Origin of the sequence: Mucilaginibacter inviolabilis, from assembly GCF_011089895.1 — a bacterium.
Classification (GTDB): Bacteria; Bacteroidota; Bacteroidia; order Sphingobacteriales; family Sphingobacteriaceae; genus Mucilaginibacter; species Mucilaginibacter inviolabilis.
Genome location: NZ_JAANAT010000003.1, coordinates 1 through 461,373 on the forward strand (window position 1 = coordinate 1; position 461,373 = coordinate 461,373).

Annotated in this window: 391 protein-coding genes, 5 tRNA genes and 2 riboswitches; of the genes, 241 read left to right on the top strand and 155 right to left on the bottom strand. The window is 42.2% G+C overall.

Annotated elements, in window-relative coordinates; translation table 11 throughout:
- The 11 genes from G7092_RS20015 to G7092_RS20060 all read right to left on the bottom strand — a co-directional run.
- Positions 1-2,846: RHS repeat protein (locus G7092_RS20015; RefSeq protein WP_166091718.1), on the bottom strand; the 2,846-nt coding region annotated here is incomplete at its 3' end.
- A 183-nt stretch (positions 2,847-3,029) separates the two neighbouring features.
- On the bottom strand, positions 3,030-3,881 hold the full coding sequence (locus tag G7092_RS20020) for a hypothetical protein (RefSeq protein ID WP_166091720.1): 852 nt from the start codon (positions 3,879-3,881) through the stop codon (positions 3,030-3,032).
- A 20-nt stretch (positions 3,882-3,901) separates the two neighbouring features.
- Positions 3,902-4,834 carry a hypothetical protein gene (locus G7092_RS20025; RefSeq protein WP_166091723.1) on the bottom strand — a complete coding sequence of 311 codons (933 nt, stop codon included), beginning with the start codon at positions 4,832-4,834 and terminating at the stop codon, positions 3,902-3,904.
- 428 nt (positions 4,835-5,262) lie between these two features.
- Entirely contained in the window at positions 5,263-5,385 is a 123-nt protein-coding gene (locus G7092_RS30840; protein ID WP_262889504.1) for a hypothetical protein, read from the bottom strand.
- 50 nt (positions 5,386-5,435) lie between these two features.
- Positions 5,436-5,714 (bottom strand): hypothetical protein, encoded by a 279-nt coding sequence (locus G7092_RS20030; protein ID WP_166091726.1) that lies wholly within the window; start codon positions 5,712-5,714, stop codon positions 5,436-5,438.
- A 558-nt stretch (positions 5,715-6,272) separates the two neighbouring features.
- A tRNA-Pro gene (locus tag G7092_RS20035) sits at positions 6,273-6,346 on the bottom strand.
- 700 nt (positions 6,347-7,046) lie between these two features.
- The gene (locus G7092_RS20040; RefSeq protein WP_166091728.1) at positions 7,047-7,484 is read right to left on the bottom strand and encodes a tetratricopeptide repeat protein; all 438 of its coding nucleotides are present in this window, start codon (positions 7,482-7,484) and stop codon (positions 7,047-7,049) included.
- Between the two features lie 5 nt (positions 7,485-7,489).
- Positions 7,490-11,041, bottom strand: a complete 3,552-nt coding sequence (locus tag G7092_RS20045) for a DUF6443 domain-containing protein (protein ID WP_166091730.1) — start codon at positions 11,039-11,041, stop codon at positions 7,490-7,492.
- 37 nt (positions 11,042-11,078) lie between these two features.
- A complete protein-coding gene (locus tag G7092_RS20050; protein ID WP_166091732.1) occupies positions 11,079-15,416 on the bottom strand; it encodes a DUF5977 domain-containing protein in 4,338 nt (1,445 codons plus the stop codon).
- A gap of 10 nt (positions 15,417-15,426) precedes the next feature.
- Positions 15,427-16,500, bottom strand: coding sequence for a hypothetical protein (locus tag G7092_RS20055; protein ID WP_166091734.1), 1,074 nt, complete (start codon positions 16,498-16,500; stop codon positions 15,427-15,429).
- A gap of 16 nt (positions 16,501-16,516) precedes the next feature.
- Positions 16,517-17,674 (bottom strand): hypothetical protein, encoded by a 1,158-nt coding sequence (locus G7092_RS20060; RefSeq protein WP_166091736.1) that lies wholly within the window; start codon positions 17,672-17,674, stop codon positions 16,517-16,519.
- A gap of 617 nt (positions 17,675-18,291) precedes the next feature.
- On the opposite strand from G7092_RS20060, the gene G7092_RS20065 reads away from it, so the two are divergent.
- Positions 18,292-19,890 (top strand): serine hydrolase domain-containing protein, encoded by a 1,599-nt coding sequence (locus tag G7092_RS20065; protein WP_166091739.1) that lies wholly within the window; start codon positions 18,292-18,294, stop codon positions 19,888-19,890.
- A gap of 148 nt (positions 19,891-20,038) precedes the next feature.
- On the opposite strand, the gene G7092_RS20070 is transcribed toward G7092_RS20065, so the two are convergent.
- A complete protein-coding gene (locus G7092_RS20070; RefSeq protein ID WP_166091741.1) occupies positions 20,039-20,311 on the bottom strand; it encodes a DUF4242 domain-containing protein in 273 nt (90 codons plus the stop codon).
- A 317-nt stretch (positions 20,312-20,628) separates the two neighbouring features.
- On the opposite strand from G7092_RS20070, the gene G7092_RS20075 reads away from it, so the two are divergent.
- From G7092_RS20075 to G7092_RS20090, 4 genes are read left to right on the top strand one after another with little or no spacing between them, the layout of a single operon-like run.
- On the top strand, positions 20,629-23,958 hold the full coding sequence (locus tag G7092_RS20075) for a DUF4175 family protein (RefSeq protein ID WP_166091743.1): 3,330 nt from the start codon (positions 20,629-20,631) through the stop codon (positions 23,956-23,958).
- Between the two features lies 1 nt (position 23,959).
- Positions 23,960-24,385 (top strand): ATP-binding protein, encoded by a 426-nt coding sequence (locus tag G7092_RS20080; protein ID WP_076371010.1) that lies wholly within the window; start codon positions 23,960-23,962, stop codon positions 24,383-24,385.
- Positions 24,385-24,810: an rRNA maturation RNase YbeY gene (gene ybeY, locus G7092_RS20085; RefSeq protein WP_166091746.1), complete on the top strand. Its 426-nt coding sequence runs from the start codon at positions 24,385-24,387 to the stop codon at positions 24,808-24,810. The genes G7092_RS20080 and ybeY overlap by 1 nt, the downstream gene beginning before the upstream one ends.
- A 49-nt stretch (positions 24,811-24,859) precedes the next feature.
- Positions 24,860-25,375, top strand: coding sequence for a glutathione peroxidase (locus G7092_RS20090; protein ID WP_166091748.1), 516 nt, complete (start codon positions 24,860-24,862; stop codon positions 25,373-25,375).
- 185 nt (positions 25,376-25,560) lie between these two features.
- Here the strand turns inward: G7092_RS20090 and G7092_RS20095 are convergent, their stop codons facing one another.
- The 4 genes from G7092_RS20095 to G7092_RS20110 form a co-directional block, all read right to left on the bottom strand.
- The gene (locus G7092_RS20095) at positions 25,561-26,349 is read right to left on the bottom strand and encodes an MlaD family protein (protein ID WP_166091750.1); all 789 of its coding nucleotides are present in this window, start codon (positions 26,347-26,349) and stop codon (positions 25,561-25,563) included.
- Entirely contained in the window at positions 26,346-27,116 is a 771-nt protein-coding gene (locus G7092_RS20100; RefSeq protein ID WP_235953912.1) for an ABC transporter ATP-binding protein, read from the bottom strand. Before G7092_RS20100 ends, G7092_RS20095 begins: the two co-directional genes overlap by 4 nt.
- 22 nt (positions 27,117-27,138) lie before the next feature.
- On the bottom strand, positions 27,139-27,915 hold the full coding sequence (locus G7092_RS20105; RefSeq protein WP_166091754.1) for an MlaE family ABC transporter permease: 777 nt from the start codon (positions 27,913-27,915) through the stop codon (positions 27,139-27,141).
- A 93-nt stretch (positions 27,916-28,008) separates the two neighbouring features.
- Positions 28,009-28,719, bottom strand: a complete 711-nt coding sequence (locus G7092_RS20110; RefSeq protein ID WP_166091756.1) for a pirin family protein — start codon at positions 28,717-28,719, stop codon at positions 28,009-28,011.
- An 85-nt stretch (positions 28,720-28,804) separates the two neighbouring features.
- Here G7092_RS20110 and G7092_RS20115 point away from each other — a divergent pair, with 85 nt between their 5' ends.
- The 5 genes from G7092_RS20115 (at position 28,805) to G7092_RS20135 (ending at position 35,350) form a co-directional block, all read left to right on the top strand.
- A complete protein-coding gene (locus G7092_RS20115) occupies positions 28,805-29,461 on the top strand; it encodes an NAD(P)H-binding protein (RefSeq protein ID WP_166091758.1) in 657 nt (218 codons plus the stop codon).
- Positions 29,458-31,323, top strand: a complete 1,866-nt coding sequence (locus G7092_RS20120; RefSeq protein WP_166091760.1) for an ABC-F family ATP-binding cassette domain-containing protein — start codon at positions 29,458-29,460, stop codon at positions 31,321-31,323. The genes G7092_RS20115 and G7092_RS20120 overlap by 4 nt, the downstream gene beginning before the upstream one ends.
- A gap of 1 nt (position 31,324) precedes the next feature.
- Positions 31,325-31,570 (top strand): CBU_0592 family membrane protein, encoded by a 246-nt coding sequence (locus G7092_RS20125; RefSeq protein WP_202985372.1) that lies wholly within the window; start codon positions 31,325-31,327, stop codon positions 31,568-31,570.
- Positions 31,571-31,722: 152 nt separating this feature from the next.
- On the top strand, positions 31,723-33,585 hold the full coding sequence (mnmG, locus tag G7092_RS20130; RefSeq protein ID WP_166091763.1) for a tRNA uridine-5-carboxymethylaminomethyl(34) synthesis enzyme MnmG: 1,863 nt from the start codon (positions 31,723-31,725) through the stop codon (positions 33,583-33,585).
- A gap of 115 nt (positions 33,586-33,700) precedes the next feature.
- On the top strand, positions 33,701-35,350 hold the full coding sequence (locus tag G7092_RS20135) for an Ig-like domain-containing domain (RefSeq protein ID WP_235953913.1): 1,650 nt from the start codon (positions 33,701-33,703) through the stop codon (positions 35,348-35,350).
- Here G7092_RS20135 and G7092_RS20140 read toward each other — a convergent pair.
- Positions 35,340-35,852, bottom strand: a complete 513-nt coding sequence (locus G7092_RS20140; RefSeq protein ID WP_166091768.1) for a gamma carbonic anhydrase family protein — start codon at positions 35,850-35,852, stop codon at positions 35,340-35,342. The two genes, G7092_RS20135 and G7092_RS20140, sit on opposite strands and share 11 nt — an antisense overlap.
- A gap of 92 nt (positions 35,853-35,944) precedes the next feature.
- On the opposite strand from G7092_RS20140, the gene G7092_RS20145 reads away from it, so the two are divergent.
- Positions 35,945-36,017, top strand: a tRNA-Gly gene (locus tag G7092_RS20145).
- A 111-nt stretch (positions 36,018-36,128) separates the two neighbouring features.
- Here the strand turns inward: G7092_RS20145 and nadB are convergent.
- Positions 36,129-37,721 (bottom strand): L-aspartate oxidase, encoded by a 1,593-nt coding sequence (gene nadB / locus G7092_RS20150; protein ID WP_166091770.1) that lies wholly within the window; start codon positions 37,719-37,721, stop codon positions 36,129-36,131.
- 407 nt (positions 37,722-38,128) lie between these two features.
- Here nadB and nadA point away from each other — a divergent pair, with 407 nt between their 5' ends.
- The 3 genes from nadA (at position 38,129) to G7092_RS20165 (ending at position 40,935) form a co-directional block, all read left to right on the top strand.
- Positions 38,129-39,121 carry a quinolinate synthase NadA gene (gene nadA, locus G7092_RS20155; RefSeq protein ID WP_166091772.1) on the top strand — a complete coding sequence of 331 codons (993 nt, stop codon included), beginning with the start codon at positions 38,129-38,131 and terminating at the stop codon, positions 39,119-39,121.
- 335 nt (positions 39,122-39,456) lie between these two features.
- Positions 39,457-40,500, top strand: a complete 1,044-nt coding sequence (gene thiL, locus G7092_RS20160) for a thiamine-phosphate kinase (protein ID WP_166091774.1) — start codon at positions 39,457-39,459, stop codon at positions 40,498-40,500.
- Positions 40,501-40,506: 6 nt separating this feature from the next.
- Entirely contained in the window at positions 40,507-40,935 is a 429-nt protein-coding gene (locus G7092_RS20165) for a hypothetical protein (RefSeq protein WP_166091777.1), read from the top strand.
- Positions 40,936-41,053: 118 nt separating this feature from the next.
- On the opposite strand, the gene G7092_RS20170 is transcribed toward G7092_RS20165, so the two are convergent.
- The 6 genes from G7092_RS20170 to G7092_RS20195 all read right to left on the bottom strand — a co-directional run bounded on the left by G7092_RS20170 (position 41,054) and on the right by G7092_RS20195 (position 47,315).
- Positions 41,054-42,424, bottom strand: a complete 1,371-nt coding sequence (locus G7092_RS20170) for a DNA recombination protein RmuC (protein WP_166091779.1) — start codon at positions 42,422-42,424, stop codon at positions 41,054-41,056.
- Between the two features lie 77 nt (positions 42,425-42,501).
- Positions 42,502-43,056 (bottom strand): DUF4269 domain-containing protein, encoded by a 555-nt coding sequence (locus G7092_RS20175; protein WP_166091781.1) that lies wholly within the window; start codon positions 43,054-43,056, stop codon positions 42,502-42,504.
- Positions 43,057-43,068: 12 nt separating this feature from the next.
- On the bottom strand, positions 43,069-44,220 hold the full coding sequence (locus G7092_RS20180) for an EbsA family protein (protein ID WP_166091783.1): 1,152 nt from the start codon (positions 44,218-44,220) through the stop codon (positions 43,069-43,071).
- Positions 44,221-44,266: 46 nt separating this feature from the next.
- Positions 44,267-44,749: a gliding motility lipoprotein GldH gene (locus tag G7092_RS20185; protein ID WP_166091786.1), complete on the bottom strand. Its 483-nt coding sequence runs from the start codon at positions 44,747-44,749 to the stop codon at positions 44,267-44,269.
- Positions 44,749-46,167 (bottom strand): PSP1 domain-containing protein, encoded by a 1,419-nt coding sequence (locus G7092_RS20190; protein ID WP_166091788.1) that lies wholly within the window; start codon positions 46,165-46,167, stop codon positions 44,749-44,751. Before G7092_RS20190 ends, G7092_RS20185 begins: the two co-directional genes overlap by 1 nt.
- 2 nt (positions 46,168-46,169) lie before the next feature.
- Positions 46,170-47,315, bottom strand: coding sequence for a DNA polymerase III subunit (locus G7092_RS20195; protein WP_166091791.1), 1,146 nt, complete (start codon positions 47,313-47,315; stop codon positions 46,170-46,172).
- 189 nt (positions 47,316-47,504) lie between these two features.
- Between G7092_RS20195 and ruvX the strand changes: the two genes are divergently transcribed.
- From ruvX to G7092_RS20230, 7 genes are all read left to right on the top strand, one after another.
- Complete coding sequence (ruvX, locus tag G7092_RS20200) at positions 47,505-47,915, top strand: Holliday junction resolvase RuvX (protein WP_166091794.1); 411 nt, start codon at positions 47,505-47,507, stop codon at positions 47,913-47,915.
- 228 nt (positions 47,916-48,143) lie between these two features.
- On the top strand, positions 48,144-48,782 hold the full coding sequence (locus tag G7092_RS20205) for an O-methyltransferase (protein ID WP_166091796.1): 639 nt from the start codon (positions 48,144-48,146) through the stop codon (positions 48,780-48,782).
- A 3-nt stretch (positions 48,783-48,785) separates the two neighbouring features.
- The gene (locus G7092_RS20210) at positions 48,786-49,331 is read left to right on the top strand and encodes a glucosaminidase domain-containing protein (protein ID WP_166091799.1); all 546 of its coding nucleotides are present in this window, start codon (positions 48,786-48,788) and stop codon (positions 49,329-49,331) included.
- 60 nt (positions 49,332-49,391) lie between these two features.
- Entirely contained in the window at positions 49,392-50,225 is an 834-nt protein-coding gene (locus G7092_RS20215) for a glucosaminidase domain-containing protein (protein ID WP_166091803.1), read from the top strand.
- Positions 50,226-50,359: 134 nt separating this feature from the next.
- The gene (locus G7092_RS20220; RefSeq protein ID WP_166091805.1) at positions 50,360-51,157 is read left to right on the top strand and encodes a hypothetical protein; all 798 of its coding nucleotides are present in this window, start codon (positions 50,360-50,362) and stop codon (positions 51,155-51,157) included.
- A gap of 99 nt (positions 51,158-51,256) precedes the next feature.
- Positions 51,257-51,613, top strand: coding sequence for a hypothetical protein (locus G7092_RS20225; protein WP_166091807.1), 357 nt, complete (start codon positions 51,257-51,259; stop codon positions 51,611-51,613).
- Between the two features lie 442 nt (positions 51,614-52,055).
- A complete protein-coding gene (locus tag G7092_RS20230; protein WP_166091809.1) occupies positions 52,056-52,976 on the top strand; it encodes an NPP1 family protein in 921 nt (306 codons plus the stop codon).
- Positions 52,977-53,056: 80 nt separating this feature from the next.
- Here G7092_RS20230 and G7092_RS20235 read toward each other — a convergent pair whose 3' ends face one another.
- On the bottom strand, positions 53,057-53,692 hold the full coding sequence (locus G7092_RS20235; RefSeq protein WP_166091811.1) for a response regulator transcription factor: 636 nt from the start codon (positions 53,690-53,692) through the stop codon (positions 53,057-53,059).
- Positions 53,679-55,643, bottom strand: coding sequence for a sensor histidine kinase (locus tag G7092_RS20240; RefSeq protein ID WP_166091813.1), 1,965 nt, complete (start codon positions 55,641-55,643; stop codon positions 53,679-53,681). Before G7092_RS20240 ends, G7092_RS20235 begins: the two co-directional genes overlap by 14 nt.
- Before the next feature lie 382 nt (positions 55,644-56,025).
- Here G7092_RS20240 and G7092_RS20245 point away from each other — a divergent pair, with 382 nt between their 5' ends.
- Positions 56,026-56,517: a hypothetical protein gene (locus tag G7092_RS20245; RefSeq protein WP_166091815.1), complete on the top strand. Its 492-nt coding sequence runs from the start codon at positions 56,026-56,028 to the stop codon at positions 56,515-56,517.
- Between the two features lie 256 nt (positions 56,518-56,773).
- On the opposite strand, the gene G7092_RS20250 is transcribed toward G7092_RS20245, so the two are convergent.
- The gene (locus G7092_RS20250; RefSeq protein ID WP_166091817.1) at positions 56,774-57,232 is read right to left on the bottom strand and encodes a hypothetical protein; all 459 of its coding nucleotides are present in this window, start codon (positions 57,230-57,232) and stop codon (positions 56,774-56,776) included.
- Positions 57,233-57,322: 90 nt separating this feature from the next.
- On the opposite strand from G7092_RS20250, the gene G7092_RS20255 reads away from it, so the two are divergent.
- Entirely contained in the window at positions 57,323-57,895 is a 573-nt protein-coding gene (locus G7092_RS20255; protein ID WP_166091819.1) for a Crp/Fnr family transcriptional regulator, read from the top strand.
- 21 nt (positions 57,896-57,916) lie between these two features.
- Here G7092_RS20255 and G7092_RS20260 read toward each other — a convergent pair whose 3' ends face one another.
- Positions 57,917-58,135 (bottom strand): response regulator transcription factor, encoded by a 219-nt coding sequence (locus tag G7092_RS20260; protein WP_166091821.1) that lies wholly within the window; start codon positions 58,133-58,135, stop codon positions 57,917-57,919.
- Between the two features lie 201 nt (positions 58,136-58,336).
- Between G7092_RS20260 and G7092_RS20265 the strand changes: the two genes are divergently transcribed.
- The 3 genes from G7092_RS20265 to G7092_RS20275 all read left to right on the top strand — a co-directional run bounded on the left by G7092_RS20265 (position 58,337) and on the right by G7092_RS20275 (position 60,878).
- Positions 58,337-58,897: a TetR/AcrR family transcriptional regulator gene (locus G7092_RS20265; RefSeq protein WP_166091823.1), complete on the top strand. Its 561-nt coding sequence runs from the start codon at positions 58,337-58,339 to the stop codon at positions 58,895-58,897.
- A gap of 23 nt (positions 58,898-58,920) precedes the next feature.
- Positions 58,921-59,655, top strand: coding sequence for an SDR family NAD(P)-dependent oxidoreductase (locus G7092_RS20270; protein ID WP_166091825.1), 735 nt, complete (start codon positions 58,921-58,923; stop codon positions 59,653-59,655).
- Between the two features lie 200 nt (positions 59,656-59,855).
- Positions 59,856-60,878 carry a DUF3078 domain-containing protein gene (locus G7092_RS20275; RefSeq protein ID WP_166091827.1) on the top strand — a complete coding sequence of 341 codons (1,023 nt, stop codon included), beginning with the start codon at positions 59,856-59,858 and terminating at the stop codon, positions 60,876-60,878.
- Between the two features lie 12 nt (positions 60,879-60,890).
- Here the strand turns inward: G7092_RS20275 and G7092_RS20280 are convergent, their stop codons facing one another.
- Entirely contained in the window at positions 60,891-61,844 is a 954-nt protein-coding gene (locus G7092_RS20280; RefSeq protein ID WP_166091829.1) for a helix-turn-helix transcriptional regulator, read from the bottom strand.
- Between the two features lie 160 nt (positions 61,845-62,004).
- Between G7092_RS20280 and G7092_RS20285 the strand changes: the two genes are divergently transcribed.
- From G7092_RS20285 to G7092_RS20320, 8 genes are all read left to right on the top strand, one after another.
- Positions 62,005-62,664 carry a CatA-like O-acetyltransferase gene (locus tag G7092_RS20285; protein ID WP_166091831.1) on the top strand — a complete coding sequence of 220 codons (660 nt, stop codon included), beginning with the start codon at positions 62,005-62,007 and terminating at the stop codon, positions 62,662-62,664.
- Between the two features lie 36 nt (positions 62,665-62,700).
- Entirely contained in the window at positions 62,701-63,258 is a 558-nt protein-coding gene (locus G7092_RS20290; RefSeq protein WP_202985373.1) for a DUF1543 domain-containing protein, read from the top strand.
- 453 nt (positions 63,259-63,711) lie between these two features.
- The gene (ffh, locus tag G7092_RS20295) at positions 63,712-65,040 is read left to right on the top strand and encodes a signal recognition particle protein (RefSeq protein ID WP_166091833.1); all 1,329 of its coding nucleotides are present in this window, start codon (positions 63,712-63,714) and stop codon (positions 65,038-65,040) included.
- Positions 65,041-65,160: 120 nt separating this feature from the next.
- Positions 65,161-66,384 (top strand): FAD-dependent oxidoreductase, encoded by a 1,224-nt coding sequence (locus G7092_RS20300; protein WP_166091835.1) that lies wholly within the window; start codon positions 65,161-65,163, stop codon positions 66,382-66,384.
- Positions 66,385-66,495: 111 nt separating this feature from the next.
- Entirely contained in the window at positions 66,496-68,103 is a 1,608-nt protein-coding gene (locus G7092_RS20305) for a M1 family metallopeptidase (protein WP_166091837.1), read from the top strand.
- Between the two features lie 227 nt (positions 68,104-68,330).
- Complete coding sequence (locus G7092_RS20310) at positions 68,331-69,965, top strand: carboxylesterase/lipase family protein (protein ID WP_166091839.1); 1,635 nt, start codon at positions 68,331-68,333, stop codon at positions 69,963-69,965.
- Positions 69,966-70,158: 193 nt separating this feature from the next.
- Complete coding sequence (locus G7092_RS20315) at positions 70,159-70,554, top strand: hypothetical protein (protein ID WP_166091842.1); 396 nt, start codon at positions 70,159-70,161, stop codon at positions 70,552-70,554.
- Between the two features lie 138 nt (positions 70,555-70,692).
- The gene (locus tag G7092_RS20320) at positions 70,693-72,231 is read left to right on the top strand and encodes a YifB family Mg chelatase-like AAA ATPase (RefSeq protein ID WP_166091844.1); all 1,539 of its coding nucleotides are present in this window, start codon (positions 70,693-70,695) and stop codon (positions 72,229-72,231) included.
- 133 nt (positions 72,232-72,364) lie between these two features.
- Here G7092_RS20320 and G7092_RS20325 read toward each other — a convergent pair whose 3' ends face one another.
- A complete protein-coding gene (locus G7092_RS20325; RefSeq protein WP_166091846.1) occupies positions 72,365-72,832 on the bottom strand; it encodes a hypothetical protein in 468 nt (155 codons plus the stop codon).
- Between the two features lie 327 nt (positions 72,833-73,159).
- Here G7092_RS20325 and G7092_RS20330 point away from each other — a divergent pair, with 327 nt between their 5' ends.
- The gene (locus G7092_RS20330) at positions 73,160-73,729 is read left to right on the top strand and encodes a GNAT family N-acetyltransferase (RefSeq protein ID WP_166091849.1); all 570 of its coding nucleotides are present in this window, start codon (positions 73,160-73,162) and stop codon (positions 73,727-73,729) included.
- Here the strand turns inward: G7092_RS20330 and G7092_RS20335 are convergent.
- Both G7092_RS20335 and G7092_RS20340 read right to left on the bottom strand, forming a co-directional pair.
- Entirely contained in the window at positions 73,701-74,099 is a 399-nt protein-coding gene (locus G7092_RS20335) for a cytidine deaminase (protein WP_166091851.1), read from the bottom strand. The two genes, G7092_RS20330 and G7092_RS20335, sit on opposite strands and share 29 nt — an antisense overlap.
- Positions 74,100-74,260: 161 nt before the next feature.
- Positions 74,261-75,052 carry a hypothetical protein gene (locus G7092_RS20340; protein ID WP_166091853.1) on the bottom strand — a complete coding sequence of 264 codons (792 nt, stop codon included), beginning with the start codon at positions 75,050-75,052 and terminating at the stop codon, positions 74,261-74,263.
- 340 nt (positions 75,053-75,392) lie between these two features.
- On the opposite strand from G7092_RS20340, the gene G7092_RS20345 reads away from it, so the two are divergent.
- Together G7092_RS20345 and G7092_RS20350 are read left to right on the top strand one after the other, a co-directional pair.
- The gene (locus G7092_RS20345; protein WP_166091855.1) at positions 75,393-77,078 is read left to right on the top strand and encodes a M61 metallopeptidase family protein; all 1,686 of its coding nucleotides are present in this window, start codon (positions 75,393-75,395) and stop codon (positions 77,076-77,078) included.
- Positions 77,079-77,322: 244 nt separating this feature from the next.
- Entirely contained in the window at positions 77,323-78,282 is a 960-nt protein-coding gene (locus tag G7092_RS20350) for a YiiG family protein (protein ID WP_166091857.1), read from the top strand.
- 194 nt (positions 78,283-78,476) lie between these two features.
- On the opposite strand, the gene G7092_RS20355 is transcribed toward G7092_RS20350, so the two are convergent.
- Together G7092_RS20355 and G7092_RS20360 are read right to left on the bottom strand one after the other, a co-directional pair.
- Positions 78,477-80,252: a cellulase family glycosylhydrolase gene (locus G7092_RS20355; protein ID WP_166091859.1), complete on the bottom strand. Its 1,776-nt coding sequence runs from the start codon at positions 80,250-80,252 to the stop codon at positions 78,477-78,479.
- A gap of 43 nt (positions 80,253-80,295) precedes the next feature.
- The gene (locus tag G7092_RS20360) at positions 80,296-81,702 is read right to left on the bottom strand and encodes a glycoside hydrolase family 30 protein (protein WP_166091861.1); all 1,407 of its coding nucleotides are present in this window, start codon (positions 81,700-81,702) and stop codon (positions 80,296-80,298) included.
- A 303-nt stretch (positions 81,703-82,005) separates the two neighbouring features.
- Here G7092_RS20360 and G7092_RS20365 point away from each other — a divergent pair, with 303 nt between their 5' ends.
- Positions 82,006-82,386, top strand: coding sequence for a response regulator (locus tag G7092_RS20365; protein ID WP_166091863.1), 381 nt, complete (start codon positions 82,006-82,008; stop codon positions 82,384-82,386).
- A gap of 69 nt (positions 82,387-82,455) precedes the next feature.
- Here the strand turns inward: G7092_RS20365 and G7092_RS20370 are convergent, their stop codons facing one another.
- Together G7092_RS20370 and G7092_RS20375 are read right to left on the bottom strand one after the other, a co-directional pair.
- The gene (locus G7092_RS20370; protein WP_166091865.1) at positions 82,456-85,395 is read right to left on the bottom strand and encodes an outer membrane beta-barrel protein; all 2,940 of its coding nucleotides are present in this window, start codon (positions 85,393-85,395) and stop codon (positions 82,456-82,458) included.
- Positions 85,396-85,611: 216 nt separating this feature from the next.
- Complete coding sequence (locus G7092_RS20375) at positions 85,612-86,280, bottom strand: collagen-like protein (protein WP_166091867.1); 669 nt, start codon at positions 86,278-86,280, stop codon at positions 85,612-85,614.
- A 190-nt stretch (positions 86,281-86,470) separates the two neighbouring features.
- Between G7092_RS20375 and G7092_RS20380 the strand changes: the two genes are divergently transcribed.
- On the top strand, positions 86,471-86,743 hold the full coding sequence (locus tag G7092_RS20380; protein ID WP_076371112.1) for a hypothetical protein: 273 nt from the start codon (positions 86,471-86,473) through the stop codon (positions 86,741-86,743).
- A 122-nt stretch (positions 86,744-86,865) separates the two neighbouring features.
- Here G7092_RS20380 and G7092_RS20385 read toward each other — a convergent pair whose 3' ends face one another.
- Positions 86,866-89,511 carry a zinc-dependent metalloprotease gene (locus tag G7092_RS20385; protein WP_166091870.1) on the bottom strand — a complete coding sequence of 882 codons (2,646 nt, stop codon included), beginning with the start codon at positions 89,509-89,511 and terminating at the stop codon, positions 86,866-86,868.
- Between the two features lie 85 nt (positions 89,512-89,596).
- Positions 89,597-90,688: an aspartyl protease family protein gene (locus G7092_RS20390; RefSeq protein WP_166091873.1), complete on the bottom strand. Its 1,092-nt coding sequence runs from the start codon at positions 90,686-90,688 to the stop codon at positions 89,597-89,599.
- Between the two features lie 214 nt (positions 90,689-90,902).
- Here G7092_RS20390 and G7092_RS20395 point away from each other — a divergent pair, with 214 nt between their 5' ends.
- Positions 90,903-92,228, top strand: a complete 1,326-nt coding sequence (locus tag G7092_RS20395; RefSeq protein WP_166091876.1) for a D-alanyl-D-alanine carboxypeptidase/D-alanyl-D-alanine-endopeptidase — start codon at positions 90,903-90,905, stop codon at positions 92,226-92,228.
- Between the two features lie 100 nt (positions 92,229-92,328).
- On the opposite strand, the gene G7092_RS20400 is transcribed toward G7092_RS20395, so the two are convergent.
- Positions 92,329-92,895 carry a hypothetical protein gene (locus G7092_RS20400; RefSeq protein WP_166091879.1) on the bottom strand — a complete coding sequence of 189 codons (567 nt, stop codon included), beginning with the start codon at positions 92,893-92,895 and terminating at the stop codon, positions 92,329-92,331.
- A 131-nt stretch (positions 92,896-93,026) separates the two neighbouring features.
- Entirely contained in the window at positions 93,027-93,839 is an 813-nt protein-coding gene (murQ, locus tag G7092_RS20405; RefSeq protein ID WP_166091881.1) for an N-acetylmuramic acid 6-phosphate etherase, read from the bottom strand.
- A 101-nt stretch (positions 93,840-93,940) separates the two neighbouring features.
- Here murQ and G7092_RS20410 point away from each other — a divergent pair, with 101 nt between their 5' ends.
- Complete coding sequence (locus G7092_RS20410) at positions 93,941-95,518, top strand: S41 family peptidase (RefSeq protein WP_166091884.1); 1,578 nt, start codon at positions 93,941-93,943, stop codon at positions 95,516-95,518.
- A gap of 113 nt (positions 95,519-95,631) precedes the next feature.
- On the opposite strand, the gene der is transcribed toward G7092_RS20410, so the two are convergent.
- Positions 95,632-96,933 (bottom strand): ribosome biogenesis GTPase Der, encoded by a 1,302-nt coding sequence (der, locus tag G7092_RS20415; protein ID WP_166091886.1) that lies wholly within the window; start codon positions 96,931-96,933, stop codon positions 95,632-95,634.
- A gap of 141 nt (positions 96,934-97,074) precedes the next feature.
- A complete protein-coding gene (gene era, locus G7092_RS20420) occupies positions 97,075-97,950 on the bottom strand; it encodes a GTPase Era (RefSeq protein WP_166091888.1) in 876 nt (291 codons plus the stop codon).
- Positions 97,951-98,094: 144 nt separating this feature from the next.
- Between era and G7092_RS20425 the strand changes: the two genes are divergently transcribed.
- Together G7092_RS20425 and G7092_RS20430 are read left to right on the top strand one after the other, a co-directional pair.
- Positions 98,095-98,167, top strand: a tRNA-Met gene (locus G7092_RS20425).
- 126 nt (positions 98,168-98,293) lie between these two features.
- Entirely contained in the window at positions 98,294-99,403 is a 1,110-nt protein-coding gene (locus tag G7092_RS20430; protein ID WP_166091890.1) for a hypothetical protein, read from the top strand.
- 265 nt (positions 99,404-99,668) lie between these two features.
- Here the strand turns inward: G7092_RS20430 and mdlD are convergent, their stop codons facing one another.
- Positions 99,669-100,988: an NAD(P)-dependent benzaldehyde dehydrogenase MdlD gene (gene mdlD, locus G7092_RS20435; protein WP_166091892.1), complete on the bottom strand. Its 1,320-nt coding sequence runs from the start codon at positions 100,986-100,988 to the stop codon at positions 99,669-99,671.
- A 312-nt stretch (positions 100,989-101,300) separates the two neighbouring features.
- On the opposite strand from mdlD, the gene G7092_RS20440 reads away from it, so the two are divergent.
- From G7092_RS20440 to G7092_RS20460, 5 genes are all read left to right on the top strand, one after another.
- Positions 101,301-101,717 carry a hypothetical protein gene (locus G7092_RS20440; protein ID WP_166091895.1) on the top strand — a complete coding sequence of 139 codons (417 nt, stop codon included), beginning with the start codon at positions 101,301-101,303 and terminating at the stop codon, positions 101,715-101,717.
- A 191-nt stretch (positions 101,718-101,908) separates the two neighbouring features.
- Positions 101,909-102,814 carry an SDR family NAD(P)-dependent oxidoreductase gene (locus G7092_RS20445; protein WP_166091897.1) on the top strand — a complete coding sequence of 302 codons (906 nt, stop codon included), beginning with the start codon at positions 101,909-101,911 and terminating at the stop codon, positions 102,812-102,814.
- A 20-nt stretch (positions 102,815-102,834) separates the two neighbouring features.
- Complete coding sequence (locus G7092_RS20450) at positions 102,835-103,632, top strand: helix-turn-helix domain-containing protein (protein ID WP_166091899.1); 798 nt, start codon at positions 102,835-102,837, stop codon at positions 103,630-103,632.
- 137 nt (positions 103,633-103,769) lie between these two features.
- A complete protein-coding gene (locus G7092_RS20455; RefSeq protein WP_166091902.1) occupies positions 103,770-104,591 on the top strand; it encodes a helix-turn-helix domain-containing protein in 822 nt (273 codons plus the stop codon).
- Positions 104,592-104,615: 24 nt separating this feature from the next.
- Complete coding sequence (locus tag G7092_RS20460) at positions 104,616-105,728, top strand: FAD-dependent monooxygenase (RefSeq protein ID WP_166091904.1); 1,113 nt, start codon at positions 104,616-104,618, stop codon at positions 105,726-105,728.
- 23 nt (positions 105,729-105,751) lie between these two features.
- On the opposite strand, the gene G7092_RS20465 is transcribed toward G7092_RS20460, so the two are convergent.
- A complete protein-coding gene (locus G7092_RS20465) occupies positions 105,752-106,135 on the bottom strand; it encodes an ester cyclase (RefSeq protein ID WP_166091906.1) in 384 nt (127 codons plus the stop codon).
- Positions 106,136-106,203: 68 nt separating this feature from the next.
- On the bottom strand, positions 106,204-107,100 hold the full coding sequence (locus tag G7092_RS20470; protein ID WP_166091908.1) for an alpha/beta fold hydrolase: 897 nt from the start codon (positions 107,098-107,100) through the stop codon (positions 106,204-106,206).
- A gap of 176 nt (positions 107,101-107,276) precedes the next feature.
- On the opposite strand from G7092_RS20470, the gene G7092_RS20475 reads away from it, so the two are divergent.
- Entirely contained in the window at positions 107,277-108,608 is a 1,332-nt protein-coding gene (locus G7092_RS20475; protein WP_166091910.1) for a serine hydrolase domain-containing protein, read from the top strand.
- A gap of 134 nt (positions 108,609-108,742) precedes the next feature.
- On the opposite strand, the gene G7092_RS20480 is transcribed toward G7092_RS20475, so the two are convergent.
- From G7092_RS20480 to G7092_RS20495, 4 genes are all read right to left on the bottom strand, one after another.
- Positions 108,743-109,342: a sugar O-acetyltransferase gene (locus G7092_RS20480; RefSeq protein WP_166091912.1), complete on the bottom strand. Its 600-nt coding sequence runs from the start codon at positions 109,340-109,342 to the stop codon at positions 108,743-108,745.
- Between the two features lie 58 nt (positions 109,343-109,400).
- Entirely contained in the window at positions 109,401-109,889 is a 489-nt protein-coding gene (locus G7092_RS20485) for a Crp/Fnr family transcriptional regulator (protein WP_202985374.1), read from the bottom strand.
- Between the two features lie 355 nt (positions 109,890-110,244).
- A complete protein-coding gene (locus G7092_RS20490) occupies positions 110,245-110,832 on the bottom strand; it encodes a Crp/Fnr family transcriptional regulator (RefSeq protein WP_166091914.1) in 588 nt (195 codons plus the stop codon).
- A 37-nt stretch (positions 110,833-110,869) separates the two neighbouring features.
- Positions 110,870-111,463 (bottom strand): DUF308 domain-containing protein, encoded by a 594-nt coding sequence (locus G7092_RS20495; RefSeq protein WP_166091917.1) that lies wholly within the window; start codon positions 111,461-111,463, stop codon positions 110,870-110,872.
- A gap of 214 nt (positions 111,464-111,677) precedes the next feature.
- On the opposite strand from G7092_RS20495, the gene G7092_RS20500 reads away from it, so the two are divergent.
- The 4 genes from G7092_RS20500 (at position 111,678) to G7092_RS20515 (ending at position 117,238) form a co-directional block, all read left to right on the top strand.
- Positions 111,678-113,486: a glycoside hydrolase family 2 protein gene (locus G7092_RS20500; RefSeq protein WP_166091919.1), complete on the top strand. Its 1,809-nt coding sequence runs from the start codon at positions 111,678-111,680 to the stop codon at positions 113,484-113,486.
- 86 nt (positions 113,487-113,572) lie between these two features.
- Entirely contained in the window at positions 113,573-114,391 is an 819-nt protein-coding gene (locus tag G7092_RS20505; protein WP_166091921.1) for an AraC family transcriptional regulator, read from the top strand.
- A 40-nt stretch (positions 114,392-114,431) separates the two neighbouring features.
- The gene (locus tag G7092_RS20510; RefSeq protein WP_166091923.1) at positions 114,432-115,952 is read left to right on the top strand and encodes an FAD-dependent monooxygenase; all 1,521 of its coding nucleotides are present in this window, start codon (positions 114,432-114,434) and stop codon (positions 115,950-115,952) included.
- A gap of 83 nt (positions 115,953-116,035) precedes the next feature.
- Positions 116,036-117,238 carry a TCR/Tet family MFS transporter gene (locus tag G7092_RS20515; RefSeq protein ID WP_166091926.1) on the top strand — a complete coding sequence of 401 codons (1,203 nt, stop codon included), beginning with the start codon at positions 116,036-116,038 and terminating at the stop codon, positions 117,236-117,238.
- 171 nt (positions 117,239-117,409) lie between these two features.
- On the opposite strand, the gene G7092_RS20520 is transcribed toward G7092_RS20515, so the two are convergent.
- Positions 117,410-117,964: an ankyrin repeat domain-containing protein gene (locus G7092_RS20520; protein ID WP_166091928.1), complete on the bottom strand. Its 555-nt coding sequence runs from the start codon at positions 117,962-117,964 to the stop codon at positions 117,410-117,412.
- 688 nt (positions 117,965-118,652) lie between these two features.
- On the opposite strand from G7092_RS20520, the gene G7092_RS20525 reads away from it, so the two are divergent.
- The 3 genes from G7092_RS20525 (at position 118,653) to G7092_RS20535 (ending at position 122,945) form a co-directional block, all read left to right on the top strand.
- Complete coding sequence (locus G7092_RS20525) at positions 118,653-119,687, top strand: DUF4097 family beta strand repeat-containing protein (RefSeq protein WP_166091930.1); 1,035 nt, start codon at positions 118,653-118,655, stop codon at positions 119,685-119,687.
- Between the two features lie 251 nt (positions 119,688-119,938).
- Positions 119,939-120,583, top strand: coding sequence for a hypothetical protein (locus G7092_RS20530; protein ID WP_166091932.1), 645 nt, complete (start codon positions 119,939-119,941; stop codon positions 120,581-120,583).
- Between the two features lie 259 nt (positions 120,584-120,842).
- Positions 120,843-122,945, top strand: coding sequence for a glycoside hydrolase family 97 protein (locus G7092_RS20535; protein WP_166091934.1), 2,103 nt, complete (start codon positions 120,843-120,845; stop codon positions 122,943-122,945).
- 126 nt (positions 122,946-123,071) lie between these two features.
- On the opposite strand, the gene G7092_RS20540 is transcribed toward G7092_RS20535, so the two are convergent.
- Complete coding sequence (locus G7092_RS20540) at positions 123,072-123,287, bottom strand: hypothetical protein (protein WP_166091936.1); 216 nt, start codon at positions 123,285-123,287, stop codon at positions 123,072-123,074.
- 14 nt (positions 123,288-123,301) lie between these two features.
- Between G7092_RS20540 and G7092_RS20545 the strand changes: the two genes are divergently transcribed.
- Together G7092_RS20545 and G7092_RS20550 are read left to right on the top strand one after the other, a co-directional pair.
- On the top strand, positions 123,302-124,822 hold the full coding sequence (locus tag G7092_RS20545; RefSeq protein ID WP_166091938.1) for a serine hydrolase: 1,521 nt from the start codon (positions 123,302-123,304) through the stop codon (positions 124,820-124,822).
- Between the two features lie 89 nt (positions 124,823-124,911).
- On the top strand, positions 124,912-125,499 hold the full coding sequence (locus tag G7092_RS20550) for a hypothetical protein (protein WP_166091940.1): 588 nt from the start codon (positions 124,912-124,914) through the stop codon (positions 125,497-125,499).
- A gap of 7 nt (positions 125,500-125,506) precedes the next feature.
- On the opposite strand, the gene G7092_RS20555 is transcribed toward G7092_RS20550, so the two are convergent.
- From G7092_RS20555 to G7092_RS20575, 5 genes are all read right to left on the bottom strand, one after another.
- Complete coding sequence (locus G7092_RS20555) at positions 125,507-126,397, bottom strand: hypothetical protein (RefSeq protein WP_166091942.1); 891 nt, start codon at positions 126,395-126,397, stop codon at positions 125,507-125,509.
- A gap of 56 nt (positions 126,398-126,453) precedes the next feature.
- Entirely contained in the window at positions 126,454-127,686 is a 1,233-nt protein-coding gene (locus G7092_RS20560) for a family 16 glycosylhydrolase (RefSeq protein ID WP_166091945.1), read from the bottom strand.
- 61 nt (positions 127,687-127,747) lie between these two features.
- Positions 127,748-128,581, bottom strand: coding sequence for a glycoside hydrolase family 16 protein (locus G7092_RS20565; RefSeq protein ID WP_166091948.1), 834 nt, complete (start codon positions 128,579-128,581; stop codon positions 127,748-127,750).
- Between the two features lie 40 nt (positions 128,582-128,621).
- Positions 128,622-130,505, bottom strand: a complete 1,884-nt coding sequence (locus G7092_RS20570; protein WP_166091950.1) for a glycoside hydrolase family 30 beta sandwich domain-containing protein — start codon at positions 130,503-130,505, stop codon at positions 128,622-128,624.
- 453 nt (positions 130,506-130,958) lie between these two features.
- Complete coding sequence (locus G7092_RS20575) at positions 130,959-132,869, bottom strand: 7TM diverse intracellular signaling domain-containing protein (RefSeq protein ID WP_166091952.1); 1,911 nt, start codon at positions 132,867-132,869, stop codon at positions 130,959-130,961.
- A 263-nt stretch (positions 132,870-133,132) separates the two neighbouring features.
- On the opposite strand from G7092_RS20575, the gene modA reads away from it, so the two are divergent.
- The 3 genes from modA to G7092_RS20590 are packed head-to-tail and all read left to right on the top strand — an operon-like array spanning position 133,133 to position 135,183.
- The gene (gene modA, locus G7092_RS20580) at positions 133,133-133,885 is read left to right on the top strand and encodes a molybdate ABC transporter substrate-binding protein (protein ID WP_166091954.1); all 753 of its coding nucleotides are present in this window, start codon (positions 133,133-133,135) and stop codon (positions 133,883-133,885) included.
- Between the two features lie 12 nt (positions 133,886-133,897).
- A complete protein-coding gene (modB, locus tag G7092_RS20585; protein WP_166091956.1) occupies positions 133,898-134,569 on the top strand; it encodes a molybdate ABC transporter permease subunit in 672 nt (223 codons plus the stop codon).
- A complete protein-coding gene (locus tag G7092_RS20590; protein WP_166091958.1) occupies positions 134,566-135,183 on the top strand; it encodes an ATP-binding cassette domain-containing protein in 618 nt (205 codons plus the stop codon). Before modB ends, G7092_RS20590 begins: the two co-directional genes overlap by 4 nt.
- Positions 135,184-135,552: 369 nt before the next feature.
- Here G7092_RS20590 and G7092_RS20595 read toward each other — a convergent pair whose 3' ends face one another.
- The 3 genes from G7092_RS20595 to G7092_RS20605 all read right to left on the bottom strand — a co-directional run bounded on the left by G7092_RS20595 (position 135,553) and on the right by G7092_RS20605 (position 136,795).
- Positions 135,553-135,843, bottom strand: coding sequence for a pentapeptide MXKDX repeat protein (locus G7092_RS20595; RefSeq protein ID WP_166091961.1), 291 nt, complete (start codon positions 135,841-135,843; stop codon positions 135,553-135,555).
- Positions 135,844-135,932: 89 nt separating this feature from the next.
- Positions 135,933-136,211, bottom strand: coding sequence for a hypothetical protein (locus G7092_RS20600; protein ID WP_166091964.1), 279 nt, complete (start codon positions 136,209-136,211; stop codon positions 135,933-135,935).
- Between the two features lie 11 nt (positions 136,212-136,222).
- On the bottom strand, positions 136,223-136,795 hold the full coding sequence (locus G7092_RS20605; protein ID WP_166091966.1) for a sigma-70 family RNA polymerase sigma factor: 573 nt from the start codon (positions 136,793-136,795) through the stop codon (positions 136,223-136,225).
- A 466-nt stretch (positions 136,796-137,261) separates the two neighbouring features.
- Here G7092_RS20605 and G7092_RS20610 point away from each other — a divergent pair, with 466 nt between their 5' ends.
- Genes G7092_RS20610 through G7092_RS20620 form a run of 3 tightly spaced genes read left to right on the top strand, consistent with a single transcriptional unit; the run spans position 137,262 to position 139,586 of the window.
- Positions 137,262-138,065, top strand: a complete 804-nt coding sequence (locus G7092_RS20610) for a DUF1223 domain-containing protein (RefSeq protein WP_166091968.1) — start codon at positions 137,262-137,264, stop codon at positions 138,063-138,065.
- Positions 138,066-138,097: 32 nt separating this feature from the next.
- Positions 138,098-138,811 carry a cytochrome b/b6 domain-containing protein gene (locus tag G7092_RS20615; RefSeq protein WP_166091970.1) on the top strand — a complete coding sequence of 238 codons (714 nt, stop codon included), beginning with the start codon at positions 138,098-138,100 and terminating at the stop codon, positions 138,809-138,811.
- Positions 138,792-139,586, top strand: coding sequence for a molybdopterin-dependent oxidoreductase (locus G7092_RS20620; RefSeq protein WP_166091972.1), 795 nt, complete (start codon positions 138,792-138,794; stop codon positions 139,584-139,586). Before G7092_RS20615 ends, G7092_RS20620 begins: the two co-directional genes overlap by 20 nt.
- A 111-nt stretch (positions 139,587-139,697) precedes the next feature.
- Here G7092_RS20620 and G7092_RS20625 read toward each other — a convergent pair whose 3' ends face one another.
- A complete protein-coding gene (locus tag G7092_RS20625; protein WP_166091974.1) occupies positions 139,698-139,886 on the bottom strand; it encodes a hypothetical protein in 189 nt (62 codons plus the stop codon).
- A gap of 478 nt (positions 139,887-140,364) precedes the next feature.
- Between G7092_RS20625 and G7092_RS20630 the strand changes: the two genes are divergently transcribed.
- Together G7092_RS20630 and G7092_RS20635 are read left to right on the top strand one after the other, a co-directional pair.
- Positions 140,365-141,708 (top strand): MFS transporter, encoded by a 1,344-nt coding sequence (locus tag G7092_RS20630; protein ID WP_166091976.1) that lies wholly within the window; start codon positions 140,365-140,367, stop codon positions 141,706-141,708.
- Between the two features lie 58 nt (positions 141,709-141,766).
- A complete protein-coding gene (locus G7092_RS20635; RefSeq protein WP_166091978.1) occupies positions 141,767-143,287 on the top strand; it encodes a S41 family peptidase in 1,521 nt (506 codons plus the stop codon).
- On the opposite strand, the gene G7092_RS20640 is transcribed toward G7092_RS20635, so the two are convergent.
- The 7 genes from G7092_RS20640 to G7092_RS20670 form a co-directional block, all read right to left on the bottom strand.
- Positions 143,270-143,419 carry a hypothetical protein gene (locus G7092_RS20640; protein WP_166091980.1) on the bottom strand — a complete coding sequence of 50 codons (150 nt, stop codon included), beginning with the start codon at positions 143,417-143,419 and terminating at the stop codon, positions 143,270-143,272. The two genes, G7092_RS20635 and G7092_RS20640, sit on opposite strands and share 18 nt — an antisense overlap.
- Positions 143,420-143,533: 114 nt before the next feature.
- Positions 143,534-144,421 (bottom strand): sugar phosphate isomerase/epimerase family protein, encoded by an 888-nt coding sequence (locus G7092_RS20645; RefSeq protein WP_166091982.1) that lies wholly within the window; start codon positions 144,419-144,421, stop codon positions 143,534-143,536.
- A 316-nt stretch (positions 144,422-144,737) separates the two neighbouring features.
- Positions 144,738-145,532: an NIPSNAP family protein gene (locus tag G7092_RS20650; RefSeq protein WP_166091984.1), complete on the bottom strand. Its 795-nt coding sequence runs from the start codon at positions 145,530-145,532 to the stop codon at positions 144,738-144,740.
- A 267-nt stretch (positions 145,533-145,799) separates the two neighbouring features.
- Positions 145,800-146,870: an ACR3 family arsenite efflux transporter gene (arsB, locus tag G7092_RS20655; RefSeq protein ID WP_166091986.1), complete on the bottom strand. Its 1,071-nt coding sequence runs from the start codon at positions 146,868-146,870 to the stop codon at positions 145,800-145,802.
- A complete protein-coding gene (locus G7092_RS20660) occupies positions 146,860-147,291 on the bottom strand; it encodes an arsenate reductase ArsC (RefSeq protein WP_166091989.1) in 432 nt (143 codons plus the stop codon). Before G7092_RS20660 ends, arsB begins: the two co-directional genes overlap by 11 nt.
- 34 nt (positions 147,292-147,325) lie before the next feature.
- Positions 147,326-147,886: a DUF6428 family protein gene (locus G7092_RS20665; protein ID WP_166091992.1), complete on the bottom strand. Its 561-nt coding sequence runs from the start codon at positions 147,884-147,886 to the stop codon at positions 147,326-147,328.
- Positions 147,887-147,937: 51 nt separating this feature from the next.
- Complete coding sequence (locus tag G7092_RS20670) at positions 147,938-148,267, bottom strand: ArsR/SmtB family transcription factor (RefSeq protein ID WP_166091994.1); 330 nt, start codon at positions 148,265-148,267, stop codon at positions 147,938-147,940.
- A gap of 555 nt (positions 148,268-148,822) precedes the next feature.
- Here G7092_RS20670 and epsC point away from each other — a divergent pair.
- Positions 148,823-149,632 (top strand): serine O-acetyltransferase EpsC, encoded by an 810-nt coding sequence (epsC, locus tag G7092_RS20675; protein ID WP_166091996.1) that lies wholly within the window; start codon positions 148,823-148,825, stop codon positions 149,630-149,632.
- Between the two features lie 119 nt (positions 149,633-149,751).
- Entirely contained in the window at positions 149,752-150,624 is an 873-nt protein-coding gene (cysM, locus tag G7092_RS20680; RefSeq protein ID WP_166091999.1) for a cysteine synthase CysM, read from the top strand.
- A 698-nt stretch (positions 150,625-151,322) separates the two neighbouring features.
- On the opposite strand, the gene G7092_RS20685 is transcribed toward cysM, so the two are convergent.
- From G7092_RS20685 to G7092_RS20695, 3 genes are all read right to left on the bottom strand, one after another.
- Positions 151,323-152,324: a glycoside hydrolase family 43 protein gene (locus G7092_RS20685; protein ID WP_235953914.1), complete on the bottom strand. Its 1,002-nt coding sequence runs from the start codon at positions 152,322-152,324 to the stop codon at positions 151,323-151,325.
- Entirely contained in the window at positions 152,321-153,559 is a 1,239-nt protein-coding gene (locus tag G7092_RS20690; RefSeq protein ID WP_438861466.1) for a DEAD/DEAH box helicase, read from the bottom strand. Before G7092_RS20690 ends, G7092_RS20685 begins: the two co-directional genes overlap by 4 nt.
- A 236-nt stretch (positions 153,560-153,795) precedes the next feature.
- Complete coding sequence (locus G7092_RS20695; protein ID WP_084192078.1) at positions 153,796-154,224, bottom strand: CBS domain-containing protein; 429 nt, start codon at positions 154,222-154,224, stop codon at positions 153,796-153,798.
- Between the two features lie 289 nt (positions 154,225-154,513).
- Between G7092_RS20695 and G7092_RS20700 the strand changes: the two genes are divergently transcribed.
- The 18 genes from G7092_RS20700 to G7092_RS20785 all read left to right on the top strand — a co-directional run bounded on the left by G7092_RS20700 (position 154,514) and on the right by G7092_RS20785 (position 174,242).
- On the top strand, positions 154,514-155,569 hold the full coding sequence (locus G7092_RS20700) for a hypothetical protein (protein ID WP_166092003.1): 1,056 nt from the start codon (positions 154,514-154,516) through the stop codon (positions 155,567-155,569).
- Positions 155,570-155,727: 158 nt separating this feature from the next.
- Positions 155,728-156,399: a 3-keto-disaccharide hydrolase gene (locus G7092_RS20705; protein ID WP_166092005.1), complete on the top strand. Its 672-nt coding sequence runs from the start codon at positions 155,728-155,730 to the stop codon at positions 156,397-156,399.
- Between the two features lie 129 nt (positions 156,400-156,528).
- A complete protein-coding gene (locus G7092_RS20710; RefSeq protein WP_166092007.1) occupies positions 156,529-158,262 on the top strand; it encodes a GMC family oxidoreductase in 1,734 nt (577 codons plus the stop codon).
- Positions 158,263-158,284: 22 nt separating this feature from the next.
- Positions 158,285-158,914, top strand: coding sequence for a gluconate 2-dehydrogenase subunit 3 family protein (locus G7092_RS20715; RefSeq protein ID WP_166092010.1), 630 nt, complete (start codon positions 158,285-158,287; stop codon positions 158,912-158,914).
- Positions 158,915-159,334: 420 nt separating this feature from the next.
- The gene (locus G7092_RS20720) at positions 159,335-159,787 is read left to right on the top strand and encodes a 3-oxoacyl-ACP synthase (protein WP_166092012.1); all 453 of its coding nucleotides are present in this window, start codon (positions 159,335-159,337) and stop codon (positions 159,785-159,787) included.
- 215 nt (positions 159,788-160,002) lie between these two features.
- Complete coding sequence (gene rbp, locus G7092_RS20725) at positions 160,003-160,386, top strand: RNA-binding regulator (RefSeq protein ID WP_166092014.1); 384 nt, start codon at positions 160,003-160,005, stop codon at positions 160,384-160,386.
- Between the two features lie 320 nt (positions 160,387-160,706).
- Complete coding sequence (locus G7092_RS20730; protein WP_166092016.1) at positions 160,707-161,351, top strand: (2Fe-2S)-binding protein; 645 nt, start codon at positions 160,707-160,709, stop codon at positions 161,349-161,351.
- Positions 161,348-162,328, top strand: a complete 981-nt coding sequence (locus G7092_RS20735; protein ID WP_166092017.1) for an FAD binding domain-containing protein — start codon at positions 161,348-161,350, stop codon at positions 162,326-162,328. Before G7092_RS20730 ends, G7092_RS20735 begins: the two co-directional genes overlap by 4 nt.
- Before the next feature lie 6 nt (positions 162,329-162,334).
- Positions 162,335-164,476: a xanthine dehydrogenase family protein molybdopterin-binding subunit gene (locus G7092_RS20740; protein WP_166092019.1), complete on the top strand. Its 2,142-nt coding sequence runs from the start codon at positions 162,335-162,337 to the stop codon at positions 164,474-164,476.
- 130 nt (positions 164,477-164,606) lie between these two features.
- Entirely contained in the window at positions 164,607-165,452 is an 846-nt protein-coding gene (locus G7092_RS20745) for a dienelactone hydrolase family protein (RefSeq protein WP_166092021.1), read from the top strand.
- A gap of 80 nt (positions 165,453-165,532) precedes the next feature.
- A complete protein-coding gene (locus G7092_RS20750; protein ID WP_166092023.1) occupies positions 165,533-166,507 on the top strand; it encodes a lysylphosphatidylglycerol synthase domain-containing protein in 975 nt (324 codons plus the stop codon).
- Positions 166,491-167,621 (top strand): glycosyltransferase family 2 protein, encoded by a 1,131-nt coding sequence (locus G7092_RS20755; RefSeq protein ID WP_235953915.1) that lies wholly within the window; start codon positions 166,491-166,493, stop codon positions 167,619-167,621. Before G7092_RS20750 ends, G7092_RS20755 begins: the two co-directional genes overlap by 17 nt.
- Positions 167,622-167,699: 78 nt before the next feature.
- A complete protein-coding gene (locus tag G7092_RS20760) occupies positions 167,700-168,899 on the top strand; it encodes an ABC transporter permease (RefSeq protein WP_166092025.1) in 1,200 nt (399 codons plus the stop codon).
- A gap of 39 nt (positions 168,900-168,938) precedes the next feature.
- Positions 168,939-170,177, top strand: a complete 1,239-nt coding sequence (locus G7092_RS20765) for a PP2C family protein-serine/threonine phosphatase (protein WP_166092027.1) — start codon at positions 168,939-168,941, stop codon at positions 170,175-170,177.
- A 115-nt stretch (positions 170,178-170,292) separates the two neighbouring features.
- Positions 170,293-170,889 (top strand): ribonuclease HII, encoded by a 597-nt coding sequence (gene rnhB, locus G7092_RS20770; RefSeq protein ID WP_166092030.1) that lies wholly within the window; start codon positions 170,293-170,295, stop codon positions 170,887-170,889.
- Positions 170,890-171,035: 146 nt separating this feature from the next.
- Positions 171,036-172,235, top strand: a complete 1,200-nt coding sequence (locus G7092_RS20775; protein WP_166092032.1) for a glycosyltransferase family 4 protein — start codon at positions 171,036-171,038, stop codon at positions 172,233-172,235.
- A gap of 107 nt (positions 172,236-172,342) precedes the next feature.
- Positions 172,343-173,422, top strand: a complete 1,080-nt coding sequence (gene gcvT, locus G7092_RS20780; protein WP_166092034.1) for a glycine cleavage system aminomethyltransferase GcvT — start codon at positions 172,343-172,345, stop codon at positions 173,420-173,422.
- Between the two features lie 67 nt (positions 173,423-173,489).
- Positions 173,490-174,242, top strand: coding sequence for a 2-phosphosulfolactate phosphatase (locus G7092_RS20785; protein WP_166092036.1), 753 nt, complete (start codon positions 173,490-173,492; stop codon positions 174,240-174,242).
- 140 nt (positions 174,243-174,382) lie between these two features.
- Here the strand turns inward: G7092_RS20785 and G7092_RS20790 are convergent, their stop codons facing one another.
- The 4 genes from G7092_RS20790 to dtd form a co-directional block, all read right to left on the bottom strand.
- Positions 174,383-175,258 carry a DUF4349 domain-containing protein gene (locus tag G7092_RS20790; protein ID WP_166092038.1) on the bottom strand — a complete coding sequence of 292 codons (876 nt, stop codon included), beginning with the start codon at positions 175,256-175,258 and terminating at the stop codon, positions 174,383-174,385.
- 115 nt (positions 175,259-175,373) lie between these two features.
- Positions 175,374-175,700, bottom strand: coding sequence for a nucleotide pyrophosphohydrolase (locus tag G7092_RS20795; protein WP_090472907.1), 327 nt, complete (start codon positions 175,698-175,700; stop codon positions 175,374-175,376).
- Positions 175,701-175,767: 67 nt separating this feature from the next.
- A complete protein-coding gene (locus G7092_RS20800; RefSeq protein WP_166092040.1) occupies positions 175,768-176,142 on the bottom strand; it encodes a GxxExxY protein in 375 nt (124 codons plus the stop codon).
- Between the two features lie 76 nt (positions 176,143-176,218).
- The gene (gene dtd, locus G7092_RS20805) at positions 176,219-176,677 is read right to left on the bottom strand and encodes a D-aminoacyl-tRNA deacylase (RefSeq protein ID WP_166092042.1); all 459 of its coding nucleotides are present in this window, start codon (positions 176,675-176,677) and stop codon (positions 176,219-176,221) included.
- Between the two features lie 168 nt (positions 176,678-176,845).
- Here dtd and G7092_RS20810 point away from each other — a divergent pair, with 168 nt between their 5' ends.
- From G7092_RS20810 to G7092_RS20820, 3 genes are all read left to right on the top strand, one after another.
- On the top strand, positions 176,846-178,081 hold the full coding sequence (locus G7092_RS20810; protein ID WP_166092044.1) for a cystathionine gamma-synthase family protein: 1,236 nt from the start codon (positions 176,846-176,848) through the stop codon (positions 178,079-178,081).
- Between the two features lie 91 nt (positions 178,082-178,172).
- Positions 178,173-179,183, top strand: a complete 1,011-nt coding sequence (locus G7092_RS20815) for a hypothetical protein (RefSeq protein ID WP_166092046.1) — start codon at positions 178,173-178,175, stop codon at positions 179,181-179,183.
- Positions 179,146-181,575 carry a hypothetical protein gene (locus tag G7092_RS20820; RefSeq protein ID WP_166092048.1) on the top strand — a complete coding sequence of 810 codons (2,430 nt, stop codon included), beginning with the start codon at positions 179,146-179,148 and terminating at the stop codon, positions 181,573-181,575. Before G7092_RS20815 ends, G7092_RS20820 begins: the two co-directional genes overlap by 38 nt.
- A 129-nt stretch (positions 181,576-181,704) precedes the next feature.
- On the opposite strand, the gene rsgA is transcribed toward G7092_RS20820, so the two are convergent.
- Positions 181,705-182,625, bottom strand: coding sequence for a ribosome small subunit-dependent GTPase A (gene rsgA, locus G7092_RS20825; protein ID WP_166092051.1), 921 nt, complete (start codon positions 182,623-182,625; stop codon positions 181,705-181,707).
- Positions 182,626-183,003: 378 nt separating this feature from the next.
- Between rsgA and thrA the strand changes: the two genes are divergently transcribed.
- From thrA to G7092_RS20850, 5 genes are all read left to right on the top strand, one after another.
- On the top strand, positions 183,004-185,454 hold the full coding sequence (thrA, locus tag G7092_RS20830; protein ID WP_166092053.1) for a bifunctional aspartate kinase/homoserine dehydrogenase I: 2,451 nt from the start codon (positions 183,004-183,006) through the stop codon (positions 185,452-185,454).
- Between the two features lie 51 nt (positions 185,455-185,505).
- On the top strand, positions 185,506-186,504 hold the full coding sequence (locus G7092_RS20835) for a homoserine kinase (RefSeq protein ID WP_166092055.1): 999 nt from the start codon (positions 185,506-185,508) through the stop codon (positions 186,502-186,504).
- Between the two features lie 165 nt (positions 186,505-186,669).
- Positions 186,670-187,980: a threonine synthase gene (gene thrC, locus G7092_RS20840; protein WP_166092057.1), complete on the top strand. Its 1,311-nt coding sequence runs from the start codon at positions 186,670-186,672 to the stop codon at positions 187,978-187,980.
- Positions 187,981-188,117: 137 nt separating this feature from the next.
- Positions 188,118-188,480, top strand: coding sequence for a hypothetical protein (locus G7092_RS20845; RefSeq protein WP_166092059.1), 363 nt, complete (start codon positions 188,118-188,120; stop codon positions 188,478-188,480).
- Positions 188,477-189,082, top strand: a complete 606-nt coding sequence (locus G7092_RS20850; RefSeq protein WP_166092061.1) for an HAD family hydrolase — start codon at positions 188,477-188,479, stop codon at positions 189,080-189,082. The genes G7092_RS20845 and G7092_RS20850 overlap by 4 nt, the downstream gene beginning before the upstream one ends.
- 199 nt (positions 189,083-189,281) lie before the next feature.
- On the opposite strand, the gene G7092_RS20855 is transcribed toward G7092_RS20850, so the two are convergent.
- The 5 genes from G7092_RS20855 to pdeM form a co-directional block, all read right to left on the bottom strand.
- A complete protein-coding gene (locus G7092_RS20855) occupies positions 189,282-190,076 on the bottom strand; it encodes a succinate dehydrogenase/fumarate reductase iron-sulfur subunit (RefSeq protein WP_166092064.1) in 795 nt (264 codons plus the stop codon).
- Between the two features lie 134 nt (positions 190,077-190,210).
- Positions 190,211-192,145 (bottom strand): fumarate reductase/succinate dehydrogenase flavoprotein subunit, encoded by a 1,935-nt coding sequence (locus tag G7092_RS20860; protein ID WP_166092066.1) that lies wholly within the window; start codon positions 192,143-192,145, stop codon positions 190,211-190,213.
- 87 nt (positions 192,146-192,232) lie between these two features.
- On the bottom strand, positions 192,233-193,012 hold the full coding sequence (locus tag G7092_RS20865; RefSeq protein WP_166092068.1) for a succinate dehydrogenase cytochrome b subunit: 780 nt from the start codon (positions 193,010-193,012) through the stop codon (positions 192,233-192,235).
- A 335-nt stretch (positions 193,013-193,347) separates the two neighbouring features.
- A complete protein-coding gene (locus tag G7092_RS20870; protein ID WP_166092073.1) occupies positions 193,348-193,800 on the bottom strand; it encodes a hypothetical protein in 453 nt (150 codons plus the stop codon).
- A 38-nt stretch (positions 193,801-193,838) separates the two neighbouring features.
- The gene (pdeM, locus tag G7092_RS20875; protein WP_166092075.1) at positions 193,839-194,501 is read right to left on the bottom strand and encodes a ligase-associated DNA damage response endonuclease PdeM; all 663 of its coding nucleotides are present in this window, start codon (positions 194,499-194,501) and stop codon (positions 193,839-193,841) included.
- Between the two features lie 622 nt (positions 194,502-195,123).
- Between pdeM and G7092_RS20880 the strand changes: the two genes are divergently transcribed.
- From G7092_RS20880 to G7092_RS20945, 14 genes are all read left to right on the top strand, one after another.
- On the top strand, positions 195,124-196,740 hold the full coding sequence (locus G7092_RS20880; RefSeq protein ID WP_166092077.1) for a sensor histidine kinase: 1,617 nt from the start codon (positions 195,124-195,126) through the stop codon (positions 196,738-196,740).
- 1 nt (position 196,741) lies between these two features.
- Positions 196,742-197,431: a response regulator transcription factor gene (locus tag G7092_RS20885; RefSeq protein ID WP_166092080.1), complete on the top strand. Its 690-nt coding sequence runs from the start codon at positions 196,742-196,744 to the stop codon at positions 197,429-197,431.
- 284 nt (positions 197,432-197,715) lie between these two features.
- Positions 197,716-198,117, top strand: a complete 402-nt coding sequence (locus G7092_RS20890) for a hypothetical protein (protein WP_166092082.1) — start codon at positions 197,716-197,718, stop codon at positions 198,115-198,117.
- Positions 198,118-198,655: 538 nt separating this feature from the next.
- Complete coding sequence (locus G7092_RS20895) at positions 198,656-199,438, top strand: enoyl-CoA hydratase/isomerase family protein (RefSeq protein ID WP_166092085.1); 783 nt, start codon at positions 198,656-198,658, stop codon at positions 199,436-199,438.
- Positions 199,439-199,832: 394 nt separating this feature from the next.
- Positions 199,833-200,438, top strand: coding sequence for a hypothetical protein (locus G7092_RS20900; protein ID WP_166092088.1), 606 nt, complete (start codon positions 199,833-199,835; stop codon positions 200,436-200,438).
- 170 nt (positions 200,439-200,608) lie between these two features.
- A complete protein-coding gene (locus tag G7092_RS20905; RefSeq protein WP_166092091.1) occupies positions 200,609-202,030 on the top strand; it encodes a sigma-54-dependent transcriptional regulator in 1,422 nt (473 codons plus the stop codon).
- Position 202,031: 1 nt separating this feature from the next.
- Positions 202,032-202,235, top strand: coding sequence for a hypothetical protein (locus G7092_RS20910; protein WP_166092094.1), 204 nt, complete (start codon positions 202,032-202,034; stop codon positions 202,233-202,235).
- 156 nt (positions 202,236-202,391) lie between these two features.
- Entirely contained in the window at positions 202,392-203,435 is a 1,044-nt protein-coding gene (locus G7092_RS20915) for an AI-2E family transporter (protein ID WP_166092096.1), read from the top strand.
- Positions 203,436-203,713: 278 nt separating this feature from the next.
- Complete coding sequence (locus G7092_RS20920) at positions 203,714-203,980, top strand: YtxH domain-containing protein (RefSeq protein ID WP_076371278.1); 267 nt, start codon at positions 203,714-203,716, stop codon at positions 203,978-203,980.
- 119 nt (positions 203,981-204,099) lie between these two features.
- The gene (locus G7092_RS20925) at positions 204,100-204,450 is read left to right on the top strand and encodes a phage holin family protein (protein WP_076371280.1); all 351 of its coding nucleotides are present in this window, start codon (positions 204,100-204,102) and stop codon (positions 204,448-204,450) included.
- Positions 204,451-204,453: 3 nt separating this feature from the next.
- The gene (locus G7092_RS20930) at positions 204,454-204,897 is read left to right on the top strand and encodes a hypothetical protein (RefSeq protein ID WP_166092098.1); all 444 of its coding nucleotides are present in this window, start codon (positions 204,454-204,456) and stop codon (positions 204,895-204,897) included.
- A 79-nt stretch (positions 204,898-204,976) separates the two neighbouring features.
- The gene (trmB, locus tag G7092_RS20935; protein ID WP_166092101.1) at positions 204,977-205,627 is read left to right on the top strand and encodes a tRNA (guanosine(46)-N7)-methyltransferase TrmB; all 651 of its coding nucleotides are present in this window, start codon (positions 204,977-204,979) and stop codon (positions 205,625-205,627) included.
- 186 nt (positions 205,628-205,813) lie between these two features.
- Positions 205,814-206,146, top strand: coding sequence for an MGMT family protein (locus G7092_RS20940; protein WP_166092103.1), 333 nt, complete (start codon positions 205,814-205,816; stop codon positions 206,144-206,146).
- A 23-nt stretch (positions 206,147-206,169) separates the two neighbouring features.
- Positions 206,170-206,697, top strand: coding sequence for an isoprenylcysteine carboxyl methyltransferase family protein (locus G7092_RS20945; protein ID WP_166092105.1), 528 nt, complete (start codon positions 206,170-206,172; stop codon positions 206,695-206,697).
- Positions 206,698-206,715: 18 nt separating this feature from the next.
- Here the strand turns inward: G7092_RS20945 and G7092_RS20950 are convergent, their stop codons facing one another.
- Complete coding sequence (locus G7092_RS20950) at positions 206,716-207,075, bottom strand: VOC family protein (protein ID WP_166092108.1); 360 nt, start codon at positions 207,073-207,075, stop codon at positions 206,716-206,718.
- 415 nt (positions 207,076-207,490) lie between these two features.
- Here G7092_RS20950 and G7092_RS20955 point away from each other — a divergent pair, with 415 nt between their 5' ends.
- From G7092_RS20955 to G7092_RS20990, 8 genes are all read left to right on the top strand, one after another.
- A complete protein-coding gene (locus tag G7092_RS20955) occupies positions 207,491-207,838 on the top strand; it encodes a carboxymuconolactone decarboxylase family protein (RefSeq protein ID WP_166092110.1) in 348 nt (115 codons plus the stop codon).
- 117 nt (positions 207,839-207,955) lie between these two features.
- Positions 207,956-208,588 carry a hypothetical protein gene (locus G7092_RS20960; protein ID WP_166092114.1) on the top strand — a complete coding sequence of 211 codons (633 nt, stop codon included), beginning with the start codon at positions 207,956-207,958 and terminating at the stop codon, positions 208,586-208,588.
- A complete protein-coding gene (locus G7092_RS20965; protein ID WP_166092116.1) occupies positions 208,581-209,141 on the top strand; it encodes a DNA-3-methyladenine glycosylase I in 561 nt (186 codons plus the stop codon). The genes G7092_RS20960 and G7092_RS20965 overlap by 8 nt, the downstream gene beginning before the upstream one ends.
- Before the next feature lie 225 nt (positions 209,142-209,366).
- The gene (gene polA, locus G7092_RS20970) at positions 209,367-212,174 is read left to right on the top strand and encodes a DNA polymerase I (protein ID WP_166092119.1); all 2,808 of its coding nucleotides are present in this window, start codon (positions 209,367-209,369) and stop codon (positions 212,172-212,174) included.
- Between the two features lie 59 nt (positions 212,175-212,233).
- Positions 212,234-212,611: a hypothetical protein gene (locus tag G7092_RS20975; protein ID WP_166092121.1), complete on the top strand. Its 378-nt coding sequence runs from the start codon at positions 212,234-212,236 to the stop codon at positions 212,609-212,611.
- Between the two features lie 522 nt (positions 212,612-213,133).
- Positions 213,134-214,567, top strand: a complete 1,434-nt coding sequence (locus tag G7092_RS20980) for a glycogen synthase (RefSeq protein WP_166092123.1) — start codon at positions 213,134-213,136, stop codon at positions 214,565-214,567.
- A complete protein-coding gene (locus G7092_RS20985; protein WP_166092125.1) occupies positions 214,557-215,819 on the top strand; it encodes a glucose-1-phosphate adenylyltransferase in 1,263 nt (420 codons plus the stop codon). Before G7092_RS20980 ends, G7092_RS20985 begins: the two co-directional genes overlap by 11 nt.
- Before the next feature lie 69 nt (positions 215,820-215,888).
- Positions 215,889-216,065: a hypothetical protein gene (locus G7092_RS20990; RefSeq protein ID WP_166092127.1), complete on the top strand. Its 177-nt coding sequence runs from the start codon at positions 215,889-215,891 to the stop codon at positions 216,063-216,065.
- Positions 216,066-216,221: 156 nt separating this feature from the next.
- On the opposite strand, the gene G7092_RS20995 is transcribed toward G7092_RS20990, so the two are convergent.
- The 3 genes from G7092_RS20995 to G7092_RS21005 form a co-directional block, all read right to left on the bottom strand.
- On the bottom strand, positions 216,222-216,902 hold the full coding sequence (locus G7092_RS20995) for a metal-dependent hydrolase (RefSeq protein WP_166092129.1): 681 nt from the start codon (positions 216,900-216,902) through the stop codon (positions 216,222-216,224).
- Between the two features lie 458 nt (positions 216,903-217,360).
- Positions 217,361-217,666: a YbaB/EbfC family nucleoid-associated protein gene (locus G7092_RS21000; RefSeq protein WP_166092131.1), complete on the bottom strand. Its 306-nt coding sequence runs from the start codon at positions 217,664-217,666 to the stop codon at positions 217,361-217,363.
- Positions 217,667-217,785: 119 nt separating this feature from the next.
- A complete protein-coding gene (locus tag G7092_RS21005) occupies positions 217,786-219,000 on the bottom strand; it encodes a serine hydrolase domain-containing protein (protein WP_166092134.1) in 1,215 nt (404 codons plus the stop codon).
- A gap of 108 nt (positions 219,001-219,108) precedes the next feature.
- Between G7092_RS21005 and G7092_RS21010 the strand changes: the two genes are divergently transcribed.
- The 7 genes from G7092_RS21010 (at position 219,109) to G7092_RS21040 (ending at position 224,965) form a co-directional block, all read left to right on the top strand.
- Positions 219,109-220,113: a tetratricopeptide repeat protein gene (locus G7092_RS21010; protein ID WP_166092137.1), complete on the top strand. Its 1,005-nt coding sequence runs from the start codon at positions 219,109-219,111 to the stop codon at positions 220,111-220,113.
- 39 nt (positions 220,114-220,152) lie between these two features.
- Positions 220,153-221,175 carry a tetratricopeptide repeat protein gene (locus tag G7092_RS21015; protein ID WP_166092139.1) on the top strand — a complete coding sequence of 341 codons (1,023 nt, stop codon included), beginning with the start codon at positions 220,153-220,155 and terminating at the stop codon, positions 221,173-221,175.
- 4 nt (positions 221,176-221,179) lie between these two features.
- Complete coding sequence (locus G7092_RS21020; protein ID WP_166092141.1) at positions 221,180-221,467, top strand: hypothetical protein; 288 nt, start codon at positions 221,180-221,182, stop codon at positions 221,465-221,467.
- A 148-nt stretch (positions 221,468-221,615) separates the two neighbouring features.
- Positions 221,616-223,013: a class II fumarate hydratase gene (gene fumC, locus G7092_RS21025; protein ID WP_166092143.1), complete on the top strand. Its 1,398-nt coding sequence runs from the start codon at positions 221,616-221,618 to the stop codon at positions 223,011-223,013.
- Between the two features lie 164 nt (positions 223,014-223,177).
- Positions 223,178-223,618 (top strand): fumarate hydratase, encoded by a 441-nt coding sequence (locus tag G7092_RS21030; protein WP_166092145.1) that lies wholly within the window; start codon positions 223,178-223,180, stop codon positions 223,616-223,618.
- A 2-nt stretch (positions 223,619-223,620) separates the two neighbouring features.
- A complete protein-coding gene (locus tag G7092_RS21035) occupies positions 223,621-224,415 on the top strand; it encodes a S1/P1 nuclease (RefSeq protein ID WP_166092148.1) in 795 nt (264 codons plus the stop codon).
- A gap of 106 nt (positions 224,416-224,521) precedes the next feature.
- Positions 224,522-224,965 (top strand): low molecular weight protein-tyrosine-phosphatase, encoded by a 444-nt coding sequence (locus G7092_RS21040; RefSeq protein WP_166092150.1) that lies wholly within the window; start codon positions 224,522-224,524, stop codon positions 224,963-224,965.
- A gap of 117 nt (positions 224,966-225,082) precedes the next feature.
- On the opposite strand, the gene G7092_RS21045 is transcribed toward G7092_RS21040, so the two are convergent.
- On the bottom strand, positions 225,083-225,592 hold the full coding sequence (locus G7092_RS21045) for a GNAT family N-acetyltransferase (protein WP_166092152.1): 510 nt from the start codon (positions 225,590-225,592) through the stop codon (positions 225,083-225,085).
- A gap of 206 nt (positions 225,593-225,798) precedes the next feature.
- Here G7092_RS21045 and hisS point away from each other — a divergent pair, with 206 nt between their 5' ends.
- Complete coding sequence (gene hisS, locus G7092_RS21050) at positions 225,799-227,181, top strand: histidine--tRNA ligase (protein WP_166092154.1); 1,383 nt, start codon at positions 225,799-225,801, stop codon at positions 227,179-227,181.
- A 240-nt stretch (positions 227,182-227,421) separates the two neighbouring features.
- Here hisS and porX read toward each other — a convergent pair whose 3' ends face one another.
- Positions 227,422-228,975 carry a T9SS response regulator signal transducer PorX gene (gene porX / locus G7092_RS21055; protein WP_166092156.1) on the bottom strand — a complete coding sequence of 518 codons (1,554 nt, stop codon included), beginning with the start codon at positions 228,973-228,975 and terminating at the stop codon, positions 227,422-227,424.
- 245 nt (positions 228,976-229,220) lie between these two features.
- On the opposite strand from porX, the gene G7092_RS21060 reads away from it, so the two are divergent.
- From G7092_RS21060 to efp, 6 genes are all read left to right on the top strand, one after another.
- Entirely contained in the window at positions 229,221-230,447 is a 1,227-nt protein-coding gene (locus tag G7092_RS21060) for an HD domain-containing protein (protein WP_166092158.1), read from the top strand.
- A gap of 182 nt (positions 230,448-230,629) precedes the next feature.
- Positions 230,630-231,673, top strand: coding sequence for a UDP-3-O-(3-hydroxymyristoyl)glucosamine N-acyltransferase (gene lpxD, locus G7092_RS21065; protein ID WP_166092161.1), 1,044 nt, complete (start codon positions 230,630-230,632; stop codon positions 231,671-231,673).
- Between the two features lie 94 nt (positions 231,674-231,767).
- Positions 231,768-233,177 carry a bifunctional UDP-3-O-[3-hydroxymyristoyl] N-acetylglucosamine deacetylase/3-hydroxyacyl-ACP dehydratase gene (locus G7092_RS21070; RefSeq protein ID WP_166092163.1) on the top strand — a complete coding sequence of 470 codons (1,410 nt, stop codon included), beginning with the start codon at positions 231,768-231,770 and terminating at the stop codon, positions 233,175-233,177.
- Positions 233,174-233,959 carry an acyl-ACP--UDP-N-acetylglucosamine O-acyltransferase gene (gene lpxA / locus G7092_RS21075; RefSeq protein ID WP_076371333.1) on the top strand — a complete coding sequence of 262 codons (786 nt, stop codon included), beginning with the start codon at positions 233,174-233,176 and terminating at the stop codon, positions 233,957-233,959. The genes G7092_RS21070 and lpxA overlap by 4 nt, the downstream gene beginning before the upstream one ends.
- 120 nt (positions 233,960-234,079) lie before the next feature.
- Positions 234,080-234,700 carry an ABC transporter ATP-binding protein gene (locus tag G7092_RS21080; RefSeq protein WP_166092166.1) on the top strand — a complete coding sequence of 207 codons (621 nt, stop codon included), beginning with the start codon at positions 234,080-234,082 and terminating at the stop codon, positions 234,698-234,700.
- A 137-nt stretch (positions 234,701-234,837) separates the two neighbouring features.
- Positions 234,838-235,401, top strand: coding sequence for an elongation factor P (efp, locus tag G7092_RS21085; RefSeq protein ID WP_166092168.1), 564 nt, complete (start codon positions 234,838-234,840; stop codon positions 235,399-235,401).
- 223 nt (positions 235,402-235,624) lie between these two features.
- Here the strand turns inward: efp and G7092_RS21090 are convergent, their stop codons facing one another.
- From G7092_RS21090 to G7092_RS21100, 3 genes are all read right to left on the bottom strand, one after another.
- Positions 235,625-236,392 carry an exodeoxyribonuclease III gene (locus G7092_RS21090; RefSeq protein ID WP_166092170.1) on the bottom strand — a complete coding sequence of 256 codons (768 nt, stop codon included), beginning with the start codon at positions 236,390-236,392 and terminating at the stop codon, positions 235,625-235,627.
- Between the two features lie 135 nt (positions 236,393-236,527).
- Positions 236,528-237,226, bottom strand: coding sequence for a peptidylprolyl isomerase (locus G7092_RS21095; protein ID WP_166092172.1), 699 nt, complete (start codon positions 237,224-237,226; stop codon positions 236,528-236,530).
- Positions 237,227-237,350: 124 nt separating this feature from the next.
- On the bottom strand, positions 237,351-237,698 hold the full coding sequence (locus G7092_RS21100) for a hypothetical protein (RefSeq protein WP_166092174.1): 348 nt from the start codon (positions 237,696-237,698) through the stop codon (positions 237,351-237,353).
- A 235-nt stretch (positions 237,699-237,933) separates the two neighbouring features.
- On the opposite strand from G7092_RS21100, the gene G7092_RS21105 reads away from it, so the two are divergent.
- From G7092_RS21105 to G7092_RS21165, 13 genes are all read left to right on the top strand, one after another.
- Positions 237,934-238,263 (top strand): hypothetical protein, encoded by a 330-nt coding sequence (locus tag G7092_RS21105; RefSeq protein ID WP_166092177.1) that lies wholly within the window; start codon positions 237,934-237,936, stop codon positions 238,261-238,263.
- Between the two features lie 67 nt (positions 238,264-238,330).
- On the top strand, positions 238,331-240,847 hold the full coding sequence (locus G7092_RS21110) for a TonB-dependent receptor (protein WP_166092179.1): 2,517 nt from the start codon (positions 238,331-238,333) through the stop codon (positions 240,845-240,847).
- Positions 240,848-241,223: 376 nt separating this feature from the next.
- A complete protein-coding gene (tsaE, locus tag G7092_RS21115; protein ID WP_166092182.1) occupies positions 241,224-241,640 on the top strand; it encodes a tRNA (adenosine(37)-N6)-threonylcarbamoyltransferase complex ATPase subunit type 1 TsaE in 417 nt (138 codons plus the stop codon).
- A gap of 126 nt (positions 241,641-241,766) precedes the next feature.
- Positions 241,767-242,996 (top strand): alanine dehydrogenase, encoded by a 1,230-nt coding sequence (locus tag G7092_RS21120; RefSeq protein WP_166092185.1) that lies wholly within the window; start codon positions 241,767-241,769, stop codon positions 242,994-242,996.
- A 10-nt stretch (positions 242,997-243,006) separates the two neighbouring features.
- A complete protein-coding gene (locus G7092_RS21125) occupies positions 243,007-243,687 on the top strand; it encodes a M15 family metallopeptidase (protein ID WP_166092188.1) in 681 nt (226 codons plus the stop codon).
- A gap of 281 nt (positions 243,688-243,968) precedes the next feature.
- Complete coding sequence (locus tag G7092_RS21130) at positions 243,969-244,958, top strand: YihY/virulence factor BrkB family protein (protein WP_166092191.1); 990 nt, start codon at positions 243,969-243,971, stop codon at positions 244,956-244,958.
- Between the two features lie 526 nt (positions 244,959-245,484).
- Positions 245,485-246,216, top strand: a complete 732-nt coding sequence (locus tag G7092_RS21135; RefSeq protein WP_166092193.1) for a Bax inhibitor-1/YccA family protein — start codon at positions 245,485-245,487, stop codon at positions 246,214-246,216.
- A gap of 422 nt (positions 246,217-246,638) precedes the next feature.
- Positions 246,639-246,750, top strand: a riboswitch (SAM riboswitch).
- 162 nt (positions 246,751-246,912) lie between these two features.
- Complete coding sequence (gene metH, locus G7092_RS21140; protein ID WP_166092195.1) at positions 246,913-250,602, top strand: methionine synthase; 3,690 nt, start codon at positions 246,913-246,915, stop codon at positions 250,600-250,602.
- Between the two features lie 138 nt (positions 250,603-250,740).
- A complete protein-coding gene (metF, locus tag G7092_RS21145) occupies positions 250,741-251,697 on the top strand; it encodes a methylenetetrahydrofolate reductase [NAD(P)H] (RefSeq protein WP_166092197.1) in 957 nt (318 codons plus the stop codon).
- Between the two features lie 415 nt (positions 251,698-252,112).
- Positions 252,113-252,631, top strand: coding sequence for a hypothetical protein (locus tag G7092_RS21150; protein WP_166092200.1), 519 nt, complete (start codon positions 252,113-252,115; stop codon positions 252,629-252,631).
- Positions 252,632-252,666: 35 nt separating this feature from the next.
- Positions 252,667-253,299 carry a hypothetical protein gene (locus G7092_RS21155; protein WP_166092202.1) on the top strand — a complete coding sequence of 211 codons (633 nt, stop codon included), beginning with the start codon at positions 252,667-252,669 and terminating at the stop codon, positions 253,297-253,299.
- A gap of 83 nt (positions 253,300-253,382) precedes the next feature.
- Positions 253,383-254,057 carry a sensor histidine kinase gene (locus tag G7092_RS21160; protein WP_166092205.1) on the top strand — a complete coding sequence of 225 codons (675 nt, stop codon included), beginning with the start codon at positions 253,383-253,385 and terminating at the stop codon, positions 254,055-254,057.
- Between the two features lie 181 nt (positions 254,058-254,238).
- Positions 254,239-254,892 (top strand): response regulator transcription factor, encoded by a 654-nt coding sequence (locus G7092_RS21165; RefSeq protein ID WP_166092208.1) that lies wholly within the window; start codon positions 254,239-254,241, stop codon positions 254,890-254,892.
- 12 nt (positions 254,893-254,904) lie between these two features.
- Here G7092_RS21165 and G7092_RS21170 read toward each other — a convergent pair whose 3' ends face one another.
- On the bottom strand, positions 254,905-255,801 hold the full coding sequence (locus G7092_RS21170; RefSeq protein WP_166092210.1) for an AraC family transcriptional regulator: 897 nt from the start codon (positions 255,799-255,801) through the stop codon (positions 254,905-254,907).
- A 126-nt stretch (positions 255,802-255,927) separates the two neighbouring features.
- Here G7092_RS21170 and G7092_RS21175 point away from each other — a divergent pair, with 126 nt between their 5' ends.
- Positions 255,928-256,749, top strand: coding sequence for a phytanoyl-CoA dioxygenase family protein (locus tag G7092_RS21175; RefSeq protein WP_166092213.1), 822 nt, complete (start codon positions 255,928-255,930; stop codon positions 256,747-256,749).
- Positions 256,750-256,927: 178 nt separating this feature from the next.
- On the opposite strand, the gene G7092_RS21180 is transcribed toward G7092_RS21175, so the two are convergent.
- The 6 genes from G7092_RS21180 to G7092_RS21205 are packed head-to-tail and all read right to left on the bottom strand — an operon-like array spanning position 256,928 to position 263,300.
- Positions 256,928-257,920 (bottom strand): L-histidine N(alpha)-methyltransferase, encoded by a 993-nt coding sequence (locus tag G7092_RS21180; RefSeq protein WP_166092216.1) that lies wholly within the window; start codon positions 257,918-257,920, stop codon positions 256,928-256,930.
- Positions 257,921-257,938: 18 nt separating this feature from the next.
- Positions 257,939-259,087 carry an ergothioneine biosynthesis protein EgtB gene (gene egtB / locus G7092_RS21185; protein ID WP_166092218.1) on the bottom strand — a complete coding sequence of 383 codons (1,149 nt, stop codon included), beginning with the start codon at positions 259,085-259,087 and terminating at the stop codon, positions 257,939-257,941.
- Positions 259,088-259,091: 4 nt separating this feature from the next.
- The gene (locus tag G7092_RS21190) at positions 259,092-260,666 is read right to left on the bottom strand and encodes an ABC transporter permease/substrate-binding protein (protein WP_166092220.1); all 1,575 of its coding nucleotides are present in this window, start codon (positions 260,664-260,666) and stop codon (positions 259,092-259,094) included.
- Positions 260,659-261,621, bottom strand: coding sequence for an ABC transporter ATP-binding protein (locus G7092_RS21195; RefSeq protein WP_166092223.1), 963 nt, complete (start codon positions 261,619-261,621; stop codon positions 260,659-260,661). The genes G7092_RS21190 and G7092_RS21195 overlap by 8 nt, the downstream gene beginning before the upstream one ends.
- A gap of 9 nt (positions 261,622-261,630) precedes the next feature.
- The gene (locus tag G7092_RS21200) at positions 261,631-263,016 is read right to left on the bottom strand and encodes a mercuric reductase (RefSeq protein ID WP_166092225.1); all 1,386 of its coding nucleotides are present in this window, start codon (positions 263,014-263,016) and stop codon (positions 261,631-261,633) included.
- A gap of 2 nt (positions 263,017-263,018) precedes the next feature.
- The gene (locus G7092_RS21205) at positions 263,019-263,300 is read right to left on the bottom strand and encodes a DUF427 domain-containing protein (protein ID WP_166092227.1); all 282 of its coding nucleotides are present in this window, start codon (positions 263,298-263,300) and stop codon (positions 263,019-263,021) included.
- Between the two features lie 194 nt (positions 263,301-263,494).
- Between G7092_RS21205 and G7092_RS21210 the strand changes: the two genes are divergently transcribed.
- Positions 263,495-263,566: transfer RNA gene (locus G7092_RS21210), tRNA-Glu, on the top strand.
- 286 nt (positions 263,567-263,852) lie between these two features.
- Here G7092_RS21210 and nadC read toward each other — a convergent pair.
- Positions 263,853-264,692 (bottom strand): carboxylating nicotinate-nucleotide diphosphorylase, encoded by an 840-nt coding sequence (gene nadC / locus G7092_RS21215; protein WP_202985376.1) that lies wholly within the window; start codon positions 264,690-264,692, stop codon positions 263,853-263,855.
- A 464-nt stretch (positions 264,693-265,156) separates the two neighbouring features.
- Between nadC and G7092_RS31005 the strand changes: the two genes are divergently transcribed.
- The 12 genes from G7092_RS31005 to G7092_RS21275 all read left to right on the top strand — a co-directional run bounded on the left by G7092_RS31005 (position 265,157) and on the right by G7092_RS21275 (position 283,005).
- Complete coding sequence (locus G7092_RS31005; RefSeq protein ID WP_166092230.1) at positions 265,157-265,375, top strand: ORF6N domain-containing protein; 219 nt, start codon at positions 265,157-265,159, stop codon at positions 265,373-265,375.
- A gap of 327 nt (positions 265,376-265,702) precedes the next feature.
- Positions 265,703-267,010, top strand: a complete 1,308-nt coding sequence (locus G7092_RS21225; RefSeq protein WP_166092233.1) for an SWIM zinc finger family protein — start codon at positions 265,703-265,705, stop codon at positions 267,008-267,010.
- Positions 267,010-268,491: a DUF5691 domain-containing protein gene (locus G7092_RS21230; protein WP_166092235.1), complete on the top strand. Its 1,482-nt coding sequence runs from the start codon at positions 267,010-267,012 to the stop codon at positions 268,489-268,491. The genes G7092_RS21225 and G7092_RS21230 overlap by 1 nt, the downstream gene beginning before the upstream one ends.
- A gap of 10 nt (positions 268,492-268,501) precedes the next feature.
- On the top strand, positions 268,502-269,578 hold the full coding sequence (locus G7092_RS21235; protein ID WP_166092237.1) for an ATP-binding protein: 1,077 nt from the start codon (positions 268,502-268,504) through the stop codon (positions 269,576-269,578).
- A gap of 17 nt (positions 269,579-269,595) precedes the next feature.
- A complete protein-coding gene (locus G7092_RS21240) occupies positions 269,596-271,863 on the top strand; it encodes a DUF5682 family protein (protein WP_166092239.1) in 2,268 nt (755 codons plus the stop codon).
- Complete coding sequence (locus G7092_RS21245) at positions 271,853-272,995, top strand: VWA domain-containing protein (protein ID WP_202985377.1); 1,143 nt, start codon at positions 271,853-271,855, stop codon at positions 272,993-272,995. The genes G7092_RS21240 and G7092_RS21245 overlap by 11 nt, the downstream gene beginning before the upstream one ends.
- A gap of 118 nt (positions 272,996-273,113) precedes the next feature.
- Positions 273,114-275,012 carry a putative phage tail protein gene (locus G7092_RS21250; protein WP_166092241.1) on the top strand — a complete coding sequence of 633 codons (1,899 nt, stop codon included), beginning with the start codon at positions 273,114-273,116 and terminating at the stop codon, positions 275,010-275,012.
- 437 nt (positions 275,013-275,449) lie between these two features.
- Complete coding sequence (locus G7092_RS21255; protein ID WP_166092245.1) at positions 275,450-276,082, top strand: conflict system bpX4 domain-containing protein; 633 nt, start codon at positions 275,450-275,452, stop codon at positions 276,080-276,082.
- On the top strand, positions 276,075-277,226 hold the full coding sequence (locus G7092_RS21260) for an AAA family ATPase (protein ID WP_166092247.1): 1,152 nt from the start codon (positions 276,075-276,077) through the stop codon (positions 277,224-277,226). Before G7092_RS21255 ends, G7092_RS21260 begins: the two co-directional genes overlap by 8 nt.
- Positions 277,226-277,918, top strand: coding sequence for a hypothetical protein (locus tag G7092_RS21265; protein ID WP_166092249.1), 693 nt, complete (start codon positions 277,226-277,228; stop codon positions 277,916-277,918). The genes G7092_RS21260 and G7092_RS21265 overlap by 1 nt, the downstream gene beginning before the upstream one ends.
- On the top strand, positions 277,911-280,277 hold the full coding sequence (locus tag G7092_RS21270) for a hypothetical protein (RefSeq protein WP_166092251.1): 2,367 nt from the start codon (positions 277,911-277,913) through the stop codon (positions 280,275-280,277). The genes G7092_RS21265 and G7092_RS21270 overlap by 8 nt, the downstream gene beginning before the upstream one ends.
- Position 280,278: 1 nt before the next feature.
- Entirely contained in the window at positions 280,279-283,005 is a 2,727-nt protein-coding gene (locus G7092_RS21275) for a bpX3 domain-containing protein (protein WP_166092253.1), read from the top strand.
- Between the two features lie 193 nt (positions 283,006-283,198).
- Here G7092_RS21275 and G7092_RS21280 read toward each other — a convergent pair whose 3' ends face one another.
- Positions 283,199-284,419 (bottom strand): glycosyltransferase WbsX family protein, encoded by a 1,221-nt coding sequence (locus G7092_RS21280; RefSeq protein WP_166092255.1) that lies wholly within the window; start codon positions 284,417-284,419, stop codon positions 283,199-283,201.
- A gap of 289 nt (positions 284,420-284,708) precedes the next feature.
- Between G7092_RS21280 and G7092_RS21285 the strand changes: the two genes are divergently transcribed.
- The 11 genes from G7092_RS21285 to G7092_RS21335 all read left to right on the top strand — a co-directional run bounded on the left by G7092_RS21285 (position 284,709) and on the right by G7092_RS21335 (position 296,563).
- A complete protein-coding gene (locus tag G7092_RS21285; RefSeq protein ID WP_166092257.1) occupies positions 284,709-286,112 on the top strand; it encodes a S41 family peptidase in 1,404 nt (467 codons plus the stop codon).
- 76 nt (positions 286,113-286,188) lie between these two features.
- Positions 286,189-286,794, top strand: coding sequence for an RNA polymerase sigma factor (locus tag G7092_RS21290; protein WP_166092260.1), 606 nt, complete (start codon positions 286,189-286,191; stop codon positions 286,792-286,794).
- A 482-nt stretch (positions 286,795-287,276) separates the two neighbouring features.
- Complete coding sequence (locus G7092_RS30695) at positions 287,277-288,305, top strand: FecR family protein (protein ID WP_166092262.1); 1,029 nt, start codon at positions 287,277-287,279, stop codon at positions 288,303-288,305.
- A 142-nt stretch (positions 288,306-288,447) separates the two neighbouring features.
- Positions 288,448-291,714, top strand: coding sequence for a TonB-dependent receptor domain-containing protein (locus G7092_RS21300; protein ID WP_166092264.1), 3,267 nt, complete (start codon positions 288,448-288,450; stop codon positions 291,712-291,714).
- 412 nt (positions 291,715-292,126) lie between these two features.
- The gene (locus G7092_RS21305; protein ID WP_166092266.1) at positions 292,127-293,458 is read left to right on the top strand and encodes a beta-helix domain-containing protein; all 1,332 of its coding nucleotides are present in this window, start codon (positions 292,127-292,129) and stop codon (positions 293,456-293,458) included.
- Positions 293,459-293,543: 85 nt separating this feature from the next.
- Positions 293,544-294,317 (top strand): hypothetical protein, encoded by a 774-nt coding sequence (locus G7092_RS21310; protein ID WP_166092268.1) that lies wholly within the window; start codon positions 293,544-293,546, stop codon positions 294,315-294,317.
- A 164-nt stretch (positions 294,318-294,481) separates the two neighbouring features.
- The gene (locus G7092_RS21315; RefSeq protein ID WP_166092270.1) at positions 294,482-294,643 is read left to right on the top strand and encodes a hypothetical protein; all 162 of its coding nucleotides are present in this window, start codon (positions 294,482-294,484) and stop codon (positions 294,641-294,643) included.
- 182 nt (positions 294,644-294,825) lie between these two features.
- Positions 294,826-295,278 carry an SRPBCC family protein gene (locus G7092_RS21320; protein ID WP_166092273.1) on the top strand — a complete coding sequence of 151 codons (453 nt, stop codon included), beginning with the start codon at positions 294,826-294,828 and terminating at the stop codon, positions 295,276-295,278.
- A complete protein-coding gene (locus tag G7092_RS21325) occupies positions 295,259-295,585 on the top strand; it encodes an ArsR/SmtB family transcription factor (protein ID WP_166092275.1) in 327 nt (108 codons plus the stop codon). The genes G7092_RS21320 and G7092_RS21325 overlap by 20 nt, the downstream gene beginning before the upstream one ends.
- A gap of 13 nt (positions 295,586-295,598) precedes the next feature.
- Complete coding sequence (locus G7092_RS21330) at positions 295,599-296,084, top strand: SRPBCC family protein (RefSeq protein ID WP_166092277.1); 486 nt, start codon at positions 295,599-295,601, stop codon at positions 296,082-296,084.
- A 20-nt stretch (positions 296,085-296,104) separates the two neighbouring features.
- Positions 296,105-296,563: an SRPBCC family protein gene (locus G7092_RS21335; protein WP_166092279.1), complete on the top strand. Its 459-nt coding sequence runs from the start codon at positions 296,105-296,107 to the stop codon at positions 296,561-296,563.
- Between the two features lie 115 nt (positions 296,564-296,678).
- Here G7092_RS21335 and G7092_RS21340 read toward each other — a convergent pair whose 3' ends face one another.
- The 8 genes from G7092_RS21340 to G7092_RS21375 form a co-directional block, all read right to left on the bottom strand.
- Complete coding sequence (locus tag G7092_RS21340) at positions 296,679-298,502, bottom strand: beta-N-acetylhexosaminidase (protein ID WP_166092282.1); 1,824 nt, start codon at positions 298,500-298,502, stop codon at positions 296,679-296,681.
- Positions 298,503-298,579: 77 nt separating this feature from the next.
- Positions 298,580-300,082, bottom strand: coding sequence for an alpha-L-fucosidase (locus G7092_RS21345; RefSeq protein WP_166092285.1), 1,503 nt, complete (start codon positions 300,080-300,082; stop codon positions 298,580-298,582).
- A gap of 36 nt (positions 300,083-300,118) precedes the next feature.
- Complete coding sequence (locus tag G7092_RS21350) at positions 300,119-301,978, bottom strand: beta-N-acetylhexosaminidase (RefSeq protein WP_166092287.1); 1,860 nt, start codon at positions 301,976-301,978, stop codon at positions 300,119-300,121.
- Entirely contained in the window at positions 301,975-303,537 is a 1,563-nt protein-coding gene (locus G7092_RS21355; protein ID WP_166092289.1) for a putative Ig domain-containing protein, read from the bottom strand. Before G7092_RS21355 ends, G7092_RS21350 begins: the two co-directional genes overlap by 4 nt.
- Positions 303,538-303,695: 158 nt before the next feature.
- Entirely contained in the window at positions 303,696-305,408 is a 1,713-nt protein-coding gene (locus G7092_RS21360; RefSeq protein WP_166092291.1) for an EndoS/ChiA family endoglycosidase, read from the bottom strand.
- A 173-nt stretch (positions 305,409-305,581) separates the two neighbouring features.
- Positions 305,582-307,351 carry a RagB/SusD family nutrient uptake outer membrane protein gene (locus G7092_RS21365; RefSeq protein WP_166092293.1) on the bottom strand — a complete coding sequence of 590 codons (1,770 nt, stop codon included), beginning with the start codon at positions 307,349-307,351 and terminating at the stop codon, positions 305,582-305,584.
- Positions 307,352-307,371: 20 nt separating this feature from the next.
- On the bottom strand, positions 307,372-310,812 hold the full coding sequence (locus G7092_RS21370; RefSeq protein WP_166092295.1) for a TonB-dependent receptor: 3,441 nt from the start codon (positions 310,810-310,812) through the stop codon (positions 307,372-307,374).
- A gap of 276 nt (positions 310,813-311,088) precedes the next feature.
- The gene (locus G7092_RS21375; protein ID WP_166092298.1) at positions 311,089-312,225 is read right to left on the bottom strand and encodes a FecR family protein; all 1,137 of its coding nucleotides are present in this window, start codon (positions 312,223-312,225) and stop codon (positions 311,089-311,091) included.
- A gap of 252 nt (positions 312,226-312,477) precedes the next feature.
- Between G7092_RS21375 and G7092_RS21380 the strand changes: the two genes are divergently transcribed.
- Both G7092_RS21380 and G7092_RS21385 read left to right on the top strand, forming a co-directional pair.
- The gene (locus G7092_RS21380) at positions 312,478-313,293 is read left to right on the top strand and encodes an SDR family oxidoreductase (protein ID WP_166092301.1); all 816 of its coding nucleotides are present in this window, start codon (positions 312,478-312,480) and stop codon (positions 313,291-313,293) included.
- A 27-nt stretch (positions 313,294-313,320) separates the two neighbouring features.
- Positions 313,321-314,232, top strand: coding sequence for a helix-turn-helix domain-containing protein (locus G7092_RS21385; protein WP_166092303.1), 912 nt, complete (start codon positions 313,321-313,323; stop codon positions 314,230-314,232).
- 59 nt (positions 314,233-314,291) lie between these two features.
- On the opposite strand, the gene G7092_RS21390 is transcribed toward G7092_RS21385, so the two are convergent.
- The 3 genes from G7092_RS21390 to G7092_RS21400 all read right to left on the bottom strand — a co-directional run bounded on the left by G7092_RS21390 (position 314,292) and on the right by G7092_RS21400 (position 317,155).
- Positions 314,292-314,876, bottom strand: a complete 585-nt coding sequence (locus G7092_RS21390) for an RNA polymerase sigma factor (protein ID WP_166092306.1) — start codon at positions 314,874-314,876, stop codon at positions 314,292-314,294.
- A gap of 347 nt (positions 314,877-315,223) precedes the next feature.
- Positions 315,224-316,426, bottom strand: a complete 1,203-nt coding sequence (locus tag G7092_RS21395) for a DUF2252 domain-containing protein (RefSeq protein WP_166092308.1) — start codon at positions 316,424-316,426, stop codon at positions 315,224-315,226.
- A gap of 66 nt (positions 316,427-316,492) precedes the next feature.
- Positions 316,493-317,155 (bottom strand): MgtC/SapB family protein, encoded by a 663-nt coding sequence (locus G7092_RS21400; RefSeq protein ID WP_166092310.1) that lies wholly within the window; start codon positions 317,153-317,155, stop codon positions 316,493-316,495.
- Positions 317,156-317,489: 334 nt separating this feature from the next.
- Between G7092_RS21400 and G7092_RS21405 the strand changes: the two genes are divergently transcribed.
- The 7 genes from G7092_RS21405 to G7092_RS21435 all read left to right on the top strand — a co-directional run bounded on the left by G7092_RS21405 (position 317,490) and on the right by G7092_RS21435 (position 327,044).
- Positions 317,490-318,863, top strand: coding sequence for an autotransporter outer membrane beta-barrel domain-containing protein (locus tag G7092_RS21405; protein WP_166092313.1), 1,374 nt, complete (start codon positions 317,490-317,492; stop codon positions 318,861-318,863).
- A gap of 19 nt (positions 318,864-318,882) precedes the next feature.
- A complete protein-coding gene (locus G7092_RS21410; protein ID WP_166092315.1) occupies positions 318,883-320,043 on the top strand; it encodes a hypothetical protein in 1,161 nt (386 codons plus the stop codon).
- Positions 320,044-320,072: 29 nt separating this feature from the next.
- Positions 320,073-320,990, top strand: coding sequence for a hypothetical protein (locus G7092_RS21415; RefSeq protein ID WP_166092317.1), 918 nt, complete (start codon positions 320,073-320,075; stop codon positions 320,988-320,990).
- 4 nt (positions 320,991-320,994) lie between these two features.
- Positions 320,995-322,011 carry a TMF family protein gene (locus G7092_RS21420; protein WP_166092319.1) on the top strand — a complete coding sequence of 339 codons (1,017 nt, stop codon included), beginning with the start codon at positions 320,995-320,997 and terminating at the stop codon, positions 322,009-322,011.
- A 232-nt stretch (positions 322,012-322,243) separates the two neighbouring features.
- Positions 322,244-326,281 carry a Pls/PosA family non-ribosomal peptide synthetase gene (locus tag G7092_RS21425; protein WP_235953916.1) on the top strand — a complete coding sequence of 1,346 codons (4,038 nt, stop codon included), beginning with the start codon at positions 322,244-322,246 and terminating at the stop codon, positions 326,279-326,281.
- 269 nt (positions 326,282-326,550) lie between these two features.
- Positions 326,551-326,778, top strand: coding sequence for a hypothetical protein (locus G7092_RS21430; protein ID WP_166092321.1), 228 nt, complete (start codon positions 326,551-326,553; stop codon positions 326,776-326,778).
- A 56-nt stretch (positions 326,779-326,834) separates the two neighbouring features.
- Positions 326,835-327,044, top strand: coding sequence for a hypothetical protein (locus G7092_RS21435; protein WP_166092324.1), 210 nt, complete (start codon positions 326,835-326,837; stop codon positions 327,042-327,044).
- 59 nt (positions 327,045-327,103) lie between these two features.
- Here the strand turns inward: G7092_RS21435 and G7092_RS21440 are convergent, their stop codons facing one another.
- A complete protein-coding gene (locus G7092_RS21440; RefSeq protein WP_166092353.1) occupies positions 327,104-327,676 on the bottom strand; it encodes a hypothetical protein in 573 nt (190 codons plus the stop codon).
- Positions 327,677-327,764: 88 nt separating this feature from the next.
- Here G7092_RS21440 and G7092_RS21445 point away from each other — a divergent pair, with 88 nt between their 5' ends.
- From G7092_RS21445 to msrB, 7 genes are all read left to right on the top strand, one after another.
- Positions 327,765-328,115 carry a winged helix-turn-helix transcriptional regulator gene (locus G7092_RS21445; RefSeq protein WP_166092355.1) on the top strand — a complete coding sequence of 117 codons (351 nt, stop codon included), beginning with the start codon at positions 327,765-327,767 and terminating at the stop codon, positions 328,113-328,115.
- A gap of 545 nt (positions 328,116-328,660) precedes the next feature.
- A complete protein-coding gene (locus G7092_RS21450; RefSeq protein WP_166092357.1) occupies positions 328,661-330,214 on the top strand; it encodes a sulfatase family protein in 1,554 nt (517 codons plus the stop codon).
- A gap of 230 nt (positions 330,215-330,444) precedes the next feature.
- A complete protein-coding gene (locus G7092_RS21455; protein WP_166092358.1) occupies positions 330,445-332,535 on the top strand; it encodes a sulfatase-like hydrolase/transferase in 2,091 nt (696 codons plus the stop codon).
- A 90-nt stretch (positions 332,536-332,625) separates the two neighbouring features.
- On the top strand, positions 332,626-333,558 hold the full coding sequence (locus tag G7092_RS21460; protein WP_166092360.1) for a helix-turn-helix domain-containing protein: 933 nt from the start codon (positions 332,626-332,628) through the stop codon (positions 333,556-333,558).
- 96 nt (positions 333,559-333,654) lie between these two features.
- Positions 333,655-334,419 carry an SDR family NAD(P)-dependent oxidoreductase gene (locus tag G7092_RS21465; protein ID WP_166092361.1) on the top strand — a complete coding sequence of 255 codons (765 nt, stop codon included), beginning with the start codon at positions 333,655-333,657 and terminating at the stop codon, positions 334,417-334,419.
- Positions 334,420-334,708: 289 nt separating this feature from the next.
- Entirely contained in the window at positions 334,709-335,356 is a 648-nt protein-coding gene (msrA, locus tag G7092_RS21470; protein WP_166092364.1) for a peptide-methionine (S)-S-oxide reductase MsrA, read from the top strand.
- Positions 335,357-335,427: 71 nt separating this feature from the next.
- Positions 335,428-335,949 carry a peptide-methionine (R)-S-oxide reductase MsrB gene (gene msrB, locus G7092_RS21475; protein ID WP_166092366.1) on the top strand — a complete coding sequence of 174 codons (522 nt, stop codon included), beginning with the start codon at positions 335,428-335,430 and terminating at the stop codon, positions 335,947-335,949.
- A gap of 88 nt (positions 335,950-336,037) precedes the next feature.
- Here the strand turns inward: msrB and G7092_RS21480 are convergent, their stop codons facing one another.
- Complete coding sequence (locus G7092_RS21480; protein ID WP_166092368.1) at positions 336,038-336,787, bottom strand: DeoR/GlpR family DNA-binding transcription regulator; 750 nt, start codon at positions 336,785-336,787, stop codon at positions 336,038-336,040.
- Between the two features lie 134 nt (positions 336,788-336,921).
- Here G7092_RS21480 and G7092_RS21485 point away from each other — a divergent pair, with 134 nt between their 5' ends.
- The gene (locus G7092_RS21485) at positions 336,922-337,485 is read left to right on the top strand and encodes a 5' nucleotidase, NT5C type (protein ID WP_166092370.1); all 564 of its coding nucleotides are present in this window, start codon (positions 336,922-336,924) and stop codon (positions 337,483-337,485) included.
- 98 nt (positions 337,486-337,583) lie between these two features.
- Here G7092_RS21485 and G7092_RS21490 read toward each other — a convergent pair whose 3' ends face one another.
- A complete protein-coding gene (locus G7092_RS21490) occupies positions 337,584-337,880 on the bottom strand; it encodes a Dabb family protein (protein ID WP_166092373.1) in 297 nt (98 codons plus the stop codon).
- A 141-nt stretch (positions 337,881-338,021) separates the two neighbouring features.
- Between G7092_RS21490 and G7092_RS21495 the strand changes: the two genes are divergently transcribed.
- Positions 338,022-338,924, top strand: coding sequence for a metallophosphoesterase family protein (locus G7092_RS21495; protein WP_166092375.1), 903 nt, complete (start codon positions 338,022-338,024; stop codon positions 338,922-338,924).
- Here G7092_RS21495 and pdxR read toward each other — a convergent pair.
- Complete coding sequence (pdxR, locus tag G7092_RS21500; RefSeq protein ID WP_166092377.1) at positions 338,921-340,405, bottom strand: MocR-like pyridoxine biosynthesis transcription factor PdxR; 1,485 nt, start codon at positions 340,403-340,405, stop codon at positions 338,921-338,923. The two genes, G7092_RS21495 and pdxR, sit on opposite strands and share 4 nt — an antisense overlap.
- A 99-nt stretch (positions 340,406-340,504) precedes the next feature.
- On the opposite strand from pdxR, the gene G7092_RS21505 reads away from it, so the two are divergent.
- From G7092_RS21505 to G7092_RS21525, 5 genes are all read left to right on the top strand, one after another.
- Positions 340,505-341,071: a Crp/Fnr family transcriptional regulator gene (locus G7092_RS21505; protein WP_166092379.1), complete on the top strand. Its 567-nt coding sequence runs from the start codon at positions 340,505-340,507 to the stop codon at positions 341,069-341,071.
- A 90-nt stretch (positions 341,072-341,161) separates the two neighbouring features.
- A complete protein-coding gene (locus G7092_RS21510) occupies positions 341,162-341,662 on the top strand; it encodes a DoxX family protein (protein WP_166092381.1) in 501 nt (166 codons plus the stop codon).
- 19 nt (positions 341,663-341,681) lie between these two features.
- The gene (locus G7092_RS21515; RefSeq protein WP_166092383.1) at positions 341,682-342,110 is read left to right on the top strand and encodes a cupin domain-containing protein; all 429 of its coding nucleotides are present in this window, start codon (positions 341,682-341,684) and stop codon (positions 342,108-342,110) included.
- 1 nt (position 342,111) lies between these two features.
- On the top strand, positions 342,112-343,134 hold the full coding sequence (locus G7092_RS21520; RefSeq protein WP_166092385.1) for an EamA family transporter: 1,023 nt from the start codon (positions 342,112-342,114) through the stop codon (positions 343,132-343,134).
- Positions 343,135-343,165: 31 nt separating this feature from the next.
- Positions 343,166-343,540 (top strand): DoxX family protein, encoded by a 375-nt coding sequence (locus G7092_RS21525; protein WP_166092387.1) that lies wholly within the window; start codon positions 343,166-343,168, stop codon positions 343,538-343,540.
- A 22-nt stretch (positions 343,541-343,562) separates the two neighbouring features.
- Here the strand turns inward: G7092_RS21525 and G7092_RS21530 are convergent, their stop codons facing one another.
- From G7092_RS21530 to G7092_RS21565, 8 genes are all read right to left on the bottom strand, one after another.
- Complete coding sequence (locus G7092_RS21530) at positions 343,563-343,982, bottom strand: VOC family protein (protein ID WP_166092390.1); 420 nt, start codon at positions 343,980-343,982, stop codon at positions 343,563-343,565.
- Positions 343,983-344,198: 216 nt separating this feature from the next.
- Positions 344,199-345,284 carry an efflux RND transporter periplasmic adaptor subunit gene (locus G7092_RS21535; RefSeq protein ID WP_166092392.1) on the bottom strand — a complete coding sequence of 362 codons (1,086 nt, stop codon included), beginning with the start codon at positions 345,282-345,284 and terminating at the stop codon, positions 344,199-344,201.
- 4 nt (positions 345,285-345,288) lie between these two features.
- Complete coding sequence (locus G7092_RS21540; RefSeq protein WP_166092394.1) at positions 345,289-348,549, bottom strand: efflux RND transporter permease subunit; 3,261 nt, start codon at positions 348,547-348,549, stop codon at positions 345,289-345,291.
- Between the two features lie 7 nt (positions 348,550-348,556).
- Positions 348,557-349,948: a TolC family protein gene (locus G7092_RS21545; RefSeq protein WP_166092396.1), complete on the bottom strand. Its 1,392-nt coding sequence runs from the start codon at positions 349,946-349,948 to the stop codon at positions 348,557-348,559.
- A 167-nt stretch (positions 349,949-350,115) separates the two neighbouring features.
- Positions 350,116-350,511 carry a hypothetical protein gene (locus tag G7092_RS21550; protein WP_166092399.1) on the bottom strand — a complete coding sequence of 132 codons (396 nt, stop codon included), beginning with the start codon at positions 350,509-350,511 and terminating at the stop codon, positions 350,116-350,118.
- A gap of 169 nt (positions 350,512-350,680) precedes the next feature.
- Positions 350,681-352,462 (bottom strand): DUF885 domain-containing protein, encoded by a 1,782-nt coding sequence (locus tag G7092_RS21555; RefSeq protein ID WP_166092401.1) that lies wholly within the window; start codon positions 352,460-352,462, stop codon positions 350,681-350,683.
- 514 nt (positions 352,463-352,976) lie between these two features.
- Positions 352,977-355,823, bottom strand: coding sequence for an excinuclease ABC subunit UvrA (gene uvrA, locus G7092_RS21560; protein WP_166092403.1), 2,847 nt, complete (start codon positions 355,821-355,823; stop codon positions 352,977-352,979).
- Positions 355,824-356,272: 449 nt separating this feature from the next.
- On the bottom strand, positions 356,273-357,265 hold the full coding sequence (locus tag G7092_RS21565; protein WP_166092406.1) for a phosphotransferase: 993 nt from the start codon (positions 357,263-357,265) through the stop codon (positions 356,273-356,275).
- 255 nt (positions 357,266-357,520) lie between these two features.
- Here G7092_RS21565 and G7092_RS21570 point away from each other — a divergent pair, with 255 nt between their 5' ends.
- The 3 genes from G7092_RS21570 to G7092_RS21580 all read left to right on the top strand — a co-directional run bounded on the left by G7092_RS21570 (position 357,521) and on the right by G7092_RS21580 (position 360,094).
- Complete coding sequence (locus tag G7092_RS21570; RefSeq protein ID WP_166092408.1) at positions 357,521-357,922, top strand: hypothetical protein; 402 nt, start codon at positions 357,521-357,523, stop codon at positions 357,920-357,922.
- A 127-nt stretch (positions 357,923-358,049) separates the two neighbouring features.
- The gene (locus G7092_RS21575; RefSeq protein WP_166092411.1) at positions 358,050-359,516 is read left to right on the top strand and encodes a hypothetical protein; all 1,467 of its coding nucleotides are present in this window, start codon (positions 358,050-358,052) and stop codon (positions 359,514-359,516) included.
- A gap of 8 nt (positions 359,517-359,524) precedes the next feature.
- Positions 359,525-360,094: a hypothetical protein gene (locus G7092_RS21580; RefSeq protein ID WP_166092413.1), complete on the top strand. Its 570-nt coding sequence runs from the start codon at positions 359,525-359,527 to the stop codon at positions 360,092-360,094.
- 224 nt (positions 360,095-360,318) lie between these two features.
- Here G7092_RS21580 and G7092_RS21585 read toward each other — a convergent pair whose 3' ends face one another.
- Positions 360,319-360,882, bottom strand: coding sequence for a lytic transglycosylase domain-containing protein (locus tag G7092_RS21585; protein ID WP_317170009.1), 564 nt, complete (start codon positions 360,880-360,882; stop codon positions 360,319-360,321).
- A 450-nt stretch (positions 360,883-361,332) separates the two neighbouring features.
- On the opposite strand from G7092_RS21585, the gene G7092_RS21590 reads away from it, so the two are divergent.
- Positions 361,333-362,781 (top strand): pseudouridine synthase, encoded by a 1,449-nt coding sequence (locus G7092_RS21590; RefSeq protein WP_166092415.1) that lies wholly within the window; start codon positions 361,333-361,335, stop codon positions 362,779-362,781.
- Between the two features lie 403 nt (positions 362,782-363,184).
- Positions 363,185-364,321, top strand: coding sequence for a lactonase family protein (locus tag G7092_RS21595; RefSeq protein ID WP_166092417.1), 1,137 nt, complete (start codon positions 363,185-363,187; stop codon positions 364,319-364,321).
- A gap of 132 nt (positions 364,322-364,453) precedes the next feature.
- Here G7092_RS21595 and G7092_RS21600 read toward each other — a convergent pair whose 3' ends face one another.
- The 4 genes from G7092_RS21600 to G7092_RS21615 all read right to left on the bottom strand — a co-directional run bounded on the left by G7092_RS21600 (position 364,454) and on the right by G7092_RS21615 (position 366,479).
- Positions 364,454-364,939, bottom strand: coding sequence for a hypothetical protein (locus G7092_RS21600; RefSeq protein WP_166092419.1), 486 nt, complete (start codon positions 364,937-364,939; stop codon positions 364,454-364,456).
- Positions 364,940-364,987: 48 nt separating this feature from the next.
- Positions 364,988-365,155 (bottom strand): hypothetical protein, encoded by a 168-nt coding sequence (locus tag G7092_RS21605; protein ID WP_166092420.1) that lies wholly within the window; start codon positions 365,153-365,155, stop codon positions 364,988-364,990.
- A gap of 76 nt (positions 365,156-365,231) precedes the next feature.
- Entirely contained in the window at positions 365,232-365,819 is a 588-nt protein-coding gene (locus tag G7092_RS21610; RefSeq protein WP_166092422.1) for a non-canonical purine NTP diphosphatase, read from the bottom strand.
- Between the two features lie 72 nt (positions 365,820-365,891).
- The gene (locus G7092_RS21615) at positions 365,892-366,479 is read right to left on the bottom strand and encodes a hypothetical protein (RefSeq protein WP_166092425.1); all 588 of its coding nucleotides are present in this window, start codon (positions 366,477-366,479) and stop codon (positions 365,892-365,894) included.
- A gap of 180 nt (positions 366,480-366,659) precedes the next feature.
- Here G7092_RS21615 and G7092_RS21620 point away from each other — a divergent pair, with 180 nt between their 5' ends.
- Both G7092_RS21620 and G7092_RS21625 read left to right on the top strand, forming a co-directional pair.
- Positions 366,660-368,102, top strand: a complete 1,443-nt coding sequence (locus G7092_RS21620) for a peptidylprolyl isomerase (protein ID WP_166092427.1) — start codon at positions 366,660-366,662, stop codon at positions 368,100-368,102.
- A gap of 10 nt (positions 368,103-368,112) precedes the next feature.
- Positions 368,113-369,075: an AAA family ATPase gene (locus tag G7092_RS21625; protein ID WP_166092428.1), complete on the top strand. Its 963-nt coding sequence runs from the start codon at positions 368,113-368,115 to the stop codon at positions 369,073-369,075.
- Positions 369,076-369,233: 158 nt separating this feature from the next.
- Here G7092_RS21625 and G7092_RS21630 read toward each other — a convergent pair whose 3' ends face one another.
- Entirely contained in the window at positions 369,234-370,097 is an 864-nt protein-coding gene (locus G7092_RS21630) for a Cif family virulence factor (RefSeq protein WP_166092430.1), read from the bottom strand.
- A 290-nt stretch (positions 370,098-370,387) separates the two neighbouring features.
- Here G7092_RS21630 and G7092_RS21635 point away from each other — a divergent pair, with 290 nt between their 5' ends.
- Positions 370,388-371,059 (top strand): hypothetical protein, encoded by a 672-nt coding sequence (locus tag G7092_RS21635; RefSeq protein WP_166092432.1) that lies wholly within the window; start codon positions 370,388-370,390, stop codon positions 371,057-371,059.
- 4 nt (positions 371,060-371,063) lie between these two features.
- On the opposite strand, the gene cysS is transcribed toward G7092_RS21635, so the two are convergent.
- The 5 genes from cysS to mutL all read right to left on the bottom strand — a co-directional run bounded on the left by cysS (position 371,064) and on the right by mutL (position 377,541).
- The gene (cysS, locus tag G7092_RS21640) at positions 371,064-372,527 is read right to left on the bottom strand and encodes a cysteine--tRNA ligase (protein WP_166092435.1); all 1,464 of its coding nucleotides are present in this window, start codon (positions 372,525-372,527) and stop codon (positions 371,064-371,066) included.
- Between the two features lie 407 nt (positions 372,528-372,934).
- Positions 372,935-374,047 (bottom strand): endonuclease/exonuclease/phosphatase family protein, encoded by a 1,113-nt coding sequence (locus G7092_RS21645; protein WP_166092437.1) that lies wholly within the window; start codon positions 374,045-374,047, stop codon positions 372,935-372,937.
- Complete coding sequence (locus G7092_RS21650; protein ID WP_166092438.1) at positions 374,037-374,915, bottom strand: rhomboid family protein; 879 nt, start codon at positions 374,913-374,915, stop codon at positions 374,037-374,039. Before G7092_RS21650 ends, G7092_RS21645 begins: the two co-directional genes overlap by 11 nt.
- Before the next feature lie 35 nt (positions 374,916-374,950).
- Complete coding sequence (locus G7092_RS21655) at positions 374,951-375,661, bottom strand: rhomboid family intramembrane serine protease (protein WP_166092440.1); 711 nt, start codon at positions 375,659-375,661, stop codon at positions 374,951-374,953.
- A 23-nt stretch (positions 375,662-375,684) separates the two neighbouring features.
- The gene (mutL, locus tag G7092_RS21660) at positions 375,685-377,541 is read right to left on the bottom strand and encodes a DNA mismatch repair endonuclease MutL (RefSeq protein ID WP_166092442.1); all 1,857 of its coding nucleotides are present in this window, start codon (positions 377,539-377,541) and stop codon (positions 375,685-375,687) included.
- A gap of 208 nt (positions 377,542-377,749) precedes the next feature.
- On the opposite strand from mutL, the gene G7092_RS21665 reads away from it, so the two are divergent.
- From G7092_RS21665 to G7092_RS21675, 3 genes are read left to right on the top strand one after another with little or no spacing between them, the layout of a single operon-like run.
- On the top strand, positions 377,750-379,381 hold the full coding sequence (locus tag G7092_RS21665; protein WP_166092444.1) for an amidohydrolase: 1,632 nt from the start codon (positions 377,750-377,752) through the stop codon (positions 379,379-379,381).
- Positions 379,368-381,191 carry a serine hydrolase gene (locus G7092_RS21670; RefSeq protein WP_166092446.1) on the top strand — a complete coding sequence of 608 codons (1,824 nt, stop codon included), beginning with the start codon at positions 379,368-379,370 and terminating at the stop codon, positions 381,189-381,191. Before G7092_RS21665 ends, G7092_RS21670 begins: the two co-directional genes overlap by 14 nt.
- 13 nt (positions 381,192-381,204) lie before the next feature.
- Complete coding sequence (locus tag G7092_RS21675) at positions 381,205-381,861, top strand: hypothetical protein (RefSeq protein WP_166092448.1); 657 nt, start codon at positions 381,205-381,207, stop codon at positions 381,859-381,861.
- Between the two features lie 93 nt (positions 381,862-381,954).
- Here G7092_RS21675 and G7092_RS21680 read toward each other — a convergent pair whose 3' ends face one another.
- The gene (locus G7092_RS21680) at positions 381,955-383,187 is read right to left on the bottom strand and encodes a hypothetical protein (protein WP_166092450.1); all 1,233 of its coding nucleotides are present in this window, start codon (positions 383,185-383,187) and stop codon (positions 381,955-381,957) included.
- A 175-nt stretch (positions 383,188-383,362) separates the two neighbouring features.
- On the opposite strand from G7092_RS21680, the gene G7092_RS21685 reads away from it, so the two are divergent.
- The 4 genes from G7092_RS21685 to G7092_RS21700 all read left to right on the top strand — a co-directional run bounded on the left by G7092_RS21685 (position 383,363) and on the right by G7092_RS21700 (position 386,828).
- The gene (locus G7092_RS21685) at positions 383,363-383,878 is read left to right on the top strand and encodes an OmpH/Skp family outer membrane protein (RefSeq protein WP_166092453.1); all 516 of its coding nucleotides are present in this window, start codon (positions 383,363-383,365) and stop codon (positions 383,876-383,878) included.
- Positions 383,879-384,095: 217 nt separating this feature from the next.
- Positions 384,096-384,905: a helix-turn-helix domain-containing protein gene (locus G7092_RS21690; RefSeq protein WP_166092455.1), complete on the top strand. Its 810-nt coding sequence runs from the start codon at positions 384,096-384,098 to the stop codon at positions 384,903-384,905.
- A gap of 111 nt (positions 384,906-385,016) precedes the next feature.
- Positions 385,017-385,400, top strand: coding sequence for a VOC family protein (locus G7092_RS21695; protein WP_166092457.1), 384 nt, complete (start codon positions 385,017-385,019; stop codon positions 385,398-385,400).
- 192 nt (positions 385,401-385,592) lie between these two features.
- Positions 385,593-386,828, top strand: a complete 1,236-nt coding sequence (locus G7092_RS21700; protein WP_166092459.1) for an MFS transporter — start codon at positions 385,593-385,595, stop codon at positions 386,826-386,828.
- A 10-nt stretch (positions 386,829-386,838) separates the two neighbouring features.
- Here G7092_RS21700 and G7092_RS21705 read toward each other — a convergent pair whose 3' ends face one another.
- Complete coding sequence (locus tag G7092_RS21705; RefSeq protein ID WP_166092463.1) at positions 386,839-387,261, bottom strand: VOC family protein; 423 nt, start codon at positions 387,259-387,261, stop codon at positions 386,839-386,841.
- Positions 387,262-387,387: 126 nt separating this feature from the next.
- Here G7092_RS21705 and bshA point away from each other — a divergent pair, with 126 nt between their 5' ends.
- From bshA to G7092_RS21720, 3 genes are all read left to right on the top strand, one after another.
- Positions 387,388-388,560, top strand: coding sequence for an N-acetyl-alpha-D-glucosaminyl L-malate synthase BshA (gene bshA / locus G7092_RS21710; RefSeq protein WP_166092465.1), 1,173 nt, complete (start codon positions 387,388-387,390; stop codon positions 388,558-388,560).
- Positions 388,561-388,758: 198 nt separating this feature from the next.
- Entirely contained in the window at positions 388,759-388,953 is a 195-nt protein-coding gene (locus tag G7092_RS21715) for a hypothetical protein (protein WP_166092468.1), read from the top strand.
- 85 nt (positions 388,954-389,038) lie between these two features.
- Positions 389,039-389,103, top strand: a riboswitch (Fluoride riboswitch).
- A gap of 255 nt (positions 389,104-389,358) precedes the next feature.
- Positions 389,359-390,750, top strand: coding sequence for a voltage-gated chloride channel family protein (locus G7092_RS21720; RefSeq protein ID WP_166092471.1), 1,392 nt, complete (start codon positions 389,359-389,361; stop codon positions 390,748-390,750).
- A gap of 121 nt (positions 390,751-390,871) precedes the next feature.
- On the opposite strand, the gene G7092_RS21725 is transcribed toward G7092_RS21720, so the two are convergent.
- On the bottom strand, positions 390,872-393,802 hold the full coding sequence (locus G7092_RS21725; RefSeq protein WP_166092473.1) for an OstA-like protein: 2,931 nt from the start codon (positions 393,800-393,802) through the stop codon (positions 390,872-390,874).
- Positions 393,803-394,125: 323 nt separating this feature from the next.
- Here G7092_RS21725 and tilS point away from each other — a divergent pair, with 323 nt between their 5' ends.
- From tilS to G7092_RS21745, 4 genes are all read left to right on the top strand, one after another.
- Positions 394,126-395,463, top strand: a complete 1,338-nt coding sequence (gene tilS, locus G7092_RS21730; RefSeq protein WP_166092475.1) for a tRNA lysidine(34) synthetase TilS — start codon at positions 394,126-394,128, stop codon at positions 395,461-395,463.
- Positions 395,460-395,942, top strand: a complete 483-nt coding sequence (locus G7092_RS21735) for a hypothetical protein (RefSeq protein WP_166092478.1) — start codon at positions 395,460-395,462, stop codon at positions 395,940-395,942. The genes tilS and G7092_RS21735 overlap by 4 nt, the downstream gene beginning before the upstream one ends.
- A 29-nt stretch (positions 395,943-395,971) precedes the next feature.
- Complete coding sequence (locus G7092_RS21740; protein WP_166092480.1) at positions 395,972-396,493, top strand: GtrA family protein; 522 nt, start codon at positions 395,972-395,974, stop codon at positions 396,491-396,493.
- A 104-nt stretch (positions 396,494-396,597) separates the two neighbouring features.
- Positions 396,598-397,548 (top strand): hypothetical protein, encoded by a 951-nt coding sequence (locus G7092_RS21745; RefSeq protein WP_166092482.1) that lies wholly within the window; start codon positions 396,598-396,600, stop codon positions 397,546-397,548.
- A gap of 12 nt (positions 397,549-397,560) precedes the next feature.
- Here G7092_RS21745 and G7092_RS21750 read toward each other — a convergent pair whose 3' ends face one another.
- Positions 397,561-398,442, bottom strand: coding sequence for a LysR substrate-binding domain-containing protein (locus G7092_RS21750; RefSeq protein WP_166092484.1), 882 nt, complete (start codon positions 398,440-398,442; stop codon positions 397,561-397,563).
- Positions 398,443-398,584: 142 nt separating this feature from the next.
- On the opposite strand from G7092_RS21750, the gene G7092_RS21755 reads away from it, so the two are divergent.
- A complete protein-coding gene (locus G7092_RS21755) occupies positions 398,585-399,826 on the top strand; it encodes an MFS transporter (RefSeq protein ID WP_166092486.1) in 1,242 nt (413 codons plus the stop codon).
- A gap of 159 nt (positions 399,827-399,985) precedes the next feature.
- On the opposite strand, the gene G7092_RS21760 is transcribed toward G7092_RS21755, so the two are convergent.
- Entirely contained in the window at positions 399,986-400,405 is a 420-nt protein-coding gene (locus tag G7092_RS21760) for a winged helix-turn-helix transcriptional regulator (RefSeq protein WP_166092488.1), read from the bottom strand.
- Positions 400,406-400,646: 241 nt separating this feature from the next.
- Between G7092_RS21760 and G7092_RS21765 the strand changes: the two genes are divergently transcribed.
- Positions 400,647-401,564, top strand: coding sequence for an aromatic alcohol reductase (locus tag G7092_RS21765; protein WP_166092490.1), 918 nt, complete (start codon positions 400,647-400,649; stop codon positions 401,562-401,564).
- A 61-nt stretch (positions 401,565-401,625) separates the two neighbouring features.
- On the opposite strand, the gene G7092_RS21770 is transcribed toward G7092_RS21765, so the two are convergent.
- A complete protein-coding gene (locus tag G7092_RS21770) occupies positions 401,626-402,588 on the bottom strand; it encodes an isopenicillin N synthase family dioxygenase (RefSeq protein WP_166092492.1) in 963 nt (320 codons plus the stop codon).
- A 207-nt stretch (positions 402,589-402,795) separates the two neighbouring features.
- Here G7092_RS21770 and G7092_RS21775 point away from each other — a divergent pair, with 207 nt between their 5' ends.
- Positions 402,796-404,550, top strand: a complete 1,755-nt coding sequence (locus G7092_RS21775; RefSeq protein ID WP_166092495.1) for a DUF6600 domain-containing protein — start codon at positions 402,796-402,798, stop codon at positions 404,548-404,550.
- A gap of 101 nt (positions 404,551-404,651) precedes the next feature.
- Positions 404,652-405,107 carry a thioredoxin family protein gene (locus tag G7092_RS21780; protein ID WP_166092498.1) on the top strand — a complete coding sequence of 152 codons (456 nt, stop codon included), beginning with the start codon at positions 404,652-404,654 and terminating at the stop codon, positions 405,105-405,107.
- Between the two features lie 112 nt (positions 405,108-405,219).
- Here G7092_RS21780 and G7092_RS21785 read toward each other — a convergent pair whose 3' ends face one another.
- Both G7092_RS21785 and G7092_RS21790 read right to left on the bottom strand, forming a co-directional pair.
- Positions 405,220-406,110 carry a ferritin-like domain-containing protein gene (locus G7092_RS21785; protein ID WP_166092501.1) on the bottom strand — a complete coding sequence of 297 codons (891 nt, stop codon included), beginning with the start codon at positions 406,108-406,110 and terminating at the stop codon, positions 405,220-405,222.
- A 12-nt stretch (positions 406,111-406,122) separates the two neighbouring features.
- The gene (locus tag G7092_RS21790) at positions 406,123-406,833 is read right to left on the bottom strand and encodes a ferritin-like domain-containing protein (RefSeq protein WP_166092503.1); all 711 of its coding nucleotides are present in this window, start codon (positions 406,831-406,833) and stop codon (positions 406,123-406,125) included.
- An 835-nt stretch (positions 406,834-407,668) separates the two neighbouring features.
- On the opposite strand from G7092_RS21790, the gene G7092_RS21795 reads away from it, so the two are divergent.
- The 10 genes from G7092_RS21795 (at position 407,669) to G7092_RS21840 (ending at position 427,286) form a co-directional block, all read left to right on the top strand.
- Positions 407,669-407,983 carry a hypothetical protein gene (locus G7092_RS21795; RefSeq protein ID WP_166092505.1) on the top strand — a complete coding sequence of 105 codons (315 nt, stop codon included), beginning with the start codon at positions 407,669-407,671 and terminating at the stop codon, positions 407,981-407,983.
- Positions 407,984-408,100: 117 nt separating this feature from the next.
- Positions 408,101-408,175 (top strand) — tRNA-Val (locus G7092_RS21800).
- Between the two features lie 585 nt (positions 408,176-408,760).
- On the top strand, positions 408,761-409,801 hold the full coding sequence (locus tag G7092_RS21805) for a hypothetical protein (protein ID WP_166092507.1): 1,041 nt from the start codon (positions 408,761-408,763) through the stop codon (positions 409,799-409,801).
- A gap of 4 nt (positions 409,802-409,805) precedes the next feature.
- Positions 409,806-413,468, top strand: coding sequence for an RHS repeat domain-containing protein (locus G7092_RS21810; RefSeq protein ID WP_166092510.1), 3,663 nt, complete (start codon positions 409,806-409,808; stop codon positions 413,466-413,468).
- 14 nt (positions 413,469-413,482) lie between these two features.
- A complete protein-coding gene (locus G7092_RS21815) occupies positions 413,483-417,091 on the top strand; it encodes a DUF6443 domain-containing protein (protein WP_166092512.1) in 3,609 nt (1,202 codons plus the stop codon).
- A gap of 11 nt (positions 417,092-417,102) precedes the next feature.
- Positions 417,103-417,519, top strand: coding sequence for a hypothetical protein (locus tag G7092_RS21820; RefSeq protein ID WP_166092514.1), 417 nt, complete (start codon positions 417,103-417,105; stop codon positions 417,517-417,519).
- A 965-nt stretch (positions 417,520-418,484) separates the two neighbouring features.
- Positions 418,485-419,597 carry a hypothetical protein gene (locus tag G7092_RS21825; protein ID WP_166092516.1) on the top strand — a complete coding sequence of 371 codons (1,113 nt, stop codon included), beginning with the start codon at positions 418,485-418,487 and terminating at the stop codon, positions 419,595-419,597.
- A 66-nt stretch (positions 419,598-419,663) separates the two neighbouring features.
- The gene (locus G7092_RS21830; protein ID WP_166092518.1) at positions 419,664-423,191 is read left to right on the top strand and encodes an RHS repeat domain-containing protein; all 3,528 of its coding nucleotides are present in this window, start codon (positions 419,664-419,666) and stop codon (positions 423,189-423,191) included.
- 31 nt (positions 423,192-423,222) lie between these two features.
- Complete coding sequence (locus tag G7092_RS21835; protein WP_166092520.1) at positions 423,223-426,915, top strand: DUF6443 domain-containing protein; 3,693 nt, start codon at positions 423,223-423,225, stop codon at positions 426,913-426,915.
- Positions 426,916-426,929: 14 nt separating this feature from the next.
- A complete protein-coding gene (locus tag G7092_RS21840) occupies positions 426,930-427,286 on the top strand; it encodes a hypothetical protein (RefSeq protein WP_166092522.1) in 357 nt (118 codons plus the stop codon).
- A gap of 82 nt (positions 427,287-427,368) precedes the next feature.
- Here G7092_RS21840 and G7092_RS31010 read toward each other — a convergent pair whose 3' ends face one another.
- Entirely contained in the window at positions 427,369-427,632 is a 264-nt protein-coding gene (locus G7092_RS31010; RefSeq protein WP_166093164.1) for a helix-turn-helix domain-containing protein, read from the bottom strand.
- A gap of 187 nt (positions 427,633-427,819) precedes the next feature.
- Between G7092_RS31010 and G7092_RS21850 the strand changes: the two genes are divergently transcribed.
- The 9 genes from G7092_RS21850 to G7092_RS21890 all read left to right on the top strand — a co-directional run bounded on the left by G7092_RS21850 (position 427,820) and on the right by G7092_RS21890 (position 435,910).
- Positions 427,820-428,734 (top strand): RHS repeat-associated core domain-containing protein, encoded by a 915-nt coding sequence (locus G7092_RS21850; protein ID WP_317170011.1) that lies wholly within the window; start codon positions 427,820-427,822, stop codon positions 428,732-428,734.
- 6 nt (positions 428,735-428,740) lie between these two features.
- The gene (locus tag G7092_RS21855; protein WP_166092524.1) at positions 428,741-429,193 is read left to right on the top strand and encodes a hypothetical protein; all 453 of its coding nucleotides are present in this window, start codon (positions 428,741-428,743) and stop codon (positions 429,191-429,193) included.
- Between the two features lie 137 nt (positions 429,194-429,330).
- Positions 429,331-429,696 (top strand): hypothetical protein, encoded by a 366-nt coding sequence (locus tag G7092_RS21860; RefSeq protein WP_166092526.1) that lies wholly within the window; start codon positions 429,331-429,333, stop codon positions 429,694-429,696.
- Positions 429,697-430,145: 449 nt separating this feature from the next.
- Complete coding sequence (locus G7092_RS21865) at positions 430,146-431,609, top strand: alpha/beta hydrolase-fold protein (protein WP_166092529.1); 1,464 nt, start codon at positions 430,146-430,148, stop codon at positions 431,607-431,609.
- Positions 431,610-431,806: 197 nt separating this feature from the next.
- Positions 431,807-431,989, top strand: coding sequence for a hypothetical protein (locus tag G7092_RS21870; RefSeq protein ID WP_166092531.1), 183 nt, complete (start codon positions 431,807-431,809; stop codon positions 431,987-431,989).
- Positions 431,990-432,557: 568 nt separating this feature from the next.
- Positions 432,558-434,210, top strand: a complete 1,653-nt coding sequence (locus G7092_RS21875) for a BSAP5a family pore-forming toxin (RefSeq protein ID WP_166092533.1) — start codon at positions 432,558-432,560, stop codon at positions 434,208-434,210.
- A gap of 211 nt (positions 434,211-434,421) precedes the next feature.
- Positions 434,422-434,601 (top strand): hypothetical protein, encoded by a 180-nt coding sequence (locus G7092_RS21880; protein ID WP_166092535.1) that lies wholly within the window; start codon positions 434,422-434,424, stop codon positions 434,599-434,601.
- Positions 434,602-434,844: 243 nt separating this feature from the next.
- Entirely contained in the window at positions 434,845-435,717 is an 873-nt protein-coding gene (locus G7092_RS21885) for a tetratricopeptide repeat protein (RefSeq protein WP_166092537.1), read from the top strand.
- Positions 435,710-435,910, top strand: coding sequence for a hypothetical protein (locus tag G7092_RS21890; RefSeq protein ID WP_166092539.1), 201 nt, complete (start codon positions 435,710-435,712; stop codon positions 435,908-435,910). The genes G7092_RS21885 and G7092_RS21890 overlap by 8 nt, the downstream gene beginning before the upstream one ends.
- Positions 435,911-436,037: 127 nt before the next feature.
- On the opposite strand, the gene G7092_RS21895 is transcribed toward G7092_RS21890, so the two are convergent.
- From G7092_RS21895 to G7092_RS21910, 4 genes are all read right to left on the bottom strand, one after another.
- Positions 436,038-436,280 (bottom strand): hypothetical protein, encoded by a 243-nt coding sequence (locus G7092_RS21895; RefSeq protein WP_166092541.1) that lies wholly within the window; start codon positions 436,278-436,280, stop codon positions 436,038-436,040.
- A gap of 378 nt (positions 436,281-436,658) precedes the next feature.
- Complete coding sequence (locus G7092_RS21900) at positions 436,659-437,492, bottom strand: aminoglycoside phosphotransferase family protein (protein WP_166092543.1); 834 nt, start codon at positions 437,490-437,492, stop codon at positions 436,659-436,661.
- Positions 437,493-437,840: 348 nt separating this feature from the next.
- Positions 437,841-438,323, bottom strand: a complete 483-nt coding sequence (locus tag G7092_RS21905; protein ID WP_166092545.1) for a GNAT family N-acetyltransferase — start codon at positions 438,321-438,323, stop codon at positions 437,841-437,843.
- 1,322 nt (positions 438,324-439,645) lie between these two features.
- Positions 439,646-440,311 carry a hypothetical protein gene (locus tag G7092_RS21910; protein ID WP_166092547.1) on the bottom strand — a complete coding sequence of 222 codons (666 nt, stop codon included), beginning with the start codon at positions 440,309-440,311 and terminating at the stop codon, positions 439,646-439,648.
- A gap of 814 nt (positions 440,312-441,125) precedes the next feature.
- Between G7092_RS21910 and G7092_RS21915 the strand changes: the two genes are divergently transcribed.
- The 3 genes from G7092_RS21915 to G7092_RS21925 are packed head-to-tail and all read left to right on the top strand — an operon-like array spanning position 441,126 to position 447,106.
- Positions 441,126-444,566, top strand: a complete 3,441-nt coding sequence (locus G7092_RS21915; protein WP_166092549.1) for a SusC/RagA family TonB-linked outer membrane protein — start codon at positions 441,126-441,128, stop codon at positions 444,564-444,566.
- 11 nt (positions 444,567-444,577) lie between these two features.
- Positions 444,578-446,149, top strand: coding sequence for a SusD/RagB family nutrient-binding outer membrane lipoprotein (locus G7092_RS21920; RefSeq protein ID WP_166092552.1), 1,572 nt, complete (start codon positions 444,578-444,580; stop codon positions 446,147-446,149).
- 60 nt (positions 446,150-446,209) lie between these two features.
- Complete coding sequence (locus G7092_RS21925; RefSeq protein WP_166092554.1) at positions 446,210-447,106, top strand: glycerophosphodiester phosphodiesterase family protein; 897 nt, start codon at positions 446,210-446,212, stop codon at positions 447,104-447,106.
- A 68-nt stretch (positions 447,107-447,174) separates the two neighbouring features.
- On the opposite strand, the gene G7092_RS21930 is transcribed toward G7092_RS21925, so the two are convergent.
- The 5 genes from G7092_RS21930 to G7092_RS21950 form a co-directional block, all read right to left on the bottom strand.
- Positions 447,175-449,043, bottom strand: coding sequence for a RagB/SusD family nutrient uptake outer membrane protein (locus tag G7092_RS21930; RefSeq protein WP_166092556.1), 1,869 nt, complete (start codon positions 449,041-449,043; stop codon positions 447,175-447,177).
- 18 nt (positions 449,044-449,061) lie between these two features.
- Positions 449,062-452,205, bottom strand: a complete 3,144-nt coding sequence (locus tag G7092_RS21935) for a SusC/RagA family TonB-linked outer membrane protein (protein ID WP_166092558.1) — start codon at positions 452,203-452,205, stop codon at positions 449,062-449,064.
- A gap of 979 nt (positions 452,206-453,184) precedes the next feature.
- Positions 453,185-453,712, bottom strand: a complete 528-nt coding sequence (locus G7092_RS21940; protein ID WP_166092560.1) for a DUF2062 domain-containing protein — start codon at positions 453,710-453,712, stop codon at positions 453,185-453,187.
- A 458-nt stretch (positions 453,713-454,170) separates the two neighbouring features.
- Entirely contained in the window at positions 454,171-454,896 is a 726-nt protein-coding gene (gene recO / locus G7092_RS21945; protein ID WP_166092562.1) for a DNA repair protein RecO, read from the bottom strand.
- 1 nt (position 454,897) lies between these two features.
- Positions 454,898-455,254: a diacylglycerol kinase family protein gene (locus G7092_RS21950; protein ID WP_166092565.1), complete on the bottom strand. Its 357-nt coding sequence runs from the start codon at positions 455,252-455,254 to the stop codon at positions 454,898-454,900.
- Positions 455,255-455,753: 499 nt separating this feature from the next.
- On the opposite strand from G7092_RS21950, the gene G7092_RS21955 reads away from it, so the two are divergent.
- Together G7092_RS21955 and G7092_RS21960 are read left to right on the top strand one after the other, a co-directional pair.
- Positions 455,754-456,302, top strand: coding sequence for a TetR/AcrR family transcriptional regulator (locus tag G7092_RS21955; protein ID WP_166092567.1), 549 nt, complete (start codon positions 455,754-455,756; stop codon positions 456,300-456,302).
- Between the two features lie 41 nt (positions 456,303-456,343).
- A complete protein-coding gene (locus tag G7092_RS21960) occupies positions 456,344-457,189 on the top strand; it encodes a sialate O-acetylesterase (protein ID WP_166092569.1) in 846 nt (281 codons plus the stop codon).
- A 124-nt stretch (positions 457,190-457,313) separates the two neighbouring features.
- Here G7092_RS21960 and G7092_RS21965 read toward each other — a convergent pair whose 3' ends face one another.
- From G7092_RS21965 to G7092_RS21985, 5 genes are all read right to left on the bottom strand, one after another.
- Positions 457,314-458,120, bottom strand: a complete 807-nt coding sequence (locus tag G7092_RS21965) for a TlpA family protein disulfide reductase (RefSeq protein ID WP_166092571.1) — start codon at positions 458,118-458,120, stop codon at positions 457,314-457,316.
- Between the two features lie 94 nt (positions 458,121-458,214).
- Complete coding sequence (locus G7092_RS21970; protein WP_166092574.1) at positions 458,215-458,580, bottom strand: hypothetical protein; 366 nt, start codon at positions 458,578-458,580, stop codon at positions 458,215-458,217.
- Between the two features lie 122 nt (positions 458,581-458,702).
- Positions 458,703-459,134: a hypothetical protein gene (locus G7092_RS21975; protein ID WP_166092577.1), complete on the bottom strand. Its 432-nt coding sequence runs from the start codon at positions 459,132-459,134 to the stop codon at positions 458,703-458,705.
- Between the two features lie 160 nt (positions 459,135-459,294).
- Positions 459,295-459,867 (bottom strand): hypothetical protein, encoded by a 573-nt coding sequence (locus tag G7092_RS21980; protein WP_166092579.1) that lies wholly within the window; start codon positions 459,865-459,867, stop codon positions 459,295-459,297.
- Positions 459,868-459,869: 2 nt separating this feature from the next.
- The gene (locus G7092_RS21985; RefSeq protein ID WP_166092581.1) at positions 459,870-461,336 is read right to left on the bottom strand and encodes a hypothetical protein; all 1,467 of its coding nucleotides are present in this window, start codon (positions 461,334-461,336) and stop codon (positions 459,870-459,872) included.
- Positions 461,337-461,373 lie beyond the last annotated feature (37 nt).

A 461,373-nucleotide genomic window follows, 5' to 3' on the forward strand; every position in this document is an offset into this window, starting at 1 on the left:
TAATGATAATCCATGTGTTTCACAATATTCCCATCCTTATCCTTCACATTCATTAACCGCTGGAAGCTATCATACTCGTAAGTCGTTGTCTCTCCCTTCGTATCTGTTATACTCGTTATACCAACCAGGGGGCTGTAGGTGTACGTCGTTACCTGGGCTGTGCCCATTGCTGAGTTTGTTCTTAAAGGTGCGAGAAATGTTTTAAGCGTAGCATCTGTCGGGTTACTATTGGCAAAGTTGTCAACCGCTGTGGTACCTCCAAGCAAGCTTACGATAGTATTATAATCTCCATTTTTGATTTCTGCAACCGGATACTGCCTATTATAACTCCAGATATAGGAAAAAGGGATACCGTTGATTCGCTTTTGTTGAGTTAAATTACCCCTTGGGTCATAAGAATCCATTGAAATCTGGGCCACATAACGCGGATCAGAGCTAATGGCCCCTCCTTGTACAGAAGAAGGACTAAAATCGTTGATTGCTGTAGTGTTTTCGATACTGTAAATCTTGTCAAGAAATGGCTGAGCCGTCTTATAGGTATTAAAAGTAGCTCCTACTAAGTTTTCCTGGGTTTGACCACTGATTTTTCTACTCACGCTTTGTTCTACTAGTGGATCAATTACATTTAACGCCAAAAGATTCTTTACTCCTAGTGAAGTAGGATCAGAACTGGAAATATTGACATATTCTGTGGGATATTTTGATCTTGTCATTATAGAGTCAGCCTTACTGGATGCAAGTGCTATCTCAAGCGGCTTATTATGAAAATTGCCATATTTATATGTCTCGACACTTGTTATATTATTTAAGATATCTTTTATCTCTTTTTTTTGCAGTAAAGTAACTCCTGTAGTAATGTTGTAGTCAAAATAGGTATAAGCATTGTTTCCTTCTGCAAACGCGGCTCCAAATGTATAGGTAGTACCATAAGAACCCGATGCGGGGCCATTATAGTTTCTATACGCCTTGAGCGAGCTTAAAACTACCGAAGGTTTATCATAATAAGTATAATTTTCGGATCGTATTAACGTATAATTATTATTATCATTCCTGAAAACTGATTTACCGGTCATTAATCCAAGTGTCCAATTATTAAATGATTTGATATACCTTGTTACCGGCCCATCTGACTCGTAATAACTGTTTGATGGCGGTCTGAAAAAGAATTGTGTTTTGCCTGTATTGCTATTTTCGTCACCAGAATATTCCGTAACTGTATTATAAAATACCGGTAAAGATTCAAAATTACCAGAACCATCAACAAAGTCGGAAGAAATAGTCCGCACACTTCGCTTATAAGACGGGATAGGATCGCTTGAGCTATAAGTGCAGGCCACCAGCTCTTTTGAATATTGGGTAAAATTATCATCAATATATGGGTCTATCAACATCTGTCCCATTCCGCTTTCACCTACTCCATATTTATATGTTTTTACTTCAACCTGATTAGCATTGCTTACGTTTTCAATCCTCTTTATTCTTAACCCGCCGACATTCTTCACGCTGTTGGCATAATTCGGAGCAACATTCCCTTCATAAAAGAATGTAGAGGAGCCACCGGTAGGATAGGTTATTTTAGTAAGGATACCTGCCTGCATATAAACATCATTGGCTTCCCTGTTAGCATTACCCGAAGTAAGCTGTGCTGAATACGGCCCTGCATAAAGTGTCCTTGGGGTTAATGTATTAAGGTTACTTGTTTGCCCATTATAAAAACCCCAATGATCTATAGCTGTAGTGCCATTATTGAACCCCGAAAAGCTAGTTTGATTGTAGTCGAAGATATATTTTTGCACCTGTTGGTTTGCTGAATCATATTGGTTCAGTCCATCCAGTTTATAGTACGAATTATTGGAAGTATAGTTGGATTGCTGAAAAGTATAATTTTTTATAACAGCTCCACTTTGGTTGGTTATATTGATTACAGACAACCTTAAATTGTCCTGCTGGGCTGGATCCGGGATATAGCTAAAAGTTACTTTCCCATTTCTAAAGTCAATTTCACTTAGGGTAAGGGTACCGGAAGAACTGTGGCTTGCTGAGTTTGAAGTTTGCGTTTCAAAATCTGTATTTGAGGGAGGGGGAAGAGGGCATGTTCCGCTGATAGGAGGAGGCTGAGGTGTTACTATTAAATTATCCAAAACCGTATAACTATAGGTGTTATTTGTACGGTATTGTGTGAATGATTTATATTTAAAAGAAATAGTATCGGATTTATCAGCTGAAATCATCTCGCTTAAAAACCATCCTGTTAAGTTATCACTTATACCACCTGCTTTGGAGCTGCTGTGTGTCGTTTCGCTATTAATTGCACCCGACATTAGTGATTTTCCAAAGCGGTATAATATCCCACTCTCGTCAACAATCTCAAAATAATCAAGCGCCGCTCCGGTGAAATTAGGCAAGTTTGAGGTTATTCTGATAGGACTAAAGGGTATAGTTACCGGGGTCTTGATGTTATTTCCGGTATTGTTTAATATGAATTTTCCGCCTCCCGTTGGCGTATTATAATAAAATATATCATATTCAGATTCCAAATTACTTAAGCTCGCAGGGGCTGTAAGTTGTTCAAGAAAATCTTTATCTGCGGTAGAAGCCGCATTGATTTGGTTGGCTTTTTTAATTGGATAGGGGAAAGTAGCATACTCGTCGGCCTCTTTTCCGACAACGGTCCTGGAAACTTCTCCTCCTCCGTTTAAAGACCAGCCCATACCTATTACACCGCTCAATGTGCCAAATTTTAAGCCTGATGCATGATAAGAAATACTTAAAGGTACTGTTAATTTACCGCTCCTAATTTCATATAAGGGTATATTGATTTCAGGTATTCCTGAATAATAAGTCATAGGGTAATCACCATACTTTTGAAATTGAGTAACCTGAGGGGAAGGAGTTACAATGCTAGCAAGTGTTGGGGATGCGTATTGAGAGACTCCCTGCGCCCAAGTTGTATCCACCAAAAAGATCAGAATAGCTATATAAGTTACTGTAAAATATATTTTTCGTCTATTGTAAGTCATAACCTTTGTTTATTTAACGATTTTTACGTTATTGATTTGGTTCTGCAGTACTTTATTATTTTCTGTTAATTTTTCGATTTTATCATTTTGCTCAATCAGATACAATGTCAATTCCTCCACCTTCTTCATTAACAGCTTATTCATCTCCCCTAGATTCAAGCCTTCTTTTGCAATTTGCTGCTCTGATGGAATTTCCGGTAAATGTTGGTTCTGATCGATATAGGCTTTTACTTCCTGAAGAGATGGCAATTGATAATCTTTCTTAAAAACATAATCAGGCCACGCAGAATTGAGTTTAACAGTCATGGAGGTGGCAATGGCACTGCCATTAATTGCAAACTTATATCCTTTAGAGTCAAAAGTATTAAGCGCAATATTTCCGTTGGCATCGATGATTAATACGGGAAGCACAGTTGGTGTAACATCCGTTCCAATCGGTGTTTGTTGTACAATAGTTTGTAATTGGCCATTGTTACTAGGTAGCTTAAATGATTTTATGGAAATCGCAGGATAGTCCTGTGTTATAATAATGTAGATATCCGTATTTCCATTAGGGTTTGCATAGGCCTTGATGCCAAACGATGAAGCCCCACTACCTTGCGTTGTTTGGTGAATGGTCAGGCCCCCCCTGTTTCCCACATAGTAAGTAGTAACTCCGAGATTATTATTTCCCCATCCGCCCCCTAAAATATCGATTTGTAGCTTTTGATAATTGTCTAGATTATCAGGAGGTAAACTACCCACTAAATAAAATGGACGTTGTGTTGATCCAACATTATCTACCGTATATTGTGCGTGGGTTATACCTGGAAGTGCCAATAAGATTAATAAAATCAGTTTAAAAAGCTCTTTTTTCTGCATAGTCATAGGTTTATAATTTTTTATTTGATTTTGCTATTTAGTAGTTCTACTCTCTTGGATGTAGCAATTATGCCTCCGTTCACCGCTAGTTTATATGTTGAATTTATCAGATTCCAATTAGCATTATCCGTTGTGTTTATACCTACGTTTCCTCCTGCAAATGACATTACAGGAATATCCGTACTAGTACCTTGTCTCATAATCCAATTGTATTGTATACTGCTTAATGGTGCATTAAATTGTTGTTCAAGACGTAATCCCCAATTGCTTAAATCACCTAACCACGTGTATCGTTGTAATACATCAGATTTACCAGATGCTGTTAAGGAGGCGATATCAAGTTTTCCATTTGGAGTAGTTGTTCCGATACCAACGTTACCATTGTATAACCAGGTCATAGCCTGTTGATCTGGAATATCATTGATATTACTTCCTCCATTTATAAATAAATCCAACTGAGACCCTGATGTACCCGACCCGCCGTGCCCTATTCTAAATTCCGCGCTTTCATTATAAGAGTAATTGGGAGTTCCGTATCTTGAAAGTTTAAAAACCGATTTAGTTGGTGCTAAAACACCACCAGGCTTGCTTGTTGATAGTTCGGAAATATGTAGATTACTTGCTGGAGCTGTTGTTCCTATACCCACATTGCCATTAGCATCAATTACCATACGATTATCGACATTCCCTGTACGAAAAGAAATCGTATTACCGCCCAAAACATTATTTATTCCATTTTGGGTATTGGTTACATAAAAGCCTAATGCTGAAGTCATGTAGCTTGGCGTATTAATAACACCCGCTACATCTAACTTATTTGCTGGATTAATGACACCTATACCTACATTTCCGCTAAAATTATAATAAATGTTATTACCGCTGGTTGTCCATTGAGCCTGCACAAATGACGAAAAGCCTAAAAACAGAGATAGGGAAAAGATTAATTTCTTCATGATATAGGGGGCTAAGAATTATTTAAAAATATACATACAAGATCTGTCTGTATCAGATTGGTACTGAGTTATTATGGAATAAATAAATATTGTTTGATTACGCCTTCTGAAGGCTAAGTTCGAGAGATTTTTATTGTGATAATGCGATCATATTGCATGGTTAAGGTGCTTCAAATATAATTATTTATCATTCCAAACAATTGCGATGTACAAAATATTCATATTGCTCATTGTATTATATATACAAACATTTGTGGAGACTCTGCAAGCCGCCAGCGAATAAGCCCGGCCACCTTCTGTCTGGATGAAGCTAATTGCAAGCGTGCTTGTCGTGGTACCATCATATTAAATACCGCTGGTATAATCCGTAGTCGCTGTACCGATGACTCGGCGGAGTTTTTGTCCTGCCGCGTTGCGGGCGTATGCTGTTATCTTCCCTTTGATTGTTTGTGACAGGTGCAGCAGGCTATAGAGGTTATACCTGTTCCGGTGATGCTCTTACTGGCATCTGTTTTTAGATTACCATTATCGTCATAAGTATAATTGGGCATACCCTGCTTTTCTCCTGCATCATTAGTGGTATCCCGTTACGTTTTGAAGCTTATTTGTTCCAGCCGTATAGCCATAGGACAACTTGTCGATCTGTGGTACTGTTCGCATAACGATTCAGCGCTGAGATATTACCCATCAGATCATACGTAATCGCATTTTCATGACTTCCTGTTGATGCTGTAGCAGTTTTCAACCGGTTCAGCTGATCATAACCATATGCATAATTATTATACAGATTATCTGCCGCTCCCCAGAACTGGTTAGCGATGTTTCCATTGTGTTGCTTGCTTGTTCCGCTCGTATTATAATAAAGTTGTTGTGCAAACAACGGAGCCGTACTTGTTGACAGCCAGCCCCGCTCTTTATTTATAAGCAGAGGTAATGGTTTGCAAATAAGTAGATATTTGGATATTAAACATTGGGCCTGAGGGAACAACTGTGCTTCAAGTCAGATTCGAACAGCTCAATGGTAAAAGGTGTTTTCTCCATCTCGTACTTTTGCAACAGTTTCTGCGCCCCTACCCCCTACCAATTTGTTTTTGAGAATGATGTTACACTCTTTATAGTTTACACAAATCTTCCGGAATTTACCTAACCCATGCTTCGGCAGGCTTCCAGTCTTCAATCTTACAATACCATTGTAAAGATTGGTTTGTTACAAGCCTGCTTAGAACAAAGAACCGGCTTTGTCTTTCAGGTGTTACTCTAAGAGTAGCAGCATATTCGTTGTTAGATAACTTTTGTTTGGTTTTAAGAACTATTGCTATAATTGGCAAAACTAGCTTTTACTGCCGTAAAAGCTATCAAAGAGGTCAATAAAAGTAAAAAAGCATATCCAATTAGTCCTAAAACTGCTCAATTATGCTCTCTTTTACTTCATTTCTAGTCGGGATGGCGGGATTCGAACCCACGACCTCCAGCACCCCATGCTGGCGCGATACCGGGCTACGCTACATCCCGAAATGGTTATTCTATCTCAAAAACATCGTTTAGAGTGTACTACGCAAGTATTACTAATTAATTGCATGGTTAACCTTTATGTTGTTAATGATCTCTTTTGACGTGGTAGTACACGTTGATGCAAATATAATCATGTGTCCGTAATTGCAAAGTGTTCCATAATGATTTTGATTAAGTGAGTAAAATGAATTATGAAGCCACTACAGGTTTGGTACTATCAAGTGCAAAAGGAAACGATATAAATCGGTTGTGTAGTAGCCTGTGGGTTTTTATGCTCGGCAAACTTTTGCACGCTTCAGAAGCAACAGCCCTAACTTTGCCTAATAATTCATTCCCTCTCTCCTTCATTCAATCCAGAGAATCTTAAATTTCTTTCTTTATAGAGGGTGGATAATTCCTGAGTTGAAGGTGGATTAGGTGAGTGTGATTCTAACCCAGTCGTTTTAAATGGTAAAATGGATTAATTATCCACCAATAACTTGCCTTCACTCGCTTTTAATAAGATAGCTTAACCTCTCTTTGCAAATTCATTTTACACTATTGATGGCCTTATACAACATGCTAAGACCAGGTTAGCTTATAAAATAAAGCCCAACCGTTGTGGTTGGGCTTTATTCTCGCATTGCAAATGCTAATTCCATATTACGCACTGATCACAGATCAGCGCGAGGGTGGATTATACTAATAATTGGGAGCTAAATCACTTCAGATATTTTCCTGTATTTGCTAAATCCCTAAGCTTCATCTTGTAATTTTTTTTCCCAAGCTCCGACCCCAATTCAGCAGATCGCTTAAGCAATTCAAGAGCTCGATCAAAATCTTGTTGGCACCCATCCCCAAGTGCATAAAAATTTGATAGGTTATTACATGCTATAGCATGGCCTTTATTACAGGCTTTTGTATACCAATAAACACATTTTTTAGGATCAAATAGAGGGTTAGGAATTCCCAAAAAACCAACATCCTCGTATTGCTGCCCCATGTCAAATAACGCCTCTACATATCCTTGATATGCCGCTTTCTTTATGTATTTAAAATATTGACTATATAACTCAACTTGTTCTTCGGTCCTAAGTCCTTTCTCATACATTTTTTTATTAACCTCAAGCGCCAAAAGATAATTTTTGTGTCCCTTCATGATTTTTATATTTTCTTATCCGGATGTTTTTCATTCCACCATTCGGCAAAGCCAGATGGTGCCTTTTTCGATTTTGTTTGACCTGTATTACTATCTTTTTCCAGTACATTTCCCGGAACATTCGGATCTGGTTTCAGTTTTTTATAAGGATTATCTGTTCCGTCTGGGTTTCTACTTTGTCCACGTTCTCCTTTTCCTTGGGCGCTTCGTACAGTAGGTGGATATAAAGCACTATGGGGAACCCCCATTCTTTCAAGCAATTGAGCTAATCCCAATGCAAATTCATGAGGATGATCGCCTATTTGTTTTCCGGCTTGCCAGCCTACAGTTCCCCAAAAAACAAATGGAACACCTTTCGTCAAAGGCTTCGCTGCTACTAAAACCTCTTCTAACGAAAAAACCTTCGTGGTTAGGCCTATAGTTACTACAGCTGAACCGGGAGCAGGTTGAGGTGTTGGAGATGGAGTAGGTACCGGTTTTGGAGCCGGAGGCGGTGTCGGTGTTATTCTTTTAGTTGTGTCTGAAGCCATTCCATCGAGATCAATCATTAAGATCGGATTATTTGATCCATAGTTATATGGATTCAAATGTTCATAGTCCTCCGCCAAGGGATCCACACTCGTCCACCTTGCAACAACCGGATCATAGAACCTTGCACCATAATCATATAGGCCCAGGTTCTCCTGTAATTCCTTCTTATTGTAAAGGTACTCATTTTTCGGACTGGCTACACTCGTGTTGATCTCCATCCCAAACGCATAGTAATCATCTACCTGTACCTGACGGGTTGTACCTGTACCCGTATCAAAGTTCACCCTGCTGTTACCCAAATGGTCTGTCAGGCTGTATTCATAGTTGTAGCTTGTGGCATCTTTGGGTAAAGCTCTTCCTTCTTCTGTCTGGATAAAGGTGATCGTAGATGATGCCGATGTACCGTCATACTGGATCCCCGATATATAATCCGTCTTGGCCGTATTGATCAGCCTGCTTAGTTTTTGACCTGTAGCGTCATACGTATAGGTGGTACTCTTGCCAGTGATCGCCTGTGGCAAATCTAGCAGGTTATAGTTGATATTGGTGATCCCTTTGCTGTTGTCGGTGAGCAGGTTGCCATTACCATCATACGTATAACTGGCTGTTCCATGTATTTGTCCGGCATCGTTATTGGTACCATCCGTTACGCTTTGCAGCGTATTCGTTCCCGCTATATAGACATAAGTCAGTTGATCGATCTGCGTATTTACATTATTGATCTTGGCATACCGGTTCAGCGCTGTGATATTACCCATCATATCATAGGTTATCCCGGTTTCATTGTTCCCTGTTGTTGCCCCTGCGGAGGTCAGCCGGTTCAGCTGGTCGTAGTAATACGAATAGTGGTTGTTCAGGTTTCCTGCCGTGCCCCAGAACTGGTTGGCAATATTACCATTATACTGTTTGCTCGTTCCGCTGGTATTGTAATACAACTGCTCGGCAAACAGAGGTGCACTGCTTGTTAGTAACCAGCCCCGTTCGTTATACCCATAGGTGATATCCTGTTTAAAAGCTGTACTATCTGTACTGTGCAGGTGTTTTTTCCATACCTGGCCCAATTCGTTATAGTCTGTTTTGGACAGGATCGGATTCACGTCCGCTGTTTGGGTTCCGTTCTGGATCTGTTCCCGCGTGGTCAGTTTCCTGCCCATGTGATCATAGCTGTACTGGTTAATGATTGTCAACTTCGGGGTACTGGTGGATGCATTGATAAAATGTCTCCGGTTGGTTACCGTTATCTGGTCATTGAAATTATAGGTATTCAATACCACATCAAAGTTAGCGGTGTCTACTTTGGCACCAAGATAATGCTGTTTATAGCTCCGGATATTTCTGCCTTTGTCGTCATAATAGTTCACGTCCCAAAGCATATCCGGATTGGGATTGTTTATCGTATTCAGCACCGCCGTTTGAGAAGCGGTGAGTAATCCTTTGGTCATCGTACTCACTCCATTGGTTACCTTGTAACCAGAGGGCAATTTCGGGATATTATAATCATCATAATAATTAATGGTCAGTTTCACAATACTTGGCCCATTTGGAAAGGCTGTATTCGTATAACCATTAGGTCCTGCTGCATTGCGGGTTTCCCATTCGGTAAATCCTGATGCCGGATTTTTCAGAGAACTTGTCACATAATCCTGCAAATCAGCTCTTGTTTGAGTATGCCCTCCTTCTATACCCGTCATGACTACTTTGCCAAAGGCGTCATATTTGGTAAAACTTACCTCCTGACGGTTTCTTTGCAAAGAATCCTGGCTAAAGATTACTTGGTCAAGCAGATTATATACCATCCACTCCCAGCCTTTGCCCGGGATCTTTTTCTGGGTTAACCGATTCCACTCGTCGTAACGGTATTGGTAGCACAGGTTATCCAGGGTAGTTTGCGCAGGCAGCACATTATCCGCATTGGAACCCGGCGGCAGTACAAAAGCCAGGTTGCCCACGTCGTCGTACACGTAATAGGTGGATAGCATTTGCAGTGTCCCTCCAGTATAATTAAACGTCCGTTTCAGCACCACATGACCCTCGATGTCTTTATATTCTTCCATTGTCCCGCCCCTTGAATTACCCAATCCAGTATCTTTCCAGTTTTCGTCTTTACTTACTGTTACATACAGTTGGCCGGCCAGGTAATAGTTACCCGCGGCATTACCTATGGTCAAGGTCTGGCTTTGGTTACTGTTAATGGTCGCGTTATACAATATTACACGCATGCTTACTGAGGTATCGGTTCCGCTAAAGGCGTTAAGGTTATTGGTGGTATAAACCATTTTTGCCGTATGCCCTGTTGTATTTCCTGCTACCGGTTGCCAGGGTGTGCCTGCTGCTCCCTGCTCTACCACCCGGTTCAGGGGCGACGACTCGAAATTGGTTACGCTGTATGGATTAGGATTATAAACAATACCTCCGGTGCTTTGCTGGGTACCACTTACACCGCTGCCCCCAGGGTTATAAAAATTATTTATCCCCGTGCTTAGCGCATCTGTTTTATAGCTCCCATCGGCAGTAGTTGCTGCATAGGGCAGGTATTTGATCGCTTCCCGCCCAAACTGATCATATGCGAAAGGTTGCACCATGTCTTTATTCAAAGGGCTCCCCTGTACCTGAACCGTCTGTAAAGGCCTGCCTAATCCGTCAAAGTATTGTACTGCCTGCATTAGCTCACAAGTTGTTCTGTTGGCAAAATCTCCTGAGTTCGGGGTCACATCTACCGTCTGCATTCCACCAACTCTGGGCGTACTGGTTACGATATAATTCTGGTTTTGGTTAAAACTGTTCACCAGTTTCTGACAGTCAGGATTGGCGATATACAGGCTCAGACTGCTCCCTGATGATGATGTAAAACTGAAGCCCGGGCTCAGTGTAATACTGTTATAACTAAAATAAGAACCTGCCGCGGGTGTCCCCGTCATTGGTGAGGTTATCTGTGTCTGCGCTTGCAGACCTATTTCTGGCAGCAAAAAAAACAAAGAAAATAACAGATTTCTTACAGGGATTTTGTATAAATGCTTTATGGTCATATGCTATAGCTTTTATAATATAGGTGATGATTCTTTATTAAATAATTTGATAAACACCGGCGGTGAGGCTATAATCATAATTAGAGCTGACGGCGAAATTAGGGTCAAGATCCTGTACCGGTGCGCCGCTCGCCAAGGTTACAGTGTTCCCATTGCAAGTAAATGTAAAGTTTTGTGTCCCTTGTACTGCTCCCGTGGAAGCCTTCGTCTGTATCCGCTTATAATTCACCACTATATTACTGACACTCAATGGCTGGGTGCCTGCTGCATCGGAATAGAAACGAACAACCACATTTCCTGTTACAAAACGTCCTCCTTGTTTAATATTCTCCACTGATATACGGGCATAAGTGCCTGAAGGAGGAGTACACGTTCCATGTGCATTGGCATAAGCTTGTCCGTTGGCATTCAGATCTGTCTGAGCTTTACTGTCGGCATCAGCTTGTGATATGGTGGAAGTATAAGCACCTAAACTCAGTGCATAGGTGACTGCCGGGCCGGGAGTAAAACCAGACTGACAAACAGGGGCTAAAGCCACCGAAGTTGGTGCGCTTTTATAAATCGTTGGCGGAGGTGGCGGTCCACCTCCACCTGGATTAGCATCCTGATAGGCTCCTGCGGTAAGATAGTAGCTGTAATAATCACTAACCACAAAGTTGGGATCAAGCGCCTGAGTTATTGCCTGGCTGGAAAGAGTTGCCACGACACCGGTGCAGGTAACTGTGAAGTTTTGTGTGCCCCTTACAGCTCCATCAGATGCCGCGGTTTGTACTTGTTTGTAATTTACTACCATGTTTTTTGCACTAAAAGGTTGCGTGCAAGCTGCATCGGCATAAAAACGAACCATTACGTCACCATTTACAAATCGCCCCCCTTGCTTGGTGTTTTCTACCGATATCCTGGCATAAATAATTGCCGGAGGAGTACACGTTCCATTTGCATTGGCATAAGCTTGTCCGTTGGCATTCAGATCTGCCTGAGCTTTACTGTCGGCATCGGCTTGTGATATGGTGGAAGTATAAGTACCTGAACTCACGGTATAAGTGACTGCTGGACCAGCAGTGTAGCCAGCCTGGCAAACAGGCGGTAAGGTAATCGACGTTGCTGCGCTTTTGTAAACTGTTGATTGTCCATTACCCGAACTGGAATAATTATAACTATAGTTTTTCACAATATTTCCATCCTTGTCTTTCACATTCATCAATCGCTGGAAGCTATCATACTCATACGTCGTTGTCATCCCCTTCGCATCAGTCATACTCGTTATGCCAATTAATGGGTCGTATGTGTAAGTAATCATCTGAGCTGCGACAGGGTAAAAGCGCACGTCATCAATTTGTCCATTCAGACCGATTGGATATGATGTCCCGGTAACGTTTACAATCGATTCCTGATATACCCATATGCTGCCGCTTTTCGTCCAGTAGCTTAAAATATAGCTGCCCGCATCCAATCCAGTTAAAGTTGTTGAGTATCCTCCCGTTTTGCTTTTATGGCCGGTATGCGCATCATTCAAACTGCTGTTGCCTTCTGTTTCCTCAAAGTTTTGGTGAAATACATCATTCACAGATGCATTGGTAATTTGTGCTATGACATACTGAAAATTATAGCCCCAAATCTGACTTGTATTACTCTGTACTTTATTTATATTGCCCCTTACGTTGTCAATTTCCGTTAAGTTTGCTTTAGCATCGTACTTACTGTAGGTGATCCGAGGTTCCATAACAGCGTCAATTATATCCTGCTCTGTTTCGTTAATATCTGTAACAGCATAATTGTTATAATTTGACTTTAGTATGGGTCTTGTTTTATCTAAATACAGGGTGTTGGGAATGACGCTGGCTATAGTAGTGTTATCTAGCGACTGAAAACTAATCCCTTTAAAGGTATTTAGTTTGATAGCGGTGATGTTCTCTACATCATTTCTTTTTATCGTCGAAATTTGTTCAACAGGTATGCCTATCATATGCTTCGCCTTAAGGAAAGCAATAGGTGTAGTGGTGATAGATGAGTATTTTATATAATTTGCTCCCGCTACGTCAAAGGGATAGTTGAAATAAGTGCTAACTTGGTTCCCCTTGCTATCAGTTAGTTTAACTTGCTTAAGAAGGTTATAAGAACTGTCATATACATATTCCGTAGTAGTAGAAACGTTGTTTGAGTATATAAACGTTTCCACGGTTTTTTTTATATACGGCGTATAATAGTAATGTAGATAAGCAGCATGGTTTGTATAAAGATAAGTAGGGAGTACCGCTCCTCCGGTCAGGCCGACCCCTATAGCTCTTATGGCTTTGTTAAATCGATCAGGGTCGTCATTCAATAAGTTTTGTATGGTATGGACAGATTGTTTTAAACTGTTGTAATCAGTTTGCAGTAAAAGCTTTCCTCTTTCTAATTCTAAACTATTAAACTGATTCAGATTTCTATCAAATCCGAGTGTTCCAGATTGCGTAACAGCAGGGCTATCTTGATAGCCATTGTCATAATTTGAATACTTATAAACCGTAAAACCTCCATCATGTTTTTCAGTTACCGTGCTATAACGTACAGATTGACCTGTTCCGGTCAAACTGATGTTTTGAAAATTAAACCAGTTGAGATTACTGTTGTAATTACCGCCATAATAAGTATAGCTGTCTAATACACCGCTACTTGTCAGATCGTTATTGAGATAGTCATTCACATAAAAATACTCTTTCGTTTCAACAGGGCCATTTAACGGCTCGTTCACGATTTTGCTTATCCTTACGCCTCCTCCAAAACCGGTTGTATTATCTATTCCGAAAGGATATTGTGTCGCAACCTTTGAATAATCATTCCCCTCATAATAAAAGCTGGACTTCCCTTTTGTTGGATATTCAATAGAGGTGAGTATTTCAGCCTGCGCGTATGTGCCGTTAGGCGTTTTTGAGTTACTCCATGTAGTTAACAGCGAATTGGGAGGGGTTGATTTGTATTGACTTAAAAAAAGATTAACCTGACTTCCATTGTTAAAATAGCCCCAATGATCCGTCTGAGCAGAAATATAGCTTGATGGAAGCAATGATGGATTATATGCCAGATTATAGATCTGATTGTTATCAATCGTGATCCGGTTTAATTTTAATCGTTCATTTGCATTTTCTATATAATTTAAACTGATCGTTTTTGTAGGGATAGTGGCTCCTGGTTTGTATATACTTATTAAATCAAGTTTATATTTAGTTGTTTTTTCAGGGGTACCCGTGCTGCTAAATGCATCCGATAGATCATTAACCAACGAGGAGGTGAAACTGACATTTTGATTTTCTGTAACTATGTTTTTTAAATAGGTAATATCACCATATGTTTTCGAATATTCATCTGTCGGATTAATATTGCTTGGATTGACACTACCATACAAAAGATTTTGTGTGACAAAGCGTCCTTTCTTTTCGTAATTGAATTCAATCTTTTGTCCATTAGGTAGAATGATTTCCTTCAAAAACCAGGACATGGCCTCATGTAAATAATTATTTGCGTTTGCAACGCTATGGTCATCGTCTGCGCTATTTAAAGAAATCCAACTTGGAGCCGAATTCGGATCAACCTTTAAAGATTCCGGCCAGGAATGTTCTATCGCCGTTTCGTCTCCGCCAAAAACATATACATTCCCATTAGCATCAGTTATCTTAAATTTTGAGAAAAAAGGGATTCCACCGCTTGTCAGGCTTGAGAATTCGCTTTCTACAGTAAAATGAGTATTCTCATCTGATTTGACTTGCCATTTATTAGTGCCATCCAAAAAGAACCTTCCGGATATGCCATTGAAATTGAAAGTAAATTCATCAGGGTCTCTATCAACCTGCCAGGCTAAATAATTACCATTGTCAACATTACCTGTAGTAGCCCAATCGGTAATTCCCAAATCAATGTTTGGCAAATGAAAACCCGGTGGTACGTAACGATCGTTTTGATGATATTGATTAAATAGGGTTCTTAAGTAGTATCCTGTCCTAATTCTAACATCTCCACCATCCGAAGTTAGTGTCCCTCCGTAACAATCGTCTGCTTCTCCATTCTTTTTGCGTGTAATCGCGCCAACTGGTAAAGTCCATCCGAGTCCGGTCCACCCTGCATTCTGATTGACCTTGTTTCCTGTAGCGTTATATATAAGTCCAATCGGAATGTTTATTCCTTTTTCGTGGATCGTATATAGCGGAATTTGAATATTGGCCTGCCCTGTATACAAACTAACAGGAATTTGTCCATATTTGCCTAAACTGGCCGCGTCCGGACTTGGGATCTTGTCAAAACTCTTGTATTCCGAAATGCTAGGTGTGCCACTTTGTGCAAACAGCACGCTTTGACAGCAAACTATAAAAAGTAATAAGGTTAGTAAAATATATTTCATATCAAGTAAACTATTGTTGATGTTGTGGCTTAGTTAGCAATGCTAATTGTTGTTTTAATTCTTCTAGTTGCTTTAGTTGTGACTGTTCTATTTGCTTTTGCTGCTGCTTTAGTGAGTCATATTCGTTTTTTACTTCAATCAGATACAAAGTCAGCTCTTCCACCTTTTTCATCAACAGTTTGTTAATTTCAGCTACATCAAGCCCTTTCTTAATCATCTCTTGTTCTGATGGAATTTCCGGTAAATGCTGATTTTGTTCTATATATGTCTTTACCTCACTTAATGGACGCAGTTGATAATCTTTTTTGAAAACGTAATCGTTCCAGCCAGTCAGATCTATGTTAACTGCTTTGGAATGAATAGTGCCATTTACAGACAATTTTTGATCTGGTGTAAGTGTCCCTATTCCTATGTTTCCTAATCCATCTATAACCAAGTCATCACCATAATATAATTGATACCCCGTTCCAAATTTGTTGACGTTACGCCTGGTACCTAAAATCATTTTTCCAACAGCACCAGGAGAGGCCGTACCAGGAACAGTTATAATTCGGGCCTGTCCCCAAAAGTTGGTTCCGTCTGGATTTGCGGGCAATACAAACTCCAATTGAGCACCCGTTGCCGCTGATCTGCTCCCTCCAATATTTCCCTGTATAACCAATCCTCCTCCGGAGATTGCTTTTGAATTATCTGCCTCATATGTTGCTCCGGTACCAACCACATGAAGACTCGTTTGAGGGTTTGTTGTTCCGATACCAACATTGCCCTTAAAATAGCTGCTTCCTCCGATAACCGCAGATAGTCCAATATTGGGATTAGTAGTAGACCATTGCGACAAATAAAAAGTATCGCCAGTATTTGAAATGCGGGAGGCACTGCCACTGGTCCACCACATTATGCTGGCATCATGACGAATCCCCCCCTGCTGGTCGCTTCCGATAACAATATCTGCGGCATAGGGATCCGAGGGGTTTACCAGATTATTCCCAGTGGTAACTATTTTAGTCTGCGCAGAGGCTGCCTGATTAAAAATGACACATAAAGTCAATAGTAGAATCGGTTTTAAAAGAAATATTTTATTCATGATTGTATGTCTGTTTTTATTTGATTGTATTGATAAGCTGTTCAACCGTCTTTTTTAACTGATCAATTTGATCCTGTTGTGTTTTTAGTCTTGTTTCCTGTATCTTATTTATTTCACCCTGCTCTTTTTCTTTATGATCCTTTTCAATCAAGTATAAAGTCAATTCCTCAACTTTCTTCACCAACAGTTTATTCATCTCTCCAAGATTCAATCCATCCTTGGCTACTTCCTGTTCAGATGGCATTTCCGGCAAATGCTGGTTTTGATCGATGTAGGCTTTTACTTCTTGAAGTGAGGGTAGCTGATAGTCTTTTTTGAAAACATAATCGGGCCAATCGGACTTAAGTTTAACTGTTACCGATGTGGCGATGACGCTTCCATTTACAGCTAACTTATATCCCCTGCTGTCTGAAGTTCCGATGGATACATTCCCTCCGGCTATCCGCATTTGTAGATAATTTGGAAGATTAGCGCCGGGAACTGTATAACTGGTTCCACCTGTAGATGCGCCATTGTAAAAATTAATTCCGCCCCCATTATCTCCTCCATTATCCATTTTGATCGCACTGAAATAGTTTGATCCACCGTCCCCATAAGCAGTGTATGTACCATCTGCATTATCTTTGATAGCTCCCCCCAAAAATAAGTTTGTGAAATTGTTAGCCGAAGTACGCAAACACGACATGTAGCCATATCCATTCACAGAGATCACTCCATTTACATCCAACTTGGTGTTAGGTGTGGTTGTTCCAATACCCACATTACCTGAAGATTGTATAGTCATTTTTGCATCATTCAGCGTAACGGTTGAATTGTCTATCGAATTATTGACTAAAAAATGCAAGTTCCCTACGCCATAGGCGTTTGTTCTTTCATGGACAATAGCTGCTTTCCACCAATTTCCGTTTAATTCATTAAGAAAGCCAATACCTACAGCAGTGCCGGCTGTAGTCGTCCCGTTCCCAGCCCCATTATTTGAGTTTCGAAAACCACCTGTGATATTTAATCCTAGGTTAGATACTTGTACTTGTAATGGAGAGACAGGGGTTGTTGTACCAATGCCAACGAAATTAGAGGTTGAAGTAATAGTATTCGCTCCATTGGTTGTCCATTGGGCGTGTACTAATGATGAAAAGCTCAAAAATAGAGATAGTGAAAGAATTAGTTTCTTCATAATATAAGGGGCTTAAAGTTTACTTAAAAAAATAAAGGCAAGATCGATCTGTAATAGATTGACGCTAAACTGTTCTGGAATGAATAAAATGTGTTTGATTGGAGCTTACGGAAGCTGAGAGCGGAGGTCTTTTTTATTGTGATAACGCGATCATATTTTGCAGGGTTAAGGTGCTTCAAATATAATTATTTATCATCCCAAACAAATACTGATGATAAAATATTCATATTGTTCATTGTAATAACGCTTGTGAATTGTTCTTGGATCTGTCTGTAAAGAGAGAATACACGAGTTCAAACTATCCTTTATCTATAATTGGGGTGTATACCTCCTATACAAATATCGATACTATTATTTATTTAGATGGTGATCGATGTTGAATAATAAGAACCTTGTTGTTAAAACAAGTGCTCTTGCACTCTGGTGATTGACTTTTATGCTCTTACTGGCTCAAAAGGTTTATCAAATTTAGGTTTAACTTCAGTATCTTTTAAATCATGTAGCCAGATATAGCTTTGCTCTGCCCCATTAAACATGTTAGGACTTCACTTACAAAGACTTATTGTTCTAAAAAAACCTTATTTTCACTTTAATTATAAATCGTTAAAGTTATCGCAATGCTTACTCATCATTTATCCTTTAGGCAAATTACCGGGCAATTATGGTTCGGGGCAGGCAAAAAACTGTTGGTCACCTTAATATACTTTTTGTTTTTTGGCAGCGCACTTCATGCTCAAAAAACAAGTGCTTTCCCAATCAGCTCGCCTGAAGCCCAAGGCGTTTCGGCAGCCGGAATTGACAGTTTTCTGAATGCGGCAGCACAAAGCAAACATGAGTTTCATAGTTTTATGTTTTTACGGCATGGCAAAATAATAGCCCAGGGTTGGTGGAATCCATATCAGTCAACGTTAAAGCATAGTCTTTACAGTTGCAGCAAAAGCTTTACCTCCACAGCAATAGGCTTTGCTGTTAGTGAAAAGCGTTTGTCGGTAAATGATAAAGTAGTTTCTTTTTTTGCTGGTAGCTTACCTGATACCATACCGCCTTACCTGGCTTCACTTACCATAAAAGATCTTTTAACCATGAGCGTTGGGCAAGCCGTCGACCCTACTTTTGCAATTGTATCCAAAGAAGATAATTGGGTTAAGGCTTTCCTGGCATTGCCTATAGCGTATAAACCCGGTAGTCAATTTTTATATAATTCCATGGCGACATTTATGCTATCAGCCATTGTGCAAAAGGTAACCGGACAAAAGGAGGTTGATTATCTTAAACCCCGTCTCTTTGATCCGCTGGGTATAAAGGGCATGGACTGGGAAATTAACAAGCAGGGTATTAACACAGGTGGCTGGGGGTTACGCGTAAAAACAGAAGATCTGGCTAAATTAGGCCAGTTTTACTTGCAAAAAGGAGAGTGGCAAGGAAAGCAATTATTGCCAAAAGAATGGGTAGCAGAAGCCACTTCCTTTAAAATTGATCAGGCGCCTGGCCTTGCTCAGAGTAAAAGAGACTCAAGCGACTGGGTGCAGGGTTATTGTTACCAATTTTGGCGCTGTCGTCATAATGCATTTCGGGCCGATGGCGCCTTCGGACAATATATCATTGTGATGCCCGATCAGGATGCGGTTATTGCCATTACTTCCGAAACAAGCGATATGCAGGGGGAACTTAACCTGATCTGGAAATATTTGCTGCCGGCTATGCATCCAAAGGCTTTGCCGCTTAACAAGGCTGATGATGTTAGACTCGAAAAGCATTTAGCCGCTTTACGTTTACCGCCAAGTACCAATACTGGTAATCATATAAACAGCTCTTTTACCAAAACCTTTTCCATTCAACCAAATGTTCTGCATATTAGCTCCATAACCTTTAATATGACTAACAACATTTGTCATGTCACTTTGAAAAAGGATTCGGCAAGCTATATGCTTAATTTTGAAACAGGTAAATGGCTGCCAGGCAAAACAGATATGCAAGGCCCGGGCTTAGTTACCGGGGGCCGGGAAGATTTTTCATTATTAGTGCCTTACAAAGTAGAAGGTAGTTATGGGTGGATCAACAGTGAGACATTGCAATTAAAACTACGCTACATAGAAAGTCCGCATACAGAAATTATTACCTGTCATTTCAACGGTCAGCAGTTAAATGCCGATATGGAATATAGTTTTAATTACGGAAAAAATAAGTTAGTGTTGCAAGGAGAATTGATTAAGTAAGGTTATTTATTAACTGGCAGCTCAATACAGCCAGCCAATTAAATGCTTTTATTAAATCACTAACCTGTAAATCAAAAATATACGCCTATCATATATCATCGAATCTTCGATTTTCACACCCAAAGAAGGCGTAGTAGCACGTCCTGCTTTACTCCGCGTTTGTAGGATCTATGGTCCTGGAAATCTGACTGATTGAATTTGCCGGAAACCCGCCCTGGCTGGCGTGTTCTCTCACCATCTCTTCATTTGGCGCTATATAAATACAATATATTTTATCTGTTGTTACATAGCTGTTAACCCATTGTATTTGCGGCCCCATTTTGCTTAATACCCCACAAGAAGTTTGCGAAATGGCTTTTAATTGTTCGTCCGAAAGATTTCCTGCCCCGGGAATTTCTCTTTCAATAACATACTTTGGCATATTGTTTAATTGTTTTTTGAAGAGGTAATTTACAAACTTTAATAACAATTACAATACTGATAATTAGGCTAATACAGTCTTTTTTTATTGTCCGGCTATGCTTTAAATCACAATAAAACAATATGAATTCAAAATCAAATGTTCTATCCCTTAAAAATAAGATAGCCTTGTCGTAAAAATCTCATTATAAGGCAGTCACCAAAGTTTTAATTATTCATATTGTTTATTATTGCTTCTGGTATTAACTTAATTGGGGTATTATATATATTGTTCTGTTTTTTCGTTTAATATTGTGTTGGGAATTTTTGCACCTGTATATGAATTCTGCCGAAAATTATGAAGTACTCATTGATAAGATCAACATCTTTATCAGGAAGTACTATTTTAATAACTTTTTGCGGGGACTGATCTTTTTAGGTGCAGGCCTGTTTACCGCCTATGTAGTCATTACGCTGAGCGAGTATTTTGGCAATTTTAACGTCGCCTTTCGCAGCATCCTGTTTTATTTCTTCATACTGCTCAATATCGGCCTGATATGCTGGCTTATTTTACCTCCATTTCTATCATGGCTTAAACTAGGCCATTCATTAAGCCATGACGAAGCAGCCGAAATCATCGGTAAACACTTTCATGATGTTAATGATAAATTGTTAAACACGTTACAGCTTAAAAAATTGGCCGCAGCCGATGAAAAGCACCGCGCTCTCATCGAAGCCAGTATCGATCAAAAGATAGAGGCCCTTAAACCGGTTAGCTTCCCTTCGGCTATTAATATTCGCGAGAACAGTAAATACTTAAAGTGGGTGCTGGCTCCTGCTGCCGTGATCATCGTGCTGGCTTTTGCCGCTCCATCTATATTAACAGAAAGCACAAAACGACTCATCAGGCACAACGAATACTTTGCCCCTATAGCCCCATTTCGTTTCAACGTACTGAACAAAACCTTATCTGTAGTGCAGGGAGATGATCTTAAACTTGATCTTAAACTTGATGGTGACAGGCTACCGGCTGATGTTTATATAGAAACGGCTAACAATACTTTTAAACTCGATAAAGATAATATCAGTAAATTTCATTACCTGTTCAGTAATCTACAGCAAAACACAAAGTTCCGGTTGCTGGGCAACGGTTTTGCCTCAGCTCCTTATGAGATAAGGGTAAATCAAAAACCAGCCTTATTACATTTTGATGTAGAATTAAACTATCCCTCCTATTTGCATAAAAAAGCTGAAAAGTTACTGAATGCCGGCGATCTCGTAATTCCCGAAGGCACCTCAGTAAAATGGTTGCTGCATACGCAACATGCTTCGGGTTTAGAGTTTTATTTAAATGGTATTAAACATGTTGCCAAATTAAATGGAGCTGATTTTTTTGAGTATAACGAGAGGATCTTAAAAAGCACCATTTATAAACTTAATCCTGTCAATCCGCTGGTTAATCACAGCGATTCTTCTGCTTATCATATTAATGTAATAGCTGATGAGCCACCGACTATCTCTGTACAGGAAAAGTCCGATTCGGTAAGCATTAATGCCTTGTATTTCAACGGAAAGATTCAGGATGATCATGGTTTTTCATCGCTCAACTTTCATTATAGCGTACAAGCAGCCAATAATAAGGGTTCTCAAAAAACATTCATCAAACGAATTGATGCTGCGATGAACCAAACACAATCAGATTTCTTTTATTTCTGGAATTTGAAAGAACTGGGTATAGAACCCGGGGCCCGCGTAAGTTACTTTTTTGAAGTTGCTGATAACGATGGTGTAAATGGCCCTAAAAGAGCCCGAACCGCCGAGCGTACCCTTAATTTACCCGATACCAAAGCCATTAACGAACAATTAAATGCCGGGACACAGGCCGTAAAGCAAAAAATGCAATCGGCCATAAAACTGGCTGGTCAGGTGGAGCACGATTCACAAAAACTCAATCAGTTACTGCTCAATAAAAATACACTGTCCTTTGACGAAAAAAAACAGGTAGAAGACTTGCTCCAGAAACGGCAGGATCTGGAAAATTTGGTAAAAGAAATAAAAGACGAAAACCAGAAAAACCTGTATAACCGGAAAGAAAACCAGCAACAGAATGAGGAGCTATTGGCCAAGCAAAAACAAATCGAAGATCTGTTTAACAATGTACTTGATCAAAAGACAAAAGAACTGCTGCAAAACCTGCAAAAGCTTTTAGATCAGGAACAAAAGGATGCTACCCGCGATGAGTTATCAAAAATGCAGATGGATAACAAATCGTTAAAAAAAGAACTTGATCGCATGCTGGAGCTTTATAAAAAACTGGAATTTGATCAAAAATTAAATCAAAGCGTTGATCAGTTAAACAAACTGGCCAATAGGGAGCAACAGCTATCTGACAAAACCAAACAGCAGGGAGCCGATCAAAAAGAATTGCAGCAGGAACAGGAAAGCCTGAAGAAAGATTTCCAGGACATCAAAAAGGGTTTGGAAGATCTGCAGAAAACCAACGAACAGGCCGAGCACAAACAGGATTTTAAAAACCCCGAAAAAGAAACTCAAAGCATTGATCAGCAAATGGATCAAAGTGCCGGCGAATTACAAAAAAACAATAAAGAAGGTGCCTCAAAATCACAAAATCAGGCTGCCAAACAAATGCAGCAACTAGCTGCCAAGTTATCACAGGATAATGACGAGGGCGAGAGTAAAGAAAATGCCATTGATGCCCAGCAACTGCGGGAGTTGTTAAAAAGTTTGGTGAACAGCTCTTTTGACCAGGAAAAGGTGATGCAAACTTTAAAAGGAACAAACCCAACCGATCCTTCTTACATTACGTTATCTCAAAAGCAAAAGGATATTAAGGATAACTTGAAAACAGCCGAAGACAGTCTTTACGCCATCAGCAGGCGTATTCCGCAAATACAATCGACCGTTAACCAGGAAATCAGCGGTATTAATAGTCACATTGACCATGCCCTGGACAATCTGGGCGACCGCCGTACGGCTGAAGCCAACCGTCATCAGCAATACGCTATGACGGCTATGAACAACCTGGCATTAATGCTGAGCGAAGCACTGGAACAACTGCAAAAACAGATGAATAAAGGCGGAAAAGGAAAGGGTAAAAAACAATCCGTATCCCAATTGGCAAAAATGCAGCAGCAGCTTAACCAAAACATGCAAAAAGCGCGCGAGCAGATGCAGCAGCAAGGCAATCAGGGTAAAAGTGCACAAGGAAGCCGGGGTAATATGAGTGAACAATTAGCCCGAATGGCCCGCCAGCAGCAAATGATACGGGAATCGCTTGAACAGATAAACCGGGATGAGAACAAAGACGGGAAAAATGGTTTAGGAAATTTGGATAAAATTTCTAAAGAAATGGAACAAACTGAGCATGATCTCGTAAACAGGAAGATTACAGATGAAGCGTTAAAAAGACAGGAACAAATTCAAAGCCGGTTATTGGAAGCTGAAAAGGCGGAACAGGAACGTGAACAAGATCAGCAAAGAGAAAGCCATGCCGGTAAGGATATACCTCCGGGTTATATAAAAGCACTGCAGGGATACCAGCAACAAAAGAACAAACAAACGGAGCAAATAAAAACTGTGTCTCCGGCACTTAATTTGTATTATAAACAAAAAATAAAATCTTACTTTGATCAACTTAATGCCAAATAACATGGAACAGGCAAATGTTCATACCAGCAGCGAATTGTTTACGTTACAGCTACCGTCAAAAACGGAAAGCATAGCGCAACTTGAGCAGCTGATTGAAGAAATTGCTGATAAATATCACGTAGCCGAAGATACTTTCGCTAACATGATGACCTGCCTTAACGAAGCCGCTATAAATGCTATTATCCATGGCAATAAACTCGACGAAACAAAAAAGGTAATTATTAATGCTGAGGTGGAACCCAAGCGTATTGTATGGACTGTTACCGACGAGGGTCCGGGTTTTGATTACACGAACCTCGCCGATCCTACTTCGCCCGAAAATCTGGAAAACTTAACTGGTCGCGGCGTTTTCATCATCAAGCATTTGGCCGATCAATGCATTTTTAATGCATCGGGCAATACTATCGAACTACATTTTAAAATATAATGCCCGCTATTCAGTTTTTTGAGGAAGACATCAGTTATAAACTAAAAAATAAAACCCTTGTGCGCCAGTGGATCAAAGATACCATCGCCGCCGAGGGTTTTAAATTGAAAGAGCTTACCTACGTTTTTTGCTCAGATGCGTATTTGCTCCCTATGAACCAGCAGTATCTTGATCATGATACCTATACCGACATCATTACCTTTGATAATTCGGAAGTGGAAGGTGATATTGTGGGCGATATTTTCATTTCCGTTGAACGCGTACGCGAAAACGCAGCTAAATTCAATATCACCGAAACCGATGAGCTGCATCGTGTAATTATACATGGCGCCTTACACCTGTTGGGCTACACCGATAAAAGTGTTGTTACAAAGAAGAAAATGACACAAAAAGAAGATGAGTATTTGGCTAAAAGAACTTTTTAATAGTTAATTTTACTCTAAGAAATTTGTCTCACATCAATTATAAAAAAACATGAAACTACTTGCTTTAATATTCGCTTTCCTTTTTATCACAGCGCCCTCATCTGTATATGAGTTTAAGCTGAAAAGTATTGACGGAAAAGATTTTACATTGGCAAAATACAAAGGCAAAAAAGTGCTTATTGTAAATACGGCCTCCAAATGCGGCTTTACCAAACAATACACCGATCTGGAGAAATTATCTGAACAATACAAAGGTAAATTAGTAGTAGTGGGTTTCCCAGCTAATAACTTTGGCGGACAAGAGCCTGGTACAAATCAGGATATCAAAACTTTTTGCAAAGAAAACTTCTCGGTAACCTTCCCGATGAGCGGAAAAGTTAGCGTGTTAGGGCTTGATATCGATCCATTGTTTCAGTATCTGACCACAGCACCGAACCCTGATTTTACAGGTGATATCAAATGGAACTTTGAAAAATTTCTGATTGATGAAAATGGTAAACTGATTCACCGTTTCAGGTCACAAACAACCCCACTATCCCCAGAAATTACTAAATATTTGAACTAAAAACTTTGCTTTTAAAAAGGCAAAAGCCGCCGGATGCTCTCCGGCGGCTTTTTTGTTCATTTTGTTCACAGAAAGTGCCTGTTTTTTAGGGCTAATGTATAGCCTGGGTGTACATTATTCTGTATAGTTGTATTTAGTTGATCCGCGCTACAAAAAATATTACAAAACACCAGGTAAAATTTTTGCTAGTTTCCCTTATCATCCTTTTCCTTCGCGGCTTTTTCCTTATCTTTTTGGGCTTGTTCCTGTACTTTTTTAATGGAATCCTGTTTTGCTTTAGCCGCCTTTTTCTTTTTATTAAAAAAGCCTCTTAATAAAAAATTATGCTGTGCTGCAGTCAGGTCTTCATTGAGGGTGTTAGTGGTGGTATGCACTTTTTTCATGGTAGTTTGTGCTTGTTTAACCGTACTTTCGATGTTTTTAGCCATATCATCACTATTCAGCAAGCGACCTATACTTCCTTTTCCGCTATTGATTTTACCAACAATATGAGATAGATCTGTCGTTAACGTTTCCGCATTATCAGCAACTCGCGTAAGTTTGGTTATTATTTTGTCTACATCAACCGGGTTTATGGATCCTAAATGCCCTCCTGGCTGTACCTCTGTATGACTTGTTATACCACCAGGAGCAATTACCACCAGCTTATCGCCCATCAATCCATCACTCCCAATACTCATTTTTGCATCAGTTTTAATGAATTTTTTAACACTGTTATTTAGTGTCAGGTCAACCCTTACCGAGCTATCCGTTACAATGTTAATTGACTGTACTACACCTATGTTGATACCCGCAAAGCGTACATTATTGCCTACTTGCAAGCCACTTACATTTTTAAAAGTGCCATATACATTGAATGTAGAATTAAACAAGCTTTTTTGACTGCCTATAAAAAAGATAGCCAATACCAAAACCACCAATCCGGCGAAGGTGAACAGGCCAATTTTTATTTTTTGTGATGATGTGGTTTTCATGTTGTTTCGTTAAAAAATGATCGTACCATTTTGTTATCCGATTTTTGCAGCTCTTTATAAGAGCCTTCGGCTATATATTCGCCATCATCCATCACTACAATGCGGTCGGCCGTTATCCGGGCACATTCCATATCGTGTGTAATAATGATAGATGATGTTTTATATTTCTTTTGCATATGGAGTATCAGCTCGCTGATTTCACGTGAAGTGATGGGATCTAGCCCGGTAGTGGGTTCGTCATACAGCATAATTTCGGGCTTTACAATAAGTGTCCGGGCCAGACCTACCCTTTTACGCATCCCGCCAGATAGGTCTGACGGCAGCTTATCGATAGCATCCAATAAGCCCACACCGTCCAGCACTTCCTCTACCCGTTTATCTATCTCCTGCTGATCATTAAGTTTTAGTACCCTCGTTAATGGAAACTCCAGATTCTCCCGTACCGTCATAGAATCATATAAGGCCCCACTCTGAAACAAAAACCCAATTTTCATACGCAACTGTTTCAGATCCTCGTCTTCCATTTCTACTACATTTTCGCCCAATACGGTTAAGGTGCCAGCATCCGGTTTAAGCATACCCACTATACATTGTATGGTCACCGATTTTCCCATGCCTGATTTGCCTAAAACCACCATATTTTCTCCTCTTTTAAGATCAAAGCTGATGTCTTTCAATACTTCCTTGTCACCAAAGGCTTTGGCTACACCTTTAGCATGTATAACCACTTCCTCTTTTTGTGATGATGCAGGTTTCTTCGCTTCCATATTTTTAACGGCGGCTTTCATATCAATGATAAAATAATAAACTGGTGATCTGGACAGCTATGGCATCAATAACAAATATCCACAGGGAAGCCGTTACCACTGCTGAATTAGCCGCGATACCTACACTCTCGGTCCCTTTGTTGGAATGATAACCTTTATAACAGCCAACAAAACCTATCGCAAAGCCGAAAAAAATGGTTTTCACTACAGCCGGCAAAAAGTCTGAAAAATCAAGGGAGGAGATACATTTAGTAAAATAAAGCGAAAAGCTGATACTATCTGTAATATTTAAGGCCAGGAAGCCACCAAACAAGCCTATAGCATCGCCAATAATAGAAAGAAGGGGTACCATGAGGCTGGTAGCTAAAATACGCGTAACAACGAGATATTGCAGCGGATTGGCGCCTGATACTTCCATAGCATCTATCTGCTCGGTAACCTTCATGCTGCCTAGTTCAGCGCCGATACTCGATGCTATCTTACCTGCACAAATAATAGCCGTTATAACCGGTCCTATTTCGCGGATAAAAGAAACTGTAAGGGTTTTGGGTAACATACTGGCAGCCCCAAGACCAACTAATGATGGTCTGAGCTGTACAATTAAAACCAGTCCCATGATAAAGGAGGTAATACCTACCAGCATCATGGAGCGATAGCCTATTTCATAACATTGCCGCACAAATTCCGACCATTCAAAGCCGCCGGCAAATATATTTCTGAAAAAACGGGCAAAGAAAACACATTGCTCGCCAATGTCTTCTGCCCACTTCCTCCATCCGGTAATTGCTTGTTCTGCCATAAGTTATGTTCAACTAATTGTGAGGATAAAACAAAATTCTATCCCTTTGTTTTGCAGTTCAAGAAAATTAACCTTTAGGTTCGGCTTGCAGGTTTATGACATTGGTACATCAATGATCAGGAAACGGGAAAATTCTTCGGGTTCAATTGTAAATGAACTGGTATCATAAACACCCAGCGCATCTCTTTTGTTTAAAACAGCACTATTTATTTTGATAGAACCTTCTATAACAAACACATAAGCCCCATTTCCCCCTGTTTTTATATCATAATTTAGCTGGGTACCTGCTTCAAAATCACCCATGCTAAAAGTGGCATCCTGGTTTAACCAAAGTGTATCCAGGCTCTTTACCGGCGATATCAATGTGGTAAGCTGGTTTGTCTTTAAAAGCGGCTTAAAATCCTTCTGGTCATAACGAGGCTGTATATCTAGTTCCTTAGGGAAAAGCCATATCTGTAAGGTCTTAGCTTCTTCTGTACGGGAAGCATTATACTCGGAATGATAAACGCCGGTTCCGGCCGACATCACCTGAACTTCACCAGCACGAATCACGCCCGTATTACCCATACTGTCTTTGTGTTCCAAGCCTCCCTCCAATGGTATGGTTATGATTTCCATATTATCATGCGGGTGTGTCCCAAAACCTGTACCGCCGGCAATAATATCATCGTTTAATACCCTTAATACACCAAAATTAACCTTGTTGGGATCATAATATGATGCAAAGCTGAATGAAAAGTTAGCTTTTAACCAACCAAGGTTATTTTTTCTACGTTCGTTTTCGGGATAAAATATAGTTTTCATGATGCTCTCCTATTTATATGTTTAAACATATAATTCTTATTCCACAATTTATTTATGTGTATTTTTGCAAAAAATTGTGCGTACTATGGCAAATAAGGCTATTATTGCAGGTTCGAGCGGACTAATTGGCAGTAATTTACTGGATATTTTACTACGAGAGGCTTTTTATGATGAAGTTTTAATTCTGGTTAGAAAAGAATTACCCATCCAACATCCTAAATTGACTCAATTGGTGGTGGATTTTGATCAGCTGGAGAGTTATTCCAGTGCCATAACCGGCCATGCTATATTTTGCTGTTTAGGTACAACCAGACATAAAACACCAGACAAGATTGTTTACCGCAAAATTGACCATGATTATCCTTTGATATTGGCGCAATTGGCGCATAAAAATGGCATAGAGCAATATCACCTGGTTTCCTCCATAGGAGCCAACAAAGCTTCGTCTACTTTTTATATCAAAACAAAGGGTGAATTAGAAGCGGATATACAACATGTTGGTATACCCGCTTTGCATATCTATCGCCCATCACTATTAACCGGCAAGAGACAAGAAAAACGAGTGGAAGAAAAAATAGTAACTGTGCTATACAAAATAATAGAGCCTTTACTATTTGGGGTCTTAAAAAAATACAAAAGTATTCCGGCTGTAAAAGTAGCCTCTGCTATGTACAAACAATCAATGCAAACTAACATGGGCTTGTTTATATATGAGTCTGACAAAATAAAAGAACTATCGTGAGCACTTACATTTCTGCTGAAAATCTTGGTCATCAATTTCATGACAACTGGCTATTTAAAAACATAACCATCGGTATAAACCGTGGCCGCAGGGTTGCACTGGTGGGTGTAAATGGTGCAGGTAAATCTACCCTGCTTAAATTACTGGCCGGTCACCTCAAGCCCACCGAAGGTAAAGTAGTTCAGAGCCGTGACTTGAACATGGGTTATCTGGAACAAGACCCTGGTTTTAAGGATGCGGTAACTATCAGTGATTATATTTTTCATGCCGATGATGTACAACAGCAATTGATCCGTAAGTACGAGGAGCTTTTGGAAAATGATCCCGACAACGCCAAGGCTATTGAAAAAGTAATGGAAGAGATGAGTGAAGTTGATGCCTGGGAGTATGAGTACAAGATCAAAACCATTTTGGGCCGGTTGGATATACATCACCTGAATCAAAAGATCAATACCCTATCTGGTGGTCAAAAGAAACGTCTGGCTTTAGCCAAACTGCTTATCGAAGACCCGGACATTTATATACTGGATGAGCCTACCAACCATTTGGATATCGATACTATAGAGTGGCTGGAGAAATTACTCACCGAAGGTAACAAAACCATATTGATGGTTACGCACGACAGGTATTTCCTGGATAATGTATGTAACGAGATATTAGAGATAGACCGAGGTAAAATACAACCTTATAACGGTAGCTATGGATACTATCTGGAAAAGAAAGCCGAACGGGATGCCGCAGATGAAGCTACTTTCCAAAAAAACAGCAACCTGCTACGCAAGGAGCTGGAATGGATGCGCAGACAGCCACAAGCCCGCGGAACTAAATCAAAGGCACGCATTGATGCCTATTATGATCTGGAAGAGAAAACCAAAGCAGGTGGTATCCGCGAAAAAGTTGAACTGAGTGTAAAAACAGCACGGCAGGGTAACAAGATCATGGAGATGGAACACCTCTTTAAATCATTTGGCGACCGTACTTTTATTAAGGATTTCAGCTATATATTCAAAAAAGGCGATCGGATTGGTTTAGCTGGTCGTAATGGTAGTGGCAAATCTACCCTACTTAATGTTATTACCGGAGCTTTACAACCAGATAAAGGAACAGTGGTAAAAGGCGAAACTACTGTATTGGGCTATTTTCATCAATCGGGCATTAAATTCAAGGAAGATGAGCGTGTAATTGATATTGTAAAAAACGTTGCAGAGTTTATTACGATGGCCGATGGTAAAACTATCTCAGCCTCTGCCCTGCTCACTTTATTCTTATTCCCGCCTGCTAAACAATATGGATTTATATCTAAGCTAAGCGGTGGCGAAAAGAAACGCCTGCAGTTAATGAGCATTCTGATGAAGAATCCTAATTTCTTGATCCTGGATGAGCCTACAAACGATCTGGATATTGATACCTTGAATGTATTGGAAGAGTTTTTAACCAATTACACGGGTGTATTAATGATTGTATCGCACGATAGGTATTTACTGGATAAGCTAACCGATCAGCTATTTATTATGGAAGATGGCGGCCATGTACGTATCTACAATGGTAATTATTCATCTTACCGTATTGATCTGGAAGAGGAAAAGCAACAAGCCAAAAAACCAGCTCCTGTTGCTCCTACTCCAGCTCCTGTTGCTAAAAAAAGTAAATTAAGCTTTAAAGAAGCCAAAGAATTAGAAACAACCGAAGCAGAAATACAAGCTATAGAAAACCAAATAAAGGATAAAACCGAACAGCTAAATACAACAGGCATAGCTCCGGAAAAGTTGAATGATATACTAGCTGAAATTGATACCCTGAATAAGAAACTGGATGCTAAAAGTATGCGGTGGATGGAATTAACCGAGTTAAACGAATCATAAAGTGAAAGTATCAGATATCATTGCTTCAGCAGGTGTAATCATACTTTTGATTGCTTTTTTGCTAAATTTATTTAACAAATTATCAGCCGAAAGCAAGGTATATAAGCTCATGAATTTTATAGGTGCAGGTACTTGTTGCTATGCCTCTTACATGGTTAACTTCTATCCATTTGTGGTATTAGAGGATGTATGGGGCTTTGTAGCTTTAATATCATTATTAAAGGTTCCACGTGGAACATCGGTATAGATTGAATAGTTTTGTATTCTACTATTCAATAAAACTAAAAGAATATGACGTTCCACGTGGAACATCGACAATAAATAAGATCATCAAATCGCTTATTTCAAGCATAATTGACTATAAGATCATAATGTTCCACGTGGAACATGGAGGTAAAAATGTTTAAGAAATATAATGTAATAGTTGTTGGTGCAGGCCATGCCGGCTGCGAAGCTGCTGCTGCTGCTGCCAATTTGGGGTCGTCTGTATTGCTCATTACCATGAATATGGGAACCATTGCACAGATGAGCTGTAACCCTGCTATGGGTGGTGTTGCCAAGGGACAAATAGTGCGTGAAATAGATGCTTTAGGTGGATACTCAGGTATTATTACAGATAAAACCTCTATCCAATTCAGGATGCTGAACCAATCAAAAGGACCAGCAATGTGGAGCCCAAGGGCTCAAAGTGATCGTATGCGCTTTGCAGAAGAATGGAGATTGGCCTTGGAAAGAACACCAAATGTTGACTTCTGGCAGGATACCGTTACCTCCCTTTTAGTAAAGGATAACACCATAAAAGGTGTACGTACCTCTATAGGCGTAGAGATAGAAGCAGACGCCGTTGTACTTACTAACGGTACCTTTTTAAATGGTATAATACACATAGGTGAAAAGAAGTTTGGCGGTGGCAGATCTGGTGAGAAATCAGCTACAGGTTTAACCGAACAACTGGTTACTTTAGGCTTTGACTCGGGCAGAATGAAGACCGGTACCCCACCCCGTATTGATGGCCGCAGTCTTAACTATAGCCTAATGGAAGAGCAATGGGGTGACGAAGAACGTGGTCGCTTTTCTTTCACTGATGTAGATATGATCCAGGAACAACGCTGCTGCTGGATTACTTATACCAATACCAAAGTACACGAAACATTGAAGGAAGGCTTTGAAAAGTCGCCCATGTTTACAGGCAGAATTAAAGGCTTAGGTCCACGTTATTGTCCTTCTATCGAAGATAAAATAAACCGTTTTGCAGAGCGGGATCGTCACCAGATATTTGTTGAACCGGAAGGATTGAATACTATTGAGATCTATGTAAATGGTTTTTCTACCTCCCTACCAGAGGATGTACAGTACAAAGCGCTTACTCAAATACCAGGTTTTGAGAATGCAAAAATGTTCCGTCCGGGTTATGCCATTGAGTACGATTACTTCCCACCTACCCAATTAGGTTTAACTCTGGAAACTAAATTGATCAGTAACCTGTACTTCGCAGGGCAGATCAATGGTACTACCGGATATGAGGAAGCGGCATCTCAAGGCTTCATTGCGGGGATCAACGCGCATCAAAAAATTAACGATAAACATGAATTGATTTTGAAAAGATCAGAATCATATATTGGTGTATTGATTGACGACCTGGTAACTAAAGGTACCGAAGAACCCTACCGAATGTTTACTTCCAGGGCCGAACACCGCCTGTTACTACGTCAGGATAACGCTGATATCAGGCTAAGCCCTATGGGTCATGAGTTAGGATTGATCAATGACGAGCGCTTAGAAAAGGTAAAACAAAAAGTTAAAAACTCTGATGATATTGTTGCTTACACCAGGAGCAAATCAATTGATCCGTCAAATGTAAATAGCTTACTTGATGAATTAGGTACTAGTCCCCTATCGCAAAGTGCCAAACTTTTTAATTTATTAAGCCGTCCGCAAGTTGGCTTTAATGACCTTAAGAAGGTAGATGGATCTTTGACCGAATTATTATCAGCTTATGATAAAGAAACTGTTGAACAAGCTGAAATAAAAATCAAATATGAGAGTTACTTTATAAAAGAAATGGAAATTGTTGACCGCATGAAAAAAATGGAAGACCGAGAAATCAATCCGGAGTTTGATTATCATACCCTGGTATCTCTTTCAAAAGAAGCACGCGAAAAATTGATGAAGATAAAACCACGCACTTTAGGTCAGGCATCCCGAATTTCGGGCGTATCACCATCTGATATTTCAGTTTTAATGGTTCATGTCTCCAGATAGAATATAACTTATTGATAATAAACACTTTATAAAATATTGTTTTAAATCAATTATTTTCATTTTTTAATATCATAACTCATAAAAATATAAAAATCGCTTATATCGCCTAAAAACCATGTTAAACAAAAAACGGGTCAATTTTCACAATTTTCCATTCTCTTTTTTGGCACTTTTAATCCTTTTTGGATGCGCAGCTCAACAACCCCCCCAGGGAGGACCGCGTGACCTCACTCCACCCAAATTAGTGAAGGCTATACCGGCCAATAAAACCCGGAATTTTAAAGCCAAGGAAATTGATCTGGAATTTGATGAGTTCATTAAACTCACCAACCAGTACCAGGAAATAAGCATGAGCCCGGCGATGGAAAAACAACCGGAGTACATTTCGAGCAAAAGGATCTTAAAAATAAAACTTAAAGACTCACTGCAAAAAAATACTACCTACGTTATCAATTTTGGAAAAGCTATACAAGATGTTAATGAAGGTAACGTACTCAAAAACTTTACTTACGTTTTTTCGACAGGTCCGCATATTGATTCTTTAAGCATCTCGGGAAGTGTTACCAATACTTTAACCCAGGAAAAAGAAAAAGATGTAACCGTAATGCTTTTTACATTAAAGCAAGACTCCCTCCTTTTCGGTAAAAAGAAACCAAGTATTTTCGCAACTACAGACTCCTCCGGAAATTTTAGTCTAAACAATTTGCGCGAAGATGACTACAGGATCTATGCCCTTAAAGAAGCATCCCCTAACAAGATATTTGATAACGACCAGGAATTGATAGCTTTCTTAAAAAAAACAATCCACCTCAGATCCGACACTTCAAATATTCAGTTAAATCTATTTAAGCAAAATCCAGAGAAATTCAGGTTTTCAGAAAAACGGTTTGACACCGATGGTAAATTGCTTTTCGTTTTTAATAAAGCTTTAAATAATCCTTCTATAAAAGTTATTTATCCTGCAGATGTCGATAAACAAAAACAGGTAGACTTTAGTAAAACAAAAGATACTGCATCAGTATATCTGCGTAATATGAATTTTGATTCTATACGGGTGGCTGTATTTGATAATGGTAAGCCCATTGATTCTACTTCGCTTTTAAAAGGTAAAAAGGAGAGCTTTCAGAGAGCTTTAACCTTTCAGTATAATATTAACGGCAACAACCTGCTAAAGCCCGGTACCGACTTAAAATTGACAGCCAGCTTACCCATAGAAAACTTTGATAACTCGCTCATCACACTTAATGAAGACTCAGTTGCCGTTGCAACCAGCGATCTTACCTTACAAAAGGACACTGGCAATTTTAAAAAGATCACTGTAAAATATAGATGGCGGCAAGGCAGTAAATATGAAATTATATTTAATGAAGCAGCATTTACCTCCATATATGGTGATAAGAATAAAAGAATATCAAAAAAATTCCAGTTAGATAAAACAGATAATTACAGTACACTTACTTTAAAGGTTACCCTTCCAGATACAGGAAAATCATATGTTGTTGAATTGCTAAACGAACAAAAGAAAGTTTTACAAAGCGATCCCATAAAACGTAATGGCTCTATAGTTTATAAAAATATTATTACAGGAAAATATATATTCCGGGTAATTTATGATGAAAACAAAAACGGTAAATGGGACAGCGGAAACGTACATCTTAGAAAACAGCCGGAACACATTTGGGTAAGTGAAAAAGTAATATCCTTAAGGCCAAACTGGGAAGCAGAAGAAGCTATAACGGTACCTAAAGAGCCTATTACTCCTTAAACCAGGCAGAGTACATAATATAATTATTGGGGAGCTGTTTCAGCAGAGCTTTTTGTTCATCTGTTAAAGGTTTTATCTTTTTGGCAGGGATACCGGCATACAGGTATCCTGATTCACAAATAGTATTCTCTAACACTACTGCACCAGCTGCAATGATCACAAATTCATTCACCACAGCATGATCCATCACAATGGCGCCCATACCTACCAGCGTATGATCATGCAACGTACAGCCATGCACAAGGGCGTTGTGCCCAATAGATACGTTACTACCTATATTGGTAGCCGCCTTTAAATAAGTGGCATGTATCACTGCACCATCCTGTATATTGGTATTATCACCTATTTTAATATAGTGCACATCACCACGGATAACAGCATTAAACCAAACCGAGCAATTTTTACCCATCACTACATCACCAACAATAGTAGCGTTTGGAGCAATAAAACAATCCTCACCCCAAACCGGGCTTTTATCTTTTACAGGCAGTATTACAGGCATAGCTTTTATTCGTGAGTTATTGAATTATTGATTTAGTAAATGGAAATTATTGAATGATGTACTTTTTAATTATGTTTGGGTATAAAATTTAAGCGGAAATAGCTCAGCTGGTAGAGCATCAGTTTCCCAAACTGAAGGCCGCGGGTTCGAATCCCGTTTTCCGCTCAAATATTATTATATCTCAATTGCCATCCTGAGGAACGAAGGGTCTATTCACCTATAGACTAATGATATAACAGATTCTTCACTCCGTTCAGAACGACAAAATTTACTTTTTTAAAAAACGGTATCTTCTACCTTCTCCGCATGCACCGGGTAATCCGTAGTATAATGTAAGCCCCTACTCTCTTTACGTAACATTGCCGATTTTACAACAATAAATGATACCTGTATTAAATTACGTAGTTCGCAAAGCTTTACAGATAATTTCGTTTTCTTATAAAAAGATTCCGTTTCCTCATACAACAATCCTAAACGACGCAAAGCTCTTTCCAGCCTGAAATCAGAACGAACGATACCTACATAATCATTCATCAACTTCTGCATTTCGCGTACGTTGTGTGTTACCAGGATGTCCTCGTTTGAAAGTTGCACACCCTTTTCGTCCCAATCCGGGATATTATCCGGGATAACAAAATCTTTAAATTTACTTACCGCATCTTCATATATACGGTGAGCAAAAACCAATGCTTCTAATAATGAATTGGAAGCCAAACGATTAGCACCATGCAGACCAGTTGATGAACATTCTCCGCAGGCATATAATCTTAATATAGATGATTGCCCAACATGGTTCACCATAATACCACCACACATATAATGACAGGCCGGAGCAACTGGTATCATATCCTTAGTCATATCAATACCTATCTCCAGGCATTTGGCATATATATTAGGGAAATGGTTTAAAATATCTTTTTTACTGCGATGCCTGATATCTAAATAAACAAAATCTTCACCCGATTTTTTAATCTCCGCGTCAATAGCACGTGCTGTAATGTCACGTGGAGCCAATGATTTACGCGGATCATATTCCTGCATAAACTCTTCACCATTAGTACGTCTTAATACACCTCCAAAGCCACGTACAGCTTCAGATATTAAAAAGGAAGGATATTCACCAGGATTATATAAGGCCGTAGGGTGAAATTGTATAAACTCCATGTTCCTTACTTTTCCTTTGGCTCTATAAACCATGGCAACCCCATCACCAGTGGCAATAGTTGGATTAGTAGTAACTGCATATATATGGCCCGCTCCACCAGAAGCCATCACCGTTACTTTGGATAATATCTTTTCCACAATATTACTTTCGGTGTTGAAAGCATAAATACCATAGCAAGTGATATCCGTACTGGATTTACCAACCAGCTCACCTAAATGGTGCTGTGTGATCAGATCGACAGCGAAATAATGTGTTAATATCTCAATATTAGGGTTCTTATGTATCTCTTCTAATAGTGAACGCTCTATTTCCCAGCCAGTTACATCTTTATAATGTAATACCCTGAATTCAGAATGCCCACCTTCTTTGGCCAGGTCATAAAAGCCTTCATTTGTCTTGTCGAAATTGGTTCCGTAATCAATAATTTCATTGATCCGGGCCGGACCTTCTTTAACAACAGCCTCTACAACTTCTTTGTCGCAAAGGCCATCACCCGATATTAAGGTGTCTTCTATATGTTTTTCAAAAGAATCTTCTTTTTTATCCACAACCACCGCAACGCCACCCTGCGCATACTTAGTGTTTGATTCGTCCTCGTTTGATTTTGTAACTATCAGAACCTTACCATGCTTTGCTGCTTTCAGCGCAAAACTCAATCCGGCTATACCGGAACCCACAACCAGAAAATCAACAGTTTTGGTCATATTTATATGTAAAATGTGTAAAAGTATAATTAGTGTTAACAACAGGTATAAAACCTGTTAATTTCATGTAAACAAATAGCTAATAAATAATCAACTCGTGGATAACTCCTATTTTTAATGCTAATATGAATAATTTTTGAGCGACTTTTGAGGTAGTAAAGTCATATAGCTAACATTTTCCCCACTCACAAAATATTAACATAAAACTTTTTTAAATAAAATTTGATTGTCATACGAATCACAAAATCAATCAAATATAAGATCAAAAGATGTGGATAACTGTTAGTAAAATGTGAAAACTAATTAATGAAACAAAATATATCACGACTTTTGCACAATACTAACACACCAATAAACAATAGTTTTATTTATATAAAAAATTAGTTGTTATTAATTGAAATGTTGAAATGGATATCTTCGAAGAATTAAATGTGAAAGGATTTGTGGACGAATACATCGACCCCACACTGGATCTTTTTGATGAAATTGAAAAACTTAAAAAGGAAAAAAATGCAGTTATTTTGGCTCATTATTACCAGGAACCCGATATCCAGGATATTGCGGATTATATTGGAGATAGTTTGGGGCTTTCACAACAAGCCGCAAAAACTGATGCCGATATTATCGTTTTCGCCGGGGTACACTTCATGGCCGAAACCGCCAAAATACTTTCACCAAACAAAAAGGTTTTATTACCCGACTTAAAGGCAGGTTGCTCATTAGCAGATAGTTGCCCACCTCATTTATTTAAAAAGTTTAAGGAAAACTATCCGGATCACCTGGTGATCACCTATGTAAACTGCACAGCCGAACTGAAAGCTTTAAGTGATATTGTTTGTACATCAAGTAACGCGGTAGCCATTGTAGAAAGTTTGCCAAAAGATCAGAAGATCATATTTGGGCCCGATAAAAACCTGGGGGCTTATGTGGCTAAAAAAACAGGCCGCGACCTGGTACTGTGGAACGGAGCCTGTATGGTTCATGAAATTTTTTCTAGGGAAAAGATAACTAAACTCAAGGAAAGGTACCCCAATGCTAAATTATTGGCACATCCTGAATGCGAGGAAGTTATATTGAAAATGGCCGATTATATAGGCTCAACAACCGGGATATTAAAATATGCTGGCAGCCATGCGGATAAAGAATTTATAGTAGCTACAGAAGCTGGTATACTACACCAGATGCAAAAGGAAAACCCGGATAAAACGTTTATTCCGGCGCCACCAAATAACAATTGTGCCTGTAATGATTGTCCGCATATGAAAAGAAACACATTAGAGAAATTGTATTTGTGTTTAAAAAATGGATCGCCTGAGATTACAGTGCCCGAACATATTATTGAACGTGCGGTAAAACCGATTGAACGGATGCTGGAAATATCAGCACAATTGGGCTTATAAAAGGGAAGATTTTTTAAAGAAGCTAAAAATCCTAAAAAATTTTTCCCGCCTTCGGCGGATGTGATGGGTTATTGCGCTGTTGCCGGCTGGTTTTGTTTGATAGCCTAAAATCGGCCAAAAATTTCCCGCCTTCGGCGGTAGGAAGTATGGAGGGACCCGCATTATTAAATGCGATAGGTATTGAACTTAAAATCTCAAAATTTTTTTCCGCCTTCGGCGAAAGACATCATGCGATTTTTGCGACGGCCCGAAAATTTTAAGCTAACTAAATTGTAGCCATTTGGTAACCCCGGGCAACAATCTGTACTTTTGCAGATTATTATATTGAAGAAAAAATGTTTGAAAATCAAGATAGAACGAATTTAGAGGACCTGGGCGAATTTGGGCTGATAGGTCATCTGACAAAAAACATCAAACTAACTCAGCAAAGCACCGTGAAGGGAGTTGGCGATGATGCAGCAGTATTGGACTTTACCGGAAAGAAAGTACTGGTAAGCACCGATATGCTGTTGGAAGGCATTCATTTCGACCTGGCTTATACGCCTTTAAAGCATCTTGGTTATAAAGCTATACAAGTAAACCTGAGTGATATTTATGCCATGAATGGTACCGCATCGCAGGTTACGGTATCTATTGGAATGTCGAGTAAATTTCCGCTGGAAGCTATTGAAGAGCTTTACGAGGGCATTTACATCGCTTGCGAAAAATATAATGTAGATCTGGTTGGTGGCGATACCACTTCATCAAAACAAGGGTTGGTGATTAGCGTAACGTCTATTGGTTATGCCGATGAAGCTGATGTAACTTATCGTAATACTGCCGGTGAAGGGGATTTGATCTGTGTATCTGGCGATTTAGGCGGTGCGTATGTCGGTTTGCAATTGCTGGAGCGTGAAAAGCTGATCTACCTGGAAAATCCACAGGTTCAGCCCGATCTGGAAGGCAAGGATTATATTGTGGAGCGCCAGTTAAAGCCGGAGGCCCGCCGGGATATTGTAGAGTTGTTGAAAAGCATCGATGTAAAGCCAACGGCTATGATCGATGTATCTGACGGTTTGGCATCAGAGATATTACACATTTGTAAGCAAAGCGATAAAGGCTGCAACCTGTACGAAGATAAGATCCCGCTGGATCCGATGACCTATGAAACAGCTCGCGAATTTAACCTCGACCCTACCGTTTGCGCGTTGAGTGGCGGCGAAGACTACGAACTGCTTTTTACCGTAAAACAAGCCGACTACGACAAGATTAAGTTCAAGATGGATATCACCATCATCGGGCATATCACAGAGCCTTCAGCGGGCTGTAATCTTATTACCAAAACAGGTAACGTACATGCCTTAAAAGCCCAGGGATGGAACGCATTTAAAAAGGATTAATAAGGAATGTTTAACAGTCTCTTCAAAAAATTCAGCGGACAGGATCCTGATAATAATAAGCCCAAACAGGTTGCTACAGCGGTAATGTTGTTGTATATCGGTTTCATACTGTCTATGATTACCGATTGGCTCGATGGCATTGGTATTATCCCCTTTCTGGTTGTTTTTATTGTGATCAGCGCCATTATCACCGCTATTTCGGCAGGAAAGAAATGGGCCCGTATTGTGATAATCCTGTTTGTTCTTTTTAACCTGCTCTCCTTTGGGTTTAACATTGCCCAGCTGCTTAGCCATGGTATAAAAGAAAAATTTACCAATCTGGTGATGGCATTATACGCTATCGAGATCATTATTGAATTGATAGCGTTACGCCTGTTGTTTTCCAAACAAGCTAATGCATGGTTTAATGAGCGAAGGGAAGATGTGAGCATGTAAGCGTCCATTTCTCTCCCTTTGTCATGCTGAACGGAGTGAAGCATCTATTGGTATAATACGCTAAGTTCATTAATAGATCCTTCGTTCCTCAGGATGACAAGTAGGATAAAGAATTTACCTACTCCTCTCCTATAAATTTCTGATCGATTTGCTTATCCGCTTTAGCACCAAGCTTTTTAATCTTTTCGGCAGTAGTAGTTAAATTTCCGCGGCCTTCCGATAGCTTGTTCAGTGCGGTATTATAAGCGCTTTGGGTTTGATTGATGTTACGGCCAATACTGTCCATATCGCCCAGGAACCCTACAAATTTATCATACATATCTCCGCTCAAACGGGCAATTTCCAGCACATTTCGGTTTTGGCGTTCCTGTTTCCACATGCTGGCGATAGTTCGCAGCGTAGCCAGCAAAGTTGAAGGGCTCACGATCACCACCTTTTTATCCCAGGCATAGTTAAACAGCTCTCCATCCAATTGCACAGCTATGCTAAAAGATGACTCGATGGGCACAAAAAGCAGTACAAAGTCGGGCGAGTTAATCTTGTACAGATCATGATATTTTTTGGAGGATAAGCCACCAATATGCCCCCGTATAGATTCGATATGGGCTTTGGCAAAAAGCTTCCGGTCTTCCTCCGTATCGGCATTCACCAGGCGCTCATAAGCGATCAGGGATACTTTGGAGTCGATCACCAGATGTTTATCATCGGGCAGGTCAATGATCACATCGGGTTGATAACGGGTGCCATCTGTGGCTTGCATGGCGGCTTGTACGCGGTACTCTTGATCCCGCACCAGACCCGATCTTTCCAGCACCCGCTCCAGGATCACTTCGCCCCAGTTTCCTTGTTTTTTATTGTCGCCTTTAAGGGCTTTAGTGAGGTTTTGCGCTTCGTCGCTGATTTGCTTATTGAGATCCATCAACTGAGTGATTACTCCTTTCAGCGTATTGCGCTCAGCAGCTTCCATATTGTAAACTTTTTCTACCTTATCCTCAAAAGCTTTCAGGTTTTCCTTCAGTGGGTTTAGGATTATATCCAGATTATTGCGGTTTACATCGATAAACTCTTTCGATTTTTCTTTCAATAGTTTCTCGGCAACATTTTCAAACTCTCGCTGAAACTGTGTGCGGATCTGCTCTACCTCTATTTTTTGCTCCTGTAGTTTTTCCTGCTGCGATTGATAGTAAGCTTTGGTGTTTTCTAACTCCTTGCTAACCTGTGCCAGTTGAGTACGCTCAAATAATAATTCGTCCAGTAACCGGGTTTTCTCATCCTTTAGTAACTGGATGATATTTTCCTTTTCAGATGATATGATGCTGCCTTTTTCTTCGGCTTTGGCCAGGTTAATTTTAAGCACATCGTGCTCGTTCCGGAGCCGGTTTAATTCCTCGGCTGATATCAATTCCAGCGCTTTTGGTTTTTTTAAAAACAAAAACACCGATAGCACCAGGATCACTAAAGAAACAATTAATAATATATCGCCACTCATTTTGATAAAAATATTAGTAAAATTATGATAATATTTTTAGTATTTCAAAAATTAAATATGCCTGTTTTAGATGGGTTTTATTTTTTGTCGGTAAGCGAACTGATCAAAGCAGGGTTTAGTAATTCCAGATAAGGGTCGCCATTTAATCCGAGTAACCTGGCAAAAGCAGGCTCGGTTTTATAACCTTGTTTTTTGAGTTCAATTACTTGTTGCCTGAATGGTTCGCCATAATGCTCCAGCAGCAGATGCTCAACTACCATGTGCTTGTAGGCATTTTGCTGCCGGGTAGGGATGTCCTGGCCAAAAACCTCTACCGGCCAACCATCGACAGAAAAATTAACCATGATAGTTTCCTGTTGATCAATAATGGTATCCGTAAGTTTAAAACCCTCCAAAGCAGAAAAATTTAAAGCTACGATGTTTTTAAAATCCGCTTTATTAGTAAAGCAGCAGATGATATCCAGATCACTGTTTTCTATATCGATATTGATGGGAACGGTACCGGCAAGTATAGGGTCAAATGCTTGAAGAATACCAAACAGGTTGTATTTCAACAGTAGGTTATAGGCAGCCTGTTGTTGTATCTTGCCGGTGCTTAAATAGTCTAAATTATGGAATTGGTCTGCATGCATGTATAAAACCAGCTATTTTGAAACGGTATACCAGGGAATATTCAGCAGCCCTTTTTTTAAATAAACATTAACTGTTGATCCGACCGTATCCTGATAATATTCGGTTTCCGAGACATCAACATTTGCTGTGTTTGATTGGGGTCCCCAGGGACTTATTAGAATGTGGAAGTGTCTGCCTTTACCGTGTGTAATGTTATGATCTAATATGGTAGCTTGAAAAACCTTTTCGGGTGAATGGTCAAAATCACAATTGCTTAATATAACAAAGCTGAAACCATACAGGCATCCGATTATTAAACTGACAAAAATTAAGGAAGATCCGATGGAGGTAGCACTATTGTTTGGGTCGGAAAACTGTATAAATATACCTAGTGCCAGAGCGGCTATGATACAAGGAAGCCAAAGGTGATTAAGTTCAAGAATAGAGTAATCTGCCGCTGATTTAATAAACATGGGAATAATAGCGCCGAATGTGCCCATCCAAAGGGTGTAATATGGGGTATGTGGTTTAGCAAAAAGTTTGATTAAGCCTTTACTGGTAAAAATGATAACCACGGCTATAAACGGATAAACAAGAAGCACGGCATCAAAAAGAGGACTTTTTTTAAAAACAAAAAGAAGTATTATAAAGACAGCTCCAATCACATTGTAAATGATTGCTGTTTTCCGGGCTTTATTAATAGTATTTTTTTTGTCCGCGTCTGTAATTCCTAGTCGGGTATCATTCTGAATGCTGTGCAGATCGGCTTGATAGTCTATCTCATTAAGATCCGTAAAGTTTTCTCGAAGCCATTTAGCCAGATCTCCCGAACCGCTAAAATCTATATAATTGTTGATTGTGATTTTGGAATAAGATGGGGTATTAGGTATAATATTAATTACTTTTTGACCAACCCTGCAGCCTTTAATATCAGCTATCGGCAGCTCGCGGGTTCTGAATATATTGGCGTGTATAATGCGATCATCATACACCACAATTTTTCTTTTAAGGGTAGCTATTACAATGAATATTGATAATCCGGCTAAAAATATACCAAAAACAGAAAATCCAGGACTCCTTGAAAGAAGAGCTATCCATAGGAACAAACCCAATACCAATGTTACCAGGGCCACAATAAAGTAAGAGATTTTGGATCCCGTAGATATCGGAAATTCGCGGTTCATACAATGATAATTAAGGAAGAACAAGATAGTAAAATAAGCGGAATACTTATTTCGCTTTCTCTACCCTCAAACCCACATCGCTAACCTCATGCAAGGGGTTGTCGCGCATGTTTTGCTCTATCTCAAAGTGATAATTGCCTTTGGCCGGGAATTTAATATTGGTTTTAAAAGGCACCTGGTAACTGTACAAATTGCCCGATCCTTTGCCAAACCACTCACCATCTTTGCCGGCCAGTTTTACTTCGTAACGGGTAACACTTGTTTTTTTATCCGGCGAGGTTTGATAAATAAGTACAAACAGATTGGAGTATTTGTAATTATCCGTAACCCGCAAATTCAGGTACAAGTTATAAGCTGCGGATTCATCGTCAATTTTGCAATCAAACCTTACCCGGTTTACATAGCTCCAGTTATGATCGGTAATGGGCGTATTATTATCCATTATCCAATTGGAATTGGTGCAGCTACCCAACAGCATAATCAACAAAACACCTGTTACTGTACAAATGGTTTTTAATACCCGTTTCATTATGATTTACTATCCGGAGGTGGGTTGTTATTGTTTTTATTCGGGCGGTTTGGCCTGCGCCTGTTATTTCGGTTACGATTTTCCTGTGCCGGTTTATCGCCCTGTGCTTGCGGTTGGCGGTTTGCCTGTTGTTGCTGTGGCGGTCTGTTGGCTTGCGGGGCTTTAGGTGCATCCGGCTTTTGTTGCGGAGCTGGTTTATCTGCCGCCGGCGCAGCCCCCTGCTGGCGTGGTTGATTACCGCCACGGTTTTCTGGCGCAGGGTTGCCAGGTTTACGATCTTTATTACGGTTGCGGTTGTTGTTATTCTTCTTTTTGTTATTGTTGCGGCGTTCGTCCAAACGGGTTAAGCTATCCTGGCCAACCACATTTTCATAATCAAGCACTTTGGCCGGTTGGGTTTCTACTTCTACCAATTCGCCCAGATCTGCAGGGATAATACCCTCTTTATTTTGCTGCTGAATTTCTTTGACCTTACTGATAGGCAAAGGCACCCATGATTCTTCACGGGGATAGCTAAACCACATGATCTTTTTAAAGATATCCGTTTTTTGCAGACGAGCATCGCCTTTTTCGGTACGCAGTACGTTCACATTATCGGGGATATATTTCAGGGCATCCATATAGGTGTCCAGCTCATAATTAAGGCAGCATTTCAGCTTACCGCACTGGCCGGCCAGCTTTAAGGTATTGAGCGAAAGATTCTGGTAACGTGCGGCCGAAGTAGATACGGTTTTAAAATCGGTAAGCCAGGTAGAACAGCATAACTCGCGGCCACAGGAACCAATACCGCCTAAACGACTAGCTTCCTGACGCATGCCTATCTGCCGCATTTCGATACGGATACGGAATGTTTCGGCCATTTTTTTGATCAGTTCCCTGAAATCAACGCGGCCTTCGGCCGTATAATAAAATGTGGCTTTAGTTTTATCGCCCTGGTAATCCACATCGCTTAGCTTCATGCTCAGGTTAAGGTCAAGGGCCAGTTTGCGCGATTTGTGCATGGTTTCCCATTCCATATCTTTGGCAGCTTTCCACTTATCGACATCGGAAACGGTAGCTTTGCGGTATATTTTTTTAACCACATCAGCTTCCTTTACATGGCGCTTTACCATTTGCATGCGCACCAGTTCGCCGGTTAACGATACGTGGCCGATATCATAACCACCGGTAGTTGCTTCTACAGCTACCAGTTCGCCGGCTTCCAGGTAAATATTGTCGGTATTAACAAAAAACTCTTTTCTTGAGCCTTTAAACTTTACTTCAATAACCGGAAACGGCCTATAATTTGTTGGCATGTCCATGTGGGCAAGCCAATCGTAAACATCTAATTTGCTGCAACCATTAGTAAGGCATGAACCATTACTTTTGCAGCCCGCAGGCGAACATCCGCCACCTGTTGAACAGCTTCCACAACCCATAATTAATTTGATATATGTTGACTCCCCTGAGGGATGGTTTTTAAATTTAGTATTTTAATAATCTGTAAAGATACATCTAAAAATAAAATTTTAGGGTTTGCATTTCTCTCTACATGATAATGCGCTTTTTCAAGCTCATCGCTTATATATTGGCTCTTTTCGATACTCAGTACATTGGTCATCTTTTGCGCGGTTTCCAGCTCTTTTGCCGGCAGGTGCACCAGGTTACCGGCGCCGGCCATCAGCAGGCAGCATTCGCGTATAAAGCTGATGCCATAGCGTAAAAAGTTTTTCTGGTTTTCGCGACCCATTTTGGCAAATTGGTCAACAAAGCTTAAAACCTCCAGGCCCTTGTTGCTAAAACACAGGCGCAGCCATTGTACAAAAAGGTTATGATAGCCTTTATTGTCCTGCTGCAGCATAGTCAAAGCCTCGGTTAAGTTGCCATTGCTCAAATAAGCAATTTCGGCGGCGGCATCCTCGGTCTGGTTATGTTCGGTAAGCAGGTATTGTTTTATTTCATCATACGTTAGGCACGGTATCTTGACCAATTGCGTACGCGATAGAATAGTATTCAGTATCTGATCCTGATTTTGCGCAACGAGGATAAACAGTGTGTTGGGCTGTGGTTCTTCAATAATTTTCAGCAGGGCGTTGCCCTCCTTGTCCAGGTATTCGGGCAGCCAAAGTATCAGGATCTTATAAACCGATTCAAAAGGTTTGAAACTTAATTTTTTAATGATCTGGTGACACTCGGCAATGTTGATGTTGGCCTGCTTGTTTTCGGCATCCAGATATCCGCGCCAGGTATCCAGGCTCAGGTATGGATTAGCTATGAAAGCTTCGCGCCATTGTTCAATAAAAGTAAGTGCTGTATCATCCTTATGTTTAGCGAAAAACGGATACGAAAAATGCAGATCGGGGTGCATCAGTTTTTGATACTTGCGGCAGGAGGCGCATTCACCGCAGGAATCATCGGCCTGTTTATTTTCGCACGATAAAAACTGGGCGTAAGCGACGGCTAATGCCAGGCTTCCTGAGCCTTCCGGACCCAAAAATAACTGCGCATGGCTTACCCGGTTCTCGTTGACCGTGTTTACCAATCTTTGCTTTACAGCTTCTTGTCCAACTATATCTTTAAACTGCATTTGGTGCAAAATAAGAATTAGATGTGAGATATGAGATATGAGATGTGAGATTGCCTGGCTTTTTTGTAATTAATAACCTGTTAATAAGTAATTTAATTGATTGTTGCCGCAGCAATACTTTGAAAGGAATATCCCATACCTTTGCACAATGAAAATCTCACATCTCATATCTCATATCTATTATCTACTATGAGAGTAATGGCTTTTGATTATGGTACCAAACGCATAGGCATAGCGGTAACCGATCCTTTGCAGATCATCGCTACCGGGCTGGATACCATACATCCGCAGTATATCGTTGATTACCTGAAAACCTACCTGCAAACCGAACAAGTGGAGCGTTTTATCGTAGGCGAACCAAAGCAGATGGATAATACACCCTCTCAATCGGCTGTACATGTAAAAGGTTTTGTAACTATCTTAAAAAAGAATTTTCCCGAAATCCCTATAGAAATGCTCGACGAACGTTTTACTTCCAAAATGGCATCAGCCACTATTGCCCAAAGCGGCATGAACAAAAAGCACCGGCAAAATAAGGAACTGGTAGATACCATATCGGCCGTGATACTGCTGCAGAGCTGGATGAGTAAGTTATATTAACCACTTGTCATGCTGAACGGAGTGAAGCATCTATTCGCCAATATGCAAAGTCCATGAATAGATCCTTCGTTCCTCAGGATGACAATATTATAACAAATGGGTAGGATGTCTGTCTGATCCTGTCGAATACTCGCGCGGAAAGGCCCAACCCACCATGCTTCAACGGGTTCAACACGACAGCTTTTTGCTCTTTTTACCCATTAAAAACAAAATACTTATCTTTGCGCCATGGATATTCTACCACATGGCCTACAGGCATACTTAGATGACCATTGCGATCCCGAGCCCGATGCATTGCAAAAGCTCAACCGGGAAACGCATTTAAAAGTGCTCCGTCCGCATATGTTATCGGGTCATTATCAGGGTCGTTTGCTCAGTTTTTTGAGCAAAATGGTACAGCCCAAACTGATCCTGGAGATAGGCACTTTTACAGGTTACTCCGCCATTTGTCTGGCCGAAGGCCTGGTGGAAGGCGGCATCCTCCATACCATTGAAGTGAACCGCGAAATGGAGGAAATCATCAATTCACACTTTAAATCAACAAATGTTGAAAACAAAATAAAGCTGCATTTTGGCCAGGCAGGGGCCATTATTGCTGATTTAGAGGAAGATAATTTCGACCTTGTGTTTATTGATGCTGATAAAAAGAATAATTATACTTACTTTCAAATGACTTTTGACAAGGTCAGGTCCGGAGGATTAATAATAATTGATAATGTTTTGTGGAAAGGAAAGGTGTACGGCGACGAAAAAGATACCGATACCGAAAACATCCGCAAACTAAATGACCAGATAGCTGTTGACCCCAGGGTAGAAAAACTAATCCTGCCGGTACGTGATGGGCTGCTGGTTATCAGAAAAAAATAAATTATGAAGAAAATCTTACTGATTACATCATTGTTGATCTCAACATTAGCTGCTTCAGCACAGAAAAATACCCCAACTTCTTATATAGAAAAGTTTAAAGACGATGCCATACGCATCATGCACGAAACCGGGATACCAGCAAGCATCGTTTTAGGCGTGGCCATGCATGAATCGGCCAGCGGCAACAGCGCCCTTGCACAGCACTTAAACAACCAGTTTGGCGTAAAAGGCGGCGGCGGTGCGGTTTTTTATAAAAACCATAAAAAAGTACGCACATCTTACAAAAAATACGATTCGGTGATGGATTCTTTCCAGGATTTTGCCCGCATCATGACCGAGCGTAAGCAATTCAGCCACCTGGCCGATGCACTTACACATTATGATTACCTGGGTTGGGCCAAAGGTATTCAGCGCAGCGGTTATGCCGGTAGCCGTAAATGGGCTTCGCAGGTATTAGGTATCATTCGTAAGTATGATCTGCATGATCTTGACGAAAAACCGGAAGATTCTTTAAAGCAGGTTAAGCCCCAATTAGCAGAAACAAATTAATAAATACATTTATAAGTAGTAATTTGGCATATTTAAACCCATGTACTAAGGTTTAACCGTATGCAAAAACAAATCTATCTCCTACTCATAGTGGCTGTTTGCCTTGCTTCCTGCTCGGCCAAAAAGAAAACCATCTCCAACAGACAGGTTAAGCAGAATAACAATACCATCAAAAAACAAAATCAGGATGCTATTGCCAATTATCAGTCATATACCTCCCTCTCCTATATCGAACGGTTTAAAGGCATAGCCATACAGGAAATGAATCAGTATGGTATCCCGGCAAGTATTACCCTGGCCCAGGGTTTATTTGAATCGGGTAGCGGCAACAGCGACCTGGCTAAAGTAGCCAACAATCACTTTGGTATTAAATGTACCAGTGAATGGAGAGGAAAAAGCTATTATAAGGATGATGACAGCCACAATGAGTGTTTTAGGGTGTATGATAATCCCGACGACTCCTACCGCGATCATTCCGCTTTTCTGAAACGTAAGAATTATGCCCGCCTGTTTGAGTTGGATAAAAACGACTATGAAGGCTGGGCCCGCGGACTAAAACAGTGCGGTTATGCCACAAATCCCAAATACCCCGAGTTGCTGATCAATATTATTGTACGCTATCATCTTGATCAATACGATCGCCCGGAAGGGGAAATTGCCAAGATCAAACGGGAAGACCGTGTGCTGACGCAGATCAACAATAATATTGGTAAAGCCGATACCGATACCATTGCTAAAACCAAACCCGACGATAAAATATATACCGTTAAGCAGGGAGATACACTATACAACATATCCAAACGTTTTGGAATAACAGTTGATGAGTTAAAAGGGCTAAACAATATTGTTGATGACCACATTGCCATTGGCCAAAAGCTGGTGGTAGTAAAGTAGCTGCGAGTATCAAGTAGTTAGTATCAAGTATCACGACTTTTGAAAATGAGATTTGCAGACTGCAAGAAGAAATCATGATACTTGATACTAACTACTTGATACCATCAAAAAGCTGTTAATTGTTGTTAAATAATATGACCAGATACGGCCGAACGCTTACTTTTGAGGCTGCGATGAAAATAGGGCTGCTATTGTTTTTATGTGCGTTATCTGCAACGGTTTTTGCACAACAAAAAACCGTTGATGGTATTGTATTTGATAAAGACAGTAAAGGGCGTATTGCTAAAGTAAATGTGCTGAACGCTACAACAGGCAAATCTGTTTATAATACCTTTAAGGGCGAGTTTAATATTGAGGCCAAACCCGGCGACGTACTTATTTTTACCAAGCCCGATCATTATGCCGATACCCTGCAATTACAAAACAACGCTTCACTGGCTGTTTATATGAAACGCTCGGCTATACAGCTTAAGGAGGTTTTTGTGCGCGATACCATGCTCAATCCGCAAAAACTACTGGAAGCAACCAAAAGAGACTATACTAAAATTTACGGTTCATTGGATAATCACGACCTGCTTTCGGTTGCGCCGGGAATGGGCGCAGGCATTGGTATTGATGCCCTGTGGAACTCTTTAAGCCGTAGCGGCCGCAATGCCGAAAAGCTGCGGGGCATTATTGAACGGGATTACAAACAAAATGTAATCGACTTTAGATTCAACCGGACCTATGTGGGCAATATCACCCATTTAAAAGATCAGCAATTGACTGATTTTATGCAGCGTTACCGTCCCGGTTATTACCTGGTGACCACCGCCAGCGATTATGAGTTCATCGCCTCTATCAAATCAAATCTGAGACGGTTTTTACGCTCACCCCGGGCGCTTGTTTTACCTCAACTGGTTACACCCAGCCCGGTAGACCTTGCCAATTGATTACAGTGACGAGCCGAAATTAGTGATGTATTCAGCATATAGCTAAATGTAATGCCGATCGTTAGAACTCTTTTTTAATTTAGAAGAAACCTTTAAGCCATGAAATATCCATTAAAGTTTGCTGTTGTACTAACTCTGATGTTGCTTTATAGTTGTAAGCTCAAACCTAACCCGGGATGGATCAAAGACAAAAATGGCTGCCTAGGTATTCGAAATCAAAAGCTTGCAAAGACAATGATTGATCAATCTGATTTGATGGGGAGTTCTGAAACTGATTTTATGAAAGTATTTGGGCCGCCAGATACAACAACCGAAGACAACGATATACGAATGCTTATTTATTATTGGGGCAATATGTGTGAACAGAACAAGCCTGCTACGGGAGCTGATAAATGTTATGCCCGATTCTATTTTAAAAAAGATAGACTATCCTCAACAAACTTTATTTGCGAATAATTTAAAACAAAGCCTCACTCCCTCGTCGCCTTATTCCATTCAAAGACACAAAATCCTGTAATAGGGTATTTTTTATGCCAAACAGATCAATATCGCCATAGTTATTTGAGAAAATTTATCTTATTGAGAAAAGCAAGGAGTTAGATCTGTAAAGCAATGCGGCAATATTTTTCTTTTAACATTAAATAATAACATAATATTATCCATTAATTAACAAGGATAATCCATTTTTGGGCGAAATATATTTATATATATTGGAATGATATTTAACTAATAATAAACAAATCCAATAACCTAGCCCAATGAGTAACCTTATCACCAGGTATTTACGTGTTGTTTTTATTTCGGTTCCCGGCCGGTTGGTTTTTTCAAAATTGATATTTTCAATAACCCTGCTAAAAAGCATCAATTAATCAACTAAATAAATAAAAACTATCTAACCATGAAATCAAAATCACTATTGCCGGTGTTGCTGGCCACAATCATTATGCTGTTTTCCCAGTGTAAAAAGCAGGAAGACATTATGGCCAGCTCTGATGCCGGCAAAACTGCAAAACAAAAAGTTAACACCGTAATGTGCGCCGATTGTGCCGAAAGTACAGCCAAGATTACCGGTTCTGTAGCCCAAACATTGGCTGCTACCTATGCTCCAACTTTAAAGTTTGACCGCGCCACACCAGATTATCCAACCAGTGTTGAAAATGTGTGGGCAAGCACAGATCCGGCCAGTATGGTATGTAACGGAACGCTGGTACTCACCAACCGCGATGCTCCACGCAGTACCAATTTTTCTACTTATTACGAAGTGCAGCAAAATCCTAATGATATAAACAAGGTTTTTATTGATTACTGGTGGACGTATAAAACCCAGTCGACCTGCTTTGAAAATCTGGGCGGTCATGATTATGATTGGGAACACATCGTTATACAGGTAAACACGCAAACCAACCGCATCATTACGGTTACCTATTTTCAGCATGCCGGCTGGTACACCCGCGACTGGCGCAGCGTAACACCGGGTACCCGAGTGCAGGTATACGTTGCCAAAACCAGCCACGGCAGTTTCCATTTTGGTAATTCTATTTCTTTCCCGGGTTATGCCTGCTCTTACTATGGTGATTACCGCAACCCTAATGGTACGGCGAACGATGTGCCAACCGGTGGCAACCTGGTTGAAATGAGCTGTAATATTACTCAACTAAGCTTTAACGGTTTCTGGGGTACAGGCGTAGGCAAAGGGCCTCTGTATCGCAATTTGGCTTACTGGTCGTACTCCACCTGTAATGGGCACGATGGTATTACCGGTACCGATGGCTGCAGCCAAAGCAGTTTCCCGGATGGAACAATTTTGGGCGGTATTTAAGCGGCTTTAATGCTATAAAAAAAGCCCCGGTTATTTTTTAACCGGGGCTTTTTATTTCCAGAGGATAGCGTCTCATTTTCTCACAACAGCTTTTGCTGCACAGCCGCCATCAATAGCTCTGCGGTGTTTTTTACCTCAAACTTTTGCAGCAGATTTTTACGGTGTGTATCAACGGTAAGTGGACTCAGGAACAGTTCGGTGGCAATGGCCGCGGTAGTTTTACCCTGGGCCAATAGCTGTAAAATTTGTTTTTCCCTTTTAGTGATGGAGGCTACTTCGTTAAGCCCGTTTTTTGACGGCCGCGCCATGATCTCTTTGGCCTCCCTGCTAAAGGTAATGAGGCCATGCAGCGCTTCCTGTATACAGGTCAGCAATTCATCGGGCGAAACATTTTTTAGTAAATAACCGCTGGCCCCGCTTTGCAGCATTTGCAGCATAATGCTCCGTTCGGTTTGATTACTGAGTCCCAGTACAATGGTTTTTGGCGAAATTTTCTTGATCTCTTTACACAATTCAATACCATTGGCATCGGGCAAACTAATATCCAGGAATACCAGGTTTACTTCATTCTGGCTTAAAAAGGAAATAAACTCACGACCGCTTGTGAAGCTCACTGCGGTATAAATAGCCATTTCGGACTTTAATAATGATTTTAAACCCTCAATCACCATCGGATGATCGTCGACAATGGCGAGTATGATCTTATCCTGCTGCATTCAATTCAATGTTAATGATGGTCCCTTCGTTGATCACCGATTCTATATCCATTTTTCCTTTCATATAATCTACCCGATTTTTAATATTGCTAAACCCTATTCCCTCTGCCTTTAAACCGGCCGCAGTATCAAATCCAATACCGTTGTCTTCTATGGTTATTAAAAAGATCTCATCGTTCTGGCTGCATTGTAATACAATTTTGCTGGCCTTGGCATGCCTCACGGCGTTTGATAAAAGCTCCTGTACAATACGATAAATATTAGCCTGGATAACCGCCGGCATATCTTTCCGGATATCATAAGCCTGAAATTTGATAGGTGTCTGGTCGCTCATCAATGATTCGCACAGGTCACGCAGCGCGGTTTCCAGGCCCAGACGCAGCAAGCTTTCGGGCATCATGTTACGGGCAATGCGCCGAAGCTCTGTTACCGAATGGTCCAATTGCTGTATCACCCCGTCAAGCTCCTGGTGCCCGCCGGCTTTAGCTTGCCCCGAAAGTTTTATTTTGATGCCCGAAAGCATACCCCCCAGCCCATCATGCAGATCGCGTGCTACCCGCTGCCGTTCCTGTTCTTCGCCGGTAAGCATGGCTTGTGTAAACTGGAGTTTTTGCTGCTGCTCAATGTCTTTAAGCTGTTGCTGATAGTTCAGCTCTTTTTGATGCGCCAGCTTTTTGCTGTTGCGATAATAAAAAACGAGGGAAGCCAGGATAACCAGTAACAGAATACTGGCAATACCCAACAGCCAGTTGGTAAATACCGCTTTTTGCCGGCCTGCTTCCAGTTCGGTAATTTTTTTCTGTTTTTCGGAGGTCTGGTATTTTATTTCCAGGGAGTTTATTTTGGTTTCCAGGGTACTGTGAGAAATGCTATCACTCAGGGCGCTGTATCGCTTCATCCAGTCATAAGCGCCGGCTTTGTCCTTTAATTCTTCATCGGTTAAAGCCAGGCAGTAAAACAACTGCGACCGATTGGCTGCCATGTTCATGAATGGCTTGCGATGGCTAAGATCAAGTGCCACATCCTTAGCCTGCTGAAAGGACTTTTTATTATAAAGGGCATAAAATTTCTGCATCAGCAGCCGTTGTTCCGGGTATTCCTGCTTTAGCTTTTGCGCCAGTTCAATACCTTTGTTAATAACACTAAGCGATTGATCAAACTGACTTGTTATCGTAAGGCGCATACCCTCAGCTGCGTAGTAATCGAGCCAGGCATCCGCATCGGGGTATGGTGTGAGTAAAACCCGCATACTATCCAGCATGGCTGCTGCCTGTTTGGCCTTGCCCAACAAAGAGTAATTTTCAGATAGAGTATGGTAGGCCGATGCCAGGTATTGAGGAGCTTCGGGCGCATTTTTTAATGTGGAAATGGCCTTAAACAAATAAACTTCGGCCTTTTTAAAGTTGCCCAGGTTTTTAAAAGCGAAAGATAAATCCAGGTAAAGCTTACCGGTATAGCCGCGGTCGCCGGCCTGTTGGGTTAATGGAAGCGCTTTATTCAGCAGGATATCCACATAGGCTTCCAGATTATCATTTTTAAAATGCAGTAAGCGGGCATAATCGTGCCAGCCCTTGGCCCTTATCAAAAAAGCATCACGGGAATTATACTTTTCAAGTTCCTTCTCGGCTTCTAAAAAAGTTTTTATTGCCGAATCCGGACGTGAGCCTGGTAATACGTCTGCATGAAAAACCATAGAAACAGCATTAAGATATTTATTATCTCCGCTGTACTTAACCCCCTGTTGTAAATATTGGCGAGCTTTTACGGTGTCTTCAGACAGGATAAAATAATCTGTTAAGAGAAAACAGCTCCTGGCTTTTACGCTATCGGATGCCGGTTTCTTTAAAGATAGCTGGATACTATCGGCATAATGCTTTCCATTAAGCGGTAGCTGTGCCTTGCTGCCCAGGGCAATAGCCATAAAAATAATAAAGCTGTAATATATTTTCATATGGTTTAAGCTGAGAACGATGGTAGATGCCAGCCGTTACCGGCCTAAGTTAATGCTCATGCTTCTTTTATTCAAAAATTGCCTTAAGACATTTCCTTTTATGCAAAGTTGAATTATTTACAAAGTATTAAAAATACCTAACTATAGGTATAAAAAAATACCAAATATACCCGATTGTTTGGTTTTGCCTGCCACCCTACTTTTGAAACGCCTACTCCCTAACATGGCACCTGCCAACAAAAAAGTGAAAACGCATTGGAGGAATGAAGTAAAAACAAGAATAAGTACTACCATCAGAAACAACAGGCATACCCATTTCGAATGATACGGAAGGGGAAGAATTTACAAGCAATCAACCACAATCAATTAAAAAATAGCTCTTATGAAAAAAGCACTTTTATGGATAAACCTTGTCGTTTTGGGTTTACTGATCTTTAGCGGATGTTCCAGCAAAAAAAGCGATCGGCCCCCAACTCCGAGCACAAAAGGACATACCGTTAAATTCACGGTGACAGTTATTGGAAGCGTGGCTGCACCTAATGCGGGATTAATAAATCTTGGATTTGGTGGTGGAGACGCTACTAATCCTCAAAATTCAACCATCCGGAAATTAAATACCGTTGTGCAAAACAATGAAAGCAATTTAGTTTTTAATGCCACAACTTTTCCACAAGGCAAAACAACAACTATTACTATTGAGTCTGTTGTCCCCATATTTGAACCCGTGGCCGGCCTAACGTTTGGAAATGTATCGGGCTTTACACCTTATACCATTAGTTTTAAAGCCGAAATAGATGGACAGGTAAAAACGGATGATGAAAACATTAGCATTACAGCTGCCAACGAATACATTCATACCTATTCTTATCAATAATATTGAGTAATCAAAGCTGTTTACCGGGTTTGTTAGCCAATACCATGTTTGGATAATTTTCGATATACAGCAAGCAATAAAGAAATAGCCTATCCTTATCAATAACAACATCTATATCTTAAAACCCCGGACGCGAGGCCCGGGGTTTTTTTAATGAGATACAGTTTTCTTTCCAATGGAAACCGGACGGAAGAGGCATTAAAATTATTGTTTGATCAATTGGATATCAAAATGCAATTTGATTTCTTGGACTTTTTTACCATAACCAGGAAACCAGCAACGTAATCAGGGCCGTGGAAGAGAAAATCCCTCTGATCAAAATTAACTTTACCCAGGAGAGCTGCAAGCCTCGCCAGTCAGCAACATTAGCGGCAGGATATTGGTTGAATTGGTTATTAATAGGGATGCTTCCCTTTAAGGCGATGAGTACATCCATTACAATGCATAGGGTTGCTACCAGTGTGCAAAGGAAAACCAGGCCGCTCATTTGCTGTCGCGATAAAATCAATACCGTTACACCTAAAGCCAGGGCTATGTAATAAAGCACCTTTAATCTGCCGGCTATAAAACTGTCCAGCGCCTTCCGGTAATCGGCAAATACGGGTACGGTGAGATGCTTCATGGCTTCGGCGCAGCCTATGAAATAAAATATACCCTGGGAGGCAATAATGATGACCACCAATAATTGAAGAAATCTGATTTTTTCTGTGTACATGTTTTTATGTTTAATAATGGCACAAAAGTCTTTATCTTCAATACATTAAACCTTGATTGAAATCAAGAATTTCGGCTAATGACCTTGATTATGGAACATGCACGCTTACGGGAGCTGATTGCACGGATGACGGAAATGAACGATGAGGCCTGGGAAGCATCCATCGATCGTTTTAAAATTAAACGCCTCAAAAAAAGGCAGTACTTTGTAAAGCAGGGCGACGTTTGCCGGCAGGTAGGCTTTATTGTGTCTGGCTATACCCGCCTTTTTTATAACCTTAAGGACGCGGAGGTAACCAAAGATTTTAATACGGAATATATGTTTTGCGGATCATATGCCAGTTTTATAAGCAAGGCCCCCGCCCATTTTAATGTTATTGCCATGGAACCGCTAACGTTGCTGGTGATTGGCCGGGAAGATTTGCTTGATTTAACGGAGCGTTTCCCACCCTGGCAAAAATTTTTACGCATTGCGATGGAACAACTTTTTATAAGCAAGGAAGACAGGGAAGCGCTTTTCCTGACCTGTACTCCCGATGAACGCTATGCAGATCTGGTTCAGCATCATCAGGACTGGGTGAACCGGATTCCATTAAAATACCTGGCATCTTACCTTGGCATGACGCCGGAAACCTTAAGCCGGATCAGGGCTAAAAAAATATAAACCAAGCCAGCTGTAAAGCACTCAACTGGCATTAAGCCACATTGCGCGTGTTACCAGCCTTATTAATTCTACAGAGTTTTTAGCCTCCATTTTTTCGAGCAGGTGGCGCCTGTGTGTTTCAACGGTGTTGATACTGATAAATAATTCTTGTGCAATACGTTTGGTAGAAAAACCCTCTCCTATCAGCGTGAGCACTTCCATTTCTCTTTTTGTAAATTTTTTAACTTTCTCTATATACATAACGACCGTTTATTTAATGGCATAAAATTCCAGAAGTTTACTATCGCAAACCTTGATTGAAATCAAGAATTTTATGCAGGAAAGAGCCTCCCGTATGCTAAATCGCTGAACCAATGCTTCGTTGTGCCATCCTGTTGTAATAAATCACAAACAAAAATGAACAGACTTGTATGTTCATTTTTAAAAACCCAACTTTGTCCTATGATGAAAAAGGAAAGCGTCGACGAACGTATCATGCAAACCGCTGCCCGGTTGTTTTACACACAGGGCTATAACCTTACCGGTATTAACCAGTTGATAGACGAAGCAGGTATTGCCAAGCCATCTTTATATAATAACTATCGTTCTAAAAGTGATGTATTGCTGGCTTACCTGGACAGGCAGGCATTAACTTTATTCGACGCGTTAGAAGATCACCTCAATAAAATAAAAGGAGCCCGGAATAAGATAATCGGGATTTTTGAATATTCAATAGCGCGAAACCACACCTGTAACTTTGGAGGCTGCCCATTTTTAAAGATCAACGCGGAGGTAGCTTCATCAGAAAAAGAAGTTTTAGATCGTGTGCAGGCAATTAAAAGCCGCTTCCGCAATCTGATTTTTCAATTGGTAACCCAACTGGAAGATAAAAAAGGATTTTCTGAAAAGGCCCTGGCTGATATGCTTTATTTTATGCTGGAAGGATCAAGAGCAAGCGCATCGATTACTAAACAAATTGCCGATATGGAAAGTGCGCTGGCAACAATTCAAAAAATTATTTAAAGTACAAAACGAATCAAACGCTCATGAAAAATAAACAAGTAGCGCTCATCACCGGCGTAGGTAAACAAACAGGGATAGGTTTTGAAACGGCGAGGCAACTTGCTGCAATGGGCTACCAGGCAATTATAACCGCCCGGAAACAGGAAACCAGCGAACAGCTTGCAGATATATTAATTAAAGAACAGCTGGATATTGTACCGATGGCATTAGATGTTACGGACGAAAAGATGGTACAGGCAGTTGCAGCGGAAGTAAACAACAGGTTCGGGAAGCTTGATGTCCTGATCAACAACGCCACCTTGTTCCCAGATCAGTACAATACGGAAACAGTAGATTTAGACGATATAAGAAAGGTATTTGAAAGTAATTTTATTGGTGCGTGGGGCACCGTTAAACATTTTACCCCTTTGCTCCGGAAAAGCGAACATCCCAGGATTGTCAACATTTCTTCGGGTTCCGGAGCTTTTGGTGGGGAAGGATACAGCCTCGTTAATCCCTGGAGAGACGTCATATCAGCCTACAGCATCTCCAAAGCAGCCTTGAATGCCTTTACACTAAAAGCGGCAGCAGATTTGAAGAAAGATAACATTTTGGTGAATGCTGTTACCCCGGGACTTACCGCAACCCACGATATTTTAGCCGATTTTGGGGGACGATCGGTAAGCGACGGAGCGAAAAGTATTGTTTTTGTTGCTACGCTGCCCAAAGGAGGCCCAACAGGTAAATTTTTTAAAGACGGCGAGATCATCAGCTGGTAGGGTTAAACCGATCCGCGTTATACTTGACCACATCTTCTTCTCCCCTTTCTCTTCACGCGTCATTGCGAGGTATCTTGCAATGACGCGTTTTTAATAATTTCCCTTCGCCACCTCTCCAAATCTTCACTTTTTTAAAACCATCCCCTCAAATTTTTATTAATCTGTTATAAAAGGAGATTTTTTGCTTTAATTTGTTTACTATGTTTAAAACCCGACTTGTACTGCCATTCCTGGCATTAATAGCCCTGGGCATCAACGCCAAAGCACAACAAACCGACTCCCTGAAGCGCGACACTGTTAAAATTGATACCGCGCAAATCAATAAACTCCGGATAGATTCCCGTAAAAATGCCATCCCAACCCGGGTAAGGCCGGTGCAATTGCAAAGGGAGCAAGTGCCATTTACCATGCTGGATTATAAGGTGAACTATTGGAAAAAATCCATCACTTTTGGATTGAATTTTAACCAGTCGTCATTTACCAGTAACTACGCGGCGGGTGGTGTAAACGCAGTTGCGTTGGGATCAAACTTTATTTACCATACCGAGTATAATAAAGCGCCGTTTAGCTATGTATCCGAACTGAATTTGCAGTACGGTGTATCCAAAAACAAGGGCCAGGGCAAACGCAAAACCAACGACCGTATTTACTTTGATAACAAGGTGGCCTCCCAACTATCCAAACACTGGTACATATTTGGATCCTTAACCTTTGAGTCGCAATTTGATAAAGGTTATAATTATGTCGACAATGGAAACGGCACCTTTACCTCGCAGTACATCTCCAATTTCATGTCGCCAGGTTATTTGACCGAAGCGCTGGGTTTTGAGTATAAGCCAACCGGTTATTTTGATCTGCGTTTGGGTACAGGTACCGCCAGGCAAACCTTTGTTTTGGACCGCTCAATTCACAAAGAACAACAGGATAATTATGGTGTAGATACCAACAAAACCGTAAAAAACGATCTGGCATTTCAAATGGTGGCCTTATTTGATAAGGATATCATGAAAAACGTTCACCTCAATACCCGATATGCTTTATTTATACCCTACGGGCAGGATCTTAAATTCATTACGCACCGTGTAGATATGGTTTTATCGGCCCGCGTTAACCGGTTAATTAATGTCAGTCTTAACGGTACGCTGCTTTATGATAAACATACTTCGAAAGATGCCCAGGCTACGGAGGGCCTGGCACTGGGGATGTTGTATAAATTCCCGTAAGTTGAATAAAACTTATTTTTGAGTCCCCGGCGAATAGCCGTGATATTGTTTAAAAGCTCTTATAAAAGAAGCATCAGAGAGGTAGCCCGTAATGGAAGCTGCCTCTCCTACTGTTATACCCCCGCTGCGCATCAGCGTTAAGGCATGGTTCATACGCAGGCTTTGCACATAGCCAAAAACTGTAGTGCCAAATAGTCTTTTAAAACCTGCCTTCAGTTTAAATTCATTCAACAGAAAATCGCGCGAGAGGCTCCTGAGGCTCATATTATCCAGGTAATGGATGTTCAAATGGTCTTTAACGCCATGTAGCTTTTCCTCGTCAACCGGGTTGATGGTAGACGCTGCCCGGTTTTCATACTGGCCCGAAAGAGTAAGCAGGGTAAGCTCGGTAATTTTGGTTTTGATGTAAGCGTTGCGCAACGAGTCGGCCACGGGTGGTTCGGTAAGCAAACTCAGTCCGGAGCTTTGCAGGTAGCTTATCTTTTTATTATCAGGAAACAAGGCGAATGGCCTTGCGCCACGGCTTTGCTGTAACAGGCCATCATAAGCCTCGCCGCAGCTTAGTAATATCTCATTAAAAAAAGCGGGTTTTAAACCAACGCAAACATACTCATACCGTTTTTGCTTCGGAAAAACAAAGGAACTAACCGGGTTAACACAATTAAGCAGGTTAAACTGGCCCCGGTTCATGGTCGAGGTGGCATCAAAACCCGAAATGAGCGCGTCTGAAGAGCCATGTAGCTGAAAGTGGATACTCACATGTGTGGCATCCTGCATATTGTTGATGCGCAGGCCATCTTCAAAACGGGCCCCAAACCGCAAAATACTAAAATCATCGGCTTTAAGGCCCTGGGCATAGCAGTCAAAACGGTTGGGTACACTGCCGGTAGCGTAGGTAGTTTCAAAGGATGTGCTGAACTCCCTTTTCATCAATCTGGCAAACTCAACTCCTTCTAACTGGTACATATAATCCGTTTATGCTAATTAAAAATCCGTTTGGGCATATCGTAAATGGCTCAAAACCGGCAATTTGCGCCCATGAAACCATCATGAGCTACCGCTCAAAAAAACTAAAATGAATATAGCTCATGATAGCCTCATTTCCATTAAAAAACAAATAACTCTAATGAAAAATATCTGCAAATATAAGGTGAATACGGCGGGCTGGAAACGCGGGGTTCATTATAATTTCTTCAAAAGCTTTGAGCAGCCCTTTTTTGGCGTCAGTACCGATATGGATGCTACGGATGCTTACGACTATTGTAAACAATACGGACAGGCATTTTTTCTGTTTTACCTGCATCGCTCGCTGCTGGCAGCCAACCAGGTGCCCGAGCTGCGGCAACGGATAGAGGATGGCGACGTTTATGAATACGACACCATATCTGCCTCGGTTACGGTATTACGGCCCGATGATACTTTTGGCTTTGCCTATATGGATCATTATGAGGAGTTTGAGCAATTTGCCCCGCCGGCCCGCGCAGCCGTTGACTATGAAAAAACGACCGACAGGCTGCAGCTGCGCAAGGGTTTTAACAGCCTTATCCATTATTCCATACTGAAGGATATCCGCTTTACCAGTATGCAGCACGCGCAACCTTTAACGGGCGACGATAGTGTGCCCAAAATCGTATTCGGCCAGTTTTACCGGCGCGACGGTCGCGTTTGGCTGCCCATAGCCATCCACGCACATCATGCCCTTTGCGATGGGCGGCATATGGGCCGTTTTGTGCATTACTTTCAGGAACAGATGAACCGCATACCTGCCGGTAATATGAATGCATAGTAGTATTTTAGCCTTATAAAAACCAACATACCCCTTATGAAATTATTTATGCTGATGCTTGGCTGCACACCACCCGGGCGGAATACCGAACAACACGATACGTTTTTTGGAATCGGAGAAACGGTAAAAGATCTTATCCCTCAGATTAAAGCTTTCTGGCCCGAAGGTCAGGATCGGCTGCATGTAGACGCCTGGCGCGAAGTAACCCAGGTTAGCGGATACAGAGTGCAGGTAGTTGAGCAACCCGGTAGTACAGATGCCGAGCTCCTCAGACTGTTTTTTATAAATCTGGGCGGTTACCAGGAGGGTTTGTTTGATGAACCACATTTTAAGGTACTTACCGTGCAGCCCAACAAATCAAAAGCTTTTGCCTATGCCAAGGACACACCGTTTTATCACCAGGTTCATTTTCCCGGCGCTGAATCGCACATCGACGATAAATATGGACTGGATGTAGATGATCTGCATGAGATAGCAGATATTTTACCCGCCGCTCAGAAAGCGCAATACGCCCTGCACATTACACCCGCAGCTGACGGAACCGCGGAAGACAAAATACATTTAGGGTATTTTAAACTGGATAAATTGCCGTAAGGAGATTTGATTAGCAGTCGCTTGGTCCCAGCGATATACATGCCTTTCCTTAAGCCAAAAATTTTCTGTATATTTGATATATACGCACAGCCCGGTTCCTAACCAAAGGAAACCGGGCTGTGCTGTTAAAGGGTGAAACAGATCAAAAATCGCCCTTCTTGTATATAGTTATTTGACAGTCAATAAATTAATACTTTTTAAAGTTTTAAAAACACCTCAAAACGGGACTGTAATTTGTTAAAAAGTGTTAAAATGAAGGTTTTTCAATCGTTTTTGCCCTCTTTTTAACCCGTTTTTGGCCAGAAAAGTGTTAAAATCCGGGGTTTAAAAAGTTTTTGTAGGTGCAATGTAAAAGCTCTTTTCAAAAAGCAGGGCCGGGGTTAAAATAATTCAACGGATATATTTCAAAATCATACCTTTGTAACCTTTAAAGATTAAAAGTACTTTATAATAATGTTTGAAAATCTTTCGGATAAACTCGACAGGGCGTTCAAGGTCCTGAAGGGTCAGGGAACTATTACTGAGATAAACGTGGCCGAAACCATGAAGGAGATACGCAAAGCCCTTCTGGATGCCGACGTTAACTATAAAACCGCCAAAGCCTTTACCGACGAGGTTAGGCAAAAAGCACTGGGACAGAATGTATTAACAGCTGTTTCGCCGGGCCAGTTGCTTACCAAGCTCATGAACGATGAGCTGGCCGAGCTGATGGGCGGTACTACAGCCGAGCTTACCTTCCCGGCTACACCAACCATCATCCTCATAGCGGGCTTGAACGGTGCTGGTAAAACAACTTTTACCGGCAAGCTGGCTAATTACTTAAAAACACAAAAAAATAAAAAACCTTTACTGGTTGCTGATGATATTTACCGCCCCGCGGCTATTGACCAGCTGGAAGTATTGGGTCAGCAAATAGGCATCCCGGTTTATGCCAACCGCGAGTCAAAAGATCCGGTAGCTATTGCCCGTGAGGGTATTGCCCTGGCAAAACAGAACGGCCACAATGTGGTGATCATCGATACCGCCGGTCGTTTGGCTATTGATGAGGCCATGATGGTGGAGATTGAGCAGGTAAAAGCAGCGGTAAATCCGCATGAGATCCTGTTTGTGGTGGATTCGATGACCGGTCAGGATGCGGTGAACACGGCTAAAGTATTCAACGACCGTTTGGACTTTACCGGTGTGGTTTTAACCAAACTGGATGGTGATACCCGTGGTGGTGCTGCGCTGTCGATCAAATCGGTAGTAAGCAAGCCGATCAAATTTATCGGTACCGGCGAAAAAATGGAAGCGCTGGATGTTTTCCACCCCGATCGTATGGCTTCCCGTATCCTGGGCATGGGCGACGTGGTATCCCTGGTTGAGCGTGCGCAACAGCAGTTTGATGAGAAAGAAGCTGCCGAGCTGCAAAAGAAGATCCGCAAGAACAAGTTTGATTTTAACGATTTTTACAGCCAGATACAGCAGATCAAAAAAATGGGTAACATGAAAGATCTGATGGGCATGATACCTGGTGTAGGTAAAATGATGAAGGATGTAGAGGTTGACGATAATGCCTTTAAAGCTATCGAAGCTATCATCCAGTCGATGACGCCATTCGAGAAATCAAACCCCGAAACCATAAACCAAAGCCGTCGTACCCGTATAGCCAAAGGCTCCGGTACCGACCTGGCCGAGGTAAACCGCCTCATGAAGCAGTTTGACGACATGAAAAAGGTGATGAAACAAATGAGCAACCCGGCAGCCATGGCCAGCATGATGCGCCGCATGCCTAAGATGTAATTTATAATCCCCCGTTCATGGGGGATTATAAAACCTGAAATTGTCCAATCCTTACAGGAATATAGCCAATGTTTAAGGTTGTTTTATTATGGAGCTTTGCTCCATCAAATAGAAACAGCCATGAATATTACAACAATATATAAAAAAGAACCGCTACAGGTTGCCATTATTGGCGCAGGTTTGGGCGGACTTTGTCTGGCACAGGGATTGAAGAAAAACGGAATCGCTTTCCAGGTTTTTGAGAAAGACTCTGCGGCTAATAGTCGCACACAGGGATACCGTATCCGCATTGATAAAACAGGGCAGGATGCGCTTGCCGCTTGTTTGTCTGAACGTTTATATACATTATTTTCCGAAACTGTGGTCCCGTCAGTTGGGGTACGTACTTTAAATGCACAATTAGAATTGCTTACCGATAAGTGGGTAGATTCCTGGGAGGATGGAGAAGCCAATGCGCAACCCGATTTGAAAGCCAACCGTTTAACCATGCGCGAAATACTGCTGCTTGGCTTAAACAAACAGGTACACTTCAACAAAAAATTTGTCAGTTATGAAAAACAGCCCGATGACCGGGTTTGCGTACATTTTGAAGATGGAACCTCATTTACTGCTGATGTATTGGTTGCTGCAGATGGGGTGAATTCCCGCCTGGGCGCACAACGGTTCCCCGCTCAGGAGCTGGTGGATACCGGCAGTGTTTGCGTGTACGGAAAAACCTTTTATACCGAGCAAGCCAAAAAGCAAGTCGATCCGGCTTTACAAACGGATACAGCGGTTATCTTTGAAAATGAGCTGGCAATGATAGCCGACGCCATGCAGTTTAAATCGACTTTTGTAAAAGCCGGTGAGCAATATGGACCGGATGCCGAATTGACTTATACCGAAGATTATATGTACTGGGCGCTCATTGGTAACCGGGGTCGCTTTGGCCTGAACAATGAACAGGCCTTAACATTTGCCTCCGGTGAGCTTTTTGATTGTCTTAAACAGGTAACATCGGCATGGGCTCCTACCCTAAAGGCGCTTTTTGAATCAGCAAATCCAGAATCGCTGACTATAGTGCCCGTAAAAACGTCGTTACCCCAAGATGCCTGGAGCAGCGATAATATAACCGCCCTGGGCGATTCGATACATGCGATGAGCCCGGCCGGAGGCCTTGGCGCCAACACCGCCCTTTATGATGCCGCATTACTTACTGCCTGCCTTACCAAAGTTGCTGCCGGAGAAACAGCGTTGCTTGATGCTATAGCGCAGTATGAGGAAAAGATGCGGGAACATAGCTGCAACTCGATCAATGCTTCGCAGCGGGGAGGAAAAAAACTCTATAAACAATCGGCAGATTAAATAGAATTGTTGCTTTTGGAGAGCATCATTTTTAAATATAAACGGGGAGGTAATTGGCCGCTTTTTTATTTTAGTTTTGTGTAATACGAAGCTATCCCCCATTTAAAATATATGCGTAAAACGATATTATCTTCGGCTCTTTTAATTTTAAGTATAGCAGCTCAAGCACAAGTTCCCGGTGCTGTTATTGATGTACAGCACTACAACTTTGCCCTGCAATTAACCGATGCTGATAACAATATCAAAGGGCAGGCTACGGTAGAGGTTAAATTTTTGAGAAATGCGGATGCATTCAACCTCGACCTGGTTAAAAAGAACAGTGAAGGCAAAGGGATGCTGGTATCGGCGGTTACGGAAAATGGAAAAAAGCTCCGGTTTGTGCAAGATAGCGGTGCTGTTAAAATATATACTAGTGCCAAAACAGGAAGTTTGCATAGTTACAAAGTGAGTTATGAGGGTATCCCTGCCGATGGGTTGATCATATCGACCAATAACTTTGGACACCGTACTTTTTTTGGGGATAATTGGCCAAACCGGGCGCATAACTGGCTGCCCTGTGTAGATGTTCCGGCCGATAAAGCTTCGGTTGATTTTGTGGTAACCGCGCCCGATCATTACCAGGTAGTATCCAACGGCTTAAAAATAAAGGAGCAGCAATTGCCCAATCATTTGAAATTAACGCACTGGCATGAAGCTGTTGTTGTACCTACCAAAGTAATGGTGATAGGTGTAGCCGCCTTTGCTATTGACCACCCGGGCGATGCAGGCAATATTCCCGTATATACTTATGTGTTTCCGGAGAGTAAGGAGGCGGGATTTAAGAGTTACGCTGTAGCTAAAGATATACTGCCTTATTTTATCAAAAATGTTGGTCCGTACAGCTATGAAAAACTGGCCAACGTGCAGTCAAAAACCATATTTGGCGGTATGGAAAACGCCAGCGCGATATTTTACTTTGAAGAGTCGGTAACGTCACCCGGTATTGAGGAGCTGATGGCCCATGAGATTGCTCACCAATGGTTTGGTGACGGCGCCAGCGAAAAAAGTTTCTGGCACTTGTGGCTCAGCGAAGGTTTTGCCACCTATATGACCAACCTGTACCTGGAGAACAAATACGGCACCGATACACTGAAAAAGCGAATGCTGGCCGATCGTAAAAAAGTACTGGAGTTTGAAAAAAAGCGCCTTACTCCTGTGGTTGATAGCGCCGTGAAAAACGACTATATGCAGTTGCTTAACGCCAACAGTTATGAAAAAGGGAGCTGGGTATTACATATGCTCCGCCGTAAACTGGGCGACAACTTGTTTTGGAAAGGCGTGCAAAACTACTATGCCAAATACCGCAACAAAAACGCCAATACCGATGATTTGCGTAGGGAAATGGAACAAGCCAGCGGCCAGGATCTGAAACCGTTTTTTAATCAATGGCTCCGCAAAGCCGGGCACCCTGATCTGAACATCGGCTGGCATTATGATGTAGATAAAGGCGTAATTGATTTTGCGATAGAACAGAAGCAGGGTAACCTATACGAGTTCCCGTTAGAGTATACAATTGATGGTCTAAAACAATCTTTTGTTATCAAAGATAAAATAAATCACTTTCAAATTTCGGCTAAAACAGCACCTGTTAATATTATTATGGATCCGAATGTAAATCTACTTGCCTCTTTTAATTTTAAAACATATGTTGAATTAATGTTGAAATATAAAATAGATTAATTCTAATTTATTTGCTGCAATAAAATTTATCCTTGCCCTTGATTTATAAGAATTTATAATTATCATTGTGTTAAATAAACACAATGATAATTATAGAAAAGATCTTGTTTTAAACAGGCCGATTCTGTTGTCCGTCCCCCTGCTTGTCTGTAGTATCATTCCTGGTTGTTATTCGGGCATTCTATAAGCCCATGATCTATAAACCAATTATACTAAACCAGATAGTTATGAAAAAACGTTCCTCATTTTGGGCTGTTTTAGCCTTATGCCTCTTACCTGTTTACGGATGGTGCCAGGGCAATAGCGGCGATGCCATTTTAGCCGGAAAAGATATCGCGGTGACCAGTACCGGAAACGGACAGGTTCGCGGATACATCCATAATGGCACATTCACCTACAAAGGCATTCCTTATGCAAAAGCGCAACGGTTTATGGCGCCCGAAAAGCCGGAATCGTGGCCGGGAGTTAGGGCATCGCTAACCTATGGCGCGGTATGCCCCATAGATCCTACTACTGCAGTAAATGATCTCCTGGAGTTTGGTTTTAATCACAACTGGGGTTATATGAATGAAGATTGCCTGAAACTCAATGTCTGGACACCGGGTATCAATGATCAAAAGAAACGCCCGGTAATGGTTTGGCTGCATGGTGGTGGTTTTAGTGCCGGCTCGGCCATTGAGCTACCTTCCTATGATGGCGAAAACATGAGTAAAAAGGGCGATGTGGTGGTGGTATCTATCAATCATCGCCTAAACTTATTGGGCTTTTTAAACCTGTCGGCCTATGGTGATAAATATAAAGCATCGGCCAACGCGGGCATGATGGATATTGTAGCGGCCCTGCAATGGGTAAAACAAAACATAACCAGTTTTGGTGGCGATCCGGACAATGTAACCATCTTTGGCCAGTCGGGTGGTGGTGCTAAAGTGGGTACGCTGATGAATGCCCCATCAGCAAAAGGCCTGTTTCAAAAAGCTATTGTGGAAAGCGGCAGCTATCGCAGTGACTTTATGACGGCTGATGTTTCAAAACGCATTGGCGCGGCTGTGCTGGAAGTACTGAACCTGCAGCCAGGACAGGTAGATTCATTGCAAACCATGTCTTATGAACGTTTGAGTGCAGCCTGCAAAAAAGCATTTATAAAGGTGCAGCAGCAACTAAAGGCAGAAGGTAAACCCGTTGGTGGATTCGGGCTGATGTGGGAACCAAGTATCGACGGGAATTTTTTACCTTATAATATGACCGACCCGGCGGCTGTTGAACTTTCTAAAAATGTACCGCTATTGGTAGGATCGACCAAAAATGAATTTATGGCCTCGCTCATCAATCCTGCAATTTCAGGTTTTACGATGGATGAAGCTAAAAGTTATCTTCAAAAAAAATATGGCGACAAAACCGATGCTTATATGGCCGAAGTAAAAAAAGCATACCCCAACACTGTGAAACCAGCTGATTATATTGATATCGACTTGACCACCTTTAGACCAGGAACTGTGCGGCAGGCAAATGCAAAATCGGCTGTAGTGGGCGGAGCCCCGGTTTATATGTACCAGTTTGCATGGCAATCGCCGGTGATGGATGGGATGTACAAATCGGTACATTGCATGGATATCGCATTCCAGTTTAATAACATTAGCCGTTGTGAAGAGTTTACCGGCGGCGGAAAAGAGGCTTACGCGCTGGCAGCAAAAATAAGCCAGGCCTGGATAAATTTCGCACGCACGGGTAACCCCAATGCAAAAGGTTTGCCTAATTGGCCTATGTATACCGAAAAAAATGGAGCGGCAATGGTATTCGATAACCAGTCAGCAGTAAAATTTCATCATGACCAGGTACTGCTGCAAATGGCTGCTGTAAAATAGAGGTTGATATTTTTGCTGTATTAGTAATGATTATTTGCAACAATTTCATTTTTGAGTGATGTGGGATATTTATTTAATAAAAATGCAGGGTTGATAAAAAATATTTAATTTAGCGCAATAAAATTCTGAAAAATTGCGTTATTTCGATATATAATATTACAACAAACCATTATTAACCTTAAACCAATAACCTATGAACACTACAAGATTCTATAAATCCATGTATGTAAGCTTTTACAGGTGGAGTTTTAAAAATTTTGGTCAGGGTAATTTACCCCGATTTAATTCGCTTTTTGGGCTGAATTTTTTGCTGATCATACTGTTAACCACATTGTTGCTGATTGCTCAGCTTTGTTTAAAATCAAGCTGGTTTAATGTTAATCCCATGTCGGGCACATTTATAATGCTCGGGGCAGTTGGCGCGTTACTGTTAAATTATTTTGTATTGCTAAACAATAAGCGGTTTAATAAACTCAATATCGCTTTTGAAAAAATAAGCAAGCACCATCAAAAAATATGGTCGGTAATGATACTGGCCTGCGTAATCGCATCCTGCGGATTTTTGATGATAATTGCCCAGGTAGCTTAATTTCACGATCAATAATACCTGCCTGCCGTCTCTTTAACTGTGGATGGCAGGCTTTTTTATATACTTATTTTAATATCCCGCCTCTTTCTTCTGCTGATTAAAAATATTTATCTTACGCGTTGATTAAACTTTATCACAGTGTTGGTTAAAACTTTTGGCAGTGCGGTTTATGGTATCGAGGCTATTACCATAACGGTTGAGGTAAATATAGCGGCGGGTACCAAATATTTTATAGTTGGCCTACCCGATGTGGCCGTAAAAGAGAGTTATTTCCGGATCGAATCGGCATTAAAAAATACCGGTTTCCGGATGCCCCGCCAGCAGGTGGTGGTTAATATGGCTCCTGCGGATATCAAAAAAGAAGGATCTTCCTATGATTTGACCATCGCCACGGCTGTTTTGGCGGCATCCGGGCAGTTGGAGCCAGAGAACCTGGATAAGTACATTATCATGGGTGAACTATCACTGGATGGCAGCTTACAACCCATCAAAGGGGCCCTTCCTATTGCTATACAAGCCCGTAAAGATGGTTTTAAGGGATTTATTCTCCCCAAACAAAACGCCCGTGAAGCAGCCATTGTGAACGATCTGGAAGTTTATGGTGTGGATAATATCAAAGAGGTTGCCGGTTTTTTTAATGGTGATCTGAACATCGAGCCCGAGGTAGTAAACACCCGGGAGGAGTTCTATAACAGTCTGAGCAATTACGATAGCGATTTTAGTGAAGTAAAGGGCCAGGAGAACATCAAACGCGCGCTGGAAATTGCCGCAGCAGGCGGTCATAATGTGATATTGATTGGTCCGCCGGGAGCGGGTAAAACTATGCTGGCCCGCAGGTTGCCTTCTATTTTACCACCACTGAGTTTATATGAATCGTTAGAAACTACGAAGATACATTCGGTTGCGGGCAAACTGGCCGCCGCAGATGCTTTGGTAACTATTAGGCCATTCCGGTCACCCCATCATACCATTAGTGATGTGGCTTTGGTTGGCGGTGGTGGCAATCCACAACCAGGTGAAATCTCATTGGCACATAATGGCGTATTGTTTTTGGATGAGCTGCCTGAATTTAAGCGTAGCGCGCTGGAAGTAATGCGCCAGCCGCTGGAAGAACGCCGCGTAACTATTTCAAGGGCCAAATTTACCGTTGATTACCCCTCCAGCTTTATGCTGGTGGCTAGTATGAACCCCTGCCCTTGCGGGTATTATAATCATCCCGAAAAAGAATGTATCTGTCCGCCTGGAATGGTGCAGAAATATCTGAGCAAGATCTCTGGTCCGCTGTTGGACAGGATCGATCTGCACGTGGAGGTAACACCGGTGAATTTCAGCGAACTATCCTCAGACCGTGCCTCCGAAAAAAGCGAGCTGATCCGCGAGCGGGTAATCAAAGCCCGGGAGGTGCAGGTAGAACGTTTTGGTAACCGCCCCGATCTGCATGCCAATGCGCAAATGAGCCCGCAGATGGTGCGCGACCTGTGTAAAATAGATGTTGCCGGACAAACACTGCTCAAAAGAGCCATGGAAAAGCTGGGCCTCTCCGCCCGGGCCTACGACCGTATCCTGAAAGTATCCCGCACCATTGCCGATCTGGCTGATAGCGAAGATATCAAACTGGAGCATTTGGCCGAGGCCATACATTTCCGGAGTTTGGATAGAGAAGGCTGGGCCGGGTAGAGAGGAGACGGAGTCTCAGGGCATAGTGGTCCGTAGTTGGAAACTACGGACAGCGGGGCGCCATGCTAATAAACATTGTAAGCCTTTATCTTTACAAAAAGCATCCGGCTTGCGGTAGCGGAGGTGGGTACCCTTACTTTTTAGCCTTTGGACCTGAAACGATAACTATTTTATCGTACCAAAAAATTCGGGCCATTTCGGGCGTTGCTTTTGTATGATATGTCCTGGGCTCCCCTTTTTTTTCAGAAAATCTTCCAACCAGTTTTAATGTAAGAGGAAGAGTTTGTCCATCCCATAAATCATTAGCGTTTATTAAGGTTTTATTAGTGGGTTCCAGATAAAATCGTTCAACACCTTTTAAAAATGGTTGTTTTTTGAATTTTGTTTCAAACCATTGTGGACATCCGCATTCTATAGCAGCATAAGAAGCTGTTATTGAAATTGTCTTTGCATCTGAAGGTTTCCTTACAGAAATAGCCATTTGGTAAGAACCCTTTTGGGGGGTATCCGGTAAATCCTTTCTATCTCTGTTAGATATGTCTGAATACCAGCAACCCAAGGTTATCATTAATGAAATAATAATATTTGTTACGTTTATCATATACTCTTTTGTTAAGTACCTATATTTAAGAACCATTTTACCCTGGCTATCACAAGCGTCATACTGTGTAAAGATAAAAGGATTACAATGCTTCCTCATATGCTACCGCAGGGGTCCCGTTTGTGGCGTCATGCGGCCAAGCATCGTAACCATTTAGCTTTAGCTTTTACCACTAGCGGGACGCTTGTGGTAAAAGAGTTACTTTTTTAATGGCCAATATACCCAAGGCAGTAAAACGGTGTTGCGGTTTCAATAGCAGAACCATAATACATAATAATATCTATATTTTCCTTTATTCTACCTTTGCAGAAGCAGTTAAAGAATAACATGACTAAAGAATACATTTTTAAATCAAAACGACTAGGGTTCAGGAACTGGTTAACGATAGATGTTGAAATTATGGATGAAATAAATTCAGACGAGGAAGTGATGGAGTTTTTTCCGAGCATCAAATCTAAACAAGAAACATCCGAATTTATTGAGAGAATGCAGAATCAATTACAAGAAAAAGGCTTTTGTTACTATGCTGTAGATAAACTCGAAACCAGCGAGTTTATTGGCTTCATTGGGCTATCAGAACAAACTTTCACCTCGGACTTCACACCAGCCATTGATATCGGTTGGAGACTAAAGAGAGATGAATGGAATAAGGGTTACGCAACAGAGGGAGCAAAAAGATGCTTAGATTATGCATTTAGCCAGCTGAAATTAGAAAAAGTTATTGCTATAACCCCTATAGTTAATTTGAAATCCGAACAGGTAATGAAAAAAATTGGAATGAAAAAAGTGAAGAACTTTAACCATCCAACCTTAGCCGACAATGAAAGATTACGGGAATGTAGCTTGTATGAAATAAATTCATATGAATTTAATCCCTTGAATACTTTAGTGGAATAAGGTCGCTGATCTGAACTTTGAATGGGCCTTCTTTATCTTGCAATATTACAAAAGCCTGTGGTGAGTAATCGCTGATCATTTCACGGCACATTCCACAAGGTGAAACTATTTCTCCATCCTTATAAACCGCGACGATGGTGTCAATCTTTGTATCACCAGCTACCGCAGCTGCACCTAACGCTACCGCTTCTGCGCAAATAGCTATACGGCCTACATAGGCCTCCAGATGCAATCCTTCAAAAAAGCTTCCTGAATTTGTTCTAAGCACAGAACTAACCGCGTGCCAATCATCAAGTTTTCGTTCGGCGATTAATTTTTTTGCCTGACTTATTAAAATCAAATCGCTTTCGTTTACTTTAAATTTTTCCATATAATATATTTACGATACAGGTATTTGCCGGCTTTTGTTTTATTATGCTTCGAAAAATCATAAGTAAAAATATCGCAGGAAAGTTGACCAGAAGATCAAAAGACTTAGTTTTCCACCGAAACAGACGATCAATTATAGCCTTAACTGAGTGATAATATTTGCTAATTGAAATAATCGTAGACCTTTTTAAAAGAATTTAGGTCTCCATAAAAACGCTGTTTCTTATCTGATGATGGTTCACAAAAAAGACAAACACTCATTCTGAAAATCAATGCTCTAAGAATTAGTTGAAACGCAATTTTCTTGTCAAGATTAATCTCGTTAAGTACGCTGATTGGTGCCTGATACAAGGAAACGGAATCTACAAGTACGATCGCCTCTGCATATTCTTTAGGATAAAATCCTGGTGTAAAATCTATAACGCAGGTTTCGTTGAGCTCGTTTATCAAAATGTTTCCAGCCAGATCCATGTGAATTAACTGTTCATCCAAATCAATATCGACTCTAAGGGACATTAAGAATCGCAACTCATTAGGGAATGTCTTATTTGCTTTCCCATGCCAAGCTAAAAAATTTGCTTTTTTCCATGGGTTGTTCAAATCACTAAATAAAGCTGCTGGTTTGGTGACTTTCTGCAAAATTTGATTAAGTTTCCTGCAAAGCCTGATGCTGGTTTCAACATCATATAAATGCCCTTTATTTTCAAAATATGATGTTGCACCAAAACCGTCTTCAATGTAGTTCCCATGGAGTGAGCATGCTGGTTTTGCCAAGTTAATTTCCGTTAAATCTAAATTTTCAAGGGCCTGCGCTATCCATAAATATTCTTTAACATCATGTACAGGCTTTATTACGTGTTGACCAATGAGAAAACTTTCAGCTTGCCCCCCGGTCAATTTCTGGATATTGTTATCTTTTGAAAATTTCAAAAGGGTTTCGGTATTTATCGTCATCTTATTGCTACTTACTGATCTTTTTAAATTAACTCCCGACCTTTTGAGACCATTTATCAGGGGGCCTATAAGCACCGTGTATATCACCAAAGCCAGCTCTCTGTATTATAACACCATCATTAATTTTTACTAAAATAGCAATTTTAGTGCCTCGTACTGGGCCGGAGCGGACGCAGGTCGATTACTCATCCCCAACTACCGCAAGCGTCCCGTTTGTGGCATCATGCTAAGAAACATTGTAAGCCCTTAATCTTTACCGCAAGCCACCCGCTTGCGGTAGCGAAGAATTCATCCGACATTTGTAATTGATTATAAATGACATTTAAATATTCTTTAAGCTATGTTCCTGAAAAAATTACTTGTTGCCCTTTTCTTTTTGGGTATCTGCACCAAAGCGCATAGCCAAATTAAATTACAGCTAAAAATGTCGCATGCCGATAATAACGTAATCAACGGTATCAGCGTGACTTATGTACTGCCCCAAGGATACAGCGACTCCAAAGACAAAATCATTCTCCTGTTTGACAAGCTCACGCCATTGCAGCGAACACGTGATACCGTATGCAATTTAAATGCGAAAGACAGTTCGGCCCCAATTAAATTTCACCAGGTAAAAAGTAAAACCATAAATGGCAACGATTACGATTGCTTGCAGGCAGATCGTAATACAACAGGACCTTTGCAAATTTCTTATCGTGTACCTCTCGCAAATCCGATTCCTGCGCAAAGCGGTCCTGTCAGAGATCTGCAGGCAGCAGGCGACGGTATATCAGGGTCATTTGGCAGTTTTCTACTGCTGCCATATACGGATAAAAACATGGAGATTCAGCTCGATTGGGAATTGCCCGCGACGGCCGAGGCTGTATGCAGTTATGGCTCCGGAAAATCGATAAAATTTCAAACAACTTTCGGCGATCTTTTAGAGGCACAGTTTTTAGCGGGGAAGCTTAGTGCGTTTACCTCAACGGATCACCCTCATGGCTTCAGCATGTACGGCCTCGGTAAAGGATCGGACAGTGAATTTAGGACTGCTGCGAATTGGGCTGCAAAAGCTCACCAGGTAATCAGGGATAGCCTGGAAGGATCGCCCGAAAAGCCCTTTTATTACTTTTTCCGTTCTTATGACGGACCCCCTTTATCAAGCGGAAGGGCAACCAGTGGCTCGTTTGTTTTATATGTGCCCACGGGGACTTCGCTGAATGATGAGGATATTAAATCGCTATCTGCTCATGAGATGATACATGTTTTTGTTGCTGATCTGTACGATCCGGAAGGACTTGCTGATTGGTATGTAGAAGGTATCGCGGATTACTTGTCTGTTAAATTTTTGTATGATGCAGGATTGATTAGTGAGAAACGATATTTGGAACTTAGGAACGGCGAGCTTGCAGAATATTATACCAATCGGCTTAAAAATGTTCCAAATCAAAAAATCCCACAAATTATGTGGTCTGGCCGTAACGCCTGGACAACGCCCTATACACGTGGCGTGCTGTATTTTGCCGATTTAGAGGGAAAGCTACGGCAACACCGGGTGAAAAATGTTTCTGTACTATCCCTGATCAGGGAAATGGATCGTCTAAAAGCAAGTGGTCAGCAAACGACCGTACAAACGTGGGCCAACCTGATCAAGAAAAAGGCAGGTGACTGGGCCGTAGCTGATTTTAAATTGATGATGGCAGGCCGGTTACTCATCCCGGTTAATAATGCGTATGGTAAAAATTTTAAGCGGAAACCAGTTGCTGCGCAATTTTTTGATTTAGGCTTTGATGAACCAAAAGCTATAAAAGCAGGGAAAGTTATTGCCGGATTGGATCCAAAATCTCCGGCTGGTTTGGCCGGGTTAAAAAATGGAGACACTATTTCATCTGCTATCAATTTGATACCTGCTTATGAAAGCTATAATAATAACATAACTATTATAGTAAAGCGGAAAGGCATTGATTTTCCGATTACTTTTAAGCCACGTATGGGCCACACAACGGGATACAAATGGGTTTCCGTTGCCTCCGGATCTACCAGGTAAAAAATAGCTATACAGATAGCCTAAGGATTAATTTAGCCCTCGCTACTGCGAGCGTCTCGCTTGTGGCAAACATGAGGCCACAAACGAGCTGCGATTTTCTGGTTGTGTAACTCCGCAACAGATTTTATATTTGTATGTCCCTATACCTGATTAATTTATTGAAGAGCCCGGGAACATTTTCCACACGCAGGGCATGAATCTGAGAAGATAGAAACTATCTGAAATTCAATTAAATTATATACGGATGAAAAAAATAGCACAATTGCTTATCCTTCCCGCTTTTATGACAACTACCCTTATCATTTCCTGTCAAAACAGGGATAAAGGTTCAAAAGCCCAAACTCAATATGCAGAATCAAATGGTGATGATGCCAACAGTATCATTAAGTATAACAATGGCCTGTTGGGCCAGGATGAACGTAGGGACAGCTATTTAAAAAGCCTGGGCAACAATGTAAGGAGTATGCGGAGATTATTTGATAATCCGAAGGCAACTGTTTCCTCCATAGGTATGTTTGAGCCTTTTGAAACGCCCTATATTCCAAAATATGGTGAAAACATCTCCAGTCCTCCAAGCGGGTTAAACAGCAGCGACAAGCAATTCTTCAAAGACAATGTTACGCAACTGAACACGCTTTATACCCAGATCAAAGACGTATATAAAGCGATGCGGGATTACGTAAAGGCCCAGGATTATAAAGACGATAATGGCGCCAAAGGAAAAGCATTAACAGATTCGATAGATAATTTGGGCAACAAATATTATAAACTAGATGACCAGGTGAGGGCAAAATTAAGCGTAATTGCCGACGATGCAGAACGCGTGACACTGAAAGATCATCCACTGAAAGAATATATCTACGCGATGAAAGATGATCGTACCAAAATAGCAGGGATCAGCATGCTTTTGGATAGTAGCGCTAATAATTATAAAGTTTCGGAAGCAAAGTTGCAGGTAGCTTTCCAGGCATTGAAGTCGGAGAATGAAAAACATACAGCTATGAGCTTTTCGAGTCGTGATGAGTATGCTTCAAAAAAGAATTATTTCGGCAAGTTCAATGAAGCGGTTAATGATTTTTTGCTTGAATTAAAAAGGATCATGCGCGATGCTTCTGCATCAGGAAAAATCAGTGAAGAAGACCTGAAAACGTTGGACTATAAAAGAGAAACTATCAGAAGCTACTATAACAATTTTGTAGATTAAAAAACAAGATAATATAAAGCGAACTGAGCATGGAGAAGGATCTGATCATTGATCAAGCCCCTTCTCCATGCTCAGTTCGCCTTTTCTGGGTTTACACTTTTTATGCGTTATTTTTTATAATTTATTGATTTTTAGCAATATAGGCCAATGTTAACCCTGAAAAGTGTAAACCCATGTAAACCCACTTTTTAACTTTATTTATCCTTCCAAAATTGCAGCCAATGCAGGTTATACCCTCCTTTATTGGCGTACACCCTTACTTTATTTGTTCCTGCTTTTAAACGGATATCTTTTACGGTGATCACCTGCCAGGTTTTTAGTCCCCCGGTGTTAGGTACCGCAATCTCTTTCGCCTGATCAGCTCCATTGATATGGAGAGATAGCTTGGCATCATCAGTGGCCGCAGCTACTTTTAGTTTAACTGAATATACTCCTGCTGTTTTTGCTTGTATGGTGTATTGGGTCCATTCGGTGGTTTCTATATGATCAACATAAAAGCTGTTATAAGCGGTGGAATCTTTGCTGATATCTACACCATCATTACGATAGATGCGGCCATGGTTCCCGATACCTGGTTTTCCTGAAGTATGGTAATCGGCTGTATCGGTATCAAAATAAGCAAAACCGTTTCGGCCCAGGTCATAGTCAACGGCATTAATAATAGTACCGTTGGTAACCTTATTGGCTTTAAATGGCTTGGTTGCGGTAGTGAATGGCTGCCTGAAAATAGCATCAATCACATCGTGATGAATAATGGCATTCTCCAATTTGGCATGAATAGCCATTTCGAGTGTGCCACTGTATACATTGCTCTCTTTGGGTTTATGTTTACCCGTGTTCAGGTAGTTGGTCACATCATCATAATTCAGGTTGGAGGGAATCTCGATCGGGTTGTTATTGCCCATTTTTTTCAATGGCCAAAGTGCCCAGCCCAGGTTGTTTTTCTCCAGCAGGCGAATCTCCTCGGTTAGCCAAACATTGGAGTTTTCGCCGGTTTCCCCTATCCAGGCTGGTACATTGTACTGGTCGCGGGTTTTGATGATGTGTTCTACGGATTTCTGATCATTGAAATTCCAGTATTTGTGGAAGCTCAATACCATGTTTTTATCCCAGGTAGGCAGTATGCCGTTATAATTATTACCCCAGCCATTGCCTTCAATAATAATAATGTGTTTTTTATCTACCTCGCGGATGGCAGCGGTAATATCCATCATCAGTTTGCGTAAGGGGGCATTGGTTTTTTCCTTTAAGCCATTCTTATCATTCGCCGGATCATCAAAACCCCAGTTGGGTTCGTTAATGATATCATAGCCGGCTATGTTGGGCTCGTTCTTATATCTATCGGCCAGTTTGCGCCAAAGGGCTATCATTTTTTGCTTGTTAGCTTCGCTATCCCACAGTGACGGCAGATCGGGGTTACGGTCTGATATATTGAGATCATTGCCCTGGCCGCCAGGTGTAGCATGCAGATCAAGGATGAGGTACATGTGGTTAGCTTTGCACCAGGCCAGCAGGTCGTCGGTCATTTTGAAGCCTTTATCCAGCCAGGTATTTTGCCCGGCAACCGGTTCTTTTTCGATAGGTAAAGTATACAGGTTATAGTGCATAGGCAGGCGCACCGAGTTGAAGCCCCAGCGACGCATGGAATCGATATCTATTTTGCGGGTATTATTGGCCAGCCAGGTATCATAAAACTCTTTGGTTTCGGCGGGCCCCATCAGCTCCTCCAGCCTTTCACGGATGCGATACTGACGGCTATCCTTATTTACATGCAGCATGTAACCTTCCTGGATCATCCAGCCTCCCAAACCCATGCCGCGCAATAGGACGTTTTTGCCGCTTTCGTCCACTATTTTTTTGCCATCCGCCTTCAAAAAGCTTTGCGCACTACCTTGTAACGAAATGAACGAAGTCGGTAAAGCCAGTAGCAAAACCTTTACCGATATATTTTTAAATGTTTGTAATAACATGATGTACTTAGGTTATTGATATAAAACAAATAATTAAAAAAGCTTACCAAATATAAGTGCCTACAGAACCCTTATCCAGGGTAGCAGTAATAGCCCGTCCATTATATTTGATATTAAAAGATTGCGACGAGTCGCTGGTATTGGCTACGATGAGCACCTTTTTACCCTCTGGTGTTTTGAAAGCCACGTTTGGCAATGTATCAGAATTATTGGAGGCGATGCGGACAGAGCCGGGGCGCACAAATTTGGATGCATGGGCTATTGAGTAGTAAGCCAGGTTGCGTTTCACTGCGTTTTTGTCAATGGTTACAGCCCCCTGACACATTGGGCAGCCACCACGGTCGGTATAGGGTTTATAATCAGGATCCGCAGCCAGGTTCCATTCCAGTACATTACGGCTCCAGTTGCGGGTTGCCCCAATGATCAATCTTTTAACAGGCGAGGCAATGTTGATGGTAGTGCTGTTCTCTTTTTCAACCACCATTTGCTCCGTAAAGTAAAGATTTTTATCCGGGTGTGCATTGTGTACATCTGTCAGGGCATCAATATCGCCTCCGTATAAATGGAAGCCTGAACCATCAATATATTTACGGGCCGCTGGATCGTTCAGGATAGAGATGGGATAATCAGGTCTGTCGGCATTATGGTCATAAATAATGATCTTGGTTTTAATACCGGCCGCTTTAAAAGCTGGTCCGAGATGGTTTTTAATAAACTCGCCTTCATCTGGGGCTACCAACAGTAAGCTGGGATTATTACCCGGATGTAAAGGCTCGTTTTGAATGGTGATAGCGTCAATAGGTATGCCGTTGGCTTTCATTCCCTGAATATATTTTACCAGGTATTTAGCATAAGCACTGTAGTATTCGGGCTTTAAACGACCGCCACGGGTGTCTTCATTGGTTTTCATCCAGGCAGGTGGCGACCAGGGCGACCCTAGTATCTTGATAGCCGGATTAATAGCCAATATCTGTTTCATAACCGGAATTACATCCTGTTTGTCGGGCCCCAGGTCAAAATGTTTTAATGCCGGGTCCGTTTGGCCGGTCGGCATATCATCATATGAAAACACTTTTTCATTCAGATCTGAAGCACCTATACTCAACCTGATATAACTTACGCCGATGTTATTGCCATTGGTGTCAAATAGCTCTTTTAACAGAGCAGCGCGACTATCCGGACTCATGCGGATGATGTGCATGGCACTGCCGCCGGTTAATGCAAAGCCAAAGCCGTCAATGGGCTGGTATGTTTTTTTGTCATCAACAGTAATGGTAAATCCGTTATCGGTTGCTGGTTTAAAGTTTAAAACATCTTTTTGCTTCTCAAATAAAACAGATCTGTCGGCTTTGGTTAACCATAAATTAGCCTGATCTGCCTTTTGCGCATGGATAACGGTGGTGCTAAACAGCAGTGGCCACAATAAAAGTGATCGGATATTTTTATTCATAAATTAAAATTTAACGGGAAGTTTATTGCTGTAAACTGGTTTAAATAAGGCTTAAATTGGACGGTAAATTTATTATTGTTTTCAATATAATGTTATATAAATTATTGGGTAACTAATATATTACGAAAGTGTAAATTATACACCACATTGTCTGTTTAATTTGATGTTTTTATGCCCTATTTTAACACTACAGAAAGAGGGGTATAAACTCCAACATTAATTTAATGGCGATGTATATTAATTAAGACTTTAAATTATTTGACAGTATTAAAATTTATTTATAGTTTCACTGGAAGTATACAAATGAAAGAACCGCACAAAAAGATCATCATATTTGATGATGATGAAGATATACTGTCTATTTGTAGTTATATCTTGGAGGAGAAGGGATGGGAGGTGCATACTTTTACCGATTGCAATAATATTGCTGATAAAGTTTTGCCGATTTTACCGGATGTAATATTAATGGATAACTGGATTCCAGATGCCGGAGGGATTGTTGCTACGCAAACCCTAAAAAAGGCGGAAGAATTAAAGCATATACCAGTTATATACTTTTCGGCCAATAGCGATATCCAATTACTGGCCAGCCATGCTGGTGCACAAACCTATCTGGCTAAGCCCTTTGATCTGGAAGATCTGGAACGGGTTATCAGTAATGTATTAACAACAGATTCGAATTAACAACAAATTGTAAAAGAAAGCATAATAAAAAAGCCCCATCTATTAAGATGAGGCTTTTTTTATGACTGGTTATTGTAACCCGGCAGGTACGCCCGGTACACCTCCGCCAGATCCTCCGCCATCACGGCGTCCGCCGCCATTGAACCTGCGACCAGGGCCCATATCATCCTGAACAGGTGCTTTGCCTGCAAATTTTTTCAGGTTAAGTGTAAAGGTTAACAGATAGTATCTCGAAAGACGGTTAACACGCGATTGTGTTAATGAACTGGCTGTTGATGTTGATGAAAAACCAGTGTTCTGATTAAATAAGTCAAACCCTGAAAGGCGTATAGTAGCCTGGTGGTTTTTCAAAAAGCGACGCTCCACATACAAATTTAAAATATTAGGATTGGTAACTTTTATATCTGAGCTGTAACCATAGTTGGTTGCTTTGGAGTAATCGTAGCTAAATGTCCAGTCGCCAAAATAATTTTTACCGGTAAGACCAATGTTCCAGGTTCTGATATTAGATGTTCCTTGTAACAGTGGGTTTTGTACGGAGTTGCTTGTTCTGTTGATAGCATAGTTGGTTAAAATTTGTGCATCAACGATGTTATTGATATCAACCCTGAAACGAACCTCTGGTGTAAATACCAGGTTTTTGGCAATGTTTTTCTCTGTAGTAGCTGCAAAAGAAGTGGAATCGATATTGGTCAGATAACCTATATTGTTGGTATAGGTAGCTGTACCGTTGAAGGTGAGCGTGTATTTACGATTTTCCCATGGTTTGGAATAAGTTAAACGGCCAGAACCGGTATAGTATCCATCGGCATTTAAATACTGGGTTAAAATGGTGTTTTGAAACCTTGGGTTAGGCGAATAAAGACGGGGATAGGTAATGGTATTGGTCACCACCTGGTTTTGCACACTCTGGAATGATAAGTTAGCAAAGAACACGTCGCCGGTTTGGAAACTAAACTTGTTATACCTGATCGAAAAATTGTTGGTAAACTGTGGTTTTAGATTTGGGTTACCCTCAACCGGATAAAGCGCATTGGAAAAGTCGATCACCGGTTGTAATTGTGAAAAACTTGGTGTACTGCTTGATCCGTTGTAATTAACACTGAATGACTGACTCCGGGAGAAATTATAAATAAAACGGGCCGTTGGTATTACATTGAATGTGGAGATATGGGTTGAAACCCCGGTTACCGGAGAGTTACCATCCAGAACCGATGGCTGAACGCCTATACCTAATGTGTAATTGTATTTTTTCTCAATAAAACGATAGTTTAAACCTACCTTATTGGTTGTAAAAGTATAATTGTAGCGGTTGCTTAATGCGCTGTCGCTTCTGAACGAAAAATCAGCCGTATTAAAGAGGGTATCGGTTTCTTTATTGTTGGTTGTAATAGCCCGGTTAAATGCATAGTTAAGCTCCAGATATGAACGTTTGCCTATCGGGTTCAGATACGAAACGTTAGTACCATAGCTGTTGGTGCGGCTATAAGTATTGATCATTTGATTGATGGGCGCAGTGGGGTTGCCAGCTGTATAATCGTAAACCGGATTTTGGTATGACCAGCTTGGCGCCGAACTTACGGTAGCATTGATGCTCAGATTATGGCGATTTTTAAAACGGTGGTTAAATAAGGCCGTAAAACCATAATTCGGCGCTTGAGAATCGCCGTTGGTAATAGCGGTATAAGCAGAGGATATATTCCCGTTTCTGGTGAAATTTACGGCTTCAGACTCATTGGTATTTGTGCCGGCATAAGAGAATGTTGGAGTAACCTTTAAGTAGTTAATCGTATCGGGTTTATACTCCATGTTCCAGGTAAAACGATGATTGATATTCTGATCTTTTTCAACACTATTTTGGTTTTGTGTTGTAGGATTTGAGGCCGACCTATTTTCCTGCAATGTGTTGGTTGTTGTGGTAACGGTATTATCGGCAAAGCTGTAACTGCCATATACCGAAAGCTTTTTACCCCATTGGTCGCGGAAGTTAGCTCCTATAGAATGCGCATTGGTTTCACCATTTTGAGTTGTTATCAAACTGCCGGTGTTACCGCCGCCTCTGCCTGCATTACCTCTGCCGCCACCGCCAAAGCCACCACCTCCAAAACCGCCGCCACCACCACTGGCGCTGCCAAATGAAAAGGTATTTACGTTGGTATTGTTGATGCTTCCCAAAAGCGCAATTTGCTGGTCGCCATTAAAATTAAATACATTTAATGATCCTATATACCGGTTCTTATCGGGGATGTCCTGACTTTGAGGTAAGGCATCCCGACCGTCGCCGGCAGTAGCCTGACCAAAATAGCCATAGTTTTTATCCTTGCGAATGGTGATGTTCATGATCTTATCTGGTTCACCGGTTTTAACACCGGTAAGATTAGCCTGATCGCCATAATCATCAATCATCTGGATGTTCTCAATTACATCTGCGGGTAGGTTTTTGGTGGCGCTTTGAACATCACCCCCCATAAAGTCCTTACCGTTTATGCGCACTTTGGTAACCTGTTTTCCCTGTGTAGTAATATTTCCATTTACGTCTACATCAACACCGGGTAGCTTTTTGATCAAATCTTCGGCTGGGGCGTTCTCCCTAACTTTATAGGCACTGGCATTATACTCCACCGTATCCTCTTTTAAAGTTACCGGATTAACACCCACAATAGTAACCACGCTGAGCATATTGGTTGAAGCCTTCATGATGATGTTCCCCAAATCAACCGGCTTTCCGTCGGGATTCAATGCGAAATGTTTTTTGATGGGTGTAAAACCAATGGACGATAATGTAAGCGTTATTTTGCTGCCTTTAACTCCCGAAAATGCGAACTTCCCATTGGCATCAGCAATAGATATGGTACTATCCCCTCCGTTTGATATGAGCTTAATGCTGCTGCCGGGTAGTGATAGTTTTGTAGTGTCAACAACTGTACCGCTGATATCATGCGTAGTTTGTGCCAACGTGTTGAGTACGGTTAAAATGGTTAGGCTTAAAATAAGGCACAGGGTTTTCATAGGGTGTATTTGATCTGCTTGTAATTTTTATTAATTAAACGTTAGACACAATCCGATTGCAAATGTTCAACTTATAAAGTATTAAATGTCAAAAAAGCATATGATTGTTACAATAATGGCACTAAACGCTTATTAATCATAGCATTGTTACAAATTTCAAATATAAAAGGGCCAACGATAACGGCCCTTTCATACTTGAAATCACATTTTATTAAATCAGTTGATATGCAGTGCGGAGGCTACTTCACTGTAGTTTTTAAAGTTGATATTAGGATGGGCAACCTGTAAGGTAGTAACGCTGCCGCCAGGAATAACCACGATTTTAAAATCGAGCCCGGATTGTGAAAAATTCGCTTTAATATTAACATAACCAACACCAAAATCTGATAAAGTAATGGTTCTGCCAGCTTCGCTGTAAGGTAATGCATAATATGCTCCGGTGCTTCCAGTAGTTCTGAAGTAAGCTAAAACAACGCCACTGTCAACGATGTCTTGAGTAATCGCAGGTATCGCAAAATTGGTAAATCCGGTTAGGGTAACGCTTTTATTAATTAATAAATAGCTTTTAACATTCATGGTACCATCGGCTCCTGTAGATCCCGTTGGGCCTTGTGGCCCTGCAGGTCCGGTTGGGCCCTGTGGCCCGGTTGGTCCCTCTGGGCCTTGAGGTCCCTGAGGCCCCGTGCCGCCGGTTGACCCGGTATTGCCTGTTGCCCCTTGTGGTCCGCCTGGTCCTGGTGAGCCGGTATCTCCTTTGGGGCCTTGCGCTCCATTGGTACCATTAGTGCCATTGGCACCGGCTGGCCCGGGATCACCCTTTTTACAAGCGTTCATACTGAATAAGCATATCATTAATGCAGGAAATAGTAGTCGTAGTTTTCTCATGGGATTTTTGAATTTTAGGTGGATTTGTCGCTTTATTACGGATGTGTGAATAATTAGTTTCAGGGAATGGAGATAGCGGAACAATTATTGTTGCCGGTTAAAAAAGGAAATTAGTGTATTGTTCAAATAATCCAAAAAATGAACAACAAAACCAGCGAATGTTTCGTTATGTTTAAAATAAAATTAACCTATGAATAATATTAGCAGCACACTGCACTCAAAAGTGCACAATTGGATAGATGCGATCGGATTTCGGTTAAATGCATCACAAACCAATAATAAAAGTCATGTAACAACTAATCATTATTTCTTTGAAACGTTTAATTTTTTTGAGAAAAAGCGAAGAAATCATCCGGAAAGCACCAAGTTTTTATGCTTTGATGCCTACGGCGAAAAAATTAATGTAAGATCACTGCTTGATCTGCAGGTTGCCTTTTTCGAAAACATCAGCCAGCTTAAATAGTGTTGCTATAGCTGGATGTTAAATCCTGTTCAAGTTTTACCTAACCCATGCTGCTTGTGTTGGGTGTATTCATAAAAAAAGCCGGCTTAAACTAAGCCGGCTTTTTGTTTAATAAGGGTAGATTAATTATCTGTTGGTGTTTTTGGCCAACAATTCATATACCCGCTTTCTGAATTTTCTTTTATCCCATCGTTATTGTTGATGCCGCGCATCACTCCTCCCGGAAGATTGATAATTGCTTTATCCGGATTTAGAGCGTCTTTAATACGCAGATGAAGGTCAGCAAAGTGAGCCGCTGTTAAAGCATCGCCACCCTTTGGTAAGCCGGCATCTATTTTCTTCAACTCCGCACGTACCATTGGCCTGATATCAGATAAGACAATGTTTATAGGAGTAAGGCCCCATGACGCCAATTGGGCGCTTGTTAAGCCCGGAAATGAAAAACTGGCATCCGTTAACAATAAGCCTTTCAGGTTTTCAATGTAACCACGTTGCAGGTTGCGTTTAAAGGCATCCGGTTTGTTGTTATTGAATACACCTGCACGTACATCAGTAAATAACTCAGCAACAGTATAGGCGTTAGTGCCGTTTTTGGCCTCATTATCATACATACGGGCTAGTCTTGATGGATTAAGTACATTTGATAATACAGCAACTTGCATCGCTTTGATTCGATTAAGCGTTACACCATTATCAAATTTACTCAGTTCGGGTTTATTTATTAACCAAAGTGGGGTTTCAAACAATTGCTTGTTTAAAAACAGTGCAGCATCGTGCTGGCGGTCTTTACTTACAAAGTCATATACCGGCCCTTTTTGATCGTAGGTTTTGAAGTTTTCGTTCATCCCGCCAATGTTGGTAGTAACATGCCCCATATAACGATAAAACTGACCCAGAACTTCATTATACAGTTCTGCCACATCGCTAAAATTCTCATTTTTTTGATAGGTCCATTTTTCCAGGTTAGGTAAAATGCGTTTTAAGTTGGCTATACCATAGGTACTGGCTTTCATGGCATTGTCGCCCAGGTCTTCATTTTGCAGGCGTGGGTCAATGGATGTGCCCTGGCGACCAAAATAATAAAGCGGGTTGCCTGCTTTTTTATTGGTCCAGTCGGCCAGTATTTCTTTTTCCTGTAAAGCTGTTTTGTTACCCGGGAACCAGCTGTAGCCCCATTTAATAGACCAAAGGTCATACTCGCCTATTTGTGGATAAAGGTGAGTAACACCATCACCAGGTTGGGCTATATAGTTAAAGCGGGCATAGTCCATGATAGATGGCGCTGTACCATGTTTATCGGTAAATGTTTTGGAGCGAAGTGAATCAACAGGATAAGCATAGCTCGAACCGAAGTTATGCGGTAAACCAAGTGTGTGCCCAATTTCATGCGATGATACGAAACGGATCAACTCGCCCATTTGCTCGTCGGTAAATTGAGCTTTGCGGGCGGCAGGGTTTACAGCAGCAGTCTGTATCAGGTACCAATCGCGCAGCAGGCTCATCACGTTATGATACCAACCCACATGGCTTTCCAGAATCTCGCCGGTACGCGGATCAGAAACATGGGGGCCATATGCGTTCTCTACGTCTGATGCAAAATACCTGACCACACTGTAGCGGGCGTCCTCGGTACTAAATTCAGGGTCTTGTTTGTGTGTCGGAGCTTCTTTACCAACAATAGCATTTTTAAAACCGGCTGCTTCAAAAGCTTTATTCCAGTCGTTTATACCAGCTATAAGATAAGGAACCCATTTTTTCGGCGTCGCCGGATCAATATAATAAACTATTTGTTTCTTGGGTTCAACCAGTTCGCCGCGTGAATAAGCGGCAGGGTCTTTGGGCTCCAGTTTCCAACGATGTATGTAAGCGGTTACCTGAGCCTTTTGAGCATCTGTACCATAATCCGTTTGACGCTGACCAAAAAAGCCAACCCTTTCATCACTGATACGGGCTTTCATTGGTGTTTTAGGCAGCAACAGCATGGAGGTATTGAATTCAAAAGTTATAGCTCCGGTAGAATTATCAGTAGGTGATTCTGCAGAGCGATAAGTTTTTAAAGTGTGGGCTTCCAGGTTTATCGGGAAGCTTTTAATTGTATCAATATAAGAGCGGGTATTATCAACTCCCGAAACTTTATAAGCTTTTTTAACATTATCTGTTAAGCCAATTGCGCTTATATCACCGTTGTAAAAATCGGTGACATCAATCAATACTCCAGTACTATCTTTGTTAAAAGCCTTGATATCAAAAGAAGCTAATACAGCATCGAGATTAGAGTTTTTAACAGATTGATACATATCGGTGGTACTATCTGCCCTTATCGAATAGCTGGGTACCCTGATGAAGATCTGTTTATCATGACGCTCCCATTTCCAAACCTGATCGTTCAGTTCCTCTCCGCCATATTGCTGACCAAATGTTTTTAAGCCGCCCGGAGTTTTAACATAACGGGTAACCACCAGCATTTCGCGGTTGATCAGAGAGTCTGGAATTTCATAGTAATACTTACCATCAACCTTATAGGTATTAAAAAGACCGCTATCGGCCTTTGTTTTACCGGTTATAACATCGCTGAATTTTTTAATGCCCTCTTTTTTGGGTGCACCAACTGTTGCTGTAGCTACAGATGTTCCGCCCGGACCTGATGTTGTTTTAAGGGTTAGGGTTTGGTTTGCTGTGTGTTTTTTGGTAGCACATGAGCTGGCTAAAACAGCAAGGATAAAAGCAGAGCCTCGTAAATAACGGCCTGCAATGGGGTGTTTTTTCATTTATATCGACAGTTAATCCGTAAACTTAAATAAAATAAACACGATGTAATAGTATATAATAGGGTGATTTTTAAAAATCACCCTATTATATACGCCTTTTGAGGGTAAGGATTACTTTATCCAGCTTCTTATCGTGATAAACATCAAGTAAAAGACTTCGGTCATTGCGGGATTTGAATATCTCGTCAATTTCTTCCAACGTCATTTTAGATACCGGTTTAAAATTGATGGCTACTATTTCATCATCCCGTTCCAGGCCAACCCCATCAGCGGCCGACCCTGGTTCAACACGGTTAATAATGATACGGTCAAAATTATCGCCGGCAGCATAATACTCAAGTCCGCTCATATCATGTTCAAACGGATCCTTAAAATTAGGACCTGCTTTTAAATACATGGTGTTATGCGTATAATCCAGTATAACCGAGAAGCGTTTTAAAGTTCCGATGCCCAGGTTGCCATCCCGGGGAACAGAGAGCGCGGTTTGATTATTGTTGACATCCGGAAAGGAGGCGATAACCTGTTTAATTTTAAATTTGCCCAGCTCCAGTGACTCCAGGCGCCCTATATAGCCATTAATGGGGCCATTTAAGCCAATACCCAAATTAGCCGACGCAATAAATTTTTGTGGAAGACCATAGCGCTTTACTACCGTTTCAAGTGATATGGGATGCCCGGCCCCCAGATCGATGATCAGTTTGGTTTTTATATTTTCGCCGCTTAGTAGTTTTACCCAGGTTTCTACATAGGGTTTCCTGTCTTCAATAGTAATGGGAATGGGTACACCCTTGCGAAATACTTTCAGATCTTTTGGTCGCCAAACCGTTAAGGTACTATCGGGAACATTAATTTTAACGGCCAGATTATTAAAAAACTCGTAACCGATTAATCCATGGATTGGCATACCCGCATACCCGGATAAACTAAACACGTCCTTTTTAAGGATGGCGGCGGCTACGTCATAGCTTACTAACCCGGGTATCTCAATATCTAAAGGGGAGGTAACGTATGCTTCAGCGTCTTCCCCCTCTCCCAGGCCGGGTATTTTTAATGTTCGTTTATTGGGAATAGGGATAGAATCGGCTAATTTGGGGTCGGTAATAATCATCAACCCAACACCGGTATCTAATATAAAATTGTATGGGCCTTTATGATTAATGCTTAATTTAATAACCATAAGGCTCCGAACCAATCGAAAAGGGATGGTTACTTTTTTTTTATGATAATCCAGATCAAAGTATTGTGCCTGGGCTGTAAAAAAACAAACCGAAAATAAACACGCCAGCCACACTGCCCGGAATTGCTTTATTTTATGAAATAGCGTGAGTAGCAAGGTTATTATAGTTGGTATATTAAATTTACAACAATAATTGGTTAAATTGAATAAATGTATGTTAAAAACAACTTTTGTATTTCTGCTAATGATTTGTGGCTTACTATTATTTAGTGATACCATTTATGCCCGAACCATAAAAAAAAGAAAGATAAAAAGACAATTTAAGCATTCGCTCATCATGCGTGATCATTTTACGGGCTTCGCATTGTATGATCTGGATGATCAAAAAATGATATATGAGTTAAATGCCGATAAATATTTTATCCCGGCATCCAATACCAAGCTCTTTACTTTTTACACCTGTCTTAAAATGCTGGGCGATTCTATCCCCGCTCTTCGGTATGAATTGCGGAATGATTCACTGGTGTTTTGGGGTACTGGTGACCCGTCTTTTCTGCATAGCGATCTGAAAGGAACTAAGGGGTTGGACTTCTTAGCCCAAAGCAATAAAAAATTGTACTATGCAGCAACGGGTTACAAGAACAACTTTTTTGGAGCAGGCTGGGCCTGGGACGACTATAACGATTATTACCAGGCAGAAATAACAGGCTTCCCTATAGAAGATAATGTTGCTTTACTATATGCTGATGGCAATGGTAACCTGCAGGTTAAACCCTCCTACCTCAAACGGTTTTTAAACCGCGATACCAGCTATCATCCGGATAGGTTTAGAGTTAGACGTGACTTTTTAAGCAACAATTTTGCGTATCCGGTAATGCCTGTACCGCCAAATTTCAGACAGGAAATCCCCTGGAAAACAAGTGTCGAACTAACATTGGATTTGTTACAGGATACGCTGAAAAAGCCGGTGTGCCCTATAAATATGCCGCTAAGTGCTAGCGCAAAAACAATCTATAATACCAGCTCCCGTGTTGTTTACAAAAGAATGCTGCAACCCAGCGATAATTTTATTGCAGAGCAATTATTGTTAACCTGTTCGTCCGTAAAGTTTAATAGCCTTAATACTGATTCGGTGATCAGTTACTCCAAAATACATTTTTTGAATGATTTGCCTGATGAACCGCAATGGGTTGATGGTTCCGGGCTTTCACGCCTCAACCTGTTTACCCCCCGAAGCATTATAGCACTATTACAAAAAATTAAAGAACAAGTAAATAACGACTCATTACTGTACAGCATGTTGCCGGCCGGCGGAGCTACCGGCACGCTTAAAAATGCGTATAAAACAGATAATGGACAGGTATTTGTATGGGCAAAAACCGGCTCGCTATCCAACAACTACAACCAAAGTGGCTACCTGGTTACTCGGAAAGGAAAACGATTAGCATTTTCGTTTATGAATAACAACTTTACCAGACCGGTTAAAGAGATACGTGATGAAATGGTACGGATCATGACCTATATTCATGAAGAGTTTTAACCTACTCCCAACCCTCCCCGAAGGAGAGGGCTTTTATTAGTAAATTGATATTACCCCCTGTTTTTAAGTCCTCTCTTTTGGGGAGGATTTAGGTGGGGTTTTAGTTCAACCGCCGCATTAGCTGCTCTTCAACCATTTTAAATACCTGTATTGGTTTTAACGTACGCCAGCTCAGATCATCAAGCACGCCGCCAAAATTGATGTAGTAATCGATATTGTTGCGCTTAAACTCATCTATTACATGTTCGCGAAAATTGATGCCGGCTATCCAGCCATCCTCAATATCCTGAAACCACTCTTCGTAATAACAATCATCCGAAGAGTGAAAATTGAGCACATTTTCACCAATCAGTATAAAACGGGTAATACCGCTGTCAACCATCAGATCGAGTAACTCGCGTTTCAATATCATGATGTCATTGCCAATGGCATCGTTCCATTCGCCAATAAACTCAATAATGGTATAACCTTTCTCGTAATCGGCAAATAAAACTTTCAGATATAAAGTATTAGAGCCGAAAGCATCCCACTGGGGGTGTAACAGATAGTTATATACCTGCTTGTCAAATTCAAACTCACTGTATTCTGTAGCATAAAAAGGCGAATATTCATCCTCTGCTGCTATATAATCATCACGCCAACGGTAATATGGTTCTATCTCGTGCATATCTTTTAGTCAAATGTGCGGATATGCAGATGTTTCAGATGTGCCAATGTGCAGATTTCAGATGTGCAGATTATCTTAATCATTTACACATCCGCACGTCTACATATTTGCGCATCTGAAACATTTGCACATCAATTCGTTTTTTTATAATTATCAACCGCGTTGCGTACGCTTCCGTATTGTTTTAACAACGCGGCGGCTTCGTCTTCATTTAAACCGGTTTCTTCCATCACCATACGGGCTCCGCGATTAACCAGTTTATTGTTACTCAATTGCATATCAACCATCTTGTTCCCTTTTACACGGCCCAGTTGTATCATAACACTGGTGCTCAGCATGTTTAAAACAAGTTTTTGAGCCGTGCCGGCTTTCATGCGGGTTGACCCGGTTAAAAACTCCGGTCCGGTAACTACCTCAACCGGGTATTGTGCTTCGGCAGCTACAGGGCTACCACTATTACAAACTACACAGCCGGTTACAATATTATTTTTATGGGCCATTTTTAACCCTCCAATTACATAAGGAGTAGTACCCGAGGCGGCAATGCCCACCACAACATCTTTATCAGTAATGTGAAACTCTGCCAAATCTTTCCAGGCTTGCTCTGTATCATCTTCTGCAAACTCTACAGCTTTGCGTATGGCGCCATCGCCGCCGGCAATAATACCTACCACCATATCAAACGGAACACCAAATGTTGGCGGACATTCAGAGGCATCAACCACTCCTAAGCGACCACTGGTGCCTGCACCAATATAAAATAAACGACCGCCATCGCGCATTTTAGAGGCTGTTACAGTAGCCAGCTGTTCAATTTGCGGTAAGGCTTTTTTAACAGCAAGGGGAACTGTTTGGTCTTCCTTGTTAATGCTTTCCAGTATCTCAAGAACAGATAGCTGCTCTAAATTCTTATAATGTGATTCCCTCTCAGTAATGGTTTCCATTAATTTCAAATAATTTATAACAAAATTCGGTAAAAAACATCAAATGCAATGATGCCAATAAAAATTATTGATGCGGCTTTGATTAACTTTGTTTGCTGAATATGAAAAAGACCGCGGGAGTTATTTTCAGGACGATGATCCTGGTGCTGTTAGGGATTGCCATCGGGTTGATGATAGGTGATAGAAAATTTGCCGATCGTAACCTTGGTTTTTCATTTTCAGATAATAACAAACTGTCTAAAGTTTTGGAGTTAGTTAACCATAATTACGTTGATAGTGTTAATATCGATAGTATTGAAGGAGCGTCGGTTAATGAGATGCTTCAAAATCTCGACCCTCATTCCCTTTATTTACCACCACAGCAGGCACAATCTATTAATGAGCGTTTAGATGGCGGATTTAATGGTATTGGTATTGAATTTCAGTTGTTAAGGGATACCATGGTTATAACCCAGGTTTACGCAGGTGGTCCGGCCTCTAAGGCAGGTTTGCCTGCCGGCAGTAAGATAATTACGGTAGATAATAAAAAATTCTCGGGCACAAAGCTTACTACAGATAGGGTGAACAATATATTCAGAGGAGAAAAAGATTCCTCTTTATTACTTGGCGTTGCCGATGGAAAAGACCTGAAAACGTATGCTATAAAACGCGGTCGGGTTGACCTGAGTAGTGTAAATGCTGCTTATATGGCTAATTCAACAACGGGTTATATTAAGATAGGCAAATTCGCATCTACCACCGATGCGGATTTTCGTAAAGCTTTAAATAAGCTTAAAACAGATGGAATGAATAGCTTATTGCTTGATCTTAGAGGCAACGGAGGCGGATATCTGAACGCGGCAACATCCCTGGCAGATGAGTTTTTGGGCAAAGGCAAGTTAATTGTATATACCAAAGGCATTCACGAACCCCGTACGGATTATTTTGCTACAGACTCTGGTTCGTTTCAGCAGGGAAAGGTAACCGTGCTTATTGATGAGTATTCGGCCTCGGCCAGTGAAATATTGGCGGGTGCTTTACAGGACCTGGACAGAGCCACCATTGTTGGTCGCCGTTCTTTTGGTAAGGGCCTGGTGCAGCAGCAATTTCCATTTGGTGACGGTTCTGCCGTGAATTTAACGGTAGCCAGGTATTATACTCCATCGGGCCGGTCGATCCAAAAATCATATAAAGGCGGCGTGGAGAATTACCGGAACGAACTGGCATTGCGCATGAAAAAGGGTGAGCTTTTCTCGGAGCAAAACATCCGGAACGACTCCGTTTTTAAAGGCTCATATCATACCCTAAGCGGTCGTAAAGTGTTTAGCGGAGGTGGTATTATGCCAGATGTTTTTGTGCCTGCTGATACCTCACAAAGCACCCTTGTAGTACAAAATTTAATTGATCAGCAACTGTTTTCGGCTTATGTGATTGACCGGATGCTGCCCGTGCTGAATCAATTTGCAACGGGAGATGATTTTATAAAAGATTATCAAGTAAGCGATGATGATTTCCACAATTTCATCCTGTACTCCTCAAAAACATTAAAGGAAATGGATTCGCACGAATTGCTGATATCCCGCGATTATATTAAAAGTATCCTCAAGGCTAATGCGGCCCGCTTTAAATGGGGCGACAATGCTTTTTACCAGGTGATGAACAGCAATGATGAAGCGTTTAAAAAAGCGTTGAGTAATTAATGAATGTGCAGATGTGCGGATTTCAAATGTGCAGATAAAGGCAAACACATTTAATCATCAGATCAAAATCATCTGCACACTTGCACATCTGCATATCCGCACATCAAAAAGCCCTATTTCTGCCTGAACCAAACCTGTATCGGAGCGCCGGAAAAATCAAAATTCTCCCGCAGCTTATTTTCAATAAAGCGGTAGTAGGGTTCTTTTACATATTGTGGTAAATTACAGAAGAACGCGAACATAGGCGACGCACCTGCAATTTGGGTAATGTATTTGATCTTTACATATTTGCCTTTGATGGATGGCGGCGGATAACTTTCGATAATAGGCAACATCACCTCGTTTAGTTTTGAAGTAGATATTTTTCGGGCTCGGTTTTGGTAAACCTGGTTGGCCACATCAATTACCTTTAACACACGTTGTTTTTCGGTAACGGAGGTAAACACGATAGGCACATCGGTAAAAGGTGCAATCTTTTCGCGGATCTGCTCTTCAAAGACCTTCGCGGTTTTGTTGTTCTTTTCGATCAGATCCCATTTGTTCACCACAACCATGATACCTTTTTTGTTTTTCTCGGCCAGGTGGAATATGTTGATATCCTGCGATTCGATACCTTCAACCGCATCAATCATCAGGATAATCACATCGGCTTCTTCCAGCGCCTTAATGGTACGCATCACAGAGTAAAACTCGATGTTTTCCTTAACCTTGGTTTTTTTACGCATCCCGGCAGTATCAATCAGCATAAAATCATGGCCGTACTGGTTGTAATGGATGTGTATAGAATCGCGGGTGGTGCCTGCAATGGGGGTAACAATATTACGATCCTTGCCAATAAGTGAGTTGATAATAGATGATTTACCCACATTTGGCCTGCCTACAATAGCATATTTAGGTCGGGTGTTTTCTTCTAAAACCTCATCTTCAAAATGTTTAACCACCTCGTCAAGCAATTCGCCGGTACCTGAACCGGTCATGGATGAAATGCTGTAGATTTCGCCCAGCCCCAAACTGTAAAACACCATCGAATCGGCTACCTGGCTATTGTTATCCAATTTGTTAACCACCACAAAAACAGGTTTGCTGCTTTTGCGTAAACGGGTGGCTATTTCATCGTCCAGATCGGTAATGCCGGTAGTAACATCAACAATAAACAAAATTACAGAAGCTTCTTCAATAGCAATGTCAACCTGTTCGCGTATTGCGGCCTCAAAAATATCATCGGAGTTGGCTACATAGCCGCCTGTATCAATAAGGGTAAACTGATGATTCAGCCACTCGGCAACGCCATAATGTCTGTCGCGGGTTACGCCGCTAAAATCGTCGACAATGGCCTTGCGGGTTTCGGTTAAGCGATTATATAAAGTTGATTTGCCGACGTTCGGACGGCCTACTATGGCTACTATGTTACTCATTCTTTTTAGATTTGAGATGTCTGATTTGAGCTGTGAGACCTTTCAAGTCTCCATATTCAAATCCACATCAAAATTATTTGATTAATTTATAAATACCAGATTTATCTCAAATCTAATATCTCAGATCTCACATCTGTGTTTTTATTCGTACCCGAATTTTTTAAGGTAATTTTTTTTGCTACGCCAGTCGGGTATCACTTTGACAAACATCTCCAGGAAAATTTTTCTTTGAAAAAACTCTTCCATATCGCGGCGGGCATAAGTGCCTACTATTTTAAGCATTTTGCCACCTTGGCCAATAATGATGTTTTTTTGCGAATCGCGCTCCACAATAATTTCGGCGCTGATACGGTGCAGGGTTTCACCCTCAATAAACGAAGTCACAATCACCTCGGCGCTGTAAGGGATCTCTTTTTTATATTGTTTAAGCAGTTGGGCCCTGATCATCTCTGAGGCAAAAAAGCGGTCGTTACGATCGGTCAGAGCATCTTTTTCATAATAAGCCGGATGCTCGGGCAGGTTTTCTACCACAAAATCCATTACGGCTTTGATGTTGTGCTCCAACAGTGCCGATATCGCGAAAATTGCTTTGGGTTTTAGCTTTTCTTGCCAAAATTCCACTTTCTTTTTTACCGTCTCCTCGTCGCTTTGGTCGATCTTGTTGATCAGTACGGCTACTGGCGCCAATGAACCCTCCAGTTTTTTGAGTACGTCGGTTTCATCAAACTCTTCGTAAATGTCGGTAACCAGCAAAATTAGGTCGGCATCAACAATAGAACCATCCACCTGGTGCATCATGCTCTCATGCAGGGCATAGTGTGGTTTGATAACGCCAGGGGTGTCAGAAAACACAATCTGGTAATCATCGGTGTTCACAATTCCCAAAATACGGTGACGCGTGGTCTGTGCTTTTGGGGTGATGATAGACATTTTTTCGCCAACGAGGGCGTTCATAAGGGTTGATTTACCTGCATTGGGCTTACCAATTATACTTACAAAACCTGCCTGATGACTCATAGAAAAATAATTAAAAATATATTTGCACTGCAAAGAAACGAATTATATCTTTGCAGTCCAATTAAAACGGAGTGCAAATTGCATTTTTGATAATTGGAAGGAGCTTTCCGAAGTTATGACGGAATGCAACATATAAAAATACAGTGCGGGATGGAGCAGTTGGTAGCTCGTCGGGCTCATAACCCGAAGGTCGTAGGTTCGAGTCCTGCTCCCGCTACGAAAGTTAAAAGCCTCAAGTCGAAAGATTTGAGGCTTTTTTTGTTTATATTCGGTAGTCGGAGACTAAAGATATATTCATCCGAAGTTATAAACTTCGGACTACGTTGGTAAAAACACTTTAACAATGATCTTTTTAAAAAAAAGTAAATCCTATTTACTTATTATATTAGCCTTGACGATAAAATCAAACGGCAATTCTTTAGCGGCAGATGGTGCTACCATCCCTGTAACAGTTGGCACTTCTAAAAATACTGACGTTTACGTTGCGGGTTACTCAAATAATGGTAAATCCAATTACATTCCAACCTATTGGAAAAATGGAAAACCGATATACCTTACTGACGGGAATCGTCAAGGAAAAGCAACTGCTATAGTTGTTATCGGAAATGATGTGTATGTAGCGGGGCAGGTGGATATTCCAGGCCACAGCATAGCCACATATTGGAAGAATGGGGTGGCCGTAAATCTGGCCATTGGAAATTTTAGGGCTTCAGCAACTGGTATAGCTGTTGTAGGCAAAGATGTTTATGTGTCAGGAAACGAGTCTAGCAAAAATGGATTGTTAGTTGCGATGTACTGGAAAAATGGGATACCAAATCGCCTGAGCGATGAAAATCATTATGAACCAACAAACGCAATTGCCGTTTCGGGTAACGATGTCTATGTAGCAGGTTTTGAACAAGACATGCACAATTTACGCTCTTCCGTAGCCAAATATTGGAAGAACGGGAAAGCTATAATACTTAGCCCAAGGGATAAGGAGGCTTTCGCCAGTAGCATTGCGGTTGTCGGCAATGATGTTTATGTGGCAGGTCAGCAGACAGGAAAATTCAGTTATACGGTAAAGTATTGGAAAAATGGTAAAGAGATCAATCTTAGTGACATAGAAGGAACGGGTGCTTGCTCACGTGCTATTGCTGTAGTGGGCAACGATGTATATGTAACAGGGGCCGAAAATGGAAGCGACTATAATCTGGTTCCTACATATTGGAAAAACGGAAAAAAGATAATACTTAGCTCGGAGGCACGTAAACGAAATGGTTATGCTGAAGCGATCGCTGTCTTAAATGGCAACGTATATATAGCTGGCGAAGAAAATAATGGTCATTGCGATGTCGCGAAATATTGGAAAAACGGCAATGCTATCTACCTTGGAGATGGTACGCATAATTCGGCGGCTTATGCAATTGCCGTTGTTCGAAGATCATTTCCGGGGATTAACAAAAAGCCTTGAGTTGTCGACTTAAAGCGGATGTTCTAAATGTGAATCCCTCGCTACCGCAAGCGTCCCGCTTATGGTAAATATGATTAGTAGGACTTGCAATTAAATGCCACAAGCGGGACGCTTGCGGTAGCTATAGAGCCAAACCTTTTCAGTCGCCGCAATCTATTACAAAAACAAATTGGTTATATGAAAAAAACGGAGTAAAAGCTCCCAAAGCATCACTCCGCCCCAATATTCATAATCATTGAAATTCCACCAATTCTTTTGAAGGGATTTACTTCATCTCTAATACAGATCTCATATGGCTGAAAGTCTGGAAGCTGTATTGGCCGTGGTATTTACCTATTCCTGAAGTTCCTACACCGCCAAAAGGCAAAAAATGAACGCCTACATGTACTATAGCACTGTTGATCTCTGCATCACCACTTGTCGTCCTGCTTAAAACATCTTCGGCAAAATTTTTATCTTCAGAGAAAACATATAATGCCAGGGGCTTTGGTCGGGAATTGATTTCATTAAGCACCACATCAATGTCCGAATAAGCCAGAAATGGAAGAATTGGCCCAAATATTTCCTGTTGCATTACCGCGTCGGTCCAGACAACGTTATCCATTAATGTCGCTTCAAAATAGCGGGTTTCCAGATCATACTTGCCACCATATACCACTTTTTCTTTTGCTGCATCTAAATAGCCTGCCAGGTTCTTTACCTGTTGCTGTGAAACGATCTTACCAATTTTACCGAATGAATTACCATCGTAGGTCTTCTGCAGATGGGTCTTAAGTCGCTCAATCAGCTCCTCCTTTATGGATTCGTGCACATACACATAATCAGGGGCTACACAGGTTTGGCCACAGTTCATCCATTTGCCTCTTGCAATCCTTTCCACTGCCTTATCGAGGTTGGCATCCTGATGCACAATGGTCGGCGATTTTCCACCCAGCTCCAACGTCACCGGTATCAGCTGCTCGGCGGCGGCCTTCATGACGATCTTGCCTACGTTAGGACTTCCGGTAAAGAAGATATAGTCAAAACTTAAGCTTAACAAAAGCGTATTTTCCTCGATTGCGCCTTGTATCACCGATACATAGTCGGGAGGAAATGCATCCTTCACTATTTTTTCAATAACGGCGGCAACATGTGGCGTATTTTCCGACGGCTTGATGATGGCGGTATTTCCGCCCATTATAGCACCCAGTAGAGGGCTAAATGTCAATTGAATAGGATAGTTGAAAGGGCCTATAATATAGCTAACCCCGTAAGGCTGAAAGGTTACCTTGCTTACAATTTCCCCGCCTGTGGCATGCCGGCTTGAAGGCATTTCAATAGGCCTAGCCCAGCTTTCCAAATTATCGAGGCAGTAATCCAGTTCATCCAAAACCAGCTTTATTTCAGCATACTCGGTTTCTGACTTACTTTTCCCCAAATCTGTGAACATGGCATCGCAAATGGCATCATTATACGCCATAAATGACTTTTTCAAATTCGCCAGCTGCTGAATTCTGAAATCAACTGGTTGGGTTTTCCGTGTTGCAAAGAACTTTTTTTGGCTTTGAAACACCCCTGTTATGTACTCTTTTTGATTGGTATCCATTTCTGTTTTTCTGGCTTAAGTTATTTGATATTTGAGAACACTCAGATCCCGTTAAGGAGATAACGAACAATGTCAACAATTATTTACCGCTTTTGTTGCTTGTTAGTATTTTCTTTAGATACCCGCTGTCCATTGAGTTCGGCGCTGTTCGGATTTCTCTGACTTTGGACGGTTATGTATTCGCGCGATAAGGGGTAGTGCAGACGACCCTTTGGAAGCGGTCCTCCCCTCGTTGGATTATTTGGTAAAACGTTTTATTTAATCAACATCATTGCTTATATTTGAGTTATTCACCCAAACCTATCATAAATAATGAAATACAATATTCAAAATCCGGAGAAAAGCCAATACAAATATCTTTTTATACTGTTGGTTGTATTGGCCCTTTATCTGAATCCTGGCTTAGCCAGCGCCCAGCAATCAAAGCTAAAAAATGATAAAGAGGTAAATGAAAGACCTATTAAACTTACTGCCGCCCAGCTGGCAGCGGTTGCAGGAAAATACCAATATATGGACAACTATGTAACGATAACCCCTGCCAATGGTGGTATTGTGTTAAAGCAACTTCAGGGGCAACGTACCGCAATAAGCTTTTACCCCACCGATCTGTATGAATTTCATACCCGTCATTTCGGTAGGCCATACTGGATCAGGTTTGGCGAAAGCGGTAAACGTAAGACGGCCAGCTTCCTCACCAGCGACCACGATATTTGGGTTAGGGTCAAATAAAGATTGTTTAAGGATCTATTGATATTTAATAGTTGCTACCGCCACGAAAGTTAAAAGCCTCCAATCGAAAGAGTGGAGGCTTTTTTGTTGCAGTCCAAATTTTTTGGACTTTTCAAGAAACTAAATTTGGACTTTTCAGGTAACCTTAGCTAAGAATTTACATCGAACTTTGCCCTGTAAATTTTTAGATCATGGAAAATAATAAAGCTTATATAATTACCGGTCCAACTTCGGGCATTGGCTATGCTACAGCCCTTGAACTGGCAAAATACGGTACCGTTATCCTGGTGGGCAGAAACCCCGAAAAACTTGGACAGTTACAAAAAGAGATAAAAGACCGGGGGCACAATGCCGTGCCGGTGGTATGTGATATTTCGGATATGAAGAGTGTAAAGAGGGCAGCTGAGCAAATCATAGCACTGCAGTTTCCTCTTGCCGGATTGCTGAACAATGCAGGTATTATGCCGGCCAAACCGGCCAAAAGCGCCCAGGGTTGGGATATGACGTTTGCCACAAATCATCTCGGGGCATTTGCACTCACCGAGGCACTTGCTCCGCATCTTATTAAGGGTGCAAATGTGATTTTTATAACCTCCGCCATTGAAGACCCTGAACGCAAACCAGCAAAAATGATGGGGATGAAAGGTGCTCGTTACCTGTCTGCCGAGGCAAGTGCTCATGGCGAGTGGGCTGCAGGGGGTGCTAAAATGCCCGGCATTGATGCTTACGCCACATCAAAACAGTGTATCCTGGCTGCGGCTATGGCCTTTGCACGCGAAGATCAGAGACTGCATTACAACGCCGTAGAGCCGGGAATAACCCGGGGAACCAGCTTGGGCGGCGAAAGCACGAATGCTTTTATTCGTTTCCTGTTTGGTCATTTGATGGCGGTCATCCCTCCTTTCTCAACCTACAGCAGCACGCCAAAAAAATCAGCTTTAGTGATCACCAGGATCCTCACTGATGAGTTGGGTAAAACAGGAGTGTATTTTGATGAAAAGGGCAAGCCAATGCAGGGTTCAGCGCAAGTTCGTGATCTGAAGTTTCAAGATCGCGTAGTGAGCGAAACCCGTGCCTTGTTATCAACGGTTAAATAAGGTAAATTTGTGATACCAGTATGCCCAGATCAGACTATCATATTGGGGTGATCTCATCCGAACAATTCGTAACCGAGCATACTTTTGCCTATATTATTAATGGCGAAATGCACTTGTATGACGGAAGTAATAACTATGTGCTAAAATCGGGGGAATGTGTACTTGCCCGAAAAAACCGCTTGATAAGATTTAAGAAAGAAAAAGTAAACGGTGAGCTGGAAAAAGTATTCGTTTTTTTTGATGGACCGTTTCTTAAAGCTTTTCAGGAAAAACATCAACCAGGGGTGCCGAAATTCCAATCGGGCGAAACGATTTTGCGCCTGCCGGAAAATAGGTTATTGCCAAATTTTATTCAGTCGTTGCTGCCATACTATAATCATGGAAAAATAACTGAAACTTTTGCCGACGTAAAGCGGGAAGAACTACTCCTGATTTTGCTGCAGGCACAACCAGAACTAGCTGGTTTGTTTTTTGATTATGGCATACCCGAAAAAATAAACATCGAGGAATTTATGAACCGCAATTACCAGTTCAATGTTAGCATTGAGCGGTTTGCTTATTTAACAGGGCGCAGCTTATCTGTATTTAAAAGAGATTTTAAGCAGATATTTAATGATACGCCAAGCCATTGGTTAGTGCAAAGGCGATTGCAGGAAGCCTATTTCCTGATCGATAAAAAAAATCAAAAACCTACTAAAATTTATCTGGAGCTGGGCTTTGAGACCTTGCCACATTTCTCTTATGCCTTTAAAAAATATTTCGGGGTAGCACCAACAGAATTGGCAGGCCAAAAAAGCAGCGATTTTAAGCGGGCGTAGGATGCTATAGACCAACTTGAAGATCGTAGGCCCGGGTTCTGTTCCCGAATTCACTACAAAATAGAGCAACTTCGAACGGCGCTATTCTATACCTGATTTTAAAAGATAAATCAACTTGAATCGTCCTATCTTTAATTATGATACATAGAGAACTTGACGCGCCTGCAGAAATCCGCAACAGCATAAGAGATTTTTGGTACTGGGAGAAGGATTTCGGTGCATCGCCGGCTGCTTTCGAGGTATTGCCAGATGGCCACGCCGAGATTGTTTTTCATTTTGGCAGCGGCTGCAGTTTGATGGTTGATGGCCGGCTTGAGCCATTACCCTCGCCGTTTATAGTTGGGCTGTTAGGACAGCCGGTCTATTTTCATGCTCAGGATCGTTTACAGATCATCGGGGTAAAGTGTTTGCCCTGGGCAGTTTACGATCTGCTTAAACTCCCATCCGTTAAGGGCGGAATACAAGTTTTTACGCATCCGATTGCCTTATTACAAGAGCATCTGCAACAGCTTCTTCAAGCCGAAAAGATTGATGAAGCGCTGGCCCTGGTGCTAAACTGGTTTATGGATGCGCACCAGACAGCCGCCCTCGCTCCGGCATTGACCAAGGCTGGCCTGGCAATGCTGGAAGCAAATGGTTCCTTGCCGGTAAATCGGGTAGCAGCGGCAGCACATGCCACCGTCAGAACATTGGAGCGAAAGTTTAAGGCTTCATCGGGGCATACCCTAAAGGATGTATCCGGCCTGATCCGTTTTGAACAGGCGCGTGATCGTTTGTGGGATAATCCCGATACATCTATTTCAGCTTTGGCGCATGAATTGGGTTACGCAGATCAGTCTCATCTTAACCGGGAGTTTAAGCGTTATAGCGGCACTACAGCAGCAGCTTTTGCCAAACAGACCAGGGCGCGAAAAAAAGAGCTCTGCGATGATTTTGTCGCAATTGTTCTATCTTCCTAACCCACAGGTTCGGATTTTTGTGCCATGAAAGATCAAAAAGTACTTATTTCCGGCGCCAGCATAGCGGGTTTGTCAACGGCCTGGTGGCTGAACCATATAGGCTACCAGGTAACCGTTGTTGAACTGGCCGCCACTCCGAGGGTTTATGGCGCGGCTGTTGATCTGAACGGCCCAACTGTAGAAATAGCCAAGCGAATGGGCTTATATGAACAGCTCAAATCATTCCACTTAGGCGTCGACCGCATCGAATATAAGAATGCAGATGATGTGACTGAAGGGACTATGATCATCAATGAAGGCTCCGAATCCCCAGGTGATGAAATTGAGATCGAGCGTGAAAAATTTGTGGCGGTGCTGATGGAGGCGCTGAAAAATAAAGTGGAATTTATGTTCAGCAACAGTATTAGCGCGCTCGAAGAAACCGCAGACAGCCTTACAGTTACTTTTAATGATGGTAGTCCGCAAACTTACAACCTGGTGATCGGCTGCGATGGCTCACATTCCGGTACCAGGAAAATCTGGTTTGGGCCCGAAAATGATTATGCTCATTTCCTGGGCGCATATTTTTCTATCAGTATTGTTAATAAGGTGCTTGTTCCACAAAGGACGATGCAAACCTTTAGCGTGCCCTGCAAAACAGTTATGCTGAATGCTTATAACCATAAGACGGATATTATATTTTTGTTCAGCTCTGAAACCGATATCCCCTATAACTATCGCGATATTGCCCGGCAGCGTGCCATCATCGAACAGCAATTTGAAGGGCAAGGCTGGCGGACGGCTGAACTCCTGAAGGAAATTGAACAGTCTGACAGTTTCTACTTTGACAAGTTCTGCCAGATCAAAATGCCGTCATGGTCGAAAGGCCGGGTGGCATTGGTTGGCGATGCCGCCTATTGTCCGTCACCGGCTTCAGGACAGGGCGGCTCTCTGGCCATACAGGGTGCGGCCGCTATTGCCGATGCTTTGCTTAAACATAATGGTGACTATGAGCCGGCCTTTAGGGAGTATGACCGCAACCTGCGACCTTCCATTGAAGAAATTCAGGCCATCGCCGAGCAAAACGTAAAAACAAATTTTGTGTTGAAAACGGAAGAAGAAATCCGCAGGCGCAATACAGAGGCTAAGTTATTCTGAGCATTGAACTTTTAATTGGGCACTCAGCCAATTTGTTTTCTAATGGTATCCATATCAATTAAAGATAAAACGGAACTTATTTTACCCTGCTTTAATTTATAAAAAACGTTTTCTGAAAATATGGCCTTGTTACCGTTTGGTTTGATGCCCATGAATTCGCTTTTCGGGGTACAGTTAAAGTTTAACCGGCAAGCGATCGTATCCTCGTTGGTTACCAGAAGTTCGATATGATAAAAGAGATCCGGTATGGCTTTCTGCTCCGCTAAACGGCTCTCTTTATAATCTTTTGCGGTTGTATTTTTACCGTTGTACGTAAGTGTATCCTGAATGAAATCTGAAAGCCGTTCTAAATTTCGGCTATTAAGGCAATCAATATAACTTCGGTAAAATTCTTCCGTTGCTTTCATCCTTTAATTGTTTTACTATAAATACTTTCCAAAGCGCTTTGTATAAAGCAATACAAAGCCGTTCAAAACTACATCCAGCTATGAACTTTCATAACCGCGTCTGCAAATACCTTAGGATTTTCCTGTGGCACATTATGACCGGCATCAACAACTACATGTTCATGGAGCCCGATGAATGAGCTGGCATGATCTGCTGTTCCGCCGGGCTTAAGCGGATCGGCGGTGCCATCAATGGTTACTGTTGGCACCTTAATCTTAGGCTTTTGCGCCAAAAGGTCCTCCATCTGCCGAAAAGCGGGGTCTCCCGCATCCAGACCATGCATAAAGCGGTAACAATGTATAACAACATCCACAAAGTCGGGATTTTCGAAAGCCGCCGCTGTCCGGGCGTATTCCGTTTCATCGAATTGCCAGTTGGGCGACCATTCGCTCCATAGCATCCGGCCGATTTCGTATCGGTATTTGGCCAGGCATTCACGCCCCCGTTCAGATTGGAATAGATGCTGATACCAGCAGATGCGCTCAAGCGATGGTGCCAGGGCATGCCTTTGCTCTTGCACGTCTATTACGTCGTAACTTGCGTAGGATACAAGGCCACCAATTTTTTCGGGCCAAAGGGCAGCTGCAACGCACGATGCGTTACCACCCCAATCAAAACCTCCCAGTACGGGCATCTCCAATTCGAGGGCATCGGAAAGCTCGATGATGTCTGTGCCGCGGGCGGCCTGCTGCGCGTTACGCTTAACGTGTTTTGAAATGAAGCGGGTGTGCCCAAATCCACGGGTATATGGAGTAATGACTCTTGCCCCTGCATGTTTCAGGATGGAGGCTACCTCATCGAAAGCGTGTATATCATAAGGAAATCCGTGCGACAGTATTACTGGCCAGCCATCACTTGGGCCATGCTCAACGTAAGCAATTAATAGTGTCTCTGTTGCAATGGTTTTTACAGGCTGGTCGTTCATAAGCTTCATTTTTATAACCCCAATCTTAATACACCACAAAACAGCATTAAGAATGTTTTCTTTGATATTCTTTTGCGTTATACAGAGTGAAGAAATTTAAAGCCCAATACTTCAAATTCGGATTCCTCGTTCTCACCTAATTAAATTCTATCTTTATTCCTATAAGCACCTACGCAATGATTCAAAAAATAGCCTGCTTTTTCTTGCTGCTTCTTATTTTACAAAGTTGTACACATTCACAAAATTTCGATAAAGCTAAGTTGGACAGCTTTTTCGCCGCGCTGAAAGCTAATGACCAAAACATGGGCAGTATCGCCATATCTGCCAACGGGGTGTTGGTTTATCAGAACGCCATTGGTTATAGTCGGATAAATAAAGATGTAAAAACGCCGGCGAACATGGAGACCAAATACAGGATAGGCTCTATCACTAAGATGTTTACTGCCGTTATGATCTTTCAACTGATCGAGGAAGGCAAACTTGATCTTAACACGCCTTTGGCCAGGTATTTCCCTCTGCTCCCCAATGCTGCGAAGATCACTATAAGAGAAATGCTTTGCCACCGTAGCGGCCTTCATAATTTTACGAAAGACTCGCTTTATACTACCTATCTGGATCGTCCTATGTCAGAACCTGAAAGGATTGCCATTTTTACGGGACAGAAGTCTGATTTTGAACCGGATACGAAGACAGAATACAGCAATACCAACTTTGTGTTGCTGGGGTATATTATTGAAAAACTGACCGGGAAAACCTATGCCGAGGAATTAAGAGAACGCATCACTACAAAAATAGGCCTGACACAAACATATTACGGGGCTAATGCCAATCCAACCAAAAACGAGGCATACCCTTATAACTATTTAGAAGAATGCACTGAAACGCCCAAAACTGATATGAGTATTCCGGGTGCCGCGGGAGCTATCGTTTCCACGCCTGCTGATCTGGTTAAATTTATAAACGCGCTTTTTGAAGGCAAACTCATTAGTGCGGCCAGCTTGGAGCTGATGAAAACAATGAGGGACAACTATGGTATGGCCATGATTGCCATACCGTTTTATGATCAAAAGAGTTATGGCCATCCCGGAGGCATTGACGGGTTTTACAATATATTGTTGTATCTGCCACAAGAGAAAGTAGCCATAGCTTATACTTCCAATGGGGCACGATATTCGTATTTTGATGTGGTTATGGGGGCATTGAGCATTTATTTCAACAAACCGTTCACCATTCCTGAATTTAAAACAAATACGTTAAACGCAAGCGATCTCGATCAATATATCGGTAAGTACTCCAGTACCACATGGCCCCAGAAAATTGTCATACTTAAAAACAATACAACGTTGTTTGTGCAAGCCGTGAGTCAGGGCACATATCCACTGGATGCCAGGGGCGACAATAAATTTGTTTTTGCTTCTGCAGGCGCTGCTTTGCAATTTGATCCGGCTAATAAAGCTTTCACTTTAACCCAGGGAGGTGTTAACTATTTGTTTACTAAAATCAACTAATGGAATGGGCTAACCAATTCAGCCTGTGATCGAGGTTCAGCCAGTGGTGAATGTTATTCACCGCATACTATGGGTTAAAAGCCTCTCCCGCTGCCGCAAGTGTCCCGCTTGTGGTAGATATGATCAATCGGAACTCACGCACCTTCCTTCAAAGAGCGGATAACCCGGCAAGGATTTCCAACCGCGACCGAATTGTCGGGAATGGATTTAGTGACAACGCTACCGGCACCAATTACGGAGTTTTTGCCTATAGTTACGCCGGGTAAAATAATGGCACCACCTCCGATCCAGACATTATCCCCGATTGTCACGGGTAAAGCATAAGTTCTGAAATAAGGTATATCATCTGAGGGTGTCCAGTTTTCAACCAGGCGTTCAGTCATATCAACCGGATGAGTTGCCGTATAGATCTGTACGTTAGATGCAATAAGCACATTGTTGCCAATTTCTATCCGGTTGCAATCAACAAAAGTGCAATTGATATTAATAATCACATTATTACCTACGGAAATATGTTTGCCATAATCGCAGTAAAACGGGGTATCAATATTAACGTTATTACCTAGAGCCGAGAAGAGTTTCGAAAGGATGGCGCTACGTTGTTGCGCATCCGTACTGATGGTGTTATTATAGGTTTTAGTTAGCGCCCGGGCATTGTGGATCAGGCTTTGCAATTCAGGATCGGAAGTGTTAAATATTTCGCCAGCCAGGCATTTTTCAAGTTCAGTTTTCATTTACCAAGGGTTAAGCGGCAAATTTATCAAGGTAAAAGTGTTAAATTTTTCATCTATCTTAAAATCGTATATCTGCACGTAAGGCGCTTAAGTGTTGCTGGGTCATCCCCAGGTATGAGGCAATAAAGCCCAGGTTTACACGATTAATCAAACCAGGGTTCCCGGTAATAAATCTTTCATAGCGTTCTTTTGCGGTTAATGATAGGCGCTCTATGCGTAGGGTCTGCATCCGGAGTAATACTTCCTGATGAATGACTCTGCCCCAGTTTGCGATCTCGATATTGGTTTCATAAAGCCTGTTGAGTGCCGGGATGGGTATGGAATATATAACCGACTCTTCCAGTAACTCTACGTATTCAAAGCCCGGAGTTTGGTGATAAAGTGAATTGGATGAGAAGGTAAAATCGCCCTCCAAACTAAACCAATTGGTAACTTCCTTGCCGTCAATAAGCAGGTAAGTGCGGCTACAGCCTTTTTCGATGAAATAGGCGTTCCTGTCCTTGCGCCCCACTTCGGTAAGAAAATGATGCTTGGGAAGCTGATGCATTGTCAGATGCCCGGCTAAGATATGAATAGAAACATCCGAAACAGGATAGTATCGCCTGATCCCATTTACAATATTGGTTATATGACTAAAATTCACAAAGAAAACTTAACCGCAAATTATATAATTTCTTATTGGAACAAAAATACAGGTTGTTGTGTAAGATCAATAGTTTTATCCCCAGGCTTCACCATCATTAAAAAGCCCCAAATCTTTAGAGTTGAGGCTTTTGTTCGGGATATTTTATGGTTTACACTCTTGGGCTAATAATTTTATTTTTTATGTATTAAATCGTTGATTGTCAATTAAATAAAACAATGTTAACCGTAAAAAGTGTAAACCATGTAAACCCACTTTTTTATCGTTGTATCCGTTTCCTGATCCGGCTTAAAGAAGGATTCTTGATGCCCAAGTAGGAGGAAATATGATAGGCCGGAATACGATTAATAATATTAGGGTGCTCGTCTAAAAGCCTGACATACCGTTGCTCATGCGTAAAGAACAATAATTCCTCGGCCCGGCTCTGCGAATAGGTAAAGAATAACTCTGCCAGCAGTCGGCCAAACTTGGCCCAGTTTGGATGAGTCTCATATAAACTCATCAAATCATGATAGCTGATATACACTATTTCGGAATCCTCCATGGCCTGTATAAAATAGTGGCATGCGTTACGGGTAATAAAACTCCGGAACGAAACGATAAACTGATTTTCTGAAAAAAAAAAGATGTTCGTTTCCTCGTTTGTATCGGGGCGGCAGTAATAGATCCGGAAGATGCCCTTAACCACCAGCCCCAGGTCGTTACAAACCATGTATTGCATATTGAAAAAATCACCTTTTTTAATTTTGCGGGGTTTCCAAAGGGATATGCTGTCAGCTATATCTTTTTCGGTTAAAGTGGCAAAACTCGTTAAATGCGCTTTCAGTATTTCATGAGGTTCGGTCACGGCGTCAGGATTTTACGTTTAGCAAGTATATAAATAATCAGGCAGCCTTTTCATGCCCTTTTATAGTTTTTGACAACCGGATGGCAGCGAGCAGGAAATAAAAAGCCCCAAAAGCCGAGTAACCAGCCAAATTACTGATGCCCATTGTTGGTGATTTTGCCATGGCAATAAATGCGCCCCCGGCCAGTACTGATTGCCCGCCGCTAATGATCATTGGCCATTGGCCACCAAACTCTTTCCTGCGGCGTAGGCCAAGTATAAGCTGTATAAGACCGGTAACGATGGCCCAAACACCAAAAACCATCAATGCCACCGGAACGCCTTTTTGCAAAGCCAGCGCCACGCCAATAGTTGTGATAACTCCAATAGCCATATTTACATATTGCGGCGTTTTTGATACTTGCGGTGGATTAGCCTTTATATCAAACCAGGTAGCAATAACATCCCAGGCCGGATAGATAATAAAAAGTATGGAGGCGATGCCGATATTGGTTTTGGCGAAAACCGATACGAGGATAACCCAGATAACAGAAAATGCAACGCGTGCAAAGTAAAGGCTGCGCAGCGATCTGGCAGTTTCAACTGCGCTTGTTGCGTTTGTGTTTTTTATTGATTCAATTGTTGAGTTCATGACGTTATTTATGTTTTTGAAGCAAAGTTAGCCGCCATGGGAGTAGCATTTTTTCACTTAAGTGAAAACCGATATCTCCATATTGTGTCAAAGTTCATACAAATCGTCTCATTTTAGCATCTGTTCAATTGTGGCGCCTCCATTAGCGATCGACGTCAACCTGCAACTAAATTTATTTTAATAAGTTTGGATTTCCACCCGAAAACCAATAGCCATGTATAAGTCCCGGATTTGTTTAGCATCATTTCTACTCATCATTAATTGCTCCTGTTTATTCGCCCAGGCGCCCACCCTACCCACCCGGTGGACGAAAGCTGCCCTGGATGCCGAAGTTCCGTTTCCCGACTATCCACGGCCACAACTGCAACGCAGCGACTGGCTGTGTTTGAATGGCAAGTGGGACTACCTGGGAGGAAAAACAGTTGCCAATGCGCTCGACCCGGAAAAGCCGGTATCCTTTGAAAGTAAATCCGAACAAATACTGGTTCCATATTGCCCGGAATCCATATTATCAGGAATTCAGCGCAAGCAGGAGATCAATATGTGGTACCGTCGCAGCTTTGTAATTCCTGCAGGCTGGAAAAACAAACAGGTGCTTATTCATTTTGACGCAGTGGCTCATCACGCCACATTGTTTGTAAACGGCCATAAAGCGGGGACACATGCGGGTAGCTATGATGCTTTCAGCTTTGATATAACCCCCTATTTAACCAATGGAAAGAATACCCTGGTAGTTGCGGCTCAGGATTTGAATGATGGCCGGGTACCGTCAGGTAAGAGCGGCCCCCGGGGCGATTATACTTTCTGTTCCGGCATATGGCAAACTGTATGGCTGGAGCCGGTAAATAAAGCGCACATCGAGAACATTCGTTTGCTACCCGACCTGGCGAATAACCGGTTAAAAGTACTGGTAAACACCGCTGGCGAAGGAAAAGTGACCGCCATAGCCCTTGATGGAAACAGCGTAGTTTCGGAAGCAAAATCAGCAAATGGCACTTACTTTTACCTGCCCATCAAAACGCCAAAGCTTTGGTCGCCGGATGATCCCTTTTTATATGACCTTACCATTAGCCTGGAAGATGCTCATGGTACTGTTACTGATAAAGTAAAAAGCTATTTCGGTATGCGCGATATTAAGTTAGGCAAGGTTAATGGCGTTATCAGGCCTTTGATCAATGGTAAATTCATGATGCAGCTTGGGCTGCTCGACCAGGGTTACTGGCCAGACGGAGTGCTGACCGCTCCTACAGAAGAAGCACTTAAATTTGATATTCAACTCACTAAAAACGCCGGCTATAATCTGATCAGAAAACATATGAAAACCGAGCCCCAGCGGTTTTACTATTGGGCCGATAAACTGGGGTTGTTTGTTTGGCAGGATATGCCGGCCATATGGTATCAAAATGAAGATACTACCAAAATCAGGACCGAATTCAGAAAAGAGCTAAAAACACTTATTGATGACCATTATAACTCGCCATCTATCATCACCTGGGTGCCGTTTAATGAAAACTGGGGTGCTTTTGATGTTAAAAACATAACTGATTGGGTTAAGCAATATGATCCGTCGAGGCTTGTTAACGGCAACTCCGGATTTAATAATAACCCCTCCTATCAAAAAGCCTATGGCGATCCCGGGAATGGAGATTATGTTGACACGCATATTTATGTAGGTCCGTATGGAGCCTCGGTACCGGACGAACACCGGGCTGCATCATTAGGCGAATTTGGCGGAGTTGGTTTATTTGTGCGCGATCATATGTGGCCGGTGGCCAATAATGCCTATGATTATGAGCCAACCAAAGCGAGGTTAACGGACAGGTATGTGTTTTTGCTGGATGAAGTAGAACAGCTCATGAAATATAAAGGCTTGAGCGTTGCTATTTACACTCAAACAACCGATGTAGAGCATGAGGTTAATGGAATGCTTACTTATGACAGGGCTGTTGAAAAAATGGAGATGGAAAGAGTTAAAGCAGTTAATGAAGCCGTTATTAAAGCAAGTTATAAATTGATGCCTTAGTATGGTGTGAAAAGGGAAATCATCTAATCTGAATAGCTGCTAAATTTGCAATTCACTATTAAGCCGTTCAATTCCTATCTTTAAAAATGAAGCATCAAGAATTTGAACCTCCCGAAGAGCTCCGGGATACTATAAAGTGCTTTTGGTACAACAGCAGAGAATCTGGGGAACAGCAATCCAGTTTTGAGGTAATACCTGATGGCTACGCCGAAATTATTTTTCATTTTGGTGGTGGCTGCAGCATTTCATCCGATGGGGGCCAGCAGTTACTGCCCTCTCCATTTATGATGGGATTACATAATCACCCGGTTCATTTTCAATTTAAAAACCGTTTTGAGGTCATTGCCATTAGGTGCTACCCCTGGACGGTGTTTGATTTGCTCGGACTGCCATCTGGTAAAGGTGGGGTACATCTGTTTGAACATGCTATCGCCCGGCTTCAACCCGTGTTAAATAGTTATATTCAAGTGGGTAAAATAAATGAAGCGATAGCCGAAGTAAAACAATATTTCATGGATGCCCGGTTAAGGGTTGCCACCAGCAGTATGCTATTTAAAGCAGGTGTTGCCATGCGCAAAGCCAACGGCGCTATGCCGGTAAGCCAGGTTGCGGAAGCGGCTCATGCCACAGTCCGTACGCTGGAAAGAAACTTTAAACAATCATCCGGCTATACGGTTAAAGACGTTTCTGCCCTGATACGCTTTGAACAGGTACGAAACCAGTTATGGCATTATCCGGATACTAACATTGCTGGTTTAGCGCACGAGTTAGGCTATACCGATCAGGCCCACTTAAGCAGGGAATTCAAGCGCTACAGTGGCACTACTCCAGGAGCATTCGCCCGAAAAGCAAAAAAAGAGGGACCGGTTATAAGCTACGATTTTGTCGCGTTTATACAAGCCTAGCGCTGGAACATTCCGGAGTTTTGTGTATAAATAATTCAATATGAAAACTACACAAAATAATGCTATATATGATGTAATCATTGCCGGTGCAGGACCTATAGGTCTGTTTTTGGCCTGCGAACTGGCTTTGGCTAAATGCGCTGTCCTGATACTGGAAAAGACAGAAGAGCCGTATTCTCCTTTAAAACAAATGCCTTTTGGGATACGCGGACTTAATACGCCGACTATTGAGGCGCTTTACCGTCGTGATTTACTAAAAGAGCTGGAACTGCATAAACGCGTTAAAAACCCGCACCAAAATGCCAAGCCGGGAGCACAACGTCAGGGAGGGCACTTCGCCGGTATTCCATTTAGTTTTAATAATGTCGACACCTCACAGTGGCAATATCGCCTACCATCCTCTACAGAAACCAATTTAATTTCTGAAATGTGGGAAGTGGAGACAGTGTTGACCCGCCGCGCTGAAGCCCTGGGCGTAGAGATCAGGCGCGGGCTTGCCATTACTAGCTTTCACCAAACCGGGGATGGGGTAACTGTTCAGTCGGATGACCAATCCTTTCAAAGTAAATGGCTGGTAGGTTGCGACGGTGCCCGTAGTGTTGTACGTAAGGCTGGCGGTTTTGATTTTGCCGGTACAGAGCCCGAATTTACCGGCTACTCTACACTGATTGACATTGCCGATCCGGAAAAACTCAGTCCGGGCCGCAACGTAACATCAAGAGGGATGTATATGCAATCACAGCCGGGTTACGTATTAATACAGGATTTTGATGGTGGTGCATTTCATCATTCACAAAAACCGGTCACACTTGAACACGTACAGGAGGTACTGCGCCGCATCTCCAATACCGACGTTACTATTACCGCTCTGCACACAGCCACCAGCTGGACAGACCGGGCACGGCAAGCCACAGCCTACCGCAATGGACGGGTGCTTTTAGCGGGCGATGCCGCCCATATTCACTCACCATTAGGCGGTCAGGGACTTAATCTTGGGTTAGGCGATGCCATGAATCTGGGATGGAAGCTTGCTGCAACAATCCAAAATAAAGCTCCGGAGGGCTTGTTGGATAGTTATTACACAGAACGCTATCCACTTGGTGAACGGGTTTTAGATTGGTCGCGCGCGCAGGTTGCCATCATGAAACCAGATGAGCCAGCCCGTGCACTATACGGTATTGTTCGCGACCTTATGGAAACCCATGATGGGGCCACTTACTTTGCAGGTCGTGTTTGGGGTGTTAACACATACTACGATCTTGTTGGTAACCACCGACTGGCAGGCCGTAGTGTACCCAACTTTGAGTTTGAAGACGGCAAGACAGTTGGTGAGTTAATGCACGATGGTCGGGGAATACTGCTCGATTTTGATAACAATGCTTCGCTAAAAGCTTTGGCAAATGAGCATGGCGATCATTTGAAGTATGTTTCGGGCAGAGCGAAAGATCAATTGGGTCTGAGCGCAGTATTGATACGTCCCGATGGGATTATTGCCTGGGCCTCTGATCAAAGCCCTGACCTTGCGGAAGCCAAGCAAGCTGCCGCCCTCTGGTTTGCATAACATCATAAACTTACTAACCCGATCTTGTTAGTTCTCTCCCCACAGTGTCGATGGTATCGCCGTCGACACACTCTTATTCTATCATGAAAAAACCACTTATTGTTATTTTCACTGCCATTGTTCTTGATGCAATTGGCATTGGACTGGTGTTTCCTATATTGCCGGGCTTGCTCCACCAGGTTACCCACACCGGGAATGTGGCGCCCTATATTGGTATAACGACCGCAATATATGCGGTAATGCAGTTTGTGTTTGCTCCTGTACTTGGTGCGCTCAGCGACAGGTTGGGCCGCCGCCCGGTACTGTTGATTTCGCTTGGCGGAGCAGCCGTTAGCTATGTGTTGATGGCCTCCGCGTCAACGCTTTGGATGCTGTTGATTGGTCGGGCTGTTGCCGGGCTTACCAGTGCAAATATGGCGGTTGCAACCGCCTATATTACCGATATAACGCCCGAGGATAAACGGGCCGGCCGGTTCGGTGTTTTCAACGCGATGTTTGGTATAGGTTTTATTATCGGCCCGGTTCTTGGCGGCTTACTGGGCGATTATTGGCTTCGGCTTCCGTTCATCATTGCTGCCGGTCTCAATGCCTGCAATATGCTGCTGGCCTTGTTTGCGTTGCCCGAGTCGCGCAAGCCTCAAGGCGGGAGGATTGATCTGTCGGCCCTGAATCCGATACGGCCGATGAAATGGGCTTTTTCTATGAGTGGACTAACGCCATTGGTTTTAATCTTTTTCATTTTCAGTTTTTCAGGTGAAGTATACGGAACCTGTTGGGCGCTGTGGGGTGCCGACACTTTTGGATGGAACGGATTATGGATTGGCCTTTCGCTGGGTGCTTTTGGTATTTGCCAGGCACTTGTGCAGGCTTTTCTTACCGGGCCCGCAGTGAAGCTTATGGGCGAGCGCCCAACTATATTTACTGGTCTCGCCTGTGCGGCTCTTGCCCTGGTGGTAATGGCTTTGGCTAAACAAAGCTGGATTATTTTTGCTATAATGCCGGTATTCGCGCTTGGCGGTATTGGTACACCTGCGTTACAGTCGCTAGCTACAAAGCAAGTTGGAAAAGGGCAGCAGGGGCAATTTCAGGGAGTGCTGGCATCCGTAATTAGTCTATCAGCCATTATAGGTCCGCTGGTTTTTTCTTCTATATATTTTCTGGTTCAGAAAGAATGGCCCGGAGCCATCTGGCTTTCCAATATCGTTATTTATATGATTATAGTACCGGTAGTGCTCAACCTGCGATTGAAGAAAGAAGAGCCTGATTTCATTAATGGCAATGGATAACACTTCCACATGAAGAGTGGGACAAGCCAGCTCATTTCTCCCAATCCGGCGCAAATCCATTTATTTGAAAATCCACCCCCGCAATCAGATCAAACAAAAGGCCTTCAGAACAATCTGAAGGCCTTTTGTTTTTGAAGCCAAATGCTTCATTTTAACAGGCTTTTTAGAATGTTATTTAGTTTCATTCACCGATGCAGCGCTGGTGTTATTTAACAAAGCGGTTATTTCGGTATTGTTTAAGCCCTGAGCATAATCAATAGCTGTTTTATGCTGTTTGTCTGTAATGTCTGGTCTGGCGCCATGTAACAATAAGGTATTTACTATTTCTTTGTTACCATTGTTTACGGCGGCAATCAAAGCAGTAGTGCCCATATTGTTTTTAGCGTCAATTTTAGGGAAATGGCATAATAGGTAACAAACGCTTTCTGCATTCCCGCTTTTGCAGGCCAGGATAAGCGCCGTATTTCCCAATTTATCCTGAAAATCAACATCTACATCATTCATTTGCAGGATTAACTTCACAATGCGGGGTTGTTCGTTTTTAACAGCATTGATAATGGGTGTATTGCCTTCTGTATCTTTGGCATTTATATTTACACCGCGGCTCAATAAAAATTTTACTCCGGGGGCGTCATTCTCCTGAATTGCTGTAAAAATGTTTTGTGCAAAAATAGGTAGCGACAATAGCAACGTTAATGCTAGCAGCATCATTCTCTTTTTCATCATATCTTGTTTGGTGGCTTTTTCGCCGCTTTTAATAATGAGCGCATGAATGCAAAAAACAAACCACGGCTGTCTCTTATAGGGTCTAATAATCAACAACTTATAGCTGTATGGATGATTGCTGCATAAATATTTCTTCAAAGGAAAAATCTGTTGAGCTCGAATTCAATCGATGGCAATAGTATATTATAGGTTACTTTACAACAGATTTATTAATAGGTATTTAAGTGTTAGTTCAACCAGGCTTTCTTATTAGGTAATGTATCGTTTGCTTACAAATTTACTGAGGTCGGGCTGATAGGTTTATTGTCTTTTGGAATTGGGTATAATTGCGGAATTTTTTACACAGGGCCGCCTCGTTTTGTTGGATTTAATCCCCGGCTAATGAATGCTACTCATCGGTAATAGGACCCGATTTACTTCAGGATGTGTTCAGGATCAGAGCGGGTTAATTATGAATTGGGCTTTGATTGTTTTTTAGTTATCAATACTGATGCCGATTTTATTACAGGTATCTACAGTTTCTTCCAAAAGTAAATAAGTCTGGGTAGGTGCTTAAAATGTTCAAATTCAAATACCCAACGCTAACTGTATAAGAATTATAAACCGGTGTTAAATAAATATCGATTGGGGTGCAACGTATTGGATAAAAAGGTGGTCTTATGTAAGAAATAAACCAACTTCAAATCACATGAAAACATACTTTTTACTATTTGCACTGGCCTGTAGCACAACTGCTGTTATGGCACAAGATGATAGCAGAACACCATACCTTACCAAATCATTAAGCAGCGATGCCATTAACCGGGTTGTGGTAAATACTTCAGCCGGAGGTATTTTAGTTAGCGGCAGAAGCGGAGAAGCCCCAAGGGTGGAGGTTTACATTAAAGGCAATAATGGTCGTGAGCTTTCAAAAGAAGAGATCAAAAAACGCCTGGACGAGGACTATGACCTGAGTGTCTCGGTTTCGGGGCATGAGGTACGTGCTATTGCCAAAAACAAGCATAATTTTTCTGATTGGAAACGGCAGATGAGCATATCATTTAAAATATATGTTCCTGAACAAACATCCACAGATCTGCGGACCAGCGGTGGTGGCATCAGCCTGGATAACCTGAAAGGCAATGAAAGCTTTACTACCAGCGGAGGGGGCTTGCAGATAGACAGGCTTAACGGCATTGTGCGTGGTGAAACCAGCGGCGGCGGTATCAATGTTTCCAATTCGGGGAACGATATTAACCTCGAAACCAGCGGCGGTGGCATTGTTGCCAAAAACTGCACCGGTAAAATTAAGTTGGAAACATCTGGTGGCGGCTTGCAGTTAGATAACCTGAATGGAACTATCAGCGCTAATACCAGCGGTGGCGGTATACGCGGCAACAGTATTACCGGCGAACTGATCACCAGCACATCTGGCGGCGGTATTGATTTAAGGCAAATGGATTGCAGCTTAAATGCTTCAACCAGTGCTGGCAGTTTGCATGCGCAAATGAAACGGGTTGGTAAATACTTAAAACTGGATGTAAGTTCCGGAAATATCGATCTGGAGCTGCCGGTAAAACAAGGACTTAATCTTGACCTGAGGGCCGACCGGATTAATTCTGAAAAGCTAAACGGCTTTAACGGCGAATGGGAAAAAGATCATGTACGTGGAACTGTGAATGGCGGAGGAACATTGGTTAATGCTGATGCCTCAAGCGGAAGTGTGAACGTGAGATTTAATTAATATACTATAAGCTAATAGTATAACAAGGGCGACTCCTGACATTCAGGAGTCGCCCTTGTTATTTAAAGAAAAAAATAGAATGTTAATTTATTGTATAACTGTTTTAAGCAGAGCGAAATGGTTTGTTGAATTTTAAACAGCACAGTACTAGCTTTTTATATATTATAATATTTATATGGTTAAACCAAATATTATAATCGCTGTCATACTCCCGATTATAAAACAAATATTAACCTTATAAACACAATTTTATGTACAAAAAGCTACTCCTGGTAGTATTATCTGTTATTACCCTGCAAACCGTTAAAGCGCAAACTGAAAAAGGTAGCCAACAGTTAGGAGCAACAGTGGCCTTCTCAACGTCCACCTCCAATAACCAAACTTATTTGAGTTATAATAATACCTACTCCGGAAACGTAAAAAGCAAAGCAACATCTTATTCTATATTTCCAAGTTATAGCTATTTTATTGCTGATAGGTTAGATGTTGCTGTTGGCTTAGGATATGGTTATACCCGCATAACCAATGAGCCTAATAACAATAATGCTAATAGTAATAACAAAAATTACATCGGTACCATCTCCTTACGTAAGTATTTTTTATTTGATAATAAAATAGGCATCCGTACCGGGCCATATTTAACTTATCAAAAAACCAAAAACTCATATGCCTATTCAAGTAACAGCTCAATCAGTAATTCTGATAATTATGGCGGAGGTTTAGGCGCGGACTTTGTTTACTTCCCGGCAAAAAATATAGGCCTTGCAGCGGGTTTAGCTAATTTGAATTATACACATTCCAAAAACAAAGGGGACTCGGTTGGTTCATCTGATAATTTTAATCTAAGTTTTGTTAATAACCTTCAGTTATCCATTTATTACGTATTCGGAAAATAATTAAATCCTAAAACCAAACCACAATGGAGCCTTAGATCGATAAGATTTATGGCTTTTTTGTTTTTTTAATAAAAAAAAAGCCATAAAATTATTTATAAAAAATTGATCAAAAATTAAATTTTTATTTTTTAATAAATTGATAATGAGTTGTTTGATAAATAAAGCATTTATATTTTAAATAAATAAATATGACGCTGCTTATAGGATGATAAACTTTGCTTTTAACCAATTAATCAAAGCCGGTTTTTAATTCTAAAATATGCGTAAATCTATACTCATTGCAGCGCTTATGCTCCATGCTGTGCTTTTTGTACAGGCACAGGAAATAACATCACCCGATAAAAACCTCACGCTCAAATTTGAGCTGCAGGGAAATGGTGTACCAACCTATCAACTCCATTACAAACAAAGAGAAGTCATCAAACCCAGTAAATTAGGTTTGGAGACCAAGGATGTGCCATCGTTTTTAGACGGTTTCACCATCACCAAAACAGAACAGAGTACATTTGACGAATCCTGGAACCCGGTTTGGGGCGAAGAAAAAACCATTCGTAATCACTATAACGAACTACTGGTAACCTTAACGCAAAAAGCTGTTCAGGACCGATATATCCGCATCCGTTTCCGTTTGTTTAACGATGGCTTGGGATTCAGGTACGAGTTCCCTTCACAAAAAAACCTGAATTACTTTATCATTAAAGAAGAGCATACGCAATTTGCCCTGGCCGGCGATCATAAAGCATTTTGGCTGCCCGGCGATTTCGATACGCAGGAGTATGAAACGGTAACCTCCAACCTGTCAGAGATCAGAGGTAAAATGAAAGCCGCCGTTACACCAAACGTATCACAAACTACTTTTTCGCCAACAGGTGTACAAACACCACTGATGCTGAAAAGTAAGGATGGCCTGTATATCAACATACATGAAGCTGCCCTCATTGATTATTCGTGCATGTCATTAAATCTGGATGATAAGAACTTTGTGCTCGAGTCTTTTTTAACCCCCGATGCTATTGGAGATAAAGGTTATATGCAGGCACCCACACAATCACCCTGGCGCACGGTGATTGTGAGCGATAAAGCCGCGGATATATTGTCGTCAAGATTGATCCTGAATCTGAACGAACCAACCAAATACAAAGATGTATCCTGGATAAAACCCATTAAATACGTGGGAGTTTGGTGGGAAATGATCACCGGTAAAAGTACCTGGGCCTATACCGATCTGGAAAATGTGCAGCTGGGTATAACCGATTATTCAAAAACCAAGCCCAACGGCAAACATGGGGCCACTACACAGCATGTAAAAGAATATATCGACTTCGCGGCCAAAAACGGTTTTGACGCGGTATTGGTTGAAGGCTGGAACCAGGGTTGGGAAGATTGGTTTGGTAAAACCAAAGATTTTGTATTTGATTTTGTAACCCCCTACCCTGATTTTGATGTAAAAGAACTGCACCGTTATGCAGCCGAAAAAGGTGTCAAGATCATTATGCATCATGAAACCTCGGGCTCTGTACGTAATTATGAGCGCCACCTGGACACCGCGTATAAGTTTATGGTAGCGAATGGTTACAACGCCGTAAAAAGCGGCTACGTTGGGCAGATTATCCCGCGGGGTGAACATCATTATGGACAATGGCTGGTAAATCATTACCTGTATGATATTACCAAAGCTGCCGACTATAAAATTATGGTGAACGCGCACGAAGCCGTAAGGCCAACTGGTTTATGTCGTACCTATCCCAATTTAATAGGCAATGAAGCCGCACGGGGCACAGAGTATGAAGCATTCGGTGGCAATAATCCTGATCATACTACCATTTTGCCTTTCACCCGGTTAATGGGTGGCCCTATGGATTATACACCAGGGATATTCGAAACACAGTGCAGCGTTTACAATCCCGAAAATAAATCATTTGTACACACCACGCTGGTACATCAATTGGCTTTGTATGTAACCATGTATAGTCCGCTGCAAATGGCCGCCGATTTGCCCGAAACCTATAATAAATACATGGATGCCTTTCAATTCATTAAAGATGTTGCTGTTGATTGGGACGAGAGCCATGTCCTGGAAGCGGAGCCGGGTGATTATATTACCATTGCCCGTAAAGCCAAAAATAAAGAGGAATGGTACATTGGCAGTATTACCGACGAAAACCCACGCATAGCCAACATTACATTTGAATATTTGCCCAAAGGAAAAACATATGAAGCAACTGTTTATGCCGATGGCAAGGATGCCAGTTATGATAAAAATCCAAAAAGCTATGCTATCCGGAAGATCAAGGTAACGTCTAAAACTATACTGAAACAGCCTGTTGCTTCTGGCGGCGGCATGGCTATCAGTATCAAATAAAAAGGATGAGTGCAGAGAGATAGGTGGTTGAAATATATTGTTTAAGGAGAACCCGCTATGGATAGCGGGTTTTTTTATGCGGGATTCACATATCGGGATCAGGAAAGTCGCTTTTAAATCGGATAACTAATAGGAGGCACCTACGGAGCCAATACTTATTCTATATTGATCTATAAACAGGTACTCCTCCGGAGTTGTATTTGTACCTTTTTGTAAACTCCGGAGGAGTAACCTGTTTATAGACAGAAAACATTCATTTAATGGCTCCGTAGGTGCCTCCTGTTTAAAAGCGATTTCGATACCTCCCAATTTTTGCTGCGCCGCTTTTTTCCTATCTTGCATCTTTTGAAAACCAAATGAAAAGACTTTCCTTATTAATGTTACTGAGCCTTTTTACGGCTACTTTAACCTTCGCGCAGCAACCGGATTTTATTGAAAACAAACTCGATGCCTACATCAAGCAAGGCTTAAAAGACTGGAATCTTCCGGGGCTGGCCATTGCCATTGTAAAAGATGGAAAAACTGTGATTATGAAAGGCTATGGTGTAAGGGACATCAAAACCAATGAGCCTGTTGACGAAAATACCTTGTTTATGATTGCCAGCAACAGCAAGTTGTTTACCGGTACGGCGCTGGCACAGTTAGATGTAGATAAAAAACTGTCGCTTGATGATAAGATCACCAAATATTTCCCAGGTTATTCGGTATATGATGCCTCTACCACCCCCCTGCTTACTATAAAAGATTTGCTTGGTCATCATTTAGGCACTAAAACTTTCCAGGGCGATTTTACCTTTTGGAACACCACGTTATCCCGTCAGGAAATTATGAACCGGATGAAACTCCTGAAACCATCTATGGAATTCAGGCAGAGCTTTGGTTATTGCAATAGCTGCTTTTTAACCGCAGGGCAGGTGATACAGCAGGTTACCGGCAAGCCCTGGGAAACGTATATCCAGGATAGTATCCTTACCCCGCTGGGTATGAGCAATACCTATCCCCTAACCATAGGTATCGCAGCACGCAAAGGTGTTTCTAAACCATATACCAACGCTTTTACCGGCCAGATGGTTGAATTACCGTACGATCAGGTGGATAATCTGGCACCTGCAGGCAGCATCGTAAGTAATGTAAAGGATGTGGCTAAATGGCTTACCATGCAGTTGGATAGCGGCCGATATGAAGGTAAACAGATCATCGCCTGGAAAGCGCTTCAAAAAACCCGCGACGAAAATACCATTGTAAGCAGCAGGGCATCTGTGGTTTACCCAATGCATTTCAGAGGATATGGTTTAGGCGTATTTGAGGCGGATTATAATGGCAAACAGATCTTCTGGCATACCGGGGGCGCAAACGGCTTTGTAACCAATACCTGTTTTGTACCCGAAGAAAAACTGGCTATCACCATTTTAACCAACAATGATAATCAAAGCTTTTTTGAGGCCCTGCGTTACCAGATCCTGGATGCCTACCTCGGCGTTCCTTATATCGACCGCAGTCAGGCCATGTTGAAAAACTTTAACCCTGAGCAGGCAGAAACCGTAAAGAAAACCAATGATATGCTGGCGCGGGTAAAAGGTAAGGCTACCGAACTTCCCCTTGCTGCTTATGCAGGCAAATATCAAAACCCGCTTTACGGGCAAATGGATATATCGGTTAATAAAAAAGACCTGTTGATTAAATTCAGCAATCATCAATACCTTACTGCTTCGCTGAAATATATGGATAATGGCGAATGGATTTTGACTTACAACAATGCCGCCTATGGTATTTTCCCGCTAAGGTTTAAAACAGACGGTGCTAAAGTGGTATCCACAGAAATTAAAGTGAACGACGGTTTAGAGTTTGATCCTTATTTGTTTATAAAAGAGAACTAAAAAAACAGCCATAAAAAAGCCTTCAAAGTTTACTTTGAGGGCTTTTTTATACGTTAATTTATAAATTAAGACGACGCAACCGTTTGACTATGAAAATAACCGTGAATAAACCTTCAATAATAAGAGCGATAATCATAACGGTATTTTTTGTAGTGTTAATTTCATGCTATGAGTATATCCACAGGTATATTAGCGGAGCTCTTTTATCTCTTTTCATATTCGGTGTTCTTATTACCATTGTTGTTTTTTTGATAAAAGAAATAATAACTATTGTCAAGAAGAGGAAGAGTCTTTCTTTTTCATACTTTTTACCGGTACTCATTTATATTTTAGTGCCTTTCGGAGGGTCATTCATTGATTTGAAAAAGCTGGAAAGCAGAATTGTACTCCGTGGTTGCTATGAGGGTACACAGAACCAGGCATATATCGTGTTTCGGGAAGATCACACTTTTGAATTGAATTGGACAGGTGTTTTCTTTTATGATAAATGGTATACAGGAAGATGGAATAAAAAGAACGATACTATCGATATGAAATATGACGGCGAGATTGTTCCTCAGCTTGGAGACAAGGTGATCATTAATCAGGGTTTTTTTAAACCCGTTGGAAAGCAGGCGGATACAGTTAGATATCCAAGACCTATGTTTTATGTGGGGTTTTGCAAAGGGAATAATTAAACTGCAATTAAAAAGCCAATCCTACCCCACCCTGTACGCTAAAGCCGCTGTTGACAACCTCATTTAGCTGGGTTTTATCAACCTGGCCATTATTGAGGTAAAGTTCATCGGTACCATTGCCGGTTTGCCAGTTAAAGTATCCAGCCCCAATGTGCACACTGAGGTTGCGGTAAACGGTATAAACAAACTGTCCGCCCGCATCGATCCCGTAACCGCTGGCGTGGTGACGATAGCTCACCGGGTGTTGAAAAGTCTGGATCAGATTCCAGTTGGCTTTGCTGTTATAGTTAACCTGGTTATAGGTAACATCCGCAGCGAATTTTAAATTTTTGATGATACGTACAGATGATGTGACTTTTAAGAGGCCTCCCTTCCAGTTGGGCTGGTAAGTGCTGTTCAAATCAGGAAAGTTGCCTGTCCGGTCTAGTAAATGTAAAGATTGTTTACTCATGGTATAGCCTACGTAGGGAATCAGGCTAAAACGCTCGTTATTGATCAGGATAAAACCAGCTCCGGCATTCCACTGGGAGGTGTTCCCTTCATCGCCATTAAATGTTTCGTGATAGGTTGGATTGGTGCGGTTATCGGCACCATAATCGGTATCGGTTACCGACCCTGATGATATAGACTGCCGGTTATAGCTGGCATACAGGGAAAATTGCTTCCATACATTCCATTGTACATTGGCGGCTATATTTTGCCCGCCCAGATGCTGCCATTTAAGTTCCGAGTAAATATTGGGGTTTTGCCCGTTAAGATTACCGGCTATTGACCAGTGAAAGTTTTGCTGTTGATAACCTGTGGATAAGGATACCTGCAATTTCTTTTCGATAGATTGGGCATAGATGCGAGACACACCTATGGCAAGAACAAAACAAAAACCTATAATTTTTTTCATCGGTAAATAAAAAAGCCTGCCTCTTAGGGTAAGGCAGGCTAAATATAAAGATTAGGTTATTGATTTATACCAAAAGCTTCCCAACCAGAAGCCGTTGTTCGGGTACAAGTCATAGGCTGTGTGCCATTCTCGCTGGAAATAAAATCGCCGTTATTGCCTCTGAGAGTAACTTTACCATCGGCTGTTGGTATCCAGTCAAATTTTTCCCAATCGCCAACTGTGGTGCGGTTACAGGTAATGGCTTGTGTGCCATTTTCTGATGACACATATTTACCCATGCTTTGCAGCGCAACTTTGCCGCCACCCGCGTCAACTACGGTAAAAGTTTCCCATGTAGAAGCAGTCGGGCGGTTACAGTTCATGGCCTGTGTGCCGTTTTCGCCGCTTACATACTGGTTGTTAAAGCCTTTCAGGGTAATGTTTTGACCGATGGGCGGGTTTGATGGAGGAGTGGTGCCCGAAAGATCGTACACACGCACATAATCAACCTGCATACTACAAGGCAGCGAGCCATTATCAATGGTATTCCCTGGTAAATCGCCACCGATAGCCAGGTTCAGGATAATAAAGAACGGATTGTGGAAAGCCCCTGTATTGTTAATATTGTTGGCAATATTGCCGGTTACATAAAGCGTGTTATCCACATACCAGCGGATAGAGTTGGTATCCCACTCCACAGCGTAGGTATGGAAACCTGTAGGGCTGGTAGTGGTGCTGCCGCCATATTGGGTGTGTTGGTTGCCACCAGCTACGGCCCAATGCATGGTTCCAAGTATAGTATTGGAGGTGTTAACCTGCTCCATAATATCAATTTCACCGCAGCTTGGCCATGGTGTGCCGTTGTTGATACTGGCGCCCAGCATCCAGAAAGCAGGCCAGGTTCCCTGTACCGCAGGCAGCTTGATGCTGGCTTCGATACGACCATAAGTTGGTGCAAATTTACCCGCGGTGGTCAACTTAGCCGAAGTGTAAGGCTGACCGCCTACCGATTGCTGGCGCGCGGTGATGGTAAGCAATCCACCACCAACGGTAGCATTTGCCGATTGATAGTACTCCTTTTCGTTATTCACACCGGGGTTGCCGTTTTCGATGTTCCAGTTGGCTGTGTTTACGCTGGTGCCATTAAACTCGTCAGACCAAATGAGCGTGCCTGCCCTTGGTGTACTAACCTGGGTTGGATCGGCCTGTGAAGCCGAAGGTTTGTTAAGATCCTTTTTACAGGATGCGGTAAATACCAGGAGCGCCATTACTATAAGGGCTCCTTTTACAGAAATTAAAAATGATTTCATACTGTCGGTTTATGTTAATAATTAAGTGGTTGTAACAAAACTGATGATGGTTTGGCACAGACTATGGTAAACTGTATACCCGTACATAATCCACCTGCATGGTGCATGGTAAGGCGCCATCGTTAATATTATTACCCGGCAGATCGCCACCGATAGCCAGATTCAGGATAATGAAAAATGGATTCTGGAATGCGCCGGTATTGTTAATGTTATTGGTGGTGTTGCCGGTTACATAATTGTTGCCATCAACAAACCATTTGATACCGGTACTGGTCCATTCTATGGCATAGGTATGAAAGTCGGTTACGCTAGTTGTGGTGCTGCCGCCATATTGCGTGTGTTGGTTGCCGCCGGCAATGGCCCAATGCATGGTTCCTAAAATGGTGCTGGAAGTATTCACCTGCTCCATAATGTCCATTTCGCCGCAGCTTGGCCATGGCGTACCGGAGTTTATACTGGCACCCAGTGTCCAGAAAGCGGGCCAGGTACCCTGTACTGCAGGTAGTTTTATACGGGCCTCGATCCGGCCGTATTTGGGTTGAAATTTACCCGCAGTGGTTAACTTACCCGAAGTATAGGGCTGCCCGCCAACGCTTTGTTTACGTGCGGTAATGTTCAGGAATCCTCCCGATACACTAACATTAGCCGGTTGATAAAACTCCTTTTCATTGTTTACGCCGGGGTTGCCATTGATGATGTTCCAGTTATTGGTGTTTACACTGGTGCCGTTAAACTCGTCAGACCATACCAGCGTGCCCGCTCTTGGGGTACTTACCTCGGTTGGGTCTGTTTGCGAAGCGGCTGGTTTGTTAAGGTCCTTTTTACAGGATGCAGTGAGTGCCAGCAAAGCCATGGCTGCCAGGGCTCCTTTGGTGATGTTTAAAATTGGTTTCATAAGATAGGTATGTTAATGGTTAATTAGTTAGTTGCATTGTTTATTGGTTTATGCCAAAAGCTTCCCAGCCCGATGCCGTAGCGCGGGTGCAGGTCATAGCTTGCGTACCGTTTTCGCTGGATATGAATTTGCTGTTGTTACCACGCAGGGTAACTTTGCCATCAGCGGTAAGTATCCAGTCAAATTTTTCGGTGTCGGAAATAGAAGTGCGATTGCAGGTAATGGCCTGTGTACCGTTTTCGGAGGATACATATTTACCCATGGCTTGCAGCGCTATTTTACCCCCGCCGGCATCAACCACGGTAAATGTTTCCCATGCCGAAGCGGTTGGCCGGTTACAGTTCATGGCTTGTGTGCCATTCTCGCTGCTTACATATTGGTTATTAAAACCTTTAAGGGTAACAGTTGAGCCTATAGGAGCACCTGTTCCTGTACCTCCACCGGATGATTGCGTGCCCGACCATTTGAAGGTAGCTACAGCTCCCGCAGCCAGGCTATAAGTAAATGATTCGGTACCCCATTTCACTTTAAAGCTAACGGCTGATGACCCATTATTCAATGCTACGAGAACCTTACTGCCATCACTGTTTTTGAAAGCCACGTTTTGGATACTGCCCGATAAATTTGATGAGATACGAACAGCTCCCGGGCGTACAAACCTTGCGGCATGACCGATAATATAATAACCCACATTGCGGGTGATGGATGTACCGCTTACGGTAATGCCACCTAAGCAAGTGCTGCAGCCGCCCGGTGTATGCGGATTATTGTTCGGGTCAGATGCCAGGTTCCATTCCAGTACATTGCGGCTCCAGTTGCGGGTAGCCCCAATAATGAGGGTATTTACGTGCCAGGAAAGGTCGCCGCCAAAATTGCTGGGGGCGCCAACCCATTGCTCGGTAAAGTAAACGTTCTTGTTGGGATAGGCATTATGCACATCGGTTAAAGCACTGATGCTGCCTGCATACAAGTGGAATGCAGAACCATCCACATAAGGGTTGGCTCCGCCATCAGCCAGTACGGCTTCGGGATAATCTATCCTGTCGGTATTATGATCATAGGCGATGATCTTGGTATTCAGGCCCGCGCCGCGCAGTTGTGGCCCCAGGTTGTTTTTAATAAAATTGGCCTGCTCGTTGGCCTGCATCACCATACTTGGATTGTTGTAAGGGTTCAGCGGTTCATTTTGCGGGGTTATAGCATCAATAGTAATGCCCTGCGCCTGCATAGCTTGTATGTATTTTACAAAATAACGGGCATAGGCATCATAATAGGCAGTATTTAAACTACCGCCGGTATAGCCATTATTGCCGGTGGTGTTCACTTTCATCCAGGTTGGGGCGGTCCATGGGGTAGCCAGAATTTTGATGGAGGGGTTAATAGCCAGTATTTTTTTGAGGATAGGGATCAGGTCCTGGTTTTCCTGGCTGATGCTGAAATTATTCATGTTTACATCGCCGGAGGTTTGGTTATAGGTAAAATCGCTGGAGCTTAAGTCAGAAGCGCCAATGCTGATACGTAGATAACTGATACCGATCTGTCCGTTGGCAGTACCAAAAAGTTCATTCAATACAGCTGATTGATTGCCGCCAAGACCATTGAGCAAGCCCGCGCTGCCGCCGGTTAAAGTAAAGCCAAACCCATCAATACCCTGGTAGGTGGTGTTTTCGTCAACGGTTATGGTGGTGGCATTGGTACCGGCATCCGCAGCAAAATTGAAGCTGGCTTGTGCCTCTAATTGTTTCGACCTGTCGGATGTCGTAACCCAGGCATTGACCACCTCATTTGCGGCACGCGATACGGTTTGTGTATCCTGCCCGGGTGCGGCAGCAGCAGCGCGCGAATCCTTTTTGCAGGAATAAAATATTCCCGCGGATAACAGAATAAATGCCGCCAGCCATTTTAAATTGTAATTGATCTTCATAAGTTGTTATTAGTTAATTAATTGGTTTTTTGTGCATGAATTTTAACGGGCCGTTTATCTGCAACATGCGCAAAACGCCTCCTGTAATTTAACCACAGCTTAAAATAATTGGAATTTTAACCCGTGTATCAAATACACCAGCGTAAATGTTTTTCAGAAAGGCAACGTTATGTACGGTTTATAAATGTTGTAACAAATTTATGTTATTTTAAACGTAATAAGCAAGAAAAATATTCATAAATAACTGATTAATAATAAGTTATATTGAATTCGATACGCTTTAAGCGCAGACCCATAAACTTTATAATAGGGCTGCTAAAACGTTACAGAGAGAGTTTTTATAAATAAAATAAATATTTGTGATACGCTTGTATCGCAATTAATTTTAAAGAAAAAAGCAGGGAGATATTATAGCGGAAAGTACAGTAATTATCTAATAAACAGCACGATGGATCAATTGGCCGAATTGTCGATCACCAGCTTGCTCCAGCCTTTATTGCCGGCATCTTTGATCTCTTTTTTGCGGGTTTCCATTACTTTTTTAATGCGCGAGCTATAGGCCCAGCAAGTACTTTGACGGATAGACAGGATCTCGGAGAGCTTATGGGATGATATTTTTCCTTTGGTGGAATACATTAAAAATATCATATAAAAGGCCTTATTAATGGGTATACGTGTATTCTGTAAAATGGTATAGGCTATTACCGATTCTTCGTAACCGCATTTGGAGCATCGGCGACTGTAAGGTAAGTGTCCGCTGCCATAATGGGTGTTGCTGCACTTGCGGCAGGCGTAACCATTAGCCCATTTCAAATCAGACAGAAACTTGAAGCAGGTTTCCCTGTCAGGATATATCCGGCTGAACTCCTCAAAATCAACCTCTGCCGACATCACGCGGTCATGCGTCACTTTTTCAATATCGTTGTGCAAAATGATATTATCCTTTTCGAGCAATATGTTCATCCTTGAAATTTCTTCGGCTTGCTGCTGCAGCAATTCATTAACAGACCGCAATTCCTCATTCTGCTCAGCTATCATACCCGATTTTTCAACCAGCTCTTTAGTGCGCTCCTGTACCTGCTCTTCCAGGCGTTTGTTGAGTACGTCTTTAAGTTCTTCATTTTGCTTCATCTGCATCATGATGTTATGCTGGGCATCGTCCTTTTCTTTTTTCAATATCCTTACCTTATCGCCAATGGCAAAAGAGATAAACAGCATCTCCATAATAAAACAACCACTCAGGCTATAATAATCAAACTCGGTAACGGGCAGCCACCACATATTGAGGGCTATACAGCTTTTTATGATAAAGCCGATGAGCAAAAAGCTATAACCAATCACAAAAAAACGTGCCGGCTTATAACCGTTAAGCAAAGTATAGCATCCCGCATAAAAAGCAAGCGACAGCGGGATAAATTCAACAATCTTATAATTGAACCAGCAGTTGTTGATTAAAAGACAAGCGACAAAAAACAAACTGCGCCCTAAAATTACCCAGCGGATAAGCTGGTTTAAACGGGGGGCATTCACCTTTAAATTAAGCAGCTTTTGGGTAAATAGTACCGCGAAAATACTGGCTGCAAACAGGGCTATGCCATAGGCGTACTGGTTCCAGAAGGGGGCATTTGGCCACATGTATTGATAGGCAATGCCATCTGCACACATTTCATATAAACCGATGCTGATATTGTAGGCAATGTAATACAGGTATTGTATCTGCCGCATGGCAATAAACATCATGAAATTGTACAGGCCAAATACCAGTATCATCCCATAAAAAACACCAAAAAAGAAATACTCATCCAGCGCGTAACTGATAAATCGGCTTACCGAACGCAATACGATGATGATATTGACCGAATGGTTTGATTTGATGCGGACATAATAAACACCATCATTATCGGTATTAGGGCTAAGGTTTAACGTGAGGTTTTTATGCTGATAGAACCGGGCCCCAAACGGATGCCGGCTACCCAGGGATGCTACCAGGTAATTACCCCGTGTGCCGGGCGAATAAACGGTAATGCTATCAATGGTTTGATCAAAAAACTCCAGTATCCAGCTGTTTTTGGTATCCGGGTTTTTACCTATCTTCAACCGATACCAGTAGGCCGAGCCAAAGTGCTTGGTTACCGGGGTGGGTTCGGTGTTAACTTTAAAATTGCCGGCAAGGGCCAGATTTTTTACCTGGTTAAAAGTAAGTTTACCGGTAGTATCTTCCAGGTATAAGAGTTGTTTGTATTCAAATATGTGCTGCTGAACTTTATCATTGATGGGTACTATATTTTGAGCGCATACGTTTATAACAAGGCACAAAAGCAATACCTGGGTTATCAGAAAAGACCGCAATAAAAATTTCAACATGCTCACTCGCAAGGTAAGGAATCTTCGGTACCGATAATTTAATAATTACTGGTACCGAAGCTGGTTAGTTTTGGTTAGTGTCAGGCCGGATACAATTATAGTAGTTTTCTTTCTATTATCCTATTAAAAGTACGCAATACAGTTATTTAATGGGGTATAAATAAGTATTCTAAGGTTAATTTAGTCGTTTTTGCTTCAAAAAGAGGCCAAATAGCCCTTATTCATGGGCTAACAGTGTATATTAGTATCTTTTATTGAACATTATGAATAAAAAACGGGTCCTATTTTTAATGCTTGCGGGTGTTTTGCTGCATGGTGTGGCGCTGGCTCAAAATGTACGGGTGGCAGCAGCAGCCAATCTGCAATCGGTTATAACGGTTTTACAGAAAGATTTTAAACAAAAAACGGGTATCGTGATAGAGCCCATTGTTGGCTCATCTGGAAAACTGGTAGCGCAGATCAGCAACGGCGCCCCTTTTGATGTATTCTTATCGGCCGACATGAGCTTTCCCGAAACGCTGTTTAAAAACGGCTTTGCCGAAAAGAAACCAGTAGTTTATGCCGCCGGTAGTTTGATCATCTGCAGTTCGCAAAATATTGGATTCATTAACTGGGAACGCCTGTTACTAAGTGCCCGGATTAAAAAAATAGCCCTTGCCAACCCGGCCATCGCTCCATACGGCAAAGCGGCTACCGAATTATTACAACAAAAAGGCATCCTGGATGATGTGCAATCCAAAATTGTTTACGGCGAAAGCATATCCCAGGTAAACACTTATATCACTACCGGGGTGGTTGATCTGGGTTTTACCACACAGTCGCTTATTAAAGAAACGGGTAGTAAAACCAAATTGTATTACCAGGTGATAGATCCTAAACAGTATGAGCCTATATTACAGGGCCTGGTGCTGTTAAAACATGCAGCCAATAACCCCAATGCCGAAAAGTTTTATCAGTATATATTAAGCCCTGCCGCAAAAAAGATATTTACGGCATATGGTTACCGGATGCTATAAAAATATTTTCTGATGGATCTTTCACCCATTTGGCTCACCCTAAAGCTGGCAGGTATCACTACCCTGATATTGCTGTTTGTGGGCCTGCCCTTTGCCTGGTGGCTTTCCCGGGGCCGATCGTTTTTGAAGATCATTATTGAAGCTATTATTACTATGCCATTGGTATTGCCGCCATCGGTATTGGGTTTTTATTTGTTGCTGGCTTTTAGTCCGCAGCATGGTTTGGGTAAATGGCTGCAGGGAGTATTTAATGTGCAGTTTGTATTCTCGTTCCAGGGACTGGTGTTGGCATCCGTTATTTATAGTATCCCCTTTATGGTTGGCCCTGTAAAATCGGCATTACAGCAATTGCCTTCGGCCCTGGCCGAGGCTTCCTACACACTGGGAAAAACCGAATGGCAAACATTCCGGTACGTATTGCTGCCTAACATCAAACCATCGTTATTAACGGCTGCGGTACTTACTTTTGCCCATACCCTGGGCGAGTTTGGCGTGGTGCTGATGATTGGCGGCAACATACCCGGCGTAACCCGGGTGGCCTCCATTGCCGTTTATGATGCAGTTGAACAGCGGGATTATGACATGGCCAACAATTATTCGCTCATTTTATTTGCTATTACTTTTGTACTGGTGATAGCTGTTTTCGTATTTAATAAATACCAGGCAAAAAGCCCTTTAGCATGATCAATATAGCCATCGAAAAAAAGCTAAAGGCCTACCACGGGCAACAGGTATTGCAGGTTAACCGCCAGTTTGCTACCGGCAGCGTCACCAAAATATACGGACCGTCAGGGTCTGGGAAAACAACATTTTTAAAGATTATTGCCGGATTAGTAACACCGGAAAAAGGAACGATTGTAAGCGATGGTGTTACCTGGTTTAATGCCGAAACAAAGATTAACCTAGCCGCTCAAAAAAGAAATACCGGCTTTGTTTTTCAGCAGTATGCCTTGTTTCCGAATATGACCGTAAAGCAGCACCTCAAATATGCCACTGCGGACGAAGCCTGGATAAAAAGATTACTACTTTTAGGTAAACTGGATACTTTACAGGAGCACAAGCCAGATTATCTTTCAGGCGGGCAACAGCAGCGTTTGGCCATACTGCGGGCCCTGGCCACCAAACCACAGGTATTGTTAATGGATGAGCCCTTCTCGGCCCTTGATCCTAAAATGAAAGCAGAGCTGATAGTTGAATTAAAAGGTCTTTTAAAAGAACTGGGCACAACCACCCTTATCGTGAGCCACAACCCGCAGGAATTGGACGGATGGGCCGACGGGGAATTGGTGTTTGAGTAAGAACTATATATGTTGTCATCCTGAGGAACGAAGGATCTATTCGTAAAAAGGAATCGCGCACAATAGATGCTTCACTCCGCTCGGCATGACAAATTGTTTTGTTAGCACAAGTAAAGAAAAAGCAAAAAAGTGGGTTTACATTGAAACTCGATTTTTATAACATAAATAAATTTAAATAATTGATTATCAATTATTTAAATTTATGGTAACCGTAAAAAGTGTAAACCATGTAAACCCACTTTTTTCAAGAAAAAGCATGGTGGATGGGGCTCTGCACGCGACCCTGCTACAAGCCCGGGATGACAGCCCCGGGCATTACAAACAAAAAGAGGGGGCAAACGCCCCCTCCTCTTCAAACAATAAACAAACTCACATTTTACTCGCAGTATCTTTGCTCATTTTCTTTTTACCCATTTTATCATTTGACATCTTATCCTTGCTCATTTTACCCTTCGACATTTTGTCTTTTCCCATTTTATCGTTTGACATCTTGTCCATCTTTTTACCTTTTGCCATTTTATCCATCTTGCCCATTTTGCCGGTATCGCTTACGGCAACGGTTGATGTTTTTAATGGACTTACTGTTTTGGCTTGTACGCTTAAGGTTAAACATACGGCTACTAAACCTGCGGCTAAAGCGCCTGAAATAATTGATTTCATACTTTAATTTTTAAGTTTTAATGTGTGGTTTGTTATTAATATTTAACCCTTAGTCGGGCCACACGTATAAACCTTACAAAGTATTTTAATTATTTATTTAGTTCTCCTTCAATACGGTCCTGCAGTTCTTTTTTAAAGTTTTCATCGAGCGAAAGTGTGGATGCCTGCAATTCGGTATCGTGAAAAAGCTGCAGCACCATCTGGTGGATAACCTGGCTTTGTTTATTGTATAGCTGGCACATGGAGCAACCTGCCAGGTGTATGCGGAGCTCAATACTTTCGCGGAAACTCAGTTTTTTGATCTGTCGTTTCTCGATGAGTAGCGTAGCCTGTTTGCAGTTGTATATAACTTTTTTTAAGTGATTCATGGTTAATGTTTTTAGATCCAGTTTTTTTGAAGACAGGCCCTCAGGCTAAGCTTGGCCCGGTGAATAATAACCCAAAAGTTGGCCTGGGTAACCCGGAGTTCGCTGCAAATAAATTCGGTAGTAGTCTCATCCATATGCTTCATGGTGAAAACCGACATCCACATGGCCGGGAGTTTTTGCATACATAGTTGCAGGATATGATTAAACTCCTTACCTCTCAGCGGCTCATGATCCTCGATGCCAAATGGCAGGGGCTGATGGGCCTGGGTCCAATGACCGTTATCTTCTTCAAAAAAATCTTTTTGTTCCTCCTCTGCCTTCTGTTCGGTTATGTTAGCCAGTCCCGATGATTTTTTACGGTAAACGTCAATGATCTTATTTTTCAGGATAGCCGTGAGCCAGGTGCGTTCGGAGCTTTTGCCTTCAAAGCGGTCTACCTTTTCTAAAGCAGCCAAAAAGGTTTCCTGTACCAGGTCTTTCGCCTGCTCTTCATCATTAAGGCGCGAGAGGGTGTACGAATACAGGTAATCGGCATGAGCCTTAACCCAATTATGCGGGTCCAGTAATTGTTTTTCAGTTACCATTAATAAATTTACTCATAACATTTAAACTATTAGTCGGCATTGCACGTAAATCCTTACAAACCAAGTTGCATTTTTTTTGAGCCATGATAAAATCACATTTATTCGTTAAATTTACTTATATCCAATTGATCCTAAGTATTTAGCGGATGCATTACAGGGAAGTCTCTTTTAAATAGGAGGCACCTACGGAGCCAGTACTTTTGATATTTTGGCTATAAACAGGTTACTCCTCCGGAGTTAGTTGTGTTTAAACGGCGATTTGTTAAACTCCGGAGGAGTAACCTGTTTGTAGTAGAAAGGATTGCCTTTAAAGGCTCCGGCAGGTGCCTCCTATCGGCTATTTATTTAAATGCGAATTTCCTGTTATACAGCCATACCAGCCAGCGGAAATAAAAATAAAATTTATTGTAAGGTTATTATACCCAAGCCGACTAAACAGGAAAAACGTATATCAAATTATAACCAGATGAAATCAATAAAAATATTTGCCCTTGCTGCCGGTTTTATAACCGCGATAATGGTATTGGCGGCTTTTATTATTCCTAAAGCTAAAGTGCCGGGAAAAAGTAAGATAATAGCCGACGGTAAAGGATTTGCCGTGGTAGAGCTTTTTACCTCAGAAGGCTGCTCCAGCTGCCCTCCTGCCGATGAATTGGTGGCCCGGATACAAAAAGAAGATAAAGACAAACCCGTTTACATACTGGCCTTTCATGTAGATTACTGGAACCGCCTGGGCTGGAAAGATGTTTTTAGCAGCGCCGATTACTCTAAACGTCAAAATGAATATGCCAGCTGGTTAAATCTGCAATCGGTTTATACACCGCAAATTGTGGTTAACGGTAAAAAGGAATTTGTGGGTTCGGAAGAAGGTACTTTACGTAATGCCATCACCGCTGGCCTGCGAACCAATCCGGCGGCAACTTTAACCCTTAATACACAAAAAGGGCAGGATCATATCACGGTACAATACCGTGTAAATGGTGCCGAAAAAAACACCGGCCTGCTGTTGGCCCTGGTGCAAAAAGCAGCGCAAACCAAAGTTCAGCGTGGCGAAAATGGCGGGCGTACCCTGTCGCATGTTCAAATTGTGCGCAAAATGCAGAGCCTGTCTTTAAGTGCAGGTGGTAATGGCAGTACCAACATTGCTTTTCCCGAAGGAACAAATACCCAGGATTGGGAAGTAATTGGCCTGGTACAAAACAAAACAAACGGCGAAATTTTAGCGGCAGCAAAGGCCAATCTGACAACAACAGCCAACATCGGCAAGTAAGAAGAAATCAATAATTCACTAATTATCAATAGATGAAAGTTATCAAAGAGAAACATCCATTAGTGATGCGCTGGACGCATTGGGTAAACTTTCCGATACTCGCTATTATGATATGGAGCGGGATGCTGATCTATTGGGCCAATGATGAATATAAAATAACGTTGTTTGGGCATACGTTCTTCAGCTTTTTCCCCGATTGGTTTTATAACGCGCTGCGTATTCCCCACCGCCTTTCGGAGGGGATGGCTTTTCATTTTTTGTTTATGTGGTTTTTTACCCTGAACGGTATCTTTTATGTACTCTACACCATCATCTCGGGCGAGTGGCGTGAATTGTTACCACAAAAAAAATCATTTAAAGAAGCCTGGCTGGTATTGCTGCACGATCTGCACATCCGTAAAATGGCGCCGCCTCAAAATAAATATAACGCCGCGCAGCGCATTGCTTATACCGCCATTATTGTGATGGGCATAGGCTCGGTGATAACCGGATTGGCTATTTATAAACCGGTACAGTTTTATTACCTCACCTGGCTTTGCGGTGGTTATCATTTTGCCCGCATCTTGCATTTCGCGCTAACTATTGGTTATGTGCTTTTCTTCGTGATCCATGTGGTACAGGTGATGCTGGCCGGATGGAACAATTTTCGGTCGGTGATTTCCGGATTTGAAGTGCTGAACGAAGATCCTAAACCAGTTATTGAAATTACACCCCCACCTCCAAGTGATGAAAAAAACATTCAGTAAAAAGCAGAAGGCTCCCAAAAAGCCGCTTACCATTGAGCAAAAAATCACGAGACGCAATTTTCTTTCGTTCGGTACTTTTATTGTGGCCGGAAGTGTGGCTTATTGTGGTTGGAAATGGTTATACAATGCACCCGAGGAAACACGGACCGTAACAGCCGGCGCCCGCGCGCCGTTGCGAAGAGCGTTGAATAAAACCGAACTGGCCTTTCGCCGTATTTTTAGCAATAACAACCTGGTTAAAACCTATCCCAAAGAAATGGCGGCCAAAACGGTGCGCCATAACAGCGATATCGGTTCCGAAGGAAAAATAGATGTAGACGCCTGGAAATTACAGGTAAAAAAACATACCGGCGAAGTACTACAGATTTCGCTGGATGATATCAAGGCCCTCCCCAAAACAGATATTGTGTATGATTTTAAATGCGTAGAAGGCTGGGATCAGATATCGCACTGGGGTGGAGTGAAGTTCAGTGATTTTATCAGTCATTTTAAGCTTGATGCCGAAACGCAGTTACAATATGTAGGCTTAGCCACCCCGGATAAGGAATACTATGTTGGGATAGATATGCCCAGCGCTATGCACCCGCAAACACTGCTGGCTTATGAGGTTAACGAAATGCCCCTGCCGCCTAAACACGGCGCACCTTTACGGCTGATCATCCCGGTTAAGTATGGCATTAAAAACTTAAAGCGCATTGGCACGATGAGCTTTAGTGATACCCGTCCGCCGGATTATTGGGCCGAGCAAGGGTATGATTATTATTCGGGGTTGTAAACGAAATTAAGCGCCATCGCGAAAATCGGGGGGCGCCCGACCGGAGAGGAGCTCATTAATACCCATTAAACAAACATACATTTGAGTTTGTCATCCTGAGGAACGAAGGATCTATTTGCCGGTTTGTATGGCGTATACCCGCTCTTGGCCGCGGGAGGGCCAGTTACTTTGTAGCCACAAAGTAACCAAAAGGCTTGTCACCAGAAATGCTTCTTTGCGCTCATAGCCTTTACCCTGCAAACCGGGCAGAACCAGGGCTGCAATTATTTTGCCCCACTTCGTTCCCGCGTTTCCCTGCACTTCAGCAAAAACTTGCTATGCCCCGCATCCGCACAGGCCACCATTGTTCTGCCCGCTTTCGCCCGAAGCTTATCTGCTGACGGGAAAAAAACTAATTAATAGCGCTTATCTGCTGACTGGGAAGAAGATGCACCTCAATTATGTTTGTCATGCTGAACGGAGTGAAGCATCTATTATTGAATTTTTAATTATACAGATAGATCCTTCGTACCTCAGGATGACAAAAAATTTTAATCGAATAAAGAAGAAATCAGGGTAATCCTTAAATCCTATAATTAAGTCGCACACAAAACTCAATAATTCACTAAATCACTAATTCAATAATTAATAGCCTGGACCGAAGGTAACGCCCGGATGATACTCGACTTCTTCAGACTCATATTCATCAATCCCTTAATAGCTTCTCTTTTCAAACAAAAACTCAATAATTCATTAAATCAGTCATTCAATAATTAAAAATCATTTGCATATTGCAGATATGCCGGCTGCTAAACTGCCACTTTCAAAACAACTTGCTTATGCCTGCGGAATGATAGGCTGGAGCATCATGACCAATATCATTATCGTGATGCTGCCCTACTTTTATTTGCCGCCTTCCAATGCCGGCCTGATTCCTTTGGTGCCTCAGCTGCTTGTTTTTGGTGTGTTTAATATCATGTCGCTTATTGCCGCATCGGGCCGGTTTGTGGATGCCATATTTGACCCTTTTATAGCATCGCTGAGCGATAAAAGCGGCAATGCCAAGGGCCGCCGAATTCCCTTTATGAAATGGGCCATTGTTCCTGCTGTTGTTTTTTGTTCGCTTACCTTTTATCCACTGGTTAAAGGCGAAAGTATTAGCAACGCCTTGTGGCTTACTTTTACGCTCATTTGTTTTTTTATGGGCGCTACGGCCTATATTATTCCTTACAACGCGTTGCTGCCCGAGCTGGCCCGTACCGGTGCCGAAAAGGTAAAGCTATCATCATTACAGCAGGTGGGTTTTGTGCTGGGTATTATTCTGTCGGCCCTGGTTAATAACTTTGCCGATCTGGTGCAGCACATGCTGCATACCCCTAACCGGGACACCGCCGTGCAGTACACTATTTTCGGTCTGTGCGCTTTTGCGGGCCTGGTGATGCTGATACCTGTTTTTGCCATCAACGAAAAAAAATATTCCAATAGCATTCCCTCGCATCTACCCCTGTTGCCTGCCCTGCGCCGGACTTTCCGCAACCGAAATTTTAAATACTACCTTATTTCCGATTTTTCGTACTATATGGCGCTCAGTATCATATCAAGTGGCTTGTTGTTTTTTGTAACCGTGCTGCTGCGCCTGCCCGAATCTATGGGTGGTGTACTGATGGGGAGCATGGTGCTGTTTTCATTGGTGTTTTACCCGCTCATCAATTATCTGTCGAAAAAGATCGGCAAAAAACCAATCATGTTGTTTTCGTTTGGTCTGTTAAGTCTCATTTTTGTGGCTATATTTTTCCTGGGAAAACTCCCGCTATCGCCAACAGCGCAGGTTTATATACTGGTGCTAAGTACATCCTTTCCGCTGGCTTCACTGGGTATATTGCCCAACGCCATCCTTGCCGAAATTGCCGAGAACGATGCCAAAAGAACCGGCGAGAACAGCGAAGGGATGTTTTTTGCGGTGAAATATCTTTTTGTAAAACTAGGGCAAACGCTGGGTATAGCATTGTTTGCCTTTTTAACCGTTTATGGTAAAGATCCCGGGCACGATTACGGCCTGCGGCTCAATGGTATTTGCGGTTGTGTGCTTTGTATATTGGCCATGATTTTTTTCAGCCGGTTCCGGGAACGCAGGGTAAAATGAAAAAACAGATTCTGGTCTTTTTATTATCTTTAGCTCCATCCTGAGGTAAGTATCTGCAATGAAAATAAATTTAAAACCGGTATTTAAAATCCTTCCTTATTTATGCGTTGTATGGATAATCGGCGCGTGTCAACAGCTCGATACTAAAAAACAAAATACAGCCGGGGTTGGCAACGCAGATACTATTGCCCACAAGCTCCCGGTAAAGGCTATGCATGATGACCTGGCTATACTTTGGTCTGTTATTAAAGAAATGCACCCGGCCTACGGTGTTTTTACTCCACCGGATAGTCTGCGCCGTACCTTTGATCAGGTAGTGGCTTCTATCAACGAGCCGTTGACTGAAACCGATTTTATAGCACATGTTTACCCTTTTATAAGCAACCTCCGCTGCGGACATACGCAGGTAAAATATCCGGCAGGATATAAACCATCGGGCCCGCCGCCACCCCACTTGCCATTTGAGGTATTGGTTGAAAATCATCATGCCTGGATCACCAACCACAATAATAATGAACTCAATACCGGCGACGAGATCATCAGCATGAACAATACCCCTGTTGCTGCTATCATTAGCCACGGCTATGATCTGTATGGTGGCGATGGGTATAATGAAACCTTTAAAGAGGTATTTTTAAGCGAATATGGCGGCTTTGAGGATGCCTGCAACAAGTATTATCACTGGCAGCCACCATATCATATCACGCTACGCACCAAACAAGGCAAATTAAAAAATCTTGAAGTTAATGCCCTTGCTCCCGGCGCTACGCTCAATACGCCGGCAGCAAAAACCAATGATCTGGCCGACTGGACCGAATCAAAAAACACGGATTATCTGCCCCTACGGTTTTTAAAAAATAAACCGACCGCCTGGTTTGTGACCAGGCCCTATCAGTATGCCGATACCAATATTTATAAAGAAGCTTTTAAAGAGATTAATCAACGGGGGATCAAAAACCTGATCCTGGATATGCGGCATAATACCGGCGGCGATATCCGGGTAGCTATCCGCTTGCTATCGTTCCTGGCCGATAGTTCATTTAGTATTGTTAAGGATGTAAAGGCGCGTATCCCCAACCCGGCTATCAGTCGTTTTGAACGTTACTTTGACACCGCCCGCACCTCCAGCTTTAACGAAGGTTTTGAGCCTGGTCCGGAAGATGGAACTTATTATCATATCAAATTCAGACCTACCGCCTGGGGCCAGTTGTACGGCAAATTGCCCCTATACAAGGCCGATCATTATAAAGGAAAGCTGATAGTGTTAATTGATGGTGCCACCTTCTCGTCGGCGGCTTTGTTTACCGCGGCATTGAAGGCCCAGCGTAAAGATGTGATATTTGTTGGTCGCGAAACAGCCGGTAACGAGCAGGCTTGCAGCGGAGGCACTATTCAGCATTTAACCCTGCCCCATACCCATGTTATTGTTGATTTCCCCTGGATGCGTTTTGTGTCGGCAGCTAAACATTATGATTTTGGCCGCGGCATTATGCCCGATTACCCGGTGGAATACAGCCCGGATGATATTGTGAATAAAACAGACCCCGACTTGCAAAAGGCCCTAAGCCTGGTTAATTAACGTAGGTACGTCCTGTAGCTTGCTGAGGTGTTTGGTTGGTTTACCCTGTTGTGCTTCTGCTGCGCAAGCAAACAGGAAAGATGCTGCTAATGCTATCAGCAACCCTTTTATCATATTGATATCGATCTTCATTTCCATATTTGTTAAAAATTCTACGCAGGAAGCGATCGGATATGATAAAACAAAACCATCGCTTTTAAGTATAAAACGATGGTTTGTATATATTGTGCTATTGTAACAGAATTTTTAAACTAGGTTCTTTTTAATGTAGGTAATGCTTTGGGTAATGCTGTCAAAAGGATCGCCGGGGCAAACATCCTGTTCTACAAAAAAGTATTTTAAACCTGCTTTATTAGCCTGTGTGAATATCTTTTTAAAGTCGATTGTACCATTGCCAACTTCGGTGAATTTTTTGGCCGGGGTTTTATCCATATCCTTTACGTGCCATAGCGGGAAACGGCCCGGGTGCTTATCAATTAAAGCGATAGGGTCCTGGTTGGCTTTGGTTAACCAATACAGGTCTATTTCAAATTTTACCAGGTTTTTGTCGGTAGCTTCTAACAGAATCTCGTATGGGTATTTGCCGTTTTCCTGTATAAATTCAAAATCGTGGTTATGGTAGCAAAGCTGTATGCCCGCTTTTTTGCAGATCTCACCAGCCTTGTTAAAATCTTCGGCTATTTTTTTATAGTGATCCAGGTTACCACGCTCTGGCGTTGATAAGTAAGCGCATACCATATATTTTACGCCAACCTCGGCCGCGTCGGTCACTGCTTTTTCCCAATCGTTTAGGATGGTTCCTTTTTGCGATGCGCCGTCCACCTGCTCTTCGCCCAGGCGATAATGCGCACTCGGCATAATCAGGCCGTTTTGTTTTAAAAGCGCTTTGAACGCTTTGCTATCCATGCCATAAAACAATTCGTTGCCGGTGTAGGTAGCTCCTTCAACCGAAGTATAGCCAATTTTGGCAACTTTGGCCAGGCTTGCTGCCGGATCTTTAGCCATGGCATCGCGCACGGTATACAATTGCAGGCCGATATACTTTTTATCGTAAGCAAACAGGTTGGGAGCCGCTAATATTCCGGCCGAAAGTAATGCCGAAGTTTTGAGGAATGAACGTCTGGTAGTTGTCATCGATTTACTTTTAATTGGTTAATGTAAATATAGTGTATTATGAACACCAAAAGCAAGCGATTATTATGGTCTCCTGTTAAATGTTCCTAAAAAAGCCTCATCCGGAACGTTAGGCTAAAGCCATTTTTTCGTGCGATGATTTAGTCCGTTGGCTGAAGCCAAACGGCAATGAATGGAAAGACCACAGACGAAATAGGGCCTAAATTCATTGCCGTCCCATTTATGGGGCGGGAAATAATGAAAAGAAGAGTGGCTTCAGCCAAATTGATCTTGTCGTTCTTTAAAGAGTTTCTTCGGAATTGATCCAACAAATAAATTAAACCTGCGATGCTTCTGTTGGCTGTAACAATGTTGATGTAATATGAGTTATCAATTTAGCATCAGAATAATCGGGGATGCTGCTTACCTTCTTCCATTCCGGGTCGCTGCCAAAAGCTTTCCAGTGCGCGGCTTTGGCATCCAGATCATCAAAAGTGATCATATAGGTAAGGTTTGGCCGGTGATCGCCGATAATAACCTCGCCAAAAAATACAGGATTAAAGCCCAGCTTTTTAAAAATATCTACCTCGCCGGCATCATTAAACATTTCCAGTTTCTTTTTGCCCGCGCTTTCGCTGGGGTGTTCATACCGGCGCAACTCAAAAATACGCGGACTTTTTTTAGGCACTTCCATTTTGGGCATGTGTACAAAGGCTTTTAACAATGAGCTTTCAATGCGTTCATAAGCGGGCTCTGTAGCCGGAGCAGTTAAATAGGGCGCACCTTTTTCCAGGTAAACCGGGTCGAGGTCTAGCTTTTCCTGCACGTTTAAAAAATCGGTCAGGTTGCTGAAAGGGATAAGCGCGTAAATTTTGGTTTGCCCTTCGGGTTTCAGTTCGGTAAACACGCCAATGTGTTTACAACCTAGTTTGTTAAGCGCAGGAATGGCGGCATTTTGAAAATAATCTTCTACCAGTTTTTGCTGCGTTTGGTTTTTTAAAAGGTAGGTGCGCAACTCGTAAAACTCGGTACTGTTTTTTTCTTTTATTGCTGATGCCATACTGCTTTGGGTTGATATACCGGCCGCCGCTGCCGTTAAAGCCGAGGCTTTCAGAAATGAACGTCTTTTCATGGAATATGTTGGTTAATAAAATAAAGGTAGTGTAAAACGATGATACTGCAGGGCACGGAAAAATCAAATAAAGGCCACATGTGGGTTTGGCTAAAGCCCAGAACGGTTAAATTGTGTTCCGTTGGTTAAAACCAACGGCAATGAAATATAAATCAACTGTTGTTTTATTCATTGCCGTCCCATTTATGGGGCGGATAATGGATGTGCTTTGCTGGCTTTAGCCCAAAATATTCTTCTGAACAGTTATGGCGTAAGGACAGTCCTATCCTACCACCTATCAACATAATACCTCTTCCTGAACCAGAATGCTAAATTAACCAAAGCGATCAAAGCCGGTACCTCCACCAGCGGACCGATAACGCCCGCGAAAGCTTCGCCGGAATTGATGCCGAATACGCCGATAGCAACCGCAATAGCCAGTTCAAAATTATTACCCGTGGCGGTAAAGGCGATGGAAGTGCTTTTAGAGTAATCGGCCCCGAATGATTTGCCGATAAAAAAACTCAGCAGGAACATTACCGCGAAATAGATAACCAGCGGAATAGCTATCCGCACAACATCCATCGGTATATGTACAATAAGACCGCCTTTAAGACTAAACATCAATACAATGGTAAACAGCAAGGCGATCAAAGTAAGGGGCGAAATAAAAGGCACATACTTTTGCCGGAACCAGGCTTCACCTCTTAATTTGATCAAGACATACCTGCTGATGATGCCGGCTGCAAATGGAATGCCGAGGTAAATACCCACACTTTTGGCTATTTCGCCCATGGTTATATTAACGGCTAAACCTTTAAGACCGAACAGTGGCGGCAAAATGGTGATGAATACCCAGGCATACACACTATATAGCAATACCTGGAAAATGCTGTTGAGCGCTATCAACCCGGCCGCGTATTCGCGGTTCCCTTCGGCAAGCTCGTTCCATACTACTACCATGGCTATGCAACGAGCAAGGCCAATCAGGATCAGACCCACCATATAATCCGGATGATCGCGCAATAGGGTTATCGCCAAAAGAAACATCAGGATAGGGCCTACTGTCCAGTTGAGCACCAAAGAGGCGCTTAATACTTTGGTATCTTTAAACACCTGGCCCATGTTTTCATATTTTACTTTGGCCAGCGGCGGGTACATCATCAGGATTAAACCAACAGCCAGCGGGATATTGGTTGTACCGCTTGAAAATGAATTGATAAAACCGGCCGATGAGGGGATAAAATAACCAACACTCACCCCAACTGCCATCGCCAGGAATATCCAGAGCGTAAGGTACCGGTCTAAAAAGCTCAGCCGTTTGCGTTCAGCAGCCGGGGCACAATGATCAACCGGCATGGGGTGTTTTTAAATTTTCGTTCACAAAATTTTGAGTATACTGTTTGATCATTTCGCGCACCTGCCCAAATTGCTCCATGATCTCTTCTTCAGTACCGGTAGCTTTTGCCGGGTCGGGGAAATTGTAATGCAGCTTAACGGCTTTGGTTGGAAAATACGGGCAGCTCTCTTTGGCGTTGTCACAAACGGTTATCACATAATCAAAATCAATGTCCAGGTATTCATTAACATTATTGGAGGTATGATGGGAGATATCGACACCATCGCGTTTCATGATTTCAATTGCGCGCGGATTAACACCATGTGTTTCGATACCCGCGCTGTAAATATTGGCTTTATCGCCGGCAAAGTGACGTAGGTAACCCTCGGCTATCTGGCTGCGGCAGCTGTTTCCGGTGCAAAGCACCAATACATTTTTCATATCAATTATTTGTTTTTTAATTTTTTATAGACTCTCAGCAACAACCTGAACCGGGTGTGCAACAGGCTTCATTTTTAACAGTCAGGTTTTTTAACGCTAGCTTTGGTTTTGCAGGTTCGCAGCATTCCTCCCCTTTTTCGTTGGTTCCGCAACTCCCGCCGCGACCAATGGCCTTGCACTGCACGGCATCCGGGCGCAGATCGATGATGAGGTTTTCGCCGCTCACGATCATATCTCCCGGAAACATCTGCCGGGTATCAAACTCGGAATTACCAAATTCTATTTTAACCGTTCCGTTAGGATCAAGGGGGAGCATCTTTTCTACAATAGCGACAATGGACAAAGCCTTTTCTACTTTCATTGCCCGCTCCTGCTGCTCGTCCTCGGGAACCCATAATTGCACAATAATCTCTGTCCAGGTATTCAATACTCCACCGCAATCAACGGAAGTAATAGGCGCTTGCTTAATTTCGGTGATGTGGTATGATGCGTCTACCAGCTTACCTTCGGCATATTGAAATTGAAGGTTGAGCTCCGGATGTTGTAATAACTTTTCTTTAAATGTTGCCCAGTTAATAGATTCTACTTTGTTCATGATGAATATATTTTATTATTGCAATATTGCGATAGATTGATATAAAAAATTTTAGCAGCAGCTATTCAGGTCCTTGTACGATGAAAACAGCATGTTTAATTCCTTTTGCAGGTTATCCCAGGCTTTGGGTTCTATACAATAGCAAACGCTTACGCCTTCTATTGTGCCTTGAATCAGACCAGCGTTTTTCAATTCCTTCAAATGCTGCGAAATGGTAGGTTGCGCCAGGCCCAGCTCATCGGCCAGATCACCGCAAATACAGGCTTTGGCCGCGATAATGTGCTGTAATATGGCAATACGCGCAGGATGTGCTATCGCTTTTAACTGCACAGCCAGCTTGTTTTGCTCGTCGGTAAATATTTCTGTTTTGGTAATTCCCATAATATATATTGCAATATTACGATTAATATAGATCTCGCCAAAATTATTTTTTACTTAGACGCTGGAATGGGTAGTATGTGTCTGTACTTGCGCTCGTTTGTAACGAGTGCTTATTGTGGTTAAGCGATTGCATCGCCCTTGCGTTTAAAACGCAAACCTATGTTAAGCACTCGTTACAAACGAGCGCAAGTAGGGCATCGCTTCGCTTGCCGACCCTCTCTTCGGCTTCGCTGGAAGGAGGTGAAGAAAATAAAAAAAATGCGTCATTGCGAGGCACGAAGCAATCTCTAAGCTATACAGGGCCGTTCTGCTTATCGGGGATTATTAATGTTGTGTTTGTTTATTTGTATTAATGAGCTCCCTCTGGTCGGTTGTCTTCGTACCTCGCAATGACGCGTGGAGGGAAGCACGCACACAGATGTGTTGATTCTTCGGCAATCCGCCCCGAAACATGTATATCTATCAATTAAGTAGCGATTTTTACATATAAAACACATTCTTTTTCCCTAAACTTGCATTAGTAAGGGGCTGTTCCCTAAACAGCCTTCATAAAACATGAGTGAGGATTTTTACGAGCAAATTTTTAACAAGCAGCAAAAGCTTCAGGCTGTGCCGTCGAACAAGGAGATCACCAAGTGGGCGCTCCAGGTAATCCGTTTGCTATATCCGGAGCAAACCGGGAAAACATTTGCAGATATTGCCGCACTCAAAGCAGAGTTTACCCTGTTGGAGAATGAGCTATATTACATTATGGAGGTTACCAAAGGCTGCGATGATTGTGATAATAAGCAACGGGCTGAACGGTTTTTTAGAGGGCTGCCCGAACTGTTCAGGATATTAAATACTGATATAAAAGCCATATTTAATGGTGACCCCGCGGCTCACAGCGAATTTGAAGTGGTACGCACTTATCCTGGTTTTTTTGCTATCTCGCTGTACCGGCTGGCGCATAGCTTGTACATAGACAATGTGCCTTTAGTACCCAGAATACTAACCGAATATGCGCATTCCAAAACAGGTATCGACATACATCCCGCGGCAGAAATTGGTGAGTATTTTTATATCGACCATGGTACCGGCATTGTGATAGGCGAAAGCGCTGTAATTGGTAACCATGTAAAATTGTACCAGGGTATTACCCTGGGTGCACTGAGTGTGGATAAAAGTATGGCCAACACCAAGCGCCATCCAACAGTGGAAGATCATGTGGTGATATATTCGGGCGCTACCATACTGGGCGGCGAAACCATTATTGGGAATAACAGTCTTATTGGTGGTAACGTATGGCTTACCAAAAGTGTACCGCCGTATTCCAGGGTGTATCATACCCCAAGTCACCGGACTTTGAAAAGTGATGAAGTGTGAAGATAGTATCAAGTAGCTAGTATCAAGTATCAAGATTACAAAGCAACGATACATCTGAATTATAGGTAAAAAGAAAAGATCTTGATACTTGATACTAGTGTCTTGATACTAAAAAAATTATGGCTGGCATTATTGATATAATAGGAAATACGCCCCTGGTTGAAATACAAAAACTAAACCCTAATCCCAACGTAAAAATATACGGTAAGCTGGAGGGTAATAACCCCGGCGGCAGCGTGAAAGACAGGGCATCGCTCAACATGATCCGCAGTGCCATAGAGCGTGGGGATATCAAACCCGGTACCAAACTCATTGAAGCTACCAGCGGTAATACCGGTATTGCGCTGGCTATGATAGCCCGCCTGTTTGATTTGGAGATTGAACTAGTAATGCCCTCTAACTCCACCCGCGAACGTACACTCACCATGGAAGCCTACGGCGCCAAGGTAACCCTGCTGGAGGGTATCGAGGTTTGTCGTGACTATGCCGAGGAAAAAGGCGCTACCGAAGGGTATTTTCTGTTGAACCAGTTTGCCAATCCCGATAATTATGGAGCGCACGTAAAAACTACCGGTCCGGAAATATGGCGTGATACTGATGGAAAGATCACCCATTTTGTAAGCGCTATGGGTACTACGGGTACCATTATGGGTTGCTCCCGTTATTTTAAGGATAAAAATAAGGATATACAGATCGTAGGCTGTCAGCCTACCGAGGGTTCATCTATCCCCGGTATCCGCCGCTGGCCCGAAGCCTATCTCCCTAAAATATTTGATGCCAGTCGGGTTGACAGAGTAATGGATATCTCCGAAGCCGAAGCCACCGAGATGGCCCGCCAAATGGCCAAAGTGGAAGGCATATTTGCCGGCATGAGCAGCGGCGGCGCATTAGCCGGTGCCATTAAACTGGCTGCTGAGCTCAAAGAAGGCCTTATCGTATTTATCTGCTGCGATCGTGGCGACAGGTATTTGAGCAGTGATTTGTTTGGGTAAAAGAAATTGAAATTTTGTCGTCCTGAGGAACGAAGGATCTGTTCATTGGTAGACCTGGCGCAGACCCGCTCTTGGCCGCGGGAGGGCCTTTACTTTGTAGCCACAAAGTAACCAAAAAGGCTTTCAGCAGAAATGCATCTTTGCGCACGAGGCTTCTACCCCACAAACCGGCCAGAACCAGGTCTGCAATTATTTGCCCAACTTCGGTCGCGCAAAGCCCCATGCTTCTGCAAAACTTGCTATGCCCCACAACCGCACAAGCCCACCATTGTTCTGCCCGCTTTCGCCCGAAGCTTATCTGCTGACAGGGAAGAAAACTCACTAATTAAGAAGCTGACAGAAGATTCGTTGTTTTCAATCAATAATTCACTAAATCAGTAATTCAATAATTAAAAACCGCCACCAAATCCACCAATAAATTTTCGTATATTTATATCACTAAACAGCCCGCTTATCTCCTGAAAAAGGTAAGCGGGCTGTTTGGTTAAAGGGAAAATAAGGTCAAAAATCGCCTTGTTTTCAGGTAGTTGTTTGAATACCAGAAAATTAAAACTTTTTAAAGTTTCAAAAAATACTCAAAATCGTCTTGAAATTTGTTAAAAAGTGTTAAAATGAGGCTTTTTCGATAGTTTTTAACCCGATTTTGGCCCGTTTTTGAACCGAAAAATGTTAAAATCTGGGGTTTAAAAAGTTTTTGACTACTTCAGTTTTCGGGCGGTTACTCCTTCGTTGGTGATCTTTACTGGCTTGATGGTTCCGTCGGTATCAAAGTACATTTTGTCGATACACATCACCCGGTGGTTGGCATCGGTTTCGGTGAGTGGCCGGCGGTGGTAAACAATGTACCACTCATCTGTACTTGGTACGTTGATCACTGAGTGATGACCCGCCCCGGTGGCTATACTCGGGTCTTGCTTTAAAATGGTGCCTATACGCTTAAAAGGGCCAAAAGGCGTATCGCCAATGGCATAAGCTACCCGGTAATCTGGGCCGGTCCAGCCGCCTTCGCTCCACATAAAGTAGTATTTGCCCTTACGCTTAAACATCACAGGGCCTTCTACATAGCCTTCGGGGGTTATTTTCTTGTAGGTTACGCCGTCGTCAAAGGGCTCAACGCCTGTAAAGTCGTTCTTTAGCTTCACGATATTGCACTGGCCCCAACCACCATATATCATATAATACTGGCCGTTATCATCCTTGAAAACAAACTGGTCGATGGGCTGAGCTTTGTTGATGATCTGGTCGATAAGAGGTTTGCCAAGGTAGTCTTTGAATGGGCCTTTGGGTTTGTCGCTTACAGCTACACCTATCCCGCCTTTTTCATTATTGTTCTGGATGTCGTTCGCTCCGAAGAATAGATAATATTTACCATCTTTTTCGGTAACGGCAGGAGCCCAAAGTGCACGTCTCACCCATTTAACCCCACTGGTATCAATAACATGGGGGTGCTTGGTCCAATGCACCAGATCGGGCGAGGAAAAGGCGTCCATAAACACCTGCTCATTGTATTTGGCCGAATAAGTTGGATACAGCCAGTACTGGTGCTTGAATATTTGGGCTTCCGGATCGGCGTACCAACCCTCAACTACAGGATTGCCCGACGTTTTTTTATCCTGTGCAAAAGTAGTAAAGGCTGGTGCCATCAAGGCTGCACCTAATAGTACCTGCAAAATCAGCTTTGAAGCTATGCTCCTGTTCATTTTTGGGTATTGGTATTATTATTTTTTGGCTTTTTCTTATTAAAGCGCCTGTTGGGTTTCTTTTTCTTATCGGCTTGACCTGTACCAGGCGTATGAGTAGGCTGAATGGCAGCCAGTTCATCAGGCAGGCCAACCACGCGAATGGGGCGCTCTATCAGTTGCTCAATACTTTTGAGCTTACGTTCGTCACGGTGATTTACAAAAGTAATGGCAGTGCCGGTAGTAGCGGCACGGGCGGTACGGCCAATTCGGTGAATATAGTCTTCCGGATCGCCGGGTACATCATAATTGATCACCAGGTCGATGCCCTCTACATCGATACCGCGCGACAAAGCGTCGGTGCCAATAATTACTGGTAACTGTTTGTTCTTGAACTGTAACAGAATCTCTTCGCGTTCACGCTGCTCCAGATCGGAGTGAAAGGCGTTTGATTTGATGTTGATGGCCTTCAGCTCTTTATATAGTGCTTTTACGATCTCCTTACGGGATGCAAAAATGATGGTGCTGGTATAAGCAGAATCGCGGAGTATAAGCTGCAGCAAAGGTGTTTTTTGCTGATCATGCAGGCGATAGATCTGCTGATCGATACCTGCTGCCGGCTGAGAAATGGCGATGTTGATCTGTTCGGGCTCTTTCATGATAGCCTTGGCCAGCGCGCGGATACGGCCAGGCATGGTGGCCGAAAAAAGCAGCGTTTGTCTGTTCTTAGGCAGGTAACTGATAATTTTTTTGATATCGTCAGAAAAACCCATATCCAGCATGCGGTCAGCCTCGTCCAATATCAGGTGGGTAAGATGATTTAGCTTTAAAACCCCAGATGTAAGGTGGGCTATCAGCCTGCCGGGTGTGGCTATAATAATATTTACATTATTTTGAATACCCCGGCGTTGCTGTTCGTAAACAGCGCCATCACCACCACCAAATACGGCTATGGAGCTGATGCCGGTAAAATAGGCCAGCCCCTCAACCTGCTGATCAATTTGCTGGGCAAGTTCACGGGTTGGCGCCAGTACAAGTGCACTGGTATGGTGTTTATTGCTATTGCTGATGAAGTTGAGTATGGGCAGCAAATAAGCCCCGGTTTTACCGGTTCCGGTTTGCGCGCAGGCAATAAGATCATGCCCTTTTAAAACTACGGGTATGGCCATTTCCTGTATGGGTGTTGGGTTATTGAACCCCATACTTTGTATGCCCTCGAATAATTGTTCGTTGAAATTGAAATCCTGAAACGTCACTATGTTCTACTTGGTGTAACGCAAGGTATAGATTTTTGGGACAAGGAGCAAGGATTTTGGGAATAAGGGTATTTGGAGCAAGGATTAATGGAGCAAAGATCTCTTTGGAGCAAGGACTTTTGGAGCAAGGAACAAGGATTTTTTGGCCTAAGGATACGTTGCCATGAATCAGTCCTGATGCGGTTTGAATGACAGACCCTTAATCCTTACTCTTTGTTCCCCAAATCCTTACTTCTCTACGAGTGTATATAGCTTTTTAATTGCTCAATAGTTTCCAGTTGCGAGAGGATGGTTTCGGTAACCAGGTCATTGATAGAAATAATGCCGCATAATGCATCGTCAATAAATACAGGCAGGTAGCGGATATTGCTTTCGCTCATGATGTGCATACAGGTTTCGATGGAATTGTCGGGAAGTATGCGGGGTAAGCCGGTACTCATAATATCGCGTACCAGGGTTTCGTGTGATGATTTTCCTTTCAAGATCACTTTACGGGCATAATCCCGTTCGGTAAGCAAGCCGGCATATTCGCCATCCTCTAATATAACCACCGAGCCGATGTTTTCATCAGCCATTAATTTTAATGCTTCCAAAACTGATTTACCGGCATCAATGGTAACTATGCGGCCGCCTTTACGGGCAAGGATATTTGAAACTTTTATCATGGCACAGAGATTAAGATGAAGAATTGGCTATAACCAAATATAAGAAACAGAATTGAAAAACAAGCATATAGCTATGCTATAAATATCAACAATTCAGCATTTTATCAAGGTATTGCCATCTGATTAGCATATAAAGAGCTTTTACGTTTGCTTGACACTGTGTATGCCACTTAAAAAAGAATAATATCTAATATTGCCCCCGTAATTTTTAACAATATTTTAACATAGTGCGACTGGAAGCTGTTGATTTTAAATTCATTTACTACCGGTCAACATAATTCATACTACATTGATCAATTTTTTACTCCACAAAACGCGTTTTAAGAATAACGCGTACCATATCAATCTAATCCCTGCTTTAATAGTGATCTGCTGTATGCTTTGCCTTGCGGTGCCCGGCAAATTACTGGCTAAAGGCTTGTTGAACAGCCAACCGTATGTATCGGTAGCTGATTCTACGGCTGACTCTACCCTGCTGAAACGACGGTTAATTAATAACGCGTTTGATAATATCTTTATACAAAACCTGCGAACATCTGAGGGAGGTAATGATTATTTTAATAAAATAAAAACCCAGTTAACCGCCGATCTGGCACCAAACTTTATCTTATTCCAAACGCCTAAATCACGGTTTTTTGCTGTTTTTACCGCGAGGGTTAAAATACGTTTGCTGGCTTCCTATGGAGCGCCGGTAAAATCACCAAGCTTTATGCCTGGAGCAACCGTATTTTACAGATTGAATGAGGATACTTATAAACCAGAATTTTTATCATTTGGTTACTCGCATCACTCTAACGGTGTAAGAGGTCCGTCATTAAATCCCGATGGCAGTTTTAATCGCGACAGCGGCAAGTTCACCACCAATTTTTATACCCTTACTTACTATACAGGTAAACGCATTGATAAGCAGGATCTGATTATTAACCGTTACGATAATATAGCTCTTGAAGTACATGCCGGTTTATTTGGCCTGGGTGTGTCTGAAGGATTAAAGGATCATTATGGCTTTATCAGGGTTAATGGCAGCCGTATGTATAATTTTGCCAAGGCTTATGATGATCCATTGGAGAAAGGTAAAAAGGTATACAAAAACTGGCAGCGTATACGGTTTGATTTCACTTACATTGCTGATAAGTATGACAATTATTCGGCAGTTGATTTCAAGAAACGCCTTAACGTAAGTTTGAAATATTATTACCAGTTCCCTTTTATGCCAAGTACAGCCCTGATGATTGGCGGTGGCTATCGCGGACAGGATGATTATAACCAGTTTTTTGAGGATAGTTATGGTTATATAACTGTTGGCCTGGCGTCAGATCTGTCTTTCAACTTTGGGAAACATTAAGCCTCAAAAGAGTCCTGTTTTTATATAACCATATTTTTACAGGGCTATTCACAGCTGTTTGTAATTTATTTTTCATATAATCGTTTTAGCATTGAAAAAAAGCAGATATATTTAGCCCAACCTAATGGTATATCTTAATTAAATTCTAAAACAATTATATGAAAAAGACCCTTTTGAGCCTTATGGCTATCCCTGTGCTTCATTTCGCGGTATCAGCGCAATCCAAAGGCTTTAAACCTTTATTTGATGGTAAAACAACCACCGGTTGGCATACCTATTTAAAAACAGGATCAGGTGCATGGAAAGTTGTTGACGGCGCGTTACAACTTGACCCGAAAGCCGAAGGCCAGGGTGATCTGATCACGGATGGTGAATACGAAAATTATGAGTTGAAACTGGATTGGAAGATATCCGAAACAGGAAACAGCGGAATTATTTTTGGTGTACACGAAGATCCTAAATTCAACGAAACTTACCTTACCGGTATCGAAATGCAGGTATTGGATAATGCCAAAGCCAGCGATAATAAAAAAGCAAATCACCTGGCTGGTTCTTTATATGATATGAAAGCCCCTTCTGCCGATGTTACCAAGCCAGCCGGCGAATGGAACTCCGTAGTATTGCGTAAAAAGAATGGTCACCTTACTTTTTGGTTAAATGGAACTAAAATAGTAGAAACAGAGATTGGCAGCGACGAGTGGAAAGAAATGCTGAACAACAGTAAATTCAAAAACTGGACCGATTTTGCGAAATATCCAAAAGGCCATATCGCGCTGCAAGACCACGGCCACGAGGTTGCATTCCGCAATATTTACCTCAAGCAGTTATAATATTTAAAAATGTTTATGTTGTAACGCTTTGCGTTCAATATATTTATACCATAAAAAACCAAATGAATGCAGATGTATGCCTGCGCGTGCATCTTTTCTTCTCTTAACAGAGGATACACCTGATATTATATGAGCGATCTACAAATCAAAAAATCAGCAGAAACTTACGATGTAGTCATTGTAGGTTCGGGAGCTGGTGGCGGTATGGCTGGTTATGTGTTAGCCAATGCCGGTGTAAAAGTGTTAATGCTGGAGGCCGGGGCCTATTTTGACCCAGCCAAAGACTCGCAACAATTAAAATGGCCTTGGGAATCACCACGCCGTGGTGCGGGTACAACCCGTCCTTTTGGTGATTTCGACGCCGCTTACGGTGGTTGGGAACTGGAAGGCGAACCTTACACAACTAAAGACCAAACAGAATTTTTCTGGTTCCGCTCGCGCATGCTGGGCGGTCGTACCAATCACTGGGGCCGTATTTCCTTACGCATGGGTCCACATGACTTTAAAGCTAAGGATGGTCTTACAGATGATTGGCCGATCACTTATGATGAGGTAAAACCTTTTTACGACAAGGTTGACCGCATGATAGGTGTTTATGGAACCAAAGAAGGTTTGGAGAATGAGCCTGATGGTATCTTCCTGGCTCCACCAAAACCAAGGCTGAATGAGCTCTATATTAAGCAAGGCGCCATAAAAGCAGGTGTAACCACCATCGCCGGTCGTGGATCGGTTTTAACCGAAGCTTTGCCCGGTAATAAAGACCGTGGCGCATGTTTTTTCTGCGGACAGTGCGGTCGTAGCTGTAAAGTTTATGGAGATTTCTCTGCATCGTCATGTTTGGTTATCCCTGCTGTAAAAACAGGCAATCTAAAGGTGATCACCAACGCCATGGTGCGTGAGGTGCTAACAAATAAAGAAGGGTTGGCTACAGGTGTATCTTACGTTAACAAAGAAGATATGCAGGAATATCAGGTAAATGCCAAAACGGTAGTGCTTGGTGCCAGTGCCGGCGAATCGGCACGTATCCTGCTGAACTCCAAATCTGCGGCGCATCCTGGTGGTTTGGCTAACAGCAGTGGTGTTGTAGGCCGTTACCTGCATGATTCAACCGGATCAAGCGCAGGTGGGTTCCTTCCGCAATTAATGGATCGCAAACGATACAACGAAGATGGTGTGGGCAGTGTACACATCTATTCACCATGGTGGCTGGATAATAAAAAACTGGATTTTCCTCGTGGTTATCACATCGAATATGGAGGTGGCTTACACATGCCATCATACGGTTTTGGCGGCGGTATCCATAACATGAATGGTGCAGTGCCCGATCGTAATGGCAAGAAGAAAGAGGCCGGTGGTTATGGCGCATCATTAAAAGATGATTATCGTCGTTTTTATGGTACCCAGTTTGGTATGGCCGGTCGTGGTACTGCTATTGCCCGCTATGATAACTATTGTGAGATTGACCCGAATGTGGTTGATAAATATGGTATCCCGGTACTGCGTTTCCATTACAAATGGGCCGATGACGAGATTAAACAAGCTAAACACATGCAGGAAACCTTCCAGGAAATTATGCATAATATGGGTGCTATCTATGGTAAACCACAAGGGCCTGAAACCAATTATGGTTTAGAGGCTCCGGGTAAGATCATCCACGAGGTTGGAACCATACGTATGGGCGACGACCCTAAGAAATCAGCCTTAAATAAATGGTGCCAGGCGCATGATTGCAAAAACCTGTTTGTGGTTGACGCGGCTCCGTTTGTTCAGCAGGGCGATAAAAACGCTACCTGGACTATCCTGGCCCTGTCTATGCGTACTGCCGAATATATTTTACAGGAAAGAAAAAAATTAAACGTTTAACAAGCCCCAATAAAAATTAGTTATGAACAGACGTGACTCCCTAAAAGCGATAGGCTTTGGTACACTCTCAGCAGGATTATTACTGGAAGCCTGTAAAACCGATAATAAAAAAACAGGTGAAGAAGCTGCATCCACACCGGCAGCACCAGAAGCCGGTCGGCAGCCATTTGAGGTTGAACGCGACAAAAAGCTGAATGCCGACAAATTCTTTACCCCTGCAGAAATGGCTACCATAACCGTACTGGTTGATATTATTATTCCTAAGGACGAGAAATCGGGCAGCGCGACAGATGCCAAAGTGCCTGATTTTATCGAATTTATTGTAAAAGATATGCCGTACCATCAAACCCCTTTACGTGGTGGTTTGCGCTGGCTTGATCTGCAATGCCTGAATCGTTTTGGTAAAACATTTACCGATAGCAGCCATGCACAACAAATAGAGGTAATTGATGATATAGCCTACCCCGCTAAAGCAAAGCCAGAAATGGCTCAGGGGGTAGCTTTCTTTAACCGCATGCGCGATTTAACCGCATCTGGCTTTTTTACCAGTGAAATGGGTGTTAAAGATATTGGCTATGCCGGTAATGCTCCCGGAAAATGGACGGGTGTACCAACAGACATACTGAAACATTACGGTATGGAGAATGTATAAAAAAACATCAGCCGATAAATAGTATCAAATGCCGGGTTATAAAACAGCCCGGCATTTTTTGTAATAAGTTTAATTAAGGTAATTTTTTTCACCTTTAAGCAAATTTTCAAATAGTTGATAGCTAGGGTATTAATGGAAATTGCCTGCTTGAATTATCATTATTTTGTCAATTAGTGGCGGGTGAATATACCATTTCGGCAATTTGATACGTTTATCTACTTTGTAGGTTCACACCTGCAAATAGTGATAAGGTTTAGGTTTAAAGCCCCCAAGCAGCGAGTGCAAGGGGGCTTTTATTTTGCCCTGAATTTTATCATCTCATACCTGATAATAAATTGCTTTATTTGTTTCCTGAAAAATAGAAGAAATAGCACGCGGACTGCTTTTGACTATTTTTTAGCGTTGAATTTAATCAGATAAATGAGCGACCTGAAGAAGAAATTGCACGAGCTATGTGTAAATTATGTGCGTAAAAGCATGGATGCGGCTGAACTGGGCATTAAAGAAGCACAAAAAGCATCAAACGAAGATACCAAAAGCAGTGCCGGAGATAAATATGAAACAGGTAGAGCGATGATGCAGCAGGAAACCGACCGTAATTTGACTCAACTGAATGAGGCCAATAAGTTAATGGTTGCCCTTAATCGTATTGGTACCGATGGTACAAGTATTAAAATCGAAACAGGTAGTGTGATCACAACAAATAATGGTAATTTTTATCTGGCCATAAGCGCCGGAAGCCTTTTGGTTGATGGAAAAACCTATTTTGCAGTGTCCCCGGTCTCTCCTATTGGCTCCTTACTCATGGGAAAAGCAGCAGGTGATGGTTTCGATCTCAATGGCAAGCCTTATGTCATTCAATCTGTAAACTAAGATATTGGGATTAAATCATACAGATATTCTGAGGAGCCCTTTAACGCAAATACGTATTATTTTGTTTTAGTTAAAGGATATTTTAATTATTAAAAAAAAATAAAAACGTTCATTCACAAATTCTTGCAGTAATCATCAAATATCTATTACTATATTTGATGTTAACAAAACGAGGCAAGTAAAAAAAGAACCTTGCTATTATAAATTAAAAATTGATGAACATATTTGCAGGAAGTCTTCCTTTTCAATTAGAGGAAGCCGATTTAAAAGAGCTTTTTGAAGCGTACGGTGAAGTAAGCACCGTAAAAATAATTATTGACAGGGAATCCGGAAGAAGCAAGGGTTTCGGATTTGTTGAAATGCCTGATGATGAGGCTGCCCAATTAGCTATTACCGGCTTAAATGGCTCTGAAGTTAGAGGTCGTTCAATTGCTGTAAGCCAGGCCGAAGAGAAAAAAGCAACCGACCGCAGAGGCGGCGGTGGTTACGGTGGCGGTAACCGCGGCGGCGGTGGCGGCTACGGCGGTGGAAACCGTGGTGGTGGCGGCGGCTACTCAAAAGATAGTAACAGAGGCGGCGGCGGTGGCGGTCGTTGGTAAATTATAAGTTAAAACAAAGCACCGGGACTATAGTACCCGGTGTTTTGTTTTAAAAATTACTGTCTTAGGCCGGTTTGGGTCATTTTTACCAGCTGGTTAATTTACCGGCAGTATATTCCTATATATAGTCTGTAAAATCTTATCTGTGTTAATCTTATTCTGAAAAGAGCTTTGTTGGTTTGCTTCTCAGGCCAATAACTTCATTTAACACTCACTTCTTTTTATTGCTTTTTGGCGTTATTGATGATGTAAAAGATTGTTTACCTATGGTTGCTTTTTACTAAAAATGCCTAACTTAACATTATATTAAGCCTGTTTTTATGGAAAGCAAAGAAAGTTTGACCACGCCCGTAACCGAGCTGGATGTTGAAGATAGCTCCAGGAGAATTTTCCTTAAACAATCATCATTATTAACTGCTGTTGCGCTTACTCCGGGAATTGCCGTAAAAGCAGCCGATTTACATGTTGATGAGGAAATTGCCGCCGTTTTTGAGAAAATGCCATTAAAAATGGAGGTGAATGGCAAGCAACACAGTCTTTCGGTTGAGCCCCGATCAACATTATTGGATATTTTACGCGAACAACTTGATTTAACCGGAACCAAAAAAGGCTGCGACCATGGACAATGCGGCGCCTGTACAGTGCATGTGGATGGCAGGCGGATTAACTCCTGCTTAACCCTGGGTGTAATGGTGAATGGTAAAAAAATCACCACGATTGAAGGCTTGGCCCATGGCGATCAATTACACCCGATGCAGGAAGCTTTTATAAAACATGATGGTTTTCAGTGTGGTTATTGTACACCAGGTCAGATCATGTCGGCGGTGGCCTGCATCCGTGAGGGGCACGCCGGTTCGGAGCACGAGATACGCGAATATATGAGTGGCAATATTTGCCGCTGCGGGGCCTACCCCAATATAGTTAATGCTATACAGGAAGTGAAAAATGGAGGGCAGGCTGTATGAAACAGTTTCAATATGTTCAGCCGGCTACACAGCAGGCCGTACTTGAAGTGATCAATAAGCCCGGCACCAAAATAATAGCAGGCGGTACTAATCTTGTCGATCTGATGAAGCGTGGTGTTACCGCCCCAGATAAGTTGGTTGATATTAATCACCTGCCATTAAAAAATATAACAGTAACACCAAATGGATTATATATTGGTGCGCTGGCTTTAAACAGTGTTGTGTCTGAAAATAGGCAGGTTGTTGAAAAACAGCCGCTTTTAGCCATGGCGCTTAGATCCGGGGCATCGCCGCAGCTGCGTAATATGGCTACAGTTGGCGGCAATATGATGCAGCGTACCCGTTGCGGCTACTTTTATGATACGGCTATGCCTTGTAATAAGCGTGTTTCCGGCTCCGGATGCGGAGCTTATGAAGGAGTAAACCGGATGCATGCCATATTTGGAGCCAGTTCACAGTGTATAGCGGTTCATCCCAGCGATATGTGTGTGGCTTTGGCCGCCCTGGATGCGGTAGTGATTGTTGCGGGAAAAAGGGGCGAACATCGGGTGCCGTTTACTGAATTTCACCGCCTGCCGGGCGATCATCCTGAAATGGATAACAATCTGGCCCCCGGTGAGTTGATTATTGGTGTGGAAATACCCAATAATACGCTGGCAAAAAACAGCTACTATTTAAAAGTGCGCGACCGGCAATCATACGCTTTTGCCCTGATATCGGTTGCGGCAGCTTTAGATATGAAGAATGATATCATACAAAGTGCCCGTCTGGCAATGGGCGGTGTAGCGCATAAACCCTGGCGTTTGTTTGATGCCGAAAAGTCACTGGTTGGGAAAAAGGCTTCTGAAGAGAGTTTTCAGCAGGCCGCCCAACTGGCTATGCAGGGTGCCAAAGCTTATGGATACAATTCTTTTAAATTAAAGCTGGCCCCGGCCAGTATCACCGAGGCTTTAAAACATGCAGCCGGTTTAATTTAGCATCCTATGGAAAAAGCAATCAACATAAACCGGCTTTCATCAGCCGATGGGATGAGCCGGATAGATGGGCGGTTAAAAGTGACCGGGGCCGCAAAATATTCTGCCGAATATGCTGTAGAAGGATTAACCTATGGGGTATTAGTAGGTAGTACTATAGCCAAGGGTAGTATTGCTGCTTTTGACGTTAAAGCGGCAGAGCGGGCTCCGGGTGTATTATCGGTAGTGACTTATCTTAATGCGCCAAAAGTTCCGGGATTTCAACCAGATCAAAAAGGAGTAAGAGCCCAGTTAAAGGTATTTAATGACGATAAAATATTTTACAACGGACAACCGATAGCGCTGGTTATCGCTGATACTTATGAACGTGCACTGTATGGCGCATCGTTGGTTAAAGCAACCTATAATAAAGAGGAACATCAAACCAGTTTAACGGACAATTTTGGTAAAGGATTTCCGCCGCGTGGTGATGGATTGTACAAGCGCGGTACAGAAGATGCCTGGAAATCAGCCCCGATAAAGCTGGAGCAGGAATACCTTGTACCCACCAATACGCATAACCCCATGGAGCTGCATGCCATTATTGCCCGTTGGGATGCAGATGATAAAATTACCGTATGGGATAAAACGCAGGGTGTTAAAGCTACCCAGCACGATATTTCGCAATTATTTAATGTTCCGCTTGAAAACGTACAGGTGAACTCCCGCTTTGTTGGTGGGGCTTTTGGCAGCGCCTTGCGAACATGGCCGCATGAAATTGTAGCTATACTGGGAGCCAAAGCGGTAAAGAAACCTGTAAAGCTGGTACTTAGTCGTGCAGATATGTTTACTTCGGTAGGATATCGGCCGCATACCTGGCAAAAAATAGGTATAGGCGCTACAGCCGATGGAAAACTTACCGGCATTACACACGAGGCATACGGACAAACATCGCCCTACGAAAACTTCACCGAAGGGGCTGTTAATGTAAGTCAGAGTTTGTACGCATGCCCTAACGTAAACACCAAATACAATTTAGTGGCCCTTAATGTGGGTACGCCCACCTGGATGCGCGGCCCGGGCGAGGCTACAGGGTCATTCGCGCTGGAGTCTGCACTGGATGAGTTATCTTATGCCTTAAATATCGATCCTATTGAACTGCGTTTGCGTAATTATGCCGAAACCGATCCGGAAAATGGCAAGCCCTTTTCGAGTAAATATTTGAAAGAGGCTTATCAGCTTGGAGCTGATCATATAGGATGGAACGATCGGAAACAACAACCCGGAATGGTAAAAAAAGATGGCTGGTTTGTGGGCTACGGTATAGGTTGCGGCATGTTTGGCGCCTACCGGAGTGGTGCTACAGTTAAAGCTACCATGAAAGCGGATGGGACGTTTCATTTACAAAGTGCCGTAAGCGACATTGGCCCGGGAACAGGTACGGCTATGGTATTAATCGCGGCCGATCAAATGGGCATGCCTGCTGATAAGATCAGCTTTGAAAATGGAGCCTCTGATCTGCCCCAGGCACCAACACAAGGCGGTTCGGCTACAACGGCAAGTGTGGGCTCCGCGGTGCACAAGGCCTGTGCCGACTTAAAGGCTGAATTTCAAAAACTAACAGGTGACAACGCAACGAATAAAACCGATTACGCACAAATATTGAAGCAACATAACCTGCCAGCACTTGAAGTAACATCCAAATCAGATGGTGGCGAAGGGCGCGATAAATATTCGATGAATTCCTGGTCTGTACATTTTGTTAAGGTATTGGTGAACGGATCTACAGGTGTTGTAAAGATTGATAAGGTAGCGTCGGTGGCTGATTGCGGTACGATCATCAGCCCTAAAACAGCCCGGAGCCAGATTGTAGGCGGAGCTATTGGCGGTATAGGCATGGCGCTGATGGAAGAGGCGGTGATCGACCATCGCTATGGTCGTTATATTAATAACAACTATGCCGATTACCATGTGCCCGTAAATGCCGATATTCCACAAATAGATGCCCTTTTTGTCAATAAACCCGACCCTATCCTGAACCCGATGGGTGCAAAAGGCATGGCCGAAATTGCCCTGGTTGGTATGGCTGCAGCAGTAGCTAATGCGGTTTATAATGCTACGGGTAAAAGAGTGCGGGAATTGCCTATAACACCTGATAAAGTAATTGCTTAGAAAATGCTTACGGATCGTTAATGAGGCAGTTGTACTTTGTTCTTTTCTAAATTTATTTTTTGAAGCCACAACGTAAATTACTTTGCCAACGTAATGGTTATACAATACTATTAACACTAAAAAACCGTCCATGAAAAAATTAACACTTTTAATCCTGTTTATCGGCTTTGGCGTTATTGCTTTTGCACAGCGCAAGGTGGTTTGCTGCAGTAAACCTTCGGCAACAAGGCAGTTTGCTATGCTGGCCTCCAGCGAAAATTTCAGAGCCACCCACAAAAATCCATTACCCATTCATTTTCAAAGTGCTATTGGTACAGCCATCACCTACAAAACTTCTGATGGTAAAGAATCAACCGCGTATTTATTGAAAGCCAAAAAAGCCACTAATAACTACATCCTGGTGATACACGAATGGTGGGGACTGAATGATTTTGTAAAAAAGGAATCTGAAAAGATTTACAACGATTTAGGTAATGTTAACGTAATTGATCTTGACCTTTACGACGGTAAGGTTGCTACTACTAAAGAAGAAGCTGGCAAATATATGCAGGCCGTAAACGAAGATCGCGCAAAAGCTATCATTAACGGCGCTATTGCTTATACAGGACCTAAAGCACATATCGCAACTATTGGCTGGTGTTTTGGTGGTGGCTGGAGCCTGCAAACCAGTTTGCTGGCCGGTAAAAAAGCTGTGGGATGCGTTATGTATTACGGCATGCCCGAGCAGGATGTTAACCGTTTAAAAGCATTAAATGCTGATGTATTGGGCAATTTCGCTAATAAAGATCAATGGATAAACCCTAAGGTGGTTGCTAAATTTGATGCCGACATGAAAAAGGCCGGTAAAAAACTGTATCTACACCAATATGATGCCGATCATGGCTTTGCTAATCCCAGCAATCCCATTTATGATAGCAACGCCACCAAGGATGCATACGCCAATACAATAGTTTTTTTAAAAGCACGTTTGAGGTAAACAAAACATGTAATATGATGTTGTACCGGGCAAGCGAAAAGCTTGCCCGGTTTTTTTGTAACATTGCATAAATTTTACCTTTGACTACTTCTACAAAAAAAATAGTTTCCATTTCGCTTAAAACGGCCGTGCTGGTCATGGCCGGCTGGTATATATATCACCAGTTTTATAAAAAGAACAACGACCTCAAACAGTTTCAGGCATTAACCGCTCAAATAAATAGTACCCACGTGTTTATAGTTATGGGTATAGTGGTTTTATTGATGGTGGTTAACTGGGTATTGGAGGCTTTTAAGTGGCAATATCTGGCCAAAAGATTAGTTAATATTTCGATATGGGAATCAATAGAAGCTGTTTTTTGCGGACTTACCTGGGCTATTTCCACACCCAACCGGGTTGGTGAATACGGTGGACGGGTTATGTTTTTACCCAATCGCAAACGTATACACGGTGTTTTTGCCATGGCTGTAGGCGCCTTTGGGCAAATTATTATGACCAACCTTTTAGGCCTGATAGCCATTGTATGGCTTTTTTATAATTACATCCCCGTAAGTTCCTGGCTATTTGCCGTGATCGTCCTTATATCGGTATTGACTCTTGCGATTTTGCTCATCTGTTTTTTTCATATCAAAGGCATCATTAATTTGATTAACCGGATAGCTTTTCTCCGGAAATATCACCGTTTTTTTGATATCATGGGCCGGTATAAAACCAATGAACTTATACGTATCCTGGGCTTTAGTATGGCCCGGTATTTTACGTTTACCATTCAATACTGTATTGTATTTCACCTGCTTATTCCTGGGTTCGCGTTTTTTCCGATGGTGATGATGCTGTTTGTTTATTTCTTTGTAACATCAGCTGTCCCGTCACTTGATTTACTTGATGTGGGTGTGCGCAGTTTTACCGCTTCCCATTTGTTTGCCTATGTAACCGATCAAAAAATAGCTATTATTGCAGGCGTATCGTCAATATGGCTCATCAATTTAATTATTCCGGCCATTATAGGATCTTTATTCGTTTTTAAACTCAAATTCTTTGATCGCACTGCATAGTTTTGTTTCGCTGTTTTTAACAGGTATTTACCTGCTACTGTTAATTTATTTGATGCGTGGATGGAGCAGGATAAAGGTTACTCCGGTAAAAAAGGTATCCTTTCAAACCAAAGTTACCATATTGATAGCAGCTCGTAATGAGGAAGAACGGATCAAGTTAACCATTGAAGATGTTTTAGCTCAGGATTATCCTAAACACTTGTTTGAAGTAATCATTGTTGACGATCACTCTACTGATAACACCGCAGCCATCATCAGCAGCTATGCCAACCGTGGTGTTAGGTTGCTGCAACTACAAGAGGCGCGCGCGCTCAACTCCTACAAGAAAAAAGCCATTGCCGAAGCTATCAAATTATCTACAGGCGAGCTCATGGTGGCTACCGATGCCGATTGCCGCATGGGGCCGGCATGGTTATCATCTATTGTAGGTTATTACGAAACAAATAACCTGGTGATGGTATCATCGCCGGTAACCTACTTTGAAGAGCGCTCCTTATTTGAATTGATGCAAACCCTGGAGTTTGGCTATTTAATAGGTATTGGTGCCGCATTTATTGGCAATGGCCGGGCATCAACCTGTAACGGGGCAAATTTTGCGTATCGGAAAGATGTGTTTTATGAAGTGGGTGGTTTTGCCGGCATCGATGATCTGGCATCGGGTGATGATGAACTGTTACTGCAAAAAGTGGCCGAGCGATACCCGGGCAGGATCGGCTTTTTGAAACAAACCGAGGCCGTAGTATATACGCATGCTAAACATACGCTGCAGGAATTTATGCAACAAAGGCGGCGCTGGGCTTCTAAGTCAACCAAGTACAAGGATAAAAAAGTGGTGGTATTTGGTTTATGTATCTGGTTGTTTAATGTTTCGTTGTTGGTTAATGCCGCATTGGGTTTTTATGACCTATACTTTTTAAAGCTTTTCCTGGTTCAATTTTTATTGAAGTACCTGTTCGAGATTCTTTATTTGTTGCCCATAACCACGTTTTTTAAACGTACTTATCTGGTGAGTTTGCTTATTTTACTTATTCCGCTGCACATTGTATATTTTGTAGTTATTGGGCTGATGGGCAATAATCGTAAATACTTATGGAAAGACCGGGTGGTGAAATAACAAACCATTGTAAAGATTAATTTCCCTGTTTGTTAATTGACCCTTTTAAGCGATATTTAGCCGAAAGCAGAATAACTATTGGCAGATCTTACTCCATCTAAACGTACCTGGCAGGCTTTTAAACGCAATAAAATTGCCGTTGCCGGGCTTGTTTTTATTATATTGACCTTATTGGTGGCCATACTGGGGTATTTAATTATGCCCGATCAGAGTCCGCATGCCAATAATATGACCATACAACTGAGTATCAAAAAGCCGGGAACCTCTTTTACGATGTTGAGGATACGGAAAAGTGAGCCGGTTGATACCGTTGGTTTCTTTTCACGGATGTTTTTTGGCCAGCCGTCATTTTACCGGGATGTTCCCATTATCGGTTACCATTTTGCACAGGACTCCATTATTGTAAACGAATATATTGGCGATGAAGACAAAGCCGAAAGAAAAGCATATAATATTTTTGAAGTGGTAAACGGGGTTAAGTCGCGGTATCATTATGGTAAAGATCTATTAGCTCCGGGTATTTCAGTCAATAAAAGCAAGGAGATTTATAAGCGCTTTACGGATAAAATTGTAGCCGATCAAATAGTTTCCCGCACCTTTTGGCTGGGTACGGATATTTACGGCCGTGATATGCTAAGCCGGATGTTGCTGGGTACCCGTATATCGCTTGCGGTAGGACTCATGTCAGTATTGATCAGCATGCTGCTTGGCGTAACCATCGGCGCCATTGCCGGCTATTTTGGTGGTTGGATAGATGCCTGTCTGAGCTGGCTGATGAATATATTATGGTCGTTACCCGCGTTGTTACTCGTTATTGCCATATCCTTTGCTTTAGGTAAAGGGTTGTGGCAGATATTTATAGCGGTTGGCCTGTCTATGTGGGTGGAGGTGGCCCGCCTGGTTCGTGGTCAGGTAATGAGTCTTAAACAGGTAGAATATATTGAAGCCGCAAGGGCATTAGGTTTTAACAATACCCGTATCATTACCAGGCATATTTTACCTAATATAACCGGACCTATCCTGGTATTGGCATCATCCAATTTTGCGTCTGCCATACTGCTTGAAGCCGGGCTTAGCTTTTTAGGTTTTGGCGCGCAGCCGCCGATGCCAACCTGGGGCGGAATGATTAAAGAACATTATGGCTATATTGTCATGAACTCGGCGTATCTTGCCATCATTCCGGGTTTGGCCATTATGTTATTGGTATATGCTTTTAATCTGGTTACCGTTGGCCTGCGCGATGCCTTCGATATAAAATCACAAAGTACACGCATTTGAAAATATTTTTTTACTTTAGTGAGTGACTACTAACAACAGATGCAATATATAGAAGATAATTCTGGTGAAGATGAATTAATCAGCTTGTTGCTCAAAAGACAGTCGGAGTTAAACTCCCTGTTAGAGATTACCCGGGCCATTAATAAAAACACCGCTACTCCTATACTCATACAAATGCTTGAAGTGATTTTGCAGAGTTATCTGCAGGTTGGGAAGCTTCGCTTTTTTATCGAGAAGGAAAATAAGTTTGTCTGTATTTCCAAATATGGGGGCGAAATCGAGTCGGCTATTTTATTAAGCCGGGCTTGCAATAAATTAAGTAAAATCAAGTCGCCTGTTGCTATAACTGATCATCACGACCCCCTGCTTCAAAAATATAATTACTTTATCCCCATACATCATAAAAGCAAAGCGCTGGCCTACGCCCTCATTGGTGATTTCAATACCTCGGGCGAGATGCTTAACAATGACCTGAACTTTATTCAAACCCTCATGAATGTGATCATTGTGGCGTTAGAAAATAAAAAGTTGTTTCGTGAGCGTTTGCAATCAGAGCGTTTTCAACGCGAAATGGAGCTGGCTGTTGAGGTGCAGAACATGCTGATACCGCTGCGGATGCACAAGGATGATAGTGTAGAGATAGGTGCTAAATACCTGCCACATCAAAATATTGGCGGAGATTATTTCGACTTTATCCGGCTTAACGAAAACGAGTTTTTGTGGTGTATTGCTGATGTATCTGGCAAGGGTATTTCGGCGGCTTTGCTCATGGCCAACTTTCAGGCCAGTTTACATGCCTGGGCCGCGGTAGAGGAAGACCTGACCAACATTATCGATCGCCTGAATAAAATAGTGCTGAGCAACACCAAGGGCGAAAGGTTTATAACCTTGTTCCTGGCCCGGTACAACGAAAAGAAACGAAAGCTCAACTATATAAATGCCGGCCACAATCCAAGCATCTTATACTCAGACGGTGAAGCCATCCATTTAAAACTAGGTACAACCATGATTGGGGTTTTTGAAGAGCTGCCGTTTTTAAATGAGGGGGAGATTGACATGGAACCCGGTAGCCTGATATTTAATTATACCGATGGGTTGATGGATTTTGAAACCACCAATACCAAAATCTGGAACGAAGATAAATTGCTCGACTTTGTAAAGGCCAACGGGCATCTTTCCCCCGATCATTTTAATGACACCCTCCTGGAGCATTTAAATCACGTGGTTAAAAGCAAATCCATTGACGATATTACTTTGCTTACCTTAAGGATATTTTAATTACAGTATCGAGTAGTTAGTATCAAGTATCAAGACTATTTTGGAGATTTTTTAAAAATGAAGGTGTCTCGATACTTGATACTAGCTACTTAATACTTTCTTATATTTGCCCTATATGTTATCAGCCAGGTACCAGTATGATTTGATTGAGGCGGGATGTGATGAAGCAGGTCGTGGTTGCCTTGCCGGACCTGTTTTTGCAGCCGCGGTTATTCTTCCCCACGATTTTGACCATCATTTGCTCAACGACTCTAAACAGCTATCTGAAGAGGTAAGATACCAGCTGCGGGCCGAGATAGAGCAGAAAGCCATAGCTTTCGCCGTAGCCTCGGTTGATAACCTGGAGATTGATCAGATTAATATTTTAAACGCCTCGTTCCTGGCCATGCACCGGGCTATTGAAAAACTGCATTTAACACCACAGTTTTTAATTATTGATGGTAACCGGTTTAAAAAATACCCCAATATCCCGCACGAATGTATCATCAAGGGCGATGGTAAATTTTTTAGTATAGCGGCAGCCTCGATCTTAGCCAAAACCTACCGTGACGATTTTATGCTGCAGATTGCAGCTGAGCATCCGGAGTACGATTGGCATAGCAATAAAGGCTACCCTACTATTAAACATCGCGAAACGGTGATGAAGATTGGATATACCCCTTATCATCGCCGTACTTTCCGTGTTACCGACCCTCAGTTAAGTATTTTTTAACTATACCTTTGATTACGGCGTTTTGGTTGGTATTTTTGCACCAAACCAGGTATCCAATTGAAACCATCATGAGCTAAAGGTTCACAAACCGAAATGAGTAAAACGGCTCATGATAGCTTCATCGCCATTAAAAACAACTTACCCTGATGAAAATCCTTATTTTAACCCACCGAGTGCCGTTTCCGAAAAACGGAGGCTATGCCATTGTGGTGTATAACACCATAAAAGGGTTGGTTGCACTTGGGCATAAGGTATCATTGGTAGCGTTGAACGCCAAAAAATATAACGGTAACCCGCATGAGGTAACGGACGACCTGCTGACTAAAATAAATTATACCTCTTATAATATCGACATCAGCATATCCATGCTGGATGGACTGATAAACCTGATCAGCAAAAAATCAAACGATATTGACCGGTACTATGATGCCGAGTTTGAGAAACTATTAATACGCGAACTCCGGCAAACGGCTTATGACATTGTGCAGTTTGAAGGCCTGTTTGTAACCCCTTATTTAGCGGCCATACGCAAACATTCCAGGGCCAGGCTGATTTATCGCTCGCACAATATCGAGCACCAGGTATGGCAACGGCTGGCACAGCAAAAAAGCGATCTGTTTAAAAAATGGTACCTGCGTATGCTGGCCCGGAGGGTAAAAGATTATGAGCTGCAGCAGCTCAATAAAGTTGATGCTATTGCCGTTTTTACAACCGAAGATAAAAATACTATCCTCTCGTATGGAACCACTATCCCGGTTGAAATATTCCCGGTAGGGATCGATCTTACGCAGTATCAGCCCGATTTTGAAAAAACAGAATTTCCAAGTTTGTTTTTCCTGGGATCGTTAGACTGGCTGCCTAATCGCGAAGGCATCGAATGGTTTATTGATAATTTTCATAAAGACCTGACCGATGGCGATCTGCGCGTAAAGTTTTATGTGGCCGGTCACAATATTCCCGAACGCTTTGATGATTACGAGGTGATGGGTAAAATATTTATCCAGGGCGAGGTAGACGATGCCTATGAATTTGTAAACAGCAAAGCTATTATGATAGTGCCGCTTTTATCGGGCGGAGGCATGCGGGTGAAAATTGTGGAAGGCATGGCCATGCAAAAATGTATCATCTCCACCTCGATCGGGGCCGAAGGCATAAATTTTCAAAACGGCACCAATATTATCATCGCTAATAATCAGGAAGAGTTTTATGATGCTATTGAGCGTTGTATTACCGATGAGGAGTATTGCCGTGCCGTAGGTATAAACGCGCGGAAACTGGTTGAACAGCAGCATGATGTAAACGCGGTGACTCATGATCTGGCGCAGTTTTACGAGAAACTGAGTTAGTTGTTGCCCTCCAAATCAGCCCTTAAAATTTGATGTCAAAAATCAAGGTTCATGGAGCCCTGAAAATTCCCGTCAGAATAATTACTTTTGCGCCATAAACGTTAAAGATGAAGAATACTGCCTTAACAGCTACACACATTAAAGCAGGCGCTAAAATGGTGCCTTTTGCTGGTTACAATATGCCTGTGCAATATGCCGGGATAAACGCCGAACACGAAACGGTACGTAAAGCCGTTGGTGTATTTGATGTAAGCCACATGGGCGAGTTTATTTTAAAAGGCGAGCATGCCCTTGACCTCATACAAAGAGTAACCAGTAATGATGCCTCCAAATTGTACGATGGTAAAGTGCAATACTCTTGTTTACCGAATGAAGATGGCGGTATTGTAGATGATCTGCTGGTTTATCGTTTAGACGAAAAAACTTATATGCTTGTGGTTAACGCCTCCAATATTGAAAAAGACTGGAACTGGATATCTAAATATAATACCATGGGTGTGGAGATGAAAGATATATCAGATCGCACCTCACTGCTGGCCATTCAGGGCCCTAAAGCGGCGGAAGCGCTGCAAAGCCTTACCGATGTTGACCTGGTATCTATGGAATATTACACTTTTAACAGAGGAAAATTTGCCGGTGTTGATAACGTGATCATATCTGCAACGGGATATACAGGAGCGGGTGGTTTTGAGATTTATTTTGATAATCAATATGCCGATCAGATCTGGGAAGCTATTTTTAACGCCGGCGAGCCTTTTGGCATTAAACCGGTAGGATTAGGTGCACGCGATACCTTACGCCTGGAAATGGGTTTTTGCTTATATGGTAATGATATTGATGATGCCACTTCGCCATTAGAAGCTGGTTTAGGCTGGGTAACCAAATTCAGTAAAACATTTACCAATTCTGAAGCTTTACAACAACAAAAGCAAGCGGGTGTAAGCCGTAAGCTGGTTGGGTTTGAAATGATAGAAAGAGGTATCCCACGTCATGATTATCCTATTGTTGATGCCGATGGTAATAATATAGGTAAAGTAACCTCCGGAACACAATCACCTTCCCTGCAAAAGGCAATTGGCATGGGTTACGTGAATACGGAGTTTGCCAAAGAGGGCGCAGATATATACATCAGCATCAGGGACAATAAAGTGAAGGCTAAAATTGTAAAGCCACCTTTCTACAAATAGGAAGCCCCCTAACCCCCTGAAGGGGGAACTATTGGCAAGGGTTTCGTTAAATCATCTATTTAAAATTATGTCTGAAAATATTGATCAACTCCCTCCCCCTTCAGGGGGGCGGGGGGCACATGTTTGCCTTACCCCGGCTTTGCTGCCGTTGTATAATGTTGCAGAGTACATTGTAGTGGTTATTGATATTTTCAGGGCAACATCATCTATATGTTATGGTATTGAAAACGGTGCTGAGGCTATTATCCCGGTATCACAAGTTGAGGAGTGTTCCGCGTATAGAGAGAAAGGGCTGGATTACTTACTGGCAGCAGAGCGTGATGGAAAAGTAGTAGATGGATTTGATTTTGGCAACTCCCCATTTTCTTACACTGCCGAAAAAGTGGCCGGTAAAACCATTGTGCTGACCACTACAAATGGCACCCACGCATTACATTTATCGCGCAGCGCCAAGCGTATCGCTATTGGTTCGTTTTTAAATCTTACAGCATTAAGCAACTGGCTTAAAACTCAGCACGAAAATATATTACTGGTATGCGCCGGTTGGAAAAATAACTTTAACCTGGAAGACACCCTGTTTGCCGGGGCCGTTATCGAACAGCTAAAAACAGAAGGTTTTGTATTGGACGATGCTGCTCTTGCCGCTAATGATCTTTTTCAGCTGGGAAAAAATGATATTAACCTGTATCTCAAAAAAACATCGCATGGTGAACGGCTTAAGAAACTGGGTATCGAAAAAGATATCGAGTTTTGCCTGCAGGTTGATATTACAACCGCAATCCCCGTATTACAGGGAGAGCGGTTGGTGAGGTTGGTTTAGGTAAAGTTCTTCCAAAAATTAAACTTTGTCATTCTGAGCGATAGCGAAGAACTGTTTCTTGAACGAAGTGAAAAATCTATTTGTAGATATGCAAATAGACCAGTAGATCCTTCGCGCCTCAGGATGACAAATCATTATTATCATTCCGTTTGTTTAACCCTTCTTCTCCTTCTCCAGCTTTTAAACATCCAGTAAATAATCCCCGCAATTATCAGGAGTGGCCAAATGGAAATTATCCCGAAAAACAGGTTTTTTAAAAAATCCCATCCGTTACTAATGGATGTTTTAAATTTATTAGTAAACAGATCATCAATATTCTGGGTGGTTGCTTTTGTATAAAAGGTGATATCTAAGGAACTATAAGCAATTTGTTTGTTCAGATAATTCAGCTGCCCTTGTGACGATTCAATATCGCTGCGAATCTCGGTTAGTTTGTTTTCGATCTCCAGCAGATCCGAGATTTTGGTTCCTTTTTTGAGTAGTTCCAGATACCGGTTTTCGAGAATTTTTTTATTATCCAGCCGGGTTTTCATATCGATGTACTGAGTGGTGACATCGGTTATAGAAATGTTTTTAGTATCGACCTTATCAGCCGAAGCTGATACCGAATCAACCAGGAAATCAAAATATTGAGCCGGGATACTTATTTTTAAATTATACTCCTTACGGTTGATATCGCTGTTGGTGGTTTGGTTATCTTCGTCAACGTATCCACCGTATTTTTTGAGTGATTGCAGGATCTTTTTACGGGCACCATTAATGTTACCTACCTCAAACTGAATAGTACCGCTTTTAACGATCTTTTTTGTGGTATCACGAACCGGGCTGGGGTTAGTTGAATTGCCTGATTGCTCGGTATTTGCATCGTACCCTGCAATGGGAGCTTTTTCAAGCATCCGGCTATCAGGTTTTGCAGAGGGTGCAGCTGGAACAACACTCTCTCCGCCTTTATGATGGCTGGGGCCACATGCAGACAGGGTAACTAATAAAGTAATCGAAATAAGATAAGCTTTCATAACAAGGCTAATTAAGGTGTTACCATAAATTCTGATCAGCCTTGTAAAGTTACATTAAAACAAAATTAAATTCCAAATATTTTTATAATTCAAAATTTAATTCTGTTTTAATTCTTTATTTCAGCTTTTCATTGTTCTTATGCCGGTCGGCATCACGGATGCTTTTCTTTTCCATATTCTTCTCCAGCGCATCCGTGAGGTCAATTCCGGTTTGGTTAGCCAGGCATATCAGTACAAATAACACATCAGCCATTTCATCTGCCAGGTTAACCTCTGTATCCGATTTTTTAAATGATTGCTCGCCATACTGCCTCGCCATAATGCGGGCTACCTCACCAACCTCTTCCATCAAAATAGCCGTATTGGTCAGCTCATTAAAGTACCGGATACCCATGGTTTTTATCCACTTATCTACAAGATGCTGCGCTTCTTTAATTTCCATAAATTTTTTTCACTAATTACATGAATTTTGTCGAATTACACGAATTGACTGGTAGGCAGTCTAATTATTAGAATATTACTCTTTGATAATTTAACGACGGAGCACCGAAATTAATAACGATTCCTAACCGGAGGCCTGAGGCTTTCAGGTAGTTTAGCGTTTGTTTAATGTGTGGTTCACCAATGTGATTGCTGATCTTTATTTCGAGAATGATATTGTCGTACACAACAAAATCGGCAACGAAGAAATGTTTGAGCTTTTGTTCTTTATAAATGATGGTGTAAGGCTTTTCCCTGACGAAAGGAATTCCTGATCTGATAAACTCAAATTCCAGGGCATCTTTATAAACGGCTTCTTTAAATCCATGTCCCAGTATCTTATGCACCTCAAAGCAGGCACCAATAATTTTGTAGGACTCTTCCTTAAATAACAACTCAGCCATGATTGGCACTAATTTCACCAATTTGATTGAATTACACGAATGAAAAAATTAGTGAAATTCGATTCAATCCGTGTAATTAGTGGGCATCTTTGTCTTTCGTGTTCATGATCACAGTCACCGGCCCATCATTCACCAGGCTGATTTTCATATCTGCTCCAAAAATGCCCGTAGCTATCTTTTTACCGGTTAGTAATTCCAGTGTTTTAATCATTTGCTCATACATCGGTATCGCTTTATCGGGCCTGGCAGCCTTGATAAATGAAGGGCGATTACCTTTTTTAGTCTGCGCAAACAGGGTGAACTGGGAGATCAACAGGATATCCCCGTCAACATCAGCCAGTGCTTTATTCATCAATCCATTTTCATCGCCAAAAACACGCATACCCGTAATTTTGTTGGCCAGCCAGTTTAAATCATCCTCGGTATCGGCCTCCTCAATACCCAATAAAACCAGGAAACCCAGCTTAATTTCGCCTGTTATTTCACCTTCAACTTTGCAGCTGGCCTCAGTAACGCGTTGTAAAACAGCTCTCATAAATAATAAATACTAATTAGCACGAATATTGGCGAATTTCACGAATAAAACCTCAATTTTTGAATATTAGAACACATTAGTGTAATTCGTGCCTATCAATTAGTGAAATTTGTGCCTATTTCATTAAGTTCGCAACCGCTATTATGTTTTTTAATTAATAGGTACATCATGACAACAAAAAGAGGCTTTACCACTACCATTTTACATGCCGACCGCTTAGGTAAACCAGAGCATGGCTCATTACACAAACCCATCCATACTTCGGTAACTTATGGGCATGAGGATGTGCAGGACCTGGTTGATATTTTCCAGAACAAGAAAAAAGGATACGCTTATTCGCGCCAGGGCAACCCTACGGTTACTGCTTTGGAGCATAAGGTAACCAATATGGAAAAAGGATTATCGTCTATCGCTTTCTCAACCGGTATGGCGGCAATTTCGGCAACGGTAATGGCTCTTATTAAACATGGCGACCATATTGTGGCCAGCTCATTCCTGTTTGGTAATAGCCGCAGCATATTTCAAACCTATATTGATATGGGTTTGGATATTACTTTTGTTGATGCTACCGATGTTGAAAATGTACGTAATGAAGTTAAAGCCAACACCAAAATGGTGTTTGTGGAAACCATTGCCAATCCGGCTACACAAGTGGCCGATTTGGAAGGTATCGGTGAATATTGCACTCAAAAAGGGATCATATATGTGGTGGATAACACCATGACCTCGCCTTATTTATTTAACCCTATTGACGTTAAAGCAAGTTTGGTGGTAAACTCCTTAACAAAATACATTGGTGGCCATGGCGATGCCTTGGGCGGCTGTGTTACCGATACTGGCTTGTTTAACTGGAGCAATTATCCTAATATTTTTGAAACGTTTAAAAAACAGGTAAAGCCCGAAACATTGGGTCTTACCCAGATCCGTAAAAAAGGATTGAGAGATGCTGGTGGTACGTTATCACCAGAGGCTGCGCATACCATTGCTGTTGGTGCCGAAACGCTGGCTTTGCGTTTAGAGCGTGCCTGTAACAACGCCTTTGCACTGGCTCAGTATTTTGAAAGTCACCCGATGATCAAGAACGTTTTTTATCCGGGTATCAAAAGCCATAAACAACATGAACGTGCTGGTAAACTGTTCAAAAAATTTGGCGGTTTAATGAGCATCGAGCTGGATGAACGCATTGATTGCCTGGCTTTTTTAAATAAGCTGAAACTGGTTGTAAAATCAAGTAACCTGGGCGATACCCGTACATTGGCTATCCCGGTTGCTCAAACTATATTTTTTGAACTTGGTGCCGATAAACGTGCCGAAATGGGTATCCCGGAAACCATGATCCGCCTGTCGGTAGGTATCGAAGATCTGGAAGACCTGATGGCCGATTTTAAAGAAGCCCTGGGATAGCGTAGAATCAAGATATAAGAGTCAGGAATCAAGACAGAATATCAGGATGAAATGGTTTCAAAAAAACATATTCCTTTTTCTTTTTACAGTCTTGACTCTTATCTCTTGCCTCTCTTTCTCTTGCCGCCGGCATGACCGTGTCACCAACACCTCTTTTTATTTTTGGAAAACGGTTTATAAAGCTAACAAGACCGAATCGGACTATTTGAAAAACCTGCATTCGCATAAGTTATATATGCGTATCATGGATGTGGATATGGACGAGAGCGGAAGTACTCCCGTTCCGGTATCACCTATATCATTTCAGGCCAAGCTTCCGGATACGGTTGAGATGGTTCCGGTAGTATTCATCGTTAATAACATCCTGAAAGTTACAACCCGTTCACAGCTTAATGCCCTGGCGGGCAATATCGTTCGTTTTGTAAACGGCAAAGTGGAGCAAGCCGGCAAAACCTCATTCACGGAATTACAAATTGATTGCGACTGGACAGCATCAACCCGCGAAAATTATTTTTATCTGTTGACGCAATTGCGCCAAGTAAAAGAACTAAAAGGGAAAACCATTTCGGCAACACTAAGGCTGCATCAGCTCAAAAATCAAAAAGGCAGCGGCATACCGCCGGTAAACCGGGCCATGCTGATGTGCTATAACATGGGTAATCTGCGCAAATATGGGGAGCAAAACTCCATCCTGGAAATAAGCGAACTGAAAAAATACCTGGGTAATAATGTGACGACCTACCCTATGCCCATTGATATTGGCTTGCCGCTGTTTAGCTGGGCGGTGGCTTTCCGCAGTAAAGAATACATCGGTATAGCCAAAAGGATTTCGCTGGATGATCTGAATAATAAAAATCAATTTGTTGCTATAAAAAATAACATTTACCGGGCTAAAACCAATTTGCCCGATTATGGTTTAAAAACAAATGACGAGGTACGCTGGGAAAATGTATCGGCCGGTAATTTGCAGGCCACAGCTACCTATTTATCACCGCTTATTAAAGCAGATACGGTAAACGTTATTTATTTTCACCTTGATGAAGCTACTATAAAAGCCTATACCTATGACAACCTTGAAAAAACTGCTCATTTGTTCCGTTAGTTTAATCATTTTCTTTTTTGTTGAAATTGCTATCGATATCGCCTGTGGGGGCGAGGTTGATCCGTACGATTATTATATCTCGTTTTTTCATAATAACCTGCAGCGTACGCAGGAGTACGAACCCTTTTATTTTACCAGCTACAAATTTTTGTATGACGACGATGAAAGGGTAAGCGAAGCCGAGATCAACTCGCGTGAATGGGCGGCGTATTTAGGCACAGGTGTAAAGACCGCAGATGTACAAAAAGTCATGTACCGGTTAAAAGGCAGCGCCGATACCGCCTTGTATGAAGGATATTTAGCGGGAAAAGGTAGCCTGCCCGATAGTTTAAAGAATAACACTTTTTTGCAGGCACTCCCCTCAAACAAAAGCGCGCTTAAATATTATCGGTTTGCCAAAAGCGTTGAGGCTATCGCTAACGTGAAGTTTGAGTACTGGGATCCAAAAGAAATGGATACTGATGGTTTGAAGAGTGCCGGTGATGAAGCTTTAAAAAATGCCAATAGTGAAAATGATAAATTTATTAAGCTACGCTATTTATACCAGGCCCAACGCCTGCTGCACTATGGTAAAAACTATGAACAGGCCGCTAATGTGTATGATAAATACCTGGTTAACTACAAAACCGATAGTCATGTAAAGGGCTGGGCGTTAGCATTAAATGCAGGCGAGAAGCGCAGGCTTAAAGACACGGTACAAGCCGCTTATTTGTTTTCAAAAGTATTTGCGCAGTATCCCGAAAGGCGCATACAGGCCTATCGCAACTATAACTATATCAACGTGAAAGCTTCACAGGTTTTGACACTGGCCGCTAATAAAAGCGAAAAGGCGGTGATCATGGCTATTGATGGTTTCAGTAATTCTGAGTTGGATGGCCGCTCCCTGAAAGAGGTTTATCAGTATGAGCCAACATCCGATATGGTTGGGGTTTTGCTGGTGCGCGAGATCAATAAGCTGGAAGAGTACTATCTTACCCCAACAACAACGGCAGGGAATTCTGTCCTGGCAAACGCTTACTATAGCAGACTGGCCGATAGCTCTAAATTACGCGCTCAAAACCACATGAAACAACTTAGCGCGTTTTGTGAGCAGCTATCTTCAGAAAAAAAATATCCGGAATATGGCCTGGGTAAACTGGCACAGGCCTATATGGCTTGGATGCAAAAAGATACTAAAGGCGGTCAGGCTTATATGGACGAGCTTAAAGGTGAAAAACTGAGCGAGAAATTTAATGATCAAAAACAGATCATCCAGCTATTGCTTCTTGCACAAGGCATACAGCAATATAACGATGTGAACGAGGCTACCCTATTGCCATCGCTTAAGTGGCTTAATGAAAAGGTTGCCCATGAGGTTAAGACAACAACCTCCAGTCAGGATTGGGGTTTTTACGGTCAATATCCTTTTGCTGCCACAGCCCGTAATTTTTATCAGGACATTATGGCGCCGGCATATCTCAAACAGCATGATACCAGCAAGGCCGCCTTGGTGATGCTGCAGGGCGATGCTACCGTGAAGAAAGTTACAGAGCCTAGTTATCAAACCATCAATTTTTGGCAAAACTACCTGCATTCATCAGCCATCAACAAAATTGTAGGCTGGAAAAAAAGCGCGCAGGCTACCCCCTACCTTAATTTCCTGGCAAAAAAACTGGTTACGTATAAGAGTGATGACTTGTACGAACTATTGGGCACTGCCTATCTGCGCGAGCATAAATATCCCGAAGCAGCAGCTGCTTTAAGCCAGGTTAGTGAAAAGGCATTGAACAAATTCCCAACTAATTTTTATGACGAAAAAGCAACCGGTGCCGATCCGTTTATTAACCAGATGCCTGATTATCCTAAATTGATGTTGAATAAAAACGGAAAAGGGTATAATAAACGACAGTTTGCACAAGCAATGGCTGGGTTTCAGAAGCAAATCAAAGCCGACCCTAAAAATGCTTCGGCTTATTACTTTGCCATGGCTACAGCCGTATACAATACCTCCACCTATGGCAACGCCTGGTACCTAATCAGCTATAACTGGTCATCTACAGATTATGGCCGCAAATCCATATACTATTACGACACCGATTATATAAGAACCAGCAATGCCGAAAAGCTATTTTTACAGGCCAGGCAATTAAGCTCCAGCGCCGAGTTTAAGGCCAAATGTACCTTTATGGCCGCCAAGTGCCGTCAAAAACAGATTAAGCTGCCCTCTTACTCAGATTTTCCGGATTACAACTATACTAAGCTCCAGGATGCCGAAAAGCTTTATGATAAAGCTGTGCGCCGTAATCCTTACTTTGCCGAATTACAAAAAAGCTATGGCAAAACAGCCTATTATAAATTGGCAGTAAATGATTGCAGCTATCTGCGGGATTTTTTACAGGCAGGAAGAAAATAAAAGAGTATTGTCATCCTGAACGGAGTAAAGCATCTATTTTGCATCGCTCGATAATAGATCCTTCACTCCGTTCAGGATGACAAACTTTTCTTTTGTCTTAATTCCTGACTCTTATTTCTTGATTCTAAATCAAGCCCGGGTATCATTACCATGGTAAATACTCAGGTAGCTTTCATAGCGGGATAGTTCGATCTCGCCGTTTTCCAGGGCTTCCAGTACGGCGCAGCCGGGCTCGTTAATGTGGCGGCAATTGTTAAAGCGGCATTGGTTCATCCGCTCACGCATCTCGGGGAAAAAGTGGCTCAGCTCCTGCTTTTCAATGTCGATAACGCCCAATTCGCGGATACCTGGAGTATCGATGATAAAGCCACCTTGTGGCAGCTCAAACATTTCGGCAAAGGTAGTGGTGTGCATGCCTTTGTCGCTCCACTCAGATACCATGTGCGTACGCAGATCGAGACTAGGCAGCAGGCTATTGATCAGGCTGGATTTGCCTACCCCTGAGTGGCCCGAGAACAACGTTACCTTATCTTTCAGTAATTCCTGTACCTGGTCGATATTGGTGCCCTCCAGTGCAGATACCTCGAAGCAGGGGTAACCGATGTTTTCATATATCGATTTATAATCGGCCAGTATCTCCAGGCCCTCATCACTAAACAGGTCGAGTTTGTTAAATATCAATCGTGCCGGTATATCATAAGCTTCGGCGGTTACCAGAAAACGGTCGATAAAGCCCAATGAGGTTCGGGGCGATGCCAGGGTAACCACCAGCAGGGCCTGATCAAGATTGGCCGCGATGATCTGCGCCTGTTTGCTCAGGTTGATGGCTTTACGGATAATATAATTTTTACGCTGATGCAGGTTGGTAATCACACCATTTTCGCTGTCGGGTTCCATTTCAAAATCAACCACATCACCAACAGCTACCGGGTTGGTGGTAGTAATGCCCTTCATCCTGAATTTACCCTTAATGCGGCAGTCTATACGTTGGCCATCGGGTGTTTGTACCTGGTACCAGCTTCCGGTTGATTTGGTGATTAATCCCTGCATAATATTAGCCTCAAAAGTAACAATTAATTTGCCATCGCTTTATTTTAGGGTATAATGCTCAAAAAATGTAGCAAAAGCCGGCAATTCGTGTCCGTTTTTTTATCATTCAGGCAATTATATGATACAAATCAGTCTTTTTATTCGCTTTTTCATAAAAAATAAAATAATCCTTGCTATTTAAAGATTAATCTACTTACTTTACGGACATTATATATGACACTTAACAACACCATTATTACCATTATTATTACCACCGGCATAAACCTCGGAGGAAGATAATCGTATGGTGTAAAAACATAAAAAAAGAAACCAAATGAAAGCCTTCCTCCGCAAAGAGGAAGGCTTTTTTGTTTAAATATTATTGACACTAAACCATAAATGAAAGTTCTAAAATTTGGCGGTACATCCGTAGGATCAATAGCAAGTATCCAAACTCTTTTAAACATCCTGGCCGGTGAGTTTAAAACCCAGGAAAAACCGGTAATCGTACTATCGGCCATGGGCGGGGTAACCAACCTGCTGGCCTCTATGGCAGAGGATGCCGCCAACGGCAAGGAATTTACGGCGGCACTGGCCGACCTGGAGAAACGCCACTTTGACGTGGTGAAAAGCCTGTTGGATGTGCAAAACCAAAACCCGGCTTTTACCCGTTTAAAAATTCATTTTAACCAGTTGGAAGAGCTGTTGCAAGGGGTATTGACACTGCGTGAGCTTACTCCTAAAACCCGCGACCAGATCCTGAGCTTTGGCGAACGCTGCTCAACCCTCATGGTAAGTAAAATAGCCGCCCAGCATTTTAAAGATGTGCTTTTTGTTGATGCTGCCGAGGTGATCAAAACCGACAGTTCCTTTGGTAATGCCAAAGTGAATACCGAACTATCTGAATTGCTGATCCGTAACCTGTACGAGGCCAATAAAGATAAAATGCTCATTGTAACCGGTTTTATTGCAGGCAACGATGCCGGGCAAACTACTACCCTGGGCCGTGGTGGCAGCGATTATACCGCGGCTATATTCGGCGCGGCGCTTAATGCTAAGGAAATACAGATATGGACAGACGTTAACGGGATGATGACCGCTGACCCAAGGATGGTGAAGAAAGCGTTCTCCTTAACTGAACTTACCTATACCGAGGCTATGGAACTTTCCTACTTCGGCGCCAAGGTGATCTATCCGCCAACCATGATCCCGGCTTTCCTGAAAAAGATCCCTATCGTGATCAAAAATACTTTTGAACCCGAGTTTGAAGGCACCGTGATCCGTCATGATTGTAAAGCATCAAGCCTGCCTATCAAAGGTATTTCCTCTATCAATAATATCAGCATCCTTAACCTGGAAGGCAGCGGCATGGTGGGTAAATCGGGCTTTAGCGGCCGTTTGTTCTCGCTGTTAGCCCGTGAACAGATCAACGTGATCCTCATCACCCAGTCGTCATCAGAACACAGTATCACCTTCGCGGTACAGCCACAGGATACCGAACGCGCCAAACAGGTAATAGAGCAGGAATTTGAACTGGAGCTGGCGGCCAAAAAGCTGGAGCACCTGGTAATTGAAAAGAACCTGGCCATATTGGCTATTGTGGGCGAAAACATGAAACAAACCCCGGGCATGTCGGGCAAATTGTTCCATGCGCTGGGCCGTAACGGGGTTAACGTAAGAGCCATTGCGCAGGGTTCGTCGGAGTATAATATCTCGGTGATTATCTCGGCTAATGATCTGTCTAAAGCCTTAAATGCGGTTCATGATGCCTTTTTTGTGCAGCTCACCAAAACGCTGCATGCCTTTTGCCTGGGTACCGGCAACATCGGTAAAACCCTGTTTAACCAATTGAATGCCCACAGCCAATACCTGAAAGATAATAACGGCATACAGGTAAAAATAGCGGGCATCAGCAATACCCGTAAAATGACTTTTAACAGTGATGGCATATCGCTGGATACCTGGCAGGATGATCTGCAAGCTTCGCCTTATGAAGCCGATCTGCAGGCTTTCATCAGTAAAATGAAAGAAATGAACCTGCCTAACTGCGTATTTATTGATAATACCGCCAGCCCCGTGCCGATAGGTTTTTATGAGCAGGTTTTTAAAGCCAATATCTCGGTAATCACCTGTAATAAAATAGGTAACTCCGGCAGCTATCAGCAGTACAAAACATTTAAAGACACCGCACGCTACCATGGGGTTGATTTCTTTTACGAGACCAACGTGGGGGCTGGTTTGCCGATCATCAACACGTTGAAAAACCTGATGAACAGCGGCGACAGGGTACAACGCATTGAGGCTATCCTTTCGGGTACTATCTCTTTCATCTTTAATAATTTTAAGGGCGATGCCAATTTCCATGATGTGGTAAAAGAAGCGCAGGAAAAAGGCTATACCGAACCTGATCCACGGGATGATTTGAGTGGCAAGGATTTTATGCGCAAAATGCTGATCCTGGCGCGCGATGCCGGTTATGCTATGGAAGAAGCCGATGTAGAAATTGAAAGCGTACTGCCTAAAGCCAGCCTGGAAGCCAAAAGCGTAGAAGATTTTTACGCCACGTTAAAAACAGAGGATGCTCATTTTGCCAAACTGAAAGATGAGGCGGCAAAAGATGGTAAAGTTCTTCGTTATATAGGCAAGCTGGAAGATGGCAAAGTAACCATCACCCTGCAAATGGTTGATGAAAACCACCCGTTCTATATGCTGTCGGGCAGTGACAATATCATATCGTTTACTACGGATAGATACAAGGAACGGCCGCTGGTAGTAAAAGGCCCCGGTGCAGGTGCCGAAGTAACCGCAGCCGGTGTATTTGCTGATTTAATAAATTTGGGAGTAGCCTAACCCCCCTAACCCCCTGAAGGGGGAACTATAGTATAGTTTGATAATATTAAAATGGAAAATAAAATAGAAGAATTAAAAGCCCCCTCGCAAGTAGCACCCCCTTCAGGGGGCGGGGGGGGCATTCACGTTTTTGCTCCGGCAACTGTAGCCAACGTGGTTTGCGGATTTGATGTACTGGGCTTTGCCGTTAATGAGCCCGGCGACGAGGTGATCATGCGGATGACTGACAAACCAGGTATCACCATTAGCAAAATTACCGGCGATGATGGTCGCCTGCCGCTTGATCCGGCCAAAAATACGGTGAGTGTAAGCGTGCAGCATTATTTACAAAGTGTCGGTCGTACCGATGTGGGTTTAGATATCGAGCTACACAAAAAAATGCCGATAGGCAGCGGACTGGGCTCCAGTTCGGCCAGTACGGTTGCGGGTTTATTTGCCATTAAAACACTGCTGGGCGATGAATCTGATCCGATAAACCTGCTGCCCTTCGCTATGAAAGGTGAAGAAATGGCTTGTGGTCAGGGTCATGCGGATAACGTGGCTCCTGCCCTGTTTGGTGGCTTTGTACTCATCCGCAGCTATGAACCGCTGGATGTGGTGAGACTACCACATCCGAAAGATCTTTACTGCGCCATCGTATTTCCTGATGTGGATGTGCCTACCCGTGAAGCCCGCCAGATTATCCGCAAAAATATACAGATGAAGGACGCGGTGACCCAATGGGGCAACATTGCAGGCCTGGTAAGCGGTTTATTTATGCAGGATATTGACCTGATAGGCCGCAGTATGAAAGATGTGCTGGTGGAGCCGGTACGTTCCATGCTGATACCCGATTTTTATAAAATGCGCGAAATAGCCATGGGTATGGGAGCGGTAAGCTTCGGCATCTCCGGCTCTGGTCCGTCGGTTTTTGCATTCACTAAAGACGAGGAAACCGCCACGCTCATTACCCAAAAACTGCAGCAGCATTTAACCGGTTTAAAAATTGGCTCGAACACTTATGTGTCTACCATTAATGACGCAGGCCCGAAGGTAATAGCGAGATTTTGAGGTTTAAGTCAAAAGTAAAAATTCAAAAGTCAAAAAAGGGTGTCACCCTGAGCTTGTCGAAGGGCGTGCGCAGAGGCCTGCCCACCATGCTTCGATAAGTTCAGCATGACAAATTAAAAAATTAAATAAATCCGAAATCGAACATCCGAATTCCGAAATCAAAAAATGAAACTCTACAGTACCAATAACACCTTATCAGAAGTATCGTTCAAAGACGCGGTTTTTAACAGCATGCCGCAGGATAAAGGTTTGTATATGCCTTACAGCATTCCGCGTTTGAGCGATGATTTTATCAATAACCTGGATAAATACACTTTGCCCGAGATTGCGTTTGAAGTAGCAAAGAATCTTTTAGGTGACTCTATACCCGAAGCTGATCTGAAAGCCCTGATCGATGATGCCATCAACTTCCCGGCCCCTGTGGTAAAGCTGGATGATAACGTTCATGTGCTGGAGCTTTTCCATGGCCCGTCATTGGCGTTTAAAGATTTTGGTGCGCGTTTCATGAGCCGCGTAATGAGCTACTTTTTAGAGGAAGGCGAAAAACAACTGGATGTACTGGTGGCTACCAGCGGCGATACCGGCGGTGCTGTAGCACTAGGCTTCCTGGGTGTGCCCAATACCCGGGTAACTATATTATACCCACAGGGCAAAGTAAGCGGTGTACAGGAGCAGCAATTAACCACCAACGGCCAGAACATCCGCGCGTTGGAGGTTGACGGTACGTTTGATGACTGCCAGGCCCTGGTGAAACAGGCATTTACTGATGCTGAGTTGAATGAAAAATTTCGTTTAACATCGGCCAATTCCATCAATATCGCGCGCCTGGTGCCCCAAACTTTTTACTACTTTAATGCTTATGCACAATTATTGAGGCAAGGTGTTAAAAAAGTGATATTCTCGGTACCTAGCGGAAACTTTGGTAATATCGGTGCCGGTTTGCTGGCCTGGAAAATGGGTTTGCCGGTGGAGAAATTCATTGCAGCCACTAATGTTAATGATACCGTGCCGGAATTTTTAAAAACCGGGGTATATCAACCCAAGCCATCGGTGGCTACCCTATCCAACGCGATGGATGTGGGCAACCCAAGCAATTGGGTACGCATAGCTGATTTGTTTAAAAATGATACTGATGCCCTGAAAAAACTGGTTGTAGGCTTTAAATATAACGACGAGGAAACTGTTAAGGCGATTAACTGGGTATTTGATACCTATGGCTATGTGGTTTGCCCACACACCGCGATTGCCTGGCAGGCATTGACCGATTATCAGCATGATCATGCCAGTGTGGATACTGCCGGTGTTTTCTTATCAACGGCACACCCCTGCAAGTTCCCGGATGTTTTCAGCGAAGCCATAACAGCAAAAATCGAGATACCAGGTCAGGTGAAAGAGCTGCAATCCAAAACAAAACTGGCCGTGCCGTTGAGTAAGGATTTCGTGGATTTTAAAGCGTATTTGTTAGGCGCTGAGTGAATACTCTGTCAAACCACTTTGTCATGCTGAACGAAGTGAAGCATCTATTAGGTGATTTGCATAGTTTGTTAGTAGATTCTTCGTTCCTCAGAATGACAAAGTTGTTATTGAAGAGCTTCTGTTGCTATATTTGATCAATGAATATCAATAAAAAAGCAATCTTACTATTCTGTATAACCGCCCTGTTTTTTGCAGCTTGTAAACGCAATATAAAATTCGATCGTGAAAATTGGGATTATGGCGATGGGTTGGAATTTCCCAACAGGGATAACATGCTTGACGACCTGCTGAAAAACTATAAACTTAAAGGGTTAAAATACCAGGAAGTGATTCATCTGCTGCACCGCCCGCAGCTGAGCAATACCACCGAAATGGTGTATGATATTGATGAGATAAGCAAAAAGGGGAAGACTACCTATGTTAAAAAACTAATCCTTTCCCTCAAAGATTCGGTAGTTACCGATGTTAAAGTTTACGAACATGCTGATAAAAAGAAATGATCGATACCATCATATTTGATTTGGGTGCAGTGTTGATCGACTGGAACCCGCACTACATGTACCGTACGCTATTTACCGATGAACAGGAGATGAAAAATTTCCTGGCCACGGTTTGTACCTCCGATTGGAACGAAGAGCAGGATGCCGGTCGCTCTTTACAGGAAGGCACCGATTTGCTGGTAGCTCAACATCCGCAACATGAGGACCTTATCCGTGCGTTTTACGGACGTTGGGAAGAAATGCTGGGCGAAGCCTTTCATGATACAGTTGAGCTGTTCAGGAGGCTAAAAACAAGCGGCAAATACAAAATATACGCGCTCACCAATTGGTCGGCCGAAACTTTTCCTATAGCATTGGAACGTTACGATTTTCTGGGCTGGTTTGATGGCATTGTGGTATCAGGAACAGAAAAAGTGCGCAAACCCGCGCCGGAATTTTATCAGATTCTGCTTGATCGTTATCAGGTTGACCCGCAGGCAGCTTTATTCATTGACGACAATTACCGCAATATATTAGCCGCCGAAAAGATAGGTATTAAAAGTATCCACTTTACTTCGGCCGGGGAATTGGAAAAGGAATTGGAAAGGTTGGGGTTGTTGTAGAGCGGATCTACTTGAATGACACTCATCAAAAAACAATATGTCATTGCGAGGAGGAACGACGAAGCAATCTCTTAGCTATTCTTATTAAGGCGAACGTGAGGAGATTGCTGCGCTTCGCTCGCAATGACATAATAAGTAAAAAAGAAAAAGGCTTTGGAAAATCTCCAAAGCCTTTTTACATATTGTTCATTATCGCAAATTAAGCGCCGCCGTGTTGTTCTTCGTGAATTTCTTCCTGGCGGAACAGTTTCGCGCTTAAAAAATCGTTGTTCATCCTTGCGATGTTGGTCAGCTTAATTTCCTTAGGGCATTCCGCTTCGCAGGCGCCGGTGTTGGTACAGTTACCAAAACCTTCTTCATCCATCTGGGCTACCATAGATTGTACACGACGGTAACGCTCTGGCTGACCTTGCGGCAACAAACCTAACTGTGTAACCTTGGCTGATACAAAAAGCATAGCCGAAGCATTTTTACAAGCCGCAACGCAGGCGCCACAACCAATGCAGGTAGCCGAGTTAAAGGCCTCGTCAGCAATAACCTTAGGGATCGCTATCGCATTACCATCAGGTACACCACCAGTATTTACCGATACATAGCCACCAGCCTGCTGGATACGGTCGAACGCCGAACGATCAACCGCCAGATCTTTTACGATAGGAAACGCTGTTGCGCGCCAAGGCTCAATGGTAATGGTTTCACCATCATGAAAGCTGCGCATGTGCAGCTGACAGGTGGTAATGGCGCGTTTAGGGCCATGCGGGTGACCGTTGATATATAAAGAGCACATACCGCAAATACCTTCGCGGCAATCGTGATCAAAGTGTATGGGCTCATCCCCCTTCAGGGTAAGGCCTTCGTTAACCACGTCAAGCATTTCCAGGAATGACATATCAGGCGAAATACCTTCGGCCTTGTAAGTCACAAATTTGCCCGCTGTTTGAGCGTTTTTCTGGCGCCATACTTTAAGCGTCAGGTTCATATTTCCGTTACTCATCTTTTTTGAGATTTAGTATCAAGTATATAGTATATGGTATCAAGTAGTTAGTATCAAGTATCATGACTTTTTGGAAAGTATCCTAAAACAGATGCAGCTGTCGTGATACTTGATACTAACTACTTGATACTATCTTATGCGTAATTCCTTTGTGATAAATGTACCGATTCAAATACCAGTTGCTCTTTGTGCAGTTCTTCGGGTTGGTTTTCACCTTTAAACTCCCATGCTGCAACAAATGCAAAATTCTCGTCATCGCGCTTGGCTTCACCGCTTTCGGTTTGTGATTCTACCCGGAAGTGACCACCACATGATTCACGGCGCATTAAAGCATCATCAATCATCAGTTCGCCCAGTTCAATAAAATCGGCAACACGGCCGGCTCTTTCCAGCGAAGCATTTACTTCTTCGTTTTCGCCAACAACTTTGGCATTTTTCCAGAAATCTACCTTTAGTGCTTTTATCAGTCCTTTAGCTTTTATCAGCCCCTCTTCGGTACGGGCCATGCCGCAATATTCCCACATAATGTGACCCAGATCGCGGTGGTAGGCTTCGGCCGTTTTGGTGCCTTTTAATGCCAGTAGTTTATTAACATGCTCAATAACCTCTTTTTTGGTTTGCTCAAAAGCAGGATGGCTGGTATCAACCTTTTTAGGACCGATAGTAGCCAGGTAATCACCAAGGGTATAAGGAATTACAAAGTAACCGTCTGATAAGCCCTGCATTAAGGCAGACGCACCCAGGCGGTTAGCGCCGTGATCGCTGAAGTTACACTCGCCCAAAGCATAAAGCCCCGGTACATTGGTACTTAAATTATAATCAACCCAAAGGCCGCCCATGGTATAGTGTACGGCCGGGTAAATACGCATCGGCTGTTTGTATGGGTTCTCGTCAGTGATCTGTATGTACATATCAAACAAGTTACCATACTTGGCAGCTACGGTTTCTTCACCTAAACGTTTAATAGCATCGGCAAAGTCAAGGAATACAGCGAATCCTGACGTACCCACACCACGGCCGTCTTCCACCATTTCTTTGGCGTTACGTGAAGCCACATCGCGCGGAACCAGGTTACCGAAAGCAGGATATTTACGTTCCAGGAAGTAATCGCGGTCGTCTTCTTTAACCTGATCGGCCTTCAATGTGCCTTTGCGTAATTGCTCGGCAAGTTCTTTTGTTTTTGGAGCCCAAACCCTACCGTCGTTACGTAGCGACTCAGACATCAGCGTTAATTTCGACTGGTGATCGCCCGATACAGGGATACAGGTTGGGTGAATTTGGGTATAGCATGGATTGCCAAAGAAAGCACCGCGTTTGTGGGCTCTCCAGGCAGCGGTTACGTTTGAACCAATAGCATTGGTTGACAGGTAGAATACGTTACTGTAACCGCCTGTACATAATAATACCGCGTGACCTGCATGGGTTTCAATAGCGCCGGTAAGCATGTTACGGGTAACAATACCCTTGGCATGACCATCAATTACAACCACATCCAGCATTTCGGTACGGGTATACATTTTTACTTTACCGGCATGTATCTGGCGGTTTAAGGCCGAGTACGCACCCAATAGCAATTGCTGTCCTGTTTGGCCACGGGCATAAAACGTACGCGATACCTGCGAACCTCCGAATGAACGGTTATCCAGCAAGCCGCCGTATTCGCGGGCAAAAGGAACACCCTGTGCCACGCACTGATCAATAATATTTACAGATACCTCGGCCAGGCGGTAAACGTTTCCCTCGCGGGCACGGTAATCGCCACCTTTAATGGTATCATAGAATAAGCGGTAAACGCTGTCGCCGTCGTTCTGGTAGTTTTTTGCCGCGTTGATACCACCCTGTGCAGCAATGGAGTGCGCACGGCGTGGACTATCCTGAAAGCAAAAAGATTTTACGTTATAACCCAGCTCGGCCAGTGAAGCCGCGGCCGATGCACCTGCCAAACCGGTACCTACAATAATAATATCGTATTTACGCTTGTTGGCCGGGTTAACCAGCTTCAGGTTAAATTTATGCTTGCTCCATTTTTCGGCTAATGGGCCTTGAGGAATTTTAGCATCTAAACTCATTTCTCGTATAATTTATATTAGTGAGTGAGCCCCCTAACCCCCTAAAGGGGGAACTTTCAAAGCTCCCCCTTTAGGGGGCTGGGGGGCTTATTTATGCATGAAAAAATAATACAATGGCATTAAGGCAAAACCTATAGGAATTATAACCGCAAAAAACCATGCGCCAATACCATATACTATAGGTGTATATTTACGGTGTACCCATCCCAGCGTACGGAAAGCACTCTGGAAACCATGCAACAGGTGGAATGATAACGCACCCATAGCAATTACATAGATCAATACATACCAAATGTTGCTAAAAGTATGCGCAACACGTGCGTGCAGATCTTTTACCCTTACTATCTCTACATTGTTTTCGGTAGAAACAGAGTGGTTGAAATCAGCAGATACCGGTGTATAGTCCGATACGGTAGTTTGGTCTGTAGCCAGGTCGGTGCGGTATTCCTTAAACGCAACTTCATGGGTGTATTTGTACTTGAACCAGAAATCGCCCATATGTATTACAATAAATACAAGCAGGATTGAACCCAGAAGCCCCATGTTTTTTGAAGACCAGCTGGCATCTGATTTTGCCGCTACGGCGTAACCCACCGGCCGCGCTTTACGGTTTTTTACCGTTAAGATCAACGCGTATATGGCATGCACCGCTATCGACGCGTACAAGAGCCATGCTATTACCTCAATCGGTGGAAAATGTGTCAGGAAGTTTGCATACACATTAAAACCAAAACCATTATCGTCCTTAAACAACAGCAGGTTGCCCCCAAGGTGTACAATTAAAAAAGTACACAAAAACAAGCCTGTTAAAGCCATGATCAGCTTTTTTCCCAGTGATGAGTTAAAGGTTTGTTTAAATTCGCTCATTATGAAATAGATTTATTTTAGGCAAAAGTATTTAATATATGCCAAAAGATAGAAATGCTTTCGGCTTATTGGAGGGGAAAAGTCTATTTAGAATCAATCTAAGAAATTACATTCAAATTACATAGAGAAGAAGCAAGAATTAAGAACAGGTATCTGACCTGAAAGGCGACGACTCACCCAACATGCTTAGTTGGAGTGTTGCCGAAATACCGCATTACGACCTGGTTGATGGCAATTGGTACATGATTGAGCGCGATATATAAATAAGTAGTATATACCTAACCACTAAGCAATACTTAGCAAGGCACGTTAATCATTAGACAGTACCATGTCTTTTAATCTTTAGCTGGCGTTATCACATATAAGATCTTGCTGTTTGTTTTATCTTGGTAGTAAAGATCACCTGATTTATTCAATTCGTATTTTAAGGAGTCTGATCCAACTTTAATATAACTATGATTAAGTAGTGTTACATCTAACTTTGGAGTCAGATTATTTTCTTCCAAAAAGTGGTTTAGTTTTGAGAATTCTTCTTCCTTAAACTCAAGGTATCCTAATGGCTTCCAAAACAGCACAGTAGTAATCTTTCCGTTATTGTCGAATTTTTCTATGGTTTTTACCAGGTAGCTTTTGTGGTTATATTTAATTATACTGTCTGTCGGCATTAAAGTATAACCTTGTCTTATTATTTTAATTGCGGTAACCCTTGTACGTACAATAATCTTTCTTTGAAAGCCGTTCGACCCCATCATGAGTGGCATTAATAATATTATGATCTTGGTTTTCAAGGCTTTGCTGTTTTATTGCCTGGTACATATGTTTATCCTCATTCAATCGCCATCACCTTATCTTTCAAAACCGCAAATATCTTGTCGGTTTTTTGATTGCGGATGGCCACCTTACCCGTAAACTGCCCAAACGATGGTAGTACCGCCTGTTTACTTCCGAAAGCAAAGCAAGGCAGCGTAATGGATTGCCTGCCGCGGCCGCTTAAGTTAACTCCCGGGTGTATATGTCCGCAAAAAACATAGCCTCCTGCATTTGGTAATTGCTCATCGGCCAGCGGGTGGTGCTGCATTAAAAAAGGGTGTAATAACAATTCATCATGCAGCTCAATATCTAATTGCCGGTAGTGTTTGTCGGGAATGATATCATGGTTACCTCGTACCAAAATAATCTGCAAACCGGGAAACTGGCTTCGCCACAGGATAAACCAATCCCAATCGTTATTCATATCGCTGTGGAAAAGATCGCCCAGGAACAGTAGTTTTTGAGGTTGATATTCATGGATCAGATCAGACAGGTTAGCCAGGTCGCTTTGCTCCATATCCCGCGGAATGGCAATACCCGCTTTACGGAAATGCCCAACCTTACCAAAATGTACATCGGCAATAATGAGGGCTTTTTGCTGCTCCCAATAAATGGCTTTTTGTGGAAGTAACAACAGGTTTTGCCCGAGTAAAGTAAATGGAGTTGCCGCACTGATCATAAGGAAGGCAAAGTTAAAATTTATTTTTAGAGATGATTGTCGACTCACCCCGACATCGCTGCGCTCGTCACCCCTCTCTCCGCTTCGCGCATAGAAGAGTAAAAGAACAATGATTTTTGGAACAAAGAACAAGGACCGAATAAAAAAAATCTTTGTTCCTTACTCCAAAAATCCATACTTCCCTCTTTCCGCCTCAGGCGAAGAGAGGGTGGGCCAGCGAAGCGTAGACCGGGTGAGTCTACTATGCGATTTGACTTAAAGCAGGGAGGAGTACAGACGATAAGCATAACATATAAACACACCCCTGCTACTACACAACCCCACGCGCCCCCTCTCAAGGGTAGTAGCCCATCATTAGACATTTGCCAAGAAAGGCTGTCATGCTGAGCTCCGTCGAAGCATGGTGGGCGGGCTTCTGCGCCCTACCCTTCGACGGAGCTCAGGGTGACAACGCCCCTTTATGATATTATTGATCTATGTGTCTAACCATGGCTATTGCCCTCTCAAGAGGGGAATTGTAACCCACCAATCTTAATTTTTATTATTTAATGTTAAGCAATGTTAACAGAAAGTACGGGCAGATATTGATGTATTTACTTTTATCTTCATCAATCCATTAATCATGAAAAGGAAACTTAAAATCGTATTTATCTTAATAACCATATCGTTAGCCGGCATCGTTATTTTTCAACTGTACTGGACTAGTAATGCTTATTCCATCAATAAAAAAATATTTGATGGCAAAGTAATAGTCGCTATGCAGCTTGCCATGGACCGTTGCAAAAAAGACTACTTTGACTCGATTCGCACCGTATTGGTAAAGCGGCTTTCTGATCCCAGCAGCGTTATTACCATCGATACCCCTTCAAAAGCAAATACTCCAAACAACAACGCAAACCCGGTACTTAATATTAATTTCTCATTTCATGGCTCCGTAAATAGCAATCCGTTTCAAACAGACGCACATACCTATAACTATTACCGGGCTAATATCAATCACAAAGCCACTGTTCCGGAGGTGCTAACGGAAATGTCTTTTTATGTTCCGACTTTAATGATGGAGCTCACCACATTTTTAGGTATCGACGACGCTATGCATCCTTCATCGGAATTATCCACATTTATAAAAACGCATCCAGATATTCCTGGCAGTAAATGGCCGCTACCCAAAGAGGGCATTTATGCATTGCCCCCCAATTATAAACAGACTGATAGTTTAAAACTAAGCCGGTATTTTACTGGAGAATTACATAAAATGAATATTGATGCGCCGTTTATTTTAAGCTTATCCAACAAAGGACAGTCGCCGCAAGATTTCAATTTCCATGATGGCGAAACCAATGAAAACGTTTATCAATATCATGGCTTTATATTCCTTTTAACTCATTACACCCGGCAGGATGAATTTACGTTGTATGCAAAGGCAACAATCCGCAACCCGCAATATGCCATAATCAAAGGCATGATGATCACCCTGGTATTATCGGCATTCCTGGTATTGTTCACCATTTATTGCTTTTATTATATCGTCCGAACCCTCAATCAGCAAAAAGTATTGGGCGAATTAAAAGACGATTTTATCAATAACATGACGCATGAATTAAAAACGCCCATAGCTACCATTACCGTAGCTATTGAAGGATTGCAAAAATTCAATGCACAGAATGACCCCGAAAAAACGCAGCGCTATTTGCAAACTTCCAGAAACGAGCTGACCAAACTAAACGAATTGGTAAGTAAAGTGCTTGATGTGGCTGCCTTTGAACGTGATAAAATAACACTACTAAAAGAAAAGATAGCGGTTGATGCCCTGATGAACGAGCTGATAACTGCCGAAAAAGCCAAAGCCGGTAAAACAGTGATCGTCACTTATAATAATCGGGACCGGGTTGATTATATAGTGGCCGATAAGCTGCACTTCGGTAACGCCATATTGAATATTTTAGACAATGCGGTTAAATATTCCAATGAGCCGGTTAATATCAGGATAGAGGTATACCGGGATGGTCATATGGTTATATTTTCGATAAGCGATAATGGTATAGGCATCCCGGCTGCGCACCTGGGGCGCATTTTCGAAAAATTTCACCGGGTACCTACCGGCAATGTGCATAATGTAAAAGGTACGGGGCTGGGTTTAAGTTATGTGAAGTATATTGCAGAAGCGCATGGTGGCCATGTGGCTGTAAACAGCGAAGTGAACACGGGTAGCCAGTTTATGATATCAATACCGATGTAACATGAGTAAAATACGCTTATTGCTGGCCGAAGATGAACTGGCCCTGGCCCATATTGTGCGCGAAAGCCTGGAAGAGAGTAACTTTGAGGTAATACTTTGCGCCAATGGCGAACAAGCCTTACAAAAATATAAAAGCGATAAGCCCGATATTTTGGTACTGGATATTATGATGCCAAAACTAGACGGCTTTGAGGTAGCCCGCCGAATACGGGAAACAGATAAGATAATCCCAATCATATTTTTAACCGCGCGCTCACAGCCGAAGGATGTGGTAGCCGGGTTTGAGTCGGGAGCTAACGACTATTTAAAAAAACCTTTTAGTGTAGAGGAACTGGTGGTACGGGTTAAAGTATTGCTGAGCGATAACCGTTTGCTTAATACCGGCAAACCTGCGGGCGAAAGCCACCAGATAGGTAGCATCACTTTTAATCCGCTTAAAAACACCGTTCAGCAAGGTATCAATCAATGGCAATTAACTAGTCGCGAAAGTGATATTTTAAGATTATTGTGTAAGAACCAGCACCATATATTACCACGAAAAACGCTGCTGGAAACCATTTGGGGTGATGACAGCTTTTTTAACGCCCGGAGTTTGGATGTTTTTATCAGTAAACTCCGCGGGCATTTAAAAGCCGATCCCAATGTGCAGATCATTACTGTAAGAGGACATGGTTATAAATTGGTTTGGTGATTACGCTATAAGTAGAAGGTGGTTATTTGGGCTAAAGCCATCAAATGTTTCTAATGTCCGCCCCATAAATGGGACGGCAATGAATGAAAAACTAATTGATTTATTCTTCATTGCCGTTGGTTTTAACCAACGGATTGCAAGGGTATAGCCATGGGCTTTAGCCTAAATGAGCTATATATGATATGTTTTGATTCTTCCGAACATCTGTGATGATTTTATAAAGTTTTTCATCATACTGTTACGTCATGAATAAAATGGCCGTAATGGTTAAAAAAACTAAATTTATGAAAACCCCTATTTTTTTTCTTTTACTTTCTGCTACACTAAGTTTTACTGCTTGTACTAAAGACAAAGCATCAGCACCCCCTAAAAAATTAGATGGAACGTATACCGGTGCGTTTACCTCTTCGGGCCCCGATGCAATTAAAACAACAGCCAATGTTGTTATTTCGGGTAAAACTTATCAGGGATCATTGAATACCACTTTTGGTGTTTTAAGCAAAGGCAGCTATGTAGTTAATAATGATAACCAGGTAACTTTTACAGACAGCACTATACATACTGCTAATTTTAACTGGGGCCTGTTACTTAACGGCAGCTATACCTCAACCATCAAAGGCGATAGTTTAATCCTGGTAAAAAAAGGCGCAGGATTTAGTTATACCTACAGGTTAAAAAAGCAATAATTGTTTTTTTAAGTGTTTAGGGCCGTAAACCCCGGGCATTTTTTGTATCTTTAAGTACATCCAACACCCAGCCCTGCTTACTTGAAAATTGTAAGCAGGGCTGTTTGGTTAAAGAGATAAAAAGGCTCAAAAACCGCCTGGTTGATGTGTAGTTGTTTGATAGTTAATCTTGTAGATCTTTTTAAAGCTTTTAAATTCCGTCCAAAATTTGTTAAAAAGTGTTAAAATCGATGTTTTTGAATAAGTTTTGAATCGTTTTTAATCAGTTTTTGCCCCTGTTTCGATCAGAAAAGTGTTAAAATAAAACTTTAAAAAGTTTTTAAAAACCACAGGTGGTTTGAATTTTATAAGGTTAGTTTTTAGCCAGACGATAATGTGGTCCGCTATCCGGCATAGAAAATTCATTATTTGACATTAGTTTAAGTTTCTTATTACTTTTATATCAACCAATAATGGTTTTATAATCACCTGAAAACACTGTACTATATTATTACAGAACGGGTGCATGAACACCGTAATTTTTAAATAAAACAACCCTATGGAATTCCAAAATCTGCTGATAGAAAATAAAGAACGTATACAATACATCATCATTAACCGCGAAAGCAAACTTAACGCGCTCAACCGGGATACCCTTGCCGAACTGCACGTGGCTTTTACGGCAGCTTTTAAAGATCCTGCTGTTGGTGGTATTATTATTACCGGAACCGGAGCCAAAGCCTTTGTAGCAGGTGCCGATATCAGTGAATTTGCCAGCTTGGGTGTCGACGAGGGTACAGCGCTTGCCCGCAAAGGACAAATAGAGGTATTTAACCTGATTGCCAATGGTAACAAACCCGTAATAGCGGCCATCAATGGCTTTGCATTGGGTGGCGGTTTGGAGCTGGCTATGGCCTGCCACATCCGTATTGCTTCGGAAACTGCCAAAATGGGTTTGCCCGAAGTAACTCTGGGCTTAATACCCGGTTATGGTGGTACCCAGCGCCTGGCCCAACTGATAGGAAAAGGCAAAGCGTTGGAAATGATATTGACAGCCGATATGATAACCGCCGTTGAAGCTCATCAATACGGCTTGGTTACGCATGTGTTTTGTCCCGAAGATTTGTTGGTTAAAGCCGAAGAGTTATTGCAAAAAATATTGCTGAGGGCGCCATTGGCCCTTGCCGCTGCCATCCACTCCGTAAACGCCGGATTTACCGATGGGGTTGACGGTTACGGGGTCGAGATAGCCCAGTTTGGAAAATGCTTCGGCACCAAAGATTTTAAAGAAGGGGTTGCCGCCTTTTTAGAAAAACGCAAAGCCGTATTTAAAGGAGAATAGCCCGGGCGCTTCTCTCCTCCTTTTATCTTCAGGTTTCCCTGTTAACAAAATACGCGTGTTAAAATTTTGTTAACAGGATTCCATTTTAGGCCTTTTTCGAAAACTGTGTATATGCCCGCAAGTGATGAAAAGTTCTCTAAAGGCAAAAAACAGGCATAAAACATGCTTTTTGCGGGCCGAAAAGCTATGTTAATTCTGTGTTAATTTGACACTAACCGGGGCGTCGAAAATCAATTTTACAATGGGCTGACCAAAATACCAAATTGGTCAAAAAATAAATCATTGTTAATCAATCGATTAAATATTCGTGACTTTTGGATGAAAAATCATATGTGTTTCTGTGCTTTACTTTGCATTGTGTTTATAAAACATATATCAAAAACACACAATTGTTATGAAAAATACATTTAAAATTTCGGCCCTTGTTTTAGCATTTGCAGGATTTGCATTTGGCGCTAAAGCACAAACAACTACCCCAACTACAACTTCTACATCAACTACTACCAACAACGGTATCCGTTACAGCATTGGTGTTGACGCTGGTATCCCATTGGGTAACTTTAAAGATAACTACAAATGGAATTTAGGTGGTTCGGTACAAGCGGATATCCCGGTTATTTCAAATCAATTATTTGTTACTGTTAACGCAGGTTACAACAATATCTTTGGCAAGAAAAATCAGGTAGGTCCTCTTGGTCAGTATGATGTTACAAACTTTCAATTGATCCCTGTAAAAGCTGGTTTAAAATACTTTATTATTCCAAACTTTTACGTACAAGGCGAAGCTGGTGCAGCATTCTTGTTAAACAAAAAAGATGTTGGTGTTAACAAATCAACCGCATTTGTTTATGCTCCGCAAGTAGGTGTTCAATTCCCTGTTAGCGCAAATGGTAACTTTATTGATGCTGGTATCCGTTATGAAGCAACTACAAAATATGCTACTGGTGTTGACCAAAGCAAAGTAAGCTTCTTAGGTCTGCGTGTAGCATACGGCTTTTAATATGGCCCTACATGTACCTAATTAACAAAAAGGGCAGCCAATTGGCTGCCCTTTTTGTTTGTGCCTTTTTTGCGTTTAAAGGCCCGTTTTTAAATAAAGCTCCATAAATTAGCAACATTGTTTGTAACTTAAACGCGTTTAATACATTTACCGTTATCAGTATTGCTCTTATGAAGAAAATCCTCATCATTGATGATGAAGTTAATGTGGCTTTATTGCTATCTAAATTTTTAACCCGTAATGGCTTTGATGTAAGCACCGCATCTAGCGGAACAAGCGGGATGGAAGCCCTTAAAAATGACGAGTTTAACCTGGTGCTATGTGATTTTAGGTTAGAAGATACCGATGGCCGCGAAATGCTCCGAAATATCAAAACTCAATATCCCAAAACCGGGGTTATTATTATTACGGGTTACTCGGATATTAAGATGGCTGTTGAGCTGATAAAAATGGGCGCGTATGATTATATCACCAAGCCATTATATCCCGACGAAATATTAAATACCATTAATAAGGCTGTTGAAACGCACTACGCCCTGGTTGAAGATACCGGCGACGACGATAATGTGGTTACCGAAAAATCAAAAAGCCGCGACAATAAAAAGTTAGTGTTTGCCAGCGAATTTGTTGCAGGCAGCAGCAAATCATCCAAAGAGTTACAACGTCAGATAGAGTTGGTTGCTCCTACCAATTACAGCGTAATTATATTGGGCGAAAGCGGTACGGGTAAGGAGTCGGTAGCCAAAAGTATACATTTAAACAGCCAGCGGCATAACCAGCCATTTATTGCGATGGATTGCGGTTCCTTAACCAAGGAGTTGGCTGCCAGCGAGTTTTTTGGTCACGAAAAAGGATCGTTTACCGGGGCATTATATACCAAAATAGGGCATTTTGAGATGGCCAATGGCGGTACTTTGTTTTTGGATGAAGTAGGCAACCTCTCCTACGAAATACAGGCCGCCCTGTTGCGCACCGTTCAGGAGCGTAAAGTAAAAAGGATAGGCAGCACCAAAGAGATTGATCTGGATGTACGCATTATTATAGCCACTAATGAAAGTTTGCAGGATGGCATATTAAAAGGCAAGTTCAGGGAAGATTTGTATCATCGGTTTAATGAATTTACCATATACATGCCGCCATTGCGCGAGCGGGGTAACGATATTATGCTATTGGCCGAGCATTTTTTAAAAATAGCCAATAATGAGCTGGGGCGTAATGTAACCACGTTTGCCCCCGAAGTGATTGACTGTTTTATGAATTACAGATGGCCGGGCAATATACGCGAGCTGAAAAATGTGATCAGGCGGGCAGCTTTGCTGGCAGAGGATAATGAGATCACGATGAAAGCATTGCCACTGGAGATATCAAACTTTAAAGTGCCTTCATTTGAGCCGGCTTATAACCAGGTAAATGAAGCGCCTGAAGTAAAAGAACCACGGCATGATCTTAAAAACGCCGCCCTCGAAGCAGAATACGAAACCATTATTAAAGTTTTAAGAGAGGTGAACTTTAATAAAACCAAGGCGGCCGAAATATTAAATATCGACCGTAAAACCTTGTATAATAAGATGAAGGCCATCAACCTGAAATAAAATGGAAAATATACAAGCAAGGGGTAATAACGACAACTTGCGTAAGCTAAAGCATGATATTAAAAACCAGCTTTCCAATATTCATTTGGCGCTGGAGCAGCTGAAGTATGAGATCCCCGATCTTTCTGAAGATTGTTTATTTTATCTGGATACTATTTTAACAAGCTCAACGCAGATAAACAATATACTAAACAGTACAGATTAGCTTTTTTTAGTATGAGGTAACTGGCAACAAGTATCAAGATATTTGTAAATTGGTACACAATGCGCGGTATCCGAATGATAAAACATTATCCAAACAATTTTAGTGCGTATCTGTACAATTAAAGTCCTGATACCTGATACCCAAACCTGATACCCAATGTCAATTTTTAACTATAAGCAACGTAATAACATTATCCTGGTAAGTATCATTGTACTGGGTTGTTTTTTGTTGTACGCACTAAGTGGTTTATTCAGTTCCATATTAGGGGCTATTGTATTGTTCACCATCTTCAGGCCACTGTATCTGTACCTGGTCGAAAAAAAAGGATGGAGCCGGGTAGCAGTGGCTTTGCTTATCATATTTTCTTCGCTGGTGGTTATTGTAATCCCCTTCCTGTTATTAAGTATCATGGTGGTGGGTAAAATATCCAGCATCAACATTAAATCGCTACCTATTGAGCAGTGGACGTCTAAAATCGACGCGTTTGCGGCAGCCAATCTTAACCAGCCCCGTTTTGCCGAAAATACACTTCAAAAATTAGGCTCATTTGGTACCGAACTTTTTCCATCCATATTAAGCAGCGCGGCCAATATCATTATCACCTTATTGGTGCTGTACTTTTTGTTATACTTTATGCTCACGCAAATACGTGAATTTGAGGCCGGTTTATTAAAATATGCCCCATTTCGTGAACAGCATGCATTAAAATTTGCATCGGCCCTACGCGATTCTACCTATTCTAACGTTTTAGGACAGGGAATAATAGCCGTTATACAAGGCACGCTGCTGGCTATTGGCTTTTACCTGTTTGGAATACCCGATGCGGTGTTTTGGGGTGTAATAGGCGCTTTCATATCCTTTTTGCCGGTGGTAGGGGCGCCAACGCTTTCTATACCCGCCAGTATTTTGCTGTTTGCGCAGGGACATACATTAAAAGGAGTTTTGTTGCTGATTTATGGCCTGCTGGTTATTGGCAATATTGATAATGTTTTACGCATGATCATCAATAAGCGCATAGCCAATACACACCCAATTATATCTGTTGTAGGTGTATTTATCGGCTTGCCGCTTTTTGGGATATTAGGCCTTGTTTTCGGACCGGTATTATTGTCCTATTTTTTATTATTGCTGGAGATATACGAAACGAACAGAATGGCAGCCGACAGATTGGAACGGATACAGTCATCACCCGAAAACTGACAGTTTGAATTGAATAGTTTTGTGAACATCAAGCAAAACACTATTGGGAGTTAAAAAAATAAATTATACAGAAATTGCAGAAAAATTGACCGATCTGTAATATTTGGCAGGATATTTAATCTATATATTGCGGTTCGGGTATAAGCGTATGGTGTGAGAGCCGGAGCGAGAGGTGCGAGATACCCAGATCAGGTAAAAGAAAATTGACAGTAGATTCAGACAACAGGCACTGAAAACTGGCTCTAAAAAAAGAATGTTCAACTTAAAATTATATTACAATGAATGATAACACAAAAGTAGTTGTTGCATTGCTTGCAGGTTTGGCAGCAGGAGCAGCCCTGGGAATTTTGTTTGCGCCAGATAAAGGTAACGAAACACGCGACAAGCTAACTGAATCATTAAAAAACCTGGGCGAATCAATAAAAGATACAGCAGCAGCCGAAATTGATAACCTGGTTGGGTTAAAAGATAAGGTGGTTGAAAATATAAAATCAAAGATCAGAGGGGCCGAAGAAGAGTATCAGGACGATCTGGAACACGCTTAATTTATTTTTTAGTATCAAGTAGTTAGTATCAAGTATCAAGACTTTTTTTGTAAACGCCTTAAAGTGCAGCTGTCGTGATACTTGATACTAACTACTTGATTCCCTATAAAACTACATCTATGGAAGCCAAAAAAGAAACACCACCACCACTACCTCCCATTGTTGACCAGCTGAAGGAATATGCCGAAACGCGTTTTAAGCTTTTGAAATATGAGGCTATTGAAGGTGGAACTTCAATTTTAGCCAGCATGATCACGGATGTTATTACCGCGGTAAGCATGGTGCTGGCTTTTATGTTTGCCAGTCTTACTTTAGCCTTTTATCTGGCTTACTTGTTAAATTCAGATTGGGAAGGCTTTGGCTGTGTAGCTCTTATTTATTTAATAATAGCCGTTGTTGTAAAGCTCAATAAAGAGCGTATTGAAAAGCCGTTGATTAACCTTTTCATACAAAAACTGTTTAAAAAATAAAGTATGGACGTTTCAATAAAAAATATTACAGATCTGCAGGAAGAGATTGCGAGAATGCGCGTTATTGAATTACGGCAGGGCGAAGAACTGGCCAAACGTTTTAACAGCCCTTCGGCCATATTTGCCAGCTTGATGTCCTTACTTAATTCAGGTAACAGAGGCGATAGCGGGGATCATCCGGGTATTTTTAACCAGGACTTTTTTGGTCTGCTATCCAGAATAGTATTGCCGGTAACCTTAAATAAAACGCTGTTCAAACGCTCTAACTTCTTAGTCAAAACATTGGTTGGACTGGTATCACAAAAAGCATCCAACTATATTAGTGGCGATGCGATACATGGTTTATGGGATAAGGTAAAGTCGGTAGTTCATTCGGTTATTACAAGTAAACCGGAAACTTCGCCTAAAAAAAGTATGCCCAATGTACCGCCGCCGGTGGTGATGTAACCTGCTGCCCGATCCTGTTAAAATATTCCAAATTTTCACAGTTTGTAGAAAAGCCTATTTTTGCACTTTATTTAAAAAAGTGGGAAAAGATAAATTAAAGCGCTTTGCTGAAATTGACACCTTTAGCAATGTATTACAATTGGATGCCGGCAAACCTTTTAAAGGCGAATGGAGTAAGGGTTTTTTTAAAAACAATAACCCGGTAGTGCTGGAGCTGGCCTGCGGTAAAGGTGAATACACAGTGAACCTGGCCACGCTGTTTCCCGATAAAAATTTTATTGGTATTGATTATAAAGGCAACCGCATTTGGCGCGGTGCCAAAACCGCGCTGGAAGAAAATGTACCCAATGTGGCCTTTTTGCGTATACAGATAGAAAACCTGCTGGATTATTTTGCCCCTGGCGAGATAGACGAGATCTGGATAACTTTTCCCGACCCGCAGCCCCAGCTGAGCCGCGAAAAAAAGCGCCTTACCTCTCCCCGTTTTTTGGATAAGTATATCGAAATATTAAAACCGGGCGGTTGTGTAAACTTAAAAACTGATAACGACGGCTTACATGCCTACACAGCCGAAAAGATAGAAGAGCTAAAACTCAAACTCCACATCAGAACCGAAGATCTGTATCATTCGCCTTATGCCGATGAGGTGCTATCCATTAAAACTTATTACGAAAAAAAATATTTAAAGGATAATAAGAACATTAACTACCTTAAGTTCTCATTTGCATAGGTAGGAAAGTTAAGATTATTTGATAATATAAAAAATGTGTCATTGCGAGGAGGAACGACGAAGCAATCTCGTAGCTATTCTTCCCGAAGAGAACGCGAGGAGATTGCTTCGTGCCTCGCAATGACATGCGGTTGTAAATCAGATCTTAGCTTTAAGCCTTATGCTTTGAGTTTTAAGCTTTTTATCATGGACGATATTAATTTCTTCGATAAAGTATACCAGGTAGTCCGGCTTATTCCGGTGGGAAGGGTAACCTCTTTTGGTGCTATTGCAAGCTACCTGGGCACCAAAGGCTCATCGCGTATGGTGGGCTATGCGCTGCAAGCTACGGCTAAAGTAGTACCCAAAGTGCCCGCGCACCGGGTAGTGAACCGCCAGGGCTTGCTTACGGCTAAGTTTCATTTCGGCGGCAACCTCATGGCCGAACTGCTGGAAAGCGAAGGCGTAAAAGTAAAAGACGACCAAGTGCAGGAGTTTAAAACCGTATACTGGGATCCGAGCATCGAACTGGCCTTATAATTTAAAATCAATATTAGTTTTTTATGATACCCCTGAATGTTTTATTTTACATCGTATTTTTTTTACGATTGATCACCATTTTTATTTCGGCACGAAATGAAAAAAAATTAAAAAAGCTGGGCGCTGTGGAATATGGCAAATCCAATTCAACTGTATTGGTATTATTCCATTTTGCCTATTACGCTGCCTGCCTGGTTGAAGGTTATACCAAAGGAGCTTTTTATACCGACAACCTCACTACCTATGGGCTCATTATTTATATTGCAGCTATAGCAGTGCTTTATTATGTTATTTACGCCATCAGGCATGTATGGACAGTTAAGCTGATCATTGCACCAAAGCAATATCATGTCTTGAATACCAACGCGCTGTTCAGGTTTGTAAAGCATCCCAATTATTTCCTGAATATTATACCCGAGCTTATTGGTATAGCGCTTGTTTTTCATGCCTGGTTTACTTTGATCATAGGCTTCCCGATTTATCTTATCCCGCTGATCATCCGGATAAGACAGGAGGAAAAAGTGATGAAAGAGCACTTTGAGCAATACTAAAGAGTAAAAGCTAAGCTGCTACAGCAGCTGTAGCAGTTCCATCCGGTTGCCAAAAGGATCGATGAAAGCAAAGCGTTCCCGGCCGGTAATCAAGGGCTCTTCCATGATTTCCAATCCCTGTTTTTCCAGGTATATGCGCGCGGCCTGCACATCGCCCACTTCAAAAGCCGTATGCCTGATAGAACGGGGATGACTTTCCTCTACCCCTATATGCAGCTCGATATCCGCTATCCTGAACCAATACCCTGCCGACGAAAATACTCCCGGGCGTTCCGTTAGCTCGAGCCCGATAATATTGGTATAAAACAACCGGGCCTCTTCCAGTCTGTCTGGTGGAACGCAAATGTGTATATGGTCGGTTCGCTTAAAGTTGATCATGAACAGAGGATAAATTCAGCAGTAAAATTAGGATAAAGCAAACAATAAAAAATGCCGATAACTCCATTATTATAAAGTAAAAAGTATTTGTATTTGCTAATTAGTTTAGTAAATTTGTGTAGATAACAGCCCGGTCTTTTTTTATAAAGCCGGGCTGTTTAGTTGAAAGAAAAAGATAACAAAAAACGACTGTTTGGTGTGCAAGCGCCTTACAGCCAATTATTTGTTACTTTTTAAACCTTTCAAAACACATCAAGAATTTGTTAAAAAGTGTTAAAATAGATGTTTTTGAATAGTTTTTGGATGGTTTTTGACCCGGTTTTGCCTCCTTTTTGGCTCAAAAAGTGTTAAAATTATACCTTTAAAAAGTTTTTTAGACATCATCTAATTCAATAACTCAATAATTAAAACTCCCGTGGGAAAACTCGTAGAAGAATTTGACGCCTATCGTACCAAGATGAACGACAGGGTCATGAAAACCGCCAACACCAATATTAAACGCTTTTTCGCGCTGGATACCACCAGCTATGCCGATGGTGCATTAGATGTTAAAACCAAAGAAATGCTGGGTCTGGTAGCCAGTATGGTTCTCCGTTGCGACGATTGTATCAAATATCACCTGGGCAAGTGCCATGCAGCCGGCGTAAACAGCGATGAACTGAACGAGGTATTTATGATAGCCAATCTGGTAGGCGGCTCCATCGTGATTCCCCATTACCGCAGGGCTGTGGAGTATTGGGATGAGCTGATGAATGAGGCTTAACAGGCTTTAAGTTCTAAGGTATTATCAACAATTTACGCGGATGGAGTAACAGATTGATTTAGATGTAATAAAATAGCCATACATACGTATATTTAATATCCTAAATCAACCTGAGCCATGTATAAGTCTAAATTATCCCGGAATGTGTTCCCTGTTGATGTGCTGCCAATCGTCAATATCTTGCTCATATTAGTAATGTTAAGATTTTTTATGAGCGGAAGGCCTGTGGTTAGGTGCCCTATAGATATTAACCCACCATTAACATCTTCAAATCTAATAGCAGATAGTTTTGTTAATGATGGAGCCACTATATTGATAGCACAAGGGAAAGTGATGCTGGAGCTTCCAGACAGCAGCCTGAGGGAGCAAACATTAAAACAAATAGGAATCCGGTACGGCATTTCTTTTTCATCTGCCGAAATGTCAAAATTTGGAACGACTGATGTAATTGGTAGCCCTGTTCATGAGCTTAAAAATTATATCAAAAGCTATTATGATCCTCAGAGTTACTATACACAGAAAGGCATAAGTATTGATACCGTAAGTAACGAGTTGTTTAACTGGCTATATGCGGCAAGAAAGGCTTATGCGACACAGCATGGTAGTCCTATGAGAATCAATATAAAAGCTGATAAAAACACAAGCTACACATTGATAAAACAGGTAATAAATGTTCTGCAAAGTCAAAAAATAAACAAGTTTTCACTGATTACACTGGTTGCAAGGTCTAAATACACTGATTATGAATGATATCGACTTAAAACGCTGCACCTGGGCCGGCACCGATCCTTTGTACATGAAATATCATGACGAAGAATGGGGAAAAGAAGTTCATAATGATAAGATACTGTTTGAGTTTTTGATACTGGAATCGGCACAGGCAGGTTTAAGCTGGATCACTATTTTACGCCGCCGCGAAAACTATTGCAAAGCTTTTGCCGGGTTCGACGTAAAAAAAGTAGCCGCCTTTACCGATGCCGATGTGGAGCGCCTGATGCAGGATGCCGGTATTATCCGTAACCGCTTAAAAATTCTGACTGCCATCACCAATGCACAGTTGTTTATCAAAGTGCAGCAGGAGTTTGGCTCGTTTGATAAATACCTCTATAGTTTTATGCCCGATGGCAAACCGATCATCAATCACCCGGAACGGGGTGTACCTGCCAGTACACCCATATCTGATGCCATTAGTAAGGATATGAAAAAACGCGGCTTTAAATTTTTTGGTACTACCATATGCTATGCGTATATGCAGGCAACGGGTATGGTGAACGATCACCTGGCCAGCTGCGATTTTAGATAGCACTAATTACACGAATGGCATCGAATTACAATAAGCACAAATTTTACTAATACCATCGAATTGCACGAATTAATTATAGAGTCTATAAATAGCTTCTTTGTGGCTATAAATACTATTTTTGCATAGAGCCATTATATTGTAAAGCCACTAAGCATTCGTGTAATCTGAAAAGAAATTCGTGTAATTAGTGGCAATATAAATTGGTGCAATTAGTGTAAAATATCAATGAAAAAACTATTTCTTTTGGATGGCATGGCCCTTATTTACCGGGCGCATTTTGCTTTAAGTAAAAGTCCGCGGTTTACGTCGAATGGGCTCAACACTTCGGCTGTAATGGGTTTTACCAATACCCTGTTGGATGTTTTGAAAAAAGAAAAACCAACACATATGGCCGTGGTATTTGATACCGAAGCGCCAACCGAACGGCATACCGATTATGAAGCCTATAAGGCCCATCGCGAGGCCATGCCCGAGGATTTGTCCAAAGCTCTTCCCTACGTGATCAAAGTGATACTGGGTTTCAATATTCCGGTGATTACTGCTGATGGTTATGAGGCCGATGATATCATTGGCACCCTGGCCAAAAAAGCCGAACAAAAAGGTTACCAGGTGTATTGCATGACTCCTGATAAAGATTTCGCGCAGCTGGTATCCGAAAACATCCGCATTTACAAACCTGCCCGCATGGGTAACGAAATGGAAGTGCTCGGTGTTAAAGAAGTGCTGGAAAAGTGGGAAATTGAACGCGTAGAACAAGTTATTGATATCCTGGGTTTATGGGGCGATGCTGTTGATAATATCCCAGGTATCCCCGGTATCGGCGAAAAAACTGCTAAGGCCCTGATCAAACAATATGGCTCGATGGAAGAGATCATTGCCCATAGTCATGAGCTAAAAGGTAAACAGCGCGAAAACGTAGAACAATATGCAGAGCAAGGGTTGCTTTCTAAAAAACTGGCTACCATACTGCTCAACGTTCCGGTAGAGCTGGACGAAGAAGGCCTGCAAATGGGTGAACCAAGCAAAGACCTGCTGGAACCGCTTTTTGCTGAACTGGAATTCCGCACCTTAGGTCGCCGGGTTTTTGGCGACGACTTCAGCGTTACCGAGATGAAAGCCGTATCGGTACAAACCGATTTGTTTGGCGATCCGGTGGCCACTGCCCGCACTACCATGACGGTTGATGTGGAAGATATTTACGAACCACCCGTTACCGCCGCTAAAAATATTGACAATGTACCGCATGAATATCACCTGGCCGATACGCCAGAGAAACGAGCGGAACTGATATCGCTATTGCTTAAACAACAAACCATTTGTTTTGATACCGAAACCACCGGCACCGATGCTAATTATTGCGAGCTGGTAGGCTTGTCATTCGCGGTAAAACCGGGCGAGGCCTGGTATGTGCCCGTTCCGGACAATCAGGATGAGGCTAAAAGTATCGCGACTGAATTTAAGCCGGTACTGGAAAATGAAGGCATCAGCAAAATAGGGCAAAACATCAAGTTTGATATCCTGATACTCAAATGGTACGGCGTTGAAGTAAAGGGTGCTCTGTTTGATACCATGATGGCCCACTATGTAATCGATCCGGATACACGTCATGGTATGGATATCCTTTCGGAAAATTACCTGGGTTATAAACCGGTCTCCATCACTACGCTTATTGGTCCTAAAGGTAAAAACCAGGGCAATATGCGCGATGTAGAGATAGAAAAGATTAAAGAATACGCCGCCGAGGATGCCGACATTACCCTGCAGCTTAAAGATATTTTTGAGCCGAAATTAAAGCAGGTAGAAAGCGAAAAACTCATCAACGAAATTGAGCATCCGCTGATATATGTACTGGCCGATATGGAGTTTGAGGGCGTAAAGATCGACCATGATACACTGCGCGAATTCTCTAAACAACTGGAAACCGATATTGCCGGTTTTGAAAAAACAGTATATGAAAAAGCGGGTGTACGTTTCAATATCGCGTCGCCAAAACAACTGGGCGAGGTGCTGTTTGAAAAACTGATGCTTGATCCCAAAGCCAAAAAAACCAAAACGGGCCAATACCAAACCGGCGAAGATGTGCTATTATCCCTTGCTGCCAAAAGTGATATTGTGAGAGACATCCTGGACTTTCGCCAGCTGCAAAAATTAAAGTCGACTTACGTAGATGCATTGCCAACTATGGTTAATCCCAAGACCGGGCGTGTGCATACTTCTTATAACCAGGCGGTGGCTGCAACCGGGCGTCTAAGCAGCGTGAACCCCAATTTACAAAATATCCCTATCCGTACCGAGCGCGGACGCGAGGTGCGTAAAGCTTTTATCCCACGCGATAATGGGCACAGCATTGTATCGGCGGATTACTCGCAGATAGAGCTGCGCATTATTGCCGAGATCAGTAAAGATCCTAACATGATGCAGGCCTTTATTGACAATCTGGATATCCACACTGCTACGGCTGCCAATGTATACGGCATAGCTCTGGATGAAGTAACCAGCGATCAGCGCCGTAATGCCAAGGCGGTAAACTTTGGTATCATCTACGGGCAATCGGCATTTGGTTTATCACAAAATCTGGGCATCCCGCGTAAAGAGGCTGCAGATATTATTGAACAGTATTTTGCGCAGTTCCCAGGGATCAAACAATACATGACCGACACCATGAATTTTGCCCGCGAAAACGGTTATGTAACTACGCTGATGGGCCGCCGCAGATATCTGCGCGATATCAATTCGGCCAATGCTACCGTACGCGGCTTTGCCGAACGAAATGCCATCAACGCTCCGATACAAGGTTCGGCGGCGGATATGATCAAAATTGCCATGATCAACATTCACCGGGAAATAAAGGCCCAAAAATTGGAAGCCAAAATGACCATGCAGGTGCATGACGAGTTGGTGTTTGATGTGCCCAATCACGAAATTGAGCTGATAAAACCCATCATTATGCACAACATGAAAACCGCCATCAAAACCGAAGTGCCTATTATGGTGGAGATTGGCACGGGGTTGAACTGGTTGGAAGCGCATTGATAGAGAGAGTCAATAGCAAAGAATCAAAATAAGCCACTGCGAATTAACGAAGATTTAAAATGGTTAATTTAATTGAATTCACTTTGAAGTCAGACCGAGGAGAACGGTTTTTGTTTATTAGTCCGGTATTGATGCAATCCAAGGAAATGCCTTCATTGCTACCTCCTATCAAGGCATATGTATACGAGGATTTAATAAAAGAGGATTTTTGGGCACATTTGGGAGATAAAAAAAGCGAAATTCCTAAAGAGTTTGAAAGAAAGGAACTGGTTATTAAACATGATCAGGATTTTGAAAAGGCGTATCTGGGTTATTTAGTTTTGAGCGATGGTGAAAGCACGCTATGGCAATGGGAAGATAATGTAACAGGGCTTAATAAAGGCGATATTGAAAAAATAGAAGCATTTTTAAATAATTACAAGAAAAATAAAAATTGATCTTTAGTTTCCAGCTGTGACTCGGCCCCAGCCCATAGTTGTTCGGAAGATTATTTGGGGGGCTAAAGCCAGGAAATACGACTACTATCCGTCCCATAAATGGGACGGCAATGAATGAGGAGAGTAATTTGTCTTTCATTGCCGTTGGTTTTAACCAACGGGCCGTAAAGAAGCAGTTATTGGCTTTAGCCTAATTCTCCCGCAGTCGCTCGACTCCAGCCGGATGACCATTATTAACCAGTCTCCGGCCGCAGTTGCCTGGCCGTCCCATGTGCTGACGACAATTTATTTACGAATAAGATAAAATATAAGAACTTTTATAATCATAAAGCTTGCTTAGTGTATTCGGCGGTACAACCTGGTATTGGCTGTTTTCTGCGTTTTTGGTGCAAATACCGCAAAGTAAGGCTCAAAACCTTAATAAGTTTTTTACAATAATCTGTCTAAATTTCAAAAACTATATTAATTCATATAGGTTTCTCTTTTAGCAATCTTTGCTTAAATTGAACCAATAAAACCTTAATGAAAATATACCATCTGAGTGCCGAATGTTATCCCGTTGCCAAGGTTGGCGGGCTTGCTGATGTGGTTGGCGCATTGCCCAAATACCAGAATCAGGCGGGTTTGCAGGCTGCCGTTGTCATGCCTTTTTATGATCGCAAGTTCACCCGCGAAAACGAGTTTGACGTGGTTTTCAGCGCGGCTACGCTATTGGGCACCCGCAGGCTTTTTTTTGAGATACTAAAAGAAAAAACCGATAAGCTGGGCTTTGAACTATACCTGGTAAAAATCCCCGGACTCATCGATCGCGAAAATATATACAGCTATCCGGATGAGCGGGAGCAGTTTATCGCTTTTCAGCTGGCTTTTTTAGATTGGATAAGTTATAGCGGCCAAACACCCGATGTGATCCATTGTCATGATCATCACTCGGGGTTGGTGCCCTTCCTGTTGTACCATTCTAAGTTATATCAACGATTGGCTAATACGCCTACTGTATTCACTATCCATAACGGGCAATATCATGGTGCTTTTGGTTGGGACAACCTCTCCTATCTGCCCGAGATCGACCTGACAAAAACAGGTTTGCTGGATTGGGCCGGCGGCATTAACCCACTGGCAGCGGCTGTAAAATGCTGCTGGAAATATACTACCGTATCGCCCACTTATCTGCATGAGCTTACGGTAAACTCCAACGGGCTGGAGTATCTGTTCTGGACAGAAAGAGAGAAAGGTTATGGCATTATCAACGGTATTGATACCGATGTATGGAATCCGCAAACAGATGCCATGATAGCCACAAAATTTACGGCCAGGCAAATAGCTAAAGGAAAACAAGCCAATAAAGCTGTGATCTGCGAGCGCTTTGCGCTGAATGCTGCTAAACCTCTTTTTGTATTTATAGGTCGTTTAGTAGTTGAAAAAGGCGCCGATCTGCTGCCAGAGGCCATTGAACGGAGCATTACAGAGAATGAGGGACAAGCTAACTTCCTGATCCTGGGTTCGGGTGATAAAGAAATGGAAACCGCCCTGCTGGAACTGAAAGAAAAATACCCGGAACAATGCAATGTATTTATTGGTTATGATGAAGCATTGGCTCACCTCATTTACGCCGGTGCCGATTTTTTACTGATGCCTTCGCGTGTTGAGCCATGCGGCCTTAACCAATTATACTCCCTAAGATATGGCACAATGCCGCTGGTTAGAAGCACCGGCGGATTGATAGACTCAGTTATTGATTTTGGCGACGAAGGTGGTTACGGCATCCGGTTTAATAATGCCAGTGTTGATGATATCTGCCATGCCATTGCCCGTGCTAATACCCTTTATCAAAATACAACACAATTGCAGCAATTGCGCAAACGCATGATGGCGCTCGATTTTTCGTGGGACCGTTCGGCAAAAGAATATATTGATCTGTATGAAAGTTTAAACCCTACGAGATATGACATCTAAAGTAATTTCCATTGTACTTGGCGGTGGCCAGGGCAGTCGTTTATCCCCCCTTACGGCAACACGCTCCAAGCCCGCAGTTCCTATTGCCGGTAAATACCGGTTGGTTGATATTCCTATTTCCAACTGCCTGCATTCGGGTATTACACGTATTTATGTATTAACGCAGTTTAACTCGGCATCGTTAAATAAGCACATCAAAAACACCTATCACTTTAGCAGCTTTAGTGATGCTTTTGTTGATATTTTGGCAGCTGAGCAAACACCAACCAGCGGAGCCTGGTTTCAGGGTACTGCCGATGCGGTAAGGCAAAGCCTGCACCATTTATCGGTTCATGAATTTGATTATGTGCTGATCCTTTCGGGCGACCAGCTGTACCAGATGGATTTTGAAGAAATGATCAATCACCATATCGATACGGGTGCCGAAATTTCTATCGCTACTATTCCGGTTGATGCTGCCGATGTTCCGGGTTTTGGCATCTTAAAAACGGATGAGAACAGCATGGTTACCGCCTTTGTTGAAAAACCAAAATCGGATTTTGAAAGCTGGGCATCAGATGTAAGTGATGAAATGAAAGCCGAAGGACGGGTTTACCTGGCCTCGATGGGTATTTATATATTTAACCGTAAGCTTTTGTATGAACTGCTGGAAGGGAACGACCGTACCGATTTTGGGAAAGAGATCATCCCGCAGTCCATCGCTGATCATAAAGTGGCCAGTTTCCAGTATGAAGGTTATTGGACAGATATCGGTACCATTCCATCGTTTTTTGAGGCCAACCTGGGTTTAACAGATGATATCCCTAAGTTTAATCTGTTTGGCGAAAATCACATATACACCCGTGCGCGCATGTTGCCGCCATCAAAAATATCGGGCACAACGATGGAAAAATCCATTATTGCCGATGGTTGTATTATTAATGCCAAACGGATCACCCGTTCGCTCATTGGTATCCGGACGCGTATAGGTGTAGAAACCATTATTGAAAACTGTTATGTGATGGGTAACGATAGCTATCAGACCCTGGAGCAAATTGCCGAGCTGAAGTTGGATCATTCGCCTATAATGGGTATTGGCGAACACTGCCAGATCAGGAATGCCATTATTGATAAAAATACCTACATCGGTAACAATGTTAAAATAAACATGGGTAAAACACTGCCCGACGGTGATTTTGACACCCATACCGTACAGGATGGCATCGTAGTGATCAAAAAACGCGCGGTTATACCCGATGGAACAGTTATTTAACTAAAACTTAATACAAACATTTCATATTTAATTTGTTATAAATAAAATAACCATTTAAACGGAACAAGTATGAAAAAAGCAATTTGTATGATCGCTTTAGCTGCGATCTCTGCCAGCACTGTTTTTGCGTATGCCCCAGTAAAGAAAACCGATGGTACCGTACAAACGGATACTACTAAAACCAAGAAAAAGTGGAAAAACAAAAAGAAGAAAGATTCCACTAAAAAAGATACCACAAAAATGTAGTGATCTTTTTTCATCAACAAAAAGGCCTCCTGAAAACATCGGGAGGCCTTTTTGTATTTAAGAATCTTGTCATCCTGAGGAACGAAGGATCTAGTCGCAAATATGCATGGCGCAGATCAGATGCTTCACTTCGTTCAGCATGACAATAAAAAAAGCTTACAACTCTATAGTTTCACCAACCGCGGGCAATTTAAGGTTAAGCCCAGCTTTAACAAATTTCTCAGCTACCTCATCTTTGGCAATCTTAATTGCCGGGAACGAATCATAGTGCATACCAATAATGTTTTTGCAATTAATAAATCCTGCTGCTTTGATGGCGTCATCGGCACCCATAGTATAGTTATCGCCCAGGGGTAAATAAGCCCAGTCCAGGTTATCGTCGGCCAGTAATTTCATATCATAGGTAAGCGCGGTATCGCCGGCAAAGTATATGTTTTTACCTTCGTTGGTGTAAATCACAAATCCTGCAGGGTTACCACCCGGTGCGCCATCGGGCATGGTGCTGGAGTGGATAGCATTTACCATCTTAACCCGACCGAATTCAAAGTTAAAGCCGCCGCCAATATTCATACCATGTACATTGTCGATGCCTTTGCTGCCAAGCCAGTTAGCGATTTCGGCTATACAGATCACCTTGGCTCCGCTGTTTTTTTGCACCTCGATCAGGTCGGCCACGTGGTCGCCATGACCGTGCGATACCAAAATATAGTCGGGCTTGATGGTATTGATATCGATATGTTTGGCCAGTGCATTATGGGTGATAAAAGGATCAAAAAGTAGTTTTTTGCCGCCGGTTTCTATCTCAATGGTCGATTGTCCGTAATAGGTAGTTTTCATTTTTTTGTTATTTGTTTTGATGGATCAAAGCTAAATACTTATAACTAAATGTTGCAACGCATAAGTATCTCGTGGCAGAAAAGTTACAAAGACGGATTGCCTTTGGGGCAGTGCGAGGTAGGATTGAATTTGAAAGCATGGGAGAGTGCGATTCCCTCCCTCGGGAGGGGAAGGGAGGGGTTTATTCGTAAGACAGGTAGCAAAGAACCCCTACCAGCTACAACACTATCCATCGCGCCCCTCCCCAAGGAGGGAATTTAGCTGCAAATAAATAGACTATGAAAAGACATTCAGTCCCCTCAGGGTCTCTCGCAGAGGACCCTGAGGCATACAGAAAAGTGGGTTTACATAAAAATACCCTATTTTGAGATAAATTGTATTTAAATAATTGATTATCAATTAAATATAAAAATGTTAACCCTGAAAAGTGTAAACCATGTAAACCCACTTTTGGGGGTTTATTGGCCAAACATGCCACCGAGGTTGCCTAACATACTCTTGGTCACGGCGGCCATTTCGCTCTGGCTTATATTTTCGGCTTGTTCCATAGCCTTGTTAATGGCTACTGCCAGAAGTTCTTCAATCTCTTCCTTATCAGCGTCGGCAAAGAAAGCACTATCGATATGGATGGATTGCACTACTTTGTTGGCATTTGCAGTAACGGTGATCTTACCGCCCTCAGCCACACCGGATACGATGATCCCGTCCAGACGTTTTTTTACTTCACCAGCCTTTTGCTGGGCTTCCATGAGTTTATCAAACATGATATTTAGAATTAAGTGAGTGGTTGATTATGTTGATTGGGGGAGTAGTTGGTTGAGTTGATAGCGTTTTACAAAAAAAACCATTCACTTATTCAACTCAATCAACCACTCATTAAAAATTAATCATCATTGGTATCCCCGTTGCCGCTATAAGCACTTTTACGCACTATAGGCATGCCGGCGGCCTTAAACAGATCATCCAGTTTTAACAAGCTGCCATTGGCTAAATTAGTTAACAATACGATGGTGATATCGTTTTTCATGTCGCGCAAATAAATGTGCCTGAAGCCATGCCACCAGCCGGTGTGGTAAATTACCTCCTGCCCCGGCGCGGTGAATGTGCGCCAGCCATAACCATAGCTAAAGTGCCCGTGTACCATAGGGTTACGCGGCACATAAGCCGAATCGAGCGTGGCCTGTTTTAATAAACGACCGGCCCGTAAAGCACGGTCAAATAAAAACAGGTCGCCCACGGTGCTGTAAATGCCTTTATCACCTACGGGGCCATCCAGGAAGTTTTGTGCTACAGAATACCGCCATTGCCCGCGATCGTGCCCTACTACATCAACCGGGATCTTATCATATACGGCTTTGGAATATACGTGAGTATGCACCATGCTGGCTGGGGCAAACACATTCTGCTTCATGAAATCGGCATAGCTCATACCGCTTATCTTTTCAATAATGGCTCCCAGCACCATAAAGTTGGAGTTGTTGTATAAAAAACGTTTGTTGGGTACGTTGAACGGGCGTGGTTTATAGTCGGCTATCATTTTCATAGCCTCGGCATTGGTAAGGCCTTTCTTTTGGTTCAGGTGCTGGCTGCGGTATATATCGTCAATAAAATATACATAGTTCATCATACCCGATCGGTGAGTAAGCAGCAGGCGTATGGTAACCCCATTGTATGGAAAGTCGGGAAAAAACTTTTTTACATCATCGTCAAGGGTGAGTTTGCCACGTTCCATCAGCATTAAAATGGCGGTGGAGGTCATGGTTTTGGTAACCGATGCGAGTTCAAATTGAGAGCTTAATTTCAGACTGTCGCGGTGCAGGTAATCGGCCCAGCCTATCGCGTTTTCGTATACTATCTTGCCCTTTTTGGCCACCAGCACATTGCCATTAAAGCCCCGGGTACGATGAAGTTCTTTCATCACCTCGTCAATCTTTTTATCGGCGTTTTTAGGGTTGTAGGCCAGCAGGGTGACAGTATCTAAGGGTTTGCTTTCGGCGGGACTTAAACTTTTATTTTTATCGTTGCTTTTTGACGAACAGGACGTTAATATCAGCAGGGCGGCAGTAAGGGGTAAAATGCTTTGGTACACTAATCTCATAAATAAATTTCTCAACTTAAACGAATGCGAAAATTAGAAATTATAACGCAGGTATGAATTAAAGTTTTTAATTTTTTCGTTTAGATAATACTCTTTGTATGTTTAGCTATGGATTTAGGTAAAAAACTCAAACTCATTATTTCCTTTTTGTTGTTTTCGATTGCTGCATATGCGCAAAATACGGATGTGAGCGCCTTGATTAAGGAAGGAATTGAGCTTAACAATGCGCGTAATTTTGCGGGTGCTATCGAAAAATATAAACAAGCCCTAACCTCCGATCCGGAAAATGCCCAGGCCAATTACCAGATAGCGTTTTCATTATTTTCATCGGGAAAGGGTGCGGATGGAATTCCGTATTTGGATAAAGTGGTTAAAACGAGTAACAATTTTACCGGACCTGCTTACGAGCTTTTAGGGAGTATTTATGATGCTGCCAAACAGCCCCAACAGGCCATTGATGCCTACAAAGCCGGAATAAAAATAAAGCCGGATTATCAACCTTTGTATTTTAACATCGGGCTGGCCTATTTCCGCGCAGCTAAATATGCTGATGCGGAATTGGCTGCCACTGAAGCAATCAAACTTGATCCAAAACATGCCAATAGCCAGCGTTTATATGCTTTGGTTTGTTTCCACCAAAACAAACGGGCTCCCGCCCTGCTGGCTCTTTGCAATTTTTTACTGCTGGAACCCGATGGGCCACGGTCTGCCGAGGCCTATACCAATATGCAAAGTATTTTAAAAGGAGGCGCATTAAAAATTGACGGCAAAACAGGCGTTGATAACATGGCTTTAAATAAAGCTATATCCATCGCGGCAGCCACTACCGATAACAGAAAATACGCGTCCCCTGCTGATTTGCTGGCTGCCCAGTTGAAGGCGATATTTACAGCCATAGGCCAATTATCAGAAAAACAAAGCAACAATGATTTTTTTCGGAATTATTATGCCGCATTCTTTTACAAACTGGCACAAACAGAACACATACCCGCTTTTGCCCGGCTGATGGACATGAGCGCTAATAAAGCTGCTGATACGCAATGGCTGCAACAGAATGAAGATAAACGCAAGTCATTGGAAGTGTGGGTGGCAGGAGCAGAAAGAAAATATTAAATCACTTCCTTTTTCAATTTTCAGTATTTAAATTTAAACATGAAAACCTATCACAAAATTTCATTCTCCTTACTGCTTTCTGTTTTTTCATATGTTGCTTTTGCCCAGACTAAGGATGATGCCAAAACGCTGGTGAAACAAGGGGTAGCCCTGAACGATGCAGGAAAGTATGACGAGGCAATTGCTAAATATAACGAAGCAATAAAAGCCGATGCCAATTATTCAACCGCTTACTATGAAATGGGCTATACTTTGTTTAATACAGGAAAAGGTAAAAGCGCGCTGCCTTATTTAGAAAAAGTACTGAAACTCGATCCCAAATCGGGTGGCGCATATGATATGATGGGCAGTATTTATGACGACGATAAGCAGACGGATAAGGCCATAGAATATTTTCAACAGGGGATAAAGGTTGACCCTGGGTATCAGCGGCTGTATTACAACCTGGCCATTATGTATTACCGGCTGGGAAAATATCCCGAGTCGGAAGCCAACGCAGTTAGTGCCATTAAGCTTGATCCTAAACATGCCAGTAGTCAAAGAATATATGCCATGGCTACCTATAGTGAAGATAAACGGGGTATATCACTCTTGGCCTGGAGCAGTTTTTTATTGCTGGAGCCGCAAACCAAGCGCTCGGCAGATGCATTAGGTTACATCAAATATCTGCTGAATTATGGTATTAAGCGCGATTCGAGTAAGAATGTGCAATTGAACCTTTCATCGGGTGCTTCTGAGGCGGGTAATATGGCATTATCCATCTCGGTACTGGCAGCAACGGTGGATAAAAAGGGCCTTACAGGTATTGATTCGCTTAAATTGGAACTAAAAAATGTTTATAGCGTAGCAGGGACCTTTAATACAAACAAGCAAGACGATTTTTATTCCCACTTTTATGCCGATTACTTCGCGAAGCTGGCATCAACCGATAATATGGATGCATTTATCCGTCTGATTAGTTTAACTGCTTACCGGGACGAGAACATACAGTGGTTCAAGGACAATAATGCCAAATTATCTGCTTTAGAGGCTTGGGTTGGAAGCACCAAAAGGGGTTTTTGAACCTATGAAGATAACCGACCGGATGTTTACCATAACGATTATTATTTTGTCAGTACTCCTGTTGGTTTTTGGCTTTGGTTGGGTTAACAGTGATGTGAGCTATAAATATGAGATACAGGATACCCTTGTTGCCAGAAAAGCTTTAGATGAACACCAAAGAGATATCATACATGGTATTATCTTTTGTAAGATAGCAGCAGTAAGCAGCTTTGTTTTATTAATACTAACACTAGTTATACATGAGCTTGAGCCTACGTTTAAAGGTCGGGTCCAATACGTTAAGAAAAAGTAGTTCTTGATCTTTCAGACTTACGAAGTTTTTAAAACTTCGTAAGTCTCCCTAAAGGAGCGTCTACCCTTGTATTAAAAAGATTACGCTTAGCCGTTCCCTTACTTCATATAAAACCATAACTTTGCCCTGCTAAAATTTTAATACTACCATGAGTTTCAGAACCGAACACGATACCATGGGCGAGGTACAGGTACCTGCCGATAAATACTGGGGAGCACAAACAGAGCGTTCACGCAATAACTTTAAAATTGGTCCGGAGGCATCGATGCCTAAAGAGATCATTGATGCGTTTGCTTATCTGAAAAAAGCTGCTGCTTATACCAATACCGACCTAGGTGTACTGCCTGCCGAAAAACGCGACCTGATAGCACAGGTTTGTGATGAGATATTAACCGGCGCTTTGGCCAGTGAATTTCCGCTGGTGATATGGCAAACCGGCTCGGGCACACAATCAAACATGAATGTGAACGAGGTGGTGGCTAATCGCGCGCACGTATTGCAAGGCAATAAACTGGGCGAAGGCAAAACTTTCATCCACCCTAATGATGATGTGAATAAATCGCAATCATCAAACGATACCTACCCAACCGCTATGCACATCGCGGCATACAAAATACTGATCGATGTAACCATCCCCGGTATTGAAAAACTGCGCGATACGCTGCAAGCTAAAGTAGAGGCGTTTAAAAACGTGGTAAAAATTGGTCGTACCCACCTGATGGATGCTACACCGCTGACACTGGGTCAGGAGTTTTCTGGTTATGTATCACAATTGAATCACGGCTTAAAAGCGCTGCGCAATACATTGGATCACCTGTCTGAATTGGCTTTGGGTGGTACCGCAGTAGGTACTGGCATCAACACCCCAAAAGGATATGATGTAAAAGTGGCCGAATACATTGCCAAATTTACCAACTTGCCATTTATCACTGCCGAAAATAAATTTGAAGCCCTTGCTGCTCATGACGCTATTGTGGAAAGCCATGGTGCGTTGAAACAGATCGCGGTATCCTTAATGAAAATAGCTAACGATATCCGGATGCTGGCTTCTGGTCCGCGTTCTGGTATTGGTGAGATTCACATCCCTGATAACGAGCCGGGATCGTCTATCATGCCGGGTAAGGTTAATCCAACCCAAAACGAAGCGGTTACCATGGTGGCTGCCCAGGTAATGGGTAACGATGTGGCTATCTCCATCGGCGGATCAAACGGACATTACGAACTGAATGTATTTAAACCGGTAATGGCAGCCAACTTTTTGCAGTCGGCCCGTTTAATTGGCGATGCTTGCGTTTCTTTTAACGATCATTGTGCGGTAGGTATCGAACCTAACTACGAAGGCATCAAAAAACACCTGGAAAATTCACTGATGCTGGTTACCGCGCTTAACCCGCACATCGGTTACGAAAATGCGGCCAAAATTGCCAAGACAGCCCTGAAAGAAGGTACATCACTACGTGAAGCCGCCATAGGCCTGGGTTTGTTAACCAACGAGCAGTTTGACCAATGGGTACGCCCCGAAGATATGATAGGTTCTTTAAAATAAAGAGCCTCACCCCCAACCCCTCTCCTGAAGGAGAGGGGCTTTTAGTTTATAGCGAATAGTATTTTATGTCAAAGCCCTTTAGCTTTAATTTTTTATCTCTCCTTAAAAAAGGAGCTTTTGCCTTTTACCTTTTACCTTTCGCCCTTTTTATAAGCTCCTGTACCATGAATCCGGATAAGCAAAAGCCCGGCGAAAAGTATGTGCAAGGCGAATGGCGGCAGGACTCCGTACCGGCGCAAAAGCGACTGGTTTCCTACTCGCTTTATGATCTTAAATTCAGCTGCGATTCTTTCTTCGTGAAGATCAGCTCCTATAGCAAAGTAAACTATGGTGCCGATAGCTGTATGGCTAGTGGTCACTGGGCCGAATACATCAAAGGAACCTACACCCAAAGGCAGGACACCCTGCACCTAAAAGGTGAATTTTGTAATGCCGATGGCAGTTATAAAGATGAGAAAGGTTGTTTCCGCTCCGGCGATTATGAAGAATACTTTAAGGTTAAACAAAAAACCGACTCACTTATCCAATTTGCCAGCACATCCAACGTTATACCCATCAACGCCCATTTAATTAAACGAACAAGTTGCACACCAAAACCATTGTAACAATGAAAATCCAATTTTTCAAAAAGATCATTCTGCTTATTGCCGTATTTTATATCCCATTACAAAGTATGGCCTGGGGACCTACCGGTCACCGTGTTTGCGGACAAATAGCTGATAGTTATTTAACGCCTAAAGCGCGCAAGGCTATACAAGGAATTTTAGGCTACGAGTCAATCGCCATTGGCAGTAACTGGGCCGATTTTATTAAATCAGATCCGGCCTACAATTACCTTTACACCTGGCATTTTATCGATCTGGATAAGGCCTTTACCTATCCCGAGCTACAGGCTTATTTAAAAGCAGATACCGCTGTTGATGCCTATACCAAAATGAATTTTTTGATAGCGGAACTAAAGAAGCCAAGCTTAAGCAAGGCCAATAAACTGGTTTACCTGCATATGCTGATCCATATTGTAGAGGACGTACATCAGCCGCTGCACACCGGTCATACCGGTGATAAAGGAGGCAATGATGTTAAAGTGCAGTGGTTTGGTAAAGAAAGCAACCTGCACTCGGTTTGGGATAGCGGCCTGATTGATTTTCAGCAACTGAGCTATACCGAATATGCGGCTATGATTAATCATACTACGGCAACCGAGCGTGCCAAATTGCAAAGTGACCCCATAAGCGAATGGTTGTTTGAGAGTAATCAGCTGGCCGAAAAACTATATGCTGATACTAAAACAGGAGACAGCCTGAGCTATAAATACAACTTTAAATATATCGATATACTGAATCATCAAATGCTGAAAGCAGGCGTACGTCTTGCAGGCATATTGAATAAGATATTTGGATAGTTTTTTTGAGGTGAAGGGTTAAGGGCGAAAGGTAAAAGGCTTTTAAAAGTCAGACAAAACCTTTCACCTTTAACCTTTCGCCTTTTACCTCTTCTCACTTTAAAAAATGAAAATACTAATGGTTTGCTTGGGCAATATATGCCGGTCGCCGCTGGCGGAAGGGATCATGCAGCACCTGAGTGATGAGCAGGGTTTAAACTGGACGGTCGATTCGGCCGGTACCGGTAACTGGCATGTAGGCGAAGGGCCTGACAAGCGTTCTGTCCGTGCCGCGCGTAATCATGGTGTCGACATCAGCAAGCAGGTTTGTCGCCAGTTTAAAGCAAAAGATTTTGAGCGTTTCGACCACATTTTTGTGATGGATAAAAACAACCTGAACGATGTGCTGAACCTTGCCCGCAACGATGAGGAAGCTCGAAAGGTAAAACTGTTACTAGGCGATAAAATAGTGCCCGATCCTTATTATGATGATACCCAGTTTGAACCAGTTTTTGAACTGATTGAAGGTGGTTGCAAGGATATTATTAAAGAGCTGAGGGATATAAGCTAAAATACATGCGTCATTGCGAGGTACGAAGCAATCTCTATACTGTACAGAGCGAAATGGTACATTATCTTAATCTTCCTGTGTAGAGATTGGCAATGATGTGATGGTGAAAATAGCAGGCTAAAAAGCACTTTTACTTACCTTAAAAAACGGAAGATCATCCCCATGCCAAAAAGCACGGCCGTGCGGCTGAAAACCAGCTTTTGATAAAACCTTTTGGGAAGCTCTGTTTTCTGGATGCGTAACGGCACAAATTTCTTTAAGCCCAATTTCATTTAATCCGTACCATACCAATGCCTGAGCAAGCTCTGTAGCAATACCCGAACCCCAGTATTTAAGGTGCAGGCGATAACCCAGTTCAATGCTGTTACGGTCAAATTCGCTGTAGTCTAATATGCAAACACCTATAAAATCATTATCAGCAAGATTAAAAATGCCCCAGCGGCCCATGCCTGTTTTCTTTTGATAATCTTTCAATGTATCCTTAAAAACTTTTTTGCTTTCCTGCGCGGTGCGTTTTTTTACGTAGCGGGTTAATCGCGCATCGGCATCCAGATCGAGTAAAAGGGTTTCGTCCTCAGGTATAAATTCACGTATCAGCAAGCGCGGCGTTTGGGTAATAATGTTCATGGTTCTCAAAAATATATTTTTCTGCAAACGCTTGGGTAAAAAGAGTGTCATATAAGTTAATACGGGGCTCTTAGAACTATGTCATCCTGAACCTGTTTCAGGATGACATAAGATGAGTCGCTCGCATAAAGCCTGTATGTGGGATGCTGAAACAAGTTCAGCATGACGGAATGTTCGTATAATTTGCTTTTTTGTACATTTGCCGCATGGCATCCATCAAACCATCCGTACCCAAAGGCACCCGCGATTTTTCACCAACCGAAATGGTGAAACGTAATTATATTTTTGATACCATTAAAAGCGTGTTCCGTAAATACGGCTATCAGCAGATAGAAACGCCGACTATGGAAAACTCATCAACCTTATTGGGTAAATACGGTGAAGAGGGTGATAAGCTCATCTTCAAGATCCTGAATAGTGGGGATTATCTGGCCAAGGTAAATCCCGAAAAACTAACATCGCTTAATTCAAACGCGGTAGCTTCGGACATCTCCGAAAAAGCCCTCCGTTATGACCTTACCGTGCCATTTGCTCGCTACGTAGTACAGCACCAGAACGAGATCACTTTCCCGTTCAAGCGTTTCCAGGTGCAGCCGGTTTGGCGTGCCGACAGACCGCAGCGCGGCCGTTACCGTGAATTTTACCAATGCGATGCTGACGTGGTAGGTTCTGATTCTTTATTGAATGAGGCGGAGTTTGTGATGATCTACGACGAAGCTTTGAGCAAGTTGGGTTTGAAAGATTTCAGCATTAAAATTAATAATAGAAAAATTCTATCAGGCATCGCGCAAATTATAGATAAAGCTGATAATATCATTGATTTAACTGTAGCCATAGATAAACTGGATAAGATCGGACTGGATGGGGTGATCAAAGAATTACTGGAACGCGGCTTTACCGAGGCTGATATCGACAAAATAAAGCCGGTTATTTTATTGGAGGGATCCAATGCCGAAAAGTTGCAAAGCCTGCGCCAGGCCCTGGCTTCATCAGAAGTTGGATTAAAGGGATGCGACGAAATTGAAACGGTATTTAGCTATATCGAAAAGTGCCCGCTGCAAACCGCTAAACTGGAACTGGACATTACTCTGGCCCGCGGACTAAACTATTATACCGGCGCCATATTCGAAGTAAAAACCAATGAAGTGGCCATGGGCAGCATCGGTGGTGGCGGTCGCTATGATGATCTGACGGGTATGTTTGGCCTTAAAGGGTTAACCGGTGTAGGTATATCTTTTGGTGCCGACCGTATTTATGATGTGCTGGAAGAATTGAACTTATTCCCGGCTGCATCCAATCAAAGCACGCAGGTATTGATCTGTAATTTCGATAAAGAAGGCGAGTTATATGGCCTGCCCCTGTTGCAACAATTGCGTCGGCAAAATATCAATGCCGAGCTTTACCCTGCCGGTGCCAAGATCAAAAAACAAATGGAATACGCTAATAATAAAAATATTCCCTATACGGTAGTGATCGGCAGTGAAGAGATACAAAGCGGTTTGCTGGCTTTCAAAAACATGGAAACCGGTGAGCAGGAGAAATTGAGTGCTGAGGATATCGTGAAAAGGGTGAGCCCCCTAGCCCGCTAAAGGGGGAACTCTAAGCCTGTTGCTTTGCAGTTACGGTACTTGTTAGATTTACTATGCCATTGCGAGCGTAGCGCGACAATCTCATCACAAGTAGATGTACGCGAGGAGATTGCCACGTCGTTCCTCCTCGCAATGACATGATGAGTATTATAGAATAAAACAAAAAGGCCATCACTTTCAAATAGTGATGGCCTTTATATTTTTCAAAAGTTCCCCCTTTAGGGGGCTAGGGGGCTTCTATTATTTCGGCCCGTAAGTAACCACCGGGATGATCATCTCTTCCAATGAAATACCACCGTGTTGGAAAGTTTCATTATAAAAATTCACAAAGTGATTATAGTTGTTCGGGTATACAAAATAGCTGTCTTCCTTGGCAAATACAAAGCTCGAACTTAGGTGCAGCTTAGGCAACATGGCATCGTGCGGATTGCGAATATGGAATACTTCCTTGGCATTATAATTCAGGTTTTTGCCTTGTTTATAACGCAGGTTGGTATTGGTATTACGATCGCCCACAATTTTGCTTGGGTTTTTAACACGGATGGTACCATGATCGGTAGTGATCACTACGCGAACCTGTTTTTGGGCCAGAAATTTCAACAGATCAAACAGTGGAGAGTGCTCAAACCAGGACAGAGTTAATGAACGGTAAGCGGCATCGTCGCTGGCCAGTTCGCGGATCATCTGCATGTCGGTACGAGCGTGGGATAGCATATCCACAAAGTTATACACCACCACATTCAGCTCATTGTTCATGAGATTGCTTACCGATTCATTCAGTGCACGGCCCTCGTCAATATTTAATATTTTATGGTAAGAGTATTTACACTCTTTACGCAGTACACGTTTCAGGTGGTCGGCAATAAATTCCGATTCATATAAATTTTTACCTCCTTCATCCTCGTCATTCTGCCACATGGTTGGGTAACGTTTTTCCATCTCCAAAGGCATCAGGCCCGAGAATATGGAGTTACGGGCGTATTGCGTAGCGGTAGGCAAAATACTGTAATAAGTATCCTCCTCTTCCATCCTGAAGTACTCAGATATAATTGGGTTGATCACCTTAAACTGATCATACCTCAGGTTATCTATCAGGATAAAGAACAGCGGGCCATTACCATCCAGTTTTGGGAATACCTTCTTTTTAAATAACTGCGGCGAACTGGTTGGCGCAAATTCCGGGTTCTTGATCCAGTTTAAATAATTACGTTCCACAAACTTGCAGAATTGTACGTTGGCTTCGGCTTTTTGCAGGGTCAATATCTCATGCATGCCGGCATCTTCCAGTTTTTCCAGCTCCAGCTCCCAGTATATGAGCTTTTTATAAACATCAACCCATTCCTGGTGGCTCAGGTTATCGTTAAGCGTCATACCCAGCGTACGGAAATCCATCTGGTAAGCCATGGTTGTTTTTTCGGTAACCAGGCGTTTGTTTTCAGTCAGCTTTTTAATGGTGAGCAAAATTTGCTTGGGATGCACCGGTTTAATCAGGTAATCATCAATCTTGGAACCGATGGCATCTTCCATCAGGTATTCTTCCTCGTTCTTGGTGATCAGCACAATCGGTACATCATTGTTCAGGTTTTTGATCTGTTGCAGGGTTTCCAGACCGGTTAAGCCCGGCATATTTTCGTCCAGGAAAACCAGGTCGAAATAGTGCTGTTTAAAAGCATCAACGGCGTCGTTGCCATTGGTTACGGTAGTTACTTTGTATCCCTTTTCGTTCAGAAAAAGTATATGTGGCTTTAAAAGGTCAATTTCATCATCGGCCCATAAAATGGTGGTGTCTTGCATAGTATATGTAGATTAAAAAAGCTGTCTGAATCAGGATTAACAGGATTTAAAGATTTGCTGAATTAAGCAGTTAAGTTAATGATACTTTTATTCTGTTAATTCATAAATTCAGAAAATTCTGATTCAGTCATTAAACCTCAAAGGGACTGATTTGTTGTTAATAAGTAAAGGTATTAACAAAAATTAACAAACATCATGCGCTTATTTTACCTTTGTTTTACATTTTTGCATCGTAAAGAACCAAGTTGAATAAAAAGAAAATTATAAACGATCCTGTTTATGGCTTTATCAGCATCCCTACCGAGCTGGTATTTGACCTCATCGAACACCCCTATTTTCAGCGGTTAAGATATATTAAGCAGTTGGGCATGACGCACCTGGTTTACCCGGGAGCCTTACATACCCGTTTTCATCACGCGCTGGGCGCTATGCATCTGATGGCTATGGCCATTGAAACGCTGCGCAACAAGGGGCACCACATTAATCACCAAGAAGAAGAAGCTTTAACCATAGCTATATTATTGCATGATATTGGTCATGGGCCGTTCTCGCACGCGCTGGAGCGTACCATTATAGCCGGTGTTGCGCATGAAGATATATCGGCCATGCTGATGAACAAACTAAACGAGCAGTTTGGCGGTGGTTTAACTATGGCTATTGATATATTTAACGATACTTATCCCCGCCGGTTTTTGCATCAGCTGGTATCGAGCCAGCTGGATATGGACAGGCTGGATTACCTGAATCGTGATAGTTTTTTTACAGGAGTATCTGAGGGGGTGATCAGTTCAGACCGCATCATCAAGATGCTGAACGTAAAGGACGATCATGTGGTAGTAGAAGCCAAGGGGATTTATTCTATCGAAAAGTTTTTGATTGCACGCAGGCTCATGTACTGGCAGGTTTACTTGCATAAAACGGTAATTTCGGGCGAAGAGTTATTGGTAAAAGTATTCAAGCGCGGGCGCGAGTTGATATTACAGGGCGAAGATCTGTTTGCCACACCGGCGCTGAAGCATTTTATCCAGAGTAAGATCAGCCGGGAGGTTTTTAAGCAGGAGGATCATCACCTGGAAATTTTTGCGAGTTTGGATGATGCCGATATTATGTCGGCGGTAAAGGTTTGGGCAAACCACCCGGATTTTTTACTGTCAACCTTGGCTAAAAATCTGGTTCAGCGGAATCTTTATCATGTAGATATCACCAATGAAGAACCGGATGCTGCATTTGTTGCCGAGCTAACCAAAAAGGCAATGAAGAAATATAATATCAGCGAGCAGGATGCCTCCTATTTTGTTTTTACCACCTCTATACGTAACAATGCTTATACGGCGGGTGATGGTAATATAGGTATCCTGATGAAAAATGGAGAGGTGTATGATATAACCAAGGCCAGCGATAACTCCAACCTGGAAGCGCTGATTAAAACGGTTAAAAAACATATTACCTGTTATAGTAAAGATTTGTTGTAAGGGTAAATGACGGGCAAGGTGTCATACAGATATAGTAATAGGTTGCTGGTTTTGAGTAATGAATTTTGTAAATAGATGCCTTGAAAATGAAGAATTTATTAAGAGAGACCTCAAAACGGATAACTCACTACTAACAACTAATTAATAATTTGCTGCTTTAATTTTAACATTTAAATTTGTCGATGCAATTTAGTGCCCAGGAAATAAGTTTATTGCTCAACGGAACTGTTGAAGGTGATGCTTTTGTGAAGGTTGATAAGTTGGCTAAGATAGAAGACGGCGATGCCGGAAGTCTGACGTTTCTGGCCAATCCAAAATACGAACAGTTTTTATATACCACCAACGCTTCGGTGGTTATCATCAATCAGGATCAGCAGCTTACAGCGCCTGTAAAGGCCACTTTAATACGCGTTGAAAATGCTTACAGCGCGTTCACCGTTCTGCTTGAACAATATAACACGCTAAAATTGAACAAAAAAGGCATTGAAGAGCCTTGCTTTATACACCCCACAGCTCAGGTTGGCGCCGACCCTTATATAGGTGCTTTCGCCTACATTGGTAGCAATGTAAAAGTTGGGGATAATTGCAAAATATATCCAAATGTTAACATTGGCGATAATGTGACTATCGGCAATAATGTTACCTTGTTTTCTGGCGCCACCATTTATTTTGATTGTGTAATTGGTAATAACGTTACCATACATGCAGGAGCCGTAATTGGCAGCGATGGTTTTGGTTTTGCCCCCAACCCCGACGGTACTTACACCAAGATCGCACAGATTGGCAATGTAGTTATCGGGGATGATGTGGAGGTTGGAGCCAATACCGCTATTGATAGGGCCACTATGGGCTCAACCGTTATAGGCAAAGGGGTGAAGATTGATAACCTGGTGCAAATAGCGCACAATGTTGAGGTAGACGCGCATACGGTTATTGCCGGGCAGGCGGGTATATCAGGTAGTACTAAGATTGGTAAAAACGCTGTTATAGGCGGCCAGGTGGGTATTGCCGGCCACTTGAATATTGCTAATGGCTCACAGCTATCGGCACAAACGGGTATCAATAGTTCTATTACTGAAGAGGGCAAGGTTTGGGGCGGTACGCCTTATATGCCTTATAAAGATTATCTTCGCGCGCATTCCAAACTAAGGAAACTACCTGAGCTGGACCGTAAGGTATACGAACTTGAAAAATTAATTGAAGAACTGAGAAAGGAAGGTCATTAGTTCACTGGTTCATTGGGTCATTGGATTTACCAGTGAGTTAATGAACTATCTACCAATGAACAATTGAACTAATGAACAACTGAACGTTGCAAATATGAATGTAAAACAAAGAACTATTAAAGCGCCGGTATCGGTTTCGGGTACAGGCTTACACACTGGTCAGCGTGTAACCATGACCTTTAACCCGGCGGCAGAAAACCATGGCTATAAATTCAGAAGAATTGACATGCCGGGTGCGCCGATTATTGATGCCGATGTGGATAATGTGACCGATACTTCACGCGGTACCACCATTTCACAGAACGGAGCTACCGTAAACACGGTTGAACATGTGCTGGCGGCGCTGGTGGGTATGGAGATAGATAATGTGCTGATAGACATGGATGGTCCCGAAACCCCTATCATGGACGGCAGCTCCATACAGTTTGTAGATGTGATCATGGAAACCGGCTTGGTTGAACAGGATGCCGACCGTGAATACTACCACATACCTTATAATATACATTACTCCGAAGCCGACCGTAAAGTAGAGATGGTGGCAATGCCGCTTGATGATTACCGCTTTACCTGTATGGTCGACTATAACTCACAGGTATTGGGTAGCCAGCATGCCAGTATATCAACCATTGCCGAATTTAAAAAGGAAATAGCCTCTTGCCGTACCTTTTGCTTTTTGCATGAACTGGAAATGTTGCTAAAGCACGACCTAATTAAAGGCGGCGATTTGAACAACGCCATTGTAGTGGTGGATAAAGAGGTGGATGAAGACGAACTGGCGCACCTGGCCAAACTATTTAACCGTAAGGATATTAAAGTAGCGCCTCAGGGAATTTTAAATAACATTGAACTCCGCCATCAGAATGAGCCAGCAAGGCACAAACTGCTGGATATGATAGGCGATCTGGCCCTGGTTGGTGTTCCGCTGAAGGGACATATCATGGCCGCAAGACCTGGGCATGCCGCTAACGTAGCTTTTGCTAAAAAGATAAAAGCGCTTATCAAAAAAGAAAAAAGCCGCAAACATGTAAAAGTGTATGATCCTAATATGACGCCGGTATATGATACCGTGCAAATCATGAAAATATTGCCTCACAGGCAGCCTATGCTCATGGTTGATAAAATATTGGAATTATCAAAAAGCCATGTGGTAGGATTAAAGAATGTAACTATGAACGAAGATCTGTTCATGGGGCACTTCCCCGGTTCGCCGCTTTTCCCGGGTGTATTGCAGATAGAGGCTATGGCACAAACCGGAGGCATTCTGGTATTGAATACCGTGCCTGATCCAGAGAATTATATTACTCTTTTCCTGAAAATAGAGAACGCCCGCTTTAAAGATAAGGTTGTACCTGGCGATACCATCATATTCCATTGCAGCCTGGTAGCTCCTATCAGACGTGGGATTGCCCAAATGAAAGGTATTGGTATGGTTGGCTCACGTATTGTGGTAGAAGCCGAACTGATGGCGCAAATTGTAAAAGTTAATAAATCTAACGAAGCATGATCCAACCCTTAGCATACATACACCCGCAGGCCAAAATAGCCGACAACGTGGTGATAGAGCCTTTTGTGACCATCCATAAGGATGTGGAAATTGGCGAAGGTACCTGGATCGGCTCCAACTCCGTAATTATGGATGGTGCCCGCATCGGTAAAAACTGCCGCATATTTCCTGGCGCGGTAGTATCTGCCCCACCGCAGGATCTGAAATATAAAGGCGAGCAAAGTACGGTATCCATTGGTGACAACACGACCATACGCGAGTGTGTTACCCTTAACCGCGGTACCGCGCTGGACAAAAACACCACTACTATTGGCAGTAATTGCTTGCTGATGGCCTATGTACACGTAGCGCACGATTGTGTTATCGGCGATAATGTGATTATTGCCAACTCGGTACAATTAGCCGGGCACATCAATATTTATGATTATGCTTTTGTGGGTGGTTCATCAGCTGTGCACCAGTTTGTAGAGATCGGCGCGCATAGCATGATATCTGGCGGATCGCTGGTGCGTAAGGACGTTCCTCCGTTTACCAAGGCAGGTCGCGAGCCTTTATCCTACGTAGGTATCAACTCCGTTGGTTTACGCCGCAGAGGCTTTTCGGCAGCAACTATTAACGAGATCCAGGAGATCTACAGGATCATATTCCTTAAAAAATATAATGTGAGCAAAGCCCTTGATATTATCGAGGCCGAGTTTACCCCAAGCATTGAACGCGACGAGATCATTAACTTTTTGCAAAACTCGCAAAGAGGTATCATGAAGGGCTTCGGGAATACGTGATAGTTCATGGTTAATGGTTCATAGTAAGAAGAATTGCATTGAGTATAAATCAGGGGATTTTCTATGAACTATGAACTATCAACCATAAGCCTTCTTATGAACCATTATCTATAAGCTAAAATGAACATCACCCTTCAAAACATTGGCCGCAGATTTAACCGCGACTGGATTTTCAGAGGGGTTGATTATACTTTTAAAAGCGGTGGCGCTTATGCTATTTTAGGGCCAAATGGTTCGGGCAAATCAACCCTGCTGCAGGTTTTAAATGCCAGTCTTACACCTTCCGCGGGTACTATCAACTATACGTTTCAGGGTAAACCAATTGAGGCAACAGAGGTATTTACCCACTTGAGTCTTGCCGCGCCCTACCTGGAACTGATAGAAGAGTTTACGCTCACAGAGATGGTCGATTTTCATTTTAAGTTTAAACAATACAAACCAGGTATCGATAAAAAGGAACTGATAGGTTTGTTAAGCTTAGCCAAAAGCGAAAACAAGCTGATCAGGTATTTTTCATCGGGTATGAAACAACGGCTGAAGCTGATACTGGCCTTTTGTGCCGATACACCTATCCTCATGCTCGACGAGCCTACCTCCAATCTGGATATCCAGGGAGTAGATTGGTACCTGGGCCTGGTAGAACAGTTTGCACACAATCGCCTTACCATCATCTGTTCCAACCAGGAGCATGAATACAGCTTTTGTAAAGAACACCTGAGCATTTCGGATTATAAGGTATAGAGATATGAGATGTTAGATATGAGATTTGAGACGGGTGATTATCAAATATTTACTCGCCTGTTTTTATAAAAAAATCTCAAATCTCATATCTGACATCTCAAATCTAATCCCTAATTTTGCGGCCTCAATATTTTTTTATGGCTAAAGCATCAGATGTTAAAAATGGAAATGTGCTTCGCTTTAACGGCGAATTAGTGCAGGTTGAAGAGTTTTTACACCGTACACCAGGCAACTTACGGGCATTTTACCAGGCCCGTATGCGTAACGTAAAATCAGGCAAATTGGTTGAATACCGTTTCCGTACCGACGAAGAGGTAGATATTGCCCGTGTTGAAACAAGTGATTATCAATATTTATATGACGAGGGTGAAGCATTGGTAGTGATGGATAATACTACTTATGATCAGCACAGCATCCCCAAAAAATTATTTGGTCCTGCGGTTAAGTTTTTAAAAGAAGGTATGAACGTGATTGTGGCCTTTGAAAGCGAAGAACCGATCATGGGCTCTATTCCTGGTTCAGCCGAGCTGGAAATCACCTACACCGAACCAGCTGTTAAAGGCGATACCTCAAGCGGCGCGCTAAAAAATGCTACCGTTGAAACCGGTGCCGAGATCCGTGTTCCTTTATTCATTAACATTGGCGATAAAGTAAAGGTGGATACTGCTACAGGTACTTACGTAGAGCGTGTGAAAGCATAAAGCAGAGCCCCCTAGCCCCCTGAAGGGGGAACTTTTGAATTGCATATTACATTTTCATTATAAAAGAAAGAGGCGCCATTTGGCGCCTCTTTCTTTTTTATATACCACTTGTCATCCTGAGCGATAGCGAAGGATCTTCTTCGAGAGGCATATCTGCAAATAGATTCTTCGCTATCGCTCAGAATGACAACTTATTTTTGGCCCCCTTCAGGAGCCCGGGAGCCTAAAACTCCAGTTCCAGCAACACCGGGCAATGATCAGAGTGCTTAGCTTCGGGCAAAATGGCGGCACGTTTAATGTTGGCTTCCAGTTCGGTGCTGGCCATAGCATAATCAATGCGCCAACCTAAGTTTTTACCTCTTGCACCAGCTCTGAAGCTCCACCAGGTATAGTTATGTGGTTCTTTGTTCAGGTGACGGAAAGTATCGATAAATCCGCCTTCAATAAACTTCTCCATCCATTCGCGTTCTTCGGGCAAAAAGCCGGAGGAGTTGGCGTTTGATTTGGGGTTGTGGATATCAATCGGTCGGTGGCAGATATTATAATCGCCGCATACCACCAGTTTGGGATATTGGCTTTTGAGCAGCGTAAGGTATTTGCCAAATTCATCTAAGAAGCGATATTTAAACACCTGGCGCTCATCGCCACTCGATCCCGAGGGAAAGTAAACGCTCATGACAGATACTTCGTCAAAATCAATACGGATACAACGGCCCTCACGGTCAAAATCGGGGATACCGCAACCGTATTCAATATGTTTTGGTGTTTGCTTGCTAAAAATGGCGGTACCGCTGTAACCCTTCTTTTCGGCCGGGAACCAGTAGTGTTTGTACCCCAGCTGATCTACCAGGCCAAGATCGGTCAATACATCAGGCGTAGCTTTAATTTCCTGCAGGCAAACCACATCGGCATCAGTAGCCTGTAACCAGGCCAGCCAGTTTTTGTTGATAGCCGAGCGGATACCATTAACGTTATAGGTAATTATTTTCATGCCCCCTAACCCCCTAAAGGGGGAATTTTTGTTTTTAGGTTTTACTTGTGATTAATTGTATGCAATATTAAATATATCAGGTAGTATTTTTTGCTTCTGATCCAATTTTACGCCCTGGTGATAAGCACTCCCCCTTCAGGGGGCCGGGGGGCTTAGAATTTTATCCAATTGGCTGCATTCTTTTTTGCTGAGCACTTCTATGGTCATGGGTACATCTGTTAACGGCCGGTCACATTCATCTTTTTTTACCGCAGCAATGCGGTCGACCATATCAAGGCCCGAAACCACTTCACCATAAACGGTATAATTTTGGTCGAGATGCGGTACCCCTCCTACAGATTTGTACCATTCCCTTTGCCATGCTGGTATCTTACGGCCTTTCAAGCGGGTTTTCTCCAGCGTATCCAGCTTGCCATCGGTAAAACGCTTGCCTTCTGTGATATAGAACTGACACCCGCTTGATGCTTTTTGTGGATTTTCGTCGCGTGCCGCAGCCAGTACGCCCCGCTTGTGGAACAGGCTATCCCTGAACTCGGCAGGTACGGTGTAACCCACATCCCCATCGCCCAGTTCCAACCCGGGTATCGCCTTTTTAGAATCAGGATCGCCGCCCTGGATCATAAAGTTCTGTATCACCCGGTGAAATAAAGTACCGTTATAAAACCCTTTTTTGGCTAGCTTGATAAAATTATCACGATGCAGTGGAGTTTCATTATACAGGCGGATAATACAATCGCCATAACTGGTTCTGATGCGCACGTATTGGTTTTTGGGTGGCCCGGCAAAAGCCGCGACACTTAGCAGAAGTAGGGTTATAGTAAAGAGTTTCTTCATGTTTTATCATTTATAAGATATGTCATTGCGAGCGCAGCGTGGCAATCTCCTCGCGTTTATACTCATGAGGAGATTGCTTCGTCGTTCCTCCTCGCAATGACATGAGATCATGTGTTCTATCTAGTTAATTCCCCTCCAGTTCCTCAAAATAATTGATCATCAGCGATTTGAGGATCATCTCCTGCTCCAGTAAGGTATAATTAGGTATCACTTTAACTCTTTTCCAATGCGGCCAGCCATCCTGGTCAAGGCCTTCCAGTTCATAAAAACCCAGCATACTAAAAAGGCGGCAGTTGGCAATATGCATCAGCTCTTCCTTTTGGCGCTTGCTGAATTTGCGTGGGCCCTGACCAAGTTCCTGCACGCCAATTAAAAACAGCATCACTTTCAGATCGGGTTTTTCGTTATCAAAATCCTGGGCAATACGTTGCTGCAGCGCATCCCATTTCACATTAATTTCGGCAGGTGTCATGGCGGTAAAGATAAGAATAGTTCATAGTTGATGGTTCATAGATCATAGTAAAAGAGCAACAGCAAATAGTATGCATGAGTTTAGAAGATCAATGAGCTATAACTTCTTACCATGAACTATTATCTATGAACCATAAACCACATTGTGTGCGATTATCATTAATGTTACAATGTTGCATTATTTTTAACATTTTATTAACTACTTTTGCATAGTCTTTGTAAAAAGACATATAAGGGTGAAAAAAAACAAGTTACATATCCTATACTCCTGGCTATTGCTCATTTGCTTTATAGCCGGGCAATATGTTGTTTATACTCACCAGCACCTGCTTGCCAAAACAACCGGAACGGTTTATGCCGCCCATCACCATCAGCCGCAACAACAAACCGTTAAGGAAAAATGTTACCTGTGCGATGCCATGCATCACCAGGCTGCCGTTATTGACCAGGCATTTTATTTAGTACCCCAAATAGCTACCCTGCATTTTTTTAAAGCCAGCGACTATAATTTTGTGAGCATAGCGCTTGTTCTGGCTGCTGGCCGTGCCCCGCCGGTACTTTCATAATATTAGTTTTTTCGTGCAACATAGCACCACCTCGTGTGGTATTTATTGATCCCCAAATTTTTTTATTATGAAATTAAAGCTAATTAGTAGCTTATTATTGCTTGTTATAGGTTTTTCTGCTTTTGCCAATGCCCATATAATTACTACAAAAAACGCAGCTGTTGAAGAGGCGGTAGGCACTTTAACCGGTACCGTTACCGATAAAGCCGATGGCAAACCCGTTATTGGCGCTACCGTAAGTATCCCCGATCTGCATGCCGGTGCCATTACCGATGTAAATGGTAAATATGTTTTAAATCATGTGCCCAGAGGGGTTTACCTGGTACAGGTAAGCTATTTGGGATATGCCACCTTTAACCAAAAGGTTGATCTTTCCAAAACTTCTGTATTTGATGTGAAACTGCAGGCATCCTCATTGGAGGCCGGCGAAGTAGTGGTAACCGGTGTAAGCAAGGCTACCGAAATAAAACGCAGCCCCGTGCCTATGATAGCTGTAGGCAAAACCTACCTGGAACAGCGTGCAGCCTCAGGTAATATTATCGATCAGATTGCTACCCTGCCGGGTGTAAGCGCGGTTACTACCGGTCCAAACGTATCCAAGCCATTTATACATGGTTTGGGCTATAACCGGGTAATTACCTTACAGGACGGTATACGCCAGGAAGGCCAGCAATGGGGCGATGAGCATGGCATCGAAGTGGATCAAAACTCCATCGACCGAGTAGAGATAATCAAAGGTCCGGCCAGTTTAACTTATGGCTCCGATGCTATCGGTGGTGTAGTTAACCTGATTACACCAGCTCCTGTTCCCGAAGGTAAAATACTGGGTTCGGTACAGGGTATTTATGGCACCAACCAGGGTTTACTCAATGGATCGTTCAGGTTACAGGGTAATCAGAACGGCCTGGTTTGGGGAACAGTAATATCGGCTAAAGAAGCCAAAAACTATCAGAATCAGCGCGATGGCCGTGTATATGCCACAGGTTATCAGGAAAAAGACGCCCGTGTAATGGTTGGTCTCAACAAATCATGGGGCTACTCTTATTTACATGCTTCTGTTTTTGATGATAAGCAGGATATCCCGGATGGCAGCCGCGATTCACTTACCCGTAAATTCACCAAACAAATAAGCGAAGACGGTGCCACTGCTATCGTTCCGGAATCTGAACTCAACTCCTACCGCATCCCGACCCTACATCAACGCGTTCAGCTTTACCGTATCTATAACAACAGTAACTTTATTTTAGGCGGCGGTAACCTGTTGGTTAACCTGGGCTACCAGTACAGCCACAGGCGCGAATATACCCATCCGGAGTATGGCGATATCCCGGGCCTGAATTTGCATTTGGCCACTTATACTTATGATGTTAAATATAACTTTAACATCGGCAATGATTATGAAACCACATTTGGTGTAAATGGTCAATATGGTAAAAATACAATAGATGGCGCTACCGATTTCCCTATCCCCGCCTATCATCAGTTTGATATCGGGCCTTTCTTTGTGATAAAGAAAAGCTTTGGCAAACTGGATCTTTCTGCCGGTGCGCGTTTTGACTCGCGTTCCTTCACGGGTAATGCTGCTTATGTAGATACTATTGGTGGCCCGCATGGTTTTCCGCAATTGTATACAGGTCCAAATCCTACCACGGCGCCAAATGTTAAATCACAATTTGATGCCCTTAGCAAAACGTTTACTGGTTTTTCAGGAAGTTTTGGTGCAACCTATAATGTATCCGACCAGTTTTTGGTTAAGGCTAACCTGGCCCGTGGCTTCAGGGCGCCAAGTATTGCTGAGTTATCAGCTAATGGCCCAGACCCAGGTTCGCAGATCTATCACGTGGGCGACAAAAACTTCAAGCCGGAGTTTAGTTTTCAACAGGATATCGGCGCGTTCTTAACACTGCCTAATATCTCGGCCAGTGTGGAATTATTTAATAATGAGATCTCTAATTACATATTCCAGCAGCAGCAATTGAATCCTGATGGCAGCCCGGTTATCACCCAGGGTTACAATACCTTTACCTATGTACAAAGCAAAGCCCGCATATACGGTGGCGAGGTTAATGTTGATTTGCATCCATTGCCATGGCTGCACTTTGAAAACTCACTGAGCTTAACTTATGGCGAAAATAAAGGAACCGGTGGTCCGGTGGCTGATAGCTTAAAATATTTACCATTCATTCCACCACTGCATACGCACTCTGAACTGCGCGGAACTTTTAACGGTGGCTTTGGCGACTTTAAAAATCTGTATGTTTTTGTTGGTTTTGACCATTATAATGCCCAGAACCGTTTCTTTGCCGCGTACGGTACCGAAACAGCAACCGCCGGATACAATTTGCTAAGCGCAGGTTTTGGCGGTAACATTGTTAATAAATCCGGTCAGCCGGTGCTTAAACTATTTATCGAAGGCACCAACCTGGCCAACGTAAATTACCAATCAAACATGAGCAGGTTGAAATATTTTGGCAATCCTACTGCCCCCGATGGTATTAATCATGGCATTTATAATATGGGCCGCAATATCAGCTTTAAGGTGGTTGTGCCGTTTGGTTTCAACACCGGTAAAAAATCATCATAAGTTACTATTATCCCTAATTAATGAAAAGGTCCTGCTTGCAAAGCCGGGCCTTTTTTGTTTATAGGTGACTCATCCCACCTGCGTTTTGGAAACCGGGAATACAAAAACAAATTTGTCATTCTGAGCATAGCGAAGAATCTATTATCCAGTATGCAAAGCTTACGAATAGATCCTTCGTTCCTCAGGATGACAAATTTTTATTTGCTTTTTTCTTTTTGGCCATTTGATGATTTACAAGGTCAAAGGATTTAAGTATTTTTGGAGAAGAAAACCTCTTTGTCATGCTGAACGGAGTGAAGCATCTATTATACAATAGGCAATCTGGAGAATAGATCCTTCGTTCCTCAGGATGACAAATATTTTAAATAATCAAAACGTGTTAATAACTGTTCAATCACTGGCAGATCTGCCTGCCGCCGCCGAAACGATCATTGCTCATGCAGCCAATAACAGGATCTTTCTTTTTTATGGCGATATGGGCGCCGGCAAAACAACCCTGATCAAAAGCCTGTGCAGCTTTTTAGGCACTGCCGATGCCGTTACCAGTCCTACGTTTGCTATTGTGAACGAATATCAGGGGCCAAAGGATAAAATATATCATTTTGATTTTTATCGGCTTAAAGATCAAACAGAAGCGCTGGATATGGGTTATGAAGAATACTTTTATGCAGGTGCTTATTGCTTTATTGAATGGCCCGAAAAGATACCCGATCTGCTGCCAGATCATTATACCCGCATCAGTATAAAAGCCGTAAATGATGGTTCACGGGAGATTACGGTTGAAAATTTTTAGTAAAGCCCGGGAGCAAGGATTTTTGGAGCAAGGAATAAGGATTCACTAAATCGCCAAATCAATAATTAATCCAAATCACTAATTCAATAATTATATTTATCTTCATCAGCCACAATTTAAAACATCATGAGTTCAGGGATATACAGTGGGTTTTCGGACGTTGCCAAGCAGGCAATGATGCAGCCTCAGGAGTCGATGCTGGAGGTTAAAAGCAAAAAGAACAAGTTATACATCGGCATTCCAAAAGAGGTTTCTTTCCAGGAAAACCGCATACCCTTAACTCCGCTGTCGGTAGCTTTATTGGTTAATAACGGGCACGATGTTATTTTAGAAAGTAACGCCGGCCAGGCAGCCAATTTTTCTGATAAGGATTATAGCGAACAGGGCGCCCGTATTGTTTACGATACCAAATCTGTTTATCATGATGCCGATATCATCATTAAAATAGCCCCTCCGGTAATGCCCGAAATTGAGTTGATGAAGCCTGGGCAAATATTGATATCAGCCTTGCAATTGGCTACGCTCAAGGCCGAATGCCTGCACGCGCTGATGGCTAAAAAAATTACCGCGCTCAGCTTTGAACATTTACGCGATGAGGGTAATACCTTGAGTGTAGTACGTGCTATGAGCGAAATTGTTGGCGCCACATCCATATTGATAGCGGCCGAATATTTAAGCAACGTATTTGATGGCAAAGGCCTGATGCTGGGCGGCATTACCGGTGTACCCCCTACCGAAATTGTGATCCTGGGAGCCGGCACCGTTGGCGAATATGCTGCCCGTACCGCTATATCCCTGGGGGCCGAAGTGAAAGTTTTTGATCCATCCATATACAAGCTTCGCCGCCTGCAGAATAATATAGGCAGCCGGGTTTTTACCTCGGTAGTGCAGCCCATTGTGCTCGAGAAAGCCATTACCACCTGCGATGTAGCCATAGGCGCCATGCGGGCCGAAGACGGGCGCAGCCCATGTATTATTTCCGAAGCAACGGTAAGTCGCATGAAACGCGATTCGGTGATTATCGATGTCAGTATCGATCAGGGCGGTTGTTTTGAAACATCTGAGGTTACCAATCATACCCACCCGGTTTTCCGCAAACACGATGTTATCCACTATTGCGTACCCAATATAGCCTCGCGTGTAGCCCGTACAGCTACTTACGCACTTACCAACATATTTGCCCCCATACTGCTGGATATCGGCGATCAGGGCGGTATTAAAAACGTAATATGGCAAAAATCGGGTGTGCGTAACGCGGTATATATTTATCATGGGCATTTAACCAATAAACATATCGGCGAACGTTTTACCATCCCCTGTAAAGACCTGGACCTGCTTATCGTGTCGCACCGGTAAACCCTATCCTATGCCTCGATATATCATGGTACTGTTTTTTGTTTTGGCTGGTATCAACGCCAGCGCGCAACATTATAAGTACATTGATAGTACCAAAATAAGCGGCATGGCCAGGTATAAAAAGCAGGTCAAAGCCAACCCCGATAAACAGCTGGTCGAGATTAAGCGATACATTCCACAGATCGCGCTGGACATCCGTTACGCTACCACCAACAACTTTATGCACAGGCGCATGTATCAGCAGGCTAAGGCCTATGCCCGCCTGCCCGTAGTAAAAGCGCTGCAACAGGTAGAAGCCGACCTGCAAACCCGTGGTCTAGGCCTGAAAATTTATGATGCTTATAGACCCTATTCGGTTACGGTTAAATTTTATGAGATGACCACAGATACCAATTTTGTGGCCAATCCGCGAAGAGGTTCCAAACATAACCGAGGATGTGCCGTGGATCTGAGCCTGATTGACCTGAAAACAGGAAAAGAGCTGGATATGCCTACTCCGTTTGACAGCTTTAGCAAAAAGGCCGCAGCCAGTTATCCCACCCTCAGCAAAAAACAATTGGATAATCGCGAATTATTAAAAACAATAATGCAGGCGCATGGCTTTACCGTATTGAAAACCGAATGGTGGCATTATGATTTTAACGGCTGGGCGAACTACGAATTGTTGGACGTGCCGTTTTCGGGGATTTAGGTTTTTGGAACAAGGATTTGGGGGAGTAAGGAGCAAGGATTTTTGGAGCAAAGATAAAGAGTAAAGGTTTTTTCAGTCCTTATTCCTTGCTCCAAAAATCTTTGCTCCAAAGAAGGCATTAAAATTGCTAAACATTGGTTCGATACATCAAAATTAGATAGACACGAATAAAATTTTGAGCAGGGTAATAAGAATTTGGAGCAACAAGTAAAGAATTTGATAGTCCTTGCTCCTTGTTCCCAAAAATCTTGCTCCCTAACAGATCAATTAAATAAGCGCTAATGAAATTTTTCAGTAAAGAATATTTAAAACGATTGTGGAAAATACTGGTAGCTACTTTTAGTGGCTTCATCAACGATAATGGTTTAAAACTGAGCGCGTCCCTGGCGTATTACACCATTTTTTCCATAGCGCCGCTGCTGTTTCTGCTTATTGCTGTGGTTGGTTTAATTCCTATTGCCAAAACAGATACGCTGTACCAGCAAATTGGTACCTATGTGGGTGCAAATGCAGCCAATCAAATACACAGTACGGTGGCAAGCCTTAAACTGAATGGTAAAAGCGGGTTTGGTTTTGCGGTAGGTATTGTAACCTTGCTGGTGGGTGCCAGCAGTATATTTGTGGAGATACAGGACTCGTTAAACATCATATGGCGTGTTAAAGCAAAACCCAAAAGCGGTTGGATTAAACTGCTCCGCAACCGTTTTGTGTCATTTTCATTGATCATCAGTTTAGGTTTTTTATTACTGGCGTCTTTGCTGGTTAACTTTATTATAGATGCAGTTGGTGCAAAAATAGAAGAGCTTTTACCTGCTCTAAAGCTTACAAAGCTATTGGTACAGGGTGTTAACCTGGGCGTAACGCTGTTGGTGATATCGGTTTTATTCGGTATTATATTTAAATTTTTGCCCGATGTAAAAATCAAGTGGAAGGATGTACGCACGGGTGCATTTTTTACCGCGCTGTTGTTTATGCTGGGACAATATCTGATAGGTTTATATATCCAATATACAGCACAAGGATCGGTGTACGGAGCCGCGGGCTCACTTATTGTTATCCTGGTGTGGATCTATTATACATCGGCCATATTATACATTGGCGCAGAGTTTACGCAGGTTTATGCCGAAGCCAGCGGCAGCCACATTGAACCTGCAGAATATGCCGTACATGTACAGCAAACCGAAGTGGAACGTCATGTGAAAAAATTGCCGGCTCAAAATCCAGAGCTGGTGAAGGAGAGCAAGAATCTGGAGAGCAAAGAACAAGGATAAGGACTTTTGGAGCAAGGGTAAGGCAACCTCCGGGTCCCTTTTAGGAGACCCGGAGGGGACGGAAGGACTTTTGCAGCAAGGATTTGGGGAACAAGGACAAAAATAAGGCACAAGCCCATAGTAATTTTTCTTCCCCGTCAGCAGAAAACGTAAAAAGGGCTGTCATCCTGAGCTTGTCGAAGGATCGCATGCAGAGGCCTGCCCACCATGCTTCGACGGAGCTCAGCATGACATCCATCAAAAGGGCCGCGGCCTTGTGCGATTCCTTCCCTCGGGAAGGGGAGGAAGGGGTTTATGGAACAAGGTAATCATCGCACGTAGAAACCCCTCCCTGCCATTACACCTATCCAACGCACCCCTCCCGTGGGGAGGGAATTAAAAATCTTTTGCTTTTATCATATAATCACCATGACATGCCCTCTTGAATCTTGATTCTTATCTCTTGATTCTATCTCCCCCTCAAAACCCTTCACACTATATTCACATTTTATTCGTAAATTCGTATATTAATTTATTTTAATACAACATGGAAACTAAAGATCCTGAATACGTTTATAAAAACGTAATACAATTAAATGAAACAGACGCATCACGTAAATTCATAGCCAATGTGTTTTTATGGATGTTTGTAGCCCTGGGGCTTTCGGCCTTTTGCGCGTTTCTGTTTTCACAAAACCAGGCATTATACAATATGCTTAGAGATCCTATTACAGGTGGCAACACTGGTTTGGGTACTATAGTAATGTTTGCTCCCCTTGCCTTTGTGTTAATTATTTCATTTGGTTTTAACCGTTTGTCATATGGGGTTGCAGCGCTTTTGTTTATCGCCTTTTCGGCAGTTATGGGTATAAGTTTGAGTTACATACTCAAAATTTACACCGAAGGCTCGGTACTTGGCGTATTTTTAACTACTTCGGCGGTGTTTGGAATAATGGCTGTTGCCGGTTACACTACCAAAACGGATTTGACCAAGTTTGGGTCGATTATGATGATGGGCCTTTTCGGTATTATCATCGCGTCAGTTATTAACATGTTTATGCGTAGCAGTCAGCTGGAATATATCATTAGTTACATTGGTATTGCAGTTTTTGTAGGCTTAACAGCCTATGATGTGCAGAAGTTAAAACGCATAGGCGCTGGTATTGAATATGGCGATGGTTCGGCCGGTAAAATGGCCCTTCTGGGTGGCTTAACCTTATATCTTGATTTCATCAACCTTTTCCTGATGATCCTGCGTTTATTCGGCAGAAGAAGATAATAAACAAAAAAGGTATTTTTATACGTAACAGGCCGGTTCTCTGCAAAGAGAACCGGCCTGTTTAGTTAAGGTACAAGCAGGAAAAAAACAAGTTGAATTTTATGCAGGTATTTGATAGTTATCGGGTTAATACTTTTTAAACTTTTCAAAACGTGTAAGCAATTTGTTAAAAAGTGTTAAAATGGCATTAAAACTTTAGCGAAGCGCCCCCAAAGCAAGCGGTTTTACCCCAGTTTTGGCTGAAAAAATGTTAAAATTCAAGGTTTAAAAAGTTTCTCCGGGTTGTCAATGTAAGGAGTTTTAGTCACATAACTCATCAGTATCTCACTCCAAATATTCATGTAATTGTAAACACGTATCCTGTACCCTATTGATGAGGGTAAAACTATTGCATATTACAGCTTTATTATGCACCTTTGCATTGCTTATAGAGAAAGGCGGAGGGATTAGACCCTGCGATGTCTTAGCAACCTGTACTTCACAAGGTGCTACATTCTACTCAACTAATACACAATAGGTTGGGAAAGATAAGCGAAAGTCAGTCATATACCCGACTTTTCGAGATAAGCTGTATTTTTTAGTATCAAGTAGCTAGTATCAGGTAGCAAGACAGTTTCTGTCTTTATACCCGCTATACTACCTTCAAGCGCTGAATTTTCGGTACTTGATACTTGATACTAGCTACTTGATACCAACATGGATATTAGAAAAGAACTAGAGAAACGCATACTGGTAATTGACGGGGCAATGGGTACCATGATACAACGGTACCAATTAACCGAGCAGGATTTTCGTGGGGAGCGTTTTAAAGATCACAACTCCGATCTGCAGGGAAATAACGACCTGCTGAACATTACACGCCCCGATATTATAAAGGCTATACATGCCGAATACCTGGATGCCGGTGCCGATATCATTGAAACCAATACTTTCAGCACACAAGTAATTTCCCTGGCCGATTATAAGCTGGAAGAGCTGGCCTACGAGCTAAGCTATGAAGGTGCACGCCTGGCCCGCGAAGTTGCCGAAGAATATACCACCAAAAATCCGGCTAAGCCCCGTTTTGTGGCTGGTGCTGTTGGGCCAACCAACCGTACGGCGTCATTATCACCAGATGTAAATGACCCGGGTTATCGCGCGGTAACATTTGATGATCTGGCCGAAGCTTATTATGACCAGGTACGTGGTTTGGTTGATGGAGGATCGGATTTATTGCTTGTAGAAACCATATTTGATACACTGAACGCCAAAGCGGCTCTGTTTGCTATCAATCGCTATGCAAATGAATCTGGCAAGCATCTGCCTATCATGATCTCGGGTACCATTACCGATGCTTCAGGTCGTACCCTATCAGGTCAAACGGTAGAGGCTTTCTGGAATTCGGTACGCCATGCCAACCTGCTTTCGGTAGGACTGAACTGTGCTTTGGGTGCCAAAGAGATGCGCCCTCACCTGGCCGAGCTTTCCGAAAAAGCGGATGTGTTTATATCAGCCTATCCCAATGCCGGCTTACCTAATGAGTTTGGGCAATATGACGAAACCGCTCACGAAACCGCCCATCAGCTGGATGATTTTATAAAAGCCGGATTGGTGAATATTGTAGGCGGTTGTTGTGGTACTACGCCCGAACATATTAAATGCATTGCCGAAAAGGCCGCTAAATATTCGCCAAGAATAGTTCCATCGGTTGAACCAAATCTACGTTTGAGCGGATTGGAAGCTGTTACCATAACCCCCGAAAGCATTTTTGTGAACGTGGGTGAGCGTACCAACATCACCGGGTCGCCCAAGTTCTCCAAGTTGATCCTGGCCGAAGATTATGAAGCTGCTCTGGCCGTGGCCTTGCAGCAGGTAGAAGGGGGTGCCCAGGTGATCGACATTAACATGGATGAGGGCATGATCGATTCGGAAGCAGTGATGGTGAAATTCCTGAACCTGGTAGCTTCCGAACCCGATATTGCCAAGCTGCCCATCATGATCGATTCCTCAAAATGGACGGTTATCGAAGCCGGATTAAAATGTATCCAGGGCAAGGGCATCGTGAATTCTATCTCCCTGAAAGAAGGCGAGGATAAGTTTAAAGAGCACGCCCGCAAAATATTAAGCTATGGCGCGGCCACAGTAGTAATGGCCTTTGACGAAACCGGTCAGGCCGACTCGCTGCAGCGCCGCATCGAGATCTGTAAACGCTCCTATGATATCCTGGTTAATGAAGTGGGTTTCCCGCCTCAGGACATCATATTCGATCCCAATATATTAACCGTAGCCACCGGCCTCGAAGAACATAATAATTACGCGGTGGATTTTATTGAAGCTACCCGCTGGATAAAACAAAACCTGCCGCATGCCAAAGTAAGCGGCGGGGTAAGTAATATCTCCTTCTCCTTCAGGGGCAACAATGTGGTGCGCGAGGCTATGCACTCCGCATTTTTATACCACGCCATCAGGGCGGGTATGGACATGGGCATTGTGAATGCCGGTATGCTGGAGGTTTATCAGGAAATTGATAAAACCCTGTTGGAACTGGTTGAGGATGTGCTGCTGAATCGTCGCGATGATGCTACCGAACGCCTGGTAGAATATGCCGATACCATCAAAAGTAAAGGAAAAGAGGTGGTGCGCGACGAAGAGTGGCGCAAAGGTACCGTTCAGGAACGACTTTCACACGCATTAGTAAAGGGCATCATTGAATATCTGGACGCTGATGTGGAAGAGGCCAGGCAAACTTACAGCAAGCCGCTGGAGGTGATAGAAGGCCCGTTGATGGATGGCATGAACATCGTAGGCGACTTGTTTGGGGCCGGTAAAATGTTTTTACCCCAGGTAGTAAAATCGGCCCGTGTAATGAAAAAAGCGGTGGCCTATCTGCTGCCATTTATCGAGCTCGAAAAACAAAGGGTTATTGATGCCGGTGAAGATTCCAGCGGAAACCGGGCCAATGCCGGTAAAATATTAATGGCCACCGTTAAAGGCGATGTGCATGATATCGGCAAAAATATTGTAGGTGTAGTTTTGGCCTGTAATAACTTCGAGATCATTGACCTGGGCGTAATGGTGCCAGCGCAAAAGATCATTGAAGAAGCCAAAGCGCAGAATGTAGATATTATAGGGCTAAGCGGACTGATCACTCCTTCGCTCGACGAAATGGTGCACTTTGCCAAGGAAATGGAGCGTAACGGTTTTACTATTCCGTTAATTGTGGGTGGTGCCACCACATCGCGTATCCATGCCGCTGTGAAAATCGACCCGAATTATTCAGGCCCGGTAATCCATGGTATAGATGCTTCACGAAGTGTGACGATGTGCAGTAACTTAATGAGTAAGGATAACCGCGATGCCTACATCCAAAGTATAAAAGACGAGTATGCCAAAGCCCGCGAAGCACATCTGAACAAAAAATCAGATAAGCGGTTTGTGACTATTGATGATGCCCGCAAATCAAAATTCCAGATCAGTCTGGATGGTGACGTAGCTATAAAACCAACGTTTACCGGCACCAAAGTATTTGAATCGTACCCGCTGGAAGAGTTGGTGCCCTATATCGACTGGACACCGTTTTTCCATACCTGGGAGTTGCGCGGCAGCTACCCTAAAATATTTACCGATAAGTTTATAGGCGATGAAGCTAAAAAACTGTATGATGATGCACAGGAATTGCTGAAAAGAATTGTAGATCAGAAACTGCTGAGAGCCTGTGGAGTGATTGGTTTTTGGCCAGCTAACAGTGTGGGCGACGATATTGAGTTGTACACCGACGAAAGCCGTACACAATTGTTAACCCGCATACATACCCTGCGCCAGCAAACCGAAAAAATGAAAGGCGATCCTTACTATGCCCTGTCAGATTTTATCGCCCCAAAAGAAAGCGGAGTGCCCGATTATATGGGCGGTTTTGCCGTAACAACAGGTTTGGGTTGTGATGAACTGGTAGCCGAGTTTGAGCGCGACCATGACGATTATAACAGCATTATGGCCAAAGCCCTGGCCGATCGCCTGGCTGAAGCCTTTGCCGAAAAAATGCACGAATTGGTACGTAAGGAACATTGGGGCTACTCAAAAGGCGAACAGTTAAGCAACGAAGACCTGATCAAAGAAGAATACCAGGGTATTCGTCCGGCACCAGGCTATCCTGCCTGCCCGGATCATACCGAGAAAACCACCTTGTTTGATCTGCTCAAGGCCGAAGATAATGCTCACATGCACCTCACCGAAAGCCTGGCTATGATGCCGGCAGCCTCGGTAAGCGGCTTCTATTTTGCACATCCACAAGCCCGATATTTTGGCCTGGGCAAGATTAGTAAGGATCAGGTAGAAGATTACGCTACCCGTAAGAAAATGGATCTTGAAACGATTGAACGCTGGCTTAGTCCGAATATAAATTATTGAATTAAATAAAAAACACACGTCATTGCGAGGTACGAAGCAATCCCCAATTAACAGAGCCACTCTGTATAGCATAGAGATTGCTTCGTGCCTCGCAATGACGGAAATATAAAACGCAACCCGAGCTCCGCAACCCGAACCATGAAAATAACCGAACATATTGCTAACGCTGCAGGCAAAACACTTTTTTCTTTTGAATTGATACCTCCTTTAAAAGGGCAAAGCATACAAGGCATTTACAATGCTATCGATCCGCTAATGGAGTTTAAGCCGCCTTTTATTGATGTAACCTCGCTGCGCGAGGATTATATTTATAAGCAGCACTCCAATGGTTTGCTGGAAAAACTGAGTTATCGAAAACGCCCGGGTACCATCGCTATTTGTGCGGCTATCATGAACCGGTATAAGGTAGATACCGTTCCGCATTTACTGTGTGGCGGTTTTACCCGTGATGAAACGGAGAATGCATTGATTGAACTGGAGTTTTTGGGTATCGAAAATGTGCTGGTATTACGTGGCGATGCCCGTAGCAGCGATTCGTCGTTTGTGCCAACCCCTAACGGACATGCTTATGCTACCGATCTGTTGCAGCAGGTAGTGAACATGAACAACGGCGTTTATTTGCATGAGGATTATGATAACATCGCCAAAACCAATTTCTGTATTGGTGTGGCAGGCTATCCCGAAAAGCATTTTGAGGCCCCAAATCTTAAAACCGACTTTAAATACCTCAAACAAAAGGTAGATATGGGTGCCAGCTTTATTGTTACCCAGATGTTTTTTGATAATCAGAAATATTTTGATTTTGTGAATAACTGCCGGGCCAATGGCATCACGGTGCCTATTATACCTGGGTTGAAACCTATTACCACCTCAAAACAATTAACAGGTTTGGCCAAAACTTTCCATATTGATATGCCCGAAGATTTGTGCGATGCCATTCATGCTTGTAAATCAGAAAAAGATGTAAAAGATATGGGGATTGAATGGATGATTAACCAATGTAAAGAACTGGTAAAATTTGGCGTACCTGTGTTACATTTTTATACCATGAGCAACGCCGGGCCAACTAAACGCATAGCCGAGGCGATATTTTAAATATTAGGAATATAAAACGTAAAAGGGGGCCATAGCAATATGGCACCCTTATTTTATAGGATCAGTTAATAGTTGTCATAAACCTAAATAATAAATTTAATACTGGCAATATTTGCTTGCTAAATATTGTTAATAATTATTTACAACGGCTGCACAGACTTTTAGAGTTATTGCTTTATATCTGATGATAAGTGCCTATAATACACCCGCGTAATATTACAGTTTTTGATGCGTAAAACTACGTGATGTTATAATGCCTTATGTTTGGTTTGTGTTTATTATATGCTGTTTATGAGTCTGTTATGTGGTTGTTAATAGTGGAATAAGTTTTATCCCCCGGCTGTGGTTTGTTGAAATAATTACTAATTAATGTTAGTTTTATCGACTAAAACTCAATCCTATAATTAGTTTAATCATGGAAACAACAACTACAGCAACAGAAACACAACAAGCAAGAGGCGTTATCACCGGCAACGAGGGCGCCGTTATAAGTCTTGATGAGGCTGCACTATATACAGCCAACCATAGGCATCGTAGCCCTAAAGGCTCTGCCATTTCTCAACTTTTTGGGCAGGTTATTGTCAATAAGATTCTTGCTCAGCCTGGCTGCCTGGCTATCCGTATTTATTATGCCAACAGACAACAGCTAACTGGTTTTCAGCGGTTTTTTGTAGCCATAGGTAATTTTTTTATTAAGACCATAGCCCATGCCGATGGCGATATGCGCTTTGTAATATCGGGCGTTACCGAAGACGGTGAAGATATGCTGCCAGGTGATATGAAAGGCGAAACATTTATGTCTACAACTTATTCCACAAATGTAAAAACGTATAAATTGATGGCAGCCCAGAGCGATGACAATAGTTTAGGTGATCAATCTTATCCATGTCCCGGCTCATCCGGATGTCCTAAAAATATGTTAACAGGAAATTAATTAATTTCCTTTAGAGGCTGTTATTATATTAATATATGAATTTAGATATGTCATTGGCCTTGGCTTCTACAATATCGGGCTTTTTTCCGGTTGTCGTTGCATTATTTAACTATAGGCATCTTGATAAAGTTTTACGAATAGCGGCTCTCTTTTTTCTTATTGCATCTGTTTTTGATCCTGCTATGTGGTTGTTAGCAAATTCAGGATCAAAGAATACCATGTGGTTGCTCCATCTTAATGTATTGGTATCGCTGTTTTTTTATACGGTTATATACCATAAATTATTTGCTAAGGCTATTTATAAAAAAATAACAATTGTCCTGGCCGTAATAACGTTATTTATAATGATGTTGTTCAACAGAAGCTTAGATGAATATCCATCGGTATCGAATACAGCATTAAGTGTGCAAATGATCATGTTGTCCCTGCTTTATTTTTCTCAGTTATTAAACCCTCTTAAGTATGTTGATATCGAGAAACAGGGCCTCTTTTGGATAAATGCCGGTGTACTTTTTTATTCTTCGGTAAATATATTTTTATTTATGATCTTTACGCAGATACCTGTAGAAGATCAGCATAATTACTATATTATTAACAGCATAACTAACATCATTGCTAACATATTATTTTCAGTAGGATTATTTTGCAAGCCACAGAAAACAACCTGATCCCGGTATTAATTATCGGGACTTTAGTGGTTGTTATATTAATTACTTGTCTGTTTTTCTTCGTGATCATTTATCAACGTAAAATGATAAGGAATCAGGTAGAACTACGTACGCTGCATGATCAGCGGCAAGGCGATTTGATGAACGCTGTTTTTGAAACACAGGAAAGCGAACGCAAGCGCCTTGCCGAAGATCTGCATGATAGTGTGGGCCAGGTATTATCGGCCATCAAGCTTAATATGCACAGGTTGGATAAAAATTGCATCAACGAAAGTTCCCAGCCCCTGCTGGCCGATACCCGGAGACTTATTGACGAAAGTATCCAGGAAATACGCAATATTATCCACAATGTTTTGCCCCCGGTACTCACCGATTATGGTTTTCTGATAGCTTTGGAAGCCCTGGGCAATAAAGTAGAACAAGCCACACGTATTAAAGTACGGTTTGAAAAAAAAATAAGCGATCAGCGCTTCCCCCATGAAATTGAACTGGCATTATACCGTATAGCCCAGGAACTTTTTGGCAACGCCATTAAGCACGCCGATGCTACCATTATTCATTTATCGGTAAAGCAGGATGGTGATTTTATGGTGATGGAATTTAAAGATAATGGTGTTGGTTTTAAGTTAAATGAAGTAAAACAAGGTTTTGGTATCAAAAACCTGGAAAGCCGTGTTCAACTCATCAACGGCGAAATTGATATTATAAGCAAGCCGTCGGCAGGTACATTTACTACTATAAAACTAAAAATAGCATAATTGGGTATCAAGTTTTAGAGTTGGTATCAGGTAGCTAGTATCAAGTATAAAGATATTATTGTATGATACTGTAAATGAGGTTGCTGGCAATCATGATACTTGATACTAGCTACTTGATACTAATTATTTGATGTTGGCTACTTGATACTAATTACTATATTAGCCAACTATTTGTTATACAATGAGTACGATAAAATTAGGCATTATTGATGATCATAAAATTTTCAGGAACGGATTAAAAGCAACGCTAGAAGATTGTGAGGATTTTGACCTGATATTAGAAGCATCAAATGGTAAAGAACTGGTGGGATTACTGACAGATAGATCTCCCGATGTGTTATTAATGGATATCAAAATGCCCGAAATGGATGGCATTCAGACGGCCGATTATGTGCATCAACACTATAAGCATATCAAAATTCTGGCGTTATCCATGTTTAATGAAGATAAATATATTGTGGATATGATGAAGGCCGGGGCATCAGGCTATCTCCTCAAAAATGCTGAACCGGAAGAGATCATTGAAGCAATATCTACTGTATATCATAAGGGGTTTTATTTTAATGAACACCTGTCTATAACGCTGATTAAGCAACTGGTTACCAATGAACACAGCGATAGTATTCCCAACAATAAAGCCGATCTTAACGAGCGTGAAATTGAGGTGCTGAAGCTGGTTTGCCAGGAATACTCCAACCAGGAAATAGCCGACAAAATATTTCTGAGTGTGCGAACTGTGGAGGGTTACCGGGCACGGCTGTTTGAAAAAACATGCTCAAAAAACCTGGTTGGCCTGGTTATATACGCCATTAAACGTGGTATAATCAGCGTATAGTATCCTTAGCTGTTAAGCAGATCGCTTTTTACCGTCGTTGAGCAGGTTGCGCATAAATCTTTTGCGGTAATTAAGCGGACTCAGGTTCATTTTAGCCTTAAACATTTTGTAAAAGTGCGATACATCGCCAAAACCGCTTTCAAACGATATTTCTGATATAGGCTTGTCTGTTTGTACCAGCTGTTGTATAGCATAGTTTAGCCTGTACTCAATAATGGTTTCCATAAATGTTTTACGGGTTACCTTTTTAAAGTACTTGCAAAACGCGTTGGTGGTCATGTTGGCAATACTCGCCGCGGCATCCAATGAAACCTGTTTTCTGAAATTTTCAACCAGGTAAGCTAATACCGGATTTATCCTTTCACGTTCGGCCAGGGAACGCTCTGCTATTACCCGGTGCTGATCAAGCAGGATATACTCGTCAGATGATGCCATACGCTGTAATATTTCCAGCAGGGATATCAATATTCTGAAATTGCTCTTCTCGTCGGCCAGTTTCAGTAAAAGCTCTTTTACTTCTTTCTGGGTATCGGAGTGGAATAAAATGCCGCAGCCGCTTTTTTGAAAAAGTTGCTTGATGTGCTGTAATTCAAATTTATTAAAAAACTCATCGCCCAAAAAAGCATCGTTAAACTGTATCACTATGGCACTGGCATCTTCAATAGGTATTTCACCCGATTCCAGTTTCCAGCAATGCGGAAGATTAGGGCCAAGCAATACCAGATCGCCAGAAACAAAATCTTCCATGTGGCTGCCCACATAGCGCTTGCCTGTGCCTCTTATAACACACGTCAATTCGTATTCTTCATGAAAATGGTAAGGGGCGTCAAATGCCAGTTTATCAAACTTCCTGACAAGGAACGATTGACTGTTTGCGGGCTGAAGGACTTCGTAAGAGGCTTTGATCATTGCATATATTAACGTAAAATAATGAACTTTAGTTTGTGAAGGATAATATACCCCACTTTCCTGCCATTCACTTCATTTTTTTTTATATAAAGATAAGCTTCCTTTGAAAAAAAAGCTAATAAAATTATGATTAGTGCATCTGCCTATCTGCCTGAGCTGGATGATCTTAAGAAATTACCAGCCGAAAATATTCAGGAGTTTCATGAAAAAGGACATACTTTAATCAAAAACATTCTTTCAGAAGAAGAGATAAATACCTATAGGCCTGTAATTGTGGGTGCTGCAGAAAGATATAATACAGAAAAACGCAAGCTGGAAGAGAGAGATACTTACGGAAAGGCATTTTTGCAGATCATGAATTTGTGGCGGGTTGATGTGGATAGTAAAAAGTTTGTTACAGCCAGACGGATGGCAAAAATAGCCGCTGATTTGATGGGAGTTGACAACGTGAGGCTATACCATGACCAGGCTTTGTTCAAGGAGCCCGGCGGAGGGCCAACTCCATGGCACCAGGATCAGTATTACTGGCCTATTGATACCCATAATACCGTAACCATGTGGATGCCGCTGGTTGACATTGATGTGGATATGGGTATGTTAACTTTTGCTTCGGGATCATATATTAATGGTGCCGTTTTTAACCACGAAATTTCTGATGAGTCAGAAACGCTCTTTGATGATTATGTGAAACAAAAAGGGTTTGAGATTAGCAGGGCCAAAACCATGAAGGCGGGCGATGCCACCTGGCACCGGGGATTTACCATTCACAACGCGCCGGGTAATAACTCCAATCAGATGCGCGAGGTAATGACTATTATTTATGTAGCAGACGGTGCCCGGATAACTCCTTACAAAAACGACTGGCAAAAAAACGACCATCAAAAATGGCTCATGGGCAAACCTATAGGTGGATTGATCGACTCGGAATTGAATCCGAAGCTATTATAATGCTTTTGTTTGAATTACGATTTTTGGGTTAACATGGGTTTACACTTTTAAGCCATTATTTGATGAAAAATTCATTTAATTTATTGATTATCAATTATTTGTACTGATGTTAATCCGTAAAAAGTGTAAACCCATGTAAACCCACTTTTGTAACAAAATGGGCCGCCTGTTCAAAAAGTTACGCGGCCATCCAGATAGCATCAATAAACCATTTTTTGGTATCGAAAAATTGCCCTACCGGTACAAAGCCCGCATTGATGGCTATTTGATCGGCTTGCATAATGGTGAATTTTTGGGATATCTCCATATAGATATACTCATCCTTTAAAAACGCGATGGTTTCCTTACCGTTGATGGTTACCTGCTGATCAATAGTGCTGATCAGGTAGCTTTTACAGGCGCCTGTTTCCGGATCGTAGGTGGGGTAATGCTCAAATTTAGATACATCAAAATTAGAGTTTAATTCACGGTTAATGCGCTCCAGTAAATTAAGATTAAACCGTTTGGTAATACCCTCTTTATCATTGTAAGCAGCCAGCACAACTTTGGGGTCTTTTTTAAGATCCATACCAATCAAGGCCATGTCGCCAGGTGATAAATGTTTACGCAGTTCCCTGCAAAATTCAATAGCATCGTTTACAGGCATATTGCCAATATTTGATCCCAAAAACAAAACCACCTTGCGTCTGGAAGAAATAGAAGCTGCCTTGGTGAGCATATGAAAATATTCGCCGTTTAACCCTGTAATTTGCAGGCCCGGTAAGGTAACGGGCAAGGTCATGTTTAAATAGGCTATTACGTTCTCTGAAATATCGATGGGCAAATAAGTAAAATCGGCCTTTTTCTCCAATAGATATTTAAGCAGATAGGTTGATTTCGTGGCGTCGCCGGCGCCTAGTTCAATCAGGTCAAAAGCATCACCGTCGGCAATAAGGGCATCTGCAATTTCGGCGGTTTTTTCAGAGAATATCTCCAGTTCACAGTCGGTTGGGTAATATTCCGGACTGTTCATCAACTCCTGAAAAAGTTTATCGCCATTGGCGTCATAAAAATATTTTGAGTTTAACCGTTTTGGTGATGATTTTAAACCGGTGATCACATCATTGTAAAACAAGTCGGTTTTTGTTTTTGATGGGTCGTTCAAGTCCGTATGTGCTAAGGTTGAGTCCATGTCGATGTATTTGTGCAATTACTTTGCAAGCCTGATGCCGGTAAATTGCCAGCGTAAATTTGTTTGAAAAAAGTTGCGATAAGTAATGCGACTATGCCCTGGAGATGTAGCTTCCGAAGCGCCGCGTAAAACTTTCTGATTCACCATAAATTTGCCGTTGTATTCACCAATGGCTCCCGGCGCTTTTGCAAAACCCGGATAAGGGAGGTACGAACTTTCTGTCCATTCCCAGCTTTTTCCCCAGCTAAATTGTGTTGCAGCAGTCTCCCATTCAAACTCAGTTGGTAACCGCAGTCCCTTCCAGGATGCGTAAGCGTACGCCTCAAAATAACTGATATGACATACCGGGTTATTTGGGTTAAGCAGTTCGAGGCCATGAAAAGTGTAGTTATGCCACTCTTCATCAATTAAATGCCAATAGAGAGGTGACTCGACCTTGTTGGTTTTAACCCAGTCCCACCCCTCTGCATGCCAGTGTCGAAAATCATGGTAACCTCCGCTATTGATAAACTCCAGGTATTCGGCATTGGTTACCAGGTTGGGGCTTATTTCATAAGCATTTAAATAAACTTTATGCCGGTTTAGTTCATTATCAAAACAAAAGCCTTCGCCGGTAAATCCTATCTCATAGATGCCTTCGTTTATTTTAATAAAATCGGCATTTACAGTATTAACCTTTGGCGATACATAGCTGTTTGAATACGGCGGAAATAAAGGGTTATGGCCAAGAATATATTTAATATCGGTTAGCAACAATTCCTGATGTTGCTCTTCGTGATTAAAGCCCAATATCAGGAGCTCTTTAACATCAGCAGAGGGTTCCGTGCTCAGGAATTTCTCCATAGCTTCATCTACGTAAGCCCGGTACTGATAGATATCGTTAACTGTTGGGCGACTTAAATTGCCCCTGTCGGTACGGATTACGCGATTGCCAACAGTTTCATAGTAACTGTTGAATACATAGTTGTAATTGGGATTGAACTCCTGATAGCCCATAAAATAAGGCTTCAGAATAAAAGTTTCAAAAAACCAGGTAGTGTGCCCGATGTGCCACTTAGGCGGACTAACATCTACCACAGGTTGTACCACGTAGTCTTCTGTTTGCAAAGGACTGCAAATGTACTCGGTACGCTGACGCACTTTTTTATAACAATCAACTAAATTCATGGAACTATTTACTATTCAAATATCGTTTGAGGTTAGAAATTGTTTTAATATTTAAACTTTTGGCCTGTTGTTCTCTCATCATTAAGGCATATGCATTGTTAAACCCGATGGGTTTAAGCCAGCTTACCTGGTACTGTTTTTTAAATTCACGCTGCACATAATTGTAAGTGCTATCTTTATTTTTAGTTACCTCATTTATGGTTTTTGACGAGGCTTGTAATATGGCCAGTAAACCTGTACCCGTATATTCCGGGTAAAAATCTATCTGGTCATTAGTTAAGGCATCGAAACAGATTTTTGTTCCGCCGAGCCCTGTTTTTGTGGATACCCCATAATTGGTATATCCTTTTATAAGCATGCTATACATATTGGCCAGTATATATTGTTCGCCAAATATTTTGGAACCAATGCGTACAGTGTTTTCTTCATTGCTCTTACGGGCGGATTTAAATAGCTTATGATTTACCAGGAAATCCTTAGCCACCCGCTCCGGGCTTTGGTGAAGATAGTCAGTACGGTAATTTAAATCGGTCATCACGGAATCATTTATTTTGCCGGATAACAGATTCAGTGTTTTTTCGAGTTCCGGAAATTTCTTCAATGCATCTTCCCGTACAATTGGCGCGGCATAATATGGCGGAAATATACCTTTGTCATCATCCAAAACCACGAGGCCATAAGCTTTTAAGCGCCCATCGGTGGAGTATCCGCTAATCACATCCAATTCTTTTTGATAGGCCGCTTTGTACATCACCGCATCACTGATCACAATGGTGTGGATCTTTAAACCGTATTTACTCTCCAGGCCCAGGTTGCCATCCTGCCTTCCCATAAATTCTGGGGTGAAACCGGCTGTGAGCTTACTGCCGTAGGCAGTTGGAATAAAATAGAAGGATGATAACAATACTAATACAATGGGCAGTGCGTAGCTGCTACGTTTGAGTTTTCTGAAATTGAGTTTTTGTACCAGTGATAAAAGAAAATCGAAAATAATGGCCAGTAAAGCTGCCGGAATGGCCCCTGCAAGGATCATATTGGTATTGTTGAGCGATATGCCACCGAAAATAAACTCGCCTAAGCCACCCGCTGCGATGAATGACGCCAGTGTTGCCACGCCCACATTAATAACCGTAGCAGTGCGGATACCGGCTAAAATAACCGGCATAGCCAGCGGAAGCTCTACTTTGAATAGGATTTGCCATTTACTCATGCCCATGGCCACGGCGGCTTCTTTTACAGCGGCATCTACTCCGGTAATGCCGGTATAAGTATTGCGAATAATGGGTAAAAGGGCATATAATAACAAAGCAACGATAGCCGGTTTGGGGCCAATTCCTAAAAGAGGGATCATAAAGCCCAGTAAAGCTATACTCGGAATAGTTTGCAGTATCCCTGCAAAGCCTAAAATGGAGCCGGACAGTTTTCTTTTGCGGGCGATAACAATACCAAGAGGCAAGCCCACCAGCACCGCGAAAAAGAGCGATATAAAGGTAAGCCCAATATGCTGCATGGTTTGAACAGCCAGTTTATCGGCCTGTTGTTGCATAAACTCCAATAAGGTTTGCTGATGCTCATTCATGCCCTTGCTTGTTTTTATATTGGTTGAAAGCCGACATGAGCTGCTCAAATCCAACGATTTTTATTTCGTTTTTGTCTTTGTCGATGCTGATCGTTTCTGAATCAGTAAACTTGAAGTGTTCGAGGCCGGTCCAAAGATCTGTATTGGCAGATATTGTGGGTGGGTGGTCGGTTTTGTGGAGATCGGGCAATAGATCCCAAATATCCAGTAGCCGTATCGCCTTAAATTCCAGTTGCAGGCGTTGGTCTTTCAAAAAATCTTTCACGAATTTATTAGCTGGTTTAAACAGCAAATCAGCAGGTGTGCCTGATTGTATGATCTTTCCCTGGTCCATAAGGCATACTCTGTCGCCCAACTCAAAAGCTTCCTGCACATCGTGAGTAACCATAATAATGGTTTTTCTCTTCAACTCGTCAAGTGCTTTAAACTCTTTATGAATAGCGGCCCGTGTTACATTATCCAAAGCGCCAAAAGGTTCATCCATCAACAAAACAGGAGGATCAGATACTAAAGCCCGGGCCAGGCCAATACGTTGTTGCTGGCCACCGCTTAATTCATTGGGGTAAACGTGCAGGTAATCGGAACTGAGGTGCAGTTTCTCCATCAGCTCGGCGGTACGATCAGCTATTTTCTTTTTATCCCACTTTAGCAGCTGAGGTACTACAGCTATATTTTCGGCCACGGTATAATGCGGAAAGAGACCATTATTTTGTAAAACATAACCAATGCCGCGCCTTAGCGTTTCAGGTTGTTCGTCTGCGATGTTTTTTCCGTTGATGAAAATGCTGCCCGAGGTTGGCTCAATAAGCCGGTTGATCATTTTAAGCGTAGTGGTTTTGCCGCAACCACTGGTTCCTAACAAAATGAGGTTCTCTTTTTCCTGAACTTCAAAGCTAATGCTATCAACTGCTTTAACTTTATCGAAGTGTTTGCTTATGTCTTTAACCTTTATCATAAGCGGGGGCTAATCCTCCAGGGTCATAAACAGGTTATTTAATGATTCGGAATACAGGGGATGAGCAAACACGCAATAACGTATCCTGTCATAGGTTATGCCGCCCTCCATCGCCATTTGCAATACAGTCATGATCTCGCCGCCTTCGGGGCCTAAAACAGTGGCGCCTAATATTTTTTTTGTTTTGGGGTCAACAATAGCTTTCATAAAGCCACGTGTATCGCCGGTTTCTATAGCACGGGCTACGTGAGCCATGGGTAGTTTGGCTACTTTGTAATTCAATCCCTGTTTTTTAGCCTCGGTTTCATCTATCCCTACCCTGCCCAGTTGCGGGTCGGTAAACATGCAGTAAGGCACCGGACGATCGTTTATATTTAGATTTTGTTTCTCGATCAGATTGCGGTAAACAATGGTGTAATCGTTATAGGAGATATGTGTAAAAGCCGGACCTCCCTTTGCATCACCAAGAGCATAGATGCCTGGTGTGGAGGTTTCCAGCTTGCTATTTACATTAATATTTCCTTTTTCATCCGTAGTTACTCCTGTTTTAGGTAAATTAAGCGCTTCTGTTTGAGGGGTACGACCAACTGCAACTAGCACATGAGTGCATTTGATCTTTTTTTCTTCACCATTTACAGATATAGTGGCAGTTATTTTGCCTCCTTTTTTCTGCTTGAATCCGGTAGCCTGCGCTTGATTATAGATAGTAATGGACTCTGCTTCCAGTATTTTTTGCATTTCGGCAGAGATGTCTTCGTCTTCGCGCGATACAATCCTGGCTGATCTTTCCAGTATAGTAACCTTGCCCCCAAACCGGCGGAACATTTGGCCAAATTCCAGACCGATATAATTACCGCCTAATATCAATAAATGCTCAGGAACGTAATCCAGATCAAGTATAGTTGTTGATGTCAGGTAATCAATATCATGTAGGCCTTCTATTGCAGGTATAAAAGGTTTGGCTCCCGGATTAAGAAATATAAGATCGGCTTGCAGGGTTTGTTTTTTACCACTATTTAAGTTTACCGAAATGGTTTTATGATCAGTGAAAGTAGCTTCGCCAAATAGTACATCCAAATTTGGGGTCTCTTCTGCAGCGTGCAAGCCCCCGTTGCGCGAACGAAGTACGATTTCGTCTTTGCGTTTTTTTATTTGGGGCATATTAACCGAAAACTTTTTTACCAATACGCCAAGCTCTGCGCTTTTGCCTGCCATATATGCCGCTTTTGCCGATGCCACCATGGTTTTTGTAGGTGTACAGCCATCATTTACGCAGGTGCCCCCATAAAACCGTTTTTCAATAATGGCGGTTTTTTTGCCTGCGTTAGCCAGTTTTTTGGCCAACGGGCCGCCCGCCTGTCCGGCGCCGATGATAATGGCATCGTATTTTTTCATGTTTATTCGGCTACTTTAACGCCCTTCCAAAAGGCCACATAATTGGCAATATGACTGGCAGCCTCTTTGGGTTGTGGATAATACCAGGCGGCATCCTGATTTTTTTTACCATCAACATTCAAGGTATAATAAGATGCCAGCCCTTTCCATGGGCAGGTGGTATGGGTATCCGTATTTTCAAGATATTCGTTTTTGACACTTTCTTTAGGGAAATAGTGATTGTTTTCGACCACGATAGTATCATTGCTTTCGGCTATGATCTGATCGTTCCAGATTGCTTTCATAAAGTATGTTTTATTTATTTATAAAGATAGCTTTAACATGCCAAAGATTTACAAGGATAAAAGAACGATTTTGTTTGAAACCTCTTTAAAACAGGCTGTATTTATAGCTAAAATATTTTTTTTAAATTTTATTTTTAATTTATCAGTAAAGCTATATCTTTGCAATCCCAAAACAAGGGAAAATAAATAAAAATGGCCCGTTCGTCTAGGGGTTAGGACGTTAGATTTTCATTCTAGAAACAGGGGTTCGATTCCCCTACGGGCTACGAAGCCGCTCTGCAAAAGTAGAGCGGCTTTTGTGTTTCTAACCGCTTTTGCAAACAGTGGTGGAGACTGAAGTCTCCAGACATAGTGGAGTGGTCCGTAGTTTGGAAACTACAGAAAGCGGGAATGAGATATTTAACTGGTTACGTTATTCGTGGTGTTCACCAATTAAAAAGAACTGAAAACCGCACAGGAAGTGGGGAAACTAAATAAGCTCACTTCCCGTACGAACTAAGAATAGAAATTTTAAATAGAAATGTTCATCTTATGGTTTGTGGTGTTTCTTCGTCATGCCAGTTGTGCTTTTAAACTCAGGTCCATGCTCACCGCTTGATTGGTGATAGCGCCGCACGATACATAATCGACACCTGTGCGTGCATAAGATATGATATTATCGAGGGTGATGCCGCCCGATGCTTCGGTCTCGTACCTGCCGCCTATCATTTCAATAGCCTCTTCCAGTAGTTCCGGCGAGTAGTTATCGAGCATGATGCGATATACGTTACCTGTTTCCAGCACACGGCGTACATCATCTAGGTTGCGGGTCTCTACTTCTATTTTCAGGTCGAGGTTGTTGGCCGCCAGGTACTCGTTGGTTTTCTGTATGGCCAGCTCAATACCCCCACAAAAATCTATGTGATTATCCTTGAGCATGATCATGTCGTACAGCCCCATACGAAGATTGTACCCGCCGCCTATGCGTACGGCCTGCTTCTCAAATTCGCGGAACAGCGGGGTGGTTTTCCTGGTATCGAGTATTCTGGTTTTATAATCTTTTATTTTATCAACATATCTGTTGGTGAGGGTTGCAATGCCGCTCATCCGCTGCATGCAGTTGAGCACCAGTCGCTCGGCTTTCAGTATGGTATGCACACTGGCCTCAACGGTAAACGCTGTTTCGCCATTGCTTACCGGATCTCCGTCTTTTTTATAAAGAGTAAATTTGGCATCTCCTTCCAGATGATGAAAGATATCCTGCGTCACCTGCATGCCAGCCAATATGCCGTTTTCCTTTATTTTAAGTACTGCTTTACCTTTTGCGCCCGCTGGTATGGAGGCCAATGTAGAGTAATCTCCGCTGCCCACATCTTCCAGCAATGCCGCGGCAATGAATTCCTGTGTTGTCAATTGGTTTTGTATTTAAGAACGTAAAATTAGGTAAATACTGGCTTATCTGCCATAGTTAAGTATGGCTATTCTACAAAAACTGACAGTCACAGAGACTTCTGAACAACTGATTAAACGCTATTTGAGCGATCCATATTCATCGCCCATAGTCGAATCAGCAGTAAATTACGCTCAAACGTGTTGCTATTAGGCGGCTTTTCGGCTACTTAAGGGAACATACATAATTGTGTGTTTCCTTTTGTGTGTACCCAGCCTTTTGATTATCATGAAAATTCGATTAAGTCCCAAAAGGGTGTTCGATATTTTAATGAAGATTTTCCTGAATTTTTTCTTTCGAAAAAAAGTGCATATGAGGTTATTTAATCCACGTTTTCGGTGTTCGCGTGGTGAAATGAAGCCGTCTGCCTTGTTCTAATTACTAATCATTAAAACTATTTATTGTCTGTTCGTAAAGAACTTCGGTAGTGATAAAAAACTTACATACTTTATTCGATAATGAAATCATCATCGATAAAATCTATCATATCCGCGGACATAAAACAATGCTGGCGAACAATTTGACGAAATTATACCACATGGAAACAAGTGTTTTAAATCAATCAGTAAATAGAAACCTAAAATGGTTTCTACCCGACTTCATATTTCAGCTTTCGGAAAGTGAATATTCATCTTTGACATCATAATTTGTAATGTAAAAGGAAGGGCGCAGAGCGAAAGGGTTTTGCTTAGACCAGGCGAGGTCGTAGGGCATTTCGTGGTTGAAATTGATTGGTTCTTCCATGATACGATTTACAGGATTTGCTATTTTTATTTATAAACCAACAAGCTTATAGAGACGTCAGTCCGGATCCCGAAGTGGTATTCTAATGAGCTGTAGTCGATTGCAGTTTGGCAATTTCACAAATAATTTTCAACATTGTTTTAATAAACAATTCCAACCAGATATTTAAATTTTATCCTATTTTTAGCGCTAAACGAAGTGCTCCTTTTTCACAATAAATTAAACCGTTTTGCAGCTAACAGAAGACCAGATATACGCACTAGCGCCTGATGAGGCTTCAAAAAAATCCGGGCGCGATTTGGCCGCAGCTGCCAAGTGGGTTACCAAAGGAATGAACCGACTGGCACTTTGGGGTGAGTGCCAGGGAAGTGGCAGCAAACCCTATCAAACCCAGGTTGACCTCACGGTTATCGCTTTCAAATGTTCTTGCCCAAGTCGTAAATTCCCGTGTAAACACGGTCTCGGTCTGTTACTTTTATGTGCACGCCAGCCGGAATTATTTACTGATCAAGATATGCCTGCCTGGGTGAACGACTGGATCAGCAAGCGATCTGATAGAGAAGAGAAAAAAGCCGAAAAAACAGAAAAAACCATTGACGAAGCCGCTCAGGCCAAACGTCAGCAATCGCGAGAGCAAAGAGTAGGCGCGGGTATCAGTGAGTTATTGATCTGGATAAAAGATATTGTTCGTAATGGTATTTTGACCATCCCCGAAAAAGACGGAAATTACTGGGATAACATGGCCCGCCGCATGATTGATGCGCAAGCTTCCGGGCTGGCGGCGATGGTCAAAAATCTTGGGGTAACTAATTTTTGGAACGAAGGTTGGCAAAGTGGCTTTATGGATAAACTACTACACTTATACCTGGTGGCAGAAAGTTATCAGCATTTGCACAATATTAACCCATTATTACAGCAGGATGTACGTTCGGCCATTGGTTTTACTTTTAACCAGGATGAACTTAAAAAACAAACCGGGGTTACCGGTACCTGGCTGGTGATAGGCAAAGAAGCCCGCGATGAACAGCAGATCATTGTAGAGCAAAACTGGCTTTATAATTTAAGCGGCAACCAATACGCGCTTGTTTTACAATTTATTGCACGCGGGCAGGTTGGCCAGTTGTCACTAAGCGCAGGCATGTATCTTGATGCCGAGCTGGTCTATTTCCCATCAGTAGTGCCTTATCGGGCTATCATAAAAAATCATATCATTACAAAAGGTGCTTCTACGCTTGATATGAAAACCTTTGCAGACTGGAGCCAAGTAGCAGAGCAGGAAACAGAGTTAAACAGCAGGTTACCCTTCAGAAACGCAATGCCATTGGTCGTAACGGCTTTAAAACCGATACAATATCAAAAACAATGGTGGCTGCAGGACCAGGAAGGTTGTTTATGCCGCATCGCTTCAGACTTTAAAAATATATGGCAACTTATGGCCCTGAGTGGTGGGCAGCCCCTAACCATGACCATCATCGGTAAAGAAAACGAGTACCGCCCATTGGGCGTTTGGCATCAAAACAATTATAAAACCATCTGATGAAAGCCTGGGACTACGTTATTAATACCGCTATGCTGGGTACAGATAAACCCATGCCTGGTAACCCTGATCTGCCGGATGGGGTATCTGAAATTGTTCAAATGGTTGATGCTATTGAGCTGTTGGATAAAGAGTCAAAGTTCTTACAAAAAGCCTCCGTAATTTATAATTACCGTCAATGCGGGTTTAAACCGTTTCAACAAAAAGATCTGCCTGCAACTATTGCTCCGGAGGAAACCACTCCGTATTGTATTGAAGCAGCGGCAAATGTTTTAATTGATATCCTCCATGAGGATAATACATCTCTTCTGGAATTATGGATGAGTCATTGTAGCATGAGCGGCCGTTTGATGTTGCCGGAGGTTTTACCCATAGTTTTAGATAAGGCAGAAAAGGATGCTTCATTAAAATCATTAGCCATTGCTTGCAGTGGTAACCGTGGATTATGGTTAAGCCAGCTAAACCCGGCCTGGGATTATTTCAACTCGCTTCCGGATGAAGAAATTTGGAAAAACGGAAAGCCTGCGGAAAGGATCGAGCTACTTAAAAAGATCCGGCAACGAAAACCCGAACAGGCAAGGGAATGGATACAGCAAACCTGGGAGTGGGAAACAGCGGCCAATAAGGTCGAGTTGCTCAGAACATTAAGAGTAAACCGGACACCTGCTGATCTGCCCTGGCTGGAAAGCCTGCTCATTGAAAAAGGTCAGAAGGTTAAGGATGAGGCACTGGCACTGCTTAAAATGATACCCGGGTCATCTATTGTTGATCAATACGAAGAGCTGCTAAAACAATCAGTCATCCTGAAAAAGGAAAAAGCTTTATTAGGGATGATGAATAAGGTTTCTATTCAGCAAAAATTGCCAGCTACGGTAGACGAAGGCATTTTTAAATCTGGGATAGAAAAATTAGCCGGGCAAAAAAGTTCAACTTCTGACGAAGGCTTTATCATCTATCAGTTAATTGCAGCTGTCCCCCCCTCCTTTTGGGAAAAGCAATTTGATGCAAGCCCCGGAGAAGTAGTATCCTATTTTGAAAAGCACGCCTTATCACAGATGGGCGCTTTGGTTAAAGCTGTAACCAACTTTAATGCCGATAACTGGATTCCGTATTTATTAAATTACCCCGAGCTTCATGTTGATTTTATCAACAAATTACCAGTGCAACAACGGGATAATTATATACTCCGCTTTTTTACCAATGACGCACAAAACACCATGAATGCCGCCTTAACCTGCAGGGAAGAGTGGAGCATGGAATTAACCAAAGCCATCATGGGATACATGGCTGATCGTCCTTATGAATATAATCGCGTATTTTTTAGTAAAAACATAAAACTTATACCGGCAGGTATTATGAGGCAGCTTGAAAGATTTGAGCCAAAAGATCCCCGCCTGCAAAATACCTGGGAAAAAAGCAGAGATCATTTAACTAAATTACTGAGCTTAAAATATCAAACGCTTAAAGCTTTTAACGCATAAATACCTTAACATGTCACAGCTATTACGTCAACATGCAGAGCAATTATTTGCACAGGAACTGGAAGAACTTAAAAAACAGGATAATGACAAGTGTCCGGCAAACTGGGTGCTTTCACCACAATCAGTAGTTACCTATCTAGTAGGAGGTAAACTCAAAAACGGATTTGAGGTATCGCCCAAGTATATTGGTAGTCGCCGCCTGATGGAGATTGCAGTGGCAACCCTCACAACAGATCGTGCCTTATTATTGTATGGTTTACCTGGTACTGCAAAAAGCTGGGTAAGCGAGCATTTGGCCGCCGGTATAAGTGGCGATTCAACCCTTATTATACAGGGTACGGCGGGTACCAGTGAGGAATCGGTACGTTATGGCTGGAATTATGCCCGCCTGATAGCAGAAGGGCCTTCGGCGGGTGCGCTGGTAGAAACCCCGGTAATGCGGGCCATGAAAGATGGAAAGATCGTGCGTCTGGAAGAATTAACCCGCATTGGTGCCGATGTGCAGGATACGCTGATTACCATCCTGTCCGAAAAAACCTTGCCTGTTCCTGAACTGAATATAGAGGTGCAGGCCATTAAAGGGTTCAACGTAATAGCCACCGCCAACAACCGCGATAAAGGCGTAAATGAATTGTCAAGCGCGCTCAAGCGTCGGTTCAATACCGTAATATTGCCTTTGCCTGATTCGATTGATGAAGAAATAGATATTGTGCGTCGCCGGGTGGAGAGTTTTGAAAAAGTGATGGAGCTCCCGGCTGAGCCACCTGCATTACAGGAGATCCGTAGAATTGTGACCATTTTCAGGGAATTGCGGAGCGGCGTAACCCTTGATGGCAAAACCAAGATCAAAGTACCTACTGGTACACTAAGTACAGCCGAAGCCATTTCGGTTGTAAACAGTGGTTTATCCATGGCGGCTTATTTTGGTGATGGCCAGCTAAAGGCAGCTGACCTGGCTGCAAGCATCATTGGGTCGGTAATTAAAGATCCTGTACAGGATAAGTTGGTTTGGCAGGAATACCTGGAAACCGTGGTGAAAACCCGTAATGATTGGAGCGACATTTACCGTGCCTGCCGCGATTTATAATACAAAGCAGATCAGCAATGGCAATTAATATATTAGGCATAAGGCACCATGGGCCCGGATCAGCCAGAAATGTCAAAGCTTTTCTGGAATCGGTTAAGCCGGATATCGTACTGGTTGAAGGTCCGCCCGAAGCTGATGCGATGCTGCAATGGGTTGGCCATGAAGATTTAAAACCGCCGGTTGCTTTACTTTGTTACCAGCCTGACGATCCGCAACGGTCGGTATTTTATCCCTTTGCCGAATTTTCACCCGAATGGCAGGCTATATTGTATGCCCGTAAGCAAAATATCCATGCGCGTTTTATGGATCTGCCGGCGGGTAACCAAATGCTGATAGAGAAAGAACCTCATGAGAAGCAGGAGCAGGACACGGAAGCGGATCCCGATCATATCAACCTTGAAGCACAATCTTATGAACAGCTCCATAAAAACCCGATCAGCTATTTATCAGATGCTGCCGGTTTTACGGATGATGAAAAATGGTGGGAACATACTTTTGAGTACCGTTTAAATAACGACGAGGTATTTGACGCCGTAGCTGAAGCTATGCAGGCTCTGCGCGAAAATCTTCCTCCAAAAGATAAAAAACTTGAACAGCTACGCGAGGCCTATATGCGCCGCTCTATCCGGCAGGCCGAAAAGGAGATGTTCCATACCATCGCAGTTATCTGCGGGGCATGGCATGTACCCGCGTTACAAAAACAATCATCGCCAAAAGAGGATAATGAACTGTTAAAAGGCTTAGCTAAGGTAAAAACAGAATGCACCTGGATCCCCTGGACATTTAACCGTTTAAGTTTTCGTAGTGGTTATGGTGCCGGTATCAATTCACCGGGATGGTATGATCATATTTGGCAGCATCCACATGATGATGGTACTTTATGGATGGCCCATATTGCTCAACTGTTCCGCAAGCAGCAGATGGATACCTCGGTTGCGCATATTATCGAAGCGGTACGGCTGGCGGGTTCCTTGGCTTCCTTGCGCGGCTTGCCAAAGGCTGGTTTGGAAGAACTCAATGAGGCAACGCTGAGCGTGTTGTGCAATGGCGAAAATATTTTATTGCAACTGGTGCATAATGAACTTATTATAGGTCACCAGATAGGTGAAGTACCTCCGGAGATACCCAAGCCGCCCTTGCAATTGGATATTGAAAAACTACAAAAGAAATTAAGACTGCCCGCCACTGCCGATTTTAAAGATTACACGCTTGATCTGCGTAAAGATACCGACCTGGAGCGGAGCGTGTTTTTGCACAGGCTTAGCTTGTTGGGTATTGAATGGGGCCGACAGCAATATGTAGCGGGTAAAGGAACTTTTAAAGAGCAATGGCGCCTGCAATGGGACCCGGGTTACTCTGTTGAAATCATTGAGCGTGGTAATTTAGGCAATATCGTGGTAGAAGCAGCCGCCAACAGCATATTGAATCGGGCCAATGAGACAACCGATCTGAAAGTAATCAGTAATTTGCTCGAAAAAAGCATTCCGGCTGAATTGCCTGAAGCTATACAGGTGTTGATACTCCGGTTAAATAACTTGGCAGCCGCCTCGGCAGATGTGATCGAATTAATGGAGATAGTACCGGGGCTAATTACCGTGGCTCGTTATGGTAATGTACGCAAAACCGATGCAACGGTGGTATTAAGCATTATACGCAGCATCATTACTCGTATCTGTATCAGTTTGCCCAATGCCTGTGTTGCTATTGATGATGATGCCTCCCAAAAATTGCTTGACCTATTTTATAAACTGAACGATGGTATTAACCTGCTGCAGGAACCTGAAAACGGCTTGGGTTGGCAGCAAACCTTACAGGTGATTGCCAGTAATAAAAATGCATCCCCGGTAATTGCGGGCTATAGTACGCGATTGCTTAATGATGGTAAATTACTAAGCGGCGATCAGCTTATACAATATTTTGGTTACGCTATGTCTGCCGCGAACGCGCCTATTGTTTCGGCAACCTGGCTGGAGGGTTTTTTGAAGGGCAGCGGAACTGTATTGCTTTTGGATCAGGATTTGTGGCAGGTAATTGACAATTGGGTTTCAACCTTAAGCGAAGATGTTTTTATGCAGGTACTGCCATTATTGCGACGAACATTTTCAAACTTCACCGGCCCGGAACGACGAAAACTCGGAGAAAAAGTACGTACGGGTGGGACTGCCGGACACCAGCACGCCACCACAATTACAAATTTTGATACCAACCGGGCCATACAAGGCTTACCGGTAATCATAGAATTATTAGGTTTAACTACGCATCAGACAGAATCAAATGGAAATTGAATCACAGCATCTGCGCAAATGGCGGTTGATCCTGGGCGGACATAAGCAGGAAGGAACACAGTTTGATCTGGATGAAGCCGATCTGAAAGTTGACCGTACGCTTGAGGCTTTATATGATAGTGATAAGAGCGGGGGGCTGGGAGCATCGTCGCCTAATGTGAGCCGGTGGCTGGGCGATATCCGCACTTTTTTTCCATCGAGCGTAGTGCAGGTGATGCAGCAGGACGCGCTGAAAAGACTTAACTTAACCCAGATGCTCTTTGAAAAAGAGATGCTGGAAAATATTGAGCCCGATGTGCATCTGGTAGCCACTTTAATGACGCTGAGCCGGGTGATCCCCGACAAAACCAAAAATACGGCCAGGCAAGTAGTACGTAAAGTGGTTGACGAGCTGATCAAAAAACTGGCCGAGCCAACCCGTCAGGCCATTACCGGCAGCCTGAACAGGAGTATCAGGAACACACGGCCGCGCCATAACGAAATTAATTGGGGTGCTACTATACTAAAGAACCTGAAGCATTACCAGCCCGAATACCAAACGGTTATTCCCGAGAATAGGGTAGGTTATGGCCGCAAGCGGTCTTCCTTAAAAGATGTAATCCTGTGCCTGGATCAAAGCGGCTCCATGGGTTCATCTGTAGTTTACTCCGGTATATTTGGCAGTGTGATGGCCTCTATACCTGCCATCAAAACAAAAATGGTGGTTTTTGATACCGCGGTTGCGGATTTGACAGAAGAATTAACAGATCCGGTTGAACTGCTCTTTGGCGTGCAGCTTGGCGGAGGTACCGATATCAACGCAGCCCTAACTTATTGCCAACAAATAGTGACCAAGCCTAATGATACGGTGTTGGTGCTGATTACCGATCTGTACGAAGGCGGCAACGCTGATGAAATGCGCCGCCGTGCTGTTGAACTGGTTACCGCGGGCGTTCAGTTAGTAGTGCTTTTGGCATTGAATGACGGTGGCGCTCCTTCTTATGACCACCGTAACGCACAATTCCTGGCAGACCTGGGAGTTCCGGTTTTTGCCTGCACGCCAGACAAATTTCCCGACTTGATGGCTGCTGCATTGACTAAGCAGGATGTAGCTTTATGGGCTGCTAAAGAGGATTTGATTATAAAAAAATAAGATGCAGCTATTATATAAGGCTTGAAACAGACCGAGATAATAATTTCAAAACAAAGTCTTTAAATCGAAATAATAATCCCAACCGCTATCAAATTTTTCTTTAAAATACATTTATCTTATGGCAACAGTTTCAAATTTTCAGGCTTTAGCCACATTCAGTTACACTACCGGAAACGAATTCGTCTACATTCAAGGACATGATGTTATCGGGGACGGGGGGCAGGGGTTCTTTTACTGGGACAATACAACCGGGGCCAACAATGGAGGAACCATGATCCCGGGGCCTTCGGGCTGTTGGAAAAGAGTTTACGATGGATTTTTAAATGCCAAATGGTTTGGCGCAAAAGGTGACGGTATAACAGATGACAGGGTGGCTTTGACAAATGCCATCAATGCAGCTGTAGTGCTTGGCAGGACACTTTTCATACCGAAAGGGACTTATTACGTTCCAACTGTACAACCTGGGCAAACCACTAGCCTCATTGTTACCGGAAATAATTTGCTTAACGGGCTGGAGATAACCGGGGAGCCTGGTACCAAAATCACTTCTGATTTTACCGGTCAAGGCACGCCAGATACCGGGTACACGCTGATCAGATTTGTTGCAGGTTTCAAAGGCTTGAAGATATGTAATATCGCGTTTGAAAGCACACATGGTATAACTCAGACGTTTACTAACGGTCTTACTATTATGCCGGGGAAAGGTATCCAAAATAGTAACATGCAGATCATCAATTGCAGCTTTACCGGGTTTAGTACGGCGATACTTGTCAACGGAACAAATCAGCTGCTGATCAGCAAATGCAGTTTTTACTCGCCCAGGGGGCATGATGATGCGCGCCACGATAATACCGTTTATCCGGCAGTTTATATCAATTTCACCTCAAACGAAAATGGCATTAACATCAATCCTACGGTGACCGGGTGTTATGCGGATGGATACAGCGCAACAACACCTGTTGCCCCACCTATTGCCCTGGACGGCTTTATCATCGGAGACCCAAGTGGTATTACAGTCGCTTCAAATACCATCAGAAACTTTTCACAGGAATCGATATTTATCACTCCAAATCTTTATTGCGACGCACTGAATCCACAAACCTACCCGACGATCATCAGGGACAATGTCATTCAGTATGACCTCAGTATTGATTTTGGCCGGTACGGGATCAGGTGTGATGCTGTCAATGCCGATATCAGCAACAACGTCATCATCAACACGATTTACGGAATCTTTTGTTACGGCACCCTTTATTCAAAAACTTGTGTCGTAAATACCGTTCCTAGTAATTTTCCAGTGAAATTCACAAACTGGCGGATTGCCAATAACAATATCAGCCTGGCACAAAAGGGAATTCCCCCGGATAGCAAGGGGCAGAATTTTCTTGCGCAGAGAGCGATATATGTCCAGGGGAACACCTCCAATAGTTTAAAAGCGAGCAATATAGATATATCGGGCAATCATATTACTTTAAGCAATGTTGCTATAAGCCAAAGTATAAACCTGATCACATTAGCGGACATTGAATATTCAGTGGTAAACCGGAATAATATCCATATCACAGGAACGACAGGACTTGATGCCACACATACCTTAAATATCTACGCTTTGCTAAATAACAATGATAATATTGTGCTCTCTACAGGCGACATTGTCGGTACTTACAGCAGCCTGTATACCGGAACAGGTGTGAATTCCAATATGATCTATTTGGATCATTTTCCAGTCAAAGAAAATATATTGTTTAAGAGCGCAGCCTACAACGTCCTTTCCGCAGATTTCGCCTCTGGTAAACAGGCAGCGCTGCTCATTTACGTGGACGCTACAGTCGCGGGTTTTGCGATTACCCTGCCAATCGCTCCTGATTTTGCGGGTTTCAGGGTGACCGTCGTCAAGGTTAACGTTGGCAATATGGTCACGGTAAATAATATAACCGGGCCCAATACGCTGACGGCGCAAGGGCAAAGCCTCACATTTGCGTACAATACGACAACAAGCACCTGGTGGCCCGATTGATGTCCTGGTCGGCGTCCTGCGAAATTTTCTTTCGCGCTAACCATCGTTTGTAAAATCAGATTCTCGAAGGAAATCCGGATAGGCGCTGAATATAGTTTTTGGTAAAAGGGAGTTTCGCTATTTTGAATATAAGATAAATATCAGGAAACGGGATTTATCTTATATTCCTGGATAAACGCTTTTGAGCCGCTTGCCTTATCTGAAAAGAAATTGAACCAAGTGTTCTTTACCCCAATTGTTTTTTAATCAGGAATAGTTTATACAAAACTTATGATAAAGGGTTTATTCATGCTAAAAATTCATCCTGCTTGAATGACGATGATTTAATAGGCTTAATGAATTAAGTGTACTAAAAAAAACTATAGTATCGAGAGGACTGCAATTAGGTATTGCTTGTTGTTTGCTAAAGCCAAAATTATTCGTTTATTTTAAGCATCATGCAGCTCAGCAAATTTTTAAACAATCTGTTCAGTGATGGCAAGGTCAGGGTATCTCGAACCATTTGTGATTTTGATGCCTCCGACTTAGAGGTTTCAACTCAGCTGCTCGCTGAATTTGATCGAAGTGAGCGCCTGGAAATGCCGGCCGGATTACCTGATCTGAACGAGGAAACAGCGCTTTGGGCGGCTCAATACCTGTACCGCTCTATCCAGTTCGTCTTGTTGAGGGAACTAGACGCGAACAGCATGGACACCAATTTGCGACGATATACGGGTGTAGCCGATGCCTCGGCGATCTGGTCCGCCGATCTGCTCTTCCGTCACCTCGGGCCATTATTAAAATTTAGCAGCAGGATTTCGCCGGACGATCCACTGGTGCATAATCTAAAAGAAACAGCGGCCGCCTGGCCTTTGTCCTCTGTAGGGCTGAATATCCGAACCAATGTAGATACGCGGCCTATCTTAAATAGCCCTGCTTTGAAAACCATTTATCTTGACCGTATTATCGCACACCGGGATCTAATACGCCTCGGTGATGCAGAGCTAACCGTGCTGAGAGAAACAATGGGCCTGTACCAGGAGCAATTCTGGCCAGGGCTTGAACTCAATGAATTAACTAAACATGACTAAGAATACTACCCAAGAATTTGTGACTGTCGACAAACTCCAGGCCGTTTTACGGCACCTGAAAGAGTTATTTGTCGGCAAGGACGAGATCATCGATCTGATGGGCATTTGTCTGGCGGGCAGAGAGAATCTGTTCCTGTTAGGCCCTCCAGGTACCGCAAAGAGCGCGACCGTAAGGGAACTCTCCAAGTTGCTCGACGGTAAGACTTTCGAGTACCTGCTAACACGGTTTACCGAGCCCAATGAATTGTTCGGCCCCTTTGACATTCGCAAATTGCGGGATGGGGAGCTCGTGACCAACACGGAAGGGATGCTGCCGGAGGCTTCGCTGATCTTCCTGGACGAATTACTGAACGCCAATAGTGCGATCTTGAATAGTTTGCTCATGGTCCTTAACGAAAAGATCTTTCGCCGGGGTAGGGAAACCCGGCAATTACCAGCTCTGATGGTGATTGGCGCAAGTAATCATTTACCTGAGGACGAGGCACTGCAGGCCTTATTCGATCGCTTTTTGATTCGGGTTCGATGCGATAACGTCGACCCGCAACAACTCAACGCTTTACTTGACGCTGGGTGGATACTCGAACAAAAGACCGCAGGAGATAAACCAGGTATCGCCACTGAAGATATTAGGCAATTACAGGAGCAAACCTCCTTGATCGATCTGAGCGGTATCCGCAAAGATTATATTGAGCTCATCCAAAAACTACGTAATGCGGGCCTTGCCGTATCCGACCGACGGGCAGTTAAACTACAAAGGCTGATTGCTGCCAGCGCGCTGATCTGTAAACGGGAAAAAGCAATTGCTTCAGACTTGTGGGTCTTGCGCCATATCTGGGATACGGAAGAGCAGCGCGAGATCATCAGTAATATCGTTAGTGCAGTGGTGGACATGAGCGTTAAAGAGGAAGCAAGTCATCCCAGGGCCTCCCTCAACTCTGTACCTAACCCGGATGAGATATATAACGAGGTGGAGCAACTCAGCCAGCAATGGCTGGAAGAAATTTCTATGGCTGAACGGTCTGTCATTAAGGACAGGCTCGCTCACTTGAACAGCCGCTGTGGCTGGATCGGCAACGAAGAGCAACGCAATTATGTTCAAAAGCCCATTGACGAGCTTTGGAAAAAGATCATGCACACCGCCTAATGGAAAAAATCCTGGTACTGGAAAGCAAATACAGGCACACGTTGGGTAACCTACGCGGCATCCCCGACTTAAAAGCGGCTGCTGACGGGGAGCTGATTTGGCTGCGTGGTATCGGTATGAACACGGATAAACATATCGCGTCCTTGCCCGTTTTGCATCGTTATACTGCCGATTCCCAGGAGCGATTATTTCCTGATCAGCATAAAACGCCAACCGGTAAGCTCTCTAAGTTAGATTGGCAACCGATCAAAGCCTTCGTCCCGATCGAGTTACCGGTTTCGGCTATGCCGGGAAAATTGTTCCTGCCCATGACCATCCGTTTGTCCCGTTCAGCAGCAGTGCAGGAAGTTTTTGCCTTGCTCACTGACCTTGATAGCTGGAAAACCTATGCAGAAATTGCGACCCGTACTCGATTGCAACCATTGCGTTTCGCCGTTTCAGCAAAGGGTGACGTGTTAGTCATTGGACACCCTTTACCGCAATTACCGGGACAAACTTTTTGGGCCAGAGAGCAAATGCTATTACCCGCAGGTTACGACTTGTGCCCTCCGAGCCTGGCCCATCTCGTCGAGGTACCAAAAGAAACGATGATGTTGTTTGATCCTGATGGCAGCTGGCAGAGCATCCCGATTACTCATTTTCAACCAGCACAACGCAGCGCGGTGCGCCTAACAGAAATCGGCCATGACTGAGCAGGAAATCCAAACCATCCGTTATTTCCAGGGGGTGAACGGCTACTTCTGGAAATGGGCCGAAGAAGGAAATGTCCTGGAGTTTGCCAACGGGCGCACAATCTGTTACAGGGAAGACCTTGTCTTTATTTTAGATTCCCTTGAAATATCCGGCAAGATTGGCATCGGCACCGTGTTGTTGCTGCTTTGCGCCTGCAAGGATAATTACGATACGTTATTCGAGCTTACAGGACACCTGCATAAACTAGCTTATCTTCCAGGATATAAGCCAGTTGAACATGCAATAGCCAAGGAATTAACAGAGCGGACACAGGACCTGATGAAGCTGATCAATGACCTGCCTTTTGAATACCGGTCAGGAATCAAACGCGTTGCCTTATGCCAGGCAGTGCTGGAAAATTCAAAGCAACAGCCAGGTAAACCGCTCAAGAACCTCCTGAAAACATTCCGTAACGGATCGCTGGATGAGCTTATTTTTAATCGCACCATTGATTTCGGGTTTACGATATTGCAAACCGATTTGATACCGCTGGCTCTTGCACTGGGACAGTTTAAAGATACGGCAGCGCTGGAAATGAAATTGCGGACCGGAATCGCCAAAATCCCTATAAAAGCAGATATTCCCTTACCTGCCCCTGTTCCTGACGAATTGATGGCGGTTTTAGCCGCCGACCTGAAGACGGCCGGACTGGCCCGGTTGGCGCACCAAATTAGCGCGGCATTAAATATCCCAATGCACCTGAGCGGCAGCAGCGAACAGTCGATTGGCGGCGTTTCCGATATTAGCAACAGGGGGCATTTTGATAAATTATTACTAAGCGAACTGGCGCAGGACGACTTGTTGCTCACCGCGCGACTTGCCAATAACGAAGCCTTGTTCCTGCAACGTGAAGAAATGCCTGACCAGGCTAACCAGGAATGGCATATTTTGCTGGATACCACCCTCAAAATGTGGGGCATGCCCAGGGTGTTTGGTCTTGCGGCAGCTTTGGCCTTTAGTGAAGGTCGGAAGCGAGATCCTTTGGATGCATGGGCTTTGGGTGGTAAGGGTTCCTTCCCGATGGAACTGCATACCAAAGAAGGTATTTTAACAACGTTAGAACAATTGGACCCATCGCTTAACTGTGGGGCGCAGCTTAAGAAACTAGTATCAGATATCGCTACAGCGAGGGCAAAATATGTCCTCATCACCGGGCCTCATTACCGCGAGGATCCCGTTTTTATGGAGGCTTTTACCCACGTCAAGGAACAATTGGACTATCTGGTAGAGGTGAGCCGGGACGGGCATATCACACTTTACGAGACTCGGGGAAAACGTTACAAATTAGCGGCCAGCGCCCTGATAGATCTCGAGGAAACTCTCTTTAACCGGAAACGTCCAGGAATGCGGAAGAACAACTTGTCCGGCTTACCGGTGATGTTATCTGAGACGGATTTCCCTTTGTTATTTCCTGCTTCCAAGATCAAGCTAAATCATAATAATACCTTTAAACTGAATACCGGACAAATGGCCATTATTACGCAGGACCGGCGGGTATTGTGCTGGGCAGAAAAAGAATATGGTGCCAGGGAGCTCGTCGATCAGCTTGATGTGGGGGACTGCTACTGGGGGCAGGTCAAAGCATATCTCTTTATCCTGATCAGAAACTTGCCGGGAGCTTACCTCAGGATCTACCAGGTGGATATGGAAAACCACAACTTGATGATCCATGAATTAAATAATATCAAAGCCGAAGAAGTGAAATTCGATAACGGTCTGTTCCATATCGCACGTGTTTCCGACGTTGTCTCGGTAGATCCGTTGACTGGGCAAACCATGCCGACAGCTATGGATTGGAAATTGTTCAAAGCCTTACCTATCCTTCCTCATTTTCATGTGCTTAACCAGATCAAGAAATTGATCAATAATGGATACAGTGTAATCAATTCCGCTAAAAACATTTATGTAAACACGTCGGGCAGGCTATATATTGACCAGCGTGAGATCCGCCTCGACCAACATGGGCGAACGATCAGCCTGAAAGATAACAGTCTGAATTCGCTTGAGGTCATCAAGCCTGTCAAACAGGAAAATATTGAAGTCGCGCATTTACCTTATATCAAGTTCACTAAATTTAGCTGGGCAGACGGTAGCGAGGCGGTATTGGATTCCAGGGGATTAGTACATTTGAAAAGCTCAGATACGCGTATCCCCGAGAGTAGTATCATCCTGGTGATCGAAAAAACGACCGCTTGCTGGAGTGCTGATGGTAAGATCGCTGGCTCGTCTTATTTTACCGGCAATCGGCAAAAGAACGTCATGCTGGCCGCGGATTTTTATGATGCCTATATCGAACCTTTTATCCGAAAATTGAAATAAGATGCAGGTCACACTCCGTTATAATGAATATGGCAAACACCCCCTGGCCGGTGCATTCCTAGCCGGTGCATTGCCTGCAGAATGGTTCCGTGAACTGGATAGCTGGAAGGTTGATCTGCGCAGCTTGACCTGCTTTGTCATGCCGGGAAGTATTGATGACGATAGCGGATCGGGCCTGTTCGTGATCTTTGGCGCACATCAACCACCGGAAGCTTTGGTGCGTTATCCCTACGGGCAGATAGCAGATAAGCTCTACGTACCCATACAGGCAGACCTGTGGCCCGTGGTTAGTGAAGATGAGCTTAAAGGCCTGCTCTTATGGGATATTCAGGTCTTTCATCCAAGTATCGGGCTGGTAGGTTTTGAAATCAAAGACCAGGTGGAACTTGGTTCTTTTGTGTATTTGCCTGCACCCCGACCGTCAGACTGGAGTTTCGCGCACCCGGGACTGGCGCCGGCCCCCACCCTGCAACAGATCGGGCTCGAGATTGAAGACGAACCGGAAAATGTGATGGAGTCCATCAAAGAAGACGTGGGGAGTAAGCCACTTCAAGAGATCCCTTCCGCAGATCCAGACAAAATTGGCGTACAGAAATATAGTAAACAGGCAACGAACTGGCTGGTTCAATTGGGGCTTTATATACTGCTCCTGCTAGCTCTGGTCGGCAAAGCCATCTTTGTGCCGTTTTCCTGGTTCTTCTCGGGAGCTTCTGTTCGTTCTAGCTCGTCCGGCGGGCTGCTGCAACAGCTGGAGCAATGGGTTGGTCAAAAACTTGCCGATATTGAAAAACAAAGGGATACCGAACTCAAGCGATTAATGGATCTTTTCGATAAGGACAGTGATGAGGCTCTGCAATACGCGATTCCGCTCAGTAGCCCGTACCTGAACCGGGGAGGCGCTCCGCAATCGGGGAAACTGACCAGACGCCAGACGCAATTTAATATCCGCAACCTGGGTGGCGGCCGTAGCGTAGACGGCTGGGATCTAAGTAATTATAACGCCCAATTAAGGGTTCGCTATATCAAAACCGCTAATGAAGCCGTTGAGCAGAGGAATTTTAAACGGGCGGCTTATATTCACGCGCATTTGTTGAGTGATTTTTATGCAGCGGCTAATGTCCTGCAACAAGGGAAAATGTACCGGGAAGCTGCCGCGCTGTACCGCGACCACGTCAAGAACGAGCGTTTGGCTGCCGAATGCCTGGAAAAAGGCGGATTGCTCGAAGAGGCTATTCCGATTTATATCCAGCTCAACAACCACGAGAAAGCAGGTGACCTTTACCGGATGATCGGCCGGGAGGAAAAAGCGGAAGCCTGTTACCGGGAAAAAGTGGTCGAGCTCAAGCAGGCTAAGGATTATCAGAAAGCGGCGACTCTGACCCTGGATAAATTGCTGCAAAAGGAAGATGCTGAAGCTTTATTATTGGAAGGCTGGGCGGATACCGGGCAGCCTGAAGCTTGTTTAAGCGCCTACCTGGAGCTTCGCTTTGATACCGGGAATAAGGAGCTGGCGCACGAGGTGAAACAAGTATATGCACATCACGTACCCCGACTAAAAAGGACGTCCTTCCTAACCGTATTAGCGGATATGAACCGACGTTACCCGGAGCGGCAATTGAGTGAGGCCTCGTTGGGTATCGCCTATGAAATCATACACCAACAGGTCGAATCAGGTGATACCAGTGGCTTGAAGTTGATGGGAAGCTTTTTACCCGGAGACCGGTTACTGAATGCGGATACCAATCGGTTTATCCAGCATCGCTTGCAATTACCCCCGGTCTATACCAAACCGGATTATATCCAGCTGCGGAACAATACCAAATGGTACGCTATCATTACGTATCATGATCAGCTCATGGCAATCGGGCAGCAGCATGGAGACCTGCATTTTTTCAGGGGCAACTGGGAAGGAAAACAAACCTACCAATACCTGTTCCAAGTGAGATATAATGCGCCGCCTTTGGCGTTACTGACTGATCCGGGCTTATCTGACCAGGTCCTGATTGTAGGTGAAAAGATCAGTATGCATACGAACCAGCAGCTGGGGGCTTATTCTTATTTTGAGCGGGAAGCGGTGCTGCAAACACTCGATTTTTTGCCAGACTGTGCACTTGCCTGTTGTCTCAACGGAGAAAATGACGTAAGTATATTGCATTTCACGATCCATGGTTTGCAGCTTAGCCATTTCCATAGCACGGGTGCCTTATTGCGCACGATCGATATCGGCATCGTTGATGATCGGGTTAATCCAGGTCAAAATGGCTTTGACCCGTCAGCGATGGTTTGGCGCAAAGGGCATTTTTATTATGCTAAAGGCGAGACCCTATTACGGATCAATGCTGAAGGACAAGTTGAAGTATTGAGTATAGACGCCCAAATCCTGAAGTTGGCAGTTACCGGACCGCATACAGCGCTAAAGATCGCGCTGTTGACTACAGCTGGTTCGGTATTGATAACGCCAACCTTGAAAGGGATGGGTGAAGCCTCTCGTTTCTTTGCGCAGGATATAGAGGGGCAGGATATCCGGTTAATGACCGATAATCGTTTGGTCATTGCAGGGGGAAAACGCGCTAATGTATATGATATCAGTAAAGAGAGCCCTACGTCAGAAGGTCTGATCGACACTGAAAACACAATCATCGCAATTGTGGCAATACCCAAGAGGTATCATTGCGCCTTCCTGGAATCCGACGGACGAGTTTCGGTATACCAACTTGAACATGTTTAAATTTAACCCAAAACGATCATCGTCTTCTTGTATTTAGCGTTCATCGGACCTAATAAATAAAGGGGTTGTTTAATAGGGAAAATAAGTTTGGGATCTTTTTAGGGGCTACAAAGCCGCTTTAAAAAAAGTAGAGCGGCGTTTTTTATTATAAAATTCCTGAAAAAGCTGTGAAGTTTTTACTCTTAGTACTATTTTACTTTTGCTTGTTCATAAATACTTGTTTAATAGCTTCCAGATATCCAAATTTATTTAAAGTATCAGGTTCTAAATAACTACCCTCGGTCCATTCATTCCATGAGTTAATAGTCAGGATTTTAGTTTTGGCGAGGTGATTATCCATAAAATCTTTCGCTTCTATTAACGCATTTTTAAAAGCCCCTGATGTGTTGCCAATAATAATTGGTGTATACGGATATCCGAAGTTTCCCCATGAATTTTCCTGGTTAGTGCGTGGAGATGAATCCCAACCCATCGATACATTGGGATAATAAGGCACATTAAATTTTTCACAGGCATTTAAAGCATATTTAAAATATACATTTTTTACAGAATCATACGCATTGGTCGGAAAGTTATTAAGTACAACGTGATGGATCCATACGTAGTCTGTTACCGAATTGAATCCCAGATTTTTAATTAAAATTTCCGGAGAGGTAATTGTTTTCTCGCCGGGAAGTATCGTATTACCCCACACAACGGCATTAATATTTAAATCTTTAAAACCTGCCTTTTTTGTTTTAGCGCGAAAATCAGCAATAGCTTTCGCCGCTGCCTCTTGACTCCCAAAGCTACCAAGGAAATTTCCAAGATCATAAATCGAAAAATAGGGGCATCCATCTATTTTCCAATAAGACGGATGTTTAAAATATTTTGTAATGATATAGTCTGTCATTTTATCCCAGGTTTCGGGCGTGATTTTACCTGGATACATCAATTTTTGAGGTTTCCCATGCGTAGATGGGTGAAGATCGAGCCAATCGTGGTTGGCCCACATTAAACTAAATCTCATCAGACTATTATTCTTAGCCTTCATAAATCCGTTTTCTAACCCCCTTTGCAAAAAGGGGCCATCATTGTAATAGTACCAGTCAAAAATGAATGCATTAATTCCATGTGTTGAGGCTGCCTTTATTTTTTGAGCCATATCTACTGGATTGGCTTCATCGGTGTATCCCCATAAAGGAACTTTGGGTTGATGATGTCCTTCAAAACGTGGCTTTGCTTTTTTAACAAGCTCCCATTCTGTCCAGTTCTTTCCGCGGTATACTTCATTCCGCTTATCAACATGATAGTCCGGGAAATAATAAACAGCTATCTGGTATTTCTCATTTGATGATTTTTTTTGCTGAGCATATACGCACGTAGACACGCACAACAATAAAAACATAGCTGATACAATATTTTTCCTGCTCATAAGATTTACTTTTTATAAAGCTGCTGGCGTTATAGATTAGTTAAAAAAACAGCGGACAACTGGTTTGTTAAAAGAGTAAGTTAACAACAACTTTGTACCCAACTGTCATGTACTGTCGTACCAGAAAATCATAAAGGTGGGCCCAGTATTTTTTAACAACATTTTCGAAAAATGAGAAAATATGCTCCCTGAAGCCATATAGCTTAACACTGATAATGGTTGAAACTTAATCCTCCATTAATAATGGAGAAGTATATTTGCTTAAAGACAAGTATACTTTTATAGTATTATGCAGCCATTTTTTAACTTTTATAAGCAAAGTCGCTACGTCCTGATTTGTCTGATATCTATTCTGATTTTACAAGGTTCCTGTAAGAAAGAAGGGCCTTCTCCCAATTATCCCATCGGAAGTAATGAAAATATAAATGCCTGGATACTGGATAGCCTCAAGCGTTATTATTATTGGAGCGATGGCCTGCCTGCTAAACCTGCTCTTAACCGGGCTCCGTTGGATTTTTTCTCCGCGGTACGAAACTCCAGCGATCGCTTTTCTTACATTTTATTACCAGGCGATCTATCAACAGTTGCCCCCACTAACAAGAGCCAATATGGATTCGACTATACAACGATCAAAGAGAAAAATACAGGTCTGGTTTTTGGAGTAATTAAACTGGTTTTAAACGATTCTCCCGCATCCAGGTCTGGTTTAAAACGTGGTGATTACATCAGTAAAATTAACGGTAAGGCTATAACCCAGGAAAATGCCGCGGCTTTACAACAGGAATTGCTTTCGGGCACCCGGGTAACGATCACTTTTGCCGAGGTGAATGGTGCTGAATTAAAAGATATTGGCTCTGCCGAATTAACGGCTGGTTTTACGTTTGAACAACCTGCGGTAAGTAATATTACTGATAATGGCAGCTCCAAAATTGCCTATCTATATATATATGATTTTAGCCAGGGGTTAGCCGCCTCGCTTTACAATGTTTTTATGGGTTTTAAAACTGCAGGTGTAACAGAACTTATTCTGGATCTTCGTTATAACTCAGGAGGGCAGGTTGCCGAAGCTGCCGGACTTTGTACCATGATTGCATCCGGGGTAAATTATACCACTCCTTTTATCACTTATAAAGGAAATAAAAACGGAGGTGTCAGATCCGAATCTTTAGGGGATGCAGCCACTTTTGATCGTACAGTAAATTTTAATACCCTTTTGCAATCTAACCTGAATTTAAAAAGAGTATTTATTTTAGGAACAGCTGCAACCGCTTCGGCTTCGGAAGTGATGATCAACAATTTGAAACCCTATATACAGGTTGTGCTGATCGGCGAAAAAACAAGAGGCAAAGATGAAGCGTCATTTAAAATTTATGACGCAAGGACACCCAAGCAAGTGAATTGGGAAATGCACCCCATTGTTTATAAATTGTTTAATGCAGCCGGAAATGGAGGATATAGCGCTGGTATAGATCCCGATATCAGTATTGCGGAGCTGAATAACCTTCCTTTACAACCTTTTGGTGCATGGGAAGACCCTTTAGTTAAAGCCGCCCTGGATCGAATTTCGGGGAAGAATACTTTAGGGGTTTTGGAACTAAAAAAATCTAATAAGATGAGCCTTGCTGCCGGAAATGTACTGGCCGACTCCCGCATACAAGCTACTTCTGCAAGTACCGTGATTACTCATCGTTGAACTGGTAAAGCTTCTCTTACAGTTAACATTAACTTCAAATTACCCGCTTAACTTGCAATGCTTAACCTCCTGCTATATGAAACATTTGGACAACTTATCTATCAAGGAACTCTTGTGCCTTATCCAAACCGGGGATACCGATGCTTTCGCTGAAGTTTATAAATTATATAGAAGAAAAGTATATTATTTTGCCTACCGTTTTGTACGTTGTGCTGAAGAAGCCAACGAGCTAACCCAGGATGTATTTGTGCGGTTATGGGAAAACAGGATGAAAATAAATCCTGATAAAAATTTTGAGGCATACCTGTTTAGTATGGTCCGCAGTAATTTTTTGGATGCGCTAAAAAAGCAGGCACGAATGTCTGTTTACCGGACAGCGAATGCAGAGGAGCCGGCTTTTAATTCAACGGAAAGTTATATGGATTTTACGGAATGCAGGCAGATAGCTATGAATGCCATTGAAACACTTTCACCCCAAGCTAAAGTGGCTTATTTATTAAGCCGGGAAGATGGTTGTTCGCATGAGGATATTTCCAGGCAAATGGGTCTTTCAAAAAATACAGTGAATAACCACATTAAAAAATCCTTAACTCATATTCGTACCCGTATCCGCTACTTATCTCCGGATACTGTTCTTCCTTTTGTGCTGTTCATGCTGGTATCTTTCCCCGAAATGGGTTAACGCAACTCCTTTTTTAATACTATTATTTAGGTTATTGCCCGAAAGGGCAATTATTGTTTTGCAACATCAGTAACAAAACTGTTTGGTCTGGAGTAACCCCAGAGCATACAGGCCATTTTGTTATAAAAGTGGGTTTACATGGTTTACACAATTTATAGTTAAAATTGATTTACATTATTGAAAATCAGATAATTGTGTGATTTTTGTACTGGATTTGTGTTAACCGACTTTATAGCGTTTTTTGCCCCTCTCTATAGCGTAATGATGTCGATGCCGGAAATTAAAAAAACATTATTCGATATGAGTTTCCTTATGAAAGTTTTTCTAATAGGGTTTTCATAAAAAAAAGCATATAAATTATTGTATTGATTATGAGGTGTTTAAATCAATTTGTAAAATGTATTCCCTAATCATATAGCTGTTATACCCTTCCCGATCTTATATACATATATAAGTAGTTATAAAATACTGGGATTATAAAGGTGAAACATCAAGAGGAAATCAGAAGATTATTTAAAATGTACCTGGAGGGTAAAACAAATGCCAGTCAGAATAACATTTTGTTTCACTATTTAAACAACAATAAAAACGCGGAACAGGAATTATCAGATCTGATGAATGATACCTGGGAACAGGAACCCGTGATCAGGGACGACTCAGTTGAAGCGAATGAGGGCCTGGAGCAAGTATGGGCTAAAATTGATCATAAGAAACAAAAAACGATTCAACGATACCAATTACTTAAGTATGCGGCCTCATTAGTGATGATCTGCTCGGCCGTATTTGTATATAAGGCCAACCAGAAAAGGCAACCCGAGAGTGCCAAACCAATTGCTTTTATTACTAAAACAACCCTGAGCGGAGAAAAAGTAAAAATGCTGCTGCCAGACAGCTCGGTTGTTTATCTGGGTAGCAGGAGCAAAATCTCCTGGCCCGAACATTTTGAAAAAGGGAAAATTAGAAATGTTTCCCTTGAAGGTGAAGCCTTTTTTGAGGTGAAACATGATGCCGCCAGACCTTTTATTATCCGCTCTGGAAAAATGGAAACCCAGGTTCTGGGTACCTCATTTAATATTTATGCTTATCCGGAAGATAAAATATTTACCGTATCCGTACGGACGGGTAAAGTGGGCGTAACCGAAAAAAGCCCGGGTAGCCGTAAGGTGCTTTCACTTTTAACACCCGGGATGAAAATAGTTTATAATAAGGATAATGGAAAGTTCAGAATTAATGTTGGGCTGATTGGTGAAGCAGATAGCTGGACAAACAATCGTTTTGTGTTCCACGATGAAAATCTGGGCTCAATCCTGGTTAAGCTTGAGCGGTATTACAATGTTCATTTTGAAATAAGGAGTTCTAAACTGAAAGCCTGCCGGTTTAACGCCACTTTTTCAAATATAAATATTAATGAAGTGATGAAACAGTTACGGGTTATGAGCAGTGGTCATATTAAATATAAAATTAGTGACGACAAAACAAAAATAGCCTTGTGGGGGGAGGCTTGTGAATGAAAATTTAATCACGGGCTAAAATCCGTATGCAAAAGCTTGCACAAAGAAATAGTAATTAATAATAAGAAACCGCCCTGCGTCAACAGAACGGTTTCAAAGAAATAGTTTTTAACTCGTGAAAATTAAAAATCGAAGTAAACTTATGAATATAAGCTTTTACAAAAAAGTAATTGAACATTTTTCCAGATTTAGCTGCAGGGTAATCCTGTTTATATCCTTATTATTTTGCCATGTTTCAGGCAACTCATTTGGCTCTCCTTTAGAGCAGGTAAAGACCGCTGGCAACATCAGCCTTAAATTAGTAGCCGTAAGTATCCCTCAAGGACTGGCCGTATTAGAAAATAAGGCGGGTTGTGTAATCAACTATAACAAATCTATTTTTAATGAAAGCAGTCGTATCAATATCGATGTAAAAGATATGTCCTTGCCCCAGGTATTAAAGCAGATGCTCACCGGTACTCACGTAGGGTTCAAATTTGCCGATGAACATACTGTACTCCTATACAAGCTGCCGGCTCCTGTAAAACCAGGCAAAATCAGCGGGAAAGTACTCGACGAAAAAGGAGAAACCCTTCCCGGTGCATCTGTCAGAATAATTGAAACCGGAAACGGTACACAAACAAGTGTAGATGGCGAATATATATTAAATGTAGCCCCGGGCACTTATACACTGGAGATCACTTATATCTCTTACCAAACCATGCGCATTAACGGAATTGTGGTAACTGAGGATAAGAACACTCCTTTAAATATTGCTTTAAAACCGGCAAGCTCGGCATTAAAAGAAGTGATTGTTACGGCCAGCTATCGTAAGGCATCGGTTGATGGATTACTTACCCGGCAGAAAAATGCTTCGGAGATTAGTAATGGGATCAGTGCCGAACAACTTGCCCGCACACCTGATAAAAATATAGGTGAGAGTTTAAAAAGGATAAGCGGCGTAAGCACAATTGATAATAAGTTTGTATTGGTAAGAGGGATTGGCGAACGTTATAACACAGCTGTATTGGATGGAACGATACTGCCAAGTACCGAGGCGCAGAGCCGGAACTTCTCTTTTGATATGATCCCTGCAAGCCTGGTGGATAATGTGGTGGTGAGTAAAACGATTACACCCGATATGAATGCCAGCTTTGGTGGCGGCCTTATCCAAATTAATACCAAGGATATCCCAAATGAAAACTTTATGAGTTTCACTGCCGGTGCATCATACAATGACCAAAGCACCGGTAAAGATTTCCTGAGCCATAAACGCGGGAAATATGATTACTTCGGTTTTGACGACGGCCGGAGGGATTTCCCCAAGGATCTGGTTCATACCAACAGAAGTACAGATCCTAATCGTGCGCTTTCTGATGCGGAATATCAAAAAAAGGTAGTTGATCAAAGTAAAAGGTTTACGAATGACAATTTTACCATGTATAAATATAAAACGGCCCCTTCGCAAAACTACCAGTTTTCTATAGGCCGTTTATTGACATTGGATACTACAAACAATAACAAGTTAGGCTTTACCGGTGCCCTAAGTTATCGTAACACGCAAAATATTAATGTTATAGACGATCAATCCAGGGGAGGCTGGGATATTCAACACCCTGAATTAAATAATGGTGCGGCTTATGTATTTAACACCACTTTAGGAGCATTGTTAAATGTGGGTTTGCAACTGGGTAAAAACCGGTTTAGCCTGCGCAATACCTATACCCATGTGTATGATAATACATTGACAAGGATAACCGGCTACGATTTGGAGAATGGCAGCAGTGACCTGGCTGCTCATAAACCACCCAACAGGATTTTGGAAGCAGACGACCCAACTTATACCACTTTGCTGCAAAATAAACTGAGTGGACAGCATCAATTAGGAAAAGCAAAAATTGAATGGGATGTTGCCAGAACTTCGGTAAACAGGGAAGAAAAAGACGCGGGTATTGCTACGCAGCGCCCGGTTTTAGTGGGTAATAGTTATCAATATTTTTATGATGCCAGTAAACTTACAGAGCCTAGAATAAATACTACCTCCCGCCAACATTCATATAATAAGGAAAGCCACTATTCCTGGAACCTTTCGGGAACAATACCATTTACCCTGGCAGGTATTCGTAGCAGCGTTAAAACTGGATATTTCGGTAATCATAAAAAGGCAGAATTTAACTGGCAGATAGCGGCTTTGGCAAGCACTGAAAAATTGTCTGATAGTTCCAGATACATACCCTTGAGCCAGATGATCGATCCTAAAAATATGGCTTATGATAAATATTTATATGCGATAGATCCATCCTTCCTGGATAGCTACGAAGGCAAGAGCCAAATACATGCGGGTTATGTGATGTTGGATAACCGGATATTTGATAAACTCAGGCTGGTGTGGGGTTTACGTGGCGAGTACTATAAATATACCGAGATTAAACAAGGTGCAATTATTAAAGGAGGGGCAGAAAATATATTTTCGGTAAAACCCGATAAGCGCTGGCAATGGCTCCCTTCGGCTAATTTAACCTATAGCCCGATACAATCCCTGAATATCAGGGGCGCTGTTTCCAGCAGTGTGGTAAGGCCCGAATTGATGGATAATAACCCATTTCTGAGGTATAGTCCTACATTAGATGCTTTATATGGTAACAAGGGCTTGTATAGCACCCGTATCAACAGTTATGATCTTAAAACGGAATGGTTCCCGGGGTTGGGTGAAATTATCTCTGTAGGAGGTTTTTATAAGCGGTTTGATAAACCTGTAGAATTGAACGCCATTATGGTGAATGGTAATCCTAATTATTACCTCCAGAATGCTGACTGGGCAAATGTATATGGCCTTGAATTTGAATTGCGTAAAAATTTCGGCTTTATAGCTGACGAGGGGTTCCTCAAAAATATAACCGCTTATGGCAACCTTACCCTACAAAAATCAACTGTACAAAATACCTATACTGTAGATCCCGGAAGCGGAAAACCATACATACAAGTTCCCACTCAACAAAAACGATCCCTGTATGGGCAATCGCCTTACCTGTATAATCTGGGACTTCAATACATCGGCAGCCATCTTGGTTTTAACGCTGCTTATAATAAATCGGGACGTAAAACCTATATCGTTAGTGACGATCCTACTTTCATTGAATATGAAAGGCCAAGGGATCAGTTGGATATTCAAATCAGCTATCGTTTCTTGAAAAATAAGATGGAAGTTAAATTCAACATGGCCAATCTTACTAATAATATATTCAATGTTTACCGTAATACAGCCAGTTACGAAAAAATTCCCGGGTATACAGGAGAGCCTGGCAGCGACAAAAGCAAAGGTTTACGCCTGAAGCCCGGATTTAGCAATAATTATGAAAAAGGTGACCAGGTGATGTTTCAACAGCGGTTTGGCCGCACCTACAGCACATCACTTACCTATAATTTTTAACAACGGGAATACATCATGAATGTAGATATATAATGGTTAAACAATAAAAAATGGAGGAAAAAATAAAATCCTGCTGTGCTATAAAAATAAAACGAAGGGTGCTCAACAACCCTTCGTTTAAAAACTCAATAGCTTGCTCGCTACCGGCACAACCAGGATATAAACCCTGAAAGTAATATAAAAGTTCCCGAAAGGATGCCTGTTACTAAGTCAAGGGCTTAGCCAGAAGATCGATACAGGTGAATTTTGTTCAGTTGTAAAGATAGTAAAAAAAGTAAGTCTGAAAATAGCTGCTCTTTTTGATCTTGAAAAGGATGAGATGCTGTTATTCTGAACTACAATAAATTCCAAGTAAACCGAATAATTGGGGGTTAAAAATTAACTACCTCTCTGAAAAACAAAAAACAACAAAATGAAAAAATTATCTTTAGTTACCCTGTGCCTAGCTGCCGGAATTTTAGTAACATCTTGTAAAAAAGGAGCCAATGAAGGTGCTTCATTTGATAACCGCAGCACTGCTGCTGCTGATTACAGCGCTTCATCACTACCGGTAACTACCGTAAGTGGCGACATTACTACTAACACTACCTGGGATGCCAACCATGTTTGGGAAATCAGCGGTGTAGTTACTGTTAGAAGCGGTGCTACACTGACTATCAACGCAGGTACTTTCATCAAATCAACCGTAAATACCCCGAACGTTCAAAACGGTGTATTGGTAATTGCAAAAGGTGCTAAAATTAATGCTGTTGGTACTGCTACCAGCCCTATCGTATTTACCAGCCGTTACCTGTTAGATGGTAATGCCAGCACTGTTGGAAAACCTGGTGATTTTGGTGGTGTTATTCTTTTAGGTAACGCTGTAATCAACGTAGGCGATAAATTAATTGAAGGTTTGGCTGATGATCCTAAATTTCACTATGGTGGTACAAATGATGCTGATAACAGCGGAACAATCCAGTATGCCCGTATTGAATATGCCGGTTATGTGTTAGCTCCAAACGTTGAAGTGAACTCTTTAACTTTAGGTGGTGTTGGTAGCGGTACCACTATCGATCACGTACAGGCTTCTTATGGTCTTGATGACGGATTTGAGTTTTTTGGTGGTAAAGTAAGCCCTAAATACCTGGTTTCATTTGCAAATGATGATGATCAGTTTGACTTTGATAACGGCTTTACCGGTAATATCCAATACGCTATTGCTGTAGTTGATGCTTATTCAACTCATAGCGCCAGCAGCGGTGCCAGCGATTCAAACGGTATTGAGTCTGATAACAATGCTCCTGCTGAAGATGCAACTTTTAGCTTATTGCCAAAAACTCACCCTACATTAGCTAACTTTACTGTAGTAGGTACTTCTGCTGCTACTTTAACTCCAGCTATTACTTCTCCAGGTCTTAAATGGGCTTTCCGTAACCGTCGTGGTGCTGAGGTTGCAGTAAGTAATTCATTATTTACAGGTTATCCATCAGGTATCGTAGCCGACGTTGATGCAAACGCTTCACTGGTAACATTAACTAACGTTTCTGTTCATGGCTTTACTGCTGCAACTTCAGTGTTGGGTAGCGGTGCATTTAGCTCAACTGGTTTATTAACTTCAACTGCAGCTGCTGCAGACAAATGGAACATGAGCCAGCCTTTCTATAACTCAGGTGCTGTTAATTTCCTGGCCAGCGGAACAAGAGGTGCTTTAACTTCAGGTTCTGGAAACTGGGTTGCTAACTGGACTAAATTTACATTCTAAAAATTTAGAATTAAGTTTTATTAAAAACCGGAGCATCATTTGATGCTCCGGTTTTTTGAGAAATATTACACATTAACAAAAATTCATGATCAAACTAAAATACTTACCCTTGGTTTTCGCGCTGTTTTTACTGGCGTGTAAAAAAGAACAATTGCTAAATCCGAATCAGGGCAAAGCTGTTAGCCTTGCAATCAAAGGTTATGTGATGGCAGACACATTGGAGTTTGTGCTTAATAATAAAGTATTAGGGCAAGCCATCGATAATAAATTCACGTTAAATGGTACTCTTTTTAACGCTGGCGATAAGATCCAGATCCGAAAAAAGACGGATAGCAAAACAATCGGAAATATTGAAGTTGCTGCAAGTCCTTTTAACCAGGTTAAAAGGATATTTTATGATGGCACCACTCTCTCAAATAACCTGGAACTCACACCGGTATCAAAGCCAGAGAATATGGGTTTTCGTCTAACTTTTAGTACGCCTTTTAAGGGTTTTTATGGCGGACCCGTTGATGTGGAGCTTTTTGATCAATATATCAATTTTGATACTTTCGAATTTATATATACACCTGTTAAAACATTTAAAAATATAACTGGGGCATTTGGTGATTTTATAGAATTACCGCCAGCAGAACAAGATCATAGTTATGTTTTTAAAGTTTATAAAGCCGGAACTAAAGAACTACCCTATACCAGCATGCAAAATGTTAACCTTTCAGATCCTGAAAATAATTATGGAGCATTAGATTTTTCACCTGGAGAGAGTAAATTGTTATCGATCTCACCTAATGGAAACGATGGTAGAACAGAAATTGGCGATGGTTATAGTGTAATTGATTTTTCGGCAGATTTCAAATAATAGATATTTTCAATTCAAACGTTTAACTGACCCGATCAATTAAAAGAGTAGCAGGTTAAAACTTGCTACTTTATAATAGGCTTATCCGGTGCTTACAGCTAGTATCGCCCTATTAAAACTTGTTATAAACGGCAACAAATAAAGCGTGCCTTATTTACACGTTCGTGAAAGACAAACTCAAACAACAACATTCTTTAGAGGATTTTTCCGAACAGTGTTCGTCAAATAATAATCCTTACCTGCTCATCACCGGAAGTCTTACGGCACTCGGTGGCTTAATTATATTTTCGCTGATTATCTGGTTAGGACGCGTGTGTATACAGTAAACACATGCACTAACCAGATTCAGCGTTACCACTTATACTCCAATTTCACCTGTTATACTATTTTCTGAGAATGTTTTGCAGGCTCATATTAGTAGCAGTTGCCTATCAAATAAAAAAATGAAAATAAATTTGCGTAACTCAGAAGTTACATATACATTTGAGTAACTTAAAAGTTACGCATTATGGCAAAGATCATTCAGCATCAATTTTTTTATCCTAATCCGCCTGAGTTGGTTTGGGAATATCTGACACAGCCAGAGCTAATTGCTCAATGGTTGATGAAAAACAATTTTCAACCAGTGATAGGGCACGAATTTAATTTCCATGCCAGCCCCATGCCTGATATGGATTTTGACGGGGTTTTTCATTGTAAAGTTTTGGAGATCGTTCCTTTCAAAAAGCTCTCCTATTCATGGAATTTTGGTCCGGGCGATGGTACATTAACTACCTCTGTAGTAAACTGGACATTAAATGAAAAAGATAATGGCACCGAGCTTTTACTGATACATCGTGGATTTGAAGGTACAAACAACTTCCTGTCTATGTTCAACTCCATGGAAAAAGGCTGGTTAGAGCTTATCCAAAAACTTTTGAAAATAATCAACAACACTGCAAATGGAACAACACAGGCTTGACGCATTCCAGGTAATTGCCGACCCGAGCCGGAGACAAATGTTGTACCTGCTCTCGAAAGATAGTTTAACCATTAATTCGCTGGCTGATAACTTTGATATGAGCAGGCCTGCGGTTTCCAAACACATTAAAGTGTTGTACAATGCGGGTTTTATTTCTATACAGGATATCGGCCGGGAAAGGCACTGTATCCTGAAACAGGATGGCTTTAACGAATTACATAAATGGTTAGAATATTTTGATGAATTCTGGGGTGGCAAATTGAAAAATTTGGAAGCCCTGTTAAACGAAAGAACAAGCAAAAAATAAAATAATAGAAATCATGAAAAATCAAAGTTTCAACACTACCATTCTGGTAGACCAAACCCCAAAACAAGCTTTTGATGCCATCAATAATGTGCGCGGATGGTGGTCGGAAGAAACCAAAGGTGATACGGATAAACCTGGTGCCGTATTTTACTACCATTATCAGGATCTCCACTCCTGTACCTTCCAGATCACTGAATTAGAGCCCGGCAAAAAGGTTGTTTGGCATGTGCTGCACAACTACTTTAATTTTGTAAATGATCAGAATGAGTGGATTGATACAGATGTTGTTTTTGAAATTACTAGTAAAGGCGACAAAACAGAGATCCACTTTACCCATCTTGGATTGGAGCCGGATCACGAGTGCTATGATATTTGTTCAAATGCCTGGGGAACGTATATCACCAAAAGCCTGTACGATCTTATTACCAAAGGTAAAGGTGAGCCAAATCCTATAGAAGAGATTGTAAAAAAAGCCCGCAAAATGAAAGCTGAATTATAAAACATTAAGGAGGGAAAACAATGAGAGATCAAAATTATACCATCGTTTTTACGGTTGATCAGACCCCGGAGGAAGTTTTTAACGCGATCAATAATGTTTATGGATGGTGGACAGAAACGATGGAAGGCAGTTCACAAAAATTAAATGATGAATTTGAAGTCCGTTTTGGGGAGGTGCATTACTCCAAACAAAAATTAATAGAGGTAATTCCCGGCAAAAAAGTTGTTTGGTTTGTTACCGATAGTAAACTCAATTTTGTGAAAGATAAAAGCGAGTGGACAGGTACCCAAATTGTTTTTGAAATTGCCGAATATGGCAGCAAGACAGAAGTGCGTTTTACACACGTTGGTTTAACGCCCCAATATGAATGTTATCGTGCCTGTTCAAATGCCTGGTGCGGTTATATAACCAATAGCTTAAGTAGTTTGATCACTACCGGCGAAGGACAACCAACCGAAAAAGAAGAAGTGAATTCCTGAGACCACTTGAGGATGCCCGACATTCCTCAATAGGAGCTATAAAGCCCCCAGTTTTCGCTGGAGGCTTTTGGTCTGTGTGGATAATAGGTGAGAAACTTACTGTGTGTTGAGAGCTTTATTTAATATCAACACTAAATTCATTGCTCGTTTTGTTTTCGCGGGTAACTATAATATATTTTAAAGTTAAAGGTTTGCCATTAGTCATGGGCGATAGGATTGGGGCTGAATACAGATCAGCAGTATTATCGGCCTTATGTCCATCTAGAGTATAATATACTTTACTGTCGGCAACAAAAGACGTAATGGTTATCTTTTTTCTTTTGCTTGCCGCATCGTCAGTAATCACCACACTAGCTTCCGGGATCCGGTAATTTATGCCCGATTTTTCTATCGACTCCAAAACTACCGGTAGCCGCTTGCCAACAAAATCTTCATAATTCTTGTTCTCGGTTTTTGTCCAGCCCACTTCTGCCAGCGCAATTACACGAGGGAACAGCATGTACTCTAACTTGTTATTGGTAGGTATATACTCGGTCCACATATTGGCCTGCACACCTAAAATATGTTTTTGCTGATCAGCAGTCAACGCCGTTGGCCGCGGATTGTAATTGTAAACTACATCTAATGGCAGGAAACCACCAATAGCCAGGGGTTCTGTTTTAGCATCTTTGGCCTGAGCATGATCTATATACATATTACTATTAGGCGACATGATTACGTTATGGCCTTCTTTGGCTGCCTGTATGCCACCGGCTTCGCCCCTCCAGCTCATTACAGTTGCGTTGGGTGTTAATCCGCCTTCTAATATTTCGTCCCAGCCAATTAAGCTTTTGCCGTTCTTATTTAAAAACTTTTCTATACGGTTAATAAACCAGCTTTGCAGTTCGTGTTCGTCCTTTAGCTTATTTTCATGGATGAGCTTTTGTGCCAGTGCCGAGGTTTTCCACTCATCCTTTGGTACTTCGTCACCACCAATGTGGATATACTTGCTCGGAAAAATAGCCATCACCTCGGTCAAAACATCCTGTAAAAACTGAAACGTAGGCTCACCGGGATTATAAATGGTATTGTGTACACCCCAATAGCCTGGTACTTTGTACGGACCGGTTCCATTACCCAATTCGGGATAGGCAGCTAATACGGCTGTGCTATGGCCGGGCATTTCAATTTCGGGTATCACTTCAATATTTCTTTCGGCCGCGTATTTTACAACTTCACGGGCCTGCTCCTGGGTGTAAAAACCACCGCTTTTTTTGCCATCGTAAACAAATGGTTTGAAATCATAATATTGACCGATAATAGTGGAATCGCGCCAGGCGCTGATGGCGGTTAGCTTGGGATATTTTTTTATTTCCAAACGCCAGCCCTGGTCGTCTGTTAAATGCCAGTGCAGGGTATTTAGCTTTAGGGATGCCATTACATCCAGGATTTTTTTGATCTCGTTGGCATCAAAAAAATGCCGGCCAACATCCAGCATCAGGCCGCGATAGGCAAAATTGGGTTCATCATTAATATTTACTACAGGTACTACTAATTGACTGCCTTTTTGCTGAATAAGCTGCAATAAGGACTGAACGCCATAAAACACACCGGCACGGCTTCCCTGTATATTTACACCCTTGTTGGTTACTTTAAGCTGATAACTTTCATTGGGTAACTTAGCAGATGAGGTATTTAAAACAATAGCGCTTCCGGCTGCTGCATTATTGATCTTTAAGGTAAACCCGTATTGCTTTTTCAGGAAATAATTGAATATAGCAGCCACTTTTTGAGCATCGGATTCTTTGGCCACGATGCTGGTGCGGTGATCAATGACAAACTGACCAACGCCTTTTTCGGCAAAGGTTGGTTTGGGTACAATGTTTACTTCGTTGGCTTGTTGAGCAAACGTGTTCCCTCCGATTAGGATCAGGAAGAATAAGAAGAGATTTTTTTTCATAATAAATTTAGAGCAGGGCCATCCGGCGTTTTTGCACCGGATGGGTTATTTGATATTTGTAGTTTTAGTATTCGATTTTAATGCCCGGTAAACTGTTTATATAAACCCATCGCTGTTAACGTTGGGTTTAGCCTGGACGATGTGATGTTTAATCTCACCTTTTGAGCGGTAACCGGTTTAAAACGGATCAGCCTTTTGGCGCCAACCGTAGTACCTTCGGCTATTTGTTCCCAGCTTGTTCCGTTAAAATATTCCAGGTTGAATTTTTCGATACGCTGACCAACTGTGATATTTTCCTGCAAACTCAATACATCAAATGTTTGCGGTTTGGGCAGGTTGAATTCGATAACCGCTGTGGTGTCTTTACTTTTTGTGGTCCAGTAGTTATGGAGATCGCCGTTTAATAAAGCTTTGGCATTGATGCCATTTACTGAGTTGATCTTTGCTCCTTTCAACAGGTTGGTTTTAAAAGTTTGATCGATGATGTTTTTCCATGCCATCAAATTTTTCTGATCATGTTCATTGATCAACCCTTGTTTATCAGGTGGGATATTGAGTAGTAAAACAGAATTACGGCCTACAGAACTGTAATAGATATCCAACAGTTTCTCGGGAGATTTTACCTGGTTATCTTCCGTTTCATGATAAAACCATCCCGGTCTTATAGATACATCTGTTTCGGCAGGATACCATACCAGGGCTTTCGCCTTGCTTATTTTGTCGCGGTTCCCCAGATCACTCCCGGTCATATCCCCTTTGGGTTTAAAAGCGATATCTTTTTGCGAATCTTTTTCTGTACCCGCATTGTTTTGCTGATCGATAGGGATAACGCTCCACTCAGATACACGGCCATAACCGCTTTCGGTGCCCACCCAACGTACATCCGGGCCCATAATGGCTATTACGGCGCTGGGCTGTAACTTACGGATCAAACTATACCAGGCATCAAAATGATACACCGGCTTTTTACCGTTCGGGCCCTCGCCGTTGGCGCCATCGAACCAAACTTCATCAACACGGCCATAATTGCTCAGTAGTTCAGTCAGCTGATTCATGAAATAAGCGTTATACTTTTCGGTATCGCCATAATCGGGATTGTTCCTGTCCCATGGCGAAAGATAAATACCAAAACCAACACCTTGTTGGTGGCAGGCATCGGCTACTTCTTTTACCACATCGCCCTGCCCGTTTTTCCAGGGGCTGTTTTTTACGGAATGCTCTGTGTATTTACTCGGCCACAGACAAAAGCCGTCGTGATGTTTGGCCGTAATGATCACCTGTTTTATCCCGGCCAGTTTGCAGGTGCGTACCCATTGGGCGGCATCCAGTTGGCTTGGGTTAAACAGTTTGGTGTCTTCCTTTCCATCACCCCACTCTCGGTTGGTAAAGGTGTTCATGCCGAAATGTAAAAACGCGGTAAACTCCAATTCCTGCCAGCGTAATTGCCGTGGTGAAGGGGTAACATGCGCGGCTTTAATTACAATTTCCTGTTGGGAATCTGTTGGGCTGATGGCCGTGTAATTTTGTGCGAAAGCCGTAGAGCAAAAGCCTATGGCCATTATGGATAATATATGTTTCATTTTATCTAATTGCAGTTTTGAAAATTCGATGAGTTATTACCTGGCCCTTTTCTCTAATTCTTCACGCGGAACGATCAGCAATTTTCCTGCAGCGGCATTTCCTTTAAATGATTGCGCTCTTAATTGATAGATGCCCTTAGGAATAACTATCGGGGTACCGCTGTAACGGGTGCTGGATGTATCAGGGTTGGTATTATCAAGCGTATAGTAAATTTCCAGATTGTCAATATCTGTGCTGAGAGAAGCCAGTAATTGCTTTTGCTCATCAAGCTTTGCAGTCGCCAGTACGTCAAAAGCCGCTGTAGAGTAATTGATGTGCGCAGCATCCAAAACTTTAAACTGGGGCTCTAATTTTTTTTGAAAACCGGCCCAGTTTTGTTTTGCCCGTGGCGACCAAAAGACCTCGGATAATGCCAGAGAGCGTGGCCATGTCATGTATTCGGCATGCCGCCCGGTTGGTACAGCCTCCGACCATAAATTACCCTGCCCGCCTAACACCAATGTACTGTCTATTCCTGCTGGAACAGGGTTCCATTGATAGGCTGTTTGTAAGCGCAGCATATCGTACGTGAGAGGTTCTAATTGCGGATCGCCCTGGTAAAGATCCAGATAGGTATTACTGCTGGGTGTAAAAATAACCTGGTGCCCTTGTTTAGCGGCTTCTATCCCTCCCTGCATACCTTGCCAGCTCATCACCGTTGCTTCGGGAGCCAGCCCGCCTTCCAGAATTTCATTCCATCCAATTATTTTTTTCTTCTTTTTCTTCAGCATCTTTTCTACTCTTTTTATAAAATAACTTTGCAGTTCGTGCTCCGTTTTTATCCCTTGTTGTTTCATAAAATCCTGTACCACGGCCGATTGCTGCCAGAAGTACTTTGTCGCTTCGTCGCCACCGATGTGGATATAATCTCCCGGGAACAAAGCAGCCACTTCTGTAAAAACTTTATCCAAAAAAGTATACACGCGTTCGTCTGCCGGGTTTAGGGTATTGTCGTCGATATTATAAAATTTACTTCCGGGATTTACAGAATAGATATATCCTGTTGCCGACAAATAAGGATAGGCTGCAATAGCTGCCAGCGAATGGCCGGGAACATCAATTTCGGGCACAATGGTTATGTGTCTTTCGGCGGCGTAAGCTATAATTTCTTTGATGTCCTGCTGGGTATAATATCCGCCATAGGTAGTCTTTTCATTTTTTTGAGGCGGATCATAAGACCACCAGCCTCCTGTTCTGGGCACACGCCAGGCACCCACTTCCGTTAAGCGGGGAAGTGATTTTATTTCTATCCGCCAACCCTGGTCGTCTGTTAAATGCCAGTGAAAAACATTGAATTTATAGCGGGCCATATCATCAATATATTTTTTTACAAAGTCTTTTGAAAAAAAATGCCGGCTTACATCGAGCATCAATCCGCGCCATTTTAAGCGGGGGTAATCCACAATTTCTACCACAGGTAAACTATGCTGCTTATTGGCTTCGTTTGAAAGAGAAAGCAACTGCCGCAATGTCTGCAAACCATAAAATATACCAGCCGTTTTACGTGCCTGTAATTTTATTTCATGCTCGGTAATAGACAGCTCGTAGCCTTCGTCATTGCCCGGGTTGTTTAATGCCGGATTTAACAATAGGCTGATGGAATGCTCGGATGCTGTTGCTTTGTTTTTTACCGGTAAGGTAACACCCGACAGCGTGTTGATCCATTCATTAGCACGATTGCCCAGCGCCGTAAGTTCAGAGCTGCCCGATGGTATGATTAAAGAAGTACGATCGTCGATTACAAATGTGCCCTTACCCTGAACCAGGGATACCGGCTCGGGAATAATGGCCGTATAATTTTGTGCATAAGCCGCAGAGCAAAAGCTTATGGCTATTATAGATAGTATATTTTTCATTTACTTAAGTTGCATTTTAATATCATCACCCCATGTGATGGGATACTGATGGATATGTCCCCTTCAGGAAACCGAACAGGCTGCTTTGCCCACAGATCTGTTATGGTAACAGGCAGGTGTGGTAATTCGAAGTTTAATATATTCACATTAGAGCTAAGCGTGTCATCTGACGCGTTAAGGAGGGCGATGATGAACGATCCATCCTCCATGGGTTTTTGCCAAATCTCCAACTGGTTATCCATCACTTTTAATCTTTTGGCCGCTTTACCTAAAGCGTCCTGATCTACAGCGATCATTTCCTTACTTTGGAGCAGCCGAAGCGTAGCATCATCAATATATTCCATATTAGCACCTATAAGCAGCGGCGCGCTCAACATACACCACATACTAAAGTGTGTTTTTTGTTCTTCTGCACTCAGGTGATTTACCCGTTTTTTACCATCCTCATCGTTGCCGCCAATAGTACCGATCTGTAAAATATCCGGATCGTTCCAATTGCCTGACTTTACATAGGCAGCTTTATCGGCCAGTTTTTTCATTGCGTTATGAATGGAGCTCCAATTATCGCGGATATCTTGTTCTGTTCGCCATAACTGCCCTCCGGCCTCATTGCCCCACTCCCAAACATTCCCCATACCATACTGGCACAGTGAAAAAATAATATCACGCTGCTGCTGATGCAGGGCTCCGGCCATTAGTTTATATGGTTTCATATACTCGGCACGGGAAGTATCTTTAGCAAAAGCTCCGTAGCTGCACCAGTCGTATTTGAGATAATCAAAGCCCATATCCGACCAATATTTAGCATCCTGAAATTCATGTTGATAACTTCCGGCTGCCCCTCCGCAGGTTAAAGGGCCGGGAGATGAATATATACCCACCTTAAAACCCTGGCTGTGCAATGTTGCGGTCATTGCCTTTAAATCGGGGAAAAAGGTGTTGGGTATAAGGTTACCGTTGTCATCTCTCGTAGCGCCTTGCCGGGTAGCTAAATTGTCCGGCCCTTCATAATAACGGTAAACTTTATTGTCGGGCTGGGTTTTGAGTTCTGTCCAAACGGGATTGCTTTTTACGGGTTGATTTGCCCAGGGATCATCCAGTTCCAACAGGCTCCACCCCAATTGTTGCAAGCCTTTTTCTTTCATTAATTTGGCCGTCAGTTCAATTTGTTTTTGGGTTACATTTCGGCCGTAGCTATACCAGCTGCTCCAACCCATGGGCGGGGTTAACGCCAGCCGATCGCCAATGACCAATGAAAATATGCGGGTAGTTTTTCCAAACTTATTTTTAACCGTTAGCTTGATGGGATAGGTTCCCGGAGTATGAATTTTACCGGTGATTATTCCTGTACGCGCATCAAACTGTACCGTTGAGGGTAAGCCTTTTGCTGCCACCAGGATAGGCCGGGCACCAGAAACCGGGACCGGGTAAATAAAAAGTTTATCAGGGCGTGCACCAAATAACCGTGGTCCATTAATCTGAGGGATTGAATCCTGCTGTGCATAACAATATCCACATAATAATACATGGATTATTACAGTAAAAAATTTCTTTACCATTTTTGATAAGTATGATCGGTGTTTATAGGCTTTCCGTTTTTACAATATAGCTTTTTTGTTTTCAGGTTGATACAGTTTTTGTTTTAAATAGAATCTAAAGAGCTTCCGGTTATTAACCGGAAGCTCAATTAGGTGACAGATATAGGGTTTGTTAATTATTATGGGCATCCGCTGGTGGCACTGGCCTGGGTACTTGCCGTATAAACACCGTTTGTAATGGTGCCTGTGTAAGTGGTACCCAATGAGGCAACGGCAGTAGTGTTACTTGCTGCATTGTCCAGTTGCCAGTATAGTTTTAAGTTTGAGGCATTGGGGTGGCAGGTTCCCAAAGTTTTATTCATCCAGGCTGATATGGTTGACTGGCTGAGCGCGGCATTCCACACCCTTATTTCATCTATTTTTCCACTCAGGTAGGTGTTGGTAGATGATGTGGTTTCGGACCCAGCCAGGAAAGCAGCTGTATTGGTACTGCTGGTTGATGAGGGTATGGTACCCGAAAAAGTAAGCGTTTGCAGGGTACCGTTGATATACAGTTTAAGCCTCAACGCGTTGGTGCTCTGCGTGCCATCAAACACCACAGCTACATGATACCACTGACCTGCTGCAACGGTATTGGCCGCTGTATAGCCATAGCTATTGCTGCCGTTACCTAAAATTACATACAGCGAATTGTCGCCGCCGCCTGTTTGTATGGCTATCCTGTCGGTACTGGTATTGCTTTTGGCTAAAATATTGTTCCATGAGCCAATAGCGCTAAAGTACACCCATGACTCGAGGGTAAAGGCCGAAGCGCTTTTAAGCTGGGTAACATCGCCGGCCGATATTTTTCCGGAAGAAAGTGAAACCGCATTGGTGCTTGAAGTAGTTTGCGGCGGGTTCATCATTTGAATGGCTTGGCGGGTATAAATATTATGAACACCGTTGGCTATCTGATAATATTCATTGTCTATACCGTATGAGCCAACGCCGCCCTTTGTGCCTTGTGTAGGCTGCCAGCTGGCGTACTGGTATATTTGTACCGGATTATAATTATAGCTGGAGTTTTGTCCGTCGCCAGATCCATCTTCAAAATCAACAATAGGTATAAACTGATTAGGCCTGATGTATGCAGAATAAGTATTGAACGTGCCGGTTAGCGAACTGGTTTGACGCCAATAAGCCTGTTGATACAAATAGCTGATAAAAGTAGAAACTTGTCTGAAAAAGCTGCTGGTACCATCTTCATTGGTATCTAAAATCAAGAGTTTTCCGGTTGTTGCTTTCGGGCCAAAGTATTGACTCAAGGCACTCATCAGGCCTACATCAGCGGTTAGCGTTGCGCCTGATGGAATACTCTCTACATCCAGATCGATCCCGTCATAGCCCATGGCATTATAGCTGTTGTAAGTAGCCAATGCCCAGGCCGCGTAACCTGTGCTGTTATTGGTATAGTGATTGGTATAGGAAGTATCAGATGTGGTATTGGGTAAACCCTGTGTGTTTACAATTTTTGTTCCTTTGGCGTGTAATGCAGGTATGTAAGTATTTTTTAAAGCAGGCCAGTAAGGCGAGCTGGGAGGTGTATAGTCGGTAAAGTTGGAGATAATATCTACACTATCCGGCATATCAGTCATGGCGGGGCCATTAACATCCCCGGATACGGTTTTATCGCCCCAGGTACGGTAATAGCCAACCATGAGTTGGTGAGCGCTGTTTTTGTAAGCGATGAGGTCGGCATTGGTAGCCGTAACGTTTAAATGATTTGCCGCCGAATTAACTGCCGGTTCTTTTGTGCCGTTGTGGATATCCTTTTTACAGGATGTAACACCTGCAATAATGCAGGGGCACAGCATGAACAGCCATGTCTTAACTACAAAGATGTTTTTTTTCATAATAGGTTTTTTAAAGGTTTATAAATGAAGACGAAAACTTGTGAGCGATAGACTGTTTGGCGGATAAGGGTTGTGAGTTATTATGTTTTGAAAAGAACCCTCCCGAGGAAGGGTTCTTATAACCAACTAATCAACTATGCCGGTACTCACTCCGGCGATAGCAGTATCTTTAATTACCAGCCCGGGTTTTGTTTGATGGCCGGATTTACTACTGTTTCCTGTACAGGAATTGGTAAAAGATAATCACGGTTTACATTAAACTGATAACCGCTGGCCATGCTGCTTACATTGCCGTATGGGGCGATGTATCCATCGGCATTAACAAACAGGTTGGTGCCTATTTTAATGGCCGGTATAACGGTTAAAAACTGGTTGGCTTTAGCGCCCAGGGGAGATTTACCCACAATAACAGTTGGCGCTGCGGCCCATCTCAACACATCATTAAGCCGGTAGCCTTCGCAAGCTAATTCTATCCGGCGCTCACGGCGTACCTCGTTAATAACCGGCGAAAGAGAAGGGAAAAGCCAGTTAGGATCTGCAGCTATAGATGCGATATTTAGATGCGGCATTTTTACCCGGTCGCGGAGTTTGTTGATGGTCATATCAACATCTCCCTGTGTTAGTGTACCCAGTTCGGCACGGGCTTCGGCATATATCAGCAATATTTCGGCATAACGCATATAAATTACGCCATCGGTACCACCGGGGCCATTGTGGCTATCCTGGAAATAATCGGTATTGAGCCCTTTTCTGATCTGGAAGCCCGTAGTACATGGTGTTCCGGAAACAAGTCCCGGGTAAGTAAATAATTTCAATGGAGAAGCTCCCGGGATATTAGAAATCACGGTATCGCCATATAAAAACACACTCTGTCTTAACCTTGGATCGCGATTTTTTAGCTGATGCGCAAGGGAGTCGTTCCCTTTATACAGTGGACTCAAGCTGATAGGTTTACCATCGGTACACAGGTAGTCATCAACCAGACTTTTTGACAAGCCGTCGGAGTTGGTGCCGCCCGATCCAAACTGGTAATAATTTTGCCAGTAGGTAGTAATACCGGCTTGCTGGTTATATGCTCCCCAAAACATGATCTCCTTGCTGCTGGTATAATCGGTTTGGTTAAACAAATTGAAGTACCCGTTAGATACCCCAACATTATCCAGTTGATATACACCCGAAGAGATCACGGTATTGGCGGCATCGGCAGCCATTTGTAAATAATTGGCTCCGTTTTGTCCACTAACGCCAAAAGCATCGCCTGCATGGTATTTTTCCCAGGTACCTTCAAATAAGCATACCCTTGCTTTAAAACCCTGCGCGTATTCTTTATATAAACGCTGCGATTGCGCTTTGCCTTTTGCCGGCAGATTGGTGATGGCCCGGTTAAGGTCATTCAAAATAGAATCCACCACCACATTACGTGGCAATCTTGGTGCATTTAAAGCGGTTATCTCATCAACATTTAAAGCTTTGGTAATAAAAGGTACTCCGCCTACGTTTTGAACGGCCTGGAAATATAACATCGCCCTGAAAAAATAAGCCTCACCTACGTAAGGTGCAATATCACTGGCGGCGCCGCTAACTTTTGAATAATTAGCCAGGAAATAATTAACATCACGGATATTGGCCCAATCGGCATAACTGGAATTGTTTATGGTCAGCTGTCCGCTTAAGCGGCCATCCAGAGATTGCGGAACCATGTTATCGCTATTATCATCAACACTGTATATGCCCAAACTTCCATAGTTACGGTAATGCGGAAAAATATTATCCTTTCCGTATAAATTGTTCATGTAGTTCTGCAAATCGCTGGGGGTATGCCAGTAGGATGCCTCGGTAAGACTGGTGGGTGGCGCCTGATTTAGTAAGCCATCCTTTTTACAGGATGATATAGCCAATAAGCCCAGTATGCTGTATATGTATAGGAGTTGTTTCGGTTTCATGTTTTTAAATATTTGTGTTGTTATTTAATATTCATTTGTAAACCAAAGGAATAGGTGCGCTGTAGCGGATATATCTTCTCGTCGCTTTGCAATAATTCAGGATCTACGTACTGGTGTTTAAACACACCGGTGATGGTGGCCAGGTTATCTACGCTGCCATATAACCGTACTCCATAAAGGTGAATTTTTTGAGTAAACCTATCGGGAATAGTATAACCCAGTTGCACATTTTTTAAGCGCATATAGGCAGCATTTAACAAATAGCCCGATTGCGTGATCTGGTTTTTACCCGGACCGTTGTTGATATCCAGCCTTGGGAAATAGCCATTAGTATTGGTTGGCGTCCACCGGTCGGCCATTTTAGGTGTTACGGTACTTTGATATTCTGAAGTTACTCCCCAGAAGTAGTTATTGCCGGGCACATAGTCTGTGTGGCCCTGTCCTTGTATAAATATGGCCACGTCAATACCTTTCCAGCCTACGTTGGCATTAAAACCATATAAATATTTGGGGGTAGTATTGCCTATAATAGCCTGATCACCAGGATTGCCAACAGTTTTGCTGCCGTAAGTGATCTTTCCATCGCCGTTCAGGTCAGCATATTGAATATCTCCGGGTTTATAGCCGCTTCCATTGATGGCGGTTTGATCTGGAGAACTGTTAACCTGTGCCTGTGTTTGAAATTTACCAACTGTTTTAAATCCCCATATAGCGCCCATTGGTTCACCCGCATACGGCTGGTTGATCAGCTTTGCCGGGTTTCCATCGTATTTGGTTATTGTACCTGTGTAATGGCCCATGTTTGCCCTAACCATCACCCTAACCTGGTTAAATTGGTGTTTCCATGAAAGTGTAGCATCCCAGCCTTTTGTAGTTGATGCCGCAGCATTTACCGTTGGAGCCGAAACACCCAAGGTAGCCGGAGGGGTAGTTGAGGGAGCGAACTGATCTTTTATTTTTTTGTTATACCAATCGGCAGTGAGGCTAAAATCAGTCAGGAAATCTACGTCGATACCAATGTCCAGCATGGATGGTTTTGCCCAGGTAATCGTAGGGCTGGGCAGGTTTCCGGGATTGGAAACGGAAGGCAGACGGCCACCGCTGGACGGTGTGAATATCCATTGACTGTTATTGGCTTGATTAACCTGTAAATTGCTCAGGTAAGGATAAAAGCTATTCTGGGTTAAAAGTGAAGAAATATCGCCTAAGCCACCATAGGAGGCACGGAATTTAAGGTTGGCGATATGGTTGCGTAAGGGCTCAAAGAAATTTTCTTTAGAGACATTCCATCCGGCAGATACCGAGGTAAACCAATGATAACGGGTATTCTGCGGAAATAAGGAAGTGCCCATATAGCTGGCATTGCCCTCTATTAAGTATTTTTCTTTGTAATTATAATTAACCCTGCCAATGCTGCTACTGGTAGCCCAGCTGTAAGGAGGAACGCCATTAATACTATTGGCTCCATCTGTTACAATAGGGGTTGTGCCGCTGGTAAGTGCAAGTGAAGGCAGACTGGTACTGTACAGGTACTGGTTATAACCGTACAAGTTTGAATACGTTTTTTGTTCGGTTTGCTGACCTACCAATACTTTAAAATAATGACCGCCTATTTGCTTTTCGTAACTGGTAAAATAGTTGTAGTTATAATAGGTGGTAAGCCCGTAATTTTGAGCTACAGACGATATGGTATTACTTAATGTTTGCGGATTGTTGGGGGTTGAATAGTAATAAGGTAAAACGGTGCTTGTTTGATTATAACTTTGGTAGTTATAAGTGTACTGACCGGTAATATTCCAGCCTGGTAATGGCTTAATGATGATGTCGCCACCTATCCGGCTGTTATTTGTACGGCTTTTATTGCTGCCGCCTTGTTGTATCTGTGGAATATAAGAGGTTGGGTCATATCCGCCATTAGGGTCAATTAAGGGCAAATTTGGCCAAATACGCGCTATCTGATGGAAAAAATTACTACCGGTACTGCTGCCTCCGTTATATGGCGATACATTGTTCTCCTGTGAAAATGCCGTTTTAACGCTGAAAGTAACATATTTATTAAGATCGGCAGTGAGATTCGCTCTTAGGTTATTGCGTTTATAGCTATCATTAAAATAGTTAAAAAGCCCGTTTTGATTAGTTGCCCCAAAGCCTACAAAATAAGTTATTTTGTCGCTACCGCCATCTACACTAAAATTGTGCTGTTGGCTTGCCGATGTTTTTTTCAGGTAAATTTTAAACCAATCGTTGTTGGCATTTCCAAATATGGGATCATAGCTGGCCCACTGGTTAGAGCCTGGAACAGGTATAGTATTAGGGATTGCATTAGGGTTTTGCACGTAAGTGGTTATCCTGCTGATGGCATCATCGGTAAACAGCGGTGGTTGCCCTGCGTTAACAAAGGCCTCGTTCATCGTGTTCGCAAAAATAAGCGAATTGGACATTTGCGGCACGTTTAGCGGTTTAGCATAGGCGAAGTTGTTGGAATAGCTAAAGCGGGCAGGTTGATTTTTTTTACCTTGTTTAGTGGTGATCAATAATACGCCGTTAGGAGCTCTGGAGCCGTAAACAGCCGATGACGCCGCATCCTTAAGCAAACTGATGTTTTCAATATCATTAACATTGATAGAGTTGATATCCGTTTCTAATCCGTCAACCAAAATAAGCGGTCCGGCAAGCTGTCCATTAAAACCGGTAAAGCCACGTACATTAATAGTTTTGGCCGAACCTGGGGCGCCGCCACCATAATTGGTAGTTACATTTAAACCGGCCATTACACCTTGTAATGCACTGCCTACATTGGGCACAGGGCGGTTTTGCAGGTCTTTACCGCTTACCTGGTCAACAGCGCCGGTAAGGTCTGCTTTTTTCTGGGTGCCAAAAGCAACAACAACTACTTCACTAAGGTCACTCTTGCGGGGTACTAATTGAATATTGATCTCAGCGCGGCCATTAATTTCTACTTCGCTTGTCTGGTAACCTACAAAACTAAAGGTTAATATACCTTGGGCGTTGGGTATCGAGAGCGCGTAATTGCCTTTGCTATCGGTAGCCATAGATGTGGATGATCCTTTTAACCTAACCGTTACGCCGGGTAATGGCAAGCCGTTTTCATCACTTACCTTACCCTTAACCATTACGTTTACCACTTGTGTTACAGGTGCCTGTACATTCCTTTTTTGAACTACTATGGTTTTATCTACAATAGTATAAGTTAAGGGCTGGTCTTTAAAGCAATCTGTAAGCGCCTGTTGCAAAGTGGCGTGATCCAGTGAAATATCAATGTTGTGTGTTCCGCGTAATACTTCGTCTTCGTACCAAATAATATAATTGGTTTGCTTTTGTATCGCAGTAAAAACTTTTTTTATGGAGATGTTTTTTTCTGAAAGCGTTACTTGCTGTGCAAATCCCGTAGCTGATGCCTGTAAACAGGCCAATGTCATCAAAAAAACTACAAATTTCATAACCATGAAAATTTTAATGAGCGGCCTCTGCTTAAAAAACAAAGGCTTAAAAAGAGTATAAAAATTCATACTTTAGGAGTTAGGTTAACTGAATAGATTATCTGTAACTGGATTTTTTATCCCGATACAATCGGGAAGGGGTTAACCAGATATTACCCGGCAGTGTTGGTAGCACTGCCGGATTTTTTTTATGGTAACCGCATGGTGGGTTTAAAGTATTTCTTATGCCATATTTGCTATTGTTTAAGGTGATTAATCAATTGAGTTTAATAAGGTTTAGGGTGTTACGATGAGTTTTTTGCCGGCCATCTTAAAATGTATCTTATTTAATTCCAATACTTTTAATAAAACAGACAGGTTTGATTCGCGGGAAATACCACCGGTAAATAAGCGGGTTGGCATATCGCCCTGGTATTCTACATCTATATCGTACCATCGCGACACTTGTCGCATAATGGTTTTTATATCTTCATTTACAAATAAGGTTTGCCCGCTTTTCCAGGCCATAACTGCATTGATATCTGCATCATCCGTAACAGATAATTTTCCATCGGCAGTAAGTTGTGCTTGCTGCCCGGGCTTTAGCACACTTGTAAGTTTATTTTTTACAATTTTCACCGATCCTTCCAATAAAGTGGTTTTTACTGCGGCTTCATCATTGTAAGCCATAATGTTAAAGTGGGTGCCTAAAACCTCTACTTCCTGTTGCCCGTTCACGTTAATTTTAAAGGGCATCGCTTTATTTTTTGCTACTTCAAAATAGGCTTCGCCGGTAATGGCTACCCTGCGTTCAGTGCCGGAAAAAGCGATAGGATAAGTGATAGATGAAGATGCATTGAGCCATACTCTGGTGCCGTCGGCCAGTTGCAAATCATACTTACCGCCCCGGGGCGTTGTCATGGTATTATATATGGCTGTAGTATTGCCTGTGGCTGTTTGGTTATAGGCAATATGCCCGTTGCCCGATTTTACAATTTTGGTTTTACCCTGATGTGCAAGTAATCCGTTCTGGGCCGAATCTAAAACGATATGGGAACCATCGCCGAGGGTCAATATGGCTTTATTGCCGCCCGGTTGTACATCAATTGGCCCGGGTTTGGTCAGGGCGGTTAATGCCGTAGGTTTTGGTTTATTGTATTTAAGAAAATATATACCGGGTAAAATAAACAGGAGTATTGCTGCTGCCAGCTTTGCCCAGTTTAGTACCCGGTGTTTAAACTTTTTTTCAGGAGATGATGAATGGTTAAAAATGCGGTCGAGGATTAGTTGCTGCCGGTTATCGGGCAAAGCGCGTTCTTCGGTCTCCTGGTTTAAAGCATCTCCAAGTACTTCTTTTACCTGCGAGGCATTTTGCAGATTGTTGATATAATCAAAAAGCTCATGAGTTTCGGCCCCGGAGGCTTCTTTGCTCATATACCGGTTAAATAAATTTAGGAGTTGCTGGTTATTCATATTACTTAAAGGGATCACTTACGGGAAAGCAGATCACATATTTAGCCCTTTATATACACTGACACCTGACAAAGCAGGGAGGGTGAGTTGAAATGATAATTTTTTTGAATTAATTTATAAATCTGCAAAAAGTATACAACTCCCCCGAATTTGTGTTATCCGTAGCCCTCCTAATAACCAGACCTTTACATCGTAATTTAAAATCTCAGAAAAATGAATAAGACTATTTTAATAACAGGTGCAAGCAGCGGTATTGGAGCTGCAACTGCAAAATTATTTGTACAGGAGGGCTGGAACGTAATTGCTACCATGCGGAAACCAGAACACGAAACAGAATTAAGAACATCAGATCATGTATTGGTAACCAAATTGGATGTTTTGGATCTGTATTCTATTGAAAACGCTGTAAATGAGGGTATCCAAAAGTTTGGAAAGATTGATGTATTAGTTAACAATGCAGGTTACGGCGCTTATGGTACATTGGAGTCTTTTCCAAGAGAAAATATCGTTCGCCAGTTTAACACTAATGTGATCGGACTGATAGACGTTACCAAAGCCTTGCTTCCTCATTTTCGCGTAAATAAAAGCGGTATAATTATTAATATTTCTTCTATTGGGGGTAAAATGACTTTCCCTTTGGGCGCTTTGTACCATGGAACCAAATTTGCCGTTGAAGGTATTTCCGAATCATTGAGCTTTGAGTTAGAACAGTTTGGCGGAAAAGTGAAGATCATTGAACCTGGCGCCATTGCTACCGATTTTTCGGAGCGTTCATTGGATTTTAGCAATGATGAAAGCCTTACCGAATATCAATCAATGGTTGGGAAAATAAACGCCGGAATGCCTGCTTTTTTTGCAAACGCTTCACCGGCCAGTGTGGTTGCTGATGTCATTTACAAAGCGGCTACTGATGGTACCAATCAATTGAGATATACCGCCGGCGAAGATGCTAAAGTGATCATCGAAAATCGCCGGCAGGTGGATGATGCCGCATTTATTGAGGGAATGAAAACACAATTCGGTCTTTAATTATTCAATACTTAAATTAGAAGTCTTATGAGCGCTTTTATCCACCTGCAAACCATCACAGATCTGTTTAAATTTTTTAGGTTAACTCAACCTATCCGGCATCCCCTGGTTGCTGTGGTAGATTTTAACAGGGTAAGTGAGCTGGTTAATGAGGAAACAAGGCTTTCTACAGACTTCTATTACCTTTTATTTAAAAACTATAACAGGAACAACTTAAAGTATGGCCGTAAAGTTGTTGACTTTCAGGACGGAAGCCTGATTTGCATGGCCCCCAACCAGGTTATTGAATTGGATAATGATATCGAAGTTTCTGAAAATATGATGGGTTGGGGGCTGTTTTTTCACCCGGATCTAATCAGAGCTACCTCGCTAAATGAGAAAATGAAAGACTACAGTTTTTTTTCTTATGAGATGTCTGAGGCGCTTCATTTGTCTGAAAAAGAAAAGCAGATCTTATATGATTGTGTACAGAAAGTTGAAGCTGAGTTACAGGAAAATATAGATGTACACAGCGAGGCTATCATCGTTTCTACCATTGAATTGCTTTTAAACTATTGCTTCCGGTTTTATGGGCGACAATTTATTACCAGGAAAAATTCTAATAACTCGGTAGTGGTTCAGGTAGAAAAAATTCTGAGTGAATATTTTGAGAGAGACGATATTAATAACAAAGGCTTACCTACTGTAAAATATCTGGCAGAGCAGGTTTATTTATCACCTGGCTATTTGAGCGACCTGCTCAAAAAAGAAACTGGCAAAAATGCCCAGGATCACATACACTTTTATTTAATTGAAAAAGCCAAAAGCATTTTATTAAGCACTAATAAATCTGTTGGCGAAATAGCCTATTCTTTAGGATTTGAATACCCACAGTACTTTAATAAACTTTTCAAGCAAAAAACCGGAAGAACTCCCATTGAGTTCAGGAGTATGAATTAAAAATGAGGTTTTGGCTTTCCGGCAAACATTTAATCGCCTAAGTATGGAAGCAGTTTGGGCTATTTAAAAAGCAGATAAAACAGGATAAGTGTATTGATCTGAACAAAATAAGTCCGGATAAATTTGAGGGCCAGTTTCATGTGTGTATGAACGGTTGACGACGAGATATTTAACCTGCCGGCTACTTCGCTGTATTTCAACCCTTCCTGGTGGCACATGGTATAAATCAATTTTTGCTGTGGTGTAAGGTGGTTGATAGCCTGGTTAAGCGAATGTTCCAGGTCATGGTAAATAACCGCATCTTCGGTATTATTTACCTCTTCTGTCATTTGTTTGCTTAGCTCAAAAGCGATCAGGTTTTCATGGGCAATTCGCCTTAATACATTATAGGCGTAATTTCGGGTCATGCGGTTTACATAGGCGCCAAAATTTTCAATCTCCGGCAAATTTTGGCGATTGATCCAGATTTTCAGAAAAATGTCCTGCAAAATTTCTTCGGCCAGCTCTTCAGACCGGGTGAGTTTTAAAGCAAAAGGGTAAACTGTTTTTGAATAATGCTCAAAAAGTATAGTGAATGACTTTTGATCGCCGGCAGCTACCTGGAGCAAAAGCACTCGCTCTTTATCTATTGATCTATTTTGCAATGCGTTATAAAAAAACAGGGTTATTAATTTGGTTCACTTTTGTGGAGTGAATGTATTCTAAAAAGATATAATTTGCCTATTTTATCACCGCGCAAACGTTTGTTTGGAATTAAGGCTGTTTGGTGAAATATAAATGATAAGCGTGGGCTAAATGCAGCAAAACAGGCTATTTGGCAACACACCTTTTCAGAAAGGAATGATCTTGAAATCTGAGTTGGGATACATCAATAATTGTTTACGCAAGCGTTTGCGTAAACAATTAAAAATAAGGGGCTTAAACAAGGTATGTTTAAAGCCTGATTTTGTGGGTAAGTGTAAACGGATTATAAATAATTAATGATTTATAATCATTTGGTTTTGATGGTTTTATAGCCAGCCATATACTGTTTGTAATCATTTTTAACCTGGTTGGCATAGCTTTTTGTATAAGCGATAAGTGGTTTTTGCCAATCATTTTCATGGGCAAAAGCGGTTAATGCATCATTAATAGCCGAGCCCTGTATGCCGCAACTCCGTAACTGTGCCGAGGCGGTTAAAGTGGCCATATCCAATAATACACATTGCATATCCTTAAGATTTTCGGCTAAAAGATCCAGATTGATTTTGTCGGCAAATGGCTGCATTTCCTGTAATACATAAGTGTCGCCTTTAAATACCGTGGTACTCAGCAATGCAGGGGATATATTCTGCATCCGGTATTTGGTGGTGATCATCCGCTCGGCATCTGTGGCCCATTTAGGTTGGCGGATTGGATTGTAAGGAGCAAGCGATGATTTAGTACCCTCTTTAAGTTCCAGTAACAAAAAATCGCCTTTGATTTTAGTGTTCTGCAATAAAAACATATAGCGTTTTAGCCCGATACTCCCGGTACCGGCCACCCTAAAAGCAGCATCTTTAACCTCGTAATTATTAGGCCAGGAGGTAGTTTTTTCGAGCAGGCTGCCCAGGTGTTGCATCAGTTCGGTTTTTAGGAGCTTCGGGATATCAAAATGAGTTTGGTTGTCTATTTTGATGCGCAGTTGTTTATGAACCGGGGTGGCAATTTTTTTGATGATGTCCTTTTCCTTTCTTTTTTTAACCTTGCTTAAAAAATCGCTTACGATGCCATCGGCAGTTCGGGGATCGATATAATAAGCTTTACCCGATTGCAAAACCTCGGTATATTTCTTCACAAAAAGCTTAACCATTTTGTCGGCTTCGGCTTTGGTTAGTTTCAGGGTATCAAAAGCTACATAAATGCTGGTGAGCACCCGGGCTACCTCCCAGTTTGAAGGAGCCAGCATCGATTCGTCAAAATCATTCAGATCAAAATAAACCTGACGGTTGTTCCCTTTAAAACTACCGAAATTTTCCAGGTGCAGGTCACCGCAAACCCATACCTGGGGCGAAACCGGAAAATCTTTCACTTTACACAGGTCCTCATAAAACAGGTGACAGGTACCCCGGAAAAAGCGGAAAGGGCTTTCAGCCATCGCTTTATATTTTAGTTGAACCTTGTCGGGCAGCAGAGGGGCATTAAATTTTTTAATTCTTTCAATAATAGTATCCATAACATACAGCATTTAAAATGTAAAATATAATGCAGGGTTGATGAAAAGGCTTTTTAATGAGATTGGTCACCATTCAAAGGATTGTACAATGCTCTGGTCCAGCAGCCAGTCATTAAACAATTCCAGTTGTTTCCCTTTGCCGGAGATCAATACTTCCAGGATCACCTGCTCGCCGGAGCGTAATACTTTGGAGTTGGTAACCTGCAGGTTTAAACTTTCTACTTGTTGTTGAATAGCTCCCGAAGGGTATTTATCCTTAAACGTAATTTTATAATCGCGATGCTGAAAGCGAAAATCTATCCGGAACTGGATAAAATCAAGGGCGTAAAGTATAAACAAGGATAGTACCAGCGACAAGCCCGCCAGTACATATTCGCCAATACCTATCAGCATGCCTATAGCGGCGGCTATCCAGATGGAGGCTGCGGTAGTGATGCCCGAAACACTTATATTGTTGCGGAATATAACCCCTGCCCCTAAAAAACCTACACCGGTAATAATGTTGGCCGCTATACGATCGCGATTAGCTTCGACACCCAGAAGGTAGGAGCAAATGGTGAATACAGTTGATCCAAAACAAATGAGCGCCAGCGTACGGAATCCTGCCGACTTACCGCGTATCTCCCGCTCAAAGCCCAGGATACTGCCGCATATAACCGATAAAGTTATTTTTAATATTTCATCGCCACTAATAGTATGGGCGGTATTGATAACTGAACTAAGTAACATTTTAGGTTTAACATTTATGTTTTTTCGAATAGCAGGTTTAGTAAATATAAATAAAATAAAGCGTGGAATGATACCCACATTTAGTAGATATTAACAAGTGTTTTAAATAAGACGTTAAATATCATGGAAGCCTATTTATTTAAAATGATAAATAATTATATTTGAAGCACCTGAACAACAATATATGGCAACATTATCACAATAAGAAAAACCTTAGCCCCTAGCCTTCAAAAGGCATCAATCAAACAATATTTATTCATTCCGTAACAACTCAGTACCAATCTGATACAGACAGATCTTGCACGTATGTTTTTATCAAAACTTTATCTCAATCATGAAGCTTTTTAACTTAATCTTATTTGCCGGCTTATTAACCGGATATAGCAGCTATGCTCAAAACACATTTCCGGCTACAGGCAATGTCGGTATCGGAACAACTACACCAGCCAATCCGCTGGATGTAAAAGTTAATACAAACACAACCGCAGGTATAAATTTAACCAATAGTAGTGTAGGTTCGGCTGCCCGTACCCGCCTTACTTTTTTTAATGATGCAAATTATGCCTTAATAAACCTTAACTCAACCACATATTCAACGGATCCGAACTCGCTGTTGATTCATGCCCCGCTTACTGGGGGTGGCTCATTGATATTTGGAACAGCTGCTACGGAGCGTATGAGAATTACTGCCAATGGAAATATTGGAATTGGTACTAATGCACCACAGTCGTTACTGCATGTTTCCGGAACAGGTACTTTCGTTAACCAAACCTCGCAGTTCGATCCAAGATCATTGATCATACAGTCCAATAATGGAGGTCGGGGCCTTGTAACCGGTGCACAATTGGAATTTGTTCTTCCTGCAAATACTGATGGTACTAATCCATGGGGACAGGCCCGGATTATTGCAGTAGCTGGCAATAGTAATACAGGCGACGCTACCGGTAAAATGGTTTTGGGCACCCGTAGAATGATGAATAAGGTTGGATCGGGTTCTACCTGGTATTACGGTGATGACATCATTATTGATGGAGGAGGCAATGTAGGTATTGGAACAACAACGCCGTCAGCCTCACTAACGGTTGTTAATAGTACGCCACTGATTCAGCTTTTTGATAAAGAAAGTAACCCGGCCGATGGAAGTAGTGAAGGGAAAATTGCATTTGGTTCAGCAGGAGGGGCCGAATGGGCCTCAATTGAGGCATCCCGGTTAACTGGTTCAGCAGATGATGTGACTGCTTTGAAATTCAAGACCAGTTGGGCTACAGGGGCAGGTGGAGACGGTACAAATATAGAAAGAATGCGTATCAGCTTTAATGGTAATGTAGGAATAGGAACTATTAGTCCGCAAAACAAACTCGATGTAAATGGTACAATTCATTCCAAAGCGGTCAACATCGATTTGAATGGCTGGAATGATTACGTTTTCAAAAAAGATTACCAGTTAAGATCATTAAGTGAAGTAAAAGCCTATATCGACCAAAACCAGCATTTGCCAGAAATTCCGTCGGAACGGGAAATGATCAAAAACGGATTAGATGTGGGCGAGATGAATAAACTGCAGATGAAAAAAATCGAAGAGCTGACTTTATATCTAATAGAGAAAGACACAGAGATAAACGAACAAAAAGCCACCAATAACAAATTACAGGAGCAAATTAATCAGCTAAATAAAAAGCTCGAACTCCTGATCAATAAAATCAAATAAACTTTTAGCCCCTTATATCATGAAGAAATTAATCTTTTCACTATCTCTGTTTCTAAGCTTTTCATCTTTAGTACATGCCCAATGGACAACCAGTGGGAATAATGCTTTTTATAGTCTTAGCGGAAATGTAGGTATCGGTGTCCCCAATCCAACAAATAAGTTAGACGTAGCAGGCGTCATCAATACACAAAGTTATATGACATCTACATTAGGGTTTTATGTTCCAAGTACTTTAAATGGAATGAATAATACCTTAGGCGGTAATACGATTTCTTTTCGGACAGGGAATGTGGAGAATCGTATGGTAATTGATGGTAGTGGCAATGTCGGTATTGGAACAACAACACCGGTAGGTAAATTAGATGTCAACGGCGCTATTTCCATTAAAGGGATTAATGTAAATGATTACTCACCAATTGGTGTTTCAACGGATGGTACCTATGTTATTGCCAGTGGTTCCCGGATAAAAGGAACATATACCCTCACATTTGAGGCTGCTAACAGGGTACAAACAGTGGAATTACATGTCAATGCGAATCAATATGACGGAGCTACCTCAGTTTCTGTTTTGAGTAATACCTCATATGGGGGTAATGCAATTATGTCAAATTTTCGTACACTCTTTAATGCCGATATGTCTACTGTTTATCTGGTATTTGATGTCGCCAACAGGAATGGTGGAACTTTAGTTACGGTCTATTTTAATGGTGTAGGTGCCTATAACGCCAATTGGGGGGGCACTTTGCCAACGAATACAACCACTCAGGGATTTTATCCATTGGCAGTAAATGGCGGAAACGTAGGAATAGGTACCCTAACGCCAAAAGAAGCCTTATCAGTAAATGGTAATATTCGGTCTAAACAAATAAAAGTTGAACTGGCTAACTGGCCGGATTATGTATTCAAAAAAGATTACCAATTACCATCACTTCAGGAGGTAAAAGCCTACATCGACGAAAACCAACATTTACCCGAAACACCATCCGCGCAGCAAATAGCTAAAGACGGATTGAACCTGGGCGAGATGAATAAACTGTTAATGAAAAAAGTAGAGGAACTGACGCTATACTTGATTGAAGAAAATAAAGCAAAGAAAGAGCAGGAAACGATAAACTGCAAGCAACAAGCACAGATTGACAAACTAATTAAACAGGTTGCATCTCTTCAAAAGCAGAAATAACCACCCTTGGGAAATTAAAACCTAATTACATGAAAAAAAATACATTTTTATCCTTTATCTGCCTTGTGGCTATTCCTCGCCTCTCCGATAATTCGTTAAAATACTATGCCTTTTTTACTATTTTACTTTTACTGCCGTTTGCAGCCAACGCCCAAACACCAACTTGTTTTATAACACAACACACTTCTACTCCAACTTATATTTATGTTGGAAGCATGACTAAATCTATTAGTGATGGTTCCAATTTACAGAAACTCAAAGTAGATGCATTCGGTGGCTCCTGGGGATCAAATACAGATGGACAAACTACCTTTTATATAGGTAATAGGGGTGGCCTCATTATTAATAAAGTTACCACAGGTAGTGATGCCATAGATGGGTATCTTAGTTTACAGGCTTATCAAAATGATGTACAAACCGACTTTTATTTAGTGGCGCCTGCCAATATTTACACCGGAGTTTTGGTATCATCTCTTTGGCTCAGAGACGGAACATCAGTAGTTGTTACGCCAACCTCATCTACAACAACTCCAACTGGCACAGCGATAACTCCCTTGAATATAACAACGGTAATGACTACTGATGTTGCCGGCAATATCGGTATCAACACAGCAAGCACTTCACCTCAATATAAGCTGGCCGTTAATGGCGCATTTATAGCAACATCGGCTACGGTAAAGCTATATAGCAACTGGCCCGATTATGTTTTCAACAAGAATTACCAATTGCCCTCACTTCAGGAGGTAAAAACCTATATCAATCAAAACCAACATTTACCAGAGGTTCCATCAGAACAGCAAATTGCTAAAGACGGATTGAACCTGGGCGAGATGAATAAACTGTTAATGAAAAAGATGGAGGAAATGACCCTATACATGATTGAGGCAAAAGAGGAGATTAACGACCTGAAGAAACAGGTGCAGGATTTAAAAAAGCAAATCAAATAAATACATGAAAAAAAGTATATTTCTAACGCTGGTTGGTTTAACCGCTATACATTTTGCAAACGCTCAAACCAAGACGGTTACCGTTGATGCCAATGATGTATTAAATAGTAATAGCAAGTTAGTGATTAACACAGGGGTGGGGCAATCTTTTTTTACAGGGCATCAGATTGGTACTGGATATGTGTTCTCAAGCGCTGGTATTTTCAGAGCAATAACAGATAATCCGAATGGCGGCGCAAATTATTATTATGATGGCGTTACCAATGGCGTCGTGAATTTTAGTGTAAAAGCTAATGGTCAGGGTTATTTTGCCGGAAATGTTGGTATTGGTACCACGACCCCAACCTCAATGCTTAGCCTCTTGGGCGGAGGGATTAATTTAGGATCAAACCAGGGGCAATACACGCTTGCTGCGGTTGATAATTCGTCTACATCTCCATTACCGATCGGAAGCAATATATATGGTTTGTTTTCGGGAGATCTGATGCTCAGATCATATTGGGGTGTTTCAATCGACTTGAATGACGGATCGCAGGGAGATAATACTAGTGCTACCTATACACGTATACCCTCCTCCTCATCTTTTACCATTAACTCCCGAACAAGCCCCACGGCATTTTCAACTTTATTTGCGGTGAGAAATAATGGAAATGTGTTGATTGGTAAAACCACTCAAACTAATACCGCTTATAAATTGGATGTAGCAGGAGGTATCAGGGCTAATCAAGTAGTAGTTAATACCAACGGAGCCGATTTTGTTTTTGATCGTTCATACCATTTACCTGCACTTTCAAGTGTGAAAGACTATATCGCACAGAATCATCATTTGCCGGAAATTGAGCCGGCCAGCCAGATGCAAAAAGAAGGACTTAACGTAGGTGATAACCAAATTAAGCTATTACAAAAAATTGAAGAATTAACCTTGTACCTAATTGATGAGCATAAAAAGAATAAAGATCAACAAGTGCAAATTGATCAGTTAAAGAAGGAAATACAATTGCTGAACAAAAAGTTAAAATAGAGATGCAAAAGCTTTCAGCTTAAAACAGGCTGAAAGCTTACAATGGGTATCCCGCGAAATGTGCTGTGCTGATCTCGCGGGTGCATCATAAAAAAAAGCACCGTTTTAAACGTTTATACCTAAACAAAGTCATATATCCGTCTGTTAAAGCACGGGCTGAAATATTAATAATATATTGCTGTTAAATCATCTGTTATTAAATTATTCAACCCGACATTTTTAATACATTTGGTTGGCAACTGTTTGCATTACCAATTTGCAGGCAAAAACTATTATAGGCCTAACCATGATGATGATAGCCAAGAGCTTACTAAAAGGTACTGAAAGACCTGACTTTATTAAACACGAAACCATTGCCGACATTTTCAGAACGTCGGCATCTCAATATGCCCATAATACCGCGCTCATTTTTGGCGACAGGCAACTGAATTATGCCCAGCTTGATTCCTGGAGCAATTATATCGCCGCTTTTATTGCTGCACAAGGCATCGGCAGAGGTCATTCTATAGGGGTATGGCAATCACGCGGGCTCGCGTTGCAGGCCGTTATCCTGGGTATTGTAAAATCGGGTGCTGCCTACGTTCCGCTGGATAGGGAAATGCCCGAAGAACGGTTGCAGATCGTACTACAGGAAATTGATGCCGCCGCTTGTTTCAGTGATGCTCAACCGGCGCTCAACTGCCCGGTTTTCGCCGTTCCGGAATTTAAGGAAGTGTATGAAGATTATGTTTTGCCTGCCGGCCCCGATGCGGATGATCGGGCTTACGTGCTATACACATCAGGCAGTACGGGTAAACCAAAAGGTATTCCTATCCTGCATAAGCATATCTGCCACCTCATTCGCTCAGAGCAAAGCGTACTCGGCATCACCCCGCAGGATAAAGTGTACCAGGGTTTCTCGGTGTCCTTTGATATGTGGTGCGAAGAAACCTGGATAAGCCTGTTTGCCGGCGCATCCTTGTGGATAGCCGATGCCACTACGGCAAAATCTATTGATGAGTTAAGCGAACTTTTAAGGCAGCAAAAAATTACTATACTACACGCCGTACCCAGCTTGCTGGCCGTTATGGATGATGATATACCCACGCTGCGCCTCATTAACGCCGGCGGAGAAGCCTGTACGCCGGCTGTTTTAAACCGCTGGAGCAAGCCCGGTAAAAACATATTTTACAATAGCTACGGACCTACCGAAACAACGGTAACTACCACGATGGCCCCATTAAGGCCCGGTGACGCTATCACCATTGGCGGGCCGCTGCCTAACTATGACCTGGCTGTAATTGATGATAAATTTAACCTGCTGCCGACAGGACAGCAAGGCGAGCTCATTATCTCGGGACCCGGCGTGAGCGAGGGCTATGTGAACCGGCCTGAGCTTACCCGCGAAAAATTTCTGGATAAGCCCGCAACCCTCATGGAACTGGCCGGGGACCGTATTTACCTGAGCGGTGATGCCGTAGTGATGCAACCCGATGGCCGGATTGATTTTCATGGCAGGCTGGACGACCAGGTGAAGCTTCGCGGTTACCGTATAGAGCTGGGTGAAATTGAATCGAGACTGAATCAGCTCGAAGAAGTAGCCACAGCTGCTGTTGCTTTGAAAAAAGACGCCACAGGGCAGGATCAGCTGGTGGGTTATGTTACCCTGAAACCAGGACAAACATTTGATCAGCAGCATAGCCGTAACCGCCTTTCGGAGGTTTTACCCCCATATATGGTACCCCTGGTGGTTGTGCAGATGGATCAGTTCCCCCGGCTGCCAAGCGGCAAAATCGACCGTAAATCGCTCCCGGTACCCGAGGCTTTACAAAATGTGCCGGAGCAGCAGGAAATTCATATTAACGCTGATGATCCGCTGGCGGTAAAAGTAATGGCCGGACTTAATCACTTGTTCCCCGGTAGGGATATCACTCCCGAATCGGACTTTTTTACAGATCTGGGCGGCCATTCCTTATTGGCGGCTACATTTTCATCATGGTTACGCAAAGAAGCCGGTATTCAGCATGCATCGTTAAAAGATATTTATACCAATCGCCCGGTTAAAAACCTCATCAACACCTGGGAGCTTGCCGAAAAAAAGGCTAAGGAAAAGAAAACCGTAAACAAGGAGATTTTTCATAAAATTCCGCCTTTGCGTTATTTCCTGTGCGGTTTGGCGCAAGCTATTTCCCTGTTGTTTATATACGGATTGTTCGCTATTCAAATATTTGTACCCTACCTCGGCTACTATTATGTGGTAATCAAAACAGAAACCGGGCAGGGTAATACAGGTATTGGTCTTATTGTAGCCTTGCTGCTTTATTGTCTGGTACCACCCTTTTTATCGCTCATGGGTATAGCGGCTAAATGGCTGCTGCTGGGCAGGGTTAAAGAAGGCGAACACCCTTTATGGGGCTCTTATTATTTTCGTTATTGGCTGGTGAACAGGTTAACACAACTGGCCCCGGCCCAGTTTATGAACGGCACACCACTTTATCCCCTATACTTACGTATGCTGGGTACCCGTGTGGCTAAAGACGCGCAAATAAGCGCTATTACTATTGGTGCCAACGACCTGCTGGAAATTGGCAGCGACGTGAGCCTGAGTACGGGTGTGGTGTTGGACAACGTATCGGTGGAGAATGGTCTGATCAAATTCAGCAAGATTAGCATAGGTGCTCACGCTTATATAGGCAGCGGCGCCGTACTATCGGGCAACACGATTGTGGAAGAGTGGGGCGAACTGCAGGATCTGAGTCATTTGCAAAGCGGCCAAACCATCAAAGCCTATGAGGTATGGAAAGGCAGCCCGGCAGAAAAAGTGCATCAAATGCAGCCTGAAGAACTACCGCAGCCGCTTAAATCACCTTTCCTCAAAATCAAAACTTATGGCTTTCTGTATACCCTGCTGCTCATTGCGTTCCCGGCGGTGGTTTTGGTGCCTTTGCTTCCCATTATCAAAATACTGAATTACATGGATTTGCAAACGCCGGATTATGATTTCAGCTATTTTATCCATGTACCGGCGCTTACGCTTTTATATATTTTATTGTACGCGTTTGAAACGGTATTGCTATCGCGACTGCTTTTGTGGGGTATTAAACCAGGCACCTACCCTGTTTTTAGTCGTACCTATGTGCGCAAATGGCTGTCCGATCAATTGATATCTGTCGCGCTGATTGTGTTACATCCAATATATGCCACCGTATTTGTATCATTTTTCTTCAGGATGCTGGGTTCAAAAATTGGTAAAAATACCGAGATCTCTACCGCCAGTAACGTAACCCATACCATGTTAGAGATTGGCAACGGATCATTTATTGCGGATGCCGTTACGCTGGGCGAAGAGGATATTCGTGCGCAGCGGTTGATATTGAAAAAAACAATCATCGGTAACAGCAGTTTTGTGGGCAACAGCGCATTGATTCCCCAGGGATATGAATTGGGCGACAATATGCTGATTGGTGTGCTGTCGGTACCACCAACCGTGGAGCAGCTACAGGATAGTCCGCTTGGCGACTGGTTTGGTTCTCCAGCTATAGGATTGCCCCGCCGTCAGGATAGCGGTACTTATCCGGCATCGCTTACCACTACCCCATCCTGGTCACGGAAACTGGCGCGTGGCCTGATTGAAACTATCCGCATCCTGCTGCCCGAAACTGTGATCATCTGCTGCAGCGTGCTATTCATCGCTTACTGCCATGACCTGATCAAAGAACGGACGGTTTCACAGATCCTTCAACAGCTACCCAAAATTCCATTTTATTACCTTATTTATATGGGGCTGCCAGCTTTTGTAATTCCTTTAGCTTTAAAATGGACCGCGATAGGAATGTTTAAAAAAGAGCAAAACCCCATGTGGACGCACCGGGTTTGGAGAAGCGAAGCTATCACCACTACCTACGAGGCCCTGGCAGTGCCCTTTATGCTGGAATTTTTAAAAGGGACACCATTTTTACCCTGGGCTCTGCGCTTGTTTGGCGTGAAGATTGGCAAACGGGTATGGCTCAACACTACTGATATTACCGAGTACGATATGGTTTCTATTGGCGATGATACCGCTTTAAATGAAGATTGCGGTCCGCAGACCCACTTATTTGAAGACCGGGTGATGAAGGTAGGAACCGTAAAAATAGGCGCCCGTTGTAGCATCGGCGCCCGCAGCATTATTTTGTACGACAGCGAAATTGGCGACGATGTAAAACTGGAACCCTTATCCCTGGTAATGAAAGGCGAAACCCTGGCCGCCGAAACCGAATGGACAGGCAGCCCGATAAAAGCGCTGGGGTAAATGAATTAAATATCGAACACTGAATGTTGAATATCCAACGTCGAATTTTAAAAAGGTTTAATTTTTTAATTCATCATTCGATATTCAACATTCGGCGTTCGGTATTATATCGTCCTTTTAAGACTTCGCTCATTCAAGCGTCCACGCTTGAATGCTGTTTTACATAAGCGTCCACGCTTATAGTTATTACACTAAATGTAAGTTCAAGCGAAGATCGCTTGAACTAGCAGGAAGATTTGCAACTTAAAATTAGTGATACACACCGGTATATGGCCCCTGAATTTAATAGTAGTACAACAATAGCCGAAGGTGAACGCTATACAATTAACGGCCTGAATATCTGGGCTTATCTCTGGCATGATACCCGGGAGCAAGTAGTAGTCTCAGGTCAAAACCTCTGCGTTCCCATTTATGAAATTAAGAAAGATGATATAGCGGTTAGATTTGCTGCAATTGAGCAATCAAACAATGTTTGGATCATCTACCATAAATACTGAGTTTGGCTAAAGCCAAGAGTTGTTTGCTTTTAATCCGTTGGTTAAAACCAACGGCAATGAAGGATAATCAATTGATGCTCTATTTCATTGCCGTCCCATTTATGGGGCGGTTGGGAGCTGAAAAACCTGGCTTTAGCCAAATTTTACCGCCTAATGTTCTCTCCGTTGTCTGCGTCCTCACAGACAACCTGTGCCATAAAATTGCCTGTGAGGACACAGACAATGGGGAGGGCGTTAAGGTAAATGAATTAAATATCGAATTTTAAAAAGGCTTAATTTTTTACTTCATCATTCGATATTCAAAATTCCGTGTTCGATATTACTCTTATCCCTTCCTCACCAGCGGAACCTGCAAATTGGTGGGGCGGTTTTCGGGTTTATCAAATGCGCGACCGTCTACATTTTTACTGCCGTTAAAGAGAAGGTTATCGTATGTGTATATCAGATCATAATCTATGTAGATCTGTCCTTCGGTAAGACCAAAAGCAGGGAATGCCGTGCCTTTTACATCCTGGGTTTTATTCAGTTCCCATTTGTTTAAAGTACTGTTGGGGATTTTGTTAACAGCATCTGCGAAAGCCTGGTTCAGCGGTGTTATTTCATAGGAAATATCGGCTACATAGTTAAGATTGTAAGCGCCTTCGGTAAGCGGATGTTCTCCCAGCCAAACCAGGTGACCTTTAATAGTGATATCCACCAGCGGAATTTTTGCTGAGGGATCGGCATAATTGATAACCGTACATTCAAATACGTCGCCTGCCGAATAGGTAAAGCTTCGGGTGAGGTAAAAAGGCAGGATGTCGCCTGCGGCGTTTTTGCTGATGCTGGGTCTTAGCTCCGGGCTGATGCTTACCCATTTGCCGCCTTGTATAAAGTGTTTAATTTGTTCTGCTGTCATGGTTTTGTGCTATGCTACAAAGTTGGTAGCTTTACTGTCAAACTGCAAGTAGTCCACGAGATTATACCTAGTACATTTTTTCAGACCAATGGATAATATCAGAAAAAACAAAGATTTTAACCCCTATAATTGCCCGGTTACCCATTGTATGAACAAAATTGGCGGTAAGTGGAAAATACTGATCATCTATGCGGTAAGCAAAAATTGCGATCGCTTTAGCAAATTGAAGAGAGCTATTCCGGTTATCAGCAAACAAATGCTGGTAAACCAACTTCGGGAACTGGAAGAAGATGGCCTGCTGGAACGAACCGTTTATGCGGAGGTACCGCCACGGGTAGAGTATAAACTCACTAGCCAGGGCCTGTCACTGATGCCGGTGATTGGTGTACTGCAGGATTGGGGACTAAAGGATTTACAGACAGCAACAGCAGATAGTTGATAAAATGTCGAGCATCCAATATCGAACTTTAAAGACCCGAAGTTTTTCAACTTCATTATTCGACATTCAATATTGCGTGTTCGATATTACTTTTCCCTTTATCTGACTCACAACTTAAATCCGTATATTTGTATACGCACAACGGCCCAGTTTTTCTGTAAAAAGGAAAACCGGGCCGTTTGCGTAAGGGATAAAAGGGTCCAGAAATCATCTATTTTCAACATAGTTATTTGACAGACAATTATTTAATACTTTTTAAGCCTTTCAAAACATGCAAAAAATTTGTTAAAAAGTGTTAAAATGGGGCTAAAACTTAATTAAAGTGGCCAAAAAGCTGGCCTTTTTACCCTGTTCCTGACTAAAAAAATGTTAAAATTTAAGGTTTAAAAAGTTTTTACTCCTAAATCTATAAGGTATCGAGGCTCAAAACCAATGCAAACGTTTGTGTTATTTTAAGCTTTAAGGTGCCGGGGTTTTATAAGTATCTTGTTGGCTCAAAGAATCGCAACGATAGTTATTTATATACCTTATTGAATTACATCGGTATGAAGAACAGAACTTTACTGAAAACCATAAACCTCCTTTTATTGATTGTGGGGGCAGCGTCCATAAGCTATGCACAGCAAAGGCCCAACGTAATATACATCTACGCTGATGACCTGGGTTACGGCGATCTGAGTTGCTACGGCGCTACCAAATTGCATACCCCCAATCTGGATAAACTGGCCAAAAGTGGTATCCGCTTTACCAATGCGCACGCTACTTCGGCTACCTGTACCCCATCGCGGTTTGCGCTCATGACCGGGAAATACCCCTGGCGCAAAACAGGCACAGGCATATTGCCGGGTAATGCCGCGCTCATTATCCCAACCAATAAAACTACCCTGCCCCAGGTATTTAAACGGGCGGGCTATGCTACAGCCATTGTAGGTAAATGGCACCTGGGCCTGGGCGACAGCGTCAATAAAAACTGGAACGGCGAAATAAAACCCGGCCCTAATGAAGTTGGCTTTGATTACTCCTTCATTTTTCCGGCTACTGCCGATAGGGTGCCTACTGTTTTCCTGGAAAATCACCGGGTGGTGGCCAGCGATGCCAATGACCCTATAGCGGTTGATTACAGCAAAAAAATTGGAAATGATCCCACCGGGAAAGAGCACCCGGAGCTGCTGAAATTAAAATCGTCGCCCGGACAGGGGCATGATAATACTATTGTAAACGGTATTGGTCGTATTGGCTATATGAGCGGCGGATATCAGGCCCGCTGGGTTGATGAGGAAGTATCATCAACCTTCCTGTTCAAGGTAGATCAATTTATCGTCGATCATCGTCAGAAACCATTCTTTTTGTATTATGCCTTAACCGAACCCCATGTACCGCGTATGCCGGCTACCCGCTTCAAAGGCACCAGCGGACTGGGATATCGCGGCGATGACATCCTGCAGCTGGATTGGACCATAGGGCAACTGATGAAAACGCTGGAATTGAATGGCATGGCCAAAAACACCCTTATCATATTTACAAGCGACAATGGACCTGTGCTTGATGATGGATACGAAGATGGAGCCGTTACTAAGCTTAGTGGGCATACCCCATGGGGGCCGATGCGGGGCGGTAAATACAGCGCGCTGGAAGCCGGTACCCGTTTGCCTTTTATTGTGAGCTGGCCGGCGCAGGTAAAGCCAGGTATTTCGGATGCGCTGTTTAGCCAGATGGATATTTTAGCATCAATGGCTCATTTGCTAAATCAAAAAATCCCTAATGGGGATGCAGAGGATAGCCAGGATCATTTAGACGCGCTTTTAGGTAAGAGTAAGCAGGGACGGGCTAATCTGATAGAGCAGGGCAGCAATGATCCTACAGCCATCATCAAAGGCGATTGGAAATATATTAAACCTCACCCGGGTGTGGCGTATATGAAAGATGTAGGCATAGAGTCGGGCAATTCACCATCGCCACAGTTGTATAACCTGAAAGATGATATCGGCGAAAAAAATAACCTGGCCAATACTTACCCAGATAAGGTAAAAGAACTCGATCAGCTATTGCAGCATGAAATCAAATTAGGCACCCCTGGTGTTGTTCCTCCTAAGAATTGAAATTTGACTGATAATATTATACAAAAGTGGGTTTACATGTTTTTCCAAAAAAAATACATAATTAATTGATTGCCAAATATATAAATCAATATTGGCCATAAATTGTGTAAACCATGTAAACCCACTTTTTGTTAATTGACTCTATTCAACCCAATAATATACATCCATTTGTGATGGAGCATCCGGATAGATCCTAAGCAAAAACATAGAGAAAAAGTAAGCAGAAGATTATGAACGCAAAATATTGGTTAAGGGCATCGGTTGTTTTTTTAGCTGTTGGCTTCAGTACGCTGACAGTAAAAGCTCAGCAAAAACCAAACATTATTTTTATACTGACAGACGATCTGGGTTATGGCGATATCGGCGTGTTTTTTCAAAATCAACGGAAAGCATCCGGTGATCATAGCCAGCCCTATGAACTGACACCCAACCTGGATAAAATGGCTATGAGCGGCGCCCGCTTTACCCAGCAATATGCCAACGCTCCGGTTTGTGCACCATCACGGGCCTCGCTCATCACCGGGCTTAATCAGGGCAATGCTTCGGTAAGAGACAACCAGTTTGATAAGATGCTGGAAAATAACTATACCGTAGCCTCTATGTTAAAAACTGCGGGCTATAGCACTACTGCTTTTGGCAAATGGGGTTTGCAAGGTGTTAAAGAAGAAGGTCCTAATTGGCCCGCGCATCCCCTGAAACGGGGTTTTGATAACTATTATGGCTATATGCGTCACTCCGATGGCCACGAGCATTATCCGTTTGAGGGCCTATACCGCGGCAAAAAACAGGTATGGGATAACAATCAGGAAGCATCTGCCGGGCTGAGCAAATGCTACACCGCCGATCTGTGGACTGCAGCTGCCAAGAAATGGATCATCGACCATAAAAACGGGAGCGATTCGGCCAAACCATTCTTTATGTACCTGGCGTATGATACGCCCCATGCAGTAATTGAGTTGCCCACACAGGCCTATCCCGCGGGTGGGGGGCTAAAGGGTGGTTTGCAATGGCTGGGCAATGCAGACCATATGATCAATACAGCTTCGGGAACAATTGATTCCTACATGTACCCGGAGTATGCCAACGCTACTTATGACGATGATCAGAACCCGGCTACGCCCGAAGTGCCCTGGCCCGATACCTATAAAAGATATGCCACAGCGGTACGGAGGATAGATGACGCGGTAGGTGATATCCGCCAATTGCTCACAGATTTGAACATAGCTGATAATACATTGGTGATCTTTACCTCAGATAATGGTCCCTCTATCGAATCTTATTTGCCGGTGGCCTTTGTGCCCAATCACCCTACGTTTTTTGGGAGCTACGGGCCTTTTGATGGTATCAAAAGAGATTGCTGGGAAGGCGGGTTACGAATGCCAACAATAGCTACCTGGCCAAAGCATATCAAAGCCGGGGAAGTGGTCAGTACGCCATCCATGCTGTCGGATTGGATGCCCACTTTTGCTGATGCTGCGCATATCCCTGCTCCTGCTCGTACGGATGGTGTTTCTTTATTGCCATCTTTAACCGGCATTGGCAAGCAGAAACCGGGTTTGGTATATGTTGAGTATTTTGAAGGCGGCAAAACGCCCGATTTTAAGCAGTTTGAACCGGGAAAGCGTGGAAGGAAGCGCGACCAGATGCAAGCAATAAGAATGGGCGACTTGGTAGGTGTGCGTTATAACATCAAAACTGCGGATGACGACTTTGAAATATACAATGCCGTAAATGATCCCAAAGAAATAACAAATCTGGCCTCTAAACCTGATTATGCAAAAATTCAGGAAACCATGAAGGCAAAGGTATTGCAGGTAAGACATCCCGATGCAGAGGCTCCGCGCCCTTATGATACCGTGGCTATACCTGCTGATAAAGTTGCAGCAAAGTTATTGCCTGGGCTTTCCTGGCAATATTATGCCGGGAAACTTCCATGGGTAGCTAAAACTGATGGACTTACTGTAACCACCAAAGGGACAAGCCAAAGTATAAACGGTACAGAAGCAGGTCGCCATTCAGGGATGGTATGTTACCAGGGTTTTATACAGATACCTGCCGATGGACATTATACATTCTCGCTGCAAGTATCAGGAAAAGCCTATCTGCGTTTACATGAGGCTACATTGATCGATGCTGATTTTGGGTATCAATCTGGTACCGCGCTTACTCAGAGCGTCAATTTAAAAGCTGGCGCTCATGCCATAACCCTGTACTATCTGTTGCCGGAAAGTGGCGACCCTAGGGTAATGCTTAAATGTGTAGATCAAAATGGGGCGGATATTGGACGGAAGCAGGAGGTGTTCAGCCATTCGAAGTCATAAGCCTTAAGTCATAAAAACGGCTTAAAACTTTCGGATCGGGACTTATGGCCTAATAATGGTTATATTTGAATTTTATAAATTCTGTGTGCTATGGATGTTACTACGCTGAATGATTTTTACGAACACGCGGCCTCTGCAAGCGGCGAAAGTGTGAGTTCGCTATTGCCAGAAGGCATCAACAAAGAGATTGGCCATTTCAATGTATTTGATGTAGCCGAACTTTTTACCCGTATCAAAAAAGCGCCCGGGCTCATGCCTTACAACCGCCGGGCTTACTACAAGATAAGCCTGATAAGCGGGCATAGTATGGCCGAATATGCCGACAAGACTATTGAAATAGAAAAGAATGCCCTGCTTTTCGCCACTCCCAAAATACCTTATAACTGGGTACCACAAACCGATCAGCAGTTGGGTTTCTTTTGCATTTTTACTGCCGATTTTCTGCTGTCGAGCAAGAGCGGCGTAGTACTGGATGACCTGCCAATATTTAAACCGGGTGGCTACCCCGTGTTTCAGTTGAGTGATGATGAGGCCGCTGATATTCGTCACATTTTCAAAAAGATGAGCGGGGAGATCGGCTCTGATTATACCTACAAGTACGACCTGTTGCGCAACTATGTACTGGAGCTGATCCATTATGGGCAAAAGCTACAGCCACTTACGACGTTGTATGCAGGGCACAATGCTTCGGCAAGGGTATCATCACTGTTTATTGAACTATTGGAAAGGCAGTTCCCGATCGATTCACCACACCAGAAAATAGGTTTACGTACAGCCAAAGATTATGCCGACAGGTTATCTGTCCACATCAATCACCTTAATAAAGTACTCAAAGAAAATACGGGCAAAACCACTACCGAGCATATCAGCAACCGGATAATACAGGAAGCCAAGATCCTGCTTAAACAAACCGCCTGGAATATTTCGGAGATTGCCTATAGCCTGGGGTTTGAGGAAGTGGCACATTTCTCTACCTTTTTTAAAAAGCAGACCAATATCACCCCGCTAAAGTTTCGCGTGTAAGTAATATTTGAATTTCGCAAAAAACGGATTGATATTTATAAACGGCTAAGCCGTTATTTGCCGGAACTTTGTTTTATCAAATTTAAGATAAAACAAATGTCAACAAATCATAAAATTGCCCTGGTAACCGGCGGTGGCCGCGGATTAGGAAAAGATATGGCGCTTAAACTGGCTCAGAAAGGTCTTGACGTCATTATAACATACAACAACAGAAAAGAGGATGCCCTTGCCGTAGTGGCTCAAATTGAACAAACCGGAAGGAAGGCTGCTACCCTGCAATTAAATGTAGGTGATATAAAAAGCTTCGGCGCCTTTTTTGAACAGCTAACCGGTATTCTGAAAAATACTTTTAATACCGATCATTTCGATTTTCTGATCAATAATGGCGGCATCGGTGGTCACGCGCCATTTGGCGAGGTTACCGAACAAATGTTTGATGAATTATTGAACATCCACTTTAAAGGGGTTTACTTTTTAACACAGGGAGCACTCAAATTGCTGAATGATGGCGGCGGCATCGTTAATATATCATCGGGCCTTGCCCGTTTCAGTATGCCTGGCCCTTCGGCTTACGCATCTATGAAAGGTGCGGTTGAAGTGTTTACCCGGTACCTGGCTGTTGAATTGGGGCCACGCCGCATCAGGGCAAACGTTGTTGCTCCCGGCGCTATTGCTACCGATTTTTCTGGTGGCCGGGTTAGGGATAATGCAGAAGTAAACCAAATGGTAAGCAATATAACCGCATTGGGCAGAGCAGGTGTTGCTGAGGATATTGGCGGTATAGTGGCCTTTTTATGTACCGAAGATGCCCGCTGGATAAATGCTCAGCGCATTGAAGCATCTGGTGGTATGCATATCTGATCATCCCATCGGGAATAATACTGTTTTATACTTTTTAACATCAAAACCTGCTTTATTTATAAAGCGGGTTTTGACGTGTTAATATATTTCATAAAACCTCGTAATCTTACTGTAAGGTTTACCCGCATTTGCCGACTAAGCGTTAAAACAATGATCGGCTGTCTGGGGAAGATTGTCAGCCTATCATCAAATTCAGCTAAATAAAATATATTTCATTAACCGCGGGCAAACTTATTACGTTAGTAGTATAAGAACCCCATCAAGTATAAAACGTAAAAACTAAATATCAATGAAAAAGAATATTGTGCTTTTAATGCTATTCATAGCCAACTGCGCTGTCGCTTTCGCTGCAACAGGTAATACACATGGTAAACAACCGGTAATTGGCAATGCTCATGGTCCAAAATTGGACACCGCTACCTTTGCTACAGGCTGTTTCTGGTGTACCGAAGCCAAGTTTCAACAGTTAAAAGGAGTAAAAAAGGTGATCTCTGGTTTTAGTGGCGGACATGTAGCCAACCCTACCTATGAGCAGGTTTGTACAGGTACAACCGGGCACGCCGAGGCTTGTAATATTATTTACGATCCGGCACAGATCTCGTTTGATGAGTTGTTAGAGGCATTTTTTGTTGCTCATGACCCTACGCAGCTTAACCGTCAGGGAAATGATGTGGGTACGCAATACCGTTCGGCTATATTTTATCACAATGTTGCTCAAAAACAAAAAGCCGATTATTACATCGGCAAACTCAATACTGAGAAGGCGTACAAAAGTAATATTGTAACCCAGGTGGTGCCTTATAAAGTATTTTACAAGGCAGAGGATTATCACCAGAACTATTTTAACCAGAATGGTAGTCAGCCTTATTGCAAATATGTGATACAGCCCGAACTGGAAAAATTCAAAAAGGTATTCAAAAACAAACTGAAGTCATAAACCAAGCAGGTGATTTGATAACTACTGACGGTAATTAAATCACTAATTCACTAAAACAATAATTATTTCTGATGAGAGCAATAATTTTAGCAGGCATATTGATGCTTTTCTTTGGAGCAGCTAATGCCCAACACCTGAAAAGCGATAAAGGACACGAAAAGAATCCTTATTATTCCAATACAGATACCAAAAAACTTAACGTAAGTGATGCGGAGTGGAAAAAGATACTACCGCCAGCCTTATACGCTACCGCGAGAGAGCAGGCTACGGAAGCTCCGTTTACCGGCCAGTATTGGGATAAAAATGCCAAGGGAACGTACTATTGTGCCGTATGCGGCAATGAGTTGTTCCGGTCTGATGCTAAATTTGCCAGTAATTGTGGTTGGCCAAGCTTTTACCAGGCAGTACGTAAAAACAGTGTGATTTACCGGGAAGATAACTCGGTAGGCATGCAGCGTACCGAGGTGCTCTGTGCCCGTTGTGGTTCGCACTTGGGACATATATTTGATGATGGCCCAGCGCCAACCTATAAAAGATATTGCATGAACTCTGTATCCCTTGATTTTGCTCCGGATGGACTGAAAGCAAAATAGGGAATTAGAGCTAAGAATTTAGAGTCAAGAACCAAGATAAACAACACCTTTTCTTGGTTCCTGATTCTTATCTCTTGCTTCCCAACATCTACTTAATTAGTATCCCTGCTTCTTTAAATCCGCTAAGATCTGTTGTAGATGGATCTTTTTCGGTAACAATAACATCAATGGCGTTGGCCGCGCACACATAATATGGATCGGACGCGCCTATTTTATCATAGGTAGATAAGGCGATAACATATTTGGATGTTTCGATCATGGCCCTGTCTACCAGGCTTTCCTGGTAAGTAAAACCGGTTAATCCCAACTTCAGATCAATACTGCAAATACCCATCAGGCATACATCGGCCCTGAAATTGCGGATAGCCTCTATGGTTTCATGCCCGGTAGTTGAAAAAGCATGTTTGTTAAGCTCGCCGCCAATAAAAAAAACAGTAACATGCGGATAGTCTTCTAAAATAGATACTACCGGGAAGCTGTTGGTAACAACGGTTAAGCTAATGTCTTTTGGCAACGCAGCAATAACCGCGGTGGTGGTAGTGCCTCCGTTAAGAATAATAACCTGCCCCGGTTTGATAAATTCCAAGGCTTTTTGAGCTATTACCTTTTTATGGTGCGTATCAATATGCTGGCGTTCCTTAAAATGCGGATGCACAGGTGAACCCATAATTGCCCCACCCCGAACAGCTTTCAACAGGCCCTTGTCTGATAATTCTTTGATATCCCTCCTAACGGTATCTGTAGACACATTGAGCAAGCGGCTCAGATCGTCCAGCACAACTTTATTGTCCTGTGCAATCTGTTCAATTATTTTTTGAAGGCGTTCTTCTTTCAGCATAAAAACAAATATAAGAATAAAATATTCATTGCAGATTATTGCAATTAATTCACATTAATTTAGCAATTAATTGAAATATATTGCATAATATTGCAATATAAAATCTATTTGATCCAGCAAGTAATAGTAAAAACATGAAAAAATTAAAAAGAATTGCGGTTGATATGGACGGTGTTTTGGCCGATACCGATGCCCATTATTTAACCTGGTATTATAATACCTATGGGGTTCAGATCCCTTATGAACAAATGGTGGGTAAGCCCGAAGGAGAAGGTTTTCCGGAAGAAGGTGCTATCCGGAAATTTATATTGTCGCCCGGTTTCTTCCGTACCCTGCCGGTGATACCCGGTGCGGTTGAAGCCATAAAAGAATTAATGGAAGACTACGAAATTTTTATTGTTTCGGCTGCTATGGAGTTTCCATTATCATTGCCCGAAAAATACGAATGGCTGCAGGAACACTTTCCATTTATACCCTGGACCCATATTGTTTTCTGCGGCGATAAAAGCCTGATCAATACCGATTATATGATTGATGATCACCCTAAAAACCTGGATAAGTTTAAAGGGACAACCATCATGTTTAACGCCGCTCATAATGCCAATATTACTCACCACCAGCGCGTAAGATCATGGGAGGAAGTATTAACTTTATTTAAAAATGAGAAAGATCTTATACCTGAATCAACAAACCATTAATGGTCCACATAAGTTGACTTGCAATAAGAATTTAAAACAAAACCATAAAGCCGTTTGATAGGGATCAAGCGGCTTTATGGTTTAGCATTATTCAATACTTACTCGGCATCGTATATCACCACTTTATCAAAGTAAACGCGGAATCCATCCAAAAATGCCAGATGTAATGGATGAGTTTGATAAACATCGTGCCCTGCCAGATCATCAAAAAATACAGTTAAGCTAAAGGTGTAAGTAGTATCCACAACCGCACGCTCAATAGGCGCTGGTGTACCAATATGCAATGTTTTAATACTTTCAACGCCTGCTAGGGTCTCCAGACTTTTACGAAATGCAGTTTTTTGATCGGCAGTAGTGTCGGCTTTCAGCCAGAATAAAACGTGGTGTGCTATCATTGTTTAAATTTTTCCAAAGGTAAGGAATGGGCGTTTTTATCATCATGGGATTTATAAAATTTGCAAGACAGATTATTTAACCCAGATTTAAGCTAAAATCCAAACAGATAAAGCACCTTTGTACTCATAATTTATTGTGCAATGCAAAGAAGATCGGCCCTTAAAAACATCGGGGGATTACTGTTGGTCCCTTCCTTAACATTTGGTAGTACATCATCAAAAAACAAACCCGTTTTAAGGATAGCCCACCTAACTGATATCCATCTTAAAAATAAATTCGACGCGCCTGCCAGGTTCGCTAAGTGCCTGCATCACGTACAACAGCAAACACCCAAAGTCGACCTTATTTTAAATGGTGGCGACGTGGTGTTTGACATGAATAAGGAAAATATCAGCACCATAAACGACCAATGGCAACTGAGTAAATCAATCATGAAATCTGATTGCAGTATACCGGTTCGCTATTGCCTGGGTAACCATGATATCTGGTGGAATGAGGACGATAAAGGCCAGGTCATTTACGGCAAGAAATATTCTATGGATCAGCTGGGTTTGGTTAAGCCATACTACAGTTTTGTACAAAACGGCTGGAAATTTATTGTATTGGATAGCGTTCATTTGGATATTGATGATACCTGGTATATTGGCAAGCTGGGCGATGAGCAGTTTAACTGGCTTGAACAGGAATTGAAAACCACTGATTCTTCTACGCCGGTACTGGTCATGACGCATATCCCTATCCTGACGGCCACCAACCTGATCGAAGATAATACCGTGAACAGATGGACCATGTACGGTGGCGATATGCATACAGACAATGCCAAGATCATCAGTCTGTTTTACAAACATCCTAATGTGAAGTTATGCTTGAGCGGGCATATTCACCTGCGCGAAAAACTGGTTTATAACCATGTAACCTACCTTTGCAACGGTGCGGTAAGTGGTGCCTGGTGGGAAGGTAACAGAAGAGAAACCGCCCCAGGTTATGGACTTATAGACCTGTATGCCGACGGCAGCTTTACCGAAGATTATATCAATTATTAAAGCAACTTTTTAACCGCTGCTGTTAATATACCAGTAGCAGTTTCCAATTCCTTTGGGGCTAAAGCTGCAAAACCTAATCTTACCGACGAAGGGGCATAATTTGCATCATGAAAATAACCGGTACCGTTACCTACAGATAATCCCATAGCGGCAGCTTTTTCGGATACTTCTTTAGCTTTAATGCCATGGAGATAGTTTACCCAAACAGCAAAACCTCCATCGGGTATTTTAAAGCTGATATGCTCATGAAGCTGCTCGTGGAGTAATTGGCAAAGCATATCGCGCCGTTCGTGATAAATTTTATTGGTTTTTTTCAGATGCCTGCCTATATCGCCATTCTTTAACAGATTGGCCATAGCTTCTTCTAAAAGGAGCTCACCTTGTCGGTCAATCAGTTTACGTAACCGTGCCGCCTGCACAATTAAGTTGGGTGGAGCTACCATAAAACCGATGCGGATACCTGGCGCAATGGTTTTGCAAAACGAGCCGATGTAAATGATGCTCCCATAATAGTCGGCGCTGGCTAATGGCAATATAGGGCCACTTGAATAATGAAAGTCATAATCATAGTCATCTTCAATAATTGCGAAACGGTATTTGTGGGCAAGCTCGAGTAGCTGCATGCGCCTTTCGGAGCTTAAAGTAACCGTGGTAGGGCGGTGATGATGCGGAATTACATACACAATTTTTACTTTTTTCTTTTTGCAGATGGCTTCCACCGCTTCCAGATTTATCCCATGCTCATCAACCGGAACAATGGCCATCTGTGCGCCGGCCTGCTGAAAGGTATGATTGGCTTCCGGGTATCCTGGGTCGGCGGCAATTACCGTATCGTTTTTGGAAAGCAATAGCTGGGCAATAAGGTATATGGCCATTTGCGATCCTTTGGTAATGATAATATGTTCGGGATTAACCTGTAATCCTCGTGTTTCAGCCAAAAAACGCGCAAGCTCAGTTCGCAAATTTTCGGAGCCATACTCCGAACCGTACATCCAGTATTTTGAAGTAAAATGATAATTGCCAAAACGCCTGTATTCGCGTACAAGCAGCTCTATCGGCGCTAAACGTGTATCCGGAAAACCATCATTAAATATCAGATGGGCATTATTAACGGGCTGAAATAACTGCGGAAAAGGGATCTTATTGTCATCTACTTCAAAATAAGTCTTTTTAGGGTATCCGCTTGGTTCAGCAGATTCAGGTAATGACCTGGGTTTAATATCGGGCAGGTTTTTAGCTACAAAAATGCCTTTACGGGGATAAACGTCAACCCAGCTTTGCGCATACAGCTCATCATAGGCAGCAACCACGGTTTGGCGGTGTATAGTCAGTTTTTCGGCCAGTACACGGCTGCCCGGTAAAGCCGATCCTGGTTTTAACTTACCCTGGCGTATCTGGTTAATAATACCGTTGGCAATTTGGAGATAAACCGGCGTTTGCGCAGTTTTGTCAATATGTATCAAAATTTCGGCTAAAAGCATGCTGGACCAGTTGGTTAATGGTTTATGAACTATAAATATAGACCAATGCCTTTTTAGTTGATCACAATAAAAACAAAATTTGTACATTAAACGGCATAAATGACAGGAGAACTTAAAGCTTTCATAAAACAATACGCAGATCTTGACCAGGATAAGCTGGACGCTATTACTCAAAAGTTTAAACAGCGCAACCTGAAAAAGAACGACTTTTTACTGGAGGAAGGTTCGGTATGTAACGATCTTGTTTTTGTACAGGAAGGCTGCCTGCGATTATATTACTTGCAGGATGAGGTGGAAATATCGGTATGGTTTGCCTTCGAACATTCCTCGGCCATTGAGATTTATAGTTTTATTAGCGAAAAGCCATCCAATTATTTTTTGCAGGCCATTGAAAATACCGTAATATGGTATTTACCCAAGAGTGAACTAACTAATTTATACAACGAATATCCTGAAATGCAGGAAATGATGCGCAATTTTTGGGAAGATGTGATCCTTAATCTGTTAGAGCGCTTTACAGCCCTGCAACGGGATTCAGCTGAGCAGCGTTACCTTGATCTGTTAACCAAGCCAGCATTTTTACAAAAGATACCGCAAAAATACCTCGCTTCATTTATTGGCGTTACGCCAACTTCTTTAAGCCGGATAAGAAAGCATATCCGCTAATGCTGCTGGACTAGCTTTATTGTAATTTGTGGACTATTAAAATAGTCCACTGACTGTGTAATTTTAAGTGTTATTTAAAACATGAATGTTATGCAGCTTATTCAAAATTTCAAACTACCCTCCTTTTACCTTCGCCTAGCCATAGGCTCGGCTTATTTATGGGAAGTTGCCGATAGGCTAGGAATATTGGGAGCCAACGGAAAGCCGCATGTAGGCTGGGGTGACTGGCAACATTTCATTGCTTATGCCCGCCAGGTAATGAGCTTTTTACCCACATCAATGATTCCTGCTTTTGCTACCATTGCTACCGTCGGCGAAGCCGTTTTTGGTTTCCTGATTCTGATAGGCTTATTTACCCGTTTGGCGGCTATAGGTTCAGGAATTTTAGGATTGTGCTTTGCCATAGCCATGGCCTTATCGTTTGGTATCGAATCGCCGCTGGGTTATTCGGTATTTACGCTGAGTGCCGCGAGTATTTTACTGGCCACGTTACCATCCTACGCCTGGAGCATCGACAGCCTGTTATCGCATCAAAAAATTAATAAACAATTGAATATATACCAGGATAAAAACAGTATAGAAACTGTTTGAACCTACAAATTTTATAAAAATGAAAGCACTATTTATAACCATACTAACCCTTTTGTCTCCGTGTTTTAGCAGGCTAAATTCGCCGGGGCTTCCGCATCGGAAAATACAAAGTGAGATAACCGAAACCTACCTGCTCAAAACATTGCTGAACCAGCCAGGCATCAGTAATAAAGAAGTACAAATGCTGGTGGTGACCTTTCCGCCGGCAAGTGTATCCCCTGCGCACAGGCATCCTTTTCCAACTTTTGGCTATTTGTTGGAAGGCGAGTTGGAGTCGACTTTTGAAGGCAAAACCCATCATTATAAACCAGGTGATTCATTTTATGAAAAACCTAATGGCTTGCACGCCGTAACCCGGAACAGCAGCAAGAATAAACCTGCAAAGCTGCTCGTATTCTTTATTGCCGAAAAAAATAAACCTACTACCGTACCTGTAAAAACCAAATAACATGAAAACTGCAACATCAAATAAACCATCAACCCTTTTAGTGGTAATAGCCTTTGCCATAGTTTACGTAGTATGGGGCTCCACCTATTTTTTTATACAAATGGCCGTGCATGGCTTTCCGCCTATGTTGATGGGTGCTGTGCGCTTTTTTACAGCTGGTGTATTGTTATTAACCTGGTGCCGGCTAAAAGGCGACAAACTATGGGTTAAAAGAGATATCATTACTTCGGCTATCAGTGGTTTGCTGATGCTTTTTGTAGGAACTGGTATTGTGTTCTGGGCCGAACGCACCCTGCCAAGCGCCATGGTAGCTATCCTGGTATCAGCCAATCCCATCTGGTTTGTGATTTTGGACAGGATGAACTGGAAGGTTAATTTTAAAAGCCGTACAACCATCGCCGGGTTGATATTGGGCTTTGCCGGGGTGATTCTGTTATTTGGTGAAGCCATCAGCAAATCATTATCAGGCGCTATAAGCCGGGAACAATTAACAGGATTGATCTTGTTGCTGGCCGGCCCGATTGCCTGGTCGGCAGGTTCGCTTGTTTCTAAAAAACGGGGCAGCGATGCTCCGGCACGGGTAAATACGTCATGGCAAATGATCATTTCCGGATTGGCCTTTATTCCAGCGAGTTTGTTTACTCATGAGCTTGGGGCATTTCATTTGGCCAGTGTCCCCTTACAATCATGGCTGGCTATAGCTTACCTGATCTTCTTTGGTTCTATTGCCGCATTTAGCGCTTATGTATGGTTGTTGAAAGTTCGCCCGGCAACAGAGGTAAGCACACACTCCTACGTAAATCCGGTTATTGCCGTTCTGCTGGGCGTACTGTTTGCCCATGAAAACATTTCGGCTCTGCAAATATTTGGTCTGGTAGTGATATTGATCAGCGTGTTATTGGTGAATTTAAGCAAATATGGTAAAATCACCTTTATACGTCGGTGGTTTGGATTGGGTAAGCATAATGATAAATTAGTAGAACATTTAAGCTCTGCCCAGCGTACTAAGATCTGTCTGGATTAATACTAATAACCTAAAAAATAATCACTTGGACATGAAAAAAATCAACATCATTTACTGGATCTTCACCATTTTACTTTTGGCTGCTATGGGATTAGGAGCCATTCCCGATCTGTTGTCAATGCCTGATGCGCTAGCCGTATTTAAACACTTGGGTTATCCGGCTTATTTGTCGCCTTTTTTGGGTGCTGCTAAGCTATTGGGGGTAATAGCTATTTTAATTCCCGGTTTTCCGAGGATTAAGGAATGGGTATACGCGGGGTTTGTTTTTGACCTTACGGGAGCTACCTATTCTTCCCTGGCGATAGGCACACAGGTACTGCAGGTATTGCCTATGTTAATTGGTTTCGCTCTAATCATCGGATCGTACATTTATCATCACAAACGACTAAAAGCCAAACAAGTTTAATTTTTTGAGAACATGTGCTGAGTTAACGCGTGTTCTCAAAATTAATTAGCCATTGGTTACCATATTTATCAACCAAATCACCAAATAAGGCACCCCAAAAAGTATCTTCCAAAGGATGGGTAGCTTCGCCATTGGTGGATAAACGGGTGTAATATTCACGGGCTTCGTCTTCAGTATTACAGCTTAACAATAAGGATACCGAGTTGCCTTTGATCAATCCATTTTCGGGTACCATATCAGAGGCAGTAAGTATCATGTCACCTTTAATGAGGGTGGCATGTACCACGCAGTTTTCCATACAAGGGGGCATTGGCTCATTAAGTGGTAAGGCCAGTTCACCAACAGTTTGAAAAGTGAGTTCGCCGCCAAGACATTCTTTATAAAAGGTCATTGCCTCCAGGCAATTACCATTAAAAGTGAGGTATGAATTGATATTTGCCATGCCGAATGCCTTTAATATGTACAGATTAATTGACGATACAAAAATGCATGTTACAACGCAATTTAATGAGGGTCTAATACGACAATTGAGCGGGTGGATAACGACAAAGTGAGAGGAGAGTCAAGAGCCAAGAATCAAGATAAGTTATTATGTCAATCCACATCGGAATAAACACATTTTTTTCTTGGTTCTTGGCTCTTAATTCTTGCTTCTATTTTAATTGATCGTCGTTCCGGCTTTCAGTTCATCACCGGGGTGGTTAATGATCTGATCGCCGGCTTTCAGGTTGCCAAATACTTCGGTGGAATCATTTCTGGCTAAACCTTCTTTGATGTCGACCAATGCTGCCTTGCCTTGTTTAACGGTAACGACATACTCGCGTTCTGTCGACCGTACAATGGCATTGTTTGGAACCAATAATGATTTGGCGCCAGAAAGCATGGGGATCCTTACTTCGGCATACATACCCGGTTTTAACTGCCCGTTTTTGTTTTGCACATCAATCTCAATGGCCTCTGATCGCATGCTGCCCAATGAATTGGCCGAACGGCTTATTTTAGCGGTTTGTTCGCTGCCGGGCATGGCATTAAATACAAAGGTAACAGGCTGCAGCAGATCTACCTTGTCTACATAATCTTCGGGAATAAACACCTCCAAACGCATTTTGCTGATGTCCTGCAAAATCAGCATCGGCTGATCAGTGCCTTTGCCAGGCGATACCAGTGCTCCCGGTGATACATTACGTTGTACGATCATACCATCAAATGGTGCGCGAATATTCAGGTAATCCTGTATGGTACGTACCGATGCCACATTGGATTGCTCCGACCGGGCCATGGCCTCATCGGCTTTCATTTTGGCCGAGGCATTGTCCAGATCAAGCGGGGATACGGAGCCGGGTTCTTTAGCCGCTTCTTTTAGTCGCTGGTATTTTTCTTTACTGGCAATGGCGTTTTCCTGGGCCTGCAAAAAGCGGGAATTGGCTGCCTGTAATTGCGATTCCATTTCAGGAGCTTCCAATGTCATCAGCAACTGCCCTTTTTTTACAATGGTGCCGCGGTCAACATATAGTTGCTTTACAAAGCCGTTCACCTTCGGGAAAATGTTTACTTCATTAAAAGGCTTTAATTGCCCGGGCAGACGAGCCTTGCTCGAAAGCGCTTTTTCGGTTATAATACCGGTTTCGTACGCTGATTTTTTGCTGGTAGAAGCCGCTGCAATATTGACCGGCGTTTGGTTACTGGAGCAGGCTGCCAGCATACTGGTTGCAGCTGCTAATACTATGATTGATTTAAATTTCATGATCTTATACTGTTAAGGTTTCTTCTTCTGTTATCTCGGCTGCGTGTTCGGCAGATTCATCGGGCATTAATGATGGCGAATCGTAGGTGGTTTTGTTCTGTACCCAGGCAAATACCTGCGGTAAAATAAACAGGGCTGCCAGCGTTGAGGCAAATAGCCCACCAATTACCGCCCTACCCAATGGTGCAGACTGTTCACCAGCTTCACCCATGCCTGATGCCATCGGTATCATGCCCGCTATCATGGCCAAGCTGGTCATCAAAATGGGGCGCAAACGGATAGATGCGCTGGTGATGGCCGCTTTGGTCGCATTACGATAATCCAGCCGTAGTTTTTCGGCATTAGTTACGATCAGGATGGCGTTGGCTACAGATACCCCTGTCGACATGATCATGCCCATGTATGATTGTAGATTCAGCGTTGAACCGGTAGCCAGCAACATCAGCAACGAGCCCAGGATTACTGCGGGTACGGTAGAGAGTACCGTTAACGATACTTTGAATGACTGGTAGTTGGCCGCTAGCAGTAGGAATATCACGAGGATGGCCAGGCCCAAGCCATTCTGCAAACTGCTCAATGTTTCGGTAAGCAGGTTGGCCATACCGTTTTGTGATGCCACCAAACCCTTGGGTGCTGTACCCAGCGAATTAATAGCCTTTTGCACATCGTTGGTAGCGGTACCCAAATCCTTTTTATAAATATTGGCGCTGATAGTGACAAAGCGCCGAGGCCCGGCCCGGTCATATTCGCCAGGTACATAGCTGGTCGTAAAGGTGGCAATATCACTCAGCACCGGGCTGCTTTGGCCTTTAACTAGCGGGATTTCCTTTAACTGATCCATGGTGTTCATCACATACTCCGGAATTTGAACCTGCACCTGGTAGGTATAGGCACCTTTTTCATCCAGCCAAAGGTTTTTATCCGTAAAGCGGCTTGATGAGGTACTGGCCGTAACCGAGCGGGCAATATCTTTGATATTGAGTCCGAGTTGTGCAGCCTTCAGCCTGTCGAGCGTGATCTTGATCACCGGGAATTTGAGCGGTTGAGCTATCTGCACATCGCGCAGGTAACTGATGCCTTTGAGTTTGTCAACCACTTTGTTGGCATAGCCTTCAATTTGCGCCATATCTTTACCGGCCACCTGCACCTCAATAGGTGACGATGCACCCTGGCTCATGATCTTCTCGGTCATGTCAATGGGTTCAAAGGTTATGCGCAATTCCGGTAGCTTATAGTGGATGTTTTTACGCAGGGCATCTTTCAGTTCATCCATATTCACCTTGTACTTTTCGTCCAGGTTTACCTGTAATACGGCTTCCTGAGTGCCGGTATTAAATACGTACAGATTACTGGTTCCATAAGCGGTAGGCACCAGTCCGATATAACCGGATGTGATCTCCACATGGTTATTTACCGTTTGGTTAATGATCTGCAACACCTGTTTAAAGGCATCCTCGGTACGCTCCAACCGGGTACCATCGGGTTCTTTGATGCGGATCTGGAACTGGCCATTATTGAGTTTGGGCATCATATCCTTACCTATAAAAACAAAGCAAAAACCAGCCAGGACGATCACACTAAAAAGATAAACTATTACAATGCCCTTTTTACGAGGCATACTTTTGTTCAGTACCCCAATGAGCCATAATTTAATGCGCTCAAACAGGTCATTCTCTTCCGGATGTTTTTGTTCATTGGCAAGATGTGTGTGCACCTGACCCTCCTCTTGGTTATCCAGGGCCTCACCTGCATGGGCATGAATATCCTCATGGTGATAATGCTGGTAACGCTCGGCCTTAATGAGCCAGTTACTCAAAATAGGTACCACAGTTTGTGCCAGTACGTACGATACGATCATGGTTAAACCGATGGATAAGGAAAGCGGTAAAAACATAGCCTTAGGCACACCCGTCATCATAAATGATGGCGCAAATACCGCCAGGATACAAAGCAGGATGAGTAACAGCGGGAACGAAATCTCCTCACAAGCATCATAAATAGCCTGGCGTTTGGATTTGCCCATTTCCAGGTGCTGGTGGATATTTTCGATGGTTACCGTGGCCTGGTCGACGAGGATGCCGATAGCCAAAGCCAGTCCGCTCAGCGTCATGATATTGATGGTTTGCCCGAACATGCTGAGCAGCAACACCCCTATCAGGATAGATACCGGGATGGTGATCACCACGATAAGACTGCTTCGCCAATCGCGCAGGAACAGCAGTACCATTAAACCGGTGAGCAGGGCTCCCAATCCGCCTTCGGTCATTAAACTTTTCACGGCATTTACTACAAACACCGATTGGTCAAACTCATAGCTCAGCTTCACATCATCGGGCAGCAGGTTCTGCATTTCGGGCAGTTTACTTTTGAGGTTTTGCACCACGGCCCAGGTAGAGGCATCGGCAGTTTTAACCACGGGTATATATACCGAGCGTTTGCCATTGATGAGGGCATAATCCACCGTAATATCTGCAGCATCGGCCACGCGGGCCACGTCCTTTACAAAAATGGGTACGCCATTCTGCGTTTTTACGGGGATATCGCCAAAGTTGTCTGGGTTTTTAATAAGCGTGTTCATGGTAGTCAGGAACATGGTATTATCCAGCCTGAGGTTACCCGAGGGAGATGTTACGTTGAACTTGGCCAGCGCGTCAACCACTTCATCGGGTGTTAAATTATAACTGCGCAGCTTATCCGGATCAAGATTGACGGTAATAGAACGTGCATTGGCCCCAAACGGCGGCGATGGCGACAAACCAGGAACGGTAGCAAACATGGGGCGTATTTTGGTGGCCGCCATATCATAAATATCTTTCAAACTGCGTGTTGGGCTCGAGAACACCAGCTGACCAACGGGCAGTGAAGAGGCATCAAACCTAACTACCTGCGGCGGCAATGCACCGGGAGGGAAAAAGCTGGATGCCCTGTTTACCTGCAGCGCCACCTGTGCCGAAGCTTCGGCCATGTTGGTGCTTTCATAAAACGACAATTTAATAAGGGTTAATCCCTGTATGTTTTTACTGGTGATGCTTTTAATACCATTGATATACAGGAACTGATCCTGGAATTTGGTAGAGAAAAAGCCTTCCATCTGCTGCGGCGACATACCGCCGTAGGCTTCGATAACGTATATGGTGGGCAGGTTGAGCTGCGGGAATATATCTATCGGTATTTTTACTGCGCTGAGCACTGAAAATATCAGCAAACTCATGGTGATCACTATGGTAGTGATGGGCCTTTTAAGCGCGGAGGTGACCATTGACATAGCTAAATTATTTTAAAAGGTTTAAAACAGTATTGACCTGGTTTTCGGTAACGGCTTTCTGGAACAGCGCTCCGGTGTAAGCGAATTTGGCTTGAGCCAGGTCTGTTTCGGCACGGTAAAGGATATTGAGCGCGGCATTAAGTTCAATAATGTCGGTTAAGCCGCTTTTATATAGCGACAGCTTTTGCCGATAACCTTCATTGGCCGCTTTTAACTGCCGTGGAATTTCCTGCAGGCGCTGCCTGGCGGTTTGTAATTCTACATCGGCCTGACTGGCGCTTATTGATAATAATTGTCTTTGCTCAGATAGCTTTTGCAAACTGTAATCGGTGGTGGCCTTTTGGGTACGAAGTTTCAACTGCCTGCGGCGGATATCGAACAAATTGTAGGATACGCCGATACCTACCAGGTAATTGCTCCTATCGACACCGAAGCCGCTCGACAAGCTGTTGAAATGATCATTAGCATCGATACTTGATCCACGGCCCCAGGCCGCGGCTTCCAGCAATATCTTGGGATTATAGCTTTTTTTCACCATATCCTCGCGCTGCAGGCTGTTTTGATATACCGACCGGTAATAGTTGATCACAGGGTGATTAACCGTATCGGGGTTTAAAGATTGTACCACTGCCGACTGACCGATCAATGTCATCTCGGCTGTAGTATCCGGGACGATGGATTGATACGGTAAGCCACTTACCGACGAAAGCTGCAGTTGCACTTGCTTTTGCTGATTCACCAGTTCGATATAGTTTAACCTGGCTTTTGACAGCTCGGCTTCCGAAATACTGGTATCAACGCCTGCCCGCACACCACTTTTAGCCAATGACTGTATGGAACGAAGGATCTCGGAATTGCGCTGTATGTTGAGCGACTGTATACCCAGCAGATCATGCAGGCGCAGCAGTTGCAAATAGTTGCTAATGGTGTAGGCCCGTAACTGGTACCGGGAGTTGGCAAATTGATTTTGCTCTACCTGGATATCAGAATTGGCCACTTTGTTTTGGGCGCCGTAGGAGCCAAAATTATAGATCTCCCAATCAAGGGCAGCTACACCCACGGTTGCTGATACGGCGGAATTGTTGCTTTCGGCGCGTACTTTAGAGTCGGCCGGGATAATGCCGAACCCAAAATACGGGCCGGCCACGTTGTTATTGGTACCTATATCGGCCTGATAATTAAGCCGCAGATTGGGTAGCCAGTTGCTATGTGTTTCGGCGGCCTGTGTACGGCGGATTTTGATAGCTGCGGAGTCGGTAAGCAGCGTAGGCGCATTTTGATCAACCCGGTTGAGCAACGTTTTTAAGCTCACCGCCGGATCATTGTTTTGCTGTGCATAAGTATTTATCCCCATGAGCAGGCCCAGGGCAATAAGTACAGTTATTTTTAAACTTTGCATAAGTTTCTGAAATGAACTTATACCGGCGGCTGTTAAACTTGGGCAGACAGGGATGCATAAAGCATAGCCCTAAAAGCAAAGGATACAGTAAATACCGGTAAATGATAGATAAACTAATTTGAATACATGACGGAGCATAAGCTCAGGCCCGGGAAGGCCTCATCAACTCAAATTTTAAAAGTGCAGAAGGACAAATAGGAGTATTGTGAATCGGTAACTGACCAATTAATGTTAAGTAAACGCTGCGGATTGAGTTTCCAGAGGCGTTGTGTAAACAACAGGATGATAAAACTGCCCACCACCATATTTAACAAATCAATAGCCGATTTTTTATCATTCATGACAAACTTATCGGTACGCTGAAAAAAGTTGGTGTGGGAAAGGCTGGTCACAATGGTCTCAATCTTCCTTTTAAAGATGGAGTTGTGACTTACGGCAGCTTCGGCCACAGGCCCTGTTAAACGCGGTAAAAAAAAGATGTGCGATACGGCAATAAAAATATAGCAGGCAGCTATGAATAGCACTTGCAGTTTTTTAAAGATATCTGTACGATTTTGTTTCACGCAGGTAACAATTTATACAACAAAGTTCAAAAAAAACAAATTGTTTTAATGCAAAAATATTGTTGCAAAATGAATTACTGATGAACTTAATGCAAAATAGTTGCGATAGCCCTATACAAAAGTTGCCCGTGGAGACACGGGCAACAGTAAATGATTTGTATAAATAATATTATTGTTTTGCGGCCCAGGCGTTCATTTTTGCTTCAAATACAGCAAGTGGCATAGCGCCATCTTTTAGTACCTGGTTATGAAATTCGGCCAGGTTAAATTTACTGCCCATTTGTTTTTCATATTTATTACGAAGCTCGCGTATTTTAAGCGCTCCTATTTTATAGCCCAAAGCCTGCCCTGGTATAGCCATATAACGTTCAATTTCGGCGGTAGCGCCTTGCTCGCTGATGGCTTCGTTATCCATCATGTATTTGATAGCCTGCTCGCGGGTCATATTTTTGGTATGTATAGCCACGTCAACCACCAGGCGGATGGCGCGGTGTATCTCATCGCCCAGTGCACCCATGTATTGGTAAGGATCGGTATACAGGCCCAATTCTTTACCTAATGATTCGCAGTATAAGGCCCATCCTTCTACGTAGGCATTTTCACCGGCATCAAACCTGCGGAATTTGGGTAGTGAGGTGTTTTCCTGTGTTAAGGAGATTTGGTAATGATGGCCCGGAATAGCTTCATGCAAGAATAAGGATTCCATACCGGAGGTAATGTTAAACTTAGTAGCATCCAGTATAGGTACATAAAATATACCTGGTCTGCTGCCATCGGCCGAGCCTGCATTATATTCGGCGCTGGCTGATGCCGCCCGGAAAGCCTCTGTTTGCCTGATCTCGAAAGGCGTTTTAGGCACATGATTAAACATTTTTTTCAGGTTGGGCTCCATGCGCTTGTGAATGTTTGCAAACGCATCTAAAACCTCTTTTGGCGTTTTATAAGGAGTAAACTTAGGATCGGTTTTCATGTATTCAAAAAATGCCTGCAAATCGCCTTTAAAACCAACGCTGGTTTTGATGCTATCCATAATACCGCGGATGCGGCTTACCTCTTTCAGCCCGGTCTGGTAAATTTCTTCCGGAGTTTTATCAGTAGTGGTTTGTTGTTTTACCAGGTAACCGTACTTGGAGCCACCATCGGGCAAAGCAGAATAGCCCGAAGTTGCACGGGCATGTGGCAAGTATTCCGTTTTTAAATAATCGGCCAGTTTTTTATAAGTAGGTGAAATAACGGTGGTGATGGCTCTTTTATAAGCTTCGGTCAATTGCTTTTTATCCGCATCAGAAAAATCTTTGGGCAGATTGGTGATCGGTCCATAAAATAAACTTTTCGTAGGGTCGGCAACTACCAGATCCTGCAATTCGGGGATAGTTTTTACAACCAATGCTTTAGGTAAAACCACACCCGCTTTGATGCCTTTGTTAAAATTGCTGATGGCAGTGTCGGCCCATACCGAAAATGCCGATACGCGCTTTAGCCAGTCATTATAGTCCTTAACAGTTTTGAACGGCTGCGAACCTGCTCCCGAGCCTAACTGCCCTATAGCAAGTGGTAAAGCACTAAACTGGTTAAAAGGCATGTATTCAAAATGCTGTTTAAAACCATCCAATGCAAGCTGCGCCTCGTAAGTGAAAATATCGTATGAAAGCTGATCGGCCTCGCTCAGATCCTCCCGGTTAAAGTGTTTTACTTGCGCCAGGTAATTTTCATAAAAGGCTTTTGATTTTGCTAAGAATTCTGCCGAACCATCGTTAGGTAATTGATCATTATAGCGGTTATCGCCAATACCGGTAGCATTAAGCGGATATAGTTTTAATGATTCTTCAAAGTAATTATCGAATACTTTGGCCAGTTCAGGATTGTCGGTTTTGGATGAACTGTTTGTTTTGGGCTGGTTGCAGGCAGCTAAAATAGCCGCAGCAAAAATGTAGAGGACGGTTTTCTTCATTTTTAGTTAGTAGTTAATGAGTAAAGCTAACAAAATGAAAATTAGGAAAACTGTGCGTGAATCACCTTTTAATAGAATAGCTCAATCCTTATCATGTCATTGCTGTAAGGAACGACGAGGCAATCGCGTAGCTATACAGGACCGTTTTGCTTGGTGTAGACCCGCTCATGGCCGCGGGAAGGCCTAGTTACTTTTGTCGCGACAAAAGTAACCAAAAACGCTGTCAGCAGAAATGCTTCTTTGCCGCACATAGCCTTTACCCCGCAAAACGGGCAGAACCATGGGCCGCTAAACCTTACCTCCACTTCGTTCGCTCATTATCCCACGCTTCAGGTAAGGTTCGCAATGCCCTTACGGCCGCACAGGCCAATATTGTTCTGCCCGCTTTCGCCCGAAGCTTATCTGCTGACGGGGAGAGAGAAATGGGTGTTTTTAATCACTAATTAACCCCCGCTTATCTGCTGGCGGAAAAAAGAGCTTCAATCACTAATTCACTAAATCACTAATTCAATAATTATTTTATCCCCATTTCCTTTTTCAGGAACTGACCGGTAAAGCTATTCTTTACCTTGCACAAACCTTCTGGTGTGCCAGAGAACAGGATATTTCCCCCTCCTGATCCACCTTCTGGTCCCAGGTCAATCACGTGATCAACCACTTTAATTACATCCAGGTTATGTTCGATGACCAGTACGGTATTGCCTTTATCAACCAGTTGATATAGTACACCCAACAGCACGTTGATATCCTCAAAGTGAAGACCAGTGGTTGGTTCATCCAGTATGTAAAAAGTATTGCCCGTGTCTTTTTTGGAGAGCTCGGTAGCCAGTTTAACCCGCTGAGCCTCGCCGCCTGATAGGGTTGTTGATGCCTGGCCCAGGGTGATGTAACCCAAACCTACATCATACAAGGTTTTAACCTTACGGTAGATAGATGGGATATGCTCAAAAAATGGCGTGGCATCCTCAATGCTCATATCCAGTACATCGCTGATGGATTTACCACGATAACGTACTTCCAGCGTTTCGCGGTTGTATCTGCGACCGCCGCATTCTTCGCAAGGCACCTGTACATCGGGTAAAAAGTTCATCTCGATCACTTTCATGCCGGCGCCTTGGCAGGTTTCACAGCGCCCACCTTTTACGTTGAAGGAGAAGCGACCAGGTTTGTAACCCCTGATCCGAGATTCGGGCAGGGCCACATACAGGTTACGAATATCTGAGAAGACCCCGGTATAAGTAGCCGGGTTGGAGCGCGGCGTACGACCGATTGGTGTCTGATCGATCTCGATCACTTTGTCGATATTTTCCAGACCCTCAATTTTTTCATAAGGCAAGGGTTGTTTCTTGGCCCTGAAAAAATGATGATTCAGTATGGGGTATAATGTTTCGGTAATTAAGCTTGATTTACCGCTGCCTGATACACCGGTGATGCCAATGAGCTTACCCAATGGAAATTCAACCGATACCTTTTTAAGGTTATGGCCGGTAGCTTTTTTGAGGCTCAGCGTTTTGCCGTTACCTTCCCTGCGTTTTGCAGGGATAGCGATAGAGCGCTCGCCATTGATGTAGGATGTGGTGAGCGTATGTTTAGCCATCAACTCGGCCGGGGTGCCTTCGGCCACTACCTGTCCGCCGTGTACGCCCGCCGCCGGTCCCATATCAATCACGTGGTCGGCTTCCAGTATCATGTCCTTATCATGCTCCACCACTAATACGGTGTTACCCAGATCGCGCAGGTTTTTGAGCGCATTGATCAATCGTTCGTTGTCACGCTGGTGCAGGCCGATGCTGGGCTCATCCAGAATGTACATGACATTCATCAGTTGTGAACCTATCTGCGTGGCCAAACGGATACGCTGTGCCTCGCCACCCGACAGGGTTTTGGCCGTACGATCAAGCGTTAAATAGCTCAAACCAACATCCAGCAGGAACACAATACGCGCACGGATCTCTTTCAGGATCTCTTTGGCAATCACATTCTGACGTTCGGTCAGCCTGTCTTCCAGGTTGTTGAACCATTCCTGTAGGGTACGTATATCCATACAGGCCAGTTCAAATATATTTTTATTGTCGACCTTAAAATGCAGCGACTCCTTTTTCAATCTGGCGCCATCACAAACCGGACAGGTTTTCAACACGCGATAATTTTCCATATCGTCCATACCTTCATCACCGCGGCGTTCCTGCTGCTCTTCCAGCATGCGCACAATACCGTCAAACGTAATTTGGTAGCTTTGTACATTCCATTTGTTGTACTCTACGGCAACGGTAATCATATCCGGCGATCCGTTCAAAATGATTTCCTTTTGCTCGGGCGTCAGTTTTTCGATCGGGGTCGACAGTGAAAACTCATATTTTTTGGCCAGCGATTTCAATACCTGAAATATCCAGGTTTCGCGATACTCGCCGATTGGCGCAAGGCCACCATTCATGATGCTTAGCTTGGGGTTGGGGATAACCGAAGCTTCATCCACTTCAAAAATATAGCCCAGGCCATTACACTTTTCGCAGGCGCCATAAGGCGAGTTGAAGGAAAAAGTATTGGGTTGTGGCTCATCATAAGATATGCCCGATACCGGGTCCATGAGGTACTTGCTGTAATAAGCTACATTATTATCCTTATCACCTACGCGGATGATGCCTTTGGCAATCTTGAGCGCGGTTTGTACCGAAGTGTATAAACGTTTGCTATCCTTTTCAGACACTACCAAACGGTCAACCACGATATCAATATCGTGTATCTTGTAACGGTCAACCTGCATTTTGGGTTCCACATCGGCCATGGCGCCATCTATCCATACTTTGAGGTAGCCCTGCTTGCGTATGGATTCAAAAAGCTCACGGTAATGCCCCTTACGAGCTTTTACTACGGGGGCCAGGATGTTTACCGGCTGGCCGTCGAACTTTTCGGTAATGGTTTTCAGGATCTGGTCTTCGCTCATGCGCTCCATTTTCTCGCCGGTGGTGTAGGAGTAAGCCTCGCCGGTGCGGGCAAAAAGCAAACGCATAAAATCGTAGATCTCGGTGATGGTACCCACTGTAGACCGCGGATTTTTGCTGGTTGTTTTTTGCTCAATGGCAATAACCGGGCTCAGCCCCGAAACCTTATCCACATCGGGGCGCTCCATACCACCCATGAACTGGCGCGAGTAGGCCGAAAATGTTTCCATATAACGGCGCTGCCCTTCGGCATAAATGGTATCAAAAGCCAGTGACGATTTACCGCTGCCACTCAAACCGGTGATCACCACCAGTTGGTTGCGCGGAAAAGAAACATCAATATTTTTTAAATTATGTACCCTGGCGCCATAAACTTCAACTTCGCTTTGTTCGCCCAGGTCAACGGTTATTTCGTTCATATGTGTTATTGGTACCCAATTTATTAAACCCCGGTAAGTGGGTTTACTTTTAAAAGCTAATGTAAGATAAGGCCTTTAAAAGAAAATGCTAAAAATTTAAGCAAATGTACGAAAAATTGATGTGGATTTTATGCTAAGCGTGTCAGCATAAGGTTAATATTTACTGGGTTAAGGAGAACGATAAAATGCAATTGTCATTTGCCAGGCATAAAAGATCTCTCCTCGTACCTGCGCTGTCCGAAGTCTCTGACTCCGGACGTGTATGTAAGTAGTCTTCAGACTACCGCGTACTGTAGTTGTAAACTACAGGCATAGCGATCCGAAGTCAGAGACTTCGGACAGCGCGGTTTGTCATCTCGAACGAGGCACGAGGAGAGATCTTATACGTGGGGCATGTCAATTGTATAAGATCTCTCCCTCCGGTCGAGATGACACTAAGAGTGAGATTATTAACGTGATTGATAATCCGTCACAATACGCAGCGCTTCCTCCAGCCTCTTCAATCCCAAATTATGCTGCAACTGTTCCCGGTGAACCTGGGCATATTGCAAACGGTTGTCCATATTGGCCAGGCTGAGTTTCCCTGTCCAGATGAGATCATGAAATTCCCTGAAATCGGGCACGGGCATATCCGGGTTGATAGTTTTATCGGCGGTTTTGCCTACTATGGTAAAAACAACAAAGTAAAATAGGTGAAGGATCTGCCGCATCAGGAAAAAGCGTGCATGCTGATATTCATTAGCATCTTCGCCAAAATAGGCTTTTAAGTAAATTTTTTCGTCCTCTTCGTTCTTTACTAAAAAATTCGCCATGATGGCCAGGTCCAGGTAGCGGTCGTTTAAAAAAGCAGCTTCCCAGTCAACCAGCCATACCTGTTCACCATCAAACAGGGTATTTTCGGGCTTAAGGTCGTTATGGCAGCCCACCATGTCTTCGGTATTGCAGGGGTAGATGTCTTTTACCTGGGTATAAAAATCAAATAGTTTGGCAGTTATATCTTCGGACATCAATTTATCGGCCCGGAATTTTTCAATAAACTCGCCAATTTTATCCAGGTAGTTGATGCGGAAAGGAAAAGGCGGTAACGAGTGCAGTTGCTTAAGCAGCTGAGGTAGTTTTGTTTTGGCTTCCCCCATCGGGAAAGGTTTGGCTTCTATAAAATCAATAATGGCAATCCTGTCTTCTACATGGGCGTACCACACCTTTGGGGCTATCCCGGCTTCGGCGGCGGCTTTCATGCAGTTATATTCCAGCGTTGGATCGGCCATGGCATCAGTGCGGGTAATGATCCGGAGCAGATAGGGTTTCCCCTGAACGATAATTTTAAAAACCAGGGCCGATGAAAGGCCGGCAGTGAGTTCACGGATATCATCCAGGGTATTGGTGCCAAAAGCTGCCAGCAAAGCATGATCAACAGCGGTTTTTTTGTTTTCAGGAATCATAAATATAGGCTTTAAAATAGTGATGATGAGCCAAATATATTTATGGTTTATTACTTTCGGAGGCTTTTATAAGTATATTTTTTGCGCCGTACTTTTTGGATAAAATTGACGTTTACCCTATAGATTAATTGCTGAATTATTGATTTAGTGAATTAGTTATTTTTTCTCCTCCCTTCACCTATCTGGTCCTATTTTTCAGCATATCTGTCGCATTTTGCGTTTTACTCCGTATTATAAAGAAATCACAATCCTGTAATGATGAAACATTTAACCCTGTTTTGGAGTGCTGTTATTATGGTACTCGCATTGTTTTTGATGACCTCCTGTAAAGACAATCATCAAAGCCTGAAAGCCGATGACGAAAAAAAACTGAAAGAGCTTTATACCAATATTCAAAAAATAGCGCAGCAGTTTAACTGTGATAATGCCAACGATTGGCAATTTACACCGATTGGCTCAAAAGCATGCGGCGGCCCTACAGGTTTTATAGCCTATTCCATCAAACTGGATACAGCGGTTTTTCTGCAAAAAGTACGATCTTATACGGCGGAGCAAGAGGCCTTTAATAAACGATGGGGCATAAGCTCGGATTGTATGATGATTCAGTCGCCCAAAGGCGTAGCCTGCGAGGACGGGAAACCGAAGTTTTTTTATTGAGATCTTAACTTCTCCAGCCGTGGTTGGTGTTATCATCAACCACTCACAAATACCGTGTTTTCACCTATTGCGGTGCTAGAATATTAACTACATATTGGGCATATATATTAAATAAGTTCCTGCTCTTATGCCTAAACTGATTCTAAAAAAAGCCTCCTGGGTGTTACTCGCCACTGTGTGTATAGCTGCTGTTATTGTTAATAGCTGTAAAAAAGATTCACACTCAGAACAGCAGAATAAAGTCTCAGACCCCGCCATGGCTCAGGCAAAAAGCTGGTACGAAAGCACTTATCCAACAAGTAATATCAAATTAAATACCCAGGCTATTACCACAACTACCGACTTAAGCCAATTGGTAAAACCCGACTGGGGTCATGCTGCCAGCTATTCGAGGTTCAATAAACAGGTGATTGAAATGCCGGTTGACCCGGGCTCTAAATTTGAAACAGCCTTGTTAATTGGGAAAGTTAAATCGAATAAAACCTACAGCCGGAATTATTTTTTGTTACTGAACGATGGTCAAAAGTACGAGGCCTATGTAATGATGATCACTGCCGACTCGTCTTATGTGAACAATGATTTGAGCAAGCTGTCGCATAATACCTATCGTAAACATGATGCCGACTTTAGCGGATCGGTGCTTTATTTTACACCCAGGGGGGAATACGTAGACGGCTACGCCTATAAAAATGGGCAGCTTATAACTGCATCAGCAAACCAGCAAACAGACAAGCCCAAAGTGCAAAGTGTTCAGACTAACGGCAAAAAAATAATTGCGGAACTCAATTGCATAGCCTGGTATTTAGACAGCTATCAAAATGGCGTTTTAGTAAGCGAGGTATATCTTTACACTACATGTTCAGGCAACGGCGAGTCCGGTGGTGGTGGTAATAGTAGCGGCGGAGGAAATAAACCGCCTCCACCCAAACCTCATTGTACGCCAGATGGAACAACAGACCCGCCATCTGATCCGGGCGGTTTCCCGGAACCAGACCCTGGTTCTTGTCCAGTTTTGGTTCAGACTACAATAACAAATGACGTTCTTGGATGTAATGGTGTGGTTATTAATAGTCTTACAGATAAAAATCTAAGTGGAAATATCAGAAATATCCTTCAGAATGTTTTCAACTCGTCAGACAACGTCAATTTGCATTTTGTTGAAAGTACAGATACAGAAGGCCACGCTGCTAGTACTACTACAACTAGGAGTAGTTCTTCTTTTAATATGGAAATTAAAATAAATCCTAATATTTTGCCAAACGATGCATCGCAAGATTATAAAGCATCGATAATAATTCATGAAATTATACATGGATACTTAAATTATAAAGGAATTGATGCTGATTTACAACTACAACAACACAGTGATATTGCCCATAATTATATCGGAGATATTGCTTCTATGCTTCAACAAGCATATGGAACAGATCCTGAAAATGCCAAAGCTTTAGCATTTGGAGGTTTAGGAGACTTTGCTACAAAATATCCTTCAGATTATAATCAATTACTCCAGGATAATGGCCTTACCGAAGGCCAACGAAACAGTGATACAGAATTTCAGAGGGAAGGTTTATTTGGTAAAAAGTGCAATTAAATATATTTATGAAAAAGTTGATTTTATTAATTCCTGTTTTATTACTGTCTTTATCCGTTATTGCGCAAATCAATCCAAAAGACAGTGTAATTAGGCATTTTAACGACATCGGGAATACTTTGGTAGTGTATTATCATCCAAATGCAGATTCCCTTAAAAATAATTGTTGGGAAGGGTGTGTATTTATACGATTTAATATCAATAAAGAGCATCAGTTTGTTAATATTGCCTATACAGCAAGCACCCCGACTTTTATAAAAGACGCCATCGCTCAGGCTTTTACAAAAATAAATCAAAACGGAGCGAACACTAATCAGTTAATGACCACATCTGACAAAACATATATTTTACCCTTAATAGTTGTCCATAGAGAAGGTTGTGGATTTATGACTGGCTGGGAGGATAAAAATTATAAACCCGATAAGAAAATGGCAATAACATATGAAAGGCGGCAAATGCGTTTTGAGCAATTTTCAAACTCAATCGGAAATATGACAAATTTCACAGATGGCAATTTCGATTTCGTTGTCGATTGTGTTTTACTTAAGCCTGCAAGAACACCTGTGATTTTATATTAATAGCTTTTGCCTTTGGTCGGTGTTGTTTTCCTCCGCTCCCGTAAGCGTCCCGCTTGTGGTCATATGCAGAGAAATAAATTTGACTAATCATGGCGAACCACAAGCGGGACGCTTGCGGTAGCGAATAGAATTCACTAATTAAAAACAAAAAAGTCCTGCTTTCCATCTGGGAAAGCAGGACTCAGGGTGCTCCGTAATGTATTTTTTAATTAATTAAAAATCAATTAATTAAAATTCAGCAATGAGGTAGGCGGGGTCATGGCGAAATAATCGTCGTACCCGTACTTTTTAGGTTGCTGGATAATTGCTTTCATGGCAATAAGCTTGTAAACATATGAACCGGTTTCGCGGTTCAGGCTCATGCGGAAGTAATTATCTTCATTTTGTTTGTTAATAGCTCTTTCCAGCTTAACAGAACCGTTGTTGTAGGCGGCTGCGGCCAGTGTCCAGTTATTAAATTCACCGTATAGTTCTTTGATATACTTGCAGGCAGCAATGGTTGATTTACGCAGATTAGTGCGCTCGTCGACCCCATGGCCCACTTTAAGCCCGTAAGTACGCGCAGTGCCCGGCATAAATTGCCATAAGCCACGTGCTCCCCTTGGTGAAGTGCCTTCGCAAAGGCCCGACTCCACCAGCGGGATGTACTTAAAATCATCGGGGATACCATAAAGCCTCAAAAGCGGTTCAATAATAGGGAACCATTTTTCGGCTTTGCGATGCAGAATGGTCGACTGAACGGTTTTGAAATTATGCTGTTTAAGCGATACTTTCAATTTCCGTGTCACCCGTGCATCGTTTACAGGTAAAGCTTCGTTTGCAAAATTGTATGCATTTGCATTGCTTTTTATAAAAATAAATTTCGAGTTCCGATGGCTAATATCTCCAGTGCTCACAACCTTTTCACTGATGGTTGTACTGAAAATATTGAGCTTTGAAATGAGAACCAGCACTAGCATTACGGAGCACGTAAATAAGTGTTTTTTGATCATTTCTTTCTTTATCATTAACTATACATTTGGTTAAAATGTGCTGCAAAGGTATGCTATACAGGGCACATAATCAAATACTTAGCAAAATGCTAAAGATTTTAGCGGCGGTTTTTGGTTCAAAAACAGGCTTTAAAAGTGTTTAAACCGGGTTTTTGAACCGCTTAAAATTTTTGCTTTTTTTGATTAAAAATTGCCAAAAAAGCGTATCTTTGACCCTCACGCTGCGAAAGCGCAAAACAAAAAAATATGGTATTTAAGAGACCACAAGGTAGTCGCGACGACAAGCCAAAAAGAACAACAGGCCGGAGCTCAGGAAGCGACGAAAAACCCAAAAGACCTGCAACCGCAAAAGGCAAAGCCACGCCAAACGGAGAGAAAAAGAAATTCACCAAACCAGAACCCAAAACTTTTCAGAGCAACAGGTTTAGCGACGATAAGCCCAAAAGCAATTTCAGGGATGGCGCATCATCATCTGGTGAAAGAAAATCTGGCGGAAGATCAAAACCTTATTCAGGTCGCCCATCAGGTGATAGTTCATCATCGGGCGATAAAAAATCATTTACCCCGCGCAGCAAACCATACTCTGGCAGGCCAACCGGCGGCGACGAAGAAAGACCGAAAAGAAGTTTCGGCTCCAATGCAGCAGGTGAAAGAAAGCCTTATTCTGGTCGCCCATCATCTGGTGATGACGAAAGACCAAAAAGAAGTTTTGGCGGCAGCGCAACCAGCGACAAAAAACCATACTCATCCCCTCGTACCCGCTCAGCTGCAGGTGCCGAAGGTAAACCCAAAAGAAGTTTTAGCGAAGGCGGCGACCGTAAGTTTGGCAACAGGCCAACCGAAGGCGGCTTTAAAAAACGCGATGACGCCTCGTTTAAAGATAAACCTTACCGCGATAAACCATCACGTGATCAGGACGCGCCGGCTAAAACCATGCGCGGCCGTAAAAATCCCGCTGCTCCAAAAGCAAAAGACGATGGTCTTATCCGCCTCAACCGTTATATCTCCAACGCAGGTATCTGCTCACGCCGTAAGGCTGATGAGCTGATCATTGCCGGTGTTGTTTCGGTGAATGGTGTGGTGGTTGATGAACTGGGCGCCAAGGTTGACCCAACAAAAGACGATATCAAATACAACGGCGAAACCCTTCGCCGCGAAAAAATGGTTTATGTATTATTGAATAAACCAAAAGACTATATTACTACTACCGAAGATCCGCAGGAACGCCGTACCGTAATGCACCTGGTTGAAAAAGCAACTAAGGAACGCATTTACCCTATCGGTCGTTTAGACAGGAACACTACCGGTTTATTATTAATGACCAATGATGGTGAACTGGCCGACAAGCTGTCGCACCCGCGCAGCAACATCAGCAAGTTGTACCAGGTGGAGCTGAGCAAAGCTTTAACCCAGGGCGATTTAAACAAAATTGGTTTCGGCGTGGAGCTGGAAGACGGTGTGATAAAGCCCGATGCGGTATCATACGTAGCCGGTGGCACAAAAAGAGAAGTAGGCATACAGATTCACAGCGGTAAAAACCGGGTGGTACGCCGTATTTTTGAAAGCCTGGGTTACGAGGTAGTAAAGCTCGACAGGGTGGTTTATGCCAACCTCACCAAGAAAGACCTGCCCCGCGGCAAATGGCGTTTCCTTGACGAGAAAGAAATTATCCAGTTGAAGCATTTGATCAAGTAGATATGCGGATTGTTGGACTATGGGATTTTGAGACTATAAGATAAAAATCATATAGTCCTACCGTCACAAAGTCCAAAGATCCCATAATCACAAAATCAATATTCAGAAACAAAAACAGGGCTAAAAATAGCCCTGTTTTTGTTTAATATACTTGCTGTTAGTATATTATCACTTTTTAAACCTTTAAAAACCCATCAAAAATTTGTTAAAAAGTGTTAAAATGGATGGTTTTGATTCAATTTTCGACGGTTTTTGGATCGGTTTTCATCGTTTTTTGAGCAGAAAAGTGTTAAAATAAAAGGTTTAAAAAGTTTTTGTTTCATGGGGTGATGTGCATTGGATAGCAGGGCTGTTTTTTTAGCAATTTTATTAACTTGCGCTTCGTAACCCAATTACCTCTCTCATGAAAAAAATCGTATTGTTCATTGTCTTGCTATTGCCTTTGCTCACCAATGCACAGAGCAAACAAAGCAAAAAGAAAGGCCCCTCCACTTATGACCTCGTTATTGGCACCTACACCACGGGTACAAGTAAGGGTATAGCAGTTTACCGCTTTTATGCCGAAAATGGCAGGCTGGCCTATCTGAGCCAGATTGATAATGTGGTGAACCCTTCCTATGTAACCGTAAGTGCCGATAATAAATTTATCTACGCTGTAAATGAGTTGCCCAAAGGCGAAGTAAGCTCTTTTTCATTTGAGGCTAAAACGGGTAAAATGCAGTTCATCAACAAACAATCATCCCTCGGTGCCGATCCTTGCTACATAGCGGTGGATAAGGCCCGTAAGAATGCGTTTATTGCCAACTACTCCAGCGGGCAGGTTACGGTAATGCCTATCAACAAAGACGGCTCCCTGGCCAACGGTGTGGAGACGGTAAAAAATGATGGCACAGGTCCTAACAAAGGGCGCCAGGAAGGGCCTCACGCGCACATGAGTATACTATCGCCCGATGAGAAGTATGTGCTGTACAATGACTTGGGGACTGATAAGATACATATCTACCGTTTCCGTTCTGGTAAAAACTCCCCTTTAACCGAACCAACATCGGTAAGTGTAACCCCGGGCGACGGTCCGCGGCACCTGGAGTTTTCGCCGGATAAAAAACACGCTTACCTGATCACCGAAATGGGGTCAAACGTACATGTGTTTGATTATGATAACGGTAAGCTTAACCAGAAACAAACTATAACCCTGCTTCCGGAAGGTTTCAAGGGCCAAACCGCAGGTGCGGCTATCCACATATCGCCCAATGGCAAATTCCTGTACGCCTCTAATCGTTTAGAAACCAACGAAGTTATTGTATACTCGATAAATCAGGAAACCGGCGAGCTTACTTTTGTACAGCGCCAATCATCAATGGGCAAAAATCCACGTGATTTCGCTATTGATCCAACCGGTAAATTCCTATTGGTAGCTAACCAAAACAGTGACAGCATATTTGTATTCCGAATTGATCAAACCACCGGCCGTATATCACCAACCGGCTTTAAACTGGAAATTGGTAACCCGGTATGTTTGAAGTTTGTACCTGCAGAATAGGGTGAAAGGATAAAGGCGAAAGGTTTATATATCTTTCCCGTAAATAAAAAAGGTAAAGCAGAATGTCTAAATTCTCTTTACCTTTTTTGTTGCGAGCCTTTTACTTTTCGCCTTTATCCTTTTACCTTAAAGTTAGTTGCTTTTTGTGAACGAGTAAATAATATACCCGGTACCACCTGTACCAATGGCAACTGGTGATTTTAGGGTCATGGTTGAGCCGTCATTGCTGGCTATATCTAAACGGTAACCTTCGGCTACGTTTTTAGCTTTATCGCCCTGGTACAATTTTTTAAACTGAAATTGCGTGCCTGTGCTGCCACCATTATAAACCGACCAGAATATAGTTTGCGAAGTACCGTTCGATAAAGTATACACACCATTACCGCTATTGGTTAGTTTCCAGGTACTGCCGGCAAATGCTTCGGGAGGTGCCTGATCAAATACATTTTGAACAGCATTTTGAACCAGGCCATCATAACTTACGTTGTTTAAGGTCCAGGTACCCACAAATTTGCCACGAGATACATTATTAGATACCGTGTTTTTTGGCCCGGAGCAAGCTGATAAAACAAGAATAACGGATAAGATTGCGATTGAGGTTTGAAATATCTTTTTCATGATTGGGGTTATTTTATGGCATAAGAGCATAAATCCTGCCAAACATAGCTAAACTCCACAGTTTTTTGGTTTGAGCTTTTTTTGTATTTCGTTTAAGCGTTTATTGATGGCTTGCGCTACCCGATCTGCTTCTTTAATGTGTGTAAGGCTATTGGCAAATTGCTGATCGTTGTTTTTGGAAAATACCGAGCGGCTTAAATATATTACTGTTTTCATGGTTACTCCTAAAAGTTTTGGTATACGAACTTTTAAACGGAATGTTACGCTTGGGTTAACCTAAAAACAATTATTCTTAAAGTCTGCTGGTTGAGTTTAAAAAACTGATGAGCTTATCCATGGCTTTGGCACGGTGGCTTATTCTGTTTTTTTCTTCCAGGCTGATCTCAGCAAAAGTTACATTATAACCATCCGGCTCAAATATGGGGTTGTAGCCAAACGGATCATTGCCACTTGGTTCAGTGCGGATACTGCCTTCAACGGTTCCGTCAAAAAAATGCTCCTCACCGTTCCAAATCAAAGATATTGTGGTGCGGAAACGCGCTTTACGGTTGGTTTCGCCGGCTAAATTTTGCAACACTTTATTAATGTTTGCCATTTGGTTGCCATGCTCGCCGGCATAACGTGCCGAGTAAACGCCGGGTTCGCCATTTAGGGCGTCTATCTCCAGGCCGCTATCGTCGCCAAAACAATTCAGTTTATATTTCTGGTAGATGTAATGGCTTTTTATAGACGCATTTTCGCGGAAGGTAGTGCCGGTTTCTTCAATATCATCGGTGCAGCCTATATCATCAAGGCTCAATAGCTCAAATTGGCCTTTTATTTTGGCTGATACCTCTTCCAGCTTATGACGGTTATTGGTTGCAAATACTAACTGCTGCATTTTTTTGTGGGATGTAGGGATTAAAGAAGTAAGGATTTTTGGACGAAGGACTTTATATTGTGAACTATCAGCTTAAAATACTTTCATCAGCTCCCAGAAAACTTTCTTGTTGTCGACACTATTCATCATCTCATCAAAGCTGAAACTGTACAGCGCTGTACGTGCCCCTGATGTTTTAGGCGTGTTCAGAGCGAGCGAAGTCATACCCTGAGGTATAGAGCCGTTGCCCAGCAGCAACAATTTTACAGGTTTAAAAAATGCTGCCAATTGTGCAATTGTTGTAGTGCTGTATTTGGCCATATTGAGTATAACAACATCATCCAATTCAAACTCCTTGCGTTTCAATATATTTTGTAGGGCAGCCAGGTGGGCGTCGGCAATAAACTCCTGATTGGGATAGTGAACCAGGATTAAAAAGTTTTTTAAGTTTTTACCCAGATAATTAAATGCAGGCTCCGGCGTTTTTACCTCAGGCTTAGTTGCTTGAGGTGCAATTTCAATAGGCTGCGTTTTTATTTCAGGTTCAGATATTTCGGGTTTAAACTCTTCAATGATAGGAGGAGGTGTTTCTCGTTCTTCGTAAAAAGCTTTATCTGTATTTAAGAGATAAAGTTCATCCTGTAATATAAAACGCAGGGCAACCGGGTTTTCGACTTTCACTTTAACAAATTTTAACCAAAAGTAGTTAAATGGTTTCAAGCTTTATAGCCATATTAGCGCAATTATAGGCGCTTATATTTAATTGCCATTTTTTGTTCAGTCATAATTAATAAATTTTACCGAAATTCGAAGTTTTTAACGGACTATTGATCCGTATTATTTAGAGTATAAGTGCATTACATGAGAAAGTTAGGGATATTCATTTTAAGTTTTGTTTTGATCATATCAGTTGCCCATGCGCAAACCAAAGTTGATTCAACTGCAAAAAAAACAGCAAAGGCCGATTCAACAGTGGTGCCGTCGGGCCCAAAGCATACTTTAGATAAAATTGCGGCCATTGTAGGTAACGCACCCATATTACAATCAGACATTGAACTATCATACGCTCAATTCCTTGTTCAGGGTAACCAGCCAGATCCAGGCGTAAAATGCCGTATCCTGCAATCGTTATTAACCCAAAAACTATTGGCACAACAGGCCGCAATTGATAGTATTGAGGTAAAGGAAGATGAGGTTGATAACAATGTTGACCGCCGTATGCGCGAAATGACCCAAAGGGCCGGCGGGCAGGAAAAGCTGGAAGCATTCCTGGGTAAATCTGTTATTCAATACAAAGACGAGATTCGCCCCGATCTGAAAGAACAAATGGTTGCGCAGAAAATGCAGCAGCACATTACCGAAAAGTTGAATGTAACCCCGCAGGATGTTAAAACCTACTACGATAAGATCCCGAAGGATAGTTTACCTTCCTTCAATAAAGAAGTAGAAGTTGGCGAGATTGTATTTCAGCCGAAACTGAATAAAGAAGAAAAGGAACTGTATAGGGAAAAAGCAGAAGAACTACGCCAGCGTATTAAAAAAGGTGAAGACTTTGGAACGCTTGCCCGTTTATACTCGCAGGATCCGGGCTCAGCACCTGACGGTGGCGACCTGGGCTTTGCCGACCGTACCACCTTTGTGAAAGAATTTACAGCAAATGCCTTCAGACTTAAAGCTGGTGAAATATCGCCTGTGTTTGAAACCGATTTCGGCTTTCACTTTTTACAGGTGATTGAGCGCAGGGGTGAGCAGGTACATGTTCGGCATATATTAATAGCTCCGGTAATTACCCAGGCCAGTTTAGAAAGAGCGAAAGTAAAGGCAGATAGTATCTATAACCTGATGGTGACCAATAAAAAGATCGACTTTTCGAGCGCAGCTGCTTATTATTCTGATAATAAGGATACCAAATACAATGGCGGTATGATGCTGAATGCAGAAAACGTTCAAAACCGAACTACCTTTATTCCTACGGATAAACTTGACCCTAAGGTAGCCCTTACGGTTGATACTATGAAAATTGGCAGCATATCAAAGCCTGATGTGTTTACTGGAGCCGATGGTAAAAAAACATATAAGATATTATATCTTAAGTCGGCAACAAATGCGCATAAAGCTAACCTGGAACAGGATTTTCCTAAATTAAAGGATATGGCTTATGAGGATAAAACCAACCGTGCAGTAACCCAGTGGTTTGAAAAACGCAGGAAAGAAACTTTTATTAAGATTGATCAGCAATACCAATCCTGCGACATCCTGAAAAAGTGGATTACCCCACCAACAACTACCGCGCAAGCTAAATAAAATTAACAATATGCAACACCGATCTGACGTGGAAGCTGCCGATGCTTTAAGGCAGGCATATCAGCAAATACGCTCCGAAATAGGTAAAGTTATCATCGGGCAGGATGAAGTGGTAAAATTTGTACTGGTATCCATCTTCAGCAACGGTCATTGTTTGCTGGTTGGGGTACCTGGACTTGCCAAAACCCTGTTGGTACAAACTATAGCCAGGGTGCTTGATCTTGATTTTAAACGTATACAATTTACGCCCGATCTGATGCCGTCAGACATCATCGGATCTGAAATACTGGGCGAAGACCGTAATTTTAAATTTATACCCGGTCCGGTTTTCTCTAATATTATCCTGGCCGACGAAATCAACCGCACACCGCCAAAAACGCAGGCGGCCCTTTTAGAGGCCATGCAGGAGAAAGCGGTTACTGCCGCCGGTGTTACTCATAAGCTTGCCCAGCCATTTTTTGTACTGGCTACACAAAACCCTATTGAGCAGGAAGGTACCTATCCACTGCCCGAGGCACAACTTGACCGCTTTATGTTTAGTGTTGCGCTAAACTACCCCTCTTTTCAGGAAGAGCTGCAGGTGGTTAAAAACACAACGAGTACGATACAAACAGAGGTTAATAAAATACTGAATGCCTCTCAGATCACTTATTTTCAGCAATTGGTACGTAATATACCAGTAACCGACCATGTACTGGAGTATGCCGTTAAACTGGTATCCAAAACCAGGCCTAATGGTGAGTTTGCCACCCCGCAGATCAATCGTTTACTAAGTTGGGGTGCCGGGCCAAGGGCATCGCAATTCCTCATCCTGGGCGCTAAATGCCATGCTGTGATCAATGGTAAGTATTCGCCCGATATTGAGGATGTACAAGCTATCGCCAAGCCTATTTTAAGTCACCGTATTGTGCGCAGCTACCATGCCGAGGCCGAAGGGCTATCGGCCGCTGATATTATTCAACAGCTGTTTTAAGAAAGGGAATTTGTCATCCTGAGGAACGAAGGATCTATTCGTAAATATACATAGCGCTTAATAGATGCTTCACTACGTTCAGCATGACAAATATTAATATAAAACAAAAAGGGAGCAGTTCTCAGAACTGCTCCCTTTTTGTTTGGGTATAAAAATCCTTATTCGTTTTCAATGGCAGAGAATACCTCCAGCAGGATATCCCATTTTTTTGTTTTATCAAGCTCCCAGATACGTACATAGTTATAGTTACTTACCACATTGCCTTTAGTTATACGGGCATGACCATAAGTGTAAGCCAGATCGTTACTGGCAGCGCGACCGCCGTCTGTAGTTTCGGCAGTGATGCTGATAGCCTGGTTGTTAATGAATTTCATAATCACATCCGGACCTGTCATTGAATCGAAACCAGGGAAATAATAGCGGGCTTCAGGGCTTAAAAACTCTTTGTAGCTAGCTAATGCTGATATAGTTAATGAGTGATTAAATATTTTATCGGTGTTTACGATAATGCTTTTTGCGGTGAAAGGATCTTTGCTGGGCGCTGAACGGGTTGCAGTAGGCTCTTTAAAATCTGTCACTTCTTCTTGTTCAGGTTCAGGGTGCTGTATGCCCAGGTCTATCAGTAGCTTTAGTTTACCTTCCGAGTCAGAACGCCAAACGGAAACATAGTCACCAAAAACTTTGTCGTCATCACTTTTACCGTTAGTATAGATATAAGGGCCGGCAGTAAAGGCCAAATCACCATTTGCTGATATGCGGCCAAATTTAGGTATCCAGCTTAGCTTACCTGCTTGTTTGTCAATATTAGAGTAAAAATCAGTGATCTTAACGGCATTAGGCTTAAAAACAATGCCTTCCGGATCTGCAAAGGCTAAAAAGCCATCTTTTATGCCTTTACGCTCTACTAATTTATTAAAAGCTTCTTCGGCACTAACTACCTTATTTACTTGTGCGGGAGCAGTTTGCGCAAAGGCAAATGCACTGTAACCAATAAATGTAGCAGCTAATATTATTTTCTTCATGGTCATATTAGATTTTGGGGCAATTTAACAATAAATTTTAAGTGGGGAATGTAATTTGAATTAAGGTGATAAGCAAATAACCTCGCAGCACGGCAGCTAAATAAACTCATATCTGAAACGAAGGGGTTTATATTTAATTGTAACTGAACGGAGTTAATCATGCAAAAATTGATACCTAAGGGCAAATATTAACTAAATGCCTTGAATTAAAAACTAATTAACCGCATAGCGCTGATTATGTTTTGATTAAAAAAAGCATTATGCTCATATTTATAAAAAATTACGTTATAATGAACAAATTTATCCTCTGTTTTATGGCTCTGCTATTGGCTTTTTTAACTAGCCATGCCCAGATAATGCATGATTTGCAAGGTAAGCCTTACATGGAACAAGCCTATACCGAAGTGGATGGCAACCCACTGCTGATTAATAATTGGGTTGAAGGGGCCATTGACTTTGTTAATGGAAAAACAGTAAAGGTTAAGGTAAAATATGATCTGGTAAAAGATGTGCTTCTGTTTCAAAATAAAAGTGACACAACGGCTATGTATTTTGTTGAACCTGTGAAAGCATTTAAATTAGGCAGTCCTGTTAATGAAGAAAGTGATATCCTTCTTCCTGCGTTTAACAGCGGGTACCCTGTTATCGACAGTCAGACGCCAGCTTCGTTTTACCAGGTAATTGCCGGCGGCAAAACACAGCTATTGAAGCATTACAGAAAAGTGATACGTACCGATCAGGCCTTTAACTCAGCTACCGCGACCAAAACATTTGTCCAGACTGATATTTACTATTTTTTTGCCAATAACCAGATGAGTAGGATAAAACCCAATCAAAAAAGCATCTTAACTGCCCTGAGCGATAAAGCAGAGCAATTAAAAGGCTATATGAAAAGTAATATCGTTGATTATAAAAGCGATGTGTCTTTGGCTAAACTGTTTAGCTATTATAATTCGCTTTAACAAATCAGGATTTGCTCCAGTGCGTACCGTCTTTACTATCCTTTAGCTGAAACCCTATTCTGGCCAGGCCATCACGTATCTTGTCTGATATGGCATAGTCCTTATTGATCTTAGCTTCGCTCCTGAGTTCAACTATCAGGTTCAGTACATTGGGCAGATCGTCATTAGCCGCTTGCTCATCTTTCAGCCCCAATACATCCAGCACAAAAGTGTTCATTAAGGTTTTAAGCAGTTGCAAATTGGCTTCATCTATCTTCATTTTGCCATCATGAACCGAATTGATAATGCGCGATGCCTCAAAGAGTTCGGCAATGAGTACCGGACTGTTAAAATCATCGTTCATAGCCGCGTAGCAGCGCTGTAACAAAGGCTCTATCTCAATTTCGGTAGTAGTACTTGCCTTTAATCCATTAAGCAGCGCAAAGGCGTTCATTAAGCGTTTAAAGCCTTTTTCCGATGCCTCCATAGCCTCGTTGCCAAAATCAAGCGTACTGCGGTAGTGCGCCTGCAGCATAAAAAACCTTACGGTCATCGGGCTGTAGCCTTTATTCAGTATGGAGTTATTGCCGGTAAAAAGCTCATGCGGCAAAAAGCTGTTGCCTAATGATTTGGACATTTTTTGCCCGTTCACCGTAAGCATATTGGTATGCACCCAGTAATTGGCCGGATTTACACCGCAGCAGGCCTCGTGCTGGGCAATTTCATTAGTATGGTGTGTTGGTACCAGGTCAATACCGCCGCCGTGTATATCAAACTGGTTGCCCAGGTATTTCTGGCTCATGGCCGAGCATTCCAGGTGCCAGCCCGGGAAGCCAACGCTCCAGGGCGATGGCCATTTCATCAGGTGCTCCGGTTTGGCTTTTATCCACAGGGCAAAGTCAAGCTTGCCATGTTTTTCATCCTGGCCGCCAAGCGTGCGGGTATTGTTAAGCAAATCTTCCAGGTTACGGCCGCTCAGTATACCATAGTTTTTGGTTTTGTTGTACTTCTCCACATCAAAATACACCGTACCATCAACCTCATAAGCATATCCTTTTTCCAGTATCTGCTTCACCATTTCTATCTGCTCAATAATATGGCCGGTAGCGGTAGGTTCAATACTGGGTGGCAGTGTATTAAATATTTGCATTACATCATGAAAGCCAACGGTGTACTTTTGTACAATTTCCATCGGTTCCAGTTGAGCTATTTTTGCTTTTTTTGATATTTTGTCTTCTCCCTCGTCACCAGCATCCCCTTCCAGGTGACCAGCATCGGTTACATTGCGAACATAGCGAACCTTATATCCAATTTGAGTAAGGTATCTGAAAATAAGGTCGAATGATATATAAGTACGGCAGTTGCCCAGGTGCACATCGCTGTAAACAGTAGGGCCACATACGTACATGCCCACATGGGGTGCGTTAAGCGGTTTAAATTTTTCCTTTTTACGGGTTAAAGTATTGTAAACAAACAAATTTTGTTGCATAAGCGCAAACTTACGATTTTTTCAATTTCATGCTAGCCTCTAGAATCAAGAGATTAGAGTCAAGAATCAAGATTTAGGACAATACCAGGATTATTTTACATGCTCTTGATTCTTGACGCTGATTTCCTGACTTTTTCCCCTCATTAAATGGTTAGGTTGGATTTAAGCATGATGGCTAAACCCGGTTAAAAAGTGGGTTTACATGATTTCATGAAAAAATGATTGAAAATTTATATATTTATTTGTAAATCAGAATGTTGTAAAAATGTAAACCATGAAAAGTGTAAACCCATGTAAACCCAGTTTTTAACCAAATTAGCCACCTGTTGAGTGATCATACTTAACGCGTGTTTACTACGACAGATAGTCCACGACTTCAATCTTGACTCTAATCTCTTGACTCTTTTTCAATTGAGTACCACATCACTTCTCAGTGGATAATGGTCAGATAGTTTTTTTTCGATGATTTTGTAGGTGGCTATATCAAACTGCGGACTAGCCATAATATAGTCGATCTGATAGTTTGGAAAGTCGCCATTATAAGTGCGTCCGAATCCCGATCCTTTTTGGCGGAAAGCGTTTTTTAATCCTTTAGCCATCTGGTTAACGGCAAAAGAGGTAGGTGTGTCATTAAAGTCACCAGAGATCAAATACGGGTATGGGCATTTAGCCGCATGCTCTTTGACCTTAAAAACCTGTTCGCTTCTTTTTTCAAAAGCTATTTTAAGTTTACCCCCCAGTCTTTTGGTTGATTGCATATCCGTTTTGCCTTTTTTGGATACACTGTCCAGATATTTATAATCTTCGGGATCAAAGCGGATGGATTGCAGGTGGACGCTATAGAAGCGAAAGATCTTCTCCCCCTTTTTTACATCAACAAATAAACATTGATTCTCGGAGTGAGCTTCTGTGAGGCGTATCAGTCCTTTGCCTACTATCGGAAACCTGGAAAATATGGCCATGCCAATGGCTTCGGTATTGTTAAAGTTGAAAGGCTCAAAATAAAAATTGCTGGCGCCAATGATCCTGATGAGGGAATCGCGCATTTCATACTGGCCTTTGTTTTTAGTATAAAATTCTTGAAATCCGATAATGTCGGGTTGCTGCTGGCTAATAAGAGTTAGAATTTGATGCTTGGTGGAGATATCGTTTGAGGCACCATATCGCTTAAAATTGTGAACATTATAGGTCATTACCCTGATAGCGTTTTCTGCCGCGGGTTTTTCAGTCTCTGCACCGCTTAACCTGAAACCAATATTGTTGAACAAAACATTATAGCCTAATAAAATAGTGACCAGCGATAACAGAAATTGCCACCGGCGGCGTAACAGCCAATAGGCAAGCATGATTAAATTAAAGATGAGTAATACAGGATAGGCCAGGCCAAAAAAGGCAAAAAGCCAAACCTTTCGGGGATCAACGTGGGGCGCTAAATAGCTGATCAGTAAAGCAACGCATAACAACAGGTTTATCCATAAAAGTATTTTACCTATAAAGCTCTGTTTGCGTTTAACTTTCATTATTGCTTGCGCGAAATAAGATTTCTTTTTCCTGCTTGGTCAGGCTGTCATAACCCGATTGTGATATTTTATCTAAGATACGGTCAATTTCATCCTGGCGAGGGTATTCGGCGCTATTTTTATTGGAGTTTTTGGCCACTACCTTCAATTTGGGCCTGGCTTTAAATATATTGCCGAGGCTGCCAATCCAATCGTGTCCCTTTTGTAATTGTTTAATATACAGAAATCCGAACAAGGCGCCCCCCAAGTGGGCTATTTCGCCGCCGGCATTAGGGCCAACAACACCTAAAAAGTCAATCACCAGGATAACTAATACCAGCCACTTTAGCTTTACCGGTCCAAACAGGATCAATGATATGGTAAAATTAGGCAACAGCGTAGCAGTGGCCACTACAATGGCCATAACGCTGGCAGAGGCCCCTACAATCAGAGCAGAATCGGCAGCATGCAGGCGGGTAAAGGCAGGCAATAAATTATAAGCCAACAAATAAAACAATGCACCGGCAAGACCTCCCATAATGTACAGACCAATAGTGCGCTTATTGCCCAGGTATTCTTCAAATATTTGCCCCATCCAGTAAAGCCAGAGCATATTGAATAAGATGTGCAAAACACCATCATGCATGAACATGTAGGTGATCGGTGTCCAGAAATGGGTGAGTAAGACCTGGAAAGAGGCCGGCATACGCAGGTATTCAGCCGAAAGCAATAGGATGTTGCTGTTGCCTAAACCCGTAAAAAGTAATTGCTCCAGAATAGCCGAAACATTGATGATCAAAAAAACGGCTACATTAATGCCAATAAGCAGGTTGAGCTTATTGCCCGACCGCAGCATTTTGTACTGAATATTTTGCCAAAGGGTACTCATAAAATATACTTCCGTTTATTGGATAACTACCGTTATTAATAAAAATTGTTTGGTCTTTGTACACGCCAGAACTTTAATATAATAAAACCAAAAAGAGCCCCACCTAAATGTGCAAAGTGTGCAACCGAATCGCCGGCAAACTGCCCAAAACCTCCTATTAGCTCAATAACTATATAACCTGCAATCAGGTACTTCGCTTTAATAGGCATGGGTATAAACAATACCATCATTTCCACATTAGGGAACAGATACCCAAAAGCCAGTAATACACCAAAAATTGCACCCGAGGCCCCTAAAATTGGTGTGCTATATATATCTTTAAGTTTTTCAAAACCGGCAAGGTTCACGTACGGCCCGAAGTTAAGATTAGGAATAGTGAACGTTCCTATTATGGCATGTACTTCTGCCGATTGAACAATCATTTGAAGAATTACAGCGCCTATGCCTGTAATGAAATAATATTGTAAAAAGCGCTTGGAACCCAGAGTATACTCAATAGTTGGTCCAAACATAAACAAAGCAAACATATTAAAGAATATGTGTTGAATGTTGGCATGCATAAACATATAGCTAACTATTTGCCATGGATGAAAAAAAGGTGAATTGAAATAAAAACAGGATAAATATAATTCTAAATTAATTCCAGACCTACCTAATATATAGGTGCCAATGAAAAATAAAACATTAATGATCAACAGGTTTTTTACAACCGGCGGTATATTGGCAAATGGTGATTGACTGTTCATAGTATAAATAAAAGCCGGTCGGGCTATTTTTCAAATCGTTCTAAAAGCTCGGCCATGGTAAAGGTACTGATTACGGGCTTACCGTTCAATGCCTGGTTTGGCGTTTCGCAGGCAAAAAGCTGATCAATGAGTTGATTCATTTCCTCTAAGGATAATTTGGTGCCGGTTTTAATGGCCGCGTTGCGCGCCAATGACCGGGCCAGGTTATCGCGCTTATCCAGTTTTAAAATGGCCATGTTATTTTTAAAGCCCTCCAATAGGTGCTCCAATAGCTCGTGTTCGCCCACATTACCCAGTTCGGCTGGTACACCCTCTACTACTACCGTGTTTTTGCCAAACTCGCGGATATCAAAACCCAGCGACCGTATATCAGGCAACAATTCTTTTAATAACTCAAAATCGCTGCCGTTTAGTGTGACCGACTGTGGAAACAAGCTTTGCTGACTTACACCCGAATGATTTTGCAGTTGCTGTAAAAAACGCTCATACAAAATACGTTCATGCGCAGCCTGCTGTCCGATAAGCATAAAGCCTGATTTAATTTGCGATAGGATAAATCGGTTATGGATCTGGAACAATTGCCGCTCGCTTGATTTGCTTACCTCCTGCTCATTCACCGCAATGCGCTCTTCCTGGTGTAACTCATGTTGCAGGTTATCCTCTTTTTTGCTGATCTCATACAGCGTATCCCAGTTTTTAGGAATGGGACTGCTTTTAAAACCACCATCCGCTCTCAAAAAAGGGTGCTCGCGTACCGGCTTTTGCTCCGAAGCAAAAGGATTAAAATCAGGATTGAAAGATATGGTTGGCGCTACAATCTCCTCAAAAGGCTTGGGCGTTATCAGGTGCTCAATGCTGTTCTCCTGGTCAAAATCAAGGCTTGGGGTAATGTTATATCTGCCCAACGAGCGTTTTACCGCCGAACGGATGATAGCATAAATAGCTTTCTCATCCTGGTATTTGATCTCGGTTTTGGTAGGATGCACATTGATATCTATCCGCGATGGGTCGATGTCAATAAATAGTACATAAAATGGGAAACTATCATCGGGCAGTAACTCTTCAAAAGCGGTAATTACCGCATGGTTCAAATAAGCATCCCGAATAAAGCGGTTGTTTACAAAAAAGAACTGCTCACCCCGGGTTTTACGGGCAAACTCGGGCTTGCCAACAAAACCACGCAGATTAATAATGGTGGTATCCTCTTCTACTGGCACCAGGCGCTGATTATAATTGTTGCCAAATAGATGGACAATACGTTGCTTTAAAGCAGCTCCCGGAAGGTGGTAAACCTCCTGCGCGTCATGGTGCAGGGTAAAAAATATCTGTGGGTTAGCCAGCGCTACCCGTTGAAACTCGTCGATAATATGACGCATCTCTACCGGGTTGCTTTTTAAAAAGTTACGGCGGGCTGGTGTATTATAAAAAAGATTTTTAACGGATATAGAAGTGCCGGTATTAGCCTGGCAGGCTTCCTGACTTACTACTTCGGAGCCCTCAATAAAAATGCAGGTACCCAGCTCGTCCTCATGGCGGCGGGTTTTCATTTCTACCTGAGCAATCGCCGCTATAGATGCCATAGCCTCACCCCGGAAACCCATAGTGCGTATAGCGAACAGGTCGTCGGCCTTGCGTATTTTTGAAGTCGCATGCCGTTCAAAACACATGCGCGCATCGGTAAGACTCATGCCACAGCCATCATCAATAACCTGTATCAATGATTTGCCTGCGTCTTTTATAATGAGCTGAATTTTTCCGGCTCCGGCATCAATTGCGTTCTCCACTAATTCCTTTACGGCAGATGCGGGGCGTTGTACCACTTCGCCAGCGGCAATCTGGTTGGCAACGGCATCCGGTAAAAGCTGTATGATATCTGACATCTAAAAAAAATCCCTCCAATTTCGAATTCGATGCTAAATTAAATATTTGAAGGCATAACTTTATGATTTGATAATTGTATATAGTCTGGAAAGAGTCAAGATACAAGAATCAAGAGTTAAGACAATGAATAATAATTATTTTGATATGAAACTCCTGTCTTATCTTGATTCTTGATTCTCGGTTCTTGATTCTATTTAAATCTGTTTTATGAAAAAATTATGGCCAGCACTGCTCTTTTTTGCGGTAGCCTGCAAGCAAAAAGAGTATAATGCCGACCTTTTGGTTAAAAACGCCGTGATTTATACGGTTGATAGCACTTTTACTACCGCCAATACCATTGTAGTAAAAGGCGGAAAGATATTGGCTGTAGGAGATGCCGATACGCTGGAACAAAAATACCTGGCCAACGAAGTGGTTGACGCAAAAGGAGCGCCTATATATCCCGGTTTTATTGATGCCCATGCTCATTTTTATGATTATGGATTAGGCTTACAGGAAGTTAACCTGGTAGGTACCCACAGCTGGAATGAAGTTGTCGATTCGGTACAGGCTTACTCGGTTCGAAATACCGACGGCTGGATAATTGGGCAGGGTTGGGATCAGAATCACTGGTCATTGAAACAATTCCCCAACAAGGCTAAGCTTGATTCTCTGTTTCCGGTAAGGCCGGTGATATTGAGCAGGGTTGACGGTCATGCGGCCATAGCTAACCAGGCGGCGCTGAACATTGCCGGAGTAAAACCGGGGCAAACTATTAACGGCGGCGAGATTGAAACAATTAATGGCAAACTTACCGGTATTTTGGTTGATAATGCCGTAGGAATAGTAACCCGGAAAATCCCTGAGCCAAGTGCCCAGGTAACGGAAGATGCCTTACTGGCTGCGCAAAAGAACTGTTTTGCCGTGGGTTTAACTACCGTTGATGATTGCGGTTTACCTTATACCATGGTGAGCACTATTGCCGAGCTGCAACATAAAGGATCATTAAAGATGCGTATGTACGTGATGCTGGCCGACAGGGAGGAGAATTATGAATACCTGTTTAAACACGGCGCTTATAAAACCCCGGGCCTCAATGTGAGAGCCTTTAAGGTTTATGCCGATGGTGCATTAGGATCCAGAGGGGCCTGTTTGCTGCAACCCTACAATGACCAAAAAAACTGGAAGGGCTTTTTGTTAAGCAGCCAGAAACATTTTGAAGAAGTGGCCAAAAAGATCTATGATAAAGGTTTTCAGATGGCAACCCATGCCATCGGCGACTCGGCCAATCGCGTAATGTTGAAAATATATGCCTCGGTATTGAAGGGAAAGAATGATCGTCGCTGGCGTATTGAACACGCCCAGGTGCTGTCGCCACAGGATATTAAGTTGTTTGGTGAAAATAGTATCATTCCTTCGGTGCAACCCACTCATGCTACATCAGATATGTATTGGGCCGGTAAAAGATTGGGAAATGATCGGTTAAAATCAGCCTACGTATATAAGCAACTGTTAAAACAAAATGGCTGGTTACCACTGGGTACAGATTTCCCGGTAGAGAATATAAACCCCATGTACACGTTTTATGCAGCAGTGGAGCGTAAAGACCTGAAGGGTTTTCCTGAAGGGGGCTTTCAAATTGAAAATGCGCTGACCCGGACCGAAGCTTTAAAGGGAATAACCATCTGGGCCGCAAAGGCCAATTTTGAAGAGAAAGAAAAAGGAAGCCTGGAGCCCGGAAAATATGCCGATTTTGTGATATTAGACAAGGATATCATGAAAGTAAAAGGCGCCGAATTGCCAAAAGTTAAAGTGACCAGTACCTATATAAACGGAGTTAAAGTATATGATAAAAAATAAATGGGGCTGTATCCCTTTAGTGTTGTTTGGGTTTACCTTTTTAAATACCGCCTGTGCACAAATACCACCAGCTATACCGGCTGGCCAGGCTTATGTTAATGAAGAGCGGTTGGTTGAGCACTCCACTGTTTTGTTTAACAACAGTAAATATTTGCTACCGCTGCAAAATCTCGATCAGTTAAAGATTGCCAGCGTTCATTTCTCCAGCCCATATGCTTCTGCGTTTGATAGTTTGCTCAATAAGTACAATAAAGTACAGGTATTTGATGGTCGCACTTATAGTGGAGCAAAGAATCTTACCAATCTGTCGGCCGATTTGAAGTGGTACAACACGATTATTTTACAGGTAACTGATGCCGATCTCAACAATCCCCAGATTATTGATTTTATCAATAGTACCCAAAAACTCAAGAATGTGATTGTCGCGGCGTTTGGTGGCGGCACTGTTTTAACTAAGTTAAATGCCGTTACTGCACCAATTTTATGGAGCGAGCGTTTAACGGCTGTTGCTGGCATGTACAGCGCACAAGTTATTTTTGGAGGCTTGCCTGTAACGCAAAAACTCACGCGTACCTACTCGCCGCAATTTGCAGCAGGTATGGGTTTTATTACCGATAAGATCAGGTTGCAATATACCGTTCCCGAGGATGCAGGCATTAATGCCAATAATTTAACCGGTATTGATGACATAGCCCGTGAAGCTATTGCCGAACATGCCACGCCAGGTTGTGTGGTGCTGGTGGCTAAGGATGGAAAAGTGATATTTAACAAAGCTTACGGCTATCATACTTATGATAAAACTATTCCTGATCAGATAACAGATATTTTTGACCTGGCATCCATGACCAAGATAACCGCTACCACCGTGGAGGCTATGAAACTTACCGATGAAGGCAAACTGAATCTGGAAGCTACCCTTGGCGAATACTTGCCCCAAACCCGGAGCAGTAATAAAAACGATATACAGATACGCGAACTGCTGATGCATCAGGCTGGTTTAATACCCGATATCAAAGGATTTGAAAAAGTAAAACCAACAGACCATAGCACGGATTCGTCCGCGGCCTACCCAACCCGGGTATCTGAGCATTATTTTTTGCGGAAGGATTATTATAAGGATGTGATGTTCCCGGATATACTCAATTCTCCGCTTAAAACCCGGGGGCAATATGTATACAGTGATGTAGGCCTGGTACTGATGATGGAAGTGGTGGAAAGTATTACTGCTACTCCCGAGAATGTGTATGTACAGCAAGCTTTTTACAAACCATTGGGTATGCAAACAGCGGGCTTTTTACCCCTGTACCGTTTTAACCAAAGCCAGATACCGCCTACCGAAAACGACCAGGAATATCGCCAGAGTTTACTGGATGGTTATGTGCATGACCCTACTGCAGCCCTTATGGGGGGCGTAGCCGGCCACGCCGGGCTTTTTGCCAGCGCCAATGATGTAGCCATATTATACCAGATGCTGCTGAACCGCGGCACCTACGGCGGCACCCAGTATTTTAAACCTGAAGTTGTTGACTTGTTTACGTCCAAACAATCGGCTGTGAGCCGCAGGGGGCTGGGTTTTGACCGCTGGGATCCTATCGCCGACAGGCATTATCCATCTAAACTGGCATCTCCTCAAACCTATGGGCATACCGGTTTTACAGGTACCTGTATCTGGGTCGATCCGAAATATAACCTGGTATACGTGTTCCTGAGTAACCGGGTATATCCTAATGTAAGCAATAAGTTAGGCAGTCTCAACATCAGACCGCGGATACAGGATGTGGTTTATGATGCGATCAATAAGGGGATGTGATTGGGGTTTCTAAATGAAAGTTAAGTTAATTCCTGTAATAGAAGTGGTATATTATAGTGAAGATATCCCCATGCCCGAAAAATCGCCTTATTGGACTTATCCTGTTCTTTGGGATAATTACAATGCTGCCAATTATATAAAAGCAGGATTTAAGGATAAGTTTAAACCATACCTGCCTGGTTCAACTTTTTATACATTATCAAGTCTATCGGAAGGTAATTTAACAAAAATCATTAAAGACCGTGTTGATGATATCACCAAAAACAAATATGCCAGAACCGAAGTAAGCCCCTTAAATGGTGGTTATGTTTTGAACATTGATGATGTGGATGTATATTTTCCTCAATGTTGCGGAGATTTGAGTGATATAAATTATTGGAAGGAATTAGTATTTAATAACCAACTTTCATTCTTTGCAGGGCATCCCGAACCTCAATTGGAGATAAAAAAGGATACAATAATATTTGATTTTGAAGTAGGAGAGTTTGATGAACATTTTGTACCACCGCCTGCATATAATAAGATTGAGGTTAATAAGGTTGCTTTAAAAGCAGCGATTGAGCATGTAAACGCCGAACTACACCGTTTTGCTGATACTATTAGAAAAATAAGTATAGCCGAACAGTTAGATATTCCTGATATAGATAAACTTTTGATCTGGGATGAATAAACGCATTACAGAGAAACTCCCAGGCTGGTGCACGCATATGTTTTATTAGTGCAGCCCTGTTAGGTTTGCCACGGAAGCTATAACCAATTTTAGCTAATAACTCCGGCTAACCGACTTTAAGTTAAGGTTAGGATAATCATCCCTTCCGGTTGATTTATAGATAATGTTTTTCTCGTCAAAAGTTGCATCCTTATATACAGCGAAATAAAAAAGTGTTTGACCATTCAGATCAAGGTTGTTTAGTCCCAGGTATTTAGAAAAATCCGGAAATTTTATATTGATGTAATTTGCTGCCGCCGGAGCAAATAATTGCACATATAAGCCTGGGCTTGATGGTGTGTTTTCAAAAAACGCAGCATAATAATCCACATCGCCCGAGAAAGATGGTTTAAAAGTAGTTAAAGTTGCTGCCGGAGTGTTAATAACGCCGTTATAGGTATCTGCATTATCAGCAATGCTGCTGCTGTTACGTGTAAAAGAGTACTTGGCATTGCCAATGGAATACGAGGTGTAGGTAACATACTCATCAAAGGTTTCCTGGGGATAATAATAGGTGAGTTGATTGCCTGCGGATGTAACGTTGCCCAAATCATAACGGTTAAAAAAATGTTTGTCGGGCCGTGCATATACTTGTATGGTAAGCCCGGTTCCGGGTGATGTGATATTTTTTACCAGGGGCGTTTTGTTGATCTGGGTCATATCCACATCTAAATTACTTGCTCCCTTTGGTACATCAAAAAAGTTATAAAAACGGATATTATTGGTGCGTAACTGTACCCAAAGTTTACTGTCATCAGATAAAGCCGGATAAAGGCGAAAAACCGTATCTGTTATACTTTTAAGCCTGGTGCCGTAAATATCACCTTGAATATCTAACTGATCAAAATAAACTGGTTTCTTTAAATGATAGGCCAATTCATGAACGGGTTTCTGAGGTAGCAGCAGGCTTGGTGAGTTATAATGACTTCCCCTTTTTATCTGCAAAAAGCCATGAATAATGGATTTAGTTACCGAAGCATCCTTGGTAATATCGATCTTGAAAAAGTTAAACCGATCTTTCGTATAAGTTTTAGGCGACATTATTGCCACATTGGTAGTGCCGTTAACATATTTAGTCTCGGTAATTATATTTCCGGCCTCATCTGTTAGTACAAAATAGGTGGTGCTATAAAAACCCGACATGTCATTTGACAGGTTTAACGAAAGTAAAGTATCTGGTGTTTCTGCAACCGGAGGTTTATTGTTGTCTGGTAATGAATTATGGCTTTTTGAACAGCTGGAAAGTATGATAACGAAGATAGCCAACAGAAGTATAGAGCTTTTCAATTGTATTTTTGATTTAGGATATGTAATTTTTGTAAAGGTAGTTATCCTATTTTATTGCTGCAAGATTCGAATAATGGCCATGTAAAATTGAGACAATGGCTTTACTTTAACTTCAAGTAAAACAATTTTCTTTGTAATTGGTTTTAGCTTTCTCTATTAATATAAATTACTAAACATGAGAAAACTATTCAAAGCTACCCTGCTCGCTTTAAGCCTACTATTTGTTGGTAAATTTTCAAATGCCCAGTCCAAGATCGGCTATGTTGATTTTCAATCCATCGTTAGCCAGATGCCCGAGGCCAAAACTATCAAACCACAGATTGATGCCTATCAAAAGCAATTTGTTACTCAGCTAACCGCAATGAATAACGATTTGCAAACCAAAGGAAAAGCTTATCAGGATCAAAGCAAAACCATGAGTGATGCTGATAAGACAGCCAAACAGACAGAACTGCAGGATCTGCAAAAAAAGATGCAGGATTATCAGGCCAATGCGCAACAGCAGGTTGAAGCCAAATCAAACGAACTCATAAAACCGATAACCGATAAAGCCCGCGCAGCGGTTAATGATGTAGCCAAAGCAAAAGGTATTACTTATGTATTTGATTCTTCTCAAGGTTCGGCTCTATTGGTTTCTAACGATGGTAATGATCTTACAACCTCGGTTAAAACTAAATTAGGGATCAAGTAAAATATCCCGTCGGTTCGATACAAAAAACTATAAAGCGCGTCATTGCGAGGTACGAAGCAATCCCTATGCTATACAGAGTGAACCTGCTTATTGGGGATTGCTTAGTACCTCACAATGACGCTTTTGGTTGGAGGCAAATATTTGATTATCAATACAAAATCAAACAATAAAGTTTAACTTTATATGTAAATCCGAAATCGAACATCCGAATTCCGCAATGAAATATTATACCATTCAGCCACCGGATATATTAAAACCTTTTGTAAGGTTTTTTTGGGTGCTGGAGCATGAACTGGCTGCAGGTGAACCGGAGTATATTTATCGCTCCATAGCCGATGGCTGTACCGAGATGGTATTTCATTATCAGTCAACCTTTGATGAAATTAATAATCAGGGGCAGGAAAATGGAGGTCCTTCGGGTATCCAGTTTCAAACCAATCATTACCGGCGTTTTATAACCCGGCAGAGCTTCGGCATTTTTGGTGCCTACATTTATCCTTTTGCCGTTCCCCGGTTTTTTAATATTCCCAGCAGCGAAACTACCAACCTGGCGCTTGATTATGATACCTTTCTAGGATGCGCCGGCCGCGAGTTAGAAGAACGGATGATGCTGGCTTCCGATAACCAGAAACGGGCTGCGATACTGAGCGATTTTTTACTGATGTGTCTACGACACAATACACCTACAGACAATCGGATCATTACTTCGATCAGGCAGGTGATCCACACCAATCAGCATAAAACAGTGGCGCAGCTGGCCGATACTTTTAATCTTTCAATCCGCCAGTTCGACCGACGATTTAAGGAGTATGCCGGTTTTAGTCCTAAAAGCTATTTGCGATTGATCCGTTTTCAGGATGCCATAAAACAGTACGGCAGCAATAAATCATTAACACAGATAGCGCTGGGATGTGGCTATTATGACCAGTCGCATTTTATACATGATGTAAAAACTTTTACAGGTTATCACCCCAGCTTTTATTTTTCGGGCAAAGCAGAAGGAACGGAATATCGGAATGCGGATTGACAATAGTAAAATCCGACATCGAAATTCCGCAATCCGAAATCAAAAAGATGTCTTGTTTTTACAATTTTGCTGAAACCCGGCCAGCTAATTTTGAATAAAAAAGAAATCGACATGGAAAAAGAAAAAAGCATCCCCGAAGCCTATCAGCGCATTATGCCTTACCTTATTGTAAAGGACGCGCCCCGTTTTATCATCTTTATGCAAAACGTATTTGGTGCAACCGAGCAGTACAAACAAATGCGCGATGAAAAGCATATTATGCACGCCGAGCTCAGCATTCAGGGTAGTACCATTATGTTTTGTGATAGTACCGAAACCTATCTTCCGCAAAATGCCGGCTTATTTATTTATGTCGATAGTTGCGACGAAACGTATAAAAAAGCCCTCGAAAACGGTGCTTCAAATGTAACAGAGCCCGCCGACCAGCCCTATGGCCGCAGTGCCGGTATAAAAGATCCTTTTGGCAACACCTGGTGGATAACTAACCCGCTTTGAAACGTTGTATACCCCAAACAAAATGCCGTTTTGTTTGGGGTATGTAATTTTATACTATGCCGGATGTTGATGGAGTTCGTTGTAACCAATTAATAATTAATTATTTGTGCGGAAATTGCTTGTGTGAAATAGCTGCCAGACGCCAGGTTTACCAAATATTCCGCTGATAAGAATGTTAATTTTGCGGTATCTATGAGCACGTTAACATCAAAAGCTCCTGCTATTAAGGAGCATCATCAGTCAATAGCAACACTGCTGGCTTTTGCCCTGATCCCTTTATCTGGTTTTGCTACCGATATTTATATCCCATCGTTACCCACCATGGCCGGCGAAATGAGTGTGAGCAATGTACAGGTACAATTAACATTAAGTATTTTCCTGATTAGCTATGGTGTGTCGCAGTTGTTTATCGGCAGTGTACTGGATAGTTTTGGCCGGTATAAAGTTAGTTTGGCTTCGTTAATTATTTTTGCCGTAGCCAGTGTAGTGATAGCCATCACCCATAATATTTATTTGATTTACCTGATGCGGGTGATACATGGCGTAACCGTTGGTGCCATTATAGTAGCCAAACGGGCTTATTTTGTGGATCTGTTCACCGGCGATAAGCTGAAGCATTACCTGAGCATGTTTTCTATCATCTGGTCTACCGGGCCTATCGTGGCGCCGTTTATCGGAGGCTATCTGCAAACCGCCTTTGGCTGGGAATCCAACTTTTACTTTTTAGCGGGCTTTGCGGCTGTATTTGCCATTCTGGAGCTCATTTTCAGTGGCGAAACCCTGGTGCATTTTTCAGAATTTCATTTTCAAAAGATCGTGAAGGTGTATGTTAGCATGATCAAAACCCACAGCTTTACGCTGGGTATTGTGATGCTTGGTTTAGCCTATTGCATGGTGATGACCTATAACATGACCGGTCCTTTTATTATCGAACATCATTTACACTTAACACCTGTAATAGCAGGCTATAGTTCGCTGGTGCTGGGTTTTGCCTGGATGGTTGGGGGCTTTATTGGCAAGGCAACCATCAATCGCCCATTCTTCAAAAGGATGGTAATTAATGTGCTTATGCAGGCGCTTTTTGTACTGGTGATGATCATCAGCGTACAATTTATCAGCAATCTATATTCGATGATATTTTTTGCCTTCATCATTCACGTTTGTGCCGGCTATACTTTTAATAACTATTTTACTTTTTGTTTGAGTAAGTTTCCTAAAAATGCGGGTATCGCCGGTGGACTTACCGGAGGTATTACCTACGTCATAGTTTCTTTTTTAAGTTACGGGATCGTTAACGTAGTACCAGCGAAAGATGAGCGCAACCTGAGCTTTAGCTATCTGATATTTATTTTGCTTTCCGCCCTGATCATGTTTTTGATCTTCCGGATCAATAAACAGGAAAAAACGCAGTCGGAAGTTTTGGTGTAATTTATACCGATCAAAGCACCTGGTTAAATTCCAAACGTTCCCCATCAGGCCCGGTGATGTTAAAATATTTGCAGCCGTTTTTCCAGAACTGCAGAAAAACCGGAGCTTCTTCGATGATATTAAAACCGGCCTCTTTAATAATGGCGTAAGTTTCATCAATGTCGCTTACATCAAAAGCTACATGGTCAATATGCCCGTTACCGCGGGTCCTGATCTCGGCTAAGCCGGCTTCGGGTAATTGGTAAAGTTCCATGAGTATGTTTTCGCGTTGCATCATTACACAGGTACCTTGTTCGCCACCATCGTTAAAATGGGCCTGCATTACGTTATTAAAACCCAATCGCTTGTAAAATTGCTGTGACGCATCCAGGCTGGTTACAGGTATGCCTATGTGCTGTATGCTGTTGATTTTTAAATGGATAGCATTTTTCATGAAAACTTATATCTACGCTGTAAAATTAAAAAAATGAGTAACTTGACTAAGTTATATCATTTTACACAGTGTTAACACATTTGCAGTAAATTGCTGTTAAACTTGCAGCCATAATTAACCAACTTAATGAAAATCGGAATTGTATGTTACCCAACCTTTGGTGGAAGCGGCGTTGTAGCCACAGAACTCGGTAAGGCTCTTGCCGACCGCGGTCACCAGGTTCATTTTGTTACCTATAACCAGCCGGCCCGGTTGGACCTTTTTTCCGAAAACCTGTTTTACCACGAGGTATCGGTATCCAACTATCCGCTTTTTGATTTTCCGCCTTATGAGTTGGCCCTGGCCAGTCGTTTGGTTGATGTGGTTCGCCACGAAAAGCTGGATGTATTGCACGTTCACTACGCTATACCGCATGCTTCGGCAGCTTTTATGGCCAAACAGATATTATTAACCTACGGTATTTATATCCCCGTAGTAACTACCCTGCACGGTACCGATATTACCCTGGTTGGTAAAGATCGTACTTTTAAACCGGTAGTTACTTTCTCAATCAATCAATCAGACGGGGTTACCGCGGTATCCGAAAACCTGAGGCACGATACCTACGAGTTTTTTGAGATAGATACCGATATTAAGGTGATACCCAATTTTATTGACCTGAACCGCTTTAGTCTTAAAGCAAAAGATCATTTCAAAAAAGCTATCGCTCCATCGGGCGAAAAAGTATTGGTGCACACCTCCAACTTCCGTAAGGTAAAACGTACCGAGGATGTAGTGCGGATATTTGCCGAAGTTGTTAAAAAGATCCCTTCCAAATTGCTGATGGTGGGCGATGGCCCCGAGCGCTCGGGTTGCGAGCAGTTATGCCGCGATTTGGGTGTTGCTGATAATGTACGCTTTTTGGGTAAGCAGGATGCCATTGAAGAAATACTTTCAGTAGCCGATCTGTTCCTGATGCCATCACAATCAGAAAGTTTTGGTTTGGCCGCTTTGGAAGCGATGGCTTGTAAAGTACCTGTGATCAGTACCAATGCAGGTGGTTTGCCCGAATTAAATGTAGATGGTGTAACCGGTTTCCTGAAAGATGTTGGGGATGTAGAAGCCATGGGTAAAAGCGCCATTTATATATTGGAAGATGAAGATCGTTTGAACCAGTTTAAAGAAAACGCCCTGGCGCGTGCCAAGGAATTTGATCTGGCCACTATTTTGCCTTTGTATGAAAATTACTATTTACAGGTGATTGATAAGTGTAAAGACAAGTGTAAAGAGCTATGCACAGGTAAAGCCAAGGTTGACTAAATGTAAACAAAATATAATTAACTCATATAAAGTTAATTAGCTGCCTGAGTATTTTTTCTTATATTGTAATTTCATTTTTTGGCCATCCGTGAGGGCTGTAACATACCTGATACAATTGAAAAAATATTTTCCAAAGGTTAAATATTTTCGTTGATGTTAACTAACTTAGTCTACTGTTCACTTTTAAAAATTAAACTTATGGCAAAGCACACAACCCTAAAACGTGGTCAATTACTTAAGTATATTGGTAAAAGATGGAAAAATTTAAACATCAGTAACCCCTTCATGAAATTCCTGGGTTATGATGACGGGAGCGGCTTTGCAGATCTGTGGGTAGAATATCAGGGCCGCACATTATTAATCTCTGTTAAAGAAGTAGAACTGGCTGTTTAAAACAGCTGGTTCAAATGTTGCAGAAAGGGTTTGTTCTTAAACTTACCCCGAATAATTATGGCTTTATAAAAAAAGAAGCTATATTCGTACCAAAGGAAATGGTGTCTTCCTACTCAACCGCCCTAAAAAGCTGATGGCGCCTACAATAAATTAACTCATAGGGTTTACCCCTGTGCTGATTTTTTGTAGGTGGAAAAAAAACTCAATATATCGCTTTTAAAAATATGCCGGCATAGCGCCCGGATGAAATCTCTATTATCTTCTTGGTATCCCGTATTTTATATTAGTTCTCTTGTCATCCTAAGGAACGAAGGGTCTATTGTTCGATTATGCCTATCGGCTAATAGATGCTTCACTGCGTTCAGCATGACAGTTCCTCTATTATTTAACCTAAATTAGTCGCTCATGAACGATAAGCTTTTTACGTCCGAACATTTTTCGATCCTCAAACACCTCATCCGTTGGACGCTCATCATTATACCCATTGCTATCGTCATTGGCAGTATGGTGGCCTTGTTTTTATGGTTACTCAATTGGGCTATCCATTTCAGGTTTGCTCATACTTATCTGCTGTATCTTCTCCCCGGTGCCGGAGTACTGATCTATTTTATTTATAAACTGATAGGCGGATCGGCCGAAAAAGGAAATAACCTTATCATCGACGAAATTCATCTGCCGGGTGGCGGCGTACCCAAACGTATGGCTCCTATTGTACTCATCACTACTATTATTACCCATCTGTTTGGTGGCTCCGCCGGGCGGGAAGGTACCGCTGTGCAAATTGGTGGCAGTATAGCGCAAATGTTTGGTGGCTGGTTTAAACTAAACCCTGATGATACACGTATTGTGCTCATCGCCGGTATTGCCGCAGGCTTTGGGGCTGTTTTTGGTACACCACTCACCGGGGCTATATTTGCCATGGAAGTGCTGACTATAGGGCGCATTCAATACAATGCCCTGCTCCCTTGCCTTATAGCCAGTATCATTGGTGATGTTACGGTTGTTGCCTGGGGTGTTCATCATACGGCCTACCATATTGATATTTTTACAACAGCACCACATTGGTTTTCGCCATACTTGTCGTTTGATTTTGTGTTGCTTTTTAAGATCATGATCGCATCTGCCGCGTTCGGATTAGCCAGCTACCTGTTTGCCTGGATGGTGCATGGCATCAAAGGCTTTTTTGTAAAGCGGGTGTCTATTCCCTGGCTGATACCGGTATTGGGCGGACTGATCATTATCGGTCTTACCGCGCTGATTGGCAAACCCGATTACCTGAGCCTCGGTGTCGATCCTGAGTATGCAGGTGCTGTTACCATTCCATCGGCCTTTCATACAGGCGGTGCCGATACCTGGAGCTGGCTCTGGAAAACCATTTATACCACTACTACCCTGGCTACCGGTTTTAAAGGCGGCGAGGTAACCCCACTTTTTTATATTGGAGCCACCTTGGGTAACACACTATCGGTATTGATGGATGCACCGGTGGGTTTATTTGCAGCGTTGGGTTTCATTGCGGTTTTTGCCGGGGCAACCAACACACCGCTGGCCTGTACTATCATGGGAGTTGAGCTTTTTGGCGGCCAGTATGTTTTGTTTTTTGCGGTAGCTTGTTTTACCGCCTATTTTTTCAGCGGACACTCCGGTATCTACAGTGCACAACGCATCGGCATACCCAAAGTATCAGACACCCGATTTTCTGACGCGGCTACCCTTTCAGAAGCTGGTAATCGCAGGCATAATTATGTGCAAAAGAAATTGCAGAAGTATGGGTTGGGGGGTAAAAAGGAAGAGTAAAAAAGTACAAATATCAAATATTGTCATTCTGAACGTAGTGAAGAATCTATTCTTCGTTAAGAAGGGTTCCAGAATAGATCCTTCGTACCTCAGGATGACAAATTATTTTATAAACCTCAACCTAACTCCCTGGCTTTTTAGGCGCAACAATTGTTGTATCCTTAACCGCTTTTATTGGTGGCGGTGTGCCCCCGATTTTGCCTGTAGTATCCTTTGACGCCTTTATGGCCGATGGGATAGCTGTAGTGTCTTTACCTGCTTTTATCGCCGGCAGATTTCCTGCACCTGCTTTACTGGCCGATGTGTCCTTGCCCGCGTTTGTTGCCGGTTGCTTGCCTTTTACGGTGCTGCCAGCAGTACCCGTAACCGGTTTTACGGTTGTCGCCGCCTTGCTTATCGAATCGGTAAGGGTTTTCAGAGCCAGTTGTAGTTTCTTCACAGAATCGGCTTTAGCCGGGTCCTTTTCAAGCTTCAATATTTTCCCTTTCAAATTACTAATCCTAACCTGATTTAAACTATCGGCTTTGGTTTTTGGTGCCGGAGATCTTACAATTGCGGCAGCCTTGCTTATGGAATCGGTAAGGTGTTGAAGGTTCAACTGTAGCTTTTTCACAGAGTCGGTTTTGGTCGAATCCTTGCTGAGTTTCAATATTATTCCCTTCAGGTTATCCATTTTAGCCTGTGTTAAGCTGTCTACCTTAACTTTCGGAGGCGGTGATTTTGAAACTGCTGATTTTTTATGATGCGTTGGAATGATCGCTTCTTTGGAGGCTGGCCGGTCCTTCGGTTTCCATATAAAACCTTTTAATAGTTTATCTTCCTCGGTAACTTTAGCAATGGGGACATAGCGGTTTTCGGGCTTGGTTACAAAAGTAACTTCTTTAGTTTCGCCATTTTTAAAAACAACATGGATCCGGCTGCTTAATGATCGTTGCATACCGGCTATCTTGCCACTATCACGCTTAAAATAAATGCTTTCGGCATTAACGGCTATGTATAGCTGGTGAAGCTTGTCATTTTTAAAGAAACCCCGCATCTTTCGGCCCGAGGACTGGTTAAAGTGCAGCGAGTCGTCCTTCTCAATATTCACCACAAAGGCATTCGGAAACAATTCGATATTATCCAGCTTTTTGTTGCGCATTTGCAGGTAAACGGTATCGCCCGAAAGTTGAGAGCCCTGTGTCCAGAACATAGGTTTTACATAACAACGTATGGTAGAATCTGCATTGCTGTAAAAAATAGAATCGGCCTTACCTTGCAAATCCGATTTAAATATTTTAGCATGATGGTGGGCTATTAATATCCTGATGCGGGCAGTATCCTTTACGTCAAACTCCCGGCTGGCAAATACCGGGTCTTTTTTCATGTTTACAGCCCGTACACTGTCCTGTTTGGCCTTTCTTTTGGCATTTAACAGATCTTTTTTGATTTGGGTAGAATCAACCTTCGGCTTTCCAAAAAAGTCGCGATGCAGGTACGTAGTGTCTTTTGGGAGGTGCAGGTAAACAATCGGCATACCCTTTAATTTCTGATTCAAAACGGCCCGTTTTAGACCAGCTTCGGAGGTGTCCCTGAAATGCAGCAGCCTTTGTTTTTCCTGGTATATCTTCAGGTTTTTGAAGGTCATAATTTGGGTTTCCAGCGTATCGGCCGTCATAAATATCGAGTCGCGCTTTACTTTTTCACCTTGTTTATTCGTATCTACAGGTGCTGCTATCAGTTTATCTCCCTTCTTCGGTTTAATGTCGGCAGCCAGCTTGGCCATATTGGTGAGCTTTTTATCCGCGTCGCCCGGTTTTATATTTTTGGTTTGCACGCCGAGCTTTTTCGTTACGGAATCTATTTTAACTGAATCCCCCTTCCCGATGGTGCCTTTGGCTTTGACATTATCGGCTATTTTTGAAAGCTCAGTGAGTTGCCCAATCGCATCGCCCGGTTTTATATTTTTGTTTTGTTTGATCAGGGCTCTCGCGGCAGAATCTATCCGGGTCGAATCTGTTTTACTCACCATTGTTCCCGGTTTCAGATCTTTAGCCAGCTTGGTCATGTTGGTAATATCCTTAGTGTTGGGGCCATCCTTGAGCTTGTTTTTTATCGCATCTTTGGCATTTTTAGCTAATACAGGAGGTGTTTTGGCCGCTGCCGAATCTGTTTGAGTGCTGTCTTTTTGCTCGGTGATTAGCACCACGTATGCATTTTCGGTAACCACAGTACGTTCGTCGGCTTTAAAATAGGTACCCAGATCGCCTTTGAGTGTTATTTTTTGTTCATTATCATTAAAGGTGATGTTTTTAACCGCGCGGCCATAGCCTTTGAGCCGGTCGTAAAATAAACTATCACCTTTTAATGATTTGGTTCCCTGTTTGTAATGATTCTTTTTGCCAAAAAAAGCTTGCTCGGTTACGGTATTATAAAGTCCGTTTTCGGTGTACAGAGTGTCCTTGTCTTTTTTGCCGTAGATATTGGTGGGGCCGTAGAAATAAGATATACGGGTGCCCGTATTATAACGCAGGGTGTCGGTTTTAATAATGGCATCAATGGTAGTGAGTACCACATCATACCGAAAATAAGAGTCGCGCGACTGTGCAAAATAATAGCCGTTTTTACTGGTAAGCACATTGTCCTTATTTACCAGTTTACCTCCGCTGGTATAAGTGCCTATGCGGGTAGCGGTATTGTAGGTAAGATAATTGGTAGTTAAGGTGGCATCACGGTCTACCATTTTTACATTATCGGTGAGTATAGCCAGTTTGGTGTTACCGTTGTAGTTGAGCTTATCAGAAAAAATATTCAGCGTATCGCCCTGGTTGATGTTTACGTTGCGAAAGGCATCAAAAGCGTTTTCGTTAGGATAAAAATAAGCACTGTCTGAACGCAGGGTTGAGAAATCCTGTTTAAAAACCCCTTTATAAACCTTGATCACCTGGCGTCCTTTAATGGTAACAACAGAGCTGCTTTCTGACTGTATCAGGTTTACAATTGATTTCTTTTTTTGGGCCATAACACTGCCCGTCAGTATCAATAACAGAAAGCTTAAAACATATTTACTCACGTTGGCAAAATTAGTTTTTTGTTGGGGTTAAAGAGAATCAAGAGTTAAGAATCAAGAGACAAGACAAAAAAAGCCATTTGTAACCTATTTTTTCTCTCTTAATTCCTGATTCTTAACTCTTGGTTCTCATAATTTAATAATTTTGATGGTGCAAACCAAATATTGCAGAATCGACTCACCCCGTCTACGCTTCGCTGGACGGCCCTCTCTCCGGCTTCGCCGCAAAGAGGGAGGGAGAACATCTTCTGCTTTAGTAAGCTTTTAGCAATAACAAATAACAAGCGAAATCACTAATTCATTAACTCACTAATTCACTCATTATCTTGCTGCCAGTTAAACAATTTGTAAATTTTATTGAACAAAATACTTTGTTTACGCCTGGCAGCAAAATTTTGGCTGCGGTAAGCGGTGGCATGGATTCTGTTTTAATGGCCCACTTATTAAAGCAGGCCGGTTATACCTTTGGCATCGCCCACTGTAACTTTCAGCTGCGCGGCGACGAAGCCCTGCGCGACCAGTCCTTTTGTAATGATCTGGCCAACCAGCTTCGTGTACCTTTCCATACCGTTAATTTTGATACCCGGAATTATGCTGCCGAAAATAAAATATCTATTCAGATGGCTGCGCGCGAACTGCGTTATCAATGGTTCGGCGCCATAAGCCAGCAATCAGATTACCAGGTTATTGCGCTTGCACACCACCAAAACGACACAATTGAAACAATATTGTTAAACCTTACCCGGGGTACGGGCATAGCTGGGCTGCATGGCATACTGCCTCAAAACGGTAACCTGGTACGCCCATTGCTGTTTTTAAACCGGGATGAGATAACCTCCATCATCGCCCAAAATAAGTTGGATTATGTGGAGGACAGCTCCAACGCTTCGGCCAAATATGCCCGTAATAAAATCAGACTGGAGGTGATACCCCTGCTAAAAGAATTGAACCCGGCACTGGAGAAAACCTTTGAAAATAACCTGAAACATTTCCGCGACCTGGAAACATTGCTCGAAAATCAAATCGCGCGGCTATCCGAAACAATAATTAAACATGGACAAGATGGTAATTATATGTTGCTGGATGAAGTTAGGCAATTAAACCCTATGCGTTTATTGCTGTTTAAATTACTGCAGCCATACGGTTTTAACGAAACTGCCGTTGATGACCTGATATCGGCATTGGATAAACATTCCGGCCGGGTATTTGAATCACCAACATATTCGGTAATACTGGACCGCGACCGGTTGATATTGGAGAAAAGGAAAAATGGTGGGCACGAAGCTGTTCTGATTGCCGAAAAAACACATGAGGTGCATTACGGCAATTATAAAATGACGGTTTTGCATGACGATAGCCCGCTGATTATAAAGGACAATCCGCTGGCCGTATCTGTTGATGCTGCATTGTTGAAATTTCCGCTCACCTTGCGGGTGTGGCAGGAGGGCGATTATTTTTATCCCCTGGGTATGAAGGGGCGAAAGAAACTGAGCGATTTTTTTATCAATCAGAAAATATCGCTGAATCAAAAAGAGGAAGTGCCGGTGCTGGTAAATGGTAATGGCGAAGTGATGTGGGTTGGTGGTTACCGGCCCGACGAAAGGTATAAAGTAAGCAATAACACTAAAAAAGTTACTATCTTCGAACTGTATAAATTAAGATGAGCGATAAAGCAATTTTTGTAGAAAAACAGTACCTCGGCAGGGAATTTATCCCGATAACTATACGCCTGGTTTTGGCCATGTTTTGTTTCGCGGCCTATTTTTTTACGGATGAACGTGAACGCAACGGCGACCTGCTGGTGGTGGTTGGCTTTGCTATCATCATCATATCCATCATCATGGGTTTTTTACTGCACTTTAGTACCCGGGTTGAAAATAAAAGTATCAGGCTTAACGGTTTGTGGACCACCCGCCTGGTTAAAATTGATCTGAATGGCATTGTGAAGGCAGAAAAAGGATCATACAGCCGCTATTTGTTCAATAACCCGGTATATAACCTGCATACCAAAGGAACTGTGCGCTTTTATGCCGCCGGTAATGATGCCATACACCTTACCGACAGGGATGGCCTGCTTTATATTATCGGATCGCAGCATGCCAATGAGTTTTTGAGAGCGATCAAAGAAGAGATGGCCAAGTAACAAGCAGCTCTGCATTTTAAAAATCTGGTATGCGCAAAGTCCACAATTTTATACGACACGGAATCCTGAATTTTATCGACCTGTTTTACAAACCATTTAAAAAATGGATGCCGCTGCACACCTTTCGTTATGCGGCCTGCGGTGGCAGTAATACGGTGTTTGATATCCTGCTTTTTAGTTTCAGCTATAATTTTATCTTCAAAAAACATAACATCGATCTTGGTTTTTATACCCTGAGCCCGCATATTGCTTCGCAGATGTTTTCGTTCAGTATCTCGTTTTGCACCGGATTTTATTTAAACAGATATGTGGTTTTTAAAGAATCGGGCCTGAGTAAAAGGGGCCAATTATCCAGGTTTATAATTGTTAATGCCATATGTATTTTGCTAAATCTGGTGTTTTTAAAATTGCTGGTTGATGTGATGGGTCTTTATCCAACTCCAGCCAAGATCATAGCTACCATATTTATTGTGTTCTTTAGCTATTTTAGCCAAACTCACTTCTTCTTCAAGAAAAAGAAGCCGGCAGTATCTGCCGAAGACGGCCAATAAATAACACTTGCAATACTGGTTTTTGTAAAGTTTCAGCTATAAATAAACGAGTAATAGTTAAACTATTCATATCGGTATAAAGAATTATATATCTTTAAGCCGATATGCTTTTCACCAATAATCACATCAAATACATAGGCGCTGCAATGCTGCTTGTTACTGCTATTACCCACTCCGGATGCAAAGATCCGGGCAAGGCTAAAGAAAAACACCTGATATCATTCCGGGCTTTTAACGGCATTAACTATAGCGAAGTAGCCAGACGGCAAAAAAACGGTTTGTCATTTAATGAATATGGTTACCAACTGGAACCCCAATGGAAAATGAAATTCGTTTCGGACGATTCGGTGAGCATCTTTAGTCCCACAAAAAATACGTTCATCAATTTCCCGCTTACACGTGGATATGACTCTGTTTTTAACGCGGCACGGTCATGGTTCAAAATTAAAAAACTGAGTAAAGACAGTATCGTCATGGAGATACTACAAGCAAAAGGCGATTCCATAGATATCGCCGGCTCCAAAGTATATATGTTGTTTTATGCCGACAATTATGTGAAAAATGTGTTGCATACGGATACTTCCATACTGAGACGCCCCAGTAGCAAGGATACTTTGTTTGTAAAAGCATTGGCAGCCAAAGCCAGCAATAACATAGCCAAAGCCTTTTCGGCCAGGCAACCGGTTCAGCTGATAAGTAAAAGCCCTTTAGTAACGGTAAATCAACGGCATACCAAACCCGATATTATGAATAATTTTGATGCATCGGATGATTACCTTGATCCTACTTTCGATATTACTATCCATAAAGCCTATAAGGATTTTTACTACTCCTTTGAGATATGTGTTGATGACAAAGGTCTAATGCATTTTACAAGGCCGTTGGTAGGGTTCATGGGCGACGAAGGTGCTGAAAAAGCATACATACAGGCCTCGCAAAGTATCATGAATAGTTATTTACAGTATTACTTGAAGATTATACCGGGCAGTACGCTTGGTTTTCCTCATGCCAGCACCATATCGTTACATGTGGAGGGTAAAGCGGCAGCTAAATAAAAACAATAGCTATCATTCATTATTCATAACAGTCATGAGCTGTTCGGTAAACAATATCGCGGCTTTTTTGCGGTAAACACCCTTTTGCCAAAGGATATAAGATTGCTTTTTTACCTCCTGACCGGCTATCGGAATGGCAATCAGCTTATCCCATCCTATTAAGGTTTTTTCATTCAGGATGGTTGCCCACTCGCCATCCTGCACTAATGACAGCAAGGAATGCACATCATTCAGCTCGATCTTGATATTGGGGCTCATTTTGTTTTTGTAAAATAGCTCGTTAATAAATGTGCGCGAGCTAAAACCCTTGCCCGGTAATATCAATTCCAACTCTGATAGTTGTTTCAGGTTTACACTTTTGAGTTGCGCCAATGGGTTATTTTTGGCCACCACCATCACAATACTGGAGCTGAACAAGGGCTGCATTTCCAGATCCTCATCGTCTGATTCGTTGTGATAGGCTACAATCAGATCCAGCTCAGCCAAACGAAGTTTTTTTTCCAGTTCTACGTGATTATCAGAAGTGATAAAAATTTTAATACCCGGATATTTGGTTGAAAATGGAGCCAATACCGGAAATAACGAAGAGGTAAAAGCATAGGATACGCCTACATTCAGTTCGCCGGTGGCTGCGTTATTTAATTCGGCGATGGCTTGTTTGCCTTTTTGTACGTCCATTAATATTTTGCGGGCATGCGTTAAAAATACATGGCCAGCCTCGGTAATACGCACGTGTTTGCCAATACGATCAAACAGCAGCATACCCAGCTCCTCTTCCAGCTGTTTAATTTGCTGCGATAAGGTGCTTTGGGTAATAAAAACCGCAGCAGCCGCCTCGGTAAAATTCATGGTTTCGGCCGCTTTAACAAAGTATTGCAATTGTCTGAGTTCCATAATTAATCGTTTTTATCAATTAATATCATTAAAACAATCTATTTTACAAATATATCATCATTCCCGATATTTGTACCATAAAGAATTTCAATAGTCTTGCATTAAGATCTCCCCTGAAAAGCTTTTGTTATCTGTTACCCCAATGAATGTTTTTCGATCACTTAAGTACCGCAATTTTAAACTGTTTTTTTATGGCCAATCTATATCGCTAATTGGTACCTGGATGCAAAAAACCGCCGTTAGCTGGTTGGTTTACCGGCTTACTGGTTCGGCGCTGTTGCTTGGCGTGGTTGGCTTTGTAAGTTTAATTCCATCGCTGATACTGGCCCCCTACGCCGGCAGTATTGTCGACAGGCACAACCGCTACCGTATCCTGGTTATTACGCAGGTGATATCCATGGCACAAGCCGGGGCGCTTGCTTTTATGATCCTGTTCAAGTTCTATAACATACCGGCTATTATTGGTTTAAGTTTGATACAAGGTATCATCAATGCTTTTGATGTTACCTGCCGTCAGGCCTTAATGATGGAGATGGTTGATAACAAGGACGATCTGCCGAACGCCATTGCCCTTAACTCTACCATGAGCAATCTGGCACGTATTGCGGGTCCTGCGGTGGCCGGTATTATCCTGGGCACCTTTGGCGAGGACTTTTGTTTCTTCGGTAACTTTTTGAGCTATATACCGGTGTTGAGCTGCTTGTTTATGATGAAACTGAACACCAAAGCTATTATCCGGTCAGAAAAAAGTATCTGGACCGAATTGCAGGAGGGTTTTAAATATGTATCCGGTGATCGCGACCTGAGCAGCCTGATCCTGATGCTGAGCATCAGCAGTTTATTTGTGATTCCTTTTAACACCCTGATGCCCATTTTTGCAAAAGATATATTTAATGGCGATGCCAAAACCTTCAGTTGGTTTGAGAGTGCAGCAGGCTTGGGATCAGTGATCAGTGCGGTTTACCTGGCTAACTTAAAAAGCAATAAAAACCTCATTAAAATTATGATAACCGCTAGTTTGGTTTTTGGGCTTAGTGTTTTGATGGTGGCTTATGCCGGCAAATTATCCTTCGCTTTGATATTTATGGTATTTACAGGTATGGGTATGATGGCGCAAACATCGGCCATTAATACCTATATACAAACCCATGCTATCCCAGCCATGCGGGCCCGTGCTATTAGTTACTATGTAATGGCGTACCAGGGTATGATACCTATCGGCAGCTTACTGGTTGGCTGGCTGGCCAGCGGACTAGGCCCAAGGCGCGCTGTTTGTATAGAAGGTATCATAGGCGTACTGGCTGCTGCCCTGTTTGTATTATATAAAAGAAGGCAACAGAAGCTTGAAGCTGATGTGGATGATAAAGCGGTATTGGCCGGATAAAGAAATTTAATGTTTTAGTGTGTTTAAAATTGGAGTTACGGGATTACCTGGGTTTCATTTTCTTGAAATGGTGACAATCCGGGTAATCTCGTATTAACAGAAGAGTAGAAGCCTATAGGAAAGCGTGAAACTAAAAGCGTGATAGCTGCCTAAAAAATTTCAGATGTTATTGCCTTGCTTTTTTGTTTTAAGATCAAACGCATTCCTGGCTTCTCTAAAGGTGTCAGCATGTTCGATAACCCAGGTCCAAAGTGGGATAATCTGGATCAGTAACCCACGGCCTAGCGCGGTTAATTCATATTCAACCCTGGGCGGAACTTCCATGTATGCCGTTCGGGCAATCAGCCCGTCCCTTTCCAGCTCGCGCAAGCTTTTTGTTAACATCTTTTGGCTTACTCCCGTTATACGTTCCTGTAATCTTGAAAAACGCATGCGCCCATCAACGCCGAGGGTGTGAATTACAAATAACGACCATGTATTGCCTACATGATTCAATACATCTCTTTTAAGCCCATCTTGTTCTTCGCTCAGCGCGTCGCAAATAGCCTGGGCTGCTAAAATAATTTCGTTATCGGTCATTGGTTTGTCAGTTAAAAGCATGTGCCCAAAATAAAGGTATTGAGTTTCAATTTACTAACCCCTAAGTTACAAAGGAACAAAAAGGTGCCTTATCTGCAAAGATACATCAGCGGTTTACTTTTGTTTCAAAAAAATAAGCTGATCCGCCGAATACCAATAAACGCTTTTTACAGAAACAAAACATTTAGAAATCAAGCGGATCGGTCTTCAATAAACAAATCAACTAATATCATCAAGGTTTATGCAAAATGCTTCAATTTTAGTTTTGGGTGCCGGCGAACTTGGAATGGCCGTTCTTCGTCATTTGGCTAAGCAGGCGGTACGCTTTCCGGGAACAACCATTACGGTACTTCTTCGTTCATCAACAATTAATTCTAATAATCCCAGCAAGCAACGGGATATCGCCGAGCTAAAGTCTCTTGGCATTGATTTTCTTCCCGGCGATCTTTCTGCCACGGTGCATGAACTGTCTGCTATTTTCAAAAACTTTCATACGGTTATTTCCTGTACCGGTTTTGTAACGGGTGCTGGTGGTTTGCAATTAAAGCTAACCCATGCCGTACTTAATGCGGGTGTAAAACGGTATTTCCCATGGCAATTTGGCGTTGATTATGACATTATAGGCAAAGGCAGCGCGCAGGATTCATTTGATGAGCAATTGGATGTTCGTAACCTGCTGCGTTCGCAAAATCGCACAAAGTGGGTTATTATTTCTACCGGAATGTTCACCAGTTTCTTGTTTGAACCCTTTTTTGGTGTGGTAAACCTAGCACAGAACACGGTGCATGCATTGGGGAGCTGGAATACCGCGGTAACAGTAACCACCCCCGAAGATATCGGCAAGTTAACGGCTTGGATATATTTTGCTGAACCCGCGATTGAAGACAGTATTGTATACACGGCCGGAGATACCATTACTTACGGACAGTTGGCCGATATCATAGACGCTGCACTAGATCGGAAGCTTAAGAGAGAGGATTGGAGCCTGGCTAAACTAAAAAGTGAATTGATGAATGACGCCGGAGATATTATCAAAAAGTATCGGGTAGTTTTTGCGGAGGGAAAAGGAGTATCATGGGATTTCGACAAAACATTCAACGCTGAGCAAAAAATTGAAACATTGAGTGTTAAGCAGTGGGTTCAGGATAATCTGAAATAAATTAACCTTTTCCGGTACACACCATGCCCCGTGTACCCGAAAAGGTCCTTCTTTTTCAAAATTACATTTTCAAACCTATCTCTCTCAGGCGTTCATCCAGGTATTCGCCGGCGGTGATATCCGGGTATAATTTGGGATGCTCGGCATTGATGCAGGTTTCCAGGCTGGTTAAATCCATATCAGATACCGGGTGCAGGAAAAACGGAACTGAATATCTGGAATTTTTCATCAGCTCGCGCGGCGGGTTCACTACACGGTGCGTGGTTGATTTAAGCTTATTATTGGTTAAACGTTGCAGCATATCGCCTACGTTAACTACGAGGTCTTCGCCATGAGCCTTAACCGGGAACCAGGTGCCCTCGCGGGTAAGCAATTCCAGTCCATCAGCGCTGGCGCCAATTAACAAGGTAATCAGGTTAATATCCTCATGCGCACCGGCACGTACCGCATCTGCCGGAACAGAATCCGGATCAAGAATAGGGAAATAATGTAAAGTGCGCAGTATCGAATTGCCGTTATGCACTTTATTATCAAAATAAGTTTCCTCTAAATTTAAATAAACTGCAATGGCCCTTAATAAGTGTATACCTGCCGATTCTAATTTTTTATAAACTTCGCGGGTGGTGGTATTAAAAGCGGGCAATTCGTCAACAACCACATTATCCGGGTATTGCTCTTTAATAGGTGAGCCATCGGTAACGGTTTGGCCTATCTGCCAAAATTCTTTCAGATCGGGTGTTTTAAAGCCTTTGGCCGTTTCTTTGCCTTTACCGGTATAACCACGCTGGCCGGCAAGACCCGGTATTTCATATTTTTGTTTAACAGCATCCGGCTGGGTAAAAAGTGCTTTCACCTGCTCGTAAAGCTCATCTATCAGTTGTTTGCTCAGACCATGGTTGGTGATGGTTACAAAACCGGTTTCATTAAATGCTTTGCCTATATCGTCTGAAAATTGCTGACGGTCGGCCGCGCTACCGTTAATATAATTGTTCAGATCAAGCCTTGGGATATTTACTGTACTCATAATGGTATAGATAATGGGATGTAAAAATATTTAATTTTTAAGATAGCACATGCAAGGTATAAATAAAAATTTTGAGACAATGTTTGCTTCCTTACGCTCATCCGTTGCACATTAAAACAATTTTAATGTTAAACGTTTTATAATTTGACGGGTCATAGCTATATTGATACCGGAGTATACCGGTCAAATTTTAATCCTGATGAAACAATGAAAGCTATAAAAAGAATAAGCGGTTTATGTTTAATAGCATTTTTGATAATGCTTGCCGCTCCAAATAAAGTAAGGGCACAGCAGGGAGAGTATGTATCTGATCAGCAATTCTATGATGATCTTGATCCGTATGGTACCTGGGTTGATGATCCTAACTATGGTAATGTTTGGATACCTGATGCCGAAGACGGATTCAGGCCTTATGCCACACGCGGGCATTGGGTAATGACAGATTATGGTAATACCTGGGTTTCTGATTATCCCTGGGGATGGGCCACCTTTCACTACGGCCGCTGGCGCTATGATGATTATTATGGATGGGAATGGATTCCTGGTCATGAATGGGCACCGGCCTGGGTAAGCTGGAGAAGTGGCGGTGGTTATTACGGATGGGCTCCGCTAACACCGGGTATCAGCATCAGTATTTCATTCGGCAATAGCTATCGCGTGCCCGATTACTATTGGGTATGTGCACCGCAAGCCTATATTAACCGCCCTAACATCAATAATTATTATGTATCAAATACCCGGGTGGTTAACATTATTCATAATACAACGGTTATTAACAATACCTACGTTTATAATAATCGTACTTATGTAACTGGTCCACCGGTTAATGAAGTTAGGCGGGTAACCCGTCAAAATGTGCAGGTATACCGGGTTAATAATATTAACCAGCCTGGCTCCGGCTCCAGAACAAGTATTACCAATAACAGGCTTAATATTTACAGACCCGAGATCAGAAAGAGTACCGATGCGCGACCAGCAAGGGTAGTAAATGCTACTGAGTACCGTAAAGAAAACCCCAATAATGGTATTGCGCACCGCGTAGGCGGACAGGCAACCGTAAACCGTAATAATGCTGCCCGCCTGGCCGAAGTTGCCAAGAGCAGTAATAACAGGTTGGTAAGAGTTAACAATAATCAACCAGCCGGACAACGTACACAACAGCCTAACACAAATCCGGCTGTACAGCAACGTCAGCAGCAACAACTGCAACGTCAGCAGCAGGAAGCTCAGCGTCAGCAGCAACAAGGCCAACGCCAGCAGCAGGATGTTCAACGTCAGCAGCAACAAGGCCAACGCCAGCGTCAGGATGTTCAGCAGCAACAACAGCAGGCTCAGCGCCAACAACAAGAGGTGCAGCAGCAACGTGATCAGGCCCAACGCCAGCAGCGCCAGGTTCAGCAGCAGCAACAGCAGGCTCAACGCCAGCAGCAAGAGGTGCAGCAGCAACGTGATCAGGCCCAACGTCAACAGCGCGAAGTTCAACAGCAGCAACAGCAAGCTCAGCGCCAGCAGCAAGAGGTGCAGCAACAACGTGATCAGGCCCAACGTCAGCAGCGCGAAGTTCAACAACAGCAACAGCAGGCTCAGCGCCAACAGCAGGAAGTGCAGCGTCAACAGCAACAAGCTCAGCGTCAACAGCAACAAGCTCAGCGTCAGCAACAGCAAGCTCAACAACAGCAGCAACAAGCCGAGCGTCAGCAGCAGGCCGCACAACGTCAGCAGCAGCAACAACAACAGGCAGCTCAGCGTCAACAACAGCAGGCTCAGCAACAACAGCAAGCCGCGCAACGTCAGCAACAACAACAGCAGCAACAGGCCCAGCGTCAGCAACAAGCGGCGCAACGCCAGCAGCAACAACAACAGCAACAGGCCCAGCGTCAACAGCAAGAGGCTCAACGCCAGCAACAACAGCGGCAGCAACAAGAGCAGCAGCAAGGCGAAGGTCAACGTACCAGGCCATAATTTGATTGTTTAGCTGATATAACAGATATTCATAGCACATATAAACCAATAGCGGTTTATATGTGCTATTTTTATGGCTCATATTTTAAGCCTTTATATTGATGAAAACCCTTTTTCCTGCCGGTCTTGCTGTTGTTTTATTTTTTCTTTTATGTCCGTTTAACGGGAATGCCCAAGCCGCGCAAAAAAGCGGCGACAAAAAAGCAAACCAAATTAATTTTATTGAAAACTCCTGGAGCGAAGCTTTAAAACAGGCTGCCGCTAAAAAGAAATATATTTTTGTTGATGCCTACGCCACCTGGTGTGGTCCCTGCAAGCTGCTTAAAGCTACTACCTTTAAAAATAAGGATGTAATAGCTTTTTACAACAGCAATTTTATCAACGTAGCTATGGATATGGAAAAAGGCCAGGGGCCCGAGCTTGCCGCCCAATGGGGTTTACAGGCATATCCCACGCTCATTATTTTTAATGCTGCCGGCAAACCCGTTTATGGAACGGTTGGCTTTCTTAAACCAGATGATCTGATCAAATTTGGTGTGCAGGGTTTAAATAAATAAGGCTCTTAATCAGGGAGAATAATACCGGCCTCTGGCTAATAGCTTACAAATAAGAAGGACCGCGTGATTAATTCACCCGGCCCTTTTGTTTTTATATAAAGAGTAAACCTGATTACTTAACAATAAAGCTGCCTTGTAATATAGCTAAAACCTGGGTCATGCTTAAAGGCTCATCGAATGCCGCTGTAGCTATAGAAACAGAAGTGGTGCTACCGGCAAAACTTTTTAGTGTGGTAACATCAACGCCGCCCTGGGTTACATTTTGCTCGCCGTCATAATTGGCGTTTACAAGCGAAATGCCGGTATCATTACCTACAGTAGCGGTACTGGTGATCCATGGGTTTTGCCCACGGATAGAGCGGATAGCCGAAGCATGACGGGCTTCTACTGCGTGGATAGATAACGCAGCAGTTAATACGGTTTGGTATAAACCGGCTTTAACACCTTCTGCAGCTGCTTTGTTAGCCAAAATATTTTCTGCCTGACCTTTGTAGGCACGTACGCCGGTATCTTCAAACACCTGGGCCACGGCCAAAAAGGTTTGATAGTTGGTTAGCACATCCTTAAATGGTCCATTACCCTGGTTGTTGCCCGCGGTTAAATCAAATTGAGGTGCCGATACCGGTGTGGCGCCCAATGAGGTAATAACAGCCTTTAAGAAGGTTACGTGATTGTTTTCATCACGGGTTACCTGGTTAAAGTAATTGGTAGCTGCTGCGGCTGGTATCAAAGCGGTTCCTTTGGCTGCACCTGCATTATAAAAAGTTGATTCCAGGTACTCCAATGTAAGCGCGTAATTCAATATCGCTACTACTGATGGGGTAGATGAACTTTGAGCATATGCTTTTTTAAAGATAGCGCCTACTGCAAATGGCATAGCGGCTAATGCTACTTTTGAACCAAAGCTGGTTATGTTTTTGATCACATCACGGCGTTCACTTATTCTGCCGTAAACTTCCGGATCAACATTTTCAATTTCTTCTATGATATTAAATAAATTCATGATGATGGGGTTTTAAACGGATGCGTAACCGTAGTTTACTGCTGTAACTTTAGTTTTTAAATAGGTATTGGCTATCTTAAGCACTTGGGCTATAGAGGCTGATGCATTTAAACTGTTTGTGGTATCCACTACATCTGGTCCGGCAAAAGAACCAGGAGTGATCAAATCGCGGATCAATGCAGCGTGACGTGCTTCTACCGAAACAATTTTACCGGCTATAGTTAAGTAGGCCGGAGTAGTGATCAGGTAACCGGCTCCGTCATAAGCAGTAACACCGGTATCTTCAAAAGCTGCTGCTGCTGCCAATACACTGGCGCGGCTGCTGAAGTTGATAGAAGAAAAATCTGGTGTTAAAGATGAAATTGCACCGGCGCCAAGGGCTGCTTTAAAAAATTCGCGGTGTAAAACCTCATGATCGCGGATGTCAGTCAACATAGATGTTTCTGCCGAAGTAATGCCACTATAAGGAGTAGCGGTCACCTGTAAGTAAAAGGCAGCTTCCAGTTGCTCCAGCGCATAGGCATAGTTTAAAATGGCTAAGTCGCCCGAAGCGCCAAGGTCAATAGTACCGGCAGGAGGATTGGGGGTGATCTTATGATCTTTGTGGCATGATGCAGCAGTGGCCAATAAGCCCACGGAGGCAACACCAACACCAGCATAACGCAAAAACGACCTCCGGGCCATATTTGCATTTAACATGCTTTCTTGTGAGTCTGTTTTCATAGAAATTAATTTTTTGAAAGTTTCAATTAGTTTTGTTTTGTAGATGATATACGCCTAATTGAACATGCCGGATTGGCGAATGTTGATAAATAACCCACTCCAAATAAGAGTAGTTTTATTTTAAATTAATTTCACTTGCGAAGTAATTAAAAATTTTCACTAAGGTAGACGGATCAGGGATATAAAATGGCAGCCCGATTTTGCCATTTATTTTGGTTATATTTGTGAGTATACAGCAGCCCGGTTTTTCGCTTATCCGAAAAACCGGGCTGTTTGGTTAAGGGAAGAACAAGCCGTAAAATAAGTTATTTAGTGTGTAGTTGTTTGATTTTCAATAAATTGAAACTTTTTAAAGCAAAAAAAACGCACTTAAATTTGTTAAAAAGTGTTAAAATCGATGGTTTTGGATAGATTTTAAGCGATTTTCGACTCATTTTTGGCCATTTTTTATACAGAAAAGTGTTAAAAATGAAGGTTTAAAAAGTTTTATAAATAAATCTTTAGACTCGTGTGAGTTGACTTGTGGAAATTTGAAGGGATTGCCGGAAGGAAAATAAAAAAGGCCGAAAAACTCTCGCAGTGTTTCGGCCCTACATCTACCTATGAAAAACAACCCTTTTAGAAGGGTAATAATCTTAATTCAAATGCAATGCCAATTGCCTAATAGCTATAATTAAGCAAGCAAAAGGCAAATTGAGGCGCTGTTTATCAATGTGTTGTAGAAAATACTTCCCAATATGTGGGTATCAATTACACGGGAGTTAATAATTGATGCTCAATAAAAATATAAATACCAACTCCGGAAACCATACCACCATATCATTGTTATCAGTTTATGGACCATAACGTTTACTTATTGGCAACCGATCCTAAAAACCCTTGCCGGGATGTTATTCATTCCAGGGATACCCGTTTAAAGGTTAGGGTTTATTGTCTTGATGAGGAACAGTTTAGGCCCGATGACGACGAAGTGCAGTTATATGGCTATGCCAATAGTAAATTATTTGCCTTTGAAACCATTGATATTGCCGCAGAAGATGCTATTGACCTTGTTGGCGCCATAAAATGGTATGCCAGCTATATCCAATGCCCAAACATGGAAATTTTGCCCGAAGACCCACGCCCTGGGCGAAATAATATAGCTATGTGAGATCTTAAAAAAGGCATTGTGTAATTTTTATTATTAATAATCAGCGGGTTAATATAAATTCAAAATTTTTTTTTGAAGAATAGATCAGAACTTCTATATTTGCAGACCCAAAAGCAAGGGAGTTTAGCTCAGCTGGTTCAGAGCATCTGCCTTACAAGCAGAGGGTCACTGGTTCGAACCCAGTAACTCCCACACTTTTAAACCCTTCAGATTAAGTTCTGAGGGGTTTTTTGTTTGATGATAGTTTCAAATAGCTATAATGAAGCCCAGATTGATAGTATATTGTTAGTAGGGATTGAAATGGCACCCTGAACAATGACTTTCACCAGGACTTAAAACAGGAATTGGACCTATTGACGCCTTATTCTTTCTACACAGAATTTACAAAAGCAGAATATATCTTGTGCATGATTTAAAAAGTAATGATGTTAATTACGGTTTGGTAAATCATTTGAACCACTTAGAGTACCAATGCCGGTGAATGGAGTATAGGAGAGTTTGTTTTAATGAGAAGTTTCTTACTGTAAAAAAGCTTTTGGAAGAGGGTGTTAATAATATATAAAGTTATTATTAATATTATTGAAAGTCATTGGGCCGAAATGATAAATAATTATATTTGGAGCACCTTAACCCTGCAACATGATTATATTATCACAATAGCCTCTTTTAGCCTTCAGAAAGGCTTCAATCAGCATTTATTTATTCTATAACAACTTGGTACCAATCTAAGCAGATTGATTTTGCCTACTATATAATAAACTCTTAGCCCTACTTATCATGAAACTCATCTTTTCACTATTTCTATTTTTAAGCATTTCATCGTTAGTACATGCCCAATGGACGACGAATGGAGCAAATACTATTACTTCAACCACTAATTCCGTTGGTATTGGTACAACAACGCCTGTCTCTCCATTACAAGTACAAATATCTAACCTAGGATTAAATATCACAGGTGGTTTTCGAAACTCAAATAATGGGGCGGGGAATGGTACGACGACAGCTGGTACTGCTGTTGGGATTGGCTTTCTTAATGAATTAAACGGAAATTGGTGGAAAGCTGCTATTGTCCATGAAAGAACGAACGCCTATGGCGTAGGGAACTTGCATTTTTTAGTCAATAATTCGATAGACAATTCAACCGTTACGCTGAATGATGCAAAAATGACGATACAATCTTCAGGTAATGTGGGTATTGGGACAACAACACCAGCGGCTAAGCTGGAAGTATATGGAACTGCGCTTGTAGCCGGTAATAATGCAAACATAGATAATAGAAATGGCAATTTACCACTGACTTTTTTGGAAAACACGGGTAAAATGTTGATCGGATGGAATAGGACGCAGGGCGCAGGTGAAACTGACTTTATCAGCAATCAAGGAGGTGGAAGCGTGGGCGGCTTTGCATTTTACAATCATTCCAATACCGGTACAGAAAATCAAGTGATGTGGCTCACCGGTGATGGTCGGTTGATGATTGGCCTGAGTACTGGCAATACGGGCAATAACAAACTGGCTGTTGGTGGTGGTATTATAGCGGAAGCCGTTACTGTCAAATTACAATCAGCTTGGCCTGATTACGTATTCAAAAAGGATTACCAACTCCCGTCGCTCCAGGAAGTTAAAACTTACATCGATCAAAACCAACATTTACCAGAGGTTCCATCTGAACAACAAATATCTAAAGATGGCTTGAATTTAGGTGAAATGAATAAACTGTTGATGAAGAAAGTTGAAGAGCTGACACTGTATATGATTGAAATGAAAAGCGAAAACGAGGAGATCAAAAAAGAGTTAAAAAAGCTAAAAAAGAGATAATACCATGAAAACATTTTGCAGGATTGTTGGCATATGTATGTTGCTACTGAAGTTTACCAATTCCTTTGGCCAAAAATTACCAATAACTCAAATCAACATCCCAACGCCAAATGCAGGCACCTTGGGACTGTATGGTGAAGTCCCGGTTTCTCTATTTACAGGAACGCCTAATATTAGTGTGCCTATTTATCAAGTCAAGGAAGGGAATTTTACTATCCCCGTTAGTTTGTCATATCATTATTCCGGTTTGCACCCGGATGTACCTCCAGGATGGGTAGGTAATGGCTGGAGCCTGATGGCTGGTGGCGTTATTACAAGGGTGGTTAAGACAGCTCCCGATGAACTTGCTACTAATAACCCCAATTCACCTAACCCTAAACAAGGCTTTTACTATAACACAAATTATCTGCAAGACCAAAACTGGGAAACAACAACTTCGCTGAATAATTATTTTCATGGTAGCGGTAGCCCCTATCCCCCCGCTGCTAATCATGAATTGGCTCCCGATGAGTTTAACTTTAATTTTTTGGGTATAAGTGGTTCTTTCTATCTTAACGAAAATCAGCAGTGGAAAGTAAAATCGGACAGGGATATTAAAGTATCTTTTGATGGCAGCTTTATATATCCATTTATTTTTAATCCGAGTTTTGTGCCTGTCTTTAATCAGGACAACCCTGTTACCAAAACATTTCGAAGTTTTACTTTGACAGACGAAGATGGCACGCAGTATAATTTCGGGGAAAATGAAGCTATAGAATATTCAGAAAACTGGATAGATCAACTATTGAATACTTCTTTTACTGCAACAAGCTGGTATCTGACCAGCATAATTTTACCAAACGGGAAAAGTATAACGTTTAAATATGACCGAGGACCATTTATTCCGCAGCTGGACTTATATTATACCTATGCACAAAAATACAGCCCAGGATCAACGGGGATAAGCTCTTATTTTAATCTTAATGTACCTTGTGGACAGGAAGCTTTTGACGCGGCGTTTAATGGTAAATGGGTATATAGTGGTAAACTATTATCTCCTATTTATCTGAGCTCTATCGAAACCTCCAACAGTATTATTAACTTCAAAACAACTGCCAGCAACGCAAAATACTATACGCTCAATCAATACAATCAGGCGATAAGATCAATTACACAAGGAGCTGCTGTATTCCCATCGCAATATTTAGCCGATAATAACTATATTTTTACTTTGCTGCTAAGATACAATGAGCAGTATCAGGATTTTGGGATACCATATTACAGCCAGAACAGGGCTACTCTGTCGCCAAATCTTGGACCAAATGATGACCCCATGAGCTACTATGCCCGGAGGTTTGTTTGGCTCAAACTTTCTGATATAACAGTTACCAGTAAGTTTAATAATTCAACCATATATAAATATCATTTAAACTATGATGAAACCAGCCGGTTGAAATTAAAAGATTTTCAAAACCTGGATAATAGTGGCAGCTTGGTTAACCAGTATCACTTTGATTATAATCCGCTCGCATTACCAGAATATCTGGTAGACCAAACAGATCACTGGGGATATTATAACAACGTTCATCAGCCAAGTAGTTATAGTGGATATACCAATCAAAAGAATGCAAGTAACAATTCTTTTGCTGAAATTCTTGATAAAATCACCTATCCTACGGGAGGGTCGTCTCAGTTTGTTCCGGAACTGCACCAATATAGCGCATTAATAGATGTTAATAATCCATCAGCCGCTCCTGTATCAAGTAGTGGGTATGCAGGAGGTGTACGAATAAAAAAAATAATAAATAATGACGGTTTTGGCCATGTGATGACCTCCAACTATTTTTATGTAAAGGGTTATACCAACACAACAGATCCGGCTACTTTACCATCAAGCGGAGAATTATCAGGTATTCCTATTTATACCTATAGTAACCTTAATGGTGTAGCAGATGATGGTCGTAGTTATACCTATAACCTTTTTAATACGCAGCCTGTTATACCGGCAAGTCAGAATAGCGCGGGTTCCTACATCGGTTATTCAAGTGTTGTTGAACAGCGTTCTGACGGAAGCTATACCATCAGCAATTTTACCAATTACAGTAGTGGAGCCGCCTTTCGTGATGCGAATGCTTTGGCAATTTTGAATGGTAATCAGTATCCGTTTTTACCCCTAAATGAAAACAGTGAATTACGTGGTAAACCATTGTCTGTGCAAAACTTTAATAGCTCGGGTAAAATAGTAGCCGATAAAACCTACAGCAACTTCCAGACTATTCCAAGTTCGTTAAATTATATACGTTCGGTTACCGGAATACCAGAACTCATCTGCGACTCGCACTGGGTTTATATTGCCAGCGCCAACAGAAAATACCTCTATAGTTATGTGCCTACGCAATTAACAGAACGCTTGTATAAGCCTGATGGTAATTATGTTGAACAAATAACTAATACAGTTTATGATAACCAGTACCGAAAAATTAATTCCAAAACAATTAGTACAAGCGGTAACAATAGTTTAAACTATACATACACTTACCCATTTAACAGCTCAGGAGCTGTTTATCAAGCCATGGTACAAAGAAATATTGTTAGTCCGATGATCAGTCAGCAAATATCAAGAGGTACGGATCCGGTTGATTTTAAACAGTTTAATTATAAGCAATGGGATGATTTTAACTTTTTGCCGCAAAGCATGGACAGTAAAGTTGCCAATAACAATATCGATAGGAGGACCGAATACCTTATGTATGATCCTAATGGTAACTTAAAAAGCACATCGCAGGAAAATGGCGTAATAACGTCATATGAGTGGGGTTATAATAACAATTACCCCGTAGTTCAAATAAAAAATGCCGTAAATAACGTAACCCTGGGTCCAATAGCTCAACAAACAGCATCGATAGGTTATTCCAATGAAAAGGGAGATGGGAGCTTTGTAGTAAATACTGACCCACAGGTTACTCCATTTACTACCGGTGTTGCCAATGGTTCTGTAACTATTACGGCAGGTAATGGTAACTTCATCAGTTTGAATGGCGGACATATAGACATCACCGGGACACTTACCGGGCCAAACGGATATTCTAAAAGCATCGCACTTTCCGTAACAGATGCCAATCCATCAGCTGCTATAACCATTACAGGGTTAGCAACGGGGACATATAGTCTCACTTCTTCTGCAGGGTTTTACACCCTTCCTAATATTAGTTATGTTGCAGGTTTAAGTATTCTGTATCCTACCAACACCACTACTGTGGGAACCAAGGAGTTTTACTACGAAGGTTTTGAAGAGAGTGCGGCGGGTGTCTCGGGCCAGGCACATACCGGTAGAAAATATGGTACAAACAATACGGTATCATGGCCGATTCCCGCTACAGGACGGACTTATAAGATTAGTTATTGGTATCTCGCAGGTTCGGTGTGGAAATATTCGGGAGAGCAAAGTTATCAGGGGCCGTCCTTTACCATGCAGTCGGCGAACGCCTATGATGATATCAGAATATACCCGGTAGATGCGGAAATGACTACCTATACTTATGAACCACTGATAGGTATAACGAGTTCGATAGATCCAAAAGGAGAAACAACATATTATGAGTATGATTCTTTCCAACGATTAATGAACGTCAGGGACAAGGATCAAAATATCATTAAACATATAGATTATCATTACCAGGGACAATAAAAACCTTATCACTAATGAAAATAAAAGCAAATCAAACCTTTCTCCTGTCATTCAGGATGTCATGGACGTGCTTACTGGTATTGTTAAGTTTGAATGTAAAAGCCCAGTACATCCCCAGTCCGGCTCAATTAAATACAGCCGCCACTACGCCTGGTAATTACTTCAATGAAACCAGTATTACGCTACAGCCCGGTTTCTCGGCGACGGCTACAAGCAATAATACTTATAAATATTCAATTAGTATTCCAGACTGCTTACCACTAACCAATAATTTCAGTCAAAATCTAAACTTTATTGTAACTACAATTCCCAGGATACCCTTAAACTCGTTCATAACATCACAGCAAACGAGTTGTAACCTGATGCAAAGAGTACAGTATTTTGATGGATTAGGGCGGGGATTGCAAACGGTGCAGGTAAAAGGGTCGACACTTAATAAGGACGTTGTACAGCCATTCACCTACGATCAACTTGGCCGGGAGGCAACTAAATATTTGCCCTATGCCCCACCTACGGGTATAAGTGACGGCAGTTACAAGTCAGATGCGCTCACAGCGGGTGCCGGTCAGAATCTGTTCTACACAACGCCACCTGTCGGGGTAAGCTCGGTCTCCTACCCTTCGTCAAGTACTACTTTTGAGGCCTCCCCATTAAGTCGGGTGCTAGAGCAAGGTGCGCCTGGTGCACCCTGGCAGTTATCTGCCAGCGGAGTAAGTGGTAGCGGGCATACTGTAAAGGCAGATTATGGGATGAATGGGACAAATGATGTAATGCAATGGGCGGTGAATCCGACAGGAAACGGGGTAACCGGGGGCAATACTTATTATCCCGCAAATCAATTGTATTCAACAACTACAACAGATGAGAATGGTAACAATACAATAGAATATAAAGATAAAGAAGGACATATCGTATGTAAAAAAGTTCAGTCGGGTTCTACTACTTATCTGGCCACTTATTACATATATAATTATCTCAATAATCTGTCTTATGTAATACCTCCATTGCCTGCGGGAACGGCCTACCCCGCCAGCATGACTGAAAGCGCGACCGACGCTGTGTTTTTAAACTATGCATATAGTTATCACTATGACCAACGAAACAGGCTGATAGAAAAAAAGATACCTGGAAAAGGTTGGGAGTTTATGGTATATAATACACTTGATCAATTGGTTATGAGCCAGGATGCCAATCAGCGTAATAAAACACTTCAGGAATGGAGTTTTACTAAATACGACGCTATGGGGCGGGTGGTGATGACCGGCACAGCATCTACCAATACCGCGGCAGATGCAAACATCGCTTCGCCCAACCGCACTTTATTCAATGCAGAAATCGCCCTTTTTAATGACCCTGCGCATACTAAATGGGAAACCAGAGATAATACGACAACAACCGGCTACAATAATGTGAGTGATCCGATAGGAACTAACGTGACTAATTTAACGGTTAATTATTATGATGACTATGCCTTTCCGGGTAAACCGACAACGTTTACAACACCCCCGGGTGCCAGTATAATGACCCGTGGCTTGCTTACAGGTACAAAAAAGGCGGTACTTAACACGCTTGGCAACGCCACTCCGGATGTATTATGGACAGTTCAGTACTATGATGATTTTGGTAGAATAACTCAATCATATTCTCAGCATTATTTAGGAGGTGTATCAAGCCCCTATAACTATGACCTGGTTACAAATACCTATGACTTTACAAGTGAACTAACAGCCAGCACCCGTCAGCATTTTACTAAAAATACAGGGAATACAGCAGCTGTGCTGGGAGTTACTATTGTTAATACTTATGTATATGACCATATGGGGCGTAAAACCCAAACTTTGGAACAGATTAATGGCGGAAGCAATGTACTATTGTCTCAGAGCGATTATAATGAAATTGGTCAGCTGCAAGCCAAACACCTGCATTCTGTAGCCGGCTCCCCATTTCTGCAGGATATTAGTTACCTATATAATGAAAGAGGCTGGTTGTTGAAAGTCAATGACCCGGCTATCGCTACCACACCTACCAGGCTTTTTGCCGAGCAGTTAAACTATAATTTGCCAACAAATGGAGCTCTTGCGCAATACGATGGCAATATATCTGAACAGGTGTATAATGCAGGAGTAAGCGGGAACAGGTTTGTTAAATATAGTTATGATGCCCTGAACCGGTTAACGAATGGTATCAGTAGTGCAGGCTTTAGTGAAAGCAATATTAGTTATGATGAGTTGGGTAATATCAAATCACTGACCAGAGGAACCAATGCTCCATACACTTACAGTTACGTTGGTAACCAACTGCAAACGGTAAGCGGGCTCACCGGAAGCACCTATACTTATGACAATAACGGAAACATGTTGCATGATGGACGTAATAATAATAATATTACGTACAATATGCTCAACTTGCCTCAGACGGTAAGCGGAGGAGCAACCATTACATATGTTTATGATGCAAGTGGAGAGAAATTACGGAAGATCAGTGCAGGAGTATCCACAGATTATATCAATGGTATACAATATAAGGCAGATGGCACAATTGACTTTATTCAAACAGCGGAAGGTCATGCAAACAGGAGTGGAGCCAATTATGTGTATGAATATACCCTAACAGATCACCTGGGGAATAACAGGGTAGCATTTGATCAGGCCAATGGTAAGGTGGGTGAAGATGATTACTATCCATTTGGGATGAATGTACATCGGTTGGTGAATGCCGGGAATAAATATCTTTATAATCAGAAGGAGTTGCAAGAAGAGCTGACCCAATACGATTATGGTGCGCGATTTTATGATCCGGTCATTGCTAGATGGACGGCTGTGGATCCCTTGACTGATATATATCAACACTGGTCTCCATATAATTATGTTGCTAATAACCCTGTTAAAAACATAGATCCGAAAGGAGAAACGATATATGCAAGCCCATATGGTCATATATATTTAAATACCGATGATGGTCGTGATGATATTTATGTGGTTCCCTGGGAGATGACAGCTGATTTTATATATAATATTAATCTTTGGACATTAACCCAAAAAAACCCGGGTGTGCTTAATTCACGACAGTGGAATAATTATTGGCGCAGTAAGTTTAAAAAAGTAGTCAGTGATGAGGTTCTGCATCGATATGCATTTGGATTTTTTAGCTTAGATGAGAGTTTACAAGAAGAAGAAATAAAGGCATGGATTACTGGTGATGCAAAAGATATGCAAAAATTTCAAATGGATTATGTTAAATCACAATGGAGCGATCCCGTAATTGTGGTCGGGTCTATTTTGGCTTTTGCAGATGCGTTAATAGTAACTAAATTGCCAATAAATTTGAGGGCTAGCTATGTAGCTGAAGTAAGAGGGCTATCCAAAGTTGTTGATGAAATGCGGATTGGCGGATCTTCTTCCGAAGAAATCGCTAGAACTGTTTCCCAAATGCGCCGAGAAATAGGTGAAAAATATAAAGCGATGACACCTCGGGATGAATTGGAAAAAATATTTGAACGAAATTTAAACAAATATGGAGATAAATGGGGTCCCACTATAGATTACTTAAGGAAACAAGGAAAGTCTTGGGAAGACATAATTGAAAGTGCATTGAGAACAGGCGGTAAAGATTTAGGATATTAAGATTTTACAATATGATTCTTAAAAATTTCGATTCTCTAAATCATTTTTTTGATTTAGAGAATAAAAGAGTAATAATAGACAATTCCGAAAAGGAAACCATCGGTTGGTATAAGGATATTGATGAGGTAATAATAGCTTTATTTGCGTGGGAGCGTAAATTATTCTTGCAATTAGATGATTTAAAGTATTTTATTGGTGAGAGTTGTTTTTCCAAAATTGAAATATCAGGTATTAACACAGAAAAGGTATTTTATCTATACGATGGTACTTCAATGATCACCAAGTTTATTTATCCTGTTGAGCCTTCATATAATCAGTTATCACCATTTGAATATTTAGATGATGACGAATTTGATTGGGGACTTTTTCTATTGAATATTATAAATAACCCCCTAAGGAAGATTGAATTTATAAATAATAATGCTTAGTCTTCCCTCTACAGCAAACGCCCCTCTTGTGGTAAACAGGAAAAGTAAACACAATATCAAGCCCAACCATAACGATTGGGCTTTTACTTTTTATAAACTAACCTTGTTTTTGCGCGTTGAATGAGGCCATCTAATATTTATAAAAGCAGGATTTAGCTACTTTATTAAAAGATAACTGATGATAAGTAATGGGTGAATAATAGATTGGTTTACCTTTTAAGACGAATAGTTTAGAATCACCCCCAACTAATCCACACCAACAACATCCGATCAATTTAAACAAGCTTCAAATAACCGATAGAGCCAATTACAAGTCTAACAACAATCTACCGTTTAAATACAGTAGGCAGATATAGCATATAAACCATCCCCAACCGCATTCCCCTTTCCTATTTTCTAACAATCTTACTATTATAAGGGTACTTACAAAAACACTCAAAAAACAGGAAATAATTATGCTCTAGAACAGTCTTGATTTACATCCTCATGTAGTTTAAAATTGACTGCGAAGTCTGCACATTTTCAAAATACAGTTTTATTAGATACAAGACGTGTAAAGTTATTATAAGGTTAAATAGCTCACCTGCTTACCTTAAGTAATGACTTTTGAAAAGGTTTCAAAACAGGAGCTATGCTTGCATCAAATTATAGATAGGGGATGGTGTGAACTCGTGTCTTTTCTCTTCACAAAAGGTCCCAAAAACAATTCACAAATGTTTATTAATTAGTGCCCTGAACAATATGAATATTTTATACTCAACATTTGTTTAAAATGATAAATAATTATATTTGAAGCACCTTAACTCTGCAATATGATCGCATTATCACAGTAAGAACTCTAATCAATAGCTTTAAGAAAGGCTTCAATCAAGTACATTTTATTCATTTCATGACAATTTAGCATCAGTCTGTTACAGATCGATCTTGCCCTTATTTTTTTAAGTAAACTTTAAGCTCCTTATATTATGAAGAAACTATTCCTTTCCCTATCCCTATTTTTAAGCTTTTCGTCATTAGTGCATGCACAGTGGACAACTAATGGAGCGAATACCATTACTTCAACCACCAATTCTGTTGGTATTGGAACCACAGCACCGTCTCAAGTCCTTGATGTAACTGGAACAGGAGGAGCCTTTAGTGCTACAGGTAAAGCTAATGCAGCTTTTCTACAAGATCACACTAACTATAGAGGTATAAACCTTGGTTATGATAGCTCAGGTCAGATAGGTATTATTGGAAGCAGTACACCAGGAGTTCCGAGTAATCTCGCATTTTGGAACTATGGAGGTACTGGTTGGTTTGAGGCTATGCGTCTTACTTCCAATGGCTATTTAGGTATCGGAACAACAAACCCACAAACGAGTCTTCATGTGGTTGGTACCGGAGCAACATATGAGGCAGATAATTCAAAAGCAATCTCCGGAGGAGGATTGGTTATACAGGGAAATATTGGAGGGAGCAGATCAGCGGCAACAGGTGCTCAATTGGAGTTTGTATTGCCCGCAAATCCAGACGGAACCAACTTTTGGGGACAGGCCCGAATTATAACTGTTCCTGGTACGGCCTCTCCTGGTGCAGTTGGAAAAATGATTTTAGGTACCCGACGTAATATCAACAAATTTGGAACAGGCTATCAATTATATTATGGAGATGACCTGATTATTGATGGTGCCGGAAATATAGGTATTGGAATGATAAATCCTCAGAATAAATTGGATGTAAGAGGTAAAATCCATTCTCAATCGGTGGTAGTTGACATGTTAGGTTGGTCGGATTATGTTTTAAAAAAAGATTATCAGCTACCGTCCTTGCAGGAAGTAAAAGCCTATATCGATCAAAACCAACATTTACCAGAAATTCCATCAGAGCAGCAAATTGCTAAAGAAGGTTTGAACCTGGGGGAAATGAATAAACTGTTAATGAAAAAGGTTGAGGAATTGACTTTGTATTTGATTGAAAAAGACAAAAATGAAAAAGAGCAAATTGAAATTAATAATACTTTAAAATCAAAACTAAAAGCACAACAAGAACAAATTGATCGATTGGCTGAAACGGTTAACGGACTTATTCATAATTAGGATTTTTCCTGTAAATAAAAAAAGTGTTCAAATTAATTGTTTCATTATATTATCTCAATTAAGACAATGTCAATAAATAGTTGTTTACCATATTTAAAACTGATCAGACGGGGCTTTTTTATTGCTCTGTGCCTTTTATCCACTAGCTTTAAAGGCGCTTATGGGCAAGGGCATTCTGCTACAGATACAGATCCGTTTACAGATTTGACCAATATTTTACCGCCTTCTCCAGAGGCATTTCAGATGACAAAATACGGTGGACTGCATCCTGGCTTATCCACCGGAACTAGCCAGGCGCATGTCTCTTTGTTTCAAATCAAAAGCCCTAAATTGTCGTTTTCGGTCGATCTTAATTATTCTACCAATGGTTTAAAAGTTGATGAGATATCATCAAGAGCAGGCATGGGCTGGGTTTTAAATGGTTCAGGAGTCATAAGCCGGACCGTTATGGGGACCCCTGATGTTGCTGGCCATACTGTCTTTGTAGCTTTACCAGAGAATTTGGAAAACTATATCAATGACAGACCAACATTTGAAAAAATAAAACTAGGGGCTATGTCGGCCTCCAACAGTCCTTATGACACACAACCCGATATATATCAGTATAGTTTTTCTGGATACAGTGGTAAATTTTATATAGATCCTCAAACAGACAGCTTGATACTTATTGCCAATGAACCTATTAAGATTCAAAAAGATCTTTCAGTTTCCGCAACAGCCTGGAATTTTATAGCTACTACACCTGATGGTGCGAAGTATTATTTTGGAGGCAATGCTGCTACAGAACAAACATATTCATCAACCTCTGGCACTTATTGCGGAAAAATATTTGATTATCCGGTACCAACAGCATGGTATCTCACCAAAATTAAGCATCCTTTGGCAGACTCCATTACATTTAGCTATAAGCCAATCTCCTTTGATTATCAGGCCAGTGTAAATGAAAGCATAACCAAAACGCCGCAATCAACATCGTCTACAGGCTGTTCTCTTGTTGTGACAGGTTCAACTCCAAAAACCTGCCCGATTGTAGATAAGACAAGCTTATGTTATAATCAATTAAATACACAAACCTACTTTTTGTCTGCTATTGATAGTAAATATGTAACCTATAAATTTAATTATAATAACGGTGTAGGTACTCTCGATAGTTTATTAAATAATATCTGCCTATATAGTAAAAGTGACGGACATCTTTTTAAAAAAATCAATTTGCTGCAACAAGATGTGGTGTCTACACAATATCTGAGTACATATTCTCAAACGCATACCGGGGTAAATCACAGACCATTTTTGATGGGTTTGGAAGAGGTTGATCCTCTTTCGGGAAAGAAACAGGTTTATAAGTTTTCTTATAATAATTTGGATAAAATGCCCTCCAGACTATCTTATTCAAGGGATACTTACGGCTATTTTAATGGCAAAACAAACAGTCATCTTATCCCACAGCCTGAAGCCGATTATCAATATACCAATCTGTTCCCGACCAATCTTGCTAATAAAACCCCTGATTTTAACTATTCAAAAGTAGGAACTTTATCAAAAATTCAGTATCCACCAGGAGGTTACGATAGTATAGAATATGAAGCTAATATAATTTATGGAAGAGTACTTGATCAACCACAGAAGGACAATACTTTAATATTAGGAACGGTTGGTGTTGGCGCTAAATCTCCACAATCTGTAACCAGTGCCCCATTTTATGCTTCCGGAAGTTTAATGGTAAAGAATATTTGTACAGGCCTTGCCGGTGATGGAACCTATGACCTTCATTGCATCAGCGAATTCCAGATACTGGATCAAACGGCAGGCGGGATTGTATTAAGCGGGACAACAAAGGCTAATACGACCCATACTTATCCAATGGTCAATTTCCTGTTAAATCATCAATATGTTCTGACAGTAACGGCTTATGGATCAGTTGTGTCTGGTGAAGTTGACGTATTTCTTCCGCCTACGCCAGCTACCTATAAAATGGGATTGTATGAAGCCCCGGGCCTAAGAGTTAAAAGGGTTATTACATCATCTGGCAATGCCCCGGATATGGTAAAAACATATAATTATACTAAACTGAATGATACTATGCCATCTGGTGAGGTAGTCGGTTTTGAACCAAAATACTTCTACGATAGTCAAACATTACTTAATTGCAGTTTTTCTACTGACGGTAGCAATGGTTTGCCACCTCAAAGTTATGCGGATTTAAACGGCACACCTTGTATCTACCAGGTAGCACAGTCAAACAGCCTAAGGAATTTATATTCAACCGAAGGAAGTTATTTGTATTACTCTGCCGTAACAGAAGATGATGGTGATGTAGTCAATCATGGTGTTACAGAACACATTTTTTCTGTAAATCAGGATGTTCCCAGCCGTCTCGTTTTTGGTAAGGAGATAGCAAATGCGCCCTTATCTAACAACGGAATAAATAATGGCGCAGAACTGCAGACCACCGTGTATAAATTAAAATCATCATCTTATATACCTGTTGAGCAAACAATCAATAATTATAAATTAGATAACCGGTATTTTAAGCAGAGAACAGTATATGTGATCAGACAAGAATTTACCGGATTGGGTGGCAGCAATAATCCCGGAGTTGTGCAACCTTATGAAACAGCCCCTTATGATATTGCTATGTATAAGCTTACCTCCTATTGGACCTATCCCGATACGGTTACTAAAACTACATATGATTTAAACGGTCTCAATCCGATAAAATCATATGTAATCAATACTTATAACAATCCGGGAAACCCGCAAGTATCACAAAATACGTTGATCAATAGTAAAGGTGATAATATTATCAATACGTTCAAATATGCAACAGATTTAACCAGTATAACCGGACTGAGACCAGGAGCGGTTACTGCAGCTCAATATTTATTGAATACTAATCAATTGGGAGCAGTACTTCAAAGAGAGCAATTTAAAAATAGCATTCCGGTTTTCAAGGGCCGTACAGATTATAAAATAGCTAATGGTTTTGCCTTGCCTGATACAATGTTTTTTCAAAATGGAAACCAAGCCCTGGAACCCAGGGTTGCCAATATTAATTATAATACATCAGGTGATATTGTATCGCAAACTTTAGTTGGCGGCGCTTACAATAGTTATCAATGGGATAGTAATAGACTACCTATTGCACAAGTAAAAAATGCTTCATCCTCTGAGTTTTATTATGAAGGATTTGAAGAAAGTGTTGCAACAGGAACAACTACAGGAGTGGCTCATACCGGAAAGAAGTACACTACCAATGCAACCATAAGCTGGACCAGGCCGAACAGCCGTATTTATGTGATCAGTTACTGGTATAGAAGCAGCGGGATTTGGCAATATCAATCTGAACAGGTTTATACAGCAACAAGTTTTACAATGACGGGAGGAGATGCCTATGATGACATCCGGATCTATCCTAAAGATGCACAGATGACCACCTACACCTATGATCCTTTAGTTGGTATAACAAGTTCAACAGATGCTAAAAGCGAGACGACGACGTATGAGTACGATAGCTTCCAGCGCTTAATGAATGTGAAGGACAAAGACGGGAATATTATAAAACATATGGACTATCATTTCCAGGGTCAATAACTGAAGGAACAACCTAAAAGAGATTATCACAATGAATCATATCAAAAGTTTGCTTTTAGCCTTTAGCGGTATGCTTTTGGCTTTCCATGCAATAGCGCAGGCGCCCATCCAGGTAACGAGCCCGATGACGGGCACACCTGCGGCAGGTTCGTATTTTAGCTATAGTAGTATTACGCTGAGTCCGAATTTTAGTTTCACGGCAGCGGCAGGTAGTAGTCTGAGCCTGTATATTGCCAACCCGGACTGTCAGCCGTTGGTGAACAGTTTTAACCAGAACCAGAATTATATCGTAACCAGTACGCCCAGGGTTGGTGGAATGACAACAGTCGGCTCAACCCCAAACTCCGGAGATTTTGCGAATAGATCAACCTGTGATCTGATGCAGACGGTACAATACATAGATGGCCTGGGCAGGCCTTTACAGACGGTTCAGGTACAGGGGAGTCCTTTAAATAAAGACGTGGTTCAGCCTGTTGCCTATGATCAGTTTGGACGGGAAGCGATCAAATACCTGCCCTATGCAGCCACTACTGCTGATGGCAGCTATAAAACAGACGCGTTAACTACAGGGATCAATAACTTTTATAACCCTGGGGGCAGTGGTGTAAGCGGTACTCAGCAAAGCACGGGTGGAATTGTTTATAACCCGAATCCGTACAGCGTAACCAACTTCGAGCCATCACCACTAAACCGGGTGCTGGAGCAGGGAGCAGCAGGCACACCCTGGCAACCGGTAGCAGGAAATACAACTGGACATACGGCAAAAATGGTTTATACTACCAATAATCTGAACGCCTTTAGCGGAACCGATACCTCAGTAAGCATGCGCGTAACATTGTATAACGCGACCATTAACAGCGACCAGAGCCGCACACTGACCATTGGCAATACCGCGGGCAACTATTACCTGGCCGGCCAGCTGTATGTAACGGTAAGCAAGGACGAGAACTGGAAAGATACCGGATTTGGTAATTCAAGGGGTGGTACAACCGAAGAATATAAAGACAAAGAAGGCCATGTGGTGCTGAAACGGACGTTTAACTATACAGGAGGCACGTTACAGATGCTATCCACCTATTACGTTTACGATGATCTGGGCAACCTGGCCTTTGTACTGTCGCCGCAGAGCGGAGCGGACAATGGCACTCCAGTGCAAGCCACTCTGGATAATCTGTGTTTTCAATATCGTTACGACCAGCGAAACCGTTTGACTGAAAAAAAGGTTCCGGGTAAAGGTTGGGAGTTCATGGTATATAATACACTGGACCAGGTGATTTTCAGCCAAGATGCCAACCAACGGGCGCAAAATCCCCAGGTTTGGACCTATACCCAGTATGATGTGATGGGACGAGTGGCACTCACTGGTTTGTGGGGTTCGGCAGGAGCGTCCGGAAGTGCAGGCGATAAGAATATCAGTGTGCCGGACCATACGTTGAAGAACTGGTTGATTAGCTGGGCAGCTGCCCAGACCACCTTATGGCTTAGCCGTGACAACACTACATCAACCGGATATACGTTTCTGAACCCTCAGGGTGGCAACCCGATTCTGACCATCAATTACTACGATGATTATAACAATATGCCTAATCTGCCAACAGGTTACCAGGTAAGCAGCGGAGTTAGCACGATGACCAAAGGGTTGTTAACGGCAACCAAAACCATCGTGCTCAACACCACGGGTAATACAACCCCGGATTACCTGTGGAGCGTACATTATTATGATGATCTGGGCAGGGAAATCCAGACCTACCAGCAACATTACCTGGGCGGAGCGGCGAACGCATCGAACTTTGATGTGATAGTGAATACGTATAACTTCAACAATCAGGTGATCACAACCAACCGGAGGCATTTTACCACTGCTGCCACAGGTGCGCCGCAACTAACGATCAACAATACTTATAGTTACGACCACATGGGCCGTAAAATAAAAACTTTTGAACAGATCAATACTGGTACAAATGTGTTGTTAAGCCAAACCGATTATAACGAGATCGGGCAGTTAAAAACCAAACACCTGCATAGCGCCAACGGTGGGTCTTCGTTTTTGCAGAACATCAGCTATGCGTATAACGAGCGTGGCTGGCTTTCGCAGGTAAATGACCCGACTGTAGCTCCGGCAACAGATAAATTGTTTAGCATGGCGCTGAATTATAATACACCGGTGCCAGCACACAACGGGAGCCCACAGTACAACGGGAACATTGCCGAACAGCTGTATAACAAAGGAACCGCGGGACAAAAGTATGTAACCTATAACTACGATCAGCTGAATCGTTTAATAGCGGGCAACTCCGTAGAGGCATTCAGTGAGAATACCATAACTTACGATGCCAATGGGAATATCCAGGGCATGACCCGTTTCGGTCCGAATGCGGGTACGCTGACGTATAACTATGGGGGCACCAACCAGCTACAATCAGTAAGCGGCGGAGTGACGAGGAGTTATAGCTATGATGCCAATGGCAATGCCACCAGTGATGGTCAGGGTAATACGATCACCTATAATCTGCTGAATCTGCCGCAGACAATAGCCGGTAAAAGCTTAACATACGTATATGATGCCAGTGGTCAAAAACTGCGGAAGATCTCGGGCACCACGGTAACGGAATATATAGGTGGTATACAATACACGGGCACGGGGATAGACTTTGTGCAAACGGAGGAGGGCCGGGTGCTTAACCCAACAAGTTCGCCGAACTATGAATATACCCTAACAGATCACCTGGGGAATAACCGGGTAACGTTTGATCAGACGAATGGCAAGAAGAGTGAAGATGATTATTATCCATTCGGCTTAAATGTAGCCCGGGGAACGATACCAAGTTTACGAAATCATTATCTTTACAATAAGAAGGAACTGCAGGATGAGTTGAATCAATATGATTATGGCGCGAGGTTCTATGACCCGGTTATAGGGAGATGGAATAGTGTAGATCCTCTGGCAGAGAAAGGGAGGCGATGGTCGCCTTATAACTATGTACTGAATAATCCTATTAGGTTGATTGATCCTGATGGGATGAAGGCCTATGATTGGTTGGATAAAGGAGACGGCAACTATGTTTGGGACGACCGTGTTGTTGACCAAAAGACAGCAGAACAATTTCATGGTAACGACGCTAAATATGTAGGAAAGGAGGCGACAATTAAATCTTATCAAGCCGGGGAGCAATTAGATCAAGTAAATCTAAATAGTGACGGTACCATTAGTGCAGAAAAATTAATGAATAGCCCTGGTACTCCTGGTTTAACTTGGAGCAAAGATGGAGTCGTAACCAATGCTGCGGGTTCTACAATTACACCAAGGCGAACAGAGGGAGCTTATATAGACCTAACTACGCAATTTGCATTTATGGGTGGAGTTGGTTTTTCAGTTGGAAAGGTTATCGATGCCGTAGGAAACTCAAAAACATTTTTTACATCTTCCACCAATATAGGATTTGGACTGGGAGCTGGTATTGAAGTTGGAGGTATTAAGCCTACACGTGGAAATCAATTCTATGTGGATCAGTTTGCGGGGGCGTCATCGTCTTACAGTGCCTCTGCATTTTTTCTCGGCGCAAGTTATGGAGGGAGCGTTAACTCTGATTTACATGGTGCTCAATTGATGAAACCGAGTAATTTTGGAAAAAACAAAGACGGGTATATTACTGGAAGTGTAATTGGTTCAGCAGGTGTTGATGTTGGTTTAATGTTCAGTCATGGGAAAACATGGGTTTGGTAATTAATAAAGAAAATATGAGAAAAATTGATAAGGTTATTATTTTCAGTATTTTAGGTGTACTTCCTGCGTGCCTGATCTTGTTTTTTCTTTGGAATACAATTTGGGGACCTTCCACCAAACAAGTAATTACCGAGACGGATTTGTCAGAAAATGTTAATGGAGTAGTAGATTCATTATTTGATGACAGAGCAAACCATAACGTGAGGACAGCTATATTGAAGAATCATTACGTATTCCAAATAGAATCCCAGTGGGCTTCAAAAATTGAGATTGGAGACTCATTAAATAAGAAAAAAGGGTCATTTCTTCTAGAAGTTTATAAAAAAGGAAATAAGAAGTTGATTTTAGATTATCGATCAACCTTGCGTTAATATCCCCGCTGCTGCAAGTGTCCCGCTTGTAGTTTACAGGACAAGTAAACATAATACCAAGCCCAACTACCCTGTTGGGCTTTTACTTTTTATAAGCTAACCTTGTTTTAGCATGTTGGATAAGACCATCTATAGCGTACATGATGTGCTCTCTGTCCTCATTAGGAAGCTGTTGAATAGATGATAGCACCTTATCTAAAAGGGTTTGATCTATTTGCTTATCTGCCTTGCCTACCAGGTAGTCTAATGACGCGCTAAGTACATCAGCAATCTTACCGGCAACCTCAACAGAGGGAATAGCTTCATCCCGCTCATAGCTACCTATAAATTTAACATGAACATCAATATGAAAACGGCAATATCATTTTTATCCAAACCGAGGAAGGTCGTGCGATCAACAATGGGGGTAATTATCTGTACGAATATCCCTAACAGATCACCTGGGGAATAACCGGGTAACGTTTGACCAGACGAATGGCAAGAAGAGTGAAGATGATTATTATCCATTCGGCTTAAATGTAGCCCGGGGAACGATACCAAGTTTACGAAATCATTATCTTTACAATAAGAAGGAACTGCAGGATGAATTGAATCAATATGATTACGGCGCCAGGTTCTATGATCCGGTGATTGCCAGGTGGACGAGTGTGGATCCCTTGGCGGAGAAGATGAGACGGTTTAGCCCATATGCCTATGCTGGTAATAATTCGATAAGATTTATTGATATTGATGGAATGTTCTTTGATGATTATTATAGTAATACTACCGGAAAATACTTAGGAAGTGATGGCTCAGCGACAAACGATAGTAGATTAATTGATGAATCACGGTTTAATACAGTCGCTCGTGAGTCCCATAATAATACTACAACAGAAGGAGCAACTAATGAATTACAATTAACCAGTAAAGTGATAACTATAGACAATAATAAAATCCAATCTGATATACAAACTGGACGAGATGCTTCAGTTGGAGACAATTTAGAACATCAAGTTTATTTGTATTTAGATAGAAGTACTGCAACAATTTCTTCAATGGTGGGTGAAACTGGTACGAACGCGCATTCTACGATTTCTTCTATTCCTGCTCCATCTCAAGGACTAAGTTTTGTGGATAATAATGATTTACCAAGAAACAAAATTTTAATTGGGGGGGTACATGATCATCCTACTTCCACTCAACCAGGAATGGAAACGTTAAGTGAAATGTCAACTTTTGATAAAACTGTTTCAACCCAAATGCAAATTCCTATTTACGGTGTTGATGCAATGTCTGGTAGTGGTCGTGCCGGTAAGCCCGCAAACATAAATAGACAAAACCCAGACGGAACAACAACGAATAACGTAGGAAATACCTTGGGAACAGGTAAGAACACTAATCCAACGCCTTTTAATATAGCAATTGATGCCTTAAGAATTTGGGGTAGGAGCGGCACCCCAACAAATTAACATACCATGAAAAAGAGCATATTAATTATATTTCTGTTAGTTGGCTTTAGAGGAAATGCTCAGTCATCTAAAATACTTTATATTATTCCTGATAGTGTCGAAGTTTCGATAGAAAACCAAATAATTAAGCTTAGCCCAGATCGGAATGCTTTCATATTTTTTCTTTTAACCAAGAACAATGAAGGGATATATAGTTTGTCATTATTTTACGATAAAAGAATGCAAAAAGACAAATTAATGAATAAAGCATTGAAACTTACAAATAGAGTACTGCTCATTGATGAGGTGAAATATCCGCTAATATTAGATTATGATTTTGCCTTCGGAACACCAAAGGAAAATCAAACCGGGACGTTTGGGAATCGAGAAGGAAATATTGTTAGATCAAATGTGTTATTTCACGGATATACCATATTCTTTAATAAGTTAGGAAAAATTATCAAAGTGTCAGATTTTTAAATACCCGTTACCGCAAGCGTCCCGCTTGTGGTAAACAGGATAAACATAATACCAAGCTCAACTGTACAACGATTGGGCTTTACTTTTTATAAGCTAACCTTGTTTTAGCATGTTGAATGAGCCCGCTTTTAACAATCATGGCAATTAAAAGAAACGTTTTGTTTATTACAATCATTGGATTCTTTGCATTATTTGTTATTGCAGTAGTATGCTATTTCAACTTCCCCTTATTTCAAAGAGAGGATACACCAATGGCTCAAATAAACCTTAATGGGGCAATAATTAATATTAAATTTGTTCAGTCAGGAGCTACTACACAAGACGTTGTTCAGGTCACTATGAAAAGGGGGACTACAGATGAGCGAGTTATTTCGAACATTACAAGAATGAACTTTTTGATAAGCTATGAGTTAATAAATGATACTACATTAAATCTAACTCTAAAAGATACTGTATTTGCAAGTAATAAAGCCCATGTCTTTAAGATACGATTACCTAAGTGAGCGCATTTACCGCAAAATAAATTGTAAAACAATAAAGCCCGAAAGGGGCTTTGTTCATGAATATGCATATGTCTTTTTGGTTTTACTGTCCTTATAAATCCCCATCCTCCCGCCCTCGTGCTGAATCTGTGATCAGTGCGTAATATGGATTTAGCATTTGCAATGCGAGAATAAAGCCCAACCACAACGGTTGGGCTTACTTTTTATAAATTGATCTACTCCCGACTGTTGCAAGCCTCTCGTTTGTGCCAAACAAACCTAATTGTCATTAATTAAAGGATGAAAAGCTATATCATCTACCCGAAAGTTTGTCCGAACAACAGATTGCTAAAGATGGTTTAAGACTCGCAGAGTGAAGACGTTTCTACCCCCCCCTTGCCCCTAAGCGTAATATTATAAATTTCAACAGGCGCTGTGTAAACTTGTATATTTGGTTTTAATCAAATCCCATGAAAAAAGTTTTGATCACCTTACTCGCTGTGTTTTATTTAGCGGGTAATGCCTTTGCACAAAAATTCAGCGTTAGTTTTCCCGATAGCTTGTTAAAACAACCGTTTAGCGGTAATATTTTGGTGTACCTATCTAAGGAAAGCAAAGATCCCAAGAGCGGTACAGCTGGATTGGATATGTTTCCTTGTTACCGCGTGTACGTTAAAAATATTAAGCCAGGGCAGGCTGTCATTATCGATGATAAAGCCATCTCCTCCCCGGTTGCTATTTCAGATCTGGAGCGAAACAGCTATTATGTGCAGGCTGTATGGGACAGGGATCTCGGTGGCCGCTCCATAGGGAACAGTCCTGGTAATTTGTACAGTGCCACTCAAAAAATTAAACTGACAAAAAACTTCAGTCAGGTGATCCCGCTTAAAGCAACGAATATTGTCCCTGAACCGGTGTTTAAAGAAACACAATTTGTTAAGGAACTGAAAGTAAAGTCGGCATTGCTCAGCAATTTCAGTCACCACCCAATGACAATTGCAGGGGCAATTATTTTACCGAAACAATATCTCAGTGAACCTAACCGTAAATTCCCGGTGCGATTTAACGTTTCGGGTTATGGTGGAGATTACTACCGTTATTCTGGCAGCACTGATCCTTCCCCAGCTATGGACACCACTGCAGTTATCGTAGTGTATCTTGATGGCAGCTGCCGCCTTGGGCACAGTGTATACGCCAACAGTGACAACAATGGCCCATGGGGTGATGCGTTGACAACAGAACTGATTCCGCAATTGGAGAAAACCTATCGCTGTAATGGCGCGAGGCTCCTGAATGGGCACAGCAGCGGCGGCTGGACGGTTTTATGGCTGCAAACGCATTATCCAAAGGTATTTGATGCCTGCTGGTTGAGTTCACCTGATCCGGTCGACTTTCGCAGTTTCCAGCGGGTGAACCTGTACGAACATCAGAATATGTATTATGGAAAAGATAGTACACTTAACCAAACCGGGACGATCGACGGTTTTTTCCCCTGGTTCAATATGCGGGATATCTATATGATGGAGCACGTGATTTACCGCGGCGAACAAATGCACTCATTTGATGCTGTATTCAGCGAAAAAGGCAGCGATGGTGAACCAAAGCGGATCCTTAATTATAAAACCGGCGAAATCTATCCGGCTGTTTTTGAGCATTGGAAAAATTACGACATCTCATTATATCTCAGAACCAACTGGGACAAAATCAAGGCTGACCTGGATGGCAAGGTGCGCGTTACCGTTGGCGAACAGGATAATTTCCTGTTGAACTACGCGGTGAAATTATTGGATGGAGAAATGAAGAAGCTGAATTCCTCCTTTGTTTTTGGCTATTATCCGGGCGACCACTTTACCGTTTCAACGCCCGAAGTACGCCAGATTGGCAACCTGTTCCTGGAGAAAAAATATCAGGAATGGCTGGCTAAACATCAATAATTCCAAGGCGCGCTGTAGGTGTATTGGACGTATTGTGAATTTTGGATATGAATAAAATACACAGGATACGCGTGTGCCAGCAGTGGGCATATACGCTTGTAAAAGTATGCGAAAATTGATAATTATATTAAATATTTTGAAATATAATATTGCTTTAGTTAAATTTAAATTAACAAATTATAAACCAAACTAAAGAGATGGAAAAATTAATTAAAAAAGCAGCTGCCTTGCAGGAAGGAAAAGCGCTTACAAGAGAGCAAATGAAAGGTGTAACCGGCGGTGGTATTGTTCCTATTCCTATTTGTTTCAGATGCTGTCCGGATGATCCGTGTTCACCTATACGTCATGCATGCCCACAAATATTATGCGGAGAAATATAGGTAGATAAAAGGATAACAGTGACTTCCACTTTAAGCCCGGTAGAAATATCGGGCTTTTTTATGCCTTTCTGATTCTTAGCATAGTAATCCGAAGCCGGAGACCTTCGGACAGCGTTGAACCACTTCGGGCGGAAGAATGGAACATATCTTCGGAACGCCTGATATTGAATATGTGTGGTGTTATTTTTAAATAATATTATATATAAAACAACTAAAGTCTTATTATTGCAATGAAATCAAATATTTTAGCCTTAAACTACATCACATAATATGTTTTCTGCATTAACGAAAAGCCAAGCCGGGCTTAGAGCCGATACGCCAGGTTATTTCGTACTTTCTGAAATTCCTCACGATAATTTTAATTTCTGCACTAAAGGCTCTCCGTTTTCTTATAAACAAAATAAGAATGTCCTTTCCTTCAACAGGGAGATATAAAAACGCACTATTAGGGAAGTGTATGGGCACAAATCAAGATACCTGATAATGGTTTGGGAAATAAGTAATCCGGTAGTAGCGAATACACAAAAAAATATAAAATCAAAATAGCCAAAAAACGTCAAAAATCACTATGAAAAAAATCTTCCTTATCACTGCTTTATGTACAACATTATTTGCATCATGCAAAAAAAGCGAATTAAACCAGGCAAAGTCGGGTGTAGCGGGCCAGGATACAATTGTTCTGTTTAAAAGAGCGTCGTCAAAGCCCTTTATGTTGTCTGACAAGTCAATCAGTAAAGCGTCCAATAAATTACGAGTTAATGACCTGCCCGGCGTTTTAGACTTTCGTTATTATCTTGGACGTGGTTACAGTTTGTCCAGCGGCGAATTTGGCACCGGTGAAGGCGTTAAATTTCCTATTATTGATATAGATAGGCTGATTGCCGATAACCCGGATTATTTTTTGTCGAAGCATCTAGGTTCGTCAGAAGCTAAAAGATTTTCTTTTTCCAGTTTTGATGATTATCAAAAGAAATCTAATTACTCAAATACCGTATCAGGTGGTTTTTCACTAAATCTCGGAGTGTTTTCGCTTGGAGCGAAGCACAAATTCAGCAATTCATATTCCTCAGATTTAGTCAATGATAACAAACGGGTTTGGGGAGAACTAAATGTTATAATTAAAGATGATTCGCATGAGATACTTTTAAGTACAAATACAATAAAAAAGATAAAAGCGAACTACATCAGACCTTCATTTCTTGATGAACTGTACAATTCAACTACTACCGATATTTTAAACAATTATGGTGGCCTTGTTGTGGCAGGTTTAGTTACCGGTGGAAAAGCGAATGCTATATATTCCGGAGTTTATACTTCAACCTCTACAACTGAGGTAACGGATCATTCAATGGATAATTCAATCGATGCATCGTTCACCTTCAAGGCTACAGGTGATAAACCAAACAACGCTTCAACCGCCGATCTTGCTATTGGTAATAAAAATGGCAGTACGATTGCAAGGTCCAATAACATCAGTGATTTCAAAGGGTCAGTAAAAACTTACGGTGGTACTTTTGGCTTCGGCTCGTTCACTACTCCAAAGACTATTGATGACATTGCAATTGATTTAGGGCCATGGACATCTTCATTAAATGATAAAAGCAACCATGTAATGGTTGATGTTACTGAAAACGGGCTCCATCCGATTGGTGATTTTATTGCGCCTGCAAACATCAGGCAAAATATTTTAAATGCACTGCAATCTAAGCAAGCCCCGGCAGCACTTCGTGAGCCACGCATTGAAGCAAGATGGACAAGGATTCAGAATACTTATGGGTTAGTTACCGTTGTTTTGAGGACTCGCTTTGGCGACGATTTGATAATATCCAACGCCCGCACTCAGCTTGTATATAACAAATTAGATGACATGTTAGCTTTTGCCAAACAAGAGGCACAAAAAAAATTGCCGTTTTACAAAGTAAAGGTTGTAGCAACAAGCACCCCATCACCAAATTCTGTTGAGGATAATCCGTACCTAAATGTAAATGCTTACTACAGTACCTCAATCGTTGATATTGACGAGGCTAATATGAAGAAATTTTATGATTCAAAAAATAATATGACTTACCTGCTTTCACAAGCACAAGGTGTTAAGTTCGCTTATGCTATACGTTTCGATTATTTGTTAGACACATATGGTATTAGAGATTGGGTAAATGCTATGGCAACAACTACGGTAACATCAGATGATTTAGATACCTATACTATAGTTGCTTTATAGTAAACTTTAATAAGAACAAAGTATAACGGCTACCTCGAAAGGGTAGCCGTTTTTTATTCGGGACTTTAATCTAAATAACTCCCGCTACCGCAAGAATGTACGCTTGGGAAAATATGCGAAAATTGATAATAATATTAAATATTTTGAAATGCAATAGCCGTTTGGTTAAATTTAAACTAATAATTAACAAATTATAAATCAAACAAAAGAGATGGAAAAATTAATTGAAAAAGCTTCTGCCTTTCAGAAGGGAAAAATGCTTACAAGAGAGGAATTAAAAAGTGTTACTGGTGGTATTACTATTCCTCCTTTTTGTTTTAAATGCTGCCCGGAGGATGCGTGTTCTCCTATACGTCATGTTTGCCGGGAAATACCTTGTGGAGAAATATAGACAACAGTATGCAATGAAAGTTTTGGAATCCAGGCCTACGATGGGCGGTTTTAAATATATTTAAACCGATAAGCTTACGAAACCAAGATCACTGTATTTATAAAAAGCCTTTACCGAAAGTTAAAGGCTTTTTATTTTGAGGGGTACGATGGATGTTCTAAATCGCTTGACCGCGCCAGCGGAGGAAGAATTGAAATTTATTTCGCATATTTAATGATGCGGTGATAATACCGATATAAACTAATGAATAAGAATCTCGCGAAAGAACTTTTAGAACTAGCCTTGGAGCTTCATGAACAGGGCGAAACAGAGCAAGCGATTGCTACGTATGAAAAAGCTATTCAAGCAGATGAAATGTGGTCTGTGCCTCATTATAACCTGGGACTGGTTTATAAGTATCAAGGCGAATGGAACCTATCGTACCAGCATAATAAAAGGGCGGTAGCTTTAGATCCTGAAAATGAAGCTGCCTGGTGGAATTTAGGAATAGCTGCAACGGTGCTACTTGATTGGAGAACGGCAAGAGAGGCGTGGAATCACTTTGATCTTAATTTAGAGGTTAGCGATGAAGAACTAACGATGGATTTGAGCATTGTTCCTGTCAGGCTTAACCCTGACCATGAGGGAGAGGTGGTTTGGTGCAAACGTATAGACCCAGCGAGAGCGATCATTTACAACGTTCCATTAGCTGCTTGTGGTCATCGTTTTGGAGATATAGTGCTTAATGACGGTGCACCAGAAGGCTATCGCATACGTAACGGTAAAGAAGTGCCGGTTTTTAATGAGTTGCAATTATTAGCCAAATCGGCTTATAGCACATACTCTATAGTTGCTTATACAGAGAAACAACAACACATTGATAAACTGGATGAGCTATGCCACAATGCAAACGTAGAATTTGAGGATTGGTCAACAATAAGAATACTCTGTAAACAATGCAGCGAGGGTACACCACATGAAACCCATGACCACGATTTAAAAGCGGAGAACAATGACGAACATCACATCGGTTTTGCCTCTATAAGTAAAGATGTGCTAACTCAAGTCCTGGTTCAGTGGCGAACTATTACTTTATATGAGCACTCGGATTTGAAGTTAGAGCTTAATAATGAGTAAAAGTAAGAGAGACAATAACCTGCAACGCATCAAGGTATTTAAAGATCGCTTTGAGAAGCTAAGTACGGAGAAAATCATAAATAGGTTAACTCATATTGGCCTTACTCATGAAGCCGCTATTGCATATAAGCAAGTGCTTGAAGAACGAGGGATAGATGACTATCTAAGTGAAGGGTTTGGAAGTGAAGAATGAATTACTCTGCAAAGTTGTCCCCTGCTACCGCAAAGCATGCGGTAATTACACAATTGAGCATTTGAGGTTATTATTAATCACAGAGGCCACAAGCAGGACGTTTATGGTAACGAAGCTCCGCGATTGATTACTCATTTGCATGTCTGTTTTTCCACTCCACCACTTTAAACCCGGTGGCTATTGAATCTTTATTAAAACCGATGGCCAGATACTTACCGGATTTAGGATCAAGGTAACCGTAATTGACTACGATATCATAATATATACTATCTTTTGTATCTCCGTAGTTTTCTGGTTGCCCAAGTGAATCAATTAATTGATGGTAAGCAAGGCCTTTAATTTTATGATGCTCAATTAAATCTTCCAACATACCCTCTCGATTAGGGTACGAATGTAAATCACCTATCGAGTCCCATTGAGATTTATTGAACTTTACACCATTGTAGGTTATGCTGTTACATTTGATAAATATTGTGGGGCACATTAAGACGATGATAGCTACAAGAAGTGATTTAAATCTCATATAAGGTTTATTAATGTAACAGTTAAAGGTATCACGCTAATTTACTATATATCTCAATAATCGTATCCTGATGTATGACATTGTCCTTTATATACGAAATGGCTATACTCATTATCAAACTTCAAAAACAGCTCTCCCGATACCCTAAGCATGGGGTAATATACAATTGCATATTTAAGGTTATTACTAATCATGGGAGCCACAAGCCACCCGCTTGCAGTAGCCTTACTCATTTAATGCTGTTAACGCTATTTGATTTATAGCAAATGTATTGCTCGCGTCCTGATCGGCACCAAGCATCCAAAGGCCCGAAAGGGCTGTGTAGGCTACAATCCAGCGCAACATGTATTGTGGTTCCATACCGGTTTGTTCGCAAACTATAGCCAGTTGCGTTTCCAGTCTGCCGGGAGCAAGAGCTACTTGCCAGGTGGGATTACAAAAAAGACTGGCATACTCAAAGGCTGGATTTCCATACAATGGGTTAGGGTCAATAACCTGCCATCCTTTTTGGGAATCGTATAAAATATTTTCATGGTGAAGATCGCCATGCAGCACCGTTTTTGTATTGGTGTTTTTTAAAAGCTCCTCTGCAAGACGGGAACTTTTGCTGAACCGGTTTCCATATTTTCTATCAAGATGTACCAATTTGTAAAACCTGTCATTAAGGTCAACAAGTGGAGGAAGTGGTTTATCGCGTTTTGTATGTAACCGTTTGGCTGTTTGGCAAATGATCCTGGTAGCTTCATTGTCATTACCGGTTTCGGCCATTTCTTTCAATGATAAGTCGCCGATAATGCGTTCCATAAGCAGGGCCTCTCTGGCATCTTTATAAACGACGGCAGCGCCCTTCCCATCCCACCATTTCATCAACATGCCACCTGCCTGTTCTTCTTCATCGAGGGTGATTTTTAACATGGCACTCTTATTTTCATAAAGCACAGGTTGCAGCAACCCGTTATAAGAAAAAAAAGAATCCCCGTCTGGTTGTAATTGCCATTGTGCCATATACTGGTCTTTTAAAAAAGCTATTCTTATTGATGACTTCTTATCAACTGCCATAAAATCATTCTATTAATCCAACTTACATTTTTATTTTATCTTTTAATAGAAGCACCTGGTAAATTTAAAATACCCTCTTCCGCTACAGCAAGCGGGGTGCTTGTGGTAATGCACAATTGAACATATGGGGTTACTTAATCATGGAAGCCACAAGGGGGACGCTTGCGGTAGCATAAGCTGTCGGTTTGGCTAAAGCCTATAATTATGTTCTTTGTAGTCCGTTGGTTAAAACCAACGACAATGAAGTGTAATTCACCTGTTTTTATTCATTGCCGTCCCATTTATGGGGCGGATAATGGAAGCATTTACAGGCTTTAGCCTAAATATAATCTGCTGGTTGGTGAGTTGTCAGTCTGAAAGTTTATAGATATATTCTTCAATCTCTGTTTGCCGGGCATTGGCAAATCCTTTATCCTGGCCGGTTTTTATAAAACCGCATTTCTCTAAAACTTTTTGTGAACCATAATTGTCAAATGCAACACCCGCATAAATTGGCCTAATTGGTTCAATTCTTAAAAGCTCTTTCAGTGCAGTTGTGGCAATTCCCTTTCCCCAAAACTTTCTATCTATCCAGTAAGTGATCTCGGCATCATTTCCCCTCATAAATTTGGCTATGCTACCTACAATTTCATCATTGGCTTTTATTGTTAGCATGTTTATGGTTGGGTTGGTTAAAAACGGGGTATACTTTTCAAGGTAAGCAGTTTTGTCGTTTGGATTTTCTGAGGTGAACGCAGCTAAATAATAGGCTTCTTTATCAAGCTGAAATTGAAAAAACGCGTTTAAATCATCTTTTTCTGTTTTGGTCAATGTGATATGGCTGTTTGTCATGGCACGGATGTTTGATGTGGTTTGGAATACTAAATTTACGAAATAATACGGGAGGGTGTGATTATTCAATCATTTTACCCTCTGCTGGCGCACGCGTGTCGCGTGTGCATCTGACGTATGAATTTGGATATGAATAGGACACACGCGGCACGCGTGCGCCAGCGAAGGGGAGTATTTCGAATAAGCTTATTTGCTTCTATTTAAAACATATCTTTTCTTTCTTGCAGCCCTGACAGCAAAAAGTTCAAAAGTAATATTCAAATATTTTATTTAAGAAAAAATATTACTATTTTTGAAGTGCTTAGAATCAATTCTTTGTTTCATTATATTACTTCTGCAATACCTAATCCGTGTTGCATTATGGAATGAAACTAAAGTTATTGCCCCGGCTCCTTGACAACAGCTGGGGCATTTTTTAAGGCCTAAACGTCAAGTAATCCGCCCACTAACGGAGAGGCAAAATAGTGGTGATGCAGAGCAGGAGCTGCTAAATAATTCATTATAATGAACAAAGAAAAAGGAAACGGTTCTAAGCAAACTAATCCAGACGATGGGAACTTCATATTCCGAATGACAATTACCCTTAAAAACGGTGCTGTTATTAGAAGGAAAAATGGACGACCATTCAAAATTCCGGTAAAGTAGAATGACACCTCTTGTCCGGTTTTCTAAGGGGGAAGATCGTGTGGCCCACGATTAACCCCCTTTTTTCTTTTAACAAGAGTGACACCTCTAAAGTTTTTCTATAATTTGAATGGCGAATGATTCATTTTTGGTAAGGTTAACATCTAACCAAACGAATAATTCAATCATTTTATTGTTGATCCAATTTGTACCCTCTAACTCGCCTGTATGCTCGTTGAAATAGCATTTAAAGCCGTATAGCTTAGCAAGATGAGTGTATGTGTTCATACGGGGTGAGTATTTTTTTGTTGCGTTCCGTGTCAAATATATAAACAGTTAATGAAAATCAAAACGTTTTTGTTTTATTTTTTTTAGGGGTGCAAAGATATAAATGTTTTCTAAAATACAAAATACTAAAATAAATAGTTTTTTAAACATATTAACAAAGCATCCATGCTGGAATTTTCGACAAATTTTTATGGTAATTATATTTAAAATAAGAGTTGCTACCGCAAGCGTCCCTCTTGTGGTAATGTGCAATTGAACATTTGCGGTTATTACTAATCATGGAGACGGGACGCTTGCGGTAGCGAGGGATTATGCAACCGAGCGATAGGCTGCTTACCAGCTGTCCGTAGAGTCCCCGCTGTTCGAATGTCTCTGACTTCGGACGATTATGTAGCCGAGCGATGGAATGCTTATCCAATCATCTTACCTTCGGGTAAAGCCTTAGCAACGATATGCTCTATCTGGCTGAGTTGTTCGGCGCTCAGGCGTTTTATGTTTTCCTGGCTCAGTATGGTATTGTTAATTTGGATATGGTTGTTTTGGCTTTTAACAACGGTATTGTTTTGCTGTTTACCGGTTGCACCAACGGTTTCCAGGTAAAGCCTGGCGGCCCTGATATCGCCCTTGGCGGCATATTGAAATACTTTGGCCATTAACTTCGGGGCCATCATTTTATACTGCTCTATCTGCTCGGCATGTGCGGGATGGGTTTGGTATTCTTTTAAGTGCTTACTGATGGTTTGCCGGCTTAAACCGGTTTCTTCGGCCAGCTGATTTTTAGTGGGCATGCTGCCGTGCTCTTCGGTGAGCTTTGAAATAGCATCGGTGATGGCCTGGTGATTATATTCCCAAACCTGCTGTTTATTGCTATCCAGCATAATTGGTTCTATCTTGTTCAGAAAATCATCCCGTTCCCTATCCTTTAAGTTTTGCAGCATTTGGGTACAAACCGTCCCTAAATATTGCCGTTCGCCCAGATCGAGGTTATCCAGATCATTTACCGTGATTTTTTCCAGGGACATCAGGGCGGTAATTTTTTTCTCACTGTCTGTTAAAGTTAATCGCTGTGTTTTCATTTTGCATTGCTCTCTTTATTTTTTATAAATATAAGCAATTTAAATTAAAAATGCTAAAAATATTAGTAATTTAATATGCCATGAAGGCGTAAAAGTGGGTTTACATAAATTGGGGTATATTGTCTTAAAATTGAAGTTAATTATCTGATTTGCAATATATTATAAAAATGTTAACCCCAAAAAATGTAAACCCATGTAAACCCACTTTTGCCCCTTAAGGGAGTAATTGCCCGTCATATGGCATTGGCCCCAAAAGGGTGTCATGTTGAGCTCCGTCGAAGCATGGTGGGCAAGTCTCTGCGCTCTACCCTTCGACGGGGCTCAAGGGTGACAGCCGCTTAATTATAAACATTTAACAATTACTTTATGCCCGGCTCATGAGTAAAAACAACTGAATGGCCTCATTTTAAGCATGAAAGCCAACCAGTGATAGGTCGAAATTTACAGAGCGGGTTATAAACAGTTCTGTTTCGGCCTTTGATGTATCAAAAACCTTAATACATCCTTAACTTTTAGACAACGTGTGGGCTATTATTTTAGCGACGGAAAAAATATACCGGGCTTTACACTATAAATTAACAAAAGGCGCTCATACCGCAACTGTTTCTCTTCTGCCAAGCTATCAATAGCCCATATAAAAAGAATTTTTCCAATTAGTTCAAAAATTTATTTATGAAAAACTTACTCAGGGAGGATCAAATTTGAAGATATAAGCCGCATCCGGATGCAAAAAGAGCGGGCTGTTCCACCAACCCACTCCATTTAAGCCATCAATAATTCACGATTATGCAAAACGACAAACTATTAAAAAGCTATGCACAATTCTACAAAAAGAAATGTATTAAAACGCCTATCTACCTTCTCTAGCCTTATTTTTACAATCATTATCCTGCTGGCTTCCAGCATTCAAACTCTTTGGGCAAAAGCCTCTCATTATTCAACCCATATCACAGGTACTGACCGTTTAACGGAAGATAACGGTCACCTGGAAGGAAAGGTGCTTGATGAAAAAGATCTGCCGCTTATCGGAGTTACCATACAGGTAAGGGAAAGCGGCTCCAATGAGCTCAAAAAAACAGGTACCACCAATATCGATGGTTCTTTTAGTATCAAAAGCCTGGTAGCTGGTAAATCGTATGATCTTACCTTTAGCTATATGGGCTTTGATAAGCAAACCGTTACCGGTGTACAAGCCAGCAGCGGTAATATGCTGCATATAAAAATGCTGCCATCACCCACCAGTTTAAATGAGGTAGTAGTAACCGCTCTTGGTGTAAAAAAGGGAGCCAACAAAATTGGTTATGCCGTGCAGGAAGTAAAAGGTGATGAACTGGTAAAAGCCCGTGACTCAAACCCTATTACAGGTCTTACCGGCAAAGTGGCCGGCTTATCGGTATCTATGAATGCCGAGCTATTAGGAACACCATCCTTATTGCTACGTGGTAACCAGATTACATTGTTTGTGATAGATGGTATTCCGATTAATTCAGATACTTACAACCTTAACCCAGATGATATAGAATCATTCACAGTGCTTAAAGGTCCTGCCGGTGCTGCTTTATATGGTAGTCGTGCACAGTATGGCGCTATCCTGATCACCACCAAAAAAGCCGGAAAAGATAAAGGTTTTACGGTAGAGCTTAATTCCACCACCTCTATTGATAAAGGTTTTATTGCCGAGCCTAAAACCCAGCACGATTATGGCGGTGGTATGTACGGCCAGTATGCTTATGCCGATGGTTTTGGCGGTGGCTTGCAGGATGCCCAGTACCAGTTATGGGGTCCAAAATTCCGTGGTCAGCTCATCCCTCAGTATGATGGCGAATACACACCTAATCAAACTTATACCACCACATTTGGTGATTTAACTTATACCGGCCACATCAAACCTGCACCTTATTTAAACCGTGGTTATGTGGATGGTAAAAACAACCTTGATCGTTTTATCAGGGCGGGTTTCCAAACAACCAACAACGTAGCCTTATCTGCCAGCGGCGAGAAATATGCCATGCGTTTTTCGGCATCAGAATCAAACCAGCAAGGTATAGTGCCTAATACAGGGCTTAACATTTTTAACTTTAATACTACGGCAAGCTACCAGATATCTAAAAGGTTAACCTTTAACGCCGACCTGAATTTCAACAAAACCTATTCAAATAACGTACCCGACGTTACTTATGGTCCTAACAGTTTAATTTATAACCTTTCTGTATGGACAGGCGGTGAGTGGAACGTTGATTCACCTGATATCAGGAATGTATGGGCGCCGGGTAAAGTAAACCAGGTAGCCATATTTCCGGAGCACGTACACTACAACAACCCCTGGTTAATGGTGGAGGACTGGACACGTAGTCATGATAAAACAGATATTAATGGCTACATGTCGTTAAACTTTAAGCTGGATGAGCACCTGAACATTACAGGCCGTTCGCAAATTACCACTTACTCATTGGTACGCGACGAAAAAATGCCATGGGGCGCTTTTACCTATGCCCGTACACTGGGGCAGGGTGATTTTCGCGAAGACAGAAGAAACCTGTTCGAAAACAATTCAGACATATTGCTGAACTATAACTATAACGTAGGTAACTTCTTCAACCTGTCGGGTTTGGTAGGTGGTAGTTTGCGTAATTTTAATTACAACTCCAACTTTACCTCTACCGATTATCTGGTTACGCCAAACGTTTACAACTTCAATAACTCGCTGAATGCCCTGATGACAAATAATTTCACCTCAAAAATGCGGGTGATCAGTGCATATGCTTCATTAGATGCCTCCATGGGTAAATATGCTACCATATCTGCCACGGGAAGGATCGATAAGTCATCAGCATTGCCTGAAGGGCATAATTCTTACTTTTATCCAAGCGTATCAGGAACCACCGTGGTATCTGATTATATAAGGCTGCCACAGGTAATATCTTTATTTAAACTAAGGGGTTCATTTGCTACAGTACACGGCGATGCTACTTCAACAACTATTGGTGCCACACCGTTCAACGTATACAGCACATTGAACGGCTCAACAGCTTATAGCCTTTTCTCTAACTTTTCACAGTACGGCAACAACTATTTAAGCCCGTATGGTGGCCCTGATTACTCTTTGCAAGTTCCATACAATCTTAACAAGCCTTATAATAATATTCCGGCCGCCAATTCATCAGGCAGCATTGTCGACCCGAACATCAAAACCTTTACCCGTACAAGTTATGAAGAAGGGTTTGATATCAAAGTATTGAAAAACAGACTGGGCTTAAGCACTACCTTTTTTCAATACATTGACGGACCGCAGATTTTAGCTAACGCAATTTCGCCAACATCAGGTTATAATACTTATTACATCAACGCCTTAAAAACCCGTAAAACCGGTTTGGAGCTTACACTTACCGCCACACCGGTAAAGCTGCATAACTTTTCATGGGATGTAATGACCAATTGGTCTACCTTTAAGGATGTTTATCTCGAACTGCCTCCGGGCCAAACTTATTACAATACCTTCTTTAAAAAAGGCGACAGAACAGATGTGCTGTATGGATCGGCCTTTGTAAGGGCACCAGACGGGCAAATTGTGTATGATGCCGGTGGTAAACCATTAAAAAATCCTATTAACCAAAATCTGGGTTTCATGAATCCTGATTTTATATGGTCTGTAAGTAACAGGTTCAGGTATAAAAACTTCTCTTTCAGCTTTCAGTTTGATGGCAGCGTAGGTGGTAAAATATCAGACCGTTTGTACTCTTTAACCATGCAGGGTGGTGCTAACATAGCCACCGTTGAAGGCGCCCTTGGCAAATCAAGACTTGATGATGATACCAATGCCGGTGTAGCTTCTTATAAAGGTACTTACGTAGGCGATGGTGTACAGGTAACTAACGGAACGGCTATCAAGTATGATAACTTTGGTCACATCACCAATTATAACCAACTGCAGTTTACCAAAAACACTTCAACCAGTACGGTGCAAAGCTGGGCCACCCAATATTATGGCCAGGTAGCAGAAGGATCATTAGTAAGCAAAACATATGCTAAGCTAAGGGAAGTACAAATAGGGTACGATTTTCCGAAAGAGTGGTTGAGGGGTATGTTGATTAAAAAAGCATCTGTATCACTGGTTGGTCGTAACCTGCTTTATTTCTATAAGGATAACAAATACAAGGGCATTGACATAGAGCAGTTCAATACGGCAACGCCTACATCAACACTGCAAACGCCAACAACCCGCCGTTATGGTGTAAACCTAAATGTTGTTTTTTAATATTCATGACTATGAAGATATATATTCAAAAAGTACTGCTGTTGTTGGTAATGGCAGCCATACTATCCAGCTGTAAAAAGAGTTTTCAGGATTTGTATGAAAATCCTAATAAGCCTACCAGTGTACAGGCATCTTTACTGTTAAACGGCATATTGAATAACATGCTGGAGGCACCTGGTGGCCAGCTTGACCGTACTAATCAATACCAGTTGCAAAACAACTCCTACTTTGGTAATAACCAGTACAATTTTGGTCCGGGCAGTAACCTGTATCCGGTTCTTACCGATGTTACCAATATGGAAAAGCAGAGTATAACCACCACTGCAGGTGCTTTGAACCCTTACACTGCTTTGGGCAAATTTTTCAGGGCGTACTTTTTTACCAAAATGAGTTTGCAAATGGGCGATATTCCGATGTCGCAAGCCTTGCAGGGCGCGGCTCAGATAAGCCCGGTTTATGACGCACAAAAAACGGTATTTATGAACAGCCTGGATCTGCTTGAGCAGGCCAATGCCGATATGACCACCCTGCTTAAAGGTACAACTACCTTTACCGGCGATATTTATTTTAACAATAGTTTACAAGCCTGGCAAAAGGTGGTAAACACCTACCGTTTACGTTTGTTGATACACTTAAGCAAGAAAGCCGCCGACCCTGATTTGAAGGTAGCTCAACAGTTTGCGCAGATTATTACCAACCCGACAAAATATCCCCTGATGAATAGTACTGGTGATGATTTAAAGTATACCTGGTTAAACCCAACTAACCGTTATCCTTTAAATAAAGAAACCTTTGCCAATGGCGCGCTGAATAACAGTGCCGATACTTATGTAGGCCTGCTTACTGCCGATAAAGACCCGCGTGTATTTATCACTACCGATCCTGCACCGGGTTTGGTAAGCTCGGGCTTAAGCCCAACAGATTTTGCCGCTTTTCAGGGTGGTAATATTGGTTTGGATATGGGTGTGCTGGCCAGCCAGAATGGTGGTGGTAAAATAAGCTATATCAACAGGTATCGCTATTACTCGGGTTACACCGGCGAAACAACCGCTCTTGTTGGTTACACCGAAATGTGCTTTAATATTGCCGAAGCTATTAATCGTGGATGGATAAACGGCGGCCCGTTAGGCGATGCCGAGGCTTACTATAATGCAGGTATTAAAGCATCAATGGCATTTTACGGCGTTCCGGATAAAGGCAGCATGACAGTTTATTCGTTACCGCTTGGCGTACCTGTTACCGGTCCTTATGTAAGCAATACCGTTAATGTAGATTACAACGCTTATTACGCGCAGCCGGCAGTTAAATACGCAGGCAATAATGAAACAGGCATCAGGCAGATCAATGAGCAAAAGTACATTGCCTTTTTCCTGAACAGCGGACTGGAGCCTTACTTTAACTGGAGGCGTACTGGCTACCCGGTATTTAAAACAGGTGTAGGTACCGGCAATAATGGTAAAATAGCTTTGAGGTATAAATATTTCGCTGCAGAGCAATCAGCTAACACGGCTAATTATAATGCTGCTATTGCCCAATATAATAATGTTGATGATGTTAATGGTGTGATGTGGATCCTGAAATAATTCAACAGGCTCGATGCCCCAATTATTGGTAACTATTAAAAAAGAATTAAATTAACAACTATGAAAAAAATATTGATCACGCTTGCTGCAGGTATTATGCTTACGGACTGCGCCTTTGCCCAGCAAAAATTAGATGTAGAAGGTCACCGCGGCGGTATGGCCCTGATGCCCGAAAACACTATTTCATCTATGCTGAATGGCGTTAAGCTAGGGGTAAGAACCTTAGAGCTTGACATGGTTATATCTGCCGATGGTAAGGTGGTGGTATCTCATGATCCGTACATGTCTGCCCGAATTATGCGCAAGCCTGATGGCTCTGATGTTGATGTATCAGAAGAAAAAAGCCTGGCCATGTACAAAATGCCATATGACAGCATTCGCAAGTACGATGCAGGCAGCAAACCTAATCCACAGTTTCCCAACCAGCCTAAGTTTAAAACTTATAAGCCATTGCTGGCTGATCTGATTGACAGTGTGGAAACCTATGTAAAAAAGAACAAGCTAAAACCGGTTTATTACAACATCGAAACTAAAAGTACGCCGGCTGGCGATGGTATTTATAACCCAAAGCCGGATGTGTTTGTAGAAACTGTAATGGTGGTGATCAACCAGAAAAAGATTGCCAAAAGAATAATCGTACAGTCGTTTGATGTCCGTACCTTACAAGTGCTGCACAAAAGCTATCCAAAGATCAAACTTTCATTGCTGGTTGGTAAAATCAATATAGATGAAGACCTGAAAACTTTGGGCTTTACACCTGATATTTACAGCCCTTATTACACCTTTGTTACCAAAGAAATTGTACAGAAAGCGCATGACAACAAAATGCAGATACTGCCATGGACGGTAGATCAGGAAAAAGACATGACCACCCTGGGCGATATGGGGGTTGATGGTATCATCAGCAATTATCCTGATAAGTTGGTACAGCTATTTGGCAGCTATCAATCAAAATAGTCTACGTATAGCATTTTAATAAAAAAGGGATAAAGCATTGCTTTATCCCTTTTTTATTAAGGCAAATGTTACGGAATTTTGTCCAGTGCCGGAACATTGCTTGCTGAACCGGCATACCCCTTGTTTTGATTGATATGCCCGTTAATGTTTAACTGGATGTCGCTGTTGGGGATTGGCCACAACACATGATAGGGTGATATGGTGAACGTATTACCGGAGTTGGTTACCACGCCCTTGTTATAAAAATCATTCTTCTCAATGATGCGGTCAAAAAAGAAATTTGATTCAGAGAAATTAGTCACATTATAGCTTTTGCCGGTATAGGATGGCTTGCCGGTTAAAGCAAAAATGTAAGCAATGCGGGTAAGCTCGGTTTTACGGGGTTCTTCCCAATAAAGCTCTCTGGCGCGTTCATCAAGCACGGTACCAATGTTAATTTTGCTGGCATCGGTAAGTGGTGCGGCTTGTGCTCTTGCCCTTACAATATTCAAATCGGCCATCGCGCTGTTCAGATCACCTTTCCATACATAGGCTTCGGCTCTTAATAAATAGGTTTCGGCCAAACGGAATACGTACCAGTCGGTATCTGTACCACGTGGCGGGCTCCAGAATTTATCAGTGGCGATATTGGTTGAGCTGATAAATACTTTGTAATGAGGCCAACCAAACCAGCAGCGTATGGTATCTCTTGGGCCATTTAAAAACCGGGTGGCAACGTTGGCGGCAGTCCATTGTTCCAGGTGTTTTCCGTACCAATCAGGATCAGATGTTTTTAAGGCCGGATTATTGTAAACCAGATCGGTCATATTCATCCAGTTTCCCGGAGCATGTCTTAAATCGGTATTGTCAGTCCAGATGTACTTTGTACTGTACGGTGTTCCACGATAGCGGCCTATCCCCCTGCCGTAATACAGTGTAAGTGGAATATCGGCAGTCACCGCATCAATAATACCGGCCTTGTTTTTACCTGGGGTAAGTATAGTGTTAGCTTGTGAGTAAAAAGGCGTAGTGTTACGCATTAACTGTGAGCCGTTCGCTGTGTTACCCTCCAGGTTATCACGATCAATCACCAGGTATAGTGCTTCGGTATTTGACGCAATGGCTTTATTGTCGGGGCGGTGCAGGTCCCAGATCACATTTTTGGTAACATCGGCGCCTGTACTGCCGAAACGTGCCGTCATTAAGCGATAAGGTCCGCCGTTGATCACGGAGTTGGCTGCAGTAATAGCATCATCAAATTTGCCCAGCGATAGGTCTATCTTGGTCAGTAAATGGCTTACTGCACCTTTGGTAACATCGCCTTTGTTGCCGCCATCGGTTACCCATTTTTGGGCAAATTCAAGGTCGGTTTTCATTTGCGTTAATATCACTTCGCGCTTTACGGTAACATAGGCAACATTTGGTGCGCTTTCTTCCTTAAAGGGACATGGCACATCGCCAAACTCATGAACCAGCCGGTAATAGCAATAAGCCCTGTGAAAATAGGCCCTGCCTAAAATGTCGTTCCTTTGGGCATCAGAGGTATATTTAACATTATCAATGCGCGAAATGATGGTGTTGGCGTATCGTACTCCCTGGTACCATTGTTTCCAGTACCAGCCAATTTTGTTGTAATCGTCGCTGTTCAAATTAGCAGTTGGGGTAATGCGTACATTCAGATCCTGTGCGGGCGTGGTTTTATCGGTAGTGCCTTCAACTGCAACATCCGAAAATATAGATTCGGTAAGCATCGGCGCAGAATCACCAAAAAACTCTGCTCTTAAATTTTTATTTAGATAGTTGAGCGCAGCCTGCATGGCAGGTACCGAGGTTAGGGTAAGGTCGGGCGTAAAATCAGAAAGGTCCTTAGGTTTAAGGAAATCCTTTTTACAGCTACCTGAAATTAGCACGGTTGCTAAAGTAATAGCTGCTATTATTTTTTTATTTATTGTTTTCATGTTGATCAGTTCAAATTTTTAAAATACTACGTTCACTCCTACTGAGATATATCTTGGCGTTGGGCCATCATTTTGTGGATCCCAAAAATCCCAGTGAGGAGCATATACCGCCGCATTGGTTACATTGGCATATAGTTTTGCACTCTGTATTTTTAAAGGAGTAAGCCATGATTTTGGGAAGTTGTAACCCAATGAAACCGTATTTAGCCTGATGAAAGAAGCCTTACGCCAAACATTGACCGTTGTACCGCTGGATCCTGAATTTAAGCGTGCATAGTCATTTATAGGGTTATTGGGTGTCCAGTAAGGCTGTACGTATGATGAGGTTCTGGAAATACTTACACCACCCTGGTTGTTAATGGCCTGGTTATATTGTCTCAACTGTCCCCAATTGGAGATCAGCAGAAACCCAAAATCAAAGTTTTTATAGATGTTGAAATCGTTTCGTAATGACCAGGTAAACCTTGGCGACTCATAGCCAATAAACTGTTTATCATCATCGGTATATTTATATTGATTAGGGCCGCTGTTTACCAGTTTTTGCAGTTTAAAATCGCCGGGAACCGCACCGTATTTGGCCGCCAGGTCTTTTTCATTGGTTTGCCAAACCCCCAATATCTTATAATCCCACACCACGTCGATGTCTTTACCAATAAACCATCCGTTGGCCTTGTCGTCGTTTTCAACACGACTTACCGTTCCGTCGGCATTGGTCACATCGGCAGCACCATATAAATGCACAATTTTATTACGATTCAGGAAAAAGTTAAATGAACTGTTCCAGTTAAAATTGCTGCTAACTATGTTTTTACTGGTCAAATTAAATTCAAACCCTTTGTTATTCACCTGACCAATGTTGGAGATTACACTAGTAAAGCCGGAAACCTGTGGTAGCGTTCTTTGTACAAGCAGATTGGTGGTTTTTTTGCTGTAAACATCAATTGATCCGTTTAAGCGGCTGTTGAATAATGCAAAATCAATACCGGCATTTAAAGATGTGGTACGTTCCCATCTCAGATCGGCATTAGCCATTCTGCTGATATAAAGCGCAGAATTTGCTGTGGCCGTACCGCCGGGAGTAACCGTAGGATATTTATCTGTTGTGATTACGGCAAGTGCCCTGTTGGGGTCAACCGTGCCATTACCATCCCTGATGTCGCGATTACCATTAACACCATATGATAAACGAAGTTTACCATAGCTTAGCCATTGAGTCGATTTCATGAAATCCTCATCAGTAAAAATCCAGCCACCGGCTACTGACGGGAAATTGTCGCTAGGATGCTTTTGCCCAAACAGGGAGTATCCATCGCGGCGGATAGATGCGGTGAGCAAATACCGCTGCATTAAGGTATAGCTGATACGCCCCAGATAGGCGTTGGCGGTAGAGTAGCGATCGTCGCTGCTTACAGTAGGTTTATTGCCTGCGCCAATATTATGAAAGCTCAGATCATCGTTAGGGCTAAAGCCTTCATTGTATTCATATGTATACCATGACTGATACTTTTCTGTATTGGCCAGGAGGGTAACGTCAATGTTGTGGATATTGTTAAATGTGCGGTTCCATTTCAATAGGTTATCTATCTGGTAATTGTACCTGTTTTCCATAGAGCGCTGAGCTTGTCCGCCGGGTACAGTTACATTAGGGTTGTGTGAGGAGTTATGATAAAAAGTGCGGTAGGAGTCATAGCTGGGTGTGAAATTGGTTTGAAAAGTAATGCCCAGTGGTAATGTTACTCTGCCGTAGATATTGGCAAACAATGTATTTTGAACATTCATGCTTTCATCATACTGTGTATTTAAAAACGGGTTTCGTGCATTTAACCCGGCATCATCGGTGGGTATTCTTCTTAAAGAACCATCGGGATTATAAAAATCGCCATAAGGAGAGTTGTTGGTAATTTGAGTCCAGTCAGCTTCTATGGTATGGGCCCGGTCGCTGCCCGGCAAGTTACTCTCGTCTCTAACAGCATATTGAGCATTAATACCAACCGTTAAAAAACTAGTAGCCCTTCCCTCCAGGTTTAAGCGGGCGCGAATATTACTATAATCGCCGCCGGCAATCAGGTTTTGATTTTTAGTATAGTTTAACGACATGTAATAATTAACATCCTCGCGTTTGCCCGTCATGCTGATGGTATGATCCTGCCGGAAACCATTACGAAAAACCTTATCGAACCAGTCGACTGTTTTGCCGGCCATATAATTAGCTCTTTCATTAGCTACCAAACCCAGCCTGCTTAACCATTGGTCAACCGGATCGCCTGTGGCTTTTGTTAATGCCATCCATTGATCAACGGTTACACCAGCTGGTAATTTTCTGGGATCGGTATATTCATAATCCGGGTTGTTAACATTGATGCTTCGCATCACATCCGCACGCCAGTCTAAAAATCCTTGCGGGCCGTATACTTTTTGCTCTTTCTCCAATTGGGCAATACCAAAATTTGAATTAAGGGTGATGATGGGCGGACCTGTTTTTCCCTTTTTTGTGGTAACGGCCACTACACCAGCTGCCGACCGTGAACCGTAAACGGCAAGGGCGCTGGCATCTTTCAGTACGTCTATTGATTCTATATCGTTGGGGTTTATGTCGGCAAGCTGACCTGGGTAAATAACCCCATCCAGTACAATTAATGGTGATGTATTACCAGTTAGGGTTGATTTTCCGCGGAGCAGCAAATCCCCTCCGCCTTTGGCCGAAGTGTTCATACTCACGGTAAGTCCGGGAATGTTGCCTTTAAGCACGTCGCCAATACTTGTGGGGTTTTCATTTTCAAGCTGAGTAGCTTTTACACTGGATACGGCCCCGGTAACATCCTTTTTTTGACGAGTTCCGTAACCAATTACTACAACCTCGTTCAGCTGTTTGTTGTCTTCAGATAAGGTAATGTTAATTTGGTTTCGGTTATTTACAGGCTGTTCCTGGCTGGTATATCCAACAATACTAAATACCAGTGTGGCGTTTGATGATGCACTAATGATGTAGTGGCCTTTTACATCGGTGGCAACACCCTTGCCCGTTCCCTTTACTTTAACAGTTACACCAGGCAAGGGACCTTTATCGTCCTTAACTGTACCTGTTACGGATTGATCCTGAGCCAGAGCAAGCTTGCTGCTGGCGAGGAAGAATAAAATAAGGAGAGTAATTTGTTTTCTCATAATTTTAATGGTATTAAATGGTTTAAGTGGTTTGCTTTTGATTGAAATGAAGCAGGCATACCTTACCCATGCAATGAGATATACAGATCTATCGTCAATAAACCTGTGTAGCTTTTACCCTAAAATTTAATAGATACAATACAGGAAACTTAAACCTCAGAATATTAGGTCAAGTCTGCTTGAAGATGATAGCATATAGCAGATACTATCATGCACAAATGCACGTTGTTACATAACAAAATGTGAAGATTTTTTCTTCATATTTGTATTGCTTATTAAAATTTCGGTTGAATTAGGCAAAAAAATTCCCGGCAACATTTAATGTTGTTGTTTGACTAAAAGGGAAATGAATTGATTTCGGTAGTGCTGAACCCACTGCCGATTTCTTTTTTGTTGGAGGCCTGATTTATTTTTTCATTGATCTAAGGTTTTAGTTTATTGGATGCCGCTATTATTCCACCTGTAAGGTAATGCCCAAACAGTATTCACGTTCTCGCAGGACAATGAAATTTGCAGGTATGGATATAAAGCAGTTTTATGGTTAATAACTAAGCTGTTTTATAATTAAATTAAAGCGCTTCTTATTATTTGTAATTGGCAAAATACTAAACTGTACTTACCAAAAATATCCCGGGAGATCAGGTTTTCATAAGTTTTAGCTGTTTTTATTTACGACAACGTTTTCGTTAAAATCCTTTGATTATATGTTTCTGATAAGTGTGAAATGCACAGATAAATAAATAGTTAGCGTGTTTTTTATGAATAACATAGGGCTTTAGGAGTCCTTATGTTAAAAGGTTTTATCATTGGGAGGGATTTATAAATATATTTCGTTAACCATATATGAATAAATAGGGTCATTAATCTATTTAATATACTGATCTTAAAAATTGCTGATGAATAAACCAGTAGCAAGTAATAACAATAAGATGCTGCGCAGATATCATAATAAATTGTTCAAATTATTTAGTGCTACCGTTTAGGCTGCTATAACAGTTTTCTTGCTTGCAAGCTTAAGTAGTACAAAGGTTAATAAGCCCGCTGTTAAACCGGCAACTATAGCAAGTGATACACTGCCATACAAGTATTGTTCCAGGTGAATACTGATCGACTTTAAGGAGATGTCGCCATTAAAAGGAATTTCGGTGTTTTTTTCGCCCATCCAAAAGCCGCCGGCTTTATAGCTTAAAAATATCACTGCCGGTATTAAGGGCGCAAAGCTGATGTGTGCGGCTAAAAGAACTAAGGCCTTATTTAACTTTAATAATATAGCCAATGAAAAAGCAACAATCAGCTGAAAGCCCCATATAGGTACTATACCCATAAATACACCAAAACCAATTGATAGTGCTTTAAGCTGCGCAGAGTGTTCGGGATTAAATAAATGGTTTTTGATGAATTGTTTTCCCCTTTCTTTACTGAAAAGGGACTTGAAAAAATATCCGGGATTGGCGCATACAGCTTTAAGCTTTTGAATCCCTGCTTTTATCTTTTCTGAATTATCCATCGTGTTTGATCCATATACGGTAACCGCCCGGTCAAAGTTTTTGAAATGCTTATTATAAAGCTTATTACAAATTTACCTTGGGTAACGTTAACAGATCTTTAAGTTTTTAATAAGTAACCACTTATGTTATGATGGCGGCAAAGGTAAATATCTTTACAATACCTTAACTAACCTGTTTTAATTTTTGGAGTGATTGAGTACTTAAAGTGATGGCTTGCTGGTAAACCTGACAGCTATAATGCACTGTACGAGCTCAATCTGTGTTAAATTTTTATTAAAAAGTTAGTCTACTAATTCTATAGTGCATATATTTGTAACAATTGTTATTATCGATCTAACCAATTAGTTCTTTATGGTAAATAATGAGGTCAGTCAACAAAAAAGAGGCAGCCTTTGGCTTTCTCTTTTTTTATTTCAGTCCTCTTCATTTTACTAATAAGACCATTGATAATGTATATCTAAGACAATACTTCCTCCAGCACATCCGCAGAGCGTATATTGCCGAAACCTTCAATATGCAAGGCGTAATATTCCAATAGTTTTTGGATCAGGTACCGGCGCTCATCATTACTCCATTTTAATTGTTGTATATTTTCAAAACTGCATTGCAAAAGCTGGTGAAAGTTTTGCGTATGAGGCGGTGATAAGTACAGCAGGTTATCGGGTTTGTAGTTGCTGAATGTGCCGTTCTTCATGTCAAAATAATCGGCCTGGCCGGCTTGATATCTATCCGGATAAAAGCCCAGATAGCGAGTAAGCTGAACCAAAAACAGCAGGTGAAAGTTGGCCACACTCCCGGGTTGGTGATCGAGCCACTCAATAGCACTAAATACAAAATCAAACAAATTTTCATCAGCCGATTGTTGCCTTATGGCTTTGTACAGCACTTCATTCAAAAAAATGACAATACAGCTTTTGATCACATCATAAGGGATACTTTGCAATACCGGCGAGTTTTTTAGCTCGGAAATTCGCTGCACGCTACCCGTATTTTTATGATAAACAACCAGGTCAAGCAGGTGCAGGGGCTGCAGCATATTGCGACCAATTTTGGCTTTGGGCTTTTTTGCACCATTGATAATGTATGATTGCAGGCCAAACTTTTCGGTAAATAGCTGTACAATAACGCTGCTTTCGCCATAGTCGGTTGCTTTAAATACAATACCCCGGGTTTTATGCAGCATGTTATACCAGTAAAAGGAGTTTCGGTATAAAAATGATACAGCCCGTAACTAATGCAAATACCGCGGCAATTACTACCGCTCCAGCGCTCACATCCTTAACATGGCCGGCCTTGATGTTATACGTAGGTGAAACCAGATCAGTAAGGGTTTCAATGGCGGTGTTGATGAGCTCGGTTACCAGAACCAGGGCTATACTGAGCGCTACCCATTGCCATTCGGCGGTGGAGAGGTGCAGCATGATTCCCAGGCCAATAGCAATAACCGTTGCCCCCAGGTGTATCCGGAAGTTGGGCTGGGTGCTGGTGGCATATTGCAAGCCCTTAAAGGCAAAGCCAAAACTGCGTATCAGTCTTCTCATATACAAAAGTACATTGTTATTGGCACTTATGAATTTGGTGGCCAAAAAACTTTTTAAACCTTAAATTTTAACACTTTTCGGGCTGAAAATGGGGCAAAAACGGCTCAAAAGCACTCGAAAAACATCGATTTTAACACTTTTTAACAAATTATAACATGGTTTTGATGGGTTTTAAAAACTTTAAAAAGTATTAAAATATTGATTGTCAAATAACTATCTGGTAAAAGGCCGGTTTTTGTATCTCTTTTCCCTTTAACACAACGGCCCGATTTTCCTTTTTTACAGGAAACCGGGCCGTTGTATACTTACAAATATACCAATTTTCTGAGGAATTATTGGTGGGGCAGATTAATGATTTAGGGACACGTTTTATACTTATAGTAGCGTATCCGTGGTAGCTGTTCCAGAGTATTTACTTAAATCCAGGCACACGGCTGATATTTGTTTTTTTTAATAAAATGTCTCATCTGTGTGGCATTTGTCATATATTTGCGCTAGTATGACCAGTCAGAGAATTATAGACAGTGCTATAACGGTTTTGAATGAGGATTTTTATGCTCCGCTGGATATGATTGCCGAAAAGGCAGGAGTAAACAGAAGAACATTGCATCGGTATTTTAAAGACAGAACCTCACTGATAGATGCCTGTTGGGCCGATATGATGCAAACCTGGCATCATGCCATGCTCAAGGCTTATAATAGCAGTACAGATCCTGTGGCGCAATTGGAGGAAATGTTATACGCGGGTATTGATTGCGGGGTGAAATACGCGTTTTTGAATACGCTTCAAACAAAGTATTTGAATGAAAAACCCAAAGCCGCTGAAAATGAAGCTTACGAACAGGCAAAAAACAACTGGTTTAGCCTTGTTCCGGAGCTACAGCGGCAAAAGCTGATCAGCGATAGTTTGTCTGTTGCCTGGATCCGTATGCTGTTTGTGAATATGATCAACACTACCATTCAAGCATTACAATCTGGAGATGTTGCCCCAAATGATATTAAAAAATTTGCCTGGTACTCTTTTAGCCGAAGCATAGGTTTGCCATAAACGCTGTTAGGTATTGGGTTAAATGATTACAAAAATTAACAATGATACATTCTTTTTTATTAATAGGTCAGTCAAATATAGCGGGGCGTGGTTTTATAGAGCAAGTTCCGCCCGTTTTTAATGAATCTGTTAAAATGCTGCGCAATGGCCGCTGGCAGGTCATGACAGAACCCATTCATAACGATCGCCCCTCGGCTGGCGTTGGTTTGGCGGCGTCTTTTGCCGCTGCCTGGCATATGAATAATCCCGGGGAAGAAATAGGCCTGATCCCTTGCGCCGATGGTGGCACCAGCCTGGATGACTGGGCAGTCGGCGGAGTACTTTTTGACAATGCGTTGGCCCAGGCTAAACTGGCACAACGCAGCAGCAAGCTCTCTGGTATTTTATGGCACCAGGGCGAAAACGATTGTTCTGCAGATGGTGCTGCGGCCTATGCCGAAAAATTTGACCGGATAGTTCATGAACTGCGTATGGAATTAAACGTGCCGGATGTTCCTTTGATTGTGGGCGCATTGGGAGATTTTTTGACAGCCGGTTTGTACGGCAGCTATTTTACCGCGTATCCATTGGTCAATCAGGCGCTGTTACAATATGCTCAAACGCGTAACCATTGTTATTTTGTAACGGCAGCCGGGTTAACAGCCAATGAAGATCAAATTCATTTTAACGCGGTATCACAAAGGGTACTGGGTATACGCTATTTTGAAGCATTTAATACTTTGACGCACATTACAACACCCTTACCGCAGGAGCATGACCTATTGCAAGCTATTTACAATAGGCCCTTTAGCCGGAGAGAAGAAACATTGCTATTAGAAAACCGCTTTGCATCCGGCAAAATAACCTTACAAGAGTTTCGGGAGCAACTGGTGCTTATTGCCGGGTAATACGCCATCGAAAGCCTCCCGTTGGTGTACGCGTGTACTTTCATCACATCTTCTCCATGTAACGTTGAATACACATACACAATACGCATACCAGCGGGGCAAGTATGGGCATTGTCTCCACTTATTATTTCAATGCCTCATTAATGGTCTTTTGCATCCAGTAAGGCAAGTTTATTGCAAAGCCCACAGTATGGAACGCTACTTTGCCTTCCTTGTTTAAAATTACGCTGGTAGGATACAGCTGTATTTTGTAGGTGTTAGCTATAAAACGGCCATCGTCAATGATATCATAATTAAAAGGTGTGGTTTTCAAAAAATCTGTTAGCTTATCACCTGCATCTAAGGCTATAGCCAGAAAAACTACATCCGAGTTGTCTTTATAAGTATCGACAAGTTTATTTAACTCCGGTATTTCCTGCATACACCCTGGGCAACCAATAAACCAAAAGTTCAATACCACCACTTTTCCATGTAAATCCTTCAGTTTTATTTTATTGCCGTTTAGATCGTGGGTACTGAATGATTCTATTTCTTGGCCGGTTGTAAACTGTTCCGATTCACGGGGTTTGGGGAGTGCGGCTATGTATCGGTCAAGTGCTTCCTGCTGAGTTTTTGTTCGTTGAGCAGGGGGTACATCCTCTACTCTGGTTTTAACCGCGTGGAACCTAGTTTCGCCAGGCGCTTTTTTCACGATGGTAAAAGAAGTTTGTGGGTCGTCCATATTATCGGGCCACAAACACAAGTTTTTTTGCTTAGCGAGTAAGCTATTCCATTCCTGATAGGTATAAAGCTTACCTGTTGAATCTTTCACTACGGTTTTTTGGTTAAGCTTAAAATCCTGTACAACTAGCTTTCTTTTTTTTACTGTATCCTGAGCATTGGCCGTAAAGCCTATGGTGATGAATAAAAGTATCAGGTATATATATTTCATGTTAGTCTGTAATACTTATTTTCTTTTTGGTTTGCATAAACCAAATGCATGTACCGGCTGGATGTCTTTTTTGCCAATCATAGATCAAGCTCAACTAATTTGTTATAGTTCCTGTTTTACCTTGTTTGAATACCGCAATTACCCAAACTATAATAAATGGAACTAGTAAAAATGCTACAGCTCCGCCAACTATGAAATAAAGCAATACAAATATTGCAGGTGCTATCATTAATAAATGTCTAAAATATTTTACTTTAGTTAAAAAGGGCAAAATAACTATTACCATATGCACCACCAGTAATAGTGCCCATTCGATGATTTCTATTTTCGTGAATATACCCGTCTTAATCATATCTATTACGCTTGGAAATTCAAAATTATATAACGAACTCCACACACCATTAATTGATATGCCCACAAAGAGCGATAAAAATATCATTAAAATCAAGAGAACTTTCATATCGTATAAGGCTTTATTAATTGGATACTCCATGACTTTGAGGTGCCGCAAGTATTCCGCTGTGGTCATGTACAGGGGAATGCTCCGACTAGATATAAAAATAAAATCTAATCTTTAATAATCTAATTTTTAGGGCGATAAAGCCTATCATAATAACCGGGTATATCTTCTATGATGTCGTCTCGCCATTTACAAATATTGTCGGCCATTCCTCCCTTTGGAGCTCTATCAGGAAACTTCTCATTTATAGTGATATAGCCATGGGGTTTCCCACTTCTATCTAATATGACAGGAGGATATTTGGCGTTTTTATTAAAGGGAGAAAAGTCACTTGTCTTACTGCCGTATTTACCATCAGGGTTCCATATGGAATTAGCGTTGTGCATAGAACCATAATCACCAAAAGAACTCCAAATCGAATTTGAATCTTCCGTATTACAGCTCATACAACCCAAAAATTGGTCATGTTTTTTCCCCCCGTAAATTTTTAACTGTGCCTTTGTATTAAGCGATGTAAAAACGATGAAAGTAAATAATATTGTAAGGTGTTTCATGGCTGCTTTTATTTTATGGTTGACATTTGGTTCCAACGGAAGTCTCCAGCTAGCGCACGCTTGTGGTTAGTTATGATTAGATAAATTTTTTCATTGCGTATGGCTACAAGCAGGGCACTTTCGGTAGCAAAGGATGTAAACCGATAGCTTGCTATTGTTTTTACTCCATTGAACCTGAACTAACTTGAATAGGACTTAATAATATTCCATCCAAAGCCTGAAGTTCATTGCCGTTAAAGTTTAACATATCTAAGATGGCATCATCTATATGATCCATTTTTCCCGAAATCATTACATGAGTGTAATAAAAATCTAACCTCTCCTGTAATGTGGGAGACTCGTTAGTAAATCGAGGAAAGTTACAACCTGCCTGATAAAAGTAAATAAATGGTTGGATTATCGTCCTGCCAGATTTTTTTAATGTATTTATTAACGCCACATCCTTTTGTAAGGAGCTTATAGACTGCCTTAAGGCGCTAATTATAAATGCAGTTGAATCTTTACTAAAAGCCAGTTCACTTATTTTGCCTTCCTTATTAATTCTAAATTTAATAAAAATGCAGCCTCGTCTGCAGGTTTTTGACAGAATAATTGAATCTGGATGATAATTATTAAATAAACATTTATTAACGTGTTCGGAAATTTCAACATTGTTTAATTCTCGTGTTTGCGCCGATAAACCTAAAGAACTTATCAAAAGTATTGATATAATAAAGATTGATTTTATTTTCATGATTATTTATTGCAAGGTGTGCCATATATGCCAGCTCTTTGATATTCATAGTTTGCTTGGTTGGTATTATAACTATTTAGTAAAGATTGGTATGCATTAGCGTCTTTATATACATCTTTCATGCCGTTTAAAATTATGGCATAGGCATCAGGATCAGATAAAGTGGGATATAGTCCTTGAACAAATGTTTTGATATCACCAACATATTTTTGAGCTATTGCTTGATGTTGTTGTAGTGCCAGTCCATAATACTCCTTATTGTAATTCATATAAGCATGGAGAATCTCGTGTATTGCAATAATGGTTTTAAATTCCATACTTGCATCTTTTAACTGGCCCATATTCAGATTAATAGTTTCATTATATGCACCATTTGCTTTTATTGGTAGGTCTGTTATAGCTGGCGGTGCATTGGGGCTAGTATCACTATAATCCTGAAACGTTAAGTTAACTCTATCAGAGCTATTAAAAACATCATTGATAATAAATGCTATTTTTCCGGATAAGTTGCTGTTTATCATGACATCTAAAGTTGTTTTTAAACAGGAATCTTTCACATCATTTATTACTATGTTGCTAACCAAAATCGGGCAAGTTCCGGGATCTGGTTCCGGAAAACCGCCGGGATCTGATGGCGGGTCTGTCGTTCCGGCTGGTGTACAATGCGGTTTGGGTGGAGGCGGTTTATTTCCTCCGCCACTACTGCTACCACCGCCACCAGGCTCGCCAACGCCTGTACAGGTAGTGTAAAGATATACCTCGCTTACTAAAACGCCATTTTGATAGCTGTCTAAATACCAGGCTATGCAATTGACCTCCACATTTGTTTTTTTGCCGTTAGTTTGAACACTTTGTACTTTGGGTTTATCTGTTTGCTGGTTTGCTGATGCAGGTATGAGCTGCCCATTTTTATAGGCATATCCGTCTACATATTCGCCCTTGGGTGTAAAATAAAGTACCGATCCGCTAAAGTCGGCATCGTGTTTACGATAGGAATTATGTGACAGCTTGCTCAGATCATTGTTTACATAAGCCGAGTCGGCAGTGACCATCATTACATAGGCCTCGTACTTTTGGCCATCATTCAACAACAAAAAATAATTTCGGCTGTAGCTTTTATTCGATTTAACTGTCCCAATTAACAAGGCTGTTTCAAATTTAGCACCCGGGTCAACCGGCATCTCAATCACCTGTTTATTGAACCTCGAATAGCTGACAGCATGTTGCCAATCGGGTTTTATCCATTGGCTTAGGTCGGTAGTTGGGGTGGAAGCCTGAGTCCCCAATTTATTATTCATTGGATAGGTATTTTCATACCAGGTTTTGGCTTTTATAACCGTAGGGTCGGAAGCTGCACTTTGCTGATCTGCATGTAAATCTTTTTTACAACTGTTAATCACGGCGGCTATTAAACAAACTGAAATAAATATCAATAAGAAATGAAACTTTTTGAACGAGGGTTTAGGCATAGGAGCAATTTGTTTATTCTTTAAAATAACACCGCTG

Coding starts and splice junctions, on each gene's coding strand:
- G7092_RS20020 (WP_166091720.1), bottom strand. CDS start 3,881: ATGCAGAAAAAAGAGCTTTTTAAACTGATTTTATTAATCTTATTGGCA.
- G7092_RS20025 (WP_166091723.1), bottom strand. CDS start 4,834: ATGAAGAAATTAATCTTTTCCCTATCTCTGTTTTTAGGCTTTTCGTCA.
- G7092_RS30840 (WP_262889504.1), bottom strand. CDS start 5,385: ATGCCCAATTATACTTATGACGATAATGGTAATCTAAAAACAGATGCC.
- G7092_RS20040 (WP_166091728.1), bottom strand. CDS start 7,484: ATGAAGGGACACAAAAATTATCTTTTGGCGCTTGAGGTTAATAAAAAA.
- G7092_RS20045 (WP_166091730.1), bottom strand. CDS start 11,041: ATGACCATAAAGCATTTATACAAAATCCCTGTAAGAAATCTGTTATTT.
- G7092_RS20050 (WP_166091732.1), bottom strand. CDS start 15,416: ATGAAATATATTTTACTAACCTTATTACTTTTTATAGTTTGCTGTCAA.
- G7092_RS20055 (WP_166091734.1), bottom strand. CDS start 16,500: ATGAATAAAATATTTCTTTTAAAACCGATTCTACTATTGACTTTATGT.
- G7092_RS20060 (WP_166091736.1), bottom strand. CDS start 17,674: ATGAAGAAACTAATTCTTTCACTATCTCTATTTTTGAGCTTTTCATCA.
- G7092_RS20065 (WP_166091739.1), top strand. CDS start 18,292: ATGCTTACTCATCATTTATCCTTTAGGCAAATTACCGGGCAATTATGG.
- G7092_RS20070 (WP_166091741.1), bottom strand. CDS start 20,311: ATGCCAAAGTATGTTATTGAAAGAGAAATTCCCGGGGCAGGAAATCTT.
- G7092_RS20075 (WP_166091743.1), top strand. CDS start 20,629: ATGAATTCTGCCGAAAATTATGAAGTACTCATTGATAAGATCAACATC.
- G7092_RS20080 (WP_076371010.1), top strand. CDS start 23,960: ATGGAACAGGCAAATGTTCATACCAGCAGCGAATTGTTTACGTTACAG.
- ybeY (WP_166091746.1), top strand. CDS start 24,385: ATGCCCGCTATTCAGTTTTTTGAGGAAGACATCAGTTATAAACTAAAA.
- G7092_RS20090 (WP_166091748.1), top strand. CDS start 24,860: ATGAAACTACTTGCTTTAATATTCGCTTTCCTTTTTATCACAGCGCCC.
- G7092_RS20095 (WP_166091750.1), bottom strand. CDS start 26,349: ATGAAAACCACATCATCACAAAAAATAAAAATTGGCCTGTTCACCTTC.
- G7092_RS20100 (WP_235953912.1), bottom strand. CDS start 27,116: ATGGAAGCGAAGAAACCTGCATCATCACAAAAAGAGGAAGTGGTTATA.
- G7092_RS20105 (WP_166091754.1), bottom strand. CDS start 27,915: ATGGCAGAACAAGCAATTACCGGATGGAGGAAGTGGGCAGAAGACATT.
- G7092_RS20110 (WP_166091756.1), bottom strand. CDS start 28,719: ATGAAAACTATATTTTATCCCGAAAACGAACGTAGAAAAAATAACCTT.
- G7092_RS20115 (WP_166091758.1), top strand. CDS start 28,805: ATGGCAAATAAGGCTATTATTGCAGGTTCGAGCGGACTAATTGGCAGT.
- mnmG (WP_166091763.1), top strand. CDS start 31,723: ATGTTTAAGAAATATAATGTAATAGTTGTTGGTGCAGGCCATGCCGGC.
- G7092_RS20135 (WP_235953913.1), top strand. CDS start 33,701: ATGTTAAACAAAAAACGGGTCAATTTTCACAATTTTCCATTCTCTTTT.
- G7092_RS20140 (WP_166091768.1), bottom strand. CDS start 35,852: ATGCCTGTAATACTGCCTGTAAAAGATAAAAGCCCGGTTTGGGGTGAG.
- nadB (WP_166091770.1), bottom strand. CDS start 37,721: ATGACCAAAACTGTTGATTTTCTGGTTGTGGGTTCCGGTATAGCCGGA.
- nadA (WP_166091772.1), top strand. CDS start 38,129: ATGGATATCTTCGAAGAATTAAATGTGAAAGGATTTGTGGACGAATAC.
- thiL (WP_166091774.1), top strand. CDS start 39,457: ATGTTTGAAAATCAAGATAGAACGAATTTAGAGGACCTGGGCGAATTT.
- G7092_RS20165 (WP_166091777.1), top strand. CDS start 40,507: ATGTTTAACAGTCTCTTCAAAAAATTCAGCGGACAGGATCCTGATAAT.
- G7092_RS20170 (WP_166091779.1), bottom strand. CDS start 42,424: ATGAGTGGCGATATATTATTAATTGTTTCTTTAGTGATCCTGGTGCTA.
- G7092_RS20175 (WP_166091781.1), bottom strand. CDS start 43,056: ATGCATGCAGACCAATTCCATAATTTAGACTATTTAAGCACCGGCAAG.
- G7092_RS20180 (WP_166091783.1), bottom strand. CDS start 44,220: ATGAACCGCGAATTTCCGATATCTACGGGATCCAAAATCTCTTACTTT.
- G7092_RS20185 (WP_166091786.1), bottom strand. CDS start 44,749: ATGAAACGGGTATTAAAAACCATTTGTACAGTAACAGGTGTTTTGTTG.
- G7092_RS20190 (WP_166091788.1), bottom strand. CDS start 46,167: ATGGGTTGTGGAAGCTGTTCAACAGGTGGCGGATGTTCGCCTGCGGGC.
- G7092_RS20195 (WP_166091791.1), bottom strand. CDS start 47,315: ATGCAGTTTAAAGATATAGTTGGACAAGAAGCTGTAAAGCAAAGATTG.
- ruvX (WP_166091794.1), top strand. CDS start 47,505: ATGAGAGTAATGGCTTTTGATTATGGTACCAAACGCATAGGCATAGCG.
- G7092_RS20205 (WP_166091796.1), top strand. CDS start 48,144: ATGGATATTCTACCACATGGCCTACAGGCATACTTAGATGACCATTGC.
- G7092_RS20210 (WP_166091799.1), top strand. CDS start 48,786: ATGAAGAAAATCTTACTGATTACATCATTGTTGATCTCAACATTAGCT.
- G7092_RS20215 (WP_166091803.1), top strand. CDS start 49,392: ATGCAAAAACAAATCTATCTCCTACTCATAGTGGCTGTTTGCCTTGCT.
- G7092_RS20220 (WP_166091805.1), top strand. CDS start 50,360: ATGACCAGATACGGCCGAACGCTTACTTTTGAGGCTGCGATGAAAATA.
- G7092_RS20225 (WP_166091807.1), top strand. CDS start 51,257: ATGAAATATCCATTAAAGTTTGCTGTTGTACTAACTCTGATGTTGCTT.
- G7092_RS20230 (WP_166091809.1), top strand. CDS start 52,056: ATGAAATCAAAATCACTATTGCCGGTGTTGCTGGCCACAATCATTATG.
- G7092_RS20235 (WP_166091811.1), bottom strand. CDS start 53,692: ATGCAGCAGGATAAGATCATACTCGCCATTGTCGACGATCATCCGATG.
- G7092_RS20240 (WP_166091813.1), bottom strand. CDS start 55,643: ATGAAAATATATTACAGCTTTATTATTTTTATGGCTATTGCCCTGGGC.
- G7092_RS20245 (WP_166091815.1), top strand. CDS start 56,026: ATGAAAAAAGCACTTTTATGGATAAACCTTGTCGTTTTGGGTTTACTG.
- G7092_RS20250 (WP_166091817.1), bottom strand. CDS start 57,232: ATGTACACAGAAAAAATCAGATTTCTTCAATTATTGGTGGTCATCATT.
- G7092_RS20255 (WP_166091819.1), top strand. CDS start 57,323: ATGGAACATGCACGCTTACGGGAGCTGATTGCACGGATGACGGAAATG.
- G7092_RS20260 (WP_166091821.1), bottom strand. CDS start 58,135: ATGTATATAGAGAAAGTTAAAAAATTTACAAAAAGAGAAATGGAAGTG.
- G7092_RS20265 (WP_166091823.1), top strand. CDS start 58,337: ATGATGAAAAAGGAAAGCGTCGACGAACGTATCATGCAAACCGCTGCC.
- G7092_RS20270 (WP_166091825.1), top strand. CDS start 58,921: ATGAAAAATAAACAAGTAGCGCTCATCACCGGCGTAGGTAAACAAACA.
- G7092_RS20275 (WP_166091827.1), top strand. CDS start 59,856: ATGTTTAAAACCCGACTTGTACTGCCATTCCTGGCATTAATAGCCCTG.
- G7092_RS20280 (WP_166091829.1), bottom strand. CDS start 61,844: ATGTACCAGTTAGAAGGAGTTGAGTTTGCCAGATTGATGAAAAGGGAG.
- G7092_RS20285 (WP_166091831.1), top strand. CDS start 62,005: ATGAAAAATATCTGCAAATATAAGGTGAATACGGCGGGCTGGAAACGC.
- G7092_RS20290 (WP_202985373.1), top strand. CDS start 62,701: ATGAAATTATTTATGCTGATGCTTGGCTGCACACCACCCGGGCGGAAT.
- ffh (WP_166091833.1), top strand. CDS start 63,712: ATGTTTGAAAATCTTTCGGATAAACTCGACAGGGCGTTCAAGGTCCTG.
- G7092_RS20300 (WP_166091835.1), top strand. CDS start 65,161: ATGAATATTACAACAATATATAAAAAAGAACCGCTACAGGTTGCCATT.
- G7092_RS20305 (WP_166091837.1), top strand. CDS start 66,496: ATGCGTAAAACGATATTATCTTCGGCTCTTTTAATTTTAAGTATAGCA.
- G7092_RS20310 (WP_166091839.1), top strand. CDS start 68,331: ATGAAAAAACGTTCCTCATTTTGGGCTGTTTTAGCCTTATGCCTCTTA.
- G7092_RS20315 (WP_166091842.1), top strand. CDS start 70,159: ATGAACACTACAAGATTCTATAAATCCATGTATGTAAGCTTTTACAGG.
- G7092_RS20325 (WP_166091846.1), bottom strand. CDS start 72,832: ATGATAAACGTAACAAATATTATTATTTCATTAATGATAACCTTGGGT.
- G7092_RS20330 (WP_166091849.1), top strand. CDS start 73,160: ATGACTAAAGAATACATTTTTAAATCAAAACGACTAGGGTTCAGGAAC.
- G7092_RS20335 (WP_166091851.1), bottom strand. CDS start 74,099: ATGGAAAAATTTAAAGTAAACGAAAGCGATTTGATTTTAATAAGTCAG.
- G7092_RS20340 (WP_166091853.1), bottom strand. CDS start 75,052: ATGACGATAAATACCGAAACCCTTTTGAAATTTTCAAAAGATAACAAT.
- G7092_RS20345 (WP_166091855.1), top strand. CDS start 75,393: ATGTTCCTGAAAAAATTACTTGTTGCCCTTTTCTTTTTGGGTATCTGC.
- G7092_RS20350 (WP_166091857.1), top strand. CDS start 77,323: ATGAAAAAAATAGCACAATTGCTTATCCTTCCCGCTTTTATGACAACT.
- G7092_RS20355 (WP_166091859.1), bottom strand. CDS start 80,252: ATGTTATTACAAACATTTAAAAATATATCGGTAAAGGTTTTGCTACTG.
- G7092_RS20360 (WP_166091861.1), bottom strand. CDS start 81,702: ATGAATAAAAATATCCGATCACTTTTATTGTGGCCACTGCTGTTTAGC.
- G7092_RS20365 (WP_166091863.1), top strand. CDS start 82,006: ATGAAAGAACCGCACAAAAAGATCATCATATTTGATGATGATGAAGAT.
- G7092_RS20370 (WP_166091865.1), bottom strand. CDS start 85,395: ATGAAAACCCTGTGCCTTATTTTAAGCCTAACCATTTTAACCGTACTC.
- G7092_RS20375 (WP_166091867.1), bottom strand. CDS start 86,280: ATGAGAAAACTACGACTACTATTTCCTGCATTAATGATATGCTTATTC.
- G7092_RS20380 (WP_076371112.1), top strand. CDS start 86,471: ATGAATAATATTAGCAGCACACTGCACTCAAAAGTGCACAATTGGATA.
- G7092_RS20385 (WP_166091870.1), bottom strand. CDS start 89,511: ATGAAAAAACACCCCATTGCAGGCCGTTATTTACGAGGCTCTGCTTTT.
- G7092_RS20390 (WP_166091873.1), bottom strand. CDS start 90,688: ATGGTTATTAAATTAAGCATTAATCATAAAGGCCCATACAATTTTATA.
- G7092_RS20395 (WP_166091876.1), top strand. CDS start 90,903: ATGTTAAAAACAACTTTTGTATTTCTGCTAATGATTTGTGGCTTACTA.
- G7092_RS20400 (WP_166091879.1), bottom strand. CDS start 92,895: ATGCACGAGATAGAACCATATTACCGTTGGCGTGATGATTATATAGCA.
- murQ (WP_166091881.1), bottom strand. CDS start 93,839: ATGGAAACCATTACTGAGAGGGAATCACATTATAAGAATTTAGAGCAG.
- G7092_RS20410 (WP_166091884.1), top strand. CDS start 93,941: ATGAAAAAGACCGCGGGAGTTATTTTCAGGACGATGATCCTGGTGCTG.
- der (WP_166091886.1), bottom strand. CDS start 96,933: ATGAGTAACATAGTAGCCATAGTAGGCCGTCCGAACGTCGGCAAATCA.
- era (WP_166091888.1), bottom strand. CDS start 97,950: ATGAGTCATCAGGCAGGTTTTGTAAGTATAATTGGTAAGCCCAATGCA.
- G7092_RS20430 (WP_166091890.1), top strand. CDS start 98,294: ATGATCTTTTTAAAAAAAAGTAAATCCTATTTACTTATTATATTAGCC.
- mdlD (WP_166091892.1), bottom strand. CDS start 100,988: ATGGATACCAATCAAAAAGAGTACATAACAGGGGTGTTTCAAAGCCAA.
- G7092_RS20440 (WP_166091895.1), top strand. CDS start 101,301: ATGAAATACAATATTCAAAATCCGGAGAAAAGCCAATACAAATATCTT.
- G7092_RS20445 (WP_166091897.1), top strand. CDS start 101,909: ATGGAAAATAATAAAGCTTATATAATTACCGGTCCAACTTCGGGCATT.
- G7092_RS20450 (WP_166091899.1), top strand. CDS start 102,835: ATGCCCAGATCAGACTATCATATTGGGGTGATCTCATCCGAACAATTC.
- G7092_RS20455 (WP_166091902.1), top strand. CDS start 103,770: ATGATACATAGAGAACTTGACGCGCCTGCAGAAATCCGCAACAGCATA.
- G7092_RS20460 (WP_166091904.1), top strand. CDS start 104,616: ATGAAAGATCAAAAAGTACTTATTTCCGGCGCCAGCATAGCGGGTTTG.
- G7092_RS20465 (WP_166091906.1), bottom strand. CDS start 106,135: ATGAAAGCAACGGAAGAATTTTACCGAAGTTATATTGATTGCCTTAAT.
- G7092_RS20470 (WP_166091908.1), bottom strand. CDS start 107,100: ATGAACGACCAGCCTGTAAAAACCATTGCAACAGAGACACTATTAATT.
- G7092_RS20475 (WP_166091910.1), top strand. CDS start 107,277: ATGATTCAAAAAATAGCCTGCTTTTTCTTGCTGCTTCTTATTTTACAA.
- G7092_RS20480 (WP_166091912.1), bottom strand. CDS start 109,342: ATGAAAACTGAACTTGAAAAATGCCTGGCTGGCGAAATATTTAACACT.
- G7092_RS20485 (WP_202985374.1), bottom strand. CDS start 109,889: ATGCATCAGCTTCCCAAGCATCATTTTCTTACCGAAGTGGGGCGCAAG.
- G7092_RS20495 (WP_166091917.1), bottom strand. CDS start 111,463: ATGAACTCAACAATTGAATCAATAAAAAACACAAACGCAACAAGCGCA.
- G7092_RS20500 (WP_166091919.1), top strand. CDS start 111,678: ATGTATAAGTCCCGGATTTGTTTAGCATCATTTCTACTCATCATTAAT.
- G7092_RS20505 (WP_166091921.1), top strand. CDS start 113,573: ATGAAGCATCAAGAATTTGAACCTCCCGAAGAGCTCCGGGATACTATA.
- G7092_RS20510 (WP_166091923.1), top strand. CDS start 114,432: ATGAAAACTACACAAAATAATGCTATATATGATGTAATCATTGCCGGT.
- G7092_RS20515 (WP_166091926.1), top strand. CDS start 116,036: ATGAAAAAACCACTTATTGTTATTTTCACTGCCATTGTTCTTGATGCA.
- G7092_RS20520 (WP_166091928.1), bottom strand. CDS start 117,964: ATGATGAAAAAGAGAATGATGCTGCTAGCATTAACGTTGCTATTGTCG.
- G7092_RS20525 (WP_166091930.1), top strand. CDS start 118,653: ATGAAAACATACTTTTTACTATTTGCACTGGCCTGTAGCACAACTGCT.
- G7092_RS20530 (WP_166091932.1), top strand. CDS start 119,939: ATGTACAAAAAGCTACTCCTGGTAGTATTATCTGTTATTACCCTGCAA.
- G7092_RS20535 (WP_166091934.1), top strand. CDS start 120,843: ATGCGTAAATCTATACTCATTGCAGCGCTTATGCTCCATGCTGTGCTT.
- G7092_RS20540 (WP_166091936.1), bottom strand. CDS start 123,287: ATGCAAGATAGGAAAAAAGCGGCGCAGCAAAAATTGGGAGGTATCGAA.
- G7092_RS20545 (WP_166091938.1), top strand. CDS start 123,302: ATGAAAAGACTTTCCTTATTAATGTTACTGAGCCTTTTTACGGCTACT.
- G7092_RS20550 (WP_166091940.1), top strand. CDS start 124,912: ATGAAAATAACCGTGAATAAACCTTCAATAATAAGAGCGATAATCATA.
- G7092_RS20555 (WP_166091942.1), bottom strand. CDS start 126,397: ATGAAAAAAATTATAGGTTTTTGTTTTGTTCTTGCCATAGGTGTGTCT.
- G7092_RS20560 (WP_166091945.1), bottom strand. CDS start 127,686: ATGAAATCATTTTTAATTTCTGTAAAAGGAGCCCTTATAGTAATGGCG.
- G7092_RS20565 (WP_166091948.1), bottom strand. CDS start 128,581: ATGAAACCAATTTTAAACATCACCAAAGGAGCCCTGGCAGCCATGGCT.
- G7092_RS20570 (WP_166091950.1), bottom strand. CDS start 130,505: ATGAAGATCAATTACAATTTAAAATGGCTGGCGGCATTTATTCTGTTA.
- G7092_RS20575 (WP_166091952.1), bottom strand. CDS start 132,869: ATGTTGAAATTTTTATTGCGGTCTTTTCTGATAACCCAGGTATTGCTT.
- modA (WP_166091954.1), top strand. CDS start 133,133: ATGAATAAAAAACGGGTCCTATTTTTAATGCTTGCGGGTGTTTTGCTG.
- modB (WP_166091956.1), top strand. CDS start 133,898: ATGGATCTTTCACCCATTTGGCTCACCCTAAAGCTGGCAGGTATCACT.
- G7092_RS20590 (WP_166091958.1), top strand. CDS start 134,566: ATGATCAATATAGCCATCGAAAAAAAGCTAAAGGCCTACCACGGGCAA.
- G7092_RS20595 (WP_166091961.1), bottom strand. CDS start 135,843: ATGAAATCAATTATTTCAGGCGCTTTAGCCGCAGGTTTAGTAGCCGTA.
- G7092_RS20600 (WP_166091964.1), bottom strand. CDS start 136,211: ATGAATCACTTAAAAAAAGTTATATACAACTGCAAACAGGCTACGCTA.
- G7092_RS20605 (WP_166091966.1), bottom strand. CDS start 136,795: ATGGTAACTGAAAAACAATTACTGGACCCGCATAATTGGGTTAAGGCT.
- G7092_RS20610 (WP_166091968.1), top strand. CDS start 137,262: ATGAAATCAATAAAAATATTTGCCCTTGCTGCCGGTTTTATAACCGCG.
- G7092_RS20615 (WP_166091970.1), top strand. CDS start 138,098: ATGAAAGTTATCAAAGAGAAACATCCATTAGTGATGCGCTGGACGCAT.
- G7092_RS20620 (WP_166091972.1), top strand. CDS start 138,792: ATGAAAAAAACATTCAGTAAAAAGCAGAAGGCTCCCAAAAAGCCGCTT.
- G7092_RS20630 (WP_166091976.1), top strand. CDS start 140,365: ATGCCGGCTGCTAAACTGCCACTTTCAAAACAACTTGCTTATGCCTGC.
- G7092_RS20635 (WP_166091978.1), top strand. CDS start 141,767: ATGAAAATAAATTTAAAACCGGTATTTAAAATCCTTCCTTATTTATGC.
- G7092_RS20640 (WP_166091980.1), bottom strand. CDS start 143,419: ATGAAGATCGATATCAATATGATAAAAGGGTTGCTGATAGCATTAGCA.
- G7092_RS20645 (WP_166091982.1), bottom strand. CDS start 144,421: ATGACAACTACCAGACGTTCATTCCTCAAAACTTCGGCATTACTTTCG.
- G7092_RS20650 (WP_166091984.1), bottom strand. CDS start 145,532: ATGAAAAGACGTTCATTTCTGAAAGCCTCGGCTTTAACGGCAGCGGCG.
- arsB (WP_166091986.1), bottom strand. CDS start 146,870: ATGCCGGTTGATCATTGTGCCCCGGCTGCTGAACGCAAACGGCTGAGC.
- G7092_RS20660 (WP_166091989.1), bottom strand. CDS start 147,291: ATGAAAAATGTATTGGTGCTTTGCACCGGAAACAGCTGCCGCAGCCAG.
- G7092_RS20665 (WP_166091992.1), bottom strand. CDS start 147,886: ATGAACAAAGTAGAATCTATTAACTGGGCAACATTTAAAGAAAAGTTA.
- G7092_RS20670 (WP_166091994.1), bottom strand. CDS start 148,267: ATGGGAATTACCAAAACAGAAATATTTACCGACGAGCAAAACAAGCTG.
- epsC (WP_166091996.1), top strand. CDS start 148,823: ATGAGTGAGGATTTTTACGAGCAAATTTTTAACAAGCAGCAAAAGCTT.
- cysM (WP_166091999.1), top strand. CDS start 149,752: ATGGCTGGCATTATTGATATAATAGGAAATACGCCCCTGGTTGAAATA.
- G7092_RS20685 (WP_235953914.1), bottom strand. CDS start 152,324: ATGAACAGGAGCATAGCTTCAAAGCTGATTTTGCAGGTACTATTAGGT.
- G7092_RS20695 (WP_084192078.1), bottom strand. CDS start 154,224: ATGATAAAAGTTTCAAATATCCTTGCCCGTAAAGGCGGCCGCATAGTT.
- G7092_RS20705 (WP_166092005.1), top strand. CDS start 155,728: ATGAAAAAGACCCTTTTGAGCCTTATGGCTATCCCTGTGCTTCATTTC.
- G7092_RS20710 (WP_166092007.1), top strand. CDS start 156,529: ATGAGCGATCTACAAATCAAAAAATCAGCAGAAACTTACGATGTAGTC.
- G7092_RS20715 (WP_166092010.1), top strand. CDS start 158,285: ATGAACAGACGTGACTCCCTAAAAGCGATAGGCTTTGGTACACTCTCA.
- G7092_RS20720 (WP_166092012.1), top strand. CDS start 159,335: ATGAGCGACCTGAAGAAGAAATTGCACGAGCTATGTGTAAATTATGTG.
- rbp (WP_166092014.1), top strand. CDS start 160,003: ATGAACATATTTGCAGGAAGTCTTCCTTTTCAATTAGAGGAAGCCGAT.
- G7092_RS20730 (WP_166092016.1), top strand. CDS start 160,707: ATGGAAAGCAAAGAAAGTTTGACCACGCCCGTAACCGAGCTGGATGTT.
- G7092_RS20735 (WP_166092017.1), top strand. CDS start 161,348: ATGAAACAGTTTCAATATGTTCAGCCGGCTACACAGCAGGCCGTACTT.
- G7092_RS20740 (WP_166092019.1), top strand. CDS start 162,335: ATGGAAAAAGCAATCAACATAAACCGGCTTTCATCAGCCGATGGGATG.
- G7092_RS20745 (WP_166092021.1), top strand. CDS start 164,607: ATGAAAAAATTAACACTTTTAATCCTGTTTATCGGCTTTGGCGTTATT.
- G7092_RS20765 (WP_166092027.1), top strand. CDS start 168,939: ATGCAATATATAGAAGATAATTCTGGTGAAGATGAATTAATCAGCTTG.
- rnhB (WP_166092030.1), top strand. CDS start 170,293: ATGTTATCAGCCAGGTACCAGTATGATTTGATTGAGGCGGGATGTGAT.
- G7092_RS20775 (WP_166092032.1), top strand. CDS start 171,036: ATGAAAATCCTTATTTTAACCCACCGAGTGCCGTTTCCGAAAAACGGA.
- gcvT (WP_166092034.1), top strand. CDS start 172,343: ATGAAGAATACTGCCTTAACAGCTACACACATTAAAGCAGGCGCTAAA.
- G7092_RS20785 (WP_166092036.1), top strand. CDS start 173,490: ATGTCTGAAAATATTGATCAACTCCCTCCCCCTTCAGGGGGGCGGGGG.
- G7092_RS20790 (WP_166092038.1), bottom strand. CDS start 175,258: ATGAAAGCTTATCTTATTTCGATTACTTTATTAGTTACCCTGTCTGCA.
- G7092_RS20795 (WP_090472907.1), bottom strand. CDS start 175,700: ATGGAAATTAAAGAAGCGCAGCATCTTGTAGATAAGTGGATAAAAACC.
- G7092_RS20800 (WP_166092040.1), bottom strand. CDS start 176,142: ATGGCTGAGTTGTTATTTAAGGAAGAGTCCTACAAAATTATTGGTGCC.
- dtd (WP_166092042.1), bottom strand. CDS start 176,677: ATGAGAGCTGTTTTACAACGCGTTACTGAGGCCAGCTGCAAAGTTGAA.
- G7092_RS20810 (WP_166092044.1), top strand. CDS start 176,846: ATGACAACAAAAAGAGGCTTTACCACTACCATTTTACATGCCGACCGC.
- G7092_RS20820 (WP_166092048.1), top strand. CDS start 179,146: ATGACAACCTTGAAAAAACTGCTCATTTGTTCCGTTAGTTTAATCATT.
- rsgA (WP_166092051.1), bottom strand. CDS start 182,625: ATGCAGGGATTAATCACCAAATCAACCGGAAGCTGGTACCAGGTACAA.
- thrA (WP_166092053.1), top strand. CDS start 183,004: ATGAAAGTTCTAAAATTTGGCGGTACATCCGTAGGATCAATAGCAAGT.
- G7092_RS20835 (WP_166092055.1), top strand. CDS start 185,506: ATGGAAAATAAAATAGAAGAATTAAAAGCCCCCTCGCAAGTAGCACCC.
- thrC (WP_166092057.1), top strand. CDS start 186,670: ATGAAACTCTACAGTACCAATAACACCTTATCAGAAGTATCGTTCAAA.
- G7092_RS20845 (WP_166092059.1), top strand. CDS start 188,118: ATGAATATCAATAAAAAAGCAATCTTACTATTCTGTATAACCGCCCTG.
- G7092_RS20850 (WP_166092061.1), top strand. CDS start 188,477: ATGATCGATACCATCATATTTGATTTGGGTGCAGTGTTGATCGACTGG.
- G7092_RS20855 (WP_166092064.1), bottom strand. CDS start 190,076: ATGAGTAACGGAAATATGAACCTGACGCTTAAAGTATGGCGCCAGAAA.
- G7092_RS20860 (WP_166092066.1), bottom strand. CDS start 192,145: ATGAGTTTAGATGCTAAAATTCCTCAAGGCCCATTAGCCGAAAAATGG.
- G7092_RS20865 (WP_166092068.1), bottom strand. CDS start 193,012: ATGAGCGAATTTAAACAAACCTTTAACTCATCACTGGGAAAAAAGCTG.
- pdeM (WP_166092075.1), bottom strand. CDS start 194,501: ATGATCAGTGCGGCAACTCCATTTACTTTACTCGGGCAAAACCTGTTG.
- G7092_RS20880 (WP_166092077.1), top strand. CDS start 195,124: ATGAAAAGGAAACTTAAAATCGTATTTATCTTAATAACCATATCGTTA.
- G7092_RS20885 (WP_166092080.1), top strand. CDS start 196,742: ATGAGTAAAATACGCTTATTGCTGGCCGAAGATGAACTGGCCCTGGCC.
- G7092_RS20890 (WP_166092082.1), top strand. CDS start 197,716: ATGAAAACCCCTATTTTTTTTCTTTTACTTTCTGCTACACTAAGTTTT.
- G7092_RS20895 (WP_166092085.1), top strand. CDS start 198,656: ATGGAATTCCAAAATCTGCTGATAGAAAATAAAGAACGTATACAATAC.
- G7092_RS20900 (WP_166092088.1), top strand. CDS start 199,833: ATGAAAAATACATTTAAAATTTCGGCCCTTGTTTTAGCATTTGCAGGA.
- G7092_RS20905 (WP_166092091.1), top strand. CDS start 200,609: ATGAAGAAAATCCTCATCATTGATGATGAAGTTAATGTGGCTTTATTG.
- G7092_RS20910 (WP_166092094.1), top strand. CDS start 202,032: ATGGAAAATATACAAGCAAGGGGTAATAACGACAACTTGCGTAAGCTA.
- G7092_RS20915 (WP_166092096.1), top strand. CDS start 202,392: ATGTCAATTTTTAACTATAAGCAACGTAATAACATTATCCTGGTAAGT.
- G7092_RS20920 (WP_076371278.1), top strand. CDS start 203,714: ATGAATGATAACACAAAAGTAGTTGTTGCATTGCTTGCAGGTTTGGCA.
- G7092_RS20925 (WP_076371280.1), top strand. CDS start 204,100: ATGGAAGCCAAAAAAGAAACACCACCACCACTACCTCCCATTGTTGAC.
- G7092_RS20930 (WP_166092098.1), top strand. CDS start 204,454: ATGGACGTTTCAATAAAAAATATTACAGATCTGCAGGAAGAGATTGCG.
- G7092_RS20940 (WP_166092103.1), top strand. CDS start 205,814: ATGGACGATATTAATTTCTTCGATAAAGTATACCAGGTAGTCCGGCTT.
- G7092_RS20945 (WP_166092105.1), top strand. CDS start 206,170: ATGATACCCCTGAATGTTTTATTTTACATCGTATTTTTTTTACGATTG.
- G7092_RS20950 (WP_166092108.1), bottom strand. CDS start 207,075: ATGATCAACTTTAAGCGAACCGACCATATACACATTTGCGTTCCACCA.
- G7092_RS20960 (WP_166092114.1), top strand. CDS start 207,956: ATGTATAAGTCTAAATTATCCCGGAATGTGTTCCCTGTTGATGTGCTG.
- G7092_RS20965 (WP_166092116.1), top strand. CDS start 208,581: ATGAATGATATCGACTTAAAACGCTGCACCTGGGCCGGCACCGATCCT.
- polA (WP_166092119.1), top strand. CDS start 209,367: ATGAAAAAACTATTTCTTTTGGATGGCATGGCCCTTATTTACCGGGCG.
- G7092_RS20975 (WP_166092121.1), top strand. CDS start 212,234: ATGGTTAATTTAATTGAATTCACTTTGAAGTCAGACCGAGGAGAACGG.
- G7092_RS20980 (WP_166092123.1), top strand. CDS start 213,134: ATGAAAATATACCATCTGAGTGCCGAATGTTATCCCGTTGCCAAGGTT.
- G7092_RS20985 (WP_166092125.1), top strand. CDS start 214,557: ATGACATCTAAAGTAATTTCCATTGTACTTGGCGGTGGCCAGGGCAGT.
- G7092_RS20990 (WP_166092127.1), top strand. CDS start 215,889: ATGAAAAAAGCAATTTGTATGATCGCTTTAGCTGCGATCTCTGCCAGC.
- G7092_RS20995 (WP_166092129.1), bottom strand. CDS start 216,902: ATGAAAACTACCTATTACGGACAATCGACCATTGAGATAGAAACCGGC.
- G7092_RS21000 (WP_166092131.1), bottom strand. CDS start 217,666: ATGTTTGATAAACTCATGGAAGCCCAGCAAAAGGCTGGTGAAGTAAAA.
- G7092_RS21005 (WP_166092134.1), bottom strand. CDS start 219,000: ATGAGATTAGTGTACCAAAGCATTTTACCCCTTACTGCCGCCCTGCTG.
- G7092_RS21010 (WP_166092137.1), top strand. CDS start 219,109: ATGGATTTAGGTAAAAAACTCAAACTCATTATTTCCTTTTTGTTGTTT.
- G7092_RS21015 (WP_166092139.1), top strand. CDS start 220,153: ATGAAAACCTATCACAAAATTTCATTCTCCTTACTGCTTTCTGTTTTT.
- G7092_RS21020 (WP_166092141.1), top strand. CDS start 221,180: ATGAAGATAACCGACCGGATGTTTACCATAACGATTATTATTTTGTCA.
- fumC (WP_166092143.1), top strand. CDS start 221,616: ATGAGTTTCAGAACCGAACACGATACCATGGGCGAGGTACAGGTACCT.
- G7092_RS21030 (WP_166092145.1), top strand. CDS start 223,178: ATGAATCCGGATAAGCAAAAGCCCGGCGAAAAGTATGTGCAAGGCGAA.
- G7092_RS21035 (WP_166092148.1), top strand. CDS start 223,621: ATGAAAATCCAATTTTTCAAAAAGATCATTCTGCTTATTGCCGTATTT.
- G7092_RS21040 (WP_166092150.1), top strand. CDS start 224,522: ATGAAAATACTAATGGTTTGCTTGGGCAATATATGCCGGTCGCCGCTG.
- G7092_RS21045 (WP_166092152.1), bottom strand. CDS start 225,592: ATGAACATTATTACCCAAACGCCGCGCTTGCTGATACGTGAATTTATA.
- hisS (WP_166092154.1), top strand. CDS start 225,799: ATGGCATCCATCAAACCATCCGTACCCAAAGGCACCCGCGATTTTTCA.
- porX (WP_166092156.1), bottom strand. CDS start 228,975: ATGCAAGACACCACCATTTTATGGGCCGATGATGAAATTGACCTTTTA.
- lpxD (WP_166092161.1), top strand. CDS start 230,630: ATGCAATTTAGTGCCCAGGAAATAAGTTTATTGCTCAACGGAACTGTT.
- G7092_RS21070 (WP_166092163.1), top strand. CDS start 231,768: ATGAATGTAAAACAAAGAACTATTAAAGCGCCGGTATCGGTTTCGGGT.
- lpxA (WP_076371333.1), top strand. CDS start 233,174: ATGATCCAACCCTTAGCATACATACACCCGCAGGCCAAAATAGCCGAC.
- G7092_RS21080 (WP_166092166.1), top strand. CDS start 234,080: ATGAACATCACCCTTCAAAACATTGGCCGCAGATTTAACCGCGACTGG.
- efp (WP_166092168.1), top strand. CDS start 234,838: ATGGCTAAAGCATCAGATGTTAAAAATGGAAATGTGCTTCGCTTTAAC.
- G7092_RS21090 (WP_166092170.1), bottom strand. CDS start 236,392: ATGAAAATAATTACCTATAACGTTAATGGTATCCGCTCGGCTATCAAC.
- G7092_RS21095 (WP_166092172.1), bottom strand. CDS start 237,226: ATGAAGAAACTCTTTACTATAACCCTACTTCTGCTAAGTGTCGCGGCT.
- G7092_RS21100 (WP_166092174.1), bottom strand. CDS start 237,698: ATGACACCTGCCGAAATTAATGTGAAATGGGATGCGCTGCAGCAACGT.
- G7092_RS21110 (WP_166092179.1), top strand. CDS start 238,331: ATGAAATTAAAGCTAATTAGTAGCTTATTATTGCTTGTTATAGGTTTT.
- G7092_RS21120 (WP_166092185.1), top strand. CDS start 241,767: ATGAGTTCAGGGATATACAGTGGGTTTTCGGACGTTGCCAAGCAGGCA.
- G7092_RS21125 (WP_166092188.1), top strand. CDS start 243,007: ATGCCTCGATATATCATGGTACTGTTTTTTGTTTTGGCTGGTATCAAC.
- G7092_RS21130 (WP_166092191.1), top strand. CDS start 243,969: ATGAAATTTTTCAGTAAAGAATATTTAAAACGATTGTGGAAAATACTG.
- G7092_RS21135 (WP_166092193.1), top strand. CDS start 245,485: ATGGAAACTAAAGATCCTGAATACGTTTATAAAAACGTAATACAATTA.
- metH (WP_166092195.1), top strand. CDS start 246,913: ATGGATATTAGAAAAGAACTAGAGAAACGCATACTGGTAATTGACGGG.
- metF (WP_166092197.1), top strand. CDS start 250,741: ATGAAAATAACCGAACATATTGCTAACGCTGCAGGCAAAACACTTTTT.
- G7092_RS21150 (WP_166092200.1), top strand. CDS start 252,113: ATGGAAACAACAACTACAGCAACAGAAACACAACAAGCAAGAGGCGTT.
- G7092_RS21155 (WP_166092202.1), top strand. CDS start 252,667: ATGAATTTAGATATGTCATTGGCCTTGGCTTCTACAATATCGGGCTTT.
- G7092_RS21160 (WP_166092205.1), top strand. CDS start 253,383: ATGATAAGGAATCAGGTAGAACTACGTACGCTGCATGATCAGCGGCAA.
- G7092_RS21165 (WP_166092208.1), top strand. CDS start 254,239: ATGAGTACGATAAAATTAGGCATTATTGATGATCATAAAATTTTCAGG.
- G7092_RS21170 (WP_166092210.1), bottom strand. CDS start 255,801: ATGATCAAAGCCTCTTACGAAGTCCTTCAGCCCGCAAACAGTCAATCG.
- G7092_RS21175 (WP_166092213.1), top strand. CDS start 255,928: ATGATTAGTGCATCTGCCTATCTGCCTGAGCTGGATGATCTTAAGAAA.
- G7092_RS21180 (WP_166092216.1), bottom strand. CDS start 257,920: ATGGACTCAACCTTAGCACATACGGACTTGAACGACCCATCAAAAACA.
- egtB (WP_166092218.1), bottom strand. CDS start 259,087: ATGAATTTAGTTGATTGTTATAAAAAAGTGCGTCAGCGTACCGAGTAC.
- G7092_RS21190 (WP_166092220.1), bottom strand. CDS start 260,666: ATGAATGAGCATCAGCAAACCTTATTGGAGTTTATGCAACAACAGGCC.
- G7092_RS21195 (WP_166092223.1), bottom strand. CDS start 261,621: ATGATAAAGGTTAAAGACATAAGCAAACACTTCGATAAAGTTAAAGCA.
- G7092_RS21200 (WP_166092225.1), bottom strand. CDS start 263,016: ATGAAAAAATACGATGCCATTATCATCGGCGCCGGACAGGCGGGCGGC.
- G7092_RS21205 (WP_166092227.1), bottom strand. CDS start 263,300: ATGAAAGCAATCTGGAACGATCAGATCATAGCCGAAAGCAATGATACT.
- G7092_RS21230 (WP_166092235.1), top strand. CDS start 267,010: ATGAAAGCCTGGGACTACGTTATTAATACCGCTATGCTGGGTACAGAT.
- G7092_RS21235 (WP_166092237.1), top strand. CDS start 268,502: ATGTCACAGCTATTACGTCAACATGCAGAGCAATTATTTGCACAGGAA.
- G7092_RS21240 (WP_166092239.1), top strand. CDS start 269,596: ATGGCAATTAATATATTAGGCATAAGGCACCATGGGCCCGGATCAGCC.
- G7092_RS21245 (WP_202985377.1), top strand. CDS start 271,853: ATGGAAATTGAATCACAGCATCTGCGCAAATGGCGGTTGATCCTGGGC.
- G7092_RS21250 (WP_166092241.1), top strand. CDS start 273,114: ATGGCAACAGTTTCAAATTTTCAGGCTTTAGCCACATTCAGTTACACT.
- G7092_RS21255 (WP_166092245.1), top strand. CDS start 275,450: ATGCAGCTCAGCAAATTTTTAAACAATCTGTTCAGTGATGGCAAGGTC.
- G7092_RS21260 (WP_166092247.1), top strand. CDS start 276,075: ATGACTAAGAATACTACCCAAGAATTTGTGACTGTCGACAAACTCCAG.
- G7092_RS21265 (WP_166092249.1), top strand. CDS start 277,226: ATGGAAAAAATCCTGGTACTGGAAAGCAAATACAGGCACACGTTGGGT.
- G7092_RS21270 (WP_166092251.1), top strand. CDS start 277,911: ATGACTGAGCAGGAAATCCAAACCATCCGTTATTTCCAGGGGGTGAAC.
- G7092_RS21275 (WP_166092253.1), top strand. CDS start 280,279: ATGCAGGTCACACTCCGTTATAATGAATATGGCAAACACCCCCTGGCC.
- G7092_RS21280 (WP_166092255.1), bottom strand. CDS start 284,419: ATGAGCAGGAAAAATATTGTATCAGCTATGTTTTTATTGTTGTGCGTG.
- G7092_RS21285 (WP_166092257.1), top strand. CDS start 284,709: ATGCAGCCATTTTTTAACTTTTATAAGCAAAGTCGCTACGTCCTGATT.
- G7092_RS21290 (WP_166092260.1), top strand. CDS start 286,189: ATGAAACATTTGGACAACTTATCTATCAAGGAACTCTTGTGCCTTATC.
- G7092_RS21300 (WP_166092264.1), top strand. CDS start 288,448: ATGAATATAAGCTTTTACAAAAAAGTAATTGAACATTTTTCCAGATTT.
- G7092_RS21305 (WP_166092266.1), top strand. CDS start 292,127: ATGAAAAAATTATCTTTAGTTACCCTGTGCCTAGCTGCCGGAATTTTA.
- G7092_RS21310 (WP_166092268.1), top strand. CDS start 293,544: ATGATCAAACTAAAATACTTACCCTTGGTTTTCGCGCTGTTTTTACTG.
- G7092_RS21320 (WP_166092273.1), top strand. CDS start 294,826: ATGGCAAAGATCATTCAGCATCAATTTTTTTATCCTAATCCGCCTGAG.
- G7092_RS21325 (WP_166092275.1), top strand. CDS start 295,259: ATGGAACAACACAGGCTTGACGCATTCCAGGTAATTGCCGACCCGAGC.
- G7092_RS21330 (WP_166092277.1), top strand. CDS start 295,599: ATGAAAAATCAAAGTTTCAACACTACCATTCTGGTAGACCAAACCCCA.
- G7092_RS21335 (WP_166092279.1), top strand. CDS start 296,105: ATGAGAGATCAAAATTATACCATCGTTTTTACGGTTGATCAGACCCCG.
- G7092_RS21340 (WP_166092282.1), bottom strand. CDS start 298,502: ATGAAAAAAAATCTCTTCTTATTCTTCCTGATCCTAATCGGAGGGAAC.
- G7092_RS21345 (WP_166092285.1), bottom strand. CDS start 300,082: ATGAAACATATATTATCCATAATGGCCATAGGCTTTTGCTCTACGGCT.
- G7092_RS21350 (WP_166092287.1), bottom strand. CDS start 301,978: ATGAAAAATATACTATCTATAATAGCCATAAGCTTTTGCTCTGCGGCT.
- G7092_RS21355 (WP_166092289.1), bottom strand. CDS start 303,537: ATGGTAAAGAAATTTTTTACTGTAATAATCCATGTATTATTATGTGGA.
- G7092_RS21360 (WP_166092291.1), bottom strand. CDS start 305,408: ATGAAAAAAAACATCTTTGTAGTTAAGACATGGCTGTTCATGCTGTGC.
- G7092_RS21365 (WP_166092293.1), bottom strand. CDS start 307,351: ATGAAACCGAAACAACTCCTATACATATACAGCATACTGGGCTTATTG.
- G7092_RS21370 (WP_166092295.1), bottom strand. CDS start 310,812: ATGAAATTTGTAGTTTTTTTGATGACATTGGCCTGTTTACAGGCATCA.
- G7092_RS21375 (WP_166092298.1), bottom strand. CDS start 312,225: ATGAGCAAAGAAGCCTCCGGGGCCGAAACTCATGAGCTTTTTGATTAT.
- G7092_RS21380 (WP_166092301.1), top strand. CDS start 312,478: ATGAATAAGACTATTTTAATAACAGGTGCAAGCAGCGGTATTGGAGCT.
- G7092_RS21385 (WP_166092303.1), top strand. CDS start 313,321: ATGAGCGCTTTTATCCACCTGCAAACCATCACAGATCTGTTTAAATTT.
- G7092_RS21395 (WP_166092308.1), bottom strand. CDS start 316,426: ATGGATACTATTATTGAAAGAATTAAAAAATTTAATGCCCCTCTGCTG.
- G7092_RS21400 (WP_166092310.1), bottom strand. CDS start 317,155: ATGTTACTTAGTTCAGTTATCAATACCGCCCATACTATTAGTGGCGAT.
- G7092_RS21405 (WP_166092313.1), top strand. CDS start 317,490: ATGAAGCTTTTTAACTTAATCTTATTTGCCGGCTTATTAACCGGATAT.
- G7092_RS21410 (WP_166092315.1), top strand. CDS start 318,883: ATGAAGAAATTAATCTTTTCACTATCTCTGTTTCTAAGCTTTTCATCT.
- G7092_RS21415 (WP_166092317.1), top strand. CDS start 320,073: ATGAAAAAAAATACATTTTTATCCTTTATCTGCCTTGTGGCTATTCCT.
- G7092_RS21420 (WP_166092319.1), top strand. CDS start 320,995: ATGAAAAAAAGTATATTTCTAACGCTGGTTGGTTTAACCGCTATACAT.
- G7092_RS21430 (WP_166092321.1), top strand. CDS start 326,551: ATGGCCCCTGAATTTAATAGTAGTACAACAATAGCCGAAGGTGAACGC.
- G7092_RS21435 (WP_166092324.1), top strand. CDS start 326,835: ATGAAGGATAATCAATTGATGCTCTATTTCATTGCCGTCCCATTTATG.
- G7092_RS21440 (WP_166092353.1), bottom strand. CDS start 327,676: ATGACAGCAGAACAAATTAAACACTTTATACAAGGCGGCAAATGGGTA.
- G7092_RS21445 (WP_166092355.1), top strand. CDS start 327,765: ATGGATAATATCAGAAAAAACAAAGATTTTAACCCCTATAATTGCCCG.
- G7092_RS21450 (WP_166092357.1), top strand. CDS start 328,661: ATGAAGAACAGAACTTTACTGAAAACCATAAACCTCCTTTTATTGATT.
- G7092_RS21455 (WP_166092358.1), top strand. CDS start 330,445: ATGAACGCAAAATATTGGTTAAGGGCATCGGTTGTTTTTTTAGCTGTT.
- G7092_RS21460 (WP_166092360.1), top strand. CDS start 332,626: ATGGATGTTACTACGCTGAATGATTTTTACGAACACGCGGCCTCTGCA.
- G7092_RS21465 (WP_166092361.1), top strand. CDS start 333,655: ATGTCAACAAATCATAAAATTGCCCTGGTAACCGGCGGTGGCCGCGGA.
- msrA (WP_166092364.1), top strand. CDS start 334,709: ATGAAAAAGAATATTGTGCTTTTAATGCTATTCATAGCCAACTGCGCT.
- msrB (WP_166092366.1), top strand. CDS start 335,428: ATGAGAGCAATAATTTTAGCAGGCATATTGATGCTTTTCTTTGGAGCA.
- G7092_RS21480 (WP_166092368.1), bottom strand. CDS start 336,787: ATGCTGAAAGAAGAACGCCTTCAAAAAATAATTGAACAGATTGCACAG.
- G7092_RS21485 (WP_166092370.1), top strand. CDS start 336,922: ATGAAAAAATTAAAAAGAATTGCGGTTGATATGGACGGTGTTTTGGCC.
- G7092_RS21490 (WP_166092373.1), bottom strand. CDS start 337,880: ATGATAGCACACCACGTTTTATTCTGGCTGAAAGCCGACACTACTGCC.
- G7092_RS21495 (WP_166092375.1), top strand. CDS start 338,022: ATGCAAAGAAGATCGGCCCTTAAAAACATCGGGGGATTACTGTTGGTC.
- pdxR (WP_166092377.1), bottom strand. CDS start 340,405: ATGCTTTTAGCCGAAATTTTGATACATATTGACAAAACTGCGCAAACG.
- G7092_RS21505 (WP_166092379.1), top strand. CDS start 340,505: ATGACAGGAGAACTTAAAGCTTTCATAAAACAATACGCAGATCTTGAC.
- G7092_RS21510 (WP_166092381.1), top strand. CDS start 341,162: ATGCAGCTTATTCAAAATTTCAAACTACCCTCCTTTTACCTTCGCCTA.
- G7092_RS21515 (WP_166092383.1), top strand. CDS start 341,682: ATGAAAGCACTATTTATAACCATACTAACCCTTTTGTCTCCGTGTTTT.
- G7092_RS21520 (WP_166092385.1), top strand. CDS start 342,112: ATGAAAACTGCAACATCAAATAAACCATCAACCCTTTTAGTGGTAATA.
- G7092_RS21525 (WP_166092387.1), top strand. CDS start 343,166: ATGAAAAAAATCAACATCATTTACTGGATCTTCACCATTTTACTTTTG.
- G7092_RS21530 (WP_166092390.1), bottom strand. CDS start 343,982: ATGGCAAATATCAATTCATACCTCACTTTTAATGGTAATTGCCTGGAG.
- G7092_RS21535 (WP_166092392.1), bottom strand. CDS start 345,284: ATGAAATTTAAATCAATCATAGTATTAGCAGCTGCAACCAGTATGCTG.
- G7092_RS21540 (WP_166092394.1), bottom strand. CDS start 348,549: ATGTCAATGGTCACCTCCGCGCTTAAAAGGCCCATCACTACCATAGTG.
- G7092_RS21545 (WP_166092396.1), bottom strand. CDS start 349,948: ATGCAAAGTTTAAAAATAACTGTACTTATTGCCCTGGGCCTGCTCATG.
- G7092_RS21555 (WP_166092401.1), bottom strand. CDS start 352,462: ATGAAGAAAACCGTCCTCTACATTTTTGCTGCGGCTATTTTAGCTGCC.
- uvrA (WP_166092403.1), bottom strand. CDS start 355,823: ATGAACGAAATAACCGTTGACCTGGGCGAACAAAGCGAAGTTGAAGTT.
- G7092_RS21565 (WP_166092406.1), bottom strand. CDS start 357,265: ATGATTCCTGAAAACAAAAAAACCGCTGTTGATCATGCTTTGCTGGCA.
- G7092_RS21570 (WP_166092408.1), top strand. CDS start 357,521: ATGATGAAACATTTAACCCTGTTTTGGAGTGCTGTTATTATGGTACTC.
- G7092_RS21575 (WP_166092411.1), top strand. CDS start 358,050: ATGCCTAAACTGATTCTAAAAAAAGCCTCCTGGGTGTTACTCGCCACT.
- G7092_RS21580 (WP_166092413.1), top strand. CDS start 359,525: ATGAAAAAGTTGATTTTATTAATTCCTGTTTTATTACTGTCTTTATCC.
- G7092_RS21590 (WP_166092415.1), top strand. CDS start 361,333: ATGGTATTTAAGAGACCACAAGGTAGTCGCGACGACAAGCCAAAAAGA.
- G7092_RS21595 (WP_166092417.1), top strand. CDS start 363,185: ATGAAAAAAATCGTATTGTTCATTGTCTTGCTATTGCCTTTGCTCACC.
- G7092_RS21600 (WP_166092419.1), bottom strand. CDS start 364,939: ATGAAAAAGATATTTCAAACCTCAATCGCAATCTTATCCGTTATTCTT.
- G7092_RS21605 (WP_166092420.1), bottom strand. CDS start 365,155: ATGAAAACAGTAATATATTTAAGCCGCTCGGTATTTTCCAAAAACAAC.
- G7092_RS21610 (WP_166092422.1), bottom strand. CDS start 365,819: ATGCAGCAGTTAGTATTTGCAACCAATAACCGTCATAAGCTGGAAGAG.
- G7092_RS21620 (WP_166092427.1), top strand. CDS start 366,660: ATGAGAAAGTTAGGGATATTCATTTTAAGTTTTGTTTTGATCATATCA.
- G7092_RS21625 (WP_166092428.1), top strand. CDS start 368,113: ATGCAACACCGATCTGACGTGGAAGCTGCCGATGCTTTAAGGCAGGCA.
- G7092_RS21630 (WP_166092430.1), bottom strand. CDS start 370,097: ATGAAGAAAATAATATTAGCTGCTACATTTATTGGTTACAGTGCATTT.
- G7092_RS21635 (WP_166092432.1), top strand. CDS start 370,388: ATGAACAAATTTATCCTCTGTTTTATGGCTCTGCTATTGGCTTTTTTA.
- cysS (WP_166092435.1), bottom strand. CDS start 372,527: ATGCAACAAAATTTGTTTGTTTACAATACTTTAACCCGTAAAAAGGAA.
- G7092_RS21645 (WP_166092437.1), bottom strand. CDS start 374,047: ATGAAAGTTAAACGCAAACAGAGCTTTATAGGTAAAATACTTTTATGG.
- G7092_RS21650 (WP_166092438.1), bottom strand. CDS start 374,915: ATGAGTACCCTTTGGCAAAATATTCAGTACAAAATGCTGCGGTCGGGC.
- G7092_RS21655 (WP_166092440.1), bottom strand. CDS start 375,661: ATGAACAGTCAATCACCATTTGCCAATATACCGCCGGTTGTAAAAAAC.
- mutL (WP_166092442.1), bottom strand. CDS start 377,541: ATGTCAGATATCATACAGCTTTTACCGGATGCCGTTGCCAACCAGATT.
- G7092_RS21665 (WP_166092444.1), top strand. CDS start 377,750: ATGAAAAAATTATGGCCAGCACTGCTCTTTTTTGCGGTAGCCTGCAAG.
- G7092_RS21670 (WP_166092446.1), top strand. CDS start 379,368: ATGATAAAAAATAAATGGGGCTGTATCCCTTTAGTGTTGTTTGGGTTT.
- G7092_RS21675 (WP_166092448.1), top strand. CDS start 381,205: ATGAAAGTTAAGTTAATTCCTGTAATAGAAGTGGTATATTATAGTGAA.
- G7092_RS21685 (WP_166092453.1), top strand. CDS start 383,363: ATGAGAAAACTATTCAAAGCTACCCTGCTCGCTTTAAGCCTACTATTT.
- G7092_RS21690 (WP_166092455.1), top strand. CDS start 384,096: ATGAAATATTATACCATTCAGCCACCGGATATATTAAAACCTTTTGTA.
- G7092_RS21695 (WP_166092457.1), top strand. CDS start 385,017: ATGGAAAAAGAAAAAAGCATCCCCGAAGCCTATCAGCGCATTATGCCT.
- G7092_RS21700 (WP_166092459.1), top strand. CDS start 385,593: ATGAGCACGTTAACATCAAAAGCTCCTGCTATTAAGGAGCATCATCAG.
- G7092_RS21705 (WP_166092463.1), bottom strand. CDS start 387,261: ATGAAAAATGCTATCCATTTAAAAATCAACAGCATACAGCACATAGGC.
- bshA (WP_166092465.1), top strand. CDS start 387,388: ATGAAAATCGGAATTGTATGTTACCCAACCTTTGGTGGAAGCGGCGTT.
- G7092_RS21715 (WP_166092468.1), top strand. CDS start 388,759: ATGGCAAAGCACACAACCCTAAAACGTGGTCAATTACTTAAGTATATT.
- G7092_RS21720 (WP_166092471.1), top strand. CDS start 389,359: ATGAACGATAAGCTTTTTACGTCCGAACATTTTTCGATCCTCAAACAC.
- G7092_RS21735 (WP_166092478.1), top strand. CDS start 395,460: ATGAGCGATAAAGCAATTTTTGTAGAAAAACAGTACCTCGGCAGGGAA.
- G7092_RS21740 (WP_166092480.1), top strand. CDS start 395,972: ATGCGCAAAGTCCACAATTTTATACGACACGGAATCCTGAATTTTATC.
- G7092_RS21745 (WP_166092482.1), top strand. CDS start 396,598: ATGCTTTTCACCAATAATCACATCAAATACATAGGCGCTGCAATGCTG.
- G7092_RS21750 (WP_166092484.1), bottom strand. CDS start 398,442: ATGGAACTCAGACAATTGCAATACTTTGTTAAAGCGGCCGAAACCATG.
- G7092_RS21755 (WP_166092486.1), top strand. CDS start 398,585: ATGAATGTTTTTCGATCACTTAAGTACCGCAATTTTAAACTGTTTTTT.
- G7092_RS21760 (WP_166092488.1), bottom strand. CDS start 400,405: ATGACCGATAACGAAATTATTTTAGCAGCCCAGGCTATTTGCGACGCG.
- G7092_RS21765 (WP_166092490.1), top strand. CDS start 400,647: ATGCAAAATGCTTCAATTTTAGTTTTGGGTGCCGGCGAACTTGGAATG.
- G7092_RS21770 (WP_166092492.1), bottom strand. CDS start 402,588: ATGAGTACAGTAAATATCCCAAGGCTTGATCTGAACAATTATATTAAC.
- G7092_RS21775 (WP_166092495.1), top strand. CDS start 402,796: ATGAAAGCTATAAAAAGAATAAGCGGTTTATGTTTAATAGCATTTTTG.
- G7092_RS21780 (WP_166092498.1), top strand. CDS start 404,652: ATGAAAACCCTTTTTCCTGCCGGTCTTGCTGTTGTTTTATTTTTTCTT.
- G7092_RS21785 (WP_166092501.1), bottom strand. CDS start 406,110: ATGAATTTATTTAATATCATAGAAGAAATTGAAAATGTTGATCCGGAA.
- G7092_RS21790 (WP_166092503.1), bottom strand. CDS start 406,833: ATGAAAACAGACTCACAAGAAAGCATGTTAAATGCAAATATGGCCCGG.
- G7092_RS21795 (WP_166092505.1), top strand. CDS start 407,669: ATGGACCATAACGTTTACTTATTGGCAACCGATCCTAAAAACCCTTGC.
- G7092_RS21805 (WP_166092507.1), top strand. CDS start 408,761: ATGAAACTCATCTTTTCACTATTTCTATTTTTAAGCATTTCATCGTTA.
- G7092_RS21810 (WP_166092510.1), top strand. CDS start 409,806: ATGAAAACATTTTGCAGGATTGTTGGCATATGTATGTTGCTACTGAAG.
- G7092_RS21815 (WP_166092512.1), top strand. CDS start 413,483: ATGAAAATAAAAGCAAATCAAACCTTTCTCCTGTCATTCAGGATGTCA.
- G7092_RS21820 (WP_166092514.1), top strand. CDS start 417,103: ATGATTCTTAAAAATTTCGATTCTCTAAATCATTTTTTTGATTTAGAG.
- G7092_RS21825 (WP_166092516.1), top strand. CDS start 418,485: ATGAAGAAACTATTCCTTTCCCTATCCCTATTTTTAAGCTTTTCGTCA.
- G7092_RS21830 (WP_166092518.1), top strand. CDS start 419,664: ATGTCAATAAATAGTTGTTTACCATATTTAAAACTGATCAGACGGGGC.
- G7092_RS21835 (WP_166092520.1), top strand. CDS start 423,223: ATGAATCATATCAAAAGTTTGCTTTTAGCCTTTAGCGGTATGCTTTTG.
- G7092_RS21840 (WP_166092522.1), top strand. CDS start 426,930: ATGAGAAAAATTGATAAGGTTATTATTTTCAGTATTTTAGGTGTACTT.
- G7092_RS21855 (WP_166092524.1), top strand. CDS start 428,741: ATGAAAAAGAGCATATTAATTATATTTCTGTTAGTTGGCTTTAGAGGA.
- G7092_RS21860 (WP_166092526.1), top strand. CDS start 429,331: ATGGCAATTAAAAGAAACGTTTTGTTTATTACAATCATTGGATTCTTT.
- G7092_RS21865 (WP_166092529.1), top strand. CDS start 430,146: ATGAAAAAAGTTTTGATCACCTTACTCGCTGTGTTTTATTTAGCGGGT.
- G7092_RS21870 (WP_166092531.1), top strand. CDS start 431,807: ATGGAAAAATTAATTAAAAAAGCAGCTGCCTTGCAGGAAGGAAAAGCG.
- G7092_RS21875 (WP_166092533.1), top strand. CDS start 432,558: ATGAAAAAAATCTTCCTTATCACTGCTTTATGTACAACATTATTTGCA.
- G7092_RS21880 (WP_166092535.1), top strand. CDS start 434,422: ATGGAAAAATTAATTGAAAAAGCTTCTGCCTTTCAGAAGGGAAAAATG.
- G7092_RS21885 (WP_166092537.1), top strand. CDS start 434,845: ATGAATAAGAATCTCGCGAAAGAACTTTTAGAACTAGCCTTGGAGCTT.
- G7092_RS21890 (WP_166092539.1), top strand. CDS start 435,710: ATGAGTAAAAGTAAGAGAGACAATAACCTGCAACGCATCAAGGTATTT.
- G7092_RS21895 (WP_166092541.1), bottom strand. CDS start 436,280: ATGTTGGAAGATTTAATTGAGCATCATAAAATTAAAGGCCTTGCTTAC.
- G7092_RS21900 (WP_166092543.1), bottom strand. CDS start 437,492: ATGGCAGTTGATAAGAAGTCATCAATAAGAATAGCTTTTTTAAAAGAC.
- G7092_RS21905 (WP_166092545.1), bottom strand. CDS start 438,323: ATGACAAACAGCCATATCACATTGACCAAAACAGAAAAAGATGATTTA.
- G7092_RS21910 (WP_166092547.1), bottom strand. CDS start 440,311: ATGAAAACACAGCGATTAACTTTAACAGACAGTGAGAAAAAAATTACC.
- G7092_RS21915 (WP_166092549.1), top strand. CDS start 441,126: ATGCACAATTCTACAAAAAGAAATGTATTAAAACGCCTATCTACCTTC.
- G7092_RS21920 (WP_166092552.1), top strand. CDS start 444,578: ATGAAGATATATATTCAAAAAGTACTGCTGTTGTTGGTAATGGCAGCC.
- G7092_RS21925 (WP_166092554.1), top strand. CDS start 446,210: ATGAAAAAAATATTGATCACGCTTGCTGCAGGTATTATGCTTACGGAC.
- G7092_RS21930 (WP_166092556.1), bottom strand. CDS start 449,043: ATGAAAACAATAAATAAAAAAATAATAGCAGCTATTACTTTAGCAACC.
- G7092_RS21935 (WP_166092558.1), bottom strand. CDS start 452,205: ATGAGAAAACAAATTACTCTCCTTATTTTATTCTTCCTCGCCAGCAGC.
- G7092_RS21940 (WP_166092560.1), bottom strand. CDS start 453,712: ATGGATAATTCAGAAAAGATAAAAGCAGGGATTCAAAAGCTTAAAGCT.
- recO (WP_166092562.1), bottom strand. CDS start 454,896: ATGCTGCATAAAACCCGGGGTATTGTATTTAAAGCAACCGACTATGGC.
- G7092_RS21950 (WP_166092565.1), bottom strand. CDS start 455,254: ATGAGAAGACTGATACGCAGTTTTGGCTTTGCCTTTAAGGGCTTGCAA.
- G7092_RS21955 (WP_166092567.1), top strand. CDS start 455,754: ATGACCAGTCAGAGAATTATAGACAGTGCTATAACGGTTTTGAATGAG.
- G7092_RS21960 (WP_166092569.1), top strand. CDS start 456,344: ATGATACATTCTTTTTTATTAATAGGTCAGTCAAATATAGCGGGGCGT.
- G7092_RS21965 (WP_166092571.1), bottom strand. CDS start 458,120: ATGAAATATATATACCTGATACTTTTATTCATCACCATAGGCTTTACG.
- G7092_RS21970 (WP_166092574.1), bottom strand. CDS start 458,580: ATGAAAGTTCTCTTGATTTTAATGATATTTTTATCGCTCTTTGTGGGC.
- G7092_RS21975 (WP_166092577.1), bottom strand. CDS start 459,134: ATGAAACACCTTACAATATTATTTACTTTCATCGTTTTTACATCGCTT.
- G7092_RS21980 (WP_166092579.1), bottom strand. CDS start 459,867: ATGAAAATAAAATCAATCTTTATTATATCAATACTTTTGATAAGTTCT.
- G7092_RS21985 (WP_166092581.1), bottom strand. CDS start 461,336: ATGCCTAAACCCTCGTTCAAAAAGTTTCATTTCTTATTGATATTTATT.